Source organism: Sorangium sp. KYC3313 (assembly GCF_052075895.1).
In the GTDB taxonomy this organism is placed as follows: domain Bacteria; phylum Myxococcota_A; class Polyangia; order Polyangiales; family Polyangiaceae; genus Sorangium; species Sorangium cellulosum_B.
Map to the genome: position 1 here is coordinate 7617449 of NZ_CP197255.1, position 461373 is coordinate 8078821.

Genomic DNA, 461373 nt, shown 5'->3' on the forward strand with positions numbered 1-461373 from the left:
GAGCCAGCGGCGCGGCGCGAGGGGGAGAAGTGAGCGGGCATCCACTGCTTCACTACGTCCTCGCGCCCCCGCGTCATCGTTTGGGCGTCCAGGCGAGCCGATCGAGAAATCCATCCGTCTGGCTTCTCGCCAGCGCGCGCGTGGGCTAGGGTGGGGGCGATGATTACCGTCGGCTGCGCCGGTTTCCCCGTCCCAGCGACGCGCTATTTCCGCGAGTTCATGTTCGTGGAGGTGCAGGAGACCCATGTGTCCCTCCCGGGACCTGGAACGATCCGGCGCTGGCGGCGCGAAGCTCCAGGCGGCTTTCGCTTCGCCCTGCTCGGTCCGCGCGAGATCGGGCAGGAGGGGTTTCGGGACGGCAAGGTCATCGAGACGGCGCTCAAGAGCATCGAGGCGGTCGCGGATGAGCTCGAGGCGAAGCTCGCCGTCTTCGTCGGCCCCCCGGAGTTCACGCCGACGCGGGCGAACAAGGCCATCCTGCGCGACTTCCTCGTCAACGTGAAGAAGCGCTTCGAGCGCGTCGTCTTCGAGCCTCCGCCCGGGTGGGATCCGGACGAGTGCGACGAGCTCACCCAGGAGGTCGGCGCGCTCGCCGCGCGCGATCCGCTGAACGCGGGCCTCTCGCGGCTGAAGGTGGCCTACTACCGCCTGCACGGTCCCGCGGGGCACAAGTCGCGCTACGAGGATCCGGCGATCGAGCGGCTCGCGGAGATCGCGCGCGGCGCGAAGCACGACGACGCGACGTACGTGTTCACGAACGTCGACATGTTCGCCGACGCGAAGCGCTTCAAAAAGGCAATGAAGTTGTAGGGCCACGCGTCCGCAAGCCAGGGACGCTCGCCAGCAGGTCCACGCGCGAACCAGCGTCTCTGTCGTGCCCCCGAGCTGTCGGATGGCGGGAGGGCGTGCTCTCGCGTGTGGGCGTCCCGCATGCACGCGCCCGGCAGGGTCAATCCTGTCGTGCTAGACGGCGATGATGAGCATGGCTCCGACGGAACTCGGAACTCGAACAGCGCGTGCTCGACATTGCACAGGCGCTCCTACCCAACGTCGTCGCGGTCCAGGTGCTGAGCGCAGCCAACCCGACGCCGACCGGCGTGGTCGCTGGCGGGACCGGCTGCTTGGTGAATCTCGGGGAGCGCCCGTTTGTTCTCACTGCAAGGCACGTTGCCGTCGCCTGGGATCGTCAAGGTCGGGACGGGCAGCTCGGGATCCTGGGCGGCATGGGAACCCCGCTCGACATCACCGCCTGGCAGATCATTGACGAGGACGAGGCGCTCGACCTCGCGACGATCGCCAGCCCGCGTTCCTTCGACGCCCGCGACATCGGGAAGACCTTCTATCGTCCGGAGTCGTGGCCCCCTGTGCGCGCTCGTCGTGGAGAGGTTGCTGCGTTCGTTGGGTACCCGGGGCTGCACCGACAACCGAGCGCGCGTGGCCTGGAGAACCGCGTGGCGCCTTTCATCGACTTCGTTTCGTCGTCGAGTGGCAGGCACTTTCTCATGGTCGACGAGGAGGAGGAGCGCGTGGTCGCGACCTTCTTGCAGGGGCTCGCTCCGTTTGGGCCTACGGGTGGCGTGAGCGGCGCGCCGGTCTTCATCAACCGCGACGGTCGGATGGTGCTTGCAGGCGTGATTTACGAGGGAGGCGAGACGGAGCGCGCCACCTTCTTCGCCGCGCATGCTGACTTTGTGCTGCCCGATGGGACCTTCGACCGCAACCTCCCCCGCTAGACGCTCACGGGCATGCTATGGCGCGCCGTGGATCCCACGCGAACGCGCGTCGTCCGCTGCATCCGGACTAGAACGAAGCGCAGGCGTACGGCCCTTGCACCGCTCCGGTCACCGTGCCGGTAAATTCCCCGACGATCCTACTCAGGGGCGTCCGCTCGCTCGGATGTCTGGCCCGATCCGCGCTCCCGGCGGATCTGCTACGCTGCGGATCATGAGTCTGCCGGCCGAAGAGCTCCTCGACGAGGCGATGAAGCTCCCCGAGAGCGAGCGGCGCGTCCTCGCGCTGCGGCTGCTGGAGAGCGTGGGCGACGAGTCACCGGAAGCGATCGAGCGCGCATGGGTCGAGGAGGCACGGGAGCGCCTCGACGATATCCGGGCGGGGCGCTCCAAGCCGGTGCCCTGGGAAGCGGCCCGAGGTCGCATCTTCACGCGAGGCTGAGGTGCCCCGCCGTCCGGTCGTGGTCGCGACCGAAGCAGAGCGCGAGGCTCATGAGGCGTTCCTGTGGTACGCGGCGCGCGACCCGAGGGTTGCAGATCGCTTCGAGGCGCAGATGCTCACAGCCTTCAGCCGCATCGCCGAAGCGCCTGAGCAAGGCCTCGAGATCGAGCCCGGCATCCGGCGCATGTTGCTCCACCGATTTCCTTACGGGCTGCTTTACGCCGTCGAGCCCGATCGCATCCTCGTGCTCGCGGTCATGCACCTCCGTCGCCGCCCCGGGAATTGGCGAGGCCGCGGCGCGTGAGCTCGGGCGAGGGCCGCGATGCAGCACGTCCCGGCGCCGCGCCAGCACCTCCCGGCGCTTCTCCAGCAGCCCCGGGACGCCTGCCAGCACCCGCTGGTGCGGCTCCTCGGACCTGCTGGTGCGGCTCCCCGGACCTGCTGGTGCGGTTCCCCGGACCTGCTGGCACCGCTCCTCGGACCTGCTGGTGCGGCTCCCCGGGCCTGCTGGTGCGGTTCCCCGGACATGCTGGTGCAGCTCCTCGGACCTGCTGGTGCGGCTCCTCGGACCTGCTGGTGCGGCTCCCCGGACCTGCTGGCACCGCTCCTCGAACCTGCTGACACGATTTCTGGCCGTCTCACCGCGTGCTGGTCGCGCTCCCGGCCCGCTGGGACGCATCCCGGGCGCCCTGGCGCAGCGCCCCAGGTCCAGGGCCCCGTGGGAACTCTCTCCCTACGGCGCTCGGCTCCCGGCGTGGCGCCTCAGCCCGAGCGGCGGGCTGGGACGGACAGGCATCGCCCGCGAGACGTTCATGAACTTTCCGTTGGCGACACGGCGCGCGCGGTAGACGTCGGCGACGCCGACCGGGGCGAGCCGGTCAGGCGTGGTCGACGAGCGCCGATCGGTGCGCCTCGTTGTCCGGAGAGCCCTTGACCTCATCGAGCATGGCCGGCTTGGAACGGTGCGGCGAGAGCTCGCGTGGCAGCACGAGGGCCATCCCGAGGAGCTCGCCGTCGGCGTGTTCCCAGCCGACGTTCGCGAGCGGGACGTACGCCGCGTGCGGCCGCTGGCTGGGGCCGCCGCGCTCGTCATGCCCCGAGAGGATATCGGACGGAGGCTGCGGACCGTTCACCATGACCGTGTCCCGGAGCCGCTTCGCGACCCACGCGAGGCCGAGCAGATCCGGGCGGAAGCGCCTCGCGCTGTCGGACGGCACGGACGAGGCGATCGACGAGGTCGGTCATCTGGATCTGCTTGCGGTGACGGGGCTCGGGAGGAACGGAGGGGACGACCCGTGCGGCGGGTCCCGGGATCGGCGACGCTGCCGGCGCCGGGCGGCGCGGAGCTCAGGCTTCGCGCCGGAGCCGCCAGCGCTTCGGCCGGGTGAACAGCGCCATGGCGGCGCTCGCGGCCGCGGCGACGTACCACGGGATGTCCTTCACGGTCCCGTAGACGGTCTGCGCGCGCATGAACCGGGCCTCGCCGAGGAGCGACTGCTCCTTGAACGTGTCGCTGTGCGCGACGACCCGCCCGACCGGGTCGACGATCGCGGAGACGCCGCTGTTCGTCGCGCGCACGAGGTAGCGGCGGTGCTCGATCGAGCGCATCTTCGCGAGCGCGAGGTGGATCCACGGCTCCGTCGAGTCGCCGAACCAGGCGTCGTTCGTGAGGTTGACGAGGAGGTCGGGGTCGCCCTGGGCGACCAGCTTGTTCACGAAGTGCGGCAGGATGTCCTCGTAGCAGATCATCGTCGCGAGCCTGTGGCCGTCCCACTCGAGCGGAGCGAGCGACGTGCCGGGGCTGAAGCGGCCCGAGTTCGGCGACAGCTTGTAGAGGTACGGGACGAGCTCGCCGAACGGGAGGTACTCGCCGAACGCGAGCAGGTACTGCTTGTCGTATCGGCCGAGGATCTCGCCGTCCTTGCCGGCCATGAGCGCGGTGTTGAAGCTCACGCCGCGCTCGTTCCGGTCGGCCGGCAGCCGGTGGATGACCGTGCCGACCACCGTGGGGACGCCGAGGCGACCCGTGAGCGACCGCTGGACCTCGCGCTGGTAGGCCGACTCGCGGAACGCTTGCGGCACGCCCGCCTCGCTCCACACGACGAGCTCCGCGCCCTGCTGCGCGAGCTCCCGGGTCCGGCTCACGTGGATCTTGAGCGCGTTCCGCCGGTCGAAGAGCGCGAGGTTCGGCTGGACGATCCCGATCTTGATCGGCTCCGCCGCGGCGGCGGCCGCGTCCACGGCGCGGATCCGGAGGACGCCATACACGGCGGCGAGCGCGGGGGCGGCGATCCCCACCGCGACGACCGCGCGGTTCAGCGGGCGACCGCGTCGCGGCGGGCCGGCGTCGCGGCCGGCTTCGCCCGGCGCGGGGCTCGGGGGCGCGCGATCCAGCCGGTGCGTCACGAGCTCGGCGATCGCGAGGTTCGCGGCGACCAGCACCAGGCCGACGAGGTAGGGGCCGCCGAGATCCGCGACCTGGCCCATCACCGGCGCGTTGTGGACCGAGGCGCCGTAGTACCAGGGGAAGAGGAGCGGAAAGACGAGCTCGCTCGTCACGAACGCGAGCGCGAAGGCCACCGAGCCTGGCCATCCGCGCGCCTCGGCCCGCCCGTAGAGCCAGCCGCACAGCGCGATCCTCCCGGCCTGGTAGCCGCAGAGGATGGCCATGAAGAGCGCGCAGAGGATCGTGGGGAATCCGCTGAACACGCGCAGCATCTCGAGCAGCCAGTAGAAGCCGGTCATCGTCATGACGAAGCCGGCGATCCAGCCGAGCAGCGCCGCGCGCCCGGGCGTCTGACCGCGCAGCGCGACGATCAGCGGGACGAGGCCGAAGAACGAGATCGGCCAGAGATCCATCCCAGGAAACCCGAGGAAGTAGAAGAGCCCGCTGAGGGCCGCGAGCGCATAGGCGAGGCGCGCGGGCAGCGCGCGCGCCGCGCTTCCTGCGCGCGCGGGGAGGTCGCCCGCGCTGCGCGGCGCGCCCGGCAGCGGGAGGCTGGCGGTCTCTCCGCCCCCGGCGTCTGCGACGGCAGCCTCGCTCTCTTGCTGGTGCGCGGTCGTCATCGGGAGCGCCCGAGGAAGGCAATGGAAGGCGCCGTCGTGACGGCGTCGCGGTGGAACCTGGAAGGGCCGAGCATGGCGGCCCCGTATTGAAGGGGCGCTGTCCCTCCGTCAACCCGCTCGGCGCGAGCCTGGCAACCCGCTCGGCGCGAGCCTGGCAACCCGCTCGGCGCGACCCTGGCAACCCGCTCGGCGCGAGCCTGGCAACCCGCTCGGCGCGAGCCTGGCAACCCGCTCGGCGCGAGCCTGGCAACCCGCTCGGCGCGAGCCTGGCAACCCGCTCGGCGCGAGCCTGGCAACCCGCTCGGCGCGAGCCTGGCGACCCGCACCGCAAACGAGCGCTGCGAGCGGACGATCCCGGCGCTGGGCGCGCCCGCGCGGCCTGGCCAGGCGCGCGGCCTGGCCAGGCGGCGGAAGTTCGCGCAGAACGTGCCTGAACCCCCACGATCGCGACTACTATGCGCAGGTAGAGCCCATGTCGAAGATCCTTCACATCGAGGACGATCCCGCGAACCGCCTGCTCGTCCGCAAGCTGCTCCAGAACGCGGGCTACGAGGTCCTAGAGGCCGCCGACGGGCTCGAAGGGGTACGTCTCGCCTGTACGCAGCACCCCGACCTCGTCCTCGTCGACCTGAACATCCCGGGCCTCGATGGGTTCGAGGTCACGCTGCGCCTGCGCGGCGAGGCGTCGCTCGCCGGCGTCCCCATCGTGGCGATCACCGCGGAGGGCGACCGGGACACGAGCCTCGCCGTCGGCTGTGACGGCTTCCTCCAGAAGCCGATCGACGCGCGCTCCTTCCCGTCGATCATCGCCCGCTACCTCAGCGGCGCGCGCGAGGAGCTCCCCGCGTCCCAGGGGCCGCTCCGGCTGCGCGAGCAGAGCCAGCGCATCGTCGCCCACCTGGAGCAGAAGGTGGCCGAGCTCTCGCGCGCCAACGCCCGGCTCCGCGAGCTCGACGCCGCGCGCACCGAGTTCTACCGCAACATCTCCCACGAGCTCGCGACCCCGATGACCCCGATCGTCGGGTACGTGAAGCTGCTCGCCGACGAGGAGCTCGGCCCGCTCAACAAGGCGCAGAAGAAGGCGCTCCTCGCGATGGAGGACTGCGTCCGCAGGCTCCGCTCGCTCATCGACAACCTCCTCGACGTCACCGGCATCGAGACGGGCCGGATGCGCTTCATGCACTCCGAGTACGATTTCCTCGACACGACGCGGCGCGCCCTCGCCCAGGTCGCCGACCGCTTCGCCGAGGGGAAGGTCCAGCTCGTCGAGGATCTGCCGCGCGGCCCGCTCCCCGCGTGGGGCGACGCGGGCCGCCTGCAGCGGGCGATGATCCAGCTGTTCGAGAACGCGGCGAAGTTCACGCCGGCCGGCGGCACCGCGGGCGTGCGGGTCACCGTGCTCCAGTCGGGGCACTACGAGCTCTGCGTCGCCGACTCCGGGCCCGGGGTCAAGGCGGACCGCCAGTCCCGCATCTTCGAGCCGTTCTATCAGGTCGACGGCTCGGCCACGCGCGCCTACGGCGGCGTCGGCGTCGGGCTCGCGATCGCGCGGCGCACCGCCCGGGGGCTCGGCGGCGACGTGCGCGTCGCGTCTCCCAGCAACGAGATCATCGAGGGGGAGACGCTGACCGGGGCCGCGTTCTACCTGACGGTCGCGCGGCGAGCGCCCTTCCAGGACGACGGCAGCTCCCCCGGACGGCTCGGCCCGCCCTCGTCGCCTCCCGCCGAGCCCTCGTCGTCCATCTGATGCACCCGGCCGCTCGTGCCATCTACCTCGACTGGAACGCCACGACGCCGCCGCACCCCGAGGTCCTGGCGGCGATGCAGTCCGCGGCGGAGGTGGCCTGGGCCAACCCCGCGAGCGTCCACGGACCCGGGCGCCGGGCGCGCGCGTTCGTCGAGCAGGCGCGCGAGGCGGTCGCCCGGCTGACGGGCTTCGACGCGCGCGACGTGATCCTCACCTCGGGCGGCACCGAGGCGAACAACCTCGCGCTCTGCCACGCGTTCGACGAGCCATCCGGGGCGCTCGTCGTCTCGCGGATCGAGCACCCGTCGGTGACCCGCGCCGCCGAGGCGCTCGCCGGCCGCGGCGTGCACGTCGCGTGGATCGATCCCGAGCCGTCCGGCCGCGTCGCGCCGGAGGCGATCGCGGCCGCCGTGGATCGGGCGGCGGCCGTCGCGCCCGTGCGGCTCGTGAGCCTCCAGGCGGTGAACCACGAGACGGGGATCATCCAGCCGATCGCCGAGGCGGCGGCGATCGTCCACGCCCGCGGGGCGCGCCTCCATGTGGACGCCGTCCAGGCCGTGGGGCGCCTCCCGCCGGAGGCGTGGGCCGGGGCGGATCTCGCGTCGATCGCGGCCCACAAGATCCGCGGGCCGAAGGGGATCGGCGCCCTGGCCGTCAGGCCTGGCATCCGGCTCCGGCCCGTCCTGCTCGGAGGCGCCCAGGAGCGCGGATTGCGGCCCGGGACGCAGGACCCGCTCGCCGCGGCCGGCTTCGCCGTGGCCGCCCGGCGCGCGATCGGCGGTCCTGCCCGCTACGCGGCGCTCGCCCCGCTCCGCGATCGCCTCGAGGCCGAGCTCGTCGAGATCGGGCGCGCGGCCGGCGCCGCGCCGATCCGCAACGGCGACGGCGACCGAGCCCCCCACGTCTCGAACCTCTCCTGGCCCGGCTGGCGCGGCGACGAGCTCTGCGCCGCGCTCGACCTGGAGGGCGTCGCCGTGTCCAGCGGCTCGGCCTGCAGCGCCGGGACCGCCGAGCCTTCCCCCGTCCTCACGGCGATGCTCGGGCCGGAGCGCGCGGCGTCCGCCGTGCGCTTCTCGATCGGCGAGGACACGACCGAGGGCGACCTCGTCGAGGCCACGCGCCGCGTGGCCCGCGTGCTCTCCCGCCTGCGATCGCTTCGAGCCGGAAGCTGAGCCGATCCCGTCGCTTACCGGGCCCCCGTCGATTCTTGAACCATCCCTCGAGCCATTCCGGATAAGCGCGCAGAGAAGGGTGAGTCCACAGGGATATCTCTTCGCAGTGATTGAGCTTTTCGAGGGGGCTGTGGATTCTTTTGGTCGATCCATTGAATGGATCGAATCGGTCGTCTCGCTGTGAGCCTGTTCAGCGTTCGACGAGGCGCTCGACTTCGCTTCAGGTTTTGCTTGTATCCATTCGAATTTATTGTCAATTTTGTTGATGTAGAAAGTCGGCTCGCGGCGCTGCCCGGCGACCTCGCGGCGCGCGATCACGCCGGCTCCGGACGCATCGATCGAGGGCCGTCCAGGTCAGCTCTCGGATGAGCTCGCGCTCGAGGTGCGGTGGTGCTGCCAGGCCACGTCGCGTCGCGCGAGCGTGCTCGTGACCGCGACCGGGAGGCGCGCCGCGAGAGGCCGAGCGCGCCGTCCGGCTACGCGCCCGATGCGCGGCGCTGCCGGACGACTTCGTAGAGCGCGATCGCCCCTGCGACCGAGGCGTTCAGCGAGGAGATGGGGCCGGTCATGGGGAGCCGGGCGACGTGCTGGCAGACGCGGCGGACCGAGCGGCGCGTGCCCTTGTCCTCGGCGCCGATGACGATCGCGACAGGGCCGGTCAGGGGCAGCTCGCCGAGCTCCACCGGACCCTGGGCGTCGAGCGCTATCGCGGCGACGCCTCGGGCGGCGAGCGCCTCCAGGGCGTCGGGCAAGGAGGGGACGCGGCACAGCCTCGCGTGCTCGATTGCGCCCGCGGACGCCCGGAAGGTCGCCGGGGTGAGCGGCGCCGAGCTGTGCTCGGGCCACAGGATGGCCCGGGCGCCCAGGGCGACGGCGCTGCGGATCACCGCGCCGAAGTTCTGCGGGTCCATCACGCCGTCGAGCGCCACCGTGATCGTGCCGGCGCCGGGCCGGCCCTCCTCGACGACCGGGATCTCGTCGACCCCGACGATCTGGAGCTCGGGCGCCGAGGCCACGGCCCCCTGGTGGCGCCCGCCGGCGCTGCGGCGATCGAGCTCGTTGCGGGGCGCGCGCTCGGTCGGGATGCCCTGGCCCTCCGCGAGGCGCGCGAGCGCGTCGAGCTTCGGGCCGCCGTCGCGCTGGACGAGGACCCACCCGACGCGCGCGCCGTGCGCGCGGATCGCCTCACGAACGGGCTGGAGACCGTAGACGAGGCGGCTCACGGGCGCGGAGGGTGGAGCGTGTGCGCGATCTCCTGGACGATCGAGCGCGCCGTGGCGAGCGGATCGGTCGCGTCGCGGATCGGCCGGCCGACCACGAGGAGATCTGCGCCGGCCGAGATCGCGGCCGAGGGCGTGGCGATGCGCTTCTGATCATCGCCTTGTGTGCTGCCTGCGCCTGGAGCGAGCCGGATGCCCGGCGTCACGATGAGCTCGCCCGGCCCGAGCGCCTCCCGCAGCGCGGGGACCTCGTGCGGCGAGGCGACGAACCCGTGGACGCCGGCGCCGCGCGCGAGCTGCGCCAGCCGGACCACGTGCTCGGACGCGCTCCCCTGCACCCCCTGCGCGACGAGATCGCCGTCGTCGAGCGACGTGAGCACGGTGACGGCGAGCAGGATCATGTCCTGAGAGCGCGCCGCCTCGTTGGCCGCGCGCCTCAGCATCTCGGCGCCGCCGGCCGCATGCACCGTCAGGTACCGGACCCCGAGCGCGGCGGCGCCCGCCACGGCCCGCGCCACCGTCTCGGGGATGTCGTGCAGCTTCAGATCGAGGAAGACATCGAGCCCGAGCGACTTGCCGATCTCGACCGCCCTCGGTCCCTCGCGGACGAACAGCTCCAGACCGACCTTGAGCACGCCGATCGAGGGGGCGATGCGGGTCGCCGCCGCCCTGGCCTCGTCGAGGTTCGCGTAGTCGAGCGGGAAGACGACCCTGCGGCGCGCCTCGTCGAGCGAGCCGCCGCCGAGGCTCGTTCTCTGCCTGACGGAGCTGTGGTTAGCCATTCAGGGACCCGTTCCGCGTCAGAGGCAGCTGCAGAGCGGATCGCCAGGGGCACAGTTGCAGGGCGCCTTGGTGCCGCCGCCGCTCGCCGGCGCGCCGCCCGCGGCCGGGCGTCCGCCGCTGCCGCGGCGCAGCTGCTCCTGCTTCTGCTGCTCGGCCTCGAGCTGCTTCTGCAGGGCGAGGCGCGTCGCCTCGTCCTTGGCGGTCGCGAGCTGATCGCGCAGCCCGGCCATCTTGCCCTCGGACTCCTTGAACTGCGCCTCGAGGCGCTTGTTCGCCTCCTCGAGCTCGCGGGCCCTCGCGGCCTCGGCCTGGATGCGCGCCTCGTTCTTCTGCGCCGAGTCGACGGCGACGACCGTGACGATGCCGATCACCAGCACGCTGGCGATGGCGCCGCCGATGAGGAGCTTGCGCAGCTTCTTCTTCGACTCGTCCTGCTGCAGCGCCGCGAGCGAGCGCTCGTGGTGCTGCTGCGCGGCCATCGCCTCGAGCCGCGCCTTCTGCTCGGCCTCGACGCGCGCCTTCTCGATCTCGGCCTGCCGGATCGCCTCGAGCCGCGCCGCCTCCTCGCGGGACCGGCGCTCCTCGTTGCGACGGCGCTCTTCCTCGGTGCGGATGCGCTGCTCCTCGGCATCGCGCGCGGCGCGCTCGGCCTCGACGCGCGCCTTCTCGGCGGCGGCGGCGGCGGCGGCCTTCTGGGCCTCTTCGCTCTTGATGCGATCCTCCTCGAGGTTCATCAGCTCCTTGAGCGAGAACAGGACCGAGCTTTCCTTCTGTTCCGACATGACCTCGTGGCTCCTTCGATCGAGCGCGTGCGGTTGGGCTACCAAGGGGCGGTGCGGGGACCTGCAGGTCGCCCTCGGAGGGCCACCGAGCAGGACGATTCTGACCCGCAGAGCGGCTTTGACGCAATTATTCGCGAACGCCACGACCCTCGTGATGTCGAGGCGCCGCGGAGCCGCCAGCCAGAGTATCGCCGTGGTGCACCGCAGGTACCAGCGGAAATCGTTGTGCTCCGTCCCTTCCACCGCACCGCCACGTCTCCATCTCGGTCACCTCGGCCACCTCGGCCACCTCGCGTGCCCTTGGTCCTCCTTGCTCCTCCTTGGTTCACCTCCGTTCCTCCCGGTCGTCACGGCGCGCCTGCGCCGTCGGCGGACGAGCTGGTCCGTCGCGGAGGGCGCCCTGGGCATGACGGACAAGGGACCGCCCGATGGCGGGCACCGTCGCTCACCACGGCCCCGTTGGATTCTCGGTGGCTCTCCGGTAGCGTCGCGCGCCCATGGCGAACGTCATCAAGGCGCACATCACCGGTACGGTCTGGAAGATCGAGGTCAAGCCGGGCGACAAGGTCGAAGAGGGGACCGTCGTCGTCATCCTCGAGTCCATGAAGATGGAGATGCCCGTCGAGGCCGAGGAAGACGGGACGGTCGAGGAGATCCTCGTCACCGAGGGGGCTGCCGTCACGGAAGGCGCCCCGCTGATCAAGCTGGCCTGAGCGGTCGTCAGGGCCCGCGGGGGCCCGGCGGCTCACGGACGTCCACCGCGCTCACGCCCGGGTCATCGGCTCGGCGCGTGGGGCGCGGTCGCGCGACCGCGCCGGACGCGCGCGGCGCCGCTCACTCGCGCCAGAAGAATTTCCAGGGGTTGTGCTTGAGGTCTCGCGCGAGCTCCTGCAGGTCGTCGAACAGCTGCTCATCCATGACGAGCGCGCCGACCGTCCCCTTGCCGCGCTTCACGTGGGCGAGGACCTCCTGGGCGTCGGCGGTCGCAGCCCTCGCCCTGCCCGCGATCTCGGCGATGTCGTCGAGCGTCTTTCTGATCTTGACCTGCTCGGTCTCGCCGCCCACGGTCGTCGAGAGGCGGCGCGCGTTCGCCAGCGTCTCGCGCGCGTCCGCCATGAGCGGCGGCAGATCGCGCGCGGCCGTCCCGGTCAGCTGATCGGTGTTCGCGAGGATGCGGTCGATCTGCGGGTTGTTCACGTACCGCTGCCGGGCGTCCTTCACGAGATCGGTGCCGTCGACGCTCATCTGCTCGACGTTCTCGGCGATGCGATCGAGCCGATCCTGGTTTCGGTGCATGAACTCGCCGGTGCCCTTCAGCGTCTTCCGGAGCCCGTCGAACGCCTCCCCGACCTCTTCGCGGTGCTCGCGCATCGCCGAGACCGTCGCGTGCAGGAGCTCGTAGCCCTCGGCGAGCAGCATGTCGAGGCGCGGCGGATCGAGCCCCCGGACGACGGCGTTCGGCGGGATCACCGGCCGATCGGTCGAGCCGGGCTCGATCGCGAGGAACTGCTCGCCGAGCACGCCCTGCGTGGTGACATAGAACGTGGCGTTGTCGTGGATGCTCTGCTGGTAGCGTTCCTCGAGGCGCACCTGGATCCGCACGAGCGGCTCGCGCTTGCCGTCCTTGCCGAGCTTGCCGCCGCTGAAGTGGATCTCGCTCAGCTTGCCGACCTCCACGCCGGCGATCTTCACCGGCGCCCCGGTCTGGAGGCCGCCCGGGTTGTCGAACTCGACGTAGATCGAGTACTTCGGCTGGAAGTTGACCCCGCCCATCACGAGGATGAACGTGGCGAGGAGCCCGAGCGCCGTCAGGATGAGGATCCCGACCTTGACCTCGATCGATCGCGGGCTTGCCATGCGTTCGTTATCTTCTCCGATCTGGCGGCGGCGGGGTGAGGGAAATAGGCCAGGATCCACCTGCCGCAGCGCGATATTCCAGCGGGCGGCCTGACGCTTCGCGCAGCCATTGCCTTGACGCAACCGCGCTTCTCTTCGTTCTGCTCGTTTCTCCGCTTCTCCTCGCCGCTTCTCGTCTCTTCTCGTCTCTTCTCGCTTTTCCCCGCTTCTCTCCTCTATCCCTCCTCTATCCCCAGACCGCGATGATTTCGTTCCGAAATGTCCGAAAATCCTTTGGCCCCAAAGATGTCCTCAAGGATGTCTCGTTCGACGTCGAGGACGGCGAGGTGTTCTTCATCATCGGGCAGTCGGGGGTCGGCAAGAGCGTGCTCATCAAGCACCTCGTGGGGCTGCTCTATCCGGACGGCGGGGAGATCTGGCTGGACGGAGAGGAGGTGAGCCGCTTCGACGAGGCCCGGATGTACCCGGTGAGGATGAAGTGCGCGATGGTGTTCCAGCACTCGACGCTGTTCGACTCGATGACGTGCGCCGAGAACGTCGCGCTCCCGCTCCGCAAGCACAAGGGGCTCAGGCCGAAGGAGGCCCTCGAGGAGGCGCGCCGGCGGCTCGAGCAGGTGCATATGCGCGAGTTCGGGGACCGCTTCCCGCCGGAGCTCGGCGACGGGATGCGCAAGCGCGTCGCCATCGCCCGCGCGCTCACGCTCGACCCGCGCTACGTGCTCTTCGACGAGCCGACAACGAGCCTCGACCCGGTGAGCGCGCGGCGCGTCGACAAGCTGATCCGCGAGCTCAGCGATACGCTCGGCGTGACGAGCATCGTCGTGAGCCACGACCTCGTGAGCATCTTCACGATCGCCGACCGCGTCGTCATGCTCTACCAGGGTCTGGTGCGCCTGCTCGGGGATCGCGCGGCGTTCCGGGGCTCGCCGGATCCGGTCGTGCAGCAGTTCATCACCGGCAGCGCCGAGGGGCCGATCGAGTGAGGCGCCGGCGCGGCGCGGCCGCCCGCCTAGCGGAAGATCAGGAAAGCGGCCGCCGAGATCAGCATGTTGAGCACGATGACCGCGAGCGAGGAGTTCACGACCGCGCGCGTCGTCGCCCAGCCCACGCCCTCGCTGCCGCCGAAGGTCGACAGCCCGGAGTGGCCGGAGACCACCGGGATCGCGGCGCCGTAGGCCACGCACTTCGCGAGGCCGGTCGCGAGATCACCCGCGTCGACGAGGCTGACGTTCATGAACGTCTCGGGGCTGACATCGAACATGCTGTACGCGGTGACCATCCCGGTGGTGAAGGAGACCGCGGCGCTCCAGACGATGAGGCACGTGGTCATCAGGAGGCTCGCGATGAACCGCGGCTTGATGAGGTAGTCGATCGGATCGGCCGCGCACATGCGGAGCGCGTCGACCTGCTCGGTCACCACCATCGAGCCGATCTCGGCGGCGATGCCCGCGCCGACCCGGGTGGCGAGCATCAGCGCGGCGATCGACGCGGCGAGATCGCGGACGAGCAGCTCGAGGTACGTCGCGCCGAGCATGGTCAGATCCGGGATGACCCGCTTCGCCTGCTGGCCGGCCTGGAAGACCATGATCATCCCGATGAAGCCCATCACGACCGTCAGGAAGAACAGCGATTTGTTGCCGATCTCGTACATCTGCTGGAGCACCGCGCCCGGCTCGCGGCGCCCCTTCGCGCAGTAGTAAAGCGTCCTTACAAAGAGCGAGTAGAGCTCGCGCGCCGACTGGAAGAGGGACAGCGCGGCGGCGCCGATCGCGGCGACGCCGGACGCCTCCGGCGCGAGATCCCTGAGCTCGCTCGAGGGCGGGCCGGCGCTCGGGCGGTCGGATGTGCTCTTGTCCGGGGAGGGCATGCGTGGCGCCGCCGATCAGTCGAGCGTGAAGGAGACGAAGTAGTCGAGGATGAAGATGCCGGCGGCCGAGGCGACGACGGTCGCGTTGACGGCGCGGCCGACGCCGGGCGCGCCGCCGGTCACGCCGAGGCCGTACTGGCAGCTCGAGAGCGCGAGCACGACGCCGAAGACGACGCTCTTGACGAGGCCGCTCATGACGTCGCCGATGTCGAGCAGCCCGCTCGTGAGGCCGTTGTAGAAGACGGCCGGGGCGACGCCGAGGAGGAGGTCGCCGGTCAGCGCGGCGCCGAGCAGGGCGAGCGCGTCGGCGAAGATCACCGAGAGGAGCAGCGTCAGCACCATCGCGAGGAAGCGCGGGGCGATGAGGAAGCTCACCGGGTCGATCGCGAGGACGCGGAGGGCGTCGATCTGCTCGGTGACGACCATGGTGCCGAGCTCGGCGGTGTTGTTGGCGCCGACGCGGCCGTTGATCATGAGCGCCGTGAGCAGCGGGGCGATCTCGCGGAGCGTGCCGAAGCCGGCGCCCCAGCCGAGCAGGCCGTGCGCGCCGAAGCGCTCGACCAGCGGCGCCGCCTGGATGACCATGATCGCGCCGGTGAAGAGGGCGGTCACGACGACGATGGGCATCGACTTGACGCCCATCCTGTAGAGGTTGCGCATGAACTCGGCGCCGTCGACGCGGAGCGTGGCCACGCGCGCCGCGATCTTGCCCGCGAGCACGGCCATGCCGCCCACCGTGGCGGCGATCTGGAGGAACGAGCCGCCGAGCTGGTGGACGCCGGAGGGCTCCTGCGCGATCGGCGCGCGCGGCCGCTTCACGGGTGGCGCGGGCGGCGCGCCGGACGAGGCGAGCGCGCCGCCGCCGTGAGCGCGCGCGGCGGTGCCTGGGCCAGCAGGAGACGTCATGCGAGACGGGAGCTTAGCCCAAGGCTCCCGGGGAGCGCGGCGCGATCTGGCGTGTCCCGAGAGGCCGGCGCCCGAGAGGTCGAGACCGCTACCCAAGCAGGAGATCGTCCTCTACCTGGAATGTGCCCGCCTCACCCCGAGGCAGTCTCGTGCGGTGGCAAACGCGCGCTCCTGCGCGCAATGCCGGCGCGCCTCCCGCGGAGGAGCGCGCCGGCCCGGAGGCGGGCTGTCGGCGACGATGTCCGGTCCCCCGGTGGAGCGAGCCTGGTGAAGAGCAGAGAAGCAGGTGGGATGTCCCCTCAGGAGGGCGTGGGCGCGTTGACGGGCGAGATCCGGACCGGCCTCCTCGACGACGGCCGGACGTTCGCCGTCCTCTCGGCGGCGACGTTCGCGCTCAAGGCGATCTTCGTGAAGCTCGCCTACGCCGCGCACCCCGTCGACGCGGTGACGCTGCTCGCGCTGCGGATGGGCATCGCGCTGCCGTTCTTCCTGTGGCTCGCCCGGAGGGAGCGCGGCGCCGCCGAAGGGCCGCTGACGCCTCGCCTCTGGGGAGGTGTGCTGATCGTCGGGTTCCTCGGATATTACCTCTCCAGCCTGTTCGACTTCATCGGGCTCACGTACATCAGCACCGGCCTCGAGCGGCTGATCCTGTTCGTGTATCCGACGCTCGTCCTCCTGATCGGCGCAGCGTGGCTGAAGCAGCCAGTGCGCGGCAAGGCCTGGGGAGCGCTCGCCGTGTGTTATCTCGGGCTCGCGGCGGCCGTCTGGCACGATCTCGAGCAATCCGGGGACGCGCGGGCCGTCGCCATCGGCGGAGCGTGGGTGTTCGCGAGCTCGGTGACCTACGCGCTCTACTACATCGGCGTCGGCAAGCTCGCGTCCAGGGTCGGCTCGACGCGCCTCGCCGCGTACTGCGGGGCGGCCTCGTGCCTGATGGTGCTCGCGCACTACGCGGCGGCGGGGAGCCCGGTCAGGCTGGGCGAGCTCCCGGCGTCGGTGTGGGGGTACGCGGCGGCGATGGCGACGATCAGCACGGTGCTCCCCATCGTGCTGCTCGCCGCCGCCATCCGGCGGCTCGGCGCGGGCCGCGCGGCGACGTTCTCGACGCTGGGCCCGGTGCTCACGATCGCTTTCTCGTGGGTCATCCTGGGCGAGCCGGCCACGTGGCAGCAGGTCGTCGGGCTCACGCTGGTCGTGGGCGGGGTGAGCTGGCTCGGCAAGTCGACGTGAACCTGCGCCCCGCTCGGGAGCGCCGGGGCCGCGGGGCGCGGCGCATGCCCGCCGCGGGGTCAGGCGTCGTGCACCGCGGGGCGAGGCCCTGGTGAGCCGCTGCCGAAGAGCTCGCTCCGGACGCGATCGCGCTCGCGTTCGAGCTGCTCGGACGTCGCGCCCAGCCGCACGAGGAGGCGCTCGGTCATCGAGAACGCGACCTCCGCCTCGCCGGTCACCACGACGTCCGCGCCCGCCTTCTTCAGCGCGGTCACCTCGCGCAGGTAGAAGGCGCGGGCGAGGACGAACAGCCGCGGATTCACGCCCTTCGCCTGCTCGATCACCCCGTCCCCGGGCGCGCCCGCCGCCGTGAACAGCAGGCTGTCCGCCGTCCCGACGCCGGCCCGCTCGAGGATCTCCCGCTGCGTGGCGTCGCCGTAGATCGCGCGGATGCCCTGGTCCTGCAGCTGCTTCACCGTGTCGAGGTTCAGCTCGACGACGGTCGGCGCGATGCCGTTCTCTCGGAGCAGCCGCGTCAGCGTCTTCCCGACAGGGCCGTAGCCCACCACGACGGTGCGGTGGGCGTGCTCGTCCAGCGAAGCGGCCTCGGTCTCCGCGAGGGCGGCGTCGCGCTGCCGGAAGAGCGCGGACGTCCATCGCGCGAGGCGATCGCGGACGCCGAAGAGCACCGGGTTCAGCGTGATCGACACGATGGCGGCGACGACGAGCGTCTGCTCGGCCTCGACCGGCAGGACGCCGAGCTTCTTGCCGAGCGCCGCGAGGATGAACGAGAACTCCCCGATCTGCGCGAGCGAGAGGGCCACGGCGAAGGCGGTCTGGAGGGGGCGGCGGAGCAGCACCGTCACCGCGAGCGCGGCGAGCGGCTTGCCGATCAGCACCACAGCGAGCGTCCCCGCGGCCAGCTGCCAGGCCACGGCGAGCTGCGCCGGGTCGAGGTGCATCCCCACCGAGACGAAGAACAGCACGGCGAACGCGTCGCGCATCGGGAGCGCCTCCGACGCGGCGCGCGAGCTGAAGTCGGACTGGCCGACGACCAGGCCGCCGAGGAAGGCGCCGAGCGCCATCGACGAGCCGAAGAGGATGGCCGAGCCCACGGCGACGCCGAGCGCGACGACGAGCACCGTCAGCGTGAAGAGCTCCCGCGAGCCGGTCTTCGCCACGTACCCCAGCAGCGCGGGGATGAAGCGCTGTCCGACGATGAAGATGAACGCCACGAGCCCGGAGAGCTTCAGGACCGCGATCCCCACGGACACGGCGACGCCCGTCGCGCCCGCGCCCGCGGCGTCGCCCATCACGGCGGGGAGCAGCACGAGCACGAGCACGGTGAAGACGTCCTCGAGCACGAGCCAGCCGATGGCGAGGTGGCCAGCGGGGGTGTGCAGGACGTCGTTGTCGCTGAGGACCCGCGTGAGCACGACGGTGCTCGCCACCGAGATGGCGACGCCGAAGACGACCGCCGCGCCCCACGTCCAGCCCGCGGCGCGGCCGAGCATGGCGCCGAGCGCCGTGGCGACCGCGATCTGGATGAGGGCGCCGGGCACGGCGACCTTGCGCACGGCGAGGAGCTCGCGGACGTGGAACTGCAGGCCGACCCCGAACATCAGGAGGATGACCCCGATCTCCGCGAGCTGGTCCGCGAGCCGCTTGTCCGCCACGAACCCCGGGGTGAAGGGGCCGACGAGGATGCCGGCCAGCAGGTAGCCCACGATGGGGGACAGCCTCAGGCGCTGGGTGACGAAGCCGAGCGCCAGGGCTCCGGTGAGCCCGCCCGTGATCGTGAGGATAAGATCGAGTTCGTGCGGCATGTCCCCGTCTAGCGCTTTCCGTCGCCGGCCGCCGCCTCGCGGTGCGGCGCCGTCGGTGATCCCGAGCGCGGCGTGGGCCGCGCTCGGCTCTACCTATCTGTTTACGTGTTGCATTACGTGTTACATGCCCACGACGCCGATGGCCTCGTACGCCTCGATGATGTGCGGCTCCTCCCTGGCCTTCGCGACCCACGCCTGCATCGCGGGCAGCGCGAGGATCGACGCCACGTAGCGCCGGGAGACCGCGTCGAGCGCGACGCCGTACGTGTCGAACCGCGTCGCGACCGGCGCGTACATGGCGTCCGCCACGCTGAAGCGCCCGAACAGGAACTCGCCTCCCTCGCCGAAGCGCGATCGGCAGTCGTTCCATACCTCCTGGACGCGCGCGATGTCCTCCGACGCCGCGTCGGTGATCGCCACGCCCTGGATCTTCCGCCGCACGTTCATCGGCAGCGCGGTGCGGAGCGCGGCGAAGCTGCTCGCCATCTCGGCGCTCACCGATCGGGCGACGGCGCGCGCGTCGCGCGCCTCCGGCCAGAGCTTCGCCGCGGGGAAGAGCTCCGCCGCGTACTCGGCGATCGCGAGCGACTCCCAGATCGTGAGCACCCCGTGCTGCAAGGCCGGCACCTTGCCCGACGGAGAGTAACGCTGGATCTGCAGCGTGCGCGTGCCGGGCGCCCCGAGAGGGATCACCACCTCTTCGAAATCGGCGCCAGCCTGCTTCAGGACGAGCCAGGCCCGCAGCGACCACGATGAATAGGTCCTGTTCCCGAGATAGAGGGTGAGCTCAGCCATGCGCGGAGTCTACCACCGCGGCCGACCCGCGCGGCGGCGCGCTCACTGCGCTCGTCGCGCCAGATCGCCGCCGAACACCTCGCTCGCCAGCGCCTCCACCGCCATCCGGACCGCCTCGTCGCTCGTGTGGCGCACCCGGAAGCCCAGCGCCGCCAGCTTGCCAGGATCCATCCGCGATCGCGGCACGTCGCCGGGCCAGCCGCGCTCGCCCCCCTGATACCGGATGACCGCGTCCGGATAGGGCGACGCCGCCACGCACAGCTCCGCGATGCGCGAGACGCTCGTCGCGTCCTCGGGCGCGAGGTTGTAGAGGTTGAGCCGCTCCCTGGCCTGGTCGAAGCCGAACAGGATCCCCTCCGCGCAGTCCCGGACATCGAGGTAAGGCTTCGACTGGCGCCCGTCGCCGAGCACCTCGAGCTCCGTCCGCCGATCGCGCAGCTTCTTCAGGAAATCGAGCGCCGCGCCGTGCGTCCCGCGCGGCCCGACGACGTTGCCGAAGCGGTAGATCCACGCCGTGAGGCCGAAGCACTCGACGTAGGCGCTGATGAGCGCCTCGCCCGCGAGCTTGCTCGCGCCGTAGAGCGAGATGGGCAAGGCGCCGAGATCGCCCTCCGCGCACCGACGCGCAGTGTCGCCGTAGACCGTCCCGGAGGACGAGAAGATCAGCCGGCTGACGGCCGTCCGGCGCATCGCCTCGAGCACGTTGTACGTCGCGATGGTGCCCTGATCGAGGTCGAGCCGCGTCCGCGCGAGCCCCCAGCGCGCCTCGGGGTTCGCCGCGAGGTGCACGACGAGGTCGTGGCCCGCCATGGCCTCGGTGAGCCGCTCCAGATCGAGGGCGTCGGCCTCGACGAGCGTCGCGCGCCCGGAGGCGAGGTGCGACGCCACGAACGCGCGGCGCCCGACAGAGAGGTTGTCGTAGATCGTCACGGGGCCGCGCTCGACCAGGCGATCGGTGAGGTGGCTCCCGATGAACCCGGCGCCGCCGACGACGAACGACCTGAGCTCCGTCACCGCGCGTCTCCCGCGATTGCCGCGATTCCCGCGGTTCCCGCGGCCAGGCGCTCGATCCGCGCCGCGACCTGGAGGCGATCCTGGGTCACGAGGCGGAACGGCAGATCGTGGATCCGGAGCGGCCACTCGAGGCCGGTGATGCGGCCACCCGCGCCGCGCACGAGCGCGACGAGCTCGCCCGGCGTGAAGTACGTGCCCCGCACCTCGACGCCGGGCGCGGCGTTGCCGGCGAGATCCATCCAGAGCAGCACGCGCTCCGAGACCGGGCCGAACCGGAAGTGATCCTTGAGCGCGACGACGCGCGACGCGACCCGGAGCGCCTCGGCGAGCAGCGCGCCGGGGCGCGCGGCGTGGTGCAGCACGTCGGAGAGGAGCACCGCCTCGAACGCCGCGTCGGGGAAGGGGAGGCGCTCGCCGTCGTAGCCGATGACCGGCAGCGCCGCCCCGGGGCGCGCCTTCACGTCCACGCCGACGACGCGGAGCGCCCCGACCAGGCGCGCGACCTCCAGCGCGACCGTGCCGTCGCCCGCGCCGACGTCGAGCAGCGACGCCGCAGGGCCCACCTGCGCGGCCAGCGCCCGCGCGACGCGGCCCACGCGCGGCACGTGGACAAGGCGATGGTGCAAGGAGAACAGGGCGCGCTCGAGGACCGTCATCGTGTATCCGAGCCCCGGCGCCGCCCGCGCCGGAGAGCCGCGCCACGCTAGCACTATTGCGGGAAGTCGGCGGGGGAAGCGGATCGCCATGACGTCAAGGGCGCCAAGAAACCAGGGAAAGGGGAGGAAAAAATGCCGGGACGGCACGTCTTCTTCTCGCTTGGCGACCTTGGCGCCATGGCGGTTTTTCTGCCGATCCGGGGCAACTTCCCGCAGCAATGCTGGTCGAGCGCCCGAGGACCGGCGACGCGCGGGGTTACGGGTTACGCCCGACCCGAAAGGACGGCTCCTCTGAAACAACCACTCTTCCATGGTCTGCGACAATGACGGTCCATGGCGCGCGCCGCCCTCCGTTCTCGCACCGCTCACGCTTGACCGATTCGCGTCATCGAACATAGCTGAATCGATGATCGGAGCGCGCGGGAAGGGGCGAGTGATGTGCGGTGTTTGCCGGCTCGTTCTGGCATCTCTCTGGTTCGCCATTTCAGGGTGCAGCGGAGAGACGGGAGACAAGGAGGCAGGCAAGGACACTGTCCCTCCGGACGACCCGGAGCCAGGCGAAGCGACGTTCTCGCCGGAGGAGGCCACGGAGCTCTGGTTCGTGGAGTTCGAGCGAGCGCCGGCCGCGAGGGGCAGCGGGGGCGCCCGCGTCAAGGGCCTTGTCGAGGAGGAGCGGGAGCTCTTCCGGCGAGCCGCCGCGGCCCGCGGGCTCCGGTACAAACAACGATTCTCGTTCGAGGAGCTCTGGAACGGCCTCTCCGTCCGGGTCGCGCAGGAGAGCTCGGCTGCGCTCGTGGACATGCCCGGGGTCAAGGCCGTCTACCCCGTGGTGCCGGTGGAGCTCGACACCACGCGCGCCGCGCCGACGGCCGACCCGGACCTCGCCGTCGCAGGCGAGATGTCGGGCGCGGACATCGTGCGCCGAGAGCTCGGCGTGACCGGCGAGGACGTCCGCGTCGGCGTGATCGACAGCGGCGTCGACTACCATCATCCCGACCTCGGAGGCTGCTTCGGCCCGGGCTGCCGCGTGGCGTTTGGCTACGATTTCGTCGGCGACGATTTCGTCGCGGGTGACGCGACCAAGCCGCCCGTGCCCGACGGAGAGCCGGACGATTGCCTGGGCCACGGCACGCATGTCGCCGGCATCATCGGGGCGAACGGGGTCGTGCAGGGCGTGGCCCCGGACGTGACCTTCGGCGCTTACCGCGTGTTCGGCTGCCGCGGCGGCTCGCGCGCCGACATCATCCTCAAGGCGATGGAGCGGGCTGCCAGCGACGGCATGCACGTCATCAACATCAGCATCGGAACGCCGTTCCAGTGGCCTGACTACCCGACGGCGACGGCGGCGAGCGCGCTCGTCGGGCGCGGCGTCGCGGTCGTCGCGTCGATCGGCAACAGCGGCGAGAAGGGGCTCTGGGCCGCGGGCGCGCCCGGCGTGGGCGAGGCGGTCATCGGCACCGCGTCCGTCGACAGCACGCGCGTCACCACCCTGTCGTTCACCGTCGCGCCGGGCAACGCCGTGATCGGCTACACCCGCGGCGCCGGGAGCCCGCCCGCGCCGCTCTCGGGGAGCGCCGCCCTCGCGCGCACGGGGACGACCACCAGCGCCCGCGACGCGTGCGCCGAGCTCCCCGCCGGCGGCCTCGCGGGCCAGATCGCGCTCGTCCGGCGCGGAGGCTGCTCGTTCCACCAGAAGGCCGCGCACGCGCAGGCCGCGGGCGCCGTCGGCGTCCTGTTCTACAACGACCGGTCCGGGGCGATGAGCCCGTCTGTGGAGGGCGACCCTCCGATCACCATCCCGGTCGTGGGGATCGCGCAGGCCGACGGCGAGCTCCTCAACGCGCGCCTCGACGCCGGGCCCGTGACCCACAGCTGGACCCACCGGGCCGTGGCCGCGCGGAACAGCACCGCGGGCCTCGTCTCCCGCTTCAGCTCGCACGGCCTGAGCGCGGCGCTGTCCTTCAAGCCCGATCTCGCCGCGCCCGGCGGCACGATCTACTCGACGGTGCCGATCGAGCAAGGTTCGTACGACACGCTCAGCGGGACGTCGATGGCGGCGCCGCACGTGGCCGGGGCCGTCGCGCTCCTGCTCGCCGCGCGCCCGGAGCTGTCCGCGGCGCGCGTGCGCGACGTCCTCCAGAACACCGCGGTCCCCGCGCCGTGGAGCGGCGATCCGGGCGCCGGCGTGCCGGAGAGCGCGCACCGGCAGGGCGCAGGGGTGATCCGCGTCGACCGGGCGATCCGCGCGACCACCGTGATCAGCCCCGGAAAGCTCTCGCTGGGAGAGAGCGAGGCCGGCCCCGCCGCGCGCACGCTGACGCTCGAGAACTCGAGCGGGCACGACGTCACCTACGACCTGTCGCACACGCCCGCGGCGTGCGCGACAGGGGGCGACCACTGGGCGCCGGCGAGCGCCACGACCGGCGCCGCGCGCGTCGATTTCAGCGCCGCCAGCGTCACGGTGCCCGCCGCCGGGAGCGCGACCGTCTCCGTCACCGTCACGGCGAGCGACGCGCTCGCGGAAGGCGGCCTGTTCGGCGGCTACCTCGTGTTCACGCCGCGGGGCGGCGCGGCCGACGGCCTGCTGCGGGTGCCGTATGCGGGCTTCAAGGGCGATTACCAGAGCCTGCCCCTCTTCAAGCCGTCGGGGTCCGGGGCTCCGTGGCTCGGCAAGCTGAGCGGGACGCGCCTGACCCAGCAGCCGCGCGGCGCGGCCTACACGCTGGCGTCGGACGACATGCCGTATGTGGTCGTCCACCTCGATCACGGCGCGGAGCTCCTGACGCTGGACATCGTCGACGCCGCCACGGCGAAGCCGTGGGGGCGCGCGCTGATGCTGTCCCACGTCGGTCAGAGCGCGTCCGCGACGGCGGTCACGCGCTATGGATGGAAGGGCACGACGAAGCGCGACGGGAGGCTCACCGTCGTCCCGGACGGGGATTACCTGATCAAGCTCCGCGCGCTCCGGGCGCTCGGCGATCCGGACAACGAGGCGCACTGGGAGACGTGGACGTCGCCCGTCGTCACCCTCGACCGGCCGTGACGGGTCCGCTCACGGCGCCTTGTAGACGAGCACCGGCCAGAGCCGGCGGACGACGCGCACGAGGTCGCGCTGCGCCCGCATGACCGCGCCGATGTCCTTGTAGGCCGAGGGCGCCTCCTCGCGCAGCCGGTCGGCGAGGCGGTGATCGAACCACACGCCCTCGGCCTCGCGCAGCAGCTGCCGCGCGCCGATGCGGCGGCGCGCCTCGCCCCGCGGCAGCGCGCGCCCGGCGCCGTGCGCTGACGAGCCGAGCGCCTCGGGGTGGCCGCGCCCCTCGACATGGAAGCTCGGGCTCCCCATCGACCCGGGCACGACGCCGGGCTCCCCTTCGCGGAGCCCCATGGCGCCCTTGCGGTGCACCCACAGCGCGCGTCCGCCGTGCTCCTCGCGCCGGACGTGGTTGTGATCGATCTCGATGCGCGACGACGCGTCCGCGTCGACGCCGAACAGCTCGGCGAAGAGCGAGAGGGCCTCGGTGACCATCCGCGCGCGGCTCGCCCGCGCGTACCTCGCTGCCCAGGCTGCGTCATCGAGGTACGCGCGCCCGGCCTCGCCGTCGGCGTCGAGGAAGCGGAGGCCCGACGGGTCGCGCGCCGCGAGCGCCTCGTGGTGCTGCCGGATCGCCGGGCCCATGGCGCGCGAGCCGCTGTGGAGGAGCAGCCACAGCGCGCCCTCCTCGTCGCGTTGCACCTCCAGGAAATGGTTGCCCCGGCCGAGCGTACCCAGCTCCATCCGGCCCTCGCGGTGCTTCATCGCCTCGAGGCGCGGCGCGCCGAGCCGCGCCTCGGCGAGATCGCCGGGCAGCGGCGGGGCGCCGGCCGCCGGGCGCAACAGGTGCGGGACGCGGCGGCACAGCGCGGAAAGGAGCTGCGCCGCGCGATCGCGATCCGCGAGCAGATCGGCGTCCGCGCGGAGCCGCAGCGCGACCATGCCGCAGCCGATGTCGCCGCCGACCGCCGCCGGCAAGAGGCGACGGGTCGTGGCGGTCACCGTGCCGACGCACACGTCGTCGGCCACGTGCGCGTCGGGCATGACCGCGATGTGCGCGACATCGTCGGTGCGCGCGAGCCGCGAGAGCGACGCGCTGAGCGCCGCGCCCGCGCCGTCCGGGAGCCACGCGGAGATGCGCGCGCTCACGGCTCTCCCTCCGGCGGCAGCACCTGAAACGCGAGCGTCGGCGCGCGCTTGCGGGTGATCGCCCCCGCGACCTCCGCGCGCACGTAGCCCGCCACCTTCTCCAGCCGCGCCGCCGCCACCTCCGGCGGCGTGCCAGGCCTGACCTGCACGACCACCGCGAGCCGGCTGGCGTCGGGCGCCGGCTCCACACCCATCACCCAGACGTCCTGGAGGACGTCGTCGCGGAGCGCGGCGAGCGCGTCGCTCACCGCCTCCTGCACCTGACGGCAGAGCTGGCGCTCCTTGCGCTGCGCGCTCCGCGCCGCCGTCCCGCCGAACAACGAACCTGCATCCACGACGGAGCGCGCGCATTCGCGGCTCCGCGATCGATCTTTGCCCATGCCATGCTCCCGAGGGCGCGGCGACGCACCTACGCGTCGGCCGCGCGGTTCCAGCGACACGCGAGATGAGCTCGGGGATGTGAGCCTCGCCGGCGCGCTCAGCGGCGCGTCAGGCCGAGGCTCGTCGATGCAATGGGGTGCACGGCGGGCCTCCTTCGCCGCGTAGGGTGCACGAGCGAAGGCCGCGGCGCAAGGCGCGCCCCGGCGGCGCTCCCGGCGGAGGCGCGAGCCGCGCGCCCGCTCGTGGCCGGCGCGCGGCCGGCGGCCCGCGCCCGGCACACCGAGGAGACTACGTGGCCTGCTGGCGATGATGATGCGCCGGCGCCGCGCACTGGTACTTGGCGACCCTGGCGACGACGCGGAGCATCCGGCGCATGACGAGCCTCCCGAGCGGCGCCGTCAGCGCGTCCAGGAGGAACAGCCGCCGCCTCGTCCGCGTGTCGGTCGCGCGGACGCGCGCCTCGTACGCGAGCAGCGTCCGGCGCTGTCCGTAGGGCATCACGACGAAGCTCGCCGCCCCCTTGACGTGACCGGGGCAGTCGAACGACTTGAACTCGGCGGCGGTCCGCCTCGTGAACAGGCTCTCCACGCTGAACAGGCGCGCGATCGAGCCGATGACGATCTCGGATCCCTCCTTTTCGGCAAGCTTGGACTGGCCGTACTCCTCGATGTTCTGGAGCGACATCCGCGCGCGCGCCGGGAGCGGCGCGAGGCGGAGCCTGCGCCGGGCGCGCCGCACGGCGGCCAGGCGGAGCGCGAAGACCGCACGCAGGAGGAGAGAGCGGCTCCTCGCGAAATCCACCCTCTTCAGCGTGGCGTACGTCACCTCCGGTGGCGCCATCACCACGATCGCGTGGTTCATGACGATATCGGCCTCAGGCAGGAAATGTTCGAGCAGCGTGGGGCTGGCGCCGGAGCGCTGCGGGCATGCGTGCGAGGCATCCGTCGCGGCTTGCTCTCCGCCCTGTCGGCTCTCACCCTGTTCCGTCGAGATGGTCTGCATGGCGAACTACCCCCTGCGGTTTTCATTGGGCAGCCTCGACGGAACGCCAGCAGGGGACTCCTGCCCTCGACTCAGCCCCTCGCGCGTCGGGAGGCCTCCGCCATGCGGTGGGCGATGCGGAACGCCATCTCGAGCGACTGGCGGTAGTTCAGCCTCGGATCGCACAGGCTGGCGTAGCGCTGGTCGAGATCGGACTCCGTGAGCCCCGCCCCGACGCACTCGGTGACATCGTCGCCCGTGAGCTCGAAGTGGACGCCGCCGAGGTGGGATCCCATGGATTCGTGCACCTCGAAGCTCGCCTCGATCTCGGTGAGGATATCCTCGAAATTCCGTGTCTTTATGCCGCTGGACGTCGTCTGGGTATTGCCGTGCATCGGGTCGGACATCCAGAGCACCTTGCGCCCCGCGGACCGCACCGCCTCGATGAGCGGCGGGAGCCCGTCGCGCACGCGGCCCGCGCCCATGCGCACGATGAGCACGATCTTGCCCGGTTCGTCCGTCGGGTTGAGCCGGTCGAGGAGGCGGATCACGTCATCGCGGAGCGTCTTCGGGCCGAGCTTGATGCCCAGCGGGTTCTCCACGCCGCTGAAGAACTCGACGTGCGCGCCGTCCGGCTGCCGCGTGCGCTCGCCGATCCACGGCAGGTGGGTCGTCAGGTCGTAGAAGCCGGGCCGGCGCGCGACCTTCCGCGTCTGCGCGGACTCGTAGTGCAGGTGGAGCCCTTCATGGCTCGTGAAGAACTCGACCCGCGAGAGCTCCCCGACCGGCACCTCCGCGAGCGCCTCCATGAATCGAAGGGCCTCCCCGACCTGCTCTGTCATCCGCTGGTATCGCTCGCGCAGCTCCCCGGGCAGATCCGCCCGCTCGAGGAAGCTCAGGTCCCAGTACTCCGGGTGGTGCAGATCGGCGAAGCCGCCCTCCGACAGGGAACGGATGAAATTCAGGGTGATCGCCGCGTGCTGGTATCCCGCGATCATCAGGTTTGGATCGGGGCGCCGGGCGGAGGCGTCGAAGGGAGCGCGATTGATGAGATCCCCGAAATAGCTGGGCAAGCTCACGCCATCGCGCGTCTCGACGGGGCTGGAGCGCGGCTTGGCGTACTGCCCGGCGAAGCGCCCGAGGCGCACCACCGGCCGGCGGGCGCCGTGCACCAGCACGAGCGACATCTGGAGCAGGATCTTGAGCTTGTTCGTGACGATGTTCGGGCGGCAGTCGTCGAGCGTCTCCGCGCAGTCTCCCCCCTGGAGCACGAACCGGCGGCCGACCTGCGCTTCGGCCAGATAGCCTTTGAGTCGCTCGACCTCCCACGAGGTCACGAGCGGCGGCAGCGCCCGGAGCTTCTCGACGGCCACCTGGACGGCGTCGGGATCGTCATAGGGGAGCGGCGCAGCGTTGAACCGTTCACGCCATGAATCTGGCGACCAGGGTTGAGCAGGAACGTACATGAGTTGAGCCCTATTATGGCAAGGCTCCCACCTGCGCAACCCTCGGTCAACGTCACCGATTCGAGCGTGAGGTGATGGGCTCGCGGGCGCGGTCATCGGCTCGCGGGCGCGGTCATCGGCTCGCGGGCGCGTCGGCCGCCCGGGGCGATGGCCCGGTGCGCGCCTCGATCGCCTGGATCGCCGACTTGATCTCTCCCGCGATCGAGGCGCACGCCGCCGCGCACCGGCTCATGCCCAGAAAGCCGCAGCCCTTGCTCTTGCTGGTGACGAGCGGCGTGAGGACATCGACGGCGCGCCGATCGCCATCGGTCGTCGCGCGCGCCAGCAAGGCCTGCCTCGCCTTGCAGGAGGGCGCGATCCGGAGCTCTTGGGCGATGCGCAGCGCGGGCGTCGCCCGCCCCAGGACCGCCGCCTCCGCGAGCCGCTTCCCGGCGCGCTCCTTCAGCGCGGAGCTGCCCACCGCGAGCTCGTAGAGCAGATCCGCCCCGTGGCTCCCCATCCCGCTCGCCATCAGGTCGAGCGCGACCGAGGCCGCCTCGGGCGGTCCGCCGGCGGCGCTCGAGACGATGCGCTTCACGTCGTCGTCGGCCGCCGCCCCCGGATCGAGCTCCAGCAGCCGCTTCGCCGCGGCGAGCGCGGCGGCGTGGTATGGCGGCGGCAGCGCGTGGCGCAGCATCAGCGCGCGGAAGATCACCGGATCCTTCGGGTAGCGCGAGGCGAGCGCCTCCAGCGCGAGCACGCCGCCCGCGGTCGCCGTGGCGAGCTCGTCGGCGGGGACAGCATCGGAAGGTCGCGGCGCGGCCGGACGCCGGAGGCCGGAGCTCGACGGCGGCGCGCGCTCGGCGAGCGAGGCCGCCTCGAGCCGGGAGAGCGAGACGCCGTCGCGCAGCAGCGCCGCGGCGAACACGACGGCCACGAGCGCAGCCGCGCCCGTGACCAGCCAGCGCGCCGCGGGCGGCGTCCGCGCCAGCAGGGAGGCGCGCGAGCCGGGGGCGTTGCCGCCTGCGCCGAGCACGGTGGTCGTTCCCGCGTGTGTGCCCGGTCTGCCGGGAGTGCTGGCCTGGCTGGCGCTCGTTCCAGGTGCCTGCGCTGGCATGGCCCGCTCCCCTAACACACGCCCGGACAGCGGCCCATGGCGCGCGTCCGGCGGCTCGGCCGCGGGCTCATCGCCGTTGTCCTCGCCACTGGAACAGGGCGGCAGCGCCCGCGGCGAGCACGCTGACGAGGAAGAGCAACGCGTCCCAGACCGGCCACGCGATGCCGATGGCGCGCTGCAGGAACACGGCCTCGACGAGCCGCACGAGCAGCGACGCGGACCCGTAGGTCACGAGGGCGAGCACGACGGGCGTCGTGAGCCGAGGGGCGAGCGCGCTCATCCGGGCGTCGTCCCGCCAGACACGCCGAAATACATAGAAGCCGCCGAGAAGCCCGACGCCGAACAGGGCGCACAGGATCCCGAGCGTGAGCAGGGTGGCGCCCTGGCCCGACAGCGCGGCGGCGTCGCCGCGCGCCGCGCGCGCGAAGCCGGCGAGGCAGCTGACGAGGCCCGCGCCGAGCCACCCGAGGCCGAGGCTCACCGCGAGGAAGACCATCTGCCGCGTCAGGTACGCCTCGGACGACGCCGAGCCGGGCAGGCCGAAGGCGTGCGAGAGCGCGTAAGACCGCCCGAGCGCGACGGACGCGCGCGCGAGCGACGCGCGGGCGCTGGGCGGCCCGGGCGAGGCCGCTTCCTCGTAGGGCGCGAGCTCGCTGGCGAGCTCGCCCATCGACGCGTGGCGCCCCTCTCTCTCCTTCGCCATGGCGCGCTGGACGACGGCCTCCAGGCCCGGCGGGATCTCCGGGTTCAGCGAGCGCAGCGGCGGCGGCTCCTCCGTCATGACAGCGAGGAGCACGGCCGTCGGGTCGCTGCGCTCGAAGGGGCGCCGCCCGGTGAGCGCGTGGTAGAGGACCGCCCCCACGGCATAGATGTCGGCCCGAGGGTCGATCTCGTCTCCCTTCGCCTGCTCCGGGGCCATGTACGCCGGCGTTCCGAGCACCATGCCGGTCCTCGTGAGCGTGGACGGCGCGGAGGTCTTCGAGATGCCGAAATCGAGGATCTTCACGGTCGGACACGCAGGGTCGCCCGTGAGGAAAATGTTCTCCGGCTTGATGTCCCGGTGCACGATGCCCGCTGCGTGCGCGGCCGCGATGCCGTCGCACACCTCGCGCGCGATCCGCACCGCGGCGCCGGCCGGAAGCCGCCCTCCCGACCCTGCGAGGAGCTCGTCGAGGCCCTTGCCGTCCAGGTACTCGGCGATGATGCACGGCCGGCCGTCGCTCAGCCGGTTCACGTCGAAGATCTCGACGATGTGCGGGCTCCGGATCGACGCTGCGGCTTCGGCCTCGCGCTGGAACCGCGCGAGGACGGTGGGCTGCTGGGCGAGCTCGGGCTGGAGCGTCTTCAGCGCGAACCGCTTGCCCGGGATGCGGGTGTGGTGCGTCTCGTAGACGCGGCCCATGCCGCCCTCGCCGAGCAGGCGGATGACGCGGTACGCGCCCGCCACCGTGGTGCCGACGAGGGGGTCCGCCTCTGCCGGCTGCCCGTCCGCCGCGCTCTCGACAGGGCTCGCCGCGCTCCCCGTGGGAGGAGCGGGTGGACGGACCGTGTCGGCGGTCGCGTCGTGCGCTGCCGCCGCGGCGAGCCCCTTGGGGAGCGCAGCGGGGCGGACCGTCTCGGCGGCCAGCTCGTGCGCCGCCGCGCCCGACGCGGAGGGAGGGGGAGCCCCCGCGGGGGGAGGCGGAGGCGGAGGGCGAACCGTCTCCGCGGTCGTAGAGGTGACCGCAGCGGCGGCGGCCGCGGCCTGCGCTCCGCGCACGGCGGCAAGCGCGGCCTGCCGCTCCGTGTCGCTCATGACGCGGGTGGGTCCGTCGCCCTCCTCGCCCCCTGCAGAGCGAGACGAAGGCACGGCAGGAGTGCCCGAGCGACCGGGCGAAAAGCTCGAATCCGACACGCTCAGGGCCTCGCTCCCATGGATCCGGGTCGAACCTCACCAGAGGCGAGGATCGACGGGTCGTCGCCAACGCGCGGGCGAACACCGCGAAGCGACGCTACCACGGATCGCGCCGCGCGAGGGCGCCGACCTGCGGAACCGCGATCGGCACGTGTTGTCGAGGTGTTCGCGCGGCCGGGCTGGCAAGTGTCGCGCGGTGCGTAACGGTGGTCGGCCGGTCAGCTCGCGGGCTGCTCGACCTGGACGGGCTTCTGCTTGGCAGCCTTGCGCTGCTCCGCATCGAGCAGGCCGATCCGCGCCTTCTGGCAGCGCTTCAGGCGCTTCTTCTTGAGCGGGGTGGCGAGCCATTCGTGACGCAGACGGACATTCCACTTCGGAGTATTGGCCATGATCGTAGGACTTTCTCTGCGAGGGCGGCGGAGACTACACAAACGTGCGGGGGCGTCAAGCTGTCAGTGGGGTCGCCCGCTTCGTATTTTTCGCTCTCATCTTGCCGTCTGTGACGTTTGTGCCGTCTGTGCTGTCTGCCGTCGCGTGGTCGCGTGGTCGCGTGGTCGCGTGGGTGTGTGCGGCGCCGTGTGTGTTGCGTTCTGTCCCTATCGTCCGTGCGTTGGTGGCGCTGGCTCGCTGGTCCTTACCACGGTGCCGGCGGGGCGGCCCTGGCAATGGCAGCGCGCTCGTCGATCCGCTGCTGGAGGCGGCGCCGGAGCGCGCGTGCAGCAGGCGCGGGGACGGGAGGGAACGCGCGCACGGCGTGGAGCATGGTTGCGGCGCTCGTGTGGAGGGGGCGCTCCGACGCGATGAGGGCGCACAGGGCGCTGCGGCGCTCGGCCGACTGACGCGCGACGGCGGCGCGGAAGTCCTCGCGGGCGAGGCGCAGGCGGGAGCGGACCGTGTTCTCGTTGAGCGAAAGCTCGCCGGCGATGTCGGCCACCGCGACGCCGAGGAGATCGTACATGACGAGGATCACGCGCCGCTCGGGCGCGATCTTCAGCAGCAGCGCCGTCACGATCTCGGCGCGGTCCGCGCCCGCGAGCGACTGCTCGGGCGTCGGCGCCGGGGCGCGCCCGTCGAACGGCCAGGACACGCCGGCCCCGGAGGGGATCTCGCGACGCCGGTGAGCGCGCGCGTGATAGTGGCTCGTCTTTCTCCAGGCGATGCCGAACAGCCATCGATGCAGCGCCGCCTCGGGCGTGATGCGAAGCGGCGGCGGTCCTGCCGCGGCGAGCCCGCCCGCAGGGGCCGCGTGGAACCGCCATGGCTCGTAGCTGGCCAGGCCCCGATAGGCCGCGAGGAAGACCTCCTGGAGCATGTCGTCCAGATCGTTCACCGAGACACCCAGCCAGCGGAGCGCGTGGTGAAGGAACGGCAAGCCCACGGCATAGACCGTCTCGAACGACGGGCGCGCCGGCGCGGACGGCGGCGCGGACGGCGGCGCGGACGGCGGCGCGGACGGCGAGGTGCGCGGCGGCGTCATCCGGAGCCTCGTGGCGCCGGGAGCTCCGCGCCGGCGCAGGTGGGGTAGGGGCGCGGCGCAGGCCGTCCGGATGGCACGTCGAACGCCGGCGGCCGGAGCCAGCGCTCGACCGGCTCGAGCTCGACGAGCATGTCCAGGGAGGTCCGGAGAGAGAGGCGAAAGTCGTCGTCCTCGGCGACTCGAGCGCTGTGGAAGGCGACATAAAACAGCACGGTGCCCAGCTGCATCGCCCGCGGATCTCCCCGGCGTTGCAGGAAGCGATCGGCGAGATCGCACAGGGCGTGAAACAGGCGGCCTCCCGGACGACGGCTCTCGGGGCCGCACACCTCGAGGGTGGCGCACCGGCGGGCGCGTCGAGCTGATTTGTTCGTGGAAGGCGCGCGCGTCTTCGTCACGCGCGCCTTCGGACTGCTCCGATTCGGCATGATGCGGTCCCCCGTAAGGTGGAGATCGGGATGGATGCCGCGTGCATCCACCGCATGGATTACGGAGACCGCATGGCGATGATTTCGTCCTGTGCTCTCTCTCGTGCGCCCCGGTGAGGGGGCGCCTGCGCCAGGGCCGGCCGGTGCCAGCCCCGCGAGATCGTCAATCCGGCACGGGCGTGAGCTGCACCTGGAGGTGGATCGGCGGGGCGCCGCTCCTGGCCTCGACCAGGCGGTCCCACGCGAAGTAGCCGGCCTTCTCCACGGTGATCCGGTGCGCGCCGGGCGGCAGCGCGACGCCGTGGGCGGCGACGTAAGCGAGCGCGCCGATGTACTGGTCGTCGATGGTGACCGACGCGTCGGGCACGTTCCCCTTCACCCGCAGCGAGACCGTCGCCGGAGCCCGCGCGACGCACGCCGACAGCCCGAGCATCAGGAGCGCCGCCGTGGCGCGCGTCCGCTTCGCGCTCGCGCTGGCCATCGTCACTCCCACTCGATCGTCGAGGGCGGCTTCGAGGACACGTCGAGCACCACGCGGTTCACGCCGCGCACCTCGTTGATGATGCGCGAGCTCACCCGGGCGATGAGGTCGTAGGGCAGCCGCGCCCAGTCGGCCGTCATCCCGTCGGTCGAGTGCACCGCGCGGAGCGCGATCGCCTCGTCGTAGGTGCGCTCGTCGCCCATCACGCCCACGGAGCGCACCGGGAGGAGCACGCAGAAGCTCTGCCAGAGCGACTCGTAGAGCCCGGCGGCGCGGATCTCCTGGTCGAAGATGGCGTCGGCCGCCCTGAGCACGCGGAGCTTCTCCGGCGTCACCTCGCCGAGGCAACGCACCGCGAGCCCCGGGCCGGGGAACGGCTGGCGGTACAGGATGTCCCGCGGCATGCCCATCGCCTCGCCGGCGGCCCGCACCTCGTCCTTGAAGAGCTCGCGCAGGGGCTCGATCAGGCCGAGGTTCATCCGCTCGGGCAGGCCGCCGACGTTGTGGTGGCTCTTGATGACGGCGCTCGGCCCCTTGAACGAGACGCTCTCGATCACGTCGGGGTAGAGCGTGCCCTGGACGAGCCACTTCGCGCCCTGGACCCGCTTCGCCTCCTCCTCGAACACCTCGATGAACAGGCGGCCGATCACCTTGCGCTTCTGCTCGGGATCCACGACGCCGCGCAGCCCCTCGAGGAACCGCGCCGACGCGTCGACGGCGTCGAGGTTCATGTGGAAGTGATCGCGGAAGGTCCGCTCGACGCTCTCCGCCTCGCCCTCGCGAAGCAGGCCGTTGTCGACGAAGATGCACGTCAGCCGGTCGCCGAGGGCGCGCTGGCAGAGCACGGCGGCGACCGACGAGTCGACCCCGCCCGAGAGGCCCAGGATGACGCGGTCGCTCGGCCCGGCCTTCTCGCGGACCGCGGCGATCGCCTCCTCGACGAACGACGCGGGCGTCCAGGTCGGCGAGAGGCCGGCGACGTCGAACAGGAAGGACTGGAGGATCTCCTTGCCGCGCGGCGTGTGGACGACCTCGGGGTGGAACTGGAGGCCGTAGAGCTTGTCGCGCTCGCGGGCGACGGCGCAGAGCGGGCTGCCGGTCGTGGTGCCGAGCGACACGAACCCCTCCGGCATCGCGGTGAGCCGATCGCCGTGGCTCATCCAGACGTCGAGGGAGTCGCCCTCGACGAAGCGCGAGAAGATGCCCGTCGGGCGCTCGACGCGCACCGCCGCGGGGCCGTACTCGCCCCCCGTGTGCGCGCGCTCGACCTTGCCGCCGAGGTGATACGCCATGAGCTGGAGCCCGTAGCAGATGCCCAGCGTCGGGACGCCGAGCTCCAGCACCTCCCGGGAACAGCGGGGAGCGTTGTCTCCGTACACGCTGGCGGGGCCGCCCGAGAGGATGAGCGCCCGCGGGGCGAGCCGGCGCAGCTCGGCGACGGGCACGTCGAAGCGGTGGATCTCGCAGTAGACGCCAGACTCGCGCACGCGCCGGGCGATGAGCTGCGTGTACTGAGAGCCGAAATCGAGGATGACGACGAAGTCCCGCCGGGGTGAGAGCATGGCTGCCGCTAGCATGGCGGGGCTGGATCCGCCAGAGTCGCGCGGCCGAGGCGCTCGCCGCACGCCCGCTCGCGGCGCATGGCGCTACGGCTGCGTGGGCGGCGGCGGCGGCGTGGTGGGCGGCGGCTGCGTGGACGCCGGCGGCGCGCCCGGCGACGGGGCGAGCAGCGGCGCGCCCGGCGTCGCGTCGGTCGCATCCGTTGCATCCGGCTCGTCCGGCGTCGCGGCCGGCGCGTCGCCGACGCCGCCGTCGTACGCGCGCGGGCGCTCGTACTCGGGCGGCGGACCGGGCGGCAGCGGCTTCGGCGCGGCGGAGGAGCACGCCGCGCCGAGGTGCGCGGCGAGGATCGCGGAGAGCGCGGCGATCGGCGAGGCGAGGCGGGCGCGTGTCATAGCTCCACTCCGCTCCCCCCGGTGTTCCCGGGAGGAGCACGATACAGCGGCATTTCGGGAGGGTCGGCGGGATCGGGCGGGACCTGGAGCCCCTCCGGATCGGCGAACGGCGAGGAGGGGACGGAGGGGCCCGCCGGCGGCGCGTCGAGCGGCGCCCCCAGCGCGCCCGGCGCCGCGAGGGGGATGCCGGTGCTCGCCGTGGCGGGCGCGTCCTCGCCTGCGTCCGAGCCGCGGCACGCCGGAGCGATCACGGCGAGGAGCGCCCCCGCGAGGAGCGCCGCGCCGCGCCGCGGGCGGGCAGCGGCGCTCCCCGTGCGGGCGCGGCGGGCGTCTCGGAAGCGGGGTGCGAAGGACGCCTGGATCGGGCTTCGGAGATCGCCGGACACGGCGGGTACGCTAGCATGGACGCGCAGGAGAACGGTTGGCCCGCGCAGGGAGGCGAGCTAGGTTCCCGCTGTGGAACAGAGCAACATCGATCTAGAGGGCACGCTTCGCGCGCTCTGCCAGCGCGCCCGGGCGGCCGCCCGCGCCCTCGCCCCGCTGGACAGGGCCCAGAAGGACCGCGCGCTGCGCGCCATCGCCGAGCGGCTGCGCGCCGAGGCCGGCGAGGGCAAGCGCTCCGCGGTGCTGGCCGCGAACGCCGAGGACGTGGCCGCGGCGCGCGCCGCCGGCGTCTCCGAGGCGCTCGTCGACCGGCTCGTGCTCGACGAGGCGCGGCTCGCGGCGATCGCCGGCGCGGTGCTCGAGGTCGCCGCCGCCAGCGACCCGGTCGGGCAAGTCGTCGGGATGGAGCGGCGGCCGAACGGGCTCCTCGTCGGGCAGGTGCGCGTCCCGCTCGGCGTGATCGCGATGATCTACGAGTCGCGCCCCAACGTGACGGTCGACGCCGCGGTGCTCTGCCTGAAGAGCGGCAACGCCGCGATCCTCCGCGGCGGCAAGGAGGCGGCGCGCTCGAACGCGGCCCTCGGCGAGCTGATCTCGGACGCGCTGCGCTCGGTCGGGCTGCCGGCCGACGCCGTGCAGAGGGTCCCCTCGCTCGACCGCGAGGCCACGCGGATCCTGCTCGGCCTGACCGGCATGATCGATCTGGCCATCCCGCGCGGCGGCGAGGGGCTCATCCGGTTCGTCGCGGAGAACGCGCGCGTCCCCGTGATCCAGCACTACAAGGGCGTGAACCACCTCTACGCCGACGCCGGCTGCGATATCGAGATGGCCTGCCGCCTCGTCGAGAACGGCAAGCTCCAGCGCCCCGGCGTCTGCAACGCGCTGGAGTGCCTGCTCGTCCACGAGAGCGTCGCGGCGCCGCTGCTCGGGCGCGTGGCCGCCCTCTCGGAGCGCGGGCTCGAGCTGCGCGGCGACGCCGGCACCTGCGCGCTCGTGCCGTCGGCGCGCAAGGCCGCGGAGGACGACTACGGGCGGGAGTTCCTCGCGCCCATCCTCGCGGTCCGGGTCGTGAGGTCGCTCGACGAGGCGATCGAGCACATCGGCCGCTACGGCTCGATGCACACCGAGGTGATCTGCACGCCCCGCTACGACCACGCGCAGCGGTTCCTGCGCGAGGTCGACGCGAGCTGCGTGCTCGTGAACGCGTCGTCCCGGTTCAACGACGGCGGCGAGCTCGGCCTCGGCGCGGAGATCGGCATCTCCACGACGAAGCTCCACGCCTACGGCCCGATGGGGCTCGCGAGCCTGACGACGCTCAAGTGGATCGCGTACGGCGAGGGCCAGACCCGCTGACGCGGGCGAGACGAGTGGCGCCCGTCATCGACGGGCGCAAGAAAGCGAGAGAACGTTGGCGAGCAAGAAGGACGCAGGCGAGGGGAGCGGCAAGCCGCGGGCGAAGTCGGGGGCGAAGGCGGGCGAGGGCGCGGAGCCCCGCGCGCCGGCGCGGAAGAAGGCGACCACGGCCAAGGCGGGCGCGGCCGGTCGAGCGTCGTCCGCGGCGAAGCCGAAGCGGCCGGCGTCGCCCCGGATCCGCGCCTCCCACGCGGGCGTCGGCGAGCCCGGCGCGAAGAAGGTGGTCCGCGCGCGCCGCGCGGGCGGCGAGGCGGAGCCGCTGGAGCGCGCGGCGCGGCCGATCCCGGCGGATCGGCCGGCCTCGAGGGCGCGGCGTCCGGCGCGCGACGACGGCGACGCGCCGGCCCCGCGGCCCACGCGGGGCGGCGGCGAGGGCGGCGCGAAGGCGGTGCTGCCGCTCGCGGGGCGGTCGCCCGCGCGCGCCAAGTCGCCGCTCGCCGGCCCGAAGCGCGCCGGCTCGCGCCGGAGCACGCCGCCGCCCGTCCCCGAGCCTTCGGCCTCCGCGCGCGAGCTCGCGCTCGCGCTGGCCGCGGCGGGGCTCGACAAGAAGGCGATCGGCGTCGAGATCCTGGAGGTCGTGGGGCGCGTCGACTACGCGGACTACCTCGTGATCATGACCGGCCGCTCCGACAGGCACGTCCACGCGATCGCGACGGGGCTGGAAGAGGCGGTGCGCAAGCAGAAGCTCGCGCCGCTCTCGATGGAGGGCCTCGCCGCGGCGACCTGGGTGCTCATCGATTTCGGCGACGTGGTGGTGCACGTGTTCCAGGAGGAGACGCGCCGCATCTACGACATCGAGGGGCTCTGGATCGACGCGGGGCGCGTCCCGGTCCCGGAGGAGAGCCTGCCGCCGGGGGCGCAGCCCGCCCCGCGGTTCGATCCGAGCTGAGCGCGCCGTGCGACTCGTCGTCGCCGCCGTCGGGCGCGTGAAGGACAAGCCGCTGCGCGCGGCGATGGACGAGTACCTCGGCCGCATCCGCCGCTACGTGGCGTGCGACGAGATCGAGATCCAGGACGGCCCGCCGGCGAAGGTCGGGCCGCTCCTTGCGCGCGCGTCGGCGGGGGCGAACGTCATCGCCATGGAGGTGGGCGGCAAGGCGCTCGGCAGCGAGGCGTTCGCGGCCGGCGTCGAGCGCTGGGGCTCGCGCGGCAAGGGGGTGGTCGCGTTCCTGATCGGGGGCGCGGACGGGCTGCCGCCCGACGTGTCCGCCGCGGCGGACGACCGGTGGAGCCTGTCGCCGCTCACGTTCCCGCACCGCCTCGCGCGGCTCGTGCTGATCGAGCAGCTCTACCGCGCGATGACCCTGCTCCGCGGCGAGCCCTACGCCCACTGACGCGGCCGTGCCGGTCACGGTGGTGGGGTATCGGGCGGTCGAGTGTGGGGTCTTTTGAACCGCCAAGCCGCCAAGGACGCCAAGAAGAACACAAACATCTTGGCGTCTTATGGCGCCTTGGCGGTTCCCGCATTCCGGCAGGGGAATGCCCCCACGACCCCATTCATTCCTTGGGCCAGTCGGGGCACGCGAGCTCCATCGGGCCGTTGAACCAGCTCGCATAGGCCGCCTCGCCGGCCCTGTTGTACCGGCCGAGGTGCCGCTCGAAGTACTCGCCCCAGTGGGGCTTCCGGCCGTCGGCGTCGGTGAACCCGTACTCCCTCGCGAGATCCCACGAGCTGAACACGCGGCCGGACTTCGTCGCGACGCGCGGATCGGCGGCGAGCGCCGCGACGGCGCGGCCCACGTAGAACGGCGTCTCCGATTCGATGAAGTGCGGGTCCTTCTCGGCGGCGTCTCGCCAGTTCGCCTCCGTGACGCCGAAGTGGTCGAGCATGGCCTCCGAGCGCAGGAAGCCGGGCGTCACCGCGAGCGCCGTCATGGCGGGGTGGCGGCGCAGCTCCCAGGCCATGGCGAAGGCCAGGCGGATGACCGACATCTTCGCCAGGTCGTAGAAGAGGTTGCCGCGGTAGCCGAAGTGGTCCCCGTCGGTGATCTCGACGATGAGGCCGCGATCGCGCTCGAGCATGAGCGGCACCGCGTGGCGGCTCGTGATGATGTGCGAGGTGACGGCCCGCTCGAGCAGGAGCTTCCCGCTGGGCAGGGACAGCTTCCAGAACGGCTGGCCGAACTCGGTGAGCTCGTCGCCGCCCCACACGTCGTTGACCAGGACGTCGAGCCTCCCGTGCTCCTGCCGGATCCGGGCGCAGAGCGCCTCGACCTGCTCCTCGACGGTGTGGTCGACCTGCGCGGCGACGCCGCGCCCTCCTGCCGCGCCCACGAGCTCGGCGGTCTCTTCGATGGTCTCGGGGCGCCGGCCCGTGGCGGGCCGGCCGCGGACGCTGCGCCCTGTGCAATAGACCGTGGCGCCGGCCTCGCCGAGCGAGCACGCGATGGCGCGCCCCGCGCCGCGCGTGGCTCCGGCGACGAGGGCGATCTGTCCTTCGAGCGGTCTCATACGGTGTCTCCTTCTTGGGGACCGGCGTTGTCGGGGACGCGCGCGGGCTCCTGCGGCGCGTGCGCCCTTGTTTTCCGGCCTGCTCCGGTCGTCCTGCGACGCTACGGGCGAATTCTTGACATCTCCTGTCATGAATTGCGCGTAGCCTCTCGGGCGGGTCATTTCGGGGTCGGGAGCCACGGACGGTCATGCGCGCGGATCGGCTGCTCAGCTTGATGTTGCTCTTGCAGCGGGCGAAGAGCCGGCAGCTGACGGCCGAGGACCTGGCGCGCCGCCTGGAGGTCTCGGCGCGGACGATCTACCGGGACCTCGACGCGCTGTCGTCCGCGGGCGTGCCCGTCTATGCGCAGCGCGGCCCGAGCGGCGGGATCGCACTGGCGGAGGGGTGGCAGACGAGCCTGACCGGGCTGACGCGGCCCGAGGTGCAGGCGCTCGCGGCGGTCGCCGCGCCCGGGGCGCTGGCCGACATCGGGCTCTCGGCGGCGCTGGAGAGCGGGCTGATCAAGCTGTCGGCGGCGCTGCCGGCCGTGCACAGGTCGCTGGCCGAGCACGCGCGGCAGCGGCTCCACGTGGACGCGTCGGGGTGGTTCCAGGGCAGGGAGGTGGTGCCGCACCTCGACGTCCTGCGGGAGGGGGTCTGGCAGGATCGCAAGGTGTGGCTCGCGTACAGGGACTTCGACGGGGAGGCGAGCGAGCGGGTGGTGGAGCCGTATGGGCTCGTGATCAAGGCCGACCGCTGGTACCTCGTCGCCGGGACGGAGCGGGGGCCGAGCATCTTCCGGGGGGCGCGGGTGGCGGGCGCGCGGCTCCTCGAGGCGACGTTTGCGCGGCCGGAGGCGTTCGACCTGGCGGCGTGCTGGAAGGCCTTGAACCGGCGGTTCGCGGAGCAGAGGGCGAGCTACGTGGTGACGTTGCGCGTGACCGGGGAGGGGGAAGCGGCGCTCCGGCGGGTCCGGCCCGGCGGCGAGCACGAGCGGTGGGGGCGGGGAACGTGCGGGCGCGAGGGGACGAGCGTCGTGACGGTCGACTTCGAGCGGGAGTCGATCGCGGTCTCGCAGATCGTCGGGCTGGGCAGGGGCGTCGAGGTGCTCGAGCCGGCGGCGCTGCGGGCGCGGCTCCGGGAGATCGCGAAGGATCTACGAGCGGTCTACGGGGCGCGCGGCGCGGAGGCGCCTCAGCGCGCGGGCAGGAAGAGGTGAGCCGACACCGGAGGGATCGCGAACGTGCCCAGGCTCATTCCACGTCGGGGCACGAATACCCGATCTCCCAGTCCTGCACCTGGACTCCGCCGGCGCCGTCGCTCGTCGGATTCAGCGTCACCTGGAGCTCGAGGTAATCCGCTTGCGCTCCCGGCAGCGCGCCGAGATCGACGGCGCACGGAGGCGTCGAGGTGTCGTCGCACACCTGGGTATCGGCCGGCGTCGCGTGCGCGGTCGCGGCGAGCGTCACGGCCGCTGCGCCGAGATCGGCGGTGTCGTCGGCCGAGCGCACGAAGAACTCGACGCTCGAGTCGCCGGGCGTGGTCGTCCTGTACGTGAGGTATTCCCACCGGGCGTCTCTACGACCCCTCGACCAGATCTCGCAGCTGCGTCAGCTCCTGATCCACCCATCCTCTCTGCTCGTCGAACGCCGCCTCGGAACACCCCGGCGGCCGCTGGATGGTGAAGAGGAGCAGGCTCCCGGGGCCGTGCCGCACGATGCGCATGGGCATCCGCAGCTCTCCGCTGCCTGCATCCGCGCAGTGCCAGACCACGTCCGTGGCCGGGTCCGCCTCGTAGCGGAAGCGCACGTCTCCCTGGGGGGAGCTCACGATCCAGCGCTCCCCCTCCTGGCGCAATCCCTGGCAGAAGCGCGTGCTCCAGCGGGGCAGGAGGCGGATGTCCGCGGCCAGACGGAACGCCGTGTCCAGGGGAGCGCGCGTCAGGGCGAGGGCCGTATATCGCGCGTCCCCGGGCTCGTGGCCCGGAAAGTAGCTCACCTCCAGGCGCTCCAGCAGCGCACGCATGCGCGGAAACAAGGCGGCTCCGTGAGGCGAGCCGCAGTGAGCGGCCAGCGCCTCCCCGTCTTGATAGCGGTCCAGGACCACATAGCGCCCGGGCGCGCCGTCCCTGAACAGGTCGTAGCTGAGCGTGCCCGGCTCGTGGGCCCGGACCTCCGCCGCGTGGGTCCTGAAGATCGCCTCGAACGCCGCCTCGGAACCCGCCTTGGCCTGCGCGCGCTTGATACCACCGATCATGAGTCCTCCTTCCGACGTCGCGGACGTTACGCGCCAGCGGGCCGGCCGACTTGGAGGATCTTGCGCTCGGTCGGTGGCTGTCCTCGGAGGCGCCGGACGCCCGACGTGCTGCCCCCGATCTCCCGGCGAAGCTCGTCGGTGAAATGGCTGCCCCAGAGCGCCGTCACGGCGGCCGGCTGGATATCGAGAGTCGGGGAAGCGAGGGGACAATCACTCCGGGAAGAACGTCTCGATCGTCAGCGCCGGCGTCCCGTCCGCGTGGACCCCGCCGAGCACCGCGAGCGTCCCGTTCGGCGCGGGCACCACGGCCGCGCCGCGCCGCGGCTCCCGCAGCGGCAGCTCCTCGACCTGCGCCGCCGCGACGTCGACGATGAAGCTCCGCGTCAGCCCGTCCTCGCCCGCCTCGGAGCCCACCGCGAGGAGGCGCCCGCCGGGCAGCGCGAACGCGGCGACGCCCCCGACGGCCGCGGTCAGCGCGGCGCCCTCGATCTCCACGGCCGCGCAAGTCGGGGCGCACCCCGGCGCGAGCCGGCGGGTCGGCGCCGGCGTCCCGTCCGCGTGGACCCCGCCGACGAGCGCGATCTCCCCGGGACCGGTCACCGCGGCGCCCGCCCCCTCGGAGGCATCCGGCGGAAACTGCTTCGGCAAGAACTCGGTCGCGCCGTCGCCGAGCACCTCCAGCCCCGCGCCGTCCGCGCTCCCGCCCGCGACGACCAGGCCCAGGCCTTCCACCCACACGGCCGCGGCGCCGGCCCGCGCGTGGCGGAGCTTCGCCACCGAGAGCGCCCCGTCCGCGCCGACGACGAGCACCTTGTCCGAAGGCGCGCCCGGCGCCCCCGCGCGCGTCGCGCCGATCACGAACGAGCGCCCGTCCGAGGCCTCGACCGTCCGGCCGCCCGCCACCTCCGCGAACGAGCCGAGCCCCTCGGGCAGCGACGCCTCGGCGCTCTGCCCCGCCGCGACGTCGGTCCAGCTCGCGCCCTCGTCGTCCAGCGTGAGCAGCAGGTCTCCACGGACGACGAGCGACCGCGCCGCCCGCGGGAGCGCGCCGCTGGAGGCGCTCCCGCCCCACGCCGCGAGGTCGTACGCGTCGAGCCGCGCCGGGTCGACGTCACCCGCCGCGGCGCCCCCGACCGCGGCTCCGCCGGTGAGGATCAGGTAACGCTCCGCGAGCGCCGCCCCGGGCGCGCCGGCGCGCGACGCCGCGAGCTCGCCCGGCGGCCGCGCCCACCGGCCGGTCCGCTGGGCGAAGAGCGGCAGGACGTCGCCCGTCACCGCGGCGAGGTAGATGCCCGCCGCGGAGCGCCCCCGCACCACGGTCGCGCCGCCCGCGTCGAGGCCACGCACATCGAACGTGTACGCCCGCGCCGCCGGGATCTCGCCGAAATCGAGCTCGCCGCCCGGCGGCGCCGCCGCCGACACGGTGACGTCTCCCTCGGCCGCCGTCGCGGTCACCTCGATCCGGGCGACGGGTGGATCTTCCTGGAACGCGGTCGCCTCGTGCCCCGGCACGACCTCGATCGTGAGCGTCCACGGCTCTTCCGCGCAGCCCAGGAGCGACAGGCCGAGCGCGGGCAGGACTCGGCGCAGGGGCGGGATCTTCATGCGGGCCGAGTCATAGCGCCTCGGGCGCGCGAAGGCCCGGCGGTTGCGTGTCGCCGCGCGGGCCCGCGGGCAGACCGAGATGGATGGGCCAGGTCCGTCGACCTCGACCTTCAGTCACATTCGTACTTCCACATGCAGAAGCCCTGTTCATCCGAGAGGCCCGGCCCGTGGAACATGCGCCAGCACTCCATGCCGCTCGGGCACGTGACGTTCTCGTCGCAGGGCAGCTCGCAGACCGAGTTGCACACCGGCGTGGCGGTTCCGCTCGGCGGCCGCGGGCAGTCCTCCGCCGTTTCGCACGCGTAGTTGCATTGCGCCGCCACATCGCACCACGTCGATCCATCGTCTTGTCGCTCGGCCACGTATGCCACCCTGCACATGCGCTCTTCACCGCTCGGTTCGGGATCCGGACAGACGTGGGGGAGGGCGAAGTTGCCCTCTTCCTCGGAGGAAACGCAGGCAGCCCACGGCCCTTCGGTGGCCCCCTCGACGGTGGTCGCCAGGTGGACTTCTACGATCGGATCGACATGGCGGTCGCCGCACGCCGCCTGTGCGGACGCGAAGGCCGCCGACAAGCCCAGAGCCCAGCGCTTCGTAGCCGTGATCTTCATTGGGTCCTCCATGCCGCGCGCCGACGCGCCCGGCGTCAAGATGGTCTGCGCTGAGGTCACGGAAGCTGCCCATTTCGGCTCACGGCAGCTCGACCTCCACGCCGAGAGACGCGCCCAGGAACGGGCGACCCCACGCGTCCGTCGCGCGGCCTGCGGCGTCGATCACGATGCGCGGCGCCGCGATGCCGGCGAGCAGGTGCTCGCTGATCCGCAGGTGTGGAGTCGGCGCGAACGAGAGCCCTGCGCGCAGGTACGTCGCGACCGCGTACGCGTCCTCCGACCTGCCGGCGTACCGGGGCGAGCGGCCTTCGCCCTCGACGTGCAGCCAGGCGGCGGCGAGCCCTGCGCCGGCCGATGGCAGCCACGCGGCGTCGGTGGGGCCGAGCGGGACGCGCACCCCCAGGGCGGCGAGCGCGATGCGCGTGTGCCGCGTGCCCTCTTTGCCCTCACGGCTCGCGCTGGCGAGCGGGATCTGGAGGAAGGCGGAGAGCCCCAGACGAGACCAGATCATCGCATACCCCGACACGTCCAGCATCGGTGTGGCGGGCACGCCGCCTGCGCTCCACAGGACCGCCGGCGCCGCCCCGACGCCGAACGTCACCGGTGCTCTCCGGGTCGCGCCTGGCCTGGAGGCCGGGGGAGGGGGCGCGCGGGGGGGGCCGTCGGCTCGCGAGCGCGCGGCGACGACGGGCGCGGGCCTGGCCGGCGGTGGCTCTTGCATGTCGACGGCGGCGCGAGCCTCGGGATCGGCCTCGACCTCGCCCTGCGACGGACGGGGCGACCGCACCTCCAGGAGGCTCGCGCGCAGGAGCTCCACCGCGCGAACCGCGACCGTGGCTGGATCGTCGGCCATCACGGCGCTCTGGACCGATGGGCCAGTCGCACCATGGGCGATCGAGACCTCGACGCCACCCGGCACCTCCGTCACCCGGATCTCCGCCGCCGCTCCGGCCTCGTGTGCGCTCGTCTCGACCGGCCCCTGGGAGGGCGGCTCGGCGCCGCCCCTCACGATCACGACGGTGAATCCGAGCGTGGCGAGCTCGGCATAGACGCGGGCCATGATGGGGTCGGACCGGCGATCGGCGATCAGGACGACCTTCGGGCGCGGTGGCTCCGGCGGCGCCGCGCGCGCTTCGGGTGCGATGAGGAGGCAGAGCCCGAGCGCCCAGGCTCCGCCGTGCGCCGCGCGAGCCGGCCTTCGAGACCGCACTCACTCCCCCTCGAGGAGATCCCTGGCGTGCGCGGCGTGCGGCCCCGCCGGATACCGCGCCAGGTAGCGGCGCGCGGCCTCGCGGGCCTCGCCGGCCGATCCCATCGACTCCCGGCATTCGATGACCCTCCCGAGCGCTTCCCGCGCAAAGGAGCCGCCCGGTTGCTCTTCGAGGTACACGAGGAACCAGCGCTCGGCCTCGGCGTACGATCGCCGCTGGTCGAACGCCATCCGGCCGAGGTGGAAGGCGGCCTTCGCCGCCTCGCAGGAGCCCGCGAACCGGCTCCGCGCCGCGGTGAGCGCCGCCGCGGCGCGATCTGGCTTCCCGGAGAAGCGCGCGACGTCCGCAAGCGTCAGCAGATCCGCCGCGCTCGCGCGGGCGACGAGCCCGTCGAAGCCCTCGGCCTCGGCCGCCGTCATGGCCTCCTGGTACCTGTCGCTGGCCACGAGATTGCGCCAGCTCGGCCGGCGGGGGGCGGCGTTCGCGGCCTTCACGACCCCCGCTCGCTCGCTCGCGCCGGTCGCCGCGGGGGCCGGCTCGGAGGCCGGCTGATCGATGCGCGTGGCGGACGGCGCAGGCGGCGCGGCGGCGCGCAGCTCCCCGCGCGTGAGCTCGAAGCGCTGCTCCTTGCAGAAGACCGAGAGCGTCTCTCCCGCAGCGACGGCGCGCCGCCCCCCCACGAGCGGCCCCGACACGGCGACCGATCCTTCCCGCAGCACCAGCGTGAGCTCCTCGCTCGCCGGGGACCAGCTCAGCTCGAAGCGCGTGCCGGTGACCAGCACGTCGAACGGGCCGACGTCGAAGCTCCAGGCGCTCGTCGCGGTGTGGGTCACCGTGGCCGTGAGCCGGCCGCCTTCCAGCAGAACGCGCGCACCATGTGCGTCGGCGGCCACCACGCGCGCCCGGGCGCCCGCGTCCAGCGCCAGGGAGGTGCCGTCCGAGAAGGCGACCGCCAGAGGAGCCTCCGCGCTGGCGGCGATCCACGCCCCGACCTGACCTTGCGCCGAGCCGACCGCGAACGAGAGCGACGGCGGCGGCGGGAGCAGCACGAGGAGCAGCGCCGCGCAGACCCCCGCCAGCGCCACGAGGGCCGCGGGCGCGATCCACCGAGGACGCGGGGGGCCGAGGCGCGCAGCCCCGGGACGGGAGGATCCGCCGCCCGCGATCTCCAGGAACCGTCGGCGCGCGCCGTCGAGATCCTGCGCCGCGAGCTCCTCATCCTGGGCCCGGCGGAGCTCATGAAGACGATCGAGCGAGGGACGATCGCTCATGACGCGCCTCCCTTCAGCCACTCCTCGAGGGCGGGTTGGTCCCGCGCCGCCTCGAGGAAGTGGACCTCCGCGCGGGCCAGCCTCCGCTTGATGGTCGCGAGCGAGACGCCGCACGCGCCGGCGACCTCCTGGAGATCCATGCCCTCGATGCGCCGCAGCGCGAACGCGATGCGCTCGTCGGCCGGGAGCCGCTCCAGCGCGCGGTAGGTCGCGCGCAGCGCCTCGCGGGCTTCACCTCCGTACGGGGGCTCCACGAGGGGTGGGAGCTCGTCGGGGGCGAAGAAGAGGAGCCATTTCCGTCGCGCGCGCCGCTGGATGCAGGTCCGCGCCGTGAACACGGCGACCGAGGTGATCCACGCCTTCAGCGCTGCCGGATCGCGCAGGGTGTCGAGGGAGGAAAGCGCGCGGACGAAGGCGTCGTGATGCGCGTCGGAGAGGTCGCGGCTCCCGCCGAGCAGCCGGCCGAGGACGCGGAGCACGTGCCCGGAGAAGCGCTCGTGGAAGGCGGAGAGCGCGGCAGGATGCCTCGCGCGGAGGCCCTCCACGAGCGCCTCGTCGCTCGTGTAGGCGACCACGCCGAGCCTTCGCGGGGGGGCGAGCGCGCCGGCGCGCATCACCATGATCGTGGGGCTCCGCTGGGAATGACCGAACGCCTCCTGCCGCCTCGTGACCCGATCGGCCCCCTTGAGTCACGGCAGCGCCGCGAGACGGCTCACCGCGGACGAAGCCCGCGGGGATCGGCCGGTGATCGCGCGCCCGGCGCCAGCCGAGAACTTTCCCCGCGCGCGCCGCCGATGCGAGGCTGTCCGGCCCCGCCGAAGCGCGCGCTCGCCCGAGAGCGCTCGTTCTACGACCGGACTTATCTGGACGATGTAGGATAAAGTAGCACACGAAAGTTGTGGGTCGCCGGCCGGGCAGGGTAGACGGGGCGAGGAGGACGCATGAGGCGCAGCAAGGGCGAGAGCATGGACACCGGGGCGGTGCGGAACCTCGAGGAGATCCAGGAAGAGGATCCCGGAGCTCGCCCGTCACGCGCGGGCGCGCTGGTGCTGGCCTCGCTCGGCGGGGCGTGCATCGTCTTCGCGGCGGTGGCGCTCCTGCGTGCCCCGCACCGCGAGCGGCCGGTCACCGCCGATCCGCTCGGCGATCTGGTCGCGCGCGCCCACCCGGCCGGCGTGAAGCCGGCCCCGCGCCCTGCCACGATCGGGGAGGACGTGACCTTCCCCGCGGTCCTCTCGGACGCGGAGCACCCGACGACCGCGCTCGAGGCCGTGCGCGATCCGCGGGCGGCCAGGGCGGCCGCCTCCGCCGAGGCGCCCGCCGCGGAGCCGGTCCCGCCGCCTGCCGCGGACCGGCTGCCCGTGGTCCCGCTGCCGGCGCAGCACGTGCTCGGGCGTCCCGGAGGCGAGGCCGCCCCGAACGACACGCTCACCGCGATGGCCCGCCACGTGTCGCGCGAGGAGGGTCCCGAGACGGAGCGGGGAGGGCCCGGCAGCTACCAGCTCCAGGTGAGCTCGTTCAAGGACCCCACCGACGCCGAGAACTTCGCGGCGGCCCTGCGCCGGCGCGGGCACAAGGCGTACGTCGAGCCGGCGTACGTCAAGGGCCGCGGCCTCTGGCACCGGGTGCGCGTGGGCCCCTTCAAGTACAAGCGCTCGGCCGTGATCTACCGGCAGGAGTTCGAGGCCAAGGAGCGCCTCGTGACGTTCATCGTCGACCCGCCCAAGACCACGGTCAAAGTGGCGGACAGCCCCGGGGACGACGCGTAGATCAGGGGCTCTGGAGAGCCCTCCTCCGCCGGCGTGTGCGCCCCTGCTACCGGCGCGCCGCCCCCGGGAGCGCCGCGGCCGGCGTGAGCGCGCAGGACAGGACCCCCTTGGCCCCGGCGAGCTGCCCGGCGAGCTCGGACAGCTCCTGCCCGCGGCCCTTCAGCACCATCACCTGGAGCAGCCGGGCCGCGTCGAGGCGGACCAGCAGGCTGGAGACCAGAGACCCCGCGCGCCGCTCCTCCAGCTCGGAGATCCGCTGCACGAGCTCCCGCACCTCGGGCTCGTAGACGAGCGTCAGCGTGGCTGCCACCTCGGCCCCCTCGTCCAGCGCGGCGCGCGTCAGGTCCGCGCGGACCAGATCCCGCAGCGCCTCCGAGCGGTTCTCGTAGCCCTGCGCGGTGATGCGCCGATCGAACTCGGCCAGCAGCGCGCGATCCATCGCCACGCCGAAGCGGACCAGGTCGCTCATCGCTCGCCCCCGTTCAGCTCTTGCGCCGCTCGAGGTGCCGCCTCGCGGCGTCCTTCACCGGCGACGTCACGTTCTTGCTCTTCGCGATGCCCCGGAGATCGGACTCGCGCAGGTGCTGGACCAGCCGCGTCGCGACGAGCACCGGCGTCCTCGGGTTCTCCACGAGGTTCCGCTTCACCGTGTAGCTCTTCAGCCACTCGGGCGTCGTCGAGATGATCCGCAGCACCTCGTCCGAGATGTTCCGGTTGCGGCTGATGAGGACGACCTCCTCCTCCTGCATCTGGGGGCTGCGCACGGCGGCGCTGGCCACGAGGCGGTTCGAGTCGCGCACGAGCAGCATGCGCTCCTCGCGCGAGCCGAGCATCGCCCGCCGGATCCGCTGCGACATGGTCATGTCGGCGAGCCGCTTGTAGAGCGGGACGTACTGCTCCTTGATCTCCTCCTTGCCCTCCTCGTCCTCGACGTGGGTGTCGACCGGCTCGTCCGCCGCGAGCGCCTCCGCGAGCGCCTGCGTCTCGCTGAACAGCACGTCGTCCGGCGTGGGCTCGGGCGACGGCTCCGCGATGAGCTCGTCCTTGATCGCGATGCTGACCTCGCGCCACGCCGGGATGCCCGTGAGCTCGACCCCGTTGCGGGCGGCGAGATCGACGAGGCGGTCGGCGGTCGACATCCGCGTGTTCTTGTTGAGGTAGAGCCGCTCGATGACGCGCGGGTTCTTGAGCAGCCGCTCCTCGTTGACGGCGATGAGCTCCGTCACCGCCTCGCCCCCGGCCCGCGCGAGCTCCTCGAGCGTCTCCGGGGCGACGCCCGGCATCGCGAGGAGCCTCTCGACGACCGGGAGGCGGTCCGCGTACACGCGGGCCAGCCGATCGATGACCGGCGGCTGCAGATCCGCGCCGAGCGCGCCCTGGAGCAGCGGCTCGGGGAGCGCCGCCAGCGTCTTCTCCGCGGTCTCGCGGGCCGGCTCCTCCTCGCGCGACGCGAGCAGCACGAGCACCGTCACGACCTCGCCCGGCCTGAGCCCGGGGGCGATGCCGCGCGCCGCCATCTCCCTGAGCTTCTGCGGCGCGCCCGGCTGCGCCAGCTTCTGCGCGGGCGCCGAGAGGGCGCTGACGTCGATCGGCGCGGTCATCGAGGCGCCCTCGCCAGCGCGGCCCCATGTGGCGCCAGCGGCTCAAGCAGAGCGAGCAGAGCTAGCAGAGCGAGCGGAGCAACGGGCATACGGTCCTCCCGGCGGGCATTGCTGCCCTGCGATCTGCGGACTATCCTGAGGCCGCTGTGTGCCTGAAAGGCGCGGCGATCGTCAACGGAGAACGAACGGCGCGCGCCCTGCGCGCCGCCTGCCGGAATGAAACCCGAGGTCCCGGGGGGCAGGGGACCGGCAGGTCCGTCACACCCAGCACACCGAAGAGGAGCGCGACATGGGGATTTTCGATTTCGTGAAGAGCGGCGTCCGCGAGATGATGATCGCGCGCCCGGACGCGGCGAAGCATCTCATCGTCTACAAGCACCCGGACCAGAACATCCCCTTCTGGTCGCAGCTGACGGTCGACAGCGATGAGTGTGCCCTCTTCTTCAAGGACGGCAGGTACATGGGTTACCTGCCCACAGGGCGCCACACCCTGCAGACCCAGAACATCCCGTTCCTGAACAACCTCGTCAACAAGTTCACGGGCGGGGACGTCTTCATCGCCGAGATCTTCTTCGTCAAGACGCAGCCGGTCCGCGGCGTGCCGTTCGGCGGGCCGCTGGAGTCGATGGAGGACCCCACCCTTTACGAGTTCGTGACGCCGCGCATCTTCGGTGAGTTCTCGCTCGTCGTGGTCGATCCGGTGCGGTTCGTCGTCGGGTACCACGGGCAGTGCGGCGGCAGCGGCGACAACGACGTCGTCCTGAGCTGGATCAAGGGCAAGTTCTTCATGAGCGTGAAGACCGTGATCGGCCAGGTCTGCGCGCAGCAGCAGAAGAGCCTGCTCAACCTCGGCGGCATGAGCATGGAGCTCGGCGCCCGCATCGTGCAATCCGCGCCGAACCTCGAGGAGATCGGCTGCAAGATCCTCGAGATCGGCAACTTCAACATCAACTTCTCGGCCGAGGACCAGAAGCTCCTCCGCGAGGCGAACAAGGCGCGCGGCGAGGCGCGCCGCGGCATCGGGGTCGCGCAGGACACCGCCCGCGCGAAGCAGTTCGAGCTCGATCAGCGGTTCCAGCAGGACGCTCGGTACGTGCAGCAGCTGGCGGGCAACTGGCAGAACTACGCCGCCGGCCAGGCGATGATGGGCGCCGGCCAGGGCATGGCGCAGGGCGGCGACGGCAGCGGCGTCGCGGGGCTGGGCGCCCAGGTGGCGATCGGCGCCGGCCTGGCGCAGGCGATGAACCCCGCGCTCGCGGCGCAGGGCCAGCCTCAGTTCGTGCCGCCGCACATGCAGCAGCCGGGGGCGCCGCAGGGCTACCCGGGCGCACCGCAGGGCTACCCGGGGGCGCCGCAAGGCTACCCGGGGGCGCCGCAGGGCTACCCGGGCGCGCCGCAGGCTGCCCCCGCCGCAGCGCCGTCGATCGAGCAGCGCCTGGAGCGCCTCGGGGAGCTCAAGAGCAAGGGCCTCATCACCGACGAGGAGTTCCAGGCCCGCAAGGCGAAGATTCTGGAAGAGATCTGAGTCCTTACCAGGCGGCGCCGGCCGCCGCGCGCGGCGATCCGCGGGGGGGCGCTCCACCGCGGTCGCCAAACTGGCGCCATCTGATCCGAACCACTGAGCGCGCTTTCGGCTAGACTCGATGGGGTGCCAGTGACGCTCCGCATGGCCGGGGATGCTCAGCCCGAGATGACCGCCGGCGAGTCCGAGGCTGCCGAGCTGTTCCATCGGGAAGACATCCCTCGGCTGCACGGAGACGAATCATTTGCTCAGCCTCCGGCGCGCAGCGATGTGCCTCCGGCGCGCAGCGATGTGCCTCCGGCGCGCAGCGACCTGCCGCCAGCGCGCAGCGACCTGCCGCCGCGCAGCGACGCGCCGCCGCGCAGCGAGTTGCCGCTTCGCAGCGACGTGCCACTTCGCAGCGACGTGCCGCCGCGCGGGGGGGACACACTGCCAGCGCGCGTCGACGCGCGCCCGGCGCTCCCGCCGCTGCCGGCGCTCCCACCCCTGCCGGCGCGCTTCGACGGGCCGGCGCGCCGGGGGAAGGTGAAGCAGACGCCGCGCGCGCGGCGCTGCCCGACCTGCAAGCAGACCTTCTCCGGCGACTCCCGCTTCTGCCCGTTCGACGGCGATCCGCTCGCCGACGCGCCCGACTGGAATCCATCGGCCGATCCGATGCTCGGGCGCACCATCGACGGCCGCTACGAGGTGCAGGCGGTCGTGGGTGAAGGGGGGATGGGGACGGTGTACGAGGTGCGCCACAAGTCGCTCGGCCGCCTCTTCGCCCTGAAGGTGCTCCGGCGCGACATCGCGCAGGACGCCGAGCTCGTCGCCCGCTTCATCCAGGAGGCCAAGGCGGCCGCGGCGATCGGCCACCCCAACATCGTCGCGGTGAGCGATTTCGGCGCGATCGAGGTCGAGACGGGGCAGGCAGAGCTGCCGTTCTTCGTCATGGAGTTCCTCTCCGGGACCTCCCTCGCGTCGCTGCTGCGCACCGAGAAGACGCTGCCGGCCGACAGGGTCGGGCAGATCATGCTCCAGTGCGCCGCCGCGCTCGGGGCCGCCCACTCCGCGGGCGTCATCCACCGCGACCTGAAGCCCGACAACGTGTACCTCGTCCGCAACGGCGATCAGGAGTTCGTCAAGCTGCTCGATTTCGGCGTGGCGAAGGTGACCGGCGGCAAGCGGCTCACGCGCATCGGCATGGTGTTCGGGACGCCGCACTACATGAGCCCCGAGCAGGCGGAGGGGAAGCGCATCGACGCCCGCGCCGACATCTATGCGCTCGGCGTCCTCATGTACGAGTGCTTCGCTGGGCGCGTCCCCTTCGAGGCGGACACGTACATGGGCGTGCTGACCAAGCACATGTACATGTCGCCCGAGCCGCTCGAGCAGGTGATGCCCGACGCCGCCGCGCTCGGCGCGTTCGGCCCGATCGTCATGCGCTGCCTCGCGAAGAACCCCGAGGAGCGCTTCTCCTCGATGGCGGACCTCGTCGAGGCCATCGAGCTCGCGCTCGATCCGCCGGGCCGCGGGGCCTCCGTCGCGCCCCCGGGCGAGCTGCCTCGCCACGAGTCGATACGGCCGCGCGCGCACGAGTCGATACGGCCGCGCGCGCACGAGTCGATACGGCCGCGCGCGCACGAGGAGGTGCTCGCCCCGGTCCAGGCGCCCGCGGAGCCGTCCGAGCCGCTCTCGATGGCCGCGCGCGTGGCGATCGCGCTCGCGGCGGTCCTCGTGCCCATCGCCATCGCGCTCGGCGTCCGCGCCTTGCGCGTCTCGGCGCCCGAGGAGCCGCCCGAGGCCGCCGCCGCCGACGCTCCCGGCGGCGCCCTCCAGGCGGAGACGGCGCCCGCCAGGGCGATCGACGAGCCGCCCGCCGCGACCGCGGCCGCGACGGCGGCGCCCGCGCCGCCCGCGCCGACCGCGCAGGAGCCGCCCCGCACCCAGGGCACGGCCGCCCCGATCCCGGCGAAGCCGACCGCGACGACGGGCCGCCCCGCGGCGACCGCGGCGCCCACGGCCTCCGTGGTAAGGCCGCAAGCAACCGGCGATATCGTCGATCCCTGGAAGCGCTGATCGCGCGATCGGCGCGCGACGAAACCTGGCCTTCCCAGCCGTCCTGTGTGCACGATGGACGAGGTCGATCACCGGACCCGCGGCCGCGGGACAAGCGATCGACGGCAGCGGCGACGCTCAGGGCGGAGCGCTTGACAGCGTCCGTTCGGGCTCGCCATCCTTCGCGAGGCGGAAACCTCTAGTGGCCAAGCAACAGCTCCTCCTGGTCGACGCGGATCCGCGCAGCGTTCGGGTCCTCGAGGTCAGCCTGAAAAAGGCCGGTTACAGCGTGACCACCGCGAAGGACGGAGCGGACGCTCTCGCGAAGCTCGAGGTCTCCACGCCGGACCTCGTCCTCAGCGACACGCGCCTCCCCAACGTGGACGGATATGCCCTCGTCCGCAAGATGAAGGAGCACGCCGACTGGGCCTCGATCCCGGTCGTCTTCCTCACGAGCCAGCGGTCCATCGAGGACAAGATCCGCGGGCTGGAGCTCGGCGTCGAGGACTACCTGACCAAGCCGATCTTCGTGCGCGAGCTCATCGCGCGCGTGACGCTGCTCCTCGCGCGGCGGACGCGCGAGGGGATCACGACGCGCCACTTCTCGACGACGGGGCGGACCAGGTTCTCCGGGTCGATCCTCGACATGAACGTCGTGGATCTGCTGCAGACGTTCGAGGTGAGCCGGAAGAGCGGGATCGTCCACCTGTCGCACGCCGACAACGAGGCGCAGGTCTATTTCCGCGAGGGCAAGGTCGTCGACGCGACGCTCGGCCGGCTCTGCGGCGAGGAGGCCGTCTACCGCGCGCTCCTGTGGAACGAGGGGACGTTCGAGGTCGAGTTCTGCAAGGTCGACAACCCCGACGGGATCGAGACGTCGACGCAGGGCCTCCTCATGGAGGGCATGCGCCGCGTCGACGAGTGGGGCCGGCTCCTCGAGGCGCTGCCGTCGCTCGCGACCGTCTTCGAGGTCGACAGCGAAGAGCTCCTGGAGCGGTTGAACGAGATCCCCGACGAGCTGAACGGGATCCTGCGCCTGTTCGACGGCAAGCGCACGCTGATGCAGGTGGTCGACGCGTCCCCGTTCGAGGATCTCTCGACGCTCTCGACCATCTCGAAGCTCTACTTCGAGGGGCTGCTGGTGCCCGCCGCCGCGCTCCCCCCCGACGACGTGGTGCCGAGCGAGCCGGAGGCGGCGTTCCACGACGAGTTCTCGCCGCTCTCGTCGCCGTCGAGCGCGCGGCGCTCCAACTACCCCGAGGGGAGCCCGGGGAACGCCGGCTCCGACGACCTCGAGGACGCCGTGGTGGTCCCGGCGCCGCTCTCGACCCGGGTCTCTCCGGCGGTGCTCCCGCGCTCCCGGCCCGGTCACGAGCTGCACGCGCCGGCGGGGGACCCCGACGCGGAGTCCCCCGGGCGCCCCGTGACGACCCGCAGCGCGGTGCACGGGCCAGGGGCGGTCGGCCGAGCGGCCAGCGCGAGCGCCGCCGTGGCGCGCTCCGCGCCGTCGGAGCCGCCGCGGAGCGCCGTGTCGGCCGCGACGGCGCGCTCCGGCGCGGCGGGTGGCCGCGCGCCGTCGGAGCCGCCGAGGAACGCCGCGGTGCGGCCCGGGGCCGCGGATGGCCGCGCGCCGTCGGAGCCGCCGAGGAGCGCCGCGGCGTGGCCCGGCGCCGCGGGGGGCCGCGCGCCGTCGGAGCCGCCGCGGATCACCGTGTCGGCCGCGGCGGCGCGCTCCGGCGCGACAGGGGGCCGCGCGCCGTCGGATCCGCCGCGGAGCGCCGCGGCGTGGCCCGGGGCCGCGGGTGGCCGCGCGCCGTCGGATCCGCCGCGGAACGCCGCGGTGCGGCCCGGGGGCGCGGGGGGCCGCGCGCCGTCGGATCCGCCGCGGAACGCCGCGTCGTCTGCCGAGGCCGCCCGGGTTACGCGGTCGCGCGCCGAGGTCGAGCTCGACAAGGACACCACGCTCGCGAGCAGCGATGAGGCCCCGCTCACGCGACCGCTCGTGACGCCGCGCAGCTTCGCGCAGAAGCAGCGCTCCACGAGGAGCGACAGGCCCGCGGCCGCTCCCGCCGAGCAGCGCGTTCGCTCCACGCCCCCCGAGGCGCCCGCTGCGGCGCCTCCCGAGCCCGCGGCGCCGCCCGTGCCTGCGGCAGCGCCGCCTGCGCTCGCGGCGGCAGCGGGCGTCGCGCCGCCCGCCGGAGAGGAGCGCACCCCGGCGGCGTCGACGAGCCCCACGCTGCGCCCCCGCCCGCCGAGCGACGCGCCGCCGCCCGTCGCCGTCCCGCGCGCGGCGGAGCGCGCGCAGGCGCCGCAGCCCGTCGAAGCGAAGGCCGGGGAGGCGCGCCCGAACGAGGCCTCCCCGCCGCCGCTGCCGGTGCCGGACGCCGCCCCGGCGGCGAGCCTCGCGGCGGCGCCGGACGACGCGCCTCCTGGCGACCCCGGGCCGATCAGCGAGAGCGAGCGCTTCTTCCTCGGCGGCGGGGTGGACGCGCCGGAGGGGATGGCGGCGCAGGAGCATCCCTCGGCCGAGGACGCCGATACGACCGCCGGCGCGGTCGAGGCCACGCTCTTCGGGCCCCGCCACGAGGAGCGCCGGGCCCGCATCGCGCGGATCGTCGCCGGCCTGGTCACGGCGCTCGCGCTCGGGGCCGCCGGCGTGTGGCTGGTCGGCCAGACGGGGCGCCCCGTGCCCGCGGCGCCGGTCCATGCGCCCTTGCCGGAGGAGGGGCCGGCGGGGCAGCACACCGCGGCGGTGCCCGCAGCGGCGCTGGCCGCGTCGGAGCCGGACGGAGAGCCGGCGGCCGCCGCCGCGGCGGGGCTCTCCGCAGCGACCCCCGCCGACGCCCCGGCGGGCCAGCCGGCCGCGCCGGCGGCCCCGAGCGCGAGCGCGCGGGCGAAGCCTGCCGCGGCGAGCCCCGCGCCGGCCGGAGCGCCTTCCGAGCACGCTTCGCGCGCGCCGACCACCCACGCGGCGCCGCCGAGCGCGGCGGCGACCGCGGGCCAGACCGCCGCGCCGGCGCGGGAGCCGGCGCCGTCGGCTGCCCCGCCCGCGTCCGCGCCTGCCGCGCCCGCGTCCGCGCCTGCCGCGCCCGCGCCTGCCGCGCCGGACGAGGAGGGGGGGCCCCTCTCGACGCGCGTGATGCGCGCCCTGGAGTCGGGGCAGACCGGCAAGGCGGTGCAGCTCGCGCAGCAGCTCACCGCCGCCTCCCCGGGGAGCGCCGCGGCGTGGCACCTGCGCGGCGCCGCAGAGCAGGCGGCCGGGCGCGGCGGGCGGGCGTCGTTCCGCAAGTGCGCCGAGCTCTCCTCGCCCGAGTCCTCGCTCGGCGCCGAGTGCCGCGCGCTCGCCGGCATGCCGTGAGCGTGCGGTCCGCGCTCAGCGCGACCGCGACCTGAGCCGGGGATCGAGGGCCAGGGCCGCCACGTCGAGCGCCACGGTGACGAGCACGATGGCGGCCGCGGAGAAGAGCACCGTCCCGACGATGAGCGGGCCGTCCCGGTTCTGGAGCGCCTCGACCGCCATGCTCCCGACGCCGGGCCAGCGGAAGAGCTTCTCCGTGACGATCGCGCCGCCCGCCAGCGCCCCGAGGTCGAGCGCGGCGAGCGTGGCGAGCGGCAAGAGCGCGTTGCGCAGCGCATGAACGACGAGCGCGCGCAGGCGAGAGGCGCCCTTGGCCCGCGCGGTGCGGATGAAGTCCTGGCGGAGCAGCGTCCGGAGCTCCTCGCGGACGATGCGCGCGTAGAGGGCGCTGCCGAACACGCCGAGCGTCAGCGCCGGCAGGACGAGGGACCGCAGGTGATCGGCCGCCGTGGCGCCGTACCCGTCGTACGGCAAGAGCCGGAGCTCGTAGGCGAGCACGTACTGGAGCGCGGGGCCGATCACGAAGGTCGGCGCGCTCGCGCCGAGCAGCGTGGCGCCGAGCGCCGCGTCCTCCCAGGCCGTCCCCCGGCGGACCGCCGCGACGATCCCGAGCGAGAGGCCGAGCAGGAGCTGCACCAGCAGGGCGGCCAGCGCGAGCTCGACGGATCGCGGCACCTTCGCCTCGAGCAGATCCACGACCGGCTTGCGGTAATGGAAGCTGTAGCCGAGGTCGACGTGCAGGCCGAGCGGCCCCGCCGCGCAGCTGCGGTGCTCCGGATCGGCGCGCGCGCCCGCGTGGGCGCCAGGGGCGCTGTCGTCGCCGACCCCCGCGGGGCCGAGGTGGACGAGCCGCCGGACGAACCGCGCGAACTGCACGGGGACCGGGCGATCTAGCCCGTGGATGGCCCGCGCGCGCTCGAGGTCCGCCGCCGAGGCCTGCGGTCCGACGAGCATCCGCGCGGCGTCTCCCGGGAGCAGGTACGCTATCCCGAACGAGACGGCGGTGACCCCCGCAATGACGATCGCGGCCCAGCCGAGGCGCCGGAGCAGGCGCGCGAGCGCGGAGCCCACCGCGGAGGCGCGGCCCGGGCGGGGCGTGGAGGCACGGCGCGCGCGTGTGGTGCTCATCGGGGGAGGGCCGCGCGCGCCAGCAGCGCGCGGAGCGGCGTCGCGGTTCGTGGCGCGGCCGAGCGCGGCCCTCCGCCGGCCCCGGGCCGCGCGGACGGGTCGAGCCAGACCTCATGCAAGCGGGACGTGAGCGCGGCGGCGCCCTCGTGGCCGCGCACGTAGGGGTGCCAGAGCTCGAGCTGCCGCGCCGTGTACGTGGGCACCCACGGCGCGCGATCGCGGACGATGCGCTCGGCGCGGTCGTAGAGCGCGAGGCGCCTCGCGCGATCCTGCTCGGCGTGGGCGGCGTCGAGCGTGCGATCGAGCTCCTCGTCGCTGAAGAAGGCGTAGTTCTGCGAGCCCTCGTCGCGGATGGCGCGCGTGGAGAGCGTCGGCTCGAAGACGCTCGCCGGGTCGGGGAAATCGGCCTGCCACCCGACCCAGCCCATGGGGACGGCGCGGCGCCGCGAGGCCTCGGCGAGGTAGGTCGCCCAGCTGACGAGCCGCAGGCGGACGCGGAGGCCGATCCTGGCGAGCTGCTGCTGGACGATCTCGCCGATCGCCTGCTCCAGCGTGTCCGGGACCGCGATGTAGTCGATGACGCCCGGGTAGCCGCCCCTCCCCGTCGCCGGGTCGTACGGGTAGCCGGCCTCGGCCATCTGCGCGAGCGCGCGCGGGAGATCGTGCTGCCGCATCGGCGCCTCGCGCGGGGGGCCCGGGATCGACGGCGGCAGCACCCGGTCGAGCGCGAGCAGATCGGGGCGCACCTTCTCCAGCACGGTGGGGTCGAGGGCGAACGCGACAGCGCGCCGGACCGCGAGCTGGTCGAACGGCGCGAGCTCGGTGTTGAGGAAGACGGCGTTGGTCCTGTTCCGCGTCACCCAGCGCCTCTGCCCCTCCCACCCGGGCGCGGCGCGGTAGGCCGCCGCGTCGATCGCGGTCAGATCGCGCAGGACGTCGAGCTCGCCCTCCTCGAACTTGTAGCGCTGGGTCGTCGCGCGCACGCCGGTCTGCCACGCGATGGCGTCGAGGTACGGCAGGCCCGGGCGGAAGTACCCCTCGTGGCGGGCGAGCCCGATGCTGCCGTCCTGGTCCCACCGCGCGACGCGGAACGGGCCGGCGCCGCACGGCGGCGGAGGGCTCGCCGCGTCGACCGCGGCCCCGGACGAGGGGCACACCGGCGCCATGAACGCGAGCGTCATGAGGGGCAGGAACGTCGCGTCCGGCGCGCGCAGATCGATCGCGACGGCGTGATCGCCGAGCACCCGCACGCCGGCGAGGTGCGGCGCCGCGCCCGCGTGGTACTCGGCGAAGCCCTCGATCATGTCGTACTGGCTCGCGCCCGGGCTCGGCGTCCTCGGGTGGAGCGTCCGCTCGATCGAGCGCTTCACGTCGGCGGCGCGGAGCTCCGCGCCGTCGTGGAACCGCACGCCCTCGCGCAGCGTGAAGACGTACGTCCGCCCGCCGCGCTCCACCTCGATCGCGCGCGCGAGATCGGGCGTGATGCGGCCGCCCTGGTCCCACGTGACGAGGCGGGCGAAGACGAGCTCCGCGACGGTGCTCGAGAGCTCGTCGTACGCGATCGCCGGATCGAGCGCGCGCGCGTTGACCGTGGTCGCGAGGCGCAGCGTCCCGCCGCGCACGGGCGCGCCGGGCGCCGGCTCGCCGCCGAGGGGCGCGCGGACGCCGCCCGTCGAGCCGCCCGAGAGCAGGAGCAGCGCCGCGCCCGCGACGAGCAGATCGACCGGCAGGCGACGGCCGCGCGGGAGCGCCGCGCCGGCCGGATCGAGCGCGTCGCGGAGCCCCTCGCTCGCGCGGTGGAAGCCGAGCACGGCGAGCACGATGGCGAAGCCTGGCGCGGCCACGAGGAGCGGCCTCGCCCCGAGGTACGGCTCGGCCTCGTGCAGCATGCGGCCCCAGCTCGCGGTCGGCGGCTGCGCGCCGACGCCCAGGTAGCCGAGGGCGGCCTCCGCGAGGATCATCTGCCCGGCGCTGATGGTCGCGAGCGCGAGCAGCGTCCCGCCCACGTTCGGCAGGACGTGCCGCCGGACGATGTGCAGCGGCCCCGCGCCGAGCGCGCGCGCGGAGGCCACGAAATCGCGCTGCGTGAGCTCCGCCGTCTTGGCCCGGACGACCCGCGCCGCCCCGGTCCACCCCGTGAGGCCGAGCACGAGCAGGATCGTCCCCACGTCCGCGCGCCCCACGGCGACGCCGATCGCGGTCACGAACAGGAGGTACGGCAGGGCGAGGATCACGTCGACGAGCCGCATGAGCGCGCCGTCGAGCGCGTCCGCCCGCGTGCCGGCGGCCATGCCGGCCGTGACGCCGACGAGCGCGCCGAGCCCCGTGGCGAGGGCGGTCGACGCGAGCGCGATGCCGAGCGAGAGCCGCGCGCCGTGCGCGAGGCGCGCGAGCAGGTCGCGGAAGAGCGGGTCCGTCCCGAGCCAGTGGGCGGCCGACGGCCCGGGCGGCGCTCCGGAGGCGTCGCGGGCGAGGGTGAAGTCGCTCGCGTTCGGGTCGTGGGTGATGACGGCCGGCCCCACCGCGGCGAATAGCGAGAGCAGCGCGACGATCCCGAGGCCGAGCAGCGCCGAGCGGTCCCCGAGGAACCGCCGCGCCGCGTCCTCGCCGAGGACGGCGCGCCCCGCGCGCCGGGCCGCTCGCGCCGCGCCGCGCGAGAGCCGAGCCCAGCGCGCCGTCACCGTCACCGCTTCCCTTCGAGGAACTGCGTCACGAGCGCGACGAACTCCCCCGGCCGCTCCTCGTGGGGCGAGTGCCCGGCGTCCATGATCTCGAGCATCGCGCCGGAGATCTCGCGGGCGAGCCGCTGCGCGCTCGGCGCCGGGAAGATGCGATCGTCGCGCCCCCACACGACGAGGGTCGGCGCCGTGATCCGGGTGAGGCGCGCGACGACGGGGCGCGCGTCGAGCACCGCGCGCAGCACCGCGTGGGCGCTCTCGCGCGCCGAGGGGGCGTTGAAGAGATCGTAGTGCCGGTCGACGCGCGACAGCGGCACGGCCGCGTCCGCCCGGAACACGTCGTCGCGGAAGTACGACCGGAACGAGCCGCGGCCGTGGAGCTGCTTGAAGACGATGCCGCCCACGACAGGCAGGAGCGGGAGCTTCATCTTGAAGCTCATCGGGAACGGGTAACAGAGCGCGTCCTCCAGGACGAGCCGCTGCACGAGCTCCGGGTGGTTCGCGGCGAGCGTGATCGCGACGGCGGCGCCCATCGCGTGGCCGACGAGGTGCGCGCGGCCGACGCCGAAGGCGGCGATGAGGTCGGCCACGGCCTCGGCGAACGTCTCGATGCCGTAAGCGTACCGCGCCGGGCTCGGCTTCTCGCTCTCGCCGAAGCCCGGCAGGTCCGGGGCGATGACGTGGAACCGCTGGGCCAGCGTGTCGATCACGTCATCGAACTCCAGGTGGCTGACGAGGAAGTTGTGGATCAGCAGCAGCGCCGGGCCGTTGCCCGCGCCGGCGACCAGGACCCGCATCCTGACCCCGCGGGCGGTGACATCCCTGATGACGCGTTCGACGGGTCGGGGGGCGGCGGGAGAGGCCGAGCCCCGACCCTCGCTGGCGAGGGCTTTGGCCATGGTGGCGGCGAGACTATCAGCCCTTTTGTCTGAAATGACCGATGTGTGTCAGGGTACGGGGCATGCCGCTGCACGAGCCCCGCAGGGTGTCGGGCGCCCCCCTGCTCGCACCCATTGCACCGAGCGTCGCCTTTTTCCCACCCCGGCCCCCGACCCGCGTCGAGCCGACGCGTCGTCCCGACGGACGAAAAATGTCCGAGGGTTGTCAAGAACCCCGGCAAAGCACCGCGTCTCGCGACAGCCACACAATAATCGTAGTCGCGTCAATTGACTGTATTCCATTCAGTGGAATAGAGTCGCCCGCGTCGGTTGGGTAGGGCCTCCGGCAATCGATGGGAGGACCGGTGCAGAGGATCCCTGAGGAGGTGCTTGATCGCATCGAGCGGGAGCACGCCCAGGGGATCACATCGAGCGATATCCTCGAGCTGTTCGCGGCTCATGGCATCAAGTTCAGCGAGGCGACGCTCCGGAAGTATGTGCAGCTCGGCTTGCTCCCTCGCAGCGTGCGGGTGGGGCGCAAGGGCAAGCACCAGGGCTCGCAGGGGATGTATCCGGCCACGGTAGTCCGCCAGGTTCAGCGCATCAAAGAGATGATGGCCCAGGACTACACCATCGAAGAGATCCAGCGTGAATTCCTGTTCGTGAGAGGTGATATCGAGGAGCTCGAGCGCACGATGGCCAAGGTCTTCAATGCGCTCAGGGATGCTGCCAAGGAGAGGCGAAGCGAGACGAGCGGCAGGGCGATAGCCCAGGACCTCGCGAGCGCAGAGTCGCTCGCGCGGGAGCTCGTCGCCAAGCTGGGATTGATAGAAGAGCGCTTGATGGCGCAAGCGCGGCTCACGAAACAGGCGGCTTCGTCCTGAGGGGCCGAGTCGCGGGGCTTTCGTCGTCGTGAAGTACATGGGGCCGCGGGCGCGGCCCCGCCTGGGTTTGATGCGATCGACGGGACGGGCATCGGCTCGTTTCGTCGCGATTTTTTAGGGACGGCATCCGGCTTTACGTCGGGCTTAAGGAGCGGATCCCTCTGCGCTCGAGCTGGGACTCGGACGTACGGGGAGAGACGCGCGCGCTTGAGAGCGGAGACGCTACCAAACGGAGGCAGCGCATGGCGACGGTGTCTGACAGCGAGCTCGAGATCTTCGGCCTGGACGGTGCGGATGCGGCGGAGGGCGATCGCGGCCCAGCGGGCTCGACGGAGCCCATCGTGGAGGGCGCGCTCGCGCTCCAGGCCGATCCCGCGGAGTCGGGGAACGCCATCACGCGCGAGCAGCGCAGGTCGCGGCGAAAGCGCGAGATCCGGGCGCGGACGATCAGCGTCAAGCGCATGACCAAGCGCGAGCTCGAGATCGGCCGGATGCTCTACCCCGAGACCGACTACTACAAGCCGCGGGCCCGCGCCGAGTGCGTCGACGGCCCGAGGCCGTGCCCGTACGTCTCGTGCCAGCACCACCTCTATCTCGACGTCTCCGCCAGGACGGGCGCCATCAAGCTGAACTTCCCCGATCTCGAGGTCTGGGACATGAACGAGACGTGCGCGCTCGACGTCGCGGATCGCGGCGGCACGACGCTCGAGGACGTCGGGGCGATCATGAACCTGACCCGCGAGCGGATCCGCCAAGTCGAGGTCAAGGCGCTCGCGAAGCTAGAGGCGCTGAAGGACATGATGGCGCTGCGCGATTACGTCGACGAGGGTCCGGTCGGCAAGCGCCGGCTCCCCGTGCTGACCCAGCCGGATGACGACGAGGACGAGGACGAGGTCGACGAGGACGAGGCCACGGCCGCGGACGGCGACGCCGAGGAGGAGGGCCCCGAGGAGCCCCGCGCCGGGCGCCCGGCCGAGATCGAGGACGCCGGCGACTTCGACGGCGGGGAGTGATCAGTCGGGCCGGGCCTCGACGGTCACGATAGCGTCTGCGCCGAGCGCGCCCGCCAGGAAGGCGCGCCACGCGGCCAGCGTGATCTTCGCGGCGGCCGCGCGGGAGGCGCGGCCGTTGAACAGGTGGATGAGCCGGCGCCTGGGCTCCGCGAGCGCGTCGCGCTCCCGCCGGGCGAGGTGGGCCTCGGCGCGGCCGAGATCGGCGTCGGTCACCCGCTGCGCCAGGCCGGCGAGGAGCTCCTTCACGCGGGCCGAGGCCTCGCTCAGCTCGCCGGCCTCTGCCCTGATCTCGACGGCGAGCGCCGCGGCGCGCGCCCCGCCGAGGACGCGCGCGCTCGCGCGGGCCGCGAGCGGCCGCTTCGCCGGCGCCGCGCCGGCTGGAGCCGGGGACGCCGTGCTCGCCGCGGGAGAGAGCGCGGCCGCGAGCAGCCCGCCTTCGCCGTTGAGGGCGGAGACCGTGAGCTCGGCGAGCTCGCGCGCCGTGGGAGAGGCCTCGCGCGCCGCAGGGAGCCGCGCGCCGACGACGGCCTGCGACAGGGCCGCCCCGGCCGGCAGGCGGGCGTCGTGGTGACCGAGCCGGGGCACCACCGCGCCGTCCGGCGAGCCGCACCCGCGCGGGGTGAGCCGCGGCGCGAGCCAGCGCTCGGCGGCCTCCGCCGCGGCGGCCGCCTGGGAAGCGTCGGCGTTCGCGAGGACGGCGAGCCGGAGCGGGCCGGTCGCGAGGGCCTGCCAGCGGAGCTGCACGGTCTCGAGCGCGCCGCTCGCCACCCGGTCCCAGACGCCGAACGGCTCGATCCAGGACGGGTGGTCGGGCGCGATCGCGGAGGCGAAGGCCTCGAGCGCCGCGGCCCGCCCTCCGGAGAGGTGCTCCAGGTGCTGGAGCGCCGCGGCGCGCGCCAGCGTGAGCGCCTCGGGGCGCAGCGTGGTCGCCGCGACCGCGCGCGCGGCGGCGTTCGCCACGCGGCGCCCGAGCTCGGCCGGGGTCTCGCGCTCGTCGCGGAACGGCGCGTGCGCGATCACGCCGACGGCATCCGCCGTGACCCACGGCTCGATCGTGACGTCGAGCTCGCGCCGCCGGGTCTGCACGGCGGCGAGCGCGGCGAGCGCCGTCGCGCCGGCGTCGTACAGCCCTTCCTCGGCGACGCCGCACGGGCTCCCGAGCAGGACCCAGACCTCGCCTTGCCCGCGCTCGACCAGCGCCCGCCGCTCCAGGGAGGGCTGGGCTCCCGGCGCGAGCGCGCGCGAGAGCTCGGCCTCGAAGCGCTGAGCGCCGGCCTGGCCCGGCGCCGCGGGTTTCGGCGGGTCGGCGCTCGGAGGGAGGCCGAGCGCCGTCGCCCACCGCTCCGGCTGCGCGCCCGGGGCGCTCCCGGAGAGCGCCCACCACGAGGCGCGCGCGCCGGCGTCGCGAGGGTCCTGCGCGGTGAGGACCTGACGCGTGGCGACGTCGGGGGTCGTCGGCGCCGCGAGGCCGCGGCGGATCTCCTGCCGCGCCACCGCGGCCGCGAGCGCCGCCGAGGCCTCGACGGGCGGGGCCGTGGGCAGATCGGCGGCCTCGATGGTCACGCTCACGCAGCCGCCGCGCGGGCGGGCGACCCCGAGCACCTCGACGGCGCGAAAGGGGGAGGGGAGCGCCGAGAGGCGCGCGCGGAGCGGGGACCCCGGCGCGCCGAGCCGCTCCGCCGCGGCGACGGCCGCCTGGGGGCTCGCGACGCGCGCGGCGACGGTCACGCGGGCGGCCCGCCGCCCCAGCTGGTTCGTCGTGTACACGCCGACCGTGTCCGCCGCCGGCCAGGGATCCGCGGGCGGGGCGCCCGCCGGCCAGGCGTCGACGCCCTCCGCCGCGCGCGCCGCCTCTTCGCAGAACGCGGCCGGGCCGACGGCGGCGATCGAGGTGCGCCCGGCGTGCAGCGCCGCGGCGCGCCACCCCTCGAGCTCCCGCGCGCCCGCGGGCGTCGCCAGATCGACCACGGGCTCGGCGCCCGCGAGGCCCAGCTGGCCGGTGCAGGCCGCGATCGGCGAGAGCTCCGGCGCGTCGAGCGGGCTCGACCGGAGCGCCTGCGTCCGCTCCGCGGCCCGGGCGACCTCCGGGCTGCCCGCCGCGATGGGCTGCGCGAACGCCGCCGACAGCGCCCGCAGGAACGGCGCGACGCGCGCCGCGTCCCTGACGAGCAGGCGCACGCGGAAGGCGCTGCGGTCGATGCGCGCGTCCACGTCGAAGCCGGCCGCGAGCAGGCGCGCCTCGACCACGCTGGCGAGCGCCGTCGTCGCGACCGAGCCGAGATCGGTCGCGACCGAGACGACGAGCGCGGGCGCGGGATCGCCGTCGCGCGAGACGAGCGCGAGCCGCGGCCGGGCGTCGAGGTGGCGCACCTCGATGCGCCCGACGCTGCCCTCGGGCGTCGAGGCGAGGGCGTGCCCCCGCGCCGGCGAGCCGCCGGGCGCCGCGCCGCCGCAGGCCGCGAGCAGGACGAGCGGCGAGAGGAGCGCGGGCCTCAGGGAGCGCATGCGTCGTCGGAGGGCAGCGGCGCGCCTTCCAGCTGGAAATCGGCGGGGCAACGCGGGGCGATCTTGAAGCCGTAGAAGTAGGTGAGCACGCCGGTGACGGACCGGAAGGCGGCGCCGTCCGCGAGCGGCGGCCCCTCGCGCTCGAGATCGTAGAGCTCGTTCGAGAGGCGCGGGACGTCGGCGGGGCGCACGCCGGCCCCGACGTCGATCGACGCGGCGTAGCGGCCGTCGCGGCTCGAGGGGTCGCCGGCGATCCTGACGCCCTCGACCCGCACAAGCATGCCGATGTACGGGCGCGCCGACGCGTAGCCCCTCAGGTCGTCGAGCGGCACGCGGATCGGGACGGCGGGGCGGTCCTCGAAGCGGAAGCTCATGGTCCCGCCGATCTCGGGCAAGCTGCGGCAGCCGCCGAAGCGGCCGGCGGAGGGGCCGAGGAACTCGGTGAGCTCGCCGAGCACGTCGACGACGTCGCCGGGGATGAGCCGCAGATCCGGGGGGTCGAACGCGGGCTGGAAGACCGTCATCCCCGAGTAGGGGACCGGCTCGTCGGCGCTGTCTTGCACGTAGTGGTTGCCGCGCGCGCCCTCGCCGGTCTCGTCGAAGCTGTCGATGGCGACGAGGGTGGCACCGGTGACGTGGGCGCGGCGAGCGGGCGGCGCGGCGCAGCGCCGGCTCTCTTCGTCCTCCGGGTCGAGCCACCCGGCGTCACCGACGATCTCGGCGACGCGCGCGCCGCCGCCGCGCTCGTCGGCGAGGGGGATCACGGGGGCATCTCCGTCGCCGCCGCCGCACGCGCCGAGCAGCGGGGCGGCGGCCGCGATGAGCGGAAGCGCGGAGGAGGTGCGGGGCAGGCGAGCCATCCTCCCCGGCTCATACCACAGGGCCGACGGCCGCCGAGCCCCCTTCGGGGGAGGGAAACGTCACGCCGCGAGGCTGACGCTGGACAGCATCGCCTCCAGGCGGCTCTGGATCTTGTGGCGCTTCGAGTACACCGTCTTCACGCTGATCCTCATCCGCGCCGCGATCTGCTCCGGGGGCAGGCCCTCGGCGAAGTAGAGCGCGACGAACTCGCGGTCCTTGATGGAGAAGGCGTGGAGCACCCGCCCCACGAGCGCGGCGCGCTCGCGGCGCTCGGCCTGCTCCTGCGGCGAGGGGCGCTCGCAGGGGAGCTCGACCGCCGCGTCGTCGAGCGGGGCGCAGCGCGGCGCGCGCCTCCTCGAGCGCAGGTGGTCGTACGCGCAGTGGACGGCGAGCGTGCCGATCCAGGAGCTCAGCCGCGCGCCGCGGCCCGCGTCGAAGGTCCTCAGCTTGCGCATGTCGTTCGAGAGCAGCTGCACGAGCAGCGTGGCGTGGATGTCGCGAATGTCGTCCTGCGCGACCACAGCGGAGAAGCGGGCGATCACGCCGCTGATGCAGCGGTGGACGAGCCGATCGTAGCGGGCGTGGAAGGCGCGCCAGGCGCGCTCGTCCCCCGCGATCATCGCCTCCACCAGCGCACCTTCGGCGAGATCGCCGAGGTCTTCCGGGCGTCCGCTGTCGCAGAGAAGCAAGTCCTTGGGCATGCCTGGCTCCTGTGCACCCGACGTGCCAGCGAGGACCGACGCGCGGAGGCGTGGCGCCGCTGCGCGGCGTCCTCGCCCGGCGGCGGCCGTCGTCGCGCGATCCGCCGCGCAGCGCCGGCGCGACGCGCGATCTCCGGAGCCGCGGAGCTCGGGCGACGAGCGCGCGTCGCAGGGGTCATCGCGGCGGCGGCGGGTCGTCGCGGACCTGCGCGCGCCCGACGCGCTGTTAACGCGGGTTCACGCGGCCGGCGCCGTTCTGTGAGACCCGGCGCGCATGGGCTCGGCGCGCGGGCCTGTTTCGGGTTATGGACGGATCGTGCTCTCCGGTCGTGCCCTGGCCCTCGCGGTCCTCGCGTGGTCGCTCCTCAAGGTCGCGGTGCGCCGTCTCTTCGGCGACGGCCCGAGCGGGCTCGCGCTCTTCCGCGAGAACTACGACGCCGATGGCCTGCCGCCGCTCTCGCCCGCCGAGCGCGCGGCCCTGCCCCGCTTCTCCCGCTGCATCGCGTGCGGGCGCTGCGATCTCGGGGAGGCCGAGCGCATCGGGGCCTCCAGGGGGGCCTACCGCGGCCTCATGACCGTGGTGCTCGCGTCGTCGCGGAGCATGCCGGACTTCGACGCCGCCGCGCTCGCGCTCGCGCACGTGCCGGAGGAGGTGCTCGCCGAGAAGGAGAGGGTCTGCCCGACCGGCGTGCCGTTCCGCGAGCTGGCCGGGTTCGTGCGGGCCAAGGCCAGGCCCCAGGCGGCGCCGTCCGCGGACGGGGCGGGGAGCGGCGAGCCCTCGGCGCTGGCCCTGGTCGCCGCGGTGACCTCGCCCGCGGCCGACCTCGACCCCTCGTCGGCCGATCGCGCCGCGCCCGAGGCGACGTGATGACGCTCCGTGGACGCCGCGGCGTGGCGAGGACGCTCGCCTTCCTCCTCCTCTCTTTCACCCCCGCCTGCTCCGCTCACCAGCCTGCAGCGCCCCGCACGGGAGCCGACGCGCCGATCGCGCGCGGCGTCGCGCCGAGCACCCCGCCGGCGCCCCCGCGGCACCAGGCCGAGGACGACGATCCGGACATCGACGGCGTCTCCACGCCGATCGCGCCCGAGAGCGCGCGGAGCGCGGCGAAGGGGACGGCGATCCAGCACGGGCGCGCCACCTACTACGCCGACAAGTTCAACGGCCGCCGCACCGCGAGCGGCGAGCGCTACAACCCGCGCGCGCTCACGGCCGCGCACCGGACGCTGCCCTTCGGCGCCGTGGTCGACGTGGTCCGCCGGGACGGCCGCCGCGTGCGCGTGCGGATCAACGACCGCGGCCCGTTCAAGCGCGGGAGGATCATCGATCTGTCGCGCAAGGCCGCCGAGCGGATCGGGCTCATCCGGGACGGCGTCACCCAGGTGACGCTCGAGCTCATCTGGAAGCCGGCGCGGCGGCCGCGCTGACGCGCGCCGCCGCGGCTACTGGACGAGACTGAGCCGCGGGGCCGCGGCGAAGGCCGCGAGGTGGCCGCTCTCCTCGGCCACGTAGACGTCGCACCGCTCGTCCACCCGCAGGAGATCCGGGATGAGGTCCGTCGGCACCTTGCCGAGCAGCGCGCCGTCGCGCGGCCGGACGACGTGCACCTCGCTCTGCGGCACGAACAGCGCGCCCGAGCGGAGCACCGGCTCGAGGCGCCGCGGCCTGTCGCCCTCGACGCCGCCCGCGATGACGTGCCGGTACCGGACCGCGCCGTCGTGCGCGCCGACCCCGACGATCTCGCCTGCCTCGCTGTTCACGACGACCACATCGTCCACCATGAGGCACGAGGCCGTCGCCGCGCACGCGGTCAGGTCGAAGCGCGTCGCCCCGGTGCGGCGATCGAGCCCCACGAGCCCCGTGCCGCGCCGCCCGTGGGTCACCACGCACACCGTCTCGGGCCCGAGCAGCGGCGCGCCGACCGGCGCCACGTGCTTCGGCAGATCGACCGTCCACCGCGCCTCGCCGGACCACGGGTCGAGGTGGTGCAGCCGCGCCCCGCCGCGGCCGACGAAGGCGCCGTCGCCCGCCAGCGCGAAGAGCGCGTCGTGATCGACCGCCACCGGCGACGCGAACGGGAGCCGGTCGCAGAAGCGCCACACGACCTCGCCGCTCAGCACGTCGAGCGCCGCGAGGGCCGGCTCGCCGCTGCCCACGAGGACGAGCTTGCCCGCGCGGCGGAGCCGGAAGTTCTCGCCGCGCCGCGCGGCGTAGCGCCAGCGCACCTCGCCGGAGTAGAGGTCCACGGCCGCGAGGTGGCGCGTCCCCTCGCTCACGATGAGCATCCGCGGCAGCCCGGGGGCGCTCACCACCGCGCCCGAGGCGTTCGCGCCCACGCGCGGCGAGAGCCGCGTCGACCAGGCGACCTCGCCGCTCGACAGATCGTGCAGCTGCAGCGTGCCGTCGGGCAGGAGCCGCCCGAGGCCGACCGGCGTCATCACCGAGACCGCGCGCGGCGCAGGCTTGCGCCACAGGCACTCGCCGGTGCGCCGATCGATGCACGTCAGCTCGCGCGTCGAGCCCACCACCAGCACGTCGCCGCAGAGGAAGGTGGCGCGGAGATCGAGCGACGGGATCGCCGCGATCCACCGGGCCGTGAAGCGCAGGCGCGTCCGCCCGAACGTGTCCTCGGCGGCGGCCTGCGGGCGCGCCGCCGCCGCCGCGAAGGCGCGGTACGTCTCCGGGGCCACGTTGATCTTCGCGTCGTTGCGCGTGAGCTCGCGGAGCCGCTCGGCGAGCTCGCGGACGCGCGCCCGGAACTCGAACAGGCGCAGGTTCGACGCCTGCCCGCGATCGCGGCGCACCAGGCTGCGCGCCAGCGCCCGCCCGAACGCGACCACGCCCTGGGCGAGCGCCGCCACGTCGACGGCCGGGAAGGTCCAGGTCTGCGCCCGCTCCTCGGCGGCCGCGAACGAGGGTACGCGGCCGGCGCCGGGCGCGCGGGGATCCGCGGAGGGGACGCGGCCCACGCGGGGCACGCCGAGCGTGAGCGACAGCGCCCCCTCGCTGTGCAGCCGGACGCCGAGGATCGCGCCGCCGACGGTCAGCCGCCGGTGGTAGGGCTGGCGCCGCGCCCACGCGTCGAGCGACTCGAGCGACAGCGACGCGAGCTGCTCGGCGAACGGGAAGACGAAGACGTCGGGCAGCTCCCGCGCCTCCTCGCCCACGAGCACGCGGATCTTGCCCCGGAAGAGGAGCGAGAACAGGTCGGCCCGGAGCACGGCCGGCTGCGTGAGTGCCGCGCCCTGCGACGTGCGCAGGAGCGCCTCGGCCGCGATGGCGATCGGGATCTCGCCGGTCGGCTCGACGCCCACGATCGCGGGCTCTCCCCCCGCCTCGTCGGGCGAGAACGGCAGGGAGGCCGCGAGGCACCGCCGCGCGGCCGGGAGCCGCAGCTCGCCGAGCCCGCCGAGCTCCGCGTCGTTGTCGGCGACGGCGTCGCGGCGCGCGCCCCTGTGCGAGGCGAACCGGTCGATGGCCGCGAGGAGGCGCGCGCAGAGCGCTTCGCCGTCGAAGCGCCGCTCGTGCAGGGCGACCTCGGGCACGTCCCCGCCCTGGAAGACGGTGACGAGGAGGTCGCGGCCCACGCGCTCCAGCCCGAGCTCCCAGGGGTCGGGCTCGAGGCACAGGCGCACGACCGCGCGCGCGCGGCGTCCGGAGGCGAGCTCCGCCGCGGCCTCGGCGAGCTCGCAGAGCAGCGGCAGCGCTTCAGCCTCGGCGCGTAGCGGCAGCGCCGCTCCATCGAGCGGAGGAGGCGCGTTGCGCGCCCCCTCCAGGACGAAGTCGAGCACATCGTGCAGCGACGTGCGCTCGGGCTCCGGTGAGCAACGGGTGTTGTCGGCGACAAGTGACAGTCCGGGCATCCGCCGACGGATGCTAGGCAGTGCGCGGCCCGGTCCTAAGTTTTGTGCGCGGATCGCCGCGGAGTGGACAAGCACGTGCCACCTGGCTAGACGGTGCCGGCGCCGGGCGCGCCGCGGCCCGAGGCGCCCTGCGACGCGAAAACGCCCCGAGGACGGTGACGTGCGCCCCGCAGAATGGTTGGCAATCGAACCGGACGTGCGACACTGCGCACTCCGAGCGCCATGCCTGCCGAGAGACCGCCCCATTTCTCGATGCTCCGGTCGTTCGCGCTCGCCGACTTCGTCACGCTGGCGAACGCGGCGAGCGGCACGCTGAGCATCCTGCTTTGCCTGAACTACGTGGCCGAGCGCGAGCGCATCCATATCTGGGTGGCCTTCGGGCTCCTGCCGTTCGCGCTGGCGTGCGACGTCCTCGACGGCACGATCGCGCGCTGGCGTCGCAAGCACTCGCCGCTCGGGGCCGATCTCGACTCCCTCGCCGACGTGGTCTCGTTCGGCGTCGCGCCCGCGGTGCTCGGCTACGCGCTCGGCCTGCGCGGGCCGTGGGACGCCGCCGCCCTCGTCTACTTCGTCGCGTGCGGGATCAGCCGCCTCGCGCGGTACAACGTGACGGCGGCCGAGCTGTCGGACGAGCGAGGAAAGGTGCGCTACTACGAGGGGACGCCGATCCCCACGAGCCTGCTCATCGTGCTGCTCTTCGGGGTGCTCTTCGCCACGGGGCGCGTGCACGAGCAGCTGTGGCTCGGGTCCATCGCGCTCGGCCCCTGGGCGTTCCACCCGCTCAGCCTGGTCTATGTCGTGAGCGGCAGCGCCATGGTCAGCGGCACGTTGAGGATACCGAAGCCGTAACGGGTGAGGGGCGGGCGCGCGGCGCCGCGCGAGCGTTCAGGTTCGGCGCGCCACACACCCTTGCCACTCCCTGGGCGTCCAGGCAGGCTCCGGTCATGGGTCAGCCCGCCGAGAAGCAACCCCGCGCCACGTACGCGGACCTCGAAGCCGTCCCGTCGAACAAGGTGGCGGAGCTCGTCCGCGGCACCCTGCACGTGTTCCCCCGGCCGGCGCCGCGACATGCGCGAGCCGCGTCCAGGCTTGGGGGGAAGCTGTCCGGCCCCTTCGACCTGGGCGAAGGCGGGCCGGGCGGCTGGACCATCCTGGTCGAGCCTGAGCTGCACTTCCCCGACCCGCACGCGGCCGGTGAGTTCGACGCGCTCGTGCCCGACCTCGCCGGCTGGCGGATCGAGCGTATGCCCGAGCTGCCCGAGACGGCCTTCTTCCCGGTCGCTCCCGACTGGATCTGCGAGATCCTGAGCCCGTCGACCGAGGACGTCGATCGCACGGAGAAGATGCCCCTCTATGCGCGCGAAGGCGTGCTCCACGCGTGGCTCGTCGATCCGATCCGGCGCACCCTCGAGGTCTTCTCGCTCGTCGCGGGCAGGGGCTGGGAGCCCGGCCCCGTCCACCGCGACGCGGCGCGGGTCCGGGTCGTGCCCTTCGAGGCCATCGAGATCGATCTCTCGGTGCTCTGGTCGAAGTAGCGGAGGCGAGCCCCGGGTCCGGCGGCCCGCGCACGGTCGCTCTCGATCACGGGCACCCGGCGGCGATAGACTGTCCGGATGCGGCCCTGCCGGAGCTGTGGAGCCTCGCTGGAGGCAAGTCGTGATGGGATCGCATGCCCGCGCTGCGGCGCTGACGCCCCCGGCGTCGCAGGCGTGGCTGCGCCGCCGGGCGCGCGCGCGCCCGCGCCGGGGCCATCCCGGGCGACGAAGGCGCTCCTCGCCGCGGCGATGGCCGCGGTCGGGATCGGCTTCGCGGTGATGTTCTTCGCGCGCGTCGACCCGCCGAAGGAGCCCGCGCCGCGCGCGCGCCCGCTCTCCACCCAGCTCGACGCCCTCTGCTTCGTGGACGCGAACGGCGACGACGCGCCCGACCCGGTGCTGTGGCAGGACGGCAAGACCCGCGGGCGCGTGGTGGCCGTCGACGGGCGCAGCGGGCAGGGGATCTGGGCCTCGCTGGAGATCGAGGAGCCGGACGCGCTCGCCTGCGCGGACCCGAACACGGTGCTCGCGGGCGGGGGCGACGCCGCGGTGCGCGCGCTGGACGCCCGCACCGGCAAGGCGCGCTGGGTGGCGGACCTCCCCGGGGTCCCCGACGAGATCGCGGGGGGCGACGGCTGCGCGACCGTGGTGATGAAGGACGGCACGGCGACCGGGATCAAGCTCGAAGGGGGCGCGGCGGCCGACTGCCCGACGGCGCCGCCTCCGTCGGCGATCACGGGGCAGTTCTGGGAGCGCAAGAAGAACCCCCAGGTGGTCCAGGCCGGCGGCGTGGAGGTCGTGCTCAGCGCGCCGGCCGGGGGCCCGCCGCGGCTCACCGTCGAGGGGCGGCGCGGCGGCGAGTCGCTCTGGAAGAAGGAGCTGGCCGCGCGCGCGCCGCTCTCCGGCGGGCGGCCCGACCTGTTCCTCGTCGCGAGCGGCGGCGCCGCCGTCGTCGTCGGCGTCGACGTGGTGAACGGCGCCGAGCCGCGGATCATCGCCCTCGATCCGGTGTCCGGGGCCGCGCGGTACGAGCGCGCCGCGGCCTACCTCGGCGACCGGCTCACGGCGGCGAAGGCGTCCGGCCCCTACGTCTATGTCGTCAGCGGCGCCGCGGTGAGCGGCGCTGCGCTGCGCGCGATCGACCCGGCGACCGGAGAGACCGCGTGGCGCGCGACCACGCCGCCGGCGCCGTCGCCGTGAGCCGGTCGCCGGCGTGGCCCGCGGCGCGCCCTCAGCAGAGGCAGCCCACGAACGTGCCCGAGAACAGCGGTCGCTCCATCACGGCGGCGCCGCACGTCGGGCACGTATCGCCGAGCTTGAGCTCGCGGGGCTGCGGCGCCGGCTTCGCCGGCTGCGCGGAAGGGGATGGCCCCGCGACGGCGAGCGGCTGGAACTCCACAATCGACACGCGCGAGAACCCCTGCCTCGGCGTGGCGCTGCGCTGCGGCGACGTCAGGAGATCCTGCTTGCTGCGGACCGGCAGGATGGGCCGCGACATGTTGATGTACGCGAGCTCGATCGTGTAGAGCGCCGGATCGAGCATGCGCGGGTCCTCCGGCTGGACGATCCCGTGCTGGAAGGCCTCGATCAGCATGTCGACGTCCGTCCTCGCGTTGCGGTTGCGCGCGGCGTCGACCAGGAAGAGGCCATTGCCGTAGTAGGCGGCGTTGAGCCAGAAGCCGGTGCCCGCGGTGTGGTAGCCGCCGGTCGCCCACTTGTACCCGCGCAGCGAGCGCACGTGGGTCGTCAGCGCGTTCGCGAGCGCGTACGACGTCATGCCGAGGGGCAAGAGGCTCACGAGCGCCGCCGGGTGGAAGTTCAGGCAATCGCTGCAACAGACAGGCACCGTCGGCACGAGCGCCTGCGCGGGATCGATGCAGACCTGGACTTCCGATTCGCTGCGATAGCAGCCGGTAAAACACGAATGCCGCTCGACGGCGGCCAGGAGCGCGGCGGGAAGTGCCATGCGGGGAACTATACCGTCCACGAGGGCGCATGGCTGCCACGAGGCGCAGCGCCGCCGCCGTTGCCCGAGGCGCGCGGGCCGCGGCGAGCCCAGGTGTTCACGACGTTCGCGCGCACGTGGCCACGTGGTCGCGTCTCGCATCTCGCCTGCTCGCATGATCGCGAGCAGACGAGCGCAATTGCGTCCTTCGTGCGCCTGTCACAGGATCGCCGCGTGCCGATCGCCGTACACCCTGGGCGCTTGCTCCGCTGCCGGTGCGTCCTCGATGGAGATCGCGCGGAGCGGCGCGGGCTCCGGTCCAGCGCGGGCGTCAGCGCCTCGTGGCCACCGGAGTGCCGCGCGGACGCGCAGGCGGCGTGACGGGGCGGGAGCGTTCGCTGCTCGTTGCGCTCGCCGGCGCGCTCTCGGCGCTGCTCCCGGCGCTCGCGCTCTCGGGGTTCACGGTCGACGACGCCCTGATCACGGCGCGTTATGCGCACCACCTCGCCCGGGGGCTGGGCTACCGCTTCAACGCGGCCGGGCCGGTGACCGACGGCGTGACGCCGCTCGGGTGGGCGTTCGTGCTGGCGCCGTTCGCGGCCGGCGGGCCGCTCGCCGCCCTCGCGGCCGCGAAGGCGCTCGGCGCCCTCGCGTGGACGCTCGCCGCCGGCGTCCTGGCGCTCGCGATCGATCGGGTGTCCGCTCGTCCCATCCGGTTCGCGGCGCTCGCGCTCGTGCCGGCGTCGGCGCCGCTCGCCGCCTGGAGCGTGGCGGGCATGGAGACGGGCGTCGTCGCGGCGCTCGGGGCGCTCGCCGTCGCGCTGCCGTCGCTCGGCCGCGCGCTCGCCGGCGCGGCCTGCGCCGGGGCCGCGGCGGCGCTCCGGCCGGAGCTCCTGCCGTTCGCGCTCGTCGTCGCGCTCTCGGCCCAGGCGGCCCCGCGCCGCGACGCCGCGGGGGGCGCGCGGCCGCGGCCCGCGTGGGCGCGAGCGCTCGCCGCGCTCGCGCTCGCGGGCCTCCCGTTCGTCGCCGTGGCCCTGGCGCGCCTCTCGATCTTCGGGCGGGCCGCGCCGCTCGCGGCGCTCGCGAAGGCGCCGGACGCGGCGCTCGGGGCCCGGTACGCGCTCGCGTGTTTCCTCCTGACCGGGCCGGTGGCGCTGATCGCGCCGGCCGCGTGGCGCGCGCTCCCCGCGTGGCCGCGCGGGCTGCTCGCGGCGGTCGCGGTGCACTTCCTCGCGGTCGCGGCGGCGGGCGGCGACTGGATGCCGCTCTCGCGGCTCGTCGTCCCGGCGCTGCCCGCCGTGGTGCTCGCGGCGGCCCACGTCGCCTCGGTGGCGGATGCGCGCGCCACGGCGGTCCGGCTCGCGCTCGCGCTCGCGGGGGAGCTCTTCGTGATGGTCCGGGTCGGGCCGACCGCCGCGCGGGTGGGCAGCGACCGGCTGCGCGTCGTCGAGGAGCTCCGCGGCGCGCTCGCCGGGGCGGAGGTCGTCGCTGCGCTCGACATCGGCTGGCTCGGGGCGGCGACGGGCGCGACCCTCGTCGATCTCGCGGGGGTCACGGATCCGGCGATCGCGGCGCTGCCCGGCGGGCACACCACGAAGCGGATCCCCGGGGCGCTGCTCGACGCGCGCCGGGTGGACGCGCTGGTGCTGCTGCTCGCCGAGGGCGAGGCGCCCGCGTCGCCGTGGCCCGCGTCGCGGTTCGCGCGCGGGGTGGAGCAGCGCGTCGCGCGCCTGCCCGGCGCAGGCGACGCGTTCGCCCCCGTGGCGGTGAGCGGCGTGCCGCACCTCCGCTACGTGGTGCTGCGGCGGCGCGCAGGCGACGCGGGCGCAGGCAAAGCGCCCGTGGAGCCACAGGCGGATTGATCCCTCCTGAACAGGGCAGAATTCGAACCGCCAAGGGCGCCAAGGACGCCAAGATTTTTTCATTTCTTGGCGTCCTTGGCGTCCTTGGCGGTTCATCTCTCGGTCGATGGCGCTCTCGCCGCGCCTGCGGTGCGCGACGACACGTCGGTGAGCCGGCGAGGTGCGCCGGCGTGTGCGCCGCGCCGACGCGAGCGCCTGCGCCGCGACATGCGTCCCCGGGAGGTGGCTCGGCCAGGGGATCGGCCGCGGTGAGCCGGCGCGCACGCCGCGCGGCGTCGAGCGAAGTGACAGTGGACGGACGGCGCGCGCCGCTGGCACGCTGTGCAATAGCGGTAGAGCGCCCGCCAGGAGCGCGTCAGCTCGATGCAGGCAGGAGAGGTCGTCGACGACCGGTTCGAGATCGAGGAGCACGCCGCCTCGGGCGGGACGGCGCGCGTGTACCGCGCGCGCGACCTCCGGTCCGGCGAGCTCGTCGCGCTCAAGCTCCTCCAGACCGCCGCGACCGCGTCGCTGAGCGCGCTCGCGCGCGAGCATCTCGCCCTCGCGACGCTCGCGATCCCCGGCGTCGCCCGTTACGTCGCGCACGGAGCGACGGGCGGGGGCCGGCTCTACCTCGCGATGGAGTGGCTCGACGGCGAGACCCTCTCGGAGCGGCTCGATCGCGGCCCGCTCACCCTCGCCGAGGGCCTCACGCTCGCCGCGGGCATCGCCGGCACGCTCGCCGCCGTCCACCAGCTCGGGTTCGTGCACTGCGACGTGAAGCCGGGCAACCTCATCCTCGAGGGCGGCGACCTCCAGCGCGTCCGGCTCATCGACTTCGGCGTCGCGCGCTTCTCCGGGGATGACGAGGAGGAGTTCCCGACGCTCGGCGACATCCGCGGCACGCCCCAGTACATGGCCCCGGAGCAGGCCCGCGGCGAGCCGCAGATCGACGCGCGCGCCGACGTGTTCGCGCTCGGCAGCGTGCTCTTCGAGTGCCTCACCGGGCGCGCCGCGTTCGGCGGCAGCGACCCGCTCTCGGTCCTCATGAAGGTCCTCCTCGAGGAGCCGCCGCGGCTCAGGGAGCTCCGCGACGACGTCCCGGCCTGGCTCGATCGGCTCGTCGCGCGGATGCTGTCGAAGGCGCGGGAGTCCCGGCCGCGCGACGCGGGCGTCGTCGCGGCGGCGCTCGCCTCGGGGGCGCTGGATTCACGCCACGACGCGGGCCCGCCGTCGCTCCAGCCCCCGTCGTCCCACCCGCCGGCGCGGCGCGGCCGCGAGATCACGACCAGCGAGCGGAAGGTCATGTGCCTCCTCCTCGCCCGGGAGGGCCAGTCTGACGCGGAGGCGACGCTCTCCGACGTCGAGGACGAGGCGAAGGCGCGGGCGATCCGCGAGATCGTCGAGCGCCACCGCGGCCGGGTCGAGCTCCTGGAGGCGCGGTGGCTGCTCGTGACGCTCTCGGGATCGGCCGCGCCCACCGACCTCGCGGCGCAGGCGGCCCGCTGCGCCCTCTCGCTCAGGGAGCTGCTCGGCGGCGCCCGCCTCTCGCTCGTCATCGGCCGGGCCGAGGTCGCCGCGCGGCTGCCGGTCGGCGCGGTGATCGATCGCCTCGTGCAGCTCGTCCAGGGCAGCCGAGAGCCCCTCCATCCGGCGGCGATCCGCATCGACGACACGACCGCCGGCCTGCTCGGCGCGCGGTTCGACGCCACCCGGGACGCGTCGGGGTGCTGGCTCCACGGCGCGCGCGAGGAGCCCCAGACGCAGCCCTCGCTCCTCGGCCGGCCGGCGCCCTACGTCGGGCGCGAGCGCGAGCTCGGGCTGATCGAGGCCGAGATCGACGCCTGCGCCCGCGGGGCGGCGCCGGGCGCGGTGCTGGTGACGGGCGCGGTGGGGTCGGGCAAATCGCGCCTCTGTTACGAGCTCGTCCGCGCGCTCGGGGCGCGCAGCGAGCCCCTCGCGGTGTGGCTCGGCCAGGCGGACCCGATGAGCGCCGGCTCCGCCTTCGGCCTGCTCCAGCGCGCGCTCCGCCGCGGGCTCGGCCTGCGCGACGGCGAGCCGCTCGACTCGAAGCGGCGCAAGATCCGCGCGCGCGTCGAGCGCCGCTGCGGCGCCGCGGCGGCCGCGCGCATCGCGCCGTTCCTCGGCGAGCTCGCGGGCGCGCCGTTCCCAGACGACGACGACGTGCAGCTCAGGGCGGCGCGGCGGCACCCGCTCCTGATGAGCGACCAGCTGCGCCTCGCGTGGGAGGATTTCCTCGACGCCGAGTGCGCCGCGCAGCCGGTGCTCCTCGTGCTCGACGACCTCCACTGGGGCGACCTGCCGACCGTGACGCTGGTCGAGGCCGCGCTGCGCAACCTGAAGGGCAGGCGGTTCGCGGTGCTCGCGCTGGCGCGTCCCTCCGTGCACGAGCTCTTCCCGGGGCTCTGGGGGCCTCACCTCGTCCGGGAGGTCCGCCTCGCTCCGCTCGCGGCGTCGGGCGCGGAGCGGCTCGTGCGGGAGGCGCTCGGCGCCCGGGCGAGCGCGGAGCTCGTGAGGACGCTCGTCGAGCGCGCCGACGGCAACGTGTTCTACCTGGAGGAGCAGATCCGCGCCGCCGCCCGCGGCCGGGCCGCGGCGCCGCCGGAGACGGTGCTCGCGATGGTGCAGGCCGGGCTCGACGCGCTCGACCCGGAGGCGCGCCGCGTGCTGCGCGCCGCGAGCGTCTTCGGCGAGGCGTTCTCCGAGGCGGGGGTCGCCGCGCTCGTGGGCCGGTCGGAGGTCGCGCGCGAGGTCGACGAGCTCGTGCGGCACGAGGCGATCGTGCGGATCGGTCCGCGGAGCGCGGCCGGCGACGCCGCGCTCCGGTTCCGCCACGCGCTCATCCGCGAGGCCGCCTACGGCATGCTGACCGAGGGCGACCGGCGGCTCGGCCACGCGCTCGCGGGCGGCTTCCTCGCGCAGCGCGGCGAGGCCGACCCCATGGCGCTCGCCGAGCACTTCGAGCGCGGCGGCGAGCCCGCGCGCGCGGCCACGGCGTACCTCGCGGCCGCGCGGCAGGCGCTGCGAGGCAACGACCTCGGCGCCGTGCTGGCGCGCGCGGCGCGCGGCGTCGCGTGTGATCCGGCGCCCGCCACCGTGGGCGAGCTCCGCCTGCTCGAGAGCCAGGCGCACTTCTGGCGCGGCGATCTCGCGCTCGCCGAGGAGCGCGCCGCGGTCTCCGCGGAGCACCTCGCGGAGGGATCCGCCGCCTGGTTCGCCGCGCTGACCCGGATCATCATCGCCGCGGGCGCCACGGGCGGCCTCGAGCGCGTCGAGCGCTGGGCCGCCGTCGCGCGCGGCACGCCTGCGCCCCTCGAGGACGGGAGCTCCGCCAAGAGCGCCTGCCTGAGCTCCGCCGCGCTCATGCTGATCTTCGGCGGCCGCTATGCGCTGGCCGACGCGCTGCTCGAGAGCGCGGAGCGCGCGATCGAGGGCGCCCCGGCGCCGGATCTCGAGGCCGTGGCGAACCTCCACGAGGCGCGCGCGATCCGCGCGCACGCGGGCGGTGACCCCGGCGCGAGCCTCGCGGGCATCGCGGCGGCGCTCGCGGCGTTCGAGCAGGCCGGCGACGTGCGGCGGGCGTGCATGGCGCGCATGAACCTCGGCTACTCGTACGGCCAGGTGGGTCAGCTCGAGGAGGCCGAGGCGGCGCTGCGCCAGGCGCTCGCCGAGTCGGAGCGCATGGAGCTGCGCGGCACCACGGCGTACGTCCTCCAGAACCTCGGCCTGGTGCTCTCCTACCGCGGCCGGCTCGACGAGGCGAGATCGGTCGAGGAGACCGCGTGCGCGATGCTGGAGCGCCACGGCGACGTGCGCATGGAGGGCTGCGCGCGCGTCTACCTCGCGAGCATCCTGCTCCTCGCGGGCGATCCCGAGGCGGCGGCGCGCGAGGCGCGGGCCGCGGACGCCATCCTCGAGCGGGCCCCGCCGATGCGCGCCTACGCCGTCGCGGTGCTCGGGCGCGCGCTGCTCCACCTCGGCAGCCCCGGCGACGCGCTCGCCGCCGCCGAGCGCGCGCGCGCGCTGCTCGACGAGGTGGGCGTGGAGGAGGGCGAGTCGGTGGTGCGCCTGGTCTACGCCGAGGCGCTGTCGGTCTGCGGGCGCGGCGCCGAGGCCGCGGAGGCGATCGCCGAGGCGCGCGATCGCCTGCTCGCGCGCGCCGAGAAGATCAGCGACGGCGCGTTCCGGGCGCACTTCCTGGAGCGGGCCGTGGACAACGCGCGCACGCTCGAGCTCGCGCGGGCGTGGCTCGGCGAGGCGGCGGAGTAGCCGAGTTCGCCATGACGATGCTCGTCCAGACGTCGCGGGGCGACGCGTACACGGAAGCGGAGCTCGGCGCGATGTTCGGCCGCGCGGGGTTCTCGCGGACGGAGTTTCATCCGCTGCCGCCCTCGACGCAGCACCTGGCCATTTCCTACCGCTAGCGAGCGGGCGGCGCGGCCTTCCGAATGCGAGCGGGCGGGCGGAGCGACGTCCCGTCGGAGGGCGGTCGGCCAGGTCGTTTACACTGGGCGGCGGCGATGAGGAGCCGCCCTTTCATCACGCTGCGCCTCCCCAGGGTCGTTCATCCGGGCGAGACGTTCGACGTCGGGCTCTCGCTCGAGAGCGCCGCGAAGACGCCCATCAACTTCGTGCGCGTGGCCCTGCGGCACACGCACGAGCAGCTGGTTCCGGGCGAGGGGAGCTTCGAGGTTCGTGACCTGCTCCTCCTCAGCGAGGAGGTGGCCGGGGAGGGGCGGCTCGGCGAGGGGATTCACCGCTACCGGGTCTCGTTCGCGCTGCCTGGTGATCTCCCGCCGACGTTCGCCGGCGCCTTCCAGGCGTGCCGGTGCGAGGTCCGCGCGCACGTCTCCATTCCGTGGTGGCTCGACGCCCGGGAGAGCCAGGAGGTCCTCGTCCGGCCCAGGTCTGCTCGGCGGCCGGAAGACGGGCCGTTCATCGACGCGAGCCACCGGGGGCGCGGCGCCTTCGTCGAGGTGTCGCTGCCGGGCCGGACCCTCACCCCGGGCGCGATCGTGACCGGGGCCGTCGCCTTCGGGGGGCTCCCGGGGCGCTACCCCTTCGGGCTCCGCGTCGCGCTGGTCGGCAATGGGGTGGAGCAGGTGAACGCGCGCAGCGCTTCGTACGAGAGCTGCCCGAACGTCTTCTTTCAGGATGTCACAGGGATCGCCGAGGGAACGGAGGTGCCTTTCCGCATCTCTCTGCCGGGCGATCTCGCGCCGTCCTTCAGCCTCCGCGAGGTTGCCCTGGAGTACGCGCTGGAGGTGACGATCGAGCACCTGGCGGGCGGGGAGCTGGTGCGACATCGCGTGCCGGTGGTCGTCGGCCTGTTCGAGCCGCGGACCGGGCGCGATGGAAAGCGGCCCCGGGTCGGCGCGGATCGCTGGCGCGCTGTCTGGGCGCGCGCGGGGCGGCGGGTGGGGCTCTCGCTGGAGCGGGGGCTGCGGCTCCGCGGCGTGCGCGCGGGCTGCACGGTCGAGGTGGCCTCTGCCGTGAAGGGGTTGAGGGCCGGCCTTGGCGCGACGGTGCGGTTCGCGGAGCCCTGGGGGTTGCGCCTCGACGTTCAGTGGCGGCGCGTGCTGGAGCTCGATGGGCTGGAGATGGGGGACGAGGGATTCGACCGGCGCTTCCGGGCGGTGGGACGGGAGGAAGCGCAGGTGCTGGCCGTGCTCGGGCCCGCGCTCCGGCGCGCCCTGCGTGCGTTCCATCGGGCCGACGTGGACGACAGGGAGGCCTGGGTGTGGAGCGCCGCGGAGGCGTCGGACGAGCAGGCGCTCGACGCGTTCCTGGCGCAGGTCGACGCGCTGGCGCAGGCGCTCGCGGCGGCCGGCGCGGCGCTGCCGCCGCCGGCGGCGATGGCGGCGTGGCTGCCCGCATGGCGCCGCTTCGCGGAGGAGAGCGACGGGGCGCTCCGGGTCGGTTCGATGCGGCTCTCGGGGACGCTCGAGGGGGCACGGTTCGAGCTGGAGACGCTGTTCAAGGGGGCCGTTCCTGCGAGGACGCGGGTCTCGTTGCGGCTGGATCCGCCGATCGAGGGCGCGGCCAGGCCGAGGAACGCGGCGGAGCAGGGGATCGGCGCGGCGATCCTGGAGCAGGCGGCGCGCATCGGGGGGGTTGCGGACGCGGAGGAGGGGGTCGCGGTGGCGCCGGGCGCGATCGCGGTGGTGATCGGGGCGCCGCTCGCGGATCCGGCGGCGGCGCGAGAGGTGCTGCGGCCCATGCTGGCGCTCGCGCGGCAGATGCGGGGGGAGGGGCGGGGCGGGCCGTACCGGTGAGGGGGAGCGAGGGCGGGGGCTCGTCGGCGGGGCAAGCGGGGAGGTCGCGATCTGGGCGGCGGCTCGTCGGCGGGTAATGGTCAAGGTGCCAGTCGGTTGATCAACGTGAGCAGTTTGCGATAGCGGCTGTCCGATGAGGAGCTCGATGACGCCGAGGCTTCGGTCAGAGGAGAGCACGAGGCCCACGCCGCGAGGGGACGAAGCCCCGCCGGAGTCGTCGCTCTCCGCCACCTCTCCGCGGCCTTCGACCGTGACAGGTACGAGCTGTTCAAGGGAATGGAGGAATGCTAGAGCAGCACGTGCCCAACTTCCTCCACGAAGACTCAGAAGCATTGCTCTTCCTGCCCGGCGCAGGCGGTGACACGACAATGTGGAAGCCGGTCAGTGACGGCCTCTCGCACCGAGGTCGGCGGAGATTTTTCAGCTGGCCGGGGCTTGGTGGGGCAGCTGCAGACCCGGCGGTGCGTGGGATGTCCGACCTCGTCGAGCGCGTCGTGAACGAGATCACCGGTCCGGTGGTGCTTTTTGCGCAGTCGATGGGCGGGCTGATCGCATTGCGTGCGGCAATGGCGCGGCCGGAGCGTGTTCGAGCGATGGTTCTTTCCGTGACGTCCGGGGGCATTGATGTCCGTACGTTGGGCGCGGTCGATTGGCGTCCACAGTTCGAGCAGCGTAACCCCGGTGCGCCACGCTGGTTCTTGGACGCGCGGGACGATCTCTCCCCGCGGCTGCATGAGATCTCTACGTCGGTGTTGCTGCTTTGGGGGGATGCTGATCCGATCAGCCCGGTGGCTGTGGGTCGTCGGCTCGCGGAGTTGCTGCCACGAGCCGAGTTGATCGTCGTCCCGGGCGGCACGCATGATCTGGTTTCCGAGCGCGCGGGCGAAGTTTCTCCGCATATCGAGCGGCACCTCGAACGAGCGCTGAAGTCCCCGGCGGGGTGACGCGCCGTTCGGCAAAATGATAATTGCCGGTTCGCGCAGGAGTCAGACCATGCCGGCCTGGGACGCCGGCAGTGGAGGCGGGGTCGACGCCGGCATCAGAGGAGAGCACGAAGCCCACACCGCGAGGGGACAGCAGAGCCGCGCAAGAGGACGCCGGTGCTGCGCAGCGGGAGCGGCGATCACGCGCAGGCGTCGAGCCATGGTCGTGCAGGGGGGCCGATCGGGGTTGCGCGGGCGCCGCTGGGGGCGCGCAGGAAGGGGCCAGGGCTGCGCAGGAGCCGCAAGATTTTGCGAAAGGACACCAAAATGGCTGCGCAGGAGGGCCGAAGGAACCGCGCAGTAAGGCCGACAGGGCCGCGCAGGAGGGCGCCGGGGCTGCGCAGGAGGGCCGAAGGGACCGCGCAGGAGCCGCAAGATTGTGCGAAAGGACACCAAAGTGGGTGCGCAGGAGGGCCGAAGGAACCGCGCAGTAAGGCCGACAGGGCCGCGCAGGAGGGCGCCGGGGCTGCGCAGGAGGGCCGAAGGGACCGCGCAGCAAGTCCGACAGGGTGTGAACGACCGGGGGCTGTTCGGCAGGGCAGGCCGACCGAAGAAGCGCTCGTGGCGGCTGCGCTCGATGCCGAAGTCGATTGAGGTCTCTCGCCACGGCGGAAGCCTAACAGCGCGCATGCCCCGCCCGGCGAGCGCCGTGCGGCGCGGACCAGGACTTCGCGCGGCGTGTCCGCGCTCCCGGCACCCGTCCGCCGATGGCGCAGCACCCGGCTGAGCCTCAATCCTCAGTCCCAGCGGTCGAGCTTGTAGGTAACCCGCCCGTTCTTCGTGGTGACGCGGAAGAGGTAATCCCACGTGCCGGCGCTCTTCCGGAGCTTGATGCCGCAGGCTGATGCCTCCTTGGCTCCCGCGATGGTCGCGTTCTTCGCGTACGCCTCCATGGTGGCGCGGATGCCGTGGTACTCGCTTCGCAGGTCTTCCGGGAAGAAGCCGCCGCTGCGCTCGTGGTTCACGTCCCGCGCGCCGTCGAGGAGGAAGAAGACCGACTGGCCCTGGTGCGGGTACTTGTCCGGGCCGTCCCACATCGTCGGCTGGAGCGCGATCGCCGTGACGTCCTGGAACTGCCCCGCCTTCAAGTTCCACGCGCTCGCCGGCGAGCCCTTGACGTACATGTACCAGCTCACCTGGTTCCGCTTCTCTTCGCGATCCCACTGGAGGATGGGCGGCGAATCAGGGTTCGCGGCCGTCACCAGCGCTGCGTACGACGCGTTCTGCTCGGGCACGAAGAACTCGATGCGCTCCGCGTCCGCGAGCACGGTCCGCTGGAACTTCTCCCAGGTCATGACGACCGGCGGCTGCTCCACGGACGCTGCGGCCGTGGAGATCTTGGCCTTTAGGTGACCGAAGACGCCGCCGCTCCGCTCCTGGGGCGCGCCCGCCTTCGGCTTCCACAGCGCCTGGATGTCTTCGAGCTTCGCGAACCGGCGTTCCAGCGCGCCGGCCGAGCCGAGCTTCTGCACGATGGCCTCGGCCTGCGCGATATTGCCGGCGCTCGGCGCCGCCTGGGGGCGCTGGTAGAGGAGCGGGTGCATCTTGGCGTCGAACTTCGCCTTGATGTCGGAGAAGCCGAGCCCGGCCTGGATATCCTCCAGGAGGGTGCCGATCATGCCGCTGCGCACGTGGCAGAACCCGGCCGGTGCGGTCGCCGCGGCGAGCCATGTGAGGTTGTCGCGGGTGACGGGATTCCTCGTCGCCGCGCGCGCCTCGTGCAGATCGACCAGCCACTTGGCCACGCCGATGCACTTCTCCGATCGGTAGAGGTTCCCGGTGGTCAGGAGGGTGTGCGCCTGCCTCACGACCTCGAGCGGGAACTCGGCGAGCCCTCGGCAGAGGGTGCCGTAGTCCTGGAGCTTCTCGGCCACGACCTGCGAGGTGGTCTGCACGGCGGACGGCTTGAAGACGAGCTCCCGCCCGGGCGCGACGGCCATGTGCTTCCAGGAGAAGGGCGGCTTCTGGCTCTTGTTGCTCGGCATCCCCCACGTGCGCTCCTCGGAGAGGAAGACGCCGGTCACCTTCGCGCGCGCGACGAGGAGCGCCATGGCCTCGACGGAGGCCCGGAAGAACGGTGGCGCTGCTTCGGGGGCCCACGCGATCGACGTTGCGGTCCCATCGGGGGCGACCTTCACCAGCCCGCCGAAGCGCTCGACGAAGCGGCGGCACGCGCTGCATGTGTAGTGCTGGCGCCGATCCGCGCGGAGCCCGTCGAGGAACGCGTCGAAGAGGCCGGCGGCGTCCGTCGTGAAGAGGCGCGCGCCGCCGGCGGTCACCTCGCCGAAGCGGGCGCGGATGGCTTCGAGGAAGGCCGGGTACCGTTCGTCGTCGATCGGCTCAGCCTGAGTCGTCGTGATCGCGTCGGACATCGCGTGCTCCTTGAAGGGCGTCCCTCGGGTGAGAAGACGCCAATATCGCCCGGACGCGCGGCCTGGCGCCAAGGATTTGCGGCGCCGCGGAGGATCGGCGCCGCGGCCGCACCGCCGCCGGCGCCCTCGATCGCCGGCTCCAGCGGCAGCGCGACGCACGACCCGGCCGCCCGCGTGCTCCAGCACCGCCTCCAGCGCGTACTCCAGGCAGACCTCCTGGTCGCTGAAGGCGGGCGCGAGATCGCCCGGCACCTCGATGCGGAAAGGCACCTCCTGCGACGCGCTCCGAGCGCGCCCCGGATAAGATGGCCGCACCGACCGCCCATGAAAGACATCCTGTCTGCTCGCCTGGAGTCAGGCGCCTTCTCCGCCGACGCGGTCGAACTGTACGAGCTCACCGGGCGCGAGGTCATCTCGCAGCTGTTCGAGTTCCAGCTCCACATCGGGTGCAAGAGCCCGGAGGGGCTCGACGAGGAGGCGCTGCTCGCGGAGCCCGCCGCCCTGGTGTTCCTCCGGGGCGACCGCGAGGAGCGGCGGCTGTTCGGCGAGATCGCGGTCGTGCGCGACGCGCTCCTCACCGAGGCGGCGCACATGGCGTACACCCTCACGTTCGTGCCGCGCGCCTTCCGCATGACGCTCACCGAGACGTCGGAGATCTTCATGGACCTCTCGGTCCCGGAGATCCTCAAGAAGAAGCTCGAGCGCGCGGGCCTGTGCGAGGGCGACGACTTCGAGCTCCGCCTGGTCGGGTCGTATCCGCCCCGCGAGTACGTTGTGCAGTACAGGGAGACGGATCTCCAGTTCGCCTCGCGCCTGGCCGAGCACCTCGGCATCTCGTTCTTCTTCGAGCACCGGGACGACCGCGACGTCATCGTCTTCACCGACGCGAACAGCGGCTTTCCGCCCATCCCCGGCGGCGGTCGCGCGTACTTCCATCCCCGGGGCGAGCACGTCGGCGTCCACCGGATCGAGGGCACGACGCGCAAGGTCCCGGGCCGCTACGTGGTCAAGGACTACAACTACCGCACGCCGCACGTGCCGCTCATGGCGGCCGCGGCGGTCTCCGACGCGGCCGGCGGCGGCATCGTCGAGTACGGGGCGCACTTCAAGACGCCCGACGAGGGCGAGCGCATCGCGGCCATCCGGGCCGAGGAGCTGCGCGCTGGCCGCAAGGTCTTCGAGGGGGCGAGCGACGTGCAGGCCCTCGGCGCCGGGGCGCGGGTCACGCTCGAGGGGCACCCGCGCGGCGACATCGAGCTCTTGCTCGTCGAGGTGCGCCACAGGCTGCAGCAGGCGACGATGAACATGGGGACGGGCGGCGAGCGCGCCTATGCGAACGAGCTGCGGGCGATCCCCTTCGCCACGACCTACCGCCCGCCGCGCGTCACCCCCAAGCCCAGGGTGCACGGGGCCATCACGGGGGTCATCGACGCGGCCGAGAAGGGCCAGTACGCCGAGATCGACGAGGCCGGCCGCTACCGCGTGCGCTTCCAGTTCGACACGAGCGGCGCCGAGGACGGCAAGGCCTCCAGGCTGGTCCGCATGGCCCAGCCCCATGCGGGCGCGGGGTACGGGTTCCACTTCCCGCTCCGGAGCGGCGTCGAGGTCCTCCTCACGTGCATCGACGGCGACCCGGACCGGCCCATCATCACCGGCGCGGTGCCCAACCCGCAGACCCCGAGCACGGTCGGGGCGAAGAACGGGCGGCGGAACGTCATCCGCACGGGCGGCGGCAACGAGATCAACATCGACGACACCGAGGGGGAGGAGCGCATCAAGCTGTCGACGCCGTTCGGGGGCGCCTCGTTCCAGCTCGGCTCGCCGAACACGCCCGAGGCGGGCGCGGCGCTCACGACGACCGAGGCCTTCACGGCGGTCGGCGCCGCCGGCGTCAACACGCTCACCTCGGTGAGCACCACGCTCACGGACGTGGCGTCCCTCTGGGCCTCGTCCAGCATCACCCAGTTCGCCAGCGGCGCATCGAGCATCGGGAGCGCGCTGTTCGGCGATAAAGGCGTGAAGATATTCAACGGGATCGCGAGCGCCGCGAAGGGCGCGCTCGACGGCTTCAAGAAGTGGGACGCCTACCAGCAAGCCCAGGCGGACGAAGCGGCCGTCGTCGAGGAGGAGCGCATGAAGAGAGCGCTCGCGGAGGCCCAGACGAAGGATCCCTATCCCGAGCTCGATCCGCCCATGAGGTTCGATCGTTACGGCGTCCCGAGGTCGATGACGAAGGAGGAATGGGAAACGGAGCGGCCCGCGTACGCGAAGGCGATCGAGGCGACCAAGCGCTTCACCGAGGCGAAGAAGCAGGCCGAGGATCTGAAGAAAACGCTCGCCGAAGAGGACCTGACACGGCGGCAATGGGCCGCGGGGGTCGATGTGGCCTCGGAGCTCGGCAAGGGCGCGAAGGGGCTCGTCGATGGCTACAAAGCACGCCAGGACCTCATCAACAACAGCGCGCAGCGGGCCGGGAAGGCCGCGGACGCCGCGAGCGTGGCCACGGCGAAGAGCATGGCCGCGGCGGCCACCTCCTTCGCCGGCGTGGCCCGCGTCGCGGGCGTGGTGCCCGGCATCGGCTCCCCCCATTTTCTCGGCGGCGCGGTCAACTCGGCCGTGCTGATCGGCATGGCCGACGCCTTCGTCGGCGGCACCGCGAGCGCCGCCCTGTCCTCGGGCGGACAGGCCATCGTCGCCGGGGGTACGGCGGCGATGCTGAAGTCGCCGGTCACCGTCTCGATCGGCTCCGGTGCCAGCACGCTCATCACAGCCGGCGCGAGGATCGATCTCAAATCCGGGATTTACGCATCGAGCTCCAAAGGGCTGACCAAGATCCAGAGTGGCGGAGCCATGCGGCTCAAGGCGTCTTCAGCCCTCGACGTGAGCGCAAAAGACACCCGAATCAAGTCCAGCGACACGATGAACATTGAAGCCACCGGAAAGACGACCATAAGATCTTCCGCCAATCTGGAAGAGGCTGGCGCCAACATCCACCTCAAAGCAAACGCCAAAGCGGAGGTCAGAGGTGGAAGCTCCGTGGAGGTCAAGGGCGGCGACTGGGGAATGACAGCAGTGGCCAGCAAGGTCACCGTAGGCAACGGCGCCGATGGCCTCGAGGTCACCAGCGGGATGACCGAGATCCGCAAGGGCGCATCCAAGTGCACCGTCACCGCGGGCGTCGCCAGGCTGGCAAAGGGGAGTAACAGCGTCCAATGCTCGTCGTCGAAGGTGACCGTGAACGGTAAACGGATCGATCTCGGCTAGGAGCCGCGGGGAACGGCCATTGCTGGAAACCAGAGCTACCAGCGCGAGAGGATATACCAGATAGGAGAGATAATGCATGCGATCAGGACTAGCCCGACGATCACCAGGACGCCGTTACCCAGCAGGCGATCCCATCTGTGCTGCGCCTCCGTCGTTGCCTTCGCGGATCGCTCGCGCGCTGCCTGCTGCGCGATGAAGGTGCCGGGGTCATACACAGGCGCCTGAGGCGGCGGCCGCATGCTCCGCATGCGCTTTATCCTGTTGACCCTGCCCCGCAGCCCGCTCTCGAAGAGCAAGGTCCCTCGGGCATCGAACTTCCATGCACGTCCCTTCGTACCGAAGAGCCAGAACGCACCATCAGGACACACGGCGATAGGCGTCTGTGGTGACCTGGGTTGGCCATCGCGCTCCGTGCACAAGACGACGCTCTGTTCACCTGCCACGCCGATCCGAATGACCTCATCGCGCCTGACCACATAAGCGTTTCCAGCAGCGTCGACGCCGAACGGTCGACGATCGAACTCCGGAGGGGCCGACGAGAGCGTCAGGCGGAACATCTCGCGCCCGCTGGCATCGACACGGGCGAATTGGTCACGATACAGGCAGTAAACCGAGCCGTCCGGCCCGCATTGGATACACGTGAGCCCCAATATGCCATCCACCGGTCTGACGCCACCCAAAGCGCCTCCGTGCCACACTGGGATTTCCATCCCGCTCGCTGAAAAACGCTGAATCCTATCAGCCTTCGAGATCAACAATGTCCCGTCTCGATCGCACGATAGGCGATTGCAATCGAGCAGCTCGTCGTCGCGCGCCTGAGCGAGCACGCCAGCTCCTTCTTCGACCGGTGTGCCGCTCGTGGGAGACAGCCAGGCCCAGGCCAACCTGTCACGACTCGTCACGAGGAGGTTGCTCTCCGGAGAGAGCACGAGGCCATCAGCCATCGGTCGACCGCGCTGAAGCCAGCGGACGTTCATCGATGGATCCATGGACCAAACGATGTTATGCCGCTTTGGCATGCCCGATGGCGTCGTGTCCAGCTGACTCACTGCGCAGTAGAGATTGCCCTCGACATCGACAGCCGCACGAGGCGGATCTTCCCAGTCGAACAGCCCCGCCGCGACGGCCTCCGCGGCAGGGGCGCCGTCCGTGATCGACGGATCGAAGCAAAGAAACCAGCTCGCCGCCACCTTCCTCCGCCCGCGGAACACGATGTCGTCCGGCACGTGCACGCTCGCGTTGCAGAACCTGCACACGCACGCGCGCGTCACGCCATCGAACGGCACCGGCGATCCGCACTGCGGGCAGGGAAACGTCGCCGCCTCGGCCGCACCTTCCGACGCCATGGCGGCTGGATCCGGGTCTTCGCCGACCAGGTGCGTGATGCTCGGGAGCGCTCCGGCGAGCTCTGCGGGGACCGTTCGCACCCAGGTCCGCTTCGCGCACCGCGCGCACGTGACCGTCGCCTGCTCCCGCACCTCCCGGATGTCCTCGACGGGAATGTCCTTGTCGCAGCCCTGGCAGGAGGGCGCGCGCCGCGTGTAGGCAGCCGAGAGCTTGCCCGCGGACGTGGACCGCCCCTCCTTCAGCAGCATCTTCGGGCCGTCGTGGATCGGATGGCGGAGCAGCGCCTTCCAGAGATCATCGGCGAGCGCCGCGGGCCTTCCGCAGCTCGCGCAGCCCACCTCGCGGGCCAGCGTGTTCACCGGCATCGGCAGCCGGCAGGTGCCGCACTCCGTCTCCACCTTCACCGCGACGCAGATCATCGGTCTCTTCGTCTCCCCGATGCCTCTCGATCACCAGAGAGGCTCCCTCGGGCGTGCTCCGGCGAAAGCGAACCGGACGCGAGGCTATCGTGCCCGTTCTCGCGGGTCCAGCGCGGGGCCTGCCGGCCCGAGCGCGTCCAGGTGTCGCGCTGTCCCTCGATCCGAGCCTCGTGACTGCGGACGGCCGCCGCGCAGCGTGTGCGGCTGGTCGGCGAGGCGGGCCGGCATGTCTGGACATGATCGCGTGCTGAGCCTGAGGGTTGGCGCGGGACGTCGAGCGGAGCGCCGCGTTGACTCCCGGCGCCGGTCCTCGCGGCGGCCGCCGATCGCCACGGCGACCGTCGCGGCGATGAACACGATCTGCAGTCCGCGGCACGCGCGGCGTCACCGGGCTGCCGCCCAGGGTGAGCCCCGCGCGCGCCGCATGCACGTTCGCAGGGAACATCGCCACGAGCAGCACCGTCAGCCCCGCAGCGGGCGCGGCGAGGCCTGTCGTTCTCGGCGGGAGGAGCATCGGTCCGGAGTCTATCCGGACGCAGCGAATGCCCGGCGAGGGCTCACCGCGCGAGAGCCGAGACTCTCCCAGTGTGCGCCTGCGCGCGCGGTCAGCCGAGCTGCCGCCTTACCGTCCGATGCGCGCGCGGATGGCGGCGCGCGTCTCCGCCGAGAGCGTGTCGAGGTAGGAGTCGGACAGGGCGTGGAGCACTTCGTCCGGCAACGCCAGCAACACCTGCTCGGGCGGCAGCCCGGCCACGCGCTGCTCGGGCGGCAGCCCCGCCACGCGCTGCTCGGGCGGCAGCCCGGCCATGCGCTGCTCGGGCGGCAGCCCGGCCATGCGCTGCTCGGGCGGCAGCCCGGCCATGCGCTGCTCCGGGGCGTACGCCGACAGCACCCGCTCGGGAGGGAGGGTGGCCAGGAGCTTGCGGACAACCTCGTCGAAGCCCTCCAATTCATGAATTTCCATGGCGATCTCCTCGGCTCCAAGCTGCTGCGAGAGCCATCTTCGGGCCTCCACGGTCCGGGCCTCGCCGTGCCCGAACAAGCGTAGCAGATCGTCGTCCTCTGCCTCCGCCGCTGCGTCGATCTCGACGATGAGCAGCGCGAACGCCCCGCCCTCGACCCGCCAGTAGCCGCCGCCGAGGTCGCCCCATTCCATGCCGAGCTCGGCCACATCCGCGTCGAGCGACCTGGTGCGCGACGGGACGAGCAGCACGCCGCACAGGTCGCTCCGCCGCTCGATCCGTTCCGGCTCGTCGGCGCAGTACAGGTGCAGGTAGCTGCACAGCCGGTCGAGGTTGCGCCTTCGGTAAGGCCGGCCGATGCTCTTGAACTCGACGATGGTGTCCCTGGGCAAGAGGTCCCAGAGCTTCTTCAGCGTGCCCGCGGGCTCGCTCGGCCCCGCGCTCCGGCGCAGCAACAGGTAATCGGCGCGGAGCGGCTCGTTCGAGAGCGGCACCTCGCTGCGCACCTCGAACCGGCGCGAGCCCCGTTGGTTGAGCAATGCGACGAGCAGCACGTGCCACGCCGTCCGGGTCGAGCCCATCGTGCGCCGTCTACAGGCCTGTCCGGATCGGGGCCAACAATCCGTGCTGCCAGCCCGACGAGGCGCGGTTCGGCGGGATCGTGATCGAGGCGATCCGCGAGACGACGTAGGAGATCAACCGAGCCCTCAGCGCGCCCTGGCGACGGCGCGGAGCGCCTCGACCGCGCGCCGGATGCCCTTGGCCACCTCGGTCCAGGCTTCGTCCTGGTTCTGCCAGGACGTGACCGGCTTGCCATCGGCCGGAAGCGCCTTGAGCCGGGCGAAGGGGGCGCCGTGCCAGTCGGTCTGCCGGAGGAGGACCGGAATGACGCGGGCCTGACCGGCGTCGTGCCGCTCGAGGGCGCGCTTCATCTCCCTGTCAAAGCAGTAATCGGAGGCGAGGAAATCGGCGCTCACGAGGAGCAGGATCACGTCCGCGTCTTCGAGGTTCCTGTCGATCTGGCCTGCCCAGTCGTCGCCGGCCGCGATACGGCGGTCGTGCCAGCCCCGGACCAGGCCGTCGCGCTCGAGGAGGGCGAGGTGCTTCTCCAGGTCGTTGCGGAGCCCCTCGTCCTCGTGGGAATAGCTGAAGAAGAGGCGGACTGGGTTGGTCGTCGAGACGCTCTCCCTGGCCGTCGAGGCGTGGAGCGCTGGCGCCGCGGGGAGCAGCGGATCGTCGTCCGGGATGCGCAGGCCGGGCACCAGGGCGTCGAGCTCGCCCGGCTCGAAGCGGCAGAGGTTCGCGGCGTGCCAGAAGCCGCCCGCGACGTTGCCGCCGAGCTTGTAGCGGCCGTCGGGGCGGAAGGCGACCCAGCCCTCGGGGAGCTTGAGGAGCACGGCGAGGCAAGCGCCGGTCTGCACGTCCCAGAAGCGGACGGTGCCGTCGGTGGAGCTGGAGAGCAGCGTCTCGCCATCCGGCATGAAGGCCAGGTTCACGATCTCGCCGGTGTGCCCCTGGAGGACGCGCGCCATCTCGTCGGCGGACACGCGCCAGAGGAGAACGCTGCCGTCGTCGGACCCCGATGCGAGCCAGCTACCGTCGGGGCCGAAAGCCAGGCCCATCACCGGGCCGGCGTGGCCGCGCAGCACGCGTGGCTCGCCGCCCTCGGCGAGGGGCCAGAGCCGCACGGTCGTGTCGTCCGATGCCGAGGCCAGCGTCGATCCATCAGGGCTGAACGCCACGCTCCGCACGATGTGGCCATGACCCTCCAGCACGCGCGCCGCTCCTTCGCCGTCCACCTTCCACAGCCGGATGGTTCGATCGACCGATCCTGAGGCCAGCGTCGACCCATCAGGGCTGAACGCCACGCTGCTGATTGTATCGTCGTGGCCGTCCAGCACGCGAAGCGGCTCCCCCGTCTCGGTGTGCCAGAGCCGCACTGTCCTGTCGAGCGAGCCTGACGCGATCACGCCACCGTCATGGCGGAAGGCGATATCTGTGATGTCGTAATAATGCCCGCTCAACACGCGCGCGGTGCGGCCTGCGCCGAGTCTCCGGAGCCGGACCGTGTGGTCGCGCTGTGCGAACGCCAGCGTCGTGCCGTCAGGGCTGAAGGCCAGCTTCGCGGAGGAGATGCCGCTATCCATCAGCGGCGGCAGCGCGGTCCACGTCGACATCCGCCAGAGATGAGCGCCAAAGTCCTCGGAGGCGAGCGCGAGCGTCGTGCCATCGCTGCTCAATGCCATCGCCATGGACACGTTCGGCTGTCCTTTCAGCACGCGCAAGGCGCCGCCAGTCGACACGTGCCACAGCCGCACCGCGCTGTCCTTCGAGCCAGAGGCGAGCGTCGCGCCGTCAGGGCTGAACGCGACGCTCGTCACGCCACCCGAGTGGCCCTCGAGCGCGTGGTACGCGACGCCTGATCGATTCCACAGCTGCACGGTCCCGTCGCCCGAGCCAGAGGCGAGCGTCGCGCCGTCGGGGCTGAACGCGACGCTCCTCACATACCGCGCGTGGCCCTTCAGCATGTGCAGCACCTCGGCCGTCGATACGCGCCAGAGGCCGACGTCGTAGTCCAAGGAGCCGGAGGCCAGCATCTCGCCATCGGGGCTGAACGCGACGCTGAGCACGCCAGCCCGGTGGCCGCTCAAGATGCGGAGCGTCTCGCCCGTCGCGACCTTCCAGAGCCGGATGATGGTGTCGTGGGCTCCGGAGGCCAGCGTCTCGCCGTCAGGGCTGAACTTGACGGCCATCACTCCATCCAGATGGCCGAGGAGCACGGCGATCTGCTGGAAGGTGGCCACCTGCCAGAGCCGGACGGTGCGGTCAGAAGAGCCGGAAGCCAGCGTCTCGCCATCAGGGCTGAACGTCACGCTGTTCACGTGTCGAGAGTGCCCCATGAGCACGCAGAGCACGTTGCCAGTCGACACGTCCCACAGCCGGACGGTGCAGTCGGCCGAGCTGGACGCGAGCGTATCCCCGTCAGGGCTGAAGGCGACGCTCGTGACCCGGTCGGTATGGCCGTCCAGCCTGCGCAGCGCGCTCCCGGTCGCCATGTCCCACACCACGATCCCGTGGGAGTGACCCGATGCGAGCAGGGTCCCATCGGGGCTGATCGCCACGGCGTTGCACCGGCTCCCTCGCACCCAGGCCGGCTCGAACCTCGCTGCCTCCGGCGTCGCCGCGCCGAACGTGTCGCACCCGTCGAACCGCGCCCCCCGCGCCCCCACGAGCTTCGCCCCGCGCAGCCTTGTCGAGGCGAGCGTCGCCCCCGTCAGATCCGCGCCCACAAGGCGCCCCCGGATCGCCGTGGCCCCCGTCAGATCCGCCCCGGTGAGGTTCGCCCCGGTGAGGTCCGCGCCGTCGAGCAGCGCCCTCGCCATCAGCGCACCGCTCAGGTTCGCCCTTACGAGCTTGGCTTCCCGTAGATCTGCCCCCCGCAAGTCGCACCCGCTGAGATCCTTCCCCGAGAGGTCCTGCCCCCGCAGGTCCGCCCCCGCGAGGTTCATCCGCTCGCTCACCCCGAGCCCCATCCGCCCGTCGATCCGCAGCGCGTTCGCCGCCGCCACCGTCCCCCACGCCCCGCCGAGCGCCGCGCGTACCCACGCCTCCGCCGCCGTCCGGCCCGCGAGCGCCCCGAAGAAATCGGCCATCAGGTCGCTCAGCTCGCGCTGATCGAGCGCCGCCGCCTGGCCGGCGCGCTGCACCTCGTCGGCAGCCTCCCGCGCCACGAGCCACTCGAGCACCGACTGGTGGATGAACCGGAAGTTCTCCTGGTCGTCCCACACGAGCAGCGTCCCCGACCCGATCTGGTGCGCCGTCACCCCCAGGTCGAGCTCGTGCCGTCCGAGCGCCTGCAGCGCCGCGATGAGCTCCGCCGGCAGCTCGCGCACGTTCACGCTCTGCTCCGTCCGCTGCCACAGCCGCGTCGCGAGCTCCGTCACCGCCCGCCACCGCTGCGCCACCGACAGCCCCGGCTGCGCGCCCTTCGGGTGCGCGCGCTCGTACTCCCAGACGAGCCACCGATCCAGCAGCAGCTTGTACAGGCCCGCCGAGGTGATCTCCCCGTCGCCCGACTTCGCCTTCCGCAGCTGCGCTTCTTCGATCTCGGCGATGAACCCCAGCATCCGCGGGTTCGCCGACAGGCCGAGCAGGTCCTTCACGTCCGCGAGCAGCCGCATGCGCGCGTCGGCCGCCTCCTCGCCGCCGAGCCGGTTGAGGAGGAACCTGCGGATCTGCGCCTCGGTGAACGGCAAGAGCCGCGCGAGCCGGTAGCCGGGCAAGAGCGCGGCCTTCTCCGCGAGCGCGGACCTCACCTGCTGCTCCGAGATGAAGTGCTGGCTCCGGCTCGTGACCACCACCTTCGCCGCCTTGCCCTGCGCCGCCTGGATCAGCGTGTCGAAGTGCTCGACCGCGCGGTCGTACGTCACGCGGAAGGCGAGCTCGTCGAAGCCGTCGAACAGGAGCGCGATCCGCCCCTCGGCCAGCATGTGCCGGAACGCGGGCAGATCGATCTTGCCGAGCCCGGCGAGCGCGAGGTGCTGCGCGATGAGCGCGTTCAGGTCGCGCGCCTTCTCCAGCGCGCGCATCTCGATGAGCACCGGCGTCAGCGGGCCGCCCGCCTTGCCCAGCCGCCGCGCGAGCTCGTGCAGGAGGAACGTCTTGCCCGTGCCGAAGTCGCCGAGCACCAGCACGAACCGGTTGTGCTCCGAGTCGAGCAGCGCTGCGAGCGCATCGAGCGCGCGCTCGTGCAGCACCTCCTCCTGGCCCGTCGTGAGCGCGACGCGCTGGTCGACGTAGAGCGCCGGCGGATACGTGGGGTCCCGCTCGAGGCTCGCGTTCTGCCACGCCAGGTAGCCGCGGAAGTCGATGAGCCCCTGGTACTCGAGGAACCGCACGAGGCGAACGCGCCGCGCGCTCGCGTAACGCACGAGCTCCTCCGGCGCGGGCTCGCCGCCGTAGACCAGCGTGGACACGAGGCCCGGATCCTCGCGCCGGTACGAGGCGTCGATGCTCTCGATGAACGCGGAGACCGCCTCGGTCGAGATGCCGCTCTCGAGCGCCGCGAGCGGGGCGATCCGGACGATGCCGCCCTCGTTGACCGAGACGCGAAGGTAGACGCCGAAGGGGAGGGGCGCGTCGAACCACTCGATCTTCACGCCCTCGGGCTCGCGCAGCCTGCACACGCGCTCGACCCGCGAGAGGAAATCGTCGCTGCGCCCTTCCCCCGGCAGGAGGATGTCTTCGCCGTGCTGCTCTGCGTGGCCGCCCCGCACCCGCGCCGGGAAGCGACGCAGCCGCGGGCCTCGGCCGGCGTGCTCGGCGCGCATTGGCGCAAGGAAGCGCCTCAAGAACGCGACGAGGAACTCCGCTGACGCGCGGCACGCGAACGCGCGGAAGCTGTCGTCCTTGTCGTGGTCGGCGTGATCCGAGACCGCCTTCGCGATGATCGACCGCCTCCCGAGGCGCTCCGCGACGTGACCGATCGCCGCGGCCTCCATCTCGACGCCGAGCACCTTCCGCCCGATCGGCTTCAGCCGCTCGAGCAGCCCCGCGTCCTCCTGCACCGCCTTGCCCGTGGCGATCGGGCCGATGTGCACGCGGAACGGCCGGGCCGGCGGCGGGCCGTCCGGGTGGAGCAGGCGATCCCGGCGGACCTGCGCCACGCCCGCCTCCGTGAGCTCGAGGCCGCCGTCGCCGATGCGGAGCACGCCCGCCGCCTCCAGCTCGCCGATGCGCTCGGTCCAGCCCGGGCACCGCGCTGCGCGCTCCGGCCGCGAGACGGGCGGCGGTCCCCCCTCCACCTGGCTCTCGTAGAGCGCGTGCCGGAGCCACCACGCCTGCGACGGCTTCGACGGCGGGCGCTCGGCCGCGAACGCCGCCTGCCGCTCGAACTCGCGCGCGAAGAGCGCTGCATCCATGTTCCACGTGCGCTCGAGGTTGTACGTCTCGATGTCGTGGAAGAACGCGCCCTCGCCGCCGCCGTGGGCGACGCGCTTGCCCTCGTCGTAGCTGTAGACCCGGTCGGCGACGATGACGTCGCCGAGCGACACCTCGCCGCGCTTGCCGGCGCAGATGCCGCACATCGCGAGGCACCCCGGATCGAGCTCCTCGATGAGCCCCTGCGCCCTCGCCGCCGCCGCGCTCTCGCCCATCCGCCCCGACCACGCCGCGGCGACGCGGAGCGGCTCGCCGCGGTCGTTCGGGAGGTCGCGGACGAAGTACGGGAACCCGCCCGGATCCCGCGCCTCCCGCCAGCCGTCGCGCTCGCCCTCGCCGAGCGCGAGCACCGCCTCGAGCTCGTCCTGCAGCGCGGTGACGATCAGCGCGTCGACGCGCCCTGTAACGATGTCTGCCGGCACAGGTCCACTCTAACAACAAGCGCTCACGCTCCGAGCTTGGTCCACGTCGAGACCTGGCCGAGCGCGGGTGACCAGACCCTGACTGGGTCCCGACCTGACCGGGCGCCGGTGAGCAGATCCTGAATGGGCCCAGACCTGGCGGTCCCCTCGTTTTCGAGGTCCGGCCCAGGTCGAGACCTCCAGCGAGGCTCCCCGGAGGAGCCTCCGGCCAGATCGGAGCCTGGCCGCCCGCCGTTCCGGCCTTCGCTTCTTCCTGGACGACCGCCCTCCCGGAAGGCTTTCATCCCGCCATGGCGAGGCTCGTCGAGGCGCTGAACCGATTCTTCGGGCGGGTCGAGATCCTCGCCCTCGGCCTCGAGAACGAGCGCAGCGCCGCCGAGGCCGCTCTCGCGAAGGGCATGCCCCTCGAGGCCCGCGAGCACGCCCGCACCATCCTCTCCGTGCTGCCCGACTCGGCCGTCGGGCTGGCGCTCTGGGCCGACGCGGCAGAGGACGCGTGGCTCGACCAGGAGGTCGTCGCCTCGCTCACGGATCTCGCGAAGCGCGTCCCGTGGCGCGCCGACGTGTGGCTCCGCCTCGGCCGCGCGGGGCAGCGCATCGGCTGGGACGGCGCGCGCGACGCGCTCGAGCGGGCCACGTCGGCGCCGGAGGAGCGCGACGCGGCGCGCCTCGCGCTGCTCGATCTCTCGGACCTCGACCTCGCCGCGGGCGACCCGGCCCGCGCGCAGCGCTGGCTCGACCGCATCCCGGCGCCGCTCACGACCGTGCCCGACCGCGACGTGGCCCTCCGCCGCGCCGAGTGCGCGCTCGCGTACGGCGATCTCGACGGCGCGCGCGCCGCCGCGGAGATCCTCGGCGAGCCCACCGCGATCGAGGGGCGCGCCGCCCTCGTGCTCGCCCGGCTCGCGCTGGCCGAGGCGAGCGCCGCGGCGGGCTTCCCCGCGGCGGGCTCCTCCGCGGCGGCCCTGCCGCCCGCCGTGGTGGGGCGGGCGCTCGACCTCGGGCTGCGGGCGCTCGTGCTCGACGTCCCCGGCGCTGCCGAGCTCTGCGCCGCCCTGGTCGCCGCCTCCCGCGACGTGCTCGTCGTCGACCGCGTGCGCCGCGTCGTCCGCGCCGCGGGCGCGCTCGACGAGCCGACCTGGGCCGCCGCGTTCGCCTTCGCCGAGGGGCGGCGCGACGACGCGCGGCAGGCGCTCGCGCGCGGGCTCTCCGCGGGCGACCGCGCCGCCGCGGCGGCGCTGCTCCGCATGGCCGTCGAGACGCGCGACCTCGGCGCGCTCGACGCGCTCGCCGCGCGTGGCAACGCCAAGGACGACGGCAAGGAGCCGCGCGGCGCGGCCGCGCCCCCGCTCCCGCCCGACCTCGTCCGGCTGCGCGACGCCGCGGCGATGGCGTCGGCGGGGGAGGGGAGCGGCGCGCTCGACGCGCTCGACGCGGTGACCGGCGAGGGCGCGGCGTGGGCCGACGACATGCGCCGCGCGATCGCGCAGGCGTGGGTGCCCCCCGCGGGCGGCCCCGCCGGGGCCCGCGCCGCCGCCGCGTGGGGCGACGTGCTGCGCGAGCTCGCGCGCACGGCCAAGCTCCTCGACCGGCTCGACCTGCTCGCGGCGATCGAGGCCCTCGCGGTGGAGCGGGAGCGGCCGCTCCGCGCGGCCGTGGTGGGCGAGTTCAACGCGGGCAAGAGCACGTTCCTGAACGCGCTGCTCGGCGAGGACGTGGCGCCGACCGGCGTCCTGCCGACGACCGCGACGCTCCACTGGGTCGCCTGGGCGCCCGATCCGTTCGCGCGCGTCGTCGTGCGCGGCGGCCAGGACCGCGTCGTGCCGCACGCGGCGCTGAAGGACACGCTGCGCGCGCTCGCGGCGGCCGGGGACAAGGTCGCGCGGGTGTTCATCTACGCGCCCATCGAGCGGCTCAAGCGCGTCGAGATCCTCGACACGCCCGGCTTCAACGCGCCCGACCCCGATCACATCGCCGAGGCGCGGCGGGCGTTCGACGAGGCCCACGTCGCCGTCTGGCTGCTCGACGCGCCCCAGGCGATGAAGGAGTCGGAGCGGCGGGTGCTCTCCGAGATCAGCGCGCTCGGCGTGCCCGTGCAGATCCTCGCGAACAAGGCCGACCGGCTCAAGCCCGACGCCCTGGAGACGGTGCTCGCGCACGTGCGCGACAGCCTCGCGGCGAGCTCCATCGCCTCGCTCACGCCGCCGATCGCGTTCTCGGCGCGGCTCTCGCTGAAGGGGCGCCTCGGCGACGAGGCGGCGCTCGCGGCGTCGGGGTGGGCCGAGGTCGAGGCGCTCTTCGCCGAGCAGATCGTCGACGCGAGCGACGCGCTCCGCGAGCGCGCGCTCCGCCGCAAGGCGGGCCGCATCGCGGCCGAGCTCGCCCAGGCGGCGTCGGCGCGCGCGGCCGAGGACCGCGAGGCCGGGCGGAGGGCGCGCGCCGAGGCCGACCGGCTCCGCGCGAGCGCGGCGTACCTGCGGCGCGAGCGGCGCGCGCTCGCCGCGGCGATCGACAAGGCGCTCGAGCCGGCGCGCCGGGAGCTCGCGTCCGACCTGCGCCCCATCGCGGCGCTGCCCGAGGAGCGCAAGCGCACCGACGCGAGCGTCCGCGCCTACGTGCAGGAGCGGCTCGTGGCGCGGCTGAGCTGGCCGCTCTCCGCCGAGATCGCGAGGGCGGCGCGGGCCGGCGCGGAGCCGGCGGCGCGCGGCGTGCGCGGCGCGAGCGGCGCCGACGAGGGGGGCGCCGCGCCGTCGCCGCGGGCGGCGGCCCACGTGCGCGCCGTCCTGATGGGCATGGTGGCGGTGCACGACGCGCCCGACGAGCTCGCGGCGCGCCCGATCGAGGGCGTGGTCGAGGCCGCGATCGACGCGTTCGCGATGGCGCTGTCGGCCGAGGCGGAGGCGCCGGTGCCGCCGCCCGCGTCGGCGGCGGTCGAGCTGCGCGCGCAGGCGCTCCGGGCCGCCTTCGAGGCGCCCGCCACGCCGGCTGACGCCTGAGGCGCGAGGCGTCGGCGGCTCGGGAAGAACGGCCGCCATCGAGGCGCCCGTCACGCCGGCCAGCGCCCGAGGCGCGAGGCGTCAGCGGCTCAGGAAGAAGGCGAGCACCCCGAGCGCCAGCCCGATCACCAGCGCCAGCGGCACCACGAGCTTGACCATCCACAGGTCCGTCGGGCGCGCGGGCGGGCGGCGGTCGCGCCGGACCGGCGCCGGCGCGATCTCGATGACGTTCTCGGCCGAGGGCCGCGAGGGCGGCCGCGGCGGCGCGGCGGCGGCGGTCGCGCCGGCGCCGCGCGGCGCCTCCGGCCCCGGGGACGGCGCGCGGGCGCCCGCGGCGGGGAGGAGCGGCCCGAAGTCCTTGCGATCGTGGATCACGACGTCGCTCGCCGGCGGATCGCTCGTCGGCGCGACGAGCCGCCGCACCGCCGGGAGCGTGCGCGAGAGGTCGTCCGACGTCGCTCCGGCCGGCGCCTCGCGCGGGAGGGCGATGCCGGGGAGCGTCGCGGCGAGCGACAGGATCGCGGTCGACGGCGGCCCGTCCGTCAACGACGCCTCGCGGAACACGGACTTCGCCAGCACCTCGCCCCGCTGCGCCGGCGGCGGCAGATCGCCCTCGCGCAGCGGCGGCGCGGCCGTCATGGAGCTCCGGAGCGACGGCGGCATCGCCACTTCGAGGGTCGGCGCGTCCTCGGGCGCGCTCGTCCGGGCGGCAGGGAGCAGCGCGGAAGGCAGGTGGGGGAGGAGCCGCTCGAGCTCGTCGCGCAGCTCGGCCGCGCTCTGCTGGCGCTGGTTCGGCCACTTCGCGAGCGCGGTGAGGATGATCGCCTCGAGGGCAGGGTGGATCTGCGGCAGGAACTGGCTCGGCGCGGGCGGCGGCTTCCGGAGGTGATCCATCGCCACCTCCCACGCGACGGCCGTCGGCGGGAAGGGGAGCCGGCCCGTGACGAGCAGGAACAGGAGCACCCCGCACGCGTACACGTCGCTGCGCCCGTCGATGACGTCGCCGCGGCACTGCTCCGGGGACATGTACGCGGGCGTGCCGACGACCACGCCGACCGTGGTGACCGAGCCCCAGACGCTGATGGGCGCGCTGTTCGGCCCATCCTCCTCGCCGCGGGTGTTCCTCTCGACCATCTTCGCGATCCCGAAGTCGAGCACCTTCACGCGCTCGACCGACGGATCCGCCGGATCCCGCATGACCATCACGTTCTCGGGCTTGAGATCGCGGTGCACGATGCCCCGCGCGTGGGCGGCGGCGAGGGCGTCGGTGATGCCGATCAGGAACCGCGCGGCGCGGGCCTCGGAGAAGCGGCGCTCGGCGAGCAGGACCTCGAACAGGTCCTGCCCGGCGACGAGCTCCATCACGATGTACGGCAGGTGCCCTTCCACGCCGGAGTCGAGGATCTGCACCGTGTTCGGGTGGTGGAGGCGCGACGCCGCCTTCGCCTCCCGGTAGAAGCGGGTGACGAACGTCTCGTCGCCGAGCAGCTGCGGGTGCATGATCTTGATGGCGACGTCGCGCGGCGCCGCGTCCTGCTCGCCGCGGTAGACCGCCGCCATCGCGCCCTCGCCGATGAACCCGGTGACGCGGAAGCGCCCTGCGATCGTCTTGCCGATGAGTTGCGGGCCCGCGCTCATGAGCGAGACTTCACCATAAAGTCCACGGAAAGAGCTACCCCGGCCTTCGTGATCTACGGCTTCGCCGGCGCGGGGCGGGGCTCGCCCTTCGCCCCGAGGATCGCCTCGAGGATCGGCCGCGACCCCTGCACGGCGGTGCGCTGCGAGTAGAAATGGAGCCCGCGCAGGCCGCCGAGCTCCTCGCCGCCGCCGGCGCGGCCCGGGCCGCCGTGGATCGTCTGAGGGAGGACGGTGCCCGGGCCGGGCGCCTGATCGGCGATCTTCTCGCTGCCGAGCAGGACACGGCCGTGGTACGGCGCGACGCCGATCAGCACCTCCGCCGCGAAGGCGCGGTCGTCGCTGTAAACGGAGCAAACGAGGCTCCCGCGGCCCCGGCGCAGGAGCGCCACGGCGTGCGCCGCGCCGCCGTCGTACGGGAAGAGCGTGGCGACGGGGCCGAAGACCTCGTGCTCGTGGGCGGCGGGCGCGCCGTCGGGGCCGCTCGCGACGAGCAGCGTCGGCGGCACGAAGTACCCCTTGCCCGGGGGCACCCCGATCGCCTCGAAGGGCGCGGCGCCGCCGAGCGCCACCGCAGCGCCCGCCGCGAGGCGCTCGATGCCCGCGCGCACGCCGCGGAGCTGATCGGACGTCGTCAGCGGACCCACCGTGACGCCGTCCTGCGCGGGATCGCCGACGCGCGCGTCGCGGAGGCGGTCGACGAGGTCGTCGCGGACGGCGTCGAGGACGGCCGCGGGCGCGAAGACGCGGCGGATCGCCGTGCACTTCTGGCCGGCCTTCTGGGTGATGTCGCGCGCGACGTCGCGCAGGAACATCGCGTACGTCTCGGAGCCGGGGACGGCGTCGGGGCCGAGGACGGCGCCGTTCAGGCTGTCGGCCTCGACGTTCACGCGGACGCCCTCCCGCACGAGGCCCGGCGAGAGCCGGAGCGCGGCGCCGGTGGCGCTGGAGCCGGTGAAGGCGAGGACGTCCTCGCCGCCGAGGTGCGCGAGGAGATCGCCCGGCGGGCCGGCGACGAAGGAGAGCGCGCCGCGCGGCAGCGGGGCGCGCTCGGTGAAGATCTTCATCAGCCGGAGCGCGACGAGCGCGGTGCTGGTCGCGGGCTTCGTGATGACGGGCATGCCCGCGAGGAGCGCGCAGGCGGCCTTCTCCGCGAGCCCCCACGCGGGGAAGTTGAAGGCGTTGATGTGCACCGCGACGCCGGGGCGCGGGACGAGGATGTGCTGGCCGAAGAAGCGCGGCGAGCGACCGAGCTGGACGCCGTCGCCGTCCGTGAGCAGCCGCGCGTCGCCGAGCTGGGCGCCGAGGTCGGCGTAGTAGGCGAGCGTGCCGATCGCGCCGTCGATGTCGAACTTGGCGTCGCCGCGGGTGTTGCCGCCGTTCCGGATGGCGACGTCGATGAGCGCGTCGCGCTCGGCGTGCGCGGCGCGCGACATGGCGCGGAGCAGCTCGCCGCGCTGCGCGAACGTGAGCGCGCGCAGCGCGGGCCCGCCCTCGGCGCGCGCGAACGCCACCGCGGCCGCGAGGTCGAGGCCGTCCGTGCTCGTCTCGGCGAGCGGCTCCTCGGTCGCGGGGTTGACGAGCACGTGCGGCGCGCCCTGGCCGGCGCGCCACTGACCCTGGACGTAGCTCTCGAGCCGCTCCATCGGGCGCGTAGCCTACTCGCGCGGTCGCTCGGCACAACCCCCGCGCCGGGTGGCGCGCGGCGTCGCGGCCGCGCTCGGCGCGCGCACGTCCTGCGCGCACCTCATTTGCACGAGGCGGACGCGAGCAGCGCGGTGATCTTCGCCTTCACCACCTCGAACTCCTTCACCGCGAGATCGAGCTCGGCCTCGCGCTGCCTGCGGCCGGACTCGACCAGATCGAAGCTCGTCGCGGTGCCGGCCTCGAACGCGACCTGCGTGAGGCGCGCGGTCTCGCGCGCGAGGTCGCGCGACTGCTCGGCGACCGCGCGCGACTGCTCGGCGACGGCGACGCCCCGGACCGCCTGCGTCGTCTCGAGCCCCGCGGTGCGCTCCACCGCCCCGAGGCGAACCCGCTGCTGCTCGACCACGGCCCGGTTGATCTCGAGATCGCCGTAGCGCGCCCCGCCGTCCCAGAGGGGGACGGTGAGCACGGCGCCGATGGACCACCCCCAGGACCGCGGCCGGCGGGTGGACTCGTCCCCGAGCGAGGTCTGAGCGCTCAGCGTGCTCGACAGATCGACGTACGGGGCGAACGCGAGCTTCGCGTCGGTGAGGTTGCGCTCCGCGATCTCGAGCTCGGCCCGGGCGGCGCGGACGTCGGCGCGCTGATCCGAGCGCGCCTCGGCGCACTGCGACTGCACCTCCGCCGCGATCGCGTTCAGCGAGAAGCCCTGCGGGACGCCGACCTCGCCGCGCTCGCCCAGCACGGCCCCGAGCGCCTCCCGCGCCTTGCGCAGCGCCTCGTCGCCGGACACGAGCGTCGCGCGGGCGAGCGCGACGTCCTGCTCCGCGCGGACGACATCGAGCTTCGTGCCGGTGCCGAGCCGCTCGCGCCGCCGGGTCAGCTCGAGCCGCTCGAGCGCGCTGCGCAGGCCGACCCGGTTGATCTCGCTGACCCGCTCGGCCGTGACGATCGAGACGACGGCGTCCGCCACGGCGCCGACGGTGATGCGACGTCGATCCTCCAGGCTCAGCCTGGCGACGTCCACCGAGCGCCTGGCGGTGCCGATGCCGTACCAGGCACGCGGGGCGAGGACGGGCTGACGGAGCGTGAGCGACGCCGTGAGGGTCGTCGGAGCAATCTCGATATCCTGGCGCGCGTCCGACGGATCCTCGGGGGGGGGCACGAAGCCCGACGGGAGACGCTCGGCGCTGCCGCCCGCCAGCTTGTGATTCACATCACCGCGCGCGTCGAGGCTCGGGAGCGCCGCCGCGAGCGCCCGCCGCGCGACCCCCTCGGCGCGGGCGACCTCCTGCACGGCGATGGCGAAGTCGACCGACCGCTGCTCGATCATCGCGCGCGCGTCGTTCCAGCTCGCCAGCGTGCGCGCCGGCGGGGGGACCGGCGCGAGCGCCGGGTCGTTCACCTCGATGCGCTGCGGCATCGGCGCCGGCGCGGCGGCCGCCGTCGGGGGTGTCGTCGTCGGGGCCGCCGCGGGCGCCTGCTGGCCCGGCCGCGGCTGAGCCTGCTGACCCGGTCGACCCTGGGGAGGCGCCGGCTGCGCGAGGGCGACGCCTTGGCAGAGGGCGAGGACGGCGAGGTGGCTGACAGCGACCATGCGGAGCCGGCGATGGGGCATGCGCGTTCGATGCGCCGGACAGGGCGCGACGACAAGCCCGAAGCGGGCAGGGGCGCGCTCCCGCCCTGTGCGCGTGTGCGAAACCGTGGGCGCGGCGAGCCCGCGCCGTGGGTCACGGTCGTGGCGACGAAACGCGGATGCGCCACTATTCTGGACCACCGATGCCAAGCCGGTTGCCCCCGATCGACATCTGCCTCGGCTGCGGGACGCGGCGGCGATGCGGCCCCGCGGACCCCTGCGCTCGTTGCGGCGAGCCGCCTCACCGCGCCGTGTGGCGGCGGTCCGAGCCGCGGGGCGCGTCGCCGAGGATCGAGCTGTTCCTGAGCGCGATCACGAGCGGGCTGCTGCTCGCGTACACGTCGCTCTACGGGTTGCTCCTCTCGGGCCTGGCCGGGGCCGCGGACGACTCCCTGCCGGCCGCGGCGCTGTTCGCGGCGAGCGTCCTGCTCGGCGCGAGGCTCGCGCGGTGGATCGTGCGGTCGCTGTTCGATCTCTGGGGCACGACGTGGGCTTACTGCTCGGCCGACGGCGCCCGCCGGGGGACCGTGCGCACGCTCCTCGGGTGGTACGGCGCCGGCGAGGGCGTGAGCCTGACGGGGTTCCACCCGACGAGCGCGGGCTCGACGCTCTTCTGTTCCTCGGACGCGATCGAGGCGGGGCTCCCCGTCGTCGCCGCGAACCTCTCGCGCATCGCGGGGGCGAAGGGCGGCGACGCGTTCTCGCCGTTCGAGGTGCTGATGCTCAGCGCCTTCACGGGCCTCGTCGCGCGCGGCGAGGCGACCATCAGCAGGGCCACGGCGGTGCGCTGGCGGAAGGGCTGGCTCGGCGCCCCGCGGCGCGGCGCGCCGAAGCCGGTGCTCACGATCGAGCGCTGCGGCGATCGCGAGGAGGGCAGCGCGATCGAGCGCGCGATCCTCTCGGCGCTGCAAGCGAAGGCGGACGGCCTCGCGCGCCTCGCGGAGCCCTCGCCGCCGGGGGGCTACCGCGACGCCGCGTGGCGGCCGCCGCCCGCGCGGCTCTGCATCGAGGAGGTGCTGTGCCCCCGCGCGCTCGCGCTGGCGGCGAGGGCGCTCCGGAAGGAGCCCCGCGGCGGCGCGCCGGTCGCGGTCGCCGCGGCGCTCGACGAGTTCGGCAAGCGCGACCCCGCCCGGATGAGCCACCTCCGCGTGCTGCTCGCGGAGCAGCGCCGCCGCGCGCTGTCGGCGTGAGCGGCCGCGCGGCGTCGGCGTGAGCGGCGTCGGCGTGAGCGGCGCCGCGGCGCTCAGCGCCAGACGCCGATGCCGGCGCTCACGCTGTCATAGCGAGGCGCGAAATCCATCGACACCTGCAGCGTCAAGGCGGTGTCTGGGATCAGGCCCCAGAGGTTCGTCGAGAGCACGCGGACGTCCGCGCCGAACGTGAAGTGCTGCCGGCCGACGCGCCCGCTCTCCAGGCGGCTGAAGCGGTTCGGCTCGTAGCTGAAGCGGTTCGGCTCGTAGTAGCTGCCGAACCGCGTGTGCACGCGGCCCGGGATCGGCTCCGTCTCGATCCCGAACCGCGGCGAGAAGCTCACGTGCGCGCCCGAGCTGCCCACCGCCGACGGTCCGTGCTCGCTCCCGGGCTGCTTCTGCGCCAGGAAGCGCTCCAGGCTCACCCCGTTCGACACCGGGCCCGTGACGAGGAGCTCCGCCGTGATGAGCAGGTGCTCGCGCGGCCAGTTCCAGTAGCGCGCGCGCCGCTCCGCCTCGAGGACGGCCGGCCCCGCGGCGAGCTCGCGCTCGTCGGCGGCGCGCTCGCGCGCCCTCTCTGTCGCGAAGACGCGCTCGCGCCGCGCGCGCTCCTCCGGGTCGTCGATGGCGCCGAGCTCGCGCTCCCTCCGCTCTTCCCGCGCGGCCTGCCTGCGCGCGATCGCCTGGCGGAGCTCCCGCTCCTGGACGTGCGGGTCGATCCACGCCGGGTTGAGCGGGCGCGGGCCGACCTGCACGGCGAGGCCGACCTCGAGCTCCCAGGGGAGGACGACCTCGTTCGGCAGGATCAGCCCGCCGGCGCGGCGGACCTGCCCGTCCATCACCACGCCCTCGCCGAGCAAGCGGCCGCCGTTCACCGGGAAGCGGAACGTGGCGCCGAGCCGGTAGGACGCCCAGTCGGGGCGCACGAGCACCCCGAGCTCCGGGGAGATGCCCGCCATGGTCAGGTCGGTCTGCTCGGCCTGGAGGTTGAGCGTCACCGCGCGCGCGCCGGCGCCCAGCACGAGCGTGTCGCCGAGCAGGCGGACCCCGCCGAGGAAATGGTACTTGCCGATCACGACCGTGGTCTCGGCGCCGGCCTCGTCCGTCAGGGAGTACCGCTGCAGCTCGGCGTTGACCCCGACGCCGAAGTCGCCCGCCTGGAGCTGGCCGCCGAGGGTCAGGTACACGAAATTCGAGTAATCGAGATCGATGTCGCCGCTGTTGTCGAAATCGTTGTTCTCGAAGAGCTCGATGGGCAGCGAGATCGACGCGGCCACGTCCCACTCGAACCAGCGCATGCTGAACGGCTCGCGGAGCGCGGGCGCCGCGGCGTTGGCGACCATGCCGGCGATCCCCTCGGCGTAGCCGGCGTAGGCGCCGGCGATCCCGGTCACGCGCAGCGGCGCCAGGATGGGCCCCTGGAAGAGGTCGATGGTGTAGGCGTTGTCCTGGAGCGGCTGAGCCAGCGCGGCCCCCGGCGGGCCGAGGACGACGGCCACCGCGGAGAGCGCCGCAGCGGATCGGCGGGCGATGATGCGGAGCGCCGCGGTCCTGTCGGTCACCTCGCGCTGCTCCCGTCCAACAGCATCTCGTCGCGCCCGCGGCGAGGTGATAGCACTGGCCCGCACGGAAGGGACCGTGGAAGCGGAGCCCGACCGGCGGCGGCCGCGCACCCCTGCTCGCTCGAGGAATCGCAGCTCCCATGCCCGCTCAAGCTCCCGCGCCCATCGCTCCCGCCCCGGCCGTGCCGGGGACCGGGGCGGGAGCGCGCCCTCTCGGAGCGCGGCGCCGCCCTGGCGGGCCTCGCGCCCGCGGCCGGCGCATCGCCCTGGTCGCGTACTACAGCTTCGCCGCGCTCATCATCGCCTCGTGCACCCTCCAGCTGATCCGGCAGGTCTTCTTTCTGTCGGCCGCGCCGTCGCCCTACGCGAGCTGCGAGGAGGGCCTCCTGGCGCTCGTCCGGGCCGTCGAGCGCGCCAGGGAGGCCGCCCCCGGGACCGACGGGGAGGACGCCGCCCTCGCCCGGTTCAGGAGCACGCTCGCTCCGGCGTGGACCTACCGGGACGGAGTGGCCGCCTCGTGCCGGGGCTCGGCGGACAACGAGCGCGCTCTCGACGCCATCGAGCGGCTCCGCTATGCGGAGGAACACGCAGCGCGGCGCGAGGCAGGCGATCTGGCTCCGCTGCGGCGGCGGGTCCGGGCGATCGTCGATGGCCAGCTTGGGCCCGCGTCCCTGAGATAATACCCCGACGCGGCGATCACGCAGGACGATATGACCGACATGACCGTTCCTTCTCCCCCTGCCGCAGTGGCGGGTGAAGCGCAGACCGGCGACAAGCCCCAGCCGCCGCCTACCTTCGATGTGCTCCCCCTGTCGTCCGAGCTGCGCGAGACCCTCGCGGAGATTGGCTACGTCCACCCGACGCCGGTGCAGCTCGCCGTCTGGGAGCCGGTGACGCGCGGGCGCGACGCGGTCGTGCAGGCGCGCACCGGCACCGGCAAGACGGCGGCCTTCGGGCTCCCGATCGTCGATCACGCCGTGAAGCGCTCGCTCGCGCAGGCGCAGGTGCTGGCGCTGTGCCCGACGCGGGAGCTCGCGCTCCAGGTCTCGGCGGAGGTCGAGCGCCTCGGCAAGCGCAAGGGCATCAAGGTGGTCGCCGTCTACGGCGGCGCGCCGATGCAGCGGCAGATCGACGCGCTCGCCGCGGGCGCGCAGGTCATCGTCGGCACGCCGGGCCGCGTGCTCGACCACCTGCGCCGCGGGACCATCGTCGCCAAGCACATCCGGCTGCTCGTGCTCGACGAGTGCGACGAGATGCTCTCGATGGGCTTCGAGCGCGAGCTCACCGCGATCCTCGCCGAGCTCCCGCCGGAGCGGCAGACGCTGCTGTTCTCGGCGACGCTCCCGCCCGACATCGAGCGCATCGCGCGCAGCAAGCTGCGCTCGCCCGAGTTCATCACCCTCTCGGGCGACGCCGTCGGCGCGCTCCAGATCCAGCACTACGTCTACCTGATCACGGGCGACAAGCTGACGTCCCTCATCCGCATCATCGAGGTCGAGAACCCCGAGAGCGCGGTCGTCTTCTGCAACACCAAGGACGAGACCGAGGCGGTCGCCGGGGCGCTGAAGCGCCAGGGCTACGACGCCGACTGGCTGAACGGCGATCTGCCGCAGTCCGATCGCGAGAAGGTGATGAGCGCGACGCGCGAGGGGCGCCTGCGCTTCCTCGTCGCCACCGACGTGGCCGCGCGCGGCATCGACATCTCGCACCTCACGCACGTCATCAACTACGATTTCCCGCAGGACGCCGAGGCGTACGTGCACCGCACCGGCCGCACCGGCCGCGCGGGCCGCACCGGCACGGCGATCGCGCTGATCACGCCGCAGGACGTCGGGCCGCTCTACATCCTCCGGCTGACGTACAAGATCCGCCCGCTCGAGAAGCAGCTCCCCACGGAGGGGGAGCTCAAGACGCGCGCCGAGGCCGATCTCGTCGCGATGCTCGCCGAGGCGTTCCTGTCGAAGGGCACGCACCGCGACGATCTCTCGCTCGCGCGCCGGCTGCTCACGCACGACCAGGCCGAGGCGATCGTGGCGGGCCTCCTGCGCGATCACCTCGGCGCGCGGCCGACGGCGCAGGAGGAGGCGAGCGCCGCGCGGCGCGCCCAGCAGCCGCAGCGCGCGGCGGCGCGCGAGAGCGAGGGGCGCGGCCCGGATCCCTCGACCAAGCCCGAGCCCGCGGCGCGCGGACGGGCGGCGCGGGACGCGATCCCCCGCGCGGCCGACTCGGCCGAGCCGCGCTCGCCCGAGACGGAGCGCAGCGAGCGCGAGCGCGAACGCGAACGCGAGCTGGCGCGCGAGGGCGATCGGGACCGCGGGCGGGAGCGCGATCGGCGATCGCTGCGCCTCCGCCGGGACGAGGGGCGGCGAGGCCCGCGCGGCGCGGACGCGCCCGGGGGGGAAGAGCCGCGCCGGCCCGAGGGGGCGCGGGCGCGCGACGACGGCCCCGTCTCGGTCGAGCCGCTCACGCGGCCGGAGCCGCTGATGCGGATCGAGCCGCCGCGAGGCGAGGGCGGGTCGGGCCGCGGCCCGGCGGAGCGCCTGCGCGATCGGCCCGCTGCGACGCTGCTGTCGGCGCGCCGCGGCGCTGGCGCCGCTGGCGCCGCGCCGGGCAGGCCTCAGGGCGGCGCGTCGGGACAGCCGTTCTCGCGCCACGCCGACTTCACCATGTGGCAGCCGCCCGAGGAGGAGGGCGATGACGAGCCGATCCTCGGCGAGCCTCCGTCTCCGGCGCCCGGCTCGCCGGTGTCGCGCGGCGGCGAGCGCGAGCGTGAGCGCGGCGCCCTGCCGCCGGCCACCGGCGAGGCCGCGGTCGAGATCGAGAGCGGCGAGGCGGGCGAAGCGCCGCGCGCCGAGCCCTCGCGCGACGAGGCGGACGGAGAGTTCGTCGAGGTCTTCATCAACCTCGGCCGCCGCGACGGCGCGCGCGCGGCGGATTTCCAGCGCGCGCTCATCGAGCGGGCCGGGATGTCCAAGGGGGACATCCGGCGCATCCGGGTGCGCGAGCGCAACGCGTTCGTCAGCGTCCCGAAGGCCGAGCTCGCGCGGGTCGTGGCGACCCTGAACGGCGCGACGATCGCGGGCAAGGAGGCGCGCGCGGAGCAGGCCCGGGAGCGCACGTCAAGCGCCGAAGAGGTGGCGGAGGACGCCTGAGCGCGGGTCGCGCGGAGCGACGCAAGAGCGTCTGTCCGCCGCCACATGGCGGCGGAGCGGGCTCCACGCGGGCGTTTCAAGCGGTTCCGCGCGGCGCACGACACCGCCCGGCGGCGCAGGTCGATGGTACGTCGGTGGGGGCTTGCGTGCGACGTCGTCCAGGCGTCGCCGCTCGGCGCGCAACGCGCTAGCCAAGCTCGCCCACTGGTCGTATCACGGAAGGGATGGGGCGCAGTGGAGCGGAGGACATCGACCGGCTTCGACGGGATATCGATCGAGCGCTTGCTGACAAGCTCGATGCGGACAGGGTGCTCCCGCTGCTCGCGCGCCTGGCCCGCGCGACGGCGCCCGGGAGCGAGCCGTGGCTCTACGCGCACCGCCACCTCGCGGAGATGGGCGTGGAGCACGATCCGTGGCGCGCCGCGCTCTTCGCGCGCCGCGTGCTGCAGTTCCACGAGGAGGACGACGGCGCCTGGGCGGTGCTGGGCCTGGCGCAGTCGCTGCTCGGCAACTACCGCTACGCCGCGCGCGCCTACGAGCGCGCGCTGGCCATCGCGCCCGAGAACCCGTGGTACGCGCACAACCTGGGGCACCTCTACGACGTCGCGCTGAACCGCCCGCACGACGCCTTGCCGCTCCTGGCGCAGGCCACCGAGGCGCAGACAGGCGAGGCCGACATCGCCGCGAGCTACGCGCACGCGCTCGCCCGATGCGGCAAGCTGGTGCTCGCCAAGAAGATCTTGAAGCGCGCCATCCGTCACGGGGCGACCGCGGACCAGATGGCGCTGTGGCGCTGGCTCGACGCGGGCGCCCCGACCACGGGCGAGAGCGGCCCAGACCCACAGCGCCCGGCCGAGGCGAAGCGCAAGGCCAAGCGGCGGCGCGCTCGCGAGCGTCAGAGCCTCGGCGATTGAGGTTGATCACGCCATCCGCGCCGGTGACCGGCGCGCGTCGCATGGGGGGAACCTCACGTGAGCTTGGACCCTCTCCATCCGTACATCCGAGGAGCGGAGGCAGGGGGTGCGCGCCGGGCGAGCTCGGCTGCGCTGCGGCGCGGCATGAGCTGCTGCTGGCGTGGCCGATCGTGACGCGGGGCACGGGCGCGGTTGTACGGGCACGGGCTACCTCGGCTGGGCGACGGTGGATGCCGTCGCCACAAGCGACACGCATGACTGACGCGAAGCTTGACGGTGGGTTGCCCGGTTGGCGATAAGCTGTGTTTCTCGACTGGTGCTGGACACCGTCCCCGCTTGGGACAGGGGCACCCTGCGAGGAGAAGAAATGAGCGTCACGAGCGTGCAAAGGACGGACAGGACGGCGAAGAGCCACGCGCTCTCCGCGGCCGCCTCGTCTCGCCCGCGCGGCTCATCCTCCCGGCGCGCGCATCTGGAGCAATCCTGCAAGGGGATTCGTCGCGCCGCGCACCGGAGGGACGCGCTGCCTGGCGCCACGCACGGCGCGCGCGGGCTTACGACGGGGAGTTCGCGATGAGCGAAGAAGCTCTGCGGCAAGAGATTGCGAGGCTCACGGAGCGCGTCGCGACGCTCGAGCAGCAGATCGAGGGGCAAGAGCGCGCGGCGAAGGAGCAGGCCGCGCAGCTCGACCTTGCGACGCGCGAGGCGCGCGAGCGCGGCGAGCAGCTGGCCCGAGCGGACGAGGAGCTGCGGCGACAGGCTGGCATCTTCAAGCTCGTGCTCGACAGCATGGCGGACGGCGTCGCCGTCGTTGACGACAGGGGCGAGCTCCTGATGCGCAACCCGGCCGCGGAGCACATGCTCGGCCGCGCGCCGCTCGACCTCACCTCGGCGGACGACGTGGGGCCCGGCGACGCCACGCTGTTCTTCCCCGATCGCGCGACCCCCTGGCCGATGTCCGAGCACCCGCTGTCGCGCGCGCTGCGCGGCGAGACGGTCGATCAGATCGAGCTCTTCGCGAGGAAGTCCGCCGAGCAGGAAGCGCGGGCCGCCCGCCGATCCAACGGCATGGCGGGCGGCGCGATGCCGACCCTCGCGCCCACCGCGGGGCCGCAGGGGGACGACGTCGAGCCGCGGTCGGTCCGCGTGCCGCCGGTGTTCTCCGAGCCGCGCATCGAGACCAGCCCGGTGTCCGGCCTGTTCCTGACGGTCAGCGCCAGCCCGATGCGGGGCAAGGACGGGGCGATCTCCGGCGCCGTCGCCGTGTTCCGCGACGCGACCGAGAAGAAGCGCCTCATCGAGGATCTCGAGGCGAAGAACCGCGACCTCGTGGAGAGCGAGAGCGCCAAGAGCGAGCTCGTCGAGCGGCTCCGTTACGCGATCGACGAGATCTCGACGCCCATCCTCGAGCTGTGGGACGACGTCCTCGCGCTGCCGATCATCGGCGTCGTCGACTCGCGCAGGAGCGCCCAGATCATGGAGCGGCTGCTCGACGAGATCGTCCGCCGCCAGTCGCGCTACGTCATCATCGACGTGACGGGCGTCGAGGTGATCGACACGCGGACGGCCGACCATTTCATGAAGCTGATGAAGGCGGTCGAGCTGCTCGGCGCGCGGTGTCGGATCACCGGGGTCAGGCCCGCCGTCGCGCAGACGATGGTGGAGCTCGGCATCAACCTCGGCACCGTGCGCGCCGCGCGCAACCTCAAGCACGCGCTGCGCGAGAGCATGGCGCTCGCCGGCCAGAAGCCGACGCCCGCGTCCCTCATGGGGACCCGCCGCGGCGCGGCCAAAGACAACGAGAAGCAGACAGGACAGCCGTTCACACCTGGCGGCCCTCGGGCCGCCTTCGATCCGTCGGGCAGCGGTGCAATGACCACGACACAGCTGCAGCTCAGCGCGAGGAAGGAGACGTCCACTTGATGCAAGCGGGTAGGGTCCCCATCGTGGGCCTCTTCGGGAACTTAATCGTCTCGGTGCAGGGCGGGCTCACCGACGGCCAGGTGGAGCAGCTGCGCGACGACGTGACCGGGTCGATCGAAGCGCGATCGCCCCGCGGCCTCATCGTCGACCTCTCCGGTGTCGAGATTCTCGATAGCTATCTCACCCGCGCCATCCGTGACATCGCGCTCACGGCCCGGCTGATGGGCGTCCGGACGGCGGTGTGCGGCTTGCGGCCCGCGGTCGCGATCGCGCTCGTGGAGATGGATCTCGAGATCCCTGGCGTGGTGACGGCGCTCAACCTGGAGCGCGCCGTCGAGATGCTCGCGCCGTCCGCAGAGGACGACATGATGCCGCCGGAGCTCACGAACGAGGTGTCGCATGAAGATCCCTCCTCGTGACGGACCGCCCTCCAGCGGCGGCGCCACGGGGCCGCCGTCGAGCCGGTCCAGCGGACCGGTGTCGACGCGCTTGCCGGGTACGCCGCAGTCGGCGCGCGGCCCCGTGCCGTCGTCTCCGCAGATCGTCGGCCGCTCGATCACCGATCAGATCGAGACGGTGCTGGCGCAGTTCCTCTCGCCTGCGGTGAGGAAGAGCGTCATCGACTGCGGGATCCGGCAGGCGAAGGTCGATCCGCTGGTCGCGCGCGAGGGTGATCTCCGGCGCCTCCTCGTCGAGGTCAAGCGCGGGGTGAAGCTGTTCGTCCGCGACCAGGCGCAGCTCGATCGGTGCATCTCCGAGCTCGGTGAGCTCGACCACGCTGCCCCCGCGCCGCGCGAGATCACCATCGATGTGCGCAACGAGGAGGACGTGCTGCGCGCGCGGTCGGCCGGCCGCGAGCTCTGCATCGAGCACCTCGTCAGCGACGTCCTGCAGACGAAGATCGTCACGGCGATCTCCGAGCTCGGGCGCAACATCGTCAGGTACGCGGGCAGCGGGCAGGTCGTCGTCCGCTCGCTCACCTCGCCGATGCGCGCGATCGAGATCGTCGCGCAGGACAACGGGCCTGGGATCACGAACCTGCCGGAGATCCTGAGCGGCAAGTACCGCTCGCGTCACGGTATGGGCGCGGGCCTCCGCGGCACGAAGGCGCTCATGGATGCGTTCGACGTCAAGACGGCGCCCGGCGCGGGGACGACCGTGACGGTCAGGAAGTACCTCGGATGACGGTCGCCATCGGGACCGCGTGCTGCGTCGCCGCCGGCGAGGAGATCGCCGGCGACGAGGTGGTGGTGGTTCGACATTCCCCGTGGGTGCTGATCGGCCTCGCCGACGGGCTCGGTCACGGTCCCCACGCCGCGCAAGCGGCTTCCGCGTTCTGCCGCTACGTGGAGGACCACGCGTCGATGCCGATCGAGGATCTCTTGACCGGGGCAGGGGAGCAGCTCGCGTCGACGCGCGGGGCCGCGGCTGCGCTCCTGCGCATCGACGAGAGCGTGGGCGAGCTAGAGTTCTCGGGCGTCGGCAACATCGCGATGAAGGCGATCACGCGGACGGCCATGCCGAGCTTCTGCTCGGCGGGGATCCTCGGGCGGCGCGTGCGGCGGCTCCGCAGCTTTCGCTTCCCCATATCGCCTGGCGATGTCGTCCTGCTCCACTCCGACGGGATCTCCAGCGGCTTCGATCTCGGCGCGTTCCGCGACTTCGATCCCGAGGAGATGGCGCGCCGGATCGTCGACGCCCACAAGAAGTCGTTCGATGACGCCACGTGCGTCGTCGCCGTGGTCCGCGACAGGGGCGCGGCGTGACGCAGCGGTCCCCGCCCGCGTTCAGCATCCCCGTCACGCGCGAGGAGGATCGCTTCGCCTGCGCGGCCGAGGGCGCGCACATCGCGCGCTGGGCTGGGCTCTCGGAGCGCGCCCAGCACGAGCTCGCGATCGCGATCGCCGAGCTCGTGTCGAACGCGGTGCGCCACGGCGGCGGCGGGAGCATCTGCATCCGCGCGATCCGCGACGATACGCAGGCGGGCGGCGGTCGGTGGGGCGTCGAGGTGATCGTGCGCGACTCCGGCCCAGGCCTGGACCCGAAGCTGGCACTGATCGAGGACGTCGGGCCGAAGAGCGATCGCGGCCCGTCCTCGTCGAGCTCTGCGCGGCTGACGCCGAGGATGCCCGGTCAGGGGCTCGGCGTCGGGCTCGGCGCCGTGCATCGGCTGATGAGCTCCGTCATCATCCGTTCGTCACCCGGCATCAGCACCGAGATCATCGCCGTCAAGTGGAAGTAAGCGCCGCCCCGCGCGCCCATGCGGCGCGGCGGTCGTGGCGCGGAGCGCCTCGCCCGATCAGTTGAGCTCTTTCTCGGTCCGCTCGTTCTGCTCGGCTTCGAGGAACGTCGCGGTGATCTCGCGCTCGAGCGCCAGGTTGATCTCGCGCTCCAGCGCCTCGACGCTGCCCGCGAGGCGGGCGACGTTGAGGGCGTAGACGAAGACCCGCGCGCACGGGTGGACCTCGGCGCTGCCGCGGAGGCCCCGCTCGCGCTCGTCGGCGTTGAGGCCGTCCAGGAGGACCAGCGCGCGGGGATCGACGCCTTCGGCCACGAGCTCCATCCCGGGCACGTCGGAGATGTAGAGCTCCGCGCCCTCGACGTAGCGCCGGAGCACGGGGTTGAGCGCGGCGACCGTCTTCTGGGCCAGCGTCACGAAGCCGTCGCGGCTCGGCGCCCAGGGGGGCATGCCGAGCTCGACGTCGAGCTCGCGGGAGCGCAGGAAGGCCTGCGTCGCGCCGCGGACATCGCCCCGCTCGTCGCGGATGAGGCCGAGGTAGTAGTGGGCCTCGGCGTGCCGCGGGTCCTTCAGCGCCGCCTCCTCGATGAGGGCGGCGGCCTTGTCGGCCTGGCCGATCTCGTAGAACGCGCGGCCCACGAGGAAGGTGTGGTTCGGGTTGTCGTAGGGGCCCTCGGGGATCCTCGCCGCGACCTGGGCCGCCTCGTCGAGATCCCCCTTGCCGAGGAGCGCGTCGAACTTCAGGAGGAGCGCGTCGATGATCTCCTCGTCGACCTCGGCCAGATCGAGCGCCTGGTCGCACATCTCGATCGCCTGGTCGAAATCGCCGAGCGGGTGGATGTACACCTCGGCGGCGTTGAGCATCGCCTCCAGGTAGGTGTCATCGAGGGCGATCGCCTGGCGGTACGCCTCGATCGCCTCCTCGCCCTCGCCCTCGAGGGCCGCGACGAAGCCGAGCAGGTTGTGAGCCTCCGGCGAGTTCGGATCTAGCTCGAGCGCCCGCCGGGCCGACGCCTCTGCTCCGCGCGTGTCCCCGCGCTGGACGAGATCCCACCCGCGGTCGAGGTGCGCCGAGAACTGGTCCATGGCGGCTCCACAAGTGTGCGAAGGGGAGCCCCGAGTCAAGAGGGAGCCCTGTCAAAGCAACCATTCAAGCTGTTCCGAGCACGGCTCGCCCGGATTTCCAGCAACTGGCGGAGGCAGGACGGCAGACGGCCAGGTCCGCCGGGCCGGTCCAGGCGAGGCGAGGCTCCGGCGCGCGCTCGTACCACGCGTCGCGGCGAGCCCGCTCCGGCCGCTCCCTCGCGGCCCGCTCCATGGGGAGCGCACGGTGTTGTTGCGTCCTCGTCGCGCGGCCGCGCGCGCCGCGCGCGCCGCCCGCTCACTCGTGGATGGACACGAGCGTGCCGCGGTTCTCCGGCGTGGCCCAGACCCCGTGCCAGCCGCGCGGGAGCCTGGGCTCGCTCCAGAAGAAGACCTTCTTCGCGTCGAGCGGCGAGAGGTTCACGCAGCCGTGGCTCATCTCCCGGCCGAAGTTTCCGTGCCAGAAGGCGCCGTGGAGGGCGTACGAGCCGTCGTAGTACGCGACGAACGGCACGTCCTCGATGCTGTACGGCAGATCGCCCGCGACCGTGCCGTCGCCATCCATCGTGGTCGCGATGTGCTTCTCGCGGATGCGGAACACCCCCGTGGGCGTGGCGTGGTTCTTCTTCTTGTCCTTCGAGCGCCGCCCCGGCGAGACGAGCGCCGCGAAGACGGGCTTGTCGCCCTCGATCGCGACCAGCGTCTTGCGCGACAGGTTCACGTCGATCCACTTCTCGCCCGGCGCGAGATCCGGCGGCGGGGCGCCGAGATCGGTGTACGTCCCGTCGGCGCCCTTCATCCACCAGCCCTCGGTGGTCTTCCGGTACACCGTCGACCTGTGGGTGTGGCTCTCGCCCGTGAGGCCGAACGCCGCGAAGCGCTCGAGCGAGCCGGCCACGGAGACGGACTTCTTCTCGGCGTCGAACTGGTACTTGCTCGCCGACTTCGCGAGGATGAAGCCGACCGACTTCGCGCCCTCGGGGAAGTCGATGCCCTGCGAGGCCGGCGGCTTGATGATGTACATGCGGTCGCTCGGCGCGACGAGGCCCGCGGTCGTCTTGTACCAGCTGCGGCCGTTCCAGCCGAAGGTCTTGTCGACCGCGACGAAGAAGCCCTTGACCATCCGCTTCGCGACCGTCGAGTCGGCGTCCTTGTCGAGATCGGCGAGCGTGACGTTGAGCGGCCTGCCCTTCTCGTCGACGTTCTCCCACCAGGGCTTCTCGGGCTCCTCCTCGACCGGCGCCGGCGCGATGCCGAGCGACGCGGCCGCGGCGACGGCCGCCGCCTTGTCCTCGACTGCAGCCGGATCCGCGGCGACGGCGGCCACCGGCGCGGAGCTCGCGGCGGCCTCGGCGCTCGCCGCGGCGCGAGCGGCAGCCGCCGCGGCGACCTCCTTCTCGGTCTCCTCGTACAGCGCCTCGGCGCGCCGCTTCTCCTCTTCCTTCCGCTTGCGCTTCGAGGACTCGAGGTACGGCTCGTAGCGCGTCATCTCGTCCTTCGAGGGGACGGAGCGGTAGAGCGGCGTGCCGTGGGTCGTGTTGAAGGCGTACTTGTACGGGAGGACCTCGTCGAGGTTCGGCGGCGTGATGCCGAGGCGGACCTGCGGGTTCGACAGGTCCGTCGTGGCCGACCTCCCGCAGACGTAGCCGCCGTCGAGGAGGCGGTACCAGCCCTTGGCGCAGCTCCCGCCCTTGATCGGCTTCGGATCGACCGGCACCTTGCCGCCGAGCCGGATGTAGCCGAGCCGCTGCTTGGAGAACTCCATCGTCGGATAGACCGACGCTTGCGGCATGATCGAGCCGAGCAGCGGCCCCGTGTACGGCTTGTCGGGCGCGGGCGGCTCCGGGGCCTCCGAGGGCGCGGCGGTCGGGGCCTCCCTGGGCGCCTCGGCGGACGCGGCGGCGCGCGCCGAGGACGCGGGCGCGGGGCGGGGGAGGGACGACGTCCGCTCGGGCAACGAGCCGCCCTCGGTGGAGGGGCCGGGGGGGGCCTCGCCCTGGCAGCCGCTCGCCCACGCCGCGGTGCCGGCGAAGGCCGCCGCGGCGATGAACCCGAGCGCGCTGGACACGAGCGAGGTGCGCGCGACGCCGCCGCCGCCGGCGCGTCCGGCTCCCGGCGCCGGTTGCGGGTTCCGCAGGTCGTCGGTGCGGACATTGCCGCTGCCGTGCGATCGTGCGGGGTCCTTCTGCCCGCGGGGGCGGGGGGCCTGAGAGCGGTTCATCGCATCCACAGCGTTGGGCGAGGACCGGTCTTCCCGATCCTCGCGGTCTGATGATCGACCCGTAGGGTCGGGTCGGCTCGGCGGTCTTAGTACCTGGTCACTCACGTGTCGATCCACTTCTCTGCGGAGCGCGCGCCCCTCGAGCCGACGACGGCGGAAGGCGGGGCAGGCGGCATCGCATGACCATCGCTTGAGCGAACGACGTGCCACGAAGCCGCGGCGCGCGGCGCGGGCGCGCTCCGGGGCATGGATGCCGTTCGGACGGCTGCTGCTAGGGTACCGCCGTGGCGGAACGGACCCCGGGGCGTGGCTTGAACAACACGACGGAGGCCCAGCGCGTGGGCCGTGGCACCGCGGTCGTCCCGCTCGTCCGCGCCGCCTCCAGGCGGGCGCTCGTCACCGCGGCCGTCGTCGCGGCGCTCCTGCACCTGCCCCTGCTCCCGACCCCGCTGTTCGCGTGGCTCGACGCGATGTTCGCGCTCCGGGGCGAGCTGGCCGACTACGACGCCGGCGAGACGATCGTGCCGATCGATCTCGATCTCCTCGCGGACGACCCCAGCGCGGTCGCGGCGGCGCCCTCCGCGAGCGGCGGCGAGGGGGCGCCTTCCGGGGCGGGCGCCGCAGCGCCGGCGACGTCGTCGCCCGCGACGCCGCCCGCCGCGTCGGCGAGCGCCTCGCCGGAGGCGCCGGACGCGGGGGCGCGCGGTACACCCGCGCCGCGCCGGAAGCCGCCGGGCGACGCAGGACCGGACGCGTCCGGCGACGGGGGCACGGAGAACGAGGGCGACCCCCCGAACCTGCGGACCCCGCTGAGCGCCGCGGGCGCGCCGGGCAAGCTCGCGTCGAAGGACCCGAACGTCCAGGTGCTCATCGCCGGCGACCGGCTCCGCAACCACGAGCTCGGCGCGTGGTTCGGCCGGATCCTGACGACCATCCCCCAGTGGCAGTCCTTCTTCAGCGACACCGCCGTCGACCCGATCCGGGACATCGACCACCTCCTCATCGCCGGGCCGCAGCTCCGCGACTCCAGCAAGGTCGTCGCCGTCATGGACTACCGGGCGCCCGAGGAGACCATGCGCGCGGCCGTCGACGTCATCGTGCAGCGGTCGAACGGCGCGTGGATCGAGGACGCCCCCATCCCCGCCGCCCGGGCCACCGCGGACCGCAGCAAGCGCATCTTCGCGATGGTCCCGGACCGGCGGTTGCTCGTGGTCCTTCCCGCTGCTGAAGAAGATCAGCTATCCAAGTTGAAGTCCATGAAAGGATTCAACAAATCTTCAGCGGCGGGCATCGTCGTCTCGATGCTCACGCCCGCGAACGCGTTCCGCGGGGTCCAGGCGGTCCCGCGCAGCCTCGCCTGGATGCGCCTCACCGTCACGCCGACCAAGGACGGGGGCGCGGACCTCGCCCTCACGGCGGGCGATGAATCCGCTGAAGATGCGCTGGTTCACGCGCAGGAGCTCACGAAGACCTTGAACGCGATCCGGACCATCGACCTGGGGATCACGAGGATCGATGTGGTGGATGAGATCGCCTTCAACACCGACGGGAAGGTCATCTGGTCGAAGCTCCACGTCACGAACCGGCAGCTCAAGCTGATCATGGGCTTCGTGGAGAAGGCGCTCCTGGAGCAGGGCGGCGCGCGGAAGCCGTAGCGCGCGGGGCGAGAGCGCCTGCGCCGGGGCGAAGGCAGCCGTGCCGGGGCGAAGGCGGCCGCGCGGGGGCGAAGGCGGCCGCGCCGGGGCCACGGGGCCGCGCCGGGGCCACGGGGCCGCGCCGGGGCGGAGCGCGGCCCGGGCCGCGCGGAACACTAGCCAAAGCGGCGGCGTTCAGTTAATCCGACCAGCCCGCGCCGATGACGCCCGAACACTCTCCGTACGCCGTGCTCGATGAGCTTGCCGGACACCCCCGCGGCGACGACCTCGCGCGGGTCGTTCACACCGCGGCCTTTGCCGCAGCGGACGAGCGGCGGACGACCCTGGAGGGCGGCCTCGCGGAGCTCGTCGACCGGGCGGGCCTGTCGGTCGCCGACGCGGAGACCCGGTTCGGCAACGTGGTCCGGGCGCTCGAGCGCGGCACGAGCGAGGGCGCGGGGAGCGCGACCCGTGTGCTCCTGGCCACGCTGCTCGCGCGCGGGGTCGCGCTCTCGCCGCCCGACGGGCCGGAGGCGGAGGGCCGGGTCGCCGAGGCGCTCGTCTGGCTGGCGACGTACACCTCCGTCGACGCGCTCACCGCGCTGGACGCCGCGCTGGGCGAGCGCGCCGCGGGCCTCTGGCGGTCGATCGCCGCGCTGGTCCGGCGCGCCGACCAGGGCGCGCTGCCGCAGCTCGGCCGGGCGGGCGCGATCATCGCCGCGGCGGCGCTGCGGGGGAGCGCCTCGCCCGACGCGCGCGCCGAGGCCGCGGCGCTGGTGGACGACGTGCGCGATCCGATCGTGCGCTCGCTGCTGCGCGACGCGCTCTCCCCCGGCAGGCGGCCGAGCCGCGCGCCGGGCGCCAGTGGGGCCGCGGAGGGGGGCGCCGGGGCCACCGGGGACGAGAGGTGGGCGCCGGAGCGCGACGGAGGGGCGACGGCGCGGCTCGCGGGCGAGCTGTCTCCGCCGCCGCGCGGGCCGGTGGCGCTCGTGCTGCTGGCGGCGACGGGGATCCTGCTCGTGATGCATGTCCTCCGGCTCGCCGGGCGGTTCCTTCTGCGGTACCGCCGGCCCGCCGCGCTCGAGGTCGGCCCGAAGGGCGTGACCGTCCGGAGCCGGACCGAGCTGTTCGGCCGGACGCTGAAGGAGCGGGAGACGTACATCCCGGTCGAGGCGCTCCTCCGGGCGACGCGCGAGGTGCGCTACCCGCGGCTCGCCCTCTACGCGGGGCTCGTCGCGCTGGGGCTGGGGACGTACCTGGGCGTGTCGCTGCTCGTCGACGGCGCGCGCGCGGGCTCCCCGGAGCTGCTCGGCATGGGCGCGCTCGTCTTCGCCTTCGGCGCGGCGCTCGACTTCGGGCTGTCGCACATGGAGACGGCGACGCGCGGCCGCTGCCGCGTGGTGCTCGTCCCACGGAAGGGCGCAGGGGTCGCGCTCGCGGGGATCGAGCGCGACGCTGCGGACCTCGCGCTGGGCAAGCTGCCGCGCGCCTGAAACTTGGCCGGATCGCGCCGCCTTCGCTAGGCCGATCGGGCGAGGTGATGGCGATGCGCTCGAAGACCGAAGCGATGGCGGGGCTCAGGCGGATGCTGCACGACATGCTGACCGCGCGGGAGGGCGGAGAGAGCGCTCCCCGCCTGGCGCGGGTGAAGGGCTGCGTCGACGGCGCGATGCGCGCGCTGCTCGACAGCGGGCAGGCGACACGGCAAGAGCTCCTCGATCTCGTGGCCGCGGAGCGCGCGCGCGTGAACGGCCCGGCGACGGCGGAGATCCGCGCGGTGTCGCTGAGCGCCTGACGGCGCGGCGGCGCCGATCACGGCTGCGGGCAGCCCTGGTTCGTGGCGAAATCCCAGCAGGCGCCGCTCACCCCGGCCGCGCCGTCGCTTCCGGGGGAGCCACCGAGGCCGGCGGAACCGCCGTTGCCAGCCGTGCCTCCAGTGAACGGCACCTCGGCGGCCGCGGGGCTCGGCGTGAGCTTGTAGGCGATGCCCACCGCGTGCCCGCCCCGGCCGCCGCCGCCAGGGCCGCCATCGCCGCCCGCACCGCCCTTGCCACCCATGCAACCCGCGAGCGAGCCGGAGCCGGAGACGCGGCTCCCCCCCTTGCCCCCCATGCCGCCCTCGCCGCCGGGGCTTCCACCTCCGCCCTCACCTCCATGGCCCGCCTTGCCGACGGCGATGGTCACATCGGTCAGCGCCAGCTTGGTCCCCAGGCTGAGGATCCCGATGCTCGACCCGCCGGCCTTGCCACCGCCGCCTCCCGTTCCACCGCAGCCGCCGGCCCCGCCGCCGCCGCCGCTGGCGCCCGCGCCGTCGATGTAGCTACCCCCGCCGGACATGCAGAAACGCCCTGCTTTCGCGCCGCCGCCTCCGCCTCCGCCTTGACCGCGCGTCCCGCCGACGCCTGTGCCGCCGTCACCTCCGGTGATGCCGGCCAGCGTCAGCGTGGTGCCGTTGCCAGCCGTGCCAGCGCCGCCAGAGGCGCCCCTCGCGCCGCTCGCGCCGTCCCTGCACTCCACCGTCTCTCCCGTCTCTCCCATCTGCCCGTGTCCGATGCCGCCGATGCCGGATGCGGGCGGGGAGGCCGCACCAGGCGCGCCGTCGCTACCGGTCTGCCCGCGCCCTTCATCCACAGCGGGCTGTCCACCCAGGCCGCCGGCGCCGCCGCTCGTCTCGCCATCCGCGCACGTCGTTACGCCGGGCTGGCCGCTGTAGACCGCCACGAGGCACGCGCTCGAGACGTCCTCCAGCGCGTCCGCGCCATCCTGCACGACCTCCGGCGTCTCGCCGCTCGCGCCGTTCACCCCGTTCCCTGCGATCACGTCGACCTGCTCGAGCTGCGCGTCGATGTCCGCGACCGCCACGCCGATCGACGAGCCGCCCGGAGCCGTCGCGTTGGCCGCGCTGATCGTGAAGCTCCGCACCCGTGTCCCGCCCGCGTCCTCCGTCAGCGTGAGCGCCACCTTGTTCCCGGGCCCCTCGATGGCGCTCCGCGCCGCCGGGCTCCACGTCCAGCCCGCGTCGCAGTCGAAGCCGCCGATCACCTCGACGGCCGCCCGGACCGTGACACTCTCCTCGAACACGCCGCTCGAGCACGCCAGCACCCGCTTGCCGTTCGCGTTCGCGAGCGCCTCCGAGAGCGACGCGTACGGCCTGGTCTTCGTCCCGTCTCCTCCGGACGCCGCGCCCGCGCTCGCGAACACCGCGCACCGGTCCACCACCGTGCTCGCATCCTGGGTCGGGTCCGGTTCGCACGTGGGGCCAGGGCCTTCGCCGCCGCCCGTCGTTTCGGGGGGGGGGCAGTACCTGGAGTCTTTCTTGCAGTCCTCGGCGTAGGACAGCGGCCAGCACCCGGCGAGGTGCAGCGCCGCGATGGCCGACGCGGCGGGGAGCAGCCACAGAGAGAGCGGGACGCCGATGCGCCGCCGCGCGGGCGCGCCGGCCTGGTCCTGCGCGCCATCGGATGGCGCAGGGGATGCGTTGCTCACCGCGTTGCTGCTCGTTCGTTCCGTCGCTCTCATCGTCCCAAGCCTTTCCTGTGACGCTTCGCTCTGCCTGCAGATCCTCGCAGAAGACGCTCCCGCGCCCTGGCCGCGTCGACCCAGGAGCATACCCAGTCGGCGGATCGCCTGCTCAACGGCGAACCGTCGGCCGAGTGCTCCTGGGGGACGCCGCACGCGGCGATCCCGTCGTCTCACGGCCCGGGCGCTCGCGCTCCGGCGCGCGCTTCAGGGGGTGACGAGCGCCACGTCTCCCTTCGTGGCCTGTCCGCCGACGCGCCACCAGTTCGCGATGAGCAGCCGCCCGTCCACCTCCACGATGCGCGAGAAGGCGCCCGCGAACCCCTCCTGCTCGATCTCCTGGATGAGCCAGCTGTGGCCGTCGCCGCTCTTCGTCCCGATCGCGAGCCGCAGGGTCCCGCTCGTCGCGTCCTGGTAGCTGATGCGCACCTCCCCGGCCGCCGTCACGAACACGTTCGCGTCGTCGCCGATGAGGTGCTGCCCGTCCTCGAAGGGGACGCCCTCGATCCCGAGCCCGTCGTCCGCCACCTCGGAGGGCTCGACCTCCGTGCCTCCCTTCACCCGCGCGTACCGCAGCCCCTCCGAGCGGCCGTCCGCGTAGGCGAGGTGCCAGTCGCCGGCGCGATCGATGAACAGCGACGTCCCCATGCCCACGTCGCCCGTGTCCGCCCCGTCCGGCGCCGCGCCGTCCACGATGCGGGTCTCCCACGCACCCGTCGACCTCGACGCGATCACCACGTCGCCGTGGATGCGATCGTAGAACGCCAGGCCGAACCCGCCCGCGTTGTCGGGCGCCATCGCGATGTAGTCGCCGATCGCCTCGGGGTACGTCTCGAGCCGGTTGCCGTCGGAGGTCGCGGCGCACGCCGGCGAGCCGCCGTCGTCGATGCACGCCTGCCCGGAGGCGCACCCCGGCTCGCAGTCGCCGGCCGCGAGCGGCGTCGCGCAGCGCCCCGTGCTCCGGACGCATTTGGCCCCGGCGCCGCAGAGGAACGCGCGGCACGGCGTCGCCTCGTCCTTCGCCACGTCCTCGAACCGCCACGCGCCCTCCCCGGGCGTGGCGCTCTCGCCGGTCGCGATCCGGACGCTCGACGTGACCGCGCCGCCCTCGCCCGGCTCCATCGCGAGGTAGGCGATGACGGGCAACCCCTTCACGAAGAGCAGCTTCGCGTAGCGGCCGATGTCGCTGCTCGGCGCCTGCTGCACGAAGCTCACCGCCCACGTGTCGCTCCGCCGCTGCGCGAACTTGAGCGCGCGGTTCGTGCGGTCGTAGTAGGCCACCGCCGGCTCGCCGTCCGGCCCCACCGCGATCGACGTCCAGAGGCCGACGTCGTCGCCGGGGTCGGTCTGGCCCCCGCGGAACCCGCTCACGTCGAACCGGGCCGGGTCGACCGCGGGCTCCGCGGGCACCCCGTCGATCGCCTCCCACGCGACCGCCTCGCCGTCCCACGTGCCGACCACGAGGTCGCCCCACGCGAACGCGTTGCGCCAGTCGGCCTCGGCGTAGCCGGCGACCCAGACCGTGCGCTTGTCGGCGGCGACCGCGACCGAGGTGTACGCGCCGATGAGGCCGTGCTCCAGCGTCATGCAGTCGGGCGCGACGCACCCCGGCTCCACCTCCTCCGGCTCCTCGCTGCACGAGCATCCGGCGTGCGAGCCGAGGAGCGCCATGACGGCGACCCCGGCCAGCGCGCCCTTCACGCCCCGCGCGCCGCGCTGCGCGGGGCGCCGAGGCGACGCGCCCCGGTCGCCGCGCCGCGCGAGCCGCAAGGCCGCCGCCGCGACGGCGAGGCCGAGCCAGCGGACGCCCGACGGCGTCTCGCCGGCGCCGCCAGCCATGACGCAGCCGCAGCCCGCCGACGGGTCGACGGGGACCCGGCCGCGGAGGAGCGCCTGCCGCGCCGTGCCGAGGTTCCCCTCCTCGTCCACGGCCTCGACCTCGATCTCGACGGCGTCACCGACGTCCACCGACGTCGTCTCCGCCGCCGTCGACCACGGGGACCACGCGCCGTCGTCGAGCCGCACGCGCACCTTCGCGCGCGCGGCGTCCGAGACCCGATCGCGCACCTCGAGCGGCGCCCGGCCGTCCACCGCGGCGCCGACGGAGATGACCGGCGGATCGACGTCGACCACCATCTCGACGGTCGCCGGCGTGGGATCGAGCGACAGGGGAGCGCCCGCGATCCGCGATCGCACCGAGATCACGTGACGCCCCGGGAGCCGCAGCCAGTCGTCGCGCAGGTCGACGATGCGCTCGCGCGTGAACGGGCGCCACACGCCGCTGTCGATGCGGTACGAGTACTCGACGGCCCGCGTGCCGTCGTCGAGCGGCGAGCTCATGACGAGCCGCGCCGTCGGCCCGTTGTCGCGGGTCATCGTGGGCAGGCGGAGCCCCTCGGCGCGCACCTCCTTGCGGCTCAGCTCGGCCTGCGTGTCGCTGCTCGGCGAGCGCTGCTGCGCCGTCATTCCGAAGGCCGCGAAGATGCCGAGGTAGTTGTCCTGCCCCTTCGTGAGCTTCCGCAGGCCGGGGGAGCCCGCGCCCTCGGCCGACTCCGGGATCACCAGCGAGAGCCCGAGCGCCGAGAGCGCCCCGTCGAGATCGATCGCCGGGATGCCGCCGCCGATCAGCTGCCCGAGCTGGCCGCTGAGGAGGCCGCCCAGCGCCTCCGCGATGTTCTCGGGGTTCTCCCGGAGCAGCCCGTGGTTCGTCACCTCGCCGTTCTCGACCCTGAGCGCCTCGATCACCGGCGTGAGCCCCTCGGGGGTGACCGAGAGGTTCATGGGCACATCCACGTCGAACGTCGCCGTCATGAACCGGATGAACCTGTCGAGCGACCAGACGTAGAAATCGAAGCTCGCCCGGTCCAGCTGGATGCGGATCAGCGGGTCGTCGCTTCCGTTCGTGCCATTGCCAAAGGTGAGCCGAGGGGGCGCCTGCGGACGGATGACGACCGCGACCTGCTGCGACTCGCGCTGCAGCGCGAGATCCTTTGCGGAGGGGGCCAGCAGCCCCAGCGTGCCCGAGTTGAGGAGAGGCACCGTCTCCGTGGAGATCCCGAGACAGAGCAACCCGCTGTTGTAGAGACCGTTCATGGCGTAATTCGCGAAGCGCTCGGAGATCGCGAGACCGACGTGGGGGCCGGGAAGGTCCGCTGGCCAGTCGGAGACGGTGTTGGCGACGAGCTCATCGGGAATCGGGATGCCCGCCGGGAGCGCCATGTTCGACAGCGGCACACATTTCGATGTCGGCACCGGCTCGGCGCCGCCGTAGAGGCCAAGGGTGAGCCCGTTGCCGACCGGGTTGAGGTCGCCCCACGCGAGATCGGAGCCGTCGTCCCGTTCGCTCGTGCCGCCGCCGGCGAGCAGGAGGTCGAACCCGCCCTGCGTGCCGGGGGAGATGCTCGCGAGCAACCGGCCGAGATCGATGTGGCCCTCGACGCCGAGCAGGATCGAGGCGCACTCGTCGTTCGCGTGCGTGCCGTAGCGGCAGACGCCGCCGATGTCGTTCGTGCCGTCGGGGCAGGCCGGGTCCTGCGTCGGATCCGCCTTCAGACAGAGCTGCTGGTCGAGCTGGGCCTTCAGCGTGTCAGCGAGCGAGCCGGTCAGGAGGGGGAGGACGATGGGACGCAGGAAATCGAGGATGTCGCCGGCGATGGAGCCGCCGCAGTTGAGCCGCAACCTCGACTCGAGCTGATCCTTGCCGATGTCGAGCCGGACGATCTTAACGCGCGAGTAGCCCTGCCGCGAGTGCTGCGGATTGACGTCGATCTCGACGGAGAGCTCGACGTCGAGGTTGATGTTCGTGAAGGTCTGGTCGTCGGGCGGGCACGCGTCGTTGCCGTTGAGGGTCGCGATGACCGTGCTGTCCGTGACGAGCAGGTTGACCAGGATCGGGAGGTTCTGCAGGCGCACGGGCAGAGGTCCCCGGATGCGCAGGTTATGCGGCGTCCTCGGCTCGATCTGAAGCGCCGCACTCCCCACGTCGATCTCCGCCGTGCACATGGGCGGGCTGGCGTTCGGGTCGGCGCCGCCGGGACATACCGTGTAGCCGGTCCCGGAAGACCTGGGGATGGAGAACGTGATCACGCCGCCGTCCCCACCCCCGAGCAGCGCGCGCCCTAGGACACCCAGGTTCTGCTCGAGGAACTCGACGCCCGACTGCGTGAGCCGCGCCGCGCCGGCGTTCTCGATGCGATCCGCGGGCTTGAAGCCGGCGGGGAGGGGGGTCATTCCACAGCCGGCGCACCCGCCGCCCGAAGCGGCGCATCCGGCGATGATGAGGAGAGCAAGGATGGCGGAGAAATGCTTGATGAGGCGGGGCATAAGGAACCCTCCAGGGGAGCACGACCCGCAGCGCCACGCCCGCTGGGCGCGGGCTTCAGGACGCCGCGACAGATCGTACGCTCCCCGGAGAGCCCCCCGCAAGCGCTACTGCGGACAGGGACCGGTAATCTTGACCGCGCTCGCGGCATACTCGCCGCCAAGCGCATAGGCGTCGGCGCAGTCGTCCGTCGCGGCCGAGTTCGTCGCGCTGCACCAGTCACCCTTCAGCACGATCTTGCCGCTCTCGTCGCGCTTGCACGTATTGGGGATCTCACCGGTGCCGTACTCTCCGATATCGCCCGAGAGCACGACGCAAAGGCTCTGATCGAGCCCGGGGATGATCACCCGATCGACCTCTTCCAGCGTGATGAACGCGGTGAGCTTGCCCCCGTTGATGAACGCAGGGGGATCGCCTTCCGGGCCGGGGAGGCAGGCCTCCATCGGATCGAGCCCCGCGCGGTTGTACCGTCCGATGCAGTTGTTGTCCGCCGACACCTTCGCGTCGGTGAGCTGCACCTGGTGCATCGGCAGGACGATCGGCTCGGCGGCCGCGTCTCCCGCGCCCGTGTCCAGGAAGATCGGGACGTTCAGGATGTCGGCCGCGCCGCTCCATGCGCCGTCGGTCAGCGGGGCGTCGAGCTCCATCGGCGCGATCTCGAACTCGCCTGCAGACGTGTTGGCGAAGCAGTAGCCCGCGCGCGGGTCGCTCGTGGGCATCGCGCCGCCGGTGCGCAGCTTGCCGGTCGCCGTGTCGAACTCGAGCAACCAGGAAAAGGTCCCGGTGCCATTCAAGTTGCACACGGGCAGATTCATCGTCAGGCCCTCGGCGACGAGGCGGGCGATAAAGCCGACCGCGAGCACGTCGGGCTTCGTGATCGTCAGCTGCGCCATCCGCAGACCGAACTTGGTCGCGCCCTGATTGTCGTGGACGGCAATGCAGTCGGAAGCGACAGCCGTGCAGACCGGGTTCGTCGGCGAACAGTCGCCAGGAGCCCCGCCGCCGGTCCCCCCTGCCGAGCTCGAGCTCGTCTCGCCGGCGTCGTCGCCCCCGCACCCCGCCCCCGCCGCCGCGCCCATCAGCGCGGACATACCTAGTACGCAAAAAACCTTCAAAAACCGCATCTCTTGCCTCCTCTGGTGTTGCAAGGTGCGGAGTATAGGCGGCGGAAATGCGATGACCACGCGGTCGAGGTGACGCCGCACCGCGTCGCTATCGCCACATTCACGTCACGCTCCGATGAGCGCGACGCCCTGCAGAGCTCGGCGTGACGCCTAGCGGCGCTCGTAGCGGTCGCCGAGCCGGGCGCCGACGGGGAGCGCGCGCAGCAGGCGAATCATGGTCCACACCGTGCCAGCCAGCTTGCGCAGCTTCGAGGTGCCGACGCGCTCGTTGTACTCGATGGGCATCTCCACCACGCGATAGCCGCACTTCGCAGGGAAGAGCAGCGTGTCGATGGGCAACGCGTCGCCCTCACCGTCGAAATCGAACGCGCGAATCACCGAGCAGCGGTAGGCGCGCATTCCGCTGTGGACGTCAGTTGTCGGGATACCATGCATCGCGTGTGTCATGGCGGCAAAGGCGCGGTTGGCGATGTAGTTCGGGACCGGCATGGCCGCCGGCCTCATGCGGGTGCGCGCGCAGTTCACCACGTCGGCGCCCTCCTCCTCGATGAGGCGCCTGAGCACGGGGATGTTCTCGGCCGGATAGGTGAAGTCGCAATCGAGGTAGATGAGCAGATCGCTCCGGGCGGCGGCGCTGTACATGAGGAGCTCCATGGCCGGCCCGTGGCCGCGGGGCGGCACCTGCCGGAGCACGCGCGCCCCGAGGCCGGCCGCGATCTCGGGGGTCCTGTCCCGCGTGGAGCTGTCGACGCAGAGGATCTCCGCGTCGGGCGCCGCCTTCCTGATCTCGCCGATCATGGCGCCGACGCTCTCCTCTTCATCCATGGTCAGCATGCCGACGGTGAGCCGCATCCGGCGCGGGCGCGGCGGCTTCCTGGCGACGATCACGTGCTGGAACGCGAGGAGGCCGGGCGCGCGGTCGGCGACCACGTCCTCCAGCGGGCGGACGAGCGCGTGATACGCCTTGTAGGGGAGCGAGCTGGCGAGATCGCCGGGGTCGTCTCCCGCGCCGAGGCCGCGGAGGATGAGCCCCTTGGCGGCCCGGACGAGCATCGGGTTCTGCTCGACGCGGAGCACCTCGAGCCCGGCGCGCTCGATGAGCCGGACCGCCGACGCGCGGGTGAAGAAGCGGAGGTGCGTGTCGTCCAGGATGCCGCTCGGCTCGTAGTCGAACCGGCCGGCGAGGAGGCCGAGGCGCACCGGCCAGGCCGCGACGTTGGGGAGCGAGACGATGACGTGGCCGTCCTCCTCGAGGTGGGGCAGGAAGCGGCAGAGCGCGGCGAGCGGGTCGGCGGTGTGCTCGAGGACGTCGGCGAACAGGAGCAGGTCGAAGCGCCGGTCGCCGAGCGCCTCGCGCACGGCGGCGTCGCTCGTGATGTCGGCGGCGAGGACCTCGTCGAGCGCCGCGCCGGCGCGCGCGAGCGAGCCGCGCGCGATGTCGATCCCGGTCACGCGCGCGCCCGTGCGCTTGACGGCGGCGCCGTTGAGCCCGATCCCGCAGCCGACGTCGAGCACCGTCCGCGGCCGGCCGGCGACGGCGACGAGGGCCCGGTTCACCTCTTCGACCGCGTACTTGCGCCCGGCGAAGACGTCCGGCGCGGCGCGGCGCGGCGCGCGCCGACCGGGTGCGTCCCCCTGATCGAGAGCGCGCGGCCCGCGGTCATCGCGGCCTTCCCAGTCTTCCCCGTCTCCTCGCGCGTGGCCGGGCTCGGCGTTCACGCGCGGCTACTTAGCACGCTTCTCCCAGGCGGCGTTGAATTCGCGGATCGTCTCCTCGGTCTTCGGGTTGTGGAGCATCTTCCGCAAGATCGCGGGAGGCACGGTCACGATGTGCGCGCCGGCGTCGAGCGCCTCGTTCACGTCCATGAGGTGGCGGATCGAGCCGACGATGATCTCGGCGCCCAGCCGCTCGCGCTCGAGCCTCGCGCGCGTGCGCTCGATGACCGGGGTCGCGGCGTAGCCCATGTCGCGGATGCGCCCGCTGAAGATCGAGACGTACGCGCCGCCGGCGAGCGCCGCGAGGTACGCCTGGTTGAAGCTCATCACGCACGTGACGTTGGTGCGCACGCCGCGCTTCGCGAGGGCGTGCGTCACCTTGAGGCCGACGTCGCTGAACGGCACCTTGACGCAGATCCGCTCGGGCGCCCACGCGTGATAGCCGCGTGCCTCATCGAGCATCGCCGCCTCGTCCTCGCTCGTCAGCTCGACCGACACGGGCCCCGCCGACGCCGCGAGCACCTCGCGGATGCGCCGCTCGAGATCGACGCAACCCGCGTCGCGCGCGAGGATGAGCGGGTTCGTGGTCACGCCGGCGAGCACTCCCCAGGAGAAGAGCTCCTTGATCTCGGCCGGGTTCGAGCTGTCGAGGAAGAACATGGAGCGCTCCAGCGGGCTCGCTCGAGCCCCGGCGCGGTCTAGGCCAGTTCGATGCAATAGAGAAGGGGGATAGCGAAGGGGAACAGCGAAGAGCAGAAGGGGAGAAGAGAGGAGGGGAGGAGGGGAGAACGAGACACCGTCCACGCTGCGCGGCGCGCCGCGCCGCCCTGCGGTGACGTTCGCGGCGCGGCCTGTGTGAACGACGTTGCAAAGACGGAGAGTCCGCGCTTCAGTTCCGGTTGTCGGAGATGTCTCTCCGATGGAACGTTTCTCCACGGTCATGCGTCGATGAGCAGCGGACGATCGTCGAGGGAACCGGTGGCACCCAGCCCGCTGCTCGCGGCTTGCTCGCCGGCGGGGCTCTACGTCGCCGCGCCTGGCGGCCAGCTCGTCGATTGCAACGACGTGCTCGCCCGGCTGCTCGGCTATGGCTCGCGGGAGGAGGCGCTCGCGGCGGCCGAGCTCCACCTCGGCGGGGGCGCGGCGGGCGCGAGACCGCCGCCGGCCGGCGTGGTCGAGGGCTTCCTCACCCGCCGCGATGGATCGGCGGTCCGGGTGATGAGGACCGAGACCGTCGCGGAAGCGCGCGGCGAGCGGCTCGTTGTCGGGGCCATCGTCGATCTCTCCTCCGCGCGCTGCACCGACGATCGCCGGCGCGAGCTCTCGGAAGGGCTCGGCCAGGCGCAGAAGATGGAAGCGGTGGGGCGGCTCGCGGGCGGGATCGCCCACGATTACAACAACCTGCTCGCGATCATCCTGAACTACACGAGCCTGGTGATAGAGGAGCTCGACGAGCAGAGCCCGGTGCAGAAGGATCTCGCCGAGATCAAGCGCGCCGCGCAGCGGGCCGCGTCGCTGACGCGGCAGCTGCTCACGGTGAGCCGGCGGGGGCTCGCGCAGCCGGTCGTGCTGGATCTGCGGGACGTCGTGCGCGGCATGGACGGCGCGCTCCGCGCCGCCGTCGGCGGCAGCATCGATCTGGCGATCGCGCTCGGCCCGTCGGCCTGCCGGGTGCTGGCGGACGCGGGGCAGCTCGAGCAGGTGGTGATGAACCTCGCGCTGAACGCGCGCGACGCGATGCAAGGCGGCGGCCGGCTGTCGATCGAGACGCGCGCGGTCCGCGTCGGCGCTGCGGGGAGCCTGCGCGACGCGCACCCGGCGGTCCCGCCCGGCCGGTACGCGCGCCTCGTCGTGAGCGACACCGGCTGCGGGATGTGCGACGACGTGCGGACGCGCGCCTTCGAGCCGTTCTTCACGACGAAGCCGAGGGGGAAGGGGACCGGCCTCGGGCTCGCCACCGTGTACGGGATCGTCAAGCAGTGGCACGGCCACATCGAGCTCGCCTCCCAGCCCGGGGAGGGCACGCGCGTCGAGATCTACCTGCCGCTCGCCGCGCGCGGGGCGTCCTCGCGGCGAGCGCGCGCGGGACATCCGCGCCGCGCCGCGCCGCGCCCGGGCGAGGGAGGGACGGTGCTCGTCACCGACGACGAGGACGCGGTGGTCACGCTCGCGAGCCGGATCCTCGGGCAGAACGGCTACACGACGCTGACGGCGCGCGGGCCGCGCGAGGCGCTGCGCGTCTGCGAGGCGCAGCGCGGGCGCGTCGACCTCCTGCTCACCGACGTGCTGATGCCCGAGATGTCCGGCGGCGAGCTCGCCGCGCGCCTCGTGAAGCTCAGGCCGGACATGAAGGTGCTCTTCATGTCCGGCTACACGGGCGACGCCCTCGACGGCCCGTTCGCCGTCCGCCCGGGCGCCGCGGTGCTGGGGAAGCCCTTCACGGCCGAGTCGCTGCTCCGCGCCGTCCGCAGGGCGCTCGAGGGGGCCGCGTAGGCGGGACGTGCCGGCCTTGGTGGCTACGGCGCCTCACCTCGCTTGATGCCGTACGCGCGGATCTTCTTGTGGAGGTTCGTGCGCTCGACGCCGAGCAGAACGGCCGCGCGCGAGATGTTCCAGTCGAGGCTGGCCAGCACCTCGACGATGTAGCGGCGCTCGGACCGATCGCGGAACTCGCGGAGCGTGAGGCGAGGGCGCCCCGGCTCGTGGCGGGCCGCGCCCGCGGGCGGCTCGGCCGCGCCGGGGGCGTGGGGCGCCGGCGCGCCGTCGCCGGCGGCCCCCTGCGCGTCGTCCTCGAACGGGTTCTCGTGCGGATCCTCCGGGAGATCGGCGATCGTGACGACATCGCCCGAGAGGATCGCGGCGCGCTCGATCACGTTCTTGAGCTCGCGGACGTTGCCCGGCCAGCTCCGGCGCTCGAGCGCGGCGTAGACCACCGGATCGATGGCCTTCTGCTTGAGGCCGTTCTCGTTGCAGAACGCCGCCATGAACGCGTCGGCGAGCGCGCGCAGGTCCTCCATGCGGTCGCGCAGCGCCGGGCTCTTGATGGGGAACACGGCGAGGCGGAAGAAGAGATCCTCGCGGAAGCGCAGCGCGGCGACCTCGCGCGAGAGGTCCTTGTTCGTCGCGGCGAGCACGCGGACGTCGACGTGCCGGCTGTGCTCGCTGCCGACGCGGCAGATCTCGCCCGACTGCAGCGCGCGCAGCACCTTGGCCTGGGCGGCGAGGTCCATGTCGCCGATCTCGTCGAGGAACAGCGTGCCGCCGTGGGCCTGCTCGAAGAAGCCCCGCTTCGGCCCGCTCGCCCCGGTGAACGCGCCGCGCTCGTGGCCGAAGAGCTCGCTCTCGATGAGCTCGCGCGGGATCGCGGCGCAGTTGACCCGGACGAAGGGGCCCCGCGCCCGCGGCGACAGCCGGTGGATGGCGCGGCTGACGAGCTCCTTGCCCGTGCCGCTCTCGCCCGTGATGAGCACGCTCGCCTTCGTGGGCGCGACGCGGTCGATCTCCTTGAACAGCCGCTGCATCGCCGCGCTCTGGCCGATCATCTCGTAGCGCGCCTGCACCTGCGCCTTGAGATCCTCGACCTCTCGAGCGAGCCGTGAGTTCTGCAGCGCGTTCTTCACGCCCACGAGGACGCGCTCGCGGTTCAGCGGCTTCTCGAAGAAGTCGCTGGCGCCGAGCTTGATGGCCTTCACCGCGTCGTTGACGGTCGCGTGGCCGCTGATCACGATCACCGGGAGCTCGCGGGTGGCGTCGTCCTGGCGCACGCGCTGGAGGAGGTCGAGGCCGTTCATGCCGGGCAGGAGCAGGTCGACCAGGGCGAGGTCGACGGGGCTGTCGCCGTGCGCGAGCAGCTCCAGCGCCGCCTCGGCGCTCGGGGCCTCCGCGACCTGGTAGCCCTCGCCCTGCAGCACCAGCGCGAGGGTGCGGCGAATGTTGCGCTCGTCGTCCACCACGAGCACGGTGGGCGCGGCGGCGCCTCCGGGCGGGGCGGTGGCCGCTGGGGCGGACGGCGGAGAGGAAGCGGGCATGGGTCGACCATACCCCAGCTCAGCCGTGCGCCACGATGCGGGGAGCGAAGGAGCACAGGCCCGGCCCCGCGGCGGAAGCCCTGGCGCGCCGGCGCCGGATTGGGTACGAGGCCTGCTCGATGAGACCCTCCGCCGCTGTCCTCGCCCTCGCCGGGTGCCTCGCTGCCCTCGGAGGGCTCGTGGGCTGCGATTTCGAGCTCAACGACGGCCGCACCGCGACCCTCACGTACACCGAGGACGCGCGCGCCGCGTACAACGAGGCGCTGGCCGCCTTCCAGGCCAAGGACTGGGAGGACGCCCGCGCCCTCTTCGGCGAGGTGAAGCGGCTCTTCCCTTACAGCCGCTACGCCCGGCTCGCCGATCTCAGGATCGCGGACCTCGATTTCGAGCAGGGAAAGTACCCGGAGGCGATCTCGGAGTACCGCGCGTTCATCCAGGAGCACCGGACGGATCGGAACGTCGAGTACGCGAAGTACCGGATGGCGAAGGCGCTCTACCTGGACATCGACGACACGGTGTTCCTGCCGCCGGCCGAGGAGCGCGATCAGGCGACCACGCTCGAGGCCTACAAGGAGATCCGGACGTTCCTCCGGCAGTACCCGCGCAGCCGGTACCGCGAGGACGCGGCCTACATGCTCGAGGTCGTGACGGGGCGGCTCGTGCGCCACGAGCTCTACGTCGCGCGCTACTACCTCAAGGAAGACGCGTTCGACGCGGCCCTCGCCCGGATCGACTACGCGCTGCGGACCTTCCCGGGCTCCGGGCTCGACCCGGAGGCGCTCGTCCTCAAGGGCGAGACGCTCCTCAAGATGAAGAAGCCCGACGAGGCGCGCGCCGTGTTCGAGTCGGTCATCCGGGACTGGGGCGGCCCGTTCGCCGTGACCGCGCGCCGGTTCCTCGACGAGATGGGCGGGCCGCGCGGCACGCCTGCCAAGAAGGCGGCGTCGGGCCGCGCCCCCGCGGGGCCGCAGCTGTGACGCAGGCCGTCGGACGGCCGTCCTCCGGCGCGCGCTACGTGCTGGAGCAGGCCGACGCCGGAGATGCGCAAGGGGAGTTCGTGTACCGGGGCGTCGTGCGGCTCCCGGACGCGGACGTCCCGGTCGAGGTGCGGGTCGCCGAGGCGACCGGCGCGGCCTCGGCGACGGTGGACGCCGCGGCCGTCCCGCACGGCGGGCCGCATCCCGAGGAGCTCTCCAGGACGGCGGCGGCCCTCGTCCGGAGCGCGACCAAGTCAGCGGACGCCCATGCGCGGCGGCCGCCGCGGAAGATCGTTCGCTGGCGCGGCTAGGCGGAGGCGGCGGGGGCACGCGCCGCGGTCCGGGCGCCTGGCGCCTCGGGCGACTGGCGCGCCCAGGGCCGTCGTCTCCCGGCCGGGAGCCATGCTAGAAGCGTCCCACCATGTCCGAGAAAGTACCGATGACGCCCGAGGGACAAGCGCGGCTCCGCGAAGAGATGCGACGGCTGAAAGAGATCGACCTGCCGCAGGTCGTCAAGGACATCGGGACGGCCCGGGAGCACGGCGATCTCTCCGAGAACGCCGAGTACCACGCCGCCAAGGAGCGGCAGGGCATGATCGTCGCCCGCATCAGCTACCTCGAGCAGACGCTCTCGCGCGCCGAGGTGATCGATCCGTCGAAGCTGAGCGGCAGCAAGGTCCAGTTCGGCGCCAAGGTCAAGCTCGCGAACGTGGACACGGACGAGGAGCAGAGCTTCCAGATCGTCGGGCCCGAGGAGGCCGATCTCAAGGTCGGGCGCATCTCCATCGCCTCGCCGCTCGCGCGCGCGCTGCTCGGCCATGAGGTCGGCGAGGAGGTCCGCGTGAACATGCCCGCCGGGCCGCGCACGTACGAGATCCTCGAAGTCTCCTACGCATGACCGAGCGCAACGGGGCCGCTCCGATGCGCCCGCGGGGCCATGGGGGCGCCAGCCGGCCTCCCGGGGGGCCCGCGCCCTCCGGGCGGCCCCTCCCGGGGAGCCGGCCTGACACGACGGCTGCCGGGGAGGGGATCGCCGGCGTCGTGCCTGGGTCGGCCGGCCACCGGGCCCCGGCGGCGCCGCGCCCGCAGGCCGGGCCGGCGCGCCCGTCCACGCCGGCGCCCGCGCCGAGCCGCGCCACGTTCCCGAGCGGGAACTCCGACGCGCCTCCGAGGAAGCTGGAGACGGAGATCGGGTGGCGCATGGCGGACGCCTACCTCGCGATCGCGGCGCTCGCGCTCGCCGAGCTCCTGGTCGTCGGCGTGTGGCGGTGGCGAGAGCTGCTCGGGCCCTACGAGCTCGGCCGCGCCCTGCGCGACCTCCTGCCGCTCGCGCTCTCGGCCGCGGCGCCGTGCGCCGCCGTCCTCGGCGCGGTGCTCGAGATCGTCATGCGCGCCGAGCGCAAGGCGTTCCGCGCCGCGGCCGCGCTGATCGCGGGCGCGTTCGGCGGCGCGGTGGCCTTCGGGGTCTCGACGGGGCGCATGCTCGAGGGCGGCCGGCGCGCGCCCTTCATCGCGGCGCTCGCGCTCGTCGCCGCCGCGGCGACGTTCGCTGCGGCGCCGCGCGCCGCGCGCGCCCTGAAGCGAGCGCGCGCCGCGGCCGCCGGCAGGTGGCTCCTCCTCGCGGCGATCTGCGCGATCGTCCTGCTCGAGGTCGCGAACGTGCGCGTCCTGCCGCGCCTCTACGCCGCCTTCCACCTGGGGCTCGCGGCGCTCACCCTCGCGGCGGCGACCTTCGCGACGCCGGCGCTGCCCGCGCGCGCGGCGCGCCTGGAGGACGCGCACGGGCGGCGCTCGCCCAGGCTGGTGCGCGCGGCGCTCGCGCTCGTCCTCTTCGCGTTCGGCGCGGCGCTCGCGCCCGGCGCCGCGGACAGGCTCGCGCTGGCGGACAACATCCGGCTGATCTACGCGACGCACAGCCCGCTGCTCGGCCACGTGGTCGAGCTCGCCGCCGTGCTGTCGCCGCCCGAGCCGCTCGACGCCGCGCCGCTCGACGAGCGCGCGAGCGGGCACGCCATCGATCTGCGGGGGCGCGACGTCGTGCTGATCAGCGTCGACGCCCTGCGCGCCGACCACGTGGGGGCGTACGGCTACGACAGGAAGATCACCCCGAACCTCGATCGCCTCGCGGCCGAGGGCGTGCGCTTCGACGCGGCGTACACGCCGACGCCGCACACGTCGTACGCGGTGTCGTCGCTCATGACGGGCAAGTACATCCGCCCGCTCGTGCTGCAAGGGCTCGGGGACGACTCCGAGACCTTCGCGCAGCACCTCCGCCGCTACGGCTACAAGACGGCGGGCTTCTACCCGCCGGCGGTGTTCTTCATCGACGGCGAGCGCTTCGGCGCGCTGCGCGACCGGGCGCTCGACTTCGAGTACCGGAAGGTCGAGTTCGCGAGCGCAGAGCTCCGGCTGGAGCAGGTGCGGAGCTACCTCGCCGGGCTCGGGCCGGAGCAGCGCGCGTTCATGTGGGTGCACCTCTTCGAGCCGCACGAGCCGTACGAGGCGCACCCGGAGCACCCGCTCGGCGACCGCGACATCGACCGCTACGACGCGGAGATCGCCGTGGCGGACGCGGGGGTGGGGGCGATCGTGGACGAGGTCCGCAAGGGGCGCCCTGACGCCGTCGTGATCGTCACGGCCGATCACGGCGAGGAGTTCGGCGAGCACGGCGGTCGCTACCACGGCACGACCGTGTACGAGGAGCAGGCGCGCGTGCCGCTCGTCGTGAGCGCGCCCGGCCTGCTCTCGCCGCGCGTGGTCCGGGCGCCGGTGCAGCTCGTCGATCTCCTGCCGACGGTGCTCGCGGGGCTCGGCATCCCGAGGCCGGCGCGCGTGCGCGGCGCGGACCTCGGGCCGCTGCTCGCCTCCGGCGACGAGGCGGCGGAGCAGGGCACGGCGGCCCCGCCGGGCGGGCCGCCCTCGCTCCCGGGCTTCGCGTTTGCCGAGACGGACGCGCAGACGCTGCTCGCCAAGGGCACGCTGCGGCTCGTCTGCGCGCGCAAGATCGGCGCGTGCGCGCTCTACGACGTGGCGGTCGATCCGCGCCAGCAGGAGGACATCTCCGCGCTGCGCCCTGCGGAGCTCGGCGCGATGCGGTCGGAGCTGCGCGCGGTCGAGGCGTCGCACGGGCGTTACGAGGTCCGCGGCCTCCGGCAGGAGGGCAAGGGCTGGCCCGACGCGCTCCGCCGCGGCATCGCGGGCGACGCCGACGCGGTCGTCGAGGTCGCGGCGCTGCTCGACGACGCGGACGTGGCCATCCGGCGCAAGGCGGGCGAGGTGCTGTTCGATCTGCGCCGCTCCGAGGCGGCGCCCTCGCTGCGCCTCGCGCTCGTGCGCGACGAGGACGACGAGGTGCGGCGCTGGGCGGCGCTGACCCTCACGCGGCTCGGCGAGGGCGCGCCGCTCACGCGCGATCTCGTCGTCGATCCCGATCGCAAGTGGCGGCGCCTCGCGGCGCTCGCGCTGGCGGAGTCGGGCGATCGCCGCGGCGACGACGTGCTCGTGGCGTGGCTGCGGCAGGTGGTCCGCGGCGCCGAGCAGGACGGCGGCGCCGACGCGGGCGAGGTGACCTCGTTCGAGCGGGCGCGCGAGATCGTGGACGCGCTCGCCAAGATCCGGGTGAAGGCGGCGCTGCCGCCGCTCATCGCGGCGCTCGGCGACGTGCGGCTCCGCCCGTACGCCGCGGCCGCGCTCGCGGCGATCGGCGAGGACGCCGCGCGGCCGGCGCTCGCGGAGCGGCTGAGCCAGGAGCCGTACCAGACCGCGCGGGTCGCGATCGCGGAGGCCCTCGTGAAGCTCGGCGCCGGCCCCGAGCTCCGGGCGCCGCTCCTGCGCATGCTCGGCACGCCCGATCCGCTGCCGGGGGGGCTCGGGCTCGCGCTGCGGGCCGACATCCTCGACCTGCTCGGCGGGCCGCGCGAGCGCGATCTCGGCCGCCTGCGCCGCTTCGCGAAGAGCGGGGTGGGCCTCGGCGTCGTGATCCCGAAGGCCGGCAACGGCAAGGGCGTGCGCGTCCTCTGCCGCGCGCGGACCGACGACGGCCGCCCGGGCGAGGTGCGGTTCGGCAGGCCCACGCGTAGCTGGCGCCCGCCGAAGCGGGACGGCGCGTCGCTCGTCCCGGCCAGCGCGCCGGAGCTCGATCCGGAGCGCGCGGTCACGCTCGCGATCCCGCCGGGGAGCGAGCCGACCGAGGCGTTCGCGACGCTGCCGCCCGCGGCGGGCGCGAAGGCCGGCAATTACGGCGATTTCGTGGTGTACGCGACCCAGAACGTCGAGGTGTCCGCGTGCGCGGTCGTCCCGCTCAGCGACGAGATCCCGCCCCCGCCCCCTGCGCCCTGGTCGCCCGAGGAGGCCGGGGCGCCGCCGCGCTCGGACGACGAAGCGCCCGCCGCTCACCGGCCAGATTGACGCCGCAGGCCGCGAGACTAGAGTCCGCCGCGTGTCGGACAAGGACCGAGAGCAGGCCGAAGAGAAATCCGCGCGGAGCGACGGCGATGTCGTCACGCGGAGCGATGGCGACGAGGACGGGGCCGCGGAGGCGGCCCCGGCGAGGCCGCCGCGCGGCGCTCCGGTGAAGGACGCCGGCGGCGACGACGGCGACGGCGACGGCGAGGCCGCGCAGCGCGTGGCCGATGCGCTCGGCGTCGGGGAGGGGGACGAGGCTCCCGCGCCGGAGGCGGCGGGCGAAGAGGCGGCCGAGGCGGTGCCGAACCGCGCGGCCCGCCGTCGCGACGAGGCCACGGCGCGCCGTCGCAAGAAGAAGGCGACCGGCGAGGAGCTGCCCAGGGACAAGAACGCCCGCGCGAAGGAGCTGCTCGCTCGCCGCAGGGAGCAGGCCGAGGGGCGCCGCCCGGTCCAGCTGCTGCCGGGCGAGATGGTCGAGGACGCGCTCAGCCGGATGAGCAGCGGCGCTGGCCGGTGGATCAAGACGAACTTCCACATCGTCCAGTGGGGCGTGCTGGCGGCGTTCGTCGCGACCGGCGGCGTGCTGTTCTACCTGTCGCGGGCCGAGAAGAAGGACGCCGTCTCTTCGTCGGCGCTCGTCGCGGCCGTCGCCGCGGACCGGGGCAGGGTGCTCGCCGAGGACACGCGCAGCGAGGAGGAGAAGGAGCTCGACGTCACGAGGACCTTCAAGACCGCGGACGAGCGGTCGGCCACCGCGCTCGCCGAGTACAACAAGGTCATCGACGAGCACGCCGGCACCGGGGCGGCGACGCTGGCGAAGCTCGGGCAGGCCGGGGTGCTGCTCGACAAGAAGGACTACGCGCACGCGCTGGACGCGTACAGCGTCGTGGTCTCGTCGCCGCTGGCCGGGGCCGATCCCGACGTGAAGGGGCGCGCCATCGAGGGCATCGCCTTCGCCCGAGAGGGCAAGGGGGATCTCGACGGCGCGCTCGCGTCGTTCAAGGAGCTCGAGGCGATCGACATGAAGGGCTACAAGGAGCTCGCGCTGTACCACCAGGCGCGGCTCCAGCTGGCCAAGGGCGACACCGACAAGGCGAAGCAGCTGCTCAAGAGCGCGCACGAGAAGCTCCAGGCGCCGTCGACGGAGGGCCGCCCGTTCCAGTTCCTCGAGGCGGTCGTCGAGGAGATGCTGCGCAAGATCGATCCGGCCGCCGTGCCGCCTCGCGCCGCGTTCGGCGGTCCGAAGGGCCAGTCGATGACGCCGGAGGAGATCGAGCAGCTGCTCCGCCGGGCGCGTGAGAACGCGGAGAAGAAGGCGGGCGATGCGCCGCACTAGCCGCGCAGCGGGCGTCGCGCTCGTCTGGCTGGGGCTCGCGCCGCTGAGCGGCTGCGGCAACCTGGGCGTCGCTGCGGCGCCCGATGCGCCGCTCTGGCTGCACCACCCGGGCGGCGCCCTCGGCATCACCATGCGCCGCGAGCTCACCGCCGAGACGCGCAAGGTCGGCGAGGCCTACGAGCGCGGCCGCCCCGAGATCGACGTGGCGCACCGGCGCGTCTTCGTCGGATCGAGCGACCACGGGCTGTACGCGCTGCGCGCGGACACGAGCGACGTCCTCTGGCGCTTCGAGACGCTCGGCCCGGTGCAGTGCGAGCCGCTCTACGACGCCGCGTCGGACGCGGTCTATTTCGGCTCGGACGACGGCGCGCTCTACAAGGTGCGCGCGTCCGACGGCGCGCTGCTCTACCGCTTCATGACCAACGCGAGGGTCGCGCGGCGGCCGGTGTTGCGCGACGGCGTGCTCTACGTGACGAACTCGAACGACACGCTGATCGCGCTCGACGCGGCGACGGGGGCGATGCGCTGGCACCAGCACAGGACGCCGGCGGGCGGGATGGAGATCTCCGGGCACGCGGGGCCGGCGCTCGGCTGGGACAAGGTCTACACCGCGTTCTCGGACGGGGTCGTGATGGCCTACGACCTCAAGGACGGGTCCGAGCAGTGGGCGCTCGTCGACCTGGCTGCCGAGGCCGAGCAGAGCGCGGGCGGCCAGACGCCGAAGTACCTCGACACGGACACCACGCCGGTCCTCGGGAAGATCGCCTCGGGCGATGTGGTCTTCGTGGCGGGGTATGCGGGCGGGGTCTTCGCGCTCGACGCCGAGAACGGGACCCGGGCCTGGATGAACGAGGCGGCGGTCGGCGTGACCGAGCTTCTCCTGTGGGAGCAGCCTGCGCATCAGCCTCGGAGCGGAGGCGGCCCGATCGTGCCCGCGCGGAAGGTGCTGCTTGCGTCCTCCGGCATGACCGGCCTGTGGGCGCTCGATCCGGAGGATGGCCGCACGATCTGGCGCCGGGACCTGCCTGACGGCGGCATCTCGGCCCCCGTGCCGTTCTCGGGGGCGCTGCTGGTGACGACCACGCGCTACGGGATCTTCCTGTTCTCTCCGCTGGACGGGGCCGTGATCGACGGCATCGAGACCGGCGGCGGCATCGCGATGACGCCCGCGGCGTACGGCCGGCGTGCGTTCGTCCTGACGAACGGCGGCTCGCTGCTGAGCCTCGACGTCGAGACGCCCCCGATTCCGAAGGGCTGAACACACGCACAGGCCGAGGCGCGGCGGCTCGATGCTGGCGGGCCGAAGGGCGCGCAGGGCGTTGCGGACGACGCCTTGAGGCGCGTTGCGGGGCTCCGGCGTGGTGCCTCCGGCCAGGTCTCGTGGCGGGCAGAGCCAGCCGACCGACCCAGGTTGCGGCGGGCGAGGCCGACCGACCCAGGTTGCGGCGACGGCGAGGCCGACCGACCCAGGTTGCGGCGACGGCGAGGCCGACCGACCCGGGTTGCGGCGACGGCGAGGCCGACCGACCCGGGTTGCGGCGACGGCGAGGCCGACCGACCCGGGTTGCGGCCCGATCGGCCCTCAGATGCATGAATTTACTCGTGAAATCGAGCCGATCTCCCCTGCCCGTCGCACCGACCTTGGATCGCATAAGAAACATTATGTCAACTCGAGAGCCTGGCCGGGTTTCCGGGCCTCATGGCTGGCCCCCAGCGCAGCCAGGCGCACCCCGGCCGAGCGGTCGCACGCCCTGAACCGCGCCCCATCGACGGGCCACCGCGCCCGTCCCGCGACGGCCCCGAGCGAACGGCCCGCCGGGCTCAGCGCTCGTCGCCCACGTCGCCCACGTCCAGCGCTTCAGGGCGTTGCGGCGGAATCGCCGCCCACAGGACGACCTCGCCGGCTCGGGTCAGCGGGCTCCCGGAGGCCTCCTGCTCGCTCCACCACGCGCGGACCTTCGCCGGCGCGCCCTCGCCGAGCGGCTCGAAGCCCTTCTTCGCGTAGAAAGCCTGGGCCCAGCTGGCCTTCTCCCTCGAGCGCACCACGACCTGCTCCATGCCGAGCTCGCGCGCTCGATCCTGGAGCTCCGCGAGCAGCCGCGTCCCGATGCCGCATCGCTGGTGGTCCGGGTGCACCGAGAGCTCCTCCAGGACTGCGATCCCAGGCGCCTCGTCGCGCCACGCCAGGTAGCCGGCCACCTCGTCGTCCGCCTCCGCCACGCGCACGTCGTGCCGCCGCGTCAGCGCGGCGAGATCGGCGAGCGTCCGCGCCTCGATCTCCGCCGCCCCGGGGCCAGCCTCGCGGTGCATCTCCGTACATGCCTGCTCCAGCGCCACGAGCGCCGGCAGCTGGGCCTCCTGCAGTCCTGTCACGCGGATCCGCTCCGGGGCTGTCCGTTCGTCATGCATCCCGCGAGGCTACCGTCGATGCACGGGATGCCCCACTTCTTGCCGAACGTGTCCCCGCGGCGCCGCGGCAGCTCAGCTGCGCAGCTGGAGCAGCCGCGCGATCGTCTCGCCGTCCCCGGGGCTCAGCGGGACGAGGATCCCGAGCGCTGCGCCCCGGGGCGGAGCGTTCCTTCCGTCCATCGGGACGAGCCGGAGCTCCCCGGCGCTCGAGATGCCGATCACCGCGATCCGCAGCGCCGGCAGCGGCTCGATCTGCGACGCGGGCAGCCGCGGCGGCGGCGCCTGCCATTCCCCTTCGTACGGCGGATCGTTCCACGACGAGTGCTCCGACGAGGCCCCACGATCGTCCGAGGGGGCTCCTTGCGACCAGGACGCCGCCTCCTCCGCGCCCTGGCCCTGCATCGCGCCCGAGGGCTCCCTCGCCAAGGTCGGATCTCCGTGCCGATCCGCAGAGGCGATGCCGGCGTCGGCTTCATCCGGCTCGGCCTCGGTCCAGTCGCCGCGGTCGTCGGACGCGTGGCCCTCCTCCGGTGCGGCGGCGGGCGGCTTGCCGTCGCCCGCCAGCTGCTCCAGGACGAGCATCGGCGTCTCCTCGTCCAGATCCTCGATCCGGAGCTCCATCAGCACCCGCTGCTCCTGCGGGGTCAGGGCGCGGCGCGCGGTGCCCTCCTCGTCCGTGCTCGGCCAGAGGCCCGGGCGCCGCTCTGTCGCCTCCTGCGAAGAGCCCGCGCCGAGCGGGACCGCCGGCCGCCGCGCCAACGCCGCGGCCATGGCCGTCGGCGTCGGCACCGTCGCGCGCTGATCCGCCGGAGGATCCGCGTCGGCCGGCAGCTGCTCCCCGCTGGCGCTCTCGCGCGCGGCGTCCGACGCGCCCTGCCCCGGCTCCTGGCCAGCGAGCGCACCCGCGGCCGGGAGCTTGACCGCCGGGACCTCCTCGGTCACCGCGGTGGTCGACGACACCCTCCCGTGGGGCGACGCCGCGAAGCCGGTGATCGCACGCGCGTTCGCCGGGACGGCGCGGCCAGGCGATCCGGCCGTCGAGGCGGCCGCACCCGGCGGGGCGCCGGTCTTCGTCGCCGCGGCAGGGCGCGCCGGGAGCCCTGGCGCGTGGCTCGGCGTGCGCGCCGCGGGCGACAGCTGGGTCGGGGTCACCTCGCGCAGGGCCGCTGCGCTCACCGGCGCGGGGGCGCGCCCCGGCACCACCGACGCCGGCCTGCCCAGCCCCGCCGGGGGCCTGGGCACGGCGCTGTCGCGGAACGTCGCCGCCGCGGACGTGATCGGCCCTGCCGGCACATCGCCGGCAGGCGCGCGGACCGAAGGCGCCCGCATCGCGGCGGGCGGCGCGCTCGTGCCCGCGCCGCCGCGCTCGGCTCGTCCTGCCTCCACGCCCGGCGGATGCGACGGTCGCGCCAGCGCCCCCGGCGAGCTCGGCCTGGGCGGCGCCGCGCTCGCCGTCGCGGGAGGCGGAGGCGCGCCGGACGCCTTGGGAGGCGTGCTCGCGGCCGCAGTCGGCGGCGCGCTCGCGGTCGTGGGCTGCGAGGCCGTGGCCGTATCCGCCTCGGGCGCCGCGATCTTCTGCGCCACCTCCGCGGCGGCCTTGAAGAGCTCGAGGGCGCGCAGGTCGGCGTTGGCATCCGAGGCCTGCTCCGCGGCGCGGCGCAGCCACCTCAGGGCCTCGTCGCGCTCGCCGCGCCCCCACAGCGCGGTCGCGGTCGACAGCGCCCAGTGCACGTCTTCGTTGTCTTCGTCGTGCGGCGGCGGGATCGGGCGCAAATTGGCTTCCATGAGGCCTCGTCGAGCAGGTCGCTCACCGTGTATCACGACTCCAGCGCCCGCGTCTTCAACGCGAGTTGGCGCACTTTTCGCACCTTTACGCGCACTTTTACACGCGTCTTTACACGCAACGAATCATTCCCTTTCGCCGCGCTCGGTTCGCATCGGTTCGCATCGGTTCCCATCCGTTCCGATCTCCGCGCGCGCCACATCGAGCGCCCTGGCGGCGCTCGCCGCGTCCTCTCTTCGGGCCGCGCTCGCCTACCCTCTGCTGCGATGCGTCCCTCCGAGGCGCCTTCGCCCCCGAGCTTGAGGTCCGTATCCGCTTCGTGGCACCCTGGCTTTGCGGGACCTCCTTCGTGACGTGCAGGCGCGATGGCGCTGCGTCGCTCCGGCAGACGTCGAGGCTACGGGCCTCCACGAACGTAACGGTGGCACTCGAGCCCTACCCCTCCAAACTCCGCCTCCCCATCTAGTAGGACCACCGCGTGCAGATCCTGTCGGACCTCAAGCCTGGAGACACGCTGGGCCGCTACGAGCTCCTCATGCCGGTCGCCCGTGGAGGGATGGCGGCCGTCTGGGCGGCGCGCCTCGTGGGATCCCGCGGCTTCCAGAAGATCGTCGCCATCAAGACGATGCTGCCGGAGTTCGGCGACGACCCGGCCTTCGAGGCGATGTTCCTCGACGAGGCGCGCCTCGCGTCCCGCATCCGGCACCCCCACGCGGTCGAGATCGTCGAGCTCGGCGACGAGAACGGCGTGCTCTACATCGTGATGGAGTGGGTCGACGGCGACACGATCGCCACGCTGAACAAGCAGGTGAAATCGACCGGGGGCGTCGGCGTCCCCCTGCCGATCCTCCTGCGCATCGCCTCGAGCATCTGCGCCGGCCTGCACGCCGCGCACGAGCTGCGCGACGACGAGGGCAGGCTCGTCGACCTCGTGCACCGCGACATCTCCCCGCAGAACGTGATGGTGTCGTTCGACGGCATCGTGAAGATCGTCGACTTCGGCGTCGCCAAGGCCACGGGCCGCCTGCACGAGACGCACGTCGCCGGCCAGCTCAAGGGCAAGATCCCGTACCTCTCGCCGGAGCAGCTCACGTCGGGCAAGGTCGACCGGCGCGCCGACATCTTCTCGCTCGGGGTCCTGCTCTACACGACCCTCAGCGGCTACCACCCGTTCCGCGGCAAGACGGACGCGAAGACGATGGAGAACATCATTCGCTTCGCCCCCGTCCCCATCCGCGAGCTCGTGCCGGACGTCCCCTTCGATCTCGAGCTGGCGATCGAGCGCGCGCTGGCCAAGGATCCGGCGGACCGCTGGAACGACTGCGCGTCGTTCCAGCGAACGCTCGACCAGATCGCGATCTCTCTCGGCGCCGCGGTCACGGACGGCGACGTCGGCCGCTTCGTCCGCGAGACGCTCGGGGACGCCGTGGCAGAGCGCCGGAAGAAGCTCGCGACGGCGATCCAGCTCGCGGACAGCCGCTTGTCGTCGCGGGGGGAGCTCCGCTCCACGTCCGGGCGGCGAGGCGAGCCGCGCAGCAGCAAGCGGCCGCCCGCCGGGAACACGCCGCTGCCGGCCACGTTCGCCGGCATCCTCCCCGTCTCTCTCGACGAGCCGCCGCCCAAGTCCTCCTTCCCGCCGCCCTCCAGCCGCAAGCTGCCGGTCAAGTCCGCGCCTCCGGCCCTGATGACGCCGGCGCCCCGCCGGCGGCGGCGGTGGCCCCGCCGCATCTTCCTGGCCCTGGTCGTGGTCCTGCTGCTCGTCTCGGGGGCGGCGCTCGCCGCCCGCGCGGGCCTCCTGCCCGTGCCCGGCGAGGTCCACGACGCCCTTCGCGACGTGCGCGCGCTCCTTCGCGGCGCGCGCGAGCTGCTCCGCGGCGTCCTCGAGCGGCTGAGCGCGCTCCTGGCAGACTAGCGCGGACTAGCTCCGCGCGGCCGTCACTTGATGCCGGCGGACGGCTCCGGCAGGCAGACGCCGAGCGCGCAGAGCAGCAGGTTGACGTCGCCTGCGGCGCAGTACACCTGCCGCGCGCAGTAGTCGTCGTAACCGCAGAGCTGATGGCAGGACGCCTCGTTCCCGAGCGCCCCGGTGAACGTCATGCAGGACCAGCCGCTCGACAGCCAGAGCCCCTCGGGCCGCTTCGTGTCGAAGAGGCACGCGTCGGCGCGCGTCTCCGGGTCGAACACCTCCGCGGTGCAGGCGTCGCCTCCGGACAGCTTGCCCCGCGCGGCGGACATCGTGTTGAGCAGGTAGGTCACGTCGCACGCCTGATCCGAGGCCGAGTCCCGCGCGATCCGGGCGCGCAGCTCGTCCTTCCTCGCCGCGTAGGATCGGACCGCGCGGATCGCGCCCGTGACCTGGTTGTTCCCGCCGTCGGGCTTCGTCCCCTCGGCGAGCGCCGCCAGCACCTTCTCGACCAGCTGCTCCGTCTCCGGATCGGCCCCCGCGGAGCCGTCCTTCGCGTAGCCGAGCCGGATGGTCGAGGGCGGCGTGCGCGACGTGCACGGCTTCGCGTGCGCCCAGAGCTCCTCGCTCACGATGGGCGGCCGCTTCGTGAGCGGCTGCTTGCAGACGCCCACCGATCCGGGAGGCAGCGAGCCGGAGGCCCGCGGCGTCGGCTGCCCAGGACCTTCGTTGACGTACTCGGTCGACGCGCAACCCGCGGCGCCCGCGGTGACGGACAGCGCGAGCAGCCAGCCCACCGAGAGAGCTGCGACGCAGCGATGCGGAGCGTTTCCCACGGCCGCACGGTAGCAGAGCCGGCGCGCGAGCAGAAATTCTCGCACCGAGGCGCGCCTCGGCCGGCGGCCGCCGCTCGATGCATCCCGCCGCCCCCGCCCCGCCGAGCGCCTCCGCCGGAGCCGCCCGCGGCCGGGAGGAGGGCTCCTCCCGGCGCGCGGCATCCCCGCGGCGGCCTCCGCCGCCGGGCAGCTCGGGGCCTCACAGGCCGAGGCTCGACTGCGCGATCAGGTCGTCGACCACGGCGTGGAAGCTCTTCGTCCGGGCGTAGACCGCGAGCTGGCGATCCGCGCTCGTCCCTTCGTGGAGGATCCTCCGGACCCGCTCGAGCTCGCCCTGCGACCCGAAGATCTCCGCCGACTCCTGCACGAACTCGAGGAGCTCGCCGACGAGGTGGCGGACGGGGACCTGCTCCTGCTTCCCGAAGTCGATGAGCTGCCCGTCGAGGCCGTAGCGCACGGCGCGCCACTTGTTCTCCTCGATGAGCTCCTGCCGGTACTCGCGGAACCCGAGGTTGCGCCGGTAGAGGAGGTAGAGCTTGCCCATGACCGCCTGGACGAGCGCGGCCAGCGCCACGGTGTCGTCGAGGCGCGTGGTCATGTCGCAGATCCTCACCTCGACCGTGTCGAAGAACGGGTGCGGGCGGACGTCCCACCAGATCTTCTTCGCGTTGTCGATGCAGCCCGTCTTCACGAGCAGATCGACGAAGCGCTGGAAGTGGCCGTACGACTCGAAGAGCCCCGGGATCCCGGTGCGCGGGAAGCGCTTGAAGATCTCGCTGCGCGTGCTCTTCAGCCCCGAGGGGCGGCCGAGCCAGAACGGCGAGCTCGTGGAGAGCGCGAGGATGTGCGGCAGGAAGTAGCGGACCTGGTTCGCGAGGGCCATCGCCACCTCGCGGTCCTTGACGCCGACGTGGACGTGCAGCCCGAAGATTAGGTTGGCGCGGGCGACGTCCTGCAGGTCCTCCACGATGCACCGGTAGCGCTCGCCGTCGGTGATGTCCTGCTTCTTCCAGTCGCTGAACGGGTGCGTCCCGGCCGCGACGATCCGCATCCCCCCTCGTCGCGCGAGCGCGTTCAGGCTGCCGCGCAGCTCGACGAGCTCTCCCCTCGCCTGCCGGATGTCCCGGCAGACGCCGGTGCCCGTCTCCACGACCGACTGGTGCATCTCGGGGCGGGCCCGGCCGCGCAGCCGCTCGTGGCCCGGCCCCCCCTCGAGCAGCTGGCTCACGTACGACCGCAGCTCGCGCGTCTCCGCGTCGACGATCTGGAACTCCTCCTCGATGCCCAGCGTGAACTGGCCGTCGAGGAGCCCCTCGACGGCGGTCATGACGAGGCCCCGAGCCGGACCTTGCCCACGGAGGGCCGGACGAGCCTCGACCACGCGTAGCCGTCCCGCGTCCGCCGGTCGCCTCTCGAGCACTCCACGGCGAGCGAGACCATCCAGTCGACGGCGATGTTGAAGTACCGCTCCCGCAGGTGCTCGATGTGCATGTCCGGCGCCGGGTTCGTGAAATCGATCGCGTACGGCACGCCGTCGCGGATCGCGAACTCGATCGAGTTCATGTCGTAGCCGAGCGCCTGGTTGATCTTGATCGCGTCCTCGATGACGCGGTCGTGCAGCGCCTTCGGGAGCCACCGCTCGTCCTCGTGCTGCACGTAGCAGCCGCGGAGCCCCGTGGGGCCGATCGCCCTGGGGTCGTACTGGATCGGGAGGATGCGATCCTTCCCGACGCAGATGCAGCGGACGTAGTCGTCGAAGTCGATGAACTCCTGCAGGGTCATGACGTTCTGCCCCGAGGCGTTGTAGGCGGCGAGCAGCTCCTCCTGGCTCCGCACCACCGACACGTCCTTCCACCCCCCGCCGTCCGCGGGCTTGAGGATGGCCGGGAAGCGCACGTAGTCGATGATCGCCTCCCAGTTGAGCGGATACTCGAGGTTGCGGAGGCTGCGCTCCTTGACGATCGCCGGGATGTAGTCGCGCTGGGGCAGCATGACGGTGCGCGGCGTCGCGACGCCGATCTGCGACGCCAGCGAGTAGCCGAAGAACTTGTCGTCCGCGCTCCACCAGAACGGGTCGTTGATCACGAACGCCCCGCCGAGCGCGGCGGCCTTCAGGTAGAAGCGGTAGTGCTTCACCTCCTGGCTGATCCGGTCGATGAGCACCCGGTACGGGCTCTCGAACCGCTCGGGCGTCCCGCCGAGCTTCGCGATCTCCGCCCGGACGCCCGGCACCTTGTTGCACCTCTCGAGGAAGGCCTGGGGGAACGACTGTTCCCAGCCGACGAGGATGCCGATCTTCTCCGCCATACGTTGCTTGCTCCTCCACTCCGCTTACGCGCGGCTGGCGCCGCTGACGCACAGCGTAGCGCGGACACATGGGAATTTTGCGCTGTAAGTGTGTCGATGAGTCAGGTTGCCACACGGTCCAACAGCTCTGTTCGCACGCTCGCCTGGTGCGTTCGTGATGGCGCTTGCAACCGCGGCAAACGAGCGACGCGGACGCGAACGAACGCGGACGCGGATCGCGAGGGTGGCGGCGGGACCGATGCGGACCCGTGCGGCGGCGCGCGGCGAAAGCCCGGAGATCCAGGGGCAGGCGCGGGCTCGATCAGCCAGGGACGGAGGCCGCGAGAAATAAATCTTGACGGACTCCGTTCGGCGAGTACAGTCGCGCACCTCTCCGACGGGGCGGGTAGCTCAGCGGCAGAGCGTCGGCCTTACAAGCCGATGGTCGCAGGTTCGACCCCTGTCCCGCCCACTTCCTGGGTTTAGGGGCCTGGGTGATCCGTAGTGATGTCAGTCTGGGGTGGTAGTTAAGTTGGTTATAACGCCGGCCTGTCACGCCGGAGGCCGCGGGTTCGAGTCCCGTCCACCCCGCCAGCTTTCTTCCCTGTCATCTGAGTCGATGCTCGCCTGAGCCTCCCTCGGTTGGCCTGCATCGCTCGGTGCAGGCCAGGCGAGGAGGTCTGGCTCGTGGCGAGCTTGCTCATGGGAAGCAAAGCCGAGCCGGCTCGGCGCTCGCCGAGCGGTCGTATCCCTGACGTCTGGGGTGGTAGTTAAGTTGGTTATAACGCCGGCCTGTCACGCCGGAGGCCGCGGGTTCGAGTCCCGTCCACCCCGCCAACGCTTCTTGAATCTCCGCCGCGCCGCCGTCCGCCGTCGCACTTCTGACAGGCCGGGCGCTTCGGGCGTGGCGCGCGCGGCGTTGCGCCTCAGTCGTCGCGCTGCGAGAGCGTGAGCAGCGCCTTGACCTTCGCGTACGAGATGTAGGGGTTGTCCTCGGCGCCCCCGAGATCGTCGGCGTCCTCGCCCGCGCCCTGGGCCCGCACCGGGATCCAGAGATAATCCGGGTGGAGCTCCTTGCCGTTGATCCCGTTCACGATCGAGGGGTTCTTGATCCACTCGCCGCCCAGGATGGTGAGGTTCTCGTCGAGCTCGAGCACGTAGTGCAGCTCCGACACGGAGAGCGGGACGGTGCGCTGCTCGGGCGGCGTGAGCAGCGTCTCGCCGGTGACCGAATCGGAGATCATCCAGAAGCGCGCGGCGACGCGGACGAAGCGCGTCGCGCCCGGGTTGAACCTGTAATTGTAGCAGTCGGCGCCCGCATACGCGCCGCCGCACAGGAGCCGCGCGGCCTGCCGGACGTCCACCTCCTCGATGACATCGATCGAGAACTGCTTGACGGGGAAGCTCCACACCTCGACGTCCCAGGTGTGGTCGACGACGAACATGAGCTTCTGTCGCTGGGTCGAGTCGCCGTGGAGCGGCTTGGCTCCGACCCCGAGCAGCCCGGTCATGGCCACGTGCATCGTGGCCGGGTTCAGGTCGCGGCAGGCGGGGTCGATGGGCCTGCCGTAGACGTCGCGCATCGTCCGATCCGCCCGCGTCTCGCAGCGGCGCCCCGCGAAGGTCACCGAGTCGCTGAAGTAGAGCTCGCTCATCAGCGCCTCGATGTCCGCCATGCGGAACAGGACGCAGCCGGTCTCCGCCGCGGCGCACTCGGTCACCTTCGCGCCGGAGAGCTTCACCCGGACGTCGCGGCGCGGCCCGGCCCCCTCGGCGGCGACGTAGGCCGACCACCCGTTGCAGTGCCCCCACCAGTACTCCGGGTAGACACCCTGGTAGAGCCCGTGATGCTGTAGCTCCCAGCGCGTGGCCGGGCCGGCCACGACCACCGTCGGCTGGATATAGGGAGGATTGCGCAGGTAGGGAGGCCTCCTCAGGTCGTCCATGCTCCACGAGGCGATGGCCCCGAGCGTCTCCATCTGCCCCGAGTGGAACAGGACATCGTATTTCTCGACGGGAGAGATGTTGTCCGGGTCGGAGATCCGGTCGGAGTAGTTCTTGTTGGTCGAGTTCCAGCGATCGGCGATGCCGTTCTGCCGCTGCGGCCACCAGTTCGAGGCGAACGCGGTCGACTGCGCCTCGCCTTCCCGGAGCGTCGAGTTGAGCTGGAGCAGGGAGCCCCGGAGCTCGGGGTGCAGGAGCGAGGGCTGGTTGGCGCTGTCGAGCGCCTCGCGGCCGTCGGTTCGAGGGATGAGGAGCTGGTGCGCGCCGCCGAGGATCTGGCCGGTCTCGGGCGAGAAGCCGAGCACATACGGCAGCTCTCCGCCTTCCATGAAGCGGAAGGTCGAGACGTTCAGGCTGCTCGCCGCGGCGGCGACGCTCTCTCCCGGCGCAGGGTCGAGCTCCACGCAGCCCTGAACCAGGAGCACCGAGCTCACGACGCTCGCCCTCATCCACGTCTTCATCGCCGAACCCCCCGGAGACCGACGCCCGCCGATCTCTCGCGCGTGCTCTGCAGAGGGCGCGCCACCGAGCCCGGCGTTAAAGAGCGCAGCCATTGCACGGAGCGGCGGCCGGACGATTCACCGTGCGCCGATGCGCCAGAGCACGACCTTCACGGTGTCGATGAGGATGGATATATCGAACCAGAGCGAGAAGCTCTTCATATAATAGAGATCATACTGGAGCTTCTCCAGCGCGTCCTCGGCGGACGCGCCGTAACGGCAGCGCACCTGTGCGTGCCCCGTCACTCCCGGCTTCACGAAGAGCCGCTGCCGGAAGAAGGGGATTTGTTTCTCCAGAGCGTCGATGAACTCGGGGCGCTCGGGCCGCGGCCCCACCATGCTCATCTCGCCGACGAGCACATTCCAGAGCTGCGGCAGCTCGTCGAGCCGCGTCTTCCGGATGAACCGCCCGACGCGGGTCACGCGCGGATCGTTCTCCGTCGCCCACGCCGCCCCGTCCTTCTCGGCGTCGGTCCTCATCGAGCGGAACTTGTGGATCCTGAACGGCTTCCCGAGAGCGCCTGTCCGGATCTGCGAATAGAGCGCCGGCCCCCTGGAGTCGAGCTTCACGAGGGCGGCCGTGAGCGCCATCAGCGGAAGCGCGAGGACGAGCCCGGCGGTCGCGCACGCGACGTCGAAGATCCGCTTCGCGATCAGCGTCCGCCGCCGCACGCTGAACCCGTGAGAGAAGATGATCTGGCTCGGCTTCAGCTCGCGCACGCAGATCTTGCCGGTCACCCGCTCGTAGAAATCCATGCCCTCCTCGATCTCGACGCCGCGGAGCTTCAGATCGAGCAACTCTTCCAGGGGGAAGGCGGCGCGGCGATCGGACGTCGCCACGATCACCACCGCGACGCCGCGCTGCTCGACGAGGCGGCGGAGGTCACGGTACCTCCCCGCGATCTCGGGCTCGTCGATCGGCTCCTCGTCTCGGACGAGCCGGCCGGCGAGGCGCAGCCCGAGGACCTGTCCATCCTTCCGGATGAGGGCCGCGCACGAGCGGGCGAGCTCGCCAGAGCCCAGCACGACCGCGCGCTTCGAGAAGCTCTCGCTCCTCATCACCCGATCACACGCCGCGCGCCACGCCGGGAGCACGAGCGCCGCCGCCCCGAGCGACGTCAGGATCACCCGGTCGCTGATCTCCGCGTCCGGCACGAGCCAGAACGCGAGCCACAGCACCGCCGCCGCCAGGCCGAGCGCCCGGAACGTCGTCAGGACCAGCGCCCGTGCCCTGGGAGGCTCAGGCCCGTAGAGGCCGTGATAATAGAGCGACGCCAGCGCCACCAACGAGATGCTCGCTGTACGTCCGAAGCGCTCCCCATCGAGCGTGTGCTCCCAGCCCACGAGCACGCCCGGCGCGCAGCACACCAGGAGCGAGAGCAGGCTGGCCTCGACAAACCACACCATCGCCCGGCGCGGCGACCGGAACAGCTCCAGCATCGTTCCTCCACTCGTCGGCCCCGGGCGGTCGCACATCACGGCGCGTCGCCTCTGACGGGGCACCTACGGTTGTAGTTGGACCTACACTAGAGCAGACCGGGGCAGATCGCCAGATGCCTCCGACGAATCTCATTTCATGACGGCGGACTGAGCCGCCGCGCGCGAGGCCGGGCGCGGCGAATTTGGCGCTTTCGCGGCCAGGTTGCGCCGATGACGTGCGGGCTGTCGTGGGGAGTCGCGGCGCGAGAACGCCGTCGACGGATTGCCTACGTCGAGTCCTTAGCGTCACGCGGACCGCGGCTGAGCCGCCACGCGCCACGCGCCACGCGCCATGCCCGCTGCGTGCCGCCCGGTGCACGGTCGTCTCGCCGGCTCTCCGGCGGCTGAGCCGTCGCGCGGGTGGACGCGCCGCCCCCTGCGGGGGAGCGATTGGCGTGTCGAGGGGGCTTATCGCGCGTCGCGCGTCGCGCGCGGGCCGGCTTGCGCGGCGCGCGCGGGCGGGGCCTCGCCGGACGTGTCGCCGCCGCCGTCGGGCTCGCGGCCTGGCTCGGGCGCCTGCCAGCGGCCGGAGGGCATCCCCTGGATCATCGCGCCGCGGCGCTCGTCGTCCCATGCGCCGTCGGGATCGCGGCGGAGCGTCCGGTGTCGATCCGTCGATAGCGTCCCCGAGATCCCGGCGCTGAAGATGCTCCTCAGCGAGCCGCCGGCCTCGCCTGCGCTCGGCGCCGGATCGAGCGCGGCGCGCGTGTACTCCAGATCGACGCCGCCGCTCAGCGCGAGCCCGCGCCAGAGGGGATAGGAGATCTCCGCGCCCGCGAGCGCGGTGGTGGTGGACAGCGACCCTTCCCTGGAGGGCGCCGCCGCGCCGGGGGTGAGGTGGAGCGGCGGATTGGCGGCGACGGGGGCGCTGCCGGTCGAGAAGCGGGCGACCCCGGTCACGAGGAGGTCGCGGGTCGCGCCGCCCCGGGCGGGCCGAAAGCTCGCTTCGAGGGACGCCTCGTGCTCGTGTCCGAATCCGATCCTCGGCCCGAGCGACGTGTAGGCATAGGCATAACCCGCTGTCAGCCGATAGCGCTGCTCCACGTAGGTGAGCCCGAGCCGCGCCGCCGGCGCGATCACCGCGTCGCGCGACGACAGCACGGGCGGCGGGCTCGCGACGGTCACGCCGCCGGCGACCCGCGTCGAGACGTTCCGCGTGAGCTCGTGAGACTCGGAGAGGAGCGCGGCGCCGGCGTGGACGCGGGCCGCGCCGCGCGTGAGATCGGTGTCGAGCAGCGCGTGATGGTACTGGGTGACCTCGTACCGGAGCTCGGGCGTCAGCGTGTCCAGCGCGCCGAGGTCGAACGAGGTGCTCACCTCGGCGCGCCCCGTGTGCGCGTCGATCCCGACCGCGGCAGGGTCGTCGGCCGAGAGCGCGCCCGCCTGCTCGTAGCCGACGCCGACGCGCACCGAGGAGCGCCGCGACGCCGTGATGGAGAGGGCCGGCGCGGCGGAGAGCGTGTATTGCAGGCGATCGCCGGACACGAACGGATCGCGCGCGGCGAGCGCGTCGTCGGCGCGCACGCCGAGGCGCGTCGCGAGGTAGCCGGCCGCGGCCATGGAGAGATCCGCGAGCGGCGAGAGCGCCCAGCCCGCTCCCCCGCCGAGCCGCGCCGAGGCGCTGTCGGAGGGCGTGAGTCGAGCCGAGTCGAGCGAGACCTGAAATACCCGCTCGTAGCTTCCATCGACGCTCAGTCCATAACGAGACACCTCGCCCCGGAGAGAGCCCTCGAGCGAGCCCACGACGCCAGCCATCAGCGCTCCCGAGCCCACGTCCCCGACGTTCGACGCCACGCTCTGCTCCACCGCCGCCCGCGCCGTCACGTCGGAGTCCCACATCGGCAAGACGAACGAGAACACGCGCCCCCTCGCTGTCGAGCGGCAGGCCCCGCGGCACGGAGCGACCCGAATCGGCCGCCCTCCCCTCCCCGGCAGCACGCCCGGCGCCCGGAGCGTCCCACGTTCGGAGATGTTTGCAACATTACAAATCTGGCCTCGGCGTGCGTGTGCCACCGCGCGCCGCGCGAGGGGCTGCGCGGCGCCGCCGGGGACGCTCCGGAGAGCGGGCCAGGCCGTGCAAGGCGCGCGCTCGCGGTGTGGACGTGCGCCGACAGGGCAGGACGTACCCCGGAGTCCATCGCTGCCCCGCTGAGGGCGGACCCATGGAATGTAACAAATGTTACACCATGAAGGCTGGCGTGGACGTGGGCATGAACGAGGCGGGCTGGCCGAGGCCGCCGCGCGTCCTCTGGGTGACGCGCATCTTTCCGAACCGGGTCGAGCCGCTGTCGTGCGCGTTCCAGCGGCAGCAGCTCGCGGCGCTGTCGCGCCGGTGCGCGGTGGAGGTCCTCGCGGCGATCCCGTACCACCCGGGCGTATCGCTCCTGGGCGATCGCACACGCCCGGGCCGGCTGGTGGCGGTGCCCGCGCGCGACGAGATCGACGGCGTCCCGGTGGTCCACGCGCGCGCGCCGTACCTCCCCGGGGCGGGCCGGGTGCTGGCGCCCGTGAACGCGCCGCTCTACCTGGCGGGGCTCCTGCCCTACGTCCCGCGGCTGCGGGGGCGGTTCGACGTCGTGCTGGGGGCGTGGCTCTACCCCGACGCCTGCGCCGCGGCGCTGCTCGCCCGGATGCTCGGCCTCCCGTACGCGGTGAAGGCCCACGGCACGGACGTGAACGTCGTGGCGCGCTGGCGCTCGGTGCGGCCGCTCGTCGGCAGCGCGCTCCGGTCCGCCGCATGCGTCATCGGCGTGAGCCGGCCGATGGTCGAGGCGCTCGTGGCGCTCGGCGCGCCGAAGGAGCGCGCGGTCCTCGTCCGCAACGGGGTCGACCGCGCGCTCTTCCGCCCTGCCGACCGGCGCGCCGCCCGGCGCGAGCTCGGGCTCCCGGCGCGCGGGCGCATCGTCACCTTCGTCGGGCACGTCAGCCGGGAGAAAGGGATCCACGAGCTGCTGCGCGCGTTCGAGGCGCTCGGACGGGACGGCGGCGACGGAAGCGAGCCTGTCCATCTCGTGATCGTCGGCGACGGTCCGGAGCGGGCTGCGGTCGAGCAGGCCGCCGCGCGGCGCGATCGCGAGCCCGCCGATCTGAGCGACGGGCGCGGCCGGATCATCGCTGTCGGAGCGAGGCCGCTCTCCGCGGTTGCCCGCCACCTCGCCGCGACGGATCTTCTGGCCCTTCCGAGCTGGGCGGAAGGAACGCCGAACGTGGTGCTCGAGGCGCTCGCGGCTGCGCGTCCAGTGGTGGCCACGCGCGTCGGGGGCATCCCGGATGTGGTGACGCCGGGGCGCACCGGCCTTCTCGTCCCGTCGCGCGACGCCGGGGCGCTCGGCCGGGCGCTCCGCGAGGCGCTCGCGCGCGCCTGGGACGAGGACGCGTTCGCCGAGGCGGCGCCGCCGTCGTGGGAGGAGAGCGCCGAGGCGCTGCAGCGGCTGCTCGCGCGGGCGGCGTTCGGGGACGACGGGCGGGCCGCCGCCTAACTCTATTGCGGGAAGTTGCTCCAGATCAGCAGAAAAACCGCCAAGCCCCCAGGGACGCCAAGGGGAGAGGGGGCCGTCCGGGCATCCCCCCTATCCCCTTGGCGCCCTTGGCGGCTTGGCGGTTCGCTTCCCCGGCCGACTTCCCGCGGTAGAGCAGGGGTGGATCACCACGAGATCGACCAGGTGCAGCGCGGCGCCCCGCGGTGCCTGCAGGCCGTATGCTCGACCGCGCTGCGCCGGCTGCCGAGGAGCGCGAGGCCCGCCTCGACCCAGCCCGAGATGCCATGGCTGCACATGTAGAGCGGCAGGCCGCCGCCCGAGAGCGTGGCCCTCCCCGCGGCGTCGCCGGTGGCCGTCACGCTGAAGTCGCCGTACTTGAAGTAGGTCTTGTACATGAGGCCGAAGCGCTTGAAGAGCACCGACGGCGAGCCCACCACCGCCATCGTCTTGTAGGTCGTCGTCAGGTCCTTCCGGGCGATCTCCGCGCCGAAGAAGCGCATCTTCTCCATCCTGCCGCCGAAGAGCCCGTGCAGGAGCGCGCAGTCGATCTCGAGGAGCGGCGCCATGTCGTGCCAGGCCAGAGGCATCGGCGGATCGTCGAGGTAGCGGGCCGCCTGCGGCGAGAGCTGACGGCTCAGATCCGCCACGGCCCGCTCGCCATAGCGCTGCCGCAGGGCCTCGGCGCGGGAGCCGAGCAGGGTGCCCTTCACGAGATTCCCCTCGCGGAGGACCCGAGGATCGCCAAGGAACTGGGAGGAGTCTGGCGTCGGCATGCTGCAGCGCGCTCCTGTCTTCGTCCAGTATAGCGACAGATCCACGCGGAGGTGCGGCGGATTCGCGTCATGTGCCCTCGAGCCTCGATGCGCGTGTCCTCCGAGGTTCCGAGGTGTCCGAGTCTTCCGGGGCCGCGGACGGGCGCGCAGGCGAGGGCTCACTCCGCTCGGTATTTCGATTGCCCTCGCTATTTCGACGTCGCCGCCGTCCTGCCCCGCGAAGCGCGAGCGTCACCTCGGCCGCGATGACGTCGCCTTACCAGGTGAATGGTATGCAGTATCACCACCGGCGCGACGTGCATGGCGTCGTCGATGTTGGTCATGTGACACGGACGCACACTGCTCATTCCTCGTGACGCGCGGCGCGCACGCAAATACTCGGCACGACGCGTGCTGTTCAGCGTGGGTCAACGCTGGCCGGCGCGGCTGTTCGCGCCCAGCGATACCGGGAACCAGCATGCGACCGATTCACCACATCCTCACCGCAGCGGTGCTCTCTCTGGGCCTTGTCGGGGCGCCGGGGCGCGCCGCCGCGCAGCCCGTCACCGGTCACCCGCGACTCTGGCTCACGAACGAACACCTCCCGAGGCTGCGCGGGTGGGCCGCGGACAGCCGAAACCGCATGTACAGGGAAGCCATGTTGCCCGCGCTCCGGGGTGCGATCGCAGCTTACGAAGGCCGGTTCTACCCGAATGGGCGGCCGAACCCGACGTGGCCGGACGGCGGCACCAACGCCTACGAGCAGTATCCGACCGAGGCGTATGCCGAGTTTTTCGCATTCATGTCGCTCATCGATGCCGACGCCGCGGCCCGCCCCACCCACGCCGTCAGGGCGCGCAACCTCTTGATGGTCGCCATCGAGGAGGCGAGCAAGGGGAGAGCCGACGGCCAGCCCTTCCGCCGCCCGGGGTTCGCGACCGGCGATCGCTCGCGCTGGTGGGGTGAAGGGTTCCCGCTGACGGTCGATTGGATCTACAACGCGACCGACAGCGGCGGCCGTCCGGTGCTCTCCGCCGGCGACAAGGCCAAGATCCGGCAGGTCTTTCTCAGGTGGATTGACGACAACCTCCACGCCTCGACGGCGGGCAACGAGCACCCCCACCCCGTCGGCGTCATGAACGATCCGGCGCTGCTCCGCGATCCGCTCCAGCTCAGGTGGGCTGCGAACAACTACTATCTCGGCCATCTGCGCAATGTCACGCTGATGTCGCTCTCGATGGACGACGCGGACGACCCTCCGCTCGATCCGAGCGCGCCGGCGGGGACGCTCGGCAACACGCTGCGCAGCTATCGCGCGGACGCGACGGGCGCGTGGCTCTACCAGGCCTTCGCCATCTTCGAGGCCTCCGAGACCGCGGCCAAGCAGCTCGGGGTCCCTTCCGACGGGCTCGGCGTGGCCAGCGGCGGCCTGCCCGTGGAGGGCTTCCTCTACGGCAGCGGCGGCGTCGCGACCCTCCACCAGGCGCTGCTGGGGCTCTATACGGCCGGCTACGGCACCCAGGCCCAGTCAGGACCTCAGATCGGGCTGCTGCGCAGCGGAACCTGGGACCGCTTCACGGACGGGTTCCTGCACTCGATCGCGCCGGGCCCGGTCACGTACCCGTCGAGGAGCGACCTCGGGCCGGTCTACGAGATGGCGAACTACGGCGACACGCTGCAGATCTGGGTCGAGCCGCGCTTCGCCGAGCTGTTCGGCTCGCTCGGCGTCTTCGACCAGCTCACGGGCAACACCGCGCGCTTGCAGAGGTCGCGCTGGATCGTGGCCAACACGATCGCGGGCGGCGCGCCCGAGCTCTACGCGCGCACGTCGAAGATCTGGGGCTCACCCGCCCCGAGCCGGGCGATCCTGAGCTTCATGCTCTTCGACCCGGCCGCGCCGCTCCCGGCGGATCCGCGCCCGGCGATGCCCACCGCCTTCTTCGAGCGGGCGCAGGGGCGCGGCTCCCTCCGCGCGCGCTCGGACTGGACGGCGGGCGCGACGTGGTTCACCTGGCGGTGCGGCTGGGTCACCATCAACCACCAGATCGGCGACTGCAATCAGATCGAGCTCTACCGGAAGGGAGAGTGGCTGACGAAGGAGCACACGAGTTACTCGAACAACCTGATCGGCGCCACGACCGACTACCACAACACCCTCTCCCTGCAGAACGACAAGCCGTCGAACATGCGCTGGTTCGAGAAGGAGATCGTCGCGCGAGGCGGCCAGTGGCGCGAGGGGCGCGCCGCCGGCGATCCGAAAACGCGCATGACCCGGGGCGCCGGCTACGTGTTCGCCGAGGGGATCGCGACGGATCTGTACAACACCCGCGAGAACGTCTGGACGCCCACGGACGCCGCCCGCGACATCGTCCATGCGAGCCGGTCGGTCGTCTGGCTGCAGCCGGATCACGTGGTCGTCTACGACCGCGCGACGTCGCGCACCGCCGGCCGGTTCAAGCGGTTCAACCTGATGACCACGTCGGCGCCGCGGATCGCCGACCGGACGGCCAGCGCCGTGACCCCGCGGGGGCAGACGCTGTTCATCCAGAGCCTCTTGCCGCGGAGCGCCCGCATGACGGCCGTGCCGGTCGAGAACGTCGACAAGCCGGCGGCGATGGAGCCGACGACCCACCGCCTCGTCGTGGAGGATCAGACCGCTCCGACGGACGTCCGCTTCCTGCACGTGCTGCAAGGCGCGGACGCGGGCGCGGCGATGGATGCGGCGACGCGGATCGACAGCGCGCAGGGCTCCGGCTTCGACGGCGCGCTCGTGGCAGGCACGGTCGTCCTCTTCCGCTCGGATCTGCGCTCGGAACCGCGACCGAGCTCGGGGCCGCTGACCTATCAGGTGCCTCGGGCGACGCGCAGGCACGTGATCACCGGCCTCCTGCCGAAGGCCGGCTACGACGTGGCCGTCGTCTCCCGGGAGCCGGAGCTCAAGGTGCGCATCACGCCGGGCGGGCGCTACGCGACGGACGACTCGGGCGTGCTCTCGTTCGACACGCCGTAGCGCGCGGCGCGCGGTCGGCGCCGGTGCGATGAACGGCGCGGCGCTCCCTTCAGGGCTTCGGGGCGAACACCCGGTCGAGCTCCTCCTTTCCGAACACCGGCGCCCAGGGCAGGAGCTCGTACTGCGCCAGCCCCTTCTCCGTGAAGGGATCGCCGTCCCGGATCCGATCCAGCGTCGCCCCGGCCGCCTCGTCGGGCACCCGGAGCAGGAGCGCCCCGCCGTGGCGGGGATCGAGCGGCCCTGACACGAGCACGAGTCCCTGCTCGATGAGCCCCTTCAGATAGGCGCGGTGGGCGTCGACGGCCGGGAGCACCTCGTCGAGCGGTCGCCTGTAACGAATGATCGCAATCGCGTACATGATGTCGTGAGTCCTCGCGCCGCAATCTACCAGAGCACAGCGCGCCCGGTCGGAGAGTCTGTTCGCGCCAGGGCGCCCTCCGGCCGAGCCTCCGGCGGCAATCGCGCGGTCCCCCTTTCCCTTCGCGCTCCCGTCTGGCAGTGTGCGCGCCCTCCGCTGGAGACACCTGTATGGCGAGACCCCCGAAAGCAGCACCTGCTCCCGTCCTCCCGTCCTCGCCGGCCGCCGCGCTCGCGGCGTACGGCCGCGTTGAGCCGAAGCTCCTCGAGCTCGGCCCCGACGATCTCGTGACCGTCTACGTCGAGGTCCCCAGGGCCGTGAGCTCCGTGCTCTCCGCCCTGCCCCACCTGCGCGAGCTCCGCGACGAGATCGTCCGGGATCTCCCGAACCATCCGATCGCGATGCTGGACGAGCTCGAGGACTACGCCCTCGCGGCCTGGTACGCCGATCTTCTCTACAGCACGCCCGCGAGCGAGCTCGACGCGAAGAAGCTCACCGAAGAAGCCGGCACGCTGCGCGAGGGGCTCCTCGTCGCGGCCGAGGCGCTCGGTTACAGGAACCTGCTCGACAAGCAGCGCGTCGCCGACATCCGCAAGGGCAAGGGGCACGCGGATCTCGCGAGCGATCTCATCGCCCTGGCCGAGCTCTTCCGCGGCTCCTGGGACAAGGTCCGCGCCAAGACGGCGGTCGAGGACGAGGAGCTCGAGCGCGCCGCGGATCTCGGCGTGCGCCTCCTCGCCGCGCTCGCCGCGAAGCCCGGCAAGGGCTCGTCCGCGGCGCCGAAGATCACCGACGCCGGCGATCGCCGCGCCCGCGCGATCTCGCTGGTCGCGAAGGCGTACGAGGAGTGCCGCCGCGCCGTCGCGTACCTGCGCTGGCACGAGGGCGGCGACGGCGACCTCGCCCCGTCGCTGCTGCAGAAGCCGCGCGGCCGGCGTCCGAACGCCGAGAAGGCCGCGGCGGCCGCGAGCAGCGCCTCGTCCGAGGCGCCCGCCAAGGCGCCCGACGAGGAGGTGTCCGCGGCAGAGGGCGGCGAGCTCTCGTCCCCCGAGCCGGCGAACGACGCCGCGCCGGTCGTGGGCGCCTGATCTCCCGCGCCTCGCGGGCTTGAAGCGAGCGCGCGGGCGAGCGCGCAGCAGAGACGAGGCGCGGGCAGCGCGGAGGCTCCTCTGGGCCTCCGGCTGCCACGCGCCCTCCCCTGCCTCGGCGCGCCTCGCCGACCTCGATCTGCCGGCCTCGAGTCCCGGCTCCGGCTACCGGCTCCGGCTCGACTCCTCGATGAGCTCGACCTTGTAGCCGTCCGGATCCTCGACGAACGCGATCACGGTCTTGCCGTGCTTCATCGGGCCTGGCTCGCGCGTGATCTTCCCGCCCGCCGCCCGGATGCGGTCGCAGGCCCCGCGGATGTCCTCGACCCCGAGCGCGATGTGCCCGTACGCCGTGCCGAGCTCGTACTTGTCCACGCCCCAGTTGTGCGTGAGCTCGATCTCGGCGTGCTCGGGGTTCTTCCCGTAGCCGAGGAAGCAGAGCGTGAACTTGCCCTCCGGGTAGTCCTGCCGCGACAGGAGCTGCATCCCGAGCACGTCCCTGTAGAAGCCGATCGAGCGCTCGAGATCGCCGACCCGAAGCATCGTGTGCAAGATCCTCATGCCGATTCCCGTCTCCTTCCTCCGGCCCTGGCGCCCGCGCGGCGCTCAGCCGTAACGCACCGAGATGAGCTCCATCTCCGCCTCGCCCGCCGGGCGGCGGACCGTGATCACGTCCCCCGCGCGCCTGCCGAGGAGCGACCGGCCGACCGGAGAGCGCCAGCTGATGCGCCCTGCCGCGCTGTCGATCTCGTCCTCGCCCACGATCTGGTACGTGCGGCGCGCGCCGTCCTCGTCCTCGATCTCGACCGTCGCGCCGAAGAAGACCTTGTCGCCGCGCTGCTCGGACGGATCGACCACGACGGCCTTCTCCAGCCGCTTCGTCAGGTAGTGCATCCGCCGGTCGATCTCGCGCAGCTTCTTCTTGCCGTAGATGTACTCGGCGTTCTCGGAGCGGTCGCCCTGCGCCGCCGCGTCGGCGACCTCCTGGACGATGCGAGGCCGCTCCACGGAGCGGAGCCGCGCGAGCTCTTCGGACAGCCTCCTCGCCCCGCTGGGCGTGATGTAAGCCGGGTCGGACATGGTCGATCGCGGGCGAGCCTACGCCGCGCCGCTCGCCAGTTCAACGCCGTGGATCCCGGCGCGGGGGCCCCGCCGAGGACCCGCCTCGGATGCCCCGATCTTCATGGATCTCCACGAGATTCTCCACATGTTGCGGACGGCTGTTGACGCGCCGCGGCGACATGCTAGGCGAATGCAGAACTGTGCCGCAGCTGCGCGGAAGACCGGGAAGGGAACCGGCTGCCAGCGCCTCCCTGCCGCGGCAACGAGGAGGTCTCCCATGTCGAACGCTCAAACCCACCAGAACCGCTACAAGGCCGACCTCCGCGAGATCCGCTTCCTCCTCTTCGAGCAATTCCGGCTGGACGAGCTGCTCGGCAGCGCGCCCTACGACGCGTGGGGGCGCGACGAGGTCGGGATGGTCGTCGACGAGGCGTACAAGTTCGCGTGCGATGTCTTCGGCCCGCTCAACGCGGTCGGCGATCGGGTCGGCTGTCGCATCGAGGGGGGGCAGGTCAAGACCCCGCCGGGGTTCAAGGACGCGTGGGACAAGCTGTATGAGGCCGGGTGGAAGTCGGTCTCGGTCTCGCCCACCTACGACGGTCAGGGCGGTCCCTTCACGCTCTACACGGTGGTGGAGGAGTTCCTCTGCGGCGCGAACGCGGCGCTCAACATGTACCCAGGGCTGACGTACGGCGCGGCCGAGGTGATCGAGCACTTCGGGACGCCGAGGCAGCGCGACCTCTTCCTGAAGCGGATGTACGGCGGGCAGTGGAGCGGGACGATGTGCCTGACCGAGCCCCAGGCCGGGTCGGACGTCGGCTCGTCGCGGACGAGCGCGGTGAAGCAGAAGGACGGCAAGTACCTCATCCGCGGCACGAAGATCTTCATCTCCGGCGGCGACCAGGACCTCACCGAGAACGTGGTGCACCTCGTGCTCGCCCGCGTCGAGGGCGCGCCCCCCGGCACGAAGGGGCTCAGCCTCTTCGTCGTGCCCAAGGTCCGGGTGAACGACGACGGCTCGCTCGGCGGGCCGAACGACGTCGTCGTCGGCAACATCGAGCACAAGATGGGCATCAACGGGTCGTCGACGTGCGTGCTCAACTTCGGCGAGAGCGACGCCTGCCTCGGGGAGCTCGTCGGCACCGTCGAGCACCAGGGCATGCCGCAGATGTTCCGGATGATGAACGGCGCGCGCATCTCCGTGGGCCTGCAGGGCGTGTCGGTCGCGTCCTCGGCGTACCTGAACGCGCTCGAGTACGCGAAGGATCGCAAGCAGGGCTCGTCGATCCTCCAGTGGAAGGACGCGACCGCGCCGCGCGTGCCGGTCATCGATCACCCGGACGTGCGGCGGATGCTGCTCGACATGAAGAGCCGCGTGGAGGGCATCCGCGCGCTCATCATCAAGCTCGCGCGCCACCAGGACGCGGTCGCCGTCTACCAGGGCAAGGACGACCGCGCGGCCGCCTACAACCAGGGCCAGGTCGACCTGCTCGTGCCGCTCGTGAAGGCCTACTCGTCCGACCAGGCGTTCCGCGTCTGCGAGACGGCGATCCAGACCTTCGGGGGCGCCGGGTACACGAAGGACTACCCGGTCGAGCAGTACTGCCGCGACGCGAAGGTCTTCTCGATCTACGAGGGCACGAACCACATCCAGGCGATGGACCTCGTCGGGCGGAAGCTCGGCCAGGGCGGCGGGGTCAACCTGCAGGCCTTCCTGAACGACGTGGCCGAGTTCGTGAAGGCCAACGAGAAGCACCCCGTCCTCGCCGCGAGCATCAAGGAGCTCCGCGAGGCGCACGAGGCCGTCGCCGGCACCGCGATGCGGCTGCTCTCGTGGTTCCAGCTGGGCAAGATGCCGATGGTGCCGCTCGCGGCGAACCGCTTCCTCGAGATGATGAGCGAGCTCGCGATCGGCTGGCTCCTGCTCGACGGCGCGGTCATCGCGCTCAAGGCGATGGAGGGCCTGCCGGCCGGCGACGCCGGCGCGAAGGACCGCGCCTTCTACGAGGGCAAGAAGCACGCTGCCCTCTACTTCGCGGCCAACGTGCTGCCGCACGCGAAGTTCTCCGCCGAGATCCTCGGGCGCGAGGACTCGTCCGCGCTCGACATCCCGGCCGACGCCTTCGCGACCGTCTGACCTCCCTCCCCGCGCCGGCCCCGCCTCCGGGCGGGGCGCGGCGCGGGCTCACGCGGGGACCGTGAGCCGCTCGGCCAGGTCCCGGACGGGCACGGGCATCGTCGGGTCGCGCGAGACGGCCATGATCTCGGCGCGGAGCGCGCGGACCTCCGTCAACCGGAGCCACGAGAGCGCGAGCCGCGTCATGCTCGGCAGGCCTCTCGCGAGCACCACGCGGACGACGTCGGCCGCGGGGAACGAGAAGGCCACCTCCTCGGGGGGCAGGCCCGCGGCCGTCGCCGCCGCCTCGATGCTCGCGTCGAAGTCGTCCCGCTTCGTTTCCAGCACCTCGAAGAAGGCCCGCTCGCGCTCGGGCGCGATGGCCTGAGCCGCCCCACCGCCTTCGGGCGCGAAGACCCAGGCGCCCGAGCCGTCCAGCCCCACCCGGGCGCCGGACTCCAGCGTGACGAGCGGCAGGAAGCGACCGCCTTCGATCGGCTCACCGCCGCCGGCCTCGATCCGCTCGCGCACGAGGTCCCTCAGCTCCGCGCTCATGGGCCGATGTTCGCACGGAATACCCGGCGATGGGCAACTGGGGGTGGGGCCAACTGAGCCGACACGCCCCGCGCCGGCAGGCGCGGGGCGGCCGCGCGCTCACGCGCGCCGTGGCCTCGTCTCCTCCCCACCCGGGTGATCCCTCCCCCACCCGGGCGACGCCCGCGCCCGCGCCCGCGCCCGCCAACGAGCGCGCGCGTGACGGGGCAGGCGCGGCGATCGCGCCGGGCGGCACGCGCAGGTCGCTTTGCTTGGAAAACGCGCAGGGCTGACCGGAATAGGAATAGTATGAGGATTCGATTCAAGGTTGATGCATGGGTAGTGGGGTTCATTCCGGTCGCGATGGCGTTGAGCGGCTGCGTCGAGCAGCCGGATAACATCATCGGGATCGGGAACCCCGAAGACGAGCTGTCCGACGAGGCCTGCACTCCGAGCAAGCACGAGACGGTCCCCTCGAAGTGCGGGGTGTGGGTCTCGAGCACCCTGGGGGACGACAGCAACGCGGGGATCCAGAGGGCGCCCCTGAGGACGATCTCGGAGGCGTTCCAGGTCTCCCCGGACAAGGGAAGGCGCATCTATATCTGCGCCCAGACGTTCGACGAGGCGGTGATCGTGCCGGGGGGACACCGGCTCTTCGGCGGGCTCGACTGCGACGACCGCTGGCGCTGGATAGGCGACAAGAAGAAGACCACGCTCACCGCTCCCGAAGGCGAGACGCCGCTCTCGTTCGATAACGGCGAAGGCGCGGCGGTGATCGAGGATTTCCACGTGATCGCGCGCTCCATCCCGGTGACCCACACCGAGCTCGCAGGCAGATCCGCGATCGCCGCGAACAGCTCGGGGGTCCCTGTCCATTTCACGCGGTGCATCCTCGAGGCGGGCGACGGGGCGCCGGGGGCGAACGGCGGGGCGTTCGTGGACGGCGCTGCCGGGAAAGGGATGATCGGCAACTTCGGCAACGCCGCGTGCTCGGCCACGACGGTCTCCGGCGGGCTCCCCGTGAACAACACCTGCGGTACGCCCGACGATCGGTCGGACGACTCGCGCGGCGGCACGGGAGGGACGGGGGGCCTGGAGTCCGGGGGGGATGGAAGCAGCGGGGTTCCGGGCGATGTGATGAACGGCGGCAAGGGCGAGACCAGCACCCAGCGCTGCACCGCGGGACAGGCGGGCGCGGACGGGGTGGACGGGAGTCCGGGCGCCGGCGCGACGGGCTTCGGCGATCTGTTCCTGGATGGGTATACGGGCCCGCTCGCCGGCGACGGGACGCCGGGCAGGCGGGGCCAGGGCGGCGGAGGAGGCGGCGGCGCGAAGGGCGGCACCGGCGCGCAGATGTGTCCTTTCGAGGCCTCTGCGGCCGGCGCCGGCGGAGGCGCCGGGGGCGCGGGCGGGTGCGGCGGGCTCGGCGGCCGCGGCGGAGGCGCCGGCGGGGTGAGCATCGCCCTCTTCGTGGGGAGCGCGTCTATCACCTTGAACGACGTGGTCCTGAAGACGGGCCGCGGCGGCAATGGCGGTGCTGGGGGCGAGGGCCAGCCGGGCGGCGAGGGCGGCGAGCACGGGGCAGCCGGGACCCGAGGCGACGCCGACGGGCTGAACGCCGCCTGCCCTGGCGGTCGCGGTGGCCGGGGCGGCCAGGGCGGCCGGGGCGGCGGCGGGCTCGGCGGCCACTCGATCGCCATCGCGTACGCGGGCATCGAGCCTTCGCTCACGAACACGACCATCGAGCTGGGTGAGGCCGGGATCGGAGGGCGCGGGGCCAGCCGGACCTACGACGGAGCCGACGGCGTGGCGGCAGAGATCTACGATATCGAGCAGCGTTTCCGGCAGTAGCGCGGCGTGAGGTCCGCGCCGCGACAGCGCCCGGCTCTACGCCGGCGCCGCCGGCGCGGGCCAACTCCGATCCTCCTGCATGCAGCGGAGCTGCGTCACGCGCCGTCCCTCGGCGGTGGTCACCACGATCTCCCGAACGGGCGTGTCGCGCCGCGCGCGTCGGCTCAGCTTCTCGACCACCAGGAAGCCCTCCCGCGCGCCCGCGAGGTGGAGGAACTCGTCGAACAGCGCGATGTGCGCGTGCGCGCCCTCGTCGGCCGTCGCGATGCGCCGCTGGGTGGTGACGCCGATCGCCAGCGCGCCGCCCCGGGCCCGCACGACCATCGCAGGATCGAGCCCACGCTGGCTCTCATCAGGCACCGTCCAGATGTCCGCGACCCCCGCCTCGGTGAGGCGCCGCTTCATGTAGTAGAAGGAAGATTCGAGCGTGTTGTTCCGGTACGGGATCGCCTTCGACTCGATCGGATCGACGTGATTCCGCCAGAACGCGATCAGCGCGCGCGCCCAGCGCCCGCCGTCGAGCCGGCGATCCTGGAACGGCCAGTCCTCCGCCATCGCCTGCGCGCACACGCCGCGCAGCGCATGCTCGTCGATCCCGCGCGTCGCCAGGCAGGGCGCGCAGTGCATGTAGGCCGTTCCTCTATCGAGGAGCGCGCCGCACATCGAGCAGATGTCGTTGCCGTAGCCGGGGCCCATGTACCGGAGCCAGCCGGCGCTGAGCTCCTTGTGAGCCGCGCGGCGCTCCTCGTTCCGCTCGAGCTCCCGCAGTCCGTCCCGGAGGGCCTTCGAGGCCGCGCGCCGCTCGTCATCTCGCTGCTTCATCCGCTGTCCTCCAGCGTGAGCCCGTCCGCGCCGGCTCGGGCAGTGTAACGCCCGAGCCTCCGCCACGCTTCGCAAGGCGGTGGGATCCGCCCATGCGCGATCCTGCACACCAGCTCGGCCAGCGTGCCGCCGCGGGTTATTGACGCTGACTTTCATTTACGGCTACGGTCCCGGTCGACGAGATGTCACGATTTGCCCCGTTTCTTGCGCTCCCGCTGGTCTTCAATGTGGGCTGCGGCTCGGAGTCCGCTCCGGACGATCCTCTGGCTGGCATCACGCTGATCGGCGACGACCTCACCGACGTGCCGCTGCGCGACGCTTCTGCGGAGCAGGTAGCGCGGTTCAAGGACGGCGACGCGCTCTTCGATTTCGTCTTTCGCGAGCGCGATGGCCTCGGGCCGCTCTACATCCGCGCGGCGTGCGCCGGCTGTCACGACGGCGCCGCGCGCGGCCCGGGCGCGGTCCAGAAGATGGCGCTCGTCGAGGACGACGGCGTGACGCCGGCGGCGGATCAGGGGGGGCTCCCCTACGGACACACGTTGCGGCCCTACGCCGTCGGGGGGGCGACGACGCTCTCGCAGCCCGAGATCGAGGCGACGATCAAGGTCTCGAAGCGCCTCGGCCCGCCGGTGTTCGGGCGCGGCTACATGGAGGCGGTCGACGACGCCGAGATCGTGCGGGTCGCGACCGAGCAGGCCGCGCGCGGCGACGCCATCCGCGGGCGCATCAACCGCGTGGTGTTCCACTCGAAGAAGAGCGGGGACGCGTCGTTCAACGCCTTCGTCGAGGGCGACGAGAACCTCATCGGCCGCTTCGGGTTCAAGGCGCGCGTCGCCACGCTCGACGACTTCACGGCCGACGCCTACCAGGGCGACATGGGCATCACCTCGCCGCTCCGGCCGGACGAGCTGCCGAACCCCGACGGGCTCACGGACGACGCCAAGCCGGGCGAGGACGTGGACCTCGACACGGTGAACGCCGTCGCCGACTACATGCGCTTGCTCGAGATCCCGAGGCGCGCGCCCGCGGACGCGCGCGGCCAGGCGCTCTTCGCCGAGGCCGACTGCGCCGCCTGCCATGTCCCCTCGCTGAGGACGCGCGCCGACTACCCGATCGCGCAGCTCGCGGACATCGACGCTCTGGTCTACACGGATTTCCTCCTGCACGACCTCGGCCCTGATCTCGCCGACGGGCTGGCCGACGAGTCGGCCAGCTCCGTCGCCTGGCGGACGGCGCCGCTCATCGGCGTGCGTCACAGCACCTCGTACCTCCACGACGGCCGCGCCAGGACCATCGAGCAGGCCATCTTGCTCCACGACGGCCCCGGCTCGGAGGCCGCCGCTTCGGTCGCCGCGTTCCGCGCGCTCTCCTACGAGGATCGCGGGGCGCTCATCGACTTCGTGCGCTCGCTCTGATCGACGTCCACCGAGGCGCACACGCACCAGTCCACATCGCGCGCTCGCCCCACGCGAGCGGTGACAAGGAGCTCGAAGATCATGCATATCCCCGCCCGCTTGCGGTCCGGTCTGGCCATCGCCGCCGCCGCCGCCCTCTCGCTTCCTGCGTGCGGAAGCGACAACGAGGCGCTGCTCACCGACGCGGAGCACGAGCGGCATGCCGTGTCCGACGTGAAGGCCTTCATCCAGGGCAACATCGACCAGTTCGCCGCCGCCACGGCCGCGCTCCAGGCGGCCGCGCCCGCGCCGGACGCCGACGGATGGAGCGCGACGAGCGACAAGGAGGCCGTCGATGCCATGAAGGCCGAGTGGAAGAAGGCGCGGCACGCCTACGAGAGCATCGAAGGAGCCATCGCGGTCGTCTTCCCGGATCTCGACTACTCGACGGATGCCCGCTACGACGCGTTCATCGAGGTCGAGGCCGACGACAACCTCTTCGACGGTGAGGGGGTGACCGGCGTGCACGCCATCGAGCGCATCCTCTGGGCCGACGCGATCCCGGAGCCCGTCCTCGCCTTCGAGTCTGAGCTCGACAACTACAGCGAGGCTGCCTTCCCTGCCACCGAGGCCGAGGCCGCGTCGTTCAAGGACGAGCTCTGCGCGCGCCTCGCGGCCGACGCGGCGAAGATGCAATCGGATTTCGGCTCGCTCGCGCTCGACGCGCCGTCCGCCTACCGCGGGGTCATCGCCTCGATCGCCGAGCAGGTGGAGAAGACGAGCAAGGCGGCGACCGGAGAGGAGGAGTCGCGCTACGCCCAGTACACGCTCGCCGACATGCGCGCGAACGTCGCGGCCGGCGTGGCGACCTACAAGGCCTTCCAGCCGTGGATCCTGACCAAGGGCGCCGAAGGCGCGGAGGTCGACACGGCGGTGCGCGACGGCTTCGAGCGGCTGTCGAGCGCGTACGACGCGATCGCGGGCGACGCGCTGCCGCCGCTTCCGGAGGGGTGGAGCGAGGCGGAGCCGACCGACGAGCAGCTCGCGACGCCGTTCGGGGAGCTGTTCTCGCTCGTGGAGCACGAGAGCGACGACGCGACCCCGGGCACGCTCGCCAGCGACATGACGAGGTCCGCCGATCTGCTCCGGATCAAGACGCTCCCGTAGAGCGGGGCGCATCGAAGCAGCGCCCCGCTCTAACGCGGCGCGCGCGGCGCGCTCGGCCGCATCAGCCGCCGGCGTTCCACCGCACGAGCACGCACGTGACGTTGTCGGGGCCGCCGTGCTGGTTGGCGCGGTCGATGAGGGACCGCGCCGTCGCGGCGAGGTCGCTCTCCTGCGCGAGCAGCTCGGCGATCTCCAGCTCGGAGACCGGGCCCGAGAGCCCGTCCGAGCAGATCAGCAGGAGATCTCCGGCCTCGGGCCGCTCGACGCGCGTGGCCACGTCGACCGTCTTCCCCATCCCGAGCGCGCGCGTCACGACGTTGCGGGCGAGCAGCGGATCCACATCGTCAGGCAGCTGCTCGCCGGTGTTCAGGTGCTCGTTCCAGAGCGAGTGATCCTCGGTGAGCCGCTCGAGCCGGCGCTTTCGGTAGCGGTAGACCCGGCTGTCGCCGACGTGCGCGATGCACGCCGAGCTCCCGTCGACGTAGACGCCCGCGAACGTCGTCCCCATGCCGTAGCAGAGCGGGTCGCGCTGCCCGACCTCGAAGATGCGCTCGTTGGCGCGCCAGATGGACGAGACCAGGCGCAGCTCGAGGGGCGTCACCTCCTCGTCGTACCCCGTCGGCTGGGTGATCTCGCCCTCGCCGTCCTTGCAGCACGAGCGCACGATGTCGACCGCCATCCGTGACGCGACCTCCCCACCGGCGGCGCCGCCGATGCCGTCCGCGACGACGAAGAGGCCGAGATCCAGATCGACCGCGAAGCTGTCCTCGTTGTGCTCGCGCTGGTGGCCAACGTGGCTGTCACCGGCGGCTTCGATGTGGAGCGGGGGGTTCACAGAGCTTCCTCGTCGGCGGGAGGCGTGTCGTGCCGGGAGCATCCAGCGGCGGGACGCCTCGCGCAAGTCAGGAAGGAGCTCAATTCGAGTGAAGAGCGCCGGCCTGCTCGGGTTACGCACGTGACGCGCGTGACGCGCGTCACGTGCGCAGCGCGGCGGTCGCTGGCGACTGGAGAGGCGGATGGGCGCCGTGCGGCTCGCTGCGCTGCCCGGCAGGGGGCGGGACGCTGGCCGTGAGGGCCTCGAAGCGGCCGCTCTTCCAGGTCACGAGGCCCCCCGAGAGGCGCGCGGCGCTGCCCGCCACCGGCTCGGACCTCAGCCAGACCAGGGGGCGCGCGGCGAAGATCGGCTTGGTGCAGGCCACGTCCTCGAAGGCGGCGGACCACGAGCCGGTGTTGCCGAAGAACAGCCCGCCCTCCCAGGTGCCCTCGGGCGTGTGCGTGTGGCCGAAGACGACCGCTCTGGCGCGATGGGCGCGGGCGACGTGGCGCGCGGCGCGACTGACGCGCTGCCACGTCGCGTCGAGCGGGAGCTTCGGCACGAGGCGCTCGTAGACGATGAGCGCCGCCGGCGCGACGAGCGCCGCCGGCGCGAGCCAGAGCGGAGCGAGCAGCAGCCACACGAGCGCCACCGCGACCGCGAGCAGCGCCAGCGCGGCCCGGTCGAGCCACAGCTCGCGCGCGACGAGCCCCAGCCGATCCTCGGCCGGGGGCGCGAACAGGCGGGCGTGACGGGCGACGGCGCGGAGCGGGGCGCCCGTCTCCTGCGCCGCGGCGGCGAGGCACTCGCGCAGGCGAGCGCGCCGCTCCGGCTCGCGCCGGCGCACGAGCTCGAGGAGTGTGCGGAGCGCGCCGAGCGCCCACGCCCCCGCGAGCGAGCGGCTGGAGAACATGTAGTAACGCGCCCAGTGCGCGAAGTACCCGAACGCGGACAGCATGAACGAGGCGTCCACGTGCGGGTTGAAGTAGCCCATCCGCGACACGAGCAGCCGGCACACGAGCGAGCCCATGGTGGGCTGGATCTCGCCCGGGTTACGCCCGAACGGGACCATCGGATAGCGGTAGCTGCAATACGCGTCGTACTGGTTGCCGTGCTCCACGATGATGCCGTCGGGCGTCTTGTGGAACCACGCGCGAAACACGACGCGCGCGCCCAGCGTCGCGCGCGCGTGCGGGGCGCTGGAGGGTGGCGCGTCGCTCTGCGCGGCGAGCGCCGCATCGACGACGCGGGCCCGGACCAGGTCGCGCACCTCGGGCAACGTGAGCTGGACGTCGTGGTTGCCGGAGATGAACACGACGGTGTGCCCGTCCGCGACGACGCGACCGAGCGCCTCGATGAACACAGGGTGGTCCGCGAGGATCGCCTCTATCGCCGGGACCGCGTGCTCCGCGCTGCGGGGGAGATCGTGAAAGACGCTCTGCTGGTCGATCACGCGCGGCGCATCGAAGTCGAACACATCGCCGTTGAGCACGAGCGTGAGCTCATCGCGCCCCGCGCCGCGCGCCGTGCCCTGCCTCATCTCGTCCCGGAGCGCGTCCAGCATCGCCGCGACCTCGCTGTCGGGGGAGTAAGGAGCCTGACGGTAGCGCATCCACAGGCCGTCACCCGGCTCGAGCTCGCAAAGATGGATATCTGAGATCGCCACCGTATGGAGCATTCGATAAGGTGACACACGCGCCCGTCCACGGCCGTCAGGGAACGGTCACGGCCGGGGGTCGGGTGATGGCGGAGGCGCATGCGGGCGCGGCGCAGCGTGACGTGCCGCGGCGCTGCGATCGCCCCGGACTGCGAGGTATTGACGTCTGCGCGTCTGGGCGGCTGTCGGGATTTGTGGTGTCTTGGGCGTTGTGTCGCTCGTGGTCGTGGTCGTTGCACCACGCCGCCGCCGCTTGCTCGCTAGGGCTTTCCCTTGCGCTTGACGATCACGAACTGCACGCGGCGGTTCTTCTGGCGCCCTGTCTTGACGCGGTTGTCCCCGAGCGGCTGCTCGAAGCCGTAGCCCTTGGCGACGAGCTTCTCCCGGGGCACCCCGGCGGACACGAGCCACGAGAGGACCGCGTCCGCGCGCTGCTGCGACAGGCGGAGGTTGTACTCCTCGGTCCCGTTGTCGTCGGTGTGGCCTTGCACCTCGACGAGCTCGATGTCCGGGTTCTGCTGGATGGCGTCGCGCACCTCGTACAGGATCTCGTCGGAGATGGGATCGACCGTCTCGGCGCGCGACTTGCCGTAGACGACGAACTGCACCGGCTTGGACGTCCTGATCTCGTCGGCGTTGACGCGAACGAACCTGGGGCAGCCGTTCTGTCGTGGATCAGGGTCGGAGGGCCCCCGCTCGTTCGGGCAGGCGTCCGCGGCGCCGCGTACGCCGTCTCCATCCGGATCGTCCGGGCAGCCGTTCTGCTTCGGGTCCCGGTTCGCCGGCCCCTTGACGCTGGGGCAGGCGTCCGAGGCGTCGGCGATGCCGTCGCCGTCCGCGTCGCCAGGGCAGCCGACCTTCTTCGGGTCGTCGCTCGCCCCGCCGCGCACGCTGGGGCAGGCGTCGATGCCGTCGTGGAAGCCGTCGTCGTCCGAGTCCTCGGGGCAGCCGTTCTCCGTGGCGTCGGCGCTGCGGGCGCCCGGGGTGTTCGGGCACGCGTCGTCGATGTCGAGCACCGTGTCCCCGTCGCGATCCGCCGGAGGGCAGCCGTCCTTCGCGCGATCGGGCGAAGGATCGCCCTTCACGTCGGGGCACGCGTCGATGTCGTCGTTGATGCCGTCGTCGTCCCTGTCGCCCGCGACGGCGCCGGCCTGAGCGCGCTCACGGGCCGGCTTCGGGAGCGGCGTCCAGCCGACCATGCCGACCGCGCGGACCGGCGGTGTGCCGATGGCGTTCGTGAGGCCCGGGCCGACCGCGGCGCCGAACGTGAGGCCGTCGAGGACGCGCAGCTTGGCGCCGAGGAGCAGCTCGGCGTTGACGCTGGCCCCGTCGCGCTGCACGGGCGTGCTCGAGAGCAGGAGCTCGTCGCCGAGCGGCGCGCCGCCGTACGCCTCGGCGCCGAGCTGGAGGAGATCGTCGGCGATCAGGAGCCCCGCGGCGCCGCCGAACGTGAACAGCTGCGGCCGGTTGGGGCCGCCCCCGAGCTCGACGCCGCCGCTCGCGCTCCACAGGAAGCCGAGCGACGAGCCCGCCGAGCCGACGCGCCCGCCGAGGCTCGCGTGGACGGCGCCGCGGGCCTCCGCGTCGCCGGTGTACTGCGCCGGCGAGCCGGTGGGCGCGAACAGGTAGCCGCCGATCCCGAGCTGGAACGGGCCTGCGTCTTCCCCGAGCACGCGGAAGCGCGCGCCGAAGCGGAGGTCGCCGAGCTCGGGCGCCGTCAGCTCGGTGAACACGACGCCGGGGATGCCTGGATCGTCGCCCCCTTGCGCGACGGCGAGGGGTGCGTCGATCGAGAGCAGCAGGCGATCCCACAGCGCGAGCGATGCGTCGAGGCGAAGGAACGCCTGCGAGGAGACGAGGTCGACGGGGTTGTCGCCGCTGGAATGGATGGGGCGGTGAGCGAAATCGAGCCCCACGTAGGCGCGCGGCGCGAGGTGGCCGGGGGCGGCCGGAGAGGGCACGCTGAAGAAGGCGTCGCCGGCGGGCGCGGGCTCGAACCGGTCGAGGGAGAAGCCGCCGGTGGATTGACCGCGCGAGGCGCCGGCGAGCGTCATGAGGACGGCTGTGGACGCGACCGCTGCGACGGAGGAAGACCTCATCGGCCGGGCACGATAGCGGGGGGGTGAGGTGGGGGGCAACATGCCGTCGAGCGCGCTGGGCAACAACGTCAGGCGCGAAGCACGGCGTCAGACACGGAGCGCAGGCCGGCGGCGGCGGAGGATGGCGCCGCCGAGGGCGACGAGGAGGAGCGTCCAGCGGCCTTGATCGTCCGCCCAGGCGCCTGCCGCGCGGCAGGAGCAGCTCGGGGCGCTCGCGATCGGGAGCTCGTCGACGCGGATGCACTCGCCGGCGAGGTTGCAGACATGCGGTGCCACGCAGTCGTCGAGCGTCCTGCAGGAGGTCCTGCAGGCGCTGCCGTCGCAGCGGTATGGCGTGCAGTCGGTGTCGGCGCCGGCGGGGACCCGCACGGTGTGGTCGCCGTCGCAGAGCGGGGCGTCCAGGGGAACGCATGCGCCCGCTGCGCAGATGAAGTCGGCGATGCAGTCGGCGTCGGAGGTGCAGCGGTCCATGCACGACGTGCTGTTGGCGCAGCGGTACCCGCCACTCTCTCCGCCGCAGCGCTCTTCCGCCGGGTCGTAGCTGCCCTTCCCGTTGCACAGGAAGTGCGTCAGGATGGCGGGGCCGACCGCGCAATCGCCGCCAGGGCAGCCGCACTCCGGATCCTTGAAGCGCGTATCCTGCTTCGGGAACGAGCAGGTCCTGTCGTCCTTGCCCGTGCAGACGCCGGCACAGTCGCCGTCGCCGTTGCCGCCGTCACGGCACGTCGGATGACCCGGCAGGGGCTGCTCCGGCGCATCAGGGGAACCGAGCGGGGAGCATTTGCCGTTGCGGTTCAGGAGGGTGCACGCCTCGCATGCCCCCTCGCACGGGCCGTCGCAGCAAACACCGTCGGCGCAGTGCCCCGGTTCGGTGCCGCCCGACAGACCGAGGCACTGCGCGTCGTCGGTGCAAGGAGCGCCAAGCGGATACTTCTGCCGGCACACCCCCGATCCCGGCGGTCTGCTCGGAGCGCCCTCCGTACCGCCAGCGCCAGCATCGCCACCCACGCCGCCGGCGCCCGCAGCGCCGCCAGCTCCGTTCACGCCCCCTGCCCCGGCGCCCGCAGCGCCGCCGGCTCCGCCCGCGCCTCCAGCGCCGCCGGTCCCCCTACCGCCAGCGCCAGCATCGCCGCCCACGCCGCCGGCGCCCGCAGCGCCGCCGGTCCCGCTCACGCCCCCTGCCCCGGCGCCCCCGGCGCCGCCCCCGCCTCCAGTGCCCTCGCCGGTGCTGTAGTCACACCACCCGGTGGAATCGCACGGCAGGTCCGGGGTGCAGTAATCTCTGCAGCGATTACCGATGCAGGTGCCCGGTGCGCAGTCTCTTGTCAATGCGTTCGAGACGGCATGGCCCATGCCGTCGCATTCGTTGTGCACCTCGATGCCGTGACCCACGACATTCGTCTTGCAGTGGATGAGCAAGGGCTTGCCCGCCTTCGCGGGACCGCAGGTTCCGCTGGGGCTATGATCCTGCTTTCCCTCCTGCGTACACGAATCGCACTCTGCGTCGCAGGCTTGATCGCAGCAGACGCCTTCGGCGCAGAACCCGGAGCGGCACTCCTCCGGCAGAGCGCATGAATCACCCGGGCCTTTGAGCAGGATCTCCGCCTTGGCGCCCTCTGTCCCGCTGCCGCCGCCGGCGACGAGCACGCCCCTTCCCGAGGTGATGGAGTCGCCGCCGTTGACCAGGACAGCGACGTGCCGCGCGCGGCTCACCCCCATGGGCGTGGCCAGCGACGAGAAGGTCCTGCGCTGGCTGACGTAGAGCTCGGCGCTGCTGGTCAGCGCCGCGGCGGCGCTCGCGCCGCCCGCGATCAGCACGTCGCCGGAGGGCAGCAGCGTCGCGCTGTGATGCACGCGCTCGGTGCTCATCGAGGGGAGCGCCCGCTGCTCCGTGGCGCCGCTCGTGAACAGCTCGGCGGTGCTCAGATAAGCGTTGCCGCTCGTCGCGTTGACGCCGCCGGCGAGCAGCACGACGGACGGCGTGACCACGGGATCCGCCCCCGGGTTGAGCAGGGTCGCCGTGTGGAACGCGCGATCGCTCCGCATGTTGAACGGCACCGCGGCCGTGCTCCCTGTCCCGCCCGGCGCTGGCGTGTAGATCTCCATGAACTGCGCCGCCAGCGAGGAGCTCACGAGGCCGCCCGTGATCAGGACCGTGCCGTTGTTGAGCAGCACGGACGCGTGCCCCCGACGCGGGCGCTGCATGGTGCCGGGCGCGCTGAGCGAGCCCGTGGAGGGGTCGTAGAGCACGAACGAGTTCAGCGGCGTGGCCCCGAGGGTCGGCGCGCCGCCGGCGATGAGTACGCGGCCGTCGTCGAGCAGCGTCGCCGTGTGATCGAACCGGGCCGTTGACAGGGAGGGGCCGCTCGTGAAGGTGCCCGCCGTGGGCACGTAGAGCTCGGTCGAGGTCTCCGCGACGGCGGCCGAGGTGATGTTGAAGCGAGGCGCGCCGCTTCCGATCATCAGCACGCGGCCGTCGTCGAGCAGCGTCGCCGTGTGACCGCCTCGCCGCGCGGCCATGTCGCCGGTCCGCGCGAACACGCGGCGTAACGGCTCATAGAGCTCGGCGGACCGGAGCGGCGCGTTCGCGTCGTCGAAGCCGCCCGCGACGAGCACCTCGCTCCCCGGGTCGCTCGGGTCGAGGAGCGTGGCCGTAGGCCGCGCGCGTGCCTCGCTCATGTCGCCCGTCTGCTGCCAGTACGGGTCGACCACCGCGGGGTAGCGCACGCCCGCGCCACCCCAGGAGACCTTCACCGTGCACGCAGGCGCGCCCGGCGGGGTGACGGGACGCCGCCACGGCGCGCGCGGGCTCTCGTCGACGGCACAGCCCTCGACCGACAGGTTCGCCGCGACGCGCGCGCCCCCCGCATCCAGCACGTAGGGCGGCGCGATCCGCAGGCGCGGCACGCCCGCGGTATCGAGGAACTCGAGCGTCCGCGCGACGAGGCGGAGCCCCGCAGCCCCCGTGACGTCGACGCGGTAGCGGAGCTCCTCCATCGCCGGGGCGCGCTCGTAAAAAGCGAGATCCTCGATGCCGTGGCGATCGACGCGGTGGAGCAAATCCCCCCCCGAAGGCGCGGCGCCGGCGCGGATCGCGATGCCGTCGGCCACGGCGACGAGCGCGTCCGAGGCGCCCTCGAGAGAGAAGGCGAGCCGCAGGCCGGAGCCGTCGTCGGTGATGCGCGTGGGCGCGCTTGCGCGCGCCGCGAGCTCGACGGTCGTGGTGCGCTGGCCGGCGCTCGGGGCCGGGAGCACCGGACGGAGGTCGCCGCCGGGCGTGACATCGAAGCGTCGCGCCGGGTCGGGCCGCCCGACGAAGACCGCGTCGAACGCGGGCACACGCGCGCCGATCGCCTTGACCCGGACGGCTGCTGCCTCGGAGTACAGGGGCGCCGCGACGATCGGAGCGGCGGGCGGATCGATGGGGGTCGAAGGATCGCTCGAGCACGCAGCGAGGAAGAAGACCGCCGGCATGGCGGTGAGGGGCCGCATCGATCGCCGCGGCGTGGCGGCTCGTGGGAGCTTGGGTCTGGGCACGTGCCGGGTCCTTGTGTCAGGGGTCGATCCGTGCGCAACGCGGAGACCGCCGGATGCGCGCGGCCACGATACCAGAGAACGTCGTTGCGCCTGCAACCTGGGCGAAACATCGGGTCCGCGAGCGCCAAGCGCCTGGGTGGGACATGAGCCCACATGAGCTTTGACGCGTCGCCGCTGCGTGCGCCACTCGAAGCGAGCGCTGCCCCGGCGTGTTTGCTTGTCAGGTGCGAGACGAGGGGTGTACGAAGATAGGAGTACCCTGCTCGGGAGCGTGTTCAATGCGGCGAGGTGGCCTTCTTCTGCTTGTTACTGCGACGGCGATTCAAGCGGCGTGCAGCTCGGATGACGGCGGCGGCGGAGGCGGCACCGGGACGTCGAGCGCCACGACGTCGAGCACCACGACGTCGAGCGGCGGCTCGGGAGGCGCCGGGGCGGCCGGCGAAGGGGGCATGGGCGGCGACGGAGGCGCGGGCGGTCAGGGAGGCGCAGGCGCAGGCGCCGGCACCGCATCGGGCGGCGGGGGCGCCGGCGGTGATGGAGGAACGGGCGGGGCCACCACCAGTGCCACATCGGGCAGTGGAGGCTCGGGGGGCAGCGAGCCCACGTACGGCTATTGCTTACCGGGGTGCAGCGTGCCCGCTGACTGCTGTCAACCGGGTGAGGCGAACTGCCCGAGCATTTACTACACCTGCGATGTTGCCCGCGGGGTTTGTGGGCCGGCGCAATGCACGATGCCAAGCGATTGCGTGGCGCTTGGTCTTCCGGAGCGCAGCCGGTGCGTATCGGTCGAGGGGGTGAATAAATGCGTGCTTCCGTGCACACCGGCAACCGAAGCCGCGGATTGCCCCGGAGATTCTAAATGCATCGGCGTTGACGACAGGGCGGCCAATTATTGCAGGGTCGCCGAATGCACCGAGGACGAGGACTGCTCCGGCTTCGGGAATCATTGCATCAATTCGTCATGTCGTTGCACGGGTGCCGCGGGGGAATGCTCTCAGGGGGACGTATGCGCGAAGTAGCCGAAAGCCCCGGCGCGCTGAAGCGGCGCATGCGTCGAATATATTTTCTGCTGTTCTTGATGCTGCCTATGTGCCTGCTCTTGCCGAAGCAGGCGTGGGCACAGTCATGCAGTAGTGATGGCGGAGACTGTGACTTTGACGGTGTTCGCAACGGTCGCGACAATTGCCGAAACAAGTACAATCCAGATCAAGAGGATAGAGACGGCGATCTCATAGGCGATGCTTGCGATCCTGACAACGACAACGATGGGGTGAACGACGTAGACACGAACGGTGGCCCGCTCGACAATTGCCCCTTCGTGCAAAATGGCCCGCTGGCTCCAACGCCGGCCGATACCTCGGATGACCAACTGGACAGCGACGCCGATGGCATCGGCGATGCCTGCGACAACTGTCCGCACACCCGGAGCGCGGACCAGAGGGACTTCGATCGTGATGGCGACGGCGACATCTGCGACGACGACGCCGACGGCGATGGCGTCGAGGACGACGTCGACGGCAACGGCGTCATCGACGAGGGTGACGACAACTGCTGGCTCCTGGCCAACGCTGACCAGCACGACCTCGACGGCGACTTGCGAGGCGACGCCTGCGACGACGACGCCGACGGCGATGGCGTCGAGGACGACGTCAACGACAACGGCGTCATCGACGAGGGCGACGACAACTGCTGGCTCCTGGCCAACGCTGACCAGCACGACCTCGACGGCGACTTGCGAGGCGACGCCTGCGACGACGACGCCGACGGCGATGGCGTCGAGGACGACGTCAACGGCAACGGCGTCATCGACGCGGGCGACGACAATTGCTGGCTCTTGGCCAACGCCGACCAGCACGACCTGGACGGTGACCTGCAAGGCGACGCCTGCGACGACGACGCCGACGGCGATGGCGTCGAGGACGACGTTGACGGCAACGGCGTCATCGACGAGGGCGACGACAACTGCTGGCTTCTGGCCAACGCTGACCAGCACGACCTGGACGGTGATCTGCAAGGCGACGCCTGCGACGACGACGCCGACGGCGACGGCGCTATCGACGACCGCAACGGCAACGGGGTCATCGACGCGGGCGACGACAACTGCTGGCTCCTGGCCAACGCCGACCAGCACGACCTCGACGGCGACCTGCAAGGCGACGCCTGCGACGCCGACGCCGACGGCGACGGCGTGACCGACGACGTCAACGGCAACGGGGTCATCGACGCGGGCGACGACAACTGCTGGCTCCTGGCCAACGCCGACCAGCACGACCTCGACGGCGACCTGCAAGGCGACGCCTGCGACGCCGACGCCGACGGCGACGGCGTGATCGACGACGTCAACGGCAACGGGGTCATCGACGCGGGCGACGACAACTGCTGGCTCCTGGCCAACGCCGACCAGGCCGACTTCGACCACGACCGGCAGGGCGACGCCTGCGACCCCGACGACGACAACGATGGCGCCATCGACGACGTCAACGGCAACGGGGTCATCGACGCGGGCGACGACAACTGCTGGTTCCTGGCGAACACCGACCAGGCCGACTTCGACCACGACCTGCAAGGCGACGCCTGCGACGACGACGACGACAACGACGGCGCCGTCGACGACGTGAACGGCAACGGCGTCATCGACGCGGGCGACGACAACTGCTGGTTCCTGGCGAACGCCGATCAAGCCGACTTCGACGGCGACCTGCGAGGCGATGCCTGCGACCCCGACGACGACAACGATGGCGCCGTCGACGATCGCAATGGCAACGGGGTCATCGACGCGGGCGACGACAACTGCTGGTTCCTGGCGAACGCCGACCAGGCCGACTTCGACGGCGACCTGCGAGGCGACGCCTGCGACGACGACGACGACAACGACGGCGCCGTCGACGACGTGAACGGCAACGGCGTCATCGACGCGGGCGACGACAACTGCTGGTTCCTGGCGAACGCCGATCAAGCCGACTTCGACGGCGACCTGCGAGGCGATGCCTGCGACCCCGACGACGACAACGACGGCGTGAACGACGTGGACGGGGCAGGCGCGGCACTCGACAACTGCCACTTCGTGCCCAATGGGCCGCTGAACCCGAGCTCCCCGCCGTTTGACAACCAGCTCGACACCGATCGCGATCGCCAAGGAAACGCCTGCGACCCCGATGACGACAACGATGGCGTGAACGACGTGGACGAGGCCGGCGATCCGCTCGACAACTGCCCCCTTCGGTTCAATCCCCTGCAAGGCGATACCGACGGCGACGGGGTCGGAGACGAGTGCGATCGCGACGCGGACAACGACGGCATCGACAACCAGCTGGAGATCTTCTGGACCACGAGCCCGTTCAACGCCGATCACGACGGGGATACGATCCCCGATACGATCGAGGTGTGCCCCAATGGCGTGACCTGCACGGCATGGGACGACGATACGGGCGGCGCGCCTGACGGGATCATCGACGGGCTCCTCATCTGCATCGACGGCGCCGCTGGATTGCGTTGTTACATCGCTGTTGCGGTGGACACCGACGACGACCGCCTGCCCGACAGCCTGAAGGTGTGCGCGGAGGACGATACGCCGTGCTTCCGGCCGAGCGTCGACACGAACCTCGACGGCGTCCCTGACGCCGTCGCAGTGTGCGGAGCGAACGAGTGCCATGAGCTCACGCCGGACGACACGACGCCGGACGCGTTGACCTCGTGCTCGGGTGCCTGCTACTTCAGCACACCGGTCGACTCGGACAACGATGGTGAGTACGACGCGCGGGATACGGACAGCGACGATGATCACATCGACGATGTCGATGAGGCCGGGGACCCGAGCGCGACGCCGTTCCCGGCAGACACGGACCGGTTCGAGTCGACCCGGGACAATATCCCCGACTACCGCGACAAGGATTCAGACAACGATTCGATCCCGGATGGCAGCATCGATATGACGACCGGGGGCGTGGTGCTCGACAACTGTCGTACGACGCCCAACGTGGATCAGGAAGACATCGACGAGAACGGCATCGGGGACGCGTGCGACGCAGGCGACATCGACCTGGATGGCGTCGAGAACCGCAGCGACAACTGCCTTCGCATCCCCAACCCCCTGCAGGAGAACAACGATGGCGACAGCGCTGGGGACGCCTGCGACGAGGATGACGACAACGACGGGGTGAACGACGTCGACGCGAGCGGCGATCCGCTCGATAACTGCCCCTTCGCGCCGAACGGGCCAGCTCTGCCCGCGCCGCCGGCGCCGCGGGACAACCAGACCGACACCGATCATGACGGCCAAGGCGACGCCTGCGATACGGATGACGACGGCGATGGGATAGACGACGCGGACGCGAACGGCGATCCGCTCGACAACTGCCGTCTCGTGCAGAACCGCGAGCAGGAGAACGCAGACGGGGATGCTCGAGGCGACGCCTGTGACAACTGCCCTGATGATCCGAACGACGATCAGGCGGACAGCGATGAGAACGGGGTCGGAGACGCCTGCGACTCGACGGCCGCGGAGGGCGGCGGCGCAGGCGGTGGCGGCGGCGCAGGCGGCGCAGGCGGCGATGGCGGATCCGCCGGCGGCCCGGTGGACGCGAGCGGCGGCGGCGGCGCGGCGGGCGGCGATGAAGGCGGCGGTGACGCGTCCGTGCCGAAGTTCGAAGGCGGCTGCGATTGCAGGATGAGCAACGGGTCGAGCTCGCGCGCCGGCTGGGGGCTCGGGCTCGGGCTCGTGCTGCTCCTGCGGCGCCGTCACAAGCCGCGCGTGGGGCCGGCGAGCCGGGCCCCACGCGCGGCCTGAGCGGATCCACGGACCTCCCAAGAATCAGCGGGGCTTGGCACCGGCGTTCCCGCCGGTGCAGCCGCGCCGCGACGCGCCGGCGTCGAGCGGCGCTCGCTCAGATGGGGGAAATCTCGCATCACAGGCGTGCACCGAGCACGCCGGGGCGTGTCAGAACTCGTGACGCAGGCTCGCCCCGGGCGAGATCATCAAGACGAAATCGCCCATGAGCGAGTCCGGCTCGTACGTGCCGATCCCGTCGCTCGCCGCCGCCAGCTCGATCGTCCTGTCCCACTTCGGCTTGCTGAGGCCGATCAGGAGAAGCAGCTTCAGGCTACCGGACACCTCCCACCGCTCTCCGAGCCGCAGGCCGAGCCGTACCTCAGGATCCGCGTAGAAGTACGTTGCCGACGCGAAGTCGACCATCGGGGACGTGTTGAACCACTCCCCGCCCGTCGTCCTGAACCTGCCGGTCCGCTCATCGCGGACCTCGCCGACGAGCACCCCCGCGCCCAGCCGGAGCAGCGCCGGGAAGTCCTCGCCGAAGTGGTACCCGAACGTCGCGCCGGCAAGGAAGCCGCCCAGGCGGAGCGTGTCGCTCGCCGTGCCGTCGAGCGGATCCCGGTAGCCGACCGGCCTGAGCGTCGCCGAGCGCTCGTCGATCTGCTGCGCCGCGAACAGGCCGCCGAGCTCGAGCCCGACGCCGATCCCCGAGCCGAGCTCGTAACCCCCGTGGATCATGCCGAGCCCGCCGAGGCCGAGCGAGCTGGAGCAACCCGAATCGCAGCCGTCCGTGATCGCCCCGCCCAGCGTCGGCGCCAGCAGGAACGACGCGCTCACGTCGAGCGTGATCTTCGGCGGCTTGCGCCAGATGTCGGCGTCCTCGTCGCGCTCGAGCCGCATGTCGAGGCTCTGGCGCTGGCCCTTCTGCAGCGTCACCGTGCGCGTCCCGGTGACGAACCCGTTGGCCTTCACCTCGACCCGGTGCGTGCCGGCCTTGAGCCGGCCGAGCCAGACGCCGTTGCCCACGTTGACCGAGTTGATCCACACGCTCGCGCCGGGCGGCGTGGGGTCGATCCGCAGCGACGCGTCGAGATCCTCGGCGAGCAGCGACAGCGTCGTGAGCTCCTGCGGCTTCACGGGCGCCGCCGTCGGCTGCGTCCCGAGCTTCCCCGCGCCGCGCAGCGCGACCATGTGGTCGCCGACCGACAGCGCGCCGATCCACGGGGTCTGCCCCACGACGACGTTGTCCACGAGCACGTCGACCGTCTTGCCGGCGCGCTCCACCACGCGCAGCCGGCCGGAGCGGGTCAGCCTGCGGAGCTTCGCGTTCACCGTGACGGTCTGCCCCCCGGCGACGTCGACGCGCGTCTCCACCGGCTCGTAGCCTTCCTTGAAGACGCGGACGACGTGCGGGCCCGCCGCCACGCGGATCGGCTTGACGGGCGGGTACTGCCCGCGCTCCTCGCCGCTCACCACGATGGACGCCCCGGGCTCCGCGTTCGTGATGTCGAGCGTCCCCACGAGCGCCCGCAGCTCCGCGATCTCCCGCTGCGCGGCCGCGCGCTCGGCGGCCGACATGGTGAAATCGCGGAGGAAGGTCTCGAACATCTCGAGCGCCTCGTCGTAGCGCTGGAGCTTGCGCAGCGCGATCGCGGCGTTGTTCGTGGCCGCGCGCGTCGGGAAGAGCTTGCGCGAGAGGAGGAACTCCGCGAGCGCAGGGCCCCACGCCTCCTCGCGCAGCAGCGTGAGCCCCTTCTCGAAGTGGAGCCGCGCCACCTGCCGGTCCGTCTCGGAGACGGGCGCCTCCTCGGCCGGCACCGCAGCCCCGGTGGCCGGCGCGGCGCCTTCCCTGGCCGGCGCGCCGGCTTCCGCGGCGGGCGCGGCACCCTCCTTGACCGGCGTGGCGGCGTCCGTGGCCGGCGGCGCCGGCTGCGCGAGCGCCGGTCCGGCGGCGACCGCGACCGCGACCGCGGCCGAGAGCGCGCGCAGCCGCGGCGCTGCGCGGGGACGCCGCGCGAGGGAGAGAGGACGAGAGCCGCCGCGCCGCGTACGCAGATCCATTCGATCGAGCACCGTACTCAGCCTGTCGTTCCGCTGCTACTTTCCGAACTCGTCGGTGTTGTCGATGATCCCCTTGGGGGTCGTGGGCGCGGGCGGCGGCGCGGTCGAGGCGCTCTTCGCCGACGTCGCAGGACCGCCCTTCCCCGACGTCGGCGTGAGCTCGACCTTCGGCGGCAGCGCGCCGGTGTCGGTCACCACGACGTCGGCCATCGCCTCGCCTCCCCCCTTCTTGAAGACGCGCACCCTGTGCACGCTCCCGGGCGGCCCGGTGATGTCGAGGATCCCGTTGCGCGTCGTCACGCGCTTGCCTTCGACCTCGACCGAGGCGTCGGCGGGCAGGATGACGACCTGAACGCGCTTCGGCTGCGGCTCGACCGCCGCGACCACCTCCGGCGTCGTCGGCGTCGCGGCCGGCGGCGCCGTCGGGGCGGTCGACGTCAGCGCGGTCGACGTCGGCGTGGCCGCCGCAGGCGGGAGCGTCTCGACGGTCGCCTTCGTCTCCGGCTGCACGACCGGCTCCGGCGACGGCCGGCTGATGAAGTACACGCCCGCCGCGATGACCGCGGCGGCGAGCGCGGCGCCGGCCACCACCGGCACCCGCGGCACGCCGGGCTGCGTGCCGCGGTGCGACTGCGTGAGCGCCCCCGTCGTGGCAGCGCCAGCGTGGTTGGCGGCCGGAATGATCGCCGCCGGCGGCCCGCTCTGGAGCGGGGGAGGCGCGAACGACGAGTAGCCTCCGCGGTGCTCCTGCGGGACCGCGGGGTACCCGCCGCTCTGGTTCGCCGGCGCGGTCGCGGCGTACGCGCCGCCCTGGTTCGCCGGCGAGATCGCGGGGTACCCGCCGCTCTGGTTCGCCGGCGAGGCCGCTGCGTACGCGCCGCTCTGGTTCGCGGGCGGCGCGTTCATCGCGAGCCGCGGCGCGGACTGGCGGTGCACGGCCTCCGGCAGCGGCACGAGCATGCTCTCGTGGATGCCCCAGCCGTACGGAAGGAGCGGCCGGATGGCGCCGAACATCTCCTGCGCGCTCTGGTAGCGCTGCCCGGGGGATTGCAGGAGGCATCGATGCACGATCGCCGCGATCTCGGGCGCCACCCACGGGGCGAAATCCTGCACCTGCGGCGGAGGATCCGAGCAGATCGCGATGATCAGCTCACCGAGCGCGGTGATGTGATGGTACGGCGTCCGCCCGGTCAGCAGCTGGTAGAGCACGGCGCCGAGCGACCAGATGTCGGTGCGGTGGTCGATCTCTTTCTGGCCGCGCGCCTGCTCGGGCGACATGTAGAGCGGCGAGCCGATCAGGTTCCCGGTGCGCGTCAGATCGGCGCTCTCGGTCTCGTTCGCCCGGTCCATCTTCACCTTGGCGATCCCGAAATCGAGCAGCTTGACGAGGATCTCGCCGGCGTCGCGGCGCGCGAGGAACAGGTTGTGCGGCTTGATGTCGCGGTGGACGACGCTCGCCTCGTGCGCCTTCTGGAGCCCGATGCACGACTGCGCGACGATGCGCAGCGCGAGGTCGGGCGCGAGCGGGCCGACGCGCTTGATGAGCTCGTGGACGTCCTCGCCCGCGAGGAACTCCATCGCGAGGAACGGCAGGTTCGAGCCGCGATCGACGCCGGCGTCGAGCACCTGGGTGATGTGTTGTGTGTCGATCGCGCCCGCCGCGCGCGCCTCGCGCTGGAAGCGGCTCACGACCTTGGGGTCGCGGGTGAGATCCGCCGAGCTGATCACCTTCACGGCGCAGCGCCGGCCGGTCCCCGTGTGCTCGGCCTCGTAGACCGAGCCCATGGCGCCCTCGCCGAGGAGCTTGCGAATCTGATATTTGCCGTCGATGATCGTGCCGATCACAGCGTTAGCGCCACTCTAAGGGATCGCTCGCGGCGTAGCAACGCCCGTGAAGGCGGCGCATGCCGCCGGCGCGGACTCGCTGGACTCGGGTGCAGTTCCGCGCAATTTCGGGGGCCGCGCCGCGCTCCCGAGGCGCAGCGCGTCTCACCTCACCATCCTCGCTGGCCGTCCCGCCGCCATCATCCATCCCGCGCGGGCCTCGGGGGCACGGCGGCGTGGCGCCGTCCCCCCTGCGTCCGCGACCCGCGCTGGCGGCGACGACCTCACCTCACATGGGTCGCCCCCGCCGGCGCAGGCCCAGCCTCTGCCGTTGGGCCGCTCGAGCGCTGCCGTCACGCTCCCGCCGTCCGCTGGCCGCCGAGGTGGTGAGCCCGCTGCGGCGCTGGCGGAGCTCGCGGGGGAGAGCGGCGACGAGGGGCCGACCCGAGATCGGTCATCGAGCGCGAGCGACTCACGCTCTCCCGTGGCGGCCTGCGCGCGGCGCTGGGCCTGTTTCCTCCGAGCCCCGCGCCGTCTCCGCGGCCGGCGTCAGCGGTCGAGGCCCGAGGCCCCGCAGTTACCAGCCGAACCCGTTGCCGCCGCAGGGGCCGCCCGCAAACCCGACGTTGCCGCCGCAGGGGCCGCCCGCAAACCCGACGTTGCCGCCGCAGGGGCCGCCCGCAAACCCGACGTTGCCGCCGCAGGGGCCGCCCGCAAACCCGCCACCGCAGGGGCCCACGAACCCGGCGTTGCCGCAGCCCCCCGAGAACCCGTTGCCGCCACAGACGCCCCCCGTGAAACCGCCATTGCAGGGACCCTGGAACCCGCCGCCGCAGGGGCCGGCCGAGAACCCGCCGTTGAGCGGGCCGCCGATGCCCGGATTGCAGGGGTTGCGGGGCCGGTTGCAGCAGCAGGGGGAACCGAAGTTGTTGCACGGGAAGCAGTCGGGAACGAACGCGGTGTTGAAGGTGGTGCAACTCGAGACGAGCGCGGCAGGCACGCCGAAGCCGCCGAAGCCGCCGAAGCCGCCGAGGCCGCCGAAGCCGCCGAGGCCGCCGAGGCCGCCGCCCACGCCCGGCACGCCACCGACGCCCGGCACGCCACCCGGCACGCCCACGGGCCCCTGGCCGACAGGCCCCTGGCCGACAGGCCCCTGGCCGACAGGCCCCTGCCCCATCTGGCCGATCGGCGCCTGCAGGCCGGGGCTCGCCGGTCCCTGCACGCCGACCGGCCCCTGGCCGAGGTCCATGGGGCCCTGCGCGCCGATCGGCCCGCCCTTGCCGCCGTACGGCCCCTGATACCCGCCCCTCGCCGACGCGCCGGCCTCGAGCGCCGCGGTGGTCGAATCGACCTGCTCTACCTCGTCGACGCCGGCCTCGTCGAGATCCGCGTCGCTCACCGCATCAACGGCGCACCCCGTGCCCAGCGCCGCCATCACCACCGCGAGCCCCAGCACCTTGCCATGAATCGAGAGCATGTGTTGTCCTCCTCAATATCCCGTGATGGCCGGAAGGTCCGAGCCACCCTGGGCTCATCGAAGAGCAGGCTGTGTGCCTCAGTCCTCGTGTGCAGACACTGCCGCTGCGAGCTCGTGTCACCGGCCTTGAGGCATCCGCAAAAAGGCATTCTCTGGATCGACGCCGGCCTTGGTTTTCCGGGTTCTCAACGCGGAGACCGGCGGGACGGCCCCCGATCGGAGCGCGGTTCGCCCGCGGGTCGCGCGCCCCATGCTGGAGATGGCGAACTCAACGCCTCGGGGGCAGGCGCCGCGCGCAGCGCGCAGCGCCTCTCTCTCGGGCTTTCGAGCAGAGCACCTGCGCTCCCGCCCGCGCCGCGGCCGTCGTGAACGAGAGGCGTCGAGGCCCGCTCGCGACGGCGCGCGGCGCCTCCCCGCCGCTCGTCTGACCGGGCCGCAACCCGCGCACGACGTCGGACCCTCTGCGCCTGACGTGCTCAGGCTGCGCCGTTTGTGCCCCAATGGAGGCACGACACGATTCGATCGCCTCGGGCCGTAATCGTCTGCCTCCGCCACCGCAACTTCGCGGCGGGCGCTCGAAACGAGCCGCGTCAGCGAGATCCTGCGCCCATGGACCACCCGATGCGCGTACGTGGGCTCATGTGGTCAAATCTGTGTGGATGGATTCACCTGGCGCCCTGGTGGTCGACGCCCTCGTCTCGCTCGGCGCCTTCCGGCGGCGTGATGTCCTTGCAGCAGCGGAATCCAAGGTGGTAGTTCGCGTGGCTGCCCCTGCTCATGAGGCGCGTCGCGTGCCAGTCGGGGGCGCGGAAGCGGCAATCGTCGGCGTGGACCTCCATCGACGAGAACGCGAACCAGCTGCCCTTCATCTCGGTGAAGCCCCGATCGCCGTGCCGCGCGAGCTCCTCGGGCAGGATGGGCAGGCTCATGTGCTCGGCCACGTTGCCGTGCAGATCGAAGACACCGAGGCTGCTCCGGCATGCGGGGAACGCGCCGGCCGGATACGTGTTGGAGCCGCAGCGGTCCCACCCGCCGCCTGGACAGCCCGGCGTGCGGGAGCTCCCCGTCCCGCAGAGCGCGTGGTTCTTCGCGGGGCCGTAGCTCCACACCTTCTCGCGCAGGAGGTTGTGGTGCCAGCTCGCCTCGTTCCGGGGGCGCGCCCACTCGTACTCGACGTCCGGATCCCGGAGGGCGCCGGCGCACGCCCCCTCCCACTCGTGCGCGTCGCAGATCCGTTTCCCGACCGCCCTGCACAGGAGCGCCGCCTCGCGGGCCCGGACGTGCACCACGGGGTACTCGCAGGGCACGTTCGGGAACTCGAGCTGATCGATGCACGCGGGGGCGTCCGCCGCGGTCTGACCGCGCGTGGGATCGAAGAGCGGCACCATCCCCGGCGCGCCGCAGGCCGGCTCGCGCGCCGGCTCGATGCCCGAGAGCGCTCGAATGCGGCGGCACTCGGATCGTGACATCGGGTGCCGCGTCAGCGCGGGGTTGCCCTGGCCGAGCACCGTCGACGCCGCGAAGATCGCCTCGACCTGCCGCATCGCCTCGTCGGGGAGCGCGAGCTCGCGCCGCATCCGCGCGAACAGCCGGAGGCGCTGCTCTTCCAGCGTGCCGGGCTCGGCGTCCTCGTCATCCGCCGCGAGCGTCACGCGCTCTGGCAGCGCCGTCGGCGCGCGCTCTGGCAGCGCGCTCGCCGCGCTCGCCACGAGCGGCGCCGCGCTGCGCGCCGCCGTCGCGGGCGCCCCGGCCCACACGGCCACAGCCGCGCTGGTCCACACGGCCGCCCCCGCGCCGGCAGCGCCCGCGGCGACGAGGGCCGCGGCCCTGCCACGCCGGCGCGCAGGCGCCGCGCGCGCGCCGGTCGAGAGCGCGGGCGGCGGGCCGCTCGACGCGGGTGATCGCAGGGCGCAGGCCGGCTCTATCGGCGTCTCGGTGCAGGACATCAGCGCGCGAGCTCGCGCTTACTGCTACGAGCATCCATGGATTCCGGCAACTTTCGGGGCGCGCGCGGTCCGAGCGGCTCCTTGACGGTCCTGCCCGGGGCACGTCAAATGAGGCATGGCGCGAAGGGCGGCCCTCCGAGTCCTCTACCTGGCGCTCTTGCCGGCGCTCGTCCTGCTCGCGCTGGTCATCACCCCGGCCCTCGTCGTCTCCAGCGTCGTGAGCCAAGGCCGCGTGTGGCGGCCGGAGACATGGAAGAAGATCTCCTACGGGAGCCGCTACTTCCGCTCGTCGTTCCGGGGGAGGCTCGGCGAGGTCGTCGACGTCATCGACGTCGTCCGCGATCGCCTGATCCTGCTGTTCGTGCTCCTCGCCGCGGCCTGCGGCGCCGGCGGGCTCGCCGTGTACGCCCTCGAGATCGGCGTCCCCGCCTGGCTCTCCGCGTGGCTGGACGGGTCGTTCCTCTCCTTCCTCGCGTCGTGGTTCCCCGCGGGCGGCAGGCTCTCCTTCGGCGGCGGGGCCGCGCTCGTCCTGGCCGTGTGCACGGCGCTCGCCGCGCTCGCGCTCGGGGTCTCGCTCTATGCCTGGCTCGCGTCCGCCCTGGGCGAGGCGACCCGCGTGATCCTGCGGTATGGCGGCGCGGCGACGCTCTTCCCCGATCCTGGCGACGCGATCCCCGGCGGGCGGCTCGTCCTCTGCCAGATCTCCGATCTCCACATCACGGCGGGCGGCCGCGAGCCGTACGAGATCGAGGAGGGCTCCGCCGCGTGGCCGGAAGGGGCCCCTCGCCCCGACACCGCCGAGCTGACAGGCCGGCTCCAGCGGCTCGTGGCGGAGATCGCCGCCATGAAGCCGCCGCTCGTCGCGCTGACGGGCGACATGACCGATCTCGGGGAAGAGGCGCAGTGGGACCAGCTCGAGGCGGCGCTCTCCGGCATCCCGGCCTCCTCGCAGGTGCTCATGGTGCCTGGCAACCACGATGTCGCCATCAACGTCGGCACGTCGCCCGACCCCTACCTCACGAAGCGGGCGGAGCGCGAGCAGCGCTTCATCGAGGTGCTCACCCGCGTGGAGCGCGGCCCCTTCCAGCCTCCCCTCCACCTCCCGGCCCGCAAGCGCGCGCGGCGGCGGCTGCGCGCGATCGCCGGCCTGTATCCGAGGCGGATCGAGCTCGAGGGCGGAATCCGGATCTTCGGCCTCAACTCCAACCGTTACCGGTCGCGGTTCGTGGGGTCGAGCGCGATCGGGCAGATCGGCGGCGCTCAGCTGCGGCGCCTCGCCCGCGCGCTCCGGCGGGGGTCCGGCCCGGTCATCGTGCTGCTCCACCACCACGTGGCGCGCCTCGCGGGGCCGATCTCGCTCAACGACACGTTCATGATCGCCATGGATGGCCCGCGCCTCCTCGAGATGCTCGCGGCGTACCAGCAGAAGAACCCGAAGAAGAACAGCGCGCTCGTGCTCCACGGGCACAAGCACCTCGCGTTCTTCGGCCACTACCGCTCGAAGAGCGGCGGTCGCGTCAGCGTGTACGCGCACCCCTCGTCGACGCTCGGCCACGAGACCGACGGCCACCTCGACGGCGTCGCCAGGTTCGCGGCGATCCGCCTGACGGACGACGGTATCTGGCGCGTCGAGACCCACCCGCTCCGCCCCGCGCGCTCCGCCGCGCCGGCGCCGGCCCCCGCCGAGGCCGAGGTGTCTTGAGCGACCCGACCCGGGTCGGGTCAGCCCGCCCGTGCGCGTGGACGCGGATGCCCGCGCGCCTTGCGGAGCCCGGGGGAGACCCCGGCCGATGAGGATGTAGCGCAGCGCGTTCTCGGCCGCGTTCGCGATCAGGAAGGGCGCGCGATCCATGGCCTCGGACAGCGTGCATGGAGCCTCGAGGATCGACGAGAACGAGTCGATGCCGCACGCGTAGTTCACGCGCGCATCCTCGTCGATGGTCCCTGCCAGAGCGATTTGCGTCGTTCGATGACATGAAGATCGCCCGCTTGGAGGAAGGCATAGTCCGTGCCCCATCCTGCAACCGTGCTGGCGAGACAGGCTGCTCGCACGCCGCGATCACGGCCGCGGATGCGCCCGACCCAAGCCCGGCGCGGCGCCGTCCACGTTCGGCGCCAGGGTCCGCCTCGTCGACGACCTTGCCCACCAGAGCCGGCGCTCTCAGCCACTTCCACACACCGGGCGTCGCGCACGGAGCTGTGGTGAGAGAGGAGACCACACTTCAAGAAATGCTGGGTCGCGGCAACTCATTGCCGGACCGCGTTGGCGGAAAGCATCATTTCTGCTCCGTGCGTCGTCCGGCTGCCATGTTGGTCAGCTATGCTTGCCGGATGGCGAGCACCGGGAGCGAGCTTCACGGCCGTGTCTGCTCCGGGTGCCTCACGCAGAATCGACGGCTTTGGCGCCGGCGACACGCGCCCGGCCGCGCTTCATGGAGGGTTCGACTTATGAGACTGCCCACGATGGCCATTGTGTTGCTGACAGTGGGTGCGTTCGGCGTTGGATGTGGGGGCAATGGTGCCAGCGACGGGAGCTCCCAGAGCGGCGGCCCGGGGAGCGGGGGCTCTGGCCAAGGGAGCTCCCAGAGCACGAGCGGCGATTTCGGATCGGGCGGTCCGGGCGCAAGCGGCACCTCGGGGCAAGGCGGCTCCTCGAGCAACGGCAGCTCCTCGGGCCAAGGTGGGGCGTGCGCCACCCAGTCGGCCAGCGCCGACCTCCAGCCCGTGTACCTCGCCTTCGCGTTCGACGTGTCCGGTAGCATGGGCATGGGCGACGAGCCCTGGTACGACAAGGAGCTCAAGTGGGATCCCGTCGTGGCGGCGACGAAGCAGTTCTTCGGTGATCCCCTGTCCGAGGGCATCAACGCGTCGCTCAGGTTCTTTCCGAGCGACGACGAGGACCGCGATGAGAAGTGCTCGGCCGAGACCTACGAGACACCGGAGGTCCCGATGACGCCGCTGCCCTCTCCGCGCTTCGAGGAGGCGATCACCGCCGTCACCCCGGCCACCAGCGCCGACTGGCGCGGCGGCACGCCGACGCTGTTCGTCATGCAGGGGACGATCTCGTACGTCGAAGACCAGCGGCGGGCCAGGCCCGGCAGGTACGCCATCGTCCTCGTCACGGACGGCTATCCTGCGGGCTGCGGCACGGAGTCCAACAGGATCCAGCGCGTGTCGGACGCCGCGGCCGGCGCGCTCGAGGACGGCGTCCCGACGTACGTCATCGGCGTCGACAACCCGCCGATCGAGGGCGCGCCTCACGACCTCGACAACCTGCACCAGATCGCCGACGCGGGCGGGACGGAGCGAGCCTACCTGATCGACACGGGCAATCCCGGGGCGACCTCGGCTGCCTTCAAGGCGGCGATCGACGCGATCCGCGGCGCCTCGGTCTCCTGCACGGTCGAGATCCCGCCCGCTCCCGACGGGCGGAGCTTCGACGCGCAGCGGGTCCGCGTGACGTACCAGAGCGGCGGAGGTAACCCGACGGCGCTCTCCTACGACCAGGAGTGCGCGAGCGAGAACGCCTGGCGTTACGACAGCGCCGCGAACCCGACCCAGATCGTGCTCTGCGACAGCACGTGCGCCACGATCCAGTCGGACCCCGAAGCGGCCCTGGGGGTCGACTTCACCTGCGAAGACGTGATCGTGATACCGCAGTGAAACGCGGACGACGCGCAGCACCTGCGCTCGGCGTCGTCCGTCTCGGCGGTTCTTGACACCCTGCGACATTCCCGCCCACGATGCCTCGGTGACACCGCGCTCGCCGAAGTCGCCCGCCGCCCTCGCTGTCCCGCGATCCGCTGCCCGCCCGCCCGCCGTCCTCACCATCGCGCTGTCGCTGCTGGCTGGCGCGTGCCAGGGCTCGTCGACGAGCACGAGCCCGCCCTCGGAGAAGACCGCCGGCCCCGGCGCCGCGGCGCCGGCGAGCGCTGCGCCCGCCGCGCCGGCCGCCGCATACAAGGTCGGCATGGTGCTGGTCGGCCCCTACAACGACAAAGGGTGGAACCAGGCCCATCACGACGGCATCCGGTCGGTGCTCGCCAAGATGCCGGACGTCGGCTTCGAGTATGTCGACAAGGTGAACCCGTCCGACCGCCCGAACGTGAAGGGTTCCCAGGTCGCGGACGACCTCATCTCCCGGGGCGCGCGGTTCGTCGTGTACAACTCCGACGATTACAAGGACGACGCCCTCGAGACCGCGCGCAAGCACCCGGAGGTCACGGTCATCCACATCTCCGGCGATTACGCCTGGAAGGAGGGCAAGAACCACAAGCCTCAGCCCAACCTGGGCAACCTCATGGGGCGTATCGAGACGGCCCAGCACATCGCCGGGTGCGCCGCGGCGCTCGGCACCGAGACGGGCAAGATCGGGGTTGTCGGCCCGCTCGTGAACGACGAGACCCGCCGGCTGGTCACCGCGGCGTACCTCGGCGCGCGGTACTGCTGGGAGAAGTACCAGAAGAAGAAGCCGGAGGACCTCACGTTCAAGGTCACGTGGATCGGCTTCTGGTTCAACATCCCGGGCGTCACCCTCGACCCCACCAAGGTGTCCGACGACTTCATCGGCGGCGGCTTCGACGTGCTGATGACCGGGCTCGACACGCCCGAGGCCGCGCTGCAGGCCAAGAAGGCGAGCGGCGCGGGCAAGAAGGTCAAGTACGTCCATTACGACCACAGGGCCGGCTGCGACCTGGCGCCGGAGATCTGCCTCGGCGTCGCGTACTACAACTGGGCGCCGCTCTACCGCGACGCGATCGAGAAGGCGCGCGCGGGCAAGTACGCGAGCGAGTTCGTCTGGCGAGGGCCGGACTTCCGCGACCTGAACGGCGCGTCGTCGGTCGTCGGCTTCGGGCCTGGCGCCGCGCTGGGAGAGGCGCAGGCGCCGCTCGGCGCGTTCGTCATCGAGCTGGCCAACGGGCTCGACCTCTTCAAGGGGCCGCTCAAGTTCCAGGACGGCACCGAGTTCCTGAAGGACGGCGAGGCCGCGACGCCCCAGCAGATCTGGTATCTGCCGCAGCTCGTCCGGGGGATCACCGGGCCGAGCAAGTAGCCGTCTCCGGGCCGTGATCCATGCGGATCGAGATCGAGCGCGTCGCGAAGCGGTTCGGCCCGGTCAAGGCCAACGACGGCGTGTCGCTGACGATCCAGGCTGGCGCCGTCCACGGGCTGCTCGGCGAGAACGGCGCCGGCAAGAGCACGCTCCTCCGGATCCTGGGCGGGCTCCTCCGCCCGGACGCGGGCCGATTGCTCTTCGACGGCCGCCCGGTGGCGCTCGCGAGCCCGGCGGACGCGCTCGCCGCCGGCGTCGGCGTGCTCCACCAGGAGCCGCTCGATTTCCCGCCGCTCACCGTCCTGGAGAGCTACCTGGTCGCCCGGCCCCGCGCGGCCGGCGCGGGCGGCGGCGCCGCGGGCGTCTTCCTCCCCCGGCGCGCGGCGCGCGAGGAGCTGCTCGCGCTCGCGGCGCGCTTCGGTTTTTCCGTCGACCCGGACGAGCACGTCGCCCGGCTCACCCTCGGGGAGCGCCAGCAGATCGAGCTCTTGCGGCTCCTCGCGCTGGGCGCCCGAGCGCTGCTCCTGGACGAGCCCACGACGGGGATCTCCGGGGCGCAGCAGGAGGCCCTGTTCTCCGCGCTGCGGCGGCTCAAGGCGGGCGGCAAGGCGATCGTCCTCGTGTCGCACAAGCTCTCCGACGTCGAGGCGCTCTGCGATCGCGTGACGGTGCTGCGGCACGGCAAGGTGGCGGGAGAGGCGGAGATGCCGGCTGGGGCCGATCGCCTCGTCGCGCTGATGTTCGGCGAGGCGCTTGCGCCTCAGGAGCGGTCCCCCGAGGAGGACGGCGGCGCGCCGCTCGCGCCCCTGGAGCGCCTGCCCGAGCCGAGCGGCGGCGCGGCGCTCGCCCTCGAGGGCGTGGCGTTCGGCGATCACCGGCTCGACGTGCGCATCGCCCACCTGGCCGTCCGCCGCGGCGAGGTGATCGGGCTCGCGGGCCTCGAGGGGAGCGGCCAGCGCCTCCTGCTGCGCGCCTGCGCGGGGCTGCTCCGGGCGCGGCGGGGACGCGTCGTCGTGGGCGGGGCCGACCTGACCGGCCGCCCCTACCCGGCCTTCCTGCGCGCCGGCGTGGGCTACCTGCCCGCCGATCGCCGTCGCGAGGGCCTCATCGGGGGCCTCTCCATCGAGGAGCACGTCGCGCTGCGCGCGCCGCGGCCCGGCCTCTTCCTGCGCCCGCGGGAGATCCGCCGCGCCGCCGAGCGGGCGATCGAGGCGCTCCGGATCCGGGGCCGGCCCGACACGCCCGTCGAACGGCTCTCCGGCGGCAACCAGCAGCGCACCCAGCTCGCGCTCCTCCCCGCGGGCCTCGCGCTGCTCCTCCTGGAGCAGCCGACCCGGGGGCTCGACCTCGCGTCGGCGCGCTGGGTCTGGGAGCAGCTCCTCGCGCGGTGCCGTGCGGGCGCGGCGCTCCTGTTCGCGTCGTCCGACCTCGACGAGCTGATGCGCTACAGCGACCGCATCCTCGTGTTCAGCGGCGGGCGCGTCTCGCCGCCCGTCGGCGTCGCCGACCTCACGCTGGACCGGCTCGGGCGGATGATCGGCGGCGAGCTCGACGACGCCGCCCTGCCCTCGGCGGCTGGTGCGCCTGCGCTGCCCCCGCCGCCTGCGGGGTCCGACCGATGAGCTCCGAACCGAGCGCCCCCGCCGAGCCCGCCGCGCGCCGCGGGGCCTTCTCCCTCCTCCTTCGCCTCGCGCCGCTCGCCCTGGCGTTCGCGCTCGTGTCGGGCCTCTGCGCGCTCCTCGGCGCCTCGCCGGCGGCGGTGGCCGCGGGCCTGTGGCAGGGCGCGTTCGGCTCCGCGGATCGCGCCGCGCGGGTGCTCGTCACGCTGGCGCCGCTGCTCCTCTGCGGGAGCGGCCTGCTTTTTACATTTCGCGCCGGGCTGTACCACCTCGGCGTCGAGGGGCAGCTCGTCCTGGGCGCCGTCTGCGCCACGGGCGCGGCGCGCGCACTGTGGCCGCACCTCCCGGCGGGTGCCGTGGTCGCGCTCTGCGTCGGCGCGGGCGCGATCGGCGGGGTGCTCTGGGGCGCCCTCACGGGCGCGCTGCACACGCGGGTCCGGGTGAGCGAGATCTTCGCGGGCCTCGGCATGAACTTCGTGGCCCAGGGGCTGGTCCTGTACCTCGTCTTCGGCCCCTGGAAGCGCCCTGGCGTCGCGTCCATGGCCGGCACCGAGCCGCTCGACGGCGCGCTCCGGCTCTCCACGCTGGGCGGCACCGATCTCAGCCCCGTCGCGCTCCTGCTCGGGGTCCTCTCGCTCCTCGGGACGGCCGTCGTGCTCGGGCGGACCCACCTCGGGCTCCGGCTGCGGGCGGTGGGGCTGAGCCCGCCGGCCGCGGAGGTGCTCGGCGTGCTCGCGGCGCGGCAGGTGCTGCTCGCGTTCGCGGTCTCCGGCGCGCTCGCCGGCGTCGCCGGCGCGCTGCAGGTGCTCGGCACGTTCCACCGGCTCATCCCGAGCATCTCGAGCAACCTCGGCTTCCTCTCGCTGCTCGTGGTGATGCTCGCCGGGCGGCGCGCCGCGCTCGTCGCGCCGATCGCCCTCTTCTTCAGCGCGCTCAACGTCGGCAGCCTGGAGCTCCCGATGACCCTCGGGCTGGAGTCCTCGCTGTCGGGCGTGCTCCAGGGCGCGCTCGTCCTGCTCGCGCTCCTCTCCCCCAGGGCGGCGCGCGGCGGCGGCCGGCCGGAGGTGGCGTGATGGGACGAGGCCCGAAGGGACGACGCCGATGGGGGCAGGCCTGATGGAAGGACACCTCGGAGGGAAGGAGCAGCCCTCATGAGCGACGGCGGCGCCGAGCTCCTCTCGCTGCTCGCGACCGCGCTCGCGGCGTCGACGCCGCTCGTCTACGCGGCGGTCGGCGAGACGCTGACCGAGCGGGCCGGGGTCATCAACCTCTCGGCCGAGGGCGCGATGATGCTCTCGGCGATGGTCGGCTTCGCGGCCGCCCTGTCGACCGGGAGCGTCCTCGCCGGCTTCGCCGCCGCGGCCGCGACCGGGGCGCTCGTCGCGCTCGTCGTGGCGATCGGCGGGATCTACCTCGGCCGCTCCCAGATCGCGGTCGGCTTCGTCCTGGCGATGCTCTGCGCGGATCTCTCGTCGGTGCTCGGCGGCCCGTACGTGCGCGTCCCCGGGCCGACGGTTCCGGCGGCGTCGATCCCGGTGCTGCGGGACGTGCCGCTCGTGGGGCCGCTGCTGTTCCAGAGCGATCCCCTGGTGTATGGCAGCTACGTCCTCGTCGCCTGCGCGTGGCTCTTCCTTTATCGCACGCGCGCGGGGCTCCTCCTCCGCGCTGTGGGCGAGCAGCCGGCGGCGGCGCACGCGCGCGGGGCGCATGTGACGCGGGTGCGCACGGCGGCGACGCTCGTGGGCGGGGCGCTCGTGGGCATCGCCGGCGCGGCGTACTCGCTCGATTTCAAGGCGGGATGGAGCCACCGCCACACGGCGGGTTACGGCTGGATCGCGCTGTCGATCGTGATCTTCGGCGGCTTCCATCCGGTGCGGGCGGCGCTCGGCGCATACCTCTTCGGCGTGCTGTCGTCGGCGGCGAGCCTCGGCCAGAGCGCCCTCCCCTCGGTGCCGACGCAGGTCTTCAGCGTGGCGCCGTTCGCGCTGATGATCGCGGTCCTCGGGCTCACCTCGAGCGGGCTCTTGGAGCGCGCCTCCGCGCTGCTGCCGAGCGCCGCGCGCCGCCCGCTCCTGCGCGCGTTCGACGCGACGCCTCCCGCGGCGCTCGGGCAGCCCTACCCGGCGGACGACGGGGCGGAGGAGCGGCCGCGCGGCGTGGATCAGCGGGCGAGATAGCAGACCTCGAGCCAGGGGCGGTCGCTCTGGAGCGGGTGATCGCTCGAGCGGTACGACGTGCGCCCGTCCGGCCCTTCCTCGAGGAGGAAGCCGTAGTTCGGGGTCGCGCCGTCGACCCACGCCTGGACGAGCCCGGTCAGATCGGCGCTCATGGCGTAGGGGCTGACATAGGTGAGCTCCGCCGCGGCGGCCTTGTCGTAGCTCGCGGCGAAGCTCTGCCAGGTCACGGTGTCTTCGCGCCACGGCGCGGTGATCCGGTGAGCGCGCACGGTCTGGTCGCTCGATCCGAAGGCGACGACGCCGAACTCTGCCGACGTGACGGTGGCCCCGGCGGGGACGCCGTCGAGCCCGAACCGGTAGAGCGCCTGCTTGCGCGCGCCGCTGGAGTCGCCCGAGTAGTTGTAAGGAATGTGGCCGTCGCTGTAGCCGGGGAAGGCTTCCCAGATATCGGCGTCCTCGACCGCGCCGAAGGCGCCTCGCTGCAGGGTGACGCACACGTCTTTGCACGCGTCCCCGAGGCCGTCGCCATCGCTGTCGAGCTGGTCTGGATTCGCGGCAGCGGGACAGTTGTCGCAGGCGTCGCCGATCCCGTCGAGGTCGCTGTCGGTCTGGTCCCAGTTGGCGACGCTGGCGCAGTTGTCGAACGCATCGCAGAACGAATCGCCGTCGCTATCGCCGAGCGGACACGGATCGCAGGCGTCGCCGATCCCGTCTCCGTCCGCGTCGGCCTGGTCCGGGTTGTCGCGGTTGGCGCAGTTGTCGCAGCCCGCGCCCAGGCCCGGGGCGATGTCGTCGCCGTCGTCGCTCGAGAGCGACGACAGCCCCATCTCGTAGCCGTCGCAGACGTCGCGATCCGCGCAGGGGATCGGGCCGGAGACCGCATCGTACAGGCAGAGGAGCGACGCGCCTTCGGTCGCCTCGACGTACACGCGGGCGAAGCCGACGGCCGTCGACCCGCCGCCGACGACATCGACCTGGAGATCATTGCACGCCGCGGGATTGTAGAGGGCGAGGACGTCGGGCTCGGTGAACGTCCTCTGGAGCGTCTCCGTCGTGCAATCGCAGCCGTTGGTGCTCGCGACCGTGTCGAGGTGGACCCCATTCAGGTACAGCGAGAACGCGCCGGCGCCGCAGTCGGCGTGGTTGATGGTGTACGTGATCGCGGTCGGTGCCCCGAATGCCGTCCCGGGGATCCCTGCGAGCACGAGGAGAGAGAGGCAAGCGCGAGCAGCGCTCGTATGGAAGTATCGCATGATTCTTCTTATATTCTTAGTTTAGACAACATACAATGACCCCGAGAGGTTTTTGGGGTTCGCCGGTGCGCGCGCGTGTCACGTGTCGCGTGTCGCGCAGTGAACAGCGGGGTACACGATGCGCAGTAAACAGCGGGATACGCGTCGTGGGGTGAACAGCCGGATACGCGACAGGCGGTGAACGACGGGGTACACGACGCGCAGTGAACAGCGGGATACGCGACACGTAGTGAACAGCGGGGTACACGACACGTAGTAAACAGCGAGGTACGCGACACGTAGTGAACAGCGGGATACACGACGCGCAGTGAACGATAGGGCACGCGCCGCGTGGTGAACGGCGCGGTACGCGACGCGGGTTACGCATCCGGCGGTCGACGCATCGGGGGCGGGCGGTTGGGCGGCGCCTTGGCGCCATCGCCGTCCGCATTCGTGGTGACGCCGGTCGTGGTGGTGCCGTTTTCGAGGGGACGTTGCGGGCGTTCCGGCGGCTTACGACATTGACGATTTCTTGCGGCGCTCCGCCGCGAGCGGCGTGTACGGCCGGGACGCTTGCGCGCAACGGGCGGCTGGGTTAAGCGTTACGATCGGGCGAACATCGGCGTTCGCCCAGATTTGGCCAGGAGGAGAGGCAGCCAGGAGAAGGACCTTCACCGCCGTTGCTCTGGGACAGCTCCGAAAGCTGGACGCGCCGTGAGAGACCCGGTGGTCGGCGGCGGCGCGGGGCAAGGCGGCGGAGATGGCGTCGGGCACGGCGGAGCCAGGCCCGGTGGAGGCCGGCGCGGAGCTCGACACACCGTAGGGCCACGAGGGCGGGCGACGTCCGGGCCGACCGGGGATGATCCGGACCAGGCAGGCGCAACCTGCGGGTCGGGCGAGCCCGCATCCGTATGCTGCAGCAGCAGGTAGTCGGCGCGCAGCAGCTCGGTCGACAGCGGCACCTCACGAACCGGCGTGGGCCTCGCTGGGCGAGCTGCGCCTCGAACAGCACGTGCCAGGCCGTCCGGGTCGAGCCCACGAAGCGTCTCTAACGGACTGGGCAGGCGGGGACAAGTATCGACGCTGCCTGCGCGTCCAAAGCTCCGCGAGCAACGTGTCGTGCTGCTCGCCCGCGCGAGCCCGGAGCACCGTGCGGCATCGCGCGAGCTCAGGAGCGGAAATCCTGATCCAGGCCGGCGATCAGGTCGTTCCGAGCGATGCTGTGCCATGCGCTGCGCATCGCCTCGATATGCCGGCGCCGGATGGCGGAGTCCGGGGCGATGGCCGCGAGGCGGCGATGGGTCCAGCCGATGGAGAAGGGCTCCGGGATACGCTGATATAGCGCGAGGGCTTCCTCGTAGCGAGCACGGGCAGCGCCGGCATCACTGTGGGCTTGCGCGATGTCACCGAGGCTTCGGATGCAGTTGGCCTCACCGAGCACATCCCCCACCTGCCTGTAGAGCGGCAGCGCTTCTTGGTAGCGCGCTCTCGCTTCATTGTGCTGCGTACACGCCAGCGCGATGTCACCAAGGCTCCGAATGCAGTTGGCCTCGCCGGGCACAGACCCGACCTGCCGGTAAAGCGGCAGTGCTTGCTGATAGCGCGTTCTCGCTTCGTCGTGCTGCGAACGCGCCAGCGCGATGTCTCCAAGGCTTCGGATGCAGCTGGCCTCGCCGAGCACATCTCCTACCTGCCGGTGGAGCGGCAGCGCTTCCTGGTAGCGCGCTCTCGCCTCGTCGTGCTGCGAATGCGAAAGCGCGATATCTCCAAGGCTCTGGGTACACAGCGCCGCTCGCCGCTCGTCCCCGGCGCGCTGCGCCACCTCCAGCGCTCGACCGAGAGGCATCGGCGCCGAATGCCCGGAGAAGCGCGCGAAATGCGTCAACGCCACCGCCGCTTCGATCCATCGACCCGCGGCGGCTTCCTCGAGCCCGCGCCGGATCACCCCATCCAGATTCGCTGCCTCCGGCGCGAGCCGCGCCGTCGCCTCCGTGCCACCAGGGGTTCCCGGCACGGGCCCGAACGTGCGCGCGAGCTCCCCGTAGTGAGCCATCGCCTGCCCGAGATCCTCGGCAGCCGGCGGGTGCGCCGCCTTCACGTACTCGCGAACTGGCGAGAGCATCTTCAATCGGCCGCCCTCGAAGTAGGCCAGCCTCATGTGGGCCAGCACGCGCGCCGCCGCCGGCCCGGCGTCCGGAATGACCGCAGCGAGATCCCGCTGCGCGACCCCGTCCGGGAGCACCGCGAGCACCGCGAGCAACCTCCTCGCTTCGGAAGTCATCCTCGGCGACCCGATCGACAGCTCCAGCGAGGCATTCCAGCTCCGGAGCCGATCGCGCGCTCCGCCCTCACGCTCCAGCACCGCCGTCCGGCGCGCCTCCCACTCCTCCTTCAGGTTGACCAGATCGTTGCCCTGCGCCGCGTGCGCGAGCAGCTCGATCGCCAGCGGAACGCCTTCCTGCAAGGAGAGGAGCGTGGAGAGCGCAGGCTTGCCCCGGTGCTCCTCGCCCGCGATCGCGCAGAACATCGCCTCGGTCTCGGCAGGCCCGAGCGGCCAGAGCTCGATCGGCGAGCTCCAGGCCACGCGCCCCGGCCGGCCCGCGCCTCGCACCGAGGCGACGAGGGCCAGCTGCGGCATCGCGGCGAGCTCCGCGAGCAGCGCCTCGGTCGCGGCTCGATCGTCGCCGTTCCAGGGCGTCTCAAGGTTGTCCAGCGCAAGCATCGCGGGCCCTGCGGTGAGGGACGAAAGCGCCCGCTGTCGCAGATCCGGCCCGGGTGCGACGCGCAGCGCATCGGCCAGCGCCGCAGCGGCAGACGCCGCGTCCGGCGCGGCGTCGAGCCGTACGAAGAAGCGCCGCTCCCCGAATACGCGCGCGACGTTCCCCAAGGGCCAGGGGCTCTCGCCCACGGGGATGGCCGCCGCGAGCGCCGACGTGGTGTACCTCGCGGGCACGACGTCCGACGTGCGCTCCGTGATCCTGTCGTCTCGTCCAGGCAAGCTCTCCTTTCCCTCGGAGCAGCCGGGCGCGGGAGGTCCCGACGCGGGCGCCCCGACGGCGCCGGACGGCGGGGCGCAGGACGCCGGGGCCGCGAGCGCAGCGCCGGCCTCGCTCTCCTCGAGCTGCGCGTCGCCGTTCGTGATCCTCTTCGCCGTCAGCAAGTCAGCGCCCGCGGACTACGACTATCCCGCGACCCGTGACGCGCTGTCGGGGTGGGCCGACGGCTCGAAATACCGCTTCATCGAGTACAGCCATCGCGGCCAGCGCATGCTGGGCGCGAGCGCTCCGGACGCGGCCCGCGCCGAGGCGCTCGCGGCGCGCCTGCGGGAGCGCGTCAAGGGGGCGTCGCCCGCCGTCGCCTGCTTCAGCCCCGCAGAGATCCTCCGCGATGTGAGGCTGGCGAGCGCGCCGTGAACGGGCGGCAAGCGCCGCTCGATGGGCGCTCCTTTACGTCCCGCATCGCAGCCTCCTCCGGCTTCACCCACCGCGCGCACACGCCTAGCGACACCGGACGGCCCTCGTGTACCATCGCTCCGGACGGCACCCGAGGCGGATCCACGACATGTCCGACGTGTCTCATCGGACCTGATCCCATGGTCGACCCAAAGCAGCAGCCACCGTCGCCGGGCAGGGACGAGGAGAGGGTGACCCGTACGCCGCCGCCGCCCAGGCTGCCGGACACCGCGCCTGCGACAGGCCACGCAGGTGCGCCCGGGGAGGAGCGCCGTCAGGACGCCACCCGCGTCGCGAGCGATCAGAGCACCGTCCGCCGCGTGCGCATCGCGGTCGCCGCCGAGACGCGCTCGCCCGCCTCGGCGGACGACGCGACCCGCTTCGCTGGCCACGCCCCGCCGAGCGCCAGGTCCGCGCCGAGCACGCAGTTCGGCCCTTACCGGCTGCTCGGGAAGCTCGGGCAAGGAGGGATGGGCGTCGTCTACCGCGGCAAGCACGCAGAGACCGGCCAGACGGCGGCGATCAAGACCATCTTCAGCGCGAGCGAGCTCACCATCGCGAGCATCCGGCGCGAGATCTACGCGCTGGGCCGCCTCAGCCACCCCGGTATCGTGCGGATCGTGGACCAGGGCGTCTCGGATGGACTGCCCTGGTACGCGATGGAGCTCCTCGAAGGCCGCACCCTCCAGACCTGCATCCAGGAGATCTGGCACGAGGTGCGATCCGCCGAGACGGCGCCGGTGAGCGCGCCCGCTGCGCAGCCCGCGAGCGCCGCCCCGCGCTCGCTGGCGCCGCGCGACGCGATCCGCCCCATGCTCACGCTGCTCCGCCGGCTCTGCGCGCCCCTCGCGTACCTTCACGGCCAGGGGCTCGTGCACCGCGATCTCAAGCCGGCCAACGTCTTCCTGCGCGACGGCGACCTGCCCGTGCTCGTGGATCTCGGCATCGCCGGGAGCTTCGGCGGCGCAGAGGGCCGCGAGGAGCTCGCGGTCGACCGGGAGGTCATGGGGACGCTCGCGTACATGGCCCCCGAGCAGATCCTGGGCAAGCTGACCGACGCGCGCTCCGATCTCTATGCGCTCGGCTGCATCCTCTACCAGTGCCTCACCGGCAGCACGCCGTTCCCTGGAATCCCCGACTCGGAGCTCGACAGGTACCACCTCAAGGCCGCGCCGCAGCCGCCGTCCAGCCTCGCGCCCCATGTGCCGCCGGAGCTCGACGCGCTCGTCCTGCGGCTGCTCGCGAAGGAGCCACGCGACCGGCTGGGCTACGCGGTGGACGTGGCGCGCGCGCTCGAGGCGCTCGGCGCCGACCGGCACGATCCGGTGCCGCTGCCCCGGCCATCGCCGTACCTGTACCGGCCCCAGCTGACCGGGCGCGACGCGACCCTGCGCCGCCTGGGGCGGGAGGTCGACGCGCTCGTCGACCGGCGGCGCGGAGGCAAGGTGCTCGTGGGCGGCGAGAGCGGCGCCGGCAAGACGCGCCTCATCATGGAGGTCGCGCGCGACGCCAAGGCGCGCGGCGCCGCCGTGATGACCGGGCGCTGCGTGGCGATCGGCGCCGACGACGGCGCCGTCAAGGCCGCGCCGCTGCACCTGTTCCGGTCGTGCCTGATCGAGGCCGCCGATCGCTGCCGCGCCCTCGGGACCGCGGAGACCGAGCGCATCTTCGGCGAGCGCGGCAGGGCGCTGGAGCCCTACGAGGCGTCCCTCGCCGACCTCCCCTACGCCGTGCAGCGCCCGCCGCTGCCGCCGTTGCCCGCGCAGGCGGCGCGCGCGCGGCTCTTCCGGTGCATGCGCGAGGTCCTGTTCGCCATGGCCGAGGCCGCGCCGCTCCTCCTCCTGCTCGACGATCTGCAATGGGCCGATGAGCTGTCGCTCGGCCTCCTGGACGAGCTGTCCCCCGGGTCCCTGAAGGCCGCGGGCGTGCTCGTCCTCGGGGCCTACAGGATGGACGAGCCGCGCCCCGAGCTCGACGCGATCGCGCGCGCCCCGGAGGTCGTCAGCGTGGAGCTCGGCCGGCTCTCCCAGGCGAGCGCCGGCGCCATGGCCCGCGAGATGCTTGCGCTGCCCGAGTCGCCGAGGCACTTCGATGAGCTGCTGTTCCGGCACTCGGCCGGCAATCCGTTCTTCATCGCCGAGTACCTGCACATGGCGATCGACGCGGGGCTCCTCGCCCGCGACGCGACGGGCACGTGGCAGACGGAGGCGCTCGAGCAGGCGATGGCGATGCCCATGCCACGCTCGCTGGAGAGCCTGATCCGGCGGCGCCTGCTCGCCTTGCACCCGGCCAGCGCGGAGCTCGTGCAGATCGCCGCGGTGCTCGGCCGCGAGCTCGACGGCGCGCTGCTCCTCGGCACGGCCGGCATCGGCGAGGAGGCGTGGATGGAGGCGCTCCGGGAGCTCCGCGTGCGCCAGATCTTCGAGGAGGCCGGCGAGGGGCGGCTCCGCTTCGTCCACGACAAGATCCGGGAGATCGCCTACAAGCAGATCCCGGAGGGGCGCCTGCGCGAGCTGCACCGGCGCGCCGCCGAGCGGATCGAGGCGACCCTCTCCGAGGGCGCCGCCGACCGCGCCCCGGTGCTCGCGCACCACTTCTCGAGGGCCGGGGTGCACGACAAGGCGATCGCGCACCTGACGGAGGCCGGCGATCGCGCGCGCTCCGTCTACGCGAACAGCGACGCGATCGCGCTCTACCGCGCGGCGATCGCCGAGGTGAGCCGGCGCGCGGAGGCGCCGGGAGCGCCGGGCGTGGACGACGACGCGCGGCGCGCGGCCCTCGAGGAGCGCATCGGCGACGTGCTCGCCATCACGGGCAAGCAGGACGACGCGCGGCGGGCCTACGTCGAGGCGCTCTCGCGGCTCGACCCGGCCGCGCGGGTCGACCGGGCCCGGCTGCACCGCAAGCGCGGCAAGACCTGGGCGACGCACCTCCAGCACGGGCAGGCGCTCGCCGCCTACGCCGAGGCCGACGCGAGCCTCGGCCCCGACGAGCCCACCGCGAGCCGCTCGGAGGCGTGGTGGCACGAGTGGATGCAGGCGAAGATCGACCGGCTCGAGGTCTACTACTTCATGGGTCAGCTCGACGCGCTGAGGGCGCAGGTCGAGGCGATCCAGCCGATGGTCGTGCGGTACGCGGGGCCCGTCCGGCAGGCGCAGTTCTTCTACGGCCTCATGCTGATGCAGATCCGCAGCGAGCGATACCAGGCCTCGGAGCTCGCCGTGCGGCACGTCCGCTCATACATCGCGGCCAGCGAGGCCACGGGCGATCCGCAGCTCATCGCGTCCGCGCACTTCTCGGGCGGCTTCGTCAATCTCTGGCACGGCGCGCTCGACACCGCCGAGGCGTACCTCGTGAGCTCGCTGAGCGCCGCAGAGCGGATGGGCAACGTGATCGTGCAGTCGCGCGCGCTCACCTACAGGACGATGATCCGCCGGCTGCGCCGCCAGCGTGCCGAGGTGCGGTCCATGGCGCTGCGGAGCCTGGAGGTCGCCGCGCTGGGGCACATGCGCGACTACATGGGGGCCGCCGAGGCCCACCTGGCCTGGTGCGCGTGGTCCGAGGGGCAGCCGGAGGAGGAGATCGTGCGCCGCGCCGGCGCGGCCCTGCACTCCTGGACGGAGCTGGCGACGCCGTTCCCGTTCGAGTGGACAGCGCGCCTCGTGCTCCTCGCGGTGCACCTCGGGCGCGATCGCCTCGCCGCGGCCGTGGAGCAGGCCGAGGCGCTCCACGACGTGAAGCAGCACCGCTTCCCGGGCGCGCTCGATGAGCGGCTCGATCGGGTCGTCGCCGTGGCCCGCGGCGGCGGGCCGCCCGAGCTGAGCCGGGCTGCCCTCGAGGCGCTCGTCGCCTCCGCCCGGGAGCACGGCTACCTCTGACGCAGCGAGCGCGCCCGCTGCCCCTCCGTTCGGCCTATGCTGCGGGCCTGCGAGCGAGAGGAGGAGCGATGATCCTGATCGTCGGAGCAACAGGGGTTCTGGGTGCAGAGATCTGCCGGCGTCTCCGCGAGGCCGGGCGCGCGGTGCGAGGTCTCTACCGGGAGGGATCGGACCCGGCGAAGGTGGCCCGGCTCCGGGAGATGGGGGTCGAGCTCGTGCGCGGCGATCTGAAGGACCGCGCGTCGCTCGATCGGGCGTGCCAGGGGGTCAGGGTCGTGATCGAGACGGCCAGCTCGACGCTGTCGCGGCAAGATGGCGACTCGATCGAGAGCGTGGACCGGGACGGCTCGCTCGCGCTGGTCGCCGCGGCGAAGGGGGCGTCCGTCGAGCACTTCATCTACATCTCTTTCCCGGAGATCGCCGACGAGTTCCCCTTGCAGGAGGCGAAGCGCGCGGTGGAGCGGGAGCTCCGGGCGAGCGGCCTGCCCTTCACGATCCTGCAGCCCACCTTCTTCATGGAGATCTGGCTGAGCCCGGCGCTCGGGTTCGACGTGGAGGCGGCCACGGCGCGCATCTTCGGCGCCGGAGACGGCCCGATCAGCTGGATCGCGCTCGGCGACGTGGCCGACGCGGCGATCGCCTGCATCGACAACCCGCGTGCGCTGGGCCGCTCCTTCGAGCTGGGTGGCCCGGAGGCGCTCAGCCACAACCAGGTGATCGCGGTGTTCGAGGAGCTGACCGGCCGCGCCTTCTCCGTCGAGCGCGTCGGCGAGGCCGATCTGCGGGAGCGCCGCGCCGCGGCGCGGGATCCGAAGCGCAGCGTCGACTCGCTGGCGCAGTCGTTCGACGCGCTGATGCTCCACTGCGTGGAGGGCAAGGTCATCGACATGCGCCCGGTCCTGTCGGCGCTGCCCATCGCGCTCACGCCGCTCCGCGCATACGCCGCGCGGTCGCTCGGGCGCCCGAGCGCGTGAGCGGTCAGCCGTCGGCCGGCCCTTCGCCGCGCCGCCGGTGCTCGTACTCGCGGGCGAGGACGAGGAGCAGCTCGTCCTGATCGTCGAGCCCCAGCGCCGCCGCGTAGCCGTCGAGGTAGGCCGGGAGCGGGCGGCGGGCGATCTCGGTGAAATACCACTCCAGCAGCGCTTGCCGCGTCAGGCCGAGGTCCTCGAGCGCGGGCGCCTCGACGCCCGCCGCGGAGAGGACCTCCTGCTTGCGAAGGGCTCGCGCGGCGAGCTCGCCGTAGCGGCCCGTCATGCGCAGGTGGTCGGCCAGGAGCCGCTCCACCTCGATCCCGAAGACGGCCTGCGCCCACCGCAGCCGCGCCTCCCGCTGGACGAGCAGCGTGAGGCCCTCGACGTCGAGCGCCTGCTCCGTGAGCCAGGCGAGCGTGCTCTCCGGCGTGAGCAGCCCCCGCTCCCGCCGGACCTGCGCGAGGATCTCCTCGAAGAGCTCGACGGGGACCTCGACCCCGTGGCGCCGCGCCTCGCTCAGGGCGAGCGCCCGCGCGAGGGCCCCCTGGACGGCGTTCGTGTAGGAGAGCGGCCCTTCCAGCCGGAGCTCGTCAAGGAGCAGCTCCGGCTGCAGCCCGCGCTGCGCGCGCCGTGATCGCGCGCCCGCCGCCTCGGCTTCCGGGCGCGGGGCCGGCGTGGCCCCGGCGCGGGTGCTCTGCGTGGCGGCCACGCTGCCGCGGCCGGCGCGCCGGCACGCCTGGTCCCAGACGTCGGTATAGGCGAAGTGGTACGTCACCCTGAGCGGGCCGGGGTCGCGCGCGCGCAGCGCCGCGATCGCCTCCAGCATCGCGACGGCGTCGCGCCGCTTCTGATCCACGCGCCCGTCCGGCAAGAAGCGCCGGAGGGCGTCGAGCTCCTCGGGGCTCGCGCCGGCCGTGGCGCCCTCCGCGAGCAGCCGCGCGAAGCTGCGCTGCGCGTAGAACGTGCGCTTGGCCAGCGAGACGAGCCCCACGGCGGTCTCCTCCCGGAGGATCGACGCCGCGACCGCGGCGGCGAGCGTGGCGCGGATGTTCACCATCGCGTCGGAGAGCGGCCGGTAGCCGTCCTCGGCGGCGGCGTGGGCGATCGCGACCTCGTCGTCGTCGGTCAGCGCGCCGCTCTGGAACGCCTCGAACACGGCGCCGACGCCGGTCATGCCGAACGGGTGGAGCTCGGCGGCCCGCAGCGCGCCCATGCTGGCGCTGCCGAAGACGTGGACGCCGTGCGCCATGGCCCAGAGGATCTCCTTGTGCCAGACCGAGGGCAGGCGCTCGAAGTAGCCGTCGACGATCCCGATGGCCCACGGCTTCTCGAGCGTGGCCCGGTACACGTCGCCCTGCGCGACCGGCGGCAGGAACACGGCGCTGTCGAGCAGCGCAGCGCCGTCCGTGGCCGAGAGCGTGGGGCCCGTGAAGACGATGACGCTCACGCGGTGGCCGCGCTCCTCGCCGCGGCCGCCGCGCGTGCGGCGGCGCGCGCCCGGGCTCGGGGCCCTGGGACGAAGCCGGGCACGTCGTCGATCGACTCCAGACCCGGGATGATCACCCGGACGACGGAGATGCCGAGCCCGGGCTTGCTCACATCGACGACGACGACGCGCTCGACGCCGGCGCGCCGGAGGCACGCGAGCTCCGCGGCGACGTCATCGTCGAAGGTCTCGCCCTCGAGCGACGGGACGTCGTGGAAGCCGCGGAGCGGGCCGCGGACGCCGGCGATCTGCTCGCGGGCGCGCTGGATGGCGTCGGCGTGGCGCGCCCGCTCGAAGCGATCGCGGTCGCCGTCGTCGCGGGAGCCGGCGATGAACGTGAGCCGGCTCTGCGCGGCCTCGGTGAGCGCCCGGAGCAGCGCGACGCTCCGGCTCGGGTGACAGCCCATCCCCTCGGTCGCGTAGAGGCGGCGGAACGGATCGGGCGCGCGATCGACGATCAGGCAGAGGAACGCGGGGAGGCCGACGTCGGTCGTGGTCTCCCAGACGCCCACGGCGACGCCGGCGGCCTCATAGAGGTCGAGGACGTGGCGGCACCCGGGGTCGTCGACCGTCGCGAGATCGAGCCGGGAGCCAGGGATCTCGGCCTCGCCGCCGGCGCGGAAGAGCGTGGTCGCGTCGCGCTCGACGACCTCGCAGATGCCGTGGCTCACGGCCTCGAGCAGGTGATTGCCGGAGGCGAGGCCGTTCGAGCTCATCACGAACGAGCCGCTGCCCGCCGGCAGCGGCAGCGTGTAGTTCGTGTGCACCATCTCGTAAGGGACCCACACGGCCTCGTCGCGGAGGAGATCGCGCCCCTCGATCCAGAGCACCCGGTGGTGCTCGCGCGCGGCGCCGACCGAGAGGCGCGGCAGCGCGGAGACGTCGACCACGGCAGCGGCGCGCGCGAGATCCCGGTGGCTCGCGAGCCGGAGCGGCAGGTCGACGTGCTCGGCGTGGTACGACTCGATCGACTCCATGAGGCCGGACGCCCGCGCCGCGTCGAGCGTGAGCCCTTTGCCCTGGGAGACCGCGAGCGAGGCTGCGTTGGGCCGGCACACCATGACGACGGGCAGGCCGATGACGTCGAGGCCGGTGACGTCGGCGACCCGGGTGATGCCGAACGCGGACAGGTGGGGCGCGACGCGCGCGATGGTCTCGGCGGGCGGGACGAGCCGGTGCGTGCCCTCCCGGAACCCCTTGGCGGCGCGGACCGCGGCCCGCTCCGACGCGGGGCCCGCTGCCGCGCTCACTGGCCCTTGTCGCCCGCGACGAGGTGCTCGATGGCCGCCTGCGCGTCCTTGACGCTCTGCTCCGCGGCATGGAGCGTCTGCTTGGCCGCGATCAGCGCCTCGCCCGGTTCGCCGAGCTCGCGCGCCAGCGCGGCCGCCGTGGCGTGGGTGGCCGCCTGGTCGGCCCACTCGGAGGACGCCAGGAGGTCCTGCATGGGATCCGGCCCCTCCTGTCTCCACGTCGCGGGCTCGAACGGCGTCACCCGGCGCAGGCTCGCCAGGTTGACCAGGTAGCAGGCCTGGTTGCCCGGTCGGGGCCGGATCCAGCCCAGCGCGACGCCCTGCTTGAGGAGCTCCATCGCCCGGTCGTAACAGTGCCCGCAGTTCTCCGAGGTCAGCTCGTTCTCGGGCCGGATGTAGTCCTCCCGGCGCAGGTAATAGAGCTTGCCGTTGTCCGCCGCGAGGATGACGTCCTCGTACTTATGCTCGCCTCGCGGCGCCTTGGGACAGCGCTCGCCATGCTGTTGGTCGGCCATCTGGACTCCTGTTCGACAGCGCGTCTGGACCCGAGAAACCGGCCCGTGCATATCACGCTGTCGCGACGGCTTTCAACGTCCGGGAGCCATGCGGCGGGTCTGCGCGCTCGCGCGGGGCCGCGGCGAGGCGAGCAGGCCCGGCGGCCCAGACGCAGCCGGGGAGCCCGGCGGGCCGGGAGGGTGCAGGATCAGCTGATCCCCATGGGCGCGCCGCCTTCGGCGACGAACCGATCGGCGATGTCCACGAGGAGCGCGTCCGTGGCGGGCTTGCTCTTCACGGTGACCTGCGTCTCGTCGGGGAGGAGCACGAACGAACCGACCACCTTGCCGTCGAGCCGCACCTCGTGGCTGCCGCCGGGCGGAGCGGGCGCGACCTCGTAGACCTTGCCGTCGCGTGCCTTGATCTTCATGCCCTAGCGGTAGCACGCAGCGGCGGCGCGCGGGGGGCACCGCGCCGCGCGAGCCCAGCCCGCCGCCTCGGGCAAGAGCCCCTCCACCGCGGGCGGATTGCGCGGTAGGATGCGGCTGCGCGCTGAGCGCGAGGAGTGTTCACCGTGCCGAGATCCGACGATCGCTGATGCTGACGCCAGCGCCTGGCCAGCCCCCCGAAGCCGGCGGCGGATGGATCGTCCTCGGCGTCCTGAACGAGATCCTCCTCAAGCTCGCCGACCAGCCGGACCTCCGGTCGCTGTGGGAAGAGGTCTGCGCGAGCGCGCGCTGGATCGTCCCGTCCCAGCGGCTCTGCGTCGTGCTCGCCAACGACGGCGGCGGCGCCAGGATCGCGGCGAGATACCAGCGCGGCACCTTCGAGTACGGGGCGCCCGAGGGCGGCGGCGTCGTCGTGGACGCCTGGATGGTCGCGGCGCTGGAGGCACAGCGCCCCGCGTGGTTCAGGGGGCCGTGGGACGAGGCGCGCGAGGCGGATCGCGCGCGCGCGTGGCTCCTCGCGGACGACCCCGACGTCGTCTTCCACGTGCCGATCCAGGTCTACAAGAAGACCATCGGCACGATGCTCTTCGCCCTGGAAGACCAGCGCCAGATCGACCGGAAGGCGCTGGCGAGCGCGACCACGTACGCGCTGTACGTCGGGGCCACGTACACGACGCTCAGGAACTCGCTCGACCTCGCCGCCGCGAGCGCGCAGCTGCGCGAGCAGAACGACGAGCTCGAGCGGGTCCAGATCGAGCTCCGCCTGCAGCTCGATCGGGTCCGCGCGGCGCACGAGGCGATGCTCGAGATGTCGACGCCGATCATCCAGGTGTGGGACGGCGTGCTCACGCTGCCCGTGATCGGCACGATCGACAGCGCGAGGGCGGCCCGCATGATGGAAGAGGTGCTCGGCGCGGTCGTCCGGCACGGCGCCCGCTTCATGATCGTGGACCTCACCGGCGCGCAGGCGACGGACACCTCGACCATCGATCACCTGCTGCGGATCTTCGCGGCGACGAGGCTGCTCGGCAGCCGGTGCATCGTCTCCGGCGTCCCGACGGCGATGGTCGGGCGCATCCTGGAGTCCGGCGGCAGCCTCGACGGGATCCCGGTGTTCAGCACGCTGAAGAGCGCGCTCGAGCACGCGGTGGGCGCGATCCGGCAGCAGGCGCAGCCGGCGCGCCGGTAGCCGCCGCAGCCGGAGGAGCGCCCGGACCGGAGCGGTGAAGGCCGCGCGCCGCCCGCTGTGATACGCCCGCGATCCCACACAGGAGCGTGACGGATGAAGCTCGCGATGATCGGACTCGGCAGGATGGGCGCCAACATGGCGCGCCGGCTCATGCGCGGCGGCCACGAGGTCGTCGCGTTCGATCTGAACCAGGACAGCGTGAAGCGGCTCGGCGAGGAGGGCGCGGCGGTGGCCTCCTCCCTGGGCGACGCGGTGGCGCAGCTCGCGTCGCCGCGCGTGGTCTGGGTCATGCTGCCCGCGGGCGCGCCGACCGAGCGCGTCGTGGAGGAGCTCGGCGAGCAGCTCGGCGCGGGCGACGTGATCATCGACGGGGGCAACACCTACTTCAAGGACGACGTCCGCCGCGCCAGGGCGCTCGCCCCGAAGGGCATCCGCTACGTCGACGCGGGCACGAGCGGCGGCGTGTGGGGGATCGACCGCGGCTACTGCCTGATGGTGGGCGGCGCCCCCGAGGCGTTCGCCCTGGTGCAGCCGATCCTGCGGACGCTCGCGCCGGGGCCGGGGGACATCCCGCGCACGCCGGGCAGGCAGGAGGCCCAGGGCGGCGCGCAGAGCACGTCGGAGGAGGGCTACCTGCACTGCGGCCCGGTCGGCGCCGGGCACTTCGTGAAGATGGTCCACAACGGCATCGAGTACGGCCTCATGCAGGCCTACGCGGAGGGGTTCGACATCCTCAAGAACGCGGCGGGGGAGCGCCTGCCCGAGGAGCACCGGTACGCGCTCGACCTCGGCGAGATCGCCGAGGTGTGGCGTCGAGGCAGCGTGGTGGGGTCGTGGCTGCTCGACCTCACCGCGATCGCCCTCGCCGAGAGCCCGGAGCTCACCGGCTACAGCGGCTTCGTGCAGGACTCCGGCGAGGGTCGCTGGACCGTGATGGCGGCGATCGAGGAGGCCGTCCCCGCCGAGGTGCTGTCGTCGGCGCTCTACGCGCGCTTCCGCTCACGCCACGATCACACCTTCGCCGAGAAGGTCCTCTCCGCGATGCGGCACAAGTTCGGCGGGCACCTGGAGCGCCCGACGGGGGGTTGAGCGGCGTCCCTGCTTGCCGATCGAGCGAGGCTCCGGGAGCGCTCCATGCGCGCCCGTGCGCGCGGCGCCGCGAGGGAGAACCTCATCCTCCTGAAGAGGCTCACAAGTGGGCGATATACCAATGAAATTGTTGGATTTTTAGCTCGTAGATCAAAGGATCTCCGACGAGTCGCGCTCGTCGGGCTGCGCGCGCTGGCCGGCGGCGAGGAGCGCCTCGGCGAGGAGCATCGCGTCGACCGGCCAGAGCTCGGGTGGACGCCGGTGCTTCGCCCCGGCCTCGGGGAGCGGGCGGCAGCTGAGCACGAGGCGGCGGAAGCGGTCCGGGACGGCGTCCCGGCCGTGCGCCGCGCCGAGCAGCGCGCCGGCGATCGCGGCGTTCGTGTCGGTGTCGCCGCCGGCCATCACCGTGTCGACGAGGCCCCGCTCGAGCGACGGCGCGTGGAGGAGCTGGTGGAAGGCGTTCTGCAGGGCGATGAGGACCCAGCCGGCCTGGTGCGAGAAGCTCCGGGGCGGGGCGCTGCGCGCGGCCGTGAGCGCGGCGACGACCGCGCGCTCCCCGCTCCGCTCCGCCTCGTCGAGGGCGGCGGCGCAGGCGCCCTCGACGCCGGCGCCGCCCACCGCCGCGGCGATGGCCGCGACGAACGCGGCGGAGGCGGCGCAGCAGACCGGGTGGGGGTGCGTCAGCGCGCTGTCGTCGCGCGCCCAGGCCGCGGCCTCCCGCGGGCGGCCCGCGCCGAGGACGCCGAGCGGCGCCGCGCGCATCACCGAGCCGTTCGCCTCGCTGCTCAGGCTCGCGGCGGCGCGGGCGCGCTCGCGGCGCGCGCCGGGCAGCGGCGCGCCCGCGGCGGCCCTGAGCGCGGCCGCCGTGGTGTTGCCGATGTCGAACGGGCCGGAGCCGTACCAGTGCACGTAAGCGTCGAGCGCGGCCTCCGCGACGAAGCCGCGCTTGCGGACGATCGAGCGCGCGAGCATGAGCGCCATCTCGGAGTCGTCGGTCGGCTGCCCGGCCAGCGTGCCCCACGTCCCGCCGTCGGCGAGGTCGCGGACGCCGTCCGGGTAGAGCGGCGCGATCGCCTCCGCGGTGCGGAACTCGACGAGCGCGCCGAGCGCGTCGCCCGCGAGCTGGCCGAGCAGGCAGCCCTGCGCGCGCGCGAGCGTGCCAGCGCCCTCGACGAGCAGGCTGTGCGAGGGGCGCAGGAGCCCGTACGTGCCCTGCGGCGGCGGGATGCGGCCGTGGATGACGGCGTTCCAGGGGCGGCGCGCGAGCTCGCGCACGACCGCGGGGGCCCCGCCGAAGAGGCGGCAGACCTCGCCGTCGCCCTGCGCGGTGTACGCGATGGGCGCGCCGTCGTCGTCGACGAGCTCGCCGCCCGCGGCGCGCACGAGCGCGTGCCCGGCGGCGTAGTCCCAGCTGCGGGGCCGGCTGAGCGAGACCGCGGCGACGCCCTCGCCGGCCGCGGCCAGGGCGAGCCGGTAGGCGAGGCTCGGGAGGGCGAGGAACCGCGCGGGGGCGACGCAGCGGGCGTTGCGGGCGGGGAGGTAATCCGCCGACTGCGACAGCAGCACGACGGCGTAGCGATCGAGCGCGCCGCCGGCGAGCGACGGCGAGACGGCGGCGCCGTTGCGCCGGATCGGCCCGGCGCCCTCGGCCCAGGCGATGAGATCGCCGTCGTCGTCGGGGTAGGCGTATGCGAAGACGACGCCGAGCACCGGGGTGCCCTCGCGGAGGAGGCCGATGGAGACCGAGGCGCCGCGGTAGCCGTGCAGGAAGGACGCGGTGCCGTCGTGCGGATCGACGACCCAGCGGTGCGACGGGTCCACGCCGTCCAGGGCGCCGGTCTCCTCCCCGAGGAACGCGTACGGGGTGGCCCGGGCGAGCGCGTCGCGCAGCAGGAGCTCGACCTCCACGTCGACGTCGGCGTTCGTCCCGGCGCCGCGTGGGCCGCCCGGGCGGTGGAACTCCGCGCGGAGGAGCGCGCCCGCGCGGCGCGCCGCGTCGACGGCCAGCGCGAGCTCAGCGTCGTAGCCCATGCCGTTCCCCTGGTTCCACGCGAGGCACCCTACCCCAGGTCGGCGCGCTGGCGGTGGCCGGCGTCGAGATCACCCGGGGGAGGCGCGGCGCCGTAGCCGCGCACATCGGCGACGGCCGCGTCGACCTGGGCGACGATGGTGCGGGCGTGGTCGAGGAACGCCGCGCCGGCCGGCAGGAGCCGCATGCCGCGCGCGGTGCGCTCGAACAGCGGCGCGCCGAGCTCGTCCTCCAGCCCACGGATCTGCCGGCTGAGAGGCGGCTGCGCGATGTGGAGCCGGCGCGCGGCGCGGCCGACGTGGCCCTCCTCGGCGACGGCGATGAAGTAACGGATCTGCGAGAGGCTCACGCGTCCGATTCTAGCCCGAACGCTGCGCGCCAGGAGCGGCGCGCGAGGGCCCGAGATCAAAACGGTATTGGATGGCCGCTCGCTGCGCGCGCATACGCCTCGCATGAACGTGGACATCCTCAGGCCTCACGCGTGCGAGGCGATGCGGCGCGCAGGGCGCGCCGCGGCGGCGACGCTCTCGGCCGTCGGAGCGCGGCTCCAGCCCTTCGTGACGACGGCGGACATCGATCAGTGGGTGCGTGAGGACACGGCGCGGCGCGGCGGCCGCCCGAGTCAGCTCGGCTACAAGGGCTTCCCTGCAGCGGTGTGCACGAGCCGGAACCACGTCGTGTGCCACGGCATCCCGCGGCGCGACGAGGTGCTCCTGCCGGGCGACATCGTCAACGTCGACGTGACCACGGAGCTCGACGGCTACCACGGCGACACCTCCGCGACGTTCTTCATCGGGGACCCGAGCCCCGAGGCGCTGCACGTGGTGGACGTCGCCAGGCGCTGCCGGGACGCGGGCATCGCGGTCGTGCGCGACGGGGCGCGGCTCGGCGACATCGGCGCGGCGATCGAGGAGATCGCGCGCGCGGAGGGGTGCGGCGTGGTCCGCGAGGTCGGTGGGCACGGCATCGGACGGAGGATGCACCTGCCGCCGCACGTCGCGCACACCGGGGTGCGCGGGGCGGGCATGCGGCTCCGCGCCGGGATGGCCATCACGATCGAGCCGATGGTCAACCTGGGCTCGCACCGCATCCGCACGCTCGACGACGGGTGGACCATGGTCACGGAGGACGGCAGCCTCTCGGCGCAGTTCGAGCACACCGTGCTCGTCACGCGGGACGGCTGCGAGATCCTGACGCTCTGCTGACGCTCCGAGGGCCGCCCACGGGGCCTGCGCCCGCGCGCTCGCAGGCCGAGGATCCGGGGAAATGCTAGGATGAGGGTCCATGCGGCAGGCGCTCGAGCACGGCTACGCGTTCGATCCCGACGACCCGCGCGCCCCCTCCGAGGCGGCGTGGGAGCGCATGACCGACGAGGAGCGCGCGCGGGTCGTGGACATGCTTCCGTCCGAGTTCGAGCTCGAGCCGCCCGAGGGCGATCCGCACCGCGTGGCCGCGGCGCAGGTGATCGCGACGCTCGACGCGTATTTCCGCCGGAGCGGGCGGAGGATCTACCTGTCCTCGAACCTCGCGGTGTTCTACCCGGACGAGCCGGCCTTCGCGCCGGATCTGCTCGCTGTCCTCGACGTGGAGCCTGGCGAGCGGATGAAATGGGTCGTCGGCGCGGAGGGCAAGGGGCTCGATCTGGTCCTGGAGGTGGCCTATGCGGGCAACCTGGCGAAGGATTTCGAGATCAACGTCGAGCGGTATGCCCGGCTCGGCATCTCCGAGTACTTCATCTTCGACCGGCGCCGGCTGAGCCTCCGCGGGTACCGGCTCCCGCCGGCCGACGCGGCGCGCAGGGCGCGGAGCTACCAGCCCGTCCTGCCCCAGGCAGGCCGGTTCGCGTCGCAGGTGCTCGGGCTGGAGCTCGCGGTGGAGGGCTCGAAGCTGCGCTTCTTCAGCGGGACGGCGAAGCTGGAAGAGGCGGATGAGCTGATCGCGCGGCTCGGCGTGATGCTGGACGACGTGCTCGCGCGCAAGGACGATGCGGAGCTGCGCGCCGCGGGCGAGGCCAGCCGCGCCGAGGAGGCCGAGCTTCGCGCCGCGGCAGAGGCCAGGCGCGCGTCGGACCTGGAGCGCCAGCTCGCCGAGGCGCTGGCCGAGATCGAGCGCCTCCGCCGCAGCTGACCGCGCCCGCGCCGTGCGCGAACGCGGGGGCGTCACACCCCCTTGGTCACCCAGGCCCAGACGAACTCGCACTCCATCGGTGATGCGCCGCTCTCGTCGGTCACCGTGACGGCGACCGCCACGTCCCCTTTCGGCTGGTCCAGGAAGGACTGGCGTTGCTCGGGCGTGAGGGTCGCGACCGCGCGGAGGCCGCCCTGGGCGCGGCGCTTGTAGTCGATCTTCATGCTGCGCAGGAGCGGCAGCTTGTCGTCCGGCAGGTTGACGGCGACGACGAAGCCGGTCGCCGTCTCGGCCAGGAGCCCCGCCGCGGCGGCGTGCACCCCGCCGATGTGGTTCCGCACCCTGCGCCCGTTGGCGAGCCGCAGCGCTACCCGATCCGAGCTCACCTCGTCGAACTGGATCCCGGCGGTCCCGGTGAACGGCACCATGCGCTGGAACAGCACGGACTGCGCGCGCGTGCGCAGGAAGGACGGGAGCGTCTGGAGCGGCGCGAGCGAGCGGGAGATGAAGTTCAGCTGGGACATGGATCCTCCAAAGGACCGCGAGCTTAGCGCATGCCGGCCCGGCGCCTCGTCAGGCCGTGGGCGGCGCGGCTCCCCCGTCAGCGCCGCCGCCGCTGGGGCTTGTTCACCGCGACCGCGGCCTCGTCTTCCGCCCGCTCCGCCAGCTCCGCCGTGGAGCGCGCGGTGTCCGCCTCGACACGCAGCTTGCCCTGGCGATCCCCCTCCTTCGCCGCGCCGATGCGCTGGCGCGGGGCCGCCGCAGGGCGCCAGTCCTTGCCGATCGCCCTCGCCATGGCCACCTCGTGCCTGCGGCGATGCTGCTCGTGCCACCACTGCATGCGCTCGGCCTCCTCGGCCCAGTCGTCCTCGTGCGCGGTGAACGCGACCAGCCCGTGGATGGCGACGCCGATGGCCCAGCCCAGCGGGATGATCGCCGCCCAGAGCACGACGCCGAGCGGAAAGGCGAGCGTGAGGAGCGCCGCGTTGACGATGAGATAGACGCCGAGGTGCCGGTAGAAATCGCGGCGCTTGCGCCGGAGCCACGCGGCGCGCTCGGCGGCGGTCGCCGCGCTCGACCCCCGCTCCATGCCGTCGCGCCCGTCGCGCTCGCGCGCGCGAAGCGCGCGGCTTGCCTCGCGCAGCGCCTCGGGGCCCACGCCCACCTCCTCCGCCGCGGCGAGCAGGTCGTCGAAGCCGAGGCGCGCGTCGCCCCGCGGGGCGCGCGCCACGCCTCCATCGGCGGAGGCCTGGCGCTCGATCGCCTGCGCCAGGACGTCGCGGATCTCCTCGGTCGAGAACCGCTGCGCCGCGGTCTCGCCGCCGCGAGGCGCCTCGCTCCGCTGCGCGCCGGGCGCCTGCGCGGGCGGCGTGGACGTCGCTGCGGCAGGCGCGGCGGGCGCCTCGCCCCTCCCTGCCGCCTCGAGCGCGCGCACGAGATCGTCCATGGACGCGAACCGATCGTCGGGGCGCTTCGACAGCGCGCGCAGCACGACCGCGCTCACCGCGGGCGGCACGGCGGCGGCGTCGAGCAGGGCGCGGTCGACCTCGTCGGTGAGGATCGACGCGACGACGGCGAGCATGTCGCCGGCGCCGCGCCAGGGCAGCCTGCCGGTGAGGAGCTCGAAGGCGAGCACGCCCCACGCGAACTGGTCCGCGCGCCCGTCGAGCTCGGCGCCGCGGATCTGCTCCGGGGCCATGTAGACCGGCGTCCCGAGCTTGACGCCGAGCGCGGTCAGCGTCGGCAGCGCGGGGGCCTCGGTGGACGCGTTCGGATCGGCGTCGCCGGCGGCGCGGCGCGCGATGCCGAAGTCGAGCACCTTGATCACCCCGTCGTCCCGGACCATCACGTTCTCCGGCTTGATGTCCCGGTGGACGAGCCCCCGCCGGTGCGCCGCCGCGAGCGCGCGGGCGACGTCGGCGAGCCAGGCGACCCGCGTCGAGGCCGGCGCGTCGGCGCCGCTGATGGCGCTGCGCAGGGTGCGGCCCGGGACGAGCTCCATCACGATGAACGGCGTCCCCTCGAGCTCGCCGACGTCGAAGATCGAGACGGCGTTCGGGTGGTCGAGCGCTGCGGCGGCGCGCGCCTCGCGAAGCAGGCGCGCGCCGGCGTCCTCGTCCACGGCGCCGCCCGCGATCACCTTGACCGCGACGCGCCGCCCGAGCCGCGCGTCGTGCGCCCGGTAGACGCAGCCCATCCCCCCCTGCCCGATGGCGGCCTCGATCGTGTACCGCTCGAACGAATCGCCCGGCTTCAGCATTGCCGGCCGGGAGACTAATGGATCCGCGCGAGCTTGGACAGGCGGCCCTCGGCCGGGAACGGCGCGCGCGCGGCGTCGATCCGCGGCCGCTTGGCGCCCCGTTGGCCATGGAGGGCCCGGGGCGTGGCGTCAACTCCGCGCATCGCGGCGCCGCGGCTTGTGTAAGGTGGCGCCATGTCATCGCATCGAACGATGCTGCTCGGCGTCGCGGTCGGGGCAGCGGGCGGTCTCACGGCGAACGCTGTCGCGGCAGGGCACCCGTCGCTCACCTGGATCGTCGATCACATCACCTACCCGGTGGGTCAGATCTTCCTGCGCCTGCTGTTCATGCTCGTGCTCCCGATCTTGTTCTCGGCGCTCGTGATGGGCGTCTGCGAGCTTGATCTGAAGCACGTCGGTCGGCTCGGCCTGCGGACGCTGGGCTACACGGCCGTCGTCTCGAGCATCGCGGTGCTGATCGGCCTCGTCCTGGTGAACCTGATCCGCCCGGGTGACGGCCTGCCCGAGGCGGTCCGGAGCCTCGCGCACGGCGGGGGGATCAAGGCGGCGACCGCGCCGGTCGACACCTCGCCGGTGGGGATGATCATCGCGATGGTGCCTGACAACGTCGTCAAGGCGGCGGCAGGGGGCGACGTGCTCGCGGTGATCACGTTCTCGCTGCTCTTCGGCATCGCGCTGTCGCTCACCCAGACCGACGCGGCGGCGCGGCTCCGCGAGTGCATCCAGGGGCTGCTCGACGTCTCGATGCGGCTCATCGAGGGGGTGCTCCGGTTCGCGGCGATCGGCGTGGGCGCGCTGCTCTTCACGATCACGTCCCGCATGGGCATCGGCATCATGCAGCAGCTGGCGGCGTACGTGCTCACGGTGCTGCTCGGCCTCGGCCTGCACATGTTCGTTGTCTATTCGCTCTCGGTCCGTTTCCTTGGCGGGATGTCGCCGGTCGCGTTCTTTCGCGGGAGCCGGACGGCGATCGTGACGGCGTTCTCGACCGCCTCGTCGAACGCGACGCTGCCGACCGCGCTGAAGGTGGCCGAGGAGGAGCTGAAGCTGCCGCCGTCCGTGTCGCGCTTCGTGCTGACCGCCGGCGCCGCGATGAACCAGAACGGGACGGCGCTGTTCGAGGGGGTGACCGTGCTCTTCCTGGCCCAGGTCTACGGCGTCTCGCTGAGCTTCGGGCAGCAGGCGACCGTGATGCTCATCTCGGTGCTCGGGGGGATCGGCACGGCGGGCATCCCGGCCGGCTCGCTGCCCGTCATCGCGATGATCCTCGGGATGCTCGGCATCCCGCCCGAGGGGCTCGGCCTGGTCCTCGGGGTGGATCGGTTCCTCGACATGTGCCGGACGGTGATCAACGTGGTGGGGGACCTGGCAGCGGCGGTGTTCGTGTCGCGGGATCAGCACCCGAAGCCGCAGGAAACCGCCGGCGCGTGACGGGACGGGACGGGGCGAGCGCCCACGCGCGACGCTTCGCGGAAGGCTGTTCCGTCGCGGTCGAGGTGCGCGGAAACGGCGAGTCGGCGGACGGTACCGCCCTCCGTCACTCCAGGGTGAACGTCGCTCCCGTCACCGGATCACGCAGCAAGATCGGCACGTCCTCGCCGGCGCTCTTCAAGCGCGCTCGCGCCTCCTTGATCGCCTCGTCCACGGCTGCCTCCGCTGCCTCCCGCGCGGCCTCCCCTGCCCCCTCGCCGCTCGCGCCGAGCTGGGCGGCCCGCTGGTCCTCCTCGGCCCGCTGCGCCCGCTCGCGGTTCGCCTCGGTATCGAGGGCGTCGCTCGTCTCACCGACGGGCACCACCTTCACGAGGAAGTCACCCACCCGCAGGCTCATCGGATCCGGCTTCTTCGGGTCGCTCACGGTGTCTGTCCTCCAGCCACGCATGAGCTTGCCTCGGTTCCGCGCGATCCACCACCCCGACCGCCGCGCAGATCGCGCGGCGCACGCGCACGCCCGTCAGGAGAACGACCGGTGCTCCGGCCGGTAACGAGCGCTGGCTGTCGTCGTGGCATAGGAAGAGCGGTAGTCCGTCGCGAGCCAGACCAGGCCGACGGCCACGCCCGACACGAGATAGAAGCTCCTCGCCGCGGGCTCCTCATCGAAGCCGAACAGCCACGGCGCCGCGACGAGGAGCACGGCGACCGTGGCCTCGATCGCTCCGTGGACAGGGAACGGGATGAGCTTCGCGGCGCCCAGCGGGAACGCGGTGAGCAGCGTCATCCCGAGATGCGCGGCGCCCAGGATGTAGCAGAGCGTCTCGGGGAGCCCGCCGAAGCCGAACAGCGAAGGGGCCAGCAGGAACAGGGCCGCAACCGCATAGTCCACAAACCCATGAGCTCGAGGCGACAGCATCTTCATGACCGACTCCTTGCAAAATCGATGTCCGGATTGATTGCCTTCGTCGGTCCGGAAAATTGCAAGGGGTATGCCGCCCAGAGGCTCGCGGGAGAGGGCTTGTCCTCCCGGCGACCTCGGCGGCCATTCGATCATCCATCGGCCGGGAAAGGAAGATCAGCGAGCGTGCGCCTGGAGGCGCCGGGCGCTTCGACGGCCGAACCCGCGCCACATTTCCGCCCGGGGGCTCGGCCACGAACGCTCTTCGTGTGGCACATTGCCCCGCCGTGCGTCACTTCGCGGCGGAGATCAGGAGCTCTGGATCGACGCGTGTCTCGAAGAGATTCATGCGCCAGTCGAGGTGCGGTCCGTTCGTGCGGCCGGTCATCCCGACGGTCGCGATGACCTGCCCCTGCTTGACCTCGTCGTTCACCTTCACGGCGAAGCCGTGGAGATGGATGAACGTGGAGGTCAGTCCCTGCCCGTGATCGATGATCACGGTGTGACCGCTCAGCGGGAGGTCCTTCTCGACGAGCACGACCTTGCCGCAGGCAGGCGCGCGCACCGGCGTACCGACGGGCACCGCGATGTCCACGCCCCAGTGGATCCCGCCGTCCGTGCCGTTGAGCAGGCGCGGCTGGCCGTACCGTGAGGAGATGGGGCCCTTGGACGGCCAGATGAAGCCGTTCTTGTAGCAGTTCCTCTTCGTGTACTTGCTCCGGATCGCGTCGAGCTTCTTCTCGGTCTGCGTGAGCTTCACGCGCGTCGCCATGTCGAGCTTGACCATGTTCTCCGGCAGGCGGTCGACCTTGTCGACCTCGAACTTGCGAGGCTCCACGTCGAAGAGCTTCTCGATCACCTGCCCGTCGTCGAACGTGATGGTCAGCTTCTCCTGCGCTGGCGCGTTGCGCGAGAAGGCGATCAGGAACTCCCCTTCGTCGCTGACGGTCACGCGATGGCCGGGGAACGCCATGCGGCGCAGCTTGCCGTTCAGCTTGGCGCGCAGGAGCCCTCCCTGGACGGCGCGCCCTTCCACCGAGAGGCGGCTGTCGTCGGCAGCGGGCGGCCCGGCGTCGGCCGCCGCCGCTGCGGCATCGGCGGTGTCGGCCGCGGCGGGAACGGCGCTGGCGTCGGGCGCCTCGGCCGGCGCGCTGCTCGCGGAGGCGACCGGGGCGGCGGAGGCCATCGGCGCCGGATCGGCGGAGGCCTGGGCGCCCGTGGTGGACGAGCTCGAAGAAGGAGCCCCGCGATCGCAGGCAGCGATCGTGAGCAAGCTTACAACGATGACGGCAACGCGCATGGTGTCGATCGTGCCAGAGTTTCCGCACACCGACGAGAGAATGTCGAAGCGCGTCATTCGGGCATGGTCCGGTCGCAAACGACCTGTGCGCCTTGCAGACGACCTGTGCGCCTCGGTGCGGCGCCCTCCCCCCCGTTGGCGCGCGACGAGCGCCAACGAGCACCCGGCTCGCGACGCCGCGCGCATCAGGCGATGCGCGGCGTGACGTGGCGGATCGAGCGCGGCGGCAGCGCGGTGAGGATCAGTTATCGAGGCGAGGGGTGTCGTGCCGCGGCTGCGACCGCGCCGGGGGCTGCGCCTGCGCGGAGGACTGCGCCTGCGGCCGAGCATGCCCCTGGGGGTGTGGACGGCCCTGTCCCTGAGGCCGGCCCTGTCCCTGAGGCCGCGCTTGCCCCTGGGGGTGTGGACGGCCCTGTCCCTGAGGGCGGCCCTGTCCCTGAGGCCGCGCTTGCCCCTGGGGGTGTGGACGGCCCTGTCCCTGAGGGCGGCCCTGTCCCTGCGGCCGCGCTTGCCCCTGCGCCTGCGATGCGGGCCTGGGATCGATCTGGAAGAAGGGAACCCCGGGGTCGGCGAGGAGGGGGAGGCGCTTCTGGATGAGGCGCTCGATGTCGGCGAGGTAAGCGCGCTCCTCGCTGTCGCAGAACGAGAGCGCCACCCCGGACGCCCCGGCGCGCGCCGTGCGGCCGATGCGGTGCACGTAGCTCTCCGGGATGTTCGGGAGGTCGTAGTTGATCACGTGCGAGATGTCGTCGATGTCGATGCCGCGCGCCGCGATGTCGGTCGCGACGAGCACGCTCGTCGTCCCCTGCTTGAAGCTCGCGAGCGCCCGCTCGCGCGCGCCCTGGGACTTGTTCCCGTGGATGGCGACCGCCTCGATGCGCGCACGGCTGAGCTGCTGGACCACGCGGTTGGCGCCGTGCTTCGTGCGGGTGAACACGATCGCCCGGCGGAGCGCGGGATCCTTGAGCACGTGCTCCAGCATCGCGCGCTTGTCGGACCGCTCGACGAAGACCACCCGCTGGTCGATGTTCTCGGCCGTCGTGGCGATCCGCGCGACCTCGACGCGCACCGGGCTGCGCAGGATGCTGTTCGCGAGCTTCAGGATGTCCGGCGGCATCGTCGCCGAGAACAGGAGCGTCTGCCGGCGCTCGGGCAGCATCGCGAGCACGCGCCGGATGTCGTGGATGAACCCCATGTCCAGCATCCGATCGGCCTCGTCGAGGACGAGCGTGTCGAGCCGACCGAACGGGGCGATGCCCTGCGAGCAGAGATCGAGCAGCCGACCCGGCGTCGCCACGAGCACGTCGACGCCGCGGCGCAGCGCCTCCATCTGGGGGCGCTGCCCCACCCCGCCGAAGACGACCGCGGTCCGCAGGCCGAGGTTCTTGCCGTACGTGGTGAAGCTCTCGGCGACCTGCGCCGCGAGCTCCCGCGTCGGGGTGAGCACGAGCACGCGGAGCCCGCCCTGCTTCGGCCCGCCGCTCTGCGCGAGGCGCTGCAGGATCGGCAGCGCGAACGCGGCGGTCTTGCCCGTGCCTGTCTGCGCGCACCCGAGGAGGTCGTTGCCCTCCAGAATGGGCGGGATGGCCTGCTGCTGGATGGGCGTCGGGGCGCTGTACCCCTCGGCCTCGACGGCGCGGAGAAGCGGTTCGATGAGCTTGAGATCGGCAAATTGCATGGACATCGGGCTGGAATCGGGCTGGAGCACAGCCCCTCCTGAGCAAGGGCGGAAAGTACGCCGCGGCACCGCGCCCTCCTTGTGGAGAGGGTTCGATCACGGAGAGCTGCCGCCTCGCGCCGCCTTGAGCGGAGGCTGCGAGGACCAATGACAGCGACCGAGCACCGCGACCCGTGCCAGGTCAGTCCGAGGCGGCGACTCTAGTACGGCGTGGTGAGGAAGTCGAGCCGCGACCGCGAGCGGACCGCGAGCCGTCGCGCTTTGTTCGCGCTGCTCGCGCTGCTTCGCGTCCGGTTCCAGTTCCGGTGCCGGCGTTGCCCTGGCCGCGCCACGCTTCCCGCTGTCGTTGCCCGTTGCGCCGCCGCCGGAGCCGCGATCGCATCGCTCCGCTCGCGGTGCGCGGAGCGGCCTCCGCGCGCGCGGCGCACCATGCTAGACCGTCGCCCGAGCGGAGGGCCCGCTTCTCGTGCGCTCGCGCTCGCAGGTCGCCCCGCGTCGTCCGCGACCTCCAGCGTCTTCCCGTCCCTTCGAAGCAGTTCAGCACGCCATGGCCGAAACCGCCGAAGCCTCGAAAACGCCGGCTCAGGTCGGGCACTCCGCTCCGGAGCGCCCCGTCCCTCGGTTGCCCCGATCCCGGCTTCGGCGCTGGGTTCTCGGTGCCGTCGCCGTCCCGATGCTCTCCGGGGCCGGGTTATGGATCGCGGTGCACCGCATTCCATGGATGGGCCCGCTCGTCGCGAACGGGCTGCGTTCGGTGATCGGGGCGGAGAACGTGACGGCGCTCGAGGAGACCGCCTACGCCCTGGAGGATCGCGTCCACCAGCTCTGGCGCAAGGACGAGCCGCCGAAGACGTACTGGGAGGTGCCCGAGCAGCCGGGCCCGGCCGCGGCCGCCTCGCCGCCTTCGGCCGCGACGCCGAGCCCGGCCGCGGGGGGCACCGGCGCGGCGGCGTTCCGGCCGACGGACGTCGGCCCCTCGCACGCGGCCTGGTCGGCTCCCGGCGACGGGCGGTGGGTGCCCATCGCGGATCACGCCCATCCGAGCGACGCGCCGCGCCTCCACAAGACGCTGCTCCACCCGGATCCGAACCGCTCCTGGGCGGAGCTGTTCATCGTGGCGGTGGATCTCGCGCGGGTCGATGTGCACCTCATGGCCGGCTCCCGCGAGCCGGCGGCGACGACCGAGGAGGGCAAGCCCTACGAGCGGCCCGCGAAGATCCCCGAGGCGGACCACGAGCGGCTGCTCGCGGCGTTCAACGGCGGCTTCATGACCGAGCACGGCCGGTGGGGGATGCGGGTCGACGGCGTGACGCTCGTGCGCCCCCGGGACCAGGGCTGCACGCTCGCGCGGCGCCGCGACGGGCGGCTGCAGATCGCGCCATGGCCCCGGCTTTCGGCGGGAGAGAGCGACATGCAGTGGTGGCGGCAGACGCCGAGCTGCATGGTCGACGAGGGCGAGCTTCACCCGCTGCTCCGCGCGCCGCAGGTCCGCAACTGGGGCGCCACGCTGGACGGCAACACGGTGATCCGCCGCTCCGCGGTGGGGCTCGACCGCGACGGCAAGGTCCTCTACGTCGGGATCAGCAATCACACGACGGCGCCCGCCATCGCGCTCGGGATGCAGCACGCCGGCGCCTCGACGGTGGCGCAGCTCGACGTGAACTGGTCGTACCCGAAGTTCCTCCTCTACGAGCCGGGTGAGGGCGGCGCCCTCGCGCCGGTCGCGCTGGCGAGCGGCTTCGAGTTCTCGGAAGACGAGTACATCCGCAAGCGCTCCCTGCGCGATTTCTTCTACCTGACCCGCAAGACCCCGGCGCCCTCGACCGCGACCCCGTGACCACGTGATGCCGCGCGGCGGCCGGCGGTCCGCTCCGGACCGGGGCTCGCGCCCGCGCGTGTACGCGCGCCTGCGCATGTAGGTCCGGGGCGAGAGTTTTCTTGCCACACGGGCGAGCCCGTCGAGCCGCATTGCATCGAGCGAGCACCTTTTGCCACGGGACAAGGACTCTCACGCATCGCGACGCATTGCGATCAGCCCACCTCAATTTTCAGCCAAATTTCATCGAGACCGCTGATCTCCGCGATTGACAGCGCGAGGGAGCTCGATAGGTAAACGACACCTCACGGCGGAACACCATGCGTTTCTATGCAGACCTCCATGTGCACTCGAAGTACTCCCGCGCGACGAGCAGCGATTGTGATCTCGCGCATCTGAGCTACTGGGCTCAGCGCAAGGGCATCGCGGTGCTGGGCACGGGGGACTTCACCCATCCAGCGTGGATGGCCGAGCTCCGCGAGCACCTCGTGCCGGCCGAGCCCGGGCTCTTCCGCCTGCGGGACGATCTCGGCCGCGCGGTCTCGGAGCGGCTCCCCGGGGCCTGCCGCGGAGCGACGCGCTTCGTCCTCTCCGTGGAGATCTCGACGATCTACAAGAAGGGAGATCGGACGCGGAAGATCCATCACCTCCTCTACGCGCCCAGCTTCGACGCGGCGGAGCGCATCGTCCGCGCGCTCGCCAAGATCGGCAACCTGACCGCCGACGGGCGGCCCATCCTCGGGCTCGATTCGCGCAATCTGCTCGAGATCGTGCTGGAGGCCGGCGAGGGCTCCTACCTCGTGCCCGCGCACATCTGGACTCCCTGGTTCTCGGTGCTGGGCTCCAAGGCCGGCTTCGACGCGGTCGAGGCGTGTTATGGCGATCTCGCGCCGCACATCTTCGCGCTCGAGACCGGGCTCTCGTCCGATCCTGCGATGAACTGGCGGATCTCCGGGCTCGATCGGTACCGGCTCGTCTCGAGCTCGGACGCGCACTCGCCCGCGAAGCTCGGGCGCGAGGCCACGGCCTTCGACGCCCCGCTCGACTACTTCGCGATCCGGCGCGCCCTGGAGACCGGTGAGGGCTTCGGGGGCACGGTGGAGTTCTTCCCGGAAGAGGGCAAATACCACCTCGACGGCCACCGCAAGTGCAATGTCGTGCTCTCGCCGGCGGAGACGCGGGCGCTCTCCCTCGCCTGCCCCGTGTGCGGGCACCCGGTCACGGTGGGCGTGCTGCACCGGGTCGAGGAGCTCGCCGATCGCGACGAGGGCGTGCGCCCCGAGGGCGCGAGCGAGTTCCGCAACCTGGTGCCGCTGCCCGAGGTGCTGGCCGAGCTCCACGGCGTGGGCGCCTCCAGCAAGGTGGTGCAGCGGAGCTACGACGGGGTGCTGTCGCGCATCGGCCCCGAGCTGTTCCTCCTCGGCGACGCCCCGCTCGACGAGATCGAGCGCGCCGGCACGCCCCTGCTCGCCGAGGCGATCGCGCGGATGCGCGAAGGGCGCGTGATCCGCGACGCGGGCTACGACGGCGAGTACGGCGCGATCCGGGTCTTCCAGCCGGAGGAGCTCGCGCAGCGCCGCGGGGGCGGGCTCCTCTTCCAGCCGGAGGCCGCGGCGCCGCGGCCGCCTCCCTCGGGGGCGCGCGCTCCTGCGGCGTCACGCCCCCCTCCGCGCAGCGGCCGGGCCGGCGCGGCGCCTCGCCCGGCGCCGGCCGGCGAGGTGTCCCGCGGCGCGCTGCCTGCGGGCGGCGCGGCGCCGCTCGACGCGCTCGACCCGGAGCAGCGGGCCGCGGCGGAGATCACGGACGGCGCGCTGCTCCTCCTCGCGGGGCCAGGCACGGGCAAGACCCGCACGCTCACGCACCGGATCGCGCATCTCGTCCTCGATCTCGGGGTGCCGCCGGAGCAGTGCCTCGCGATCACCTTCACCCGCCGCGCCGTCGACGAGCTGCGGGAGCGGCTCGGCGCGCTGCTCGGCGAGGCCGGCGGCCGCGTGCCCGCCATGACCTTCCACGCGCTCGGCCTCTCCCTGCTCCGCGAGCACGCGCAGGGCGCGGGGGCCGCGCCGCCCGCGATCGCCGGCGAGAGCGAGCGGACGGCGCTGCTCGCCGCGGCGCTCGGCGTCCCGGACCGGCGGGCGGCCAGGTTGCTCGCCGACATCGCCGCGCTGAAGCGGCGCTGCCCGCGCCACGCCGACGCGCACGGGTCGCCGGCCGCAGGCGGCGAGATCGACCGCCACGTCGACCGCGCGTGGAAGGTGTACGAGGACGAGCTCGCCGCGCGCGGGCTCCTCGACCTCGACGACCTGATCGGGCACGCCGTCCTGCTCCTGGAGCAGCAGAGCGGAGCGCTCGCCGCGGCGCGCGAGCGGGCCCGGTACCTCTCCATCGACGAGTACCAGGACATCGACGAGCGCCAGTACCGGCTGGTGCGCGCGCTCGTCGCTCCCGGCGGGAACGTCTGCGCCATCGGCGATCCCGATCAGGCGATCTACGGATTCCGCGGCGCGGACGTGGGCTTCTTCTTCCGTTTCCAGCGAGATTTCCCGGCGGCGCGCGTGGTGCGCTTGAAGCGGAACTACCGCTCGTCGCGCCCCATCGTCGAGGCGGCGCTCCAGGTGATCGCGCCCTCGCCGACGCTCGGCGCGCGGGAGCTCCTGCCGAGCGCGGGCGGCCTCGAGCTCGTGGCGGTCCACGAGTCGCCGACGGAAGCCGCCGAAGCCGAGCGCGTGGTCCACACGATCGAGCGGATGCTCGGCGGGTCCACGTTCTTCTCGATGGATAGCGGGCGGGTAAGCGATCCTGCCGGCAGCGGCGACTATTCCTTCTCGGATTTCGCGGTGCTCTACCGGACCGAGGCGCAGTCCGAGCGGCTCCGGGAGGCGTTCGCCCGCTCGGGGATGCCGTTCCAGCGGCGCTCGGATCGCCGCCTCGCCGAGCGCGCGGGCTCGGCGGCGCTCGCGCGGGCGCTCGCCGGCACGCCGCCGGGGCCGCTCGCGGCGCGCCTCAAGACGGCCGCGGCGCGCCTCCGCGAGGAGGTGGCGCAGCCCGGTCTCGCCGGCGCTCCGCCCGCGGCGGGCGCGGCCGAGGACGGCGCGGCGGGCGCGGCGTGTCTGCGCGAGGCCGACGTGGACGCGGCGCTGGAGCTGCACCTCACGCTCGCGGAGCGCTGCGGCGGCGATCTCGATCGCTTCTCGATCGAGCTCGCGGTGTGCTCCGAGATCGACGCGTGGGATCCGCGGGCCGACCGCATCTCGCTGCTGACGCTGCACGCGGCCAAGGGGCTCGAGTTCCGGGTGGTCTTCCTCGTGGGGTGCGAGGACGGCCTGCTCCCGCTCCGGTTCCCCGGCAAGGACGAGACGGACGTCGGCGAGGAGCGCCGGCTCTTTTATGTGGGCATGACGCGGGCGCGAGAGCGGTTGTTCCTCACCCGCGCCATGCAGCGCGCGCGGCACGGCAAGGTGGTTGAGACCGAGGTGTCGCCGTTCGTGCGCGAGGTGGAGGAGCGCCTGCTCCTGCGGGTCGGCCCGTCGCCCGAGGCGCAGAGGGGATCACGCGCCGGGGCCGATCGTCAGATGAAGCTATTTTAGCGCGGCGCGCCGCCGAGCCGCTTCTGGGCCGCGCATGCCGCCTTGTCCTGCGTCCGCACGCACTGGTCTGCGTAGAAGGTCCGAGCCCGCTCCCTGTCCTTGCGCTCCAGGAGCGGGCCGAACGCGTCACACGCCTTCTTCTCGCCCCATTGAGTGCAGGCCCTCTCGTAGAGCGAGTAGGCCCGCTCCGGATCGGCGGTCACGCCGTCGCCGCGCTGCCAGATCTCGGCGGCCCGCACGCAGCCGCCCGTGCCGCACACCTTCTCGTAGAGCGCCGCGGCGCGCGCCATGTCCTTCGGAATGCCGCTCCCCTTCTCGTACATCCCGGCGAGGCTCAAGCACGCCTCGGCCCCGAACCCCTTCTCCGGACAGCCCCTCTCGAAGAACGAATACGCCTTCGCGACGTCCTTCGGAACGCCGTCGCCCTGCGCGTAGACCGAGCCGGCGGCGTTGCAGGCGCGCATGTCCCCCAGGCTGCAACCGTGGCTGTACGCCACGATCGCCTTCACCCCGTCCTTCGGCGCCCCCTGCCCCTTGCGCAGGATGTCCCCGAGATCGACGCAGTCCTCGGACTGGCCGCCCTGGCACGCGCGCTGGAGCACGCCCACGGCGACCCCCACGTCCTTCGCCGCGAGCTTCCCCTCGACCAGCAGCTTGCCCAGCGCGCTGCAGCTCGGCCCGTACCCGAGATCGCAGCCGCGCCGGAGGAACCCGACCGCGCGCGTCGGGTCCTTCGGGAGGACCGCCTGCGGGCCTTCGCTGAGGTACCACTCGGCCACGCTGAAGCACGCCCAGCCGTCGCCCATCTCGCACGCCTTGTCGGCGAACTCTCGCACCTTGGCCCGCCCCGCGGCGTCCGGGGGGACCTTGGCGCTCTTCATGTCGCGCAGGAGCTGCTTCGCCCTCGCGTAGCAGGCCTGCGCGACGCCGGCGCCGCACGCCTTCTCGAACAGCTCCGCCGCCCTCGCGTCATCGCGCGGAAAATCCTTGCCGCTCAGGTACTGAATCCCGAGGTGATAGCAGCTGCCGACATCGCCCTTCCCGCACTCCGCCGCGCAGGATCGGGCGTCGGTGGGCTCGCACAGGCGCGCGGGCGCGAGCGCAGGCGGGGAGCACTTCGCCCCGCTCGGCACCGTCCCGAGCGGGCACAGGCTCGACAGCTTCGGGAACTCGTCTTCCGCCTGCTTCACCGGCGCCTCGGCCGCCGCCGCCTTCTTCGCGAGCAGCGGGACGAGCTCGAGGCGCAGCGGCGCATGGCAGCGCTCCGTCGGCGCCTGCGCGTCAGGCTTCGCGGCCCGGCAGGCGTCGAGCTCCCCTTCCTTGCTCGTGGTGCCGCCCTGGCTCGCCGTCGCTGCCGCCCCGACCGCCCCGAAGAGCTGATCCACCGTCCGCGCCGTGCCCCGGCTGCCTGGCGCCATCGCGAAGGCCCCGAGGAGCGCGGCCCGCACGAAGTGCGTCGCGCCCTCGCAGCTGCCCGAGAGATCCTGCACGGAGGAGGAGGCCACCGTGGTCGCCAGCTTCCCCGTCGGCACGAGCGCCACGTCGATCGCGGCCGAGCCGCCGCCCTCGATCGCGGTGCTCAGCGCCGGGGCCCCGAAGGGGACGTTCGCCTGCATCTCCGCAGAGTTTGTTAATTGTATTACTTTTTCTGCCCGGCTCACGCCAGCGAAGGAGTAGCTCCCTTGGAGCTTGCACTGCGTGAGGAGCTTCAGCGTCGTGCAGTCGTAGGAGACGACGGCGATGCCGTCTTTCATCGCGAGACCGAGATCGGAGCGGCGTGTCGTGAGCCAGTCGACGATGAGCGGCTCCGCGTGGCCGATGGCCGGACACCCGCCGCCGGTCGTGCTGGCGGTGCTCTCCGGCGAGACAGTGGGCCGGGGAGGATGCACGACCACCTCGGGTTCCAGGCCCGGTCCACAGGCCATCGCTCCGAGCGAGAGCCCAACCACGCACAAATCGAACGCGCGCTTCATCGGGCCGACAGAACCATGAGCCATGGGGTCTGGTCAATACGGCGAGCGCGACCGCGGGCGGCATACGACCGGCCGCGCGGACCCGGGCTATGCTCGGCGCGCCCCCGCGCCCGGAGCCGCCATGAGCACGTCCAGGTCCCAGGAGAAACCGCGAGAGAGCCTGAGCCTGGTGACTACCCTGCTCGATCAAGGACCTGCTGCTTCGCGCGCCGCGCTACGCGCTACGCGCTACGCGCTACGCCGATCGATGAGACGCGCGTTCTGATCAGGAGAGCGCCGCTCTAGATGTCGAAGTCGAGGATGCTGTCCAGCTCGGAGCCGCCGACGGCGGGCGTGCCATGGGGCGGCGACGCGACGCGCAGCCTCGGGGCCTCGAGCGCGACGCGCTGGCCGCCGGGGACGCTCTTCGTGAGGAACACCGAGCCGCCGACCACGCTCCCCTGCCCCAGCACCGTCTTGCCGCCGAGGACCGTGGCGTTCGCGTAGATGGTGACGTTGTCTTCCACCGTGGGGTGGCGCTTCAGGCCGCGCGCGCCCCGCGAGTGCTGCGGCAAGGACAGGGCGCCGAGCGTCACGCCCTGGTAGAGCTTGACGTGCTCGCCGATGTCGGTCGTCTCGCCGATCACGACGCCGGTGGCGTGATCGATGAAGAAGCTGCCACCGATGTTGGCGCCTGGGTGGATGTCGGCGCCCGTCCTCGTGTGCGCCCACTCGCTCATGATCCGGGGCATGAGCGGCACGCCGAGCAGGTACAGCTCGTGCGCGACCCGGTGCACCGTCACGGCGAGGAGACCCGGATAGGCCAGGATGATCTCGTCCATCGAGGCCGCCGCCGGATCGCCGTCGTAGGCCGCCTGCACGTCGAGCAGAAGGCGCCGCCGGACCTCCGGCAGCCGGGCGATGAACACCCGCGCCACGTCGCGCCCCCGCTGCCGGCACCTCGGGACGTCGAGGCGGCCCGCGTCGACGGTCTCGTCCTGGAAGCACAGACAGCGCTCGATCTGTCGCTCCAGCTTGTCCCGCAGCGTCGAGACCAGGGTGCCCACGTGGTAGAGCAGGTCCTCGTCCGACAGGTCCTGCCGCCCGTGATAGCCCGGGTAGAAGATCTGGAGCAGGAGATCGATGATCTCGGTGATCTCCTGGCGCGACGGGGTGAAGCGCTTGTTGATGTGATGCCCGCGCGCATCCTCCCGGTAGCTCGCGATCAGCGCGTCGACGATGCCGTGCAGGTCGGCCGACGCCTCGGAGGGGGAAGCATCACACTTCTTGCTCACGTCGACCTCACGAGGCCTTCATGGCCTCGACCTCGGAGAACATTCCCTCGAAGAGGGGCCCGGAGAGGTACCGCTCGCCGGCGTCCGGGAGGATGACCACGATGGTCTTTCCTTCCCACCTGGGATCCTTCGCGAGCCGGCTCGCCGCGGCCATGGCCGCGCCGCAGGAGATGCCGCAGAGGATGCCTTCCTCCGACGCGAGGCGCCGCGACATGGTGATGGACTCGTCGTTCGAGACCGTCTCGACCTGGTCCACGAAGGAGAGGTCCAGGTTTTTGGGGACGAAGCCGGCGCCGATGCCCTGGATCTTGTGCGGGGACGGGGTGAGCGGCTGGCCGGCGAGCGCCTGCGAGATGACCGGCGAGTTGACCGGCTCGACCGCGACGGTGTGGAGGGCGCGGCCGCGGCCGCGCTCGAAGTAGCGGCTGACCCCGGTGAGCGTGCCGCCGGTGCCCACGCCCGAGACGAGGACGTCGACGTTGCCGCCGGTGTCGTCCCAGATCTCGGGGCCGGTGGTGGTCTCGTGGATCGCGGGGTTCGCCGGGTTTTCGAACTGCCGCATCAGCACGTACCGGCCGGGGTCGGAGGCGGCCAGCTCCTCGGCCTTGGCGATGGCGCCGTTCATCCCCTTGGGGCCCGGCGTCAGGAGCAGCTTGGCCCCGAGGGCGATGAGCACCTTGCGCCGCTCCATGCTCATCGTCTCGGGCATGCTGAGCACGCACTCGATCCCCCTCGAGGCGGCGGCGAAGGCCAGCGCGATGCCGGTGTTGCCGCTGGTCGCCTCGACGATCGACTTGCCAGGGCCGAGCACGCCTCGCTGCTCGGCGTCCCAGACCATGGCCGCGCCGATGCGGCACTTGACCGAGTACGCCGGGTTGCGCCCCTCGATCTTCGCCAGCACGGTCGCGCGCGCGCCTTCGATCACGCGGCGGATGCGAACGAGCGGCGTGCGGCCGATGCTCTGGGTGTTGTCGTCGTAGACGCGGGGGAAGCTGGTCATAGGGGGCCCGTGCGGGTGAGTGGGGAGGAAAGAGGAGATCCAGAGGCGCCCCGCGCTGTCAAGGTCCACGTGAGCCGCACCTGGGTCGCGCCGTATTTCCAGAGCGCAGCGCGGCGTCGTCCGTCGCTGACGTCGGGGCGACGCCCGCCGCGCCAGCTCGCCCGGCGGGAGCGCGCCGCGCTCAGCGCGCCCCCTCGCCGGCGAACCGTTGGACGTCCAACGGTCGACGCGCAGGGACCGGCGAGACACCCCGGCGCATGGAGGTCAGTCGGGCCAATCCATGAGAGATTTTGCCGGAGCGCGTCATTTCTGATCTGCTGGCGCTTGAACATTCACGTCGTACCACGCCGTGCCACGTCGGAGCACCGGCGGCTCAGAGGTGCTCACGAGCCGCTCACGAATTCCGGAACCAAGGGGCTACGCGCGCAAGCAAGGTGCTTCCCTGGGCATGGGCGCATGGTCAAACGATGAACCACCATGGGACTACGTCGGACCAGGTCCGGGTTCCTTGACGCCTGCGCATGCGAACCTATCGTGTAGAATTTTAGCGCTTGCCATGAGTGGCATAGGCCTCGCATCATCGCTGACATGTTCCCCGCTGAGCCCCCTTGCGTGGAGGTCCAACTGCCCCATGACGAGGATGAGCCCACTTTAATTTTCCGTCGTCCGCCGGCGTCGATTGGGGGCATGGCGATGCCGTTCGAATCGCCGGCTCCGGTCATGGCATCTCCGACGCGGCGCTCCACGTCGCGCTTGATCGCCTTGAGCGCGGGTGCGGGCCTTGGCTTCGCGGCGGTGGTGGGCGGGCTCGTCTCGATGCAGCTCGGCGCGGCGGGCTTCGATCTCCGCGCGGGCTCGGCGCTCCAGCCTGCCGCGGCCGCCGCGGCCATCCTGCGGTCGACGGGGGTGGCGGCGCGGGTCGAGGCGAAGGCCGAAGCGGCCGCGCCGCTCCCGGCGACGCCAGCGACGGCGGCGCCGGCCCTCGCTGCCGCGGATCGCGCCGACGCGACGCTCGATCGAACGGCGGTGATCCCCATCCCTGACGGGATCATCACCATCCCCGCCTCGTTCGCCTCGGCAGATGGGGCGTACGATCTGGTGATCCACTTCCACGGGGTCAACGACGTCGTGCAGGCGGGCATCGATCGCGCCCGGCTCAACGCGGTTGTGATGATCATCAACCTGGGCATCAGCTCTGGCGCGTACGAGACCCAGTTCTCGATCCGCTCCTATCTACCGGCGTTGATGGCGAAGGCGCAGGCGGCGCTCGAGGCCCGTGGGCTGCGCGGCGCCCGGCTCCGGCGCGTCGCGCTCTCGGCGTTCAGCGCCGGGTACGGCGCGGTTCGCGGGCTCCTGAACCAGCCGGGGTTCACGGACAAGGTGGACGCCGTGCTCCTCCTGGACGGCATTCACACCGGCTACATGCCGCTCGACCACAGCCTGGACATGGAGCGCCTCAAGCCGTTCAGCCGCTTCGCCGAGCTGGCGGCCGCCGGCAAGAAGCTGATGTCGATCACCCATTCGGAGATCACCCCGAACGGCGACTACGCCGGTACTCACGAGAGCACGGACGCTCTCCTCAAGCTCACGGGCGCGCAGCGCTCCCCGGGCGCGGGCGCGGACGAGCAGGCGATCTACGACCTGAGCGGAGAGGCGAGCGAGGCGAAGCTCCGGTTCGCCCCCCTGTCCGAGGCGCACAGGGGCGCGTTCCATGTCCGCGGCTATCCGGGCACCCAGAAGCCAGATCACGTGAGACACCTCACCCGCATGGCGGAGACCGCCTTGCCTGATCTGGTGCGCTACTGGGGCGAGCCGCCCGCGCAATGACGGGTCGCGTGTCGGCGGAGCGCGAGCCGCCGGTACGGAGAAGCGTATTACGGCGACCGGGGCGTCTTCATTTGAGAATTCGTCGCGGGGCGACCTTGGGCGTATAGATTGCGAGCGCTGGTGAGAAAGGCGGCCAGCGGATCTCGCTGATCTGCGATTGGCCCTGGCTCCTGCGATCGTCCTCTGCTACCGCGCAGCGCGATGGGTCAACCGGACCTGTTCGCCAAACGAACGTTCGCCGAAGAGACGGAGCGCCTCACTGGAGGCGCCATCACCTGGCAGGATCCACCGGAGATCCGGCTCGAGAAGGTGCAGTGTGATGGCCTGCTCCTGATCCACCGCCCGGCTCTCCTGGTGGAGCTGGCAGCGCCTTGGCCCGAGGCGCGTGGCCACGAGGAGGTGATGGTCGAGCTGAAGCTCGCCGGGGATCACGTGGACCGGAAGGCGATAGAGCTCTCGACGAGTTCGGCCGGTGGGTAGCTGGACGCCGGCCCCTCGAGTGGGTGCTGGCCATGCTAGAGTACCTGGCGATGTCAGCGACGACCCGAGAGGAGCTCCTGTGGAGGTTCGGCAAGGCCGAGGACCCGGAGGTGGAGGCCCGGCGGCAGCGCATCCTCGAGGTGCTGCTCGAAGCGAGCCCGCAGGTCCAGGAGCGGCTCATCGAGAAGGGCATCGAGAAGGGCATCGGCAAGGGACGTCTGGCCGAGGCACGCGCCGCCCTGCGACGTGTGCTCGCCCGCCGGCAGCTCGCGCTGAGCCCGTTGGACGACGCTCGCATCGAGGCGTGCGTCGAGCTGGCGACCCTGGAGCGGTGGCATGACCAGGCCATCACCGCGACGAGCGTCTCCGAGGCACTGCAGTAGCTCGGTCCGGCACGGGGCGTACCCCTGTCGCTCGCGCCTCGCGGCAGCGCTTGACCTGTCCACGCCGTCCGGAACGATCATCCGACGATCGCAGCGGCGGCAACGCGCGGCACCCTCGTCGTAGCGTGCGTTCTATCGCCGATTTCCGAGAATCCGTCCTTCCTTGATCTAAACCCACCCTCGCGCTCCTGCGCACATGTTCATTCCAGACGCCGTTGCAGGCGTGGGAACTCGGATATCGCGTATCGCGCGGGCGCCTGTGCGCCAGGATCCGAGCATTTCGCTGCGCAGTGCCGTCGTTGGCGCGCAAGGGTGAGGATGCGTGCGTGGCAGATCGCCGCATTCTGGGGCGCGCATGCCGAGCTCAGCCGGCTGTGCCACGGCCTGGGAACGGGAAACCACCGGAAGGCGACGATGCCATTGCGGTATCGGAATTGCTTTTGCCACCAAAAGCGACGGTGGCACGATGATGGCCGGACAAAGACAGGCACAAGGCGCGGCGCGGCGGACTCAAGCGATGCGACCGGCAACCCTGACCGCCCGTCGCAAACGCGGGGTAACGGCGGCTGACGTGGACAGCCAGCGCTCGTCCGCGGCGACGGGAGAGGCCGACACCACCCCAGCGATCCCGCGCCCGACGCTGACCTACGCGGATGCGCTCGAGGGCGCCCGGAAAGGGCCGTTCCCGGGCGAGATCGAGCCCCAGCTCGCGACGCTCGTCACCGGGCCACCCCCGGGTGAGGGGTGGCTCTACGAGGTCAAGCTCGATGGTTATCGCATGCTCGCGAAGCTCCGCGGGGGGCGCGTGACGCTCCTGACCCGCCGCGGCCAGGACTGGACCGAGCGGTTCGCGGGCGTGCGCGACGACCTCGCCCGGCTGCCTGCGCGGGAGGCCGTGCTGGACGGCGAGATCGTCGTCGTGAGGCCGGACGGCGTGACCGACTTCCAGGCCCTCCAGAACGCGCTCAGCGACGGGAATGGCAGGCGCGAGGGGCGCCTGATGTACTTCGTCTTCGACCTGCTCTACCTCGACGGCCGCGATCTCCGCGGGTGCACACAGGTCACCCGCAAGCGGGCGCTCGAGGCGCTGCTCGCGGAAGCGCCCGAGGAAGGGCACCTGCGCTACACGGAGCACGTCGCGGAGGACGGCTCCGCCGTCGTCCGGCACGCGTGCGAGCTCGGGATCGAGGGCGTCATCGCGAAGCGCCCGGAGGCTCCCTACCGGAGCGGGCGCGGCGACAGCTGGCTCAAGGTGAAGTGCGGCCGGCGCCAGGAGTTCGTGATCGTCGGCTTCACCGAGCCGTCCGGCGCCCGGAAAGGGCTGGGGGCGATCCTCGTCGGCGTGAACAGGTCAGGCAAGCTCGCCTACGCCGGCAAGGTGGGCACGGGCTTCACGAGCAAGACGCTGACGACCCTGCGCAGCCGCCTCGACGCGATCGTACGCGCCGCGCCGGCCTGTTCCGGGGCGCCGCGCATGCGGGGCGCGCGCTGGGTCGAGCCCAGGCTCGTCGCGGAGGTCCGCTTCTCCGAGTGGACGCGCGACGGACGGCTGCGACACCCCTCCTTCGAAGGGCTCCGCGAGGACCGCACCCCGGAGTCGGTCACCGTCGAGCGCGAACAGCCGCCGCCGCAATCGCCGCCCGGCGAGGCAGCGGGCGCGCCGCCGAGCAGAGCGGCCGGCGCGGCGTCGAGGAGGGCCGCGACCACGGCGGGGGGCAAGGCCCCGCGCGGGGGCCGGAGCAGGCGCGGCGCGGCGCGGGTCGAAATCGCCGGGGTGCCGCTGACGAACCCCGACAAGGTGCTCTATCCCGCGCAGGGGATCACGAAGCTCGCGCTGGCCCGGTATTACGAGCAGATCGCCGAGCACATGCTGACCCACGCCGAGAAGCGGCTGCTCACGCTGGTCCGCTGCCCCGCAGGCCAGGGCAAGCCCTGCTTCTTTCAAAGGCACGAGGCCGAGGGGCTGTCCGACGCGATCCAGCGGATGGCCGTCGAGGAGGACGACGGCGAGCGCACCTATCTCTATATCGAGACCACCGAAGGGCTCGTGTCGCTCGTCCAGATGGGGGCGCTCGAGGTGCACCTCTGGGGGAGCCGCGTGGACCGGCTCGAGCAGCCCGACAGGATGGTGTTCGACCTCGATCCAGCGCCGGAGCTCCCGTGGGAGCGCGTGGCGGACGCGGCGAGGACGGCGCGGCGCCTCCTTTCGTCGCTCGGGCTGCGGAGCTTCGTCAAGACGACCGGCGGCAAAGGCCTGCACGTCGTGGTCCCGATAGCGCCACGCAGGGGCTGGGACGAGGTGAAGGCGTTCACGAAGGCCGTGGCCGACGCGCTCGTGCGCTCCGATCCGGCGCGGTACACCGCGACGATGTCGAAGGCGAAGCGCGCCGGCAAGGTCTTCGTCGACACCCTGCGGAACGGGCGCGGCGCCACCGCGGTGGCGCCCTACTCGACGCGGGCGCGCCCCGGCGCGGCCGTCGCGACACCGCTCTCGTGGGACGAGCTCGACGCGCCGCTCGATCCCGCCTCGTTCACCACCGACACCGTGCCGCAGCGCCTCGCCGCGATCCGGGACCCATGGGCAGAGCTCACGAGCGTGCGCCAGTCGATCACCAGCGCGATGCTGAAACACGTCGGGCTCTGATCTTCTTCCCGACGCCCCCGACAAACCCAGGAGCCGGAGAGCTCGCCGAACCGAAGAAGAGCGACACCAGCGACACAACGAATGCCTTTCACTGACGTTCCGTTCAGCATGGTCGTAATGAGGCAGAAAGGCGCCGTGCGCTTGGTTGACGGTGCTGCACGCGCGCTGCATCGTCCTCCGAGTGACCATGACCAAGGATCGGGACTCCAGCGCCCTTTCGGAAATTGCAGAGCGACTCCACCAGTTCGACGGTGAACCGCTGCGGGTCGAGTTCCTGGCGCGCGGCATCGACGCGCTCACCCAGGTCGCGGAGCGGCTCGATCAGAGCGAGCTTGGCGAGGTGGTCGCGTCGCCCAGCAACGCGGATGCCCTGGTGACGGCGCTCACGCAGCCGAGCGCCGTCGGCCTCTTCTCCGCCGCGGATCCGCTCACGCCGGCCCGCCTCCGCGGCCTGCAGGCGAGGGACGCGCTCCTCGCGGCCGAAGGGGGCACGCTCACCGCCGAGGAGGTCGGCGAGAGGCTCCGCCTCCCGCCCCAGACGATCGAAGCGCGGCGCGCCGCCGGAAGGCTGCTGGCCGTCAGCATCGGCGCTCGTGGCCACCTCTACCCCGCATGGCAGTTCGCGGACGAGGGCCTGCTGCCGGGGATGGAAGAGATCCTGGCCCTGCTCGAAGAGCACCCCCCGCTGGCGAAGGTCCGCTTCTTCCTCTCCGGCAACCTCCGCCTCGACGGCGAGCGGCCGCTCGACTGGCTCCGCCGCGGCGAGCTGGACCCCGTGCGGCTCGCCGCGCGCACCTTCGGTGAGCAAGGCGCGGCCTGAGAACGCGCCGCGATGACGACGCCGCTCGGGGCGCATCCGGACCCGCCCCTCGACCTCGCGACGTCGCCGCTCCCCATCGGGATCTACCGGCGGAGCTGGTTCCGGATCCACTGGCTCACGCGCGATCCGCTGCACTTCGGTCGCTCGGGCGACAACCGATTCGACGCGCCGGACGGCGAGTTCGGCGTGCTGTACGCCGGGAAGGACCCGCGCTGCGCCTTCATCGAGGTGTTCGGCCACGCGACCGGCGTGCGCTTCGTGGAGCAGAGCGAGCTCGCCGCGCGGGGGCTCGCGCGCATCGCGCCGCGGCGGCCGCTGCGGCTCGTGAACCTCACGGGAGAGGGGCTCGCGCGCCTCGGGGCCGACGCCCGCCTGACCTCGGGGGAGTCGTATCGGACCGCCCACCGCTGGGCGCGCGCGATCCACGACCACCCGAGGCGACCCGACGGCATCGCGTACGCCGCGCGCCACGACCCGACCCGCGTCTGCGCCGCCCTCTTCGAGCGCGTCAGCGCGGAGCTCGAGGTGATCCGGCTCGGCTCCCTCGCGGATCCGGCGCACGCCCCGCTCCTCGCCGGACTTCTTGATACCTACAAGTTCGGGCTCGTCTGAGCCTGGACGAGCGGGCGGCGGCGCGGCGCCGCGGCGGCTGACGCCGCCCCGCCGAGCGCGATGGCGGAGCAGGGCGCGCGTGCGGGCTCCGCGCGCGCGCGCCGGCACGACCGGTGCTTCTCCCCGAAGCAGGCGCGCCGCCGCGGCGCCGCGATGGGCGGAGATCGCGGGACGCACGGCCGGGAGGCGGGGGTCCGATGAAAATCAAGAATCTGCGGCTGGAAACAGGCTATCTCGTGGAGCCTATCCCGCTCCAGAAGGGGATCTCGGTTCATCAGATCCAGATCACCACGGTGGGCGAACAGGGGTCGTCTCGGGTCCGGATCTCGCTCGATCCCAACCGCTGCACGGTGGACAGCTTCGGCGAGGCCAAGGCGTGCACGCGGGTGGCGCCGGTCCAGATCGAGGCGGACGTGGAGCTCCTCGAGGAGTGCGACCAAAAGCAGCTGCTCGCCCTCAAGTTCGAGGGGGGCCAAGGGCCAGCGGTCCGGCTCGCGCTCCTGCCCCTGTGCGGCACGGGCAAGGAGGCCATCGTCGCGCGGCTCCTGATCTTCGGGGAGACCGGGGAGATCATGGCCATCGTGCCGATGCAAGGATCGTCGGCCGGCTGCCTGATGGCGTGAGCGAGCCCGGCGCGGCAGCACCGCCGCGCCGGGCTCCCCGGGCGCCCTGCCGACCTCAGGGACCTGGACAGGGGCGGTACACGAGGCCGTACTCGAGCCGGACCTGGACGTCGGTCGTGTCGTTGGTCAGCACCCCGGAGCTCGAGGGCGCAAACCGGTTCGTGACATAGAGGCTCGTCTTGATGTTGAGCGGCCGCACGGTGCCGCACTCGGACCAGACCGTGGTCGTGAAGTTGTCCGTGCGCGAGAAGTTGCTCGTGAACGGCCCGATCATGCTCCACGTGAGCGGCCCCGAGGTGAGCGGCGACCCCGAGAAATAATACGATGTCTCGTGGAGCCCCTGGACGCCGCCCTCCAGGTCGGCGAACCCCCGGTACGTGGCGTCGAAGACCGCGACTTGCCACCCCGGATCGAACCGCAGATCCACGGCCAGCTGGCAGAACGCGCGGTTCGTGGCGCGGCCGATGCCCGGGCCGGCGTGCGCCTCGAACTGGTCGAAGATGACGGTCAACGCCTTCTGATCAGGCGAGATCACCCCCGCAGCGGAGCCGACAGGGCAGCCGCTGCCAGCATAGGTGAAGTTCGCGATCCGCGTATTCTGCGCCAGCGCAGGAAAGGCGAAGAAAAACGCCGAACAAAAGCCGAACGCCCATCGCAGGAACATCGTCCCCCCCTTTCGCCGTCAGGCGACATCACGTCGCCGTGCGTCGTCGCCGGCGCGCGCGTCACCGCTGTCGCACGCCGGCCGACATGTCGTGACGAGCATGCAATGGCGGCGCGCTCCGCGCAACCCGCGCGGGGCCCCCTCCCCCGGCGCGGCGCCGCAGACTGGCCGGAATCCATCGAATGATGTGAGGCCTGTGGGGCTCACGGACATCCGGCCAGAGCCGGAGTGCAGGCGAAGCAGGCGAAACGAAGGAGAGGCCTGTCACGGCGGCGCGGCGACGCGGAACACCGGGACGAGATTCACGCGCTCGTCCCAGGACGGATGGCGCTTGTAGAAGAAATCGAGCCGGGCCTTCGCGTCCTTCGCAAACGCAGGATCGCGCAGGCGCGCATTGAACTCGTTGCGCAGCGCCGGATCCGCGGCGAGCATGCTGCGCGCCTCCTCCTCGGCGACGTAGGCCTCCATGTACTCCTTGCGCTCGAAGGAGGCGTTGAAGAAGCCCCAGGCGACGAGGGAGTCGGGCGCGAGCGGCTCGAGGAGGTGCAGGACGAGGGGCGCCCGCGGCTGCGCGATGGGAACGAACAGCGAGCCGGCCGGTAGATCCTGCCGCTCCGGCCGGAAGGCGCCCTGGAGCTTCACGCGCGTCCGCCCCTCGAAGGGCCGCTCGAACGTCACCGCGCCGGCCCGGAACGCCTCGACGGCGAAGCCGGGGCGCGCCTCGGGGAGGATCTGGTAACGCACGCCGTGCAGGCGAAGCTTGTCGGCCACCCAGGCCGCGTGCGCCGCCGGGATGACGTAGCCGGCCTCGGGCGCGGTGACCGTCAGGTCCGGCTGGATGCGGTCGAACAGCGGCACGCGCCAGATCTCCGGGCGGGACTCGTCGTAACGGGTCCACGTGCCGCCCGAGATCTCCGAGGCGCGCCTCTCGTACGCGAAGCCGCGGAACGGGAAGATGCGCGAGGCCGGCCCCGCGCGGTGCGTGAGGGCGAAGGGGACGCCGGCGAGGCGCGCGCTCGCGGCGTCCGCGCGCTCGGCCGCGGTGCGGAGGGCGCCCGCGCCGGAGCCGGAGGAGACGCGCTCGAAGAGCGCCCCGAGGAGGTCGTGCACCGCGCGCACGCGCTCGGCGTGGGTGGCCCAGCTGTGCGTCTCGACGAGCACCCCGATGCGGTTGCGGGCAGCGCTGTAGGACTGCGAGAAGCGCGGCGGCCCCGGCTCGGTGGAGATCCCCGACGAGGGGTCGTCGTCCTCGCGGAAGGCCGGGTAGAACGGGAGCGGCAGGTGACCGAGCGCGGAGAGGCGCGCCTGGAGCTCCCCCGAGAGGGCGCGCGCCGCGGCGTCGAGCCCGCCGGGGTGAGGCACCGAGGGCTCCACGACCACCGCGATGTCGTGCTGGAACTTCGCGCCGTCCGTCGTGTGCAGGTCGACCTGGACCACCGGATCCCAGGCGTCGAGGAGCGCCAGCATCGCCCGCATCTCGGGCGCCTCGGCCTTCATGGTATCGCGGTTCAGGTTGAGGTTCTGCGCGGTGGCGCGGAAGCCCATCTCCTCGGGGCCGCGCTGGTTGGGCCGCTGGTTTCGACGGAACCGCTCGTGGCCGTCGACGTTGAAGACCGGCACGAACACCGCCGTGGCCGCCGCGAGGGCGCCGGGCGCCAACGCGCCGTCGAGCAGCTCGCGGAGCGCCCAGAAGCCGCCGTCCTTGCCGTCGATCTCGCCGGCGTGGATGCCGCCCTGGAACAGGATCACCGGGCGCCGCCTCGCGCGCGCCGCCGCAGGGTCGAGCGTGCCGTCGTCGGAGGCGGCGATCGCGAGCATGGGCCTTCCCTCGGGCGTCGTGCCGAAACGGACGCAGCGGGCGCGGCCCGGATAGGCCTGCTCGAAATCGCGGCATAGCCGCTCGACCTCGGCATAACGACCCGTGCGCCGGAAGCCGGTCCGCTCGGCCTCGGTGACGAGCGAGGGCGCCTCGGGAAGCGCAGACGGCGCTGGCCCGCCGCCGGCCGGCGCGCCGCGCGCCGGGGCCTGGCGGGGCGCGAGCAGCGCGGCCAGCGCGATCCCGAGGGAGATGTGGCGGCAGCCGAGGGAAACGAGGCGGCGGGGGGCCGCGATGCAGGGGCGAGACATCGGGGGAGTCGAGCAAATTCCGTGTCGAACGGCAATGGCGTGATCCCTGGCCATAAGCAGGCCAAGCGCGATGCCGGCCAGTCGAGCCGGACGCTGATCACCCGCGAACGCGCGAACATCGGGAACCATGGTGCAATGCCCGCTTCGCGAAGAGCTCGGCAGATCGCCATCGCGCGCGGGTCGGGCCAGCGAGCCTCCCCGAGGCGCGATCGCCACCACGCGCTCCGGCGAGTGGACGTGGTACCGATGCTCCACGGCGCCCGATGCCGCCTCGGTGACCCGCTCGTACAGATCGCCGAAGTAGAGCGTCTCCTTTTCCGGGGTGGTCTTGCGGATCCGCTGCCGGTCGCCGTCGTAGCCGAACGTGATGGTGCTCGCGCCCTGCGTGATCTGCTCCGGCAGGTCGAACGGCATATAGCGCACCGTCATGCCACCCGGGCACGCGATCTGCGCGATCTGATTGCCGACGGCGTCGGCAGATGGACCGCCGCATGTGAGCCCGATGCGACCGGACAGGCAGTGCATCAGTCGGATTTGACGCGCTTGTATGGGGCGCCAATGACGCCAGCCGGTGTCCTTACCAGCATCGGCTGCTTTGTGAATGGATTGGTTATCGTGCGTTCGTAAAATGTGAACATCTGCCCAAACAATTTTTCACCTTTGATCCAATCGATCAGCCACGCATGGAGGCTCCAGGGTGTCTCAGTGAGGCCGCTTTCGTCCAGTGTGAGCACGGCGCCTGTCTCCTCGTCGATGCAAGACCAAATGGAGTCGCCCCAGTCACACAAAGCGAGCACCTTTTCTGGTAATCCGGCGCTCTCCGGGCCACTCCACAGAACGTGCCGAAGCTCCACGATAGACCGACCATTGTCATCCAAACGTCCGCCGGGAAGACCAATGAGACCATCACCTGGACCGAAGCCACCGTTACCGACGTCCATCAGCACCCGCCTGTGGAGTGGATGCAGCTGGAAGCCCAGCACGGACTCAGCCTGGGCCACGGCGTATGGCGCTGCTGGGGGCGCTAGCTCAGGGCAGTCCCGGTCCGCGTAGTCCGTGCGCGTCCTCACGTCCTTGGCGCGCTGTTTTAATGCGTGGATAAGCCCGTCTTGGCTCATCGAGATGTCGACCTCAGAACTCATATGTATACTTTCCGACTGTAGCACCTAAACCACGGAGAAAGTCGGCGCACCCTCCCGGGCCACTGCAGATGATGGTGGACGTGGCTCCCCTCGTCGGGGTCAAGCCCAGCTCTCCGGCACCAGCAATCGCCGTCTTCTCAGCGTGAAAGCCTGGCATCGGGGGCGCGGGGACCAGCCCTAGCCGATGGGCCTCGGCAATCTGAGCGGCTGACAGATCACTTGCGCCGCCTGCGACGAGTGTTGGCCCTTCTGCGGTTTCTAGGACAGTGACCGTCCGGCTGAAGTTCATCGGCGCGCGCTCGACGCTCGCGACTTGCTGCGCGAGTGTGCGTGTCGCCGCTGGTCCTCTAACGACTCCAGCCACCGCCGAGCCCTCTGCCGCCGCGCCCAGCCCTCTTCCCGCACCGAACACCGTCGCCGCGCCGAGGAGGATCGCCTTCACCCCCGCCGAGCCCGCGGCTCGGTAATCGCCCCGATCGATGGCGAGCGCCGTGTCGGCCCCGTTGCGCCCAATCTGGTAGAGCGGGTTGACGGCGTTGAGCGCGCCGACAACGCCGTCTTCGTCGTAGCCGTCCCACATCGCGCCGGCGAACTCGTAGCCGCTGTACATCCCGAGCGTCAGCGCGTTCAGGACGAGCATCCGCCCGATCCCTGCTCCGAGGTCGCGCGTCCCCTCCGCGGCGCCCAGCAGCGTCTGCCCGACGACGGTGCCTGGGCCGCCGACGCCCGAGTGCTCCGGCGAGACGGTCACCGGCTGCGGCACGTACCCGGACGAGCTTCCGGTCGTGCCCACGTCGATAGGCGCCGTCGTGGCGCCGACCTCCACGGCCTCGCGCGGCCCTTCTTCAGGCTCGTTTGCTTTCGGCGGCGAGTAGAAGATCTCCACGGCGTAGTGTTCCGGGTGCACCACCGAGTAGACCGGCAGGATCGGCGCCTCCACCGGCTCTTCCTGGAATCCACTCGGGTCCACGTGATTGAGCGGGCTGTTGCGCACGTAGCTGTACGGATTCCAGCTCTGCCCGAAGGACGGGATCGCAATGATCGGGTCCGTCGTCAAGAACCGCCCGATCCTGGGATCGTAGATCCTGCCCTTCATGTTCACGAGCCCGAGCTCGTCGTCGCTCTCGTGCCCGGTGAACCCCTGCGTCGTCTCGCTCGGGAACGACGCAGGCGGGCGCTCGCCCCACACGGGGTTCCTGCGCTGCCCGAACGGGTCGTAGCTCCGCCGTTCGATCACAGCGCCGTCCTCGTCGGTGAGCGCATCGATCGAGCCGAGGTGATCGACATGCACGTAGCGCGTGCCGTCGTCCGAGCCTCCCCGGGTCACGATCGCCACCACGCGCTCCGGCGAGTGGACGTGGTACCGGTGCTCCACGGCGCCTGACGCCGCCTCGGTGACCCGCTCGTACAGATCGCCGAAGTAGAGCGTCTCCTTTTCCGGCGTGGTCTTGCGGATCCGCTGGTGGTCGCCGTCGTAGACGAACGTGATGGTGCTCGCGCCCTGCGTGATCTGCTCCGGCAGATCGAACGGCGTATAGCGCACCGTGGTGCCGCCGGGCCGCGCCGTCTGATTGCCGACAGCGTCGTGCGCGAAGGTGTCCGTACCCGCGCCGGTGATCGCATGCGGGTGCAGCGGGTCGTCATACGAGAGGTCACCGACGTCCGACTTGAAGGTGAGATTGCCGTTCGGGTGGTAGTCGTAGCGGAGCGCGCAGGGCGCCGACGCGCTCTCGAAATCGCCGAAGTACGCGCAGGTCAGCCGATGGATCGGGTCGTACCGGAAGCGCTCCGTCGTGTTCTCGGGCTGGAGCGCGTCGGCGCGGTGCGTGAGATTCAGGAGATCGTCGAACCCGTAGTCCAGGTCTTGCACCTCGCCCGCAGCGCTCTGCGTCGCCATGTGCCTCAGGCGCTGCTTGTCCGCGAAGTAGCTCCGCTCCGTGACGGCGCCGTTGCCGAACACCTCCTCCCGGAAGCGCCCCGCGTCGTCCACGTCCGTCAAGCGCCAGTAGGCGAGGTTCGTTCCGCTGTCGCGCACGGCGAGCACATGGCCGTGCGCGTCGCGATCGTGGGCCACGACGAACGGCGCCGCGCCGGCAGGCGCCGGATACGTGACCGTCTCGACGCGACCGAGGTCGTCATAGCCGAGCCTGGCCTCCAGGGGAGAGCGCTCGCCGTCGATGCGGAGCGCGATCGTGTCGAGCTGGCCACGGCCCGTGTACCCGTACGTCTTCTCTCCATCCGGGCTCGCAAGCGAGTGGAGCTTGCCGACGCCGTGCGCCGCGGTGTCCCATGTCCACGTGGTCGTCAAGCTCTCCGTGCCGTCCTGGTCCACGCGTGAGCGGGGTCGACCGAGCGCGTCGTACGCCCACGTGACCTTTCGCTCGAGCGCATCGGTCGACGAAATCAGCTCGCCGAACCCGTCATGGATCGAGACCGTCGTGCCCCGATCGGGATCGTCGAGCTGACGGACGCGGCCGAATGCATCGCGCGTCGTGCGCATCACCGCATCGCCCGGATCGGTGACCGTGTGCAGCAATCCGAAGGGACCGTACGCGTAACGGGTGATCCCGTCGGCGGCGTCGGTGATGGTCTTGATGCGCCCCAGCGGGTCCTGCTCGGTCACCGTCACATGATCGAGCGGGTCGGTGACGCGCACCTGCAGGCCATCGTACGCCGTCGTCGTGACCGCGTTCCACGGCGTCGTATGGCGCACCTCGCGGCCTACGGCATCGTACTCGTAGCGATCGTACAGGATTGCGCTCTCGGGCGTGTCCTCCCTGACCGGCACCGAGCGCCGCGCGATGTGCTCGCCCAGCGCGTCGTACCCGATCTCCTGCATGATGCGCGTCGCGTCGCCCGAGCCGTCCGACGGCTGCGGTTCGGGCCCGTATCCCAGCCATCGGATCGGGCGGCCGAGGCTGTCGAACTCCACCGTATCGTCGGCCCCACCGGTCGTGATGCTCTGCTGCCTCACCCGCCACGCATCCTGCTCCGGGCCACCATCCTTGCTGCGAGCGAGGGGGACGGTCGTCGTCGTGCCGTCCGGGCGCCTCTCGACGCCGAGTCGCCCGAATCCGTCGTGTGCCCACGTCGTCACGAGCTGATTCGGATCGACCCGCTTGAGGAGCACGCCGAGCGCGTCGTCGAACTCCACCAGCATGGTGTGCCCGGCCGCATTCACGTGCTTCTCGGGGAAGATGCCCTCCTCGTCGAAGTCCATGCTGGATGTGCGCTTGTGCCCGAAGGCGTCCTCCGCCGTGACGCCTGTAATGTTCCCGAAGTCGTCGCGCGCGTAGGTGAGCTTCAGCTTCGTGTCCGGCAGGCCGTCGTCGCTCTCGGTGGACTCGGTCTCCACCTCCCCGTGGATCGTTGTCCTTCGCGTGAGGGTCCGGCACTGCGACACCCCCGCCGCCGCGCTGCACTCCTTCTGCGTCTCCAGCTGGCCGAGGACCCAGCGCTCGGTGTCGTTCTTGAACGACCGCGTGACCTCGAGCGTCAGGTCGACGCCCTCCGTCGAGACCTCCTCGGCGCGCACGTTGCCGAACGCGTCGAAGTCCGTCACCTTCGATATCGAGTCGCGCAGCAGCGTCGCTCCGTCGCCACCGCGCTCGATCTCCCGCACGTACGCCTCGATCGCGGTCGCGTCACCGCTCGGGGGCGGATAGACCCCTTGCGCTCGCCTCACCCGGCGCTCGGCGGGCAGCGTGAAGTACGTGGCGCCGTCGCTGGTCGGCACGAGCGTCCGCGTCACGTCGCGGAACGAGAGCTCGATCTGCTCCGGCCTCGGCTGGCTCGCCAGCCCCGGAGCGCCGTGCCACGTCCGCTGAACGCTCCCCGCGAAGGGAAAGACCTGGAGCTCGTCGTCGAAGGTGACGTGGTCGTACACGTCGATCGTCACGGCGCCCGTATCCAGATCGGTGACGATCCGCTCGCCGAACCCGAGAAAGCCGCGACCCAGCCGGTGGTAGCGCCCGTCGCGGTAGCCGACCTCGAAGCGCCTTGCTCGATCCGCGCCGTTGTTGAGCGCATACGCGCTGACCACCCGGCGAGGGCCCACGACGCAGCGCCGCGGATAGCCGCAGTCGTCCGCCGCGCCGGACCGCGCGACGTAGAGCGCGCTCCTCCGGTCCGGATCCTCTTCCGCGCCTCCGCTCGTGACCGGCGCATCGGTCAGATGGCCGTACGAGATGCTCACGTTGGGCACGAAGCCCGGCTCGGTCGGCTCGTGCGCGTTCATCCCGTCGGAGACCGCGACCAGGAGATCCTGGTCGGCCGAGAGGTTCTGGAAGACGTTGAACACGCGGCCGAGCGACAGGATCACGTCCTGGGCCCCGTCCCCGTTGAGATCGCCGGTGCGCGGCCCGCGCGGATCGGCGAGCGTGATCGCGTCACCGAGCTTGGCCTCGAAAGGAACCCCTGCGTCGACGAGCTTGAACGGCGGCCCCGCCAGGTCGCCCGTCGCTTGCAGGACGGCCCAGGACGGGAGGACATCGGAGCCACCCAGCAGCATGCCTGGTGGGACGGGCATGAGCAGATCCTGCCGTCCATCGCCGTTGAAGTCGAGCGGCACCGCGAGGCGGAAAAGCGCGTCCTGATCCGGGACCCCGAGCACATCGCCGAAGCTGAACGCGTTGACGGTCCGGAAGGGCGACATCACGAACGTCGGCCCCGTGTTGAGGTAGGTGGTGAGCTCACGACTACTGAAGCCGGATTCGACGGCATCGGGCAGGCCGTCGCCGTTGACGTCGAGAAAGACGACGCGGCCCCCGGGCCGCACGACAGGGAGCTTGGTGTCGACGACCTCCCAGCGTCCTTCGCCCCGGCGCATGATGGCCTCGTAGCTTTCTCCGATGAGGACCGCCCCGGCACCAAACGCCTTCACGGAGGGCACGATGAGATCGATCTTGCTGTCGGCGTCGATGTCGAGCGTGTGGAGCTCGATCGCGCAGGGAGTGCCGGTGAGCAGCTCGATCGACTCGCCCGTGGGGTCGAATCTCGCGGGCGTCGCGCCGCGCGCGGGCCTCCAGAGGTGGACGGTCCACACCGCGGAGAGCGGGTCCGGTACCAGCTCCTCGGTGTGGTCCTGGCACTGGATCAGATCCGGCACCGCGTCGCCGTCGAGATCGGCGAGGTGCACCGAGGCGCCGGGGCGTCTCAGGCTCGGCGGCGCAGGCGTGACCCCGAGCGGGAACGGCCGGCGGATGCCCGTGTCATGCAGCGCGAAGGTCCGGTCCGGCTGGGACAGGAGCACGTGCGATGTGGTCCTGGTGTCGAAGACGTCGTGGAGAAAGACGTCCATCTGCCCATCGTCGTTGTAATCGAGCACCGTCCCGAGCTCGGGCTGAAGAAGGGCCGGGTCGGACGGTCCATCCGGATCGGCGACGAACAGCCAATCCTGGAGGAAGGCGAGCTCCGGCGCCGCGAGAAAGGACGGCGACGCACGGGGCCCGAGGTTGCGCGCCACCTGCCACGCGGTGATCGGATGCGACGGCGTGCTGGACCCCGCGACGATGTCCGGAAGCACGAGGTCGTCGAGGCCGTCGGCGTCGATGTCGAACACCATCGGGCTCGTCTTCTCGGAGACCGGCTTGTCGATGTCCGTCGTGAGCCGCTCGAATCCGGGTTTTCCGCGGCTGTACTGAAACCGTGTCGGAGGCTTGCAGCCCCCGTCGCTCGCGCACTCCTCGACCTGGGTCAGGAGCGTCCGGCTGGTCGTCGGGCTCAGCTCGTAGCGAAAACCGTAGCTCCGGACCAGCGCGTCGCCCGGACCGAGCATCTGGATCTCCTCCAGGCGAAGCGAGCGCTGGAGCGCCATGCCGCGCGAGTAGCCCGTGCGAACCGCGGCCGAGTCCTTGGTCCCGTACACGAAGCGCACCGCCCGGGAAGGCTCGAGCGACGGCGTGCCCGCGAAGCTCGTGTAGCGGATCTCGTCGATCGCGTACTCGGCGGCATGACCGTCCGCGGCCTCGGCGAGGCAGTACGCGTACGACATGGCGTTGCCGCGGCCGTCACGGGCCTCGTTCGCGAGCCACGCGCGCGGGACGCCGCCCCGCGCGAGCGGCTTGCTGCCATCGTTGCGCCCGTACTCGACGACGCGGCCGGTGGGCAGATGGGCTTCGAAGAAGAGAGCCTCGGCAGGCGCCCCGCGTTCCGGAGGGTAGTGACCGACCACCTTGACGAAGGTATCCGGGAATGTCCGGTACTCGATGGTTCCCGGCCCCTCTCCCACGGGGACGAGGCGCTGGCCGTCGAGGCAGAGCGCGTCGTCTCCGTCGTACCGCACGCCGCGGATCTCCCCATCTTGCGCGAGGCTCTTCGGACATCGTGTGATCGCGGACAGCCCGGTGAGGGAGAAACCGTTGCCGAGCACGCCGTCGCCGCCGTCGCTGCGGTAGACGATCTGGAGCCCAGGACCCATGCCCGCGCGCGACGGCGGGGAGGCCAGGTCCATGGTGTACACGGCCTCTCCGGTGCTCGTGATGGAAAACGCCCCGGGGACGGTGCCGGCGGCGACGGTCTCGACCTCCGGCGCGGGGCGGGCCGTGGCAGGGCTGTGCGCACGCGGTGTCCGGCAGGCGACGAGGCCAGGTGGCTCCGGAAGCGGCTCGCCGAAGGTGCACTGGCACCCGCCCGACGCGAGCACGCAAGCGAGAAACATCCAGAGCGGGATCAACGCCCTGCGCGACCAACGCGGAACTGGCGACATCGCAGCCTCCCCGGCGAACAGCAGTGCCACGGCGCTGCATCGCGCGTCAAGCGCTGCGCTCATGCCGAACCGCGCCATCCATGCCGAGGTCGAGGGATTCGTGACTGCATCCGTGCCGATTCGGTGTGCGCGCGGCGGGCGACACAGCTGCCCTCGTCGAGCAGCGATTGGCCGTCCATGATGAGGACGGGGTCATCCGGGCGTGAAAGCGCGTGCGACGGCGTGCGCGCTGCCTCGACGTCGAACGCGGCTATCGGCTGAGCCTCGCTTAACCCGAGATTGGGTGGATGGAGTCGATATGGGAGCTCAGCGCGCACGACGGCGTGACCGGGACGCTCCACGGCAGCCCGGGCGCGGCGGCGACATTTAGCTGGTGGGCGTCGTGCCGTTCAGCGCGGCGCCGGGCACCGCGGGCACTGCCGCGCCGTTCAGCGCGGCGGGCGACGCCGGCTCCGTCGGCCCAGCCGGGGCCTCGTCCGCCGGTGCCGCGGCGGCATCGCTGGACGACGCCGCGCGGCCCGTGCGGCCCTTGTAGAGGGACGGGGCGATCGCATCAGCGTCCCCCTCGTCCCAGCGCAGGTACGTGACGGCGCGGCGGGCCTGGTCGTAGGCGTGGACGAGCAGCGAGAACGTCCGCGCCCTCCTGTCCGCGGCCTCGGTCGGCCCGGGACCTTTGCCGTGCTCCCTCACGCCGAGGGCCGCGAGGATCTGCGGCCCGATCTCCCCGGCGCGCTTCACTTCCTCCTCGGTCGCCGCCGTCCTGCCGGCGACCTCCGACCAGCTCGCGGTGAAGAGCGCCGAGAGGGCGACGAGGTCATTGGCCGTGTCGATGTACCCTTGTCCGGCGCGGATCTCCGCGACCGTGTCCCCGTCGAGCAGGCCGCGGCGGGCCAGCGCCTCGGCGTCGCTCAGCAGGTTCTCGCGCAGCGGGGCCGCCTCCGCGAGCAGCGGCTTCAGCGCGTTCTCGGCGCCGCCGCTCGACAGCCACGCGAGGTGCGCGTACCAGGCCGCGAGCGCGTAGGTCTCGAGCCGGTCGAGCGACGCGAGCTCGTGCGTCGGCAGGCGCTCCGCGATGGCGGAGCGCAGCGCGAGGAGGCCGGGCAATACGCCCAGCACCTGGGAGACCACACGGGGAATATCGAGGTTGATGGCGATGAGCCGATCGGGGCTGAGCGCCTCGATCTCGGGCAGGGTCTCGTCGAACGCCGCCGCCGCCTGGGGCGGGGCCGCGGGCTTCCTGGGAGCGGGCTTCTTCTTGAGCGGAGAAGGCTTCGTCATGAGGGAATGACCTCTCGTTGTTCGTCGTCGCGGAGCAGCGGAGAACAGGTATGGTGCGCTCCTCACCCCCGCGCGCTGGACGTGTCGAGAACGTCAGGCGCACACCGGACGTTCCGGGCAGGGATAATCACCCCCACCAAGCCGTCAATCGACCTCACGGCTGATTTTCTGACGCCGTGGCTGGTGCCGCGAAGGCTGCGGGGAGCCTCTCCCCGGACCGTGTCCGGTGCCGCGAAGGCTGCGGGGAGCTTCCCCCCGAACCGTGGCTGGTGCCGCGAAGGCTGCGGGGAGCCTCTCCCCGACCGTGTCCGGTGCCAGGAACGCTGCGGGGAGCCTCTCCCCGGACCGTGTCCGGTGCCACGAAGGCTGCCGGCAGCCTCTCCCGGACCGTGTCCGGTGCCGCGAAGGCTGCGAGGGAGCCTCTCCCGGACCGTGTCCGGTGCCACGAAAGCTGCGGGGGAGCCTCTCCCGGACCGTGTCCGGTGCCACGAAGGCTGCCGGCAGCCTCTCCCGGACCGTGTCCGGTGCCACGAAGGTTGCGGGGAGCTTCCCCCGGACCGTATCCGGTGCCACGAAGGCTGCGGGGAGCCTCCCCCGGACCGTATCCGGTGCCACGAAGGCTGCCAGACTGCCCGGTTTCTCCTAAGCTCCGGCAGAGATGAGCGCGCTCCCTTCCCGCCGTGCGCTGACCCTGGGCGCGGCCCTGATCGGCGCTGCGGCGCTCCTCACCCCGCTCGGCATCGCCTCACTACGCCACGCTTCGGAGGAGCGGGTCGATGACCCCGCAGCGGCGGCGCCCGCGCCCCCCGGTGCAGCGACGGCGCTCGCGGATGGCGGGGACGGCCCTCTGGACGGCGGCGCCGGCCTCCTGGACGGCAACGTCGGCGAGCCTGCGGACGGCGACGCCGGCCTCCTGGACGGCGGCTGGGAGGCGGGCGGCGCCCGGTTCGAGCTGCCCGCGTGGTCCGCCTCGTCGCGCGCGGCCACCTACGGTGGGCTCTCGGCCGACGCTTGCGACAGGGAGATGAAGCGCCGCGGGATCCCGCACGCCCCGGCGCGCGGTGCCCCGCTGGTCGACCGGCCGATCAGGATCACCGGCCCGCTGCGCGGGGTCACGTTCCGCGGCGACGGCGTGGCGAAGCCCAGGTCGGCCTCCCCGTTCGACATCGCCGACTGTCGGCTGGTCCTCGCGCTCGACGATCTCGCCGCCTTCCTGGCGACGCACGGGATCGTCGAGGTCGTGCACTTCAGCATGCACCGGCCCGGTCCAGCCGGCGCTGTGGCGCCGACGAAGGCGGCCGCGAAGCCGCCGGCAGGCAAGAAGGCCCCCAAGGCCGCCGGCAAGGCGGTGAAGCCGGGTGAGCGCGCCGCGAAGAAGCCGGCGGCGGCGCCCGGGCGCCCCAACCAGCACGCCATCGGGCTCGCCATCGACGTCGCTGCCTTCGTGAAGGCCGACGGGACTCGGCTCGACGTGAAGGCCGACTGGCTCGGCGCCATCGGCGCGCCGCCGTGCGGCCCCGGCTCGGAGCCGAAGGCGCCCAGCCCCCACGCGATCGAGCTGCGGGAGATCGTCTGTTCCATTTCGACGAGCGGACTGTTCAACGTCGTCCTCACGCCCAACGCGAACGAGGCGCACGCGGATCACTTCCATTTCGATATCAAGCGACACGCACACTACTTTCTGCTGGAGTGAGCGGGCGTCACGGCGCGCGTCGCTCCGAAGCACTGGACGGATCGAGCGCCCGCCGGAAGCGAAAGGCCCGCACATACCGCTGACCAGCGGGCCGCATTGCGTTATCGAGAGACATTTTTCCACGGGCAATTGCATCCTTGATGCCGTTCCTGCTGGTTGACGCCGCGCGGCTGGCGCAACTACCGTGCACGCGGAATGAGGGACGGGGACAAAGCCACCAGGGGAGCGTCCGTTGTGGCTGTTGCGCTCTGCGCGTGGTGCGCAACCACATCGACCGCGTGCACGTACTCCGATGCCTGCTGGGAGACGCGCACGTGCGCTCCGGATCCGGAGCCGCCGCCCGGACCGTGCGAGGGAGAGCCCGGCACGGCACCGGCACTCGACGAGTGCGGGGTGTTCGTCAGCGAGCACGGCGACGACGACCACCAGGGGACGAAGGACGCGCCGGTGAAGACGCTCCAGCGCGCGGTCGGGCTGGCCACGACCGGGCGAGGCGGCGGCGAGGCGCCGACCCGGCGCGTGTACGCTTGCGGTGAGGTGTTCGACGAGGCGATCTCCCTCCCCTCGGGCGTCGATCTCTGGGGCGGCCGACGCTGCGACGGAGGCGGCTGGTCGTTCGGCGGGCCCGCTCAGCGGACGACCATCGCGCCGCCCGGGGGGGTCCCGCTGCGCGTCATCGAGGGAGACGACGCGACATCGACGATCTCCGGCGTTCGCGTCGTGGCGGCGGACGCCTCGGCGATCGACGGCAGGTCGTCGATCGCGGTGATCCTGAGCTACGGCGCCAGGGTGAAGCTCGTATCGAGCGTGGTCATCGCGGGCAACGGCAAGGACGGGGAGCCCGGCGAGGACGCGCCGAGCGTCCGCGCGCAGAGCGGGCAGTTCGGGAACGACGGGGCGGACGCCTGCACGGCGGACGCCGCGACGGGCGCCCTCCCGGTCGTGACCGCGTGCGGCGAGGGCATCGAGTCGACGGGCGGGTACGGGGGCGACGGCGGGATCGAGCGGGGCGGCGACGGCGCTTCGGGACAGACCGAGCCCACACCGAACCCCGAGAGCAAGGGCCTCGGAGGAGCCGGCGCCGGCAGCACGGCGTGCAGCGGCGGGAAAGATGGCGTGCCCGGCGCGGACCGTGGCCGCGCCAGCGGCGCGGCCGGCATTGGCTATCTCACCGACGACGGGTGGATCGGCGTCCGCGGTGACGACGGGGAGCCGGGCGGCGTCGGCCAAGCCGGGGGCGGCGGGGGCGGAAGCAAGTCGCGCGACGGCGTGACTCCCCCCGTGTGCCCGGCCTCCCGACCCCAGACCGGGGCAGCCGGCGGCTCGGGGGGCGGCGGCGGCTGCGGTGGCCTGGGCGGCAAGGGCGGCGGCTACGGCGGCGCGAGCATCGGCATCGTGGCGCTGGAGGGCACGGAGCTCACGATCGAGGCCACCGAGGTGATCATGGGCCGCGGCGGGAACGGGGGGACCGGCGGAACGGGCCAACCGGGCGGCTTCGGCAAGCACGGCGGGTACGGTGGCAAGGGGTTCGTGCCCGGGATGTGGGACGCCTGCCATGGCGGCTACGGCGGCAACGGCGGTCGCGGGGGCGACGCTGGCGGCGGGCTCGGCGGCCCGTCCATCGGCATCGCCTACGTGGTCCCCAACCTGGTCCTCCGGCCCGGCACCGTGATCACGGTCGGAGCGGCTGGCGACGGCGGTCTCGCGGGGAACGCCGGCACGAACGATGAGGCTGGCAAAGGCGGCTTCGGTCCTTCGGCGCAAACCCAGGCGTTCAGCGGGCCGAACGAGCTGCCCCGTTAGCTTTGGAGAGCGTGCGTCCCAAGGGACGCTTCCGGTGAGGCATGCCCATGCGCGTGAAATCCGTGTTCCTTCCGTTCGTCGTCCTGCCGCTCGCCATGGCCGGTTGCGGGAACGCACCGGAAGCGAGCGAGCCGGGCGGCGCACCGCCGTGCGACGCTCGGTCCTCCTGCCCGGGCGATGCCGTCCCGGAGTCGGCGTGCCTCGAGGAGCTCGCCGCGCATCGCGCCCTCGACGGCTGCGGGGTGTTCCTCAACAGCGAGATCCTCGGCGGCAACGACGCGAACCCCGGCACGAAGGACCGGCCGGTTCGCTCGATCCAGCGGGGGATCGAGCTCGCTCGCACCGGGCGCGGTCGCGTGTTCGTGACCACCGATACCTTCGTAGGGGCGATCAGGCTCCCTTCCGGCGTGGACATCCATGGCGGCTTCGACTTCCTCGAATGGAGGCGCCGGAGCAGCGACGACGACGGCCGCATCAGTTCCGAGGTGGATGAGCGGATCGCGGTGATCGTCGAGCCGGCGCGCCCCGGCGACACGGGGGCCGCGGACGGGGTCTCGACGCTCGATCACGTGAGGATCCTGAGCGGGGCCCCCATCGGGGTGCTCGTTCAGTCCAACACCGCGGTGGAGATCGTCCGCAGCGAGATCAGGGCGTTCTATTACGGCACTGCGGGCCACGACGGGGAGGCGTGGCCGAGCCGAGCAGCGGCCGGCCCCGATGGCATGCTCGGTGAGAACGCGTGCTCCGCCGCCGCGATCCCCGGGGGCGCGGCGGTGACGAACCCGTGTGACGACGGAACGTCGAGCACCGGCGGCAAAGGCGGTGATGGGCTGCCCGCGCGGGCCGAGGACGGAGACACCGGCGAACCGGTGCCGGCGGCCGACCCGACCTCGGGCCTCGGCGGGGGCGCGGAGCGCGAGGGGAGCGCCTGCGAGAACGGCCAGTCCGGGCTCTCCGGGTCCCGGGGAACGGTGGGGGCGGCCGGCCAGGGCATCGGGCGCCTCACCGAGACGGGCTGGGAGGGTGACAAGGGGACGGACGGCGGTTGGGGCACGCCGGGCCAGGGCGGAGGTGGGGGCGGCGGCCGGCGCGGCGGGCTCGCCGTGTGCACGGCGGCGGACAAGGGAGGGGCCGGCGGCGGCTCTGGAGGCGCTGGCGGCTGTGGCGGCCGAGGGGGTCGAGCCGGCGAGAACGGCTCGCCGTCGATCGGCATCGCCGCGCTGCACGCCAGGGTGACGGTCCGGGACAGCGTCATCAAGGCGCCCGCCGGCGGGCGGGGAGGCGACGGAGGGCCGCCCCAGCAAGGCGGCCAAGCCGGACGAGGCGGGTACGGCGGCTACGGCGGCGACGGCGCGTGGGCGTGCCGCGGTGGCAGCGGCGGCGACGGCGGCGACGGTGGCTACGGCGGCCCCGGGCGCGGCGGCGACGTGTTCGGGATCGCCTACCTCGACGAGGACCAGCTCGCGCTGGAGGGGGTCACCTTCGAGCTGGGCCTGCCGGGCCCAGGCGGCACGAGCTGGAGCCATGACGGCACCATGACGACGGGAGAGGATGGCGTCGCCGTGGAGACGCTGCGCTTCCCGGAGTAGGCAGTGTCGCGAGCGAGCTCCTATGCTGGCGGGCGCCTCGTCACTTCGGCGTATCAGGAGCAGATTCGGTGCCGCGACGATCGAAGATCTTCCAAAGAGACTCGATCATCGTCCGCAGCTCTTGTGGTGGCTGGTGCGTAGTCGTCCATTCCAGCACCAAGCCGCCCAACCTTCGGACGGAGTCACAGTCAGCCTGCCGCACGACCAGCGTCGTCGCCACCTCTCTAGATAGAATCGCATCGAAGGCGTCTCCCATCGCGCACAGAGTCCCTGACCATTCACTCCTCGGGAGCTCGGATGCCGACGCACCGACGTCGAGCGACTCCACGATCGCAGAGAGACAGTTAAGCCCATCGGAGAGCGCCTGCGCCACTTGCCGCTCACGCGTCATCTCCCGTCCCCAATTTGCCAAGCTGATATCGACAAAGTCAAGATCGAATTGGATTTATGGTAGTGCAGTCGTCTCCATTTGAATGCTGATAAGGGGATGTTCACGTGGGTTTGCTGGTCCGACCGCAGCCGGTCGGTGCCTCACCGCGACCGAAAGAGGTTCTGCGCCGATCTCGATGAGCTACGGACTCGCAGGCTCATCGACCCTCTCGCCGAGTCTGCGCTTTATCCAGGTTGAAGCACCTCGACGTACTCTAATCGACCCGTCTGCTTCACGCACAAAGTCAGGCGCAAGGACGATTGTGGACTTGGTTGGTCGGAATGCAGCAGGATCGGAGCGTGGTCCGGCATCTGGCCCGGCATACCATCCGATCTCTCCGCTAGGGAGCTTTCGTCCGATGATGATGCCGTCACCATCGTTCGGCCAATCGTCGGGTTTATGGATGCCGATCGTTCCATCCACCTCTTGAACGATCACAGCCTCGGGTAGGCTGTCCAGACGACCGTGATAGTTCCTGATCTCTTCGGCGATGATCTCTTGGACGGTCGGTTCGACGCTGGAAGCTGGAGGCTCGCGCTCGGGGGGCTCGGGAACGCTGGACGGCGCGGCCTCTGGCTCCGCCGTGTCAATGGCCATGCAGACGTCCAGCTTTGCCCTGGTCGCGGCCAGGGCGCTTCGTTCGGCCTCGCACCCATCGTCCGAAGGCGTCGCGCCTGGAGACGTGGGTGATCCACTGGCATCCGCTGCGACACCTGGCGCATCCTGTGGTACGGCGCGTCCGAGGAAGACACCAAGGATGCCAGCCCCAGCAATGATGACGACCCCGAAGGCGTGAGAACTTGTCATGACGCATTCTCACTGCGGCGGATTCGACGGTTGATCGAGCTTCCCTCCGAACATGAACTGCACGCCAGGGCTCGCAGGCTTTCCGTTGATTGTGATCGTCCCATCCGGTTCACGCTTCCAGACGGGTCGCGGAGGGACCGGAGGATCCCAGGGGCGGAATGCGTCGGGATCCGTGCGTGGTCCGGCGTCTGGCCCTGCATAATATCCGATCCGTCCGCTGGGCAACTTGCGCGCGACGATGTACCCATCGCCATGATCCAGCCATTCGTCAGGTTTGTAGACACCGGTTCTCCCATCGTAGTGCTGGACGATCACGGCCTCGGAATAGCTGTCCAAGAGCCGTCGATTCCGACGGATCTCTTCGACCTTCGACATGCGCTGGTCGAACGGCTGGGATTCCGGAGGATCGGGCTCGGATGGCTTGGCGGCGCCAGATGGCCCGGCCTCGGGAACCCGCGAACGAAGAGCCATGCAGACTTCCAGTTGTGCGCTGGTCGAGGCGAGAACGGCGCGTTCCTCTCTGCAGCCACGGCCTGGAGGTGCCGCAGTCGAACTCGGGGGCGATGCGCTCGGAGACGCTTGTGCGCCTGGCGCGTCGCACATAGAGACCCGTCCAATGAAGGCGCCAGCGACACCGGCAATGAGCGCGAACACGAGGCAGCTGCAAGTTGTCATCGCGCCACTCGCTACCACGCGCAGCCTGGGGGCACGGGCCGACAAGCCGCGTGATCTTGATTCGGCCACTCCTGAGGAATGATGCCGATGTCGCATGGCGTCAGCCAGTTGTTCGGATCTGGCGCAGGGCATACCTGTATCCCGTCGGCCGCCAAATCCTCCGCGCTAATGAGTATCTCCTCCATGAACAGGAGCGTCAACTCGTCAGCACCGACGCCGTTGCACGCGGGCGTGAACATGAGTTGGTCCGTAGCGTAGCAAAACACGACGCAGTTGATCGGCGGATCCGTATGACAGAATGGCTTGGCGAAATCTTGACTGGGCTGCGTTTCTTGACTGTTTTGCGAGCTATCAGGAGTGCATTTCGACGTCTCTGCTCCAATCGAGCAAAGGGCGAACGTCAACGTGATGAACCGAGGAATGTGCGAAGCGAACTGTCTCATGCGAATCTCCTGTGGGTCAAGCTCACGCCTCGCCCCTCGCGGCAGGTTCGGTGACGAGCGGCAACGTTGGGCCCCCGCGGCGCGCGTAGAAACCGCATTCGCTCTCACAAAAGAGCAAGCCCGCCGCCGTATGTCTTCCCGATGCGGCGAGACCCTTCTCACCAGCGCGTGGCGTCAATGGGTGATCAGGAGCACAAGTTCTGTCCGTGCGCCAGTTGGGGCGGCCGGCCAGGGCATCGGGCGCATCACCGAGGCGACAAGGCGGCAAAGGGCAGCAGCGGCATGCCGGGTCAGGGCGGATGCCCGGCAGCGGCCCGCTCCATGTCCCGGCACGGCGTATGCCGGCGCTGCAAAACCCACATTGGACGCGAAGCTCGCTTCGCGGCACCCCCTCCCCCGAGCACCCCCTCTCAGCTGTGCAATCTGGACAGACGCGGCACTTCGTGCGAACTCTTGATGAAGAACATGTCGGTCACGTGTCGCAGCCATGTTCGCGTCCTTTCTGCTGGCGAGGTCCACTGGCAAGAATGGACCCCCTCCCGGAACGGCGGCGCGGACCAGCGCCCCGTGGTCCTGGTACACGGCCTCTCCGACAGCTGTCGGACCTGGAACCGCCTCGCCCCCGCGCTCGCGGCGGCAGGGCGCCGGGTCGTCGCGCTCGACCTGCCCGGCCATGGCGACTCGGCTCGGCCCGACGCGCCCTATACGGTCGCGTGGTACGCGGGCGTGGTCGCTGAATGGATCCGTGCCCTCCGGCTCGGCGATTTCGATCTGGTGGGGCACTCGTTCGGCGGCAGCATTGCAATGTGCGTGGCCACCGAGCGGCCAGGGCGCATCCACCGCGTCGGGCTGGTCGCCGCGGGCGGCATCGGGACCGAGGTCGCGCTTCCGCTGCGCCTCGCCGCCGTGACCGGGCTGATCGAGCTCGCCGCGCCGGTGCTCATGGGCGTCGGCACGCACGCGGGGGTGCTGGTGCTCGGCGGCGATTTCAGCGCGGAAGAGCGCAGGCACCTCGCCCGGATGAACGCGCGGCCCGGCACGGCGCGCGCCCTGTCGCGCACGCTCCGCCACGCGATCGATCTGCGCGGCCAGCGCCATCACCTCATGGACATCGCGCATCGGCTCCCCGAGATACCGCCGCTCGCCGTCTACTGGGGCGAGCGCGATCAGGTGATCCCGGCGCGCCACGCGGCGGACATCGACCGCTACATCGAGGGCGCGGCCGTGCGGCGCTTCGCCAGGGCGGGGCACTACCCGCACCGGGAAGCGGTGAGCGATCTCGCCCCCGATCTCCTCCGGTTCCTCGACGAGCCGCGGCCCGCGCCGCGCCTGCGCACCGGGGCGCGCGCCCCGCGCGCATCCGCCGCGGCCGCCCGCGCGCCGCAGGCCAGCCGCCCGCCGCCCGTTCCCTGTTGACGCCGCGCCCCCCGGTGCGGTTCTCTCGGGCGCCGGTGCAACTCGAATGTGAGACATGCGGCGCCTCGCTGCGCGTCGACGCGGACCAGCGGACCGCGGTGTGCCCCTACTGCGCCTCGCCGTCGGTCGTGGAGCGGCCGCCCTCCCAGGATCGGCCGTCGCCGCACTTCGTCGTCGGGTTCACGACGACCCGAGAGAGCGCGCAGGGCGCGGTCAAGGCGTGGCTGGGAAAGCGGAGCTTCTTCGTGCAGTCGAGCGTCAAGACGGCGACGATCGACGCGATCCGCGGCGTCTACACGCCCGCCTACCTGTACTCGGCGATGGCGCAGACGCGCTACGCGGCGCAGATCGGCGAGAACTACCAGCAGACCGAGACGTACACGACGACCGACGACAAGGGGAACAGCGTCACCCGGACGCGCGTCGTCACAAGGACCGAGCACCGGCACCTCGAAGGCCAGCATGCGACCTACGTCATGGACGTGCTCGTCGTGGCGTCCCGCGCCGTCCCGAACGCCGAGCTCGAGGCGATCGAGCCGTTCGACCTCCGCACGATGCGGCGCTACACGCCCGCGGTGCTCAGCGGCTGGATCGCCGAGGAGCCGACGATGACCCAGGCCGAGTGCTACGGCCTGGCGCGGCGGGAGGCGCTGGAGAAGATCGGCCGCGACCTGTCGGGCTTCATGCCCGGGGACAGCCACCACGGCCTGACGCACGAGACGCACCTCGACCGCGAGACGCTCGAGCTGCTCTATGTGCCCCTCTGGGTGCTCGCCCTCCGGCACGACCCGCAGAAGCCGCCCTTCCGGGTCCTCATCAACGGCCAGACCGGCGCGATCCACGGCAAGGCCCCCCTCTCCTGGATCAAGATCGCCCTCGCCGTCGTGCTCGTGATCGCGCTGATCGCGGCGCCCTTCGTCCTCGCCGCGGCGCGCGACAGGGGCCGCGATCCGGCCGAGCGGCGCGGCGCCGCGCGGCCGCCCGCCCCCGCCGCCGCCCCTGCGCCGGCCGAGCGCCTCCGCCCCGGGAGCAGCCCCACACCGACCGGAGGGACGCGATGAGCGCGAGCATGGACGTCGCCTCGGCCACCACGAGCGCCGCGGGGCCGTGCTGCGCGCGCTGCCAGGGGCCGCTGGAGCCGGGGGACCTGCGCTGCGCCGTCTGCGGCCTCGCCGCGCCGCAGGGCCACACCCCGGCCCCGCAGGCGGTGCAGGTGCTGCGGTGCACCGAGTGCGGCGCCGCGGTCTCGTACTCGGCCGAGGCGCAGGCGCCGAAGTGCCGCTTCTGCGGCGCCGTCACGCGGATCGAGCAGCCGGTCGACCCGATCGATCAGGCCGACTGGCTGCTCCCGTTCGGGGTGCCCCCCGATCAGGCCGATCAGGCGCTGCGGCGGTGGATGTCGACGCTCGGCTTCTTCCGGCCGTCGGATCTCTCGCGCGCGGCGACCGTCGAGGGGCTGCGCCCGATCTGGTGGGCGGGCTGGCTCGTCAGCGCAGACGCCGTGGTGAGCTGGACGGCGGACTCGAACGCGGGCGCCCGGCTGAGCAGCTGGGCCCCGCACGCCGGACAGACGCGGCTGCCGTTCCGGAACCTGCTCCTGTCGGCGTCACGCGGGCTCTCGCTCGACGAGGCCCGGGAGCTCGCGCCGTACTTCCGGCTCGACCTGGCGGTGCCCGCCGCGCACCGGACACAGCAGCAGCTCGGCCCGCCCGACGCGGTGCTGGAGCAGTTCGACGCGCAGCGCTCGGCGGCGCGCAAGATCGTCAGCGAGCGGATCGCCGCCAGCGCGGAGGACGCCCTGACGCGAGGCGTGATCCCGGGGTCCACGTTCCGCAACGTGCACGTGGCGGTGCTCCTGCACGCGCTCGAGACGCGCCGGCTGGCGCTGCCATCGTACGTGCTCGCCTACCGCTACAAGGGGCGCAGCTACCGCGCCGTCGTCCACGGCCAGGACTCGAGCCACGTCACAGGCACGGCGCCGATCGCGTGGGGCAAGGTGGCGCTGGTGGTCGCCGGCGCGCTCGTGCTCGTCGCGCTCGTGATCGGGGCGCTCGTGCTCGCGCGCGCGGCGTAGCTTCGCCCGGCCGCTGTGGCGGAACGCCTCGAGCGCACGCTCGGTGCGGCACGGCAGAGCCATGATCCGCGCCCTCCACCGCGCGCTCCGGCCATGGTCCGGATCTGGCACTGAGGCCGGAGCTCGAGGGCGAGTACTGGGACGACGAAGGCACGGCCGGGCTCCGGTTCCTCGTCGAGGCGGTCAAGGCGTACGTCACCGGGACGACGCCGAAGACCGACGCCGCCCAGCACGGCGCGGTGCCGCTGAACGGCGGGCAGCCCGGCGATGCCCGGGTGTCCGCGCGATAGCGATCCACGCCGCGGATCGAGCGGGACGGAGCGTGGCGCACCCCTTGCTCTTGCTCGAGGAGGCTGCACCGCGCTCCGCTCCACCGGAGCGGAGCGCGGCGCGAGGACCCGTCAGCAGCGAGGTTGGGCATGGGGATCTTCACGATGTCTCGTCGAGCTCAGAGGGTCGTGGTCGCGGCGGCGGCGGTCGTCGTCATCGTGGGGCTGCGCCACGCGGAGCCGTTCCTCGTGCCGGTGCTGTTCGGCGTCGCGCTCGCGGCGATCTCGTCACCCATCGCGACCTGGGTGACCCGCCGCGGGCTGCCCGCGGCCCTCGGGGCGCTGGCAGCGCTCGTGGTCGATCTGGCGATCCTGGTCTTCGTCGGGGCGGTGGTCACCATCGCCGGGGTGGAGCTGGAGGAGAAGGTGCCGGTCTACCTGGTCCGGATGTCCTCGATGACCGACGCGCTCGCCATGACGCTCACGGAGCGCGGCTTCCCGGTGAACCCGGCGTTCCTCTCGCGCACGCTGCACACGGCGTCGCTGGTCCCCCTCCTCGGCGGGGCCGCGGTGACGGTCGCCAGCGCGGCGTCGAGCCTCGGGGTGGTGCTCCTCGTCGTGTTCTTCGCGCTCTGCGAGGGCGCCGGCGCGGGCGCGAAGGTGCGGCGGCTGCTCTCGACCCCTGCGCGCGGGCTCGAGCACGTCGATCGCATCGTGCGGGAGGTGAAGAAGTACCTCGTGGTGAAGACGCTGACGAGCCTGCTCGTCGCCGTCCTCGCCTATGTGCTCCTGATCGTCCTGGGCGTGGACCTGGCGCTCCTCCTGGCGTCGAGCCTGTTCGTCCTGCACTTCATCCCGAACATCGGCGCGGCGGTCGCGACGATCCCGGCCGTGCTCGCCGCGCTGGCCAGCCAGGGCCCGGGCACCGCGGCCCTCGTGGCCATCGGGTACCTGCTGATCAACCTGCTGGTGGGCAACGTGCTCGAGCCGCGCGTGCTCGGGCGGACCCTGGGCCTGTCGCCGCTCGCCGTCCTGATCGGCATGCTCTTCTGGGGCTGGCTCTGGGGGCCGGCGGGCGCGCTGCTGTCGGTGCCCATCATGATGGTCGCGAAGATCACGCTGGAGAACGTGGATGGGCTCTCGTGGGTCGCGCGCATCATGGAGCCCGCGCCCGAGGAGCCAGAGACGGCGCCCGCCAGCGGCGAGTCGGCGCCAGGCTCGCTGCTGCGGCCGAGCGTCGCGGAAGCGCGGAGACCCGGGTAGCGATAGGTGGCCTCGTGCACCAGGTCTTCGTTTGAAGATCAGCCCATGTCCACGAGCGTCATCACGAGCATGAAACCGTGTCCGCGATCGGAGTCGGAGAGCGAGCAGGCGCCGCCGGCGAGCCCCGATTTTCGCGCGCTCTTCGAGGGGCTCCCGGGGTGTTACCTCGTGCTCCGCCCGGACTTCACCGTCATCGCCGTGAGCGACGCCTACGTTCAGGCCACGAGCACCCGGCGCGAGGAGCTCCTGGGCCGCGACATCTTCGATGCCTTCCCGGACAATCCGGACGATCCACACGCGACCGGCACGAGGAACCTGCGCGCCTCGCTCGAGCGTGTGCTCGAGACGCGCGCCCCCGACAGCATGGCCGTGCAGAAATACGATATCCAGCGCCCCGGAGCGGAGGAAGGCGGCTTCGAGGAGCGGTACTGGAGCCCCATGAACTCGCCCGTCGTGGGGCCGGACGGCGACGTCGCGTACATCATCCACCGCGTCGAGGACGTGACCGAGTTCGTCCGCCTGAAGCAGCGTGGGATCGAGCAGACCCGGCGCACGGAGGAGCTGAAGACGCGGGCGGAGCGGGTCGAGGCCGAGGTCTTCCTCCGGGCGCAGGAGATCCAGCGCGCGAACGAGCAGCTCCGCGTGGCGAACGAGCAGCTCAACCGGCTCGACGAGCTGAAGACCAGGTTCTTCTCGAACCTGAGCCACGAGTTCCGGACGCCGCTCACGCTCATGCTCTGCCCGATCGACGAGCTGCTGACGATCGCGCCCGGCAGCCTGACCGGCAGGCAGCGCGAGCTCGTCGAGCTCGCGCGCCGCAATGCGCGGCGGCTCCTCAAGCTGGTGAACAACCTGCTCGACTTCGCCCGGCTCGAGGCCGCCGGGATGCAGGTCACCTACGAGGCGCTCGACCTCTCGGCGCTGACCACCGAGGTGGCGAGCGCGTTCCGCGGGCCCGTGGAGCGGGCGGGGCTCCGGCTCGTCGTCGACTGCCCGGCGCTCCCGGAGCGCGTCTACGTCGATCGCGAGATGTGGGAGAAGATCGTCCTCAACCTGGTCTCGAACGCGTTCAAGTTCACGTTCGAGGGCGAGATCGCGATCTCGCTCCGGTGGTGCGGCGACCACGTGCGCCTCGAGGTCAGCGATACGGGGATAGGGATCGACGCCGAGGAGCTCCCCCGGATCTTCGAGCGCTTCCACCGGATCCAGGGGGCGCGCGGGCGGAGCCACGAGGGCTCCGGCATCGGCCTCGCGTTCGTGCGGGAGCTGGTCAGCTTCCACATGGGCGACGTCCATGCGGCGAGCGAGGTCGGTCGGGGCAGCACGTTCACCGTCCGCATCCCCGCCGGATCAGCGCGCGTGGCCGCGGAGCGCGTCGGCGCCGAGCGGGAGCTCGGCATGACGGCCGTGACGGTCCAGGCGTTCGTGGAGGAAGCGTCGCAGTGGGTCTCCGGGCCCGCGCCGTCGGCGGAGCTGCCGCTGGAGCCACCGGCGAGCGCAGGACCCGCGCGCCCGGCGGAGGGCCCGGCTGGCCACGTCCTGCTCGTCGAGGACAACCGCGACATGCGGAGCTACCTCCGGGACCTCCTCGCGACGCGGTGGACCGTCGAGGCCGTCGAGAACGGCGAGGCGGCGCTCTGCGCCGCGCGCGCGCGCGTGCCCGATCTCGTGCTCACCGACGTCATGATGCCCGGGCTCGACGGGTTCGGCCTCCTCGAGGCGCTGCGCGCCGATCCGACGACGCGGCTCGTCCCCGTGGTGCTCCTCTCGGCCCGATCCGGGGAAGCGTCGCGCGTGCATGGCGCCGAGGCGGGCGCGGACGATTACCTCGTCAAGCCGTTCTCGGTCCGCGAGCTGCTCGCGCGGGTCGGCGGGCGCATCGAGATCGCCAGGCTGCGCCGCCAGGTCGACGAGGACGTCGAGCGCCTCCGCGAGAGCGAGCAGCGCTTCCGCTCCCTCGCCGACTGCGCCCCCATGATGATCTGGATGTGCGGGCCCTCCGGCGGGTGCGAGTACGTCAATACCGCGTGGCTGCGCTTCACGGGGCGCTCCCTCGCCGAGGAGCTGGGAGACGGCTGGCTCGACGCGATCCACGCGGACGAGCGCCCGCTCGTCGCGAGCGTGTGCGCCGAGTCGATCGAGACGCGCGAGCCGTTCATGCTGGAATGCCAGATGCTCCGCCGGGACGGCGAGAGCCGGTGGGTCGTGACGCAGGGCGCCCCGCGCTTCGGCGCCGCCGGAGCGTTCCTGGGGTTCGTCGGCTCGTCGCTGGACATCACCGAGCGCAAGCGCGTCGAGGACGCGCTGGCCGACGCGGATCGCCGGAAGGACGAGTTCCTGGCCATGCTCGGGCACGAGCTGCGCAACCCCATGGCGCCGATCTGCGTGGCCGTGGAGCTCCTCCGGCGACGGAGCCGCGGCGGGCCGCCGGACCGGCACGTCGAGGTGATCGCGCGGCAAACGAGGACCTTGATGCGCCTCGTGGACGATCTGCTCGACGTGTCGCGCATCACCCGGAGCAAGATCGAGCTCCGCAAGGAGCGGGTCGACGTCAAGGCCGCCGTGACGCGCGCCGTGGAGTCGACGCGCGAGCAGATCGAGGCGCGGCGGCACCAGATCCGGCTCGTGCTGCCGGCGGCCGCCGTCCACGTCCTCGCGGACGCCGTCCGCCTCGAGCAGATCCTCGTCAACCTGCTCACCAACGCGTGCAAGTACACGGATATCGGGGGCCACATCGGGGTGACGGTCGAGCAGCGCGGCGACCGGGTGGAGCTGCGCGTCCGCGACGACGGGATCGGGATCGCCAGGGAGGTGCTGCCCCATGTCTTCGAGCTGTTCCATCAGGCGGATCGCAGCCTCGATCGGGCGCCCGGCGGCCTCGGTCTCGGGCTGACCATCGTCCGCGATCTGGTCGCCCTCCACGGCGGGAGCATCGAAGCGACGAGCCCGGGGCCAGGGCAAGGCAGCGAGTTCATCGTGCGCCTGCCCGTCGCGGCGGACGAGCGCGTACCCGCGGCGGCGGACGAGCGTGTGCCCGCGGCGGCGGACGAGCGTGTGCCCGCCGCGGCCGTCGGGGCGACGTCCGCGCCCTCGAAGAACGCGGAGCTGCCGTCTCCGGCGGCGAGAAAGCTCCGCGTCCTGATCGTCGAGGACAACGTGGACGCGGCGAGCACCCTCGCCGACGCCTTGCTGGCCCTCGGGCAAGAGGTGTGGATCGCCGGCGACGGCCCGCGCGCGTTGAAGGCTGCGGCGGAGCATCGGCCCGATCTCGTGCTCCTCGACATCGGGCTTCCAGGAATGGACGGCTACGAGGTGGCGCGGCGCCTCAGGGAGGCCGAGCTGTGCTCGGGCGCGCTCGTCGCGCTCACGGGGTACGGGCAGGCGTCGGACCGCCGCCGCGCCGAGGCGGCAGGGTTCGACGCCCACTTCGTCAAGCCGATGTCGCTGGATGCGCTCGCCGGGGTCGTCGACGCTGCCGCGGCGTCCGGAGCCTGTCAGGGCGCCGCGGACGGCGCCGGCGCGAGCCCGAAGACGCGCTCGTGACGGGCGCTCACGTGGCAGCCCATGCACGAGGCGACCCGGCCGGCGGAGGTCACCTCGCCCGCGGGCGTGACCGTGCCGTAGACCCAGCCCGCGTCGGTGCCGGGCGTGTCCGGCGCGAGCTTGAGCACCACGTAGGCGCCGGCGAGGCGCGACGCGCGGTAGACGCGATCGCCGTCGCGCAGGATGGGGTCGAAGTGATCCGCGGCGTCCGGCGGGGTGGCGCCGGCGCCCGGGAGTGCGGCCGCCGCGCCGTCGTCCACCAGCTCCGGGACAAAGCTCTCCTTGACCAGGACCTGCCCGACCGGCTGGGCGACGGGCGCCTGTCCCTCGGCGAGCGGATAGCGATCGCGGTGCTTGGCGAACACCGAGTAGAGCTTGCGGGCGTGGCCGCCGTCCTCGGCGGCGCTCATGCGGACGCGGCCGGGCAGCGGCATCCGGCACAGCCAGGGCGCCCAGCGGAGCTCGTCGTCGACGCGCCCCCAGGGCTTGTAGTCGCGAAAGGCGGCGGCGATGAGCGGGGCGAGGCGGGGGTCGATCTCGGCCTCGGCGGTGCCCGTCGCGGGCGGCGAGCCTGGCGCATCCGCGGAGGAGGAGGCGGCGGGGGCCGGACGGGGCGTCGCGCTGTCGGCGGCCGGGGCGACGGACTCGTCCAGGGGGTGGCTGCACCCGGACGGGAGCGCGAGGAGCAGGAGCAGGGCGAGGCGCATGGAGCGGATCGTACGATCGGAGCGCCGGAAAGGTCTGCCGGGAAGCACAGTCCCGCGCGACGCGCGATCGCCGGGAACGCTGGCGTCCTCGCACGCGCCGCAGCGCGCCCGCCGGCGGCCGTGCTCATGGCGCGGACGGAGCAGGCCCGGCCGGCGGCGGCGCGGCGCGGGTCGGCTGGCAGCGAGGACAGAAGTAGGTCGACCGCATCATCGTCCCCTGCCGGCGCATCTGGATCGCGGCGCCGCAGTCGTAGCAGGCGTACCCCTCGCGGCCGTACACGCTGACCGGCCTCCTGCGGTCTCCGCCGGCGCGCGTCGTGCGAGTGGCCGCGTAGTGCGCGGTCGGCCCACGGTACACGCCGGGGGGATCCCGCGGCTCGACGTTGCTTTGCAGGAGGTGGCGGCCGACGTCGAGCATCGCGGAGAGCTCCTCGTCGGAGTACGCCCGGACCGGGGCAAAGGGATCGAGCCGCGTCCGGAAGAGGAGCTCGCTCTTGTAGATGTTGCCGATGCCGGCGACGACGCGCTGGTCCATGACGGCGACGCCGAGCGGCGCCTCGTCGAGGACGCGCAGGCGGCGGAGCGCCTCGGCGGCGTCGAAGGCGCCGCCCAGCAGATCCGGGCCGAGGCCGCCGAGGAGGCGGTCGCCGCGCAGGGCGCTCGCGCGGAGCAGGCGCGCGACGGGCGCGCGGAAGCAGACGGCGACATAGCCCGGGACCGCGAGGATGGCCGTCGCCGTCGCCTCGGACCGCTTCCAGCGCTCGCCCTCGCGGTAGAGGTGCCAGGCCCCGCTCATGCGCAGGTGGGTGTGGAGGACGGTCCCCTCGTCGAAGAAGATGAGGAGGTTCTTGCCGCGCGCCTCCACGCGCTCGACGCGGCGGCCGACGAGCCGGCGGCACGGCTGGTCGCTCCGGGGCAGCTCCAGCGCGACGACGCGCGCGCCCGCGAGCGCGGGGCCGAGGGCGGCGGCGATGCGGAAGAGGGTGTCGCCTTCAGGCATGGGCGATGTCCGGAGGCTCTGGCGCTGGCCGGCCGGATCGCAAGGGGCACGAGCGGAAGAGTCAGGGCCTCACCGCATCGCCAGCCTCGTTTCGCGCTTGCCTGAACATGGATGCTCCCCTCCTCGAATCGCGGCAGTCGAGCGTCGCGACCCTGGAGAGCCCCTCGATGTCTCACCTGACCTGGTGCCCCGTCGTCCTGCTGGCAGCGTCGCTCTGCGCGCCGTGCCAGGAGCGAGCCTCGCGGACGTCAAGGAGGTCGTGGGTAGCGCAAGCGGCCGTCTCCCGGGGCGCGGGCGGCTCCGCCGCGCTCAGGCCGTTCGATCCGCGCGCGGGCTGATCACATACCCCTTCCGCGCCAGCGCGTGGCGGAACCCGGCTTGCAGGTCCCGGTGCGTCGCGAGCTTGCCGAGCTCGATGCCGAGCTCGATGACGGTGCGGGCGATGCTGGGCGAGGCGCCGACGACGCTGCACTCGGCGCCGAGGAGCCCCGCGGCGCGCGTGGCCTGGAGCAGGTGGTTGGCCACCGCGCTGTCGACCGACGTGACGCCCGTGATATCGACGATGACGAACTCGGCGTGGTGCCGCTCGACCGCGGCGACGAGCGACTCGACGAGCTGGGCGCCGCGCGAGCTGTCCATCTGGCCGACGAGCGGGACGACGAGGATGCCCGGGTGGATGGGGATGCTCGGCGTCGAGAGCTCCTGGATGAGCTCGATCAGCCGCCGCTGGGTCTCCAGGAGGATCGACTCCTGGCGCTGCGCGTCCTCGATCTTCTTGCGATCGGTGATGTCCTCGATGAGCCCGAGGAGATAACGGCCCTTGCCCGTGGCGTCCTCCATGGGGATGAACCGGGCGCGGCCGATGCGGTCCCCGAAGCGCTTCGAGGGGACGCGGAGCTCAGGGACCTCGACCGGCACGCCCCCCGCGAGGACGTCACGGCTCTCGGCGTCGATCTTCGCGGCCAGCGCCTGCGGCAACAGGTCGCTGGCGCGCAGGCCAATCAGCTCTCCTGGCGCGTGGCCATGGAACTCCTCGAAGCTCCTGTTCACCCGCACGTAGCGGAGCTCCGCCGCATCCTTGACGAAGAGCATGAGCGGGAGGTGCTCGACGATGCCGTCGAGGAGGAGGCGCGCGCTCTCGAGCGACGCCGCCGTCGCCCGGCGCTCGGTGACGTCGTCGTAGACCACGGCGGCGCACCGATCTCCCACGGGGAATGACCACGTCGTCATGACGCGCGTGCCCTCTTCCTGGGGGAGGATCACCTCGCTCTCGTCCGTCCCGCCGCCGCGGATCAGCTCGGCCAGGCGCTGAGGAATGCCGATCTGCCGCAGGCTGGGGGCGCTCTCGTCCATCGTCCGGCCGAGCATCGACGCGGTGGGCCTGCTGGCGATCCGCTCGGCGGCGCGGTTCATGTAGACGTACCGGAGCGACCGGTCGTCCTCCGGGGCCTCGAGGGCGAGGAAGGTGCAGCCGAGGTGCATGGACTCGACCACCTGCGCGCACCGGCGCTGGTGCTCCTGGGCGCGGCGCTCCCCTCCATCGACGAGGCGGAGCAGCGCGCAGCGGCCGCCGCCGATCGTGCAGGCGAGCCCGCGAAGCACCCACCGCGGCGCGCCGCGGCCCTCGTCCGGGAGGTCGATCTCGGCTCGATCGACCTCGCCCGAGAGGATCGCCTGGATCCGGGCGACGTCGGCGGCCGCGGGCGCCAGCGACAGGAGCACGCGATCGCCCTCCGGCGACAGCGGCAGGCTCGGCGCCCCGAACCCCGAGAGGAGCCGATCGAGCCGCTCGTTCTTGCACAGGACGGCGCCCCGCGCGTCGATGACGAGCGCGGGGTCGTCCAGGGCCTCGATCAGGAGACGTGGATCGATGTGAAGCGCCTCTGCGCGATCTTCGGCTGTCGTGTGCACGCACCCACCCCGTGAGCTCGACGCGAGGAGGCGAGGGCCGAGCGCGGCCCCCGCTGCTGAACGGTCCTCACCGGGCGCATCATCGCTCCGTTCTCGCGCTTCTGCACCCTCCGGCTGAGCAGAGTCGCCGAAAAAGGGAGACGGCGTTCGCGCCGGAGGCGCTCTCCGGTGCCGGAGCGAGCCCGAGCGGCGCTGGAGCCGCGCGCGGGAATCGTCAGCTGGCGGTCACGCTGTCGCGCTTCTCCTGAGGCGGCTGCGGCGCCATGCGCCGGATACAGTAGCTCAGGGCAGCCCGCAGATCGCGCTGCGTCGAGATCGTCGAGAGATCGAGCCCCAGCGCGACCATCGTCTGCGCGACGTTCGGCTTGATGCCGGCGACGATGCCTTCGGCGCCGAGCAGGCGGATCGCCGCCACGAGCTCGATGAGGTGGCTCGCCACCTTCGTGTCCACCATGTCGACCCCGGTCAGATCGAGGATCGCGAAATGGGCTTGTTTCTCCGTGATGCGCGCGAGCAGCGCATCCATCACCTCGGCCGTCCGCATGCTGTCGACCACGCCGATCATGGGGAGCGTCAGCACGCCGTTCCACACCTCGATGATCGGCGTGGAGAGGTTGCGGATCACCTCCTGCTGCTTCTCGATCTGAGAGAGCCTGGCCCGCAGCTCTTCCTGCGTGCGCTTCACCGCGGTGACGTCGAGCGAGAACCCGAGCACCGCGTCGACCTCGTCGCGCCCGTTGAGCACGGGGACGACCCAGCTCTCCCAGTGGACGCCGTGCGCCGTGTTGTGGTCATGGGCCATCGCGCCGGCGAGCGCTCCCCGCAAGATGAGGCGGTCTTTCTCGGGATAGAGCTCGAGCAGGTTCTTCCCGAGGAGCTCGCCCCTCGCGAGCCCGGCGGCGTCGAGCCCCTTGCCGTCGTGGTAGATGACGGTCCCCTCGGTGTCGATCGCCCAGATGACGACCTGGAGGTTGTCTGCCAGCCCGTCGAGGAGCCGCTCCTTGAGGCCCGGCTCTGCAGGGCTGCGCTTGCCGTCGGCGTCGGCCTGCCGCAGCGACCCGTGGATCGTGCCCCCTTCGGGCGCCCGGCGCGCGTTGCACGTCAGACGCCGGTAAGCGCCCTGGGCGTCCATCAGGCGCACATCGACCTGCACCGGCTCTGTCTGCTCCTTCAGCCGGCTCCATGCAGCGGCGAAGTCGGCGCGATCCTCCGCATGGACGAGCGCCGTGAGCGAATTGCCATGCGCTGTCCCGGCCCCCAGCGCCTGACGGAGCGCGCCGCTCGCGTGCAGCACATCCCCATCGATCCCCGCGATGAAGAGCATCTCTGGACAGGTTGTAAGGAATGTATGCAGCAGCGCCGAAGTGGCGTCCATTTCGCTCGCCATCGTCTCCCTCCCGTATGTCCACCCTCAACGAGATGGCTTGTATCAGAAGCGCATCGCGGTTGGGAAGCCGCGCTCGCAACCTGGTGATGCTGGTGCGATGAACGACGGATCGCGTCCAGCGTCGAGGCCGGCGCCTGCGGGTCGGTCGTGCGCCCCAGCCCTTGAGATCCATCTCGGAGCGCTGCGTCTCCAGGATGGACAGGGCCATCCGGTCACGAGACACCGTGCGGCCGGGAGCGCCGGCCTCGCATCTCCGGGGCTGCGGATGAGCTCTCGTGGATTGCCGCGGTCAGCGGCGCGGCCGCACCTTGAACCAGAGCTCGAGGTCCACGCGGCCGTCCTTCGGCTCGTCCGTGACGTAGCGCTCGTGGGAGGTGAAGTCGTCGGGCGCGAGGCTGCTCTCCCTGAACCAGCACGAATAGATGCTGCGATACGCCTCCGGGATCCCGGACACCTCGCCGGCATAGCGGAAGACGGCGTAGCGGCCCTCGCTCATCCGGCCGCGGAAGAGCGGTGGCGGCAGCGGGACGGCCTCCGGACAGGGCACGCAGGCGTGGTATCGGCACAGCTCGGGGGCCGTGATCTGCGGGCTGTCGTGCGGCACACCCCAGGCATCCACGGCGTCTTCGCAGATCCCGAGCTGCCGGGCGGCGGCGATGAGGTCCGACCAGACGCGCTCGAGGGCCGAGACGTCGTACCCGCCCGGGCTGGCGAGGCATGCGAAGTCGAGCCCGCTCGTGGTCTCGAAGCGGACCCGCGCGCTCCACGCCGCCGCCTCGCGGCGCCGCTCGTCGACCCCGCGCTCGGGCGGGAGCGTGTAGAGATCTTCCGGCCGAAAGTCCTTCCCGTAGAGCGACGTCAGCTTCCCGATCGCGACGGGGAGGCCGCGCTCCGGGCTCCGCACCTGCGACGGGCTGCAGCCGAAGTGCGCCGCGAACGCCTTCGAGAAGTTCGACGCGGACGAGTACCCGGACGAGAGCGCCACATCCATGATGCTGCGGTCCGGCTCGTACGCGAGCCGCAGCGCCGACTGCTCGAGCCGCCTCCGGGTGATGAACCGCCCGATCGGCTCGCCGACCGCCGCGTGGAAGACCCGGTGGAAATGGAACTCGCTGAGGCGCGCCGCGCGCGCGACGTCCGCGACCGTGATGGGCCTCTCGAGGTTCGCGGCGATGAAGCGGAGCGCGCGCTCGATCTCGGACCGGTGGGCGGACTCCGTCACGACGACCTCCGCGGGGCGGCGATCGCGACTGCGAGCGACGTGCCCGGAGCGCGCGGGCCTTCGAATCGCATGCCCGCATTCTAGAACGGCCCCGGCCGGAGAGGCACCGTCCGGTGCCCCGAGGTCAGCCCAGCCGCGTGGCAAGGACCGCCTCCGGCGCCTGGAGGTCGGCGCCACGCACGCCACGGCAAGCCCCTGCTCGGCCTCGGCCTCAGCCATCGACGGCGCGCTACGAGCGATCCACTCGGATCGACGCTCGCACGACGCCCATGCGCCCTTCATCACGATGGTCGCCCGCCACGCCGGCCCACCGCTTCCATCGGCTGCCCGGGGCGGCGGACCTCAGTTGGTTCTCATGTGCTCGAGGTTCAGCGCCTTCAGCAGCGCGATCGCCTGCGGCATCTCGGCCGGCAAGGTGATCGCTTCATCAAGGAATCTACCGATTTCCTCGTCGGAGATGGACGTGCTCTTCGAGGCGTCGAGCCTTGCGCTGCTGCCCTCGTGCTTGCCGGTGTTGTACAGCGGGTAGAGCCCGCCGTGGACCGGCTCCCCGTGGGTCGAGAAGAGGTCCTCGAAGCGCAGGCGTCCAGCCGAGACGAGCTCTAGAGCATCAAGGCCGGAGAGGTACACAGGCAGGGCGTGCGCCGGCTCAATGACGAGCAGGTGGGTGACGAGGAACAGGAGGAACGCGTCGAGCCCCACGTGGTCGAAAGCACCCTCCGCGTGGCTCCGGTGGATCGTAAGGCGGAAGTCGCCGCCAGCGAAACGGCTTTTGATCTCCGCCACCCGGTTTGAGACGGTGGTCTCGTCGCGCAGGAGCTCGTCGGGGCGCTCGTAGATCTCTAGCATCAGGGCCGCGAGCTTGGCCTCCGCCTCGCTCCCGGGCGGCGCGAAGGACTTCAAGCTCAAGACGATGTCCTGGTAACTCGGATCGGCCGGCGTGCCGGACTTCGCGAGGTGGATCCGGGTGGTGCCGCCGGCGACGTACTGAATGAAGAACTCGTACCTGCCGCAGCGCACCGTCGCCCACTCCTCGCTGACAGTTTTACGCTCGCTTGGCTCTTGCCGGTTCAACTGCTTGTGCTCTTCCCGGTTGATGCAATTGCAGGCGAGCGCCGCCATCCAGTCGTCACGCGTGCGGATGATGATGTCCTCCCGGAATCGCCGCCCCGAGTTGCTGGAGGAGTCGCTGAGCCGTTTGCGCTGCTCATCGTAGCTCGCGACGATGTCGGGCAGGCGCTTGCGGAATGTCGTCAGCGCAGCGGAGCGCTCACGGCGTCGCTCGCTCTGGAGCATGAGCTGGAATCGAACGATCGGGGAGGCTCCCAGCAGCTCCGAAAGCAGCTCCGAATCGAGCGTCTCGGCCTGGTGGATGAGCCATTCGCGCTCCCGATCCGGCGGGGAGCGCGCAGACCGCGGCGTCGCCAACGGTGGGGCGGGCAGCGGCGGGAGCGGGGACTGCGGGTGGGGGCCGGGGCCGGGGGGGCCGGAGCTGGGGATGACGACGATGTCGCCTTTGATCTCGGCGGGGGGTGACGTCGAATGGAACGCCAATGTTGGCGTGCTACTCTGCGTTGTCCGGCGCCTTTTCCGGGGCGGCTCCGGGACGCGCTGCTCCCGGGGCGGCTCCGGGACGCGCTGCTGCCGGGGCGGCTTTGGGACCGGGGGCCTGATCACGAGGCGCTCCCTCGACAGCGTCCCGTGGGGAACGGAATTAATGATCGAGGTCGTTTCTCCTGGCTTGCCGCCCTGGGAGTTCCCCCGAACGAAGAACTTCATCCCTCCGCCGATCGCCATCGAGCAGTAGCCCGTCGCTCCGAGCGGGGTGCTCGAGAAATTGCTGCCCGGGGAAGGGCGACCGGACCTCGTGGTCGTGGTCGAATGAGGGGCCCCCTCCGGGGGTCGCAGATCGGAGCCGCCCGGGACCTCGGGCATCCCGCTGCCGAGGATCGGGGGGGGCAGCAGCGGCGGAAGCGCCGTGCGGCAGCTCGCGCAGGTTGCCGTGGGCCCCGCATGCGCCGCGCAGTACGCCGTCGTATGACCGCAGCTGCAGGTGAGCCGCACAGACGAACGATCGGCACATCCGCCTTGTTGGCAGTACATGGGATGGGCCCTCCGGAGGGTGCACGCTACGGCGAAACGGGCGCCGTAGCGCGGCGAACTTCCCTCCACTCCTGCTCCGTCAACCGGTGGACGAGCGCCTCGACGCGGAGATCCGGCGGCAGGTCGTCGTCCTCGAGGAGCCGCAGCACCGCCGGATGTTCGTCGAAGCGCGGGCCGACATCGAACATCAGCTCGACGAAGCTGGCGATGGACGACATCCAGGTGAGCCCATGGCCGCGCGCCCGCTCCACACCGGAACGGACGTGCGCGAGGATCTCGCCCTCCGAAAGCGGAGCCGTCGCGTCCGGGTAGCGCCGGCGCACCTCCTCCACAACGAGGTTGCAGAACCGGCTCTCGACGTCGGTTCGGAGGATCTCCATCTGACGCCTGGAAATGACGAGCATCGATCTCCAGGCTAGCCCCGTATGCTCGCGGCTGTCAAAGAGACCTGGAGGAGCGGTTCCCCAGAGGCCGGCTGAAGAACGTGCGGGAGCGGCTTCGCACGGTCGCCCTGGCGCGCCTCGCCGCTCCGGAGCAGGGCGCGCCGGAGCGGGCGCCACCGCCCTCCGAGCCCTCCCAGGGTGGACGAGCCGCCGCCGCCGGCGCTCCTCGATCCGTGGCAGACCCGGGCGCTCGCCTGCGTGCCCGGCGCCTACACAGAGTGCCTGGGCGACCGGAGCACCTGCATGCCCTCGCCGGAGCAGCCCGGAGGATTCCTGACGTGCATCTTCCACGAGGGCGACGTGACGTGCGAGGAGCCCTACCTGGTCAAGCACGTCTTCTACGGCGGCGCCGAGGACACGCGCGGCTGCTCCGAGTGCGGCTGCGGGGAGCCGGAGGGCGCGTCGTGCACCATCATGGCCTCTGTCTACAGCGACGGCGCATGCGGGGAGGCGCTCGCGTCGATCGTCGTGAGCTCGACGACGCCGTTCTGCGGGGTCACACCGCCCGGCGTCGCCCTCGGCAGCAAGTCGGCGGAGGTCGTGGCCGTGGACCCCGGCGGCTGCGCCCCGAGCGGCGGCGAGCCGATCGGCGAGCTGCTGCCGGCCGAGCCGTCGACCTTCTGCTGCCAGGCATAAGGCCCGCGAGAAGAACAGGCGATCATCGCCTCGCGCTCGGCAACAGTTCCACCCGATTCTCCAGCTTGGCATCACAGGCGGATTACGGTTCAGGGACATAAGGATCTTCGAGCGAAGCATCGATGGGCTCCTGTCGATATCGGAGATGAACGCTTGGACCAGCGTTCCCGGACATGGAACCCTCTGGGCGGCCCACGTCGAATCGCGCCTCGGGATCGTCGTCGATCTGGAGCCCGACAAGGGAGACAAGGGAGAAGAGCGCGACCGGATCCGTGGGTACGGGCAGCTCTGATCGGCCGCGCCAGGGACGCCGCTCGCCTCGTCGCTCTCGCTCAGGCGGGTTGCGGAGCGATGCTCAGGGCGTCTCGCCCTCGCCCTCTCCGCCTCGCTTCGCGTCGTCCGCGATGGCCTCCGGCTCCTCCTTCAGCGCCTCCTCGACGGCTTGGGCCGAGGCGGCCCGCGAGAGCAGGCGCGGCGTGACCGACTCGAAATCGTCGCCGTGGAAGTAGTAACCCACCTTCCGGAGCGCCGGGTGCCGCCGCAGGAGCAGCGTCCACAGCCGATCTCTCGCGTCCTCGGCCGCGGTCTTTTCCTTCTTCTTGACCTCCACCCGGGCTCCGGCCGGGGTCAGGTTCTCGAGCAGCCACTCGCTCGTCCGCCGGAGCTTCTCGATCTCCTCCCTCGTGAACGGGTGGAGCCCCTTGAGCTCGGCCGCGTGCTGCGTGAACAGCGCCGCGAGCTCCATGCCGTCCCGCGCCATATCGTACTTCCCCGAGCCGGCCCGGATCTGCGCGACACGCTCCCTGTCGAGGAGGCCACGCCGGGCGAAGAGCTCCGCCTGGGTCAGGAGATCCTCGCGCGGCCCGCCGATCTCCTTCAGCGCCTTCTCGATCTCCTTCGGGCCCGCCGCCCGGGGCAGCGCCTCGCGCGCGGCGAACAGGAGCGCCCGCGCGAGGTCCGGCAGCTCCAGGAGCTCGTCGACCGCGATCCTGGGCAGGTGCTCGCGCACGGCTTTCACCTGCTCCCTCGTGCCGAGCACCGCCGCGACGCCGCGCTTCACGTTGACCAGCGCGAGGCGCGGATCGGCGCGGCACGCCTGCACCTCCCCGGGCGGGAGCCCCGCCCCGATCGGCTGGTAGTGCCTGTACAGGGCCTGGTAGCTCCGGGCCCCCTCCTCTCCCCTGGTCTTCGCCGGGGATTTCTCAGGTTGAACTCTGGGTTTCGCCATGGTCGCCGAAGCTACCAGGCTCAGCCAAGACCCTGGAAGCCCTCCGGCGCTGGACCTCGAGGCACGAAATCAGGCACCCCTGCCTGCGCGGGAAGGCATGCGACCGCTGCCGGAGGCAAATTTGTATCCCAGACCACGCCATGCCCCTCCTCTCGCAGCCCATCGTGGGTGCCAGCTCACACCAGAGGCCGGCAGAACAGCCTGATCTCCCTGATTTTTTGCTTCCGGCCGCGCTCCCGGACCCACGTCTGTCTGCTTTCTTACTCCTGGATGCTGCCTTGCAGGCCCTGGTTCACGGCGCCCGGCCTCCTGGCGCCCCTGCGGAGACGATGGATCCGCCCTGGTGCCTCCGCGCACCCCGGCGCGCGACGTGGTCTTGCTAGGCGCGCGCCGCCGGCCGGAAGCGGGCGAGCACGGAAAGGGGCACCTCGGGCAGCGGAGGAGGCACGGGCTCGCCGAGCGCCAGGAGATTCAGCGTCTCCTCGGTGAAGTGCCCCGTGAACTGGCGCCGCCGCGCGGCCAGCCACGCTGCGACGGAGGCGGCGCTCTCTTCACGCGCCGCCTGGATGTCGGCGATCTCGTCGGCGTCGATCGGCGCCGTGGCGATGAAATCCTGGACCGTCTTGAGGACCTCGTGGAACCGCGCGAGCTCGGTCTGGATGCCCTCGTCGACGAGCGCGGCCCACGTGGCCTGATAGGCGGGTACCGGCGCCTCGGCGAGGTGCTCGATGCACCGGACGCACGCCTTGGCGCGCCACGTCCGGCTCGGGCGCTCGACGGGCGCGCCGAGGTAGTCCTCGAGCTCCTCGCGGTCGTCGGCGTCGGCCACCCTCGCGGCGGCCGAGAGCGCCCGCGGCTGCCACCGGCTCGCGAACCGGTCGAGCTCGGACACGAGCTCGGGCAGGTCGGGGTCGCGCAGGGGCCGCAAGGCGCGCCATCGACGCCACTCGCCGAACGAGCGCTCTCCCCTCACGACGCTCGCGCAGTGAACGCCTTGGGTGTGAATCTCCGGCGTGTAGTCCGCGAGGAGCGCGCGCGTCTGGATCTCCGGAAGACGCACGACGTAAAGGAACGCGCAGAGGCGCGTGAGCTGCTCGCGCGCCGACAGGCTGAGCGCGGGCAATTCGAGGTCGCAAAGCGGGGTGCTCGGCGCGGGCAAAGAGGGCATGTCCCGAGAAAGATACACAGGACGTTCCGCTCCGCAAAGCCGGGTACGTGCTCGCCCCGGCGACCCCTCCGCGCTTCGGGCGCCCCCTCGTTGCCTCCTGGTTCCCCCTGTCGAGCACGTCGATCGGCGACGCGTCGCCGGACGCCGATCGAGCTGGCTCGGCATCGACAGGACCGCTCCCGGCATGCGAGCGCCGCCGCCAGCGATCGCCGGATGCCCTGGACAACGGGTCCGCGGCGCGTCCGGTCGAGCGCTCGGCCTGTCAAGCCCGAGCACGCACCATCACGCGATGGTAACATCCGCCGGAGCCATGGATCCCAAGGGAACCAGCAGGAGGACGGGGCCGCTGTTCAGCCCCGAGATGCGCACCTCGCAGCGGGCCGTCTTCCAGCTCGCGGATCGTCTCACGGAAGCAGGGTGGAAGGTGGACTCGTCCTCGATCTACCCCGATACGGGCGAGGATGTTCGGGTCGAGATCTTCGAAACCGGAGGCGCGTGCACCGGGCTCTCGCTCGACCTCCAGGTGAAGGGACACAAGAGCATAGAACGGTTCCACGTGGAGAGCGATCCCGCTCACCTGCACTATCCCCTCGACGTCAAGCACCTCGTTGGCTGGGAGAAAAAGACAAGACCCGTCGCGATCATCGTCTGGGATATCCGTGAGCGGTGCGGGTACTGGGCTCTCGCCAGAGACGCCTGCGAGCTGCTAGACAAAGACAAACGGAGCCGCGGATGGCGCGGGCAGCAGGAGGCGACGCTCCTCATCCCCAGAGCGAATGTCACCGACGACGAGGGGCTCACCAGACTGCGAGCGGCAGTCGCGCGGGATGAGCTCCCCAAGCTAGTCCGACCAGACGAAGAGGTCGCCTTCGAGCTGTCGCTTCAGCTAGACGATAGCCCGGAGGGACGCGCCAAGGTAGACGAGCTCACCAGGTTCTGGGAAGGTGGCGGAGCGGTGGCGATCGAGAGCCGATTCATCTCCGACCTGGACATGCGCCACGACGGTCTCCGCGCGGCCTTCGGTGAAGACTACTGGAAGCGCTCCACCGAGGTCCAGCTCTTCTCGGTTCCTGGGCGTGAATTCGCGCCAGTTCGAGTCGAAGCCGAGTCACCGGCGGGGACTGCGCAGCTTCCGTACATCGAGCTGCGGCTCGTGCGCTCCGGCCATCGATACCGGACCTTGAGCAACGAGCACCAGCGCGCAGCGGTCACCTTGACGCTCACGATGAGTGACGAGGACGCGCAGCACGCCGAGGTGAGCCTCGAGCTCGCGCTGAACGGAAGGGACGTCGTCGAGGCCACGGCTGCGGTGTGGTTCGTCCTCGTGGCGACGGAGCCCGGCGGCAATCTGCGACTCGAGCGGCTCGACAAGAAGACGGATGCGTGCCTCGTGCCGTTCCGTGTATCCGTGCCGGAAGAAGAACGCTCCGCGCTGCGACGGGTGCACGAGCTCCTGGAGAGGCTTTGCTGGCTTCAAGGACGTGTACGGAGGCACGGTAATTTCAAATTCATATTCCCCCCGCCCAAGCAACAACTCGAAAGGGCGCGCAAGCTGCTCCGGGTCGTGGCCGGCGGCGAGCATGAGATTGAGATGATGTACACCGCGAACATTCGCGCCAAGGGAGCAAGAACACTCGTGATCGATGCGGCCGAGGGCCCGGCCACCTTCGTCGTTGATGGCAAGATCGATAACGAGGACACCATCGAGATCTTCGGAGTTCGTGTGCCTATCGGGCCCGTACGGTGTGTGATCGCGGACGTACCGCGCTTCGTGGAGGCATACAACAGCGCCCTGCAGCAAGCGCTGGCGTCGCAGCAAGCCACGTTTCAGGTGAAGATCCTGTGCCGCGGGCGCTACCTCCACTGGATCCCTGAGGGGAGCGTCGAGGATCGCCTCGACGCCCTGGCGAAGGAGCAATCAGGGTACTTCACGGCGGATCAAGCAGGGTCGGTCGGCTGTTTCGCCGACTACCTGGACTACCTCGAACAGCGCCAGAAGGTGCAGACGGTAGCGGAGGGCGTGTACCGCATGGTCAACTTCCCACCGGTCTCCGACGTGGAAGATCTGGTCGTCGTCTGGCTCCAGAGCGGTAAAACAGCTGTCTTTTCCCACCACACCGCGCTCGTACTCCACGCGCTCTCCGATATCCTCCCCCCACGCATTCACGCGACGGTTCCGCCGGACTGGACGCCAGCGGCGTCGTTGCCGGATCACGTCGTCCTGCACCGCGCGACGCTGGCCGAGTCGGACGTCTCCTGGCACGACGTCGTGCCTGTCACGACACCCATCCGCACCCTCCGGGACTGCACGGACGCTGGGCTCGATCCCGACCTCCTGGACCAGGCGTACCGCGAGGGGATCGAGCGAGGCATGTTCTCCGCCGACGAGCTGCCCCCGAGCACGACGTTCGCCGCAGAATGAAGACGCGAGGCTATCGAACCGCCGAGCAGTTCCGGCAGGCGCTCGAGCAGCGGATCCGCACGGAGGCGCAGCGCGCGGGCATGCTCGTCGTGCGCGTCCGTCAAATACTGGTCTTCGAGCGGTTCACAGCGCGGCTGGTGTCGGCCTTCGGATCGCGCGTGGTGCTCAAAGGAGGCTTCGCGCTGGAGCTGCGCCTCCGTGGGGCGCGAGCGACGCGCGACGTGGATCTGCGCATCTCAGGAGATCCCAGCGCGCTGCTCGCCGAGCTGCAGGCCGCAGGTCGGATAGACCTCGGCGATTTCATGACATTCGAGATCCGGCGTGATTCGCAGCACGCGGTGATCGCAACGACGAGCCCTTACCAGGGGTACCGCTTTCGGAGCGAGGCACGGCTGGCTGGAAAGGTCTACGGCGAGCCCTTTCACGTGGACGTCGTCTCCGGCGGGCTCATGCCAAGACCTCCTGACCGCATCGCCGCGGGGGAGTTCTTCGGTTTCGCAGGGATACCTCCGTTCGAGGTCGCCGTCTATGCGCGAGAGGTGCACATCGCTGAGAAGCTGCACGCGTACACGTATCCGTACCCAGTGACCAATTCCCGGGTCCGCGATCTGCCCGATCTTGGGCTGCTCGCGCGGAGTGGCCCGTACGATGCGGTGGCGCTTCATGACACGATCGCCGCCGTCTTCGCTCATCGTGCGACCCACCCGATGCCGCTGGCGCTGCCGAGGCCGCCGACTGCGTGGGACGCTGTCTACGCGAATCTCGCTCAAGAGAGCACGCTTCCGTGGCCAACCCTCGACGTGCTTTTCCAGGCGGTCGAGAAGTTCTTGCAGCCGGTGCTGGCGGGCAGGGCCGGCGTGTGGAGCGCTGAAACCTGGGACTGGATTCCGGCAGAGGTCGATCCGGCTCCTCGTTGACCTGCAGCTTCTCCATCGACGCGTCGCCGAGAGTCGCTGGCGCGACAGCGTCGTCAGCGGCGCACCAGCGCCTCGCTCCCCGCCAGCGCGCCGCCCAGGGTCCCCCATCGCCCCGCGAGCTGCCGGCCCGCGATCGCATAGCTGACCACGCCGACCTGCTGGCTCGGCGACCAGCCCACGACGAGCTGATCGCCCGAGCGGATGCCAACCCCCTTCAGCGCGCCGGTGCTCAGCGCCCACGTGACGGCGTACGTCTCGCCCGTGGGCACGATGACGACCGTGCCCTTGCGAGCGCCGTCGATGATCCGGTAGCTGCCGACCAGCCCTTCAGGGCCCTCCAGCTCCTCGGAGATCACCTGGCCGGGCCGGTCCGTGGCGATCCACTGCCCGCGGAGGCGGCCGCCGTCGATGCGGTAGGCGGCCGCGCCGTAGGGGCCGCCGCTCGCCCATCCCACGGCGAGCGTCTGCCCCTGCACGAACGCGATCCCCTCGTAGCCCGCGCCCTTCGTGATGATCCAGGCGATGCGGTACGTGTCGCCGCTCCGGGAGAGGAGGACGTTGCCCGAGTAGCTGCCCTGCCCGCCCGGGTTGCGCGACGATACGATGTCGTACGTGCCGGCGAGATCGGCCTCGCTGCTCGCCGCGGCGCTCGATGGCCTGGCCGTCGACGCCGGCGCCCCGCCCGCGGGCGCATCGCCCCCGCCGTGCAGCGGCGCCGGCGGCGCGCTGCCGACGGCGCGGTCCGCCGCGCGGAGCCGCTGGAAGGCCACGAAGCCGCCGACGATGAGCGCGGCGACGGCGATCAGCGCGCCGCCTGCGATCGCGAGCAGCAGGCCCCAGGGCGCCCTGCGCGGGGGCAGCGCCGGCACCGGGACGAGCGTGCCGCCGGCCATGCCGCCGACGTCGGTGCGGTAAACCCCCGGCTGGGTCGGCGCGGTGGTCGGCCCGGAAGGGCCGGAATAGACGAGGGGTGCGGGCATGGATGGCACGGCCGGCAGCGGCGCGGACCTGTGGGCGGCCGCGGCCAGCACGGGATCGAGCGCCGCCATGGCCTGCGCCGCGTCGGCGAAGCGAGCGCGGACGTCGCGGGCGAGGCACCGGGCGAACCAGGTGTCGAAGCCGGGGGGGATCAGGTGCGCGCACCCGAGCTGCGCGGCGCGGGCGGACGGCGGATCCAGCGGGCCGAACAGCACCTCGCGCATGAGCGACATGACCGAGGCGCTCTGCCCCCGGCTCGGCTCGACCCAGTAGACGCGCGCGGTGAGCAGGTAGAACGCGAGCAGCCCGAGCGCCCACACGTCCGACGCCGGGACGACCTGCGCGGCGAGCTCGGTCTGCTCGGGCGCCATCCAGAGCGGCGTCCCGACCGAGGCGGTGACCGACGTCGTCGCCCGCGCCTCGGCCACGATCTTCGCGACGCCGAAGTCGAGCACCTTCACCTTGAAGCGGACGTTCTGCTGCCGCGGCCGCGCGATGAAGATGTTCTCGGGCTTGAGATCGCGGTGGACGACGCCCGCGCGGTGCGCCGCGCCGAGCGCGTGGCACAGCTGCCCCATCAGCTCGCGCACCTCGTCGGGCGGCAGCGCGCCGCGCTGCGCCATCACGGCCGAAAGGTCGGCCCCGTCGAGCAGCTCCATCGCCAGCCAGGGCGTCTGCGTCGTGGGATCGACCCCCGCGGCGACGACCTCGACGACGTGATCGCTCTCGATCCGCGCCCCTACCCTCGCCTCCTGCTCGAAGCGCTCGCGGAAGCGCGGGTCCTGCGCGAGCTGCGCGTGCATCAGCTTCACCGCGCGCGGCTTGCCCGTCGAGAGCTGCTCGGCGACGAACACGGCGCCCATGCCCCCCTGGCTCAGGGGGCGGACGACGCGGAAATCGCCCCCGAGGACGGTGCCGGGGGCGAGCGGTGCGGCTGTCGTGGGGTCGACCATGGCGAACGGGAACCCTCCAGGCAACGTCGGGGGATGCGCGACGCGCTCCGGTAGCGTACCCAAAGACGCGCAATCCAGGGGCTCCGCAGAGCGCGCCGCGCGCCAGGGGCGGACCCCGGCGCGCGGGCAGCGGTCAGCGGCGCGGCGTCATGCCCGGCAGGTAGGCCTTCGTGGGCGCATCCTCGAGCGTCTCGATGCGCTCGGCCGTCACGATCCCGCTCTTCGGGTTCGCCGCGGAGCCTTGGCCTCGCCCTTGGAAAGTCACTCCATATGTGCCCGTGACCCTCACCATCGCTCCAGGGCTCGGCAGCGGGTTCGGGAGGTCTGCCCCCGTGAACTCGTCGGCGAGGCGGACGCTCTTCGCCTGGCCCTTCGGGGCCTTATCGATCGCCTCGATCATCGTATAGATCTGGGCGAAATTCGACGCCCATCCCATGACGTCGATGACCCGCGTCTTCTCGCCCTTCGCGTCGGCGATGGCGAACAAGGGAAGCGGCGACTTGCAATCGATCGGATCCGCCTTTCCCGTCCGGTGCACCGCGCACAGCGGCGCCTCCTCGAAATTGGTCCGGACGACGTATCCAACCACCGAAATGGGCTTGCTGGTCACCTCGTCGGAATGAACGCGGCTCCGGAGGTGATGCATGAGACCCCGGACCGTGTACGCGTCGCCGATCTTCACGGGCCCCGTCCATAACGCAGGGATCGCGGGGAGCGACGGCGCCGGCCCTGCGTACGCCGGCCGGGGTTGATAAGGCCCCGGAGGCTCGCCGCACGCCGAAGCGCCCGCGGCTGAGGCTCCGGCGCCCGCGGGCGCCGCGCTCTTCGAGGCCTGCGAGGCGCTCGGCGCGCCGCCGGACGCGGCGCTCGCGTCGCCGGCCGCCGGGACCGTACCCCCGAGCTTCTGAATGAGCGCCGCCGACGTCGCACAGTTGGTCTTGAAGGCTTTCGCGCCAGAGCCGAGGCAACGGCGCGCATAGAACGCGCGGAGGTTCGTCACGCTCTCCGAAACCCTCGGGGGCGCGAGCAGCGCGTAGGACGACCCCAGGCTGAAGAGGGTTACGTCCGCCTCGATGCCCTCGGGGGCGACGGCCTTCGCCGCCTCGAGCTCCGCGACCATCTCCGCCAGGTTTCCTCTGTCTTGATGCGCCGACGCGAGCATCGTGTGTGCCGCAAAGAGCGAGCTGTCGCCCGGCTTCGCCCGCCGGACAGCCTCGCGCAGCACCGCCTCCGCCTCCGCGAGTTGACCGAGGCGTTGATAAAGATCGGCCAAGGGGAGGTAATGGCGCAGCGCGTCCGGCTCCCGCCGGATCGCCTCGGTGTAGCGCTCGATCGCCCCGCGTTCGTCGTCGGTCCACAGGAGGACGTGTCCGATCCGCTCATGGCAGTCGGCGAGCCAGGGATCGATCTCGACGCACGTCAGGTAGGCCCTCTTCGCGTCCTCGAAGGAGCCGGCCTTGCGCTTCGCCAGGGCTTCTTGCGCATAGCCGAGCTCCACCCAGTAGGTCGCGAACCTGGGCGCGAGCGCCGTCGCGCGGCGCATCGTCGAGACGGCGTCGGCCCACCGGTCGCTCTTCTTGAGGGCCTTCGCCAGCTCGAAGAAAATACGGTGGTCGGTCGGGTCGAGCTTTGTGGCCTCCTCGTATTTGGCGATCGCGCCATTGATATCGACGGGCGCCATCCGGTCTGCCTCGCGCGCGAGGCGCTGCGCGGGGGTGAGCGGCCGGTCGCACGGGGTGGTGGACGCGCCGGGCGGATTGGCTGCGGACGCAGGGGGCCCCTGGGGTTGCCCCGGCGCGGCCGCGGAGGAGGTCGCGCCGGTCGCTGTTGCGGGTGGTGGAGGAGGTGCGCCGCACCCCGTCGCGGCCAGGGCGACGAGGAGGCAGCTCACGGCGTGCCCAAGGGTGCTGGGGGGGCTCCCCGGCTTGATACGCGTCTTCATCATGCTCTCCGCCTTTCTTACGCCCAGGGGCGCGCCTCCTGGAAGCCCCTGTTCGGACGTAGACGCGAACCACAAAAGCCCGCAGGCTGTGGAGTGAACGAGCCAGGCGTCGAAGCCCGGGGAGGAGCAGGGCGCCCGGCGGGGCCGCCAGCCCCAGCCCCCGGCGCGGGCGGCGCTCAGCCCCCGCCGCTCTCGATCCGCACCAGGATCTGGTTCGTCACGCTCAGACGGACGGGATAGGTCTTGAGCCCCTCCCCGCCGCTCAGGGCCTCTCCGGTCTCCAGGTCGAACTTCTGGGCGTGCAGCGGGCAGATGAGCGTGCAGCCGCCGAGCAGCCCGTCGACCAGCGGGCCGCCCCGGTGCGGGCAGCTCGCCTGCGTGGCGAACACGCGGCCATCCCGCGCGACGAACACCGCGATGCGCTCCGATCCGACCTCGAACGCGCGCCCCTCGCCCGGCGGGATCGCCGAGAGAGGGCCCAGGGTGATCTCCATCTCTCGCCCCCTCATGGCACGACCGGCAGGACCGATCGGAACTGGTTCGTCTTCTGGATGCCGACGCGCTCCACGAAGCCGTACGTCCGCTCCAGGTACCTGGCGTTCTCGCGGTAGTACTGGATGAAGCGGCCCATGAGCCGGAGCACGTCCTCGTGCGCGTCGACCACGCAGAGCACGTCGCCCTTGCGCACGTGGGCGCCGGCCGCGCCGCCCACGTAGATCTCCCACTTGCCACCCTCCACCGCGACGGCCCCGACGTCCTTTCAACACGAGCTTTCGCTTCTTCTGCATGGCTCAGATCTCCGCCAGGCCGAGGTCGATCGTCGCGAGCCCGCGCGCGCCTTCGGGCGCGCCCACGCACAGCTCGATCACGCTCTCCGGGTGGATGTCCTCCACGATCACGAGGGGCACGTGGATCGCCCCCTTGGCGCCGATCGGGAAATAGCGCATCGGATGGCCGTCGCGCTTGAGGAGCAGGTAGATGAGCTCGGACGTGGAGTTGCCCGCGCGCAGGTAGATGAGCTGAGCGCGCTTGTCCCGCGGGACGGTGTACCCGACCGCCGGACGAAGGGGCACCGGCTGCTCCAGGCCCTGCCCCTCGAACGAGTAGACACCCTGTATGAACCTCGGTGTTTCCAATGTGGCCTCCCGGGCGGAACATCGGCCCCTCGGACGGGCGAGCGCGCCGTACGCCGCCCGGCGCGCCGCGCTGGCGCCGCATGAAGGTCATACAGCGAGGACAGTTTCGAGGGTTCGTTGCCCGGCGGCGCGATCCCGTGTAGGTCGAATTTCCAAGGTGTTTCGATCGTCACCGTCCTCTTCACCCCGCCCGGCCGGCGCCGCGGAGCTCGTCGTCGTCGGGGCCGGCTCGGCGGGCGCCGTGATCGCGGCGCGCGTCACGGAGCGCGCGGATCGCGAGGTCCTGCTGCTCGAGGCGGGCCCGGACTACCCGGACCCGGAGGGCCTGCCTGCCGATCTGCGGGACGGCACCCGCAACTCGTGGCTCGCGCACGACTGGGGCTATCGCCACCGGCCGACGCCCGGGCAGATCATGTTCCTCTTCCCGCGCGGCAAGGTGGTCGGCGGCTCGTCGGCCGTGAACACGTGCATCGCGATCCGCGGCCAGCCTTACGACTACGACGAGTGGGCGGCGCTCGGCCTGCCCGAGTGGAGCTTCGACGCCTGCCTGCCCTATTTCAAGCGCCTCGAGGACGATCTCGACTTCGGCGAGCCCTGGCACGGCAAGGGCGGCCCGGTGCCGATCCGCCGCGCCCGGCGCGAGGAGCTCGTGCCGTGGCAGGCGGCGTTCGTCGACGGGTGCAGGGCGCTCGGTTACCCCGAGTGCGCGGACACCAACGATCCGCGCGCGCCCGGCGGCGTCGGGCCGCACGCGATGAACAAGATCGACGGACAGCGCATGAGCGCGGCGCGCTGCTACCTGACCGCCGAGGTGCGCCGGCGCGAGAACCTGCGGCTCCGGCCGCGCACGACGGTGCGGCGGGTGCTCGTGCGGAACCGCCGGGTCGAGGGGGTCGAGATCGAGACAGACGGGCGCGTCGAGGTCGTCGCGACGCGGAAGGTGGTGCTGAGCGCCGGCGCGATCGCGACGCCGGGGATCCTCCTGCGCAGCGGGATCGGGCCGCGGGCCGAGCTCGCGCGCCTCGGGGTCGCGCTCGTGTCTGACGTGCCCGCCGTGGGGGCGCGGCTGCTCGACCATCCGGGGGCCGCCATCGGCCTGTGGCCGCGCCGCCGCGGCCTGATCGACGTCCTGCGCCAGCCGCTCGTCCAGACGATGCTCCGCACCACGTCGCGCGGGAGCCAGTACCCGAACGACGTGATGCTCCAGCCGGGCTCGTTCTTCCCGCTGCACCCGCGCCTCACGGTGCCGGCGTTCGCGATCGCGTGCTGCATCGGCAAGCCGCGCGGCGTCGGCCGCATCGAGCACGTGAGCGCCGACCCGCACGCGCGGCCCCGCATCGCCTCGAACATGCTCGTCGACCGCGACGACCTGTCGCGCGCGGTCGACGCGCTGGAGCTCGCGTACGAGATCGCCCGCACCGCGCCGATGCGCGAGCTCGGCTGGTTCGTCTGGCCGATGGAGCGCACGCTGAGGCGGCGCGAGGCGCTGGAGCGGTGGATCTACAGGAGCTGCGGCTCGGGCTACCACCCGTGCGGGACGGCCCCGATGGGGCCCGAGGGGGACCTCTCGGCGGCGGTCGACGGGCGCGGGCGGGTCCGCGGCGTCGAGGGCCTTGTCGTCGCGGACGCGAGCATCATGCCGACCATCCCGAGCGTGAACACGAACCTGACAGCGCTGATGATCGGCGAGCGGTTCGGCGAGTGGCTCCGCGACGGCGCGGTGTAGCCACCGCTCCGGCGCGAGAGACCCCCTCGCCGGCCGCGGGAGCCCAGATCTGAGCTCGCTCGCTACGTCGTGGGGCCCAGGAGTCGCAGGGCACCGAGCCCGACCGCTGTCAACAGCGTGGCCTCGATCAGCTTGAACGCCGCGATCAAGCGGAGCACGAGGCGGCCTCCAGGGCGGGAAGCAGGGGCACGGACCATTCGTCGTCCTCCTGACTAACTTTGCGCGGACCGAGCCCTATGCCGACGTCATTCGCCAGAGCGTCGCGGTCCGATGCTCGGTTCACCGGGGCCGACAGTGAGGACGATGATCGCCAAGATGCTGCGCGCGCTCAGGTTGCTCCTGGCTGTCAGCCTGCTTGCGATTGTCGTCATAGCCTTGGAGCGTCTGGTCCGCCCGACGGTGGCGGCCGAGGTCGTCGCGAGCCTCCGCCTCGCGCCCGGCCGACGGGTCGCGCTTGCCGCCCTCCTCACGGCGGCAAATTATGCGGTCTTCAGCGGGTACGAATGGCTGGCGGTCCGCTATGCAGGAGAGCGGCTCTCCTTCAGGCGGGCGGCCTTCGCTTCCTTCGTCGCGTATGGGATCAGCCAGAGCCTGGGCGTGTCGCTCTTGACCGGCGGTGCGGTGCGATGGCGCCTTTACTCCAAATGGGGAGTCTCGCCACGGGCGGTGGCCAGGATTGTTGCCTTCAACCTCCTGTCCTACTGGACGGGCATGGCCGTTCTGGCGGGGCTGCTGTCTCTCGCTGTGCCCGTCACCCGGCTCTCGGTGGTCTCGGTGTGGCAGCGGCTCATCGGGGGAGTCCTCCTCGTGCTCGTCGCCGTCTACGTGGGGCTCTGCGCGCGAGGACGCCCGCTGCGCCTACGGAGCCTCACGCTGGCGCCGCCCGCGCCCCGGTTCGCCCTGGCCGGGATCGCGTTCGGTGTCATCGACTGGGCTCTGGCCGGCTCGGTCCTCGCCGCGATGGCCGGCGATGTGCTTTCGATCTCGATTCCGCGCGTCCTCACTGCCTTTCTGCTCGCGCAGCTCGCGGGCATCGCGAGCCAGGTGCCAGGGGGCATCGGCGTCTTCGAATCGGTCTCGCTCCTGCTCCTCACGGGTTCAGGCGCTGCGTCCGCCCCCGCCCTCGCGGGGCGGCTGATCGCCTACCGTGCTCTTTACTACCTCGTGCCGCTCGCCCTCGCGCTGCTCGCGTGGCTCCTGCGCGAGCTGCAGGAGCGCGGCCGCGCTCTCTCCACGATGGCCGTCGCCGGCCTGCAGGTCTTGTGTGACTTTTCCCCATCGATCGCCGCGGCAGGCACGTTCCTCGCGGGAGCGGCGCTCGTCCTGACGAACGCCTATCCCGGCGGCGCCGCCTTCGGCCGGCTCAGCCACTTCATCCCCGACACCCTTCTCGAGCTCTCGCGCCTGCTCGGGAGCGTCGCGGGAGCGGCGCTCCTGTTCCTCGCTCGGGGCATCCAGCGCCGGCTGGCCGGGGCCTTCCATTTGACCGTCGTCCTGCTCGTCGTGGCGACCCTCCTGGGCGCCGCCCGGGGGCACCCGCCCTGGCACGCGGCCGGCGTAGCCTGTCTGCTCGCCCTCTTCGTGACCTTGCGGGCCCGCTTCTACCGGCGGTCGTCGCTGTTCGACGACGCCTTCTCCCCGGCCTGGAGCGCGGCGATCTCGCTGGTGATCATCGGCGGTGTGAGCCTCACCGTCTTCTCTCGGCGTCACGCCGCCTACTCGGCACAAACACTCTGGCAGTTCCTGACCGCCAGCGACGCCCCCCGGGCGCTCAGGGCCTCGGTGGCCGCATTGGCGACCGCGATGCTCCTCGCCTGGGCGAAGCTCATGCGACCACCTCCGGTCCGGGCGCGCGCGGCGAGCCCGAGCGACCTCGCGCGCGCGGAACGGCTCATCGGCGCCGCTCGAGATACCCTCGCCTGCCTGGCGCGCCTCGGGGACAAGTCGCTCCTCTTCAGCGAGAGCGGCAGGTCCTTCTTGATGTTCAGCGTCCAGCGGCGCAGCTGGATCTGCCTTGGCGATCCGATCGGGCCCGGCGACGAGGCGGCGGAGCTGCTCCGGCGCTTCCGGGAGCTCTGCGACGAGTACGACGCCTGGCCGGTCTTCTACCAGGTCCGACCAGAATGGCTCTTCCGCTACGTTGATCTGGGCCTCCGGCTCGTCAAGATCGGGGAGACGGCGCGGGTGGATCTCGGCGCCTTCTCGCTGGAGGGTCATGAACGCAAAGCGCTTCGCCAGATCCAGCGCAAGTTCGATCGCCCGCCTTACCAGTTCGAGCTGGTCGCCCCGGCGAACGTCCCGCTGATCCTCCCCGCGCTGAAGGTGACCTCCGATCTGTGGCTCCGCGCCAAGGAAACGCGCGAGAAGCGATTCTCGAACGGCTGTTTCAGCCCGAGCTATCTCGAGCGCTCACCCATCGCGCTCCTCCGCGACGAGAGCCACATCCTCGCCTTCTGCAATGTCCTCATGGTCGTCGAGGAGCTGTCCATCGACCTCATGAGACACCGGCCCGATTCGCCCCGCGGGGTGATGGATTATATTCTTCTACAGCTGCTGCTTTGGGGGCAGCGCGAAGGATACCGCTGGTTCGACTTTGGAGTCGCGCCCCTGTCCGGCGTCGAGCAGCACCGGGGCGCGCCCGCGTGGACCCGCATCGCGCACATCATGTTCGAGACCGAGAGGCCCTATCACTTCAAGGGACTGCGAGAGTACAAGGAGAAATTTGGACCCGTCTGGTCTCCCCGCTATCTCGCCTATCCGCCGGGGCTGAATCTCCCGCAGGTGATCTCGGACCTCATCGTGCTCCAGTCCGGGGGCGTCAAGGGGGTGCTAGGCCGTTGAGCCGCTTCGAGCGGCCCCCGCTCCGAGACTTTGCCGTGGCGGCGCTGGGGGAGAGTTGAGCGCGGAAGCGGGCCGCCCGTTCGGCCGGGTCAAGGTGTCACTGGATCGCCTCCAGTGCGTGCAATTTGTGTTCGGGGCTCACCATGGCGGGTTCGCCCGTCAGCTCGATCTCCGCCCAGTGCACCTTGCCGGTGAAGCGGTTGTCCCCGCTACCTGCGAAGTCGGGGCACAACGGGCCGCCAGTCTTCTTGCCGACCATCAGGAAGGCGTCCACGTTGAAGATAATCGGATTGGTCTTATCGATATGGCCCGGCATCTTTGTCTTGTCGAGCGGGTCCTCACCGATGTCCGGCTTTGTGGCGAGTCCGAGGTTGTAGTCGCCGGACTCGCCGGACTCGCGGATGAACTTCACCGTGCCGCCCTGGCCCGTCTCGTCGCCTGTGTAGGTAAACTCCATGCGGACCACCCAGGGGAAGCCGGTGTGCGTCAGCTCCTCTGCGGCCTGGGCGTAGTACCGTTCGAGTCCAAGGTAGTTGTAGACGTAAGTGAGCTTTCCGTCTTTGGCATAGAGGGCAAAGCCGCCGAAATCGTTGCCCCGGGCGAGGATCACGCCGTTCGCTTTTTCCCCGGGGGTGATCTCTGCCGTGATCTTGAATGAGCGGTTGAAGTTGTTGATCACGCACGGGTCGGAGACGAAACTGCCGTCGACGTACCTCTGCTTCGCGCCGACCGGGGGGGGCGACTGTTCTAGGCGCTCTGTCTTTTCGTCGTTGAGGGGAAAGACGTTATATCGGGCCGCAGTGATCTCAAAAAGGTTCTTCAGCTGCGCTAGCCTTTCGGGCTCCTCGTCGGCGAGGTTCTTTGCCTGGGTCCAGTCCACCTTATGCGGCGACTTCTTCCCGTCCGGAGATGGCCATCCGTACGTGTAGTAGAGCTCCCACGTATCCTTTTCGTAGTTCGAATTGGATTGCCAGTCCCAGGGCTTCGAGTGGAGGGTGACGGCGGTCCAGCCTTCATGGTAGATGCCACGGTTGCCAAACATCTCGAAGTACTGGGTCGTGCGGAACTCGGGCGCATTCTGCTCTTTGAACGTCCGGAGGAAGCTCGTACCCTCGATGGGCATCTGCAGCACTCCGTCGACGCTCAACGGCTCCGGCAATCCGGCCGCTTCGAGGATCGTCGGAAGCACATCGATCACGTAAGTGAATTGGTGTCGCAGCCCCCTGTCGCCCCTGTCGTCCTTGCCGATGTGGCCTGGCCAATGGACGATCATGCCGTTGCGCGTGCCGCCGAAGAAGCTGGCAACTTGCTTGGTCCACTTGTACGGCGTGCACATGGCCTGGGCCCAGCCGATGGCATAGTGATTGTACGCTTCCTTGGTGCCGAACTTGTCTATGTTGTCCTGGATGATTTTCTCCTGATCCATCTGGATGCCGTTGAAGCCGATCATCTCGTTGAAGGTGCCCATAAAGGTGCCTTCGGCGGAAGCGCCGTTGTCGCCGAGAATGTAAATGATCAGCGTGTTATCCATGAGATCGAGGTTCTCGAGCGTGTCGATCACCCTGCCGACCTCCTCGTCGGTCTGTTGGAGGAAAGAGGCGTAGAGTTCCATCTCGCGGCGCAGGGGACCCCTCATGTCGGCGAACATTTCATCGTCCCACTTTGGAACGTCTTCGTTGACCGCCGCCTCCGCGTCCTCTGGAATGACGCCAAGCGATCTTTGATTTTTGCAAATCGTTTCGCGCAGCTCGTCCCAGCCTTTGGCGAAGTCCTTGTTGTCCTTGTACCTGTCAAGCCATTCGTCCGGGATCTGGTGGGGCGCATGGGTCGCGCCGGGAGCGAAATAGATGAAGAATGGCTTGTCCGGCGCCATGGCCTTCTGCTGCTCGATCCACTTGATGGTCTGGTTTGCCAGATCCGTGGTCAGGTGGTAGTCCCCGTGGTGAGGCGTTTCGATGTAGGTCGTTCCATCGTAGAGGGTGGGGTAAAACTGGTTGGTTTCGCCGGCCACGAAGCCATAGAACTTCTCGAAGCCCATGTAGATGGGCCAGTGGTCGAAGGGCCCCGATGGGCCGGTTTCCCAGACGGGCACCTCGTGGCACTTGCCGAAGTGAGCCGTCGAGTAGCCGTTGTACCTGAGGATCTTGGCGATCGAGGCGGCGGTGTTGGGGATCATCGAGGTGTAGCCAGGCGCGCCGGTATACAACTCGGTGATGCAACCCATGCCGACGGAGTGGGGGTTGCGGCCAGTCATTAAGGCGGCGCGCGTCGGGCTGCACAGGGCTGTCGTGTGGAAACGGGTGAATCTGAGTCCGTCTTTGGCGAGCCGCGTGGCTGTCGGGGTAGTAATGACCCCCCCGAAGGGCTCCGCGGCGCCGAAGCCGACATCGTCGAGCAGGATGAGGAGCACGTTGGGGGCTTTCGAGGGCGGTCTGATCGGCTCGATGGGAGGGAAGTGGGAAGCTGGGTCCTGGGCATTGTACATCACCGGGCCGACATAGGGCCGGTCCGGAATCGGCAGGATTTCGCGCTTGAGAAGGTCTCGATCTAACGGCATGGGTGACTCCTGTCTTGGGCAGCCAAGAAGAACCGACGTTCCGTGTGGGTGTCAACAAAGAATCATGTTATGTGGAGCGCGCAGCGTGTTGGGCGAGGCTTCGGGGCAGAGTTTACGCACAGGACAGAACCGTGACCGTGGGGGGCTGCACGTAGCCAATGCCGCCGAGCAGGCGCGCGTCGAGCTGGAGAAGAAGACGGCGGAGCTCAAGGCCAGGTTGAAGAAAGTCGTACGGGAGCCACATCATGAGATGTGCGGCTCGGGGTACGCTCCGCCGCTCCCTGCTGCTGAATGCCTCAACCGCGAAGGGCGCGCCTCACCCCCCGTGAACGATCGCGGCGATTCTGCCGAGATCGATGGCGGAGCGTCCATCCGCCGCCACCCTCCATCGCTTCAGGCGAATTTGCAACCGCGAAGGATGCGTCCGCTCGCTTATCTTGCCGTTCGTGGACAGCTCGCTGCCGTTTCTGGACAGGCGAATGGTCACGAGGCCCCCGGCGACGGGGAATCTCGCTCCTCGCCCCAATTGCGTTCGCGAGAATCCGGAGGCGCTCATGGCGGGGATGCAGCTTGACGTGCCCGGATGTTTCTTCTAGTAGCTGCCGCCGAAACGCTCGAATCCGCACGGAGAGGTTCAGAATGATGAAGGCATCCATTGCACCCGTATTGCTCGCTCTGCTCGCGGGCGGCTCGCTCGGCTGCGAGCCCAGCACCGGCAGCCAGAACGACGTCGGCGGCGGCGGGAGCGGCGGCGCGTGCATTCCTGAGGACGACGGCAACCCCTGCACGGAGGACGTCTGCGAAGGCGGAGCGCCCACGCACGAGCCCACGGTCGCGGGGACCGCCTTGCCCGATCAGGTGACCGGCGATTGCCAGCAGGCCGTGTGTGACGGCAATGGCGCCGTGACCCAGCAAAACGACGACGCCGACCTGCCCGACGACATGAACGCCTGTACCGACGACGCGTGCAGCGCGGGCGCGCCGTCGAACTCCCCGATTGCGGCGGGCGCCGCCTGCGGCCAGGGCCTCGTGTGTGACGGCAACGGCATGTGCGTCGGCTGCCACACGCCGGCCGACTGCGCGGGCACCGATGACGCGTGCAAGGTGCGCACGTGTGAGGACGGCGTGTGCGGCGTGAGCTTCACTCCCGCGAACACGCCCGCGGGCACGCAGATCCCCGGCGATTGCAGCGCGATCGTGTGTGACGGCGAAGGCGACACCACGACCATCGCCGACGACGCCGACCTTCCGCCCGACGACGCCGACCCCTGCAAGGTGCCCGCGTGCAGCGCCGGTCAGCCGGCCGTCGCCGACGCGCCGAACGGCACCGCCTGCGCGGACGGCGACGCGTGCACGCAGACGGACACCTGCCAGGCCGGCACGTGTGTCGGCGCGGATCCACGCGTCTGCGCAGTGAACGAGACCTGCACGGCCGGCGCGTGTGTCTGCCCGAGCGGCACGTACACCCCCGTCCTCACGACCGTCGCCATGGCGTCCCAGAACGGGGATACCGAGGTCGCGGACCTGGATGGAGACGGCAAGCTCGATCTGATCACCGTCGAGAGCACGCCGGGCGGCAACGGCAACGTCAGCGTGCGCCTCGGCCTGGGCGACGGCACGTTCGGCCCGCTGGTTCAATACGCCGTCGCGAGAAGCTACGGCGTCACCGCGGCGGACGTGAACCGCGACGGCAAGCCGGACATCGCGCTCGTCGGCGCCCAGACCAACAACGTGCACGTGATGCTGAACCAGGGCGACGGCACCCTCGCCGCCGCCGTGGGTTACCCGACGAACGCGTTCCCGTATTACATCGCGGCCGCGGACGTGAACAACGACGGCGCGGTCGACCTCGCCGTCGCGTACCTCAGCGACGACAACGTGAGCGTGTTCCTCAACCAGGGCGACGGGACGTTCGCGGAAAAGGTCGACTACCTGATACCGGGCCTTGGCGGCTCCGACGGGCTCACGGCCGGGGACCTCAACGCCGACGGCACACCCGACCTCGTGTTCTCGCGCGACAGCGCGGCCAACGTCCTCCTCAACCAGGGCGACGGCACGTTCGGCGCCGCGACGTCCTACCCCGTGGGCCCGGGCATTCGCGTCGTGGACATCGCCGATCTGAACGACGACGGGAGCCTCGATCTCGCGGCGGCCTACTTCAGCGGGAGCACCTCCGGCGTGAGCGTGCTCCTGAACCAGGGCGACGGCAGCTTCGCCGCCGCGGTCGACCATGCCGTGATCCTGGGCGCCATCGGCATCGCGGCCGGTGACATCGATGGCGATGGCGACCCGGACCTCGCCGTCGCCAGCCCGAGCACCAACACCTTGTCGGTGTACCTCAACCCGGGGGACGCTAGCTTCGGCGCGCCGACCACGTACTTCATGGCAAAGGGCGCCTACGGCATGACGGCGGGCGATCTGAACGCGGACGGCCGGTCGGACTTCCTCATCGGGGGCAGCGACCCCGTGCAGGTGTACCTCTCGACCTGCGCGCCCTGACGCGCCGCGCCCTCCACCGCGCCCGCGGGCGCTTCCAATTCCAACTCCACCACCGTGACCATCGCGGCGCTAGGTCTCGCGGGCTGCTCTCCGCGCGATGTTGTCGCTCCTGGGTGCCAGCGCTCGTGAACGTTCACGGCCGGCGTCGCGGCTGGAGGCGCGGAAGGCCCGCGGCCGCGCGCCCCGCGGACAGCGTCTCGGAGGGGCTCTCGCCGAATCGGCGCTTGTATTCGACGCTGAACCGCCCCGGGTGACCGAGCCCGAGCGCGGCCACGACGCCCGCGACCGACGCGCCGGCCGAGGGCTCGGCCAGGTGGCGGCGCGCGAGCTCGAACCGGCGCCGACGCAGGAAATCCATCGGGGGCATTCCCCGGCACGCCACGAAGGCTGCCCGCAGGGACCGCTCCGGCACGCCCGCCGCGGCGACGATGTCGGCCAGGGTGATGGGCTCCGCGGCGTGCGCGGCCATGTATTCTTCCGCCTTGCGGACGCACGCCGGGGCCACGCGCGGCTGGGGCGCATCGAGCATCGCCGATTGGCTGTGCCGGGTGTGTACCAGGAGGCTCGTGAAGAGCGCGCCGCGCAGCGCCGTGAGCAGCATCGGCGAGGCCCATGCCTGCTCGATCTCGCGGCGGAAGAGCTGCGCGATCTCGTGTACCGTGCGGCCCGGTCCGTTCTCGAGGTCGAGCGCCACATCGAAGCAGATCGGGCCGCGCAGCTCAGCGCCCGTGAGCGCGGTGAAATGGGCGTCGAGCGCTCCGCGATCGATCACGAGGGTCCGTCCGTGAAACTCCGCGTCGACATCGAGAACGCAAGATCGCCCTGGTGAGAACAGCGCGCCCCGCCGGTCCGGCACGACGCGGAAGGACTCGCCCGCGTGGTGACCGGCGCTCTCTCCTCCGGCCGAGAGAGACAGGACGTAGTGCTTCCCGATGTCCGGCAGGGAGGCCTGCCCTCCGCCGGTCCACTCGCCCATCACGACACGGGTCGCGCCGAAGGAGACGACCTCCAGCGCACAGCCGAAAGGTGCATCGCGCATGGGCTCGAGGGTCGCCTCCGCGTAAACGCGGCTGAAGACCTCCCGGGCCTCGCCGACGTCGCGGGTGCGCACGAGCTGGGCCCGCGCAATCCCCTCCCCCGGCGCCTGCACGGCGCGCCACGGCCCTTCACCCCGATGGCTCGTCCGGACAAAACGACGCGCATCCCCCGGCATGAGCCAAGGAAGCGCAAATGTCTCGGGGATGTCAAGTTTTTATGAGCCAACCAGGTAGGACCGGCCGCGCGCGCCCACGCACTCGGGACGCTTATAGCTTTCTGCCCATCGAAATGCAGCAAGTGCGAGAGCCCAGCATAGATGATGAGCACCCCAAACTCTCACCCTTGCAGCTTTCTCGATCACGGCCGCCCGACCGATGAGCAGCCGACCGTGATAGCAATCCACGAACAATCCGAGAAAGGAGGGGGAGGACATCGATCGCAGTCGTGCGGCGCAGAAGCTCCGCCCAAGGCCGGCAGCCACAGCCCCTGGTCGGGCCTGGGGCGAAGCCCCAGCGAGGCGCTCACCCCGGCGTATGCGCAGTGGAAGCAGGGGTTCCCCGAGGAAGGCGCGGCGCTCGCGCGCGAGGCGTGCCGGCACGCGGGGGACGGCGGGCACATGCGCCGCTTTTCCTCGAACCCCCGGAGCGCGCAGGTAAAAGGAGCCGGATCGGGCGGCCGTGCGAGGATGTGCGGCGTGACCACGTCGCCGCAGAAGCCACGCAAGGATCCGCGCCAGGAGCGCTCGCGCAGCACGGTCGACGCCATCCTCGAGGCCGCCGGTCAGCTGATCGAGCGCGACGAGGAGGCGAAGCAGGGCCGTGTATCGACGACGCACATCGCCGAGCGCGCCGGCGTCAGCGTGGGCTCGCTGTATCAGTACTTCCCCAACCGCGAGGCGCTGGTCGCGGCGCTCTTGCGCCGCTTCGTGCAGAAGCGCTTCGCCGAGATCCGCCGGGTGCTCGACGAGGTCGAGCCGCTCCCGCTGGAGGCGGCGTTGCACCGGCTGGCCGGCCGGCTGATCGAGCTCGAGCTGGCCCACGCGCGCGTGATGAGGGCGCTCATGAAGTGGTTCGTGCGGGTGGGCGACTTCGATCTGATCGCCGATGCCGACCGCGAGGCCGAGGCCGCGCTAGCCGAGCTCCTGGTGCGCATCCGGCCCAAGACCCGCGCGGTGGATCCGCAGCTCGGCGGCTTCTTCCTGTTCCACGCAATGCGAAACACCTTGGGCATGGCGGCCTTCCGCGAGGGCGACATGCTGCGCGCGCCGGCCGCACAGGCCGAGCTCACCCGGCTTTTGTACGGCTATTTGCGGCCCGACTGACGGCCGCTGGCGCGCGCGGGCGCGGCGCCGGGAATGCGAATGGGCGGCGCCGGTCGCGCTGCCTAGATCGAGGCGCATGCGTTCCTTCGAATGGGTCACGCGCGCCGAGCCGCACCGCGCGCGCCGGCGCCGTATCCTGCGCGAGCACCCCGAGATCCGCGCGCTGTTCGGCTACGACCGGCGCACCATCGCCGTCACCCTGGCGGTGGTGATCGCGCAGTTCGTCGTCGCCTGGCTGCTCGGCGTGCTCGCCGCGCGCTGGTGGGTGGTCACGCTCGCGGCGGCGACGTTCGGCGCGGTGCTCTCGCACTGGTGCGCGATGGCCATCCACGAGGCGGCGCACGATCTGACCGCTCGCCGCGCGCGCTCGAACAAGCTGCTGGCGCTGTTCGCCAACCTGCCGATGGTGCTGCCGGCGGCGATGAGCTTCCGCCGCTACCACCTCGCGCACCACGCGCTGCTCGGCGTGGCCGGCGAGGACACCGATCTGCCGCGTTCGCTCGAGGTGCGGCTGATCGGCACCGGCCGCGTGCGCAAGTTCCTGTGGCTGTTCTTCTACTTCGCGGCCTACCTGGGCCGCGCCGCGCGCTTCGCCAAGCTGCCGAACCGCGACGAGTGGATCAACCTGGCCATCCAGCTGCCCGCCGCATGGCTCTCGTGGCGCCTGCTCGGCGCGCCCGGCTTCGCCTACTTGCTGCTGTCGACCCTGATCGGCCACAGCCTGCACCCGGTGGCCGCCCACTTCGTGCACGAGCACTACGTGTACGCGCCCGGGCAGGAGACCTACAGCTACTACGGGCCGCTCAACCACGTGACGTTCAACGTGGGTTACCACGTCGAGCACCACGACTTCATGAACGTGCCCGGCTGGCGCCTGCCCGCGTTGCACCGCATCGCCAAGCGCCACTACGACACGCTGGTCTCGCACCGCTCGTGGACCTGGGTGCTGTGGCACTTCATCACAAACCCAGCCCTGGGCCCGCAAGCCCGCATCGTGCGCTCCCGCGCCGTCCATGATGGCGCCATGAGGCGATCGATCCAGGTTGGCGCCAGCGAATGACGAGCGCGGGGAAGCCGATCCAGAGGGCGTAGACGGAGCCCCCGCTCCCGGCGGGACGAGCACAGGACGGGCTGGACGAGGGGCACGAGGCGCCGCCCGCGGGAGCGCTCAAGGCATCGTCGCGCAGCCGCGACCGCGGAAGACGACCAGACCGTCGAGCTGGACGCCCACGACGTCAGGGCACCCATTGCAGTCAAAATCGGTGATGCCGACGCCGAAACCGTCGATGTCCTCGAACGTGCCAGGGAACGGCGCCGCCTGGGCCTCGAACGTGCCATCCGGCGTCTGGAGGAACGACCACATCTCGGCCGTGTTTCGGCTGACCGCGACGAGATCGCTCCGCCCATCGAGGTTCAGATCGGCGATCTGCAGGCCTCCTGAGACGAAATACTGGTGATCATCGATGGTGAGCAGCGGCTGCGGCGCCGTCAGGTGGCCGAGCTCGTCTTGCAGCAGGATCCAGACCCGCATCGGCCCGTCGGAGTACTCGTGCGTGACGGCGGCGACGTCCTGGCGTCCGTCGTTGTTCACGTCGCCCACCGCGACCGAGACGAACGAGACGCCTGAGCTCGGCGGCGTGGTCTCGAAGAAGACCTGCTGTCCGGTCGTGTCGAACCCGCGCTCGACGTCGTGCGGAAAGACGGCGATGCCCGCGCCCACGCCGGTCATCGCGATCACCGCGTCGGGGTGGCCGTCCCCGGTCACATCGCCGGTGACGATGCCGGACATGAACACGCCGGCCGGCAGCTCGTGGGCCAGCGCGAAGCCGCCGCCGCCGTCGCCCCGGTAGACGAGGATCTTGCTGTGATAGCCGAGCGCGACGATGTCGAGGACGCCATCCCCGTCATGGTCCACGGCGCTCGGGGAGAACGTGGTTGGCCCGGCGATCGTCCTCGGGGGCTCGAAGGCGCCGCCGCCCTGGTTGCGGAGGAAGGCGAGCCCTTCCTGCTGCGCGACGACGACGTCGAGCGCGCCGTCGCGGTCCGCGTCGAGCAGCAACGTGTCCTCGACCGAGTTGGCCGGCGTGGAAGGGGTGTGGATGACTGCGCCGTTCAGCTCCTGTACGCGCGGATGCGTCTGCACGTACAGCGCTTCGCGATCCGTGCTCACGAAGTCGAAGCGCCTGTCCCCGTCGATGTCGCCCAGCGACAGCTGACCCATGACCACGCCCGACGACTCCGCAGGATAGAGGAGGCCGGGCTTCAGGTAGTAGCCGCTGCCGTCGCTCGGCTCCTCGCCCGGGAACGGGCCCGCGCATCGATCGCCCGCGCCGCCGCCGTTCGGCTTCGGCACATCCGCGCCGCCGCCGTTCGGCACATCGACGACGCGCTCGCCCGTCCCCGGCCGGGCAACGGGCCTGTCCGGCGAGCCGACGTCAGCCGTCTCTTCGTCCCGCGGCGGACCGACCGGGGTGTGCTGGGGAGATGGCTCGGGAAGGACAACCGAGCTCTCGCACCCCGAGCTGAATCCGATGAGCAAACAACAAGCTACCACCATGCGTCCGCTGCTGTGTCGCGCACACCTCATAGGCTACCTCCGCAAGACAAGTGAAACCCACGAACCTGAACGTCTCCAGGACACGCCCGTCCCCACGCCATCGGCGGCTCGGCGGCTCGGCGGCTACGATGCAATGAACGGGCTGCGCATTCATGGGAGCAGGAAAATCGCAGCGCGTCGTCCGGGACGCGGCGGCGCGTTCTTGCCCGGCGCATCGCGCCGCCGAGCCGGTCACGACGTTCTCCCTGCCGGGAACGCGCTGTGGTGTAATTTTCCACTACGGCGCGCGTCCAGCTCCTTGAACCCCCGGAGCGACTCTTCCGCGAGGGCGCAACAAGGGACAGACACCTTGCTTTTTCGCGTCTTTGCGCTCCTGGCGCCTTTACGTTGACGTTCTCCCCGCTCGCGAGGCAGAGCCCTGTCAGGATATCTGACCTGCGGTATCAGCAGCTCATCCCCTGGCCGGCCAGCGAGACGCCGTATTGCTCGCGGATCATCCGCTTCGCCGCGCGGCGGATCGTGAGGGTCGTGAGCGCGCCCGCCCCCGGTTCGCCCGCGCGCCAGCGCGCCAGCGCGGCGGCTCGATCGGGTCGGACAGGTCGGAACGTCATCGTCCGCTTCCCACGTGTGGATTGCGGGCTGACAATTCCCTTATTTGTTGGCATTTCAGCAGAAAATTGAACGGGGAGACCGGGAGATTTTTGGGATTGTACTCCCCGTCTCCTCGCCTCCCCGTTCAATTCCCCCGAAAAATTCGAGAGCGCCGCAAATCCCCGGTCTGGCCGTGTCAGACGCTCCTCGTCTGCTGCGTCTTCCCGGGATGTGGGACTCGGTACCTCCTCTCCATGAAGGGGCATCGCCGTGGCGCCGAGGACTCCGAGGGGATCGCAGAAAATCGCTGTGCTCACCTTGCCCTCTGTGCTCACTGCACCTCCCTGCCCCGGATCCCGGGCACTCGATCGACGGGGCGAAAGGCACCTCCCGGAGGAGGCCCGAGGCTTGCTCTCTCCAGCGCAGGTGCGTCGATAGCACCGGGAGGGGCGCATGTGGACTTCGAAGACGGGGAGAACCAGCGGTAGGTCAACAAGCGGGAAAGGCGTCGTCCAGGGGCTCGCCGGGCTTCTCGGGATCGGCCTCTGTCTCGGCATCTCCAGCGCTTCCGCCGGCGACGCGACCCAGACCATCTCGCTTCAGGCCCGGGCGCAGGGTCGTGCCACGCCGCCGCGGCAGACCACGACCTTCACGCAGCGCGCCCCGCAGCGGGTCGCGACCGCCACCTACGTCGCGAACCCGCGGAGGGCACGCTGGATCATCGGGGGCGCGTCGACCCTGGGCGGCTTCTGGGTCGCGTCGGCCGTCCGCGGCGCCGCGCTTTCCCTCGGGCAGCCGGAGGTGCGGATCCGGCTGGTGCCGCAGTGCTCCCAGGGCACCTGCTTCGTCGTCCGGCGCTACGAACGCACCTCGGCGAACCCCGCCTCGCTGCTGATCCCCCTCGCGGGTCCGTGGATCCACCTCGGCACGGGGCGGCCGACGGCGGCCAGCGCGGTCGGGCTCTCCCTCCTCGGCGCCGGGCAAGCCGTCGGCCTGGGAATGCTGCTCGGCGGCATCGCGATGCCTTCGCAGGTGCGCGTGCCGCTGCAGCGCGGCCAGGTCCTCCAGGTGGGCGCGGCCCCGCTCGTCACCCCCGGCGGGCTCGGGCTCTCGATCAGCGGATCGCTGTAGGCGCGGCCGTCACCGGGCGAGACCCAGGATCGCCCCCACGCGCAGCCGCTCCTCGGGCGTGAACGAGCGCTCGAGCAGCGCCTCCTCCTCGGCGCGCCGCGCGTCGGGATCGGCCACCGTCGCCTCGATGTCCGCGCGCGCGCCGGCGAACGCGTCGAGGCGCTGCTGCCAGGCCGCCCGCTGCCGGTCCAGCTCCGCGAGCCGGTCCGCGGCCTCGGGGCCCACGGTCGCGACCCGGTGCGCGCGCAGCGCCTCGTCCGACGCGCCCGCGTCCCGGAGCGCCTGCTCCTCGGCCTGCTGCGCGAGCGGGCGCGTCGCCGCCTCCCGCGCCTCGCGGACGGCCTCCGGGAGCGCCGCCTCGACCTCCGCGATCCGCGCGTCGCGCTCCTCCGGCGAGAGGGCCTCGTCCGCGAGGATGCGGGACTCCTCGATCGCCGCCTCGATCTCCCGCTCCTCGTCGCCGAACAGCCGCGCCGCGGCCGCCTCGCCGAACCATGCGCGCCGGATCGCGCGCAGCGCGGCGAGGCGCGCCGCCGGATCGGCCTCCTGCTCGACGCTCGCCTCGCCGGCCGCCTCGCGGTAGCCGAGGTACCGGTCGAACAGCGCGATCGCCTGCTCCGCTCCGCGCCCCGCCGCCCGCTCCCGGATCGCCGCGACGACGCGGGCCCGGATCGCCGGCGCCGGCTCCTCGCCGGTGGCGCTCAGGAAGTAGTCGAACAGCCCGAGCAGCTCCGGGCCGACGACCAGATCGCCGCGCTCGTCGACGGTCACCGCGCCGTCGACGTCGGTGCCGCGGAGCGAGGGCGGCGCCGCGATCGTCGGCGGGCGCGGCGCCGCAGGGGGCCGCGCTACCGACAGCGCCTGCCGGACGCGCGTGGGGGCCGGCGCAACCGACAGCGCGGGCAGCGCCTCCTTCCGAGCGGGGCGCGCGGCCCCGCTCGATCGGCCCGAGGGCGCCGCCGGCCGGGTCCGCTCCCCCGAGACGAGGCGGCCCGCGCCGATCGCCGCGACGAGCGCCATGGCCACGAAGAGAGCTGTCCTGCGACGACGCGCCACGAAGAGCCCTCCAGGAGGCTAGAGGCCGACGGCCTTCAGCCGGCTCGCATGCGACCGGAACACGGACTTCGGGTTCGGGCCAGACAGGTTGATAAACCCGAAGAGCTGATTGACCTCGTCGAGGTGGTTCATCGCATAGTCGTCGCGGAGCACCTCCCCGAAATGGGAGCTGCACCTGCCCACCATCCCGTCGTTCGACTCCGAATACAGCGTGGAGATGAGCTTGAGCGTCAGGTCGGTCGGATCGACGAGGCTCGTGACGACCGCTGTCCCCGACCACGAGAAGAAGCGCACGCCGCCCTCCTCGGCGGGGCCCTGCCCGCACCGGCCGGCGGGCAGCCCGGCGGGGTAACGCGCGTTGAACTCGCGCATCCCGGTGGCGGAGAGCGACCTGACGGCGGCGATCGCGTCCTGGGGCGCCGTGTGCCCGCTGAGCAGGCTGAGCACCGCGCCGAGGCTGTTGGCGAGGAACGAGAGCGCCCCCTCCGCGAACCCGCCCTCCCGCAGGTTCTCCTGGAGGAAACTGGCGAGCTCGGCCCCCTGATGCGGAGACCCGATGGTGGTCACCGAGGCAATGAGATCCGGCCGCACCGCGGCGACATACCGGGCGTCGAGCCCGCCATGGCTGTGCCCGACCAGGTTGACCTTGCCGCTCCCCGTGCGCGCGACGATGTCCTCGACCTGCGCGAGCAGCGCCTCCCCCCGCGCCTCGGTGCTGTCGAACTGGGGCACCTCGGTGGCATACACCTCCGCTCCGCCGGAGCGCAGCGCAGACGCGATCCCACCGAAGTAGTCGATCACCCCGAACATCGCCTTGAAGCCGGCCATCCCGTGACAGAGCACGATCGGATACCGCGTCTGCGCATAGCTCTTCAACGCCAGCGCGCCCTCGCCGACCTCGGCGCGCTCGGCGTCCACCGGCTCGTCCATCGACGCGACGCATCCTTGCGAGAGCAGCACCACGACAGCTCCGGCCGTGCACCGCAATGCGTCAATCCACGTCCGGCGCCCGGCCCATCGTTTTCTCTCGACTCTCTCCCGATTTCGAGCGGGTGTGACGGCGGTGGGTCGTGCAGCGCGCGTGCTGGAGGAATGAGCTCGTCTGATCACCTGTCACCTCTGATAGAGTATTTGTTTAATTCGAATCAAGCAGAACTCACAGGCTCTCAGCGCCACAAGCACCTCGCGCATCCTGGACAATCGGAAGGCCGGTGTCCTCCCCTTCACGGGTCACGTCGGTCCAGGCGGCGCGACAGGGCATCAGCGCGGGGGCGCCCAATGCCCATGTCGCGGGGAGGGCCGGGGACACGCGGGCGGGCGAGGCGGAGGGCGCGCGCCCTCGGGGCGGCTAGGTCGCCGTGGCGCCGGAGACGATGCGCGCGTTCTCGGGCACCGCGGTCAGGAATCGCTCGCGCCGCCGCGGGTCCGCGATCCGCCGCGCCCGCGCGAGCAGGAGCTCCCTGGCCTCCGAGAGCACCGCGGACGCCTCGCCGTGGGCGCCGGACGCCGCGAGCGCCTCGGCGTAGGCGAGCCGCACGAGCGACTCGCCTTCTTCCAGGGATCCGAGCGCCGCGAGCTCGCCGAACGCCGCCCGCGCCGCGCCGAGCGCCGCCGCGACCTCGCCCGCGGCGAGCAGCGCCCGCGCGCGCACCGCCACGGCGGCCGCGCGCAGCCGGGGGGCCACGTGCAGCGCCGCCTCGGCCGCGCGCGCCTCCCGCTCGGCGGTCGCGGCGTCGCCGGAGAGGAGCGCGATCTTCGCGAGGTAGGTCCGCGCCACGCCCTCCATGCGGAGGTCGCCCCGCTGCTGGAACGCCTCCACCGCGCGCCGCTCGACGAGCTGCGCCTCGTCGAGCTTGCCGAGCTGCCCGAGCGCGTGGCCGAGGTTGTGGAGCGCCACCGTCTCGAGCTCGCGCAGCCCCATGCGGTCGGCGGCCTCCAGGGCGGCGCGCAGGACGGACTCGGCCGCCCCGAGCTCGCCGAGCTCGGCGTAGATGAAGCCGAGGTTCGCGCCGATCACGCACGCGCTGCGCCTGTCCCCGGCCTGCTCGAAGGCCGCGAGCGCCGCCTCCAGGCCCTCGAGGCACGCCTCGGGATCGCCGCCGGCCGAGGCGCGGATCGCGCGGAGCTGCTGCGCCATCGCGACGAGCTCGGCGTCCGGCGGCGGAGGCGCGCGGAGGTCCTCGTCGATGCGCGCGAGCAGCGCGCCGGCCTCGGCGTAGCGGCCGCCGAAGACGAGCTGCGCGCCGCACTCGCAGAAGCACGCGATCCGGGCGCGGCGCAGCGCGGCGGCTCCGGAGGACAGCGCTGCGGGCGCGGCGGAGGCCGGCGCCGGGGGCGCGGCGGAAGGCGGCCCCGCCGACGCCGCAGACGCCGGCGCCGGCGGCGCGCAGGACGGCGGCGCAGCGGACGCATAAGAGGGCGGCGCCGCCGACATCCCCTCGGCGACGGCGGCCCACCGCGCAACGCGGTCGACCGCACCGAGCTTCCCGGCCGCGGCGGCGATCTGGGTGACCGCCCGGAACCACCCGGCGCAGCCGGCGGGGAGCAGCTCGGCCGCGGACGCGCCCAGCTCCTCGGCCGCCGCGAGGTCGCCCGTCCAGACGTTGACCTCGGCCGCGACCAGCCGGAGCGCGCCGAGATCCTCGCCCTCGGCGCCGCACGCCTCGCCGCACGCGGCGCGCTCGAGCGCGGCGCGCAGGTCGTTCGCCTCGAGCGACTGCTCGGCCGCGCGGCGGTACCAGCGCACCGCGCGGCCGGGCTCTCCGCCGCGGCGGAAGTGCTCGGCCACGCCCCGCGGATCGGCGGAGGCGCTCCGCTCGAGCCACGCGCCCGCGAGCCGGTGGCCGAGGGCGCGGTCGCGCTCGGTCAGCATGGCGTACGCGGCCTCGCGGACGAGCGTGTGGCGGAAGACGTAATCGGCGGCGTCGGCGAGGCCCGCCGACGCCGAGGCCGGCGCGACGAGCTCGCGGTCGGCGAGCGCCGTCAGCCAGGCCTCCACGTCGGCGAGGCGCTCCTCGCCGCCGAGCAGCGCCGCGACGCCGCGCTTCGAGAAGCGATCGCCGAAGATGCTGGCCGCCCGGAGCACGCGCTTGCCCTCGTTGCCCTCGGCGTCGAGCCGCGCCTCCACCGTGCCGAGCACGGAGTCGGGCAGGAGCTCCTCCTTGCCGCTCGCGACCGCGCGGATGAGCTCTTCCAGGTAGAACGGGTTGCCGCCGGCGCGCTCGACGAGGCGCGCGACCACGCCCTCGGGCACAGGCTCGCCGAGCGCGGCGCGCACGAGCTCCGCGCTCGCGCGGCGCGGCAGCGGTCCGAGCTTGATCGTCTGCACCTCGCGCTCGGCCCACAGGCTCGGGAACAGCCGGTGGACGTCCGGGCGCGCGAGCGCGAGCAGGATGAGCGGGAGCTCGCGGAGGTTCCGCAGCGTCGCGTCGAGCAGGCGCACGGTGGCGGCGTCGCCCCAGTGGAGGTCCTCGAGCGCGAGGAGCACGGGGCGCGCTGCGCACTCGGCGGCGAGCCAGTCCTCCCAGGCGGCCCCCACGCCGTCGCTCATCCCGGTGGCGCTCTGGCGCGCCGCCCGCACCATGCGGGCGTGCTCCGGCGACGGCGCGCCGCTGATCTCGCCGAGGAACGCCGCCGCGCGATCGAGCGCCGGGCCGCCCAGGTGACGCCCGAGCCGCTGCTTCAGCTTGCGCTGCCGCGCCCACGCCGGGTCGCGCGCGCGGAGGCCGGCGGCCCGGCAGAGCACGTCCGCGATCATGCCGAACGGCGAGCCGGGAGAGCCCGAGTCGGCGCGGCCCCAGAAGATCTCGATCGGCTCGTCCCGCTGCCTCAGGGCGGCGAAGAGCTCCAGGCGGAGCCGGGACTTGCCGGCGCCGGGCGGCCCGAGGACGAGCACCGCGCTCGCGAGCGACTCGGAGATGCAGCCGGCGAGCACGCCGTGGAGCATCGAGAGCTCGCGGGCGCGGCCGACGCACGGGGTGCGCTTCCCCAGCAAGGCGGGGGCGATCTCGTCCACGGCGCGCTCGCCGTAAAGGAAGAGCGGCCCGCCCGGCGCCGAGGGCGCGGCGTGCGCGACGATGAAGCGCGGGCCGAGCATGTCGGCGGTCGCGCCGTCGATGCGCACCGCGCGCACCTCGCGTTCATCGAGCGCCGCGCGGAGCTCGGCGAGGCCGCGGTCGATCACGTCGCCCTCGGCGAGGCCCGCGGAGAAGACGCCCCGCCCCGTGATGACGCAGAGCGGTGCGGCCGGGAGCTCGGTGCGGAGGGCGAGCGCGCACTGGGCGGCGCGCTCGGCGCGATCCACGGCGCTGCCGGGGCCGGACATCATGACGATCTCCACGCCCGGGACGAGCTGCGTGAGCCTGCCGCCGTGGACCTCGACGAGCGAGCGGATCTCCGCGGCCCGCGCGCTCGACGTGGACGGCTGCGACCTGCTCGATCCGGGCGGCAGCTGCGACCTGCGCGAGGCGGGCGGCGGCGACCTGCCCGATCCGGGCGGCGGCTCGCCAGGGGCCTCCTGGGGGGCCTGCGGGGCGGGCTGCGGCGCCCGGGCTGCGCCGTGGCCGGGCTCGCCGAGGAAGACGAGGCTCACGACGCGCTGCTCGCCCAGGGTGAGCGCGGCGCGGTCGCGCGGGGCGAGGCCGTGGGCCGGGGCGTCGGGCGGCGCGCCGCCCGCGAGCGTCGGCGCGTCGGGCGGCGCGGTCCACCCGCCCCGCATCGCGGCGATCCGGTCGAGCTCGGCCGCGACCTCGGCGCCGTCGCGCGGGCGGTCGCCGGGCTGCCTGGAGAGCATGCGCGCGACGAGCTCGTCGAGCGGCGCCGGCGCGTCCGCGCGCACGTCGCGGAGGCGGGGCGGCCTCATCAGCAGCACCCTGCTGAGCGCGGCCATGGGGCTCGCGCTCGCGAAGGCAGGCCGGCCGGCGAGGCACTCGAAGAGGACGCACCCGAGGGAGAACACGTCGCCGCGCGGGTCGGGCACGCTGTGCGCCTCGACCTGCTCCGGGGCCATGTACCCCGGCGTGCCGAGGACGCCGCCGGTGACGGTGACGCGCCCCGCGTCGCTGCTGGGCCGCGCGATGCCGAAGTCGACGAGCTTGACCCGCCCGGCGTCCCCGCCCGGGAGGAAGAGGTTGCTCGGCTTGATGTCGCGGTGGACGATGCCGCGCGCGTGCGCGAACGCGAGGGCGTCGGCGGCCCGGCGCACGAGCAGGAGCCCCTCGCTCGCCGGCAGGACGCGGCGCGCGAGGCGCGCGGCGAGGTCCTCGCCGTCGAGCCACTCCATGGCGAGGTAGCGATCGCCTTCCGGGGTGCCGCCGTGCGCGACGTAGCGCACGATGCCCGGGTGGACGAGCGCGGCGAGGAGGGCGGCCTCCCGCTCGAACCGCTCGATCTGGATCTCGTTCCTCAGCCGGACGATCTTGAGGGCGACCGCCGCGCCGCCGAGGCGGTCGTACGCCTTGTAGACGGTGCCCATCCCTCCGGAGGCGGCCTCGCCCTCGACGACGAAGCGCCCCGCGATGATCTCCGCGTGGCCCACTTCAGCGCAGGAACACGGTGATCGAGCCGGGGTTCGGCGTCCTCTCGACGGTGAGCTTGCCCGAGCTGCCGCGGATCTTGCCGCGGCAGCTCGGGAAGCTTCCGTCGCTGTCCGGCCTGTCGCACAGGCTCTCGCACGAGCCGGCGATCTGGATCGCGCACGTCTCGAGCGAGGGCCCGCAGGCGCGCGCGAGCGACGACGGCTCGGGGGGGAGGCACGCGTGGTAGCGGCGCTGCGGCGCGAAGATGTTGCCGTAGTAGGTGGCCTCGCGCCGCGGATAGGCCGCGCGCTCGACCTTGTCGGCCTGGAGCTCCTCGCGATCTCCGCGGACGGAGATGTTCACCTTGTGCCCGAGGTAATTGACGCGGGCGAGGACGCAGCCGCTGACCCAGGACCGGCACGCTTCGTCGCAGGCGCCGCCCTCCTCGCCCCAGCTCGCCGCGAGGCCGAGCTCCCCTGGGAAAGAGTACTCGTCGCCGTTCACGGCGACGGTGAAGCCTTCACCCGCGGGCAGCGCGCAGCCCGCGACGTACTTCAGCAGGGTGCGCGCGGCCGGGTCGCGGAGCGCCTCGGCCGTGAGCGGGTGGCCCGAGAGCGCCTCGGCCGTGAGCGCGTTCGACGTCAGCGCCTTCGACGCCAGCGCGTTCGACGTGAGCGCGTTCGACGTGAGCGAGTTCGACGTGAGCGCGTTCGCCGTCTGGGCGGCCTGGGACGCGGCGTCCCCGGCGTCCTCGGCCGGAGCGTCCGGATCGAGCGCCACCGCGCACGCGCTCGCGAAGAGCGCCGCGATGGCCAGGAGGAGTGCAGCTAGCTTCGGCGAATGCTCCATGGATAACACCCCCCTGGGATGCCCATGAGCGCATGGCCCACGAGCTCCCGAAACGACCGGCGCCGAGGCGCGGGCCAAGGGGTACGCGCATCGAACACCGGCGCGTGATCTTGTTCAGATGCACGAGCCGCGAAGAAGCCCACGAGTCGGAGCGGCCGATGGGGCCATCTCCGCTACAGAGACAAATGGAAAGATGTCACTGATACTCCGCCGGGCAAAGACCGACGCGCACGCAATGGTCTCTTTTTTTGTGTCGCGGCGCGATCGCTCTGTTGGCGTTGTTGCGGCGCTGTCGGCGCGAGACTCCTGCTCTGTCCAAGGCATCATGGACAGCGATGCTGGCACCGCGGACGGAGGCGTGATGGGGTGCGGTCGAAGTGCAATGGTGGCGACACGATGGCATGTCGCCGACAGCCGACCTCCTCGCCGGGACGCGCCCGGAGAGGCGCTCGGCGGGCTCGATCCATCCGAGCGGGCGACGGCCTGGGCCTGCGCCTTCCGGGCCCCGCCGTCCACTCCCTGAGCTCCCCCGGCGAGCCCGCTGGCCGCCGGGGCAGCCGGCAGGGAGGCGCCGGGGTCGTCCGAGCCGGCCGGTGCGTTGCGCCCCCCGGCCGTCCGCAGCGGTCGCGCGACGGAGGGCGGGGGCGTTGGGGGGGCGTTGGCGTTGGGGCGAAGGACGGCGGCTGGACGGGCTGCTCGGCGCGGTGCATCGGCGCCCTTGACGTCGCTGCGTGCTGATCATTACATGCCCCGGACCATGAAGGGCCATGCGCGCAATCTGATGACCGAGCGCGTTATCGCTTTGGAGCAGGGCACGCCGGTCATCGACATGTTGCAGCTGTTCGCCAACCATCGCCTGAGCGGCGCGCCGGTCATCGACGAGGGGCACCACATCGTCGGGTTCGTCAGCGAGACGGATCTCCTGGGCGTGCTCCTGCGCAAGGAGTCCGCGGGCATGACGGCTGCAGACGTGATGAGCACCCCGCCCATCTGCGTGGACGAGTTCATGCCCACGGACGAGGTGATGACCCTGCTGCGCGCGAACCGGATCCACCATCTGCCGGTGGTGCGCGAGGGGCGCCTCGTCGGCATCATCACGCCGCAGGACATCCTGCGCTATTTCGTGGAGTCCGTGATGCCGCTCCCGCCCAGCTCCGCCTGACCTATCCAGTTTCCGCTCGGGCGCTCTCCGCGCCTTACCGCCGGTCGAACTGGTACCGCGCCCGCTCCGCGCCCTCGATCTCCACCACGATGCGCTTCGGGCCGAGCCGCACGACCGCGTGCGCCGCGGCGGGGCGGCCCGGCGCGTCGTCGTCGAGGTTCTCGATCAGGCTCTGGAGCGTCACGTACGGGATACCGCGGATCACGTCGAGGTGGTTCCAGTGCAGGTGGCCGTTGAAGACGGCGAGCACGCCGTGCTCCTCGAAGAGCTTCCGCATCGCGCGTCGCTCGCGCACGAGGCAGATGTGCGGGCTCCCCTCGAACCAGCGGTTGCCCCGGAGATCCTGATCGGCCGCGCTGTGGTGCATCAGCACGATCTTGGGCAGCGGGGACGCCGCGAGGTCCTCTCCGAGCCAGGCGAGCTGCTCTGGCCCGAGCGAGATGTCGTGATCCTTGCGCTCGCGCGTGTGAAGGACCGTGAAGTGGAAGCCGCCGCGGTCGAAGGCGTAGTGGAGCCGCGTCGCCTCGGGTCTGCCCCAGGCGGACAGCAGCTCGGCCTCGCTCAGGTGGATCACGTCGTGGTTGCCGGCGACGTGGAAGAGCTCGGCCTTCAGGCCGCCGAGCGCGGCCATGCAGGCGCCGTAGCGCTCCCGGTCGGCCTCGGGCCCCTCGTCCTCGATGTCGTCGCCCAGGTTCACGACGAGATCGGGCCGCGTGATCTCGTTCATCCGCCTCACGAAGGCGCGGGTCAGCTCGGGCGCCTCGCCCGTGAGCTTGCGCAGCTTGCCCCCGAACGACGCCTCCGGGCCGAAGTGCAGGTCCGAGACGAGGGCGACGACGAGCTCCATGCGCGCCTCGCCGCTCAGCCCGACTTGGCGCCGGGCTCCGGCGCCTTGGAGCCGCCCAGGCACGGGGGAGAGCGGAAGTCCGCGCCCCCCTGCCGCTCCCACTCGTCCGGCGTCATCGCGCGGATCGTCAGGGCGTGCAGCCCGGAGCGGAACTCCTCGCGCACCAGCTCGTTGACCCGGCGGTGGCGATCGAGCGGGCTCAGCCCCCGGAATGCCTCGCTCACCACGAGCACCTTGAAGTGGGTCTCCGAGCCCACCGGCACGCTGTGCATGCGGCTCTCGTTCTCCACCTCGATGTGCACGGGATCGAGCGCGCGAACGAGCTTGCCGTGGATCGACTCCTGCTTCGTCCCTGTCGTCATGGCCGCGCGAAGCTTACCCTCCGCCGCGCCGCCGGTCACCCGTGGGGCGCGGCTTCTCGCCCGCAGAGGGATCGCCCGGCGCCCTCGCCAGCGGATGAGCCGCCCGGCGCGCCCGGCCGGGCGTCACTTCGCCTGGGGATCGGCGCGCGGCAGACCTCGCTCATCGAACAGGAGCGCGATGTCGACGTGGAACTGCGCTCTTCGAGAGGACGGCGGTGCTTGATGGGAGCTCGGCGGTGCTTGATGGTGGTGGGAGCTCGGCGGCGCGCGGTGGGAGCTCGGCGGCGCGCGGTGGGAGCTCGGCGGCGACGTGGAATGACGGCCGTGCGCCTCGCCGTCCTGCGAGCCCATCGCGAGCACCCCCCGCTGCGGGGGTGCCGCGCCCGGCTGCAGGCCGATGCTCGCCTCCCACGGCTGCGCGTCGCGCTGCTCCCACGGCTGCGCGTCGCGCTGCTCCCACGGCTGCGCGTCGCGCTGCTCCCACGGCTGCGCGTCGCGCTGCTCCCACGGCTGCGCGTCGCGCTGCTCCCACGGCTGCGCGTCGCGCTGCGCGGCAGGCGACGGAGGCACCTGCCGCGGAAGCGCATGCGTCGCCGGCGTGTCCCGACGTGGAACCACCCCGCCCTGCTGCCGCGAGCGCGGAACGGCCTGTTGCGACAGCGGCGCCGACGTCTCTCGCCGTGCAGACGTCGCGGCCGGCGCATCCCGACGCGCGTACGCCCCGGCTTGCTGCGAGCCGGCCACCGGCGTATCCCGCCGCGCGTATGCCTCGACCGGATGCGAGCCTGCCAGCGGCGTATCCCGCCGCACGTACGCTCCAGCCGCCGGCGATGCCTGCGCCGGCCTGGACGCGTCCCGGCGCGCAACCGCCGGGCCAGCGGCCGGCTGCGGCGGGAGCGGCGTCGGAGCGGGCAGCTCACGGCGCGCCCGCGACGAGGGCGGCCCCACCATGACCCCCAGGCGCTGCGGCACCGGCGCCTCGCGCGGGCGGTGCGCCGCCTCCCCCGGCGCCTCCGCGCGTGAGCGCTCCGGCCGCTGCGCAGCCACGGCAGCCGCCACGCGCTCGCGGTACGCGAGCTCCTGCGCTCCCGCGCTTCGCGGCTCCTGCGCGCCCGCGCTGCGCGGCCCCGAGCGCGGCAGCGGCGTCGCCTCGGGGTCGCGCCGGGACGCCGGGTCCGGCTTCATCACCCCGATGGTCAAGCGCTCCGACCGCGGCACCGACGCGCTCTCGTCCGCCGGCATCATCGAGTAGCGACCGGGCGTCTGCTGCCGCGAGCGCTGCTTGCGGCTCTCGCGCGCCGCCGTGGCCAGCAACGCCCCGAGCTCGTCTGCCACCATCGCCTCGTCGACCCGCACGAGCGTGCTGACCACGTCGCGCGCGATCTCCTCGAACGCCTCGGGAGCGAGCGCGTAAGTCGACGACGTGACCACGATGACCACCGGCCGACGCTCCTCCGCGAGCGCGGCGGCCATCGATACCGGGCACGCCTTGACGATGATCCCCACATCCATCGCCGCCGTCTGGCAGCGCTGGAGCAACGCCTGATCGCCGCCGATGAGAAGGGCCGTCGGGATCTGGGCGCGAAGCGTGGCGTCAGAGATTCGCGGCATCGGTCCAAGGATCCTAACCCCGCTACTGCACGCAGAGGTCAGGAAAATCCTGTCATCGGACATTCCACGTCATGTCTGGACAACGGGCTCAGCCGATGTGGGGTATTGCGCGCCGCCGGATCACATCACGGATGCGTAGGTGACGTGGGCAGCTCGGTGAGATGGCAGGCGGCCCAGTGCCCAGGGCGACGCTCCTCCAGCGGAGGGGCCTCGGCGCTGCACCGGTCCATCGTATACGGACAGCGTGTGTGAAAATGGCACCCTGACGGCGGGTTCAGCGGACTCGGCACTTCGCCGACGAGGGGCAGCCGGCGGCGCGTACGCTCGACGTCGGGATCCGGGATCGGGATCGCCGACAGCAAGGCCTGCGTGTACGGATGTTGCGGTGAACGGAAGAGCTCGTCCGGGCGAGCGCGCTCCACGATCCGGCCGAGGTACATCACCGCGATCTCGCTTGACAGGTGGCGTACCACGGCGAGGTCGTGCGCGACGAACACGTACGTGAGCGAGAGCTCGCGCTGGAGCGACGCGAGCAGGTTGACGATCTGGGCCTGGATGCTCACGTCGAGCGCGCTGACCGGCTCGTCCGCGATCACGAGCTTCGGCTTCAGGGCGAGCGCGCGGGCGATGCCGATCCTCTGCCGCTGGCCGCCGGAGAACTCGTGCGGATAGCGACGCATGTACGAGGGCGAGAGCCCCACGAGCTCCATGAGGCGCGCCACCTCGCGGAGCGCCTCGTCGCGCGACGAGACGAGGCCGTGGGTGGAGAGCGGCTCGGCGATGAGGTCGTGGACCGTCATGCGCGGGTTCAGGCTCGCGTACGGGTCCTGGAAGATCATCTGCATCTCGCGGCGCGCCTTCCGCAGCGCGCGCGGATCGAGCGTCAGGATCTCCCGGCCGTCGATCTTCACGCTCCCCGACGTGGGCGGGACGAGGCGGAGGATGCCCCGGCCCGTCGTCGACTTGCCGCAGCCGGACTCGCCGACGAGGCCGAGCGTCGCGCCGCGGCCGACGTCGAACGAGACGCCGTCGACCGCGCGCACCGTGCCGACCTGCCGCTGGAGCAGGCCGCGACGCACCGGGAAGTGGACCTTGAGATCGCGCACCGAGAGCAGCGGCGGGGGGGGTACAGCGGTGGTCATGGCGCTCGTCCTGCGACGTCCTCGACGTGGCACCGCACGACGTGCAGCGCCCTCCTGTTGCCCTCGCCCGAGACGACGCGCGGCGGCGGCGCCTCCTCCCGGCACGCCGCGATCGCGTGCGCGCAGCGCGGGTGGAACGGGCAGCCCGGCGGCAGGCGCGCGAGCGAGGGCGGCATCCCGGGGATGGGCACCAGCTCCCCGCCGCGCGCGTCGTCGAGCCGCGGGATCGAGCGCGACAGGCCGATGGTGTACGGGTGCCGGGCGGCGTGGAAGATGGCGCCGACGGGGCCCTCCTCGACGATGCGCCCGGCGTACATGACCGCGACGCGATCGGCCATCTTCGCCACGACGCCGAGGTCGTGCGTGATGAGGAGGACGGCCGCGCCGAGCGCCTCCTTCCGCTCCCCGATCAGGTCCAGGATCTGCGCCTGGATCGTGACGTCGAGCGCCGTCGTCGGCTCGTCGGCGATCAGCAGATCGGGGTCGCACAGGAGCGCCATCGCGATCATCACGCGCTGCCGCATCCCGCCCGAGAGCTGGTGCGGGTGGTCGTCGATCCGCGACGCCGCCGCAGGGATCCCGACCGCCTGCAGCATCTCGACGCTGCGCCGGCGCGCCTCGGCGCGGCCCATGCCGCGGTGGAGCTCCAGCACCTCGATGAGCTGCTCGCTCACCCGGAGGTAAGGGTTCAGCGACGTCATCGGGTCCTGGAAGATCATCGCGATCCGGTCGCCGCGGACGCGCTCCATCCGCGCCTCGCTCGCCTCCACGAGGTCCTCGACGACGCCGCCCTCGGACTCGAGCAGGATCTGGCCGCCGACGATCCTGCCCGGCGGGTCGGGGATGAGCCGCAGGAGGGAGAGGCTCGTCACGCTCTTGCCCGAGCCGGACTCGCCGACGATGCCGAGGACCTCGCCGCGATCGAGGCTGAAGGAGATGCCATCGACCGCGCGGACCACCCCCTCCTCGGTGAAGAAGTGGGTCTTCAGGTTCTTGACCTCGATCAGCATGGTTGCATGGTCCGTGCCGGCGCGCGCGTCCGGAGGAGGAGCGCGGCGCCCTTCAGTCCTTCCGGATGCGAGGATCCAGGGCGTCGCGGAGCCCGTCGCCGAGGAAGTTGAAGCAGATCAGCGTGAGCGCGAGCATCAGCGCCGGGAAGATGAGCTGCCAGGGGAAGAGGTCCATCGCGTCGGCGCCGGTGGACGCGAGCAGGCCCCAGCTCGACAGCGGCTCCTGCGTGCCGAGGCCGAGGAAGCTCAGGAACGCCTCGGTCATCATCACCTCGGGGATGGTGAGCGTCGTGTAGACGATGATCGGGCCGACCGCGTTCGGCACGAGGTGCCGGAAGATCAGCGCGGCGTGCCCGACGCCGATCGAGCGCGCCGACTCGATGAACGGCTGGCCGCGCAGCGCGATGACCTGGCCGCGGACGATGCGGGCCATGGTGAGCCAGGAGATGCCGCCGAGGGCCGCGAAGACGACGACGATCTGGAAGATGGGGAAGTAGCTCGGGTCCGACGGCTCCTTGACGAAGAGGCCGAGCGCGACCTTCCAGGCGCGGTAGAGGGCCGTCTGGTCGTTCGCGAAGAAGACCATCAGCAGGATGACGAGGATGAGGAACGGGAACGTGTAGAGCACGTCCACGATGCGCATCATGATCGCGTCGACCTTGCCGCCGAAGTACCCGGCGATCCCGCCCCAGCTCACGCCGATGACGAAGCTCACGAGCGTCGCGACGATGCCGACGGCGAACGAGATGCGCCCGCCGAAGAAGACGCGGGCCATCAGGTCGCGGCCGAAGTAGTCGGTGCCCATCCAGTGGGCGAGCGATGGGGGCTGCGCGCCGAGCTTGAGATCCGCCTTGTCGTACCGGTAGCTCGACAGCTCGGGGACGAGGACGCAGGCGAGGATCATCGCGATGAGCACGACGCCGCAGGCGACCGCGGCGCGGTTCTTCCGGAGCCGCCGCCACGCGTCGCGGCCGAGGCTCGATCCCTGCTCCAGCGCGTCGAGCCGCAGCGGGCCGGCCGGGCTCGGCGCCGCGCCGCCCGCGCCGCCAGGGGCGGCGGGCGGATCGCCGGGGGCGGCGGGCTGCGGGAGGGCGGCGTGGAGCATGGTCAGCGCAGCTCCACCCGCGGGTCGATGAAGGCGTACGCCACGTCGACGATCGCGTTGAAGAGCATGAGCAGGAAGCCGTAGACGAGCATGACCCCCATCACGAGGTTGTAGTCGCGGTTCGTGGCCGCCTCGACGAAGTAACGGCCCATGCCGGGGATGTTGAAGATCTTCTCGACGACGAGGGAGCCGACGAGCAGGCCGCTGAAGCCGGGGCCGAGGAAGCTCACGACCGGGAGCAGCCCGCCCCGGAGCGCGTGCTTCAGGACGACCTTGCGCTCGGAGAGCCCCTTGGCGCGGGCGGTGCGGATGAAATCCGAGCGGATCACCTCGAGCATCCCGCCGCGCGTCAGCCGGGCGATGTAGGCCGCGACCGGGAGCCCGGCGCAGATGACCGGCAGCACCATGTGCCGCCACGTCTCCCAGCGCGCCACCGGGAACCAGTAGAGCTTGAGCGAGAAGACGAGCATGAGCAGCGGGGCGAGCACGTACCGCGGCACGCTGAGGCCGACCATGGCGACCCCCATGGCCGCCGTGTCCTTCCAGGTGTTCTGGCGGATGGCGCCGATGATGCCGAGCGGGATGCCCGTCACGAGGGCGAAGAGCATCGCCCAGCACCCGAGCTGCATCGACACGGGCAGGCTGAGCGCGATGATCTCGTTGACGGTGCGGTTCGGGTACTTGAACGTCGGGCCCAGGTCGCCTCGGGTGACGAGCGCAAGGAGCCAGTCGCCGTACTGCTTCAGCACCGGATCGTTCAGGTGGTACTTGGCGTCGAGCTGCCGCTGGACCTCGACGGGCACGGCCCGCTCCTGGTCGAACGGGCCGCCCGGCACGATGCGCACCAGGACGAACACCAGGGTGGCGACGAGGAAGAGCGTGGGGATGATGGAGAGCAGCCGCTTGATGGCGTAGGAGCTCACGGCGCGCCGCCTCCCGGCCGCCCGGCCGCGCCGTTCGCCTCGTCATCCCGCCGCCTTCCGTGGATCCCGAGCGATGTCACGAGGTGCCTCCGTGCTGCCATCCTTCAGCGCGGCGACCGCCGCGATCGCCGCGAGCGCGCGCCGCGACCTCCCGCATATCACGGAACCGCCGGTCGACCGCGGCGTTTCGCGCGGCACGTCGCGCCGCGCGAAGCGCCGCGGTCGAGGCGGCCTGCGCGCTGTGTCCCGCGTTCATCCGCGCCTGTTCGCGGCTACCCCTTGAGCTTGCCCTGGTCGCGGAGCTTCACGAGCTCCGCGTAGCCGCCTTCGAGGACCCCGCCGACGAACACCATCGGGAACGTCGGAAAGCCGGACCAGAGCTTGATGGCGAGCCGCTCCTTCCACCTGGAGAGGTAACTCCCGTACTCCAGGTAGGTATATTTCACGCCCTCTCCGTCGAGCAGCTGGCGCGCCTTCTTCACGAAGGGATTCTGGGCCATCCCGACGAGGACCACCCGATCGCGGCTCACCGCCGCCGCGACCTCGTCGACGATGGACCGATGAAATCCGGCGATCTGCGACTTCACCGTGTCCGAGAGCTTCTCGGGAGCAAGCGTGGGACGTTCGGCCATGGAATGAGCACCTCCGCGCCGGGAGCGTAGCGGCCCGAAGACGACACGGTCAACGGCCGGATCGGCCGGAGACCGCTCGCGTACAGCGCACGTCCGCGCGCCTGAGAGAGAACCAGCGAGACCCGGAGCTCCCGCAGCGGGGCCGAACTCCCCAGCTCCTCCGCGCCTCGAATCGCGCCTCCGTGCGATGGTTCCGTCCGCTACGGGATGAGCAGCACCTTCCCCGTCGTCGCCCGCCCGGCGAGCGCGCGGTGCGCCTCCGCGGCCTCGGCGAGGGGGTACGTGGCGCCGATCGAGATCGTGAGCTCGCCGCGCGCGATCGCGCCGAGCACGTCGGCGGCGCGCTCGAGCAGCTCCTCGCGCGTCGCGGTGTAGTGGCCGAGGCTCGGCCGCGTGAGGTAGAGCGACCCCTTCTGGTTCAGGATCTGCGGGTCGAACGACGGCACCGGGCCGCTCGACTGGCCGAAGAGCACCATCGTGCCGCGCAGGCGGAGCGCGCCCAGGCCCTTCACGAACGTGTCGCTCCCGACGCCGTCGTAGACGACGTGGACGCCGGCGCCGCCCGTGAGCCGGCGCGCCTCGGCCTCGAAATCGGCCTTCGTGTACAGGATCACCTCGTCGGCGCCGGCGTCTCGCGCGAGGCGCGCCTTCTCCTCGGTCGAGACGGTGCCGATCACGCGCGCGCCGAGCCGCTTCGCCATCTGGCACAGGAGCAGGCCGACCCCGCCCGCGGCCGCGTGGATGAGGCACGTGTGGCCGGGGCCGAGCGGGAACGTGGAGCGCACGAGGTACTGCGCCGTGATGCCCTGGAGCATCGCGGCCGCCGCGCGCCTCGCGCCGACGCCCGCGGGCACGGGGACGAGCTTCGCGGCCGGGATCCGGACGTGCGTCGCGTACGAGCCGGGGCCGCCGGTCCACGCGACCTCGTCCCCTTCCCTCACCTCGGTGACGGACGGGCCCACCGCCTCGACGCGCCCCGCGCCCTCGAGGCCGAGCGGGATGGGCGGATCGAGCTTGTACTGGCCGCTCCGCTGGTAGATGTCGATGAAGTTCACGCCGGCGGCCTCGACGCGGACCACGGCTTCCCCTGGGCCCGGCGCGGGCGTGGGGAGCTCCTCCAGCGTCATCACCTCGGGGCCGCCTGCGGCTTTCGGTCGGATCGCGAGCATGCCGCCCATGTTGTCGAGGCGCGCTGGGCCGTCAAGCCACCGGCGCGATCATCGACCCGCATCGAAGCCGACGCGCATCGAACCCATTGCTGTCCCGCGCACGCCGTGGATGATGCCTCCATGGCTCTCCATCCTTCCGAGTCGCTCTCCGCGAGCAACGCCTCTCCCGCGTCGCCCTCGTCCGCGCCCCCGCCTGTGACCGCCGCCTCGGCCGGCCTAGGCCGAGCAGACGCGACGGTCGCGCCGTTTCCCGCGGACTTCCTGTGGGGCACGGCCACCGCGGCCTACCAGATCGAAGGCGCCGCCAGCGAGGATGGCCGGACGCCCTCCGTGTGGGACGTCTTCTCGAAGACCCCCGGGAAGGTCTTCGAAGGGCACACCGGAGACGTCGCCTGCGACCACTACCACCGTTACAAGGAGGATGTCGGGCTGCTCGCCGAGCTCGGGGTCAAGAGCTATCGCTTCAGCGTCTCGTGGACGCGGGTCCTCCCGGACGGCACCGGCAAGGTCAACCCGAAGGGGCTCGACTTCTACGATCGCCTCGTCGACGAGCTCCTCCGCGCGGGCATCGTGCCCATGTGCACGCTCTTCCACTGGGACTTCCCCCAGGCGCTCCAGGATCGCGGCGGGTTCCTCCAGCGCGACGTCGCCGACTGGTTCGCGGACTACACGACCGTCGTCGCCCGGCGGCTCGGCGATCGCGTGCCCTGGTGGGTGACGCAGAACGAGCCGCAGGCGTTCATCGGCAACGCGCTCCTCAACGGGGTCTTCGCCCCCGGGCTCAAGCTCCCTTACCGGGAGTACCTGACCGCCGCCCACAACCAGATGCGGGCGCACGGCAAGCAGGTGGACGCCCTGCGCGCCGCGGCCACGGCGGCGAAGATCGGCTACGTGCTCGCCACCCAGGTGCAGCGCCCGGCGACCGAGGATCCGGCGGACATCGAGGCGGCGCGCGAGGCGATCTTCTCGGTCTATGACAAGCACCCGTGGAACAACGCCTGGTGGATCTGTCCGGTGCTCGAGGGGCGGTATCCGGAGAGCGGCCTCCGGCTCTTCGGCGACGACATGCCCGAGTTCCCCGCCAGCGACTTCGACCAGATCAAGCGGCCGATCGACTACCTCGGGCTCAACATGTACTCGGCGGGCACGTGGCGGCAGGGCAAGGACGGCAGGCCGGAGCGCGTCGTCTCCCCGCCGGGCTACCCGCGCGGGACGCTCGACTGGCTGCAGATCGTCCCCAGCACGCTCTACTGGGGATCGAGGTACTTCTGGGAGCGGTACAAGCTGCCCATCGGGATCACCGAGCACGGCCTGGCGACGCGGGACCAGGTCTTCCTCGACGGCAAGGTCCACGACCCGAAGCGCATCGACGTCATGCACCGGTACCTGCTCGGCCTGGCGCGGGCGGTCCAGGAGGGCGTCCCGGTCGTGGGGTACTGGGCCTGGTCGCTCCTCGACAACTTCGAGTGGGCCGAGGGCTACAAGGATCGCTTCGGGCTGGTCTACGTCGATTACGCGACGCAGCGACGGATCCCGAAGGACTCGTTCTCCTGGTACCGAGAGGTCATCGCGACCGGCGGGCGCTCGCTCCTCGGGCCGACCGCCGTCGCGTGGGACAACGTGACCGGCTGATCTTGGTCAGCCGGGTTTGCGGCCGATCGCGATGTTCGCCGTCACCGGGACACGCACGGCCCCGCCTGGTTCGGCGAAGGGCTCGATGACGGCGCGCAGCGGGCCGCGTAGCCGAGCGCGCCCATCGCCGTCCAGCGCGACGTAGAGGGGCATGAAGCGCAGGATCTCGTCGAGATCCGCCATGAGCTGGTCCACCGAAGCGCCGCCCCATGCGCCGTCGACCGCGTGCACGGCGACCTCGCCGCACCCGGCCCCGAGCATCTCGGCCTTCAGGCCCTCCGGCGAGCACAGCACCGTCATGCCCTGGGGCGGCGGATGGATCGGCGCGTCCGGGAAGGTGCGGCGATAAGCCTCCACGAAGAGCGGCCCCGGGCCCGCCCCCTCCGGGCTCGACCAGGTCGCCACGATGATCCGGCCCCCGGGCCGGGTCGCGCGGACGAGCTCGGCCATGCCGCGGCGCCAGTCGGGAAACATCATGACGCCGAAGACGGAGCAGCTCACGTCGAAGGTCGCGTCCTCGACCTCCAGCGCCTGCCCGTCCATCACCCGCGCCTCGCTCCCTGCGAAGGGCTGCAGTCGCTCGCGCAGGCGCGCCGCCATGCCGCGCGAGATATCTGTCGCGAGCACGCGCGCGCCCGCCTCGGCCGCGGCCAAGGTCAGGGCGCCCGTCCCTGCGGCGACGTCGAGCAAGCGCTCGCCGTGCCCGATCCCGCCCGCGAGCGACAGCGCCGCGCGCGCGAAGCCCGACGTCAACGGCTCGGCCCAGCGCTCGTAGCTCGCCGCCAGGGCGGTCCAGCGCGCTTCGTCGCTGAAGTTGAGTGGTTCAACGCGGTTGGTCATCGGCCAATCCTCTCTTCATCGATCATGGGAGAGGAGCCTGTCACCGTCCCAGGAGCGCGTCACTGGCGGCGCTTTCGGTGGATCTGGCCTCTTTTTCGATCGCCGCACCTCTCCCGCGGCCACGCCACGCCGAGGGCGGCGCGCTCCGCAGGATTGTCGCTGGCGCCCTTTCGTGCTCCCCTGGTGATCGCGGAGGAGCCCCGTGGCATCGGTCGCTCCCTCGCCGGCGCGACGCGCAGCTCGGGGTCCTCCCCCCACGCTCCGCCGACCGCCGGCCCGTCAACGCAGTCGTGTGGAGGCTCCCATGTCGATCGCCGGTCCCCTCTTAGGAATCGTGATCACCCTCGTCGTGCTGGGCGTCATGGCCGTGGTGTTCGTCACCGTCTTTCTGCCCATGATGAAGAACGCGAACAAGATGCTCGCGGGCGCGAACGAGATGATCCAGGCCCAGACGGCGGCGGCCAACCTCCGCATGACGGGCCTGCCCGCGCAGGCCCGCGTGCTCGTCGTCCAGCCCACCGGCACGATGATCAACTACCAGCCGCAGTGCCGGGTCGACCTCGAGGTGTATCGCCCGAACGCGCCGCCGTACCGCGCGGCCATCCTCGCGGTCATCCATCAGATGGCGATCCCGCGCGTGCAGCCGGGCCTCGTCGTGCCGGTCAAGATCGACGCCGCCAACCCCAACAACATCGCGCTCGACGTCTAGAGCGGCGGTCACCCGCTTCGGATACGGGCCCATCTCGACGTTTTCGGTGCTCAGCGCCCTTTCGTGCGCTTGCGCGCCGAAAACGCCGATCTGGACCCGTCTCCTGTGCGGGTGACCGCCGCTCTGCGACGCTTGTACCTGGGGCGGGTGGGAGCGGTCGGATGCCGGGCTCAGGCCTGCGCGACGGCGCGGCGCGAGCCCGGGGGCCTCACAGCGGGACGTCGACGGGCACGAAGCAGGAGATGTTGGTCTCGATGCGGAAGTTCGACCCGTCGGTGTGCCGCTCCGCGTGGAAGATGTCCATCGCGTAGCTGTTGCCCGGGAAGATGCCGAGATCCTGGGCCTGGGCATCGAAGTCGATGACCCCGGTCTCCGGCCCGTGCATGCTGCCGAGATCGAGCGCGAGCTTGCCGTTGATGAAGATCCAGATGTCGTCGTCGCCCCGGAAGGTGAACGTCTGACCGGCGACGTAGCCGAACATCAGGTGGATCTCGGTGGTGAAGAGGAAGTTCTGTCGTTTGCCGTTGTTGGGCGGGGTGATCCCGAACCCCTCCTCCGGCGCCAGCGGGAAGAAATCCGCGCTGTCGAACACGTACTGCCCAGATCCGGGCGACGACTCCGCGAGCGCGAGCTCCTTGGTGAACGTCATGTTCACGCCCGCCGCGTCCCGGTACCACTGGTTGAAGCTGTCCTCGCTCGTGATGGTCTTCTGATTGCCGACCCCGTCCCTGCAGCCGAGCGGCGTCTCCATGTCCGCGAAGCAGCCCACGGAGTCGAGGAACTGCGGCTTCAGGTCGCCGTCGAGCGTCGGCTTGATGAGCTGGCGTCGGACGACGTCGCCCCTGAAGCTGGCCATCTCGAAGTCGGGGTGCGTCTCCTTGAAGTCACGATAGGTGACGTCGAGGACGCTCTTGCAATCGCTGCCGTCGGCGCCGCCGGCGCCGGTGGTCACGTTGCCCCCCGTGATGGTCCCGAAGTCGTCGCCGGTCGAGCTGCTAACGCCGCTCGTCGGCGTCCCGCTGCTGCTCGCGGGCGTCCCGCTGCTGCCGCCGGATCCGGAGGTGGGGCCGCTGCTCTCGTCGGGCGCCGAAGAGCACGCCAGGGCCATGGCTGCGAACGTCAGAAGAAAGAAAGAACGAGGGTACATTGTGCACTCCTAGAGAGCAGTAGCACAACCATATTTCGTGGCTTTTGTCAACCACGTCTCATGGCGATCGCGTGGTGAAGCGTTGCGGCAAGCGTTGCCGCAAGCTCGGGGAACATGCCTTGTTCGATGGACCAGGCGGTGGCTGCGGCGCGCCTCCCTCGCTCCCCGCGCTTTTCTTGCTTCTCTCGCTCGCGGGCCCTGGTTTCGCGTTGCGCACCTGTCGAATCCGGCCACCTCCCTGGGCGGGCTCCGGCTCAGACGAGGCGGTGTCCCCCGTCGATGCGCAGCACCTCGCCGGTGGTGAACCCGTTTCCCATGAGGAAGAGCGCGGCATGGGCGATGTCCGCGGGCGCGCCGACGCGCCCGACCGGGAGGCGGCGCGCGTGCTGCGCGAAGCGCTCCTGCTTGGCGCCGCCCGCGAGGGAGTCCCAGACCGGCGTGTCGACCCAGCCCGGCGACAGCGCGTTCACGCGCACCGGCGCGAGCTCCACGGCCAGGGCGCGCACGAGCGCCATGAGCGCGCCGTTCACCGCGGCCACGACCGCCCCGCCGGGCCCCGGCCGCTCGGCCGCGATCCCGGCCGTGAACGTGAGCGAGCCGCCCGGCTCGATCCGCGCGTGCTTGGCGACGTGGAGGGCCGCGACGAGCTTCGAGTCGATCACGCGGCGCGCCGCGGCGATGTCCAGCGCGCGAATCGGCTGGTAATGCCCCTCCACCGCCGTCACCACCACATGGCGCGCCGGCGGATGCTCGTTGAACAGACTCCGCACCTCGGCCTCCTGCGTCGCGTCGGCCGCGAAGGTGCGCACCCGGCGCGGCTCCCCGAGCTCGGCCGCGGCGCGCGCGAGGCGCTCGCGCGAGCGGCTCACGACGGTCAGAGACGCGCCGCGCTCGAGGCAGGCCCTGGCCACGCCGAGGCCGATGCCCGACGAGCCACCGATGACGACCACATGCTGATCTTCAAGGTGCATGATCGAGGCGTAGCGCGCGCGCGTCGGGCAAACCATGGGATGCTGTGGCATGCTCCATCCCATAAGCGGGATGATCTCCCTCGAGGACGTGCGGCTCTTCGCGGCCGTCGCTCACCACCTGAGCTTCGTGGAGGCGGCGCGGCGCACGGGGGTGCCCACGAGCACCGTGAGCCGCCGGGTGGCGCAGCTGGAGGAGGCGCTGGGGGTGCGGCTGCTCCAGCGCACCTCACGCCGGGTCGGCCTCACCGGCGAGGGCGCGCGGCTGATCGAGCGCGCCGGGCCGCTGCTCGACGAGCTCGGCTCCGTCCTCGACCGGGCCGCAGATCGAGAGGACGAGCCCGCGGGCAGGCTCCGCGTGACGGCGCCCGTGATGACGGGCGCGCAGCGGATCGCGCCGGCGCTGTTCTCCTTCGCCGCCCGGCACCCGCGCCTGTCGCTGGAGCTCACGCTCACGAACGCGGTCGTCCCCCTGGTCGAGGAGGGCATCGACCTCGCCTTCCGCGCCGGGCCCGTTCAGGACGCCGACCTCGTGGCGCGGCGGATGTGGTCGCTCCCGTACGCGCTGGCCGCGTCGCCGCGCCTCGTGAAGGACGCGCTCGAGGGCCGCTCGCGGCTCGCGCGCGCGTCGCTCGGGTCCGTGCCCGCGGTCCTGAGCCACCCGGGCGCCGCATGGCGCCTTTGCCGGCGGGACGGCTCCGTCGAGGAGGTCCGGCCGCGCGCGCAGTTCTGCGTGAACGACCCGCGGGTGGCGATCGCCGCCGCGGCGCAGGGGCTCGGCGTGGTCTGCGCGCCCCGCGAGGTGATCGAGCAGCAGGGCAAGGCGCTCGTCGAGCTCACGATCACGGGGCGCACGGTCGAGCCCCGCGAGCTCTTCGCGGTGTACCCGTCGCGGCGGCTGCTCTCCACGCGGGTGCGGATGGCGATCGACTGGGTGATGAAGCACCGCTGACCGCCACGGCGCGCGGCACCGCCGCGATCAGGGCACCTGGAGCTCGATCCGCTGCCAGTCGGCCGCGACCTCGATCTCGACGCCCCCGTCGATCGCGCGGTGCGACCTGGCCCCGACCACGGAGCGCGGCGCCGGCACGCCGTGGACGTGGATCGTCTCCACCGCGCGCGCGAGCGGCAGATCGCCCGTCGCGCTGCGCTCGAGCGCGAACGTGGCGCCGTCGAGGCCGCCCTCGATCCGGGTGACGCGCGACGCGCCGTGGCCGTCGCCCTCGTCCTCATAGAGGTGGCCGCTCACGCGCTCCGCCGCGTGGACGTGCCATGTGATCTCCTCCCAGCTCGCGCTCGTCGTGTGCATCCGAGGCGCGGTGAGCGCCACCGCGCCCCCGGCGCGCAGCCACACGGGGACCACCCCGAGCGGCGCATCGGCGATCACGTGGCGCCCGCCCTGGTCCACGCTCCCCGCGCGCTCCAGGTTCGCGAAGTCCATCCATGCGCCGGCGGGCAGGTACACCAGCCGCTTCGACTGCCCTGGCCGCACCACCGGCGCCACGAGCAGATCGCCGCCGAACAGGAGCTGATCGAACGCGTGGAGCGCCTCGGGGTCGCCCGGTGCCGCGAAGGACAGCGGCCGCAGGACGGGTATCCCCGTCTCCGCCGCCTCGTGCATGAGCGTGTACAGGGCCGGCAGGAGCCGGTAGCGCCGCTCGAGCGCCGCGCGCGCGAGGCCGAGGTACGGCTCGCCGAAGCGCCAGGGCTCCTGCGCCGGCCTGCCCCTCGCCGCGTGGTTGCGCATCAGCGGATAGAACAGCCCCGCCTGCATCCAGCGCACGAGCAGCTCGCCGTTCGCGCGCCCCGTGAAGCCCGGGATGTCCGCGCCCACGAACGGCACGCCCGAGAGGCCGAGGCCGATCAGCATCGGGATGGATGCCTCCAGGTGCGTGAAATTGCTGGCGAAGTCGCCGGTCCACACCGCGGCGTAGCGCTGGATGCCGGCGAAGGCGGCGCGCGTCAGCACGAAGGGGCGCCGCTCCGGCGCGTGGCGCGCGAGGCCCTCGTGGGCGGCCCGCGACATGCCGAGTCCGTAGACGTTGTGGACCTCGAGGTGGCGCCGGGCGCCGTGGCGCGCGTCGTCGGGGAGCGTGCTGCCCTCGATGGCGCCGAGACCCGCGGTGCGCCCGCCGCTCGGCGCCGGCAGGCCCCTGTCGGGGCGGACGGAGAAGCACGCCGGCTCGTTCATGTCGTTCCAGATGCCGGCGATGCCCGCGTCGACGAACGGCTTTTGCAGATCACCCCACCAGCGCTGCACCTCCTCGCGCGTGAGATCGGGAAAGACCGCCGGGTCGGGCCATACCTCTCCCACGAGCGGGCCGCCGCGAGGCAGCCGGACGAGGTAGTCTCGCGCTCTCGCCTCGTCGTAGACGGCATATCCCTCGTCGGCCTTGATCCCCGGGTCGACGATCGTCACCAGCTTGACGCCCTCGGCCGCGAGCTCGCGCGCGAGCCGCGCCGGGTCGGGGAAGCGCGAGCGGTCCCAGGTCCAGACCCGATAAGCATCCATGTAATCGATATCGAGGTGGACCACGTCGAGGGGGAGGCCGCGCGACCGGTAGCCGCGGACGACGCCGCGCACGTCGTCCTCGGTCTCATAGCCCCAGCGCGACTGGTGCGCCCCGAGGCTCCAGAGGGGCGGCATGGCCGGGCGACCGGTGAGCGCGGCGTAGCGCCGGAGGACGTCGGCCGGGTGCGGGCCGGCCAGGAGGTAGACGTCGAGCTCGGGGCCCCGCGACTCCCATTCGATGCGGGTCGGGTCGTTCAGGGCGATATCGACCTCCGAGCGCCACGGCTCGTCGAGGAAGAGGCCCCAGGCCACCCCGCCGCGGAGGGCGATGAAGAAGGGAATCGAGGCGTAGAGCGGGTCGGACTCCACGTGCGGCGGGAAAGCGTCGGTGTTCCAGAAGGTGAATCGCAGGCCGCGCTTGTCGAGCGGGCCGACCTTCTCGCCGAACCCGAGGTAGGCCTCGCCCGGCGGCGCCGCGAGCGAGAGCCTGGAGCGGAGCTCGTCCACGGGGAACGCCGGCCGGACCTGCCCCGAGACGGCCTCGCTGCGCGCGAGGGCGCGGCCCGCGGCGTCGCTGAAGGCCCATGTGCCCGACGCGAGCGAGACCTCGAGAGAGGCGCCCTCGGCGCTCACGTGGAGCGTGTCCCCCTCGCGGCGCGCGGAGAGCGGCAGCGCGCCGTCTGCCACCACGGCGAAGGAGTGTTTGGGCGGCTGCTCGGGGTGCGTGAAGCTGGTCACCGCGGACGAGGGGGCGTGGCGCACGCGCAGCACGCCGGGGCCTGGACAGCGGATCTCGACCGCGGCGCGGGCGCCCCAGAGGAGCACGTGCGTCGCGCCGATCGAGGCGTCGGTGAGGACGCTGCGCGCGCCCGTCATGGCCCCCCGAGCCGCCCCGGCGGCGGCAACTCCAGCACGGGCGGCGGCTCTCCGGCCGGCGCCTTCTGCCAGTCCGGGTCGATCCAGAGCCATTTGATGAGCTGCGTGTTCCGCGCGTTGGGGATGAACCCCCTCACCCACGGCTTCACCAGGGTCGGCTTCTCCTCGAAGTAGAGCGGTATCCTGCACATGCCGTCGAGCGCCCGCCGCTCGGCCGCCCGGAAGCGCCGGATGCTGTCCCTGGGATCGGCCGTCGCGGCCGCCTCGCCGACCGCCTCGTCGAACTCCGCGTCTGCCCAGCCGGTCCGGTTCTGGGGGCTCTGCGACAGGAACGTCCCGAGCCACGTCTGTGGATGGTTGTAGTCGGCCAGCCAGCCGAGCCGGATCACCTGGAAGTTGCCGTCGCGGAGGTCCTTGAGCATCACCCGCCACTCCTCGCTCCGCAGCGTCGCGGAGACCCCGAGGTGGCGCTTCCACATGTCCTGGATGGCCACGGCGACCTGCGCGTGCCCCTCCCCCGTGTTGTAGAGGATCTCGAGCGGCGGAAACCCCTTCGCCCGCAGCTCGTCTCCCTCGCGGGCGACCTCGTACCCGGCCTCGGCGAGCAGCGCGCGGGCGCGCGCCGGGTCGTGGCCGACCTCGGGGCTCGAGAACGGATCCACGCCACGCGCCCTGTCCTCCGCCGCCTGCTCGGCGTAGCCGGATCCGGTGATGTCGGGCACGTAGTGGGTCGCCGGCTTCCCGACCCGCGTGATCTTCTCGACGAGCTCCCGCTTGTCGATCGCGAGGTTCAGCGCCCACCGGACGCGCGGATCGTCGACCGGCGGCTTCCTCGTGTTGAGCTCGTAATACACCGTGGAGAGGAACTCGCTGCGCCGGAGATCCTTCTTCCCGGACAGCCAACCGCGGTGGTCGTACGGGAGCTCGCAGTTGTCTCCCAGGTAGTCGATGTCCCCCGCCTTGTAGAGCTGCAGGGTGGCGTTGTACTGGGCGATCTCCATCCAGACGATCCGGTGGATCCTGAGCGCGTCGTGGCCCCAGTACGCCGGGTTCCGGTTCATCGTGATCTCGTACCGGAACTTCCACTCGTCGAGCCGATAGGGCCCGTTGACCACCATGTTCTCGGGGCGAAACCAGAGCTCCGGCTCGCCGCGCGCCTCGAACGGCTCGACGACGTCGCGGCGCACCGGGAAGAGCGTGACGAAGCTCGTGAGATCGGTGAAGTACGGCGCCGGCTGCTCGAGCTCGACGTCGAGGGTCAGGTCGTCGCGGGCCCGCACGCCCACGGCGGTGTCGTCGTCCACGAGCGAAGACGTGGCGACGAACCCGGTCGCCCCGCCGGAGCCGGAAGGCGGCGCGGTGCGAGCGCCTTTGGCCGCGGCGGGGTCGTACGTCGGGAGGCTCGCGTGGGGCGCGACCAGCGCGTACGCGGCGGCCTCCACGGGCGCGAGCAGGCAGCCCGGGAGGAAGCCGCGGCCCGCCGGCCCCTCGATCTCGAACCAGCGATCGGCCGCGCCATTGCAGGCGACCGGCGGCCCGGCCGCGAGGAGCGCGACCTCGGTGCCCCGCCACCCGCCGCCCGGGGTGGCGTCGCGCGGCGCGGGCGGCGGGGCCGCGCCGGTCGCGTCGAACGAGAGCCGCTCGCCGGCGCCGGTCGCCTCGTCGGGCTCGGCGTACGTCACCGAGGTCACCCCCGTGGGCGGCGCCGGCAGGGGCGCCACCGCCGACGTCACCCGGGCGGGCGACTGGCCGAGCACGACGACGAACGCTCCTCCGGGCAGATCGAGCGCGGGCGGCGCGTCGGGGCGAGGCGCGCGGCGCAGCGTCGCGCCCTCGCGCAGCGCCTTGAGCTTGCCGAGGTTGAAGAGCTCGCCGTTCTTGAGGATGTGCAGGTTCGTCGCGGCGAGCGAGGCCGTCGACGGGCGCAGCACGCGCTTCCATGCGTACTCGAAGTCGTGCGCCGTCACCGGCTTGCCGTCCGACCAGCGCGCCTCCGGCCGCAGGTGGAACCGGAAGAACCGGTTGTCGTCGCTCCGCTCCCAGCGCGCCGCGACCCCCTGCGCCGCGTGGAGATCGCCGGGCGCGTAGCTGGTCAGCCCCTCGAACATCTGGTGGAGCAGCGTGATGCTCACGGAGTCCACGGCCTTGCCTGGATCGAGGTACTCCGGCTCGTCGCCGTTGTTGACGTAGAACGTCGTGACGTCCTTGCCGACGCGCGACGTCGTCCCGACGTACCCCTCGGTCTCGCCCGCGCAGGCCGCGAGCGGGCACGAGAGGGCCGCGAGCAGGAGCGCTCTATCGCGCCTCAGAGCCGCGGCCCTAATCGGCGAACCCCTTCGGGTTCTGCTCTTGCCAGCGCCAGCTGTCGCGGCACATGGTCTCGAGATCGCGCTCCGCGCGCCAGCCGAGCAGCTCGACCGCGCGCGCGGGATCCGCGTACACCGAGGCGACGTCCCCGGGGCGGCGCGCCACGATCTCGTGGGCGACGCGCCTCCCGCTGACCTTCTCGAACGCGGCCACCATCTCCAGCACCGAGTGTCCCCGCCCGGTGCCGAGGTTGACGGTGAAGCTGTCGCCGACGCTGAAGATGCGCTTCAGCGCGGCGAGGTGCCCGAGCGCGAGGTCGACCACGTGAATGTAGTCGCGCACGCCGGTGCCGTCCGGCGTCGGCCAGTCGCCCCCGAACACCCGGAGCTTGTCGCGCCGCCCCACGAGGACCTGCGTGATGAACGGCGTCAGGTTGTTCGGGATCCCGTTCGGATCCTCCCCGATGAGCCCACTCTCGTGGGCGCCAACGGGGTTGAAGTAGCGCAGCGACGCGAGCGACCAGCCCCCGGTGGCCGCCACGTCGCGCAGGATCTGCTCCACCATGAACTTGGACTGCCCGTAGGGGTTGGTCGGCCCGAGCCGGCTCCCCTCGTCGAGCGGCACGCGCTCGGGATCGCCGTACACGGTGGCGGACGAGCTGAACACCAGCTTCCGCGCGCCCCGCGCGTCGAGCGCCCTGAGCAGGCACACGGTCCCCGCGACGTTGTTCTCGTAGTACGAGAGCGGCTTCTCGACCGACTCGCCGACGGCCTTCAGCCCCGCGAAGTGGATGGTCGCGTCGATCGGGTGCTCGGCGAGCAGCCGATCCAGGAGCGCCGCGTCGCGGATGTCGCCCTGGATGAACGTCACCTGCTTCCCGGCGATCCGCTCCACCCGCTCCACCGCCGCCTTGCGGCTGTTGCAGAGGTTGTCGAGGATCACCACCCGGTAGCCCGCGTGGAGGAGCTCCACGCAGGTGTGCGAGCCGATGTAGCCCGCGCCTCCGGTGACCAGGATCGTCTTGCTCATGTCGTTCTCCCGAGAGGGTCTATGCCGCGCTCTCGTCGATGAGGCCACGGCACAGGCCGGCGCGTCAACGGGGGACCTCAGGGCGCAGCCGGCCCGCCCGGCGGGGCGCTGTCAGGGCGCGTCACGGCACGCCGAGCCGCCCCGGCGCCGGGAACTCGATCTCCGGAAACGCGGTCTCGTTCGACGGGTTGTCGCGCCAGCTCGGGTCGTTCCACAGCCACTTGACGAGCTGCACGCCGCGCGAGTTGCCCTTGAACCCCTTGACCCACGGCTTCACCAGCGTCGACTTCGTGTAGAAGTAGAGCGGCAGCTTGGGCATGCCGTCGAGGGCCCGCTTCTCCGCCTTGCGGAACGCCCGGATGCTCTCCTTCGGATCGGCCGTCGCCGCGGCGGCGCGCATCAGGTTGTCGAACTCCTGATCGGCCCATCCCGTCCGGTTCTGCGGGCTGTACGAGAGCAACGTGCCGAGCCACGTCGCCGGATGGTTGAACTCGCCGATCCAGCCGAACCGCACGACCTGGTAGTGCCCGTCGCGCACGTTCTTGAGCATCACCTTCCACTCCTCGTTCCGCAGCGTGGCGGACACGCCGAGGTGACGCTTCCACATGTCCTGGACCGCGACCGCGATCTGCTTGTGGCCCTCGCTCGTGTTGTAGAGGAGCTCGAGCGCCGGGAAGTTCTTCGCCCGGTACCCGTCGCCCTCCTGGATGACCTCGTACCCTGCCTCGGCGAGCATTGCGCGGGCGCGCTCCGGGTTGAACGCGACCTCCGGCGACGAGAACGGATCGACCCCGAGCTTCCTGTCCTCGGCGACCGCCTCGTCGTAGCCCGATCCGGTGTAGTCCGGGACGTAGTGCGTGGCCGGCGTCTGCCCCGCCCGCGTGACCTTCTCGACGAGCTGCCGCTTGTCGACAGCGAGGTTGAGCGCCCAGCGGACGCGGGCGTCGTCGACCGGCGGCTTCTTCGTGTTGAACTCGAACCAGTAGATGGAGAGGTACGGGTACCGCTGGAAATCGCGCTTGGTCGACAGCCAGTCCATGTGCTCGGCGGGGAGCGAGGTGTTGTCGCCCAGGTAGTCGAGATCCCCCGCCTTGTAGATGTTCATCGCGGCATTGTAGAGCTCGACCTCCAGCCACACGACGCGGTGGATCTTCAGCTTGTCGTGGTTCCAGTACATCGGATTCCGCTTCATCGTGATCTCGTAACGGAACTTCCACTCATCGAGCGTGTAAGGGCCGTTGACCACGATGTTCTCGGGGCGGAACCAGAGCTCGGGCTCGCCGCGCTTCTCGAACGCCTCGATCACGTCCTTGCGCACGGGGAAGAGCGTCACGTAGCTCGTGAGATCGGTGAAGTAGGGCGTGGGCTGTTCCAGCTGCACGTCGAGCGTATGGTCGTCGCTTGCCCGGACGCCGACAGCGCCGTCGTCCTCCACGAGGAGCGCGTCGGGCACGAAGCCCACGGGGGGCTCGCCCTGCGCGGCGCTGCCGGAGGGCGGCGCCGCGGCGTCGTACGTGGGGAGGCTCGTGTGCGGCGTGACGACGGCGTACGCCTCCGACCGGGGCGCGGCGCCCGCGCCCTCCTTGCCCGGGTTGCCGGCGTTGCCCGCGGGGGGGACGAGCGCGCAGCCCGGGAGGAAGCCGCGCGCGCCGCCCCGCTCGATCTCGAACCACCGGTCGGCGGCGCCGTTGCATTTGCACGGCGGGCCCACGCGGACGATGTCGACAACGGCGCCCTGCCAGCCGCCGCCGGGCGCCGAGCCGAGCGGCGCTGCGCCGCCAGCGGCCGCGCCGCCCCCTGCCGCGCCGCCCCCTGCTGGGCCGAACGAGAGCCGATCGCTCGCGCCGCCCTTCCCGTCGCCCTTCGCGAACGTCACGGCGGCGGAGCCCTCCGGCAGCGCCGCGAGGGGCGCGATCGCGGTGTCCACCTGGATCGGCGAGCGCGCAAGCACCACGACGAACGCCCCCTTCGGCAGATCGAGCGCGGACGGCGCGTCGGGCCGCGGGGCCGCGCGGAGCGGCGCGGCCTCGCGCAGCGCCTTGAGCTTGCCGAGGCTGAACAGCTCGCCGTTCTTGAGGACGTAGAGGTTCGTCGCGGCGAGCGACGCCGTGGAGGGGCGCAGCACCCGCTTCCACGCGTACTCGAAGTCGTGCGCCGTGACCGGCTTGCCGTCGGACCAGCGCGCCTCCGGCCGCAGGTGGAACCGGAAGAGCCGGTTGTCGTCGCTCTGCTCCCAGTGGGTCGCGACCCCCTGCACCGGGCGGAGGTCGCCGGCGCCGTAGGTCGTCAGCCCCTCGAACATCTGCTGCACGAGCGTGGAGCTCGCCGAGTCGTTGGATTTTCCTGGATCCAGGTACTCGGGCTCGCTGCCATTGTTGATGTAGATCGTCTCTGTGTCCTTGCCGACGCGCGCGGTCGTCCCGGCATACCCGCCTTCGCTCTCGCTGCACGCCGAGAGCGCGAGGATCGCGAGCCCGAGCGCCGCGGAGGCGCCGCGCGCCCCGCAACCGGCGCTCCCGCCGCCCCCCGCGCCGCCGGCACCTCGTCGCTCCGAAGCCCGTCGCATAGCGCGCGCGTAGCACGGCGCTCCGGAGGCAGGAAGACAGGGGTGGTTTCGTGTAAGGTCGCGCGCGCGTCATGCTGCACGATCGCGTGTCCTCCTCGCCGCGCGCTCTCCCGCTCTGCTCCGCGCTGCTCCTCGCGCTGCTCGCCGCCGGCTGCGGCGGCGCGGCCTCCCCGGGCGCCACGCCCCCGAAGGCCACCCAGTGCGATCCTGCGCACCTCGACGCGTGCGAGCGCGCCCTCGCCGCGGCGCTCGCGGAGGGCCGGCCGCCGCGCGAGCTCGCCCTCGGCTACGTCGCGGCCCGCGCCGCCCGCGACGCCGACGACCCGTGGGCGCTCTTGCTCCGCGACCTCGACCGGCGCGGCGGGACCGGGCCGCGGGCCGCGGTCATCGTCGAGGCGGGCGCTGAGGCCACGGCCGCGGCGCGGGCGCCTGTGGCCGCGGCGGAGGCGAAATGGATCCGCGCCGCGCCGCTGCCGCCCCCCGGGGCCCTCGCCGCCGACGCGCTGCTCCTCGCGCTTGGCGAGGCGCTCGGGTACGAGCACCTCGTCCATGCGCGCGCCCGCCACGGCGCCGTCCAGCTCTTTCCGGCCGATCCGCTCGCGCCGTTCATGGCCGGCCTCGCGCCGATCGCGCGCGGCGGCGCGTCGCTCTCGCGGATCGCGGACGACATCGCGCTCGCCGCGCTCGTCCGCCGCGCCTTCGGCGCCGCCGGCCGCTTCCGCTACGTCGAGGCCGCGGCCGCGGCCGACGCCCTCGCGGCCGCGGTGAAGGGGCGCGACCCGGACGACGAGCCGGTCCTGCGCGGCCGCTACGCGCTGCAGCTGCTCGCGACCGCCGGGGTCGCGCTCGAGGAGGCCGAGGACGACGCTCCCTTCGCGCCCTCGGCCCCGCGCCTCGACCCGCCGCCCGCGCCGGGCGACACGCCTTATGGCGACCTCCTCCGCGTGCGCACGGCCCGGGACGGCCGCGCCGCGTGGCGCGCCCGCGGCGCGGCCGTGCTGCGGGCCGTCCCCGCGGACCGGCGCGCCGCGCTCGACGACCTGCTCGGCAAGGCCCCCGGCTGCGGCCGGGACGTCGCGCCCCCCATGGAAGGCCCGCGCGACCTCGTGTTCGCCGCGGCGCTCGCCGGCGCCCTCGCCCCGGGCGACCCCGCCGCCGCGCCCGCCGCGCCCGCCGCGCCCGCGAGCACCGCGGCTCCGCCGGGACGGCGCCTCCCGCTCGACGCGTGGCTGCCGCGCTACGAGGCGCTCGTCCGCGCCGTCGAGCAAACGAGCACCGCGTGGGCCCACGCGCCCGCCCTGCTCCACGAGCGCGGCCCCACGCCCGCCGCGCGCCAGGCAGGCAGCGCGGGCAGCGCCGTCCACCGCCGCGCCACCGAGCTCGGCCTCGCGCACCTCGCCGCGCTGCGCGCCCTCGCGGAGGCCGAGCCGCGCCGCTACCGCGCGCTCGCGCTGATCCCCCTCGCCTACAGCCCCGGCGTGCTCGCCGACGAGCCCCTCCGCGACGCCATCGTCGACCTCACGCAGGTCGCCGTGCAGCGCCGCATGGCCGAGGCGCACGACCCGGAGGCCGTCCTCGGCGCGGCGCTCGCCGGCGTCTTCGCGGGCATGGCGTACCCGCCCGAGGTGCAGCCCCCGCACTTCCTCGCCCTCCAGGGCGCGCTCACCGCCAAGCTCCGTGGCGAGCTCACCGAGCAGGCTGGATGGGGCGTCGCCGGCCTCTACGCCGCCGACGCGCTGTACCGGCTCGCCTCCGGTCAGGCGCCGGATCTCGCGTTCTCGTCCGCGCAGATCGAGCGCGCGCTCGCGCCCGCCCCGGCGCTGCCCTACCCCGGCCTCGCGGCGCTCGCCGCGAGCCTCTCCCGCTACGCCGCGCTCGGCGCCGCCGGCGCGCTGGATCCGCAGGCGACCGGCGCGGCCGGGCTCCCCCCGGAGCGCAGGCAGGCGCGCGACGCGCTCCGGCGCGCCGTCGCGGGGCTCGCGGCGCGCGATGCCGGCGCCGGTGCCGGCGCGGCCGACGCCGCGGAGGCGCCGCCGCCCGAGCTCGTCGAGGACGTCGCCGCGCTGGCCGACGGTGTCCTCGCCGTGCTCCTCACCGAGCGCTCGCGCAAGCCGCCGCCGGCCGGGGCCGCCTGCGCCGCCGGGCGCGGGCCGAGCCCCGAGGGCCGCCGCGCCCTCGCGCGGCTCGGCGACGTCCGCCGGCGGATCCTGCTCGCGCCGCGGTACAGGCAGGGCGACGGCCCGTGGGCGCGCCGGGCGCGGCTCCTCGTGACGCTCCTCTCCGACGCCATCGATCTCCTCTCGGCGCCGCCGCGCGCCGCCGGCGCGCCGACGCGCGCCGCTCCGCCGCGCTTCACCCTCCCGGCCGCGGACGCCGAGGCCGCCGTCGCCGCGGGCCTCTCCGGCTGGGTCGACCATGACCTCGCCGACGCGCTCACCGGCGGCTACGCGCTCGCCCGCGCGCTCCTCGAGTCGTCCACCGCGGAGCGCTTCGCCGAGCGGAGCGGCGCCCCGCTCGGCCGGGTGCTCCGCGGGCTCTCCGCGGCGTTCCGCGACGATCCGGCGCGGAGCGGCGGCGTCGGACGAGGCCCCGCCGGCGGCGCGCTGCTCGACGCGCTCGCGTCGCTCCCCGCCGCGCGCGACGGCGGCGGCGATCTGCGGGGCCTGTTCGTCGGCTACGCCCGCGCGTTCTCCGCCCTCGGGCTGCGCGACCAGGCCGACCTCGCGCTGCTCGCCTCGCTCCTCGGCGCCGCCGTGCTGGGCGGGCCCCCGTCGCCGGACGCCATCGCGCTCGCGAACGACAGCGGCAGCCGGGTCGCCTGGGCGCTCTCGTACCTCGGCGAGATCGGGAAGGCCCGGGCCGGCATCGCCCCGGATCCGTCGGCGTACGCTGCCGCCATGAGCAAGGCGTCGGACGACGCCTGCCAGGCGGCCGACACCGGCGACGTGCTCGCCCTCGTCGGCGCCGTGCGCGACTTCGCCGGCGGCCGGCGCGCCGAGGCGCGCGACGCCCTCGACCGCGTCCTCGCCGCCGCCGACGCCCGCGGCCTGCGCGTGCCGCGCATGACCTACCGCTACGAGGAGAAGACAGCGACCCGCGTCTTCTCGCTCAGCTTCGACGTCTCGTACGGCGCCGGGCTCCTCGAAGGGGCGAACAGCTTCCAGCTCGGCCTCGGCCTCCGCACCCGCGGCGAGCCCGAGGGCTCCCTCGCCGCGGCGCTCGCGCCCGAGGGCTCGCCCCGGAGCGACGAGGACGCGGCGCGCGCCTACGTCAGCGCCGCGGCGCTCGCGGCCGCCTACCACTTCCTCGACGGCGACGCCGAGCGCGGCACCGCCGCGGCGCGCCGGGCGATCGCCGCGCTCTCGTTCGGCCTCCGGCTCGGGCGGCGGGCGCTGCGCCCGGACCAGCCGCTCGCCTGGGGCCGGGACGCCCGCGCGCTGCTGGCGATCGACGCCCAGCTCGCGGCCGAGGCGGGTCACCCCTTCCTCGCCGGCGACCTCTGGACGCTCGTCCGCGGCCTCCTGCCGCCGGACGCGGACGACGCCGCGGTCGCGGCGCTCCTCGCTCCGCTCCCGGCCGGCCTCGCCGCGGTCCAGGGGCTCGACCCGCTCGTCGCGAGGACCGCGCGCTCGCTCGCCGCGGTCGCCAGGCCGCTCGCGTGCACCGAGGCCAGGGTCGAGCTCGGCGGCTACGAGGAGCCCGCCTGCGACGCCTACCCGCTCGCGCTCTCGCTGCGCATCGCCGACGTCCTCGGCAAGCTGCCGCACCTCCAGCGACGGGCGCGCGCGGGCAGCGCGGCCGCGTGCCCTGCCCTGCGCAGCCTCGACGGCTTCCTCACGGCGGCGGAGCGGGGGACGTACGACCCCGACGCGTTCACGGCCGCCGTGGAGGCGCTGCGGCAGAGCGGCCGGCTCTACGACGCCGGCGTGATGCTGGCGCGGCAGCGCCGCGAGGGGCACTGCGGCCCCGTCGTGCTCGCGGCCGCGCGCGCGCTCGGCCGCGCTCCCTCGCTCGGCCCAGCCCTGCGCGCGGATCTGCTCAGCGTCGCGGTGCGCTGCGCGGCCGCGGCGCTCGACGCGAACGTCGTCGACGACCTGATGGCGCTCGACGGCGAGACGCGCGCCCTCCCCGACCTCGGCCGCAACCTGAAGGTCGTGCTCTTCGCGACGGAGCTCGCCGTGCGCGAGCAGCGCTGGGACGTCCTCTCACGGCTCTCGAAGCAGCCCGACTTCGTGGGTCGCTTCCGGGGCGAGGACGCCGGCGCGGCGGCGACCGCGCGCCTCATCGAGGCCGCGGCGGCCGTGCTCGCCGGCGAGCCTGCGCCGCGCGACGCCCCCGGAGACGGCGCGCGCGACGCGCCGTGCGGCGCGCCTCTCGCCGGCGATCGCGCCGCGCTGTGCGCCGAGATCCAGCGCCTGCGCCCGGGCGCGCTGCCCGAGCCGCAGCGCCGGCAGGCCGCGCGCGAGGCGCTCACGAGCCTGCTCGCGGCCGCGCGCGGACAGGCTCGCTAGCCTGCCCGCGCGCGCGGCGCCGAGCGCCTACTTCACGCTGGCGGGCTTCGTCTCGGCCGGCTTCGTGTCCGCGGGCTTCGCCGCGGCCGGCTTCGTATCCCCGGGCTTCGCCGCGGCGGGGGCAGGCGCGGCGGCGGCGGGCTGCGCTGCAGCCGGCGGCGCGGCGGCGGGCGCCGGTGCGGCGGCGGGCTTCGCATCCGCGGGCTTGGCGGCGGCCTTCGGGTCCACCGGCTTCGCGTCGGAGGCCTTCACGGCGCCCTTCGGCGCTGTCGCGGGCACGCCGGCCGGCTTGAGGCCCTTGGTGGCGACCGCGGCGCAGGCGAGCTCGACGCCGGTGTCCTTGCCGTCGAGCCGCATGATCTTGATCTCGACGCGGCGGTTCTTCTCCTTCGCCTCCTCGGTCTCGCCCGGATCGGTCGCGCAGTGCGCCCCGTAGCCGGCGGCCCGCACGCGGTTCTTCTCGACCCCGAGCGCGGTGAGCGCCTTCACCACCGCCTCGGCGCGCTTCTTCGTGAGCGTCACGGTGGCGGCGTCGTTGCCGACCTTCTCGGAGTAGGCCGCGACCTCGACGAACTGGATCTGCGGATGGTCCTTGAGGATCTGCGCGATGTTCGCGAGGAGCCCCTGCGAGGCGGGCTCGAACTCGGGCTTGCCGGCGACAAAGGCGATCTTCTCGTTGAGCTTCACCTCGTTGCCTTCCAGGGCGACCGGCGGGACGTCGGGACAACCGTCGTCGTCCTTGTAGCCGTTCTTGACCTCGGCCTCGGTCGGGCACTTGTCGGCGTCGGCCACGAGGCCGTCTCCGTCCGGGTCGGTCGACTTGCAGCCGTCCTTGGCGTCGGGCGGCAGGCCGTCCTCTTTCTCGGCCACGCACTTGTCGGTGCCATCGTCGAGCACCCCGTCCGCGTCCGCGTCAGGGGGCGGCGCAGGCGGCGCGGGCGGCGGCGGCGCGGGCGGTGGTGCCGGCGCCTTCGCGGTCTGCTGCTGGGGCTCGACCGCGCAGCCGGCGCTCGCCGCGAGCAGCGATACTGCGAATGCCATTCCAAGCCATCTCGTCGTTCGCATCTCCTGGGCTCCTCTCCTTGGCGTCGTTGACGGCGCCGAGCGCCAGCGTGTTTAGACGACTACGCCGCAAACTGCGAGATGGATTCGTACGGCGGCGCGCGCCGCTCCCCCTCGGCAGCACGTCGGCCCCCCCGCTCCGGAGGCGACGGCGAGCCGTCGAGTCCGGCTCGATCTCGGCGCGTCGTTCGCCTCTTGGCGCGAGCGACTAGAGTTTCCCCGACGGGAAATCCATCTCGTCGATCTTCGATTTCGGCGCTGCTTTCCTCGACTTGAGCATCTGTTCCTTGAGCATCTGCTCCGCGGGCAGCGACGAGGTGGGCTTCTGTGCGGGCGGCGGCGCCACCTTCGGGCGAGGCTTCGGCGCGGGGCGAGAGTTGCTCTCGTCCTTCCTGTCGAGCTTCTCGTCGACGGGCCCCGGCGCCGGTGTCTTCTCCGTCGGCGCGCGGAGCGCCTCGAGCGCGCGCTCGCGGGCCGCGGCGACCTCCGGCGCGTCGCGGCCCGCCGGGTCGAGCCGATCCGCCTCGTCGAGCTGGTCCAGGCACCGGCGGAAGGCCGCCTCGTCGCACGCGCGCAGCGCCTCGGCCCGCAGCGACCGCGCGCGCTCCAGCGCGTCGAGCGGCGACGGCGGCGCGACGGGCGGCGAGGGCCCGTCCGGCGGCGCGCTCGGCTGCGGCTCGGGCAGGGGCGCGATCACGGGCGCGTCGCTCGTCGACCGCAGGAGCCGGGCGACGACGAACGCGAGGAGGGCCAGCGCCGCGACCGCGGCGAGCTCGGCCATCCAGCGCTCCCGCATCCATCGCCGCATCCGCGACACGCGCTGCCGCACCCGGGCGGCGGGCACATGCTCCTCGGCGGCGATGCTCTCGAGCTTCTCGCCCTCCCCTTCGCGGGCCATCCACGACAGCGTCTGCCGGGCGTCGCGGCTCGCGGAGGCCTGCTCTTCGGCCCAGCGCGCCAGCTCGCGCGCCTCGACGGGCGGCGGTCCGACCGGCAGGTCGGGCAGCTCCGTCGCGGCCTCCCGCGCCGAGCGCCGGTGGTGGTCGGCCACCTTGTGGCGCGCGATCCCGAGGAGCCAGCGCCGGAGCTCCGTCGGGTCGGCCGGGCGCCCCGACGACGCGAGCGCGTCGCAGAGGACGGTCTGCACCACGTCGTCGACCTCGCCGCTCGGGACGCGCCGCCGCACGAAATCCTCGAGGGCTCGGCGGAGCCCTGGCTCTGCCAGGGGGTTCGTCGCGGGGGTGCGGTCCTCGGTGGTCATCGGCGTGCTCATCGACCCTGCATCGCGCCGCGGCCGCGGAGCGTGACGCGCCCGATCGAGAATACTGCAGGCCCCGGCCGGGCGTCACACTCTCCGGCGCGGCGCCGACGGTCGGGCATGCTCCTCAGGCCCCCTCTCGTGCTCGCCGCGGCGTTGCTCGCCGCTTCCCTCACCCACACGGTCCCCTCCCTGACCGCCGCCCAGGGCGGTGGCTCGCCGGTCACCGAGATCCGGATCGACAAGAGCGAGCGCACGCTCGATCTCGTCGCGGGCGGCAAGATCGTCCGGTCGTACCGGGTCGCCCTCGGGCCGGGCGGGCCGGGGCCGAAGCGCTACGAGGGCGACAGGCGCACCCCCGTCGGCACGTACCGCGTCGCGGGCCGCATCAACGGCCTGTTCCATCGGTTCCTGATCGTCAGCTACCCGAACGAGGAAGACCGCGCGCGCTTCGCCGAGCTCAAGCGGCGCGGCGAGGTCCCGCCGGGCCGCGGCGTCGGGCACAGCATCGGCATCCACGGCGTAGGAAGCGCGCAGCTCGCGGGCGTGCACAAGGAGAGCGACTGGACGCTCGGCTGCATCGCCCTCGACGACGACGAGATTGACGAGATCGCGCGGCGAACGCCGGACGGCGCCAAGATCGTGATCACCGACTGAGCGGGCGGTGCTAGGGTAGCCGGTCAAATCGACGGGCTGTCCGTCGAGGATGAGAGCGCGACGGCGAGGCCGGCGCCGCCCTCGCGCCTGCCCTGGAGATCGTGCATGTCTCGCCGTTACTGGCTGATGAAGAGCGAGCCACAGAAATATTCGTTCGCGCAGCTCGTGCGCGACGGCCAGACGATCTGGGACGGCGTCCGGAACTTCGAGGCCCGCAACAACATGCGGTCCATGAAGCAGGGGGATCTCGTGCTCTTCTATCACTCGAGCGAGGGCAAGGCGGTCGCGGGCGTGGCGCGCGTCAAGCGCGAAGCGTACCCGGATCCGACGGCCGACGCCGACGAGGACTGGAGCGTGGTGGACATCGAGCCGGTCGCGCCGCTCAAGGCGCAGGTGAGCCTCGACACGATCCGCGGCGACGAGGCGCTGGCCGAGATCTCGCTCCTGAAGCGGTCGCGGCTCAGCGTGGTGCCCGTCTCGAAGGAGCACTTCGATCGGGTGCTGAAGCTGGGCAAGACCAAGATCGCTTGACGCGCGGACCCGGGGAAACGACTAATCCCGTCGTGAACCTCCGCCCCGGAGCCCGACCCCTCGCCGTCTTCTTCCTCGGCAGCCTCCTCGCCAGCGCCGCGTGCGGCGGCCCGCCCACGCCGTCCCCGATCGAGGGGGAGCCGATCTGCCCCGATTTCGAGATCGGCGCGACGCGCGCGCACATGCGCGGGAGCTTTCGCTTCCCGGTCACGCTGACGGTGCGCGAGGGCAAGGAGCCGATCACCCGGACGACGCTCACCGGGCGCCGGTCCAAGGACGACCCGCCGAGCCGGATCCTCCTCTCCGACGAGGACGCCGAGTACGAGATCGAGTGGGCCCAGTGCGAGAACCAGCGCGCGCCCCGGACGCGCGTGGTGGCGCGCGAGTCGAAGGACGCCGCGGAGTACGCGTGCGGCAACGCGACCGTGTACAAGACCGACAAGCTCGTCACCCGGAAGGGCGACGCCGCCTCGCGCACGGTCCACTTCGCGGCGCCCCCGAAGCCGGAGTGCTGGGAGAGCGAGGTCCCCCCGGCGCCCCCGCCGCCCGCGCCTCCTGCGGCGCCCGACCAGCCGCCGCCGGACGCGGGCGCCGCGGCCGACGCGGGTGCCGCGGCCGACGCGGGCGCCGCGCCGGTGGACGCGAGCGCGCCCCGCGACGGGGGCTCAGGCGGCGCTGCGAAGCCTCGCCGCGCGGGGGCCGCGGACGCCGGCACGACGCCGCCCGGCCCCTAGTTCCGCCCGCCGGAGGTCCGGCCCGGGATCCGGAGAGAGATTCAACGCAAAGGCGCAAAGACGCAAAGACGCAAAAAAAGAACAGATTTTTGTAGTTTGCGTCGTTGCGTCAAATCTCCCTTCGTTTGCGAGACAGATCTCTGGCGGGATTTGTGGAACGCGGAACTAGGGCCTGTTCGTATAACCTCATGAGGCGATCGGTCGGCGCGCTTGGCCGCCGGCGACACCCTAGCTGCCCTGGCCCGTGCGCGACGCGAGCAAGGCTTCACAGGCCGCGCGAGGCCCCCCGGGAGAGGCGTCGTAGGGGAGCGGACTCGACACGGGAGGCACGCCGGGCGCCCATCCTTGAGGCAATGACGTCGAGATCCGGCCACGAGCTCCCTGGAGTGCCGCTTTTTCGCGCCCGCGATGCGGGCGATCTCGTGACCGATCAGGCGGCGCACGAGATCGTCGTTGCGCATCCCGAACACCGCATCATGGTCAGCGGGGCCGTGGGAGCGCCCGCCGTCCCGGCGCGCCTCCGCGGCCGCCCGGACCTCGGCGGCGCGCCGTCGCCGCGCCGCACACGACCGCTGTTCTCCGGAGATCCCGTTCCCTAGAACGTGGTCCACCGGCGCTTTCACCCCGGCGCTTCCACCGTCCTTCCAACGTCCCTTTCCGCCCCGGATCTACACACCGTCTCATGTCCGCTCCCCCCATGCCACCGCCTCCGGCGCCCCGCCCGTTTCCTTCCCCTGATTCCCCTGATTCACACGAAAGCTCCGGTGAAGCTCCCCGCGAGCCCTCTCCCCGCCTCGCGCCGCCCTCGCCGCGCGGCGGCGGGCTCGCGTCGCGCCTCGCCGAGCTCCAGGTGAAGCGGCCGGCGCTGCCGCTGCTCGTGACCGGGATCCTCACCGTCATCGCCCTCTTCCTGGCGACGCGGCTCCATGTGCTGACCGGGTTCGAGTCGCTGCTGCCGGCGTCGCGGCCCAGCGTGCAGGAGCTCGACCGGGTCGCGGCCAAGACGGCCGGCGTCTCCACGCTCTTCGTCGTGCTCCAGGGCGGCGAGGGCACGCCCACGGCCGCGCTCCAGCGGGCCGCGGACGCGCTCGTCCCGGAGATCGAGAAGATCGGCCCCCCGTGGGTCGGCAGCGTCGAGGACGGGGTGCACGAGGCCTACCGCTTCCTCTCGCCGCGCGCCGGGCTCTACGTCGACCGCGACAGGCTCACCAAGCTCAGGGACGACATCGAGGCGCGCTACGCCTACGAGGTCAACAAGGCGACGGGCGCGCTGCTCGATGACGACGAGCCGCCCCCCGAGATCAACGCCGGCTCGATCGAGCAGAGCCTCGGCCTCCAGGGGGTCGACACGGGGCGCTACCCCGACGGCTACTACCAGTCGAAGGACGGCAAGACCGTCGTCGTCGCCATCCGCTCGAAGGTGATGGCCAGCGATTTCGCCGCCGGCTCCGAGGCGATCCGGCGCGTGAGCGAGGTCGTCGAGCGCGTGCGCCCCGCCTCGTTCGACGCGGGGATCACCCACGGCCTCGCCGGCGATCTTCAGACCGGCATCGCCGAGTACGCGGCCATCAACGAGGACCTGACCGACGTCGGCGTCTCGGGCGCGGTCCTCATCGCCGCGGTCGTGTTCCTCTACTACCTGCGCCTGCGCACGCTCGTCGCCATGCTGATCACGATCGGCATCGGCGTCGCCTGGACGTTCGGCGCCACCCAGCTCGCGCTCGGCCACCTCAACATGGCGACCGGGTTCCTCTTCTCGATCGTCGCCGGCAACGGGATCAACTTCGGGATCATCTACATGGCGCGCTACCTCGAGGCGCGCCGCGGCGGCGCGAGCCTGCTCGAGGGCGTGCGCGTCGCCCACCGCGAGACCTGGCTGCCCACGCTCACGGCCGGCTGCGCGGCCGCGGCCGCCTACGGCTCGCTGCTCGTCACCGAGTTCCGCGGGTTCCACGACTTCGGCCTCATCGGCAGCGCCGGCATGGTGCTCTGCTGGATCGCCACGTTCGTCGCGCTGCCGAGCATCCTCGCGGTGATGGACCGGATCGTCCCCCTCGAGCAGGAGTCGCCGGGCTTGCTCGGCAGGCTGCGGCGGCGCGCCCAGGGCGGCATCGCGTTCGGCGCGCCGTTCGCGCGGCTCGCGTCGCGGAGCCCGGTCACGCTCACGCTCGCGGGTCTCGCCCTGGCCGCGGCCGGCCTCGTCGCCACGGTGAGCTACGTGCGCGCCGATCCGATGGAGTACAACCTCCAGAACCTCCGCAACGACGAGGGGGCCCGCGCGGCGCAGATCCGCCTGAGCTCGCTCGCGGAGGAGATCACCGGCTACGTCGGCACCGACGGCATGGCGATCCTCGTGGACCGGCCCGAGCAGGTCGAGCCGCTCCGCGCCGCGCTCTACGCGAGGCGCGACGCGGCGCCCGAGGGCGAGAAGCCGTTCAAGGAGATCTACGCGCTCCAGGATCTGGTCCCGCGGGATCAGGCGGAGAAGCTCCCGCTGCTCCAGGAGATCAAGGATCGCGTCCTCAGGGCGCGGAAGCGCGGCCTCGTGGGCGACGAGGACTGGCGCCGCATCCAGGCGGTCATCCCGCCGGACGATCTCGCGCCGTTCGGGATCGACGATCTGCCGGCGGGCGTGGCGCGCGCCTTCACCGAGACCGACGGGACGCGCGGGCGCATCGTGTACATCAGCCCGACCACGCCCGAGAGCGTGCACGACGCGCACTACCTCTTCCGGTGGGCGGACGCGTACCGCGAGACGCGGCTCCCCGACGGCAGCGTCGTCCGCGGCTCGGGGCGCGCGGTCATCTACGCGGACATGTGGGCGGCGGTCATCGACGACGTGCCGCCGGCGGTGCTCTTCTCGCTGGCCGCGACGGTCCTCGTCGTGCTCGTCGCCTTCCGCGGCGGCCGTCCGGCGTTCGCGGTGCTCGGCGCGCTGCTCGTCGGCGCCTCGTGGATGGCGGGGTTGCTCGTGCTGATGAACGTGAAGCTCAACTTCCTGAACTTCATCGCCTTGCCGCTGACGTTCGGCATCGGCGTCGACTACGCCGTGAACATCGTGCAGCGGTACGCGCGGGAGGGCGCCGGCGGCGCGCTGACCGCGGTGCGCGAGACGGGCGGCGCCGTGATCCTCTGCAGCCTCACGACGACGCTGGGCTACCTCGCCCTGGTCCGCTCGCAGAACTACGCGGTGCGGAGCCTGGGCGTCGCCGCGGTCATCGGCGAGCTCGCGTGCCTCTTCGCGGCCGTGCTGGTGTTGCCCGCGGCGCTCGTCTGGCGCGACCGGCGGCGCCCGAAGGGCGAGGAGGCCTTCCTCGCGGTCGGCCGCCCCACGACCTGAGGGCGTCCCGACGGACTCGATCCGTCGAAGACCCCCGGCGGCGGGCCCCTCGCGCTCACTCGATCCGTCGAAGACCCCCGGCGGCGGGCCCCTCGCGCTCACTCGATCCGTCGAAGACCCCCGGCGGCGGGCCCCTCGCGCTCACTCGATCCGTCGAAGACCCCCGGCGGCGGGTCTCTCGCGCTCACTCGAGCCGTCGAAGACCCCCGGCGGCGGGCCCCTCGCGCTCACTCGATCCGTCGACGACCCCCGGCGACAGGCCCCTCGCGCTCACTCGATCCGTTGAGGCCCCCCGGCGGCAGGCCCCTCCCGACGGTTGCGATCCGTCGAGGCCCCCCGTCGCCAGCCCACCTCGACGGATGCGATCCGTTACGGCCCCCGTCGCCAGCCCCTCCTCAACGGTTTCGATCCGTTCCAGACCCCCGTCACCACGCTCGTTCGAGGACATGGGGCGCTCGCGCCTCGACCTATCGCCGAGGTGCAAGCTCGACGCACAGGCAACCCCGCGCCCCCTGCGGGACCTCGCGATCGGCGAGCCCCACAGGGACGCCTTTTCTTGCCTTTTACCGCGCGACCCAGCAGATCACGCGATGCCATGGTCGGTCCGATGAGCGAACGAGAGCAACCCGCCGAGCTGACCGGCTCCACCGTGAGAGGCCGCGATGCTTGAGAGGCTGGAACTGCACGACACCGGACCGGCGCCCGCGATGGCGTTCGAGCTCGCGCCTCGGCTCAACCTCTTCGCAGGCGACAACGGACTCGGAAAGACCTTCGTGCTGGATGTCAGCTGGTTCGCGCTGACAAGCACGTGGCCCGGCTATCCCGCGGCACCGCGACGCGGCCCGGCGGTCCGGCCAGAGATCGTCCGGGAGACGCGTGACGGGGAGTCCGTGCATCGGATCTCGTCATCGTTCGACTTCGAGCAGCAAAATTGGCACACCGTCTACCCACGCGGGGCCTCCAGGCGCTCCGGCCTCATCTTCTACGCCCGCGTCGACGGCAGCTTCTCCGTGTGGGATCCGCTTCGACCTGCGGCGCATCTGCAGTTCCCACTCGGCGCGAGATCATCGGGACCCGTGCCTGGGTTTCACTTCGCGCCCAGCCAGATCTGGAACGGGCTCACCGCCGATGACCACGACGGCTCGGTGCTCTGCAACGGCCTGATCCGCGACTGGACGACATGGCAGCTCCGGCGAGACAGCACGTTCGATCTGCTGACGCGCGTGCTGGAGGTCCTGTCGCCGAGGCCTGGAGAGACCCTCCGACCCGGAGCGATCACGACCCGTGTATCGCTGCACGACGTGCGCGACATCCCCACCCTCGACATGCCGTACGGCAACGTCCCGGTGGTGCTCGCGTCCGCCGGGATGAAGCGGATCCTCTCCTTCGCCTACCTCCTGGTCTGGATGTGGCGCGAGCACGTCGAGGCGGCGAAGCTCCGGAACGCCGCGCCGGAGCGGAGCTTGGTGGTGCTCGTCGACGAGGTGGAGGCTCACCTGCACCCGCAGTGGCAGCGCGTGATCTTGCCTGCGCTGCTCCGGGTGTCCCGCGAGCTCGAGGCATCCATCGAGACGCAGCTCTTCATCACCACCCACGCGCCGATGGTCCTCGCCTCCGCCGAGCCGCACTTCGACGAGGCTCGCGACGCGCTCTTCCTGTTCGACCTCGACGGTGCCGAGGTCACCGTATCGAAGCCCGCGTGGAAGCCACGCGGGGATGCCTCGTCGTGGCTCACGTCCGACGTGTTCGACCTCGCGCAAGCGCGGTCCGTCGAGGCGGAGAAGGCGATCCTCGACGCCATGGCGGCGATGCGGCGGCCAGATCTGCCGATCGAGGACGCGAAGCGGATCCACGAGGAGCTGCACGACGTGCTCAAGGACACCGATCCCTTCTGGGCGCGGTGGCTCGTCAGGGCTCGGCAGGCCGGGCTTACGCCGTGATCCACGTGCACCTCCAGCCCGAGCCGGCGCGCTTCGACGCGCTGGTCCGGCAGCCCGGCCTGCGCGCCCTCGCCGCGAACCTGGAGCCCCTGCCCCCAACCTGGCGGGAGTGCCTGGACGATCTCCGGGACAGCTACCGCAGCATCTGCGCCTACCGGTGCGTGCTCGTTCCGCGAGGCACGGGGGCACGATCCGTCGATCACGTCGCGCCGAAGTCGAAGCGTCGCGAGCTCGCCTACGAGTGGAGCAACTACCGCTTCGTGTGCTCGCTCATGAACGCGCGCAAGCGCGACTTCGAGGACGTCCTCGACCCCATGGAGATCCCTGACGGGTGGTTCGTCCTGGAGATGTCCTTCCTTCAGGTGCTCCCAGCGGAAGGTCTTCACGGCGAGACGCGTGCGCGTGTTCAGGCGACCATCGAGCGACTGAAGCTCAACGACAAGGAGTGCCTCGCCGCACGGGAGCTGTACTACACGGCCTACCTTGACGGAGGGCTGACCCTGCAGCTGCTCCACGAATGGAGCCCGTTCGTCGCTCGAGAGGTGGTACGGCAGGGGCTGGCCAGGCGGGAATGAATTGCGGGCTCCGCACGTCTTGCGCGCAGCCCGTCACATCGGCACGAGCGCTCCTGCCGGCCAGCCGTGTTCTTCGTCGCGCGTCCGGCGGCCCGCGCCGTCACCACGCCGCGCGCAGATCCGCGCAGCAGCGGACGCCGGTCGAGTAGTCGAAATACGTGAAATCGTGCGACGCGACGCGCGCCATGCACCCCTCCCGGGTCGCGCGCGCGTAGAACCCGCCGACGAAGGTCCCGTCCGGGTCGTCGATCCACTCGTCCAGGTTGCCGACCATGTCGGCGATCGCGTCGTCCTCCCACGCGCTCGCGCACGTCGCGGTCTCGCCCGTCCGCCGCAGGAGCGGCGCCCCGGCGACGCGCACCAGGTTGAGCCGAGGGTCGCTGTGCCCGAGCGTCATGTCGCGGTGGAGCACGCCGGCCGGGTGGTGCTCGCGGAACACGTTGCACCGCCCGTCCGCGTACGTCGGCCCGTACGGGAACTGCTCGTCCCGCTCGCCGCGGCACGCCGTCCGCCACTCGTCGAGCGAGCAGAGCCGCTTGCCCGCGTTCCGGCACGCGAGCTCCGCCTGCGCGCCGGTCGTGTAGCCCTGCGGGAGCACGCCTTTGCGCGACACCGCGCGCGGCTCGAACTCGCGCTGCTTCTGCCAGCCGGGCAGGAGCGGCAGCTCCATGCGGCGGGCCTCGTCGTCCCCGAGCTGCAGCCGCATCTTCGACCACACGCGCTCGACGGACGCGGCCGCCTGGCGCGACGGAGGATAGAACGCCGAGATCTCGAGCCCCGTCTCCCTGTCGAGCAGCACCGCCTCGTAGCGATCGACGCAGAACCGGCGCGCGACCCGCACCATCTCCGGCGGACAGCGCGGCTCCGCCGGCGGCGCGAGCGCCCTCGGCCCCGGAGGCGCCCCCACGAGCGGCGGCGCCACGTCCGCCGCCCCGGCCCCGTCGTCCGCCGCGCTGGTTCCCGCGTCCGCCGCGCTCGGCCCCGCGTCCGCCGCGCCGCGCTCTCGCTCCGAGCGGCAGCCCGCGAGCCCCGTCCACGCGAGCGCCGCGGCGCTGACGTAGGCGAGCGCCGCGGCCGCGAGGCGGCGGCCGGCGCGGGGCCGCGCGGGGCGCTCGGCGGATCGCGCCGGCGTCGGGTCAGCGGATCGCGCCGGCATACGGGTCGATGGACGCGGGCTCGCGGCAGAAGAAGCGGCGGAGCACGAGGTAGTGATGGATCGGCAGCAGCCGCGTCTCCTCCTTCATCGACAGCCCCATCCGGCTGATCTCGGCGCCCGGGAACGGCGTCTTGGGATAGCAGCTGACGATCCCGGAGAGCGCCTCGTACTCGTCGAGCAGCCCGAGCACGTGCCCCACCTCGTGGGCGAGAACGGGCAGCGACCAGCCGGCCCGCATCGCGCTGAAGTACGGCGTCCTGCCGCACGTCGGCGAGAGCGGCACCGCGAGGTCGACGTGGAGCGCCCGCGCGCGCGCCTCGTCCGCCAGCACGAAGTCGAAGTCGTAGCGCACCGGCAGCCCGAAGGCGCGCGCGTCGCGGTTCCAGTACCCCTCGGCCTCGTCCGACCAGCGCGCGAGCAGCGCGCGGATCGCGGCCGGCGTCGCCCTCGCCGTGAACACGCCGGACCCCGGGCAGGCGTCCGTCGATCCCGAGCGCGCGTACGGCGTCCCGCGGCACGCGATCGCGCCCCCGAGCCGGGCGGAGAGCCCGCAGTCGGGCAGCTCGAGCCAGCCCGCGCCCTCCGGCGGGTCGACCGCGATGCGCACGTCGACCTCCCAGGCGCCGCCGCGCCGCCGCACGAGGTAGCTCATCGGGCCGAAGAAGAGGCCGTAGTGCGGCATCACCCCGGCGATCCGCCGCTCCCCCTCCGGCACGTCGCCGCGCGCCCCGGAGAAGACGCGGCGCGGCGCCGGCTGGCACAGGTACGCGTCCTTCGCGATCGCGTCGGCCAGGATGTCCCGGAACGTCGCTCCCCGCCCTTCGAGCACCGCGCCGCTCATCGCCTCGAGCTCGGCGGCGATCGCCTCGACCGGGAACTCGCGCCTGGAGACCGCATCACCCGCCGCATCACCCGCCGCGCCGGCCCCCGCGCGCGGAGCCCCCCCGCAGCCGGCCGCCCCCAGCGAGAGCGCCGCGAGCACGGGGAGCGCCCCGCGGCGCGGGGGGACGAGGACGCGCCACGGCGCCGGCGCGCCGCGCTGGACGCTTTGTCTTGCGCCTGCCATCCGAAGCGAGTTACGTCGCGCATGGAACGCTGCACGCTGGCCGCGCGCCCCAGCCGCAGAGGCTACGCCGGCGGACGCCGTGCACGCAGGGGGGGCTCGCGTGGGCGTGGAGGTCAACCCCGCTCACTTACGGGGAGTTGAATGAAGAATCAACGCGTCCGAACTGAAACCGTGGAGCCGGCCGGGCGTAGTGACGCGTAGCCGATGGGCTCCGCGCGGTCGAGAGGCCGGCGAGCCCCGACGGGCTCCAGCGCGCGGGCGCGCCATGCTGGCGAGGCGCGCGGTGGGCTCGGTGATCGCGACGAAGACGAGCGTGGAGGATCAGATGACGATCGACATGGGCAAGACGTTGGCGTTGACGGCGGTGTCGGGCATGGTGGCGGGCCTCGCGGGCTGCGCCTCGTCGCCTCCGCCCGCGCCCGAGACGGGCGCCGCCCCCGCGGCCGATGCGCCTCCGGCCGCGGCGCCGGAGAACGCCGCGAAGGCGTGCTGTGCCGGCAAGAACGAGTGCAAGGGCAAGGGCGGCTGCAAGAGCGACAGCCACGCGTGCGCCGGCCAGAACGAGTGCAAGGGCAAGGGCGGCTGCAAGCCGGCCGACTGCTCGTCGTAGACCCGGCGCGCCCGGCCCGGCGGAATCCGGCGGATCCACGCGGATCCGCCAGATCCGCTGGGCCGTCGGGCCATGCCACGCGGGTCCGCCGGCTCCGCTGGGCCGTGAGGCGCCGCGGCGCATCCCTCCACCCCTGAGCAAGGCTCGCGGTGAACCATGGTGAATCCCGAACGGATGCGGCTGGGACTCCCCGATCTCGGCGTCGGCGTCGGGCTGCGCATCCCGCACTACCGGCACATCTTCGAGCACCGGCCCCGGGTCGACTGGTTCGAGATCATCAGCGAGAACTTCATGGTGGACGGCGGCATGCCGATCGCCAACCTCGAGCGCTTCCTCTCGAGCTACCGCCTCGTCCAGCACGGCGTCTCGCTGTCGATCGGCAGCACGGATCCGCTCGATTTCGACTACCTGCGCCGGCTGAAGGCGCTGCTCGCCAGGGTGGGCTCGCCCTGGGTGAGCGATCACCTGTGCTGGACGGGCGCGCACGGCATCAACTTGCACGACCTGCTCCCCTTGCCGTACACCGACGAGGCCGTGCGGCACGTCGCGGCGCGCGCGCGGGTGGTGCAGGACTTCCTCGAGGTCCGGCTCGCGCTCGAGAACGTGTCGAGCTACCTGACCTTCACGGCCAGCCGGATGAGCGAGTGGGAGTTCCTCTCGGCGGTCGCTGAGGAGGCCGACTGCGGCATCCTGCTCGACGTCAACAACGTCTACGTCTCCTCCTACAACCACGGCTTCGATCCGGAGGCCTACATCGACGGCGTGCCGCACCACCGGATCGTGCAGTTTCACCTCGCCGGCCACGCGCACCAGGGCGCCTACATCCTCGACACCCACAGCGATCACGTGGTCGACGCCGTGTGGGCGCTCTACCGGCGCGCGGTCGCCCGCACCGGCGACGTCTCGACGCTGATCGAGTGGGACGACGACATCCCCTCGTTCGAGGTCCTCGCCGCCGAGGCGGAGAAGGCGCGGGCGATCCGGCAGGAGGTGGCGCGTGCGCGCGCCGCCTGACCCCGCGCCCCCGGCCGGCCTCGCCGCCCTGATGCGCCAGCTCACCCGCGTGTTCACGGCGGGCGCGCCGCTCCCGGACGACGCCGAGCTCGCCGGCCTGTGCCGCGAGCACGTGGCCGGGAGCGAGCGGCTCGCGCCCGCCGAGCAGGCCGACATCTACCGGCGGCAGTTCTGGCTGCGGCACAGGGACGCGCTCCGCGAGGACTACCCCGCGCTGGCGCACGTCCTCGGCGACGACGGCTTCGACGCGTTCGCGAGGGCCTACCTCGCGGCGCACCCGCCCGCGAGCTTCACGCTGCGCGACCTCGGGCGAGAGGTCGCCGATTTCGCGGGCGCGCACGAGGGGTTCCCCCCTGCCCTGCGGGATCTCGCGCGCGACGTGGCGCGGTACGAGCACGCCCTCGTCGATCTGTTCGACGGCGCCTCGCCCCCTCCGCTCGATCCGGCGAAGGTGACGGGCATGCCGGCGGACGGCTGGTCCACCGCCAGGATCGTCCTTCACCCGCTGCTCGCGCTGGTGCGGCTCGGCCATCCGGCGCACGTCCTCCGGAGCGAGCTCAAGCAGGGCCGGTCGCCCGCGCTGCCCGCGCCCCGCCCCGTCCGCCTCGCCGTGTTCCGCGGCGCGGATCTCACGATCCGCTTCGAGGAGCTCGAGCCGCCGGCGTTCGCCCTCCTCGAGGCGCTCGGGCGGGGCGTACCGCTCGTCCCGGCGTGCGAGGAGGTGGCGGCCGGAGCCCCCGGAGCCGGAGCGGAGGCCTCCGGCGAGGCGACGGGCGCCGGAGAGGGGGCGGGCGCGGCGCTGGCCGAACGGGTCGGCGTGTGGTTCCAGCAGTGGACGAGCTGGGGGCTCATCGTCGACGTCGTGCCGGGCGCCCGCGCCGAAGGCGGCTAAGATGACGCGGTGACCACCATCGTCCAGCGCACGCTCGAGATCCGCACGAGCGGCCGGGGTTTCGTCGATATCACGCGCGAGGTCGCGCGCGTCGTCGCCGGCGCGGGCGTCGACGTCGGCCTCTGCGCCGTGTTCCTGCAGCACACGTCCGCGAGCCTCATCGTCCAGGAGAACGCCGATCCGGCCGTCCTCCGCGACCTGGAGCGCTGGATGTCGCGCCTCGCCCCGGAGGGCCGCGAGTACGAGCACGACGACGAGGGCCCCGACGACATGCCGGGCCACCTCAGGAGCGCCGTCACCCGCTCGAGCGAGGTGATCCCGATCTCGGGCGGCCGCCTCGCGCTCGGGACCTGGCAGGCCCTGTATGTCTGGGAGCACCGTAGTTCTCCCCACGTGCGTCGTGTGGTACTGACCGTGACCGGCACCACAGCCGGGGGTTGAGTGGTATACTTTGCGGCGTTCGCGTACGGACGAGCCGTGGACGAGTGCTGGATGAGCCCTGGATGAGCTCGGCGCCCCTCGGGGCTGCTTGCCGCCGCGCGCGGCAGGGCCTGCTCGGTCGCCGGCGCGCCACGCGATCCCCCCACCTTATCAGCGGAACCAGCGGGAAGAGAGCGATGAGCCTTCAGACGACGTTCATGGGAATCTTCGACACTGCCCGGATCTGCTTTCCGACCGTGGTGGACGCGATGATGGGGCGTGTGACCCTCGAGCGCTGCGATGAGCGGCTGGACTGGTGGGCGCGCAAGGTGCTCGAGGACGCGGACGTGGATCTGGTGGTGCGCGGGCGCGAGAACGCCTCGGGCACACGGCCGTTCGTCGTGATGTCGAACCACCAGAGCCTCTTCGACATCCCGGTGGTGTTCCGCGCGATCCCCGGGCGGCTCCGGATGATCGCCAAGAAGGAGCTGTTCAACGTGCCGATCTTCGGCCAGGCGATGAAGGCGGCGGGGTTCATCCGGATCAACCGGAGCAACCACGTCCAGGCCAGCGCGAGCCTGCAGGTGGGCGCGTCCATGCTGCAGGACGGGACCCGGGTCTGGATCGCGCCGGAGGGGACGCGGAGCAAGACCGGCGCGCTCCTCCCGTTCAAGAGCGGCGGCTTCCGGATGGCGATCGAGACCAACACGCCCATCCTCCCGGTGGCGATCGACGGCACGCGGCACGTGCTCCGGGCCAAGGATTTCGTGGTGCAGGAGCACCACCGGGTGGTGGTCACGATCATGCCGCCGATCGATCCTGCGCCCTACGGCGCCGGGGGCCGCAACCGGCTCATGCGGGACGTGAGGGCGGCGATCGCTGGGGCGCTCGGCCACGATCCTGGGCTGGTCCACCGCGGCGCGGGCGTGGCGACGTCGCCGGCGTAGGGCGCCGGCCGGTCAGCTCGCGATCACTCCGCCCGCCGCTCCGACACCTGAGCGCCCGGCTGGACCGCGCTCTCCGGGGCCTCCGCCCGGGAGCGGTGCTCCTCCGGCGGAGACGGCCGGAGCGCCCAGGGGCTGCGCGCCGGCGCCGCCTCGCCGGCCGGAAGGTGCTCCGCCGTGAGCCAGCTCCAGAAGGCCTCGGCCCAGCGCGCGCCCCCCACCTCGTTCGGGTGGATCTTGTCCTTCTGGCGCGGAAGAGGGCCCGGCACCAGCGCGTCGGAGTCGAAGAAGCGGCACGGGGCCGAGTTCGTCCGGATCACGTCGATGATGCCGGTGTCCTTGCGCCAGAGCGGCGGCGACACCCACACGCACGGGCGACCGCCGATCGCCTTGACGATGCGGCGGATCGCGCCGGCGTGGGCCGGCGGGTTGACGTTCTCCACCTCGTTGGCGCCCAGGCTGATGATCACGAGGTCCGGCTGGTAGTTCGCGACGAGGAGCTCCATCCTGGAAGCCCACGTCACCGTGTACGAGCTGGTCTCGGCCTTCACCGCGTAGCGCACGCGGTGCTCCTGCATCCTGGGGCGGAGCGCCTGCGCGAAGCCCGCCACCGCGAACGAGTCGCCGACGTGGAGGACCGCCGTGTTGGGCGGAACCTCGAACGCGGGCGGCACGGCGGCCGTCGGCGCGGCGGCGGCCTCGGCCGGCGCGGAGGCCCCGGGCGGGCGGGCGGCGGCCGGCGCGGCGGCCTCGGCCGGCGCCGCGGGCGCCGGCGCGGCCTCGGGGGACGGCGGGGGCGCCGGTGCGGCGCCGCACGCCATGCCCGCCGCGGCAACCCCGGCGAGCGCCCATCTCCTGACCCGGATCTCCCTGCCCATGCTCGCTCCCGACGCCGCGCGCGGCCTGGAAGAAGGGGCGCGGCGCGCCCTCTGGCGCTCCGCGCGCGCCGCGCTCCTGCCTGGCCGCGCGCAACGCCGCGCACTCTAGGGCCGGCCGCGTCCGCACGGCAATCATTGAGCGAAGGGCCCGCACGGCTTATTACATGCGCATGAGCTTCCGTCTGTTTGGAGTCTCGGTCGACGTCCAGCTCGGGTTCTGGCTCTCCGCCGCGCTGCTCGGGTACGGGATCCTGGCCAGTCAGCAGTACCAGCTGTTCCTGGTCTGGATCTTCGTGGTCTTCCTGTCGGTCCTGATGCACGAGTTCGGCCACGCGCTCGCCATCCAGCGGTACCGGATCGAGCCGGAGATCACGCTCCACTTCATGGGCGGGACCACGACCTGGCGCTCGCTCCTGCCCCTCGGGCGGCTCCAGCACGTGCTGATCAGCCTGGCAGGCCCCTTCGCCGGCTTCCTCGTCGCCGGGGTCGTTCACCTCGTGCTCAACTATGTCCCGGCGCTCTACGCCCTCCCGACCCTGGTGCTGCGCGGGATGGAGATGCTCATCACGGTCAACCTGTGGTGGGGCGTCCTCAACCTGATCCCCGTGCTCCCGTTCGACGGCGGCCACGTGCTCGAGCACGCGCTCGGCCCGCGGCGGGCCCGGCTGACGGCAGCCATCTCGGGCATCGCCGCCGTGCTCCTCGCCATCTTCTTTCTGAGGGCGGGGTTCTTCTTCTTCTCCTTCATCCTCGCCATGTCCGCGTTCCAGAGCCTGCAGCGGTTCCGCAGCGAGCCGTCGGCGCCGTCGCCCTCCATGAATCGCCGGCGAGCAGAGTTCCAGGAGGAGCCGATGCCGCCCGAGACGGCCGTCCTGCTCCAGCGAGCGCGCCGGGCCGTGGAGGACGAGCGGACGGGCGAGGCGATGGCGCTCTCGGCGGAGGTGCTCGCGCAGTCGCCGGCGCCGCCGAAGCGCGCGCTGCGGGAGGCGCACGAGCTCATCGGCTGGTCGCACCTGCTCCTCGGCGACGAGAAGCGCGCGGGGGAAGCGCTCGCGCAGGCGCGCAAGCAGGGCGAGCCGGACCCGGCGCTGGTCGGGGCGGTGCACCTCGCGCTCGGGGAGCTGAAGCAGGCGCGGAAGGCGCTCGAGGCGGCCCGGGAGGCCGGCGACGACCGGAAGGAGGTCGCGGGCCCGCTGATCCGGGTGCTCGTGGAGCAGGGCGAGGTGGCGCGGGCCGCGGCCGTGGCGCTGGACATCGTGGAGCAGCTCTCGGAGGACGACGCGCGGCGGATGGCGGAGATCGCGTTCGAGCGCGGCGCGTTCGACTGGTCGGCGCGGCTCTACGAGGCGATCTTCCGCCGCGTGGGCCTCGGCCAGGACGCGTACGACGCGGCGCGCGCGAGCGCCAAGGACGGGAACCTCGACGGGGCGCTCGATCTGCTCCGGCGCGCGGTGGAGGCCGGGTTCTCGGATCGGGCGCGGGTGTGGTCGGACTCGGCGCTCGAGGCGCTCCGGGGCTCGGCGCTCGAGGCGCTGCTGCCGCGCCCGTGACCGGCTAGGCTCCGCCGCGTGCGCATCCAGGTGCCTTTCCTCCGCGTGGGGCCGATCGAGGTCCCTCCCCCCGCCTACCAGTCCGAGGGAGCCGTCGGGCTCGATCTCTGCGCGGCCATCGAGGCGTCGGTGACGCTCGCGCCCGGGGAGCGGAAGCTCGTGCCCACGGGCTACGCGGTCGCCCTCCCCGACGGCCACGAGGGGCAGGTGCGGCCGCGCTCGGGGCTCGCGCTTCACCACGGCGTCACCGTGCTGAACAGCCCCGGGACGATCGATCCGGACTACCGCGGGGAGATCCAGGTCGTCCTGATCAACCTCGGCGCCGCGCCGTTCACGGTGCACCGCGGCGATCGGATCGCCCAGCTCGTGATCTGCCCGGTCGCCCTCGCGGACGTGGTCCTGGTCCCGGCGCTCGCGCCGACGGCGCGCGGCGCGGGCGGCTACGGATCGACGGGCGTGCGGCGCGAGGAGCCGTAGAGAGGCGTCCCACCGCGTGTCGCCCAGGTCCCGCGGCCTCGCGGGCATGGGCTGCGCTAGCGGTCCGACGAGAACAGCCGGAACACCGCGATCCCGATGCCCAGGACCACGAGGCCCACCGCGACGTGGAAGAGCCCGATGGGGCCCACGCCGCCGATGGGGCCCACGCCGACGCGCTGGCCGCCGAAGAGCAGCGAGGCGGCCGCGAGATCGAGGACGGTGATGACGACGCCCGCGCCGGCGAGCCGCACCGGCAAGGCGAACATCGCCATGAGCTCCCCGGTGCTCAGGCTGGGGCGCGCGGGCGCGCGCTCCGTCATCGGGGGCGGCATCCTCGACGGCGCGTAGGACGGCCGCGCGAAGGGCGCGGGCGCGGGAGGAGACCAGTCGAGCGCGAGCGGCACCACCGGCTCGGTGGGGAGGCTGTGCGGCGGCAAGCGGCCGGCGCCGCGCTCCGGCAGGTGGAGCTCCCGGGCCGTCGCCTCCGCGAACGCCGCCGGCGCCGCGAGGCTGGCGCCCTGGACGAGATCCTGCGACCGCGTCGATCCCGGCGGCGAGGGCGATGCGGGCAACACCGAGGAGCGGACGCGGGCGGCGGCCGGCGCGTGGCTCCGGCTGGGCACCGCGATCGGCGGAGCGCTCCGCGGCAGCCCGAGCGCCTGCTCGACGTCGTCCCAGAACGCCCCGATGTCCCGGAAGCGCTCGCGCGGATCGACGGCCAGCGCCCGCCGGAAGGCGGCCTCCAGCGCGTCGGGCACGAAGATGCCCTCGCTCCTCGGCGTGGGGCGGCGCTTCTCGTCGAGCACCGTGCCCATCATCGCCACGTGATCCCCGCCGATGATCTCGCGGCCGGCGAGCGCCTCGACGACGGTCACGGCGAGCCCCCAGACGTCGGTCCAGGGGCCCGTCTTGCCGAAGCGCTTCGGCGCCCACTGCTCGGGCGCGCCGTAGGCGGGCGTGAACGCCGTCGAGAGGCCGCCCGACGTGGTGGCGGTCTGGCCGGCCATGACCGTCGCGGCGTCGCGGGCGCGGGCGATCCCGAAGTCGAGGATCTTGACGACCTCCGCGCCGTGGATCTGCGCGAGGAAGATGTTCGCCGGCTTGAGATCGCGGTGCACCACGCACGTGGGGCCGCTCGGCCCGGGGAAATGGTGCGCCGCCTCGAGCGCGCGCGCGACCGGCGCGAGCAGCCGGATCACCTCCTCCGGCGAGAGCTGCGGCGCTCCCACCGCCGCGCGGGTGGCGATGTGGCTCGCGAGCGTGCGGCCCTCGAGCCACTCCAGCGCGATGAACGGCACGAAGGCGCCGGTCGCGGCCGAGATCACGTCGTGGTGCAGCGGCCTGACGACGGCAGGGATCGCGGCCGACAGGCGGAACAGCAGCTCCGCTTCCTCGCGAAATTTTTCAAGAAACTGCACGCGCAGCTGCTCGGGCAGCGTCGCCGGGACCTTGAGGCATTTCAGCGCGACCGGCGCTCGAAAAGCCTCGTGGTACGCCCGATAGACGACGCCGAACCCACCCTCGGCGACGACCCGCTCTACCTTGAACGCCCCCTGGGTCGTGCCGACGATCCCGAACACATCATCGGCCATCCACCGAGGGTACACGAGCCCGACGAGGCTTCGAAAGGGCGCGGATGACCGGGCGATGCACAGGCCGTGCTCGCACCGCCGCCCACCTCCCCCAGGCCCCGAGGCGCCGCCCCCGCCCCGGCGCCGCCACACCCGGGCGCCACCGACCGTCCGCCCAGGCCACACTCGGTGGTCCGTTTTACGCCGCATCGCGCTAGGCTGGCGCCCATGCCGCCGCGTCGCCGCGAGGTCGATCGACCTCTTCGCAAAGAAGTTCGCCTGCTTGGACGCCTGCTCGGGGAAGTGTTGATCGAGCAGGAGGGAGAAGAGCTCTTCGCCATCGAAGAGCGCATCCGCACGCTCGCCATCCGCCGGCGGCGCGGCCCCAGCGACGGGCGCGCGCACGCGGCCGCGGAGCTCAGCAAGCTGCTCGCGGAGCTGCCCCACGATCGCCTCGAGCCCGTCATCCGCGCGTTCACCGTCTACTTCCGGCTCGTCAACCTCGCGGAGCAGCACCACCGCATCCGCCGCGCGCGCGCGTACGCGACGGATCCGGGCGCGCGGCCGCAGCGCGGCTCGATCGAGGCCGCGATGCACACGCTCAAGAAGGCCGGCGTGCCCGCGGAGCGCGTGCGCGCCGCGCTCAGGACGCTCGACGTGACGCTCACCCTCACCGCGCACCCGACCGAGGCCGCGCGGCGCACGGTGCTCGAGAAGCTCTACCGCATCGCGAAGAACCTCGAGGAGCGCGATCGCTGCCAGCTGACGCCCGACGAGTCGGCGCGCAAGCTGGCCGAGATCCGCGAGGAGATCACCGCGCTCTGGCAGACCGACGAGGTGCGCCGCGATCGCCCCACCGTCGGCGACGAGGTGAAGAACGTCGCCTGGTACATCGAGGAGATCCTCTGGGAGCTGCTCCCCGATCTGCCCACCGTGATCGGGCGCGCGTTCGAGGCCGCCTACGGCGAGCCGCTCGACGCGGAGATCGCGCCGCTCCGGATCCACTCGTGGGTCGGCGCCGACATGGACGGCAACCCGCTCGTCGTGCCCGCCGTGCTCGAGGATGCGCTGTTCGCCTACCGCATCCGCGGGCTGCGCCGGCTCGTCCGGGCGGTGCGCGATCTCGGCGGCGCGCTGTCGCAGTCGGTCCGGCACGTCACGCCGCCGCCCTGGCTGCTCGCCTCGATCGAGGAGGACGCCGCCGCGATGCCCGAGGTGGCCGCGCACTTCGGCCCGCGCACCGAGGGCGAGCCGTGGCGCCGCAAGCTGCACTTCATCGAGGCGCGCCTCACCGCCACGCTCGAGCACGCGGAGCACGGCCGCGCGGAGGCGCGCGCGCGCACCGGGCAGGGCCCCGCGCGCGAGGGGCGCGCCTTCGTGCGGCCGGAGGAGCCGACGCTCGCGGTCGCCTACCGCGAGCCCGCGGAGCTCGAGCGCGACCTCGCGGTCGTCGCCGACAGCCTGCGCGCCGCGCGCTGCGCGAGCTCGGGCGAGCGGCGCGCCCGGGCGCTGCTCTCGCAGGTGCGCGCGCTCGGGTTCGCGCTCGCGGAGCTCGAGATGCGCGCGCCGGCCGAGGACGCGCGCGCCGCGGCGGCCAGCGTCGCGGCGGGCCGCGTCGAGCCGGCGCAGATGACGCCCGAGGCGCGCCGCGTGTTCGAGGCGCTCCAGCGCATCGCCGCGGCGCAGCGCGACGGCGGCGAGTCGTCCTGCCGCACCCTCGTGCTGTCGATGACCCACAGCGAGGACGACGTCCTCGCCGCGCTCGCGAGCGCGAAGGCCGCCGGGCTGTGGGACGAGGCGCGCTCGTGCGCGCGGATCGACGTCGTGCCGCTGTTCGAGTCGCTCGCCGCGCTGAACGACAGCGCGAGGATCCTGCGCGCGCTGCTCGCGCACCCCGAGTACCGGCCGCACGTCCTCGCCCGCGGCGTGCAGGAGGTGATGATCGGCTACAGCGACTCCGGCAAGGAGGTCGGCCTGCTCGCGGCGAGCGCGGCGCTCCGGCGCGTGCAGGAGACGCTGCCGAAGATCGCCGCGGAGGCGGAGCTGCCGCTCCGCGTCTTCCACGGCCGCGGCGAGTCGGTGGCGCGCGGCGGCGGACCGGCGCACCAGGCGCTGCTCGCCCTGCCGGCCGGCAGCGTCGGCGGCCGCTACAAGGCGACCGAGCAGGGAGAGGCGCTCGACCACAAGTACGCGCGCCCCGAGCTCGCGATGCGCACGCTGGAGATCATGCTGAGCGGCGTGCTCCTTCACACGCTGGGGGCGCAGCCGCGGCCGCCCACCGCGTCGGAGCTGCGCTACGCCGCGGCGTTCGACGAGCTCGCCGAGACCGGCCGTCGCGCCTACCGCGCGCTCGTCTGGGAGGAGCCCAAGTTCGTGGAGTTCTTCACGGCCGTGACCCCGATCGACGAGATCGCGCGCCTGCCGCTCGGCTCGCGCCCGAGCAAGCGGCGCGCGGGCGGCCTGGAGTCGCTGCGCGCGATCCCGTGGGTCTTCGCGTGGACGCAGAACCGGGCCATCCTCCCGGGGTGGTACGGCGTCGGCAGCGGCCTGGAGGCGATGGGCCAGCGCCCCGAGGGCGCGGAGCTGCTGAAGGAGATGATGGCGTCGTGGCCGTTCTTCCGGGCGGTCATCGACAACGTCGAGATGGTGCTCGCGAAGGCCGACATGACGATCTTCGCGGGCTACGCGGAGCTCGCGCCGGCCGCCGCGCGCAAGGCGGTCGCGCCGCGGATCATCGCGGAATACAGGCGGACGCGGTCGTGGCTCAAGCGGCTCACGGGCAACCGGCGGCTGCTCGAGGGCAACCCGACGCTCCAGCGGTCCATCTCGCTGCGCAATCCTTACGTCGACCCCCTTTCATTCCTGCAAGTCGAGCTCCTGCGGGCGAGCCGCGGCGGGGACTCGGGGCGCGATCGCTCGCTCCTGCTCACGCTGAACGGCATCGCCGCCGGCATGCGCAACACGGGGTGAAACACGGCGGAAACAGCGCGCCTTCGACGCCACGCGCTCGACGCCGCGCGGCGCTGTCGTCCAACGCCGGGCGTCGTCAAACAACGATCGCGAACGTGTGACAATCGCTCAGCCAACCTCGTCGTCGCGTGGTAGAAGGCCGGCGCCATGACCAGCATCGTCGAGTTCGGACGTCCCGACACCCTCCCGGCATCGGACAAGCGCCTGCTGCTCGTCTTCGACGGCGGCAACGCCCCTGGCTACTCGTCGGTCGCCGTCGCGCTGACCGAGGAGGCGGCGCGGCGAGGCTACGAGGTGTGGGCCGCGACCGAGGGCTTCCGCTCGCTGACCGCGGACGCGCGCGCCCAGCCCCAGTTCGAGCGCCTCATCATGAGCCGCCGCCAGCGCTACGATCTGCTCGCGCAGGGCATCCCGGCGCGCTCGATGGGGCGACGCGTGCTCGACGCGGGCAGCGACTTCCGCAGCGAGCGCTACTCCGGCTTCCTCGATCGCGAGAAGCGCAAGCAGGCCGCCGCGACCTTCAAGGCGCAGGGGTTCACGCACCTCATCTGCGTCGGCGGCAACGGCACGTTCGAGGGCATCAAGGCGTGGCTCGACGAGTTCGAGGTGCGCCCGCAGGCCGGCTTCGTGAACGTCTCCATCGACAACGATCTGGAGGGCGATCGCGCGATCGGCTTCCTGTCCGGCGTGGAGACGGGCGCGACCATCGCGCGCGGGCTCTACGAGGACGCCTATACGCACAAGCGCATCTACATCCTCGAGATGATGGGCAACCGCAGCGGGCGGCACGCGCTGCACTGCGCGGTGGCTGCCCGGGCGCACCTCATCGTGCTCCCCTTCTTCCGCTTCCCGCAGGACGTGCTGAGCGAGCTCGCCGACGGCCTCAAGGGCGCCGACTACGCGCTCGTGATCGTCGCCGAGGGCTACGAGGCCGAGCGCCGCCGCAAGGAGCACCCCGGCATGTCGGCGAGCGACTACCTGAAGATGCAGCTCGAGGGCGCGGGGCTCCGTGACTCGCCGGACAAGCGCGTGATCGCGGAGCCGTTCAGCCGGTACATCCGCGGGATCCGCCCCGCCTTCCTCGACGTCTCGGCCGCCTTCCTCAAGGGGTCGCTGCTGCTCGCGGCCTTCGACGAGGGGCGCACCGAGGTGATGCCGTACGTGCTCGCCGCGAACGACGTCGGCGTGCTCGACTTCGCCTCCATACGCCGCGAGGACGGCGTGGAGCGGGCGTTCCTGCCGCTGCTCGACCGGCTCGACCTCAAGCGCTTCAAGACCTGGATCCTCGACCACTTCATCAGCCTCGGGGCGGCCCGACCGAGCCGCGCTCCGTCGCAAATCGGATGAGCGCCGCGCCCGCGCCGGCCGGGTGAGCCCCGCGCGCCGGATCAGCGCGGCGCCCTCGCAGGCTCACGCGACCGCTCGGGTCAGCGCGCCCGCGAGGTGCTCGCGCGCCCAGTCCTCGAAGCGGTGCCACCCGACCTCCGGGTAGGCGGCGTGGAGCGCCCCGAGGTCCACGCCGTGACCTCCGCGCGCGAGCCAGCGGAACATGGCCGCGAGGTCCTCGCCGCGCGTGCGCACCTCGGCGAGCGGCACCTCGGCGTAGCGGATTTCCCGGCCTGCCACGCGGGAAAGCGCCGAGACGGCCTCGGCGCCGGTGAGCTCGTCGGACGCGAGCTCGATCCGGTGCCCGAGGAAATCGCGCCGGCGCTCGAGCACGAGCGCCGCGAACCGCCCCACGTCGTCGGCCGCGATCTGCTGCAGCGGGCAGCCCGCCGGGAGCGGGGCGGCGTACACGCCGCGCCGGAGGCCGAGGAGCGCCGCGGGCGTGAGCAGGTTCTCCATCAGGCACACCGGGGCGAGGATCGTGCAAGGCACGCCGAGCGCGGTGATGTGCCGCTCGACGGTCGCCTTGCTCTCGAAATGGGGGACGCCCGTGCCCCGGTCGGCGCTCGCGACCGAGGTGTAGACGAGGTGCGCGCCGCCCGCGGCCCTCGCGCCCTCGGCGGCGGCGAGGCCGAGCCGCAGCTCCGCCTCGACGGCGAGCCCGCCCTCGATCGGCGAGCCCATGGCGAAGACCGCGTCGACGCCGGCCGCCGCGCGCGCGATCGAGCGGGGCTCGTCGGCGCTGCCCTGGACGACCTCGACGCCGAGCTCGATGAGCCGCGCCGCTGTGGGATCGCCAGGCCTGGCGGAGAACGCCCGCACGCGGTGCCCGCGGGCGAGCAAGGCCCGCGCGACCGCCCCTCCCGGCGCCACCGCCGCCCCCGTCACGAGCGCCCGCATGGTCCGCGCTATGGAGATCGGCGGCGGGCTTCGTAAGTCCCAGGGCGGGCCGCGCGAGCGCCGCCGCCCGGCGCGCGAGCGAGGCGCCTGCTCGCGTGCGTGGCGTCACACGCCGCGCGGCGCCGCGCTCGCCTGCGCGGTCAGGGCTGGCCGCTGATGACGTTCGCGATGGTGTAGGCGATCGCGGCGAGGGCGGCCGAGGCGGGGATCGTGAAGATCCAGGCCCAGACGATGCGCCCGGCGACGCCCCAGCGGACCGCGGAGATGCGCCCGCTCGTGGCGCCGACCCCGACGATCGCGCCCGTGATCGTGTGGGTCGTGCTCACGGGGATGCCGAGCGCCGTGGCGCTGAACAGCGTCGCCGCGCCGGCCGTCTCGGCCGCGAAGCCGCCCACCGGCTTCAGCTTCGTGATCTTCATGCCCATGGTCTTCACGATGCGCCAGCCGCCGGAGAGCGTGCCGAGGCCCATCGCCGCGTGGCAGACGAGCACGACCCAGAGCATCGGCTTCGGGTCCTTGCCGCCCTCCTGGAGGCCCGCGGAGATGAGGAGCGCCGTGATGATGCCCATCGTCTTCTGGGCGTCGTTGCCGCCGTGCCCGAGCGAGTAGGCGGCGGCGGAGAGCAGCTGCAGCCGCCGGAACCGGGAGCTCACCTTCCCGGTCGTCCACCCCCGCGCGAGCCGCCGGATGGCGTGCATGAGCGAGAACCCGATGACCGCGCCGAGCAAGGGCGACACCAGGATGAACGCCGCCGTCTTGCCGAAGACCGTCGCGTCGAGCACCGACAGCCGCCCCGCGCTCTTCACCGCGGCCCCGGCGAACGCGCCCATGAGCGCGTGCGACGACGACGACGGCAGCCCCCACCACCACGTGAGCAGGTTCCAGATGATCGCGCCGAGCAGGCCGCCCAGGATGACGTTCGGCGTGATGAACCCCGGCTCGACGCCCTTCGCGATGTTCCGCGCCACCGTGGGCTCGAACAGCGCGAACGCGATGAAGTTGAAGGCGGCGGCCCAGAGCACCGCGGTGCGCGGCGACAGGACGCGCGTCGAGACGACCGTGGCGATCGAGTTCGCGGCGTCGTGAAAGCCGTTGATGTAATCAAACGCCAGCGCGATGACGAGGATGACGAGGATGTAGGTCGTCATGCGTGCTCGAGCACGATGCCCTCGATGATGTTCGCGACGTCCTCGCAGCGGTCGGTCGCGTGCTCCAAGAGGTCATAGATGTCGCGCCACTTCATCACGAGGAGCGGGTCGTTCCCCTTCTTGAAGAGCGCCGCCAACCCGTTGCGGTAGTGCGCGTCCGCCGCGTTCTCGATCTTGTTGATCTCGACGCAGAGCTCGAGGAGGTGCGGCTGCTTCTTGAGGTCCCTGAGCGACTGGATGGCCGAGCTCATGACCGTGCACGCGTCGACGACATCCTGCGCGAGCAGGCGCGCGTCCGGCAGGATGCTGCTGATCTCGAAGAGCACGATCCTCACGCTCGCCGCCTCGATGCAGTCGAGCACGTCGTCGAGGCGGGTGATGAGCGCGTGGATCTCCTCGCGATCGAGCGGCGTGATCCACGTCTGGTGGAGGGCGGCCAGGCACTCGTGGGTGATCTTGTCGGCCTCGTCCTCGAGGTCGGAGATCCGCTGCACCAGGGCCGGGGCTTCGTCGAGCCGGTCGAGCATCTCCAGGAGGAGCTCGCTCGCTGCGACGCTCTGCCGCGCATGGTTGGCCAGCGCGTCGAAGAAGACTGCGTCACGGGTCAATCCCATGGGGCCGGGCGTTTACCTGTCTCACCGCATCACGTCAACGAGTCGTCATGGAACGGACAAAACCAGGTAATATAAGGTCCTTCGCCCACGTCGCGCGCGGCGTGAGCCCGGCACGCTGGTGACATGGGTATACGAAGCAAGCTCATCGCGTTCGCGGTGGGGATCGCGATCCTCGCGGCGTTGGTGTTCGACGGCTATGTCCTGAAGACGCTCGGGGCAGAGCTCTCGGCGTACACGGAGGACGACCTGGCGACGCGGACGGCGCTCGTCACCGAGGTCGCCACGAGATCAGGAGACCTCGCGGCCGAGGCGCCCGCCCTCGCGACGGCGCTGTCGAAGACCGCGGGAGCGCGCGTCACGCTCATCGATCCGCAGGGCGCGGTGCGGGGCGACTCGTCGGTCGCGCCGGAGGGGCTCGGCCAGCTCGACACGCACGCGACGCGCGACGAGGTCGCCGACGCGCGGCACCAGGGCACGGGGCGCAGCGAGCGCGTGAGCAAGACGACGCGGATGCGGATGCTCTACGCCGCGCAGCGGCTCGATCGCCCGGACGGGCCGTGGGTGGTGCGGGTCGCGTTCGAGCCGGTCGCGATCGACCGCAGCCTGTCCGCCGCCCGCACGCGCGTGGTGGAGGGCACCCTCCTGGCCCTCGCGCTCGCCGTCGCCGCGGCGCTCGCCGGGGCGCGCGCCCTCTCCGGGCGGCTCGTCTACCTGACGGACGTCGCGCGGGAGATGCGGGCCGACCTGGGCCGGCGCGCGCGCATGCAGGGGCACGACGAGATCGCCACGCTGGGCGGCGCGCTGGACGACCTCGCCGAGAGCCTGGAGGTGTCGCGGCGCGAGCTCGGGGGCGAGGGAGAGCGCTTCGGCGCGGTGCTCGAGTCGATGCGCGAGGGCGTGCTCGTCACGGACGAGAAGGGCGACATCACGCTGGTCAACCCGGCGCTCTCGCAGCTGCTCGGCATCCGCAGGGACCCGGTCGGCCGCCCGCCGCTCGAGGTGCTGCGCTCGTCGAGCCTGCACGAGCTGCTCGAGGAGGTCGCGCTCGCGCGCGCGGCGGCGACGCGCGAGATCGAGATCGCGCCCGCGGCGCCAGGCGTGGCCGGGCTTCCGGGGCGCCGGATCCTGCTCGTGAACGCCGCGCCGCTCGCGCTGCCGGCGCAGAGCCGCGGGGCGACGGGGGTCGTCGCCGTCTTCTTCGACGTGACGGAGCTCCGGCGCATCGAGGGCCTGCAGCGCAACTTCATCGCCAACGCGTCGCACGAGCTGCGCACGCCGGTCGCGTCGATCCGCGCGAGCAGCGAGACGCTGCTCGGCGGGGCGCTCGACGACCCGGAGGCGGCGCGCGATTTCGTCGAGGTGATCGACCGGAACGCGACCCGGCTGCACCGGCTCGTGGACGATCTGCTCGATCTGTCGCGCATCGAGGGCGGCGAGCGGCCGCTCTCGCCGGGCACGCTCGACCTCTCGGCGCAGGCCGAGGCGGCGGTGGCGCTCCTGCGCGGGCGCGCCATGGAGAGGGACACCGACGTGAAGATCGACGTGGCGCCGGGCACGCTCGTCGCGGCGGATCCGCGCGCGCTGGACCAGATCTTGACCAACCTCGTCGACAACGCGATCCATCACACGCCGAACGGCTCGCACGTGGTGGTGCGCGCGCGGGCCGCGAACGCGCGCGTCGTCCTGGAGGTCGAGGACGACGGTCCGGGCATCCCTGCGGTGCACCAGGCCCGCGTCTTCGATCGGTTCTACCGGGTGGATCCGGGCCGCTCTCGCGCGTCGGGCGGCACCGGGCTCGGCCTGTCCATCGCGAAGCACCTCGTCGAGGCGATGAGCGGCGACATCACGGTGACGACCGGCGCGGCCGGCGGCGCGCTCTTCCGGATCACGCTGCCGACCGGCGCCCAGAAGAAGTAGCAAGCAGGCTCGGCGGCGCTGGCCGGCCTCGCCGAGGGGGAGCGGGCGCTACGGCGCGCAGGCGGTGCGGCAGGAGTCGAACGAGCTCTGGCACGCCGCCGGATCGGCGAGCGCGGGCAGGCCGCCGTCCGCGGGGAACTTCGGCGTCAGGCAGGTCTGGAGGATCGACTGGCACTTCGCGGCGCACTCCGCGAGCTTGGTCGAGAGCGCCCCCGCGTCGGCCGTGGTGGTGGCGCCCCCGTCCTTCGGCGCGCCCGCGTCCACCTGCGCGCCCGCGTTCGGCTTCGGGGTCGCCGGGACGGCCGGGGTCGGGGCGGCCGTCGTGGTCGCTGGCGCGGCCGGGGTCGGCGTCGCCGCCGGCACCGTCCCGGTCGCTGCGGGCGGCGGCGCCGTCGCGGTCGGCGCTGTGGCTGTGACGGCGCCCGGCGCCGGGGCGACCTCCTCCGGCTCGTCGCTGGATTTGCATGCCGCGATCAGCAGCGCTGGCGAGGCGATCATCACGGCGAAGGCGGCGAGGAGCTTGTGAGCGCGCATCGGTGCTTCATGCTGCGCCTCCGCCGGGAACGCAACCCTTGCGCGCGCGGCCCGCGAGGCGCCGTGACGATGCGTGGCCCGCGAGGAGAGGCCGCGCGCGGGCAGGCGGAGAGGTCTCCGGCGGGAGGCTCGCTCTCCGCAGGAGGGCTATTCCGTCCTGAAGATCACGTGGAAGCCATAGCGGGTCTCCACGACGTCGCTGAGCTGCTGGATATCGAGCTCGAACGCCGCATCGGCGAAGGGCGGCAGGACGTCGGCGCGCTCCACGGTGCCGAGCGAGCCGCCGCGCGACGCCGCGCCGGCCTCCTCGCTGTACTGCGCCACCACCTCGCCGAAGTCGCCCCCGCCGCGGATCTCGTCGCGCGCCGCCATCGCGCGCAGGCACGCCGCCTCCCGTGTGCGCGTCGTGCCCTCGGCGCGATCGGCGCCGGCATAGCGGACGAGGATGTGCTTCACGCCGATCCGCGGCGGCTCGTCGGGGCGAGCCTGCCGCGGTGCGCTGGCGGCCGCGAGGCACGCCGCGGCGCTCGAGGCGCTCTCCTCGGCAGGGGCGGCGCTGTGCGGAGGGGCGTGCGCCGCCGCCTGAGGCGCGCTGCACGCGGCGGCGAGCGCCGCGCCGAAGACGGTGAGGAAGCCGAGAGGAGCGGATCGCTCGATCGGGCGCATCGACCGCGGAGCATATCCAGGCGTTCACGAGATCGGAACACTGGGTTTGCATCGCGCGTCGCATCGCTGGTAAGAAGGCAGCATGCAGCGCCTCCTCCTCTCGGCGGCCCTGGGTGCCGCGATGATCGCCGGTTGCAGCACTCAGTTCCGAGACAAACGCACGCCTTCCGGCGAGTTCTGCAGCGACATGCACGTCATTCCGGCGGGCCAGCTGCCCGATCGCGAGTACCATCGCCTTCAGCCGATCGCGAGCGATCCGACGGCCCGCACGGAGGCGGAGCGCCTCGAGTCGCTCCGCAAGGCCGCGTGCGGCGTCGGCGGCGACGCGGTCATCGAGGCGGTCAACGAGGAGATCCGCACCGAGGACGGCCGCTATGCCAGCGTCGCGAGCGGGACGGCGGTGATCTGGGTCCGCCGCACCGAGGGAGAGGCGAAGCCGTTGACGTTGCACCCGGCGGCGCCGCCCGCCGACTCGGCGGCGCCCGTCGAGCCGGAGGCGCCGCCGGCGGACCAGTCTGCTGCTCCTCCGGCTGCATCCGACGAGCCGTACGAGGACTCGCCCGCCCCTGCGACCTCGGCCAAGCCAGGCAAGCCGTGGGCGAAGCCCGCGTCGCCCACCCCGCTGTCGTCGGCCAAGCCGGCCTCCTCTGCCCCGCCGTCGTCGCTCCCCCCGTCGTCGTCGGCCAAGCCCGCCACGTCGTCGGCGCCCGTGAAGCCCGCGCCGAAGAAGTAAGCGCAACAGAAGACGTCGGCGTCGCGCGGTTCCTACCGCTGTGACGCTGACGTCCGGCTGCTCTCTCCTCCCCTGAAACGCTCGGAGCTCGGCTGTCTCGAGTTACGCCTGCGCTTCTCGGATGCGGGCTCGATCGCCATCGAGCCCCCTTCCGTCCATCTCCGCAGGCCCGAGGATCGACGCCCTCCTAGCGAGTCCCCCCGCCTCCGGGAGCAGGCGGCTGGCTCGACGAGGACGGCGCCGGTGCCGGCGGCGCGGGCGCGGGGGTACCGGATCGCGGCAGCACCCCCGTGTTGCTCGGGAGGCCGCCCGCGTTGCCGCGGTTCGGCAGGGGTGCCGCGCCGCCGGGCGCGCCGCCCGCCGGCGGAAGCGAGGATCCGCCGCTCGGCAGCACGTTCGACTTGAGGACCCCCTGCCCCGGCAGCGTGCCCTGACTGGGCAGCGTGCCCTGGGTCTTCTGCGGCAGCACCCCGCCGGACGGCAGGAGCTGCTCGCCCCCCTCGGGCGCGCCGGTGAGCGGCTTCGCCCCCGCGGCGCCGTAGCGGAGGATGCGGAAGACGACGCGCCGGTTCTTCGACGTCATGAACTGGCAATCGGGCGACAGCTGATCGTCGGGCCCCTGGCAGCCGGTGTCGTCGTAGATCGGCTGCGTGTGCCCGTAGCCGACCGCCTGCAGCCGCGCGGATTCGACGCCCTTCGCGATGAGGTACGCCATGACGCTCGCCACGCGGCGCTGGGACAGGGCCATGTTGTACAGGTCGGTCGCGCGCACGTCGGTGTGGCCCTCGATCCGCACCTCGCGGATGTCGGGGTTGTCGATCAGCACCTGCGCGACCGCTTCGAGCGTCGAGTTCGAGTCCTCGAGGATGATGTCCTTGTCGGTCGCGAAGTGGACCTGCTCGGTGATCACGATCTCGTCGCCCCGGATGAAGGCGAGCGGACAGCCGTCCTTCCCGTGCGGGCCGGCGGGCTTGTCGGGGCACCTGTCGTCGCGATCGAAGATGCCGTCACCGTCGGTGTCCAGGTCCGGACAGCCGAAGTTCTCGGGGCTCCCGGGCACGTCGGGGCAGCGGTCCGCGGCGCCGATGAGGCCGTCGCGATCCGGATCGTCTTTGTCGCGCTGCTGCAGGCGGTTGATCTCCTCCTGCTCCTGCGAGGTCTTCGGCTGCCACGTGATGACGTTGAAGAAGCGGATCGAGGGCGCGCCGAAGCCGCACGCCGCGCCGAAGCTCCCGCCGAAGGTGATCGTGATGCCGTGCTTGGTCTGCCAGCGCAGCCCGAGGAGCGCCTCCGCGGGGATCTGCCCCGGGTCGTCCGGGTAGCTCGTGAGCGAGGGGTACCCGTACACCTCGCCGATGACCGACAGGCCCCAGCTCTGGACGACGTACTGCTCGGCCGCCACGCCGAACTGCGCCATGTCGCCGACGCGCACGCCCGCGAACTGGTTGTCGGGCCGCAGCCAGATGCCAGCGTTCGCGGCGAGGAGCAGCCCGAAGTTGAACCGGTAGTCGCCGATGAGCGTCGCGCCGCCGCTCAGCGCGCCGTCGCTGGTGAACGCGTTCTGGTCGCCCGTGGGGAAGTTGAGGTTGCCCGCGATGGCCATCCCGAACCCCTCCTTGACCTGCTCCTTCCGGTTCAGGTACGGGAGCGAGATCTTCGTGGACAGGCGGAGATCGCCCACGGAGGAGCTCTTGACCGACCCCTCGGTGCCGAAGCGGCGGAGGTTGCCGCCCTCCTGGAAGAGGACGAGCGGCATGGCCATCGTGACGTCGAACACGTCGAAGAAGCCGATGCCCGCGAGCAAGGCGAGCTCGAGCCGCCCCGAGATGGCGTCGACGGCCTGCCTCGTGTCGTCGCCCGCGACGAGCAGCACGAGCGGGTCGGCCGCGATGTCGCTGTAAAGACCGACGGTCGGCGAGAGGTTCCCGATGACCTCGGACTTCTGGACCATCACGAGATCGCGCGGGGCCGCTGCCGGGCGGAAGACCTGGGCATCGAAGCGCCCCTCCTCGGCGAGCGCGGGGCGCCCGGCGAGGAGCGCGGACAGCGCGAGGAGCGGGGCGAGGAGTGGACGCGTTCTCACGAGGCACCTCCGCTGCGCCGGCGGCGCTTTCGCTCGAGCAGGGCCAGCGCCGCGAGGGCGACGAGCCCGGCGGCCCGCGGATCGGCGCCCTTCTGGCCGACGACCGAGACGCTGCAGATCTCGGCGAGGGTGCCGCCGCACGCGACGTTGTCGGGCATCGGGCCGAGCGCGCACTCCTTGGCGTCCGCCTCGTCGGTCCAGCGGCAATGCTCGTTGCCGAGGCAGTCGAGGTTCGTCTTGCAGGAGATGTCGCAGGTGTTCGTCGCGAGGTCGCACGTGTTGCCGCACGGGCACTGCGTGTCGGCGTAGCACTCGACGCACCTCTCGCCGTCGCAGTACGGGGTGTCCTCCCCGCAGGTCGCCATGCACCCCGGCGGGTCGCACTCGTGGGTCTCGCGGTTGCAGGTCGTGCCGGCGCACTGCTCGTCCGACGTGCAGCGCACGCACGCCGCGAGCTGGGAGAACTGGCCGAAGCAGAACGGCGTGTCGCCGCCGCAGCTGTCGCAGCGCGGCCCGCAGCGCCGGTCCTTGACGCACTCCTTGCACTCACCGCTCAGGCAGTACTGCCCCGCGGCGCAATCCATGTCGTTGCGGCACGCGGCGCACGCCGTCCCGACGGGCCCGGGGAGGCAGAACGGCACAGGGGGCGACTGCGGGTCGCTCGGGTCCTCGGGGTGCATGCAGTCGACGCAGCCCTCGCCGCAGCAGTTGGGCAGGGCGTTCGTCGGGAGCGGCCTGTCCACGCAGTGGCCCGTGGGCACGTGGCACACCTTGCCGTCGGGGCACTGCTCGTCGGTGAGGCACTCGACGCACATCGGGCTGCCGCCCGGCTCGACGGCGGCGCAGTCCATCTGCTTGCCGTTGATGCCGTTGGGACAGCAGTTGCACGAGTTGCCAGCGCACCGGTCGGAGGTGTCGCACAAGACGCACGTGTGATCGACGCAGATCTTGTCGCGCGGGCAGTCCGGGTCGATCTCGCACTCGTACTCTTCCTTGCACTCGTGCGTCTCGGGGTCGCAGACGAAGCCGTCTTGGCAGTCGGCGCTGGTGCGGCACTCGGCGCACTGAGACCTGCCCTCCAGGTTGATGCAGAACAGCGTGTCGCCCGTGCAGGCCGAGCAGGACTCGCCGCAGAATCGTGCGGTGTCACACGGGGCGCACAGGGCCGCCTCGTTGCAGTAGTAGCTTCCAGGACAGCCGTTGGTCCCGGCCTGGCCGGCGAACTGGCGATTGCACTGCTGGCACTGGTCGAGATCGGGGAACGACGGCGACCCGCTCATCGTCTGGAAGAACTGCGCGGGTTGGAAGATGGAATAGCCAGCCGCCTTGAGGCTCTCGCTGCCCTCGACCCGCGCGCCGAGCTCGAAGTCGTCGAACTCGCCGACGAAGTAGGACATCTCGAGCGCCGCGTGCTCGGCGATTTCGACGTAGAGGATCTCGAGCGGGTACAGGCCTGCCTTCACGAAGATGACGGTGTTCGTGAGACGCCATGTCGGAAGGCCGAGCCGCGCCGGACGGACCATGACGGGCTTCACGCCGTTGGACTTGTCCCAGAAGGTGAGGCTCACCGCATCGTCGGCGTAGAAACCGATATGAACGGGTCGACCCGCCATCTCCTCGGGGACGAGCAAGAACCCGCGGAGCCTGGAGCCGAACGGCTGGCTGGTGCCGTGGCTGTTCCAGGGGAAGTCGCACCCGCCCTCCTGGCACGTCGGCGACATCAGTCCGGTGAAGTCGCCGTAGCTCAGCGGGCCTCCTTCGATCGGGTCCTGGTCATCATCAAGGTCGCTGTTGTTGTTGCTGAGATCCAGGACGGTCCGAACGACGTATTCGCGATACTCTGCCTCGACAACCCCGTTCTTGCTGGTGATGAACGCATTGACCTTGTCGTTATAAGCCAGACGCTCGCCAGGGGCGTCCCTGGGGAGGGGCACGTAGAAATCCCTATCCACGTTGTCGGACAGGGCCGATGCGGCGCAGAGGCCGGTCCCCTCGACCTCCGGTAACGTGTCGATGGTGGGCTCATAGAGGGTGACGGGGCCGAATGGCTGCGATTGTGCGCGCGCCGGCGCCGGCAGCAGCCCGAGCAGGGCCGTGGCGACTAGAGCAGCTCGTCGAATGCGCATGGCTCGCTCGCGGGTCCTTTGCATCGCTCGCGGGTCCTCAGCACCCGAGCTCCGGAAGTACGAGCTCCAGGCTAGCCGCTCCGCGCCGTGATCTGCAAGAGGAAGGCTGCGAAAGCCCGCTCTGCATGTAGGCGACGGTCCTCTATCACCCCTACCGTCCCATGGTCCGATGCTGTCATGCGCGCGGGACGGCTGGCAAACCGCGCGGGCGATCGGCCGCACACGCCTGGAGCGGATGGTCGGGTGACGGGAACGGCACGAGGTCGACACCTGCGCGCGATCTTCGGCTCCCCAGAGCCGATGACGCGCCCGAGGCCCTCGCGCGATCTTGCTGCGTTGCGGCAAGATCGCGCGGAAAGATTGCTGACCGGGGCCCCCGCAGATCAGGGCACGGCCCGCTCGCGATCCTGGACGAAGCAGCATAAAAGGCTCGCTCCATGACCACGACCTCGGGCCTCGGTATCGTCACAGGCGCCTCGTCCGGCATCGGCGCGGAGATCGCCCGGCAGCTCTCGGCGCGCGGGCAGCCGGTGCTCGCCATCGGCAGGCGGGCGCACCGTCTGGAGGAGCTCTCCGCAAGGGCGAGCGCCGCTGGGCACGCGCCCATCCACCCTCTGGAGCTCGATATCACCAGCGAGGGCGCTGCCCTCCGCGTGCGGGATCGGGCGCGCGAGCTGGGCGGCGCGGCCTGGCTCGTCAACAACGCGGGAACGACGCGGTTCGGGCCCTTTCTGGACGGCGATCCCGCGGCGCTGGCGATGCTTGTGCGGCTCAACTGCGAGAGCGTCGTGGCGCTCTGCGCGGCGGTCGTCCCCGACCTGGTGGCCCGCGGCGGAGGGCGCGTGCTCAACGTCGCGTCGCTCGCCGCGTTCCAGCCGACCCCGGGACATGCGGTGTATGGAGCGACCAAGGCGTTCGTGCTCTCGCTGTCCGAGAGCCTGGCCGTCGAGCTCGACGGGACCGGCGTCACGGTGACCGCCCTGTGCCCGGGGCCGGTGACCACCGAGATCTTCGACGCGGGCGCGCCCGGCGTGCCGCGCAAGAAGATGCCGTTCGAGCTCACCGCCGAGGACTGCGCGGCCTACGGCATCGCGGCGGCGGATCGGGGCGACGTGGTCGCCGTCCCGACCGCGCTGAGCAAGGCGACGGCCCAGCTCTCCCGCTTCCTCCCTCGCGCGGCGATTCGCCGGCTCTCATCGCGGATCGGGCTCTCGGTCCTCGGCTACGGCGCCCCAACGCGAGGCGTCCGAGGCTAGCGAGAGAGCGCGCGCCGCGCCCCGCGGCGCTCGATCCGGTGACGGGGCGCCGGCGGCTCTGTCGCTGTGATAGCCTCTATTCCGGCGCCCGCGTGGCCGCTTCCGCAGGAGCGCTCGAGCGAGAAGAACGTCTCATGCAAACACAAGCGTATGTCCTTGGTTCCGTCGTCGGCCTGACCGTGTGCGCCAGCGGGTGCGCGGCGCTGCTCGGCCTCGATACGTTCGCCGATCAGTCGGCGGACAGCGCGGGCGCTGGAGGTGCGGGAGGCGCCGGCAGTGCTGGGGGCGCTGGGGACGAGGGTGAGCCCACGGCCTGCACACCGGACACGTCGGAAGCGTGCTACATGGGGCCGCCGAGCACCCGGAACAAGGGGGTATGCCGGGGAGGGATGCGCACCTGTGACACCGACGGGACCTGGGGCGTATGCGAGGGAGAGATCGTGCCCGGGGTGGAGCGCTGCGACGCGGCGGACGACGAGAACTGTGACGGCCTGGAGTGCGTCGTCTGGACGACCGCGTACAAGCAAACGGGCGACATCTACTTGATGGACATCGCAGGTGATGCCGAAGGGAACGTGTTCGCCAGCGGCGCGTTCATGAACACCATCACGATCGGCGACGATACACTCTCTTCCTCCAGCACCACCGATGTGCTGCTCCTCAAGCTGAACCCGGCGGGAGAGCCCCTGTGGGCCAAGAATTTCGGCGACTACTTGACGGACGAGGCGAACGTGCTCGTCGTCGACTCCAAGGGCAACCCGATCCTGGTTGGCACCAGCAGCGGAGGCATCGATTTCGGCAATGGCCAGCTTCCGGCGGGAACATTTATCGCGAAGCTCGATGCATCGGGCAAACCAGTCTGGAGCAAGGGCCTTCCAGGCGGTGGAATCGGCGCCGTCGCGATCGACGCAAACGATCGCATCATCGTCGCGGGAAAGTTCAGTCGATCGATAGACCTGGGCAGCGGGCCGATCCAGCCCGGCGACGACTCGGACGTCTTCGTGGCCAAGCTCGACGCTGCCACAGGGCTCGTGACCGCGCCGGGTTGCTGGGTGCGCACGTTCGTTGGCGATAACGCGACCATGCGCATCATCGACATCGCGGTCGACCGCTCGAACAACATCTTCATCGCCGGCTCGACGCTCGAAACCGCTGAGCTCGATCGGTTCACGATCGACAAAGGCAGCTTCGTCATGAAGACGACGCCGTCCGGAGCACCGGCCTGGATCAGGACGATGTACGCGCTCGAGCCGCTCCCGGCAAGCGTAGATGTCATGGGTATCACCGTGGATCCCTTGGGAAGGCCCGTGTTGGCTGGGTATCACAGCGGCGATGTGAAAATAGGTTCATCGACGATAACGTCGATCGACCGAGACGTCTTCGTGGTGCAATTCGAGGCGAACGGTGCGGCGGGATGGGTGCGTACCTTCGGCGGTGCAGAGGACCAGTGGGCCCGCGACATCGCGATGGATCCCTTCGGCAACGCCGTCATCGTCGGGAGCGCCACGGGCCAGATCGACTTCGGCAACGGCCCGCTCGCGGATCCCTCCGGCTTCGTCGCCAAGATCGGCCCCGACGCGGAGCTCGTATGGAAACGCCTCTTGGGCAAGGACACCGTCGGTTACGCCGTCGCCGTCACGCCGGACGGCGAGACGCTCGTTGCGGGCTGGACGAGCGCAAACGCCGCGGATTGGGGCGCGGGTCCTATCCCCGGCCTTGGAGACAACGACCGCCAACACCTCATCGTCGGCAAGCTCGGCCGATAGGGCCGCCGTCGCCCCGGCCGCCTGGCCTCAGCGTAGCGCCGGCGGCCCCGAGCCTCCAGCGTAGCGAAACGCCCCACTGTGACGCGAGCGTTGCCGTTCCCCGACGCCGAGCGAGCGAGGTCCTCGCCCTCCAGCCCGAGAATCCTCCCCCCCTCGAGGTGGCACCCACGTTGCTTTGCTCACCGAGCACCCCGACACGGGGCCGGAGGTCATTCGATGAGCAAGATTCTGCGTGGGATCGCGGCGGGCTACGGCGCGAAGAAGCTCGGCGGCGGGTGCTTCAGCACCATCCTCATCTTCGTCCTGCTCTGGTGGGCGCTCGGCCACTTCGGCATCTTCCGTTGAGCGCCGCCCGCGCGCCGCTCAGCGCGATCGGCCCTTCTTCCGCTGCGCCTTGCGGGCGAAGAACGCCCTCCGCGCGTCCGACGACGTCGCGCTCTGCCGCTTCTTCACCTTCGGCGGGAGCTTCGCGAGCGGCACATCGCCCACGACGTCGCTCCCGCCGCGCGGCCCGCCGAGGAGGCCGCGTGACGTGAGCGAGGCGCGCTGGTACGTGATGAGCTCGCCCGCCTTCTCGAACGAGTCCTCGCGGACGCAGACGAGGCCCGCCCGCACGAGCCCGCCGAGGAGGTGCTCGAAATCGCGCCGCTCCAGCGACCCGTCGGCGAACGCCTCGCGGTAGAGGCGGCCGGTCGGCTGCTCGCTCTCGCGAAGCGCCGCCAGGATCTTCGCGATCGCCTGCGCCTCGTCGCGGCTCGGCGCCCGGAACTCCCGCGCGGCGCAGGCGGCCGGCGCGCAGACGTCGCACAGGCCGCAGGGCTCGCCCGTGTCCTCCTGGTCGCCGAAATGGCGGACCAGGTGGAGCATGCGGCAGCCGTGTCCCTCGGTGAACCGCGCCATCTGCACGAGCTCGGCGAGCTTGTGGCGCCGCTGCGCCTCGTAGGGCCCGCGCCAGCCCGGCTCGCCCAGGGCGACGCCCCCGTCCGGATCCACGCGCGCGCCGCCGTGGATCCAGAGCTTCTCGAGGGCCTTGTCCGCCACCTCGGGATCGATGCCGAGATCGCCCAGGATCGCCTCCTTCGGGCGGGGCTCTTCCGACAGGACCTCTTCGATCCGCTGGAGCGTCGCCGGATCAGGGTAGTCGCGCTCGTGGAAGAACTCGTGCATTCGCCGGTCGACATATGAGTGCATCAGCACGGCCCGCGACGGGAGCCCGTCGCGGCCGGCGCGGCCGATCTCCTGGTAATACCCCTCGACGCTCCCGGGCAGCCCGGCGTGGACGACCGTGCGGACATCGGGCTTGTCGATGCCCATGCCGAAGGCGATCGTGGCGACGATGATCTCGGTGCTGCCGTCCAGAAAGGCCGCCTGGATCCGGTCGCGCACCGGGGCGGCGAGGCCCGCGTGGTACGCCTCGGCCGCGAGGTCCTCCGAGAGGCCCGCGGCGAGCGCCTCGGCGTCCTTCCGCGTCCCGGCGTAGACGATGGCCGGCGTCCGGCCCTCCTTCCCGAGCAGCGCGCGCACCCGGGCGAGGCGCTCTCCCGGGCTGACCTCGAGGATCTCGATACCCAGGTTGCTCCGCCTGAAGCCGTGAATGAACCGCGCCGCGGACGCGAGGCCGAGCTGCTCGACGATATCGTCCTGCACGACCGGCGTGGCGGTGGCGGTCAGCGCGATGACCGGCGCGGGCCGGAGCGCCGGGAGGCGCTGACCGAGCATCCGGTAATCAGGGCGGAAGTCGTGGCCCCATTTCGAGATGCAATGGGCCTCGTCGACGGCGACGAGCACGGGCTTCCGGCGGGCGAGCATCTCGGGGAACCCGGGCACGCGGAGCCGCTCGGGGGCGATGAAGAGGAAGTCGAGCGCGCCTTCGAGATAATCGATGCAGGCCTTCCGCGACTCGGCCCGGCTCCGGCCGGAGTGGATCCGCTCGGCGGCGAAGCCGCGCGCCCGGAGCTTCGAGGCCTGATCCTCCATGAGCGCGATGAGCGGGCTCACGACGAGCGTCGTGCCGCCTCGGGCGATGCCGGGGAGCTGGTAACAGAGCGATTTGCCGGCGCCGGTGGGCATGACGAGCAGCACGTCGCTCCCCGCGGCCGCCGTCCGGCAGACGGCCTCCTGGTAGGGGCGGAACGCGCTGAAGCCGAAGCCTTGGTGGAGCAGCTCGACGAGATCCTCTGGCCGGCGCGCTGGAGACGGGGCCACCGCCGGCGAGGACGCCGCGCCCGCCCCACGCGCCGCGGAGGGCCCGATGGCCGCCGCACGCGCGGGCGACGGCGCTGCCGCCACGGGTCGCGCCGGCGCCGCCGCCGCCGCCGTACGCGATCTCGCCTGCGCCCGAGCCGGCGGCGATGCCGCAGCCGCCGCCGCGACCGCCTGCAGCGTCCCAGCCGATGCAACCGGCCCGGCGCCTGCGCTGCTGCCCGGAGCGCGGCGAGGCGCCGCCTCGCGGCCTCGGCCGGTCCCCGGCGCAGCGGCCGCGGCGCGGCCCCCCTTCGCGCGCGACCGCGCCTCGCCGCGCTCCTGAAACGGCGACGCCCCGGCCTCCGGGGAAAGCGCGCCGTCCCCGGCCGCGCGCCGCCCCGCGCCCACCTCCGCCACCACCTGGCGCACGTACGACTCGATGCCCGCCATGAACGACGGCAGATCGCCCCCGCCCCGGGCCATGCGGGCGAGCTTCGCCTCCCAGGCGCCCGTCATCGCGGGGCTCTTCACGTCCGCGTGGACGACCTCGATCAGCCCGACGCCCTTGTCGGTCGCGTGCAGCAGCTTGCCCTTGCGCACGATGTACTCGCGCCGGAGGAGCGTCTCGATGATCGCGGCCCGCGTGGCCGGCGTGCCGAGGCCCGAGTCCTTCATCGCCTCGGAGAGCTCCTTCTCTTCGAGGCTGCGGCCCGCGGTCTCCATGGCGGTGAGCAGCGTGGCCTCGGTGAAGCGCGGCGGCGGACGCGTCTTCTTGGCCTGCGCCTCCGCGTCGAGCACGAGCTGCACCTGCCCCCTCGCGAGGCCCGGCGGGAGCCGCTGATCCGCGGTCTCGCGCTCGCCCTCGCCACCCTCCCCGTCGCGCGCATCGGGCCCGTCGCCGTCCGATTCGCCCTTCCTGCGCGGCCTCGCAGGCGGCTTGCCGAAGCCGATGTCGAGCACCTTCCACCCGACCTTCTCCACGACGCTGCCCGCGCTGTGGTAGCGGTCCACGATCGGCTCGCCGCCCCGCGCGCCCGCGCCGCCGCGCGTGGTGATCGCGGTGATGACGGTGGTGATCGAGGTGACGTGATCCTCGTGCCACGCCGAGAGGAGGCGCCGGCAGATGAGATCGAAGATCTTCTGCTCGTCGGTCGAGAGCTCCGCGCGTGAGGACCGAGCCCCCGTGGGGATGATGGCGTGGTGATCCCCGACCTTGCCGTCGTCGACGAAGCGCTTGCCGAGCGGCCGAGCCCCCGTCCCCGGGGCGAGCATCCCCCGATACGAGCCCTCGATCGCCTGCACCGCGGCGCCGAGCGTGGCCGCGACCTCCGTCGAGAGGTGCCGGCTGTCGGTGCGCGGATAGCTGATGAGCTTCCTGCGCTCGTACAGCGCCTGGGCCACCTCCAGGGTCTTCTGCGCAGAGAAGCCGTAAAGGCGGTTGGCGTGCCGCTGGAGCTCGGTCAGGTCGTAGAGCAGCGGCGGCGGGAGGCGGCGAGACTCCGACCGGACCGCCTCGATGCGCGCCTCGCCGCGCCGGGCCCGCTCGACGATGCGCCGCGCCTCTTCGCCGTCCGGCGGCAGGCGCCTCCGCGACGGCGCGGTCTCGGGCCGCTCGCCGGCGTTCGGCGGCCCGCCGGCGGCCGGCGGCTCGCCGGGGATTGGTTTGTCGTTGAAATACGTGCCCTTGTAGGACTCGTCGGCCGCGCCCGAGCCGTCCTCCCGGAGCGGGCAGAAGGTCGCGACGACCTCGAGGTACGGCTCGGGGACGAACCGCCGGATCGCGAGCTCGCGCTCGACGACCATGGACAGCGTCGGCGTCTGCACGCGGCCGACCGAGAGATCCTGGTCGAAGACCAGGCTGTAGGCGCGCGAGAGGTTCATGCCGACGAGCCAGTCCGCGCGGCTGCGCCCGCGCGCCGCGTCGGCGAGGCCGTCGTAGCCGCGCGCGTCCCGCAGCCGCCGGAGCCCGTCGCGGATGGCGTCGGGCGTGAGGGACGAGATCCAGAGCCGCTCGACCGGCTTCTTGCACCCGGCCGCCTCGTAGATGTACCGGAAGATGAGCTCGCCCTCGCGGCCGGCGTCCGTGGCGCAGACGACGCGCTCGACGTCGCGCCGGCCCAGGACCTTCCGGACGATCTCGAACTGGGCCCGCGTCCCGGGGAGGACGACGAGCGGAAACTGCCCGGGCAGCATCGGGAGGAGGTCGAGGCGCCAGCGCTTCCAGGCGGGGTCGATCTGGTGCGGCTCGGCGATGGCGACGAGGTGCCCGATCGCCCACGTGACGACGTAGCCGCCGCCCTCGAGGGAGCCCTCGGCGCGCTTCGAGGCCCCGAGCACCGCGGCGATGTCGCGGGCGACGGCGGGCTTCTCTGCGACCACGGCGATCATGCGGCGACCATGCGAGACATGCGAAAGGCGCGAAACGAGCGAGAGGCGTGAACACCGACGGCGGCGGGCGTCGCCCGCGCCTCACGCAGGTGCGTTGATAGCGCGAGCCGCGGGCGGGCGGTATGGGGAAGCGAGCGGGCAGAGAAGCCCGCGCCCGACCGGCGCCTCGACACGCCGGCGCCGAGCGGGTTCACGTCGTGCCTGGACGCTCGCCGCCGCGCGAGGGCGCGCGACGGCTCCGGGAGAGGGGCATCGAGATGCGAGACCTGAAGGGGATCGTCGAGGTGGAGCTGCTCGTCGAGGAGGGCGGCGCGCTCACGCCGACGCGGGAGTACGTCCATCGAGAGACGACCTATGTCGAGGGGCGGTCAGGCCAGCGCTATGCGCTGCGCGTGCGGAACCCGACGGGCGCGCGCGTCGAGGTGGTGCCCACGGTCGACGGCCTCGACGTGCAGAGCGGCAAGGACGCGTCGACGCGGTTCACCCGGGCGACACCCAAGCCCGCCGCCGTGCTGGTGATCCGCTACGAGCAGCGCGACGGGCTGAGGGCGCTCGGCATCGACGTGGACGGGCTGCACCAGCGCGAGACCGCCAGCCCCTTCCCCGCCGAGACCGGCTTCGCCAAGCCGCCGCCCGGCTGGAAGGGCTGAGCACCGGCGGAGCTCGCGGCAGACGGCTGCCGGTCAACGCGCGGTTGACACGGGAGCCGTCCTTGCTGTCAAGCACGTCAACCCGTGGTTGACGTCGCGGCGCCACGACGCGCCGCGACGAGGACGTCCACGCAACGAGCGCTGCGCAGCCCCCCGGCCACACACGTGAGCCGTCGGCAGGCGGGTCCGGGCAAATGGCATTGTCGTTGCTTGTCTCGCGGCGCGCGGAGGAGGCGCGGCGCCGGCCTGGTTCGGCGGCCGCCATCTCTCACGCGCGACCCGGACTGCGCGACGGGCCGGGATCGAGTCGCCTCGTGTGTGCATCCAGCGCAACGACGGTGAGCCGCGCCATGCGCGGTTGTCGCCGGCGGGAGCTCGGCGCCTTAAGCGCCCACACGAGCTCTCTCGATTCGAAAGGAATCATCTGATGAAGGCCGCTGTCCTCTCGTTCGTCCTCCTCGGTTGCACGGGTTGCACCTTCCTGGCCGGTTGCTCCGGCGCAGCGAGCTCGCCCGGGCCGAGCGACGAGGCGGCGGGACAGGGTGGCGCCGGAGGTAGCACTCCGGGCGCGGGCGGCCACGGCGGAGGGACTGCGGGCGCCCAGACCGGAGCCGGCGGCGCGCCGGGAGGCGGCGCGGATGCCGGCGGCTCCGCCACCACCGGCTCCGCGGGCGGCGCCGGCGGCTCGGGGTCCGTCGATGGCGTGGGTACGATCCTCAAGGTGACGAACCTCGACGCCGACGGCCCGGGATCGTTGCGCGAGGCGATCGAGACGAGGGGGCCGCGCACGATCGTGTTCGAGGTCGGCGGGATCATCGACCTGAACAGGACGCGCCTCGACATCACCGAGCCGTTCGTCACGATCGCCGGCCAGACAGCGCCCTCGCCGGGCGTCACGCTGATCCGCGGCGGGATGAAGATCCGCACGCACGATGTGCGGATCCAGCACCTCCGCTTCCGGATGGGCGACGCCGGGGCCGCGCCGGCGTCGGGGTTCGAGCCCGACGTCACGACGGACGGCGCCTCGGCGTACAACATCGTGATCGACCATTGCTCCGTGGCGTGGGGCGTCGACGAGAACCTGTCCGTCTCGGGCCCCCGCTTCGACGGTCCCGACGGCACCTCGCGCCGCGTCACCCTCAGCAACAACATCATCGCCGAAGGGCTCCTCGAATCCATCCACGAGAAGGGCTCTCATTCCATGGGCACCCTCGTGCACGACCACTGCACCGACGTCACCGTCGTCGGCAACCTCTACGCCCACAACAACGAACGAAGCCCCTGGTACAAGGGGTTCGCGACCGGGGCGATCGTGAACAACGTCGTCTACAACCCCGGCAGAATGTTCGTGAACAGCCAAGACGAGGTAGGGGGCTACCCGACGGCAGCGCCGACCTCGCGACCACTCGACGCCCCGACCGAGGACATCGAGGGCTGGCTCGATCGCCTCGCCGACGAGCTCGAGTAGCAACCGTCGCCCGCGCCGTCGCCGAACCCCGCTGCTCGTGGCCGCTCGTCGTGAACCGAGCGCAGGCCCTGAAGCGGTGCTCGCGATGACGTCGCCAGGATTCAGGTTACAGGAGGCATCATGTTGAGAGCATCATCAATCTATTCCGTCGTCGTGCTGGCAGCGCTGTCGGGCTGTACGTCGAGCGGTGAAGCCGGCAGCGGCAGCGGAGCGCCGGGCGCCGGCGATACCCCCGGGTACGGCGACGTCGGCGGTGGGGCCGGAGAGCCGGGCAGCGTGCCCGGAGACCTCGGCTCCGACGGCAGCGCCAGCAGCGCCGGCGACGGCGTGGACTGCGGGCGGCAGAACTTCGACGTCGAGCGCAAGCCGGCCAGCATCCTGCTGGTCCTCGATCGCTCGGCGTCGATGCAGGACGATCCGAACGGAGACGAGGGCACGCCGTCGAAATGGGATATCGTCGTGCCCGCCTTGCAGGAGGTGATCGCGGCGACGAACGAGGCGGCCTCCTGGGGCCTGAAGGTGTTCCCGCAGGGCGACAGGACGGGCAGCTGCACCGAGGAGAGCTTCCCGCGCGACATCCTGATCCCGATCGCGGCAAGCAACGCCCCCACGGTGAACCAGGCGATCTCGAGCACCACCCCCGAGGGCGACGGCACGCCGACGGGCGACGCCATCAACAAGGCGGTCGAGTACCTGCAGACGATCCAGAACGACGACCCGAAGTACATCCTGCTCGCGACCGACGGAGATCCGTCGTGCCCCAAGAGCGACTCGGACGAGCTCGCCGTGCAGGCGGTGACGGACGCGGCCGCCGCCGGCTTCCATACGTTCGTTGTCGGGATCGCGGCGCAGGCGAGCAAGATCAAGGCGCTCAACGGCCTCGCGGTCGCAGGGCTCGAGCCGCGCCAGGACCCGGATCCGGACGCGCCCAGGTTCTACCTCGCGGCCACGAAGGACCAGCTCGTGACATCGCTGCTGGCGATCACGGGAGAGGTCTCGACGTGCCTGTTCCCGCTCGCCGAGCCGCCGCCGAACCCGGACCATGTCGGGGTGTTCGTCGGGGAACAATCGATCATGCAAGACACCACAGGCACCGATGGATGGAACTACACGGGGCCAGACATGACGACGATCAAGCTGTACGGCGCTGCGTGTGAGCAGGTGGCGAGCAGCGGCGCCGGCTCCGTCAAGGTCATCTTCGGCTGCAAGGACGACCCGATCTTCTGAGCTGCAGGGCACATCCTGCCGGGCGCTGCGCTCGGCGGGCTCTGGACGCCGAACGTGGGCTCGCCGGCGCCCAAGGCACGCCCTCCCCCGGCGCTCCGCGGCGCAGATCACCTGCGCGTCAACCCGATCGTCAACCGGTGTCGACCCCTCGTTGACACGCCGACCCTGGCGCGCCTCCGCGCGATGCTCGATGTCCCGCCGCGCACCCTGGATCGCCGCTTGCATTCACCGCGACGAGCTCGACGCAGAAGCCAGCTGAACGGCGCGAAGCGCGAGTTCGTGGTTGCCCCCTCGACGGGTTGCGTCGAGAAGTCGACAGCGCCGTACAAGCGCTGCCGGGCCGCGGGTCGCCCATCATGATGCCGGAACGAGAGGTAACGAGATGAGATCTGGAATGAAGTCAGCTTTCACTTTGCTGTTCGTGCTCGGCGCCGTCGGAGCCATGCAGCTCGGCTGTTCAGACGACGCCGCGACTCCGGACGACGGCCAGGGAGGCAGCAGCTCGAGCAGCAGCAGCAGCAGCAGCGCCGCCGCGACCGGCGGGAGCACGAGCAGCGCTGGCGGCGCCGGCGGCGGCAGCACCGCCGCGAGCACCACGAGCGGCGCGACCACGAGCAGCGCCAGCACCACGAGCAGCGCCAGCACCACGGCCGCGAGCACCACGAGCAGCGCCAGCACCACGGCCGCGAGCACCACGAGCAGCGGCACGGGCGGAGAGGAGCCGCTCGGCGACGAGCTCCCGATGGTGATCCCGACGCCCACGAACGGCAACGGCGAGATCAGGACCCAGACGACGGTGCTCAAGAACGCCGCCCACGGCGGGCAGGACGTCTACGACTTCAACAACCAGAAGATCGGCGTGAACAACACGGCGGACTGCGACGACGGCGAGGGCCAGAAGACCGTGTTCGAGGTCGAGGACGGCGTCACCGTGAAGAACCTCATCATCGCCGGCGGCCTCCCCGGCGGCAACGGCATCGTCTGCAAGGGCGACTGCACGCTCGATCACGTCTACTGGGAGGACGTCTGCGAGGACGCGGCGACCAACAGCGCCGACGGGGCGACGATGCGCATCAACAGCTCCATCGCCCTGCACTCGGCCGACAAGATCTTCCAGCACAACGCCAAGGGCGGCTCCACCACCATCGTCACGAACTCGTACATCGCCGACTTCGGGAAGCTCTGGCGCTCGTGCGGCGACTGCACCGCGAACGGCGGGCCGCGCCACCTGATCATCGACAATGTCAGGGTGGACCGCGTGAAGACGACGGTCGCCGGCGCGAACCAGAACTACGGGGACACGGTCACGATCACGAACCTCTACGTCAAGGGGGGCTACGACGCGGGCGGCGACAAGCCGAAGATCTGCCAGGAGTACAGGGCCGTCACCGATCACATGGGCGAGTCCGAGAAGCTCCACGGTGGCGCGAGCCAGTGGAACACCCCCACGTGCCGCGTGAGCAAGAGCGACGTGAAGAGCTGGTGAGCGCGCGAGGGGCAGCGCGCGCCGGCGTCGCTGCCCCCTGCACCCCGCGCAGCGCCGCTACGCGCCCGCGTCGAGCTTCCGGCGCAGGTTGTCGCGCGCGCTCGCCTCGAGGCGGGCGTGGAAGTACGGCGAGAGGAAGATCTGCTCCGCCGCGAGCAGCTTCTCGAAGAAGCGCCGCCGGCCTATAGCGTAGAGCTCGGGCGGCACGGCGCTGTACTCCGCGGCGATCGCCCGGTCGTACGCGTCGAACGCCGCCGCGTCGCTGCCCAGGATGGCCATGTCGCAATCGAGGAAGAGGGCCTCCTCCTCGCCGACGTCCGCCGGCCCGAGGGCCCCGTGCCGCGCCGTGAGCAGGATGAGCCGCTCGATGAGGCCCTCGTCGAGCCCCTCGCCGGGCAGCCAGCGCGCCACCGCCTCGCGCGCGAGCTCCGCGCTGCGCGCCTCGTTGTCGTGGCGGCCGGGCACGTACACGGCGTCGTGGAAGAGCGCGGCCAGGAACACCTCCCGCGGCCTCCGCCAGCCGACGTCGCGGGCGACCTCGCCCACCCAGCGGAGCACCTCGCGCACGTGCGCCAGATCGTGGTACGCGCGCCCGGGCTCGCCGTAGGCCGCGCGCAGCGCGCCCCACAGCGGCTCGGGCAGGGCCAGGCCGTCCGGGGCCTCCGGCGGCGCGTCGCCCACGTTCCGCTCGGCGTGCGCCTCGCCCGCCGCGATCCCGCCGTCCGGCCTCACGCGAGCACCAGATCCTCGGGGCGGAACAGCTCCCCGTCGTACGTGGCGACGCTGCCCTTCTCCGTGGCCTTCGCGTGGTTCTTCGCGAGGTTGGCGCGCCCCTGGATCTCGCGATCCGTCAGGAAGCAGTCGACGTCGGCGACGCACAGCCCGGCCGAGATCGTCGGCGACCGCTCGACGCGGCGGTAGCGTCGGCGGGCGAGCCGCTCCTGGAGCGCGCGCAGGAAGTCCACCGCCCACGCGCGCGTCGCGTTGGGCAGCGTGATCATGTACTCGTCGCCGCCGAACCGGTACGCGTGCCCGTGCGCGAAGACGTGCGCCTCGATGCTCTCCATGAGCGGCGGGAGCACGTGGAGATCGACCGCGGTCTCGGTGTGCTGGACGTTGAACGCCTTGAAGTCGTCGATGTCGACGAACGCCACGGCGATCGAGGCGCCGCGCAGCGCGCAGCGCGCCCGGTAGTGCGCCAGATCGGGCAGGAAGAGCCCTGGCGCCTCGAGGATGTGGAACTTCTCGTCGTACTCGCGCGGGCGGAGCGGCGGCGCCTCCGGCATCACGGCCTCGGCGTGCCGGATCGACATGTAGTCGGTGAGCTGCGGGACCTTGAGCGCGCGCGTGGCCGCGAACCAGGGCGCGGCCATCAGCTGCTCCAGCCCGTGGACCTCGCGCCGGAGGTGCCGGATCGTCTCGGCGTTCACGGCCTTCTGCAGCGGCTCCTCGATCGCCGTGGCGCTGTCGCGCCGGAGGTCGATCAGGATGCGCTTGAGCAGCGGGCCCTGCGTGTCGTGGAGCTGCGCGTGCGGCGGGCGCAGCTCGAGCTGCCGCCCGAGGAGGCTCAGCTGTCCGATCAGCTCCGTCACCTCCGGCGGCTCGTAGCCGCGGAACTCCTGCCGGATCACGTCCGCCACGTCGCGGCGGAACGCATCCGTGAAGCGGGAGACGCACTGGGACAGGACCTTGGCCTCGGACTGCGAGAACTCGAGCACCTCACGAGGATACCCTGGCGGCGGTGCGCCCAGCGCCCGGGACGCACCGCGCGCTGGAAATCCGCCGGAAATTCGGAGATGCTGCCCCGTCCCCCTCCCGCGCGATCCATGCACGACCCCACCCGGACGATCACGACCCTCCGAAGCGACGCGGTCGAGCTCCCGGACCTGCGCATCCTCGTCACCCCGCAGAAGAGCCCGCCGATCGAGGCCGCCCTCGGCGTCGCGCCGCTCGTGCTCGGAACGAGCGGCGAGTGCGACGTCATCATCCCCGACTCGCGCGTCTCGCGCCGCCACTGCCAGCTCCGGTTCTCGCCGCGCGGGGTCGTCCTCACCGACCTCGGCAGCAAGAACGGCACGTTCATCAACGACGTCCTGATCGTCGAGGGCTTCCTCACCCCGGGCGCCATCGCCTCCCTGGGCGGCGTGCCCCTCACCGTGCGCGTCGGCGGCGCCCCGGTCGTCGTCCCGCTCTCCACCTCGGCCAGCTTCGGCGAGGCTCTCGGCAGCAGCGTCCCCATGCGCGCGCTCTTCGCGCGCCTCGAGCGCGCCGCGGCCACCTCGGAGACGATCCTCCTGCTCGGCGAGTCCGGCACCGGCAAGGAGGTCCTCGCCCGCGCCATCCACGCGGCGAGCCCGCGCAGCGGCGGCCCCTTCGTCGTGTTCGACTGCAGCGCCGTCGCCCCGAGCCTCATCGAGGCCGAGCTCTTCGGCTACACGAAGGGCGCGTTCACGGGCGCCCAGGGCGCGCGCGCCGGCCTGCTCGAGGAGGCGAGCGGCGGCACGCTCTTCCTCGACGAGATCGGCGAGCTCCCGCTCGATCTCCAGCCGAAGCTCCTGCGCGCGCTCGAGGCCCGCCAGGCGCGGCGCATCGGCGCCGCCGCGTACACGTCCTTCGACGCCCGCGTCATCGCCGCCACGCACCGCGATCTCCAGGGCCGCGTCGCGTCGGGGGCGTTCCGCGAGGATCTCTACTACCGGCTCGCCGTCGTCGAGACCGTCGTGCCGCCGCTGCGCGAGCGCAAGGAGGACATCCCGCTGCTCGTCGAGCGCTTCCTCGCGGCGCAGGTGCCGCCGCGCTCGCTCGCCGACCTGCCGCCGAACGCGCTGGAGCTGCTCCGCGGGCACCACTGGCCGGGCAACGTGCGCGAGCTCCGCAACACCGTCGCGCGGCTCATGCTGTTCCCGCACCTCGCCGAGGAGGCGATCGTCAAGGTGGCGCCGCGGCCCGCCGATCTGGGCGTCGGCCAGTTCGCCGCGCTGCCGCTCCGCGAGGCGCGCGACATGGTCGTCGAGCAGTTCGAGCGCACGTATATCGCGATGAAGCTCCGGGAGAGCGGCGGCAACGTGGCGCGGGCCGCCGCGTCGATGGGCGTCTCCCGGCAGCTCGTCCACCGGCTGATGGAGCGCTACGGCATCCGCAGCAAGGACTGACGGGGCGCGACGCGCGCGGCTCGGCGTTCGCGGCATCGGGAGCCGAGAGCGGAAGCCTACGACTTGGTTGATGTTCTTGGGCTCACCACCAGGGCGAGCCCCTTCCTGTCGAGCAGCAAGCCGTCGCTCGTCGGGAAAGGCTTGCGCTTCCGCTCCCGCCAGGCGCGGAGCGCTGCGGCGCGCTGGTGCTGCGCCCAGGTCACGGGAACGGACTCCATGCAGCGCAGAAAGCGAGCGCGCCCGCCGGCGTCCATGGCGTCACGCAACATGAAGCGCCGGATGGGCTGCGACACGAGCAAGTAAGGTCCGAGGTGATACAGCGCCAGGAGGAGCAGGCAGGCCTCGCCGAGGCGCCGGAGGGCGGCATCGAGCTCCCGGGCGCGCTCCGCATCCAGGTCGATCGAGCGGATGTTCCAGTAGAGGCTCCGGTAACGCGCGGTGGAGCCGTGTACGAAACGGCTCGACTGCTGGTAGGCGTGCTCGATCTCCGAGAACAGAAAGGACGTTCCGGCGGCGTCGCCGAGCGCGGGCTGGAAGTGTGGAAGGCGCTGGATCTCCTTGAGCAGGTCGGCCCAGACGTCTCTCACGTCCTCCTCGGGGAGGACGGAACGCGCGACGAACAGGGAGGGGCGCGAGTCGAAGTAGCAGTGCCGGACGAGGTTCTCCAGGAGGCTCCGGGCGTGGACATGGGCAGTGCGCTCCACCCCGAGCGCGCCTGCATGCAAGATGGCGACGATGTCCGCCCGTGCCGCGTTCAAGAACGCCGGGACCGTCGCGAACCCGCCGCAGTGCCAGGCGAGCCAGTTCAGGTAGGCGAGGGTCTGCTGAGAGGCGGCCAGCTCGGATCCGGAGCGTCCGAGCCGACGCTCGACCTGCCGGCCGACCTCCGCGAGCAGCCTCTCGCGGGGCGAGTCGCGGCGCTGTCGCTTACTCGCCATGGGCCTTCTTCACGTCACTCCGGCGTGTCTCCGCGATCGCCCGGTCGGCAGGGCCGCGCAGCCCTTCGGACAGCAAGAGAATCGCGAATTTGCCAATATCGTCGGGCGCATGCTGCTCCACGTCTTTCATGAGCCGCTCTGCGAGGTGCTGGCGCGACTCGTGAGGCTTGTAGGGCAGCGGACGGGGCGCCCACATGAGTCGGAGCTGCGCGATGGAGTGCAGCGTCGGCAGCGAGATCACGTTCTCGGCAAGGGCCGAGATCGCAAGCCTGCGGAGAAGCGACTCGATCCTTTCTCGATGCGCGAGTCCTGCAACGAGAGATGCGCGACGGAGCAAATCCGCAGGCGCAGACATTTTTTGAAAATGAGTAGGACTTTTGTCCAGGTGAAGAAAAATTTGTTCGACGGTGTCTTCGATCGTCGACTTTGGCGGCGTGCCAACAAGTTGCTTGAACGACTTCGACAACATCGACTCGACACCGGCATTAGCTCGGGCAAGCTCGATCAGCTCTTTCCTCACGATCTCGCGCAACCCTTCGAACGACACGGGCTCCTGGTCCTCGGGGCTTTGCTGCCGCTTGAAATCGCGGAGTAGCTGGAGGACCTGCGCCAGCTCCTTCTGCCCGCCGAGGATCGCCTCCGCGGCATGGAAGTCCTCCGCGGAATGCTCTTCGACCAGGCTCAGCAGCGCTCGCGCTGCCCGTACTCCATCACTGCCCGTACGCTCAGGACTCGTCACGGCGCACCTCCAAGAAGACCCACCTCGTGCGCCACCGCTTCAAGCTCGTCGACGAGCCGCACGTGGTTGGGATCGCCGGAGAACGGCAGCGGCTCGTTCCGCTCGAACGAGTCACGGTAAGCGTCATCCCTGGAGATCACCGCGGAGAGGCAGCGAACCGCAGGCTTCTGCGCCGCGCACAAATCGCTAATCGCCTGCACGTACCGCTCTGCCTTGGCGCGCTGATCGACGTCGCTCGACGGCGGGAACATGCACAGCACGACCCCGGCGACCTTCGCCTTGATGTCCAGGACCTTCTTGTACTCCCTGAGCGCTTTCATCAGGAGCGGCAGCCCGTGCAGGGAGAACTGATCCGCCGTCATCGGGACCAGGATCTTGTCCGCCGCCTTGAGCGCCGCCAGGCTGACGCTGCTGATGCTCGGCGGGCAGTCGATGATGACGTGCTCGTACGCATCGCCGGCCCTGGGCAGCCATCTCTTGATCCGCGACACGACGATCTCTGCCGCGATCTCCTGCACCTCGAACATCCTCGCGCTCCCGCACACGAGGGTGAGCGAGCCTCCGCCGTCGCACGTCCGCACCGGCTGCAGGTAGTCGCTCACCTTTCGCAGCGGGCCGTGCGGCTTCCCGCTGACCACGTCGAAGTACCGCACGTCGCCGTGGAACAGATCGTGGAGGTTGCCTTCCCGGCGCTCCTTGTCCTCGCGCGTCCTCGCCCCGAATCGCTGGTCGTTGAGCAAGTACAGGCTGGCGTTGCACTGCGGGTCGGCGTCGATCAGAAGGACGCGTTTGCGGTGCCTTTCGGCGAGGAGCGCGGCCAGGTTGACGGCGATCGTCGTCTTGCCGACCCCTCCCTTGATGTTCTGCACCGCGAGGACGCTCTGTTTCGGCCGATCCGGCATGCCGGTGGGAGCATACGCCACAGCCGTACCGCTCGGAAGTTCCGGCGAAAATCAGGAGTATGTCCGAGAGCAGGGCGGCCGAGACCGCACGCCTCTCACGCAGAGCTCACCCGTGTGGGCCCACGTTGAGCAACACCACGGCATCTGCAGCAGGGGCTGACCGCGGCGCGGCGAGCGGCCTTCGGCTGCTCAGGTCGCGGGCGGTCATGCTCGAAGATCTTCGCGGAGCGAGCCCGATGCCGTCGTGCTTCCCGCGTGAGAGCCGTCGCTTGACGCACAGGATGGGGGAAAGTGTTGCAAAGCACACCAACATGGGCGCGCAGAAGGGCGTCGAGGCGGCTCAGGAGGGCCGCTGGCGCTGCACGGGAGGGCGCCGAGGCTGCTCGGAAGGACCGCTGGCGCTGCGCAGGAGGGTCGCCGGCGCTGCGCAGGAGCCGCGCGATTGTAATTCAGGACACTCCATGGAGCGCTCAGGAGGGGGCCGAGGCTGCGCAGGAGGGTCGCCGGCGCTGCGCAGGAGAAGGCCGAGGCTGCGCACGAGGGTCGCCGGCGCTGCGCAGGAGAAGGCCGAGGCTGCGCACGAGGGTCGCCGGCGCTGCGCAGGAGAAGGCCGAGGCTGCGCACGAGGGTCGCCGGCGCCGCGCAGGAGGAGGCCGAGGTTGCGCAGGAGGGTCGCCGGCGCTGCGCAGGAGGAGGCCGCAAGCAGCAGGTGACAGGCCTCGTGCGTGCGCTCAGAACACGCTGCGGAGCGAGAGCCCGGGGCCGCCCGGCGAGAACGAGAAGCTCGCGACCGGCGCGGCGGGCGCGACGGGATCGAGCTGGAAATAGAGCACCGCGCCCAGGCCGGCCGCGAGGAACCCCACGCCCGCGGAGATCGCGCCTGCCTTCCACGTGAGATCGATCGCCTCGACGTCCTCCGCCGGGCAGCCGGGCGCGCACCGCCTGCGGAGCTCGCTCCGGTCGAGGTGCCCCTTGACGCCGAGGAACGCGCCCACACCGAGCCCCACCACGCCGGCGCCGGCGAGCACGAGCGGCCAGCGCTGCCGCATGGGCGGCGCGTCGGCACCGGCCGCGGGGCGCGACGGCGCCGGCGCCGGCGCAGGGAAGCGCACCGCGATCGGCAGCGCCTTGTCGCCCGGCGGCACCGTGACCACCGTGACGACCCGCGTCCCCGCCGCGTCCTCGAACGTCAGCGTATGGCGCCCGGGATCGAGCTCGATCGGGTCCTTCGGGAGCGCGTCGACCAGCGGCGCGCCGTCGAGGAGCACCCGGACCCGGCCCGGAGCGTGGCCGTCCGCGGACGTGGCCGACAGCGCGACGCTGGGCATGTCGCGCTCGACCTGCTCGCTCCAGCTCTGGCAATCGCGGGCGAGCGTCGCCGGGCACGAGCTCACGCAGACGCGGAGCTCGGCGCGGGCGCGCAGCAGCGCCTTGTCGCGGAGGAGCTGCTGCGCCTGCTCGTACGAGGCCGCGCACGTCTCTCCCACGCCCTGCGCGCGGGCGCGTGAGCCCGAAAGGAGCGTGACGGCCGCGGCGAAGGCGGCGAGGAGGCGCCCGTTCATCGCAGCGCAGGCTACACGCTTCCGTCGTTCACAGGCACTCTCGCTTGATCCGCCGGATGCCGTTGGCGTCCAGATAGTAGGGAGGCACGCAGCGCGACCGCGGCCGCGCGCTGCGCGCGGGGGAAGCGGCGCGCACGCCCGCGGCGCGATCCGGCGCGGCAGCGCGCGCGGCCGGCTCCGGCGCCGCGGCGGCGCTCGCGGACGCCATCGGCGCGGCCGACTCCGGCGAGGCCGGCTCCGGCGAGGCCGCCGATGCCTCAGGCGAGGCCGACAAGGCCGCTGGCGGCTCCGGCGCCCCCACGCTCGCGGCGGGCGCCGCCACGGCCTGTGGCGAGGCGACCGACCGCGAGGACTCGCCGGCGCCGGCGCGCTCTTCCTGCGGCGCATCGGGCTCCGGACGCACGCTGCAGCTCCTGCCGAGGGCCACGACGAGCACCAGCGCGCTGGCCCCGAGCGCGAGCGTGGAGGCGCGGACGAGCTGCGCGCTCGCCAGCCGCGGCGGCGCCGCCGCGGCGACGGGCGTCGCCAGCGCCGACGCCACGGGCCGCGCCATGTCCTCGACCGTCCTCGTCATCGTCGGGACCGTCACCGAGGTCCGCAGCGCGCGCCCGCGGCTGCCAGACGGCTGCGCGAGGCGCGCCTCGACGTCCCGCGGCGGCGCGTCGTCCACGGCGGCGGGCCTCGGCGGCGGCGGCGCCGGGGCCGCGCTCCGCTGCGACGTCTCGATCGCGGCGAGGCTCTTCGCCCGCGCCTCGAGGAGCGCCCCCGCCGTCGCCTCGACCCACGCCCCGACAGCGCGCGGGCCCGCCGGCGGCAGCGCCTCCTCCAGCGCGGCCGCCATCTCCAGCGCGGTCGCGTAACGCCGGGAGGGATCCCTGTCGAGACCGCGGAGCACCACCTCGTCGAGCGCCTTCGGCACGTCGCCGTACACGCTCGGCGGCTGGACGACGCCCTCGAGGATCCGCCCGAAGATCTCCGCGTCGCACTCCCCCGTGAACAGCCGCCGTCCGGTGAGCACCTCCCAGAGGACCACGGCCGCGGCGTAGATGTCGGCGCGGCGGTTCAGCGGGGCTCCGCGCAGCTGCTCCGGCGCCATGTAGCTGAGCTTGCCCTTGAGCTGCCCGACGCGGCTCACCTGGCTCCTCACCGCCGCCCGCGCGATCCCGAAATCGAGAACGCGCGCGATGCCGTCCTCGCCGACGAGGAGGTTCTGCGGCGACACGTCGCGGTGGACGATCTGGAGCGCGGCGCCCTCCTCGTCGGTCGCCTCGTGCGCCGCGTGCAGGCCCGCGAGGGCGCCGGCGATGATGGCCGAGCCGATCGGCTGCGGCACCCGGGCCCCTCGCCGGCCGGCCTCGCGCAGCAGGCTCGAGAGCGATTCCCCCGCGATGTACTCCATGACCACGAAGAGCTCGTCGTCGGCCTGCACGCTGTCGAGCGTTGTGACGACGTTCGGGTGGCGGATGCGCACCGCGAGCCGCGCCTCGTCGAGGAGCATCGACGAGAACTCGGGATCCCTGGCGAACTGCGGGTGCAGGCGCTTGATCGCGACCGTGCGGGCAAAGCCATGCGCGCCCACGAGCCGCCCGAAATGGACGGACGCCATCCCCCCGGAGGCGATCACGCCATGGAGCGTGTACCGATCGAGGGTCCGCCGCTCGCGCTCCTGATCAGGTGCCATGGTGGCTCTGTTCTACAACATCTCGGCGGCGTTGCCGGGCGGTAACCTGCGCGCCGCGCTCGCGTGGTGTGTTGGAGCGGCGGCAGCGCGACCAGCCGGGTTGTCGTGAGGGCGGAGGGGGCCCGACGGGTAGGCTTGGCATGTCTTGCTCATCGATTGGAATGCTCGCAGCGCTCGCGCTCACCCGCGCCCGTCGACATTCACAACCGTTGTTGCGCGACCGCCGCGCGGCGCGGGGCCTCGTGAGGGTGGCAGCTCCTGGATCGGGGCACGCCCGCCGCGGTGGTGGTCGTCGAGCCTCCGGATCTCGTGCGCGCCCAAGCGCCAAGGGGCCGGTGGCGGCGCGGGAGGCCAACGTCTTGCGTTGCCATGGCCTTCGCGGTAAGGGGGCGGCAATGAGTGGTCCCGAACTCGGCCGCCTCATCGACGAGGTCGATCGCACGGTGGACGTCCAGTTCACCGCAGCCGGCGATCTCGATGAGCTGAACCGCCTGTATGCCAGCCTGCTCGGGCGCCGTGGGTCGCTCAATGCGCTGATGAAGCAGCTGCCCGGCGCGGCGCCCGAGGAGCGCAAGGCGCTCGGCCAGCGCCTCAACGCCGTCAAGGGCCGCGTGGAGCGCGCCCGCGAGGAGGCGACGGCGAGGATCAAGCGCGCTGCGCGCGATCGCGAGCTCTCCGCGCCGCCCCTCGATATCACCCTGCCCGGCCGCTGGCGCGCGCCAGGGCGGCCGCACCCGATCATGCGGACCCTCGACGAGATCGTCGATATCTTCGTCGGGCTCGGGTTCGACGTGGCCGAAGGGCCGCAGATCGAGCTCGCGCGCTACAACTTCGATCTCCTCGGGTTCCCGGCGGATCACCCGGCCATGGACATGCACGACACGTTCTACATGGCCGGCGATCCTGGCCAGAACGTGCTCCTCAGGACGCACACGAGCCCGGTCCAGGTGCGCGAGATGCTCTCCCACCCTCCCCCGGTGATGATCGTCGCGCCCGGCGTCGTGTATCGCCGCGACGACGACGCGAGCCACAGCCCCATGTTCGTGCAGATCGAGGGGCTCGTCGTCGACCGCGACGTGTCGCTCGCCGATCTGAAGGGCCTGCTCGAGGTCTACAGCCGCCGGATGTTCGGCGAGGCCACGAGGACGCGCTTCCGGCCGAGCTACTTCCCCTTCACCGAGCCCAGCGCGGAGCTCGACGTGTCCTGCCTCGTCTGTTTCGGCGAGAACCGCGCCTGCCCGCAGTGCAAGGGGACGGGCTGGCTGGAGGTCCTCGGGTGCGGCATGGTCCACCCGACGGTGCTCCGGAACGTCGGGATCGACCCGGAGGAATACACGGGGCTGGCGTTCGGCATCGGCGTGGATCGCACGGCCAACATGAAGTTCGCCGTCGACGATATCCGCGCCTTCTACGAGAACGACGTCCGCTTCCTCGGAAGCCTCTAGGCCACTGCCCCTCGCCCGCAGCCCCGATTCCCCATGTTGATATCCTACAAGTGGCTTCAAGAGATCCTCGGCGCCGATCCCGGCGTCGACGCGGTGACCTCGGCGCTTGGCCGCGGCGGGCTCGAGGTCGACCGCGTGACGCACGTCGGCGCCGCGCTGCGCTCCGTGGTCCTCGCGAGCGTCGTCGCGACGCGGCCGCACCCGGCGGGCAAGAAGGGCCTGACGGTGGTCCGCGTGGACGCGGGTGGTGCGGGCGGAGAAGGCGTCGAGGTCGCGTGCGGCGCGCCGGTCATCCCGGCGGCTCCGGCGCTCGTCTGTTATGCGCCCGTGGGGGCGCAGGTGCTCGACCGCAGCGGCGCGCTCGTGACGCTGACCGAGAAGGCGGTCGCCGGCTTCGCGTCGCCCGGCATGCTCTGCGCCGAGGACGAGCTCGGGCTCGGGTCGAGCCACGAGGGTCTGCTGACCGTGGAGGGCGGGCGTCCGGGGCAATCGCTGCTCGACTGGGAGCCTCGTCTCGAGGACTGGATCATCGAGCTGAGCGTCACCCCGAACCGGCCCGACGCGCTGGGGCACCTGGGCGTGGCGCGGGACGTGGCCGCGGTGCTCGGCCTACCGTTCCGCCCGCCCGCCGTCGCCGCGGCGCGAGCGAACGGCGCGAGCGGCGCCGGAGCGCCCGCGGCCGTGCCGACGCGCGCCGCCGTGGAGGTGCGCGACGGGGACCGCTGCCCCCGGTACGACGGGCAGGTGATCGAGGGCGTCGGCGTGGGCCCCTCGCCGCTCTGGGCGCGGGTGCGGCTCGGCCGCCTCGGCGTCCGGCCGATCACCAACATCGTCGACGCGACCAACCTGGTGATGCTCGAGCGGGGGCAGCCGCTCCACGCCTTCGATCTCGACACGCTGCGGCTCCCGATCGAGATCCGGAGGGCCAAGCCCGGCGAGGCGTTCGTCGCGCTCGACGGGCAGAAGCTGTCCCTGGACGAGGACGACCTGGTCATCGCCGACGCGGACCGCGTGGTGGCCCTGGCGGGCGTCATCGGCGGCGCGGACAGCGGCGTCACCGCGACGACGCGGCGGGTGTTCCTCGAGTCGGCGTACTTCGAGCCGCGCGGGATCCGCAGGTCGGCGCGCAGGTATGGCTTCCACACCGAGGCGTCGCACCGCTTCGAGCGGGAGGTGGACCTCTCGGGGGTCCCCCTGTCGCGCGACCGCGGGAGCGCGCTCATCTGCGAGCTCGCGGGCGGCGAGGCGGTGGGCGAGCCGATCGACGTGTACGTGGCGCCGCGCGCGCCGCGCCGCCTGACGCTGCGGCTCCCGCGGTACCAGCGGATCATCGGGGCCGAGGCGCCGGCGCAGGCGCGCGAGATCCTGGAGACGCTGGGGCTCTCGGTGCTGGAGCAGAAGGCCGACCGGCTCCTCGTCGAGGTGCCGGAGCACCGGCCCGACATCGCGGAGGAGATCGACCTCATCGAGGAGGTCGCGCGCATCGCCGGCTACGACCAGATCCCGAGCCGGCTCCCGCGCGTGGGGGCTGCGCCGGCGGGCGCCCGCGGCGATTACCGGCTGCGGCGCAGGGTGCGGCAGATCTGCACGGGGATCGGGCTGCACGAGGCGGTGACGTACTCGTTCCTGTCGCCCCAGGAGCTGAAGGCGGCGCGCTACGACGACGGGTCGCTCCTTCGGCTGCTCAACCCGCTCTCCGAGGAGAAGTCGGTGATGCGGCCGTCGCTGGTCCCTGGGCTGCTCACGGTGGTGCAGCGCTCGCAGCGGTACAACGTGCCGCGGGTGCGGCTGTTCGAGGTGAGCCAGGTGTTCCTGCCGTGGCAGGGCGAGGCGGGCGGCGCGGGCCAGCTGGCGCGGGTCGAGCGGCCGCCGGTGAACGAGCCGACGCGGCTCACGATCTTCCTCGCGGGGCCGCGCGACAGCTACCTGACGCGGCCCGAGGACGTCGATTTCTACGACGGCAAGGGCGCGGTCGAGGTGGTGATTGCGGAGCTCGCGGGCAGCGTGACGCCGGCGTTCGACCTCGCGGGCGAGGCGCCGCCGTGGGCGCACCCGAAGAAGGGCGCCCGCGTCCTGCTCGACGGCCGCGAGGTCGGGTACGTGGCGGAGCTGCACCCGGACGTGCGCGAGGCGCTGGAGATCACGAGCGGGGCCGTCGTGGCGGAGCTGGACCTCGCGGCGGTGGCGGCGGCGTACAAGGCGCCGGTGGCCGCGAAGCCGAGCCGGTTCCCGGCGATGCGGCACGACGTGGCGCTGCTCTTGCCGCTCGACGTGCCGGCGGGGGATGTGCTCGAGGTGCTGCGGACCACCGCGGGGGAGCGCTGCGAGAAGGTCGAGATGTTCGACCGGTACCGCGGCGAGGAGCTCCCCGCGGGGACGCACTCGCTGGGGTTCGCGCTGTGGTTCCGGTCGGCCGAGCGGACCTTGACGGACGAGGAAGTCGACAAGTGGACGAAGGCCGCGGTGGACGCGGCGAAGGCGCGGTTCGGGGCGCAGCAGCGCTGAGGGCCGGCGGCGGGCCTGAGAAGGGGTTTGCTGGAGGCACGTCCACCGCGAGACGAGTGCCACTCGTCTTTTGCTGGAGGCACGTCCACCGCGAGACGAGTGCCGCTCGTCTCCCGCGTGGAGGAGCAGGCTCACCCGGATGGGTTCACGGTGTCCCGGACGCCCCGGGCTCGGGCGCCGCATAGCGCCGTGGCCCGCGGCGCGACGGCTACGCGCGCCCTGCTGCCGCGACCGCGACCCGCCGCTCGATCCCCAGAAACAGCAGCGGCAGCGCCACAGTGAACACGATCGACAGCCCGGCGACGACCGGCATGCCATCGAGACGGTGGTCCGGCAGCTCGTGGAGCATCCTGGCCGCCGCGAACGCCGCGATCGCGGACGACATGTGTTGCACGGCCGACTGCATCGAGGTGAAGCGCGCCCGCTCGGCGGGGCGCGGCACCTTCGACGTCAGCGTGCTGTGCGAGACGTTGCGGAACGTCATGCCCAGCATGAAGACGATGAAGATGGCGAGCACCGGCAGCCCCGGCGTATACGAGACGAACCCCGCGTAGAGGACGCTCACGAGCACAACCGCCCCCACCGAGCCCGTCTGGAACGCGCCGAATCGGTCCACCAGGGGTCCCACGGCCCGCATCGAGGCGAAGCTCACCAGGCCTCCCACGAAGTAGAGCAGCCCGAGCCGCTCGCGCGGATACCCGAGGTTGTACTGCACGTAAGCCGAGATGTTGGGGATCACCAGGAACGACGCCATCGTCAGGATCGCCGACGTCGCGTACGAGAGCAGCACGATGGGCCGGCCGAGGAGCGCGCCGAGCTCGCCGAGCGCGCCGCCCGACGGCGGCGCGCCCGTCAGGTGATCTCGCAGCGACGGCAGGAGGAAGATCGCGAGCCCGGCGACGAGCAGCCCGAGCGCCGCGACCGCGAAGAACGGCAGCGGAAAGCCGCCGCGGCGCGCGAGCTCCAGCCCGGCGGGGACGCCGAGCACCGAGGCGACCGAGAACGAGCCCATCACGACGCCCATCGCCTTGCCGCGCCGCTCGGGCGGGATGACGTCGGCGACGATCGAGAACGAGACGGACGTCGCGGGCCCACCGAACGCCCCGGCGAGCACGCGCGCCGCCATGAGGCTCGGGAGCCCCGTGGCGAAGCCCCCGGCCGCCGTGCCGGCGACGAGGCCGAGCATCGCCACGGCGAGCGCGCTGCGCCGGTCGAAGCGATCGAGGAAGAACGCGCCGGCGAGGCCGGAGACCGCGGCCGCCGCCGTGTAGCTGCCGCCGATCAAGCCGACGCTGGACATCGGGATGCCGAGCGCGACCGCGAAGTCGGGCCCGAGCGGCATCACCATCACGAAGTCGAGGATGTTGATGAACTGGACCGCAGCGACAAGGAAGATGATGCTCGATTCGGAGCGCCGTTTGGACACGAGGGTCAACTCTAGTCGACTCCAGGCGCGCCGGCCCCGCCTCCGCACGAAAATGCGCCGCGCTCAGGCCCAGACGCGCCCCCTCACAGCTCCCCTGCTCTACCCGGCCCGCGCGGCGGCTCGCACGTCGCGCGCGTTGCTCCCGGCGCAACGCCACGTTGCGCGCTCGCGACCGTTGTCGCTCCATGAGGTCCACCTTACGATGAGACGATGAGCCCCATGGATCGCCGCACCGCCCTCGGCGCCCTCGCCGCAACGCCCGTCGTCGCCGCGTGCGACCCCTCCGCGCCCCCGCCCGGTCGCGCCGACGAGGCAGCGCTCGCCGCGGCGGACGTCGTCCGCGACGTCGCGCCGCTCGGGTTCCCCTGGGAGACGCTCGATCCCTTCCTGTTCTGCGTCCACCACGACGACGCGTACCCGGCCGGCGACGAGCGGATGGGGCCCGCCGCCTCGCTCGCGGGCCGCGCCATCGGGCGCGACTTCGCGGGCAAGGACGGCTGGCGCATGTACCACGGCGACGTGGTCCCCGGCTTCCCGCAGCACCCGCACCGCGGCTTCGAGACCGTGACCGTCGTTCGGCGCGGGCTCGTCGATCACGCGGACTCGCTCGGCGCGGCCGCGCGCTACGGCCGCGGCGACGTCCAGTGGCTCACGGCGGGGGGCGGCATCGTCCACGCGGAGATGTTCCCGCTCGTCGAGAAGGACGGGCCCAACCCGCTCGAGCTCTTCCAGATCTGGCTCAACCTGCCGCGCGCCGACAAGCTCGCCGAGCCGCGCTTCGTGATGATGTGGGGCGACACGATCCCCAGGCAGATCGCGCGCGACGCCGCGGGCAGGACGACCGAGATCACGATCGTCGCCGGCCGCCTCGGCGAGCTCCGCCCGCCGGCCCCGCCGCCGAGGTCGTGGGCGGCGCGCGCCGCGTCCGACGTGGCGATCTGGACGCTCAAGATGGCCCCGGGCGCGCGGTTCACGCTGCCGGCCGCCTCCCCCGGCGCGAACCGCGCGCTCTACTTCTTCCGCGGCGCCGAGCTGCGCGTCGGCGCCCGCCGCGTCCCCGCGGCCCACAGGATCACGCTCCGCGACGGCGCCGCCGCGCTGCTCGAGAACGGCCCCGACGAGGGCGAGATCCTGCTCCTCCAGGGCAAGCCCATCGGCGAGCCCGTCGCGCAGCAAGGCCCCTTCGTGATGACCTCGATGGCGGAGGTCCAGCAGGCCTTCCTCGACTACCGGCGGACCGGCTTCGGCGGATGGCCGTGGCCGAGCGACGGCCCCGTCCACGGGCGCGAGGAAGGCCGCTTCGCGCGCTACCCCGACGGCCGCATCGACAAGGCGGGCTGAGCCCCTCGCCTCCGCCTCCCGGCGCGCCGATCCCTCACCTCGCGTCGACCTCGGGCTCCTCGCTCCAGCAGTCGTTCGCGCTCGCGCGGTGCCGCGCGCGGTACTCCGAGGGGCTGACGCCCTCGGAGCGCCGGAGCTGCTCGGCGAAGCGCGACGCCGAGTCGTAGCCGCAGGCCGTCGCGACCTCCAGCACGCCGTGGCGCCCGGAGCGCAGGAGCGCCTTGGCGAGGTCGAGGCGCTCCTTCCACATCCTTCCACAGGAGGGCCCTGAACGAGCCCCCCTTCGCGCCGAGCGGCGCGCGCCCGCGGCGCTCATTGGTACGCCCGAAACGCTCACGCGCCGCGGCTTGCGCCGCTGCCGGCCAAGACACAAGGCCTCGCGCAGGCGGCGGGGCCACCCCCGGCCAGGGCGCGTCTCGACCAGGGAAGAGCCGATCGTTCAAGGCGCCTCCGTCGTTCCACCCGACCGGGAATCGAGAACCGCGAGACAACGAATCCCACGTCCACGCCGCTTCATCGGCCACGCGCAACGCACAACCATCGTCCGCGTCGTGCGAGGCAGATTCCCGCCCTCCGCAGATCCTGTCCTGACAAATGAACACGGGTCCAGCTTGAACGGCGCGTAAATGGCGGGTAACCGGCGCGTAACCGGCGCGTAACGGCACGCAATGGCACGCAACGGCGCGCGCTCGCGCTCCGCATGGGCGAGGAACGTCTTGGTCGACATCCACGGGACCTGCCGGCCCACACCGGCGACACGCCGTGAGTCGACAACGGACATCGATCTCTTGACAAGTGTTGCGCCCCCGACAATCATGCGGTCACCGTGGCCCGGCTGACACATGGTACCCTGTAATGCAGTGTCTTTCAGACCCAGATAGCGAGACGTCGCTGCACGAGCAGGTCGCGACGCTCCGCAGGCGCGTCGCGGAGCTCGAGCAGGCGCTGGCCGAGGCGCAGCGGCCGGGCTCAGCCGCGCGCGAGGCGCGGCCCGCCGCGCAGGAGCATGAGCTCCTGGCCAGCTTCTTCGCGGCGGAGGCCTCGGGGTACGCCGCGCTGCTCGACGCGATCCCGGCGATGGTGTTCTTCAAGGCTCGGGACCACCGGTACCTCGCCGTCAACAAGGCCTATTCGGAGCACTATCGCCTCTCGAGCGACAGGATCGTCGGGAAGCGCGACGAGGAGATATTCGTCGACGAGGTCGCGCGCAGCTACCGCGAGAACGACGAGATCATCATGTCCGAGGGGATCCCGCGGATCAACGTGGAGCTCCGGTGGAAGCTCGAGGACGGGAGCGACGGCTGGACGCTGGAGAACAACGTCCCGTTCCGCGACGCGAGCGGGCGTGTGATCGGGATGGTCGGGGTCGTGGTCGACATGACCGCACGGAAGAGGACGGAAGAGGCGCTGCGGAGCACCGAGTCCGATCTCCTCGCCATCCAGTCGCGCCTCCTCGAGACGATAGCCGCGCTCTCGACGCCGGTCCTGCCCATCGACCGCGGGGTCATCGTCGTGCCGCTCATCGGCCATCTCGACACGATGCGGGGCACCCAGCTCATGGCGGCGCTCCTGCAAGGCGTGGAGCGCCACGACGCCGAGCTCGTGATCGTCGATCTCACCGGCGTCCCGATGATCGACAGCGCCGTCGCGCTCCACCTCCTGCGCGCGGTGCAGGCCGTGGGCCTGCTCGGCGCCGAAAGCGTCCTGGTGGGGATGTCGGCCAGCACCGCCGCGGCGCTCGCGAGCCTCGGCGAGACGCTGGAGGGGATCGTCCTCCGGAGAGATCTCCGGGCCGGCGTGCGTTACGCGATGGCGCGGCGGAAGGAATTGACCGGCGCGCAGCCGATGGCGCGACGGTAGACGTCAGGCGACGCCGAGCGGCGCCGACAGACCTATCCCCCCCTCGCACCTTGTTCCACGCAGCGGGCGACCTCACGCCCTCTCGAAGTGCTCACGCACCCAGGTCTCGCTTGACCCTCCGGCGAGGCGCCGGCTAAGTTCCGTTCAGGCTTTTAGCGCTGCATTCCCGGCTGATGTAGAGACGGTCGGTTCACCACTTCACCACACCTCAGCGAGCTCGACGCACCCGGTGTCCCCTGCGCGTCGAAGTCCAGACCAGCGATGACGCCGCGTATCCGCCCGTTGCCCCTCGACCAGATCCGCCCCGCCACCACCGCCCTCCTCGTCATCGACATGCAGCGGGACTTCGTCGAGGAGGGCGCGCCCTGCGAGGCGCGCGGGGCGCTCGATATCGTACAGCGTGTCAACGCGCTCGCCGCGTGGGCGAGAGGGCACGGCCTGCCGGTCGTCTTCACCCAGGAGATGCACAGGGCCGATCGGTGCGACTTCGGCATCGAGCTGGAGTTCGAGCCGCTGCACTGCCTCGAGGGGTCCCGCGGCGCCGAGATGGTCGATGGGGTGCGGATCGAGCCGCAGGATCATCGGATCTTCACCAAGCGGCGCTACGACTGTTTTCTGGGCACCGACCTCGACCTGCTGCTCCGGTGCAAGCGGGTGGAGAACCTCATCTGCTGCGGCGTGTGCACGAACATCTGCGTGCTCAGCACCGTGCTCACCGCGAGGAACCTGGATTACCGCGTGCTGCTCCCGGTCGACGCCGTGGCCGGGACCTCACCGGAGCTCCACGACGCCGCGATCCTCTGCATGAGCAACGCCTTCGCCTACGTCACCGAGAGCGCCGCGGTGATGCAGCTCTTCGGCTGACGGATGCCCGGCGACCGAGCGCCGCGGGCCCTGTCGCGACAGTGCGAGCGACCACCGCCGCGCTGGCTCGCGCTCGGCCGCCCCGTTCCGGCCCCGGCCCGTCTCGCGCTCGGCGCGGCGAGCTTCCTCGCCACCCTCGCGGCGTACGCCTGGCTCGCGGGCCGCGACGGGGTGAACTCCGCCCTCGCCCCCACGCTCGCGAGCATCGGGCGGGCGACGGCCGACGCGCTCGGCTCGGCGGAGCTCTGGCTCGACGTCCGCTACAGCTTCCTCCGGGTCACTGCCGGGTTCGCGGCCGCCGCGCTCCTCGCGGTCCCGCTCGGCGTGCTCGCCGGCGCGTTCCGCTCGATCGCCGCGCTGATCGAGCCGCCGACCGAGTTCCTCCGCTATGTCCCCGTGCCGGCGCTGATCCCGCTCGTCATGATCGCGGCGGGCATCGGCGAGGGCGCGAAGGTCCTCCTCGTCTTCCTGGGGACCTTCTTCCAGCTGCTGCTCATGACCGCGGACGAGGTGCGGCGGGTCCCGGCGCCGCTGCTCCAGGTCAGCCAGAGCCTCGGAGCCACCCGGCGGGAGATCGTCTGGCGCGTGCTGGCCCCGGCCGCCCTCCCCGGCATCTGGAGCGCGCTGCGCATGTGCAACGGCTGGGCGTGGAGCTACGTCGTCGTCGCGGAGCTCGTGGCCGCGACCGAGGGCCTCGGCTTCCGCGTCCTCAGGTTCTATCGCTTCATCCAGACGCCCAGCATCTACGCGTACCTGGTGGTGCTGGGCGCGATCGGTCTGGGGCTCGACTGGGCGTTCGGCGCGGCGCACCGCCGGCTCTTCCGCTGGGCCAGGGGGCGCGACGCGTGACGCTCTCCGTGCGCGGCGTCAGCAAGGCGTACGCTGGCCGCCGCGGCGAGACCAGCGCCCTCTGCCCGCTCGACCTCGACGTCGGCGAGGGCGAGTTCGTGAGCCTCGTGGGCCCCTCCGGGTGCGGGAAATCGACGCTGCTGCACGTCGTCGCGGGGCTCGAGCCGGCGACCACCGGGACCGTCACGCTCGGCGGCGAACGCGTCCTCGGCCCCGGCGCCGAGCTCGGCGTCGTGTTCCAGCAACAGACGCTCTTCCCGTGGCTCAGCGTGCGGGAGAACGTCCGCTTCCCGCTGACGCTGGCCCGCCACCGCGGCCGGGCGCGGCAGGCCGGCGCCGAGCGAGAGGCGGACCGCGTCGAGCGCCTGCTGCGCCTCGTCGATCTGTGGGACTTCCGCGACAGCGCGCCCGCGGAGCTCAGCGGCGGCATGCAGCAGCGCGCCGCGCTGGCGCGGGCGCTCGCCGCGCAACCGGAGGTGCTGCTGATGGATGAGCCGTTCGGCGCCCTCGACGCCCAGACACGTGAGGAGATGCAGGGGCTCCTGCTCCATGTGATCCAACATCACCGGATCACGACGCTCTTCGTCACCCACGACGTGGATGAGGCCCTGATCCTGTCCGATCGCGTGGTGGTCTTCTCCGAGCGCCCCGGCCGCGTCGTGGCCACCTTCGACGTGCCGGTACCCCGGGCGGATCGCTCGCCCGACCTCAAGCTCGACGAGGCGTTGCTGCGCCTCAAACGGGATATTCTGTCGCTCCTGCGGGGGAAGGCCCGCCCCGAGGAGCAGCGCCGCCGCTTGCTCCTCGGGCTCACGAATACGCCGAGGGGAGAGGATCCATGAACCGAAGGACCGTCGTGCTAGAGCTCGGGGCAGCGCTCGCCTGCCTCCTCCTGTCGCCAGGCTGCTCGAAGAAGGACGAGCCAGCGCGCGAGACGCCCGCCGCCGCCGCGCCGGGCGAGAAGCCCGGGGCCGCGGCGAACGCGCCGGTGAAGCTGACCGTGGGACACGACCTGTGGATCGGCTATGCGGGCGTGTTCATCGCGAACGAGCTCGGGCTGTTCAAGCAGGCTGGCCTCGACGTCGAGCTCAAGCCGTTCTCGAACCCCGGGGACACGCTGCCGGCGCTGGCCGCGGGGAAGCTCGATATCGGCCTGACGACCCTGCAGAACCTGGCCGTGCTGAGCGGCAACGGCGACACGGACGTCGTGGCCATCGCGCTCATCGACAGCTCGAACGGCGCGGACGCGGTGGTGGCGAAGGAGGGGGTCGCGTCCATGGCCGATCTCAAGGGCAAGACGGTCGCGCTCACCCTCGGCGAGGTCAATCACATGCTGTTCCTCGCCGGCCTGAAGAAGTCCGGGCTCTCCGCGGACGACGTGAAGGTCACGAGCATGAGCGCGGACGACGCCGGGGCCGCGTTCGTGGCGGGGAAGGTCGACGCCGCGGTCACCTGGGAGCCGTGGATCACCAAGGCGACCAAGGGCGGCGGTCGCGTGATCTTCTCGAGCGCCAGCGTCCCCGACACCATCATGGACGCGGTGGCCGTGCGCCGATCGCGGCTCGCCGAGTCCGGCGACGCCTGCTCGAGGTTCATCGGCGCCATCGATCAGGGGGTGCGCGTCCTGCGCGGCGAGCCCGACAAGGCGATTCCCATCGTCGGCAAGTACTTGAGCGCTCCGCCCGAGGACGTGAAGGGCATGCTGGCCGGCGACAAGATCTACGACCTGGCCGACAACAAGCAGCTCTTCGGCACGGCGGAGAAGGCCGGCCCCGTGTACGCCTCGATGAAGGCGGTTGTCGACTTCGCGGTCGAGTCCAAGCTCGTCAAGAAGGCGCCGGCGCCGGAGTCGCTGCTCGACCCGAGGCTCGTCCGATGAGCCGCGACGAGGCGCTCATGGGGCGCGCGCTGGAGCTCGCGCGCGGCGCGCAGCGCGCGGGCGAGCCGCCGTTCGGCGCCCTTCTGGCCGCCCCCGACGGCACCGTCGTGGCCGAGGCGACCGACGAGGTGAACGCCCGGCGCGACTTCACGTGGCACGCCGAGGTCGGCGCCGTCCGCCGCGCGTGCGCGGCCGCCGGGCCGGACCTCACGGGCTACACGCTGTACACGACCGTGGAGCCCTGCCCGATGTGCTTCACCGCGGCCTGGCTCGCCCGGGTGAGCCGCGTCGTCTTCGGCTGCACGATGCAGGAGGTCACGGCGGCGACCGGCGGCGCGCAGCGCGAGCTGGCCGTCCCCGCGCGCTGGATGAACGAGCGCTCCGGCGCCCCCGTCGATCTCGTCGGCGGCGTGCTCGCCGACCGGTGCCTCGCGCTCTTCAGCCCGTCGTGACGCGCTCGCCGGCGTAGCGCCGGATGCGCTCCGGGCGCTCGCAGCCCGCGGTCCGTGTTGCTCCGGCAGCAGCCGCGCTGAATCGGTGCTCGATTCCCAGCAACGCGCGGGCAGAGCGCGCCGGAGATACGCCGAGATCCGCCGTCGAGGAGCGACATCGGGGCAACGGCGCCAGGGCACGCAGGTTGCAGAGTGCCGCGCGCCAGCACGACCATCGATCTCACACCGGCGACATCGGCGCGCCCAACCCTTTTCCGGAGTCTTTCATGACTGACCGTATCGCTCGTCTCGAGGCCTCGCCCTCCGTGGCTGTCAAGGAGAAGCTCGATTACCCCGTCATCGACACGGACATCCACACCAACGATTACTCGCCGGCGCTGGAGGATTTCGTCGCCACGTACGGCGGCGCCAAGCTCGTCGACGACCTGCGCAAGGCGCTGAGCTCCCGCCGCCGCAACGCCGAGAACAGCAGCGGCAAGGACTGGTACAGCCAGACGCCCGAGGAGCGGCAGCGCTTCCGCACCGTCAGGTCGCCGTGGTGGGCGCGGGTGACGCGCAACACGCTGGACGTGGCCACCTACCACCTGCCGGAGCTGCTCGCCGAGCGCCTCGAGGAGCAAGGGTCCGACTACTCGGTCCTGTTCCCGAACAACACCCTCGCGCCGCTCGCCGTGAAGGACCCGGGCGCGCGGCAGGCGCTCCAGCGCGCGATCAACCATTATCACGCGGAGCTGTTTCGCAAGTACAGCGACCGCCTCACCCCGGTCGCCGGCATCCCCCTGAACACGCCCGAGGAGGGGATCGAAGAGCTCGAGTTCGCCGTCAAGAAGCTGGGGCTCAAGGCGATCAACATCGCCGGCGGCGTGCGCCGCCCCATCAAGGCGATCGCGGAGAAGTACCCGCCGGAGCACCACCCGGAGATCGCGAAGTACGCGACGTACATCGACTTCTACGGCATCGACAGCGAGCACAACTACGATCCTTTCTGGGCGAAGGTGGTCGAGCTCGGCGTGCCTGTCCTCACCCACTATGGGAGCCAGGGCTGGACGGGGCGCTCGTCGATCAGCAATTACATGAACAACCACGTCGGCCACTTCGCCGACGGCTCGGAGGCGTTCGCCAAGGCGCTGTTCTTCGGCGGCGTCACCCGCCGCTTCCCCGGGCTGCGCATCGGCATGCTCGAGGGCGGGGCGGACTGGGGCGCGCGGGTCTACATCCACCTGGTCGACCGCTTCCAGAAGCGCGGCCCCGAGGGCCTCAAGCACTACGACCCCGCGGCGACCGATCGCGCGCTCTTCACCGAGCTCTTCCGGCGGTACGGCGCGGATCTCGCAAAGCTCGCAAACGGGCGCTCCATCGAGGGTGAGCAGCTGATCGCCGACACGCTGGGCGCCGGGTACACGAGCGACGCCCGCCAGCCTGCGCCGGAGTACCGCAACGACTTCGAGGCCGCGGGCATCGAGAAGATCGAGGACATCCGCGATCGCTGGGTGAACAACTTCTTCTTCGGATCCGAGTCGGACGACCGCACCATCGCGGCCGCGTTCAACCACAAGGCGAACCCGCTCGGCGTGAAGATCAACGCCATCTACTCCTCCGACGTCGGCCACTGGGACGTCCCCGACCTGACCGAGGCGCTCGCGGAGAGCTATCGCCTCGTGGAGGAGGGTGTCCTCAGCGCCGAGGACTTCAAGGCGTACGTGTTCGAGAACCCGTACAAGCTCTACACCGAGGCCAACGCGAGCTTCTTCAAGGGCACGCGGGTCGAGGAGAAGCTGAAGCGAAAGGCGGGCGCCGGCGACGAGCGGCGCGGCCCGCAGCCGGGCGCGAAGAGCGAGGGTCTACCCGGCAAGCCGGTCGAAATACGCGCGTAGCGCCGCCCCGTCGAGCCCCGCCCCGAGCGCGAACATCAGCGCGAGCCTCGCCTTGGGCCCCGAGAGCGCGCCCGCGGCGATCACCCCGAGATCCCGGAGCCGCCGCCCGCCGCCGGGCGCGCCGTACGTCGGCGTGACCCGCCCGCCGGGGCAGCGCGAGCTCAGCACCACCGGCGTGCCCGCCTGCACCAGCGCGCCGATCGCCCCCTCCCAGCTCCCGCAGACGTTCCCCGCGCCCGAGCCCTCGATCACGACCCCGCGCGCGCCGGCCTCCAGGATCGCGCGCAGCAGGAGATCGTCCATCCCGGATGCCATCTTGACGAGGTAGACCCGCGGCTCGGGCGGCGCGAGCGGCAGCGTCGGCGTCCTCGCGGGGCGCGCGTGGACGCGGACGCCCTCGCCGTCGACCCAGCCGAGCGGCCCCACGCCCGGCGAGGCGAACGTGCCGAGGGCGGTCGTGTGGGTCTTCATCACGCACCGGGCGGCGTGGAGCTCATCGTTCAGCGCGACGAGCACGCCGAGCCCCCGCGCCGAGGGCTCCACCGCGATCCGCGCGGCCGAGACGAGGTTGCGCGGGCCGTCGGTCCCCGCGGTGCTCGCGTCCCGCATCGCGCCGGTGAGCACCACCGGCGTGTCCCCGTCGAGCAGCAGATCCAGCGCGAACGCCGTCTCCTCGAGGGTGTCCGTGCCGTGGGTGACGACGACGCCGGTCACCTCGGGATCGGCCTGGAGATCGCGCACGGCGCGCGCGAGCGCCGCGATCCTGTCCGGGCCGAGGTTCCAGCTGCTCTCGAGGCAGAACTCGGTGACCGCGATCTCGGCGACGCGGCCGAGCGCGGGCACGTCGGCGACGAGCTCCTCCGCGCGGACGGCGGGCACGGCGGCGCCCGTCTTCGGATCGACGCGGCTCGCGATGGTGCCGCCGGTGGTGACGAGGTGAACGCGAGGCATGGATAGTTCCTGGCGTGAAGCCGGTCACCGCACGTGAGAGAGCGGGAGCCCCGCGACGGGCGCGCGGAACGTGAGGAGGTGGGGCATCGCCAGCGACCCCATGTAACACGTGCGGAGATCGGGGCCGCCGAACGCGATGCTCGTGGGCAGCTGAAGCGTGTTGCCCGCGCAGGCGCCGAGATCGGCCGGCTCGATGGTGCCGTTCCTCTGCTTCAGGGTCATCGCCTCGAGGACCGCGGGGCGCGGATCCTCGAAGACGGTCTGGTAGCTGCCGTCGGGGAAGACCACCCCGAGGCCGTTGCGACAGACGGCCACCACCCAGAGGTTGCCCTCGGCGTCGAAGGCGAAGCCATCCATGTACCCGCCGATGCCGAGGCTGTCGGGCCCGAACGGCTCGGGATCACCGAGGCTGCCGTCGTCGCCCACCGGGAACCGGAGGAGGCGGCCGGGGACGGTCTCGACGGCGTACAGGAACCGCTCGGCGGCGTCGAGGCGCACCTCGTTCGTCAAGCTGAGGCCGTCCGCCACGATCCGGGCGCCCTTCTCGTCGACGAGCGCGATGTACCCGTCGCGGAGGCTGCCCACGACCGCGGACCACCACGGGAGCTGCCGTGTCGTGACGGAGATCCAGAGGCGATCCCGCGAGTCGATGAAGCAGAAGTTCACGGCGCCGAGCGGCTTGCCGTCGATGGAGTCGAGGAGGACCTCGGACCGGCCGTCGCGGTGGAGCTTGTGGATCTTGCCGCCCGACATGCTGGCGACGATGAGGTTGCCCTGCCGATCCATCGCCATGCCGTTCGGCTCGGGCACCTCCGGGCCGAGGGTCGCCTGCCTGCCATCGGGCTCGATGCGCGTCGCGATGCCGCGAGCGTCCGAGGTCCAGAGGGTGCCGCCGGGCTCGGCGATCACGCACTCCGGCCGGACAAGGCCTTGCCCGACGTACTCGATCCGAGACAGCTCGAGGGTGAAACCCCTGACAGATGACATCCAACGACCTCCCGGCACGGCGCCGCGCCGCGCCCGCTCGACGCGCGCGAGCATAACACCCCCCTCGACGATGGGGACATCTCGAGCAGGCGCGCCGCCCCGGGCCGACAGGCTCGGGAACGAGACGCTCAGGAGCTCGCCTTGAGCGCGGTGAACTCGCCTGGATCGTGGATGGTGGGGGGATTGACCCCGCCGCCGATGAAGTCCTCCGTCCGGTCGTACATGCCGAAGTGGGTCACCGGCCCCGAACCGCCCTTTGCCGGGAAACCATCCGCGCCTGCCTTGACGCCGAGGGCGTTCATCAAGCTGCAGAAGTACTTGTTGATCGGCGCGTTGGCGAGCGACGGATCGGTCCCCGTCTCCTGGGAGATCGCGTCGACCTGGTTCGAGGTGCCTTCAGTACACGTGATCTCGCTGTTGCCGGTCGTGAGATCGGGCGAGCCGTCGTCGACGTTCACGGCCCAGCCGGTCTTGAAATAGCCGCCGGCGCTGCCGGCCTGGACGATCGGCAGGTTGTTGAGGTTGCGGGCGCAGCCGTCCGACACGTCCTGGAACCAGACGGCCGCGCAGCTGTCGAGGAGCGTCCCGTCGCCCTCCTCGATGCGGCTCAGCTGGTCGACGAGGTGGGCGAATTTCCTCGCATAGTAGTCGTCGATCGTGAGGAGCATGTCGATCGCGCCGGGGACGCAGGTGCCCGTCATGCCCGCGTTGTCCAGGCGATGCGAGAGGCTGGCGCTCTCGAGCGTCACGCCGAGCCCTCTGAAGGCGTAGTTCCCGGGGTATTTCAGGAAGATGACGGGGTTCGCGTTGCACGCCGCCGCGAGCACGGCGAGGTTCGAACAGAGGTCCGCTGCGTCCAGGGTGTCCGAGATGCGCTGCGTCAGTATGTCGTCGACGCTCGGGCGCGTGATCGCCAGGTTGACGTTTTCTTGCGTCGCACCGAGCGCCGTGGCGAGGGACGTGTCGCACTGCGCGGAAGCCACCACGTTCCCTGTCGAGTGGATGAGCTCCTTCCAGGCTGCGAGCTTCTGCTTGTCGGCACGGCTCATGTCGAACCGCTCGAGCCTCTGCAGATCGTCCTTCACGATGTCGAGGACGCTCTTGCCGCGCATCGCCGCGTAGGTGTCCGGAGACGGCGGCTTCCCCGCCTCGAAGATGCCCGTGAGGCTGCTGAAGACCTGCGACGCGTTGAGGCCCCTGAAGGGCGTCACGGCGGCGGAGTAAGAGATCGCCGACTGAGCGTTGTCATTCTGACCAGCCGTGTTCAAGAGCAACGGAGTCCCTTGCGGGCTGAGCTGTCGTGCGATGACGTGGTCCAGCGAGGGACCGGTCGGCTTGGCGTTGAACTTCGTCTCCGCGTCGAAGCTGAACGGGTCGTCGCTGTTGGGAGTGACCGGGTGGCAAGTGAAGTACGACCCGACCACCTGCGTGTGGGGATCGTTCCCCTGCCCCCGCTCCAGCGTCGCCGTCCACTCGTTCATCGCGCGGATGCCTCGGGGCATGAGGAGCTTGTCGACGTGAGGCGCCAGGTGCTTGAGCGTCGTCGACTGGAGGTCCGCGGCGGTGAGCGGGCCGTGCGACTTCTTCGGGAACCACCGCGTCGTGATGCAGCCATAGAGCGTGAACATCACGATCAGCCGCTTCGGCGGCGTGACCGGCTGCGCCATCACGGAACGGTCGAGGATCGAGCCGAGGAACGGCGCCGCGACGCAAGCTCCGCCCAGCCCTCGGAGGAAAATTCTTCGGTTCATGCGCTTTGACATGGTCGTATTTTTCCCGCCTCAATGAAGACAAACGCCCGGCTGCCACTCGGAACGCCCTCGGATGCCCGCGTTTGCCACGGCTCCATCCCCCATAATCTCCGCGGGTCCGTGAACGTATTTGGAATTCGCTCGGCCGGGCGCGATCGTCGAGCGGAAAGATGCCCCCCCGATCACCGCTCTCTCGCGCGGCGTGCGGGCGCCCCTGCGCGCGCTCGGCGTCAACCGGCCGCTCGAGCTCGTCACCCTCCCAGCACAGCACGCCGCGAGGCCCATTGCCTCGAGCCACGATCTTTTTCCATGAGATGTTCTCCGACCCTCCCGATCAGAGGTTTCAAACAAATTCTGACAATTCGCAGCCATGACCCGCAATGGGCCACACCCGTGAATCAGCCGGAGCGCTCCCGTCCGGCCCATCGCTTTTCTGGCTCACGACGCGTGAAGCCCCCTTTTCGCCGTCGCTGGCTGTGCAATGGATCTGCGCGTCGATGCCGCTCGTCTTTCTGCCCGGCGATCTCCGCTTCTTCCTCTGGGACGACACGGCCGTGGATCGGCTCGCGGCCCGGTCGCTCGGCGCGACGACCCCGGCGGAGGCGGTCGTGGTCTCCGAGGCGGGTCGGGCCGTGAGGAAGACCGGAGAGGCCGCGGCGCTCCTGGACGGCCTGTCCGCGCTCGCCAGCATGGCCCAGGACGACCTCGGGCGAGCGCCGCCGTCCGTCGCCGCGTGGAGCCTGGCGAGCAAGCTCGCCCTCGATCTCGTGGTGCGCGAGCGGGTCGTGCCCCGCGTCGTGCCCGCCGGCGCCGCAGGGGGGCGCACGGAGGCCCGCTGGGCGGTGTCGCTCGCCGCCCCGGAGGACGCCGCGCGCGTCGCGGCGCTCGCCCGCGCCATGCCGCCGGCCGCGCACGCGGTGCCGGCGGGCGCGCAGCAAGCCAGCGGCGACGGCGGGCGCCCCCGCGGGCCCCGCGCCGCGGAGGTCTGGTCGGCCGAGGCCCTGCTGCGCGCCTTCCTGGACGCCGCGGCCGACGCGCTCGCCCGCGACGGCGCCACGGATCGCCCGGCGCGCGCGCCGCGCTCCTCGCACACCCCCTGGGAGCGCCGGCTGGTGCTCGCCCTGACGGGGCCGCGGCGCGCCTTCGCCGCGGAAGGGCTCGCCGAGCGCGCGCTCGTGGCCGATCTCGACGCGTGGGTCCGGCCCGCGCTCGGCGCGTGCGACGCGCTGCGCGCCTGCTTCCGGCTGGAGCTGCCCCAGGGCGACCGCGGCTTCGTGCTCCGCTTCCTGCTGCAGGCGACCGACGATCCGAGCCTGCTCGTGCCCGCCGCCGACGTGTGGAAGACCCAGGGGCGCACGCTGAAGGCGCTCGGGCGCGCGTTCGCCGGCGCGGAGGAGGTCCTCCTCGGCGCGCTCGGCGCCGCCGCGCGGCGCTTCGCGCCGATCGCCCGGGCCCTCGGCGAGGCGCGGCCGGAGCGCGTGGACCTCGATCCCGCGGAGGCGTGGGACTTCCTCGCGCAGGCCGCGCCGGCGCTGGGCGAGGCCGGGTTCGGCGTGGTCGTGCCGGGCGAGCTCCTGGCCTCGGGGCAGCGCCGCCTGCGCCTCCGCATGCGCGTCGGCGCGGCGCGCCGCACCGCGGGCGTCGTCGCGGGCAGCGCCGGGCTCGGCCTCGACGAGGCGCTCGATTTCGCGTGGGAGGCGGCGCTCGGCGACGAGGCGCTCTCCGCGCGCGAGCTCGCCGCCCTCGCGCGGCAGAAATCGCCGCTCGTCCGGCACCGCGGGGCCTGGGTGGTCGTGGTCCCCGAGGAGCTCGCCGAGATTGCGCGGCGCCTCGAGGCCGGCGGCGGTCGCATCTCGGCGCGCGAGGCGCTGGAGGGCGCGCTCGCGGGCGAGACCCGCGTCGACGGCCTGGCCGTCCCCGTGGTCGCCGAGGGCGCGCTCGCGCGCACGATGGAGCGGCTCCGCTCGGGGGCCGAGCGCGCCGCCGCCCCGCCCGCGGGGTTCGTGGGGACGCTGCGCCCGTACCAGGCGCGCGGCGTCGCCTGGCTGCAGACGATGGCGAGCCTCGGCCTGGGCGCCTGCCTGGCCGACGACATGGGCCTCGGCAAGACCGTCCAGCTGCTGGCGTTCCTCGTCGGCCGGCGGGCGGCGGCGCCCGAGGACGCGCGCCCGACGCTGCTCGTCGCCCCGACGTCCGTCGTCGGCAACTGGGAGCGGGAAGCGGCGCGCTTCGCCCCTGCCCTGCCCGTCGTGCGGCACTACGGCGAGGGGCGCGCCCGCTCGGCCGAGGAGCTCGCGTCGCGGGCGTCCGGCGCGAGCGAGCGGCCCGCCGAGGGCGGCGACGGCGGCGCGCGCCGCGCGGGCGGCGGGCTCGTCCTGACCACGTACGGCCTGCTCCGCCGCGACGCCGCGGCGCTCGCCGGCGTGGACTGGGCCGCGGTCGTGCTGGACGAGGCGCAGAACATCAAGAACGCCTCGTCGCGCACCGCCCGCGCCGCGCGCGCGCTCCGCGCCCCGCACCGCGTCGCGCTGACCGGAACGCCCGTCGAGAACCGCCTCGCCGAGCTCTGGTCGATCCTCGAGTTCGCGAACCCCGGACTGCTCGGCCCGCTCGAGGCCTTCCGGCGCGCCTACGCGGTGCCCATCGAGCGCTACGGCGACCGGAAGGCCGCAGAGCGGCTCCGGCGCATCGCCGGGCCGTTCTTGCTGCGACGCCTCAAGAGCGACCCCGCCGTGCTTCAGGACCTTCCGCCGAAGGACGAGGCCAGGGTCTTCTGCACGCTCACGCGCGAGCAGGTGACGCTCTACCAGGCGGCGCTCGACGAGGCGATGCGCCGCATCGAGGAGGCCGAGGGCATCGAGCGGCGCGGGCTCGTGCTCTCGCTGCTGACGGTGCTCAAGCAGATCTGCAACCACCCGGCGCAGTGCCTCGGGGAGGCGGGGCCGCTCGCGGGCCGGTCCGGCAAGCTCGCGCGGCTCACCGAGATGCTCGAGGAGGCGCTCGCGGCGGGCGATCGCGCGCTCGTGTTCACGCAGTTCCGCGAGATGGGCGACCGGCTGGTCCGGCACCTCGCGCCTTCGCTCGACACGGAGGTCCTCTTCCTGCACGGCGGCACGCCGAGGCTCGCGCGCGACGAGATGGTGCGGCGGTTCCAGGACGATCCGCGGGGGCCGCGCGTGTTCGTGCTCTCGCTGAAGGCCGGCGGCGCGGGGCTCAACCTGACGGCGGCGAGCCACGTGTTCCACTTCGATCGCTGGTGGAACCCCGCGGTCGAGGACCAGGCGACGGACCGCGCGCACCGGATCGGGCAGCGGCGCGCGGTGCAGGTCCACAAGCTCGTCTGCGCGGGCACCATGGAGGAGAAGGTCGACCGGATGCTGGAGCAGAAGCGCGAGCTGGCGGCGCAGGTGGTGGGCCAGGGCGAGGCGTGGATCACCGAGCTCGACGACGCGGCGCTGCGCGAGCTGTTCGCGCTGTCGAGGGACGCCGTGACCGGCGCGGGCGAGCTGGACGATCGCGAGGAGCCGGAATGAGCCCGCCGGCGCGATGGACGCCGTTCCCCCGGGAGGCCGGGCCGAAGCCGCCGCCGCCGGCGCGAGGCATCCGGATGAAGCGGGCCGGCACGACCTGGTGGGGCAAGCGCTGGGTGGAGGCGCTGGAGCGGATGGCGCCCGACGACGCGGGCCGCCTCGCGCGCGGGCGCACCTACGCGCGCACGGGCCGGACGCACGATCTCACGGTGAAGCCCGGCCTCGTGACCGCGCGCGTGACCGGCTCGCAGCCGAGGCCGTACAAGGTGATCCTCACGATCGCGCGGCTCGACGACGCCACCTGGGCGAAGGCGATCGCCGCCATGGCGAAGCGGGCGAGCTTCGCGGCGGAGCTCCTCGCGGGCCAGATGCCGGAGGACATCGAGACCGCGTTCCAGAGCGCCGGGACGAGCTTGTTCCCGGAGCGGCCGGAGGACCTCACCACGGCCTGCTCGTGCCCCGACATGGCGAACCCCTGCAAGCACGTCGCGGCGACGCACTACGTGCTCGGGGAGGCGTTCGACAAGGACCCGTTCCTGCTGTTCGAGCTGCGCGGGCGCACGCGCGAGCAGGTGATCGAGGCGATCCGCGCAGCGCGGGGCGCTCCGGCGCGCGCCAGGCGGGCGGGCGCCGGGAAAGGCGCCCCCTGCGCCGGAGACGCGCCGGCGATCGCGACGGTGACGCCCGGCAAGATGGCGGCGAAGGACTACGACGCCTGGCGCGCGGCGCCGCCGGCGCTCGACGTGGCGCTGGCGCCGCCCGCGGCCCACGCGGCGCTCCTGTCGCAGCTCGGCGCGCCGCCGGGCTGGAGCGAGGAGCGCTCTCCGGCGGATCTCTTCGGGCCGCTCCTCCGGGCGGCGTCGGAGCGAGCGCGGGAGATCGCGATGGCGGAGGGCGCGCCGCGGGGGCGAGGGCGCGGCTGAGCCGGCGCGTCAGCAGTTCCGCGCGGCGGGGGCCCCCGCCCGGGACGCGGCGGCGCGCACGGCCGCCCGCTCCGACTCGGAGAGCACGACGTTCAGCTCGAGCACGTCGCAATCGCCGCTCCGCTCCACGTTCACGCTCACCTGGTCCAGGTCGATCCGCTCGTACTTCGAGATCACCTGGAGCAGCTCCTGCTTGAGCCGCGGCAGGTAGTCCGGCTCGCCCGTCGGGCGCACGCGCTCGCGCGCCACGATGATCTGCAGCCGCTCCTTCGCCACGGTCGCCGACTTCGGCTGCGACCTACGGAAATAGTCCATGATCGACATGGCAGAACTCCCTCAGACGGTCGCCGCCTGGCCACCGAAGATTCGGCTGAAGAACCCCTTCTTGGCCGGCTCCAGGAAGCGGTGGGGGCGCTCCGCGCCAAGGAAGCGCTGGACCACGTCGAGGTAGGCCTGCGCCGCGTCGCTCGTCGGATCGAGCACCACGGGCGTCCCGGCGTTCGACGCCTGGAGCACCGCCGTCGACTCCGGGATCACGCCGAGCAGCGGGATGCCGAGGAGCTCCAGCACGTCCTGGTGCGCCAGCATCTCGCCCTTGGCGACGCGCGCCGGCGCGTACCGCGTGAGCAGGAGGTGCGTCTTCACCGCCTCCTCGCCGAGCTCCGCCCTGCGGGTCTTCGCGTCCAGGAGGCCGAGCACGCGATCCGAGTCCCGCACCGAGGAGACCTCGGGGTTCGTCACCACGATCGCCTCGTCCGCGAAATACATCGCCATCTGGGCGCCCCACTCGATCCCCGCCGGCGAGTCGCAGAAGATGTACTCGAAGCCCGCGCCCCGCAGCTCGTCAAGGATGCGCCCGACGCCGTCGAGCGTGAGGGCGTCCTTGTCCCGCGTCTGCGACGCGGGGAGCACGTAGAGCGAATCGAGCCTCTTGTCGCGGATCACCGCCTGACGGAGCGTCGCCTCTCCGCGGATCACGTTGACGAAATCGTAGACCACGCGCCGCTCGCACCCCATCACGAGATCGAGGTTGCGGAGCCCCACGTCGAAATCGATGGCGATCGTCTTGCAACCGACGGCCGCGAGGCCGGACGCGAGGTTTGCGGTCGTGGTGGTCTTGCCGACTCCGCCTTTGCCCGAGGTGACGACGACTACCTTTGACACCAGAAACCTCCTTAAGATGGTTCGAGAGACGTGGCCTGTCCTACGGCCGAGCCCGCGCGGATGCCCGCCTCCCGGCGTTGAGGGGGCGGCGTCGACGTGATGAGAGCTCGGCGCCCACCCGATTCCATTGAGGCCGGGGACGCGCTCGACTGGGTACGTCATCGCGAACCGAACGAACAACTTTTTCGCGACGAAACTTGCAGCGTAACCCGGCCGGCGATCTGGATCCAAGTTACCTACATGTAGGTGCGCCCTCCGGTCGTGCGTTGCGCCGCCTCATCAGCCGCTGGGCGCCCTCCAGACGAAAGCCCGGGGGGCGGGCCGGCGGCGCTCGGGGGAGCCGCTCGCCGAGGTGGAACGCCCAGGCGTCCGGCGTCGAGCTCGAGCCGTTCGGCTCCCAGCCCGACCCGGCGCTCACCACGGGCGCGCTCAGCGAGCTCACGTAAGCCCTTCACCTCGCCTTCACGCCACTCCTCATCGGCGATTTTCCGTGCCTATTGACAGTCGCTTCGTCGACGTCGTATCTCAAAATTGCACACATGGGTTTCAGGACGCCCAAGACGCTGCAACGCGCCCGTCGAACCGACATGGTGCTGGTTTATCGCAGATGTCGGCCGCACTGTAGGGAGACCAGGATGCTTGTGGGATTCGCGTCCCAGATCGTGGCATCGTGCTCGCCGACCGCCGAGGAGGGAATGTCATGAAGATGACAGGACGACGCTGGATGACGGCCCTCGGGCTCATGCTGATGATGGCGGCGTGCGCAGCAGAGGACGCCCCCCAGTCGGACAAGCCAACCGAGGAGATCGCGCTGATCAAGCGAGACCGGACTCCGGTCACCGAGTTCACGCCAGAGGACATCGAGGAGACGGTCGACAAGCTCGCCAACGCGATCAACCGGAGTGGGCTCGAGCCGATTCAGATGGTGGTCCTGCTGAAGCACCTCTCCACCTTCTTCGAGCCGATCGCCACCGGCGCGAACCGAGCCATGGGGGAGCTCGAGGCCGTGGGGAACGTGCTCGGCCCCACCACGCAGGTGGTGACGGACGACGGGACGACGTCGCAGAGCCTCCAGAATCAACAGATCGCGAACGCGATAGAGGATGGCGCCCAGGGCATCGGCATATCGCCCTACGATTCCCTCAACGAGGTCTCCATCAGGAAAGCCGTGGAGAGCAAGCTCCACGTGGTGACGTTCGACACCGACCTGAAGGACTCGGGGCGCACGCTCTACGTCGGGGCCATCCAGAAGGAAGCCGGCGCCAAGGCGGCGCAGGCCCTCCTCGATAGCAAGATCGGAGGCTTGCCCCCCCCGCCAGGGACAGTGGTGCTCCACGGCGACACGTCAACGCAGTGGTACGACGGGTCCCAGCGAACGTTCGGCGCCATGGATGCGCTCGGGAAGACCGGTTACACGGTGCAGGTGGTCCAGGCCGCCTTCGTCAACGGCCAGGAAGACTTCGACGTCGGTCAGCTGAAGAGCCTGATCATGAGCGCGGACCCGCCTGTCGTGGGCATGATCGGCATGTTCAACATCTCGTATCGGTGCGTGATGGCCGCAGAAGCCGCCGGCAGGCCGGACATGCCCATCGTCACGTTCGACTTCGATCCGAAGACCGTCGAATACATGCAGAAGGAGCGCATCAAGGCGACGATCGTCCAGCGGCAGTACTACGAGGGGTACCTCGTGCCCTACATTCTCTACGGCATCGAGCACATCGGCCTCGAGGCGACGAAGGAGATCCTCCGTCCGCTGATGGTCGACGAGAACAAGATGCCCGACGAGCACCGGGTCAACATCGGCGTCGACGTGGTCCCGCAGGGCAAGTTCGACGAATACAACGATTTCCTCGACCAAATCGGCTCGATCCAGTAGCGGCGCCGTGGACGGCGGCGGGCTCGCGGCGAGGTTCCACCCCGGCGCCGCGGGGCCGCGGGGTAGACTGGGCTCATGACCGTCATCCGCTTCTATCGCTCCGGCGACGCTCACGGGTTCTTCTCCAACTTCTCGCGCCACCCGGTCACGCTCAAAGGCAAGGTGTGGCCCACGAGCGAGCACTACTTCCAGGCCCAGAAGTTCCCCGGCACCGAGCACGAGGAGGTGATCCGCAACGCCTCCGGCCCCGGCGAGGCGGCGCGCATGGGCCGGCAGCGGAGCCGCCCGCTGCGCCCCGACTGGGAGCAGGTCAAAGACGATGTCATGCGCGAGGTGGTGCTGGCGAAGTTCACCCAGCACGAGGATCTCCGGCGCGCCCTGCTCGACACCGGGGACGCGGAGCTGGTCGAGCACACGGCGAACGACGCCTACTGGGCCGACGGCGGCGACGGGAGCGGGCGGAACATGCTGGGCGTCATCCTGATGGAAGTCCGCGCGCAGCTTCGCCGCTGACGCGTCAGGGCTGTCGCGCGACCGCGGCTCCGCGCTCAGAACTGCGCCACGCCGAACGGCTGCGCGGAGACCGACGCGTCCGGCCCGCTCCCGGTCGGGTGGCTCTCGGCGACCCCGCTGATCGTGCCGGAGACCGCGCCGCTGCTCAGCGCGCCGCTCAGGTACACGGCGACCGCCTTGAACTCCGCGGGATCGACCTCGGTGACCTCGTACGAGCCCTGGAGCGCGGAGAGGTCGATCTTGTAGAAGAAGCTGGCAGCGTCGATCCGCGGAACCCTGAGCGTGACCGCGAACGACTCGTCGAACGCGCCGTCCTCGGTCGAGAAGGCCAGCGGGACGTCGATCTGCAGGTGATCCGAGCAATCCACGGCGAGCGCCGGCTCGGCGCCGCTCGAATCGCCCTCTGCCACCGTCGATCGCACGAAGCGCGCGGCGACGAGCTCGCCCACGGAGACGGTCGCCGTCGTGCTGCCGCCCTTCGCCCACGTGAGCGGGACGGAGCGCTCTCCGGAGATCGCCGTGAGCGCCTCTCGCGCCGAGAAGCCCAGCGGGGAGACGTCGTCTGCGCCGATGTCCTCCTTCTCCTCGTCACACCCGCCCTCGGATCCGTGGACTCCGCCGATCTGGCCGCCCTGCGGCCCGCTGCCCGCGCCGTCGACGCACCCGAAGAGCCCGACGCTCGTCGCCGCCACGATCACCCAAGAAAGCCAACGCCGCTCGCTCATGTTCAAGACCTCCTGCGGCCTACCTTGCGTTCGTCGTCGGCGCGACGCCAGGTCAGCTTCGCACATTTCGTAGGGCAAAAAGGCCTCCCCATGTGCGAATCTGCGATACGTGGACCATGAATTCCTTGCAAAAGAGCTGATCCGCGCCCTGCGTGGCCGGCGCTCGCAGCTGGCCTTCAGCCGCCGGCTCGGCTTCCGCACCAACGTCGTTTACACGTGGGAGTCCGGAAGGCGCTGGCCGACCGCGGCCACCTTCCTCGTCGCCGCGCGGCGCGCGGGGGTCGACGTCGCGGGGGCGGTGAGGCGCTTCTTCCCGTCGCTGCCCGCGTGGCTCGCGCGCGCCGATCCAGCGTCGGCCGAGGGCGTCGCGGCGCTCCTCTCGGAGATGCGCTCCATGTCGCCCATCGTCGATGTGGCGCGGCGCGCGGGCAGGAGCCGCTACGCGGTCGCGCGCTGGCTCTCGGGCGAGGCCGAGCCGCGGCTGCCCGACTTCCTGCGGATGGTCGAGGCCTGCTCGCTGCGCCTGCTCGATTTCGTGGCGCTCTTCGCCGACCCGGCGGCGCTCCCGGCGGCGAGCGCGGCGTGGCGCGCGCTCGAGGCCCAGCGCCGCGCCGTCTACGAGGAGCCGCTGCTCCCCGCCGTCCTGCTCGCGCTGGAGCTGCCGGCCTACCGGGCGCTGCCGCGCCACGAGCCGGGGTGGATCGCGCGTCGGCTCGGGTTTCCCGTCGAGGACGAGGCGCGCTGCCTGGATCGGCTCGCGGAGGCCGGCCAGATCCGGAGGAGCCGCGGGCGGTGGAGCGTCGCGCCGATCCGGACGGTGGACACGCGCCCGGATCCGGACGCGGAGCACCGGCTCAAGTGCTTCTGGGCCGGCGTCGGGCTGGCGCGGCTCACGCGCAAGGCCGAGGGGCGCTTCTCGTTCAACGTCTTCACGGTCTCCGCGGCCGATCTCGAGAAGCTCTCCGAGCTCCACGTGAGCTATTTCCAGAACATGCGCGCGGTGATCGCAGAATCACGCCCGCCCGAGCGCGTCGTCGCCGTGAACCTGCAGCTCTTCCCGCTCGACGGGGGTTGAGGCGGAGATGGCGCGAGGAGCGTGAGGCGACCCGGAAATCGGTGGCGGACCGGTCGAGTTGACATACGCTCACATGCGCCGATAGAGTGCGAGCGCGGCGAACCCTGGCCCGATGGTTCACGGGGGCGCGCGTCGTGCATGGGTGCCTCGGCGGGGGCCGGGCGTCGTCGCTGGAGTGGTCACGGGAACGGAGCGTCGCGGGGGGGTCGAGATCGCCCGCGTGGAGAGGTGGATGTCTGGGATGAATCGAACCATGCCGCGCCGCGCGTTCGTCCTGTCGGCGCTGCTGCTGTCCACCTGCGCCGCGGCGGGCTGTCGTTCGAAGAATGGCAGCGAGAACCCGTCCGCCGCTCCGGAGCGGGCGGCGGCGCCGGGGGGGTCGGCGCAGGCGGCGGCCGCCTCCGCGCAGCAGTCCTCGCCGAAGCGGGCCGCGGTGGTCACGATCGCGAGGGAGCAGCAGGCCACCTGGGTGCGCAACTTCAACCCCCTGCTCCCCGAGGGGAGCGCGCGCTTCCCGACGGTCGCCGGCATCTACGAGCCGCTGCTCGTCTACAACACGATGCGGAGCGATTACACGCCGTGGCTCGCGACGGGCTACGCGTGGAGCGACGCGAACAAGAAGCTCACCTTCACGACCCGCTCCGGCGTCAAGTGGTCGGACGGACAGGCGTTCACGGCGAGGGACGTCGCGTTCACGTTCGCGCTCCTCAAGAAGCACGCGGCGCTCGATCTCGCCGGGGTGTGGCGGTTCCTCGGCGCCGTGACGGCGATCGACGACACCACCGTCGAGTTCACGCTGCGGCGGCCCTATGTCCCCGGGCTCAGCTACATCGGCCACCAGCCGATCGTGCCGGAGCACGTGTGGAAGGACGTCGTCGATCCGGTCACGTTCGCGAACGAGAACCCCGTGGCGACAGGGCCCTTCACCGAGGTGAAGGTCTTCCAGAACCAGGTGTACGAGCTCGGCAAGAACCCGCGCTACTGGCAGGAGGGCAAGCCGGCGGTCGACGGGCTGCGCTTCCCGGCGTATCCGAGCAACGACCAGGTCACCCTGGCGCTCGTCAACGGCGAGATCGACTGGGCGGGCGCGTTCGTGCCGGACATCGAGCGGGTCTTCGTCGCCAAGGATCCGGCCCATCATCATTACTGGTTCCCGCTCGTCGGGGGCACCGCCACGCTGTACCCGAACGCCACGAAGAAGCCGTTCGACGACGTGCGCGTGCGCAAGGCCATCAGCATGGCGATCGACCGCGACCAGATCGTCAAGCTCGCCGCGGACAACTACACCCATGGCGCGGACGCGACGGGGCTGGACGACTCCTACGAGCGGTTTCGCAACGAGAAGGCGGTGCAGGCGGGCGACTGGGTGAAGTTCGATCCGCAGCGGGCGAACCAGATCCTCGACGAGGCGGGCTATCCGAGGGGCGCGGACGGGATCCGGACGAGGCTCGGCAAGCCGATGCACTTCGAGATCAACGTCGTCAGCGGCTGGTCCGACTGGGTCCGCGCGGTCCAGATCATCACGCAGAACCTGGAGAGCGTGGGCATCGCCGCGTCGATGAAGACCTACGACTTCAGCGCGTTTTACGCGGCGCTGCAGAAGGGCCTGTTCGATCTGTCGATGGGCTGGACGAGCGTCGAGCCCACGCCGTACAATTTCTACCGCGATCTGATGAGCGCAGATCTCGTGAAGCCGCTCGGCGAGGTGGCGCCGCGCAACTGGCACCGTTTCGGCGCCAGGGAGGCCGACGTGCTGTTCCACGCGTTCGAGTCCGCGACGTCCCCTGCCGATCAGAAGCGCATCCTGGACGGCCTGCAGATGATCTTCGTGCAGGCCGCGCCGGTGATCCCGCTCTTCAACAACCCGTCGTGGGGCGAATACAGCACGAAGCGGTTCACCGGCTTCCCGACGATGGAGAACCCGTACGCGAAGCTGACGCCGAACAACCCGCCGGAGTACCTGCTCGTCCTGACCGAGCTCCGGCCGCGGTAGAGCGGCGGTCACCCGCTTCGGATACGGGCCCATCTCGACGTTTTCGGTGCTCAGCGCACCGGAGTGCGCTTCCGCGCCGAAAACGCCGATCTGGACCCGTCTCCTGTGCGGGAGACCGCCGCTCTGCGGCGGGTGTGCCAGCGGCGGGGGGAACCGGTCTAGAGACGCGTGACGACGAGCCCGTCGTTCTGCACCGAGATGCGGGCGGGCTTGCCGCGGTGCTCGTCGGGGATCTCGTCGGCCATGAGGTAGCGGCCGGCGATGGAGACGAACTCCGCCTCTAGGCTCATGCAGAAGATGCTCGCGTCCGCGTTGTTGTGGGCGCCGGCCATGGCGCGGCCGCGGAGCGGCGCATAGACATGGATGTTGTCGTTCGCGATGAGCTCCGCGCCCGAGCTGACCGGCGAGAGGACCACGAGGTCGCCGTGCGGCACGTAGATGACCTGCCCGCTGCGCACCGGCTGCCGCACGGTGAGCCCCGCCAGCGGCGGCTCCCCGGCCGCGTCCGGCGGCGGCGCGGCCTCCCTCTGGCGGCGGGCGGGCGCCGCCGCGCCGCGCTCCGCCGCGGCGGCCCCTGGCGCGCCGCGGTCCGGCGCGGGCCCTACCGCCACGGGGCCCGGCGTGGGGGTGCTCCCCTCGGCCGGCGCGGCCTGGCGAGACGAGCGCGTGAGCGGCGTCCGCAGCACGCCGAGGCCGGCGGCGACGGCCCGCTCGCGCTGGGCGTCCGTCGGGTTGCGCACGGCGATGGGCACGAGGTTGTGCTTCCTCAGCAGCCCCGCGAGGGCGCCGAGGTCGACGGGCTCGTCGCCGAGCTCCGCCAGGTCGAGCAGGATCGGCAGGTGCAGGAAGAAGTGCGGCATCTGCGAGATGTGGTCGGCGAGCTGACGCTCGACGGCCGAGACATCCGCCGTCTTGAGACAGAGCATCGTGATGGCGGGCATCGTGCCCTTGAGCGCAAACGCCTGCTGCTCCTGCCGCTTCTCCCCTCGCCTGCCCGACACCATCGCTGTCCTCGCTCGCAAAAAGGTGCTCCCGCCGCGGCACTGTAACCCGGATCCGGCGCCTCGCGCGGGAAAAACCGGTAGGCGTTCCGGGCCTCGCCGCGCGGCCGGCGCGTCGCTGCCTGCGGCCGGCGCGTCGCTGCCTGCGGCCGGCGCGTCGCTGCTTGGCTGGCCGCCTCGCGCGGTGCTAACGGTGGTTTGGCCATGCCGACCGCGCGCCGCGCCTCCGTACTGCGGCTCGATCCCCCGCCCGCCTCGTCCTCCGCCGCTTTCTCTTCCTTTCCCGCGTCCCCGCGCGCGACGCCCCGGCCGGTCGACGCGCTCGATCGCCACTTCGCGCTGGAGGTCCCGCGCGTTTTCTCCGAGGCGGAGCGCGCCGCGCTCGTCGCGGGTGTCCGCGCGGCCCGCGCCGAGTGGACTGCCGACTTCGGAGGCGAGCAGTTCTCGCTCGGGCGCGCCTTCTACACGCACCTGGAAGAGGGACGCTCCCGGGTCTATTTCGCCGACGCGGCGGCCTCCGACGCCCGCGTCGAGCGCCACCTCCCCGGGCTCCAGCGCCGGATGCGCGCGCTCGTCGCTGCGCTCACAGGCGGGCTCGTGCAGCCCCGGCGCAGCTTCTGCGGGCCAGGCGTCCACATCTTCCCCGCGGGGGAGAAGGTCGCGCGCGAGGGCGGCGTCGCCCACTTCGACACGGAGGGGCTCTCCGACTACCACCTTGCCCGCCGGCTCCGCGCGATCACCGTCGTCGTGATGCTGGAGCTCCCCGACGCGGACGGGGGGCTCAAGCTGTGGGACGTCCTCTACGACGGGCGAGACGACCCGGGCGGCGAGGCGCTCTCCGCGCGGAGCCTCGTCGCCTGCTACAGCCCTGGCGGCGCGCTGGTCATCGACAGCTACCGTTTGCACCAGATACAGCCGTTCCCGGGCGACCGCGACCGCATCTCCGCGACGGTGCACGCGGCCGAGATCGACAGCGGCCGCTGGGAGACGTGGTTCTAGCACCGCTGTGTCACAGCCGGAACCTCCCGGTCGCCGCGGCCGACGTGGCGCTGCTCCGTGGCGGCATCGCCTCCCTGCCCACGGCGGCGTGCTCGCGCCAGCGCACCGGCTGCGGACAGTGACAGCCTGGTCGCTCGGATAGCTCAAAGTGACCGTGCAGGTCACATCGATCCCATCGCCCACCCTCGAATCCCATCCACCCCGATCTGTTCCAAGCATCGCCCTGTGTCACGGGTGACGCGCAGATGAAGGCCTGCGCCGACGAATGCCGCCGCTGCGCCGCCGCGTGTCGTCAGGTCGCGCAGATGCGCCCGGGCGGGGCGGCCGGCGCGGGACACCAGAGCGTGCCCTGAGACCGGCCGGGGCGCCGCGCGGGGCGGCGCTGGTCGTTCGGCGGCTTCCTCGGCGCGGTCATGGGCGCGGCGCTCTTCCCGCCCGGCTCGGTGGCCGTGCGTGGCGCTACGTGGACGCCATCGCCTTGGTCCTCTTGTTCCGCTGGACCGCGGGTCGCCTCGGCGGTTTCGTGGCCTTCGATCATCCCGGCAAGGTCACGACCTTCTTCCTCGGCCAGCAGTACACGGACGGGCTCATCCGGCACAACCCCGGCCTCGAGGAGGCGCTGTACATGATCCCCGTCACGGCCGTGGTCGTCGCGCTGGGGCAGAGGTGACCCCTGGGTCACCGCGCCGCGACCACACCGGTCACAACTCAGGAGCACCGAGCCGCGCCTCGATGGACGAGAACTGATGCCACATGAGGAGATCGTCTGTGGCCCTGGAACGCACAACGAGGCGGCCGCTTCGCACCTCCACCGGGGCGATCGAACCTGGCACGGGAACTTCCATCCTCCCGGCGGCCTTGAAGCCCTGGCATGGCGCTTGCGCAGTCATGGGGTGTTGGCCCGGATCGGCCCGAGTAAGGAGCTCACCATGTTCATCCCTCCATCCATTCACGGTTCTCTCCTCCTTTTGTTCGCCTCCTCCGTAATCGCGGCGGGCTGCGTCGTCGACGCGTCGTCCGATGCGGGCGAGCCCGTCGGTGATACTTACCAGAGCTTCGATGAATGGAAGGCCAGCCTCCCGCGCGATCCGAACGACGGCGCTTATCTCGTCGACGGCGACATCGGCGTCCACGACGACGTGACCCTGAAGGAGCTCTCCGCCGAGGACCAGCAACCGGGGGCGCTCATCGTCAACACGCGCGGCGACGGGAGCGATGACCGCTGGAACGACGAGCAGAAGATGAACCTGACGTATTGCGTCTCTCCGCGCTTCGGCGACGATCATGACGCGGTGGTCGCCGCGACGCTGTCGGCCGGGTCCGCCTGGGCGAGCGCCGCCGCCGTCCGCTTCGTCTACGAGCCCGACCACGACGAGGCCTGCGAGTACGACGAGGAGCATCCCGTGCTGTTCGAGGTCGTCCCCGCCAGCGGCACCACGTACAACGGGCGAGCTTTCCTTCCGAGCATGGTCGCGCGGGGGTATCACCAGGTCTTCGTCGATCTAGAGAACATCGCGCGGGCCACCTCGAAGACGCTGACCGGGGTCCTCCGGCACGAGCTCGGGCACGTCCTCGGCTTCCGGCACGAGCACGCCCGGCCGGAGGGCAACGGCGCCTGCAGGGAACGTCCCGGTTGGCGGGCGCTCACGCCGTATGATCCGGGGTCGGTGATGCACTACAACGCGGAGAGCCGGTGCGAGGGCACCAACGGGGGAGACTACGTGCTGACCTGGCTCGACAAGGCAGGGGTGGCGGAGCTGTATGGCGAGCCTTGATGAGCTCCTCCGCGACGGGTGACCGCTGGCGGCCGGTCTCCACACCCCGCTCCGGCTCGACGCCGCGCCGGCCGCCCTGGTCGACGTGCACGATAGACGGCTCGCCCGGCGCCGTCCCCGCGGGGCTTGGCACGGGCGAGAGTTCTACGGTTTCCTACCCGCCACCGGGGCGCCGGAGATCTCACCGCATCGGACACTCCCTGGTCAGCTATGTGCTGAATCCGTTCGGCAGCTCGCTGGTCGCGACGGACCTCAACGGCGACGGCCACACGGACCTCGCCGTCGGGTACGGCAGTCGCGCGATCGCCCCTGAGTCAGGCGGCGTGAGCGCCTTGCTCAACCACGGCGACGGCACCTTCGACAACCCTGACGGGACCTTCGGCGCCGGCGAGCACTATGGCGCAGGCCATAACTCTCTCGCCACGGCGGATTTCGACGGGGATGGCAGGCCCGATGTCGCCATGATCGACACCGTGCAAACCGGACCCGGCGTGCGGGTGCTCTACAACCGCTGCCTCCCGTAGGGGCGCCGATCTCGCCGAGCTGGGGATTCGCGGAAGCCGCCGGCTCGCCCGTCTCCCGGTCGAGCGCCTTCCACACCTCCCCCATTCCGCCCGCGCCGACACGGCCCTCCAGGCGGTAGCGCTCCGCGAAGACCGTCGCTGGTTGCACGGGGCGAGTATCGGCGCGCCGGGTCGGGGTGTAAAGGTCGGGGGGGGCGTCTCGCCCTTCAACGCCTCGTGGACCTTCTCAGTACGGTATCCCCCGGTTCACGCGATTACACGATCTTCCGCAGGTAGTGGAACTTGGGATCCGTCAGATCGTCGGCCGTCAGCGCCCAGCCCTCGTCCCGCGGGATCAGGTAGATGACGTCCGACTTCACGCTGGCAAAGCTCACGTGACCGAGGTTCTGGAGGATGTGGCCGAACACGTCGCGGCGCCACAGGCGATCCTTGGGGATGTCGCAGACCGTGCGGAGCATCCGATCCGTGGGTGAGCCCTGGATCAGCAGGAACGCCATCGTGAAGGTCAGGTAGCGGGGCTGGCCGCGGTACGGGTCCGGCGTCCCCGACGGCCCCTTGCGCGCGCCCTCCTCCGTGATCATGCCGCGGGACCACATGCCGTAATCGTTGAGCGCCCGGGAGTCGTCGTCGAAGTAGTCCCAGCACCCCTTCTCGATGGCGTGCAGGTTGGACAGCAGCGCCATCTGCGCGCGGCGGTACTGGTACCACTTGTATTGCAGGCTCATCTTCTCGAACTGGACCTGGACGGCCTCGTGCAGCGCGCGCTGCAGCGTGCTCCCGGGGTCCATGCGCGCGCACACCTCCATCGCGAAGATCGAGTGCTCCACGGTCAGCCTCCGTATCCGCCCGAAGCCCGGTTCCACGAGCCGCTCCGGCTGAGCGCCGCGCCGAGGATCACGCCGGTGCCGAGCGCCACGACGACTGGCACCGTCCCGAAGCCGTCCGGGATCGGCGACCCCCCGCTCGACGCGGCGCCGCTCGAGAACGCCGTTGCGCGCTGCGCCGGCACGTACGATTTGCCGGGCCTCGGCGCGCTCGGCTCGACCGGCGCCGGGCGAGGGGGCGGCCCCCACGGATAGTCGATCCAGAACCACCCGTGCGACGCGGCGCGGCCGCCATAGTAATAGGGAGGCCAGTCCTCGGTCTCGTTCGCGGGCTTCGGCTCCGCCGGGTCGGCGGCGAAGACGTTCGCGGCCATCAACCCGACATCGAGCCGGCGCGACCGGAACGCAACGAGGTCGTCGTTGAGGTCGTCGGACTCGGTCGTGTCCCTCTCCGTGGGCACCACATAGAGCACGTGGCGAACCCCTCTGTCCCAGAGCGCATCGGCGGAAGGCAGCCTCGCGACATGCCGGTTGTCGAACTGCGTGGCGTCGTCCGAATAGGGCGAGAGCCGCTGTCGATCGAGGACGAACATCGTCGCTCGGGGGCCGGGAACCGAGCGGGCGAAGAGCGGCTGGTAGTACGCCGCCGCGGCGAGCGTCAGGTGCGCCTTGACGACGCCCCGCGGGTGCGGCCAGTTGTCGAACGTGAACACCGGGTCGAACGCCTCCGCCGCGCCCGCGGCAAAGGCCACCGACTCGGGGCCGTCGAGATCCACGATGACCGCGATGTCGCGGCGGAGGCCGCTGTCCGTCCGGGCGGCGAGGAGCAGCGACGCGAGCGCCTTGCCGCTCCGGTAGGCGCGGTCCATCGCCGGCGTGAAGATCGGCCGGAGCACGTCCCTGAGCGGCGTGATGGGCGCCGGATCCCCCTCGGCGACGAGCGTGGGCACGGCCGACGGCGACTCGAACAGCGCGGGCACGTAGTAGGCGCGCGCGCCCTCGTCCGCCGGCCTGAGGTCGGTGGACATCCTCGCGAGCGCGGCCCGATCGAACGGCTTCTTCGACTCGCCGTCGAACGTCACGCTCTCCTGCGCGGCGCCGAAGCTCCAGCCGAACGTCCGCTGCATGTCGAGCGCCCGCTTCCTCTGCACCGCTGTCTCATCGCCCGAGCACCCGTCCGCGGCGACGGCGATCGCGGCAGCCACGCCGACGAGCCCGACCGCGCCGAGCGCGGCCAAAATCGCGTTCCGCCGCGACGCGTCCTTCGGCGCGTCGGCCAGGCCCTTGTGCCACCAGCGCGCCCCGACGATCCCTGGCTTGTCGAGCACCTCGTCGCGCTCGAACGGCTCGTCCATCTTGCTCAAGCGGCGGCCTCCCCGGCGCCCTGCGGCGCGCGCTCGGCCGGCGCGGGCGGCGCGACACCGACCGCCCTGGCGTGGTCGCGCCGGAGCGCCTCGATGAACTCCGGCGTGAAGGTGCCGTCGATGCGCACCGAGTACCTGAAGTACGGGTCCGCCTCGACGCCGTGGTAATCGTGATCGTTGAACCAGTAGGCCCGGCCGGCGACCGCCGTCTTCCGCCGCGCTCGCTCGTCCCACAGGAACAGGCGCTTGTTGCCCGCGGGACAGAGCGTGATGAAGTGGTCGGGCTCGCTGTCCGGCGCTCTCCCCTTCCCCGGCGCGCTCCCCTCCCCCGGCGTCCCCTCCCCGTCGTGGTGCACCGTGCCGTGATCGTTGGCCTCGAGACCCATGATGTTGCAGCGCCCTATCGACGAGAACGGCAGGCGCTTCACGTAGGCGATCGTCCTCGGAAAGAACGACTTCGCCAGGCGGGTGAAGTCCTTGCCTTCACTCCGGCTCTTGTCGCCCCAGTACCGGTTCGGGATGAGCTCGACATAGACCTTCCAGGGGAAGTAGACCCCATGGCGGAACTTGAGCCACAGCATCTGCCGCCGCGAGAGCGGGATCTCGCGCTCCTCGCCGAACTCGAGCGCGGCGCGCGCGGAGCGCTCGATCGACGAGGGGTCGTCCGAGAGGCGCTGGAACGTGGCGAACTCCTCGTCGCCGAGGCCGCGGATCACCTCGCCGTAGTCGGCGAACGCCTCGCCGCGGCGCGACGGCGGCATGATGCCCATCGCGCGGTGGCTGCCGCCGGTATAATCGATCGGCACCTGCGTGAGCCCGAGGCAGATCTCCTCGTGGATCTCGCCGAGCGGGGCGAGGTCGAGGTACGGCTCGAGATCGATATAGGGTCGCGCGAAGATGCCGTGGATGCCGGAGTCACAAGGAGGTTCGACCATGGGTCCGCCGCCGGAGCCGGGGCGTCACAGCCCGGCAGGCCTACCCATATCACAAAGCCCGGCGCGCCCCGCAAACCCCGAAGCCCGCCTGCGCCTCGCGGCGGCGTGACGCGAGGCTTGGGCTTGTGAGGGCGCGGCGCGTTCTGTAGCGTGCGTCCCATGGACCTGTCCTACGTCATGGGGTTCGGGCTGGGCACCACGCTCGCTCTGCTCGCCCTGCTGCGCATCGGGCAGAGGGTCTTCTCACCGGCGCACACGGTCGCCCGCGATCTCACGGAGAGCAACGCCGCCCGCCGGCTGCTCACGGTGGGCCAGGTCCTCGCGGTGTTCCTCGTCGCCGCCAACGCGGTGAAGAACTGCCTCGAGGGGGAGGGCTTCGCGCGCGACCTCCTCTGGGTGAGCGCGTTCGCCGTCGTGGGCCTGCTCCTCGTGCAGGCGACCGGCCAGCTCGGGATCCGCCTTCTGCTCAGGGCGCGGCTCCCGGCCGAGATCGAGCGCGGCAACGCGGCCGCGGGGCTCGCGGCGGGCGCGCACTACGTGGCGACCGGGCTCATCACCTCGCGCGCGATCGCGGGCAAGGACCTCGGCGATCTCGCGATCTCGCTCGGCTTCTTCGTCCTCGCGCAGATCACGCTGCACGTGTTCATCTCGCTCTTCCGGGCGCTCACCACGTACGATGACGCCGAGCAGATCCAGGGAGAGAACCTCGCCGCCGCGCTGAGCTACGCCGGCGCCTCGATCGCGGTGGCCATCATCATCGCGCGGGCGCTCGAGGGCGACTTCGAGGGTCTCTTCATCTCGCTGAAGGGTTATGGCGGGGTGCTGCTCTATCTGTTCGCCCTCTACCCTGTGCGGCAGCTCCTCGTGCAGAGCGTGCTGCTCGGCGCGCCGCTCGCGCTGCGCGGCGGCCGCCTCGACGCGGGCATCGCGGCCGACCGCAACGAGGGGCTCGGCGCGCTCGAGGCGACGACCTACCTCGCGACCGCGATCGCCATCGCGCGCCTCCTATGACCTCCGCTGACCGCGCCTACGACGCCTTCGCCGCCAAGATCGTCGATACGGGCCTCATCACCGACCCCTGGTGCGACGGGGCCCCGCGCTTCCGCGAGGAGCCGGTGTTCGTCACCGCCGCCGAGCAGCGCGCCCTGTACCGCGCCGCCGAGGAGGTCGCGGCGGTCTACAACGAGCTTTGCCTGATCGTCGCGGACGAGCCGTCGCTGCTCGACGACTTCTTCTGTCTGACACCCTGTCAAAAGGCGATGTGGCTCTCGTCACAGCCGCTGTGGCACGGCATCGCGCGCGCCGACGTCTTCCTGACGGACGAGGGCCCGGCGATCGCCGAGCTGAACTGCGACACGCCGACGGGCGAGGCGGAGGCGGTCGTCCTGAGCGCGCTCGCGGCGCCGGATCACTCGGGCGCGCGCGACCCCAACGGCGAGCTCGGCGCCCGGTTCTGCGCGATGGTGGACGAGGTCGCCCGCGCGCTCCTCGGCGAGGCCGCGACGCGGCGCCTCGGCTTCGTCTATCCGACGGAGTTCACCGAGGACCTCTCGGTCATCCGCCTCTACCGGCGCTGGCTCACGGAGCGCGGGTATTCCGTGCTCCTCGGCTCGCCGTACAACCTCGGCCACGACGACCGCGGCCTGTCGCTCTTCGACGTCCCCTTCTCGGTCCTCTTGCGCCATTACAAGACGGACTGGTGGGGAGAGCGCTCGAGCGTGTGGACCGACGAGCAGATCCCCGACGCCGAGCCGCTCGCCGGCCCGCTCGGCGCCGTGCTGTCCGCCGCCGCCGACGGGCGCGCCGCGATCCTGAACCCGCTCGGGGCCGTACTGCCGCAGAACAAGCGCTCGATGGCGTTCATGTGGGAGCACCTCCATCGCTTCTCGCCGCACGCGCAGTCGGTGATCCAGCGTCACGTCCCGGTGACGTCGCGGCTGGAGACGGTGCACCCCGAGCTGCTCCTCGCGCAGCGCGAGGAGTGGGTCCTGAAGAGCGATTACGGCGCCGAGGGAGAAGAGGTGATCCTCGGGCGCCACACCCCCGACGAGGTCTGGCGCGCGTCCCTGGCCAAGGCCCGGGAGGGGCGCTGGATCGCGCAGCGATACTTCTCCGCCCTGGAGAACGCGCGGCGCGAGTCGGTCAACTACGGCATCTACCTGATCGCCGGCGAGGCCTGCGGCATCTACGCGCGCGTCCAGGCCGGGATGACGGACGCGGCGGCGCTGAGCGCGCCGGCCCTGGTGCGGTAGGCGCGTTCGCAGGGCGGACGCGCCCGCGGGCGGCTTACTGCGCGGGGCGGGCCGGAGCATCCATGGCGCGCACCGCGCGGAAGGCGTCGGCCGTGGCCTGCGTGTTCTGCGTCGTCACGATCTGGAGCCGGTCCCCGGCGCGCCGCGCCACGTGCACAAGGATGCCCTGCATGTCGGGCACGGGCTGGCCATCCGGGGTGACGACGCCCGTCAGCTCCCATGCCCAGCGGACGACCGCGATGTCCGGCGCGACGAAGCGTGTCTCGACACGCACGCTGGCGAGGCGGCTCTTTGCAAAAACGGTCTTGTGAATGCCGACGTGATTCGCCCGGATCTCCTCCCGCCCATGCCACCACATCCCGAAGATGTTCACGAAATCGGCGTCCTCCGCTTGAAGCGCTGCGAACGCATCCATGTCGTGCCGGTTCCAGGCGTCGTTGAAGGCGGCGACGAGCTGCTCCCCCAGCGCATGCTGCTCGCGGGCGTCGGGCGCCGCCGCCGCGATGGCCGGCGCTGGCGCCGCCGGCGCGACAGGCTGGGGCGTCGCGGGGGCGCACGCGAGGACCAGGAGCGGGAGCGCAGCCAGGGCGAGGGCTCTATGCATGGAACGCCCCTTACTGCGAACCGGCGCGGGGCGTCAACCGGCGGCGCGCTCGATCCTGACTGCGGGTCAACCCGCTGTCATCGCGGGCGGTCGATGTGCCTCGATCACGTGGAACAGGCATTGATCCGCTCGCGCCGTCATCGAGGGTCTGCGCTCGGTGGAATCGTAGGTTGCCAGGGCGGCCGCGGACAGGTACGCTTGGGTGTCCGCCGGGTCCGCTGCGCTCACTGCCCGGCGGCGCGCTCGAGGCGATGAGCTGCGCTTGCGATCACACGTTCTTGAAGGAGCTCGCGTTCACCGCGCACCGCAATGTCATCCTGACGTCATGACGTCGATCGCCGGACTGAGCCGACGCGCGTTGCGAGCCCGGTTCCTTGAGTCGAGGGCGTCCGCCTTCGTGGACAGCCGGCCGGTGCCCTTCGAATCGTTGTCGGTTCGCGCGATGAATTTCGGCCAGCATTGGCGCGACCCGACCCAGGTTGACGGATGGGGAGAGAGATGCATCGATTTGTCTTCAGGACGTGCGGAACCCTGGCCACGATGTGCCTGCTCACGCTCGTGGCGTGCGGTCACGACGAGGGCTCCGACGAGACGTCGACGTCGGGGAGCGGGGGCGCCGGCGGGTCTGGTGAGGGAGGCGGGGGCGGCGGCGCGACGGGCTGTCCAGAGCTCGTTGGCCGCGTCCCCATGCCGGAGCTCGGTCCATGGATGTATGGGCCGCATCCCGGACCGTGCGCCCAGACGGACACGGAGATGGGAGAGGAGATATCGTTCGTTTACGAATACGATGGCCAGCGTCTCGTCGGAGCGGTCGAGACGCTGTACAGCGAGACGCTGGGCAACGAGACCCGCACACACACCTTCGACTACGAGGGCGAGCGCATGGTCCGCATGACCCGGACCGGCGCGGCCGACACCCGTGTCCTCGAGATCGACTACAACGACGACACGCGGGCGATCACCTACGGGAACGCCGACTACTTCGTCCGATACGATCGCGATGACCAGGGTCGCTTCACGCAGCTGACGTTCGACCACTTCACGGACGCTCAGCCGACCATGACGACGGAGATCGTCTACGAGGGTTGTCGTCTCCTCCGCCGGGAGCAGGGGGTGAACCCGGGCGACGGCACGCCCAGCGCATCGCTGCCAGCCTTCACCTACGTCTTCGACGGCGATCTGCTGGTCGAGCGCCTCGCGGAGACATTGCACACGGTTTACGACTACAGCTGCTGGTGATCAGCTCGGCGGGTTCGCCGGCGCGTGGCCGCCGAGCGCGCGCACGTCGTCGGCCGTATCGACGTCGATCGCCCCGCCCTCCCAGTCGATCGCCGCGACGTCCTCGACGCGCAGCAGGCGGCCGGCGCCCTGGTCGCCCTGGAGGCGTGAAAGGGCGTCCCAGCGGGATCGGTCGAACACCGCCGGCGCGCCCACGACGCCGCTGAACCGCGACGCGGCGATCGGCGCGCCCGCGAGCCAGGCGTCCCGCAGCGCGGTGAGGTGCTCGACCGTGAGCAGGGGCTGGTCCGCGAGCGCGATCAGGAGCGCGTCGGCCTTCGAGGCCTCCGCCCACCGGACCGCGGCGCGGACCGAGGAGGCGATGCCCTCTTCCCAGCCATCGTTCGCGATGTGCGCCACCTCCAGATCGCCGAGCGCGCGCGCGACCGCACCGGCGCTGGCGCCGAGCACGACGCCGACCGGCCCGGATCGCGCCTCGACGCACGTGGTCGCCACGCGCCGGACGAGCGGCGCGCCGTCGAGCTCGACGAGCTGCTTCGGGCGACCGAGGCGACGTGAGCCGCCGGCGGCGAGCACGACCAGCGCCACGCGCGCGTGCAGCGGCCGGGCGCGGGCGCGGAGCTTTCCCCCCTGCGCCCGGCGCGCGACGGCCTGGAGCTCGCCCACGATGGAGAGCGCGATCTGCTCCGGCGTCTCGGCGCCGAGATCGAGGCCGATCGGCGCGTGGAGCCGCGGATCGTCGCCGGGGTGGCCGATCTCGGCGAGGAGATCGCGCGTGCGGCGCGCGGGCCCGAGCACGCCGATGTAGCGAGCGCGCGACGCGAGGGCGACGGCGAGCGCGTCGCGATCCGGCGTGACCTGATGGTGCATGATCACGACGTACGGCTCGGCCGCGGCGTCGATGAGCGCGTGGAGGCGATCCGCCGCGCCGCCGGTCGAGACGACGCGATCCGCCGCGCGGAACCGGGCGCCCTGGCGGATCGAGGGACCAGCGACCGTGACCCGGAACCCGACCGACGTCGCGAGCGTGACGATGGACGCCGCGTCGTGACCACCCCCGAGCACGAAGAGCTGCGGCGACGGCGAGATCTTCTCGACGAGCACGGTAATCCCCAGACCGTCGAGCTCCACGACGCCCGCCGGCCCCCGCGCGGTGGCCTCGATCGCGGAGCGCGCGGCCGGATCGGTCACCGGGTACGCGAGCGCGCACGGCGGACCGAACGCGAGGCGCGCGCCGACCCGGACCGCGCCGGCCGTCGAGCGGATCACCGTGACCAGCGTGCCGGCGGTCTCCTCGGCGAAGCAAGCCGAGGCGAACGCGAGCGCGTCGTGGGTCGCGCCGGCCGCGACGTGCTCGAGCAGGACATCGACCACGCCGTTGCAGCCGAGCCCCACCCCCCACGTCTCCCCGTCTTCGGTGGTCGAGTCGTACGTGACCACCACGGCGCCGTCGCGACACCGGTGCTCTCCGCGGAGCATCACGTCGCCCTCGAGGCAGCCGCCGCTCACACACCCGGATACCCAGCGATCGCCGGCGACCAGCATCCGCGCGCCCGGACGCCGGTACGACGACCCCGACACCCGCACGACCGTCGCGAGGAGAAACGGTGACCGCTCTGCCACCAATGTCGCCGCTTCGCGCACGATCCGCTCAAGCTCGTTCATGCGCTCCGCATCATTCACCCTTCGTGACGCGCCCGCCAGGGCGTTCGTCGTCGCTGGTGACTACCGAATCGACCTCCACGCCGCCCGTCCGCTCGCGGTCGGGGGTGCGAGCGTGACAGAGCGCCGGCGCCCCCGGGCCGATGACCGATGGTGAAGAAATGATAAGAACATGTGCAGTCGCTTGACGGCGCTCCGGCTCAAAAGTATGGCCTGAACGGCCATGAAGCTCGATGTCAACGGCGTTGTTCGTGACGTGGATGCCAGTCCGGAGATGCCCCTGCTCTGGGTGCTTCGCGATCTGCTGGGATTGACCGGCACCAAATACGGCTGTGGCATGGCCCAGTGCGGCGCCTGCACGGTCCACATCGACGGCAAACCCGCGCGGTCGTGCGTCCTGCCCGTGTCCAGCGTCGGCACGCGCAAGGTGACGACGATCGAGGGCCTGTCGCCCGACGGGTCGCACGTGGTGCAGCAGGCGTGGGCGCAGGCCGACGTCGTCCAGTGCGGGTACTGCCAGTCCGGGCAGATCATGACCGCGGTCGCCTTGCTCGAACAGAAGCCGGATCCGAGCGACGCCGACATCGACGCTGCGCTGTCAGGCAACGTGTGTCGCTGCGGGACGTACGTTCGCGTACGCGAAGCGGTGATCCTCGCGTCGAGGCTCAAGCGAGGTGGCAAGTGACCGTCTCCCGGCGTGACTTCTTGCAAGCGGCCGCGGGCTCGGCGGCCGGGCTCCTGATCAGCTTCTACGTCCCGCAGGGGGTCCGCGCCGCGCCGAAGGCGGCGCAGCCGGCGCCGCTCTCGCCGAACGCGTTCGTCCGCGTCGGCACCGACGAATCCGTGACCGTGGTGCTCGCGCACTCCGAGATGGGCCAGGGCATCTGGACCGGGCTCGCGATGCTGATCGCCGAGGAGCTCGAGTGCGACTGGTCGAAGGTGCGGTCGGAGCACGCGCCGGCCGCGCCGGTCTACGGCCATCCGGCGTTGCAGTTCCAGATGACCGGGGGGTCGACGACGACGAACAGCGAGTTCGAGCGCTATCGCACCGTCGGCGCGATGGCGAAGGACATGCTGCTGCGCGCGGCGGCCGCCCGGTGGAAGGTCTCGCCCGCGGCGTGCACGGCCGCGAACGGCGTCGTCACCCACGGCAAGGACAAGCTGACCTTTGGCCAGCTCGCCGAGGAGGCGATGAAGCTCGCCCCGCCGGCGAAGGTGAAGCTGAAGGACCCCAAGGACTGGAAGCTGATCGGCACCCTCGTGCGCCGCATCGACACGCCGGAGAAGATCACGGGCAAGGCGCAGTTCGGGCTCGACGTGCACTTCCCCGGGCTGCGCACCGCCGTGGTGCTCCGCCCGCCGGCGTTCGGCGCCAAGCTCGTCAAGTTCGACGCCGCCGACGCCCTCAAGGTGCCCGGCGTCGAGAAGGTCGTCCCCACCGCGAACGGCGTCGCCGTCGTCGCCGCGCATTTCTGGGCCGCCAAGCTCGGGCGCGACGCGCTCCGCGCCGAGTGGGCGCAGCCCGAGGGCGGCGGGGCCGACAGCGCCAAGCTGCTCGCCGAGTTCCACGCGAAGGCGCGGACGCCCGGCACCGTCGCCGCCAGCGTCGGCAAGGTGGAAGACGCGCTCGCCGCTGCCAAGTCCCGGCTCGAGGCGGAGTACGACGTGCCCTACCTCGCGCACGCGCCGATGGAACCGCTCAACTGTACGGTCAAGATCGACGGCGATCGCTGCGAGATCTGGACCGGCACGCAGTTCCAGACCGGCGACCAGATGGCCGCGGCGAAGATCCTCGGCACGACGCCCGACAAGGTCCAGATCCACACGACCTTCCTCGGCGGCGGCTTCGGGCGGCGCGCCAGCCCCATGGCCGATTTCGTCGGGGAGGCCGTGATCGTCGCGAAGGCCGCCGGCGTGCCGGTGAAGGTCGTGTGGACGCGGGAGGACGACATGCGCGGCGGCTTTTACCGCCCCGCCTTCGTCCACCGGATCCAGGTCGGCGTCGACGCGCGCGGCCTGCCGGCGGCGTGGGATCAGGTGGTCGTGGGCCAGTCGATCGTCGCCGGCACGCCGCTCGAGTCGTTCGTCACGAGGAACGGCGTCGACTTGACCTCGGTGGAAGGGATCGCCGAGTCGCCCTATGTCGAGCGGACGCCCGCGCTCCGCGTGTCGCTGCACTCGCCGAGGACGCCGGTCACCGTGCTGTGGTGGCGCTCGGTCGGCAACACCCACACGGCCTTCGCGGTGGAGAGCATGGTGGACGAGCTGGCGCACGCCGCAGGGCAGGACCCGCTCGCGTACCGCCTCGAGCTGCTCAAGGACAAGCCGCGGCACGCGAACGCGCTGAAGGTCGCCGCCGAGAAGGCCGGCTGGGGCACCGCGCCCGCGCCGGGAAGGGCGCGGGGGCTCGCGATGCACGAGTCGTTCGGCTCCATCATCGCCGAGGTCGCAGAGGTCTCGATCGAGGAGGGGCGCATCCGCGTCCACTCGGTCACCTGCAGCGTCGATTGCGGTACGGCGGTGAACCCGCTCGGCATCGAGGCGCAGATCCAGGGCAGCGTCGCTTTCGGCCTCACGGCCGCGCTCTACGGCAAGATCAACATCGCCGAGGGGAAGGTCCAGGAGAGCAACTTCCACGACTATCCCATGCTCCGGATGTTCGACATGCCGCGCATCGCCGTCCATCTCATCCCGAGCAAGGCCAAGATGGGCGGCATCGGGGAGCCCGCCACCGCGCCGATCGCGCCGGCCGTGGCGAACGCGGTGTTCGCGCTGACCAAGCAGCGGCTGCGCTCCCTTCCGTTTCGCCTCGCGTAGGAACTGACCATGATCCGATCCTCTCTTGTCCTCGCCTCTCTCCTCGCCGCGTGCGGGGGACAGACGCCCGGGGCCTCGCCCGCGCCCTCGCCGTCGCCGGTCAGCCGCGAGACCGCCCTCGCCGCGTTCGAGACCGTGCGCGGCGTGCTCCAGCACCCTCGCTGCCAGAACTGTCACCCCGCCGGCGACGTGCCGCTCCAGGGCGACGAGGGCCGCCTGCACACGCAGTTCGTGCTGCGCGGCCCGACAGGCCACGGCATGCCAGGCGCGGAGTGCACGACGTGCCATGGGCCGACCAACCCGCCGAACAGCTTTGGCACGCACGTGCCGCCGGGCGTCTCGAAGGGCTGGCACATGCCGCCGCCCGAGATGCCGATGGTGTTCGTCGGCGTCGCCCCGGGCGCCCTGTGCGAGCAGATCAAGGATCCGAAGCGCAATGGCGGCAAGGACATGGCGGCGTTGCGCGTCCACCTCGAGGATCCCCTCGTGACCTGGGGCTGGAACCCTGGCGCTGGCCGCACGCCCATCCCGACGCCGTACGCCGAGTTCGTCGCAGCATGGGAGACCTGGGCCCGCGCCGGCGCGCCCTGCCCTGGCGGATGAGCAGGTGCATCCACCGCGTGAACAGCGGCGGGCGCGGTGAATGCTGCACCTGCGCCGCGGCTGGCGTGTGCGTCGCGGCATAAGGCGCTCCTGAAGGCCGCGCCCCGGGCCCAGGTCAGCGTCGGCGGCGGCGCCTGTCTCGGTCCCTCCTCGGCGGCCGGAGGACACGCGACGAGCCTTGGCCCTGACGCCTCTGTCGACGAGGGCGGGCGTCAGTCGACGCTGACGCTGGTCACGGCGGTCCAGTCGTTGCGGCCGTCGGCCGAGACGAAGTGGAAGCGGAGCGTGTCCTCGTGGCGAGCGGTCGAGACGACGGCCGCGCAGGCGCCGACGAAGTCGTCCTCGCGGCAGGTGTCGCGGAGATCGCCGCCTTCGTCGAGCACGCCGACGCGGGCCGGGGCCGCGTTCTCCCGCAGGTACGGGGCGGCGATCAGCTCGGCCGGGGCCAGCGGTGCGGGGACGGGCGCGTCGAGGTCCCAGAGGCGAAGGTGCTTTGCGTCGGTGAGGTGGGCGTAGAGCCGCTCCACTTCCTTGCCAGCGTCCTCCTCGACGGCGAGGGCGAGAAGCAGGACGTGGTCGTCCTCGCGGGCGCGAGCGCGGGCCTTGAACGAGAGCGGCGCGCGCAGCGTGACGACGGCGGGGAAGCGGCCCTCCGGCGGGCGGAAGCGGACCAGGGTGCGGCCCAGCGGACGAGGAGGCGTGAGCCCCGCCGTGCCGCTCGGGTCATGGGGAAAGAGGAGGTACGCGGCGAGGAGGAGGACAGGCTCGGGCGCGCCGCGGAGGAGGCCGTCGTGACCGGACGCGAGCTCGAGGGCGGTGATGTCGAGGCGAAGGCGGAACGAGCGCACGCGCCTCGCGGGCGGCGCGGCGGCCGCAGGCGACGCGGGAGACGCCGGGCGAGGAGCGGAGGACGCGCCGCCCTTGCGGGACCTGCCTTTGCGCTTTCGGGCCATCGGGGGAGCCGGGAGATACCACGACCGGCGACCCTCGGGCGATCGGCCGCGCGCGGGGGCGGCGACGACGGCGGGCGGCGCCGCTACCGGCCGGCAGGGTCCTGGCAGTAGAACGCCTTCAGCTGCTCGTAGAGCTCCGGGTGCTTCGCCCTGAGCTTCCGCGGCTTCTCGAAGAAGGCCTCGGTGACGACGGCGAAGAACTCGGCCGGGTTCGTCGCGCCGTACGGGTCGATGACCGTGCGCTTGAGGCTCGCCTCGTCGCGGAGGAGGCGCTCGTACTCGCGGCCGAGGATGCGCACCCACGCCGCGTACATCGAGCGCTCGGGCAGCTCGGGCGCGCCGTCGGCCGGGCCTTCCTCCTGGTCGAGCTGGTGCGCGAACTCGTGGAGCACGAGGTTGTGACCGTCGCTCATGTCCGCCGCGCCCGCGAGCACGCCGTCCCACGCGAGCACGACCGCCCCCCGCGACCACGACTCTCCGAGCCGCGCGTGATCGCCCTCGACGACGACGCCCCCCTCCCGCACCTCCCGGCCGCGGGCCACGTAGGTGCTCGGGTAAACGAGGACGACCTCGAGCTCAGGGTAGTAGTCGGTCTCGCGGTGCAAGAGGAGGAGGCACGCCTGCGCCGCCACCGTGACCCGGATCTCGTCGGTGATCTCCAGGCCGCCGCACCCCTCGAACGGCTTCTCGTCCAGAAAGACCTGGATATGCCCGAGGAGCTCCTGCTGGTCCTCGGCCGGAAGGCGGCCGAAGCAGGGCACGTTCCGGTCGAGGATCTCGCGCCACGCAGGCGGAAAGGGCTCACGGCGGACGGCGTCGCGCCGCCGCTTCCTGAGAAAGGCCAGCATCGACGACCACCTTACCCGCTCGCGTGGCGCTGTCGGAAGCGCGGTGAGCGGTGCTCGAGGAGTGCCCGTACCGCAGCAACGGATCAGCAGCGGCTGCTGCCATGGCAGCAACGAGGGTCCACGGCGCTGCCCTGAGCAGGCGTGCCGCCTGCGGCGGTTCGTCAGAGCCGGCTCTGCGCCTACGCCCGCGCCGTCGCCTGCGCCGCGCCGGCCACGCGTACGCTCGACGCGGGCACCGCCTCCGGCGCCGATCCCGCCTGGCTCAAGCGCCGCTTCGCCTCGGCGACGACCTCGCTCGGCAGGGGGCCCTTCCTCGCGAACTCCAGGTTGTCGCGCAGGTGCTTCGGGTTCCGGGTCCCGACGATCGTGGTGCTGAGCCCCGGGTGCGACAGCGTGAAGCGCAGGGTGAACTCGATCCGGGTCAGGCCATCGAGCAGCTCGTCGAGCCTGGCCCGCTCCCACCGGTCCTGCATCGTGGTACCCGGCAGCATGTAATTCGTGCGCTGCCAGTCGGTGGGCGCGCCGCGCGCCACGCCGCCGCGGATGATGGTCCCGGCGCCAGCCTGGGCGGCCTTGCTGATCACCTCTTCGTGCTCGCGCTGCAGCGCGGAGTACGGGATCTGGAAGGCGTCGAAGACGCCGAGCTCGATCTGCTCGACCAGGTTGGGCAGCGTGCCCGAGACACCGAGGAAGCGCACCTTCCCCTCGCTCTTGAGCTTCAGCGCCTCTTCCAGGGCGCCGTCTTGCTCGAACTCCTGCCGGGTGAGGCTCCGGTGAAACTGCACCAGATCGAGGTGATCCGTCTTCAGCAGGCGCAAGCTGTTCTCCACGCCGTGCCGGATGTTCTGCGCCGTATGCACGTGCTCGCCCTGGGCACCGCCGACGACGCACCCGCATTTCGAGGCCAGGAAGTACTCGCGCCTGCGGTGCGAGAGGAAGCGTCCGATTCGCTCCTCGCTGCGACCGTAGTCGATGGACGTATCGATGAAGTTGATCCCGGCGTCCAGCACGTCGTTCAGAATGCGCTCCGCCTCCTGATCCGAGAGCTCAGGGCCCCGCGGGGCGCCTCGCAGCTCCATGGCGCCGAAACCGAGGGTGGTGACACGGACGCCGGTGCGTCCGAGCAGGCGAGTGGGCAAATCGGTCATGATCTTCCTCCGAGAGCGAACACGAGCTGGTCGCAGCGGCTGGCTGCGCCCTGAGGGATGTTTGTATTCCGCGCCACACACAAGACGCGTGATTCGCGGCAGCGCTGGGCGCACCCGCAATCTGCATCTGCAGAGTCTGCAAACCGTGAGCCAAGGGCGGGCCAGGCGGAACGCCTCTTGACGCCGCCGCCCCTCGCAGAAACCCTGGCTCCGCTTCCGTGACCCCGCGCCCCGCGACCCAGCCGGCCACGGTCTTCGCGCAGGCGCTCGGCATCGCGGTCGTGACCGCCTCGCAGCGCGACGGCATCGCGCCGGCCGAGGTGTGCGCGCGGGCCGGCGTCGACCCCGCGGTGCTCGGCCGCCCCGATGCGCGGGTGACGCACGACGAGCTCTGCCGCGCGTGGACCGCGCTCTCGGCTGCGGACGAGTCGTTCGGCCTGCGCGCCGCCGTGCTCGTCGACGCTGCGCCTCAGTCGCTCGTCGAGTACACGTTCGCGAGCGCGGGCGACGTGCGCGGCGCGGTGCGGGCGTTCCTGCGCTTCCAGCGGCTCATCCACGACGCGGCCGCGCACACGTTCGAGGAGGGGCCGGCCCACGTGACGTTCCGCTTCGCGCTCGCGCCCGGCCACACGGCCCCGAGCGCGGTGTGGGACTATCTCGCGGCGACCACCGTCCTGCGCTTCCGGCGCGCCGCCACGCCGCCCCGCGAGCCCACGGTCGTCCGCCTCGTGCGCCCGCCGCCCGCGGACGACGCGCTCGCGCGCAGCGTCTTCCGCGCGCCCATCCACTACGGCGAGCCGCGCGCCGAGGTCGAGTACCCGAGGGCGCTCCTCGACGCGCGGATGAGCACCACCGACCCGATGCTCTTCGCGCTCCTCGCCCAGCAGCTCGAGCGCGCGCTCGGCCTGCCCGCGGGCGAGCACCGCGTGCTGCCGCGGGCCGAGGAGGACGTGCTCGCGCGCGTGCGGCGCGAGCTGCGCACGGCGATCCCGCAGGGCGAGGCCACGCTCGACCACGTCGCGCGCGCCGTCGGCCAGAGCGCGCGCAGCCTCCAGCGCCGCCTGTCCGAGCGCGGGACGAGCTTCCAGGCGATCGTCGACGACGCGCGGCGCGCGATGGCCGAGGAGCTCCTCGCGGCGCACCGCGCGACCGTCACCGAGGCGGCGTTCGCGGTCGGGTTCACCGACGTCGCCGCGTTCACCCGCGCGTTCAAGCGCTGGAACGGCGTGCCGCCCGGCGCGTGGTCCCGCCGCCGCTGAGTCGCTCCGGCGTGGGCGCGGCCTCGAGCGACCCCCGGCGGCGCAGGCCCCGAGCCACCGAGACCGCCGACGTTCTCCCTCGCGACGCCCGCGACGCCCGCGACCACGGACACGAGCGAAATTTTTCCTACCCCTCTACACAACGCTTCGATAAGACCTTACACAGCGGCGGCGGGAGCTGCCCGTCGCGAAGCGCCCCATCGAGCGCCGCGTGCTCGTGCTAGGATGCGCCCGCTCGCCAAGAAAGGTGCATGATGTGGCTCGATCGGGTCATCAAATCGCTCTTACCTCGTGAAGAGCACTTCTTCGACTTGCTCGAGCGGGGCGCCGACTGCGCGCTGCAGAGCGCCAACGTCCTCTCGGAGTGCTGTACCGCCCGGAGCGCCAGCGAGAGGCAAGCCCTGGTCTCGCGGATCACCGACATCGAGCACGCCGCCGACGCGGTGATCCGCGACGTCTACGACGCTCTCAACAAGACGTTTGTCACGCCGCTCGATCGCTCCGACATCTACGCCCTGGCGACGGACCTCGAGAACGTCTCCGATCGCGTCCACTCCACGATGATGCGGGTCGTGGTCCACGCCATGGAGGATCTCCCGCCGGCGAGCCAGGTGCTCGCCGCCAAGATCCTGGAAGGATGCTCCGAGATTCATAGCGCCGTCAAGCTGCTCCGGGGGATGAAGCGGGTGGCGGAGATCAACCGACATTGCAAGGCCATCGCCAAGCTCGAGCACGACGGCGATCAGATATTCCGCTCGGCGATCGTCGAGCTCTTCAACACCGAGAAGGACGCCATCCACCTCATCAAGCACAAGGAGTTCCTCGAGGGGCTCGAGAACACGCTCGACGCCTGCGATGACGTCGCCAATGCGCTGGAGGCGCTGGTGATCAAAAACGCCTGAGGGGCGCGCAATGAACACTCTCCTCGTCACGCTGACCCTCGTGATCGTGGTCGCGCTCGTCTTCGACTACATCAACGGCTTCCATGACACGGCCAACGCCATCGCCACGGTGGTGAGCACCGGAGTCCTCCCCATCCGCACCGCCGTGCTGCTCGCGGCGCTGTTCAATTTCGGGGGTGCGCTCACCGGCACGGCGGTGGCGAGCACCATCGGGAAAGGGCTCATCGTCCCTTCGGCGGTGACCCAGGTGGTGGTGCTCAGCGCCCTCGTCGGCGCGATCTTCTGGAACCTCTTCACCTGGTATTTCGGTATCCCGTCGTCGTCGTCCCACGCCCTCGTGGGCGGGCTCGTGGGCGCGGGCGCCGGGCGGGCGGGCACCGCGGCCGTGCAGGGGGCGGGGCTCTTGAAGGTGGTCAAGAGCCTGATCATCAGCCCCGTCGTGGGCTTCGTGCTCTCCTTCCTCGGGATGATCGCCATCTTCTGGCTCGTCCGGCACACCCGGCCGGCGGTGGTCAATCGGCGCTTCCGGATCCTGCAGATGGTCTCCGCGGGCTTCATGGCGCTCTCGCACGGGAGCAACGACGCCCAGAAGACCATGGGCATCATCACCATGGCGCTGGTCGCGTACGGCGCGATCCCCGCGGGCCACGGCGACTTCCATGTGCCGCTCTGGGTCGTCTTCGCCTGCGCGACGGCCATGGCCCTCGGCACGGCGGCGGGCGGGGTGCGGATCATCAAGACCATGGGCACCAAGATCATCGACCTCAAGCCGATCCATGGCTTCGCTGCCGAGACCAGCGCGGCGGCGACCATCCTGACCTCGTCGTTCCTGGGGATGCCTGTGTCGACGACACACGTGATCACCGGTTGCATCATGGGCGCGGGCGCGAGCCAGCGGGTGAGCGCGGTGCGCTGGGGCGTGACCACGCGCATCCTCTGGGCGTGGGTGCTCACGATCCCGGTGAGCGCCGTCGTGGCCTGGGCCTGCTATCTCGGGCTCTCGTCGATCCTCGGCGGTTGAGCGTCGACGCGCCGCGCCGCGCCGCGCCGCCATCGCTGACCGCTGACCGCTGACCGCTGACCGCTTCCCAAGGAGGCCTCCGTGCACCGTCGCCATGCGCTCTGGATCCTGATGCTCTGCCTGGCTCCCCTGCTCGCCGCGTGCGGGCACCCCTGGAAGACCATGCGTGAGGCCGTGCCGAACCCGTTTTACGGCCAGGGGCGCTTCGGGGCCGTCCCGATCGTCTTCTACGGCGTCCAGGTCGGCGACGGCTCCGAGGCCGACTGGATGGCGGAGAAGGACGCCGAGCAGCAGCAGAGCTGGCAGGAGGACAAGGCGGCGATGAACGAGGAGTTCACGGAGGCGCTGATCGCGACGGCGGCGTCGGAGGGCGTCGCCATCGTCAGGGCGAGGAGCGCAGCCGACGCGCCGTTCTTCCTCCGCGCGAACGTGACGTTCTACGAGCCCGGCATCTTCGCGGTCGTGCTCAACAAGAACACGCGCCTCAAGGCGATGGTGCAGCTCACCGATCCGGCCGGGGGCGTGTTCGACGAGTTCTTGATCGACACCACGGTGCCAGCCTCGTTGACCAACCCATCGAGCGGAGGGCGCGCGCGGACCGCGGCGAGCCAGCTCGGGAAGCTCGCCGCGAGGTACATCATCCATCGCGTCCAGGGCGAGGACTGAGCGCTGCGGGGCGCCGCGCTCGCGAGGCGCGGTCAGCGCGCGATCTGCGCGAGCGTCGCCTCGGCCGACGGCGCGGCGAGCCCCAGCTCCGTCGCTCCGTAGCGCGCGAGCGCCCGGCGGTCTGCCGGCGAGAGCGGCCGCGCGCGGAGCGCCTTCGCCTCCGCGGCGGCGCCCTCACCGCAGGACGCCGGCACGCTCGATCCGTAGCGCAGCGCCCGGTGCGTCCGGATCATCGCGAGCACGTCGAGCGACGCGCCCGCGTAGTGCGCCACCTGATCGAGCAGGAACGCCGCCAGGGGCCGCGGCACGGGCACGCTGTCGAGCGCGTCGGTCAGGCGGAGCTCGTAGACGACACGCTGCTTCGACGGCAGGAACGTGGTCCGGTCGAACGTCGCGTCGCACGAGAGGAAGATCTGCGACGTCGGGACCAGCACACGGACGGACGGGGCCACGTCCCACGCGGCGATCGTGTGGTTCCACGTCGGCCAGAAGAGGCCGACCCCGCGGACGTCGAGCCGGCGCGCGAGCCCGGCGAAGAGCGCCGAGAGCTCGTCGCACTCCGCCGTCGCCGAGGGCCCGGCCGACGACGCGAGCGGAGGGCTCTGCCTCCACGCGGCCCAGATGTGCCAGGCGGTCGGGTTGCGATCGGTGATGCTCCAGCGCAGCCGGAACGGACCGCCGTCGCGCGTCATCTCGAAGAGCGTCCGGACGCGCACGTAGTCGCGGACCCGCCCGGCGCCGCACTCGAGCCCGTGCTCCGCGCAGAAGCGCTCGGCGTCGGGGCGCCGCGCGTCGGCGGCGCACGCGTCGATGCGCTCGCCGAGGCGGGCGGCGAAGTCGCGCATCGGCAGCGTGTCCGGGAGCGCCTGGCTCTCGGTGGCGGCGCAGGTCTCGGCGAACGCGGCGGCAGCGGGCGCGGTCAGCGCCGCGGCCAGCGCGAGCGCGAGCAGGTGATGCGGTCCGGGGAGCGAGCGGCGGTTCGGCATCCCCCTTCATCGCGCGGCGGCGGCAGAGTGTGACCGGATGCGGTCACGGCCGGGCGCCCCGACGCAGGTTGAGGCGCCCCGACCAGGTCGAGGTGGCCCGGCCGCGCTCACTCGATGGTCGACGCCGTGACCATGATCGGCGTGTCGTCGTGGTTCGAAATCTGCGGATAGGTCGGGTACCACGACCCGCCGATGTTGTTGGTGATCACCGACCGGTCGATGACGATGTTTCCGGAGTGATTGTTGCTCACGAAGAAGATGGCGCTCCCGTGGGCGTTCACCTCGTTTCGCTCGATCCGGGTCCCGCAGAGCGTGAGCGTCATCGTGGTGCCGTCGTTGTAGATGGCCCCGCCGCTGCCGCCGCCCGGCGTCCCGGCCATCGCGGGGTTGCCGCCGTTGCCGAGCGCGCGGTTGTGGGAGAACAGGCTGTTGATGACCGTCCAGGAGACGCCGATGCTGCTGATGCCACCGCCGTTCGCGCACTCGTTCCCGTAGCCTTCGGCGCCGCCGAAGGTGCTGTTCACCACGTGGAGCGGCAGGCCGTTGTACTGCATGAACGCCCGGATCCCGGCGCCGCCGATGTCGGGGCCGGTCGGATCACACGTGTTGTTGAAGAAGCGTGAGTTGACGACCTTCAGGCGCCCGCCTTGCGCGAAGATGGCTCCGCCGCCCTCGTCGTCATCGTTCGTCGAGTTGCCCCCGAGGAAGGTGAGGTTCTGGACCGTCAGGCGCGGGTGGTCCTGGTTGTCGCAGTTCGGCGTCGTCCAGACCTGCGCCTCGTCACAGGTGTTCATGTAGAGGATCCGCCGCTGCCCGCCGCCGCTCAAGGTCACGAGCCCGCCGCCGTCGATCACGATCTCGGGGCCGGTATCGTTGAAGATCTTCGCCGTCTCCTCGAGCGTGATGGTGATCGGCTCCGGCCCGCAGTCGAACGTGATGATGCCGCCGGCTGC

346 protein-coding genes, 3 tRNA genes and 3 pseudogenes (2 of these 352 only partly in view) are annotated in these 461373 nt (G+C 72.2%); 165 read left to right on the forward strand and 187 right to left on the reverse strand.

What is annotated here, in order from left to right; translation table 11 throughout:
• The 5 genes from ACSRUE_RS29400 to ACSRUE_RS29420 all read left to right on the forward strand — a co-directional run.
• Window positions 1-33, forward strand: the end of a protein-coding gene (locus tag ACSRUE_RS29400; RefSeq protein ID WP_441286474.1) for a ribonuclease H-like domain-containing protein. Its footprint begins 1467 nt before the window's first position; only the last 33 of its 1500 coding nucleotides appear in the window; the start codon falls outside the window, past its left edge; its stop codon occupies window positions 31-33.
• Window positions 34-159: 126 nt separating this feature from the next.
• Window positions 160-810: a DUF72 domain-containing protein gene (locus ACSRUE_RS29405; protein WP_012236337.1), complete on the forward strand. Its 651-nt coding sequence runs from the start codon at window positions 160-162 to the stop codon at window positions 808-810.
• Between the two features lie 206 nt (window positions 811-1016).
• The gene (locus tag ACSRUE_RS29410) at window positions 1017-1733 is read left to right on the forward strand and encodes a hypothetical protein (protein ID WP_441286475.1); all 717 of its coding nucleotides are present in this window, start codon (window positions 1017-1019) and stop codon (window positions 1731-1733) included.
• 211 nt (window positions 1734-1944) lie between these two features.
• On the forward strand, window positions 1945-2172 hold the full coding sequence (locus tag ACSRUE_RS29415) for an addiction module protein (RefSeq protein WP_441286476.1): 228 nt from the start codon (window positions 1945-1947) through the stop codon (window positions 2170-2172).
• A gap of 19 nt (window positions 2173-2191) precedes the next feature.
• On the forward strand, window positions 2192-2476 hold the full coding sequence (locus ACSRUE_RS29420; protein ID WP_441293142.1) for a type II toxin-antitoxin system RelE/ParE family toxin: 285 nt from the start codon (window positions 2192-2194) through the stop codon (window positions 2474-2476).
• 574 nt (window positions 2477-3050) lie between these two features.
• Here ACSRUE_RS29420 and ACSRUE_RS29425 read toward each other — a convergent pair.
• Together ACSRUE_RS29425 and lnt are read right to left on the reverse strand one after the other, a co-directional pair.
• Window positions 3051-3389 carry a hypothetical protein gene (locus ACSRUE_RS29425; protein ID WP_441286477.1) on the reverse strand — a complete coding sequence of 113 codons (339 nt, stop codon included), beginning with the start codon at window positions 3387-3389 and terminating at the stop codon, window positions 3051-3053.
• 130 nt (window positions 3390-3519) lie between these two features.
• Complete coding sequence (lnt, locus tag ACSRUE_RS29430; protein ID WP_441286478.1) at window positions 3520-5238, reverse strand: apolipoprotein N-acyltransferase; 1719 nt, start codon at window positions 5236-5238, stop codon at window positions 3520-3522.
• Between the two features lie 472 nt (window positions 5239-5710).
• Here lnt and ACSRUE_RS29435 point away from each other — a divergent pair, with 472 nt between their 5' ends.
• Both ACSRUE_RS29435 and ACSRUE_RS29440 read left to right on the forward strand, forming a co-directional pair.
• A complete protein-coding gene (locus ACSRUE_RS29435; protein ID WP_437767555.1) occupies window positions 5711-6985 on the forward strand; it encodes a hybrid sensor histidine kinase/response regulator in 1275 nt (424 codons plus the stop codon).
• Window positions 6985-8157, forward strand: a complete 1173-nt coding sequence (locus ACSRUE_RS29440; RefSeq protein ID WP_441286479.1) for a cysteine desulfurase family protein — start codon at window positions 6985-6987, stop codon at window positions 8155-8157. Before ACSRUE_RS29435 ends, ACSRUE_RS29440 begins: the two co-directional genes overlap by 1 nt.
• Before the next feature lie 476 nt (window positions 8158-8633).
• On the opposite strand, the gene ACSRUE_RS29445 is transcribed toward ACSRUE_RS29440, so the two are convergent.
• The 3 genes from ACSRUE_RS29445 to ACSRUE_RS29455 are packed head-to-tail and all read right to left on the reverse strand — an operon-like array spanning window position 8634 to window position 10942.
• Complete coding sequence (locus ACSRUE_RS29445) at window positions 8634-9380, reverse strand: TrmH family RNA methyltransferase (protein WP_437767557.1); 747 nt, start codon at window positions 9378-9380, stop codon at window positions 8634-8636.
• Window positions 9377-10159 (reverse strand): orotidine-5'-phosphate decarboxylase, encoded by a 783-nt coding sequence (gene pyrF, locus ACSRUE_RS29450; RefSeq protein ID WP_441286480.1) that lies wholly within the window; start codon window positions 10157-10159, stop codon window positions 9377-9379. The genes ACSRUE_RS29445 and pyrF overlap by 4 nt, the downstream gene beginning before the upstream one ends.
• 18 nt (window positions 10160-10177) lie before the next feature.
• Window positions 10178-10942, reverse strand: coding sequence for a hypothetical protein (locus ACSRUE_RS29455; RefSeq protein ID WP_441286481.1), 765 nt, complete (start codon window positions 10940-10942; stop codon window positions 10178-10180).
• Window positions 10943-11439: 497 nt separating this feature from the next.
• Between ACSRUE_RS29455 and ACSRUE_RS29460 the strand changes: the two genes are divergently transcribed.
• On the forward strand, window positions 11440-11655 hold the full coding sequence (locus ACSRUE_RS29460; RefSeq protein ID WP_441286482.1) for a biotin/lipoyl-binding carrier protein: 216 nt from the start codon (window positions 11440-11442) through the stop codon (window positions 11653-11655).
• Between the two features lie 121 nt (window positions 11656-11776).
• Here the strand turns inward: ACSRUE_RS29460 and ACSRUE_RS29465 are convergent, their stop codons facing one another.
• The gene (locus ACSRUE_RS29465) at window positions 11777-12799 is read right to left on the reverse strand and encodes an MlaD family protein (protein ID WP_441286483.1); all 1023 of its coding nucleotides are present in this window, start codon (window positions 12797-12799) and stop codon (window positions 11777-11779) included.
• A 242-nt stretch (window positions 12800-13041) separates the two neighbouring features.
• Here ACSRUE_RS29465 and ACSRUE_RS29470 point away from each other — a divergent pair, with 242 nt between their 5' ends.
• A complete protein-coding gene (locus tag ACSRUE_RS29470; RefSeq protein ID WP_441286484.1) occupies window positions 13042-13782 on the forward strand; it encodes an ABC transporter ATP-binding protein in 741 nt (246 codons plus the stop codon).
• Window positions 13783-13808: 26 nt separating this feature from the next.
• Here the strand turns inward: ACSRUE_RS29470 and ACSRUE_RS29475 are convergent, their stop codons facing one another.
• Window positions 13809-14666 (reverse strand): MlaE family ABC transporter permease, encoded by an 858-nt coding sequence (locus tag ACSRUE_RS29475; protein WP_437767563.1) that lies wholly within the window; start codon window positions 14664-14666, stop codon window positions 13809-13811.
• Window positions 14667-14681: 15 nt separating this feature from the next.
• Window positions 14682-15572: an MlaE family ABC transporter permease gene (locus tag ACSRUE_RS29480; RefSeq protein ID WP_012236325.1), complete on the reverse strand. Its 891-nt coding sequence runs from the start codon at window positions 15570-15572 to the stop codon at window positions 14682-14684.
• Between the two features lie 291 nt (window positions 15573-15863).
• On the opposite strand from ACSRUE_RS29480, the gene ACSRUE_RS29485 reads away from it, so the two are divergent.
• Window positions 15864-16802, forward strand: coding sequence for a DMT family transporter (locus tag ACSRUE_RS29485; RefSeq protein WP_441286485.1), 939 nt, complete (start codon window positions 15864-15866; stop codon window positions 16800-16802).
• 59 nt (window positions 16803-16861) lie between these two features.
• On the opposite strand, the gene ACSRUE_RS29490 is transcribed toward ACSRUE_RS29485, so the two are convergent.
• From ACSRUE_RS29490 to ACSRUE_RS29505, 4 genes are all read right to left on the reverse strand, one after another.
• The gene (locus ACSRUE_RS29490) at window positions 16862-18607 is read right to left on the reverse strand and encodes a cation:proton antiporter (protein ID WP_441286486.1); all 1746 of its coding nucleotides are present in this window, start codon (window positions 18605-18607) and stop codon (window positions 16862-16864) included.
• A gap of 120 nt (window positions 18608-18727) precedes the next feature.
• Window positions 18728-19402, reverse strand: coding sequence for a glutathione S-transferase family protein (locus ACSRUE_RS29495; RefSeq protein ID WP_441286487.1), 675 nt, complete (start codon window positions 19400-19402; stop codon window positions 18728-18730).
• A 42-nt stretch (window positions 19403-19444) separates the two neighbouring features.
• Window positions 19445-20416 carry an NAD-dependent epimerase/dehydratase family protein gene (locus ACSRUE_RS29500; protein ID WP_441286488.1) on the reverse strand — a complete coding sequence of 324 codons (972 nt, stop codon included), beginning with the start codon at window positions 20414-20416 and terminating at the stop codon, window positions 19445-19447.
• Entirely contained in the window at window positions 20413-21072 is a 660-nt protein-coding gene (locus tag ACSRUE_RS29505; RefSeq protein ID WP_441286489.1) for a class I SAM-dependent methyltransferase, read from the reverse strand. Before ACSRUE_RS29505 ends, ACSRUE_RS29500 begins: the two co-directional genes overlap by 4 nt.
• A gap of 436 nt (window positions 21073-21508) precedes the next feature.
• Between ACSRUE_RS29505 and ACSRUE_RS29510 the strand changes: the two genes are divergently transcribed.
• Window positions 21509-24115: a S8 family serine peptidase gene (locus tag ACSRUE_RS29510; protein WP_441286490.1), complete on the forward strand. Its 2607-nt coding sequence runs from the start codon at window positions 21509-21511 to the stop codon at window positions 24113-24115.
• A gap of 9 nt (window positions 24116-24124) precedes the next feature.
• On the opposite strand, the gene ACSRUE_RS29515 is transcribed toward ACSRUE_RS29510, so the two are convergent.
• From ACSRUE_RS29515 to ACSRUE_RS29575, 13 genes are all read right to left on the reverse strand, one after another.
• A complete protein-coding gene (locus tag ACSRUE_RS29515; RefSeq protein WP_441286491.1) occupies window positions 24125-25252 on the reverse strand; it encodes an RtcB family protein in 1128 nt (375 codons plus the stop codon).
• Window positions 25249-25632, reverse strand: a complete 384-nt coding sequence (locus ACSRUE_RS29520; protein WP_441286492.1) for a ribosome-binding factor A — start codon at window positions 25630-25632, stop codon at window positions 25249-25251. Before ACSRUE_RS29520 ends, ACSRUE_RS29515 begins: the two co-directional genes overlap by 4 nt.
• 289 nt (window positions 25633-25921) lie before the next feature.
• Window positions 25922-26494: a hypothetical protein gene (locus tag ACSRUE_RS29525; protein WP_437767571.1), complete on the reverse strand. Its 573-nt coding sequence runs from the start codon at window positions 26492-26494 to the stop codon at window positions 25922-25924.
• A gap of 212 nt (window positions 26495-26706) precedes the next feature.
• Window positions 26707-28080: a 3-deoxy-7-phosphoheptulonate synthase class II gene (locus ACSRUE_RS29530; RefSeq protein ID WP_441286493.1), complete on the reverse strand. Its 1374-nt coding sequence runs from the start codon at window positions 28078-28080 to the stop codon at window positions 26707-26709.
• 112 nt (window positions 28081-28192) lie between these two features.
• Window positions 28193-29095: a hypothetical protein gene (locus tag ACSRUE_RS29535; RefSeq protein WP_441286494.1), complete on the reverse strand. Its 903-nt coding sequence runs from the start codon at window positions 29093-29095 to the stop codon at window positions 28193-28195.
• Between the two features lie 148 nt (window positions 29096-29243).
• Window positions 29244-30971 (reverse strand): serine/threonine-protein kinase, encoded by a 1728-nt coding sequence (locus ACSRUE_RS29540; protein ID WP_441286495.1) that lies wholly within the window; start codon window positions 30969-30971, stop codon window positions 29244-29246.
• A gap of 317 nt (window positions 30972-31288) precedes the next feature.
• The gene (locus tag ACSRUE_RS29545) at window positions 31289-31459 is read right to left on the reverse strand and encodes a hypothetical protein (protein WP_012236312.1); all 171 of its coding nucleotides are present in this window, start codon (window positions 31457-31459) and stop codon (window positions 31289-31291) included.
• Between the two features lie 245 nt (window positions 31460-31704).
• Window positions 31705-32547: an RNA polymerase sigma factor gene (locus tag ACSRUE_RS29550; protein ID WP_441286496.1), complete on the reverse strand. Its 843-nt coding sequence runs from the start codon at window positions 32545-32547 to the stop codon at window positions 31705-31707.
• A complete protein-coding gene (locus ACSRUE_RS29555) occupies window positions 32544-32942 on the reverse strand; it encodes a hypothetical protein (RefSeq protein ID WP_441286497.1) in 399 nt (132 codons plus the stop codon). Before ACSRUE_RS29555 ends, ACSRUE_RS29550 begins: the two co-directional genes overlap by 4 nt.
• A gap of 193 nt (window positions 32943-33135) precedes the next feature.
• Window positions 33136-33453 carry a PEGA domain-containing protein gene (locus ACSRUE_RS29560; protein WP_437300722.1) on the reverse strand — a complete coding sequence of 106 codons (318 nt, stop codon included), beginning with the start codon at window positions 33451-33453 and terminating at the stop codon, window positions 33136-33138.
• A gap of 2 nt (window positions 33454-33455) precedes the next feature.
• Window positions 33456-35030: a glutamine-hydrolyzing GMP synthase gene (gene guaA, locus ACSRUE_RS29565; RefSeq protein WP_441286498.1), complete on the reverse strand. Its 1575-nt coding sequence runs from the start codon at window positions 35028-35030 to the stop codon at window positions 33456-33458.
• A 69-nt stretch (window positions 35031-35099) separates the two neighbouring features.
• Complete coding sequence (locus ACSRUE_RS29570) at window positions 35100-35408, reverse strand: hypothetical protein (RefSeq protein WP_441286499.1); 309 nt, start codon at window positions 35406-35408, stop codon at window positions 35100-35102.
• Window positions 35405-35794, reverse strand: coding sequence for a hypothetical protein (locus ACSRUE_RS29575; RefSeq protein WP_437767579.1), 390 nt, complete (start codon window positions 35792-35794; stop codon window positions 35405-35407). The genes ACSRUE_RS29570 and ACSRUE_RS29575 overlap by 4 nt, the downstream gene beginning before the upstream one ends.
• Window positions 35795-35864: 70 nt before the next feature.
• On the opposite strand from ACSRUE_RS29575, the gene ACSRUE_RS29580 reads away from it, so the two are divergent.
• From ACSRUE_RS29580 to ACSRUE_RS29590, 3 genes are read left to right on the forward strand one after another with little or no spacing between them, the layout of a single operon-like run.
• Window positions 35865-37145 (forward strand): glutamate-5-semialdehyde dehydrogenase, encoded by a 1281-nt coding sequence (locus ACSRUE_RS29580; protein WP_441286500.1) that lies wholly within the window; start codon window positions 35865-35867, stop codon window positions 37143-37145.
• A gap of 55 nt (window positions 37146-37200) precedes the next feature.
• Complete coding sequence (gene rsfS, locus ACSRUE_RS29585) at window positions 37201-38094, forward strand: ribosome silencing factor (protein WP_437767581.1); 894 nt, start codon at window positions 37201-37203, stop codon at window positions 38092-38094.
• 7 nt (window positions 38095-38101) lie between these two features.
• The gene (locus ACSRUE_RS29590; RefSeq protein ID WP_437718623.1) at window positions 38102-38539 is read left to right on the forward strand and encodes a 23S rRNA (pseudouridine(1915)-N(3))-methyltransferase RlmH; all 438 of its coding nucleotides are present in this window, start codon (window positions 38102-38104) and stop codon (window positions 38537-38539) included.
• 163 nt (window positions 38540-38702) lie between these two features.
• On the opposite strand, the gene ACSRUE_RS29595 is transcribed toward ACSRUE_RS29590, so the two are convergent.
• Window positions 38703-39656 (reverse strand): SDR family oxidoreductase, encoded by a 954-nt coding sequence (locus ACSRUE_RS29595; protein ID WP_441286501.1) that lies wholly within the window; start codon window positions 39654-39656, stop codon window positions 38703-38705.
• A gap of 188 nt (window positions 39657-39844) precedes the next feature.
• Here ACSRUE_RS29595 and ACSRUE_RS29600 point away from each other — a divergent pair, with 188 nt between their 5' ends.
• Complete coding sequence (locus tag ACSRUE_RS29600) at window positions 39845-40855, forward strand: helix-turn-helix transcriptional regulator (RefSeq protein ID WP_441286502.1); 1011 nt, start codon at window positions 39845-39847, stop codon at window positions 40853-40855.
• A 34-nt stretch (window positions 40856-40889) separates the two neighbouring features.
• On the opposite strand, the gene ACSRUE_RS29605 is transcribed toward ACSRUE_RS29600, so the two are convergent.
• The 7 genes from ACSRUE_RS29605 to ACSRUE_RS29635 form a co-directional block, all read right to left on the reverse strand.
• The gene (locus ACSRUE_RS29605) at window positions 40890-41147 is read right to left on the reverse strand and encodes a hypothetical protein (protein ID WP_437767584.1); all 258 of its coding nucleotides are present in this window, start codon (window positions 41145-41147) and stop codon (window positions 40890-40892) included.
• Between the two features lie 67 nt (window positions 41148-41214).
• Window positions 41215-41892, reverse strand: coding sequence for a putative quinol monooxygenase (locus ACSRUE_RS29610; protein WP_441286503.1), 678 nt, complete (start codon window positions 41890-41892; stop codon window positions 41215-41217).
• Window positions 41893-42102: 210 nt separating this feature from the next.
• Entirely contained in the window at window positions 42103-43497 is a 1395-nt protein-coding gene (locus tag ACSRUE_RS29615; protein WP_441286504.1) for a hypothetical protein, read from the reverse strand.
• A 110-nt stretch (window positions 43498-43607) separates the two neighbouring features.
• Window positions 43608-44108 (reverse strand): hypothetical protein, encoded by a 501-nt coding sequence (locus ACSRUE_RS29620; RefSeq protein WP_441286505.1) that lies wholly within the window; start codon window positions 44106-44108, stop codon window positions 43608-43610.
• Window positions 44109-44187: 79 nt separating this feature from the next.
• Window positions 44188-45318: a hypothetical protein gene (locus tag ACSRUE_RS29625; RefSeq protein WP_441286506.1), complete on the reverse strand. Its 1131-nt coding sequence runs from the start codon at window positions 45316-45318 to the stop codon at window positions 44188-44190.
• The gene (locus tag ACSRUE_RS29630; RefSeq protein ID WP_441286507.1) at window positions 45319-46590 is read right to left on the reverse strand and encodes a tetratricopeptide repeat protein; all 1272 of its coding nucleotides are present in this window, start codon (window positions 46588-46590) and stop codon (window positions 45319-45321) included.
• A complete protein-coding gene (locus ACSRUE_RS29635; RefSeq protein WP_441286508.1) occupies window positions 46587-47210 on the reverse strand; it encodes an RNA polymerase sigma factor in 624 nt (207 codons plus the stop codon). Before ACSRUE_RS29635 ends, ACSRUE_RS29630 begins: the two co-directional genes overlap by 4 nt.
• Before the next feature lie 321 nt (window positions 47211-47531).
• Between ACSRUE_RS29635 and ACSRUE_RS29640 the strand changes: the two genes are divergently transcribed.
• Window positions 47532-48359 (forward strand): SPOR domain-containing protein, encoded by an 828-nt coding sequence (locus tag ACSRUE_RS29640; protein WP_441286509.1) that lies wholly within the window; start codon window positions 47532-47534, stop codon window positions 48357-48359.
• Window positions 48360-48405: 46 nt separating this feature from the next.
• Here ACSRUE_RS29640 and nikR read toward each other — a convergent pair whose 3' ends face one another.
• Window positions 48406-48828 carry a nickel-responsive transcriptional regulator NikR gene (nikR, locus tag ACSRUE_RS29645; RefSeq protein ID WP_441286510.1) on the reverse strand — a complete coding sequence of 141 codons (423 nt, stop codon included), beginning with the start codon at window positions 48826-48828 and terminating at the stop codon, window positions 48406-48408.
• A 13-nt stretch (window positions 48829-48841) separates the two neighbouring features.
• Window positions 48842-49960, reverse strand: coding sequence for a hypothetical protein (locus ACSRUE_RS29650; protein ID WP_441286511.1), 1119 nt, complete (start codon window positions 49958-49960; stop codon window positions 48842-48844).
• A gap of 289 nt (window positions 49961-50249) precedes the next feature.
• On the opposite strand from ACSRUE_RS29650, the gene ACSRUE_RS29655 reads away from it, so the two are divergent.
• The 3 genes from ACSRUE_RS29655 to ACSRUE_RS29665 all read left to right on the forward strand — a co-directional run bounded on the left by ACSRUE_RS29655 (window position 50250) and on the right by ACSRUE_RS29665 (window position 56877).
• A complete protein-coding gene (locus ACSRUE_RS29655; protein WP_437767602.1) occupies window positions 50250-51485 on the forward strand; it encodes an SPFH domain-containing protein in 1236 nt (411 codons plus the stop codon).
• Window positions 51486-51626: 141 nt separating this feature from the next.
• Complete coding sequence (locus ACSRUE_RS29660; protein WP_441286512.1) at window positions 51627-53540, forward strand: protein kinase domain-containing protein; 1914 nt, start codon at window positions 51627-51629, stop codon at window positions 53538-53540.
• Between the two features lie 181 nt (window positions 53541-53721).
• Window positions 53722-56877 (forward strand): response regulator, encoded by a 3156-nt coding sequence (locus ACSRUE_RS29665; RefSeq protein ID WP_441286513.1) that lies wholly within the window; start codon window positions 53722-53724, stop codon window positions 56875-56877.
• A gap of 15 nt (window positions 56878-56892) precedes the next feature.
• Here the strand turns inward: ACSRUE_RS29665 and ACSRUE_RS29670 are convergent, their stop codons facing one another.
• The 3 genes from ACSRUE_RS29670 to ACSRUE_RS29680 are packed head-to-tail and all read right to left on the reverse strand — an operon-like array spanning window position 56893 to window position 61480.
• Window positions 56893-58005, reverse strand: a complete 1113-nt coding sequence (locus ACSRUE_RS29670) for an ABC transporter permease (protein WP_441286514.1) — start codon at window positions 58003-58005, stop codon at window positions 56893-56895.
• The gene (locus tag ACSRUE_RS29675; protein ID WP_441286515.1) at window positions 58002-60692 is read right to left on the reverse strand and encodes an ABC transporter substrate-binding protein; all 2691 of its coding nucleotides are present in this window, start codon (window positions 60690-60692) and stop codon (window positions 58002-58004) included. Before ACSRUE_RS29675 ends, ACSRUE_RS29670 begins: the two co-directional genes overlap by 4 nt.
• Window positions 60689-61480 carry an alpha/beta fold hydrolase gene (locus tag ACSRUE_RS29680; RefSeq protein ID WP_441286516.1) on the reverse strand — a complete coding sequence of 264 codons (792 nt, stop codon included), beginning with the start codon at window positions 61478-61480 and terminating at the stop codon, window positions 60689-60691. Before ACSRUE_RS29680 ends, ACSRUE_RS29675 begins: the two co-directional genes overlap by 4 nt.
• A 467-nt stretch (window positions 61481-61947) precedes the next feature.
• On the opposite strand from ACSRUE_RS29680, the gene ACSRUE_RS29685 reads away from it, so the two are divergent.
• Entirely contained in the window at window positions 61948-62445 is a 498-nt protein-coding gene (locus ACSRUE_RS29685; protein WP_441286517.1) for a MerR family transcriptional regulator, read from the forward strand.
• A 242-nt stretch (window positions 62446-62687) separates the two neighbouring features.
• A complete protein-coding gene (locus ACSRUE_RS29690; protein ID WP_441286518.1) occupies window positions 62688-63458 on the forward strand; it encodes a sigma factor-like helix-turn-helix DNA-binding protein in 771 nt (256 codons plus the stop codon).
• On the opposite strand, the gene ACSRUE_RS29695 is transcribed toward ACSRUE_RS29690, so the two are convergent.
• From ACSRUE_RS29695 to ACSRUE_RS29705, 3 genes are read right to left on the reverse strand one after another with little or no spacing between them, the layout of a single operon-like run.
• A complete protein-coding gene (locus ACSRUE_RS29695) occupies window positions 63459-65963 on the reverse strand; it encodes a hypothetical protein (RefSeq protein ID WP_441286519.1) in 2505 nt (834 codons plus the stop codon).
• Window positions 65951-66823, reverse strand: coding sequence for a hypothetical protein (locus tag ACSRUE_RS29700; protein ID WP_441286520.1), 873 nt, complete (start codon window positions 66821-66823; stop codon window positions 65951-65953). Before ACSRUE_RS29700 ends, ACSRUE_RS29695 begins: the two co-directional genes overlap by 13 nt.
• A 60-nt stretch (window positions 66824-66883) precedes the next feature.
• Complete coding sequence (locus ACSRUE_RS29705) at window positions 66884-67525, reverse strand: RNA polymerase sigma factor (protein ID WP_441286521.1); 642 nt, start codon at window positions 67523-67525, stop codon at window positions 66884-66886.
• 316 nt (window positions 67526-67841) lie between these two features.
• Between ACSRUE_RS29705 and ACSRUE_RS29710 the strand changes: the two genes are divergently transcribed.
• Window positions 67842-68393, forward strand: a complete 552-nt coding sequence (locus tag ACSRUE_RS29710; RefSeq protein ID WP_441286522.1) for a hypothetical protein — start codon at window positions 67842-67844, stop codon at window positions 68391-68393.
• Between the two features lie 209 nt (window positions 68394-68602).
• Window positions 68603-68950: a septal ring lytic transglycosylase RlpA family protein gene (locus tag ACSRUE_RS29715; RefSeq protein ID WP_437769836.1), complete on the forward strand. Its 348-nt coding sequence runs from the start codon at window positions 68603-68605 to the stop codon at window positions 68948-68950.
• A gap of 15 nt (window positions 68951-68965) precedes the next feature.
• On the opposite strand, the gene ACSRUE_RS29720 is transcribed toward ACSRUE_RS29715, so the two are convergent.
• Window positions 68966-71386, reverse strand: a complete 2421-nt coding sequence (locus ACSRUE_RS29720) for a PQQ-binding-like beta-propeller repeat protein (protein ID WP_441286523.1) — start codon at window positions 71384-71386, stop codon at window positions 68966-68968.
• A 222-nt stretch (window positions 71387-71608) separates the two neighbouring features.
• Here ACSRUE_RS29720 and ACSRUE_RS29725 point away from each other — a divergent pair, with 222 nt between their 5' ends.
• The 3 genes from ACSRUE_RS29725 (at window position 71609) to ACSRUE_RS29735 (ending at window position 74121) form a co-directional block, all read left to right on the forward strand.
• A complete protein-coding gene (locus tag ACSRUE_RS29725) occupies window positions 71609-72235 on the forward strand; it encodes a CDP-alcohol phosphatidyltransferase family protein (RefSeq protein WP_437767615.1) in 627 nt (208 codons plus the stop codon).
• Window positions 72236-72330: 95 nt separating this feature from the next.
• Window positions 72331-72921, forward strand: a complete 591-nt coding sequence (locus ACSRUE_RS29730; protein WP_441286524.1) for a Uma2 family endonuclease — start codon at window positions 72331-72333, stop codon at window positions 72919-72921.
• Window positions 72922-73095: 174 nt separating this feature from the next.
• Window positions 73096-74121 carry an outer membrane protein assembly factor BamB family protein gene (locus ACSRUE_RS29735; RefSeq protein WP_437767617.1) on the forward strand — a complete coding sequence of 342 codons (1026 nt, stop codon included), beginning with the start codon at window positions 73096-73098 and terminating at the stop codon, window positions 74119-74121.
• A 31-nt stretch (window positions 74122-74152) separates the two neighbouring features.
• On the opposite strand, the gene ACSRUE_RS29740 is transcribed toward ACSRUE_RS29735, so the two are convergent.
• On the reverse strand, window positions 74153-74887 hold the full coding sequence (locus ACSRUE_RS29740) for a hypothetical protein (protein ID WP_437767618.1): 735 nt from the start codon (window positions 74885-74887) through the stop codon (window positions 74153-74155).
• A gap of 356 nt (window positions 74888-75243) precedes the next feature.
• On the opposite strand from ACSRUE_RS29740, the gene ACSRUE_RS29745 reads away from it, so the two are divergent.
• The 5 genes from ACSRUE_RS29745 to ACSRUE_RS29765 all read left to right on the forward strand — a co-directional run bounded on the left by ACSRUE_RS29745 (window position 75244) and on the right by ACSRUE_RS29765 (window position 83947).
• On the forward strand, window positions 75244-76728 hold the full coding sequence (locus tag ACSRUE_RS29745; protein WP_441286525.1) for a hypothetical protein: 1485 nt from the start codon (window positions 75244-75246) through the stop codon (window positions 76726-76728).
• Between the two features lie 363 nt (window positions 76729-77091).
• Entirely contained in the window at window positions 77092-80997 is a 3906-nt protein-coding gene (locus ACSRUE_RS29750; RefSeq protein ID WP_441286526.1) for a serine/threonine-protein kinase, read from the forward strand.
• Window positions 80998-81008: 11 nt separating this feature from the next.
• A complete protein-coding gene (locus ACSRUE_RS29755) occupies window positions 81009-81152 on the forward strand; it encodes a hypothetical protein (protein ID WP_441286527.1) in 144 nt (47 codons plus the stop codon).
• 96 nt (window positions 81153-81248) lie between these two features.
• Window positions 81249-83003, forward strand: a complete 1755-nt coding sequence (locus ACSRUE_RS29760; protein ID WP_441286528.1) for a hypothetical protein — start codon at window positions 81249-81251, stop codon at window positions 83001-83003.
• Window positions 83004-83371: 368 nt separating this feature from the next.
• Window positions 83372-83947, forward strand: coding sequence for an alpha/beta fold hydrolase (locus ACSRUE_RS29765; protein WP_441293143.1), 576 nt, complete (start codon window positions 83372-83374; stop codon window positions 83945-83947).
• Between the two features lie 776 nt (window positions 83948-84723).
• On the opposite strand, the gene ACSRUE_RS29770 is transcribed toward ACSRUE_RS29765, so the two are convergent.
• Window positions 84724-86358, reverse strand: a complete 1635-nt coding sequence (locus ACSRUE_RS29770) for a hypothetical protein (protein ID WP_441286529.1) — start codon at window positions 86356-86358, stop codon at window positions 84724-84726.
• Between the two features lie 324 nt (window positions 86359-86682).
• Here ACSRUE_RS29770 and tssI point away from each other — a divergent pair, with 324 nt between their 5' ends.
• Window positions 86683-89622, forward strand: coding sequence for a type VI secretion system tip protein TssI/VgrG (gene tssI / locus ACSRUE_RS29775; RefSeq protein WP_441286530.1), 2940 nt, complete (start codon window positions 86683-86685; stop codon window positions 89620-89622).
• A 35-nt stretch (window positions 89623-89657) separates the two neighbouring features.
• Here tssI and ACSRUE_RS29780 read toward each other — a convergent pair whose 3' ends face one another.
• The 3 genes from ACSRUE_RS29780 to ACSRUE_RS29790 form a co-directional block, all read right to left on the reverse strand.
• Window positions 89658-91388 carry a hypothetical protein gene (locus ACSRUE_RS29780; protein ID WP_441286531.1) on the reverse strand — a complete coding sequence of 577 codons (1731 nt, stop codon included), beginning with the start codon at window positions 91386-91388 and terminating at the stop codon, window positions 89658-89660.
• Between the two features lie 622 nt (window positions 91389-92010).
• A complete protein-coding gene (locus tag ACSRUE_RS29785) occupies window positions 92011-92931 on the reverse strand; it encodes a hypothetical protein (RefSeq protein ID WP_441286532.1) in 921 nt (306 codons plus the stop codon).
• Window positions 92932-93057: 126 nt separating this feature from the next.
• The gene (locus tag ACSRUE_RS29790) at window positions 93058-98712 is read right to left on the reverse strand and encodes a pentapeptide repeat-containing protein (RefSeq protein ID WP_441286533.1); all 5655 of its coding nucleotides are present in this window, start codon (window positions 98710-98712) and stop codon (window positions 93058-93060) included.
• A gap of 290 nt (window positions 98713-99002) precedes the next feature.
• Between ACSRUE_RS29790 and ACSRUE_RS29795 the strand changes: the two genes are divergently transcribed.
• Entirely contained in the window at window positions 99003-101708 is a 2706-nt protein-coding gene (locus ACSRUE_RS29795) for a dynamin family protein (protein WP_441286534.1), read from the forward strand.
• A gap of 81 nt (window positions 101709-101789) precedes the next feature.
• On the opposite strand, the gene ACSRUE_RS29800 is transcribed toward ACSRUE_RS29795, so the two are convergent.
• The 3 genes from ACSRUE_RS29800 to ACSRUE_RS29810 form a co-directional block, all read right to left on the reverse strand.
• On the reverse strand, window positions 101790-103346 hold the full coding sequence (locus ACSRUE_RS29800) for a protein kinase domain-containing protein (protein ID WP_441286535.1): 1557 nt from the start codon (window positions 103344-103346) through the stop codon (window positions 101790-101792).
• Window positions 103347-103399: 53 nt separating this feature from the next.
• Entirely contained in the window at window positions 103400-104989 is a 1590-nt protein-coding gene (locus ACSRUE_RS29805) for a 3,4-dehydroadipyl-CoA semialdehyde dehydrogenase (protein WP_441286536.1), read from the reverse strand.
• A gap of 101 nt (window positions 104990-105090) precedes the next feature.
• Window positions 105091-106608 carry a TolC family protein gene (locus tag ACSRUE_RS29810; RefSeq protein WP_441286537.1) on the reverse strand — a complete coding sequence of 506 codons (1518 nt, stop codon included), beginning with the start codon at window positions 106606-106608 and terminating at the stop codon, window positions 105091-105093.
• A gap of 269 nt (window positions 106609-106877) precedes the next feature.
• Here ACSRUE_RS29810 and ACSRUE_RS29815 point away from each other — a divergent pair, with 269 nt between their 5' ends.
• A complete protein-coding gene (locus tag ACSRUE_RS29815; RefSeq protein WP_441286538.1) occupies window positions 106878-107816 on the forward strand; it encodes a hypothetical protein in 939 nt (312 codons plus the stop codon).
• 53 nt (window positions 107817-107869) lie between these two features.
• Here the strand turns inward: ACSRUE_RS29815 and ACSRUE_RS29820 are convergent, their stop codons facing one another.
• Window positions 107870-109378, reverse strand: a complete 1509-nt coding sequence (locus ACSRUE_RS29820) for a hypothetical protein (protein WP_441286539.1) — start codon at window positions 109376-109378, stop codon at window positions 107870-107872.
• 140 nt (window positions 109379-109518) lie between these two features.
• On the opposite strand from ACSRUE_RS29820, the gene ACSRUE_RS29825 reads away from it, so the two are divergent.
• The 8 genes from ACSRUE_RS29825 to ACSRUE_RS29860 all read left to right on the forward strand — a co-directional run bounded on the left by ACSRUE_RS29825 (window position 109519) and on the right by ACSRUE_RS29860 (window position 117609).
• Complete coding sequence (locus ACSRUE_RS29825) at window positions 109519-110058, forward strand: hypothetical protein (protein ID WP_441286540.1); 540 nt, start codon at window positions 109519-109521, stop codon at window positions 110056-110058.
• 39 nt (window positions 110059-110097) lie between these two features.
• Window positions 110098-112530 carry a DEAD/DEAH box helicase gene (locus tag ACSRUE_RS29830; protein ID WP_441286541.1) on the forward strand — a complete coding sequence of 811 codons (2433 nt, stop codon included), beginning with the start codon at window positions 110098-110100 and terminating at the stop codon, window positions 112528-112530.
• A 224-nt stretch (window positions 112531-112754) separates the two neighbouring features.
• On the forward strand, window positions 112755-113444 hold the full coding sequence (locus ACSRUE_RS29835; protein WP_437767638.1) for a hypothetical protein: 690 nt from the start codon (window positions 112755-112757) through the stop codon (window positions 113442-113444).
• A gap of 573 nt (window positions 113445-114017) precedes the next feature.
• On the forward strand, window positions 114018-115367 hold the full coding sequence (locus ACSRUE_RS29840) for an STAS domain-containing protein (RefSeq protein WP_441286542.1): 1350 nt from the start codon (window positions 114018-114020) through the stop codon (window positions 115365-115367).
• A gap of 23 nt (window positions 115368-115390) precedes the next feature.
• Window positions 115391-115786: an STAS domain-containing protein gene (locus tag ACSRUE_RS29845; protein WP_157906757.1), complete on the forward strand. Its 396-nt coding sequence runs from the start codon at window positions 115391-115393 to the stop codon at window positions 115784-115786.
• On the forward strand, window positions 115767-116552 hold the full coding sequence (locus tag ACSRUE_RS29850) for an anti-sigma regulatory factor (RefSeq protein WP_437747110.1): 786 nt from the start codon (window positions 115767-115769) through the stop codon (window positions 116550-116552). The genes ACSRUE_RS29845 and ACSRUE_RS29850 overlap by 20 nt, the downstream gene beginning before the upstream one ends.
• Window positions 116549-117133 (forward strand): SpoIIE family protein phosphatase, encoded by a 585-nt coding sequence (locus ACSRUE_RS29855; RefSeq protein WP_437747109.1) that lies wholly within the window; start codon window positions 116549-116551, stop codon window positions 117131-117133. Before ACSRUE_RS29850 ends, ACSRUE_RS29855 begins: the two co-directional genes overlap by 4 nt.
• The gene (locus ACSRUE_RS29860) at window positions 117130-117609 is read left to right on the forward strand and encodes an ATP-binding protein (RefSeq protein WP_441286543.1); all 480 of its coding nucleotides are present in this window, start codon (window positions 117130-117132) and stop codon (window positions 117607-117609) included. The genes ACSRUE_RS29855 and ACSRUE_RS29860 overlap by 4 nt, the downstream gene beginning before the upstream one ends.
• Window positions 117610-117666: 57 nt before the next feature.
• Here the strand turns inward: ACSRUE_RS29860 and ACSRUE_RS29865 are convergent, their stop codons facing one another.
• Both ACSRUE_RS29865 and ACSRUE_RS29870 read right to left on the reverse strand, forming a co-directional pair.
• Entirely contained in the window at window positions 117667-118692 is a 1026-nt protein-coding gene (locus ACSRUE_RS29865; protein ID WP_437767642.1) for a tetratricopeptide repeat protein, read from the reverse strand.
• A 295-nt stretch (window positions 118693-118987) separates the two neighbouring features.
• Entirely contained in the window at window positions 118988-120910 is a 1923-nt protein-coding gene (locus ACSRUE_RS29870) for a L,D-transpeptidase (RefSeq protein ID WP_441286544.1), read from the reverse strand.
• Window positions 120911-121194: 284 nt separating this feature from the next.
• Between ACSRUE_RS29870 and ACSRUE_RS29875 the strand changes: the two genes are divergently transcribed.
• The 3 genes from ACSRUE_RS29875 to ACSRUE_RS29885 all read left to right on the forward strand — a co-directional run bounded on the left by ACSRUE_RS29875 (window position 121195) and on the right by ACSRUE_RS29885 (window position 124339).
• A complete protein-coding gene (locus ACSRUE_RS29875) occupies window positions 121195-122565 on the forward strand; it encodes a hypothetical protein (protein WP_441286545.1) in 1371 nt (456 codons plus the stop codon).
• Window positions 122566-122765: 200 nt separating this feature from the next.
• Window positions 122766-124037: a hypothetical protein gene (locus ACSRUE_RS29880; protein WP_441286546.1), complete on the forward strand. Its 1272-nt coding sequence runs from the start codon at window positions 122766-122768 to the stop codon at window positions 124035-124037.
• A 53-nt stretch (window positions 124038-124090) separates the two neighbouring features.
• A complete protein-coding gene (locus ACSRUE_RS29885; protein WP_441286547.1) occupies window positions 124091-124339 on the forward strand; it encodes a hypothetical protein in 249 nt (82 codons plus the stop codon).
• Window positions 124340-124356: 17 nt separating this feature from the next.
• On the opposite strand, the gene ACSRUE_RS29890 is transcribed toward ACSRUE_RS29885, so the two are convergent.
• The 5 genes from ACSRUE_RS29890 to ACSRUE_RS29910 all read right to left on the reverse strand — a co-directional run bounded on the left by ACSRUE_RS29890 (window position 124357) and on the right by ACSRUE_RS29910 (window position 133884).
• On the reverse strand, window positions 124357-126063 hold the full coding sequence (locus ACSRUE_RS29890) for a hypothetical protein (protein ID WP_441286548.1): 1707 nt from the start codon (window positions 126061-126063) through the stop codon (window positions 124357-124359).
• 207 nt (window positions 126064-126270) lie between these two features.
• Window positions 126271-130386, reverse strand: coding sequence for a hypothetical protein (locus tag ACSRUE_RS29895; protein ID WP_441286549.1), 4116 nt, complete (start codon window positions 130384-130386; stop codon window positions 126271-126273).
• Window positions 130387-130491: 105 nt separating this feature from the next.
• Window positions 130492-131508, reverse strand: coding sequence for a hypothetical protein (locus ACSRUE_RS29900; protein ID WP_441286550.1), 1017 nt, complete (start codon window positions 131506-131508; stop codon window positions 130492-130494).
• A gap of 150 nt (window positions 131509-131658) precedes the next feature.
• Window positions 131659-133227, reverse strand: coding sequence for a methyltransferase domain-containing protein (locus ACSRUE_RS29905; protein ID WP_441286551.1), 1569 nt, complete (start codon window positions 133225-133227; stop codon window positions 131659-131661).
• A 6-nt stretch (window positions 133228-133233) separates the two neighbouring features.
• A complete protein-coding gene (locus tag ACSRUE_RS29910; protein WP_437747098.1) occupies window positions 133234-133884 on the reverse strand; it encodes a transaldolase family protein in 651 nt (216 codons plus the stop codon).
• A gap of 318 nt (window positions 133885-134202) precedes the next feature.
• Here ACSRUE_RS29910 and ACSRUE_RS29915 point away from each other — a divergent pair, with 318 nt between their 5' ends.
• Window positions 134203-135717, forward strand: coding sequence for an ATP-binding protein (locus ACSRUE_RS29915; protein WP_441286552.1), 1515 nt, complete (start codon window positions 134203-134205; stop codon window positions 135715-135717).
• A gap of 23 nt (window positions 135718-135740) precedes the next feature.
• Here the strand turns inward: ACSRUE_RS29915 and ACSRUE_RS29920 are convergent, their stop codons facing one another.
• Complete coding sequence (locus ACSRUE_RS29920) at window positions 135741-137252, reverse strand: sigma-54-dependent transcriptional regulator (RefSeq protein WP_441286553.1); 1512 nt, start codon at window positions 137250-137252, stop codon at window positions 135741-135743.
• Window positions 137253-137371: 119 nt separating this feature from the next.
• Between ACSRUE_RS29920 and ACSRUE_RS29925 the strand changes: the two genes are divergently transcribed.
• The 6 genes from ACSRUE_RS29925 (at window position 137372) to ACSRUE_RS29950 (ending at window position 145227) form a co-directional block, all read left to right on the forward strand.
• A complete protein-coding gene (locus tag ACSRUE_RS29925; protein WP_441286554.1) occupies window positions 137372-138229 on the forward strand; it encodes an outer membrane protein assembly factor BamD in 858 nt (285 codons plus the stop codon).
• Complete coding sequence (locus ACSRUE_RS29930) at window positions 138226-138540, forward strand: hypothetical protein (protein WP_437767653.1); 315 nt, start codon at window positions 138226-138228, stop codon at window positions 138538-138540. The genes ACSRUE_RS29925 and ACSRUE_RS29930 overlap by 4 nt, the downstream gene beginning before the upstream one ends.
• A gap of 110 nt (window positions 138541-138650) precedes the next feature.
• Window positions 138651-139127: a transcription elongation factor GreA gene (greA, locus tag ACSRUE_RS29935; RefSeq protein WP_012236225.1), complete on the forward strand. Its 477-nt coding sequence runs from the start codon at window positions 138651-138653 to the stop codon at window positions 139125-139127.
• A gap of 143 nt (window positions 139128-139270) precedes the next feature.
• Window positions 139271-142636: a sulfatase-like hydrolase/transferase gene (locus tag ACSRUE_RS29940; protein WP_441286555.1), complete on the forward strand. Its 3366-nt coding sequence runs from the start codon at window positions 139271-139273 to the stop codon at window positions 142634-142636.
• 31 nt (window positions 142637-142667) lie between these two features.
• Entirely contained in the window at window positions 142668-143969 is a 1302-nt protein-coding gene (locus tag ACSRUE_RS29945) for a hypothetical protein (RefSeq protein ID WP_441286556.1), read from the forward strand.
• Window positions 143956-145227, forward strand: a complete 1272-nt coding sequence (locus tag ACSRUE_RS29950) for an outer membrane protein assembly factor BamB family protein (RefSeq protein WP_441286557.1) — start codon at window positions 143956-143958, stop codon at window positions 145225-145227. Before ACSRUE_RS29945 ends, ACSRUE_RS29950 begins: the two co-directional genes overlap by 14 nt.
• A gap of 563 nt (window positions 145228-145790) precedes the next feature.
• Here ACSRUE_RS29950 and ACSRUE_RS29955 read toward each other — a convergent pair.
• A complete protein-coding gene (locus ACSRUE_RS29955) occupies window positions 145791-146378 on the reverse strand; it encodes a GNAT family N-acetyltransferase (protein ID WP_441286558.1) in 588 nt (195 codons plus the stop codon).
• A gap of 72 nt (window positions 146379-146450) precedes the next feature.
• Window positions 146451-148163 (reverse strand): hypothetical protein, encoded by a 1713-nt coding sequence (locus ACSRUE_RS29960; RefSeq protein WP_441286559.1) that lies wholly within the window; start codon window positions 148161-148163, stop codon window positions 146451-146453.
• A 476-nt stretch (window positions 148164-148639) separates the two neighbouring features.
• Between ACSRUE_RS29960 and ACSRUE_RS29965 the strand changes: the two genes are divergently transcribed.
• A complete protein-coding gene (locus tag ACSRUE_RS29965; protein WP_441286560.1) occupies window positions 148640-150073 on the forward strand; it encodes a serine/threonine protein kinase in 1434 nt (477 codons plus the stop codon).
• Window positions 150074-150096: 23 nt separating this feature from the next.
• On the opposite strand, the gene ACSRUE_RS29970 is transcribed toward ACSRUE_RS29965, so the two are convergent.
• From ACSRUE_RS29970 to ACSRUE_RS29980, 3 genes are all read right to left on the reverse strand, one after another.
• Entirely contained in the window at window positions 150097-150945 is an 849-nt protein-coding gene (locus ACSRUE_RS29970; RefSeq protein ID WP_441286561.1) for a hypothetical protein, read from the reverse strand.
• A 154-nt stretch (window positions 150946-151099) separates the two neighbouring features.
• Complete coding sequence (locus ACSRUE_RS29975) at window positions 151100-152227, reverse strand: carboxylate-amine ligase (RefSeq protein ID WP_441286562.1); 1128 nt, start codon at window positions 152225-152227, stop codon at window positions 151100-151102.
• Window positions 152224-153207, reverse strand: a complete 984-nt coding sequence (locus tag ACSRUE_RS29980) for an ATP-grasp domain-containing protein (protein WP_437767661.1) — start codon at window positions 153205-153207, stop codon at window positions 152224-152226. Before ACSRUE_RS29980 ends, ACSRUE_RS29975 begins: the two co-directional genes overlap by 4 nt.
• Before the next feature lie 379 nt (window positions 153208-153586).
• Here ACSRUE_RS29980 and ACSRUE_RS29985 point away from each other — a divergent pair.
• The 3 genes from ACSRUE_RS29985 to ACSRUE_RS29995 all read left to right on the forward strand — a co-directional run bounded on the left by ACSRUE_RS29985 (window position 153587) and on the right by ACSRUE_RS29995 (window position 154023).
• A tRNA-Val gene (locus ACSRUE_RS29985) sits at window positions 153587-153658 on the forward strand.
• 45 nt (window positions 153659-153703) lie between these two features.
• Window positions 153704-153780: transfer RNA gene (locus ACSRUE_RS29990), tRNA-Asp, on the forward strand.
• 166 nt (window positions 153781-153946) lie between these two features.
• Window positions 153947-154023: transfer RNA gene (locus tag ACSRUE_RS29995), tRNA-Asp, on the forward strand.
• An 89-nt stretch (window positions 154024-154112) separates the two neighbouring features.
• Here ACSRUE_RS29995 and ACSRUE_RS30000 read toward each other — a convergent pair.
• The 3 genes from ACSRUE_RS30000 to ACSRUE_RS30010 form a co-directional block, all read right to left on the reverse strand.
• Window positions 154113-155651 carry a hypothetical protein gene (locus ACSRUE_RS30000; protein ID WP_437767662.1) on the reverse strand — a complete coding sequence of 513 codons (1539 nt, stop codon included), beginning with the start codon at window positions 155649-155651 and terminating at the stop codon, window positions 154113-154115.
• 117 nt (window positions 155652-155768) lie between these two features.
• Window positions 155769-157130, reverse strand: a complete 1362-nt coding sequence (locus ACSRUE_RS30005) for a sugar transferase (protein WP_441286563.1) — start codon at window positions 157128-157130, stop codon at window positions 155769-155771.
• Between the two features lie 447 nt (window positions 157131-157577).
• On the reverse strand, window positions 157578-159029 hold the full coding sequence (locus ACSRUE_RS30010) for a hypothetical protein (protein ID WP_441286564.1): 1452 nt from the start codon (window positions 159027-159029) through the stop codon (window positions 157578-157580).
• Window positions 159030-159355: 326 nt separating this feature from the next.
• Here ACSRUE_RS30010 and ACSRUE_RS30015 point away from each other — a divergent pair, with 326 nt between their 5' ends.
• Entirely contained in the window at window positions 159356-160648 is a 1293-nt protein-coding gene (locus tag ACSRUE_RS30015; RefSeq protein ID WP_441286565.1) for a glycosyltransferase family 4 protein, read from the forward strand.
• Window positions 160649-160812: 164 nt separating this feature from the next.
• Here the strand turns inward: ACSRUE_RS30015 and ACSRUE_RS30020 are convergent, their stop codons facing one another.
• Window positions 160813-161421: a hypothetical protein gene (locus tag ACSRUE_RS30020; RefSeq protein WP_441286566.1), complete on the reverse strand. Its 609-nt coding sequence runs from the start codon at window positions 161419-161421 to the stop codon at window positions 160813-160815.
• A 457-nt stretch (window positions 161422-161878) separates the two neighbouring features.
• On the opposite strand from ACSRUE_RS30020, the gene ACSRUE_RS30025 reads away from it, so the two are divergent.
• Entirely contained in the window at window positions 161879-164410 is a 2532-nt protein-coding gene (locus ACSRUE_RS30025; RefSeq protein ID WP_441286567.1) for a hypothetical protein, read from the forward strand.
• A gap of 49 nt (window positions 164411-164459) precedes the next feature.
• Here ACSRUE_RS30025 and ACSRUE_RS30030 read toward each other — a convergent pair whose 3' ends face one another.
• On the reverse strand, window positions 164460-164768 hold the full coding sequence (locus tag ACSRUE_RS30030; RefSeq protein ID WP_437767668.1) for a YciI family protein: 309 nt from the start codon (window positions 164766-164768) through the stop codon (window positions 164460-164462).
• Window positions 164769-164938: 170 nt separating this feature from the next.
• On the opposite strand from ACSRUE_RS30030, the gene ACSRUE_RS30035 reads away from it, so the two are divergent.
• Complete coding sequence (locus ACSRUE_RS30035) at window positions 164939-165856, forward strand: hypothetical protein (RefSeq protein WP_437767669.1); 918 nt, start codon at window positions 164939-164941, stop codon at window positions 165854-165856.
• 165 nt (window positions 165857-166021) lie between these two features.
• Here ACSRUE_RS30035 and gloA read toward each other — a convergent pair whose 3' ends face one another.
• Both gloA and greB read right to left on the reverse strand, forming a co-directional pair.
• Complete coding sequence (gene gloA / locus ACSRUE_RS30040) at window positions 166022-166417, reverse strand: lactoylglutathione lyase (protein ID WP_441286568.1); 396 nt, start codon at window positions 166415-166417, stop codon at window positions 166022-166024.
• A 45-nt stretch (window positions 166418-166462) separates the two neighbouring features.
• On the reverse strand, window positions 166463-166936 hold the full coding sequence (gene greB / locus ACSRUE_RS30045) for a transcription elongation factor GreB (protein WP_437767671.1): 474 nt from the start codon (window positions 166934-166936) through the stop codon (window positions 166463-166465).
• A gap of 259 nt (window positions 166937-167195) precedes the next feature.
• Between greB and ACSRUE_RS30050 the strand changes: the two genes are divergently transcribed.
• Window positions 167196-169055: an acyl-CoA dehydrogenase gene (locus ACSRUE_RS30050; RefSeq protein ID WP_437767672.1), complete on the forward strand. Its 1860-nt coding sequence runs from the start codon at window positions 167196-167198 to the stop codon at window positions 169053-169055.
• Between the two features lie 48 nt (window positions 169056-169103).
• Here the strand turns inward: ACSRUE_RS30050 and ACSRUE_RS30055 are convergent, their stop codons facing one another.
• A complete protein-coding gene (locus tag ACSRUE_RS30055) occupies window positions 169104-169589 on the reverse strand; it encodes a hypothetical protein (RefSeq protein ID WP_441286569.1) in 486 nt (161 codons plus the stop codon).
• A gap of 288 nt (window positions 169590-169877) precedes the next feature.
• Here ACSRUE_RS30055 and ACSRUE_RS30060 point away from each other — a divergent pair, with 288 nt between their 5' ends.
• Entirely contained in the window at window positions 169878-171419 is a 1542-nt protein-coding gene (locus tag ACSRUE_RS30060; protein ID WP_441286570.1) for a PGRS family protein, read from the forward strand.
• 36 nt (window positions 171420-171455) lie between these two features.
• Here the strand turns inward: ACSRUE_RS30060 and ACSRUE_RS30065 are convergent, their stop codons facing one another.
• Entirely contained in the window at window positions 171456-172241 is a 786-nt protein-coding gene (locus tag ACSRUE_RS30065) for a hypothetical protein (protein WP_441286571.1), read from the reverse strand.
• Between the two features lie 182 nt (window positions 172242-172423).
• Between ACSRUE_RS30065 and ACSRUE_RS30070 the strand changes: the two genes are divergently transcribed.
• Window positions 172424-173656: a di-heme oxidoredictase family protein gene (locus ACSRUE_RS30070; protein ID WP_441286572.1), complete on the forward strand. Its 1233-nt coding sequence runs from the start codon at window positions 172424-172426 to the stop codon at window positions 173654-173656.
• Between the two features lie 81 nt (window positions 173657-173737).
• A complete protein-coding gene (locus ACSRUE_RS30075; protein WP_441286573.1) occupies window positions 173738-174802 on the forward strand; it encodes an EfeM/EfeO family lipoprotein in 1065 nt (354 codons plus the stop codon).
• A 61-nt stretch (window positions 174803-174863) separates the two neighbouring features.
• On the opposite strand, the gene ACSRUE_RS30080 is transcribed toward ACSRUE_RS30075, so the two are convergent.
• From ACSRUE_RS30080 to ACSRUE_RS30100, 5 genes are all read right to left on the reverse strand, one after another.
• Window positions 174864-175637, reverse strand: coding sequence for a PP2C family protein-serine/threonine phosphatase (locus ACSRUE_RS30080; protein ID WP_437767678.1), 774 nt, complete (start codon window positions 175635-175637; stop codon window positions 174864-174866).
• 139 nt (window positions 175638-175776) lie between these two features.
• Window positions 175777-177282: a hypothetical protein gene (locus tag ACSRUE_RS30085; RefSeq protein WP_441286574.1), complete on the reverse strand. Its 1506-nt coding sequence runs from the start codon at window positions 177280-177282 to the stop codon at window positions 175777-175779.
• A 251-nt stretch (window positions 177283-177533) separates the two neighbouring features.
• Complete coding sequence (locus ACSRUE_RS30090) at window positions 177534-179372, reverse strand: OmpA family protein (protein WP_441286575.1); 1839 nt, start codon at window positions 179370-179372, stop codon at window positions 177534-177536.
• 87 nt (window positions 179373-179459) lie between these two features.
• Window positions 179460-182864 (reverse strand): Kelch repeat-containing protein, encoded by a 3405-nt coding sequence (locus ACSRUE_RS30095; RefSeq protein ID WP_441286576.1) that lies wholly within the window; start codon window positions 182862-182864, stop codon window positions 179460-179462.
• A gap of 367 nt (window positions 182865-183231) precedes the next feature.
• Complete coding sequence (locus ACSRUE_RS30100) at window positions 183232-183360, reverse strand: hypothetical protein (RefSeq protein ID WP_441286577.1); 129 nt, start codon at window positions 183358-183360, stop codon at window positions 183232-183234.
• Between the two features lie 555 nt (window positions 183361-183915).
• Between ACSRUE_RS30100 and ACSRUE_RS30105 the strand changes: the two genes are divergently transcribed.
• Window positions 183916-187695 (forward strand): thrombospondin type 3 repeat-containing protein, encoded by a 3780-nt coding sequence (locus tag ACSRUE_RS30105; RefSeq protein ID WP_441286578.1) that lies wholly within the window; start codon window positions 183916-183918, stop codon window positions 187693-187695.
• 150 nt (window positions 187696-187845) lie between these two features.
• On the opposite strand, the gene ACSRUE_RS30110 is transcribed toward ACSRUE_RS30105, so the two are convergent.
• The 4 genes from ACSRUE_RS30110 to ACSRUE_RS30125 all read right to left on the reverse strand — a co-directional run bounded on the left by ACSRUE_RS30110 (window position 187846) and on the right by ACSRUE_RS30125 (window position 194985).
• Window positions 187846-189738 carry a PEGA domain-containing protein gene (locus ACSRUE_RS30110; protein ID WP_441286579.1) on the reverse strand — a complete coding sequence of 631 codons (1893 nt, stop codon included), beginning with the start codon at window positions 189736-189738 and terminating at the stop codon, window positions 187846-187848.
• A gap of 36 nt (window positions 189739-189774) precedes the next feature.
• A complete protein-coding gene (locus ACSRUE_RS30115; RefSeq protein ID WP_441286580.1) occupies window positions 189775-191583 on the reverse strand; it encodes a serine/threonine protein kinase in 1809 nt (602 codons plus the stop codon).
• A 556-nt stretch (window positions 191584-192139) separates the two neighbouring features.
• Window positions 192140-193039 carry a hypothetical protein gene (locus tag ACSRUE_RS30120; RefSeq protein WP_441286581.1) on the reverse strand — a complete coding sequence of 300 codons (900 nt, stop codon included), beginning with the start codon at window positions 193037-193039 and terminating at the stop codon, window positions 192140-192142.
• Window positions 193040-193704: 665 nt separating this feature from the next.
• Window positions 193705-194985, reverse strand: a complete 1281-nt coding sequence (locus ACSRUE_RS30125) for an SUMF1/EgtB/PvdO family nonheme iron enzyme (protein ID WP_441286582.1) — start codon at window positions 194983-194985, stop codon at window positions 193705-193707.
• Between the two features lie 115 nt (window positions 194986-195100).
• Here ACSRUE_RS30125 and ACSRUE_RS30130 point away from each other — a divergent pair, with 115 nt between their 5' ends.
• On the forward strand, window positions 195101-196687 hold the full coding sequence (locus ACSRUE_RS30130) for a metallophosphoesterase family protein (RefSeq protein WP_441286583.1): 1587 nt from the start codon (window positions 195101-195103) through the stop codon (window positions 196685-196687).
• Window positions 196688-196840: 153 nt separating this feature from the next.
• On the opposite strand, the pseudogene ACSRUE_RS30135 reads toward ACSRUE_RS30130, so the two are convergent.
• A pseudogene (locus ACSRUE_RS30135) lies at window positions 196841-197002 on the reverse strand (hypothetical protein); the annotation flags it as partial.
• A 431-nt stretch (window positions 197003-197433) separates the two neighbouring features.
• Between ACSRUE_RS30135 and ACSRUE_RS30140 the strand changes: the two are divergent.
• From ACSRUE_RS30140 to ACSRUE_RS30160, 5 genes are all read left to right on the forward strand, one after another.
• Complete coding sequence (locus tag ACSRUE_RS30140; protein ID WP_441286584.1) at window positions 197434-198648, forward strand: vWA domain-containing protein; 1215 nt, start codon at window positions 197434-197436, stop codon at window positions 198646-198648.
• An 88-nt stretch (window positions 198649-198736) separates the two neighbouring features.
• Complete coding sequence (locus ACSRUE_RS30145; RefSeq protein ID WP_441286585.1) at window positions 198737-200038, forward strand: BMP family lipoprotein; 1302 nt, start codon at window positions 198737-198739, stop codon at window positions 200036-200038.
• A gap of 20 nt (window positions 200039-200058) precedes the next feature.
• Window positions 200059-201660 (forward strand): ABC transporter ATP-binding protein, encoded by a 1602-nt coding sequence (locus ACSRUE_RS30150; RefSeq protein ID WP_441286586.1) that lies wholly within the window; start codon window positions 200059-200061, stop codon window positions 201658-201660.
• On the forward strand, window positions 201657-202730 hold the full coding sequence (locus tag ACSRUE_RS30155; protein WP_441286587.1) for an ABC transporter permease: 1074 nt from the start codon (window positions 201657-201659) through the stop codon (window positions 202728-202730). Before ACSRUE_RS30150 ends, ACSRUE_RS30155 begins: the two co-directional genes overlap by 4 nt.
• Before the next feature lie 78 nt (window positions 202731-202808).
• Window positions 202809-203834 (forward strand): ABC transporter permease, encoded by a 1026-nt coding sequence (locus ACSRUE_RS30160; protein WP_437944339.1) that lies wholly within the window; start codon window positions 202809-202811, stop codon window positions 203832-203834.
• Here ACSRUE_RS30160 and ACSRUE_RS30165 read toward each other — a convergent pair.
• The gene (locus tag ACSRUE_RS30165; protein ID WP_441286588.1) at window positions 203819-205087 is read right to left on the reverse strand and encodes a DNRLRE domain-containing protein; all 1269 of its coding nucleotides are present in this window, start codon (window positions 205085-205087) and stop codon (window positions 203819-203821) included. The two genes, ACSRUE_RS30160 and ACSRUE_RS30165, sit on opposite strands and share 16 nt — an antisense overlap.
• 1147 nt (window positions 205088-206234) lie before the next feature.
• Window positions 206235-207650, reverse strand: coding sequence for a tetratricopeptide repeat protein (locus ACSRUE_RS30170; protein ID WP_441286589.1), 1416 nt, complete (start codon window positions 207648-207650; stop codon window positions 206235-206237).
• A 328-nt stretch (window positions 207651-207978) separates the two neighbouring features.
• Between ACSRUE_RS30170 and ACSRUE_RS30175 the strand changes: the two genes are divergently transcribed.
• The 3 genes from ACSRUE_RS30175 to ACSRUE_RS30185 all read left to right on the forward strand — a co-directional run bounded on the left by ACSRUE_RS30175 (window position 207979) and on the right by ACSRUE_RS30185 (window position 213370).
• On the forward strand, window positions 207979-208479 hold the full coding sequence (locus ACSRUE_RS30175) for a hypothetical protein (RefSeq protein WP_441286590.1): 501 nt from the start codon (window positions 207979-207981) through the stop codon (window positions 208477-208479).
• 230 nt (window positions 208480-208709) lie between these two features.
• Window positions 208710-212396, forward strand: coding sequence for a serine/threonine-protein kinase (locus tag ACSRUE_RS30180; RefSeq protein ID WP_441286591.1), 3687 nt, complete (start codon window positions 208710-208712; stop codon window positions 212394-212396).
• Window positions 212397-212464: 68 nt separating this feature from the next.
• Complete coding sequence (locus ACSRUE_RS30185; RefSeq protein ID WP_441286592.1) at window positions 212465-213370, forward strand: SDR family oxidoreductase; 906 nt, start codon at window positions 212465-212467, stop codon at window positions 213368-213370.
• Window positions 213371-213374: 4 nt separating this feature from the next.
• Here ACSRUE_RS30185 and ACSRUE_RS30190 read toward each other — a convergent pair whose 3' ends face one another.
• The 4 genes from ACSRUE_RS30190 to ACSRUE_RS30205 form a co-directional block, all read right to left on the reverse strand.
• Window positions 213375-214814: a TfuA-like protein gene (locus ACSRUE_RS30190; RefSeq protein WP_441286593.1), complete on the reverse strand. Its 1440-nt coding sequence runs from the start codon at window positions 214812-214814 to the stop codon at window positions 213375-213377.
• Window positions 214811-216103 carry a YcaO-like family protein gene (locus ACSRUE_RS30195; RefSeq protein ID WP_441286594.1) on the reverse strand — a complete coding sequence of 431 codons (1293 nt, stop codon included), beginning with the start codon at window positions 216101-216103 and terminating at the stop codon, window positions 214811-214813. Before ACSRUE_RS30195 ends, ACSRUE_RS30190 begins: the two co-directional genes overlap by 4 nt.
• Window positions 216100-216618 (reverse strand): hypothetical protein, encoded by a 519-nt coding sequence (locus tag ACSRUE_RS30200; RefSeq protein ID WP_441286595.1) that lies wholly within the window; start codon window positions 216616-216618, stop codon window positions 216100-216102. Before ACSRUE_RS30200 ends, ACSRUE_RS30195 begins: the two co-directional genes overlap by 4 nt.
• A gap of 188 nt (window positions 216619-216806) precedes the next feature.
• Window positions 216807-217028: a hypothetical protein gene (locus tag ACSRUE_RS30205; protein WP_012236178.1), complete on the reverse strand. Its 222-nt coding sequence runs from the start codon at window positions 217026-217028 to the stop codon at window positions 216807-216809.
• 167 nt (window positions 217029-217195) lie between these two features.
• Here ACSRUE_RS30205 and ACSRUE_RS30210 point away from each other — a divergent pair, with 167 nt between their 5' ends.
• Together ACSRUE_RS30210 and gnd are read left to right on the forward strand one after the other, a co-directional pair.
• Complete coding sequence (locus ACSRUE_RS30210) at window positions 217196-218236, forward strand: STAS domain-containing protein (protein WP_441286596.1); 1041 nt, start codon at window positions 217196-217198, stop codon at window positions 218234-218236.
• Between the two features lie 93 nt (window positions 218237-218329).
• A complete protein-coding gene (gene gnd / locus ACSRUE_RS30215; protein ID WP_441286597.1) occupies window positions 218330-219325 on the forward strand; it encodes a phosphogluconate dehydrogenase (NAD(+)-dependent, decarboxylating) in 996 nt (331 codons plus the stop codon).
• A gap of 150 nt (window positions 219326-219475) precedes the next feature.
• On the opposite strand, the gene ACSRUE_RS30220 is transcribed toward gnd, so the two are convergent.
• Together ACSRUE_RS30220 and ACSRUE_RS30225 are read right to left on the reverse strand one after the other, a co-directional pair.
• Window positions 219476-221356: an inositol monophosphatase family protein gene (locus ACSRUE_RS30220; protein WP_441286598.1), complete on the reverse strand. Its 1881-nt coding sequence runs from the start codon at window positions 221354-221356 to the stop codon at window positions 219476-219478.
• Between the two features lie 29 nt (window positions 221357-221385).
• On the reverse strand, window positions 221386-221703 hold the full coding sequence (locus ACSRUE_RS30225; RefSeq protein WP_437767703.1) for a LysR family transcriptional regulator: 318 nt from the start codon (window positions 221701-221703) through the stop codon (window positions 221386-221388).
• A 103-nt stretch (window positions 221704-221806) separates the two neighbouring features.
• Here ACSRUE_RS30225 and map point away from each other — a divergent pair, with 103 nt between their 5' ends.
• Together map and ACSRUE_RS30235 are read left to right on the forward strand one after the other, a co-directional pair.
• A complete protein-coding gene (gene map, locus ACSRUE_RS30230) occupies window positions 221807-222559 on the forward strand; it encodes a type I methionyl aminopeptidase (RefSeq protein WP_441286599.1) in 753 nt (250 codons plus the stop codon).
• A gap of 79 nt (window positions 222560-222638) precedes the next feature.
• Window positions 222639-223481, forward strand: coding sequence for a Uma2 family endonuclease (locus ACSRUE_RS30235; protein ID WP_441286600.1), 843 nt, complete (start codon window positions 222639-222641; stop codon window positions 223479-223481).
• A 32-nt stretch (window positions 223482-223513) separates the two neighbouring features.
• Here the strand turns inward: ACSRUE_RS30235 and ACSRUE_RS30240 are convergent, their stop codons facing one another.
• Together ACSRUE_RS30240 and ACSRUE_RS30245 are read right to left on the reverse strand one after the other, a co-directional pair.
• Window positions 223514-224005, reverse strand: a complete 492-nt coding sequence (locus tag ACSRUE_RS30240; RefSeq protein ID WP_441286601.1) for a hotdog fold domain-containing protein — start codon at window positions 224003-224005, stop codon at window positions 223514-223516.
• 77 nt (window positions 224006-224082) lie between these two features.
• Window positions 224083-225741, reverse strand: a complete 1659-nt coding sequence (locus ACSRUE_RS30245) for a protein kinase domain-containing protein (RefSeq protein ID WP_441286602.1) — start codon at window positions 225739-225741, stop codon at window positions 224083-224085.
• A 174-nt stretch (window positions 225742-225915) separates the two neighbouring features.
• Here ACSRUE_RS30245 and ACSRUE_RS30250 point away from each other — a divergent pair, with 174 nt between their 5' ends.
• Entirely contained in the window at window positions 225916-227172 is a 1257-nt protein-coding gene (locus tag ACSRUE_RS30250) for a dicarboxylate/amino acid:cation symporter (RefSeq protein ID WP_441286603.1), read from the forward strand.
• Window positions 227173-227278: 106 nt separating this feature from the next.
• Here ACSRUE_RS30250 and ACSRUE_RS30255 read toward each other — a convergent pair whose 3' ends face one another.
• From ACSRUE_RS30255 to ACSRUE_RS30270, 4 genes are all read right to left on the reverse strand, one after another.
• Window positions 227279-227596 carry a hypothetical protein gene (locus ACSRUE_RS30255; protein WP_441286604.1) on the reverse strand — a complete coding sequence of 106 codons (318 nt, stop codon included), beginning with the start codon at window positions 227594-227596 and terminating at the stop codon, window positions 227279-227281.
• A gap of 96 nt (window positions 227597-227692) precedes the next feature.
• Window positions 227693-228094: an SPW repeat domain-containing protein gene (locus ACSRUE_RS30260; RefSeq protein WP_012236164.1), complete on the reverse strand. Its 402-nt coding sequence runs from the start codon at window positions 228092-228094 to the stop codon at window positions 227693-227695.
• Window positions 228095-228362: 268 nt separating this feature from the next.
• Window positions 228363-229370, reverse strand: coding sequence for a M23 family metallopeptidase (locus ACSRUE_RS30265; protein ID WP_441286605.1), 1008 nt, complete (start codon window positions 229368-229370; stop codon window positions 228363-228365).
• Between the two features lie 241 nt (window positions 229371-229611).
• Entirely contained in the window at window positions 229612-231048 is a 1437-nt protein-coding gene (locus ACSRUE_RS30270; protein ID WP_441293144.1) for a DEAD/DEAH box helicase, read from the reverse strand.
• Between the two features lie 703 nt (window positions 231049-231751).
• Between ACSRUE_RS30270 and ACSRUE_RS30275 the strand changes: the two genes are divergently transcribed.
• Window positions 231752-232885 (forward strand): hypothetical protein, encoded by a 1134-nt coding sequence (locus ACSRUE_RS30275; RefSeq protein WP_441286606.1) that lies wholly within the window; start codon window positions 231752-231754, stop codon window positions 232883-232885.
• Between the two features lie 299 nt (window positions 232886-233184).
• Window positions 233185-236451, forward strand: coding sequence for a UvrD-helicase domain-containing protein (locus ACSRUE_RS30280; RefSeq protein ID WP_441286607.1), 3267 nt, complete (start codon window positions 233185-233187; stop codon window positions 236449-236451).
• Here ACSRUE_RS30280 and ACSRUE_RS30285 read toward each other — a convergent pair.
• The 3 genes from ACSRUE_RS30285 to cysK form a co-directional block, all read right to left on the reverse strand.
• Window positions 236448-238067, reverse strand: coding sequence for an SEL1-like repeat protein (locus tag ACSRUE_RS30285; protein WP_441286608.1), 1620 nt, complete (start codon window positions 238065-238067; stop codon window positions 236448-236450). The genes ACSRUE_RS30280 and ACSRUE_RS30285 overlap by 4 nt on opposite strands.
• 638 nt (window positions 238068-238705) lie before the next feature.
• On the reverse strand, window positions 238706-239698 hold the full coding sequence (locus ACSRUE_RS30290; RefSeq protein ID WP_437944322.1) for a serine O-acetyltransferase: 993 nt from the start codon (window positions 239696-239698) through the stop codon (window positions 238706-238708).
• A gap of 7 nt (window positions 239699-239705) precedes the next feature.
• Window positions 239706-240698, reverse strand: a complete 993-nt coding sequence (cysK, locus tag ACSRUE_RS30295) for a cysteine synthase A (protein ID WP_441286609.1) — start codon at window positions 240696-240698, stop codon at window positions 239706-239708.
• Between the two features lie 687 nt (window positions 240699-241385).
• Here cysK and ACSRUE_RS30300 point away from each other — a divergent pair.
• The 7 genes from ACSRUE_RS30300 (at window position 241386) to ACSRUE_RS30330 (ending at window position 248087) form a co-directional block, all read left to right on the forward strand.
• The gene (locus ACSRUE_RS30300; RefSeq protein ID WP_441286610.1) at window positions 241386-242525 is read left to right on the forward strand and encodes a hypothetical protein; all 1140 of its coding nucleotides are present in this window, start codon (window positions 241386-241388) and stop codon (window positions 242523-242525) included.
• A gap of 201 nt (window positions 242526-242726) precedes the next feature.
• Window positions 242727-243005, forward strand: a complete 279-nt coding sequence (locus tag ACSRUE_RS30305; RefSeq protein ID WP_441286611.1) for a hypothetical protein — start codon at window positions 242727-242729, stop codon at window positions 243003-243005.
• Between the two features lie 32 nt (window positions 243006-243037).
• Window positions 243038-243388 carry a hypothetical protein gene (locus ACSRUE_RS30310; protein WP_441286612.1) on the forward strand — a complete coding sequence of 117 codons (351 nt, stop codon included), beginning with the start codon at window positions 243038-243040 and terminating at the stop codon, window positions 243386-243388.
• A 571-nt stretch (window positions 243389-243959) separates the two neighbouring features.
• Complete coding sequence (gene ligD, locus ACSRUE_RS30315) at window positions 243960-246032, forward strand: DNA ligase D (RefSeq protein ID WP_441286613.1); 2073 nt, start codon at window positions 243960-243962, stop codon at window positions 246030-246032.
• A 187-nt stretch (window positions 246033-246219) separates the two neighbouring features.
• A complete protein-coding gene (locus tag ACSRUE_RS30320) occupies window positions 246220-246852 on the forward strand; it encodes a hypothetical protein (protein WP_441286614.1) in 633 nt (210 codons plus the stop codon).
• A 12-nt stretch (window positions 246853-246864) separates the two neighbouring features.
• Window positions 246865-247464 carry an RES family NAD+ phosphorylase gene (locus ACSRUE_RS30325; RefSeq protein WP_441286615.1) on the forward strand — a complete coding sequence of 200 codons (600 nt, stop codon included), beginning with the start codon at window positions 246865-246867 and terminating at the stop codon, window positions 247462-247464.
• 197 nt (window positions 247465-247661) lie between these two features.
• The gene (locus ACSRUE_RS30330; protein ID WP_441286616.1) at window positions 247662-248087 is read left to right on the forward strand and encodes a hypothetical protein; all 426 of its coding nucleotides are present in this window, start codon (window positions 247662-247664) and stop codon (window positions 248085-248087) included.
• 55 nt (window positions 248088-248142) lie between these two features.
• On the opposite strand, the gene ACSRUE_RS30335 is transcribed toward ACSRUE_RS30330, so the two are convergent.
• The 5 genes from ACSRUE_RS30335 to ACSRUE_RS30355 form a co-directional block, all read right to left on the reverse strand.
• Window positions 248143-248751 carry a DUF4360 domain-containing protein gene (locus ACSRUE_RS30335; RefSeq protein WP_441286617.1) on the reverse strand — a complete coding sequence of 203 codons (609 nt, stop codon included), beginning with the start codon at window positions 248749-248751 and terminating at the stop codon, window positions 248143-248145.
• A gap of 264 nt (window positions 248752-249015) precedes the next feature.
• Window positions 249016-251403: a M14 family zinc carboxypeptidase gene (locus ACSRUE_RS30340; RefSeq protein WP_441286618.1), complete on the reverse strand. Its 2388-nt coding sequence runs from the start codon at window positions 251401-251403 to the stop codon at window positions 249016-249018.
• Window positions 251403-252020, reverse strand: a complete 618-nt coding sequence (locus ACSRUE_RS30345) for an SMI1/KNR4 family protein (protein ID WP_441286619.1) — start codon at window positions 252018-252020, stop codon at window positions 251403-251405. Before ACSRUE_RS30345 ends, ACSRUE_RS30340 begins: the two co-directional genes overlap by 1 nt.
• Window positions 252010-258726 carry an RHS repeat-associated core domain-containing protein gene (locus ACSRUE_RS30350; RefSeq protein WP_441293145.1) on the reverse strand — a complete coding sequence of 2239 codons (6717 nt, stop codon included), beginning with the start codon at window positions 258724-258726 and terminating at the stop codon, window positions 252010-252012. Before ACSRUE_RS30350 ends, ACSRUE_RS30345 begins: the two co-directional genes overlap by 11 nt.
• Window positions 258727-259092: 366 nt before the next feature.
• Window positions 259093-260004: a hypothetical protein gene (locus tag ACSRUE_RS30355; RefSeq protein ID WP_441286620.1), complete on the reverse strand. Its 912-nt coding sequence runs from the start codon at window positions 260002-260004 to the stop codon at window positions 259093-259095.
• Between the two features lie 658 nt (window positions 260005-260662).
• Between ACSRUE_RS30355 and ACSRUE_RS30360 the strand changes: the two genes are divergently transcribed.
• The 3 genes from ACSRUE_RS30360 (at window position 260663) to ACSRUE_RS30370 (ending at window position 265089) form a co-directional block, all read left to right on the forward strand.
• Window positions 260663-261697, forward strand: a complete 1035-nt coding sequence (locus tag ACSRUE_RS30360) for an extensin family protein (RefSeq protein WP_441286621.1) — start codon at window positions 260663-260665, stop codon at window positions 261695-261697.
• Between the two features lie 195 nt (window positions 261698-261892).
• Complete coding sequence (locus ACSRUE_RS30365; protein ID WP_441286622.1) at window positions 261893-263500, forward strand: hypothetical protein; 1608 nt, start codon at window positions 261893-261895, stop codon at window positions 263498-263500.
• Between the two features lie 47 nt (window positions 263501-263547).
• On the forward strand, window positions 263548-265089 hold the full coding sequence (locus ACSRUE_RS30370) for a hypothetical protein (protein WP_441286623.1): 1542 nt from the start codon (window positions 263548-263550) through the stop codon (window positions 265087-265089).
• Between the two features lie 571 nt (window positions 265090-265660).
• Here the strand turns inward: ACSRUE_RS30370 and ACSRUE_RS30375 are convergent.
• From ACSRUE_RS30375 to ACSRUE_RS30385, 3 genes are all read right to left on the reverse strand, one after another.
• On the reverse strand, window positions 265661-266116 hold the full coding sequence (locus tag ACSRUE_RS30375) for a hypothetical protein (protein WP_441286624.1): 456 nt from the start codon (window positions 266114-266116) through the stop codon (window positions 265661-265663).
• A 219-nt stretch (window positions 266117-266335) separates the two neighbouring features.
• A complete protein-coding gene (locus ACSRUE_RS30380) occupies window positions 266336-266797 on the reverse strand; it encodes a hypothetical protein (protein ID WP_441286625.1) in 462 nt (153 codons plus the stop codon).
• Window positions 266798-267012: 215 nt separating this feature from the next.
• Window positions 267013-267444 (reverse strand): hypothetical protein, encoded by a 432-nt coding sequence (locus tag ACSRUE_RS30385; RefSeq protein WP_441286626.1) that lies wholly within the window; start codon window positions 267442-267444, stop codon window positions 267013-267015.
• A gap of 567 nt (window positions 267445-268011) precedes the next feature.
• On the opposite strand from ACSRUE_RS30385, the gene ACSRUE_RS30390 reads away from it, so the two are divergent.
• From ACSRUE_RS30390 to ACSRUE_RS30410, 5 genes are all read left to right on the forward strand, one after another.
• Window positions 268012-268860, forward strand: coding sequence for an alpha/beta fold hydrolase (locus tag ACSRUE_RS30390; protein WP_441286627.1), 849 nt, complete (start codon window positions 268012-268014; stop codon window positions 268858-268860).
• Window positions 268857-269921, forward strand: coding sequence for a hypothetical protein (locus ACSRUE_RS30395; RefSeq protein ID WP_441286628.1), 1065 nt, complete (start codon window positions 268857-268859; stop codon window positions 269919-269921). Before ACSRUE_RS30390 ends, ACSRUE_RS30395 begins: the two co-directional genes overlap by 4 nt.
• 8 nt (window positions 269922-269929) lie before the next feature.
• Window positions 269930-270934: a zinc ribbon domain-containing protein gene (locus tag ACSRUE_RS30400; RefSeq protein ID WP_441286629.1), complete on the forward strand. Its 1005-nt coding sequence runs from the start codon at window positions 269930-269932 to the stop codon at window positions 270932-270934.
• A gap of 434 nt (window positions 270935-271368) precedes the next feature.
• A complete protein-coding gene (locus tag ACSRUE_RS30405; protein ID WP_441286630.1) occupies window positions 271369-272466 on the forward strand; it encodes an AI-2E family transporter in 1098 nt (365 codons plus the stop codon).
• Between the two features lie 45 nt (window positions 272467-272511).
• Window positions 272512-276009, forward strand: coding sequence for an ATP-binding protein (locus tag ACSRUE_RS30410; protein ID WP_441286631.1), 3498 nt, complete (start codon window positions 272512-272514; stop codon window positions 276007-276009).
• On the opposite strand, the gene ACSRUE_RS30415 is transcribed toward ACSRUE_RS30410, so the two are convergent.
• From ACSRUE_RS30415 to ACSRUE_RS30445, 7 genes are all read right to left on the reverse strand, one after another.
• Window positions 275961-276716: a hypothetical protein gene (locus ACSRUE_RS30415; RefSeq protein WP_441286632.1), complete on the reverse strand. Its 756-nt coding sequence runs from the start codon at window positions 276714-276716 to the stop codon at window positions 275961-275963. The two genes, ACSRUE_RS30410 and ACSRUE_RS30415, sit on opposite strands and share 49 nt — an antisense overlap.
• A 124-nt stretch (window positions 276717-276840) precedes the next feature.
• Window positions 276841-277716, reverse strand: a complete 876-nt coding sequence (locus ACSRUE_RS30420) for a DNA-formamidopyrimidine glycosylase family protein (protein ID WP_441286633.1) — start codon at window positions 277714-277716, stop codon at window positions 276841-276843.
• Between the two features lie 309 nt (window positions 277717-278025).
• Window positions 278026-279627: a PAS domain-containing protein gene (locus ACSRUE_RS30425; protein WP_441286634.1), complete on the reverse strand. Its 1602-nt coding sequence runs from the start codon at window positions 279625-279627 to the stop codon at window positions 278026-278028.
• A 214-nt stretch (window positions 279628-279841) separates the two neighbouring features.
• On the reverse strand, window positions 279842-280951 hold the full coding sequence (locus tag ACSRUE_RS30430; RefSeq protein ID WP_441286635.1) for a PAS domain-containing protein: 1110 nt from the start codon (window positions 280949-280951) through the stop codon (window positions 279842-279844).
• A gap of 352 nt (window positions 280952-281303) precedes the next feature.
• Complete coding sequence (locus tag ACSRUE_RS30435) at window positions 281304-282236, reverse strand: AraC family transcriptional regulator (RefSeq protein WP_441286636.1); 933 nt, start codon at window positions 282234-282236, stop codon at window positions 281304-281306.
• Between the two features lie 342 nt (window positions 282237-282578).
• On the reverse strand, window positions 282579-283790 hold the full coding sequence (locus ACSRUE_RS30440) for a hypothetical protein (RefSeq protein WP_441286637.1): 1212 nt from the start codon (window positions 283788-283790) through the stop codon (window positions 282579-282581).
• A 575-nt stretch (window positions 283791-284365) separates the two neighbouring features.
• The gene (locus ACSRUE_RS30445; RefSeq protein ID WP_441286638.1) at window positions 284366-284719 is read right to left on the reverse strand and encodes a hypothetical protein; all 354 of its coding nucleotides are present in this window, start codon (window positions 284717-284719) and stop codon (window positions 284366-284368) included.
• Window positions 284720-284920: 201 nt separating this feature from the next.
• Between ACSRUE_RS30445 and ACSRUE_RS30450 the strand changes: the two genes are divergently transcribed.
• Together ACSRUE_RS30450 and ACSRUE_RS30455 are read left to right on the forward strand one after the other, a co-directional pair.
• Window positions 284921-285418, forward strand: coding sequence for a hypothetical protein (locus ACSRUE_RS30450; RefSeq protein WP_441286639.1), 498 nt, complete (start codon window positions 284921-284923; stop codon window positions 285416-285418).
• Window positions 285419-285563: 145 nt separating this feature from the next.
• On the forward strand, window positions 285564-285710 hold the full coding sequence (locus ACSRUE_RS30455; protein WP_441286640.1) for a hypothetical protein: 147 nt from the start codon (window positions 285564-285566) through the stop codon (window positions 285708-285710).
• Window positions 285711-285773: 63 nt separating this feature from the next.
• Here the strand turns inward: ACSRUE_RS30455 and ACSRUE_RS30460 are convergent, their stop codons facing one another.
• On the reverse strand, window positions 285774-286646 hold the full coding sequence (locus ACSRUE_RS30460) for a hypothetical protein (RefSeq protein ID WP_441286641.1): 873 nt from the start codon (window positions 286644-286646) through the stop codon (window positions 285774-285776).
• A gap of 379 nt (window positions 286647-287025) precedes the next feature.
• On the reverse strand, window positions 287026-287814 hold the full coding sequence (locus ACSRUE_RS30465; protein WP_441286642.1) for a hypothetical protein: 789 nt from the start codon (window positions 287812-287814) through the stop codon (window positions 287026-287028).
• A gap of 310 nt (window positions 287815-288124) precedes the next feature.
• On the opposite strand from ACSRUE_RS30465, the gene ACSRUE_RS30470 reads away from it, so the two are divergent.
• Window positions 288125-290236: a DUF4365 domain-containing protein gene (locus ACSRUE_RS30470; RefSeq protein ID WP_441286643.1), complete on the forward strand. Its 2112-nt coding sequence runs from the start codon at window positions 288125-288127 to the stop codon at window positions 290234-290236.
• Window positions 290233-291153: a nucleotidyl transferase AbiEii/AbiGii toxin family protein gene (locus ACSRUE_RS30475; protein ID WP_441286644.1), complete on the forward strand. Its 921-nt coding sequence runs from the start codon at window positions 290233-290235 to the stop codon at window positions 291151-291153. Before ACSRUE_RS30470 ends, ACSRUE_RS30475 begins: the two co-directional genes overlap by 4 nt.
• 53 nt (window positions 291154-291206) lie before the next feature.
• Here ACSRUE_RS30475 and ACSRUE_RS30480 read toward each other — a convergent pair whose 3' ends face one another.
• The 5 genes and pseudogenes from ACSRUE_RS30480 to ACSRUE_RS30500 form a co-directional block, all read right to left on the reverse strand.
• A complete protein-coding gene (locus ACSRUE_RS30480; protein ID WP_441286645.1) occupies window positions 291207-293084 on the reverse strand; it encodes a serine/threonine protein kinase in 1878 nt (625 codons plus the stop codon).
• A 133-nt stretch (window positions 293085-293217) separates the two neighbouring features.
• Window positions 293218-295029, reverse strand: a complete 1812-nt coding sequence (locus tag ACSRUE_RS30485; protein ID WP_441286646.1) for a tetratricopeptide repeat protein — start codon at window positions 295027-295029, stop codon at window positions 293218-293220.
• 173 nt (window positions 295030-295202) lie between these two features.
• Window positions 295203-295520, reverse strand: a complete 318-nt coding sequence (locus ACSRUE_RS30490; protein WP_441286647.1) for a Rieske (2Fe-2S) protein — start codon at window positions 295518-295520, stop codon at window positions 295203-295205.
• A gap of 50 nt (window positions 295521-295570) precedes the next feature.
• Window positions 295571-295786 (reverse strand): annotated as a pseudogene (locus ACSRUE_RS30495) (hypothetical protein); the annotation flags it as partial.
• Between the two features lie 31 nt (window positions 295787-295817).
• Window positions 295818-296099 carry a molybdopterin oxidoreductase gene (locus ACSRUE_RS30500; protein WP_441286648.1) on the reverse strand — a complete coding sequence of 94 codons (282 nt, stop codon included), beginning with the start codon at window positions 296097-296099 and terminating at the stop codon, window positions 295818-295820.
• Between the two features lie 220 nt (window positions 296100-296319).
• Here ACSRUE_RS30500 and ACSRUE_RS30505 point away from each other — a divergent pair, with 220 nt between their 5' ends.
• Window positions 296320-297888, forward strand: coding sequence for a GMC family oxidoreductase (locus ACSRUE_RS30505; RefSeq protein WP_441286649.1), 1569 nt, complete (start codon window positions 296320-296322; stop codon window positions 297886-297888).
• A 375-nt stretch (window positions 297889-298263) separates the two neighbouring features.
• Window positions 298264-300729 (forward strand): bifunctional lysylphosphatidylglycerol flippase/synthetase MprF, encoded by a 2466-nt coding sequence (mprF, locus tag ACSRUE_RS30510; protein ID WP_441286650.1) that lies wholly within the window; start codon window positions 298264-298266, stop codon window positions 300727-300729.
• A gap of 97 nt (window positions 300730-300826) precedes the next feature.
• On the opposite strand, the gene ACSRUE_RS30515 is transcribed toward mprF, so the two are convergent.
• The gene (locus ACSRUE_RS30515; protein ID WP_441286651.1) at window positions 300827-303286 is read right to left on the reverse strand and encodes an arylsulfatase; all 2460 of its coding nucleotides are present in this window, start codon (window positions 303284-303286) and stop codon (window positions 300827-300829) included.
• A 639-nt stretch (window positions 303287-303925) separates the two neighbouring features.
• Here ACSRUE_RS30515 and ACSRUE_RS30520 point away from each other — a divergent pair.
• Window positions 303926-305785 (forward strand): FG-GAP repeat domain-containing protein, encoded by a 1860-nt coding sequence (locus tag ACSRUE_RS30520; protein ID WP_441286652.1) that lies wholly within the window; start codon window positions 303926-303928, stop codon window positions 305783-305785.
• A 133-nt stretch (window positions 305786-305918) separates the two neighbouring features.
• Here the strand turns inward: ACSRUE_RS30520 and ACSRUE_RS30525 are convergent, their stop codons facing one another.
• Window positions 305919-306935 carry an AraC family transcriptional regulator gene (locus ACSRUE_RS30525; RefSeq protein ID WP_441286653.1) on the reverse strand — a complete coding sequence of 339 codons (1017 nt, stop codon included), beginning with the start codon at window positions 306933-306935 and terminating at the stop codon, window positions 305919-305921.
• Between the two features lie 582 nt (window positions 306936-307517).
• On the opposite strand from ACSRUE_RS30525, the gene ACSRUE_RS30530 reads away from it, so the two are divergent.
• Entirely contained in the window at window positions 307518-308144 is a 627-nt protein-coding gene (locus ACSRUE_RS30530; protein WP_441286654.1) for a TetR/AcrR family transcriptional regulator, read from the forward strand.
• A gap of 76 nt (window positions 308145-308220) precedes the next feature.
• Entirely contained in the window at window positions 308221-309204 is a 984-nt protein-coding gene (locus ACSRUE_RS30535) for a fatty acid desaturase (protein ID WP_441286655.1), read from the forward strand.
• Window positions 309205-309312: 108 nt separating this feature from the next.
• On the opposite strand, the gene ACSRUE_RS30540 is transcribed toward ACSRUE_RS30535, so the two are convergent.
• Window positions 309313-310701, reverse strand: a complete 1389-nt coding sequence (locus ACSRUE_RS30540; protein WP_441286656.1) for an FG-GAP repeat domain-containing protein — start codon at window positions 310699-310701, stop codon at window positions 309313-309315.
• A gap of 443 nt (window positions 310702-311144) precedes the next feature.
• Window positions 311145-311312: a hypothetical protein gene (locus tag ACSRUE_RS30545; RefSeq protein ID WP_441286657.1), complete on the reverse strand. Its 168-nt coding sequence runs from the start codon at window positions 311310-311312 to the stop codon at window positions 311145-311147.
• A gap of 433 nt (window positions 311313-311745) precedes the next feature.
• On the opposite strand from ACSRUE_RS30545, the gene ACSRUE_RS30550 reads away from it, so the two are divergent.
• Window positions 311746-312423, forward strand: coding sequence for a hypothetical protein (locus ACSRUE_RS30550; RefSeq protein ID WP_441286658.1), 678 nt, complete (start codon window positions 311746-311748; stop codon window positions 312421-312423).
• A gap of 9 nt (window positions 312424-312432) precedes the next feature.
• Here ACSRUE_RS30550 and ACSRUE_RS30555 read toward each other — a convergent pair whose 3' ends face one another.
• The 4 genes from ACSRUE_RS30555 to ACSRUE_RS30570 all read right to left on the reverse strand — a co-directional run bounded on the left by ACSRUE_RS30555 (window position 312433) and on the right by ACSRUE_RS30570 (window position 319844).
• Complete coding sequence (locus ACSRUE_RS30555) at window positions 312433-313443, reverse strand: lipase secretion chaperone (RefSeq protein WP_441293146.1); 1011 nt, start codon at window positions 313441-313443, stop codon at window positions 312433-312435.
• A gap of 54 nt (window positions 313444-313497) precedes the next feature.
• Window positions 313498-314409: an esterase/lipase family protein gene (locus ACSRUE_RS30560; RefSeq protein WP_441286659.1), complete on the reverse strand. Its 912-nt coding sequence runs from the start codon at window positions 314407-314409 to the stop codon at window positions 313498-313500.
• A 418-nt stretch (window positions 314410-314827) separates the two neighbouring features.
• Complete coding sequence (locus tag ACSRUE_RS30565; protein ID WP_441286660.1) at window positions 314828-319015, reverse strand: serine/threonine-protein kinase; 4188 nt, start codon at window positions 319013-319015, stop codon at window positions 314828-314830.
• A 1-nt stretch (window position 319016) separates the two neighbouring features.
• A complete protein-coding gene (locus ACSRUE_RS30570) occupies window positions 319017-319844 on the reverse strand; it encodes a hypothetical protein (RefSeq protein WP_441286661.1) in 828 nt (275 codons plus the stop codon).
• 781 nt (window positions 319845-320625) lie between these two features.
• On the opposite strand from ACSRUE_RS30570, the gene ACSRUE_RS30575 reads away from it, so the two are divergent.
• Window positions 320626-321006 carry a CBS domain-containing protein gene (locus ACSRUE_RS30575; RefSeq protein ID WP_441286662.1) on the forward strand — a complete coding sequence of 127 codons (381 nt, stop codon included), beginning with the start codon at window positions 320626-320628 and terminating at the stop codon, window positions 321004-321006.
• A 34-nt stretch (window positions 321007-321040) separates the two neighbouring features.
• Here ACSRUE_RS30575 and ACSRUE_RS30580 read toward each other — a convergent pair whose 3' ends face one another.
• The 9 genes from ACSRUE_RS30580 to ACSRUE_RS30620 all read right to left on the reverse strand — a co-directional run bounded on the left by ACSRUE_RS30580 (window position 321041) and on the right by ACSRUE_RS30620 (window position 329807).
• Window positions 321041-321853 carry a metallophosphoesterase family protein gene (locus ACSRUE_RS30580; RefSeq protein WP_437746962.1) on the reverse strand — a complete coding sequence of 271 codons (813 nt, stop codon included), beginning with the start codon at window positions 321851-321853 and terminating at the stop codon, window positions 321041-321043.
• A 14-nt stretch (window positions 321854-321867) separates the two neighbouring features.
• A complete protein-coding gene (locus ACSRUE_RS30585) occupies window positions 321868-322215 on the reverse strand; it encodes a BolA family protein (protein WP_441286663.1) in 348 nt (115 codons plus the stop codon).
• Window positions 322216-322338: 123 nt separating this feature from the next.
• Window positions 322339-323826, reverse strand: a complete 1488-nt coding sequence (locus ACSRUE_RS30590) for a hypothetical protein (RefSeq protein WP_441286664.1) — start codon at window positions 323824-323826, stop codon at window positions 322339-322341.
• A gap of 125 nt (window positions 323827-323951) precedes the next feature.
• On the reverse strand, window positions 323952-324968 hold the full coding sequence (locus ACSRUE_RS30595; protein ID WP_441286665.1) for an ABC transporter ATP-binding protein: 1017 nt from the start codon (window positions 324966-324968) through the stop codon (window positions 323952-323954).
• Window positions 324965-325978 (reverse strand): ABC transporter ATP-binding protein, encoded by a 1014-nt coding sequence (locus tag ACSRUE_RS30600; protein ID WP_441286666.1) that lies wholly within the window; start codon window positions 325976-325978, stop codon window positions 324965-324967. The genes ACSRUE_RS30595 and ACSRUE_RS30600 overlap by 4 nt, the downstream gene beginning before the upstream one ends.
• A gap of 52 nt (window positions 325979-326030) precedes the next feature.
• Window positions 326031-327083, reverse strand: a complete 1053-nt coding sequence (locus ACSRUE_RS30605; protein ID WP_441286667.1) for an ABC transporter permease — start codon at window positions 327081-327083, stop codon at window positions 326031-326033.
• Between the two features lie 2 nt (window positions 327084-327085).
• Window positions 327086-328006 carry an ABC transporter permease gene (locus tag ACSRUE_RS30610; protein WP_441286668.1) on the reverse strand — a complete coding sequence of 307 codons (921 nt, stop codon included), beginning with the start codon at window positions 328004-328006 and terminating at the stop codon, window positions 327086-327088.
• 272 nt (window positions 328007-328278) lie between these two features.
• Window positions 328279-328638, reverse strand: coding sequence for a glutaredoxin (locus ACSRUE_RS30615; protein ID WP_441286669.1), 360 nt, complete (start codon window positions 328636-328638; stop codon window positions 328279-328281).
• Window positions 328639-328838: 200 nt separating this feature from the next.
• Window positions 328839-329807 (reverse strand): quinone oxidoreductase family protein, encoded by a 969-nt coding sequence (locus ACSRUE_RS30620; RefSeq protein WP_441286670.1) that lies wholly within the window; start codon window positions 329805-329807, stop codon window positions 328839-328841.
• Window positions 329808-329927: 120 nt separating this feature from the next.
• Between ACSRUE_RS30620 and ACSRUE_RS30625 the strand changes: the two genes are divergently transcribed.
• Window positions 329928-331439 (forward strand): GH1 family beta-glucosidase, encoded by a 1512-nt coding sequence (locus ACSRUE_RS30625; protein ID WP_437767776.1) that lies wholly within the window; start codon window positions 329928-329930, stop codon window positions 331437-331439.
• A gap of 6 nt (window positions 331440-331445) precedes the next feature.
• Here the strand turns inward: ACSRUE_RS30625 and ACSRUE_RS30630 are convergent, their stop codons facing one another.
• Window positions 331446-332279: a class I SAM-dependent methyltransferase gene (locus ACSRUE_RS30630; protein ID WP_441286671.1), complete on the reverse strand. Its 834-nt coding sequence runs from the start codon at window positions 332277-332279 to the stop codon at window positions 331446-331448.
• A 304-nt stretch (window positions 332280-332583) separates the two neighbouring features.
• On the opposite strand from ACSRUE_RS30630, the gene ACSRUE_RS30635 reads away from it, so the two are divergent.
• Window positions 332584-332988 carry a hypothetical protein gene (locus ACSRUE_RS30635; RefSeq protein WP_437553661.1) on the forward strand — a complete coding sequence of 135 codons (405 nt, stop codon included), beginning with the start codon at window positions 332584-332586 and terminating at the stop codon, window positions 332986-332988.
• 208 nt (window positions 332989-333196) lie between these two features.
• Here the strand turns inward: ACSRUE_RS30635 and ACSRUE_RS30640 are convergent, their stop codons facing one another.
• Both ACSRUE_RS30640 and ACSRUE_RS30645 read right to left on the reverse strand, forming a co-directional pair.
• Window positions 333197-334135, reverse strand: a complete 939-nt coding sequence (locus ACSRUE_RS30640; RefSeq protein WP_441286672.1) for a fibro-slime domain-containing protein — start codon at window positions 334133-334135, stop codon at window positions 333197-333199.
• 254 nt (window positions 334136-334389) lie between these two features.
• Window positions 334390-335106 carry an SDR family oxidoreductase gene (locus ACSRUE_RS30645; RefSeq protein ID WP_441286673.1) on the reverse strand — a complete coding sequence of 239 codons (717 nt, stop codon included), beginning with the start codon at window positions 335104-335106 and terminating at the stop codon, window positions 334390-334392.
• A 49-nt stretch (window positions 335107-335155) separates the two neighbouring features.
• On the opposite strand from ACSRUE_RS30645, the gene ACSRUE_RS30650 reads away from it, so the two are divergent.
• Window positions 335156-336055 carry a LysR family transcriptional regulator gene (locus tag ACSRUE_RS30650; RefSeq protein WP_441286674.1) on the forward strand — a complete coding sequence of 300 codons (900 nt, stop codon included), beginning with the start codon at window positions 335156-335158 and terminating at the stop codon, window positions 336053-336055.
• 27 nt (window positions 336056-336082) lie between these two features.
• Here ACSRUE_RS30650 and ACSRUE_RS30655 read toward each other — a convergent pair whose 3' ends face one another.
• The 4 genes from ACSRUE_RS30655 to ACSRUE_RS30670 form a co-directional block, all read right to left on the reverse strand.
• Entirely contained in the window at window positions 336083-338491 is a 2409-nt protein-coding gene (locus tag ACSRUE_RS30655) for a glycoside hydrolase family 31 protein (protein WP_441286675.1), read from the reverse strand.
• Window positions 338488-340623 carry a peptide ABC transporter substrate-binding protein gene (locus tag ACSRUE_RS30660; RefSeq protein WP_441286676.1) on the reverse strand — a complete coding sequence of 712 codons (2136 nt, stop codon included), beginning with the start codon at window positions 340621-340623 and terminating at the stop codon, window positions 338488-338490. The genes ACSRUE_RS30655 and ACSRUE_RS30660 overlap by 4 nt, the downstream gene beginning before the upstream one ends.
• Before the next feature lie 187 nt (window positions 340624-340810).
• On the reverse strand, window positions 340811-341827 hold the full coding sequence (gene galE, locus ACSRUE_RS30665) for a UDP-glucose 4-epimerase GalE (RefSeq protein ID WP_441286677.1): 1017 nt from the start codon (window positions 341825-341827) through the stop codon (window positions 340811-340813).
• A 121-nt stretch (window positions 341828-341948) separates the two neighbouring features.
• The gene (locus ACSRUE_RS30670) at window positions 341949-344393 is read right to left on the reverse strand and encodes an ABC transporter substrate-binding protein (RefSeq protein WP_441286678.1); all 2445 of its coding nucleotides are present in this window, start codon (window positions 344391-344393) and stop codon (window positions 341949-341951) included.
• Between the two features lie 71 nt (window positions 344394-344464).
• Between ACSRUE_RS30670 and ACSRUE_RS30675 the strand changes: the two genes are divergently transcribed.
• Window positions 344465-348904 (forward strand): hypothetical protein, encoded by a 4440-nt coding sequence (locus ACSRUE_RS30675; protein WP_441286679.1) that lies wholly within the window; start codon window positions 344465-344467, stop codon window positions 348902-348904.
• A 27-nt stretch (window positions 348905-348931) separates the two neighbouring features.
• On the opposite strand, the gene ACSRUE_RS30680 is transcribed toward ACSRUE_RS30675, so the two are convergent.
• Together ACSRUE_RS30680 and ACSRUE_RS30685 are read right to left on the reverse strand one after the other, a co-directional pair.
• Window positions 348932-349945, reverse strand: coding sequence for an OmpA family protein (locus ACSRUE_RS30680; RefSeq protein WP_441286680.1), 1014 nt, complete (start codon window positions 349943-349945; stop codon window positions 348932-348934).
• Window positions 349946-350174: 229 nt separating this feature from the next.
• Entirely contained in the window at window positions 350175-351227 is a 1053-nt protein-coding gene (locus ACSRUE_RS30685; RefSeq protein ID WP_441286681.1) for an RNA polymerase sigma factor, read from the reverse strand.
• Window positions 351228-351344: 117 nt separating this feature from the next.
• Between ACSRUE_RS30685 and ACSRUE_RS30690 the strand changes: the two genes are divergently transcribed.
• The 6 genes from ACSRUE_RS30690 (at window position 351345) to ACSRUE_RS30715 (ending at window position 359001) form a co-directional block, all read left to right on the forward strand.
• Window positions 351345-351881, forward strand: coding sequence for a L,D-transpeptidase family protein (locus ACSRUE_RS30690; RefSeq protein ID WP_441286682.1), 537 nt, complete (start codon window positions 351345-351347; stop codon window positions 351879-351881).
• Window positions 351882-351986: 105 nt separating this feature from the next.
• Complete coding sequence (locus tag ACSRUE_RS30695) at window positions 351987-352412, forward strand: EVE domain-containing protein (RefSeq protein ID WP_441286683.1); 426 nt, start codon at window positions 351987-351989, stop codon at window positions 352410-352412.
• A gap of 32 nt (window positions 352413-352444) precedes the next feature.
• On the forward strand, window positions 352445-353146 hold the full coding sequence (locus ACSRUE_RS30700) for a hypothetical protein (protein ID WP_441286684.1): 702 nt from the start codon (window positions 352445-352447) through the stop codon (window positions 353144-353146).
• An 850-nt stretch (window positions 353147-353996) separates the two neighbouring features.
• On the forward strand, window positions 353997-356486 hold the full coding sequence (locus ACSRUE_RS30705) for an efflux RND transporter permease subunit (RefSeq protein WP_441286685.1): 2490 nt from the start codon (window positions 353997-353999) through the stop codon (window positions 356484-356486).
• A 662-nt stretch (window positions 356487-357148) separates the two neighbouring features.
• Window positions 357149-358426: an AAA family ATPase gene (locus ACSRUE_RS30710; RefSeq protein WP_441286686.1), complete on the forward strand. Its 1278-nt coding sequence runs from the start codon at window positions 357149-357151 to the stop codon at window positions 358424-358426.
• Complete coding sequence (locus ACSRUE_RS30715) at window positions 358423-359001, forward strand: hypothetical protein (RefSeq protein WP_441286687.1); 579 nt, start codon at window positions 358423-358425, stop codon at window positions 358999-359001. Before ACSRUE_RS30710 ends, ACSRUE_RS30715 begins: the two co-directional genes overlap by 4 nt.
• 100 nt (window positions 359002-359101) lie before the next feature.
• On the opposite strand, the gene ACSRUE_RS30720 is transcribed toward ACSRUE_RS30715, so the two are convergent.
• Window positions 359102-360157 (reverse strand): hypothetical protein, encoded by a 1056-nt coding sequence (locus ACSRUE_RS30720; protein ID WP_441286688.1) that lies wholly within the window; start codon window positions 360155-360157, stop codon window positions 359102-359104.
• A complete protein-coding gene (locus ACSRUE_RS30725; protein ID WP_441286689.1) occupies window positions 360138-361223 on the reverse strand; it encodes a hypothetical protein in 1086 nt (361 codons plus the stop codon). The genes ACSRUE_RS30720 and ACSRUE_RS30725 overlap by 20 nt, the downstream gene beginning before the upstream one ends.
• Before the next feature lie 265 nt (window positions 361224-361488).
• Here ACSRUE_RS30725 and ACSRUE_RS30730 point away from each other — a divergent pair, with 265 nt between their 5' ends.
• From ACSRUE_RS30730 to ACSRUE_RS30750, 5 genes are all read left to right on the forward strand, one after another.
• On the forward strand, window positions 361489-361833 hold the full coding sequence (locus tag ACSRUE_RS30730) for a hypothetical protein (RefSeq protein ID WP_441286690.1): 345 nt from the start codon (window positions 361489-361491) through the stop codon (window positions 361831-361833).
• A 156-nt stretch (window positions 361834-361989) separates the two neighbouring features.
• Window positions 361990-362847 carry an MNIO family bufferin maturase gene (bufB, locus tag ACSRUE_RS30735; protein ID WP_441286691.1) on the forward strand — a complete coding sequence of 286 codons (858 nt, stop codon included), beginning with the start codon at window positions 361990-361992 and terminating at the stop codon, window positions 362845-362847.
• Window positions 362831-363739: an HvfC/BufC family peptide modification chaperone gene (locus ACSRUE_RS30740; RefSeq protein ID WP_441286692.1), complete on the forward strand. Its 909-nt coding sequence runs from the start codon at window positions 362831-362833 to the stop codon at window positions 363737-363739. Before bufB ends, ACSRUE_RS30740 begins: the two co-directional genes overlap by 17 nt.
• Window positions 363740-363748: 9 nt before the next feature.
• On the forward strand, window positions 363749-364180 hold the full coding sequence (locus ACSRUE_RS30745) for a secondary thiamine-phosphate synthase enzyme YjbQ (RefSeq protein WP_441286693.1): 432 nt from the start codon (window positions 363749-363751) through the stop codon (window positions 364178-364180).
• 176 nt (window positions 364181-364356) lie between these two features.
• Window positions 364357-365106 carry a lysophospholipid acyltransferase family protein gene (locus ACSRUE_RS30750; protein WP_441286694.1) on the forward strand — a complete coding sequence of 250 codons (750 nt, stop codon included), beginning with the start codon at window positions 364357-364359 and terminating at the stop codon, window positions 365104-365106.
• A 23-nt stretch (window positions 365107-365129) separates the two neighbouring features.
• Here the strand turns inward: ACSRUE_RS30750 and ACSRUE_RS30755 are convergent, their stop codons facing one another.
• Entirely contained in the window at window positions 365130-365981 is an 852-nt protein-coding gene (locus tag ACSRUE_RS30755; protein WP_441286695.1) for an SGNH/GDSL hydrolase family protein, read from the reverse strand.
• Window positions 365982-366151: 170 nt separating this feature from the next.
• Here ACSRUE_RS30755 and ACSRUE_RS30760 point away from each other — a divergent pair, with 170 nt between their 5' ends.
• Together ACSRUE_RS30760 and dut are read left to right on the forward strand one after the other, a co-directional pair.
• Window positions 366152-367531: a site-2 protease family protein gene (locus ACSRUE_RS30760; protein WP_441286696.1), complete on the forward strand. Its 1380-nt coding sequence runs from the start codon at window positions 366152-366154 to the stop codon at window positions 367529-367531.
• Window positions 367532-367549: 18 nt separating this feature from the next.
• A complete protein-coding gene (gene dut, locus ACSRUE_RS30765; protein WP_441286697.1) occupies window positions 367550-368008 on the forward strand; it encodes a dUTP diphosphatase in 459 nt (152 codons plus the stop codon).
• A gap of 56 nt (window positions 368009-368064) precedes the next feature.
• On the opposite strand, the gene ACSRUE_RS30770 is transcribed toward dut, so the two are convergent.
• The gene (locus ACSRUE_RS30770) at window positions 368065-369600 is read right to left on the reverse strand and encodes a serine/threonine-protein kinase (RefSeq protein WP_441286698.1); all 1536 of its coding nucleotides are present in this window, start codon (window positions 369598-369600) and stop codon (window positions 368065-368067) included.
• Between the two features lie 207 nt (window positions 369601-369807).
• Here ACSRUE_RS30770 and ACSRUE_RS30775 point away from each other — a divergent pair, with 207 nt between their 5' ends.
• Together ACSRUE_RS30775 and ACSRUE_RS30780 are read left to right on the forward strand one after the other, a co-directional pair.
• A complete protein-coding gene (locus ACSRUE_RS30775) occupies window positions 369808-372549 on the forward strand; it encodes a phosphoenolpyruvate carboxylase (RefSeq protein WP_441286699.1) in 2742 nt (913 codons plus the stop codon).
• Window positions 372550-372696: 147 nt separating this feature from the next.
• Complete coding sequence (locus ACSRUE_RS30780; protein WP_441286700.1) at window positions 372697-373896, forward strand: 6-phosphofructokinase; 1200 nt, start codon at window positions 372697-372699, stop codon at window positions 373894-373896.
• Window positions 373897-373959: 63 nt separating this feature from the next.
• Here ACSRUE_RS30780 and ACSRUE_RS30785 read toward each other — a convergent pair whose 3' ends face one another.
• The 3 genes from ACSRUE_RS30785 to ACSRUE_RS30795 all read right to left on the reverse strand — a co-directional run bounded on the left by ACSRUE_RS30785 (window position 373960) and on the right by ACSRUE_RS30795 (window position 376597).
• Entirely contained in the window at window positions 373960-374835 is an 876-nt protein-coding gene (locus tag ACSRUE_RS30785) for an NmrA family NAD(P)-binding protein (protein ID WP_441286701.1), read from the reverse strand.
• 140 nt (window positions 374836-374975) lie between these two features.
• Window positions 374976-375983, reverse strand: coding sequence for an anion permease (locus ACSRUE_RS30790; RefSeq protein ID WP_441286702.1), 1008 nt, complete (start codon window positions 375981-375983; stop codon window positions 374976-374978).
• Window positions 375980-376597 carry a DUF47 domain-containing protein gene (locus ACSRUE_RS30795; RefSeq protein ID WP_437746918.1) on the reverse strand — a complete coding sequence of 206 codons (618 nt, stop codon included), beginning with the start codon at window positions 376595-376597 and terminating at the stop codon, window positions 375980-375982. Before ACSRUE_RS30795 ends, ACSRUE_RS30790 begins: the two co-directional genes overlap by 4 nt.
• A 123-nt stretch (window positions 376598-376720) precedes the next feature.
• Here ACSRUE_RS30795 and ACSRUE_RS30800 point away from each other — a divergent pair, with 123 nt between their 5' ends.
• On the forward strand, window positions 376721-378514 hold the full coding sequence (locus ACSRUE_RS30800) for an ATP-binding protein (protein WP_441286703.1): 1794 nt from the start codon (window positions 376721-376723) through the stop codon (window positions 378512-378514).
• A 48-nt stretch (window positions 378515-378562) separates the two neighbouring features.
• Here the strand turns inward: ACSRUE_RS30800 and ACSRUE_RS30805 are convergent, their stop codons facing one another.
• Both ACSRUE_RS30805 and ACSRUE_RS30810 read right to left on the reverse strand, forming a co-directional pair.
• A complete protein-coding gene (locus tag ACSRUE_RS30805; protein WP_441286704.1) occupies window positions 378563-379048 on the reverse strand; it encodes a hypothetical protein in 486 nt (161 codons plus the stop codon).
• Window positions 379049-379195: 147 nt separating this feature from the next.
• On the reverse strand, window positions 379196-379714 hold the full coding sequence (locus tag ACSRUE_RS30810) for a peptidylprolyl isomerase (protein WP_441286705.1): 519 nt from the start codon (window positions 379712-379714) through the stop codon (window positions 379196-379198).
• Window positions 379715-379796: 82 nt separating this feature from the next.
• Between ACSRUE_RS30810 and ACSRUE_RS30815 the strand changes: the two genes are divergently transcribed.
• Window positions 379797-380447 (forward strand): hypothetical protein, encoded by a 651-nt coding sequence (locus tag ACSRUE_RS30815; RefSeq protein ID WP_441286706.1) that lies wholly within the window; start codon window positions 379797-379799, stop codon window positions 380445-380447.
• 187 nt (window positions 380448-380634) lie between these two features.
• On the opposite strand, the gene ACSRUE_RS30820 is transcribed toward ACSRUE_RS30815, so the two are convergent.
• Together ACSRUE_RS30820 and traA are read right to left on the reverse strand one after the other, a co-directional pair.
• Entirely contained in the window at window positions 380635-382530 is a 1896-nt protein-coding gene (locus ACSRUE_RS30820) for an OmpA family protein (protein ID WP_441286707.1), read from the reverse strand.
• Complete coding sequence (traA, locus tag ACSRUE_RS30825) at window positions 382527-384656, reverse strand: outer membrane exchange protein TraA family protein (RefSeq protein ID WP_441286708.1); 2130 nt, start codon at window positions 384654-384656, stop codon at window positions 382527-382529. The genes ACSRUE_RS30820 and traA overlap by 4 nt, the downstream gene beginning before the upstream one ends.
• Window positions 384657-385093: 437 nt before the next feature.
• Here traA and ACSRUE_RS30830 point away from each other — a divergent pair, with 437 nt between their 5' ends.
• The 3 genes from ACSRUE_RS30830 to ACSRUE_RS30840 all read left to right on the forward strand — a co-directional run bounded on the left by ACSRUE_RS30830 (window position 385094) and on the right by ACSRUE_RS30840 (window position 388023).
• Window positions 385094-385912, forward strand: coding sequence for an SDR family NAD(P)-dependent oxidoreductase (locus ACSRUE_RS30830; RefSeq protein ID WP_441286709.1), 819 nt, complete (start codon window positions 385094-385096; stop codon window positions 385910-385912).
• A gap of 134 nt (window positions 385913-386046) precedes the next feature.
• Window positions 386047-387678, forward strand: a complete 1632-nt coding sequence (locus ACSRUE_RS30835; RefSeq protein ID WP_441286710.1) for an SBBP repeat-containing protein — start codon at window positions 386047-386049, stop codon at window positions 387676-387678.
• A gap of 216 nt (window positions 387679-387894) precedes the next feature.
• Entirely contained in the window at window positions 387895-388023 is a 129-nt protein-coding gene (locus tag ACSRUE_RS30840; protein ID WP_437553583.1) for a hypothetical protein, read from the forward strand.
• Window positions 388024-388041: 18 nt separating this feature from the next.
• Here ACSRUE_RS30840 and ACSRUE_RS30845 read toward each other — a convergent pair whose 3' ends face one another.
• On the reverse strand, window positions 388042-392250 hold the full coding sequence (locus ACSRUE_RS30845) for a DNA topoisomerase 3 (protein ID WP_441286711.1): 4209 nt from the start codon (window positions 392248-392250) through the stop codon (window positions 388042-388044).
• Between the two features lie 257 nt (window positions 392251-392507).
• On the opposite strand from ACSRUE_RS30845, the gene ACSRUE_RS30850 reads away from it, so the two are divergent.
• The 3 genes and pseudogenes from ACSRUE_RS30850 (at window position 392508) to ACSRUE_RS30860 (ending at window position 395595) form a co-directional block, all read left to right on the forward strand.
• Window positions 392508-392900, forward strand: a complete 393-nt coding sequence (locus ACSRUE_RS30850) for a hypothetical protein (RefSeq protein WP_441286712.1) — start codon at window positions 392508-392510, stop codon at window positions 392898-392900.
• A gap of 649 nt (window positions 392901-393549) precedes the next feature.
• A pseudogene (locus ACSRUE_RS30855) lies at window positions 393550-394239 on the forward strand (right-handed parallel beta-helix repeat-containing protein); the annotation flags it as partial.
• A gap of 249 nt (window positions 394240-394488) precedes the next feature.
• Window positions 394489-395595, forward strand: coding sequence for a vWA domain-containing protein (locus ACSRUE_RS30860; RefSeq protein ID WP_441286713.1), 1107 nt, complete (start codon window positions 394489-394491; stop codon window positions 395593-395595).
• 354 nt (window positions 395596-395949) lie between these two features.
• Here the strand turns inward: ACSRUE_RS30860 and ACSRUE_RS30865 are convergent, their stop codons facing one another.
• Window positions 395950-396357 (reverse strand): hypothetical protein, encoded by a 408-nt coding sequence (locus ACSRUE_RS30865; protein ID WP_441286714.1) that lies wholly within the window; start codon window positions 396355-396357, stop codon window positions 395950-395952.
• On the opposite strand from ACSRUE_RS30865, the gene ACSRUE_RS30870 reads away from it, so the two are divergent.
• Complete coding sequence (locus ACSRUE_RS30870; RefSeq protein ID WP_441286715.1) at window positions 396338-397081, forward strand: pectate lyase; 744 nt, start codon at window positions 396338-396340, stop codon at window positions 397079-397081. The genes ACSRUE_RS30865 and ACSRUE_RS30870 overlap by 20 nt on opposite strands.
• A gap of 57 nt (window positions 397082-397138) precedes the next feature.
• Here ACSRUE_RS30870 and ACSRUE_RS30875 read toward each other — a convergent pair whose 3' ends face one another.
• Both ACSRUE_RS30875 and ACSRUE_RS30880 read right to left on the reverse strand, forming a co-directional pair.
• Window positions 397139-397813 carry an HD domain-containing protein gene (locus tag ACSRUE_RS30875; protein WP_441286716.1) on the reverse strand — a complete coding sequence of 225 codons (675 nt, stop codon included), beginning with the start codon at window positions 397811-397813 and terminating at the stop codon, window positions 397139-397141.
• Window positions 397810-398799: a diguanylate cyclase gene (locus ACSRUE_RS30880; RefSeq protein ID WP_441286717.1), complete on the reverse strand. Its 990-nt coding sequence runs from the start codon at window positions 398797-398799 to the stop codon at window positions 397810-397812. Before ACSRUE_RS30880 ends, ACSRUE_RS30875 begins: the two co-directional genes overlap by 4 nt.
• A 108-nt stretch (window positions 398800-398907) precedes the next feature.
• Here ACSRUE_RS30880 and ACSRUE_RS30885 point away from each other — a divergent pair, with 108 nt between their 5' ends.
• Window positions 398908-400233, forward strand: a complete 1326-nt coding sequence (locus ACSRUE_RS30885) for a sigma 54-interacting transcriptional regulator (protein ID WP_441286718.1) — start codon at window positions 398908-398910, stop codon at window positions 400231-400233.
• A 56-nt stretch (window positions 400234-400289) separates the two neighbouring features.
• On the opposite strand, the gene ACSRUE_RS30890 is transcribed toward ACSRUE_RS30885, so the two are convergent.
• The 5 genes from ACSRUE_RS30890 to ACSRUE_RS30910 all read right to left on the reverse strand — a co-directional run bounded on the left by ACSRUE_RS30890 (window position 400290) and on the right by ACSRUE_RS30910 (window position 406055).
• A complete protein-coding gene (locus tag ACSRUE_RS30890) occupies window positions 400290-401171 on the reverse strand; it encodes a hypothetical protein (protein ID WP_441286719.1) in 882 nt (293 codons plus the stop codon).
• On the reverse strand, window positions 401161-401910 hold the full coding sequence (locus tag ACSRUE_RS30895; RefSeq protein ID WP_441286720.1) for a hypothetical protein: 750 nt from the start codon (window positions 401908-401910) through the stop codon (window positions 401161-401163). Before ACSRUE_RS30895 ends, ACSRUE_RS30890 begins: the two co-directional genes overlap by 11 nt.
• Window positions 401907-402812: a ParA family protein gene (locus ACSRUE_RS30900; protein ID WP_441286721.1), complete on the reverse strand. Its 906-nt coding sequence runs from the start codon at window positions 402810-402812 to the stop codon at window positions 401907-401909. Before ACSRUE_RS30900 ends, ACSRUE_RS30895 begins: the two co-directional genes overlap by 4 nt.
• A gap of 731 nt (window positions 402813-403543) precedes the next feature.
• Entirely contained in the window at window positions 403544-404374 is an 831-nt protein-coding gene (locus tag ACSRUE_RS30905) for a hypothetical protein (RefSeq protein WP_441286722.1), read from the reverse strand.
• 28 nt (window positions 404375-404402) lie between these two features.
• On the reverse strand, window positions 404403-406055 hold the full coding sequence (locus ACSRUE_RS30910; protein ID WP_441286723.1) for a serine/threonine-protein kinase: 1653 nt from the start codon (window positions 406053-406055) through the stop codon (window positions 404403-404405).
• A gap of 395 nt (window positions 406056-406450) precedes the next feature.
• Here ACSRUE_RS30910 and pheS point away from each other — a divergent pair, with 395 nt between their 5' ends.
• Together pheS and pheT are read left to right on the forward strand one after the other, a co-directional pair.
• On the forward strand, window positions 406451-407500 hold the full coding sequence (gene pheS / locus ACSRUE_RS30915) for a phenylalanine--tRNA ligase subunit alpha (protein WP_437767830.1): 1050 nt from the start codon (window positions 406451-406453) through the stop codon (window positions 407498-407500).
• Window positions 407501-407533: 33 nt separating this feature from the next.
• On the forward strand, window positions 407534-410005 hold the full coding sequence (gene pheT, locus ACSRUE_RS30920; RefSeq protein ID WP_441286724.1) for a phenylalanine--tRNA ligase subunit beta: 2472 nt from the start codon (window positions 407534-407536) through the stop codon (window positions 410003-410005).
• A gap of 208 nt (window positions 410006-410213) precedes the next feature.
• Here pheT and ACSRUE_RS30925 read toward each other — a convergent pair whose 3' ends face one another.
• Window positions 410214-411431, reverse strand: a complete 1218-nt coding sequence (locus ACSRUE_RS30925) for an MFS transporter (protein ID WP_441286725.1) — start codon at window positions 411429-411431, stop codon at window positions 410214-410216.
• Window positions 411432-411641: 210 nt separating this feature from the next.
• On the opposite strand from ACSRUE_RS30925, the gene ACSRUE_RS30930 reads away from it, so the two are divergent.
• On the forward strand, window positions 411642-412772 hold the full coding sequence (locus tag ACSRUE_RS30930; RefSeq protein WP_441286726.1) for a pirin family protein: 1131 nt from the start codon (window positions 411642-411644) through the stop codon (window positions 412770-412772).
• Between the two features lie 34 nt (window positions 412773-412806).
• Here ACSRUE_RS30930 and ACSRUE_RS30935 read toward each other — a convergent pair whose 3' ends face one another.
• Complete coding sequence (locus tag ACSRUE_RS30935; protein WP_441286727.1) at window positions 412807-413022, reverse strand: helix-turn-helix domain-containing protein; 216 nt, start codon at window positions 413020-413022, stop codon at window positions 412807-412809.
• Between the two features lie 605 nt (window positions 413023-413627).
• On the opposite strand from ACSRUE_RS30935, the gene ACSRUE_RS30940 reads away from it, so the two are divergent.
• The 7 genes from ACSRUE_RS30940 to ACSRUE_RS30970 all read left to right on the forward strand — a co-directional run bounded on the left by ACSRUE_RS30940 (window position 413628) and on the right by ACSRUE_RS30970 (window position 420550).
• The gene (locus ACSRUE_RS30940; RefSeq protein WP_441286728.1) at window positions 413628-414632 is read left to right on the forward strand and encodes a PAS domain-containing protein; all 1005 of its coding nucleotides are present in this window, start codon (window positions 413628-413630) and stop codon (window positions 414630-414632) included.
• A gap of 261 nt (window positions 414633-414893) precedes the next feature.
• Window positions 414894-415496 (forward strand): cysteine hydrolase family protein, encoded by a 603-nt coding sequence (locus ACSRUE_RS30945; protein WP_441286729.1) that lies wholly within the window; start codon window positions 414894-414896, stop codon window positions 415494-415496.
• A gap of 3 nt (window positions 415497-415499) precedes the next feature.
• Window positions 415500-416345, forward strand: coding sequence for an ABC transporter permease (locus ACSRUE_RS30950; RefSeq protein WP_441286730.1), 846 nt, complete (start codon window positions 415500-415502; stop codon window positions 416343-416345).
• The gene (locus tag ACSRUE_RS30955; RefSeq protein WP_441286731.1) at window positions 416342-417187 is read left to right on the forward strand and encodes an ABC transporter ATP-binding protein; all 846 of its coding nucleotides are present in this window, start codon (window positions 416342-416344) and stop codon (window positions 417185-417187) included. The genes ACSRUE_RS30950 and ACSRUE_RS30955 overlap by 4 nt, the downstream gene beginning before the upstream one ends.
• Window positions 417184-418224, forward strand: coding sequence for an aliphatic sulfonate ABC transporter substrate-binding protein (locus tag ACSRUE_RS30960; protein WP_437767840.1), 1041 nt, complete (start codon window positions 417184-417186; stop codon window positions 418222-418224). The genes ACSRUE_RS30955 and ACSRUE_RS30960 overlap by 4 nt, the downstream gene beginning before the upstream one ends.
• The gene (locus tag ACSRUE_RS30965; protein WP_441286732.1) at window positions 418221-418676 is read left to right on the forward strand and encodes a nucleoside deaminase; all 456 of its coding nucleotides are present in this window, start codon (window positions 418221-418223) and stop codon (window positions 418674-418676) included. The genes ACSRUE_RS30960 and ACSRUE_RS30965 overlap by 4 nt, the downstream gene beginning before the upstream one ends.
• Window positions 418677-418942: 266 nt before the next feature.
• Window positions 418943-420550, forward strand: a complete 1608-nt coding sequence (locus ACSRUE_RS30970) for an amidohydrolase family protein (protein WP_441286733.1) — start codon at window positions 418943-418945, stop codon at window positions 420548-420550.
• Here ACSRUE_RS30970 and ACSRUE_RS30975 read toward each other — a convergent pair.
• The 3 genes from ACSRUE_RS30975 to ACSRUE_RS30985 form a co-directional block, all read right to left on the reverse strand.
• On the reverse strand, window positions 420518-421501 hold the full coding sequence (locus ACSRUE_RS30975) for an asparaginase (RefSeq protein WP_441286734.1): 984 nt from the start codon (window positions 421499-421501) through the stop codon (window positions 420518-420520). The two genes, ACSRUE_RS30970 and ACSRUE_RS30975, sit on opposite strands and share 33 nt — an antisense overlap.
• A 24-nt stretch (window positions 421502-421525) precedes the next feature.
• Window positions 421526-422488, reverse strand: a complete 963-nt coding sequence (locus tag ACSRUE_RS30980; protein ID WP_441286735.1) for an SMP-30/gluconolactonase/LRE family protein — start codon at window positions 422486-422488, stop codon at window positions 421526-421528.
• Between the two features lie 128 nt (window positions 422489-422616).
• Window positions 422617-424239, reverse strand: coding sequence for a DUF1552 domain-containing protein (locus tag ACSRUE_RS30985; protein WP_441286736.1), 1623 nt, complete (start codon window positions 424237-424239; stop codon window positions 422617-422619).
• A 497-nt stretch (window positions 424240-424736) separates the two neighbouring features.
• On the opposite strand from ACSRUE_RS30985, the gene ACSRUE_RS30990 reads away from it, so the two are divergent.
• Window positions 424737-427772 carry an SNF2-related protein gene (locus ACSRUE_RS30990; protein WP_441286737.1) on the forward strand — a complete coding sequence of 1012 codons (3036 nt, stop codon included), beginning with the start codon at window positions 424737-424739 and terminating at the stop codon, window positions 427770-427772.
• Window positions 427769-428692, forward strand: a complete 924-nt coding sequence (locus ACSRUE_RS30995; protein ID WP_437767849.1) for an SWIM zinc finger family protein — start codon at window positions 427769-427771, stop codon at window positions 428690-428692. The genes ACSRUE_RS30990 and ACSRUE_RS30995 overlap by 4 nt, the downstream gene beginning before the upstream one ends.
• A gap of 9 nt (window positions 428693-428701) precedes the next feature.
• On the opposite strand, the gene minE is transcribed toward ACSRUE_RS30995, so the two are convergent.
• Both minE and minD read right to left on the reverse strand, forming a co-directional pair.
• Window positions 428702-429016, reverse strand: a complete 315-nt coding sequence (gene minE, locus ACSRUE_RS31000; RefSeq protein WP_441286738.1) for a cell division topological specificity factor MinE — start codon at window positions 429014-429016, stop codon at window positions 428702-428704.
• A gap of 12 nt (window positions 429017-429028) precedes the next feature.
• Entirely contained in the window at window positions 429029-429856 is an 828-nt protein-coding gene (gene minD, locus ACSRUE_RS31005; protein ID WP_441286739.1) for a septum site-determining protein MinD, read from the reverse strand.
• A 700-nt stretch (window positions 429857-430556) separates the two neighbouring features.
• Between minD and ACSRUE_RS31010 the strand changes: the two genes are divergently transcribed.
• Window positions 430557-431732, forward strand: coding sequence for a sugar ABC transporter substrate-binding protein (locus ACSRUE_RS31010; RefSeq protein WP_441286740.1), 1176 nt, complete (start codon window positions 430557-430559; stop codon window positions 431730-431732).
• Window positions 431733-431807: 75 nt separating this feature from the next.
• Entirely contained in the window at window positions 431808-432245 is a 438-nt protein-coding gene (locus ACSRUE_RS31015) for an NADAR family protein (RefSeq protein ID WP_437767854.1), read from the forward strand.
• A gap of 35 nt (window positions 432246-432280) precedes the next feature.
• Here the strand turns inward: ACSRUE_RS31015 and ACSRUE_RS31020 are convergent, their stop codons facing one another.
• On the reverse strand, window positions 432281-432970 hold the full coding sequence (locus ACSRUE_RS31020) for a hypothetical protein (protein ID WP_441286741.1): 690 nt from the start codon (window positions 432968-432970) through the stop codon (window positions 432281-432283).
• Between the two features lie 109 nt (window positions 432971-433079).
• Between ACSRUE_RS31020 and ACSRUE_RS31025 the strand changes: the two genes are divergently transcribed.
• On the forward strand, window positions 433080-434045 hold the full coding sequence (locus ACSRUE_RS31025; RefSeq protein WP_441286742.1) for a DUF4423 domain-containing protein: 966 nt from the start codon (window positions 433080-433082) through the stop codon (window positions 434043-434045).
• A 253-nt stretch (window positions 434046-434298) separates the two neighbouring features.
• Window positions 434299-436038 (forward strand): ABC transporter substrate-binding protein, encoded by a 1740-nt coding sequence (locus ACSRUE_RS31030; RefSeq protein ID WP_441293147.1) that lies wholly within the window; start codon window positions 434299-434301, stop codon window positions 436036-436038.
• Between the two features lie 158 nt (window positions 436039-436196).
• Here the strand turns inward: ACSRUE_RS31030 and minC are convergent, their stop codons facing one another.
• On the reverse strand, window positions 436197-437042 hold the full coding sequence (gene minC / locus ACSRUE_RS31035; protein ID WP_441286743.1) for a septum site-determining protein MinC: 846 nt from the start codon (window positions 437040-437042) through the stop codon (window positions 436197-436199).
• Window positions 437043-437243: 201 nt separating this feature from the next.
• Between minC and ACSRUE_RS31040 the strand changes: the two genes are divergently transcribed.
• The 4 genes from ACSRUE_RS31040 to ACSRUE_RS31055 all read left to right on the forward strand — a co-directional run bounded on the left by ACSRUE_RS31040 (window position 437244) and on the right by ACSRUE_RS31055 (window position 440337).
• Window positions 437244-438038, forward strand: coding sequence for a hypothetical protein (locus tag ACSRUE_RS31040; RefSeq protein ID WP_441286744.1), 795 nt, complete (start codon window positions 437244-437246; stop codon window positions 438036-438038).
• Window positions 438039-438516: 478 nt separating this feature from the next.
• Window positions 438517-438708: a hypothetical protein gene (locus ACSRUE_RS31045; protein ID WP_437767860.1), complete on the forward strand. Its 192-nt coding sequence runs from the start codon at window positions 438517-438519 to the stop codon at window positions 438706-438708.
• Between the two features lie 259 nt (window positions 438709-438967).
• Window positions 438968-439813: a hypothetical protein gene (locus ACSRUE_RS31050; RefSeq protein WP_441286745.1), complete on the forward strand. Its 846-nt coding sequence runs from the start codon at window positions 438968-438970 to the stop codon at window positions 439811-439813.
• Window positions 439814-440025: 212 nt separating this feature from the next.
• Entirely contained in the window at window positions 440026-440337 is a 312-nt protein-coding gene (locus ACSRUE_RS31055; protein WP_441286746.1) for an FG-GAP repeat domain-containing protein, read from the forward strand.
• A gap of 254 nt (window positions 440338-440591) precedes the next feature.
• On the opposite strand, the gene ACSRUE_RS31060 is transcribed toward ACSRUE_RS31055, so the two are convergent.
• Genes ACSRUE_RS31060 through ACSRUE_RS31070 form a run of 3 tightly spaced genes read right to left on the reverse strand, consistent with a single transcriptional unit; the run spans window position 440592 to window position 443460 of the window.
• Window positions 440592-441164, reverse strand: coding sequence for a hypothetical protein (locus tag ACSRUE_RS31060; RefSeq protein WP_437767862.1), 573 nt, complete (start codon window positions 441162-441164; stop codon window positions 440592-440594).
• A 2-nt stretch (window positions 441165-441166) separates the two neighbouring features.
• Window positions 441167-442516 carry a hypothetical protein gene (locus ACSRUE_RS31065; protein ID WP_441293148.1) on the reverse strand — a complete coding sequence of 450 codons (1350 nt, stop codon included), beginning with the start codon at window positions 442514-442516 and terminating at the stop codon, window positions 441167-441169.
• Between the two features lie 5 nt (window positions 442517-442521).
• Window positions 442522-443460, reverse strand: a complete 939-nt coding sequence (locus tag ACSRUE_RS31070; RefSeq protein ID WP_441286747.1) for a hypothetical protein — start codon at window positions 443458-443460, stop codon at window positions 442522-442524.
• 159 nt (window positions 443461-443619) lie between these two features.
• Here ACSRUE_RS31070 and ACSRUE_RS31075 point away from each other — a divergent pair, with 159 nt between their 5' ends.
• Entirely contained in the window at window positions 443620-444471 is an 852-nt protein-coding gene (locus tag ACSRUE_RS31075; protein WP_441286748.1) for a DUF350 domain-containing protein, read from the forward strand.
• Complete coding sequence (locus ACSRUE_RS31080; protein ID WP_441286749.1) at window positions 444468-445712, forward strand: glutathionylspermidine synthase family protein; 1245 nt, start codon at window positions 444468-444470, stop codon at window positions 445710-445712. The genes ACSRUE_RS31075 and ACSRUE_RS31080 overlap by 4 nt, the downstream gene beginning before the upstream one ends.
• A gap of 34 nt (window positions 445713-445746) precedes the next feature.
• Here ACSRUE_RS31080 and ACSRUE_RS31085 read toward each other — a convergent pair whose 3' ends face one another.
• Window positions 445747-446316: an SgcJ/EcaC family oxidoreductase gene (locus ACSRUE_RS31085; RefSeq protein ID WP_441286750.1), complete on the reverse strand. Its 570-nt coding sequence runs from the start codon at window positions 446314-446316 to the stop codon at window positions 445747-445749.
• A 498-nt stretch (window positions 446317-446814) separates the two neighbouring features.
• Here ACSRUE_RS31085 and ACSRUE_RS31090 point away from each other — a divergent pair, with 498 nt between their 5' ends.
• Window positions 446815-447555: a hypothetical protein gene (locus tag ACSRUE_RS31090; RefSeq protein WP_441286751.1), complete on the forward strand. Its 741-nt coding sequence runs from the start codon at window positions 446815-446817 to the stop codon at window positions 447553-447555.
• On the opposite strand, the gene ACSRUE_RS31095 is transcribed toward ACSRUE_RS31090, so the two are convergent.
• Entirely contained in the window at window positions 447556-449220 is a 1665-nt protein-coding gene (locus tag ACSRUE_RS31095; protein ID WP_441286752.1) for an NTP transferase domain-containing protein, read from the reverse strand.
• 220 nt (window positions 449221-449440) lie between these two features.
• Here ACSRUE_RS31095 and ACSRUE_RS31100 point away from each other — a divergent pair, with 220 nt between their 5' ends.
• The 3 genes from ACSRUE_RS31100 to ACSRUE_RS31110 are packed head-to-tail and all read left to right on the forward strand — an operon-like array spanning window position 449441 to window position 452637.
• Window positions 449441-449902 carry a (2Fe-2S)-binding protein gene (locus tag ACSRUE_RS31100; RefSeq protein WP_272098656.1) on the forward strand — a complete coding sequence of 154 codons (462 nt, stop codon included), beginning with the start codon at window positions 449441-449443 and terminating at the stop codon, window positions 449900-449902.
• Window positions 449899-452034: a molybdopterin cofactor-binding domain-containing protein gene (locus tag ACSRUE_RS31105; RefSeq protein WP_441286753.1), complete on the forward strand. Its 2136-nt coding sequence runs from the start codon at window positions 449899-449901 to the stop codon at window positions 452032-452034. Before ACSRUE_RS31100 ends, ACSRUE_RS31105 begins: the two co-directional genes overlap by 4 nt.
• Before the next feature lie 9 nt (window positions 452035-452043).
• Complete coding sequence (locus ACSRUE_RS31110; protein ID WP_437718293.1) at window positions 452044-452637, forward strand: hypothetical protein; 594 nt, start codon at window positions 452044-452046, stop codon at window positions 452635-452637.
• A gap of 212 nt (window positions 452638-452849) precedes the next feature.
• Here ACSRUE_RS31110 and ACSRUE_RS31115 read toward each other — a convergent pair whose 3' ends face one another.
• The 3 genes from ACSRUE_RS31115 to ACSRUE_RS31125 form a co-directional block, all read right to left on the reverse strand.
• On the reverse strand, window positions 452850-453485 hold the full coding sequence (locus ACSRUE_RS31115) for a hypothetical protein (protein ID WP_441286754.1): 636 nt from the start codon (window positions 453483-453485) through the stop codon (window positions 452850-452852).
• A 188-nt stretch (window positions 453486-453673) separates the two neighbouring features.
• Complete coding sequence (locus ACSRUE_RS31120; RefSeq protein ID WP_441286755.1) at window positions 453674-454438, reverse strand: zinc-dependent peptidase; 765 nt, start codon at window positions 454436-454438, stop codon at window positions 453674-453676.
• Between the two features lie 179 nt (window positions 454439-454617).
• The gene (locus ACSRUE_RS31125; RefSeq protein ID WP_441286756.1) at window positions 454618-455586 is read right to left on the reverse strand and encodes an aldo/keto reductase; all 969 of its coding nucleotides are present in this window, start codon (window positions 455584-455586) and stop codon (window positions 454618-454620) included.
• Window positions 455587-455804: 218 nt separating this feature from the next.
• On the opposite strand from ACSRUE_RS31125, the gene ACSRUE_RS31130 reads away from it, so the two are divergent.
• From ACSRUE_RS31130 to ACSRUE_RS31145, 4 genes are all read left to right on the forward strand, one after another.
• On the forward strand, window positions 455805-456845 hold the full coding sequence (locus ACSRUE_RS31130; RefSeq protein ID WP_441286757.1) for an AraC family transcriptional regulator: 1041 nt from the start codon (window positions 455805-455807) through the stop codon (window positions 456843-456845).
• Between the two features lie 251 nt (window positions 456846-457096).
• Entirely contained in the window at window positions 457097-457747 is a 651-nt protein-coding gene (locus ACSRUE_RS31135; protein ID WP_441286758.1) for a DUF47 domain-containing protein, read from the forward strand.
• Window positions 457748-457757: 10 nt separating this feature from the next.
• Entirely contained in the window at window positions 457758-458768 is a 1011-nt protein-coding gene (locus ACSRUE_RS31140) for an anion permease (RefSeq protein ID WP_441286759.1), read from the forward strand.
• Window positions 458769-458849: 81 nt separating this feature from the next.
• Window positions 458850-459434: a hypothetical protein gene (locus ACSRUE_RS31145; protein WP_441286760.1), complete on the forward strand. Its 585-nt coding sequence runs from the start codon at window positions 458850-458852 to the stop codon at window positions 459432-459434.
• Between the two features lie 32 nt (window positions 459435-459466).
• Here the strand turns inward: ACSRUE_RS31145 and ACSRUE_RS31150 are convergent, their stop codons facing one another.
• Both ACSRUE_RS31150 and ACSRUE_RS31155 read right to left on the reverse strand, forming a co-directional pair.
• Window positions 459467-460420 carry a hypothetical protein gene (locus ACSRUE_RS31150; protein WP_441286761.1) on the reverse strand — a complete coding sequence of 318 codons (954 nt, stop codon included), beginning with the start codon at window positions 460418-460420 and terminating at the stop codon, window positions 459467-459469.
• A 107-nt stretch (window positions 460421-460527) separates the two neighbouring features.
• A protein-coding gene (locus ACSRUE_RS31155) for a hypothetical protein (protein ID WP_441286762.1) crosses the window boundary here: on the reverse strand, window positions 460528-461373 show its 3' portion. 321 nt of this gene lie beyond the right edge of the window; only the last 846 of its 1167 coding nucleotides appear in the window; the start codon falls outside the window, past its right edge — the gene reads right to left on this strand; the stop codon is at window positions 460528-460530.

Coding starts and splice junctions, on each gene's coding strand:
- ACSRUE_RS30310 (WP_441286612.1), top strand. CDS start 243,038: ATGCTAGAGTACCTGGCGATGTCAGCGACGACCCGAGAGGAGCTCCTG.
- ACSRUE_RS30130 (WP_441286583.1), top strand. CDS start 195,101: ATGGCGCGAAGGGCGGCCCTCCGAGTCCTCTACCTGGCGCTCTTGCCG.
- ACSRUE_RS30015 (WP_441286565.1), top strand. CDS start 159,356: ATGAAGGCTGGCGTGGACGTGGGCATGAACGAGGCGGGCTGGCCGAGG.
- ACSRUE_RS30975 (WP_441286734.1), bottom strand. CDS start 421,501: ATGCCTCGCGTTCACCTCGTCACCACCGGCGGCACCATCGCGAGCCGC.
- greB (WP_437767671.1), bottom strand. CDS start 166,936: ATGTCCGACCCGGCTTACATCACGCCCAGCGGGGCGAGGAGGCTGTCC.
- ACSRUE_RS30365 (WP_441286622.1), top strand. CDS start 261,893: ATGAGGGACGGGGACAAAGCCACCAGGGGAGCGTCCGTTGTGGCTGTT.
- ACSRUE_RS29520 (WP_441286492.1), bottom strand. CDS start 25,632: ATGGGCAAAGATCGATCGCGGAGCCGCGAATGCGCGCGCTCCGTCGTG.
- lnt (WP_441286478.1), bottom strand. CDS start 5,238: ATGACGACCGCGCACCAGCAAGAGAGCGAGGCTGCCGTCGCAGACGCC.
- ACSRUE_RS30885 (WP_441286718.1), top strand. CDS start 398,908: ATGCACGACCCCACCCGGACGATCACGACCCTCCGAAGCGACGCGGTC.
- ACSRUE_RS30970 (WP_441286733.1), top strand. CDS start 418,943: ATGACTGACCGTATCGCTCGTCTCGAGGCCTCGCCCTCCGTGGCTGTC.
- ACSRUE_RS29545 (WP_012236312.1), bottom strand. CDS start 31,459: ATGGCCAATACTCCGAAGTGGAATGTCCGTCTGCGTCACGAATGGCTC.
- ACSRUE_RS29630 (WP_441286507.1), bottom strand. CDS start 46,590: ATGAGCGATCGTCCCTCGCTCGATCGTCTTCATGAGCTCCGCCGGGCC.
- ACSRUE_RS30945 (WP_441286729.1), top strand. CDS start 414,894: ATGACGCCGCGTATCCGCCCGTTGCCCCTCGACCAGATCCGCCCCGCC.
- ACSRUE_RS29470 (WP_441286484.1), top strand. CDS start 13,042: ATGATTTCGTTCCGAAATGTCCGAAAATCCTTTGGCCCCAAAGATGTC.
- ACSRUE_RS29900 (WP_441286550.1), bottom strand. CDS start 131,508: ATGCGGTTTTTGAAGGTTTTTTGCGTACTAGGTATGTCCGCGCTGATG.
- ACSRUE_RS29595 (WP_441286501.1), bottom strand. CDS start 39,656: ATGAGACCGCTCGAAGGACAGATCGCCCTCGTCGCCGGAGCCACGCGC.
- ACSRUE_RS30690 (WP_441286682.1), top strand. CDS start 351,345: ATGCTCCTCAGGCCCCCTCTCGTGCTCGCCGCGGCGTTGCTCGCCGCT.
- ACSRUE_RS30320 (WP_441286614.1), top strand. CDS start 246,220: ATGACCAAGGATCGGGACTCCAGCGCCCTTTCGGAAATTGCAGAGCGA.
- ACSRUE_RS29825 (WP_441286540.1), top strand. CDS start 109,519: ATGCCCGCTCAAGCTCCCGCGCCCATCGCTCCCGCCCCGGCCGTGCCG.
- ACSRUE_RS30475 (WP_441286644.1), top strand. CDS start 290,233: ATGAAGACGCGAGGCTATCGAACCGCCGAGCAGTTCCGGCAGGCGCTC.
- ACSRUE_RS29770 (WP_441286529.1), bottom strand. CDS start 86,358: ATGTCCGACGCGATCACGACGACTCAGGCTGAGCCGATCGACGACGAA.
- ACSRUE_RS30840 (WP_437553583.1), top strand. CDS start 387,895: ATGAGCAAGATTCTGCGTGGGATCGCGGCGGGCTACGGCGCGAAGAAG.
- ACSRUE_RS30165 (WP_441286588.1), bottom strand. CDS start 205,087: ATGCGATACTTCCATACGAGCGCTGCTCGCGCTTGCCTCTCTCTCCTC.
- ACSRUE_RS29570 (WP_441286499.1), bottom strand. CDS start 35,408: ATGACACGCGCCCGCCTCGCCTCGCCGATCGCCGCGCTCTCCGCGATC.
- ACSRUE_RS30685 (WP_441286681.1), bottom strand. CDS start 351,227: ATGACCACCGAGGACCGCACCCCCGCGACGAACCCCCTGGCAGAGCCA.
- ACSRUE_RS29495 (WP_441286487.1), bottom strand. CDS start 19,402: ATGGCTGAGCTCACCCTCTATCTCGGGAACAGGACCTATTCATCGTGG.
- ACSRUE_RS30420 (WP_441286633.1), bottom strand. CDS start 277,716: ATGCCTGAAGGCGACACCCTCTTCCGCATCGCCGCCGCCCTCGGCCCC.
- ACSRUE_RS29480 (WP_012236325.1), bottom strand. CDS start 15,572: ATGACGTCTCCTGCTGGCCCAGGCACCGCCGCGCGCGCTCACGGCGGC.
- ACSRUE_RS29730 (WP_441286524.1), top strand. CDS start 72,331: ATGGGTCAGCCCGCCGAGAAGCAACCCCGCGCCACGTACGCGGACCTC.
- ACSRUE_RS30860 (WP_441286713.1), top strand. CDS start 394,489: ATGTTGAGAGCATCATCAATCTATTCCGTCGTCGTGCTGGCAGCGCTG.
- ACSRUE_RS30980 (WP_441286735.1), bottom strand. CDS start 422,488: ATGTCATCTGTCAGGGGTTTCACCCTCGAGCTGTCTCGGATCGAGTAC.
- ACSRUE_RS29680 (WP_441286516.1), bottom strand. CDS start 61,480: ATGCGGGTCCTGGTCGCCGGCGCGGGCAACGGCCCGGCGCTGCTGCTG.
- pheT (WP_441286724.1), top strand. CDS start 407,534: ATGTTGATATCCTACAAGTGGCTTCAAGAGATCCTCGGCGCCGATCCC.
- ACSRUE_RS29415 (WP_441286476.1), top strand. CDS start 1,945: ATGAGTCTGCCGGCCGAAGAGCTCCTCGACGAGGCGATGAAGCTCCCC.
- ACSRUE_RS30005 (WP_441286563.1), bottom strand. CDS start 157,130: ATGCTGGAGCTGTTCCGGTCGCCGCGCCGGGCGATGGTGTGGTTTGTC.
- ACSRUE_RS30210 (WP_441286596.1), top strand. CDS start 217,196: ATGCTGACGCCAGCGCCTGGCCAGCCCCCCGAAGCCGGCGGCGGATGG.
- ACSRUE_RS29765 (WP_441293143.1), top strand. CDS start 83,372: ATGTGGAAGCCGGTCAGTGACGGCCTCTCGCACCGAGGTCGGCGGAGA.
- ACSRUE_RS30935 (WP_441286727.1), bottom strand. CDS start 413,022: ATGTGGAAGGAGCGCCTCGACCTCGCCAAGGCGCTCCTGCGCTCCGGG.
- ACSRUE_RS29615 (WP_441286504.1), bottom strand. CDS start 43,497: ATGAAGATCCCGCCCCTGCGCCGAGTCCTGCCCGCGCTCGGCCTGTCG.
- ACSRUE_RS30205 (WP_012236178.1), bottom strand. CDS start 217,028: ATGAAGATCAAGGCACGCGACGGCAAGGTCTACGAGGTCGCGCCCGCT.
- ACSRUE_RS30200 (WP_441286595.1), bottom strand. CDS start 216,618: ATGGCCGACCAACAGCATGGCGAGCGCTGTCCCAAGGCGCCGCGAGGC.
- ACSRUE_RS30300 (WP_441286610.1), top strand. CDS start 241,386: ATGGCGATGCCGTTCGAATCGCCGGCTCCGGTCATGGCATCTCCGACG.
- ACSRUE_RS30575 (WP_441286662.1), top strand. CDS start 320,626: ATGACCGAGCGCGTTATCGCTTTGGAGCAGGGCACGCCGGTCATCGAC.
- ACSRUE_RS30000 (WP_437767662.1), bottom strand. CDS start 155,651: ATGAAGACGTGGATGAGGGCGAGCGTCGTGAGCTCGGTGCTCCTGGTT.
- ACSRUE_RS30775 (WP_441286699.1), top strand. CDS start 369,808: ATGCCGCCGCGTCGCCGCGAGGTCGATCGACCTCTTCGCAAAGAAGTT.
- ACSRUE_RS29980 (WP_437767661.1), bottom strand. CDS start 153,207: ATGGCGGAGAAGATCGGCATCCTCGTCGGCTGGGAACAGTCGTTCCCC.
- ACSRUE_RS30650 (WP_441286674.1), top strand. CDS start 335,156: ATGCTCCATCCCATAAGCGGGATGATCTCCCTCGAGGACGTGCGGCTC.
- ACSRUE_RS30515 (WP_441286651.1), bottom strand. CDS start 303,286: ATGCCGTTAGATCGAGACCTTCTCAAGCGCGAAATCCTGCCGATTCCG.
- ACSRUE_RS30175 (WP_441286590.1), top strand. CDS start 207,979: ATGGCCGCCGCGAGCGCCGACGTGGTGTACCTCGCGGGCACGACGTCC.
- ACSRUE_RS30470 (WP_441286643.1), top strand. CDS start 288,125: ATGGATCCCAAGGGAACCAGCAGGAGGACGGGGCCGCTGTTCAGCCCC.
- galE (WP_441286677.1), bottom strand. CDS start 341,827: ATGAGCAAGACGATCCTGGTCACCGGAGGCGCGGGCTACATCGGCTCG.
- ACSRUE_RS29550 (WP_441286496.1), bottom strand. CDS start 32,547: ATGACGCCGCCGCGCACCTCGCCGTCCGCGCCGCCGTCCGCGCCGCCG.
- ACSRUE_RS30350 (WP_441293145.1), bottom strand. CDS start 258,726: ATGTCGCCAGTTCCGCGTTGGTCGCGCAGGGCGTTGATCCCGCTCTGG.
- ACSRUE_RS30590 (WP_441286664.1), bottom strand. CDS start 323,826: ATGCCGCGAATCTCTGACGCCACGCTTCGCGCCCAGATCCCGACGGCC.
- ACSRUE_RS30810 (WP_441286705.1), bottom strand. CDS start 379,714: ATGCGCCCGATCGAGCGATCCGCTCCTCTCGGCTTCCTCACCGTCTTC.
- ACSRUE_RS30335 (WP_441286617.1), bottom strand. CDS start 248,751: ATGTTCCTGCGATGGGCGTTCGGCTTTTGTTCGGCGTTTTTCTTCGCC.
- ACSRUE_RS29890 (WP_441286548.1), bottom strand. CDS start 126,063: ATGAGAGCGACGGAACGAACGAGCAGCAACGCGGTGAGCAACGCATCC.
- ACSRUE_RS31010 (WP_441286740.1), top strand. CDS start 430,557: ATGAAGATGACAGGACGACGCTGGATGACGGCCCTCGGGCTCATGCTG.
- pyrF (WP_441286480.1), bottom strand. CDS start 10,159: ATGGCTAACCACAGCTCCGTCAGGCAGAGAACGAGCCTCGGCGGCGGC.
- ACSRUE_RS30555 (WP_441293146.1), bottom strand. CDS start 313,443: ATGGCGCTCGTCGCGGCGATCGGCGCGGGCCGCCTCGTCTCGGGGGAG.
- ACSRUE_RS30870 (WP_441286715.1), top strand. CDS start 396,338: ATGGTGATCCCGACGCCCACGAACGGCAACGGCGAGATCAGGACCCAG.
- ACSRUE_RS30060 (WP_441286570.1), top strand. CDS start 169,878: ATGAGGATTCGATTCAAGGTTGATGCATGGGTAGTGGGGTTCATTCCG.
- ACSRUE_RS31125 (WP_441286756.1), bottom strand. CDS start 455,586: ATGACCGATTTGCCCACTCGCCTGCTCGGACGCACCGGCGTCCGTGTC.
- ACSRUE_RS29435 (WP_437767555.1), top strand. CDS start 5,711: ATGTCGAAGATCCTTCACATCGAGGACGATCCCGCGAACCGCCTGCTC.
- ACSRUE_RS30670 (WP_441286678.1), bottom strand. CDS start 344,393: ATGCGACGGGCTTCGGAGCGACGAGGTGCCGGCGGCGCGGGGGGCGGC.
- ACSRUE_RS30055 (WP_441286569.1), bottom strand. CDS start 169,589: ATGAGCGCGGAGCTGAGGGACCTCGTGCGCGAGCGGATCGAGGCCGGC.
- ACSRUE_RS29760 (WP_441286528.1), top strand. CDS start 81,249: ATGAGGAGCCGCCCTTTCATCACGCTGCGCCTCCCCAGGGTCGTTCAT.
- ACSRUE_RS30695 (WP_441286683.1), top strand. CDS start 351,987: ATGTCTCGCCGTTACTGGCTGATGAAGAGCGAGCCACAGAAATATTCG.
- ACSRUE_RS30990 (WP_441286737.1), top strand. CDS start 424,737: ATGCCGCTCGTCTTTCTGCCCGGCGATCTCCGCTTCTTCCTCTGGGAC.
- ACSRUE_RS29600 (WP_441286502.1), top strand. CDS start 39,845: ATGCGCGCGGATCGGCTGCTCAGCTTGATGTTGCTCTTGCAGCGGGCG.
- ACSRUE_RS29795 (WP_441286534.1), top strand. CDS start 99,003: ATGGCGAGGCTCGTCGAGGCGCTGAACCGATTCTTCGGGCGGGTCGAG.
- ACSRUE_RS30185 (WP_441286592.1), top strand. CDS start 212,465: ATGATCCTGATCGTCGGAGCAACAGGGGTTCTGGGTGCAGAGATCTGC.
- ACSRUE_RS30400 (WP_441286629.1), top strand. CDS start 269,930: ATGGACGTCGCCTCGGCCACCACGAGCGCCGCGGGGCCGTGCTGCGCG.
- ACSRUE_RS31110 (WP_437718293.1), top strand. CDS start 452,044: ATGATCCGATCCTCTCTTGTCCTCGCCTCTCTCCTCGCCGCGTGCGGG.
- nikR (WP_441286510.1), bottom strand. CDS start 48,828: ATGAGCGACCTGGTCCGCTTCGGCGTGGCGATGGATCGCGCGCTGCTG.
- ACSRUE_RS29865 (WP_437767642.1), bottom strand. CDS start 118,692: ATGGACCAGTTCTCGGCGCACCTCGACCGCGGGTGGGATCTCGTCCAG.
- ACSRUE_RS30950 (WP_441286730.1), top strand. CDS start 415,500: ATGCCCGGCGACCGAGCGCCGCGGGCCCTGTCGCGACAGTGCGAGCGA.
- ACSRUE_RS30430 (WP_441286635.1), bottom strand. CDS start 280,951: ATGCTCTTCATCGCGGGGATCGATGGGGATGTGCTGCACGCGAGCGGC.
- ACSRUE_RS29405 (WP_012236337.1), top strand. CDS start 160: ATGATTACCGTCGGCTGCGCCGGTTTCCCCGTCCCAGCGACGCGCTAT.
- ACSRUE_RS30805 (WP_441286704.1), bottom strand. CDS start 379,048: ATGCGCGCTCACAAGCTCCTCGCCGCCTTCGCCGTGATGATCGCCTCG.
- ACSRUE_RS30330 (WP_441286616.1), top strand. CDS start 247,662: ATGAAAATCAAGAATCTGCGGCTGGAAACAGGCTATCTCGTGGAGCCT.
- ACSRUE_RS29835 (WP_437767638.1), top strand. CDS start 112,755: ATGGGGCGCAGTGGAGCGGAGGACATCGACCGGCTTCGACGGGATATC.
- ACSRUE_RS31050 (WP_441286745.1), top strand. CDS start 438,968: ATGTTCATCCCTCCATCCATTCACGGTTCTCTCCTCCTTTTGTTCGCC.
- ACSRUE_RS31065 (WP_441293148.1), bottom strand. CDS start 442,516: ATGGACGAGCCGTTCGAGCGCGACGAGGTGCTCGACAAGCCAGGGATC.
- ACSRUE_RS30605 (WP_441286667.1), bottom strand. CDS start 327,083: ATGCTCCACGCCGCCCTCCCGCAGCCCGCCGCCCCCGGCGATCCGCCC.
- ACSRUE_RS29670 (WP_441286514.1), bottom strand. CDS start 58,005: ATGAGCACCACACGCGCGCGCCGTGCCTCCACGCCCCGCCCGGGCCGC.
- ACSRUE_RS30800 (WP_441286703.1), top strand. CDS start 376,721: ATGGGTATACGAAGCAAGCTCATCGCGTTCGCGGTGGGGATCGCGATC.
- ACSRUE_RS29870 (WP_441286544.1), bottom strand. CDS start 120,910: ATGAACCGCTCTCAGGCCCCCCGCCCCCGCGGGCAGAAGGACCCCGCA.
- ACSRUE_RS31095 (WP_441286752.1), bottom strand. CDS start 449,220: ATGAACGAGCTTGAGCGGATCGTGCGCGAAGCGGCGACATTGGTGGCA.
- ACSRUE_RS29505 (WP_441286489.1), bottom strand. CDS start 21,072: ATGACGGTCCTCGAGCGCGCCCTGTTCTCCTTGCACCATCGCCTTGTC.
- ACSRUE_RS29660 (WP_441286512.1), top strand. CDS start 51,627: ATGGCCGGGGATGCTCAGCCCGAGATGACCGCCGGCGAGTCCGAGGCT.
- ACSRUE_RS31150 (WP_441286761.1), bottom strand. CDS start 460,420: ATGCCGAACCGCCGCTCGCTCCCCGGACCGCATCACCTGCTCGCGCTC.
- ACSRUE_RS30755 (WP_441286695.1), bottom strand. CDS start 365,981: ATGGGCAGGGAGATCCGGGTCAGGAGATGGGCGCTCGCCGGGGTTGCC.
- ACSRUE_RS30340 (WP_441286618.1), bottom strand. CDS start 251,403: ATGCACTGCCTGTCCGGTCGCATCGGGCTCACATGCGGCGGTCCATCT.
- ACSRUE_RS30540 (WP_441286656.1), bottom strand. CDS start 310,701: ATGGTGGTAGCTTGTTGTTTGCTCATCGGATTCAGCTCGGGGTGCGAG.
- ACSRUE_RS30900 (WP_441286721.1), bottom strand. CDS start 402,812: ATGCCGGATCGGCCGAAACAGAGCGTCCTCGCGGTGCAGAACATCAAG.
- ACSRUE_RS30600 (WP_441286666.1), bottom strand. CDS start 325,978: ATGCTGATCGAGGTCAAGAACCTGAAGACCCACTTCTTCACCGAGGAG.
- ACSRUE_RS29635 (WP_441286508.1), bottom strand. CDS start 47,210: ATGGTGATGCGCGCCGGCGCGCTCGCCCCCCCGCGAAGGCTCGGCGTG.
- ACSRUE_RS30245 (WP_441286602.1), bottom strand. CDS start 225,741: ATGCTGAAGCCGGGCGATTCGTTCGAGCGGTACACGATCGAGGCCGCC.
- ACSRUE_RS29830 (WP_441286541.1), top strand. CDS start 110,098: ATGACCGTTCCTTCTCCCCCTGCCGCAGTGGCGGGTGAAGCGCAGACC.
- ACSRUE_RS30125 (WP_441286582.1), bottom strand. CDS start 194,985: ATGTCCTGCACCGAGACGCCGATAGAGCCGGCCTGCGCCCTGCGATCA.
- ACSRUE_RS29960 (WP_441286559.1), bottom strand. CDS start 148,163: ATGGAAGCCAATTTGCGCCCGATCCCGCCGCCGCACGACGAAGACAAC.
- ACSRUE_RS29880 (WP_441286546.1), top strand. CDS start 122,766: ATGACGCCCGAACACTCTCCGTACGCCGTGCTCGATGAGCTTGCCGGA.
- ACSRUE_RS30725 (WP_441286689.1), bottom strand. CDS start 361,223: ATGGCAGGCGCAAGACAAAGCGTCCAGCGCGGCGCGCCGGCGCCGTGG.
- ACSRUE_RS30675 (WP_441286679.1), top strand. CDS start 344,465: ATGCTGCACGATCGCGTGTCCTCCTCGCCGCGCGCTCTCCCGCTCTGC.
- ACSRUE_RS29610 (WP_441286503.1), bottom strand. CDS start 41,892: ATGATCGGTGGTATCAAGCGCGCGCAGGCCAAGGCGGGTTCCGAGGCG.
- ACSRUE_RS30570 (WP_441286661.1), bottom strand. CDS start 319,844: ATGGAGCATTCGCCGAAGCTAGCTGCACTCCTCCTGGCCATCGCGGCG.
- minC (WP_441286743.1), bottom strand. CDS start 437,042: ATGGTGTCGGGCAGGCGAGGGGAGAAGCGGCAGGAGCAGCAGGCGTTT.
- ACSRUE_RS29805 (WP_441286536.1), bottom strand. CDS start 104,989: ATGGAGCGGCTCGAGAGCTACGTCCAGGGTCAGTGGCGCGCCGGCCAG.
- ACSRUE_RS29810 (WP_441286537.1), bottom strand. CDS start 106,608: ATGCCCCATCGCCGGCTCCGCATGGTCGCTGTCAGCCACCTCGCCGTC.
- ACSRUE_RS30090 (WP_441286575.1), bottom strand. CDS start 179,372: ATGAGGTCTTCCTCCGTCGCAGCGGTCGCGTCCACAGCCGTCCTCATG.
- ACSRUE_RS30625 (WP_437767776.1), top strand. CDS start 329,928: ATGGCTCTCCATCCTTCCGAGTCGCTCTCCGCGAGCAACGCCTCTCCC.
- ACSRUE_RS30985 (WP_441286736.1), bottom strand. CDS start 424,239: ATGAACCGAAGAATTTTCCTCCGAGGGCTGGGCGGAGCTTGCGTCGCG.
- tssI (WP_441286530.1), top strand. CDS start 86,683: ATGAAAGACATCCTGTCTGCTCGCCTGGAGTCAGGCGCCTTCTCCGCC.
- ACSRUE_RS30030 (WP_437767668.1), bottom strand. CDS start 164,768: ATGTACGCGATTGCGATCATTCGTTACAGGCGACCGCTCGACGAGGTG.
- ACSRUE_RS30405 (WP_441286630.1), top strand. CDS start 271,369: ATGTCTCGTCGAGCTCAGAGGGTCGTGGTCGCGGCGGCGGCGGTCGTC.
- ACSRUE_RS30560 (WP_441286659.1), bottom strand. CDS start 314,409: ATGGACGAGCCGGTGGACGCCGAGCGCGCCGAGGTCGGCGAGGGCGCG.
- ACSRUE_RS30995 (WP_437767849.1), top strand. CDS start 427,769: ATGAGCCCGCCGGCGCGATGGACGCCGTTCCCCCGGGAGGCCGGGCCG.
- ACSRUE_RS30260 (WP_012236164.1), bottom strand. CDS start 228,094: ATGAAGATGCTGTCGCCTCGAGCTCATGGGTTTGTGGACTATGCGGTT.
- ACSRUE_RS29740 (WP_437767618.1), bottom strand. CDS start 74,887: ATGGCACTTCCCGCCGCGCTCCTGGCCGCCGTCGAGCGGCATTCGTGT.
- ACSRUE_RS29655 (WP_437767602.1), top strand. CDS start 50,250: ATGGGGATTTTCGATTTCGTGAAGAGCGGCGTCCGCGAGATGATGATC.
- ACSRUE_RS31075 (WP_441286748.1), top strand. CDS start 443,620: ATGGACCTGTCCTACGTCATGGGGTTCGGGCTGGGCACCACGCTCGCT.
- ACSRUE_RS31015 (WP_437767854.1), top strand. CDS start 431,808: ATGACCGTCATCCGCTTCTATCGCTCCGGCGACGCTCACGGGTTCTTC.
- ACSRUE_RS30345 (WP_441286619.1), bottom strand. CDS start 252,020: ATGAGTTCTGAGGTCGACATCTCGATGAGCCAAGACGGGCTTATCCAC.
- ACSRUE_RS30480 (WP_441286645.1), bottom strand. CDS start 293,084: ATGGTCGACCCCACGACAGCCGCACCGCTCGCCCCCGGCACCGTCCTC.
- ACSRUE_RS30075 (WP_441286573.1), top strand. CDS start 173,738: ATGCATATCCCCGCCCGCTTGCGGTCCGGTCTGGCCATCGCCGCCGCC.
- ACSRUE_RS30795 (WP_437746918.1), bottom strand. CDS start 376,597: ATGGGATTGACCCGTGACGCAGTCTTCTTCGACGCGCTGGCCAACCAT.
- ACSRUE_RS30455 (WP_441286640.1), top strand. CDS start 285,564: ATGAACGCTTGGACCAGCGTTCCCGGACATGGAACCCTCTGGGCGGCC.
- ACSRUE_RS30265 (WP_441286605.1), bottom strand. CDS start 229,370: ATGCGCGTTGCCGTCATCGTTGTAAGCTTGCTCACGATCGCTGCCTGC.
- ACSRUE_RS29525 (WP_437767571.1), bottom strand. CDS start 26,494: ATGAACCACGCGATCGTGGTGATGGCGCCACCGGAGGTGACGTACGCC.
- ACSRUE_RS29755 (WP_441286527.1), top strand. CDS start 81,009: ATGACGATGCTCGTCCAGACGTCGCGGGGCGACGCGTACACGGAAGCG.
- ACSRUE_RS29955 (WP_441286558.1), bottom strand. CDS start 146,378: ATGCATGACGAACGGACAGCCCCGGAGCGGATCCGCGTGACAGGACTG.
- ACSRUE_RS29705 (WP_441286521.1), bottom strand. CDS start 67,525: ATGCCCAAGGACTTGCTTCTCTGCGACAGCGGACGCCCGGAAGACCTC.
- ACSRUE_RS31120 (WP_441286755.1), bottom strand. CDS start 454,438: ATGCTGGCCTTTCTCAGGAAGCGGCGGCGCGACGCCGTCCGCCGTGAG.
- ACSRUE_RS29850 (WP_437747110.1), top strand. CDS start 115,767: ATGAAGATCCCTCCTCGTGACGGACCGCCCTCCAGCGGCGGCGCCACG.
- ACSRUE_RS30485 (WP_441286646.1), bottom strand. CDS start 295,029: ATGATGAAGACGCGTATCAAGCCGGGGAGCCCCCCCAGCACCCTTGGG.
- ACSRUE_RS30305 (WP_441286611.1), top strand. CDS start 242,727: ATGGGTCAACCGGACCTGTTCGCCAAACGAACGTTCGCCGAAGAGACG.
- ACSRUE_RS30635 (WP_437553661.1), top strand. CDS start 332,584: ATGTCGATCGCCGGTCCCCTCTTAGGAATCGTGATCACCCTCGTCGTG.
- ACSRUE_RS31100 (WP_272098656.1), top strand. CDS start 449,441: ATGAAGCTCGATGTCAACGGCGTTGTTCGTGACGTGGATGCCAGTCCG.
- ACSRUE_RS30140 (WP_441286584.1), top strand. CDS start 197,434: ATGAGACTGCCCACGATGGCCATTGTGTTGCTGACAGTGGGTGCGTTC.
- ACSRUE_RS30380 (WP_441286625.1), bottom strand. CDS start 266,797: ATGGCTCTTCGTTCGCGGGTTCCCGAGGCCGGGCCATCTGGCGCCGCC.
- ACSRUE_RS29910 (WP_437747098.1), bottom strand. CDS start 133,884: ATGTTCTTCCTCGACAGCTCGAACCCGGCCGAGATCAAGGAGCTCTTC.
- ACSRUE_RS30815 (WP_441286706.1), top strand. CDS start 379,797: ATGCAGCGCCTCCTCCTCTCGGCGGCCCTGGGTGCCGCGATGATCGCC.
- pheS (WP_437767830.1), top strand. CDS start 406,451: ATGAGTGGTCCCGAACTCGGCCGCCTCATCGACGAGGTCGATCGCACG.
- ACSRUE_RS30845 (WP_441286711.1), bottom strand. CDS start 392,250: ATGATCGCCGTGGTCGCAGAGAAGCCCGCCGTCGCCCGCGACATCGCC.
- ACSRUE_RS29690 (WP_441286518.1), top strand. CDS start 62,688: ATGGCGACGGTGTCTGACAGCGAGCTCGAGATCTTCGGCCTGGACGGT.
- ACSRUE_RS30535 (WP_441286655.1), top strand. CDS start 308,221: ATGCGTTCCTTCGAATGGGTCACGCGCGCCGAGCCGCACCGCGCGCGC.
- ACSRUE_RS29925 (WP_441286554.1), top strand. CDS start 137,372: ATGAGACCCTCCGCCGCTGTCCTCGCCCTCGCCGGGTGCCTCGCTGCC.
- ACSRUE_RS30100 (WP_441286577.1), bottom strand. CDS start 183,360: ATGCCCCCTTCGCCGGCCGCCCCGGCGCCTCCCGAGCCGCCGCTCGAC.
- ACSRUE_RS30580 (WP_437746962.1), bottom strand. CDS start 321,853: ATGGAGCTCGTCGTCGCCCTCGTCTCGGACCTGCACTTCGGCCCGGAG.
- ACSRUE_RS30095 (WP_441286576.1), bottom strand. CDS start 182,864: ATGCGGCCCCTCACCGCCATGCCGGCGGTCTTCTTCCTCGCTGCGTGC.
- ACSRUE_RS30150 (WP_441286586.1), top strand. CDS start 200,059: ATGCGGATCGAGATCGAGCGCGTCGCGAAGCGGTTCGGCCCGGTCAAG.
- ACSRUE_RS29650 (WP_441286511.1), bottom strand. CDS start 49,960: ATGACCGCGCCGATCGACGTCAGCGCCCTCTCGGCGCCCGCGCAGAAG.
- ACSRUE_RS29720 (WP_441286523.1), bottom strand. CDS start 71,386: ATGCCCGGACTGTCACTTGTCGCCGACAACACCCGTTGCTCACCGGAG.
- ACSRUE_RS30280 (WP_441286607.1), top strand. CDS start 233,185: ATGCGTTTCTATGCAGACCTCCATGTGCACTCGAAGTACTCCCGCGCG.
- ACSRUE_RS30710 (WP_441286686.1), top strand. CDS start 357,149: ATGCTTGAGAGGCTGGAACTGCACGACACCGGACCGGCGCCCGCGATG.
- ACSRUE_RS30645 (WP_441286673.1), bottom strand. CDS start 335,106: ATGCACCTTGAAGATCAGCATGTGGTCGTCATCGGTGGCTCGTCGGGC.
- ACSRUE_RS30640 (WP_441286672.1), bottom strand. CDS start 334,135: ATGTACCCTCGTTCTTTCTTTCTTCTGACGTTCGCAGCCATGGCCCTG.
- map (WP_441286599.1), top strand. CDS start 221,807: ATGAACGTGGACATCCTCAGGCCTCACGCGTGCGAGGCGATGCGGCGC.
- ACSRUE_RS30105 (WP_441286578.1), top strand. CDS start 183,916: ATGCGCGAAGTAGCCGAAAGCCCCGGCGCGCTGAAGCGGCGCATGCGT.
- ACSRUE_RS30890 (WP_441286719.1), bottom strand. CDS start 401,171: ATGGCGAGTAAGCGACAGCGCCGCGACTCGCCCCGCGAGAGGCTGCTC.
- ACSRUE_RS29840 (WP_441286542.1), top strand. CDS start 114,018: ATGAGCGAAGAAGCTCTGCGGCAAGAGATTGCGAGGCTCACGGAGCGC.
- ACSRUE_RS29975 (WP_441286562.1), bottom strand. CDS start 152,227: ATGACCGCCGTCGAGGGGCTCCTCGACGGCCAGTTCACGCTGGGCATC.
- ACSRUE_RS30655 (WP_441286675.1), bottom strand. CDS start 338,491: ATGACGGGCGCGCGCAGCGTCCTCACCGACGCCTCGATCGGCGCGACG.
- ACSRUE_RS29485 (WP_441286485.1), top strand. CDS start 15,864: ATGTCCCCTCAGGAGGGCGTGGGCGCGTTGACGGGCGAGATCCGGACC.
- ACSRUE_RS30220 (WP_441286598.1), bottom strand. CDS start 221,356: ATGGGCTACGACGCTGAGCTCGCGCTGGCCGTCGACGCGGCGCGCCGC.
- ACSRUE_RS29640 (WP_441286509.1), top strand. CDS start 47,532: ATGAGGCGCAGCAAGGGCGAGAGCATGGACACCGGGGCGGTGCGGAAC.
- ACSRUE_RS31040 (WP_441286744.1), top strand. CDS start 437,244: ATGCCGACCGCGCGCCGCGCCTCCGTACTGCGGCTCGATCCCCCGCCC.
- ACSRUE_RS30460 (WP_441286641.1), bottom strand. CDS start 286,646: ATGGCGAAACCCAGAGTTCAACCTGAGAAATCCCCGGCGAAGACCAGG.
- ACSRUE_RS30930 (WP_441286726.1), top strand. CDS start 411,642: ATGAGCCCCATGGATCGCCGCACCGCCCTCGGCGCCCTCGCCGCAACG.
- ACSRUE_RS29780 (WP_441286531.1), bottom strand. CDS start 91,388: ATGATCTGCGTCGCGGTGAAGGTGGAGACGGAGTGCGGCACCTGCCGG.
- ACSRUE_RS30680 (WP_441286680.1), bottom strand. CDS start 349,945: ATGGCATTCGCAGTATCGCTGCTCGCGGCGAGCGCCGGCTGCGCGGTC.
- ACSRUE_RS29700 (WP_441286520.1), bottom strand. CDS start 66,823: ATGGCTCGCCTGCCCCGCACCTCCTCCGCGCTTCCGCTCATCGCGGCC.
- gnd (WP_441286597.1), top strand. CDS start 218,330: ATGAAGCTCGCGATGATCGGACTCGGCAGGATGGGCGCCAACATGGCG.
- ACSRUE_RS30770 (WP_441286698.1), bottom strand. CDS start 369,600: ATGGCCGATGATGTGTTCGGGATCGTCGGCACGACCCAGGGGGCGTTC.
- ACSRUE_RS30965 (WP_441286732.1), top strand. CDS start 418,221: ATGAGCCGCGACGAGGCGCTCATGGGGCGCGCGCTGGAGCTCGCGCGC.
- ACSRUE_RS30120 (WP_441286581.1), bottom strand. CDS start 193,039: ATGCTCTCGATTCATGGCAAGGTGCTGGGGCTCGCGGTGGTGATGGCG.
- minE (WP_441286738.1), bottom strand. CDS start 429,016: ATGTCGATCATGGACTATTTCCGTAGGTCGCAGCCGAAGTCGGCGACC.
- ACSRUE_RS30630 (WP_441286671.1), bottom strand. CDS start 332,279: ATGACCAACCGCGTTGAACCACTCAACTTCAGCGACGAAGCGCGCTGG.
- ACSRUE_RS29530 (WP_441286493.1), bottom strand. CDS start 28,080: ATGTACGTTCCTGCTCAACCCTGGTCGCCAGATTCATGGCGTGAACGG.
- ACSRUE_RS31085 (WP_441286750.1), bottom strand. CDS start 446,316: ATGCATAGAGCCCTCGCCCTGGCTGCGCTCCCGCTCCTGGTCCTCGCG.
- ACSRUE_RS29800 (WP_441286535.1), bottom strand. CDS start 103,346: ATGAGCGCGGGCCCGCAACTCATCGGCAAGACGATCGCAGGGCGCTTC.
- ACSRUE_RS31070 (WP_441286747.1), bottom strand. CDS start 443,460: ATGGTCGAACCTCCTTGTGACTCCGGCATCCACGGCATCTTCGCGCGA.
- ACSRUE_RS30285 (WP_441286608.1), bottom strand. CDS start 238,067: ATGCAGGCGAACGTCCCCTTCGGGGCCCCGGCGCTGAGCACCGCGATC.
- ACSRUE_RS31080 (WP_441286749.1), top strand. CDS start 444,468: ATGACCTCCGCTGACCGCGCCTACGACGCCTTCGCCGCCAAGATCGTC.
- ACSRUE_RS30730 (WP_441286690.1), top strand. CDS start 361,489: ATGCTGGCGAGGCGCGCGGTGGGCTCGGTGATCGCGACGAAGACGAGC.
- ACSRUE_RS30750 (WP_441286694.1), top strand. CDS start 364,357: ATGAGCCTTCAGACGACGTTCATGGGAATCTTCGACACTGCCCGGATC.
- ACSRUE_RS30270 (WP_441293144.1), bottom strand. CDS start 231,048: ATGCAATTTGCCGATCTCAAGCTCATCGAACCGCTTCTCCGCGCCGTC.
- ACSRUE_RS30595 (WP_441286665.1), bottom strand. CDS start 324,968: ATGACCACCGCTGTACCCCCCCCGCCGCTGCTCTCGGTGCGCGATCTC.
- ACSRUE_RS30940 (WP_441286728.1), top strand. CDS start 413,628: ATGCAGTGTCTTTCAGACCCAGATAGCGAGACGTCGCTGCACGAGCAG.
- ACSRUE_RS30360 (WP_441286621.1), top strand. CDS start 260,663: ATGAGCGCGCTCCCTTCCCGCCGTGCGCTGACCCTGGGCGCGGCCCTG.
- ACSRUE_RS31140 (WP_441286759.1), top strand. CDS start 457,758: ATGAACACTCTCCTCGTCACGCTGACCCTCGTGATCGTGGTCGCGCTC.
- ACSRUE_RS29895 (WP_441286549.1), bottom strand. CDS start 130,386: ATGCCCCGCCTCATCAAGCATTTCTCCGCCATCCTTGCTCTCCTCATC.
- ACSRUE_RS30370 (WP_441286623.1), top strand. CDS start 263,548: ATGCGCGTGAAATCCGTGTTCCTTCCGTTCGTCGTCCTGCCGCTCGCC.
- ACSRUE_RS30720 (WP_441286688.1), bottom strand. CDS start 360,157: ATGCCGGCGCGATCCGCTGACCCGACGCCGGCGCGATCCGCCGAGCGC.
- ACSRUE_RS30240 (WP_441286601.1), bottom strand. CDS start 224,005: ATGTCCCAGCTGAACTTCATCTCCCGCTCGCTCGCGCCGCTCCAGACG.
- ACSRUE_RS30835 (WP_441286710.1), top strand. CDS start 386,047: ATGCAAACACAAGCGTATGTCCTTGGTTCCGTCGTCGGCCTGACCGTG.
- ACSRUE_RS29540 (WP_441286495.1), bottom strand. CDS start 30,971: ATGAGCGACACGGAGCGGCAGGCCGCGCTTGCCGCCGTGCGCGGAGCG.
- ACSRUE_RS30035 (WP_437767669.1), top strand. CDS start 164,939: ATGGCGAGACCCCCGAAAGCAGCACCTGCTCCCGTCCTCCCGTCCTCG.
- ACSRUE_RS30325 (WP_441286615.1), top strand. CDS start 246,865: ATGACGACGCCGCTCGGGGCGCATCCGGACCCGCCCCTCGACCTCGCG.
- ACSRUE_RS30850 (WP_441286712.1), top strand. CDS start 392,508: ATGCGAGACCTGAAGGGGATCGTCGAGGTGGAGCTGCTCGTCGAGGAG.
- ACSRUE_RS30410 (WP_441286631.1), top strand. CDS start 272,512: ATGTCCACGAGCGTCATCACGAGCATGAAACCGTGTCCGCGATCGGAG.
- ACSRUE_RS29885 (WP_441286547.1), top strand. CDS start 124,091: ATGCGCTCGAAGACCGAAGCGATGGCGGGGCTCAGGCGGATGCTGCAC.
- ACSRUE_RS30550 (WP_441286658.1), top strand. CDS start 311,746: ATGTGGACTTCGAAGACGGGGAGAACCAGCGGTAGGTCAACAAGCGGG.
- greA (WP_012236225.1), top strand. CDS start 138,651: ATGTCCGAGAAAGTACCGATGACGCCCGAGGGACAAGCGCGGCTCCGC.
- ACSRUE_RS29475 (WP_437767563.1), bottom strand. CDS start 14,666: ATGCCCTCCCCGGACAAGAGCACATCCGACCGCCCGAGCGCCGGCCCG.
- ACSRUE_RS30155 (WP_441286587.1), top strand. CDS start 201,657: ATGAGCTCCGAACCGAGCGCCCCCGCCGAGCCCGCCGCGCGCCGCGGG.
- ACSRUE_RS30375 (WP_441286624.1), bottom strand. CDS start 266,116: ATGGCCATTGACACGGCGGAGCCAGAGGCCGCGCCGTCCAGCGTTCCC.
- traA (WP_441286708.1), bottom strand. CDS start 384,656: ATGCGCATTCGACGAGCTGCTCTAGTCGCCACGGCCCTGCTCGGGCTG.
- ACSRUE_RS31135 (WP_441286758.1), top strand. CDS start 457,097: ATGATGTGGCTCGATCGGGTCATCAAATCGCTCTTACCTCGTGAAGAG.
- ACSRUE_RS29440 (WP_441286479.1), top strand. CDS start 6,985: ATGCACCCGGCCGCTCGTGCCATCTACCTCGACTGGAACGCCACGACG.
- ACSRUE_RS30545 (WP_441286657.1), bottom strand. CDS start 311,312: ATGACGTTCCGACCTGTCCGACCCGATCGAGCCGCCGCGCTGGCGCGC.
- ACSRUE_RS30070 (WP_441286572.1), top strand. CDS start 172,424: ATGTCACGATTTGCCCCGTTTCTTGCGCTCCCGCTGGTCTTCAATGTG.
- ACSRUE_RS30355 (WP_441286620.1), bottom strand. CDS start 260,004: ATGACGAAGCCTTCTCCGCTCAAGAAGAAGCCCGCTCCCAGGAAGCCC.
- cysK (WP_441286609.1), bottom strand. CDS start 240,698: ATGACCAGCTTCCCCCGCGTCTACGACGACAACACCCAGAGCATCGGC.
- ACSRUE_RS30910 (WP_441286723.1), bottom strand. CDS start 406,055: ATGGCACCTGATCAGGAGCGCGAGCGGCGGACCCTCGATCGGTACACG.
- ACSRUE_RS30160 (WP_437944339.1), top strand. CDS start 202,809: ATGAGCGACGGCGGCGCCGAGCTCCTCTCGCTGCTCGCGACCGCGCTC.
- ACSRUE_RS30830 (WP_441286709.1), top strand. CDS start 385,094: ATGACCACGACCTCGGGCCTCGGTATCGTCACAGGCGCCTCGTCCGGC.
- ACSRUE_RS31030 (WP_441293147.1), top strand. CDS start 434,299: ATGCCGCGCCGCGCGTTCGTCCTGTCGGCGCTGCTGCTGTCCACCTGC.
- ACSRUE_RS30465 (WP_441286642.1), bottom strand. CDS start 287,814: ATGCCCTCTTTGCCCGCGCCGAGCACCCCGCTTTGCGACCTCGAATTG.
- ACSRUE_RS29620 (WP_441286505.1), bottom strand. CDS start 44,108: ATGAAGATCACGGCTACGAAGCGCTGGGCTCTGGGCTTGTCGGCGGCC.
- ACSRUE_RS29510 (WP_441286490.1), top strand. CDS start 21,509: ATGTGCGGTGTTTGCCGGCTCGTTCTGGCATCTCTCTGGTTCGCCATT.
- ACSRUE_RS31090 (WP_441286751.1), top strand. CDS start 446,815: ATGCATCGATTTGTCTTCAGGACGTGCGGAACCCTGGCCACGATGTGC.
- ACSRUE_RS30385 (WP_441286626.1), bottom strand. CDS start 267,444: ATGAGACAGTTCGCTTCGCACATTCCTCGGTTCATCACGTTGACGTTC.
- ACSRUE_RS30235 (WP_441286600.1), top strand. CDS start 222,639: ATGCGGCAGGCGCTCGAGCACGGCTACGCGTTCGATCCCGACGACCCG.
- guaA (WP_441286498.1), bottom strand. CDS start 35,030: ATGCTAGCGGCAGCCATGCTCTCACCCCGGCGGGACTTCGTCGTCATC.
- ACSRUE_RS29855 (WP_437747109.1), top strand. CDS start 116,549: ATGACGGTCGCCATCGGGACCGCGTGCTGCGTCGCCGCCGGCGAGGAG.
- ACSRUE_RS29465 (WP_441286483.1), bottom strand. CDS start 12,799: ATGGCAAGCCCGCGATCGATCGAGGTCAAGGTCGGGATCCTCATCCTG.
- ACSRUE_RS30250 (WP_441286603.1), top strand. CDS start 225,916: ATGTCATCGCATCGAACGATGCTGCTCGGCGTCGCGGTCGGGGCAGCG.
- ACSRUE_RS29750 (WP_441286526.1), top strand. CDS start 77,092: ATGCAGGCAGGAGAGGTCGTCGACGACCGGTTCGAGATCGAGGAGCAC.
- ACSRUE_RS29950 (WP_441286557.1), top strand. CDS start 143,956: ATGCGCCGCACTAGCCGCGCAGCGGGCGTCGCGCTCGTCTGGCTGGGG.
- ACSRUE_RS30110 (WP_441286579.1), bottom strand. CDS start 189,738: ATGGATCTGCGTACGCGGCGCGGCGGCTCTCGTCCTCTCTCCCTCGCG.
- ACSRUE_RS30585 (WP_441286663.1), bottom strand. CDS start 322,215: ATGACGACAGGGACGAAGCAGGAGTCGATCCACGGCAAGCTCGTTCGC.
- ACSRUE_RS30960 (WP_437767840.1), top strand. CDS start 417,184: ATGAACCGAAGGACCGTCGTGCTAGAGCTCGGGGCAGCGCTCGCCTGC.
- gloA (WP_441286568.1), bottom strand. CDS start 166,417: ATGAGGATCTTGCACACGATGCTTCGGGTCGGCGATCTCGAGCGCTCG.
- ACSRUE_RS30905 (WP_441286722.1), bottom strand. CDS start 404,374: ATGAACGGGCGCCTCCTCGCCGCCTTCGCCGCGGCCGTCACGCTCCTT.
- ACSRUE_RS30520 (WP_441286652.1), top strand. CDS start 303,926: ATGATGAAGGCATCCATTGCACCCGTATTGCTCGCTCTGCTCGCGGGC.
- ACSRUE_RS30785 (WP_441286701.1), bottom strand. CDS start 374,835: ATGCGGGCGCTCGTGACGGGGGCGGCGGTGGCGCCGGGAGGGGCGGTC.
- ACSRUE_RS29785 (WP_441286532.1), bottom strand. CDS start 92,931: ATGGGCTCGACCCGGACGGCGTGGCACGTGCTGCTCGTCGCATTGCTC.
- ACSRUE_RS30615 (WP_441286669.1), bottom strand. CDS start 328,638: ATGGCCGAACGTCCCACGCTTGCTCCCGAGAAGCTCTCGGACACGGTG.
- ACSRUE_RS29920 (WP_441286553.1), bottom strand. CDS start 137,252: ATGCCCGCTTCCTCTCCGCCGTCCGCCCCAGCGGCCACCGCCCCGCCC.
- ACSRUE_RS30020 (WP_441286566.1), bottom strand. CDS start 161,421: ATGCCGACGCCAGACTCCTCCCAGTTCCTTGGCGATCCTCGGGTCCTC.
- ACSRUE_RS29695 (WP_441286519.1), bottom strand. CDS start 65,963: ATGCGCTCCCTGAGGCCCGCGCTCCTCTCGCCGCTCGTCCTGCTCGCG.
- ACSRUE_RS30620 (WP_441286670.1), bottom strand. CDS start 329,807: ATGCTCGCGATCCGACCGAAAGCCGCAGGCGGCCCCGAGGTGATGACG.
- ACSRUE_RS30790 (WP_441286702.1), bottom strand. CDS start 375,983: ATGACGACCTACATCCTCGTCATCCTCGTCATCGCGCTGGCGTTTGAT.
- bufB (WP_441286691.1), top strand. CDS start 361,990: ATGGTGAATCCCGAACGGATGCGGCTGGGACTCCCCGATCTCGGCGTC.
- ACSRUE_RS30065 (WP_441286571.1), bottom strand. CDS start 172,241: ATGAAGCAGCGAGATGACGAGCGGCGCGCGGCCTCGAAGGCCCTCCGG.
- ACSRUE_RS29490 (WP_441286486.1), bottom strand. CDS start 18,607: ATGCCGCACGAACTCGATCTTATCCTCACGATCACGGGCGGGCTCACC.
- ACSRUE_RS30760 (WP_441286696.1), top strand. CDS start 366,152: ATGAGCTTCCGTCTGTTTGGAGTCTCGGTCGACGTCCAGCTCGGGTTC.
- ACSRUE_RS29560 (WP_437300722.1), bottom strand. CDS start 33,453: ATGGCCAGCGCGAGCGCGAAGCGGACGCGCGCCACGGCGGCGCTCCTG.
- ACSRUE_RS30050 (WP_437767672.1), top strand. CDS start 167,196: ATGTCGAACGCTCAAACCCACCAGAACCGCTACAAGGCCGACCTCCGC.
- ACSRUE_RS31020 (WP_441286741.1), bottom strand. CDS start 432,970: ATGAGCGAGCGGCGTTGGCTTTCTTGGGTGATCGTGGCGGCGACGAGC.
- ACSRUE_RS29725 (WP_437767615.1), top strand. CDS start 71,609: ATGCCTGCCGAGAGACCGCCCCATTTCTCGATGCTCCGGTCGTTCGCG.
- ACSRUE_RS30780 (WP_441286700.1), top strand. CDS start 372,697: ATGACCAGCATCGTCGAGTTCGGACGTCCCGACACCCTCCCGGCATCG.
- ACSRUE_RS30445 (WP_441286638.1), bottom strand. CDS start 284,719: ATGGAGATCCTCCGAACCGACGTCGAGAGCCGGTTCTGCAACCTCGTT.
- ACSRUE_RS29460 (WP_441286482.1), top strand. CDS start 11,440: ATGGCGAACGTCATCAAGGCGCACATCACCGGTACGGTCTGGAAGATC.
- ACSRUE_RS30415 (WP_441286632.1), bottom strand. CDS start 276,716: ATGCGCCTCGCCCTGCTCCTGCTCCTCGCGCTCCCGTCCGGGTGCAGC.
- ACSRUE_RS29455 (WP_441286481.1), bottom strand. CDS start 10,942: ATGTCGGAACAGAAGGAAAGCTCGGTCCTGTTCTCGCTCAAGGAGCTG.
- ACSRUE_RS30490 (WP_441286647.1), bottom strand. CDS start 295,520: ATGGAGATCACCCTGGGCCCTCTCTCGGCGATCCCGCCGGGCGAGGGG.
- ACSRUE_RS30025 (WP_441286567.1), top strand. CDS start 161,879: ATGCGACCGATTCACCACATCCTCACCGCAGCGGTGCTCTCTCTGGGC.